This window comes from Micromonospora sp. CA-248260 (assembly GCF_050942205.1).
GTDB classification, from domain to species: domain Bacteria; phylum Actinomycetota; class Actinomycetes; order Mycobacteriales; family Micromonosporaceae; genus Micromonospora; species Micromonospora antibiotica.
Map to the genome: position 1 here is coordinate 3,772,248 of NZ_CP192021.1, position 461,373 is coordinate 4,233,620.

A 461,373-nucleotide genomic window follows, 5' to 3' on the forward strand; every position below is an offset into this window, starting at 1 on the left:
TGCTGATGTGGACCGCCGTCCTGCCCCCCGAGAACAACCCCTTCATGGACGACCACCTGATCTACGCCGCGGTGCTGGCCGGTCTCGCCCTGGTCGGCGCGGGGAACACCCTCGGCTTCGGCCGGATCTGGGCCACCCTCCCGCTGGTACGCCGGTTCGGCTGGCTCCGGTAGCCGACCGCGAGCACCCGACCGGCCGGCAGGGGCGCCACCTCGACGGTGGCGCCCCTGCCGCGCGTCCACCCCCGCCCGTGGGGTCCGGCGTCGGGCCCTACGGGAATAGGTCCGTCACGATCGGGCAGGATCGACACCGACCGGACGATCGTGCGACGACGAGGAGATCAGCAATGAACACGCCCCAGGCAGGTAAGCCGGAGATCGGCCCGATCGAGGGCGCACCCCCGGCCGACCTCGTCATCGAGGACATCACCGTCGGCGACGGCCCCGAGGCCCAGCCGGGCCAGCTGGCCAACGTGCACTACGTCGGGGTGTCCCACTCCACCGGGCGCGAGTTCGACGCCTCCTGGAACCGGGGTGAGGCGTTCGAGTTCCCGCTCGGCGGCGGCCAGGTCATCGCCGGCTGGGACCAGGGCGTGGTGGGCATGAAGGTCGGCGGTCGTCGCCGGCTCACCATCCCGCCGCACCTGGGCTACGGCAGCCGGGGCGCGGGCGGGGTCATCAAGCCGAACGAGACCCTGGTCTTCGTCGTCGACCTGCTCGGCGTCCGCTGACCACCGGCGGGGTCGCCGGCACCGGCCGGCGGCCCCGCCGGCACACCTACCGAGATCCTGTGCCGTGCCCGGGGGTCCTGTGCCGTGCCCGGGGGTCCGGTGCCGGACTGCCCGCCCCGGGGCCGGCGGCGTCGGCCGTCGAGGTGCCGGGCGGCCCGAGTCCACGTCACACCCGGCTCGACGAGCCGGCCGGACACGATACGACGCGGGCAGGCGGGCGGGCGCGTGGCCGGTCAGGCGCAGGCGGCCAGGGGGCGGTGCGTGACCCCGACCGGGGCGTCGCCGTGCCGGACCGCGATGATCCGGTGCAGGCCGGTGGCGCGCAGCACCCGGGCGACCACCGGATCGGGGTCGACCACGACCAGCTCGCCGCCCCGGGCCCGGACCCGCAGGTGCGCGGCGACCAACGCCCGCACCCCGGCGGCGGAGAGCACCCGGACACCGGAGAGGTCGAGCCGCAGCAGCGGACGGACCGGTGCGGCCCAGAGGGCGACCCGGAACTCGCCGACGGTGGCGATGTCGATCTCGCCCACCACGCGCACCTCGACCACGTCGTCGGCCACCCGGAGCCGCACGTGGAACCGGTCCTCTCCCTGCGTCATGCCCCGAATCTAGCCCCCACCTCCGACGTTTCCGCCCTGCCAGAGGCGGGTTTCCGGGTAGTCCCAGGGTCGCCCCGGAGCTGACCCTGACTCCTCCTCAGGGTGGACCCACGCGGTACGCCGTGGTCGGCCCGTCGCGACGGGCCGACCACGGCGTACCACACCTGCCCGGGCCTGGTCAGCCGCCGCTGGCCGACGGCGCGGGAGCCGGCGACGAGCCACCGGCGACCACCCCCGGATGCGGCGGGCTGGTGGCGGGCGCCGGCTTCAACCCCGGCGGTACGGGCAGCGCGCTGCCCCTGGCGAACTCGGCCCAGCCCGTGTTCCAGGCCGTCCAGCCGTTGCCCGGCCGCAGCGGCACCTCGGTGCCCTTCACGGTGACCAGGTCGCCGACCTGGGTGACGCCCATCAGCCAGTCGGCGGCGGTGGACGACACGTTGGCGCAGCCGTGCGAGACGTTGGTGTAGCCCTGGTCCCCCTCCGACCACGGCGCGGCGTGGATGAACTCGCCGCCCCAGGTGAGGCGCTGGGCGTCCTCGACGTCGACCACATAGCCGCCGTCGGGCTCACCCCGGGTGTCGAAGCGGGTCTGCTGGTGCTTCTCCATGATCACCATCTTGCCGCTGGAACTCGGGGTGCTCGGCTTGCCGAGACTGACCGGGATCCTGCGGACCAGCTTGCCGTCCTGGAAGACCGACATCTGCTTGGTGGCGTTGTCGATGTCCAGGGCGACCTGCCGGCCGATCTTCGAGGTGGACCGCCGGTCGGCGTCACCGACGTACTCCTTGCCGATCGGCAGCCCCTCCAGCGCGGACCGGACACTGATCGTCGTCCCGCTGCGCCAGAAGTCGGGCGCGCGGTAGTAGACCTGGCTGCCGTCCTCCAGCCACGACCAGGTGCCCGGCTGCGGCGGATCGGTCTTCACGAACAACCGTCGCTGCACGGCCGCTCTGGCCGCTGTGGGAACTGCCGGTTCGAACGCCACCGTCACCGGCATCGCGGTGCCGTACGTCTGGTTGCCGGCGAAGTAGAGCACGCTGGTCAACGCCGACCGGGTGGTGTTCGCCACCGTGGTGAACGTGGTGCGCCCGACGGTCGTGCGGCCCGCGTCACCGGTCGCGGTCACCTCCGCGGTGTAGGTCCGGCCACCACTCAACGGGGCCGCCGGCACCCAGCTCGACCCGTCCTCCCGCGGCTCCCCGGCGACGGACCTCCCCTTGTCGTCGGTGAGCTTCACACTGGTCACCCGCCCGTTGTTCACGGTGGTGCCGACCTCCGCGCTGACCGGTACGTCCTTCGCCCGATCGGCCGGCGTCACCGACACCGTGGGGGCCGCCGGCCCACCGGGCGCCGCCCCGGCCGCCGGCTTCCGCTCGGCGGTACACCCGCCGAGGACCAGCGGTGTGGCTGCGATGGTCACCGCCAGAAGCGTCAATCGCCGCCTCACGTCCATATTCCCGTCCCCCCGTTCCCCGTCCCCTTGGCCACATTCTGTACGGCGTTTCTCGGGCCGGGTCACGCTTTCGGGGAACCGGGCGGGCAACGGCCGGCCTTATCGACCCCATCGATGCCGGACGGGCCGGACGGGCACCGGATGTCCGGGATCGACCGCGTCGGGGCGGCACGGACAGTCAGTCCCAGTCCTGGTCACCGTGGTTGCGGTTCCACCGCCCACCGACCGGCGGGGTGTCCAGTCGGATGGCTGCCACCGCGTTACCGGCCAGGTCGTTGTCCTCCACCCGGCAGGAGACACAACTGCCCCGGGAGGTGATCCAGAGCCCGTGGGTCTGGGTGCGTTCGGGATGGTTGTCCCAGATCCGGTTGCCGCGCACCGTCGCCGAGTCGAACGCGGCGTCGATCGCGATGCCGGCCCGGGTCGGCGGCGCGTCAGGCAACTCGTACGGGGTGCCCGGCAGCGGGGTGTCCCCGCTCCACGCGGAGTAGGCGTCCGGGCGGACCGGGGCGAGGTGCAGTTCGGTGGCGGTGTTGGCGGCCACCACCGCCACCCGGGAGCCGACCCGCAGCACCTTGCCCCGGTGACTGTCCTGCGCCCAGTTCGCCGAGCGGTCGACCACGGACCGGGCGCTGTAGCGGACCGACTCGCCGCCGCCACAGGACGCCTCGGCACACTGCCGACCGTTGTTGCGGATCCGGTTGTCGAGCAGCATCGCGTCGGTCATCGGCCGGTCCACCCGGACGGCGTCCAGGCCGTTGCCCCAGAACTCGTTGCTCTCCACCACCACGTCCTGCGCCGGGTGCGGATAGCCGCGACCCAGATCGTGCTGGTGGTAGCCGTAACCGCCGTTGCTGCTGATCCGGTTGCCCCGCACCGTGTACGGGCCCGGCGTGTTGCCCACGCTGATCCCGTCGCCCACGTTGGCGTCGATGACGCAGTCGGTGAGCAGGCCGCCCCGGCCGGCGACCCCGGCGGTGCCGTTGCCGGACACGTCGTAGCCGGCCTCCAGGTTGCCGGTCATCGTGCAACCGGTGACGATCAGCCCGTCGGCACCCCAGTCCGAGATGCCGAAGCGGTTGCCCTGGCTGTGGCAGCCGATGATCCGGTAGCCACGCGGCGGCGTCCAGTGGTCCTTCTGGAGTTCGAGGAAGATGCCGTTGGTGCCGTTGGCGAGGGCCGTGCAGTTGGCGATGGTGAGCCGTTCCATGTCGCCCCAGCCACCGATGCCGATACCGATGCCCGCGCCGCCCATCTGCTCACCGTTGTCCAGCCGGCCGCAGCCGACCACCACCACCCCGTCGACCAGGGTGTCCTGGAGGAAGTCGCAACCCAGGCCGGTCGCACCGGTGTGGTGGATGTAGAGGTTGCGGAACACCCCGCGCACCACGTACTGCAAACCGAGCCCCTTGGCCAGGTAGTTGTACTCGGCCAGCGCCACCCCTGAGCCGTCGATCTCGAAGTCGGCGAAGGTGCAGTCGGCGATGTGCCGGTCCCGGTCCGCGCCGTGCTGCAACACCGTCCAGAACGCCAGCGGCGTCGGGTCGGTGCGGTTGCCCTCGTTGCTGAGCAGAAACCGGGTGGCCGCCGGGCCGGCGCCGATCAACGACACCCCGCTGCGCCACACCGTGCCGGCGTCCCGGATGGAGTAGATGCCCGGCGGGCACCAGATCACCCGGGCCCGCCCGTCGGCCGCGTAGCCGTCACCGAGCCGGTCCACCAGGGCGGCGAGCGCCGGCTGGTCGTTGGTCACCCCGTCGCCGGTCAACCCGTGGTCGTGGGCGTTGCACCACAGCGGTGCCCCGGCGACGGGGGGACGGCGGTCCCGCACGGCGACGGGCAGACCCTGGTACGGCACGGTGGCTCCTCTCGGCGGCGGGTTCGCGACCGACGCGGCGGGTTCGCGACCGACGCGGCGGGTTCGCGACCGACGCGGCGGGTTCGCGACCGACGGCGGTTTCCCGGCCCACCGACCGGAAAACCCGCCCGCCCACCGCCGGCCCGTCCGGAACCGGACGAACACCGGGCAGCGCGACGGAGCCGGTCACCCCGCCCAGGGTGACCGGCTCCGGGCGTACCGCTCAGACGTTCGCCACCAGCAACGCCGGCTGTTCGACGCAGTCGGCGACGTGCCGCAGGAAGCCACCGGCCACGCCACCGTCGCAGACCCGGTGGTCGAAGGTGAGGCTGAGCTGGGTCACCTTGCGGACGGCCAGCTGCCCGTCGACCACCCACGGCTTGTCCACGATCCGCCCCACCCCGAGCAGCGCCGCCTCCGGGTGGTTGATGATCGGGGTGGAACCGTCCACTCCGAACACGCCGTAGTTGTTGAGGGTGAAGGTGCCGCCGGTGAGCCGGGCCGGCGACAGGGTGCCGGCGCGGGCGGCGGCGGTGGTCTCGGCCAGCGCGGCGGCCAACTCCCTGGTGGTCAGCCGCTGGGCGTCGCGTAGCACCGGGACGAGCAGGCCCCGGTCGGTCTGCGCGGCGATGCCCAGGTGCACCCCGGCCGACTGGACGATGCGCTGCCCCTCGGTGTCGACGTGCGCATTGAGCTGCGGGAACCGCCGCAGGCCGCTGAGGCAGATCCGGGCCAGCAGGGCCAGCACGCTGACCGGGGCGTCCGGGGTGGCCGCGTTGATCGCCGCCCGGGTGGCCAGCAACGCGGTGGCGTCCGCGTCCACCCAGATGGTGACCTCGGGAATCTCCCGACGGCTGCGGGAAAGCTTGTCGGCGATCACCCGGCGGATGCCGGTCAGCGGAATGACCACGTCGGACGCCTCGGCGGGGGCCGGCCCGACGTGCGCCGCCGGGGCCGGGTCCGCGACGGCGGCGGGCCGGTCCGGGTCGCCGGTGTGCCGCTGCGGCGCGGTGGTCAGGGCGGCCTCCACGTCGCTGCGGCGGATCACGCCGCCGGGGCCGGTGCCCCGCAGCCCGGCCAGGTCGACCCCGTGCTCGCGGGCGAGCCGGCGCACGATCGGCGAGATGACCAGGGGCCGTCCCGCCGGCCGGCGCGGTGCCGCCTCCGGCCGGCGGGACGACGCCGTCGGTGGACACCCCGGTGGCCGGGGTGTCCGTCCCCGCGCCGGCCGGGACCCTCGGCGCGGACGACGGGCCGACGGTGCCAACGGGGACGGGCCCGACGGCCGGCTCCGCGACGGGCGCGGCGGCCGGCTCCGGGGCCAGGGTCAGCCGGGGCGTCGCCGCCGCCGGGTGCCGCCGTGGCCGGTGCCGTACCCGATCAGGACGTTGCCGGAGCCGGCCCGCTCCTCCTCGCGGTAGGTGGCGTGCCCGGCGGGCTCGTCGCCGCCGTCGGCCGGCGCGACGGTGATCAGCGGCTGACCGACCGGGCGCGTCTCACCGGCCGCGCCGTGCAGGGCGACCACCCGCCCGGCGTACGGGCAGGGCACGTCGACCACGGCCTTGGCGGTCTCCACCTCCACCACGCTCTGGTCCACGGTGACCACGTCACCGACGGCGACCTTCCACTCGACGATCTCGGCCTCGCTCAGCCCCTCACCGAGGTCGGGCAGGAGGAAGACCCGGGTGCCGGTGGCGGTACGGGCGCTCACGCCGCGCTCCCCTGGGCCAGCCAGCGCGGATCGGGCCGGTCGTCCCACTGGAGGCGGGCCACGGTGTCGAGGACCCGGTCCACCCCGGGCAGGTGGGTGTGCTCCAGCATCGGCGCCGGGTAGGGGATGTCCAGCCCGGCGACCCGCAGCACCGGGGCGTGCAGGGCGTGGAAGCAGCGCTCCTGCACCCGGGCGGCGATCTCCGCGCCGACCCCGGCGAAGCCCTGCGCCTCGGTGATCACCACGCACCTGCCGGTACGGCGCACCGAGGCGGTGACGGTGGCGTCGTCGAACGGCACGATGGTGCGTACGTCGACGACCTCCAGGTCCCAGCCGTCCTCCCGGGCGGCCTCGGCGGCCTCCAGCGCCACCGGCACCGCCGGGCCGTACGCGACCAGGGTGGCGTCGGTGCCGGGACGGCGCACCACGGCTCGGCCGAACGGGGCGGTACGGGCGGGCAGTTCAGCCTCGCCGCTGGCGAAGTAGAGCTTCTTCGGCTCCAGGAACACCACCGGGTCCGGATCGGCGATCGCCTCCCGCAGCAGCGAGTACGCGTCCTCCACCGTCGCCGGGGTGACCACCTTCAGGCCGGGGGTGTGCGCGTAGTACGCCTCGGACGAGTCGCAGTGGTGCTCCACCCCACCGATGCCACCGGCGTACGGCACCCGGATGACCATCGGCACGCTCAACGCGCCCCGGGTGCGGTTGCGCAGCTTCGCCACGTGCGAGGCGATCTGCTCGAACGCCGGGTAGGCGAACGCGTCGAACTGCATCTCCACCACCGGCCGCAGCCCGGACATGGCCAGGCCGACGGCGAAGCCGACGATGCCGGCCTCGGCGAGCGGGGTGTCGAAGCAGCGCTTGTCACCGAACCGGGCCTGCAACCCGTCGGTGATCCGGAAGACCCCGCCGAGCTGTCCCACGTCCTCGCCGAAGACGAGCACCCGCTCGTCGTCGAGCATCGCGTCGGCCAGCGCGGCGTTGAGCGCCTTCGCCATGGTCATGGTGGCCATCAGGCGTCCCCCTCCGCGTCGGCGGCCAGCTCGGCCCGGACCATCTCGCGCTGCTCGACCAGTTGCGGGGTCGGTTCGGCGTAGACGTGCTCGAACAGGCTCAGCGGGTCGACGGTCGGCTGGGCGTGCATCCGGTCCCGCAGGTCGGCGGCGTACGCCTCGGCCTCGGCGGCGATCTGTGCGACCACCGCGTCGTCCAGCTCGCCCCGGCTGCGCAGGTACGCCTCCAGCCGGGCCACCGGGTCGCGGTCCCGCCACGCCTCGACCTCGTCGGGGTCCCGGTAGCGGCTGGCGTCGTCGGCGTTGGTGTGCGCCTCCATCCGGTAGGTGTGCGCCTCCACCAGGTACGGCCCGTGCCCGGCGCGGGCGTGCGCCACCGCCCGGGTGAGCACCGCCAAGACGGCGACGGGGTCGTTGCCGTCGACCTGCTCGCTGGGCACCCCGTAGCCGACGCCCTTGTAGGCCAGGCTCGGCGCGGCCGTCTGCCGGGACAGCGGCACGCTGATCGCGTACTTGTTGTTCTGCACGAAGTAGACGACCGGGGCCTTGAACACGGCGGCGAAGTTGAGCCCCTCGTGGAAGTCGCCCTCACTGGTCGCGCCGTCGCCGATGAAGGCCAGCGCGACCGTGTCCCGCCCCTGGTAGGACTCGCCGTAGGCCAGGCCGGCGGCGTGCACGCACTGGGTCGCCAGCGGGGTGCACTGCGGCGCGGTGTGCACCACCGTCGGGTCGTACCCGCAGTGCCAGTCGCCGCGCAGCAGGGTGAGCACCTCGACCGGGTCGATGCCCCGGGCGGTCAGCGCCATCGACTCCCGGTAGGTGGGGAACACCCAGTCGTCGTCGCGCAGCGCCAGCACCGCGCCGACCTGGCACGCCTCCTGGCCGCGCGAGGACGGGTAGACGGCGAGCCGGCCCTGCTTGGTCAGGGCGGTGGACTGTGCGTCGAAGCGCCGGCCGACGACCATCCGCCGGTACATCTCGCGCAGCGTCTCGACCGGCGGTTCGGGCAGGTCGGCGCGGGGCGGCAACGGGGTGCCGTCGGGGTCGAGCAACCGGACCGGCGCGGTCTGCGGGAGCAGGCCGGCGGTGGGGTCGGGGGCGACCGGGGTGGCCGGTCGACGGGTACGCGGGGATGCCCTGCGGACCGCCTGGGGTGTGGTCGTCACGGCGGGGACCTCCTGGACGTGTGGTGGCCCTATGCTCCAGCCGTTGGATGATTGACTCAACATTCCCGGTGAACGCGGGACGATTGGCCTACCGAGGAGTATCTGATGAGCCAGCAGACCACCCCGCCGCCGGGCCCACCGGGCGCAACGGGACGTTCGGTCACGCCGCTGGACGAGGTGGACCGACGGGTCCTCGACGAACTCACCCGGGACGGCCGGCTGTCCATGCGCACCCTCGCCGAACGGGTGCACGTGTCGCGCACCAACGCGTACGCCCGGGTGGAGCGGCTGCTGCGCGACGGGGTGATCACCGGGTTCCGGGCCCGGGTGGCACCCGAGCCGGCCGGGCTGGGCACCTCGGCGTACATCTCGTTGACCATCCAGCAGAACACCTGGCGGGAGGTGTCGGCGGAGCTGGCCCGGGTGCGCTACATCGAGCACGTGGCGCTGCTCAGCGGGGAACACGACGTGTTGGCGCTGGTCCGCGCACCGGACAACGCCACCCTGCGGGACGTGGTGCTCAGCCGGGTGCAGGGCATCGCCGGGGTGCTGTCCACCCGCACCTGGCTGGTCTTCGACGAGTTCGACGGGGCCGGCAGCCCCTGGGCCTGAGTGACGGCCCGGCGCGGTTGGTCAGCGTTCGGGTGGGGCGGCCAGGCCGGCGCGGTCGGCCAGGGCCAGCAGCGGCTCCAGGGAGTAGCGGTCGCCGTCCAGGCCGGCGTGCGGGTCGCCGCGCTCGGCGAACCGGGCCGGCATGGTCAGCACGTCGAAGTCCTCCGGGCGGGCGTCGTCCAGCTCCGCCCAGTCCAGCGGGGCCGACACCAGCGCCGCCGGGGTGGGCCGGATCGAGTACGCCGACGTGACGGTGTGGTCGCGGGCCATCTGGTTGTAGTCGATGAAGACCGGCCGGTCCCGCTGCTCGCGCCACCAGGTGGTGGTGACCAGGTCGGGCAGCCGACGCCCCAACTCGTGGCCCAGGGCGAGCACCGCGCGTCGGCACTCGCCGAAGCTCCACCGGGGCTCGATGGACAGATAGACGTGCAGGCCGCGCCCGCCCGTGGTCTTGGGGTAGCCGACCATGCCCAGCTCGGCGAGGAAGGCCCGGACCTCGTGCGCCACCGGCACCACCTGGTCGAAGCCGACCCCCGGCATCGGGTCCAGGTCGATCCGGAGCTGATCGGGGCGCTCCACGTCGGCCGCCGTCACCGGCCAGGGATGGAACCGCAGGGTGCCGAGGTTGGCCGCCCAGATCACCACCGCCAGCTCGCCCGGCGCGACCTCGTCGGCGGTACGGCCGCTGGGGAAGGTGAGGTGTGCGGTGCGCACCCAGTCGGGAGCGCCGGCCGGGAGCCGTTTCTGATAGAAGGCGTCACCCCGGTTGTCCTGCCGGGTGCCGATCTTCGCCCCCTCGAACACGCCGCGCGGCCAGCGCTCCAGCATCGTCGGCCGGTCCCGCAGGGCACGCAGGATGCCGTCGCCGACGGCGAGGAAGTAGCCGACCACGTCCCGCTTGGTCAGCCCGCGCTCGGGAAAGTAGGGCTTGTCGGGGCTGGAGACGCGGACCAGCCGCTCCCCCACCTGGATCTCCTCGGCCGCCGTCGCCACGCTCACACGGTAACGGCCACCCCCGACACCCGGAGCCGGCTCACCGGATCGCAGCGATACGCGGAGGGCTACGCCTCGGGTTGCCCGACGTAGGTGCCGCGCTGCGGCACGGTGTAGACCAGCCCACGCTCGCGAAGCTCCGCGACGGCACGCCGGGCGGTCCCCCGGGCCACCCCGAACTCCTGCACGATCGCCGCTTCGCTCGGAATCGGTCGATGCGCCGCGAGGTCACCGTTGCTGATCCGACCAGCCAAGATGTTTGCCACCTGGCGGTAGACCGGCACCGGGCCGTCTGGATCGATCATGGCAAGAAACTAATCGAGCCAAGACGAGGCAGGTTCTTTAGCTACGTCCCTAGACGTTCATGCTTGTACACCACTACCGTAAGTGGCAGCTCGTGACGATCAGTCATCTGGGCTGCCGGTAGCGGTCCGGGTACCTGATCGGGGATCGGTGCCCGGATCTGCCCGTACCCGGAGGGGTCCCATGCCGATGGACGACGGACCGGTCACGCCCGCCCTGGTCATCTGGACCGCGCAGCGGGTGGTGGCGCAGCACCACGAGGCACCGGACGGGCCGCCACCCCTGCGCCGTTGCTTCCAGTGCCGCGACGGCGGCTGCCACATGCTGACCTGGGCGCGCGACGTGCTCCGGGCTCACCGGCGACCGCCGCCACTCCCCCACTAGGCTCGCCGCCATGGCGATCTATCTCGACGTACACCCGGAGAACCCGCAGCCACGGACGATCGCCCGGGTGGTCGACCTGCTGCGCGGCGACGGCCTGATCGCCTATCCGACCGACTCGTGCTTCGCGCTCGGCTGCCAGCTGGGCAACCGGGACGGCCTCGACCGGATCCGGGAGATCCGGCACCTGGACAGCAAGCACCACTTCACCCTGGTGTGCCGGGACTTCGCGCAGCTCGGCCAGTTCGTGCACATCAACAACGCGGTGTTCCGGTCGCTGAAGGCGGCCACCCCGGGCAGCTACACCTTCATCCTGCCCGCGACCAAGGAGGTGCCGCGCCGGCTGCTGCACCCCAGGAAGAAGACCGTCGGGGTACGCATCCCCGACCATCCGGTCGCGCAGGCGCTGCTGGCGGCGCTGGGTGAACCGTTGGTGTCGAGCACCCTGCTGCTGCCCGGCGAGACGGAACCGATGACCCAGGGCTGGGAAATCAAGGAACGGCTCGACCACGCGATCGACGCGGTGATCGACTCCGGCGAGTGCGGCACCCTACCCACCACCGTGGTCGACTTCTCCGCCGACGAGCCGGAGATCGTCCGCTACGGCGCGGGCGACCCGACCCGCTTCGAGTAGGCCCGCCGGGTCAGGAACCGGGTTCCACGGGCGGCAGCGGCAACGGCTCGACCACCGGGTCGACGCCGTGGGTGGAGTGCGCGGGTGCCGGGCGGGCCGGCCCCGGGGTCCGGCGGTGCCGGCGACCCGCGCCCACCGGCCCGGCCCGCCGGGCCACCTCGCAGGTGACCAGGTGGATCGGGGCCGGTGGCACGGCGAACCGCCCCGGACCCCAGCGCACCCAGAGGGCGACCCGGCCGGCGTCGGCCTCCGCCGCGAGCTTCTCCCAGGTACGCCGCCGGTCGGTGTGGTCAACCTCGACGACCACCGGCGGGCCGTCGCGGCGGGCACACGCCACGTCCACTACCGAGTGGCGGTCCGTCATCGGCGGCGGCAGCGGCAGCACGCTCGCCGCCCGACGGTATGAGCGCCAGCCCTGCTCGGCGGCCCAGACCAGCACGGCGTCGATGATCAGCGCGGTCACCTCGTCGGTGCCCAGGTCGACGAACTCCAGCCCGGCCAGCCGCCCGGTGAGTGATGCCGCCAGCCGTTCGCCGTCCACCCGGGCAGGATATCGACTCACCGATCACGGTCCACCTCCACCCAGACCCGGCGGGGACCGGGCGGGCCGCCGGGCGGAGGACTCCGGTCGACCGCACCGACCGTGCGCCCGGGATCCGGCTCGCGGCCGGTCAGGTGGTGCTGTTCGGCCGGATCGGGTTCCTCGCCCGCGACCTGCTCGACGAGATACCGCACACCGTCGCCACCGTCTGAGGTTGCCGGACATTCGTCGACCGCGATCCGTTTCCGCAGCTCACCCAGGGGTACCGGGATGGCCGTCAGCCGATCAAGGAGGTCTGCCGGTGTCCACCGACGCCATCGTCCTGCTCAAAGAGGACCACAAGGAGATGCGCCGCCTCTTCCGCGAGTTCGAAAAGGCGCAGGAGGGACCGGCCAGTCGCCGCCGCAAGGTGGTCGACGAGATCGTGGCAGCCCTCACCACCCACACCTACCTCGAGAACGAGGTGATGTACCCGCAGGTCCGCAAGCTCCTGCCGGACCTGGAGGACGACATCCTGGAGTCGTACGAGGAGCACCACGTCGCCGACGTGCTCTGCGCCGAACTGGCCGCGATGGACGCCTCCGACGACCACTTCGTCGCCAAGACCACGGTGCTGATCGAGAACGTCGAGCACCACGTCGAGGAGGAGGAGCAGGAGTGGTTCCCCAAGGTGCGGGAGGCGCTCGGCCGCAACCAGCTCCAGGAGATCGGCGAGCGGATGATCGCGCTGCGCCCGGACGCGCCCCGCTCGCCCAGTGACCCGAAGGCGATCAAGAGCGCCCGGCACGCCACCACCGCCTGACCCGACCGGCAACACCCGCACCGGAGTACGTCAAGGGGCCCGACCGGCTGGTCGGGCCCCGCTCGGTCCCGCCGGGGCGGTCAGCGAGGGCCCGCGTGGGTCCGGTCAGAGACCCGTGCGGTGCGGCAGGGACGACGCGGGGACGGTGGCCCGGTGCCGGGCGGCGGCCAGCTCGGGCCCGTGGCGGACCGCCCAGTCGGCGAGGCCAGACAGCGGACCGAGCAGGCTCTGCCCGAGCGGCGTGAGGCAATACTCGACGCTGGGCGGGACGGTGGGATGGACGTCCCGCAGCACCAGGCCGGCCCCCTCCAGGCCCCGCAACGTGCGGGTCAGCATCCGCTGGCTGATGCCGTCGATGGTGCGGTGCAGCTCGTTGAACCGGTACGGCCGGCGGCCCAGCAGGGTCAGCACCAGCATCGACCACTTGTCGCTGAGTAGCCGCAGCACCTCGGTGACCGGGCAGTGCTCGTACTCGTCGGCCGGCACGGGCGTCGGCAGGACCGCCGCCACCAGGGAACGAACCTCCGTGTGCGGTACGGACATGAAAGTGCCTTCTTCCCTCGGTCGCCGAGCCCGAAGAGGATTGTGCCGTCCGCGATCCACGGTCGACGTCCGGTGCCTGACGGGGTCACCGGCCGGCAGCGGCAGGGAGGGGCGGCATGCGCGTCACGGTCATCAGCGGCGGCACCGACGGCATGGGCCGGGCGACGCTCGAAGCCCGGATCCGCCGTGGCGACGAGGTCGTCGCCATCGGCAGCAACCCGGCGAAGGGGCAGGCCGTGCGGGCGCTCTCCGGCCGGGTGCACTTCCTCCGGGCGGATCTGCGCTCGGTGGCGGAGACCCGCAGGGTCGTCGACACCATCAGGCGACGGTGGCCGAAGGTGGACGCCCTGGCACTGTTCGCCAACCGGCCGGTACCCCGGCGGGTGGTCACCGACGAGGGCCTGGAGCAGACCTTCGCGCTCTACTACCTGAGCCGTTACCTGCTCAGTCACGGTCTACGCGACCAACTGGACGCCGCCGAACAGCCGGTGATCGTCAACGTCGCGGGGGTCGGCATCACCCGGGGATCGATCCACTGGGACGACCTCCAGCTCACCCGGAAGTACGGCATGGTCGACGCACAGTTGCAGGCCGGCCGGGCGAACGACCTGCTCGGGGTGGACTTCGCGGCGCGGTCCGGCTCGCGGGCACGGTATGTGCTCTACCACCCCGGCTTCACCCGCAGCGGCGACCTGTCCACCATGCCGGCGGCGATCCGTGGGGTGATCCGGGCGGCGTCGGTCGTCGCCAGGCCGGTCGGGAAGTCGATCCGCCCCGTCGTGGCGTGGATCGACAACCCACCGTCGGATGCCCTGACCGCCAACGACCGGGGCAGACCCGTTCCGCTGTCGACCACGACGCTCGACCCGGCCGCCGCCCGCCGCCTCGGCACGATGACCGACTCGCTGGTCACCCGCCTCGACGCCGGCTGAGCCGGTGGTTCACCAGAGGGTCACCGGTGCGCCCGTCGGCGCGGGCAGGATCTGCCGTACCCGGCCGGGGGCCACACTGCGCTGCCGCCACTCCCGGGGATAACCCACCGAGACCTCCTCGAACCGCACCCCGTCCTTCCAGGTGGTACGCGGAATGTGCAGGTGCCCGTAGACCACCGTGGTGGCGGCGAACCGGCGGTGCCAGTCGGCGGTGGCCTCCGTCCCGCACCACTGGGCAAAGATCGGATAGCGCAGCACATCGGTCGGGTGGCGGTCCAACGGCCAGTGGTTGACCAGCACGGTGGGCAGCTCCGGGTCTCGGGCGGCCAACCGGCGGGCGGTCTCCTCCAGCCGGGCCGCACACCACTCCTGCCGGCTCGGGTACGGGTCGGGATGCAGCAGGAACTCGTCGGTGCAGACGATCCCCGTCCGGTACGCCTCGGCCAGCGCGGCCTCCCGGGTGTCGAACCCCGGCGGTCGCCAGCTGTAGTCGTAGAGCAGGAACAGCGGGGCGACCAGCGCCGGACCGCCCGGCCCCCGCCACACCCGGTAGTCGTCCTCCGGGGTGACCACACCCAACTCCCGGCACCGCCGCACCAGCAGGTCGTAGCGGTCCACCCCGCGCAGGGTCACCGGGTCGGCCGGCGGGGTCCACAGCTCGTGGTTGCCGGGTGCCCAGATGACGGTGTCGAAGCGTTCGGCGAGCGTGCCGAGCGCCCACTCGATGTCGGCCACGGTGTCCGCCACGTCACCGGCGACGATCAGCCAGTCCCGTGGCGAGGTGGGCCGCAGCGCCTCGACCAGGGCACGATTCTCCGCGTACCCGATGTGCAGATCGCTGATCGCGACCAGACTGCCCTCGGTGTCCTCCCCCAGCATCCGCCGATCGTACGCAGCCGACCGCCCGGCGTGGGGCCACCGCAACGGCCACCGCAACGGCGGTGGCCGGCCGACCGAGCCGGTACCGGGCACCGGAGCTCCGCACGATCGGAGAACCCGGCCGGCTGCCCGGCACCGGCAGGTACGCACGGGCAGCCCGAACGGCACCCGGTAGGATCGTCGGTGGGCCGTGACTGGCGCGTGGGGATGGAGCACCATCGGGAAGCGGCCCCGTCATGAGGACGCACGCCGAGCGCCTGGGCCTTCCGCACGTCACCTGGAGGTCGCATGTCGCGCAACGCCGAATCCACCGCTTTCCTCAGCGCGCTCGAGGTGATCCGGGCGGTCGAACCCCGGGTGGCCGACGCGATCGGCGCGGAGCTGACCGACCAGCGTGAGTCGCTGAAGCTGATCGCCAGCGAGAACTACGCCTCCCCGGCGACCCTGCTCACCATGGGCAACTGGTTCAGCGACAAGTACGCCGAGGGCACCGTCGGCCGTCGCTTCTACGCCGGCTGCCAGAACGTCGACACCGTCGAAGCGCTCGCCGCCGAACACGCCAAGGCGCTGTTCGGGGCCTCCCACGCCTACGTGCAGCCGCACTCCGGCATCGACGCCAACCTGGTCGCCTTCTGGGCGATCCTGGCCGACCGGGTCGAGTCCCCCGCCCTCAAGAAGGCCCAGGTACGCCAGGTCAACGACCTGACCGAGGCGGACTGGTTCGCGCTGCGCCGCGAGCTGGGCAACCAGCGGATGCTGGGCATGTCGCTGGACGCCGGCGGGCACCTCACCCACGGTTTCCGACCCAACATCTCCGGCAAAATGTTCGACCAGCGCAGCTACGGCACCGACCCGGCCACCGGCCTGATCGACTATGACCGGGTCGCCGAGGCCGCCCGGGAGTTCAAGCCGCTGATCCTGGTCGCCGGCTACTCGGCGTACCCCCGGAAGGTGAACTTCCGGATCATGCGGGAGATCGCCGACTCGGTCGGGGCCACCTTCATGGTCGACATGGCGCACTTCGCCGGCCTGGTCGCCGGCAAGGTCTTCACCGGCGACTTCGACCCGGTGCCGCACGCGCACATCGTCACCACCACCACCCACAAGTCGCTGCGCGGGCCGCGCGGCGGCATGGTGCTCTGCGGCCCGGAGCTGGCCGACCAGGTCGACCGGGGCTGCCCGATGGTGCTCGGCGGTCCGCTGCCGCACGTGATGGCGGCCAAGGCGGTCGCGCTGGCCGAGGCCCGCCGGCCCGACTTCGCCGACTACGCCCAGCGGATCGTCGACAACGCCCAGGCCCTCGCCGAAGGGCTGCTGCGCCGGGGCACCACCCTGGTCACCGGCGGCACCGACAACCACCTGGTGCTGCTCGACGTATCCGGCTACGGTCTCACCGGCCGGCAGGCCGAGCAGGCGCTGCTCGACTCGGGCATCGTGACCAACCGCAACGCCGTCCCGCAGGACCGCAACGGCGCCTGGTACACCTCCGGCATCCGGATCGGCACCCCCGCGCTGACCACCCGGGGTCTGGGCACCGCCGAGATGGACGTCACCGCCGAGCTGATCCACACCGTGCTCAGCCAGACCACGCCGGGCGCCAACGCCGACGGCACCCCGTCCAAGGCCAAGTACGTCCTCGACCCGGCGGTCGCCGACAAGATCAGCAAGCAGGCCACCGACCTCCTCGCCGCCCACCCCCTCTACCCCACCATCAACCTGGGCTGACTGTAAGCCCGGCCCGGCCCCGCCATTCCGGCACCCCGCCCCGCCACGCTCCCTCGCGGTGATCAAGAGGTTTAGGTCACGAAAGCCCTCATCAGTGACCCAAACCTCTTGATCACCGACCCTCACCACCGTGCCGGCCCCACCACCGTGCCGACCCCGACCAGGGACAGCCGGAGGGTGGGGGTGAGGCCGGGTTGGGCTGCTGGGGTGATCAAGAGGTTTAGGTCAGGAAAGGTGGTTCTGGTGACCAAAACCTCTTGATCAACCGGGAGACCGGGGGCGGAGGCGGGGGCAGGGACGGGGAGAGATCGGGGCGGGGACGGGCGGGCAGGGGTGGGGGTCAGGGGAGGGGGCGCTTGAGGTGGTAGCGGTGGACTTCGGTGCTGCCCTGGATGTTGTTGACGTCCTCGGCGGCGGAGACCAACTCCCAGCCCTCCCGACCGACCCGGTTGAGATGGGCGATGGCGGTGTCGCCGTAGGCCGTGACGTCGGTGCGTGAGCCGTCCGGGCCGTACCAGACGAACGAGACGTGGAACTGGCGTCCCTGCCCCTGGTAGCGGCGGACCAACAGGGCGTACTCCCAAGCGATCATGCGTCCATTATGGCCACCGGCCCATCCGTCGCACAGCACGGGAGGTGGCGGTTCGATGACACGCGGTGCCGGTCGGCGCGGTGACCGGGTCGGCCGGAGCACGGCAACCGCGCGGTCAGCGGAGGCCGGTCAGTTCGTCGGTGATCAGGGCGGCCAACCGGTCCAGCCCGAGGTCGATCTGCTCCGGGGTGACGGCGCTGACCGACAGTCGCAGCGCGTCGACCGGGCGGCCGTCGTCGTAGAAGTGCGCCATCGGCGTCCAGAGCACACCGTACCGCTGCGCGGAGCGCCGCAGCAGCGCGTCGTCGACCGGGAACGGCACGGTGACCACCACGAAGAAGCCACCGGCCGGCGCGTTCCAGCGCACCGGCGAGCCGGCCGGGAAACGTCGCCGCAGGCCGGCCAGCAGGTGGTCCCGGTTGCGGGTGTACGCCGCCCGTTCCCGCCGGTTCGCGGTCACCAGTGAGCAGGCGTGCTCCAGCAACGCCCCGCCGATCACGGCCTGGGCCAGCGGCGACGTGTTCACCGAGACCATGCTCTTGATCTTGGCGAGCTGGTCGGCGAACAACCCCACCGCACCGTCGAGCCCGCCGACCCGCTGGTCGGCCACCAGATAGCCGATCCGGGCCCCGGGGAGCACCGTCTTGGCGAACGAGCCGAGGTAGACCACCCGGCGTCGGGTGTCGAGCGCCTTGAGCGTCGGCACCCGGTCGGCGTCCCCGGCCGGGAAGAGGCCGTACGGGTTGTCCTCGATCAGCAGCAGGTCCTCCTCGACGGCCAGGCCGAGCAACCGCCGCCGGTCGGCCACCGGGATGCTGGTGCCGGACGGGTTGGCGAAGTCGGGCATCACGTAGCAGGCCCGGGGCCGCAACCCCTCGTCGCGCGCCCGACGCACCTGGGCCCGCAGGTCGGCCAGGTCGATTCCGGTCGGGCCGGCGGCGACCGGGCGCACCGGCAGGTCCACCAGCCGGGCCGCGCCGGTCAGCCCCACGTACGTCGGGGCGACGGCGAGCAGCACGTCGGTCGGGCCGGCCCGTAACGCCCGCAGCACCAGCAGCATCGCCTCCTGGCAGCCGACGGTCACCACCACCGCCTCGTCGTCGACGTGGACGTCCTCGTCGACGGCGAGGTTGCGGGCGATCAGATGGTGGATGATCCCCTTGGTCCGGCCGTACTGGAACAGGGTACGGCGGACCTGGTCGGGGCTCTGCCCGAGGTCGTCGGCGAGGTGCCGGCGGAACCGGTCCAGCCAGCGGCCCGGCGCGTCGTCGTCGAAGAACTCCTCGTAGGGTCGCCCGGCGGCCAGCGACACCGCGTCGGGCCAGTGCTGGGAGACCTCGTTGAGGAAGTTCATCGAGTTCAGCGCCGGGTCGTCGACCGCCGGGTGCAGGGTCGCCAGGTCCAGGTCCACCAGATGCTCCAACGGGTCAGCCTCCGGTCAGGGTACGCAGCCGCCGGGCCTGCCCCGGGTCGGCGCAGCCGGTCAGGGTCAGCGCGTCGCGCAACTCGACGGCGAGCAGGTCGAGGGCGGCCCGCGCGCCGGCCCGGCCACCGGCCGCGAGCGCCCACAGCATCGGGCGGCCGAGCAGCACCCCGGTCGCGCCGAGGGCGAGCGCGCGCAGCACGTCCGTGCCGGACCGTACCCCGCTGTCCAACAGCACCTCGATCCGCTCGCCGATGGCCGCGACCACCTCGGGCAGCATGGTGGCGGTGGCCGGTGCACCGTCGAGCTGCCGGCCGCCGTGGTTGGAGACCACCACGGCGTCCACGCCGACGTCGGCGGCGCGGACCGCGTCACGCGGGTCGAGGATCCCCTTGACCAGCAGCGGCAGCCGGGTGCGCTCCCGCAGCCAGGCCAGGTCCGCCCAGGTCAGCGCGGGGGCGAAGGCGGCTTCGGTGTGCGCGGCGATGGCGGACACCCCGGGCGTGCCGGTGTGGGCCAGGTCGTCGCGGCCGGCAGGCAGGTTGGCGGCGGTCACCTCCGGCGGCAACGCGAAGCCGTTACGCACGTCGCGCAGCCGCCGGCCGAGCGCCGGCACGTCGACGGTGACCATCAGCGCGGCACAGCCGGCAGCCTGTGCCCGGTCGAGCAGATCGGCGACCAGGCCCCGGTCGCGTAGCCAGTAGAGCTGGAACCAGACGGGCCCGTCGGTGGCGGCGACGACCTGTTCGATCGGGGTGCTGCTCAACGTGCTCAGCACGTAGGGCACCCCCGCTGCGCCGGCCGCCGCCGCGAGCGCCGGTTCGCCGTCGGGATGCAGCAACCGTTGGTACGCCATCGGCGCGACCGCCACCGGCATCGCCTGTTCCCGCCCGAGCAGCTCTGTGTCGGTGCGGGGCCGCTCCACCCCGGTCAGCACCCGGGGTAGCACGGCGACCCGGTCCAGGGCGGCCCGGTTGGCGGTGAGGGTGGTCTCGATGCCGCTGCCCCCGTCGACGAAGTCCCAGACCCCGGTTGGAAGGGTCGCCCGGGCCAGGTCGGCGAAGTCCGCCAGGCTGACCGGCGGCCGGTCCGCCTGGCCGGCGGTGGCTGACCCGGCACCGACCGACCCGACGGACTCCGACCCGGCACCGGCCGAGCCGACGAGTGCCGAGCCGACGGAATCCGACCCGGCGGTGGCCGACCCGGCGGTGCCGGGGTGCTCCGTCACCGAGCGTCCCCGACCGTGGCGGCGGCCGGGGCGTCCGCCGCCGGGGTGGGCAGCCCGAAGACCTCCCGGAGGAAGGCGGCGGCCTCGTCCTGGGCACGCCGACCGGCGTCGAAGACACCGGGCATGGCGAAGAAGCCGTGGATCATGCCGGAGTAGCGGGTGGCCCGCACCGGCACGCCGGCCTCGCGCAGCCGCTGCGCGTACCGCTCCCCCTCGTCGCACAGCGGGTCGTGTTCGGCGGTGACCACCAGGGCCGGCGGCAGGCCGGACAGGTCGTCGGCGAGCAACGGCGAGGCCAGCGGGTCGGCCGCGTCCGCCGGGTCGGCCAGGTAGTGACCCCGGTACCAGTCGACGGAGTGCCGGTTGAACAGCAGCGGGTCCTGCTCGTCGGCGGCGGCCCGGGGGTCGGCGGCGGTTGCCGGGTCGACGGCGGTTGCCGGGTCGGTGCCCCGGCCGGGGCGCGGGCGGTCGGCCCGCTGGTCGGTGTTCGGATAGACCAGCAGCTGCCCGGCCAGCCGGGGGCCGCCCTCGGCGCGGGCCAGCAGGGTCACCGCCGCTGCCAGGTTGCCACCGGCGCTGTCCCCGCCCACGACCAGTCGCTCCGGGTCCACCCCGAGGTCGGCGGCGTGCTCGGCCAGCCAACGGGTGGCGGCGTGGCAGTCCAGCACCGCCGCCGGGAACGGGTGCTCCGGGGCCAGCCGGTACCCGACCGTCACCACCTGGCAGGGGGTGGCGTTGGCCAGCCGGCGGCAGATCCCGTCGGCGGTCTCCACACTGCCCAGCGTCCAACCGCCACCGAAGAAGTAGACCAGGGTGGGCAGCGGGCCGTCGCCGGCCGGCCGGTGCACCCGGACCCGCAGGTCCCCGGCGGGGCCGGGCACGGTCGTGTCGCGTACCTCGTGGACCGGCTCGACGTCGCCGCCGCCGGCCCGGATCGCGGCGAGGTCGGCGGCGCGGGCCTCGGCGAGGGTCTGGGTGTACAGCGGTGGGGTGCCGGCGGCGGCCCGCGCGGCCCGGTAGGCCACCACCTGGGGATCGAGGGACATGGGATCGGCTCCTATCCGCCGGTGGTGACGAAGAGCTTGTCGATGCCGCGCAGGAACAGGCTCCCGCTGTAGTCGGGCCGCTGGCTGACCGCGAGCCCGGGGAACCGGGCGAACAGCCGGGGCAGGCCGATGCGGCCCTCCAGGCGGGACACGGCCGCGCCGAGGCAGAAGTGCGGGCCGACGCCGAAAGCCAGCGACGGGGGGCCGTCGCGGCGCGGGTCGAACCGGTCCGGCTCGGGAAACCGGCGCGGGTCCCGGTTGGCCCCGGCGATGATCAACAGCACGTTCTCGTCCCGGGCGACCGGCACGCCGCCCAGCACGGTGTCCCGGGGCGCGGCACGGGCCAGGAAGTGCACCGGGCTCTGCAGCCGCAGCACCTCGTCCACGCAGCCCTGCGCCAGGGTCTCGTCACCCGGCAGCGCGGCCACGGTCTCCGGGTGGGCCAGCAGCACCGGCAGGCCGTTGCTGAACATGTAGACGGTGGTGACGAAGCTGGCGTTGAACAGCACGATCAGGTTGCTGATCAACTCCTCCTCGGTCAGGTCGACCTCACCGGAGTCCAGCGCCTCGACCAGCCCGGAGATCAGGTCCTCGCCCGGCTGGCGGCGACGGTGCGCGATCAGGTCCCGGTAGAGCGCGCGCAGCTCCTCGGCAGCCTGGTTGGCCAACGCCAGCCGCTCCGGGGTCTTGCCCGCCACGTCGAGAAACTCGTCGATCCAGTCGACCCGCTGCCGGTACCAGGCCAGCTCGCTCTCGGGCAGGCCGATGAACTCGGCCATCACCAGCGCCGGCACCGGGTAGGCGAAGTCCGCGACGAAGTCGACCTCGGAGCCGTCCGCGCCGGCGTCGGCCATCCGGTCCAGCAGGGTGTCGACCACCCGGACGATCACCGGTTCCAGCGCGCCGAGCCGGCGTGGGGTGAACGTACGGGAGAACACACCCCGCATCCGCCCGTGGTCGGGGGCGTTGACGAACATCATCGACGACTGGAAGGTCCGCAGGATCTCCTCGTCCTGCCAGCCCGGTGGAGGCTGCTTGTACCACTCCGGGTCGCGCAGCACCTGGTCGACCAGGTCGTAGCCGACGGCCACCGCGCTGACCGTACTGTGCTCCGGGCGGTTCGGGATGACGCTGATCGGCCCGTGCTCGTGCAGGGCCGCATACCACGGATAGGGGTCCTGCCGGCCGGCCTCGCTGTAGAGACCGGTCAGGATCTTGTCGACGTCCACGATGGTGCTTCCTCCCCAGGAATGACCGGGGGGCGACGGGGTCACCCCCGCCGCCCCACCGGTGTCACAGACCGAGCAGTCGAAGTGGTACGGCGTCCGCCAACGCCTGGTTGCCGGCGTCGTTCGGGTGGATGTGGTCACCGGCGTCGTACGCGGGCAGCAGCCGGCTCGGCTGGGCCGGGTCACGCAGCACCGCGTCGAAGTCGAGCAGCCCGTCGAACTCGGCCGCACCCGGGCCCCGCAGCCAGGTGTTCACCGCCTGCCGGGTGGCGTCCTTCTCCGGCGTCCACACCCCCGGGTTGCCGTGCCCCTCGTACGGGGTGAGGGTGACGGCGAGGCTGCGCAGGCCGCGCGCCTTGGCCTGCTTGTTGATCTGCCGCAGCGAGGCGATGATCCGGTCGGCGGAGTCGTCGGACATCCAGATGTCGTTGATGCCGAGGTGGGTCACCAGGGTCTTCACGCCGGTCTGCGGGAAGACGTCCTCGTTGAGCCGGGCCAACGCGTTCGGACCCAGCTCGTAGTAGCCGGGGAAACCGCCCGCGCCGGGCTCGGTGCCCTCGTGGTTGAGCCGGTTGCCGGCCAGGCTCAGGTTGAGCACCCCCGGGGTACGCACCTCGGGACGGGCGGCGACCAGCCGCCCGGCGAGCAGCTCCGGCCAGCGCTTGTTGGCGTTGACGGTGCTGCCGTTGGCGTCCCCGATCGAGTCGCTGAGCACCACCACCGCACCGGGGTTAGCCGGACGCAGCACGTCGATGCCGGACAGGAACATCCAGCAGCAGTCCGGACGGATGGTGAAGCCGGCGCCGTCGGCGGCGGTGGTCAGGTCGTTCGCCCCGATGAAGGTGGTGACCTTGGACTGGCCGTGGAAGGTGACCGGCCCGGTGAGCACCGGGAAGTGCAGGGTGACGACCAGGTCCTCCTGCTCGGCCACCTGGTAGGTCAGCGGGTCGCTGAGCAGCTCGGCACCCTTGTTCATGGTCGCCGAGGTGGCACCGCCGAACTTCAGCTCCCGCAGGGTGCCGGGGACGATGTCCGACCGGTCGGTGACGGTGGTCTTGTCGGGACGGGCGACGGTGGCGTGCCCGACCTGCACCGCCTGCTCGCCGTAGAGGTTGCTCAGCCGGACCCGCAGCCGCTCCCCGCCCACGGTGGTGCGCACGGTCATCCGGATGCTCTGGTTGTTCAGGCCGGTGTTGGTCAGCCCGGCGGTGTTGCCACGGGTGACCGCCGCGGCCCACGTACCCGCCCACTGCGGCCGGGCGGCAGCCTCGCCGCCGGCGTCGGACGGTCCGGCGCTGGCCACCACCGCCGGGGCGCTCACGACCAGCAACACGGCCGCGGACGCTATGACCTGCCATCTCTTCGGGGTCGACATTGAACCTCCATGTTGGGCCGCCCAGGGCCGGCGCCCATTGACGGCACCGCCCGGACGATGGTCCAGAAACCTAGCGGCGACGTCTGACAGGCGTCAATCAACCCGATAGACATGATCAAAAGTCCATGATGGCCGGTCACTCGCCGTTCGGCTCTGTCCCCCGGCGACACCGTCGGCCTAGGCTCGCTAGCGGCGGCGGTGCGGTCGCCCACTTCCCGCACCCCGTCGCGGGCCGGGCTCTGAACTGCTCGGACGCCATCCCGGCCGGTCGCCACGGCGGGTCCCACCGGGCCGCCGACGACCCGCCGCATCGACCTGGGGGCTGTGCGATGACCGACGGGGCCGACCGATCCACCACCTACGTACACGACGCGCTGGAGTTGTTCGCCGGGTTCGGCGACCGGGAGGCGCTGGTCGGCGACGGCCGGCGGCTGACCTACCCGCAGGTCGCCGCCGAGGTACGCGGGCTGGCGCACGCCCTCACCCGCCACGGGGTACGCCCCGGCGCGGCGGTGCTGGTGATGCTCGGCAACGCCGTGGAGGGCCCGCTGCTCCAACTCGCCCTGCACCTGCTCGGCTGCCGGACGATGTGGATCGCCCCGGTGACCTCCCGGCGGGAGATCGACGAGTTCGTCCGGCTGGCCCGCCCCGACGTGTTCGTGCACCACGCGTACGCCCCGGACGGGCTGGGTGACCAGATCGCCGCGTCGCTGCCCGGGGTGCCGGTGCTGCGACTGGGCATCGAGCTGACCGCCACCACCCCGCCGGCAGACCCGGACCCCGCCACCACCCCGCAGGTCGGCGTGGGCCTGAGCGCCGACGACCCGTCGGTCGGCCTACCGGCCGGGGTGCCCGTGCCGGAGTCGTTCCTGCAGACCAGTGGCACCACCGGCACCCCCAAGCTGGTGCACCACCGGGAGAGCTTCTACCGGCAGGTGCTGGCGCTGGCGGCCGACTTCCGGGCCGCCGGCTTCCCCCTGCTGCGGCACCTGTCGCACTCCCCGATGTGGCTGGCCAGCGGGCAGATCACCACCCTGTTCAACCTGTTCACCGGCGGCGTGCTCTTCCTGCGCCAGCAGTGGGACCCGGCCGCCTTCATCGCCACCGTGGACGCCGAGCGGCTCACCTCCACCTTCGTCACCCCGCCGATGCTCTACGAGGTGCTCGACCATCCGGCCCTGCCCGGCGCGGACTTCTCCGCCATGTTCATGTTCAACGTGGGTGCCGGGCCGGCCGCGCCCGCCCGGCTGCGCCAGGCCATCGCCCGGTTCGGCCCGTGCCTACGCATCGTGTACGGCCTCAGCGAGGCGGTGGTGATCTGCGCCCAGCCCGGCCTGACCGAGGACCCGGCGCACCCGGAGCGGCTCGGTTCCTGCGGCCGGCCCTACGGGGACGTCACCGTGGAGATCCGCGACGCCGACGGGCAGGCGCTGCCGGCCGGCACGGACGGCGAGGTGTGGGTGCGGACGAAACTGAGCTTCCACGGCTACCACGGTCAACCCGAACTGACCGCCGAGACGCTCGTCGACGGCTGGGTACGCACCCGCGACATCGGCCACCTCGACGACGACGGCTTCCTCTACCTGGTCGACCGGTTGCAGGACCGCATCCTCACCCGCCAGCGCAGCTGGCCGATCTACTCCCGGCCGATCGAGGACGTCCTCGCCGGGCATCCGCAGGTACGCGCGGCGGCGGTGATCGGGGTGCCCGACCCGGTCGCCGGGGAGCTGCCGTACGCGTACGTGGTGCGGACGCCGGGGGCGACGGTGACCGGGGCGGAGCTGATCGACCTGGTCACCGCCGAACTGAGCGACACCTGGGCGCCGGGTGCGGTGGAGTTCGTCGACGCGCTGCCCCTGAACCGGTCGGCGAAGGTGGACAAGCGGGCGCTGCGCGAGCGGTACACCACCGGCGCTCCCGCCGATCCGGTCGGCAGCCCGTCGTGACCGCCGACGCCGACACCGGCCCCCGTACGGCCACCGACGCCGACGGCTACCCGGCCGACGGCGACGCCGTCGGGGCTCCCGGCGGGGCGTCGGGCCTGCGGGCGGCAGCCGACCCGACCGGTCCCGGACCGGCCACCGGTGAGGAACACACCGGAGCGGGTGGCGCCCAGGCGGGTAAGGCCGGGGCGGGCGACACCGGGTCACTCGCCGCGCCGCCGGGCCCCGAGCGGCGGGCCGCCCGGCGGGAACTGGTCACCCTGGTCGCCGCCGACCTGATCTCCAACCTGGGCAGCCGGATCTCGGTGATCGCGATCCCCTGGCTGGTGCTCACCACCACCGGCAGCCCGGCCAAGATGGGCATCGTCGCGGCGGCGGAGTTCCTGCCGTACATGCTGTCGAGTTCGTTGGCCACGCCGTGGGCGGACCGGTTCGGGGTACGACGTACCTCCATCACGGTGGACGCGGCGAGCGCGGCCGTGATCGCGGTGGTGGCGCTGGCCCCGTGGCTCGGCTTCGGGGCGCTCGTCGCCCTCGTCGCGGTGGCCGGCGGACTGCGCGGCATCGGCGACCGGGTCAAGCACGTGATGTTCCGGCCGGCCGCGCAGCGTGCCGGGGTGGAGCTGATCCGGCTCACCTCCGCCTACGACGGGCTGGCCCGCGGGGTGGCGCTGTTCGGCACGGTCATCGGCGGTCTGCTCATCGACTGGGTGGGGGTGACCCGGGCGATCTGGATCGACGCGGGCACCTTCGCGGTCTGTGCGCTGCTGGTCGGGGTGCTGGTACGCCCACCCGCCAGCGACGCGCCCGCCGCACCCCGGGAGGGCTACTTCCAGGCCCTGCGCACCGGATTCGGCTACCTGCGCACCGACCGGGTGCTGCTGACCATGCTGGTGGTGGTCTCCACGCTGAACATGTTCGCCGCCGCCAACACCGCCGTCTGGGTGCCGCTGTGGGTCCGCGACGAGTTCGGCGACCCGGCCGGGTTCGGCCTGGTGCTCGGGGTGTTCGGCGGTGGCGCGCTGCTCGGCAACGTGGTCTTCACGATGCTCGGCCCCCGGCTGCCCCGGACCCTGATCTTCGCGGCCGGGGCGGCGTTGAGCGGTGCGCCCCGGCTGCTGGTGCTGGCGCTGACCGACCACCTGGTGGTGGTGCTGGTGGTGACGTTCCTGTCCGGGATCGGCATCGCGGCGGTCAACCCGCTGCTCGGTGCGGCCCTCTACGAACGGGTGCCGGACGCGTTGCAGACCCGGGTGCTGGGGATCTCCGGCTCGCTGGCGTTCGTCGGACTGCCGGTGGGGGCGCTGCTCGGCGGCTGGTCGGTGGCGGCCCTCGGGCTGCGGCCGGCGCTGCTGGTGATGGCGGTGGTGTGCGCGGTGCTGACCGTCGCGCCGCTGGTCGCCGGGCCGCTGCGGATGGGACGGTCCACCCCCGCACCACCCACCGTCAAGGCCTGACCCGGGCCCAGAGGTGTACGGCGTCGAGGGCCGATCCGGGGGCCGGGTGACCGCCGTCGAGGGCCGACCCGGGGGCCGGGTGACCGGCGTCGACGCGAGTCGGCGCACCGGGACGACCATCAGGCGATCCGCCCGGTCGCAGTGATCGACCACGCCGGTACGGTCGGCTAGATTGCCGGCCATGTCATCGATGTTGACCGAGGCCACCGATCCGTACTGCCTGCGTGAGGGGGAGAGTGCCGCGCTGCTGCGCGACCATCCGTGGCACCGGTTCGTGGTGCTCGGCGACAGCGTCGCGGAGGGCATGTGTGAGCCGGTCGAGGGGTACCCGGACGTGCAGTGGGCCGACCGGATCGCGGCCGAACTGGCGGCGGTACGCCCCGCGTTGGCGTACCTCAACCTGGGTCGGCGCGGGCTGCGGGCGCAACAGGTCCGGGCGGGCCAGCTGGACCGGGCGCTGGCCTTCTCCCCCGACCTGGCGCTGGTGGTCTGCGGCGGCAACGACGCCTTCCGCACGGCGTTCGACCCGGACGCGGTCGACACCGAGCTGACCGCGATCGTCGGCGCGCTGCGCGACGCCGGGGCCGACGTGATCACGGTGGGCATGTTCGACGTGTCGCACAGCCCGGCGGTCCCGGCGGCGCTGCGGCCCGGCCTCGGTGCCCGGATGCGGCTGCTCTCCTCGCGTACCGGCCGGCTCGCCGACCGGCTGGGCGCGCTGCACGTGAACCTGACCGACCACCCGGCCGGCACCGACCCCTCGATGTACAGCAGCGACGGACGGCACGGCAGCGCCCGCAGCGACGCCATCGCCGCCGCCGAAACCATCCGCCGCCTCGCCACCCACCTCGGCACCCACCCCTGACACCCCACCGCCCGCCGAAGCTCAACCAGCCCGCCGGGCCCAACCGGCCCGCCGGGCCCAACCGGCACGCCGAGGCCCAACCGGCCCGCCGGGCCCAACCGGCCCGCCGGGGTCGATCAAGAGGTTTACGTCATCCGAAGCCGCTATCCCGCCCCAAACCTCTTGATCACCGCACCCCAGCCCGGCCAGCGCCGGGTGATCAAGAGGTTTGCGTCAACATTCCGCGATCTGGTGACGCAAACCTCTTGATCACCGGGGCGGGGGGCGGAGGGGGGCGGAGGGCGGGGCGGGGTGGGTCAGTTGGTGAGGAGGATGCCGGTGAGGAGGACGCCACGGGCCAGGTTGAGGACCTCGTCGCAGCCGGGGAAGCCGACCCGGGCCAGGGCACCCGAGCCGGTACGGCCGAACAGGTACGGGGCGATGCTGTAGGGCACCTCGGCGGTGACCGTCTCACCGGTCTCGATCTGGACGAAGTCCATCTCCACCCGGTCGGCGGGCCAGTACCGCTGGAGGATGTCGCCGCCCCGGTCGAGGGCGGCGCGCAGGCCCTCGGCCCACTCCGCGTCGCCCATCTCCCGGCCGATGAGCACCCCGTGGCCGGCCGAGCCGTCGGCCGGCTTGACGACCAGGTTCTCCCGGTCGGCAAGTGCCCGGTCCAGTTCGGCGGCGGTGAACGCCACGGTGTGCGGCACGTACCGGCGGACCAGGGCCTGGTCGTCGGCGGAGAGCAGGTCCAGGTCCTCGTAGAGCCAGGCGAAGTTGATTTTGTTGCCGAGCAGCCAGGCGGCGGTGCTGACGAACATCGGCAGGGTGCCGGCGTCGAGCGCCCCGGCCACCGCGTCCAGGCCGGCGCTCGGGGTGACCCGGTTGGGCACGAAGAGCCGGAACAGCGCGTCGACCGGTGCGCCGCCGACGACCAGCCGCTTCGCGTCGTCGAGGGTGGCCGTGCTGACCGGGGCGATCACCAGGTCGATGCCGAACCGGCGGGCCTGGTCGATCAGCGGCGAGAGGATCTTGATGAAGTCGTCCGGGGTCTCCAGGCCGGGGTAGTCGGCGTCGAAGTCGAGCAGCAGCGCCACCCGGGCCCCGTCGGGCAGGGACAGCCCGTCGCGGATCGCCACGAACCGCTGGTCCAGCAGGGAATCCGCCGGCCGCATCGGCAACCCGTCGAGGATGCCCTGCTCCTGGTAGAGCGCCGCGTACCGGCGGACCACCGTGTCGGCGTCGAAACCACCACCCAGACTGCTGTCGATGTTGTACTCGACGATCCTCGGCACCCCACCGGAGATCAGCACGTCGGGCCGGTAGGCGGCGAGCAGCTCCTCGGACAGCTCCTCGGACTCGTCGAGCAGCCGCGTCGCCCCCGCGGGCACCCCGAGCAGCCGCTGCAGCTCCCCGGCGGTGCGGGCCCGCCGCCGGCAGGCGTCCAGGATGAGCTGGGCGATCCGGTCGCAGACCTCGTTCAGCTCACGGAACGCGTCCGCCGGCATGACCGGGGGCCGGGCCAGCCGCCACTGCTTGTTGTACGTCGCACAGCCGTAGAAGATCTCCCGCCAGGCGGCGGCCCCGCTGGACACCATCGCCGTACGGGCCGGCTCCGGCAGTTCGCGCCACGCCTGACCGGGCTCGGGCCAGAGGTAGTTCGGATCGGTCATGATCTGTCCTTCATGGTCAGTTGGATGGCGGCGGTGAGTTGCTCGCGTCCCGGCTGCACGGCCCGGTCGAGCACCGGCGCGAAGGGCAGCACCGCACCGTCCGGCCGGGTGACCCGGCGCGGCGGCGCGACCAGCGGCACCCGCTCCAGCACCGAGGTGATGATCTCGGCGGCGATGCCGCAGGACCGGTTGGAGTCGTCGACCACCACCAGCCGGCCGGTGCGGGACACCGAGTCCAGCAGGCCGTCGAGGTCGAACGGGTAGATCGTGCGCGGGTCGAACACCTCCACCGACACCTGGTCGGCCAACTCCTCGGCGACGGCCAGCGCGTCGTGCACCAGGTGCCCGACGGCGACGACGGTGACGTCGTCGCCGGCCCGGCGGACCACCCCGCGCCCCAGCGGCACCGGGGCGAGGGTGGCGAAGTCGACGTCGTCGCGGACCTCCAGCGCGGCGGCCGGGGCGAAGACCACCACCGGGTCGTCGTGCCGGATCGCCGAGGCCAGCAGCCCGTACGCGTCGGCCGGGGTGGCCGGCACCACGGTGACGATCCCGACGTGCGCGAACAGCGAGTACGGGTGGTCGGAGTGCTGCCCCGCCCAGCCGGTACGGGAACCGGAGCCGGGCACCAGGTAGGTGACCGGCACCGAGCACTGCCCGCCGGTCATTATCGGGAACTTGTGCGCGTGGTTGACGATCTGCTCGAAGACCAGGAACAGCAGGGACGGGATCTGGAACTCCACCACCGGCCGCAACCCGGCCAGCGCGGCCCCGGTGGCGAAACTGGTGAACGCCTGCTCCGACAGCGGGGTGTCCAGCACCCGGTCCGGCCCGAACCGCTTGAGCAGGCCCGGGGTGACGTTGGACGCGCCCACCCGGATGTCCTCGCCGAGCAGGAACACCGCCTCGTCCCGGGTCATCTCGTCGGTCAGCGCCCGGGTCAGCGCCTTGCGGTAGGACAACCGTGGCATCTCAGGAGCCTCCCCGGGCGGTCAGCCCACTGGCGTACAGGTGGTCCAACGCACCGGCCGGGTCCGGTTCGGGGCCGGCCAGGGCGAACGCGACGGCCGCGTCGAGGGTGGCCTCCACCTCGGCGTCGATCGCCTCCCGGTCGGGCGGGGACAGCCGGGCACCCTGGATGTCCACCGGGTCCCGGGACCGGCCGTCGGCCACCTCCTGCGGCGTGCGGTACGCCAGGCGTACCGCGTGTTCGAAGGTGTGGTGGGCGTCGAACCGGTAGGTGCGGGCCTCGACCAGCTCCGGCCCGCCGCCGTCGCGCATCCGCGCGACGGCGGCGGCCGTGACCTGCCGGACCGCCTCCGGGTCCTGTCCGTCGACGACGACGGCCGGGATGCCGAACGCCTCGGCCCGGCCGGTGATGGTGCCGGCGACCGCGCCGGCCACCGGCATGGTGGTGGCGTAGCCGTTGTTCTCACAGACCAGCAGCACCGGCACCCGCCAGAGCGCGGCCAGGTTGAACGCCTCCAGCAGCATCCCCTCGTTGACCGCGCCGTCACCGAAGAAGCTCGCCCCGACCACGGGGTTGCCGCGCTGCCGGTGCGCCCACACCGCGCCGGTGAGGATCGCCGGGGACGCCCCGACGATGGCGTTGGCGCCGAGCACCCCGATGGAGAGGTCCGCGGCGTGCATCGAGCCGCCCCGGCCCCGGTTCAGTCCGGTTTCCCGGCCGCACAGTTCGGCCATCATCCGGGCCGGGTCGGCACCCTTGGCGAGCACGTGGCCGTGCCCCCGGTGGGTGCCGGTGACCAGGTCCCCCGCGTCGAGTGCGGCGCACACGCCGGCGGCGATCCCCTCCTGACCGAGGTAGGGGTGGATGCCGCCGACGATGTGCCCGGAGCGGACCAGGGCGATGGCCCGCTCCTCGAACCGACGGATCAGCCGTACCGTGCGGTAGAGCCGGGCCGGGTCGGCGTCGGTCACCGGTCGCGGCCCTCCTTGACGGCGGCGAGGATGTCGTCCCAGAGCTGCGCGCGGGCGGTCAGCGCCAGGTTGACCGTGTCGGCGCACTCCTGCCACTTGGTGTCGTCGTCGCCGCACAGGTCGGCGAGCATCTGCATCGCCATCGGGGTGTGCTGCTCACCGTCGACCTCGATGTGCCGCTCCAGGTAGTCGACGAAGGTGTGCAGCCGGTTGCTGCGCTCGTTGACGGCGACGACCTGGGTGAACATGTCGGGGATCAGGTCCTCCCGGCCGAACGCGAACGCGGCGGCCTGACAGTGCACCGGGGTCGAGGAGATGATCTGCCAGGTGGTGGCGGCGAAGGCCCGCGACGGTGCGGGCACGCCCGCCTCGACCAGCGCGTCGGTGACCGACGAGCCGGCGCGCAGCAGCTCGACCAGCCGGTCGACGGCGGTGGTGTCCGCGCCCGCCTCGCCCATCCCCCGCACGTACAGCTCGAAGTGGCTGATGAAGCCCTCGCCCAGCTCGTCGCTCTCCTCCACCATGACGATGTCGTTGATCAACCGGCGGCTGCCGGTCGGCCCGGTGGGGATCCACGGCACGTCGACGCAGGTGAGTTGCCGCTGCAACGACTTCAGCAGGGACATGAAGTCCCAGACCGCGAAGACGTGGTGCTCCATGAAGGTGACCAGCGCCTCGTGGGTGTCCAGGTTGGCGTAGAGCGGGTGCTTGACCACCACGTCGCGGCGGTCGGTCACCGCCTTCTCCAGCCGCTCGATGCCCGGGTGTGTCTTGCCCCAGTCGTACCGTGACATGTTTCTAGCCTTCCTGCTGGGCGCGCTCGCGCCAGATGACCGGGCAGTAGTCGGGGTCCGCGTAGTCCGGCCGACCCTCGGGGGTACGGCGGACCAGCACGTCGTGGTTGTACGCGGCGAGGGTGCCGTCGGAGAGCGGGAACTCCCGGTGGGCGTTGTCGCCGTCCTGCAGGTGCAGCGAGATCGCCCGGCGCGGGCGTCCGCTGACGTTCGCGCCACTGCCGTGGTAGGTGCGGCAGTGGTGGAAACTCATGTGCCCTTTGGGGATCACCATCGGGATCTTGCGGATCTGTGCGCCGTTGTGCGCCGCGTTCTCGGCCAGCATCTCCTCGAGCTGGTCGCGGTCCCGGTCGGCGAAGTGCCGGACCACGGTGTCGTCCGCGCCGATCTCCGACCACCGGTGCGAACCGTCGACCATGGTGATGGTGCCCATCTCCTCCCCGCAGTCGTGGAACGGGATGAACGCGGTGAGCATCCGCTCCGACGACGAGGACGACCAGTAGTGCTTGTCGAAGTGCCAGGGCACGATGTTCGACGGTTCACCCGAGATCGGCGGCTTGTAGATCAGCGTGGACTGGAAGATGCGGATCTCGTCGGCCTGCGCCAGCCGGGCGGCGACCGCGCCGATCAGCGGCTTGCGCAGGATCGCGGCGATCCCGTCGTGCTCGTAGTGGACGTAGTCGTTGTGCCGCTGCACCGGCCCCTTCGACGGGTCCCAGTAGGCCAGCTTCGGCGGGCGCACCGGCAGGGTGCGGTCCCGCTCACCGTCGTAGTAGCGGTCGGTGGCCGCGGTCAGGGCGTCCACCTCGGCGTCGGTGAGCAGCTTCTTCGTCAGGTACCAGCCGTGCTCGGCGTAGTGCCGCACGTCCTCCGCTGAGGGGAGCAGTGACTCCTCCTCGGCGGTCAACGTCGGATGTGTCGTGGTCATGCCCCTACTCCTCGTGCCGTGCCGACCGCGACGGCGGGGGTCGCCCCCGCCGCGGCCAGCTCCCGTTCCTTGGCCTCGTAGAGCGCCCGGATGTTGCCGCTGCCGAAGGTGCGCGCCCCCCGCCGCTCGATCAGCTCGAGGAACAGGGTGCGGCGGACGTGCATCGACTCGGTGAAGATCTGCAACAGCTGCCCGCCGTGGTCGGCGTCGACCAGGATGCTGAGGTCCCGCAGCCGGTCCAGCGGCGCGTCCACCTTGCCGACCCGCTGCTCCAGGGTGTCGTAGTAGGCGGCCGGCGTGCCGGCGAAGCGCACCCCGCGGGCGCCCAGCGCGCCGACCGCGCCGACGATGTCGTCGGTGCGCAGCCCCAGGTGCTGCACCCCGGCCCCGTGGTGCTCGGTGAGGAACTTGTCGATCTGACCGGGCCGCCGACCGGCGTCCGGCTCCAGCAGCACCAGGGTGACCCGTCCGGAGGCGTCCTGCACCACCTTGGAGTTCATCGCCTGCCCGGCGACCTCGATGTGCTCCTCGAAGATCTGCGCGAAGCCGAACACCCGCTCGTAGAGCGCGACGGTGTCGTCGAGCTGACCGGGCGGCACGCAGACCGCCAGGTGGTCGATCTCGGCGAGCAGCCGCGGGTCGGTCCCGCCGGCCGGGGTCGCCTCGATCGCGCCGGGCAGGAAGTCGTCGGAGTCTCCGCGCCGCTCCACCAGCCGGTGCAGCACGTCACCGAAGCCGCCCACCTCGGCGGTCACCACCTCGGCGTCCGCGCCGGTCCAGGTGCGCGGCGGCGTCACCGGCGTCGCACCCCGGGCCACCAGCTCCGCGTACGCCCCGGCGGCGTCGCCGACCTCCACCGCCACCACCGCGATCCCGTCACCGTGCCGGGACACGTACGTCGAGGCGGGATGGTCGGCGGTGAGCCCGGAGGTCAGCACCATCCGGATGTCGGCCTGACCCAGCAACAGGGAACGCTGCCCGACCAGCCCGGTCTCCGGACCGCCCTGGCCCCGCAGGGTGAAACCGACGGCGGTCCCGAAGTAGAAGGCCGCCTGTCGGGCGTCCCCCACGTACAGTTCAATGTGGTCTATGCCACGAATATCCATCTCTCCAGCCCTTCCCCATGTCCCCCCGTGACTGCCGTCCGGGCGCGTGCGGCCCGGGTCGCAGCGTCGATCACCTCCCCGGCCCGGCGGGCCGGACGCCAGCCCCGGTGGTACGCCGCAGCAGCAGGCTCACGTTCTGCCCGCCGAATCCGAAGGAGTTGGTGAGCGCGAATTCGGCCCGGCTCGCCCGTGGCACGTCGCGGACGTGGTCAGCCGGGCAGTCCGGGTCCGGGTCGTCCAGGTGGTACGTCGGCGGCAGCAGGCCGGCGCGCAACGCCAACGCGCAGGCCGCCGCCTCCACCACCCCGGACGCGCCGAGCAGGTGCCCGGTGAGCGCCTTGGTGGAGCTGACCGGCACCCCGCCGACCCCGAAGACCTTGCCCAGCGCGGTGCTCTCGGCGATGTCGCCGAGTTTGGTGCCGGTGCCGTGGGCGTTGACGTAGCCGACCTCGGCCGGCGGAACGTCGGCCCGGGCCAGGGCCTGCCGCATGCAGTCGGCCGCCCCCTCACCGTCGGGCCGGGGCATGGTCGGGTGGTGCGCGTCGGTGGTGCTGCCGTAGCCGGCCACCTCCGCATAGCTGCGGGCGCCCCGGGCGGCGGCGTGCCCGGCCCGTTCCAGCACCAGCAGGGCGGCCCCCTCGGCGAGCACGAACCCGTTGCGTCGCCTGTCGAACGGTCGGCTCGCCTCGCTCGGGTCGGCCCAGCCGCGGGCCAGCGCGCGGGCGTTGCCGAAGGTGTCGGCGAAGGTCGGGAAGAGCGGCGCCTCGCTGGCCCCGCAGAGCACCACGTCGGCCTCACCGGCCCGGATCAGCCGGGCCGCGTCGGCGACCGCCTGGGCCCCGGAGGCACAGGCCGTGCCGACCGACGAGCTGTAACCCCGGATGCCGTGGGCGATGGCGATCCGCGCCGACGCCATGTTGGGCAGGATGCCGGTCAGCAGGTACGGGCTGACCGCCGCCCGGCCCCGCTCGGTGCGGGCGATCACCTGCTGCTCCAGGGTGGACATCCCACCGACCCCGCCGACGATGACGCCGATCCGCGCCGGGTCGACGTCCCGGCCCACCTCGATGCCCGCGTCGGCGAGCGCTTCGGCGGCGGTGAGCAGGGCGAACAGCACGACCCGGTCGAGTACCTTGGTTTCCGGGCCGGTGGCGACCGTACGCGGGTCGATCGGCGGGAGCACCCCGGCGACCTCGAGCGACTCCCGGGCCGGGTGTCCCTCGGGCGGCCGGCTCAACCCGGACGTCCCGGTGGTCAACGCGGCGAAGGTGGCGTCCACCCCCCGCCCGACCGGGCTGAACAGGCCCATCCCGGTGATCACGACGGTCATGATGACGACCCGGCGAGGTAGCGTTCGCGCAGCGCCACCTTGCGGACCTTGCCGGTGACGGTGACCGGGATGTCGTCGGCGCTCACCGGCACCACCCGACGCAGGGTGGCTCCCACGTCCGCCCCGAGCGCGGCCCGGATCGCCTCGGTCCGGTCGACGGTCGGGTCCGCCCCGGCGGCCAGTTCCAGCAGCACGTCGGTGGTGACCGTGTCACCGTCGGCGACGATCAGCACCGTGCAGTCGGTGACGTCGGGGCAGGCGGCGAGCACCCGTTCCTCGGACAACGCGGTGAAGTAGCGCCGCCCGTCGGGCAGCGTCACCGAGTCGACCGCCCGGTCCAGGTGGTAGTAGCGACCGTCGGCGTCGGCGTGGACCAGGTCACCGGTGAGGTACCAGCCGCGCAGCCGGAACCGGTAGCTGGTCACCGAGTCGTTCCAGTAGCCCCGGAACAGCGACGGCGAGTCGATGCCGAGGAAGCCGACCTGACCGGGGGGCAGCTCGTTGCCCTCGGCGTCGAGGACGGCCACCCGGGCGAACCGGTAGGGGCGGCCCACGCAGCGGCCGTACCGGTCGGTGTCGGTGGTGTGCGTGATGTGGAACATCGAGTGCCCCATCTCGCTGGAGCCGAGGCCGTCGATGAAGACGGAACCGGGGACCCGGGTGACGCCCTGCCGGGTGAACACGTCCCGCGAGCCGACGGCGACGAGCCGGCGTACGTGCGGCTCGTGCGAGCAGTCGCCGGTGTTGAACCACAGCCGCACCGAGTCCAGGTCGTACCCGCTCAGGTCGAAGCGGGCCAGCTCCGCCCAGGTCATCGAGAAACCGAAGACCCCGTCGGGCCGCCACTGCCCGATGGCGTCGAGGACCCGCTCGCCGCCCTGCTCGGACAGCAGGAACATCTCCGCCTGGTTGCCCAACGCCTGGTTGACCATGAGCACCGTCGCGGTGTGCGGGGCGGGCAGCGCGTTGAGGATCCGCCGGGTGCCCTGCGCCTGCGGCATGGACAGCAGGTGCCGGGTGGCGGCGAAGAGGCTGGCGTGCGAGTGCAGCACCGCCTTCGGTACCCCGGTGGTGCCGGAGGTGTGGGTGATGACGATCGGGTCGTCGGGGTGGTGCCGGTAGTCGGCCGGGGCCTGCGCCGGGTCACCGCTGCCGGCCTCCTGCGGGGTGCCCAGCAGCGGTGCGCCGAGGTCGTGCCCGGCCAGCAGCTCGGTGTGCGCGGCGTCGGTGAGCACCCCGGCACCGCGCAGCCGGCGGATGTACTCGGCGGCGATCTCGGGGCGCAGCTTGCCGTTCATCAGCGCCGGGATCGCGCCGAGCCGGGCCAACGCCAGGAAGCTCAGCACCATGTCGGCGGCGGCGGTGGCCCAGACGGCGACCGGGTCACGGGGCCGCACCCCCCGGTCGTGCAGCCAGGCCGCCCGGGCGGCGACCCGCTCGTCGAGCTGACCCAGGGTGAGCGGCTGCCCGGCGGGGTGCCCGTCGACCGGGGTGTCGAAGGTCAGCCCCGGCCCCTGCGGGTCCGCACCGTGGGCGAGCACCCGGGCCAGCACGTTTCCCGCGCCGAGTTGCGGATCGGCGGCGAGCGCACCCCGCAGTCCCTTCGTCCTCATTGACTGTCTCCTCCCCCCAGCAGCACCGCGACCGCACCGGTGGGCGTCGCGTCGGGTGCCTCGTCGATCAGGACCAGCAACGCCTCGTCGGCGTCGCCGTCGTACAGCAGCAGTTCCCCCTCGGCGGTGGCGTCGGCCCGCGGGTCACCCGTCGGGCTCAGGCACACCACCGGACCGGTCAGTCCCCAACGGGCGGCGACCTGCCCGGCGACGCTGTTGGGCACCGACTGGAAGAAGAACAGTGGACCGACCCGCCCCCCGGCGGCGACGGTCGACCGGACGTGCAGGGCGCTGGGCCGGTCCCCGGCGGCGCTGACCAGCACCACCGCGCACCGGGAGCCGGCCGGGGCCGGGCTCGGGCGACGTTCCAGGCACCGCCCGGCCGCCGCCGCGACCAGCGGCGCGAACGCCGAGTGCACGAACCCGGGCAGCGGCGGTGGTGGCCCGTCGCCCGGTTCCGGCCAGCGCGCCTGCGCCAGCACCCAGGGTGCGCCGTGGCCGGCCGGACGGCCCGGGACGATCCCGTGCCCCGGGCCGCGCGTGCCGGTCACGGCGCACCCACCAGCAGTGCGGTGTTCGCGCCGCCGAAGGCGGCGTTGAGGCTGAGCGCGTACCGGCTGGTGACCGGGCGGGGCGCGGCGGTGACCACGTCCAGCGGGCAGGCCGGGTCGGGGCCGAGCCAGCCGGCGTTGACCGGCAGTTTCCCGTGCCCCAGCGCCGCCACGGTGACCACCAGTTCGAGCAGGCCGGACGCTTCCAGCGCGTGCCCGTGCAGCGCCTTGGTGGAGCTGACCGGCACCTGCCCGGCCTGCTCGCCCAGGGCCAGTCGCAGCGCCGCCGCCTCGGAGGCGTCACTGAAACCGGTGCCGGTGGCGTTCGCGTTGACGTAACCGACCGCCCCGGCGGGCAGGCCGGCCCGGCCCAGCGCCGCTCCGACCGCCCGGGCCAGCCCCGCGCCCTGCGGATCGGGTTGGCAGGGGTGGTGGGCGTCGCCGGCCCGCCCCCATCCGACCAGCGTCGCCACGGGGCTGCCACCCCGGGCGCGCAGCGCGGCGGCGGACTCCAGCACGACCGCGGCCACCCCGTCACCGAGCAGCAACCCCTGCCGTCCGACGCTGAACGGACGTACCGCCCCGTCGGCGGCGAGCGCACGGCCGGCGTCGAAGAGCGCGAACTGGTCCGGTTCCACCAGGTAGCCGGCGGCCACCACGACCCGGTCGGTGTCCCCCCGGTGGATCATCGCGGCGGCGTCGGCCACCGCGCTGCTCGCCGAGACGCAGGCGGTGGTGTAGACCCGGGTGGGGCCGCCGAGGCCGCACCGCCGGGCCAACCGGACGGCCAGTGTGGGTAGCTCCGGCCAGGCCGGACCGGCGTCGTCGCGTTCCCCGTCGGCCCACCACGGGTCGTCGGTGTCCGCGACCGGCCGGTCGTCGGTGTACGGGCCGGCCAGGGTGGCCGGGCCGCCGTGGGTGGCCAGCAACAGCGCCGCACCGGCCCGCTGTGCCGGGTCGAGCCCGGCGGTGACGCAGGCCGCGTCGACGGCGTCGGCCAGCTCCTGCGGCAGGGTCGCCACGTCGGGCCGGGTGGCCGCGACGGTCACCCGGCGGCCGGTGGTGGCGAAGCGGCCCACCGGCCGGAACGCCGGTACGCCGGACAGGACCCCGGCCAGCAGCGCGTCCACGCCCCTACCGAAGGCGCTGACCGCGTACGTGCCGGAGATCGTGACGGGTGCCCGCTCAACCATCGGCGGGGGCGGGTAGGTAGGTGTGGAACACGGTCAACGCGTCGTCGACGGTACGGATACCGGCGAGCTGGTCGTCGGTGAGGTCCAGCTGGGTGCCGTAACGCTGTTCGACGAGGTGCACCAGCCACGCCAGTTCCATCGAGCCGACCCGGTGCGGGACCTGCTCGACGGGTTTGCCGGTGAGTTCGGCGAGCATGCTCACCAGGTCAGCTCGCCCCAGGTCGGGCTGACCGGACATCAGCGGTTGTCGGTGGTCGCCCCGGCGACCCGGTCGGCGACCATGGTGGTGAACTCCCCCACCGTCATCAGGGCCAGCTTCTCCGACTCGTCGTCGGCGAACCGCAACCCGTACCGGTCCTCCACCCGGACGGACAGGTCGGACAGGGCGAGGGACTCCAGGTCCACCCCGGACGGGCCGAGGGTGGTGTCGTCGTCGATCCCGTCGACGTCGTAGTTCATGTCCTGGAGCTGCTCGATGACGAAGGTTCGGACCTCGTCTCGCATGACGGTTACCTCTCTCGATGGGCGAGTTGCCGGCACCCGGTCGGGGCACCGCGCGGGGACGGTTCGGGCGTACCGCCGACGGTCGGCCGGTGGCGACGCGGTGGTGACTCCCCGGCGGTCCTCGGGGACCGGCCGGGGGGTGGGATGGAGCGGACCGCTCACGGGGCCGCCGTTCGCAGCACGTCCAGCGAGCGGACCAGTTTGCCGGTGGTGGTACGCGGCAGTTGCGCCACCATGTGCAGGGTGCGGGGCCGCTTGTAGCCGGCCAGTCGTTCGGCGAGCAGCTTGTCCAGTACGTCCTCGGACAGCGGGCCGTCGGGCTGCACGAAGGCGGTGATCCCGTCGTCGTAGGTGACCACGGCGGCGGCCACCCCGGGCAGGCCGGTGAGGGTGGCCTCGACCTCGGTGAGGTCGACCTTCAGGCCCCCCACGGAGACCTGCGAGTCGAGCCGGCCCCGGACGGTGACCAGGCCGGTGTCCGGGTCGACGGTGCCCGCGTCGCGGGTACGCAGCCAGCCGTCGGCCCAGCGGTCGGGGTCGCTGAGCCCGACGTACGGCGAGGCGGGACAGCTGATCAGCAGCTCACCGTCGGACTCGCGGACCTCGATGCCGGGCGCGGGCATGATCGCCGGCCGGTGGCTGCCGTGCAGGTCGGTGCCGATGACACCGACCTCGGTCATCCCGTACATGTTGCCCAGTGGTACGCCGTGCCGGTCGGTGAACGCCTGCACGACGGCCGGCGGGACCAGCTCCCCACCGGTGGTCATCCGCTTGAACTGGGGCAGGGGCCCGTCCGGGCGGGTGGAGGCGAGCAGGCCGATGTGGAAGGGCACGCCGAGCACGGTGGCCGGGGTGTCCTGGGCGGCGATCGCGGCCAGCACGGCGTCGCCGCCGAGCCGCTGCGGCGGGACCAGCTCGACACGGGCGTGCAGACCGTAGAGCAGCCCCCCGACCAGGCCGAGCACGTGCACCATGGACGGCAGCAGGATGATCCGCTCGCCGGGCAGCGCCACCCCGTCGATCCGGGTGTAGCGGTGCACCTCGGCGACCAGGTCGGCGGCGGTGCGTCCGATCACCTTGGACGGTCCGGTGGAGCCGGAGCTGAGCTGGATCACGGCGTGGCCGCTGACCGCCGGGCGGTCCGCGTAGCCGGTCACGCTCTCGGTGACGTCGACGAAGACCTTCAACGCGCCGCCGGTGGTGCGGGCCGGGGCCACCACCACCTGCGGGGTGAGCCGGTGCAGCGCGCGGTCGACCTCGTGGTCGGTGAGCCGGTGGTCGAGCAGCACCGCCTGGCCACCGCTGCGCCACGTGGCCAACAGATTGACCACATAGGACAAAGAGGGCGGCAGACGCAACGCGACGGCCCCGCCGGGGCGCAGTCCGGCGGCGCGCAGCCGGTCCTGTGCCTCGACGACCAGGCGGTGCAGGGTGGCCCGGTCCACCGGCTCGGGCAGCCGGAGACAAATGTCGGTCGGACGGCCGCAGAACAACACGTCGTCCACCCAACCGGGGTCTTGCGCCGCAGGATCTTCCGTCGGGCGATACATGGTCACCGCCGGTCACCGTCCAGCATAGAATCGGGCAAAAGCGCCCATAAATGATGTCTCTTGGCGTGCTCACGGCACCCTACGACAGCCCGGAAGAGCATTTCTAGATGCGAATGGCTAGATCATAAAAGGCGGCCGGCCGGATTGCCGCCGCTCGATCGGCCGGGCAGGATCGGGCGCGTACGCCGACCCGGGACACCGCCGGCGGCATCGCCGTGCCCGCCGATCCGATGTGGAACCAGGCAGCCCGACGACGCCCCACCCCTGGTCAGCACCGGTCATCATGGACGGTGGACGGGCCACCGCAGGCGGCACCGGCGGATGCGGACAGAGGTGTGCCCGGCGACAGGTCCCTGCCGCCGGGCACACCCCCAGGAGTGACGCACAGTGATCAGTCAGTGGCGCTCCTCGGTCGTGGGACGGCACCCCGCAACACCAGCGCGCTGTTGAACCCGTCGAAGCCACGCGCACAGACCAGCGCCACCCGACTGACAGGCCGACGCGGGGCCCGCAGGAAGTCCAGCTCGCAACCCGGGGCCGGATCGACCGGACCGGCCGAGGCGGGCAGCGTGTCGCGGTGGAAGGCGAGCAGCGCGGTCGCCACGTCCAGGGCCGACCCGCCCTGGTGGGCCCGACCGGTCAACGACTTGTGGGTGCTCACCGGCGGCGGCCGGTCACCGAAGACCGCCCGCAGCGCCGTCGCCTCACTGCGGTCGTAGCGGGGCACCCCGAGGGCGTCGGGCACGACCAGGTCCACCTCGTCGGCGGTGCTGCCGGCGCGGGCCAGCGCCAGTCGCATCGCCCGCGCGTACGTCGCCGGGTCGCCGGCGGTGTCCGGGCCGGTGTGCACCGCGTCGTGGGTGGCCGCCCAGCCGGTCACCTCCCCGTAGATCCGGGCACCCCGGGCCAGGGCGTGCTCCCGCTCCTCCACCACGAAGACCGCACCACCCTCGGCCGGCACGTACCCGCCGGCCACCCGGTCGAACGGCCGGTACGCCGCCGGCTCGTCGACGGCGCTGAGCAGCCCGGAGCGGAGCTGACAGGCCAACGCGTACGGGCTCAGCGGGCACTCGGTCGCCCCGGCGATCACCACCGACGTGCCCCGCCGGATGGTGCGTACCGCGTGCGCGAGGCTGTCCAGCCCACCGGCGGCCTCGGCGACCAGCACCCCCGACGGTCCCTTGAACTGGTGGTGGATGGACAACTGCCCGACGCTTGCCGCATAGAACCAGGCGATCGACTGGTACGCCCCGACGGTGCGGCTCGACCCGCCCCAGAGCCGTTGCAGCTCCCGCTGCCCGAACAGGTTCCCCCCCGACGAACTGGCCAGGGTGACCGCCCAGTCGTACGGGTCGGGGGCGCGGGCGGGCAGTCCGGCGTCGGCGAGCGCCAACGCGGTCGCGGCGAAGCCGAGCTGGGTCCACCGGTCGGTCTGCACGAGCTGCCGGGTGTCCACGTACGCGGCCGGGTGGAAGTCGGGGACCTCGCCGCCGACCCGGGTGGGGTAGCCGGTCGGGTCGAACAGGGTGATCCGCCCGGTCCGCCGGACGCCCCCGGTCACCGTCCGCCAGTGCGCGTCCACGCCGATGCCGCTGGGCGCGACCACCCCGATCCCGGTCACCACCGCCCGCCGGTCCCCGTCCGGGTCACCGGGGGCGGTCGCCCGGGGCGGGCCGGAACCGGCAGCGGTCACCCCAGCAGCGGAGCGCGTCACCGCGTCACCGCCAGCCGACGGAAGAGCATCGCGGACTGGAAGCCACCGAACCCGCTGCCCACCGACAACGCCACGTCGACCGGGGTCTCCCGGGCCACGTTCGGCACGTAGTCCAGGTCGCACTCCGGGTCCCGGGTGGTCCAGTTGGCCGTCGGCGGCACCACGCCGTACTCGATGGCCAGGGCGCAGGCGGCCATCTCGATGGCGCCGATCGCGCCCAGCGAGTGCCCGACCATCGACTTGATCGAGCTGACCGGCACCCGGTACGCCGTCGGGCCGAGGGCCCGCTTGAACGCCGCCGTCTCGTGCCTGTCGTTCTGCCGGGTCCCGGACCCGTGCGCGCTGACGTAGGAGACCGCCGACGGGTCGAGGCGGGCCTGCCGCAGTGCCGCCGCGATGGCCAACCCCATCTCCACCCCGTCAGGTCGCAACCCGGTCATGTGGAAACCGTTGCTGCGGCTGCCGTAACCGGCGACCTCGCAGTAGACGTGCGCGCCGCGCCGCCGGGCATGCTCCCACTCCTCCAGCACCAGCACCGCGGCCCCCTCGGCCAGCACGAAACCCTGCCGGTGGGCGTCAAAGGGTCGGCTGGCGTGCCCCGGGTCGTCGTTGTCCGGGCTGGTCGCCCGGATCGCGTCGAACGAGGCGACGGTGACCGGGGAGATCGGCGAGTCGGCGGCACCGGCCAGCACGATGTCCGCCTCCCCGTCGACGACGAGCTGGTGGGCGTACCCGATGGCGTCGATGCCGGAGGTGCAGCCGGTGGAGACCACCTGCGCCGGGCCGTGCAGCCCGTGCCGGCAGGCCACGTCGGCGGCGAGGCTGCTCGGCACCAGCGCCTGATAGAGGTACGGCCCACCGAGGGCGTGGTCGACCAGCCAGTGCCGACCCGAGTCGCTGACCCGGACGTACTCCTGCTCCAGGGCGGTGGTGCCGCCGACGGCGGTGCCCAGCACCACCCCGGCGACGTCCCGCTCGGCGTCGGTCAGGTCGAGCCCGCTGTCGGCCAGCGCCTCCGCCGCGCAGGCCAGCGCGAACTGCACGTACCGGTCGGAGCGTTGCCGCTGCGCCGGGGTGAGCCCGGCGGCGTCCGGGTCGAAGTCGCACTCGGCGGCGATCTGCGACCGGTACGGCGACGGGTCGAAGAAACTGATCCGCCGGGTGGCCGTGCGCCCCTCGGTGAGGGTCTTCCAGAACCGGTCCCGGGTGACGCCGCCCGGGGCGACCACCCCGACACCGGTCACCACCACGCGGCGGCCGGTCACGACGGGCCCCGCTGCTCGACCAGCTCGGTGTCGACATGGCCGAGTTCCGGGCGGGGGGCGAGCGGGCCGAGGTGGAAGACCACCTCGGCGGCGACGTCGCCGGTGTTACGCAGCCGGTGCCGCACGTTGCGCGGCACGAACAGCGCCTCCCCGGCGGCCAACGGCACCGGCACGTCGTCCAGGTCGACGGTGATCGTGCCGCGCACGAGATAGAGGAACTCCTCGCTGTACGGGTGGTAGTGCTCGGCCACCCGGTCACCGGGGTCCACCGTCACCACCCCCATGAACCCGGAGGTGCTGCCGACGGTACGCGGGCCGAGCAGCACCCGCAGTTCCCCGCCGCGCCGCCGGTCGGCCGGCACGTCCCGGGCGGCGACCAGTCCGGTGGTGACCTCACTCATCGCCGCCTCCCGCGTACGCCCGCTCGATCCGTTCCTTGATCACGGCCAGTTGCACCCGGCTGTTGGTGTTGATCCGCTCGGTCATCGCCGCGTCGTCCACCGGGGCGGTCGGCTTCATCGCGAAGTCCTGCACCATCGCCGCGTCGTCCACCGGGGCGGTCGGCTTCATCGCGAAGTCCTGCACCCAGGTCATCCGGGTGCCCGCAGGCTCCGTGTCGTAGTACCAGTGGATCCGCATGTACTCGAACGGACCGGTCTCCACCCGGCGGGCCCGCACCTGCCAGGTCGCCGGATCGGTGGTGCGCTCGCTGACCCAGCTCCACGCGACGCCGTTCTCGTCGGGGTGCATGGTGAGCCGGAACCGCACCGTGTCCCCGTCGCGGTGCAGGATCTCCACCACGGCGTACTCGGTGAACAGGTCCGTCCAGCGCGCCACGTCGTTGGTGATCTCCCAGACCAGCGGCAGCGGGGCGGCGATGAGGATGCTGTTCTCGGTGTGCCCGGCCGGCCCGGCGGCGGCCACCAGGTCGGCCACACCGCCGATGCTGAGCTGCCCGGCCTGCTCGGGGATGCGTACCCGCCAGCGGTCGGCGACCACGGCGGACAGCTCCAGCAGGGCCAGCGAGTCCATGCCCAGTTCCTCCAGGCTGGCGGCGGGCGCGCGGGCGGCGGCGGCGGCGTCGAGGCCGCACCGGGTCACCAGGATCTCGGTGATCTCACTGGTGAGTGCCGTGCCATGGGTGACGGTCATCTCGGGTCCTCCTCCACCGGGCGGCTCACCCCGGTAGCCGTCACCTTCCGGCCGGGCCCGTCACCCGGGCGTCACCCGCCGACCCGCGACACCCCCACAAAGTGGTGACGTTGCGTTGACGCAGGCTGTGTATCGGCTATGCGAGAGCTGTCCATTGTGATGGAGGTTCGCAGTTCAGAGGCAATATCGCCCAGTCACGATACCTACACTATTGTTGACTGAGAGTAATCACATTGGTAGTGTTCGTGCCGGCCGGTCCGGTGGGAACGGCGGGTCCGGCAGCACAGCGAAGCGACCCGGCCACCGCGTCACGACCGACCGCGTCGGGACACCGGACGATCTGGACCCAGGCTTGCGTGCAGGGGGTGCGCCGTGACCGGTCATGCCAGCACGCCGACCAGTGACGTCCCGGCCGACCCACCGGTACGCCTGCACCTGCTCGGCGGCTTCCGGCTGCTGCACGGCGACCACCCGGTGGTGGTCCCCCGAGGGCTGCAACGGGTGATCGCCGTGATCGGCCTGCGCCCCGGCGCCACCCGCAGCAACCTCGCCGGCCTGCTCTGGCCCGAGGTGCCCGAGGAACGGGCGTTGTCGTCGCTGCGCACCGCACTGTGGCGGCTGCGCCAGGACCCCTGCTGCCCGCTACTGATCAGCGGAGACACCGTCCGCCTCGACCCGACGGTCCGCCTCGACGTGGACGACCTCGTCGCCACCGCGGCCCGGGTCCGCGACGGGGACGACCCGCGCACCACCGCCGTCGCGCTCGCCGCCGGCAGCCGTGACCTGCTCCCCGGCTGGTACGACGACTGGGTGCTGCTGGACCGGGAACGACTGCGCCAACTCCGCCTGCACATGCTGGAACAGCTCGCCGTCGACCACCTCGACGCCGGCCGGCACGGCGAGGCGTTGCAGGCCGCCCTGGCGGCGATGGCCGCCGAGCCGCTGCGCGAGACACCACACCGCCTGGTGGTACGCATCCACCTCGCCGAGGGCAACGCGTTCGAGGCGGTACACGCCTTCTACGTCTACCGGGACCTGCTCATGCGGGAACTGCGCCTGGAACCCTCCCCCACGATGTGCGCCCTGGTCGACGAGACCCTCGCCCCCATCCGGCAGGCCACCCGCCGCACCCCGGCGGCCCGCCGTCACGATCCGGACGAACGGTGTGACGACCAGGTGACACCTCCTGCGCCAGGGTGGATCCACCGAGAGCCCTGGACCGATCGGGGCGCACCACCGGCGAGAGGGGTCCGATGAGCCGTCTGGTGATCGTCAGCAGGATCATTCCCGGCGCGGAGGGGCGGGTCGCCCAGATCTTCGCCGAATCCGATGCCACCGAACTGCCCGGACTCACCGGGCTGCGCCACCGCTCCCTCTACCGCCTGCACGACCTGTGCGTACACCTGATGGAGACCACCGAGGTCGACCTGGACACCCTGGTCACCGCGTACAACCACCCGCTCTACCAACGGACCAACGAGCGGTTGTCGGCGCACACCTCGGCGTACCTGCCGACCTGGCGCTCCCCCCGGGACGCGCCGGCCGGCTGCTTCTACAGCTGGGACGTCTCCGACGCCCCCAGCCCGGAGGCCCTGCGCTGAGCAGCGCGGACACCGCCTCGGGCCACCACCGGGCCCGGTCACCACCACCGGTGGGTACGGCGACGGCGACACCGTGTCGTGACGTCGCCACCGCCCGACACCGGTCATTTCACCTGCGCAACGAGGGGCGGTCCTCCCTGTCGTCCGACATTCGCGTGTGCAAAGCTGCGGCGGGTCTTCGCGTTTTCCTCGCGACTTCAACGACATACGCAATAGGGAGGTAGCCGTGCCGTCGACTTTCGGGCAATGGCTGATCGTGATCCTGGCCCTGCTGGTGGGCCTGGGCGGAGGCTGGGCGCTGTGGGGACGGCAGAAGCCGGCCGCCACCTCGCCCATCGTGGAGGGTGACCCGGTCGTCGGGCTCTCCGCCGAGGAGAAGGCCGCCGCCGCCACGATCGACACACCGCGCCCGATCGCCACGGTCGACACCTCCCCGGCCCCCGCCGCCGTCGTGGACCAGCCCACCCCGCACACCGCGCCGGACACCGACCACGCCGCCCCGGCCACCGACTCGACCACCCTGACCGCCGACTCGACCGCCGACTCGACCGCCTCGACGATCTCGACCGCCGACTCGACCGTCGACGAGCACGCCATCACCGCCGTCGACGGCACGCCCACCACGATCGCCGCCGAGCGGTCCGCCCCGCTGGCCGACATCGACGACGAGTCGACCACCGCCGACCTGACCGGTCGTACCGTCTCGGACGAGAAGCCCGCGAGCACCGACGCCGACGAGACCGTCGCGCCGGTCCCCGCGCCCCGGGCGACCGTCGAGGACACCCCCGACACCCCGGGTACGGCGACCGCGCTGCCGCAGCCGACCACGGTCGACCCGGACGGCCCGGCCGCGAGCAGCACGGAGACCGGGGCCGACCCGCTCGCGGCTCCGAGCGCCGAGACCACGCAGCCCGCCGAACCGGCCATCGAGCCGGCCGCCGCCGAACCGGCCGCCGAACCGGCCGTGGCCGAGCCGGCCATCGAATCGGTCGCCGCTGAGCCGGCCATCGAGCCGGTCGCCGCTGAGCCGGCCATCGAGCCGGTCGCCGCTGAGCCGGCCACGCAGGTCTCCACCGTGGCGGACGGGGAGTCGACGATGCCGGCGAGCGTGCCGGACCCGGACCTGTCGGGCGCGGACGACGTGGACACCGCCCCCGTGGCCGTCGCGCCGGCGGTCCCGGCGCAGCGCACCTCCGTCGAGGACACCGCCCCCGCCGCAGAGGACACTCCGGTCCCGGCAGCCGCCCCGCTGTCGGACGCCTCCCCCACCCAGGGCGGGTCGGCGGACGACTTCCGTCGCATCCAGGGTGTCGGCCCGAAGATGGCCGCCGCGCTCCAGTCCGCCGGCATCCACACCTACCAGCAGCTCGCCGCGCTCGACGAGACGGGCCTGCGGGAGACGATCCGCGCCGCCGGACTGCGCGCCACCGCGAGCCTGGCCACCTGGCCGCAGCAGGCGAAGGTGCTGGCCGGTGCGGGTGCCGAGGCCGAGCGGGTGCTGCCCACGCCGACCGGTGGCGACACCCGGGACTGATCCAGCTCACCCGACAGGGCCGGTGGGCGGGCGTCATGCGCACCCACCGGCCCTGTCGCGTTTTCGGCCGGAACCCCGCGATTCGGCCTGAACCCCGGCTCCTGCGGTCGCGCGACCGCACCAGACGCGGCACCGCGCCGAAACCCGTGGACTTCCACAGTGCCCAGCCGCACGGGCGTCCCCGGTGCCGGGTCGACCTTCAGCCGGCTGGGTGGGGGTCACCGACCACCGTCGCGTCGGGTCGATCGCCGGAGAATCCAGCATCATCGCGCTGACCGTTCCGGAATACCGTTTATCCGGTCCCGGCCGGTGGGTACATGGGCGTCACCTCGAACACAACACAAGCCGGGAGGCACCCCCATGCGCGGTTCGTCGATCCTCGGAGTCATCGTCGTCATCTGGCTGGTCATCGGCGCCATCGCCGCTGGTCAGCGAGGCTATTACGGAAACGATGACACCAACTGTGCCGAGGCCGGCACCATCCTGGTGACCATCGTGGCCGGGCCGCTCAACTACATCGGCGCCAACCCGAAGATCGACTGCAAGCTCCCCGAGCCGTCGAAGTAAACCGTCGCACCCCGGCCCGCGCCCACCCCTCGGGGCGCGGGCCGCATCATGTCCGCTCCAGATCACCCCCACCCACCCCGCCCTGAAACCCCCCACCCACCCCCTAAACCATCCTAGGAGCCTACCCCACTACCCCCACCTCCCGCCCCCACCTCCGCCCACCCCAAGCCGCCCAAGCGCCCCAGGCCACCCCAGGCCGGTGATCAAGAGGTTTACGTCACGCCGACAGGGTTTTCTGACGTATACCTCTTGATCACCTGACGCAAAGCTCTTGATCACGGGAGGGAGGGAGGGAGGGGGGAGAGGGGCGGCGGGAGGGGGTGGGTCAGCCGCCCACGTGGATGCCGGGGCGGCGGGAAGGGTCGGGTTCACTCTTGCGGATGATCTCGCGGACCACGGGTGGGGTGTCGCCCCGACCGAGGATCAGGTAACGCAGCAGGTGGGCGAGCGGGTTGCCCTCGGACCACTCGAAGTGGGCGTGTGGTCGGACGCCGGTACCGTCGCGCAACGCCAGCAGGATCGCGGCGATCGCGTTCGGCACCGCCGGGCTGCTGGCCCGCAGCACCCGGAAACCGCCCACCTCGACCCCGTGCACCCGCAGCACCCGGCTGAACTCCGACGGGTCCACCACGTCGATCTCCAGGAAGAGCACGTCGGAGGCGCCCGGCACCGGGTTCATGCCCCGCTGGACCCGCTCCTTGACCCGGTACTCCTTGAGCGCGCCGGTGTCCCGCTTGTTGGCGATCAGGTGCAGTCGACCGTCGTGGGCCAGTGACTCGGCGACGAACCGCCGGGCCGGCCCGTCGAAGTCGATCCGCTCGGCCCGTAGCTCGGTGGTGCGGGTGATCCGGGAGACCAGCGAGACCACGACGATGCCGGCGATGAACAACCCGGAGATGGCGATCCCGTCCGGCTTCTCGATGACGTTCTCGACCAGCGCGTAGAGCAGCACCGCGGTCAGCACGGCGAAGCCGGACGCGGCGAACCGGTGCCGGGCCCGCAGGGTCGCGATGGTCACCGCCACCGCCCCGGAGACCATCATCGCCAGGATGCCGGTGGCGTACGCGCCGGCCTGGGCGTTGACGTCGGCCCGGAAGGCGACGGTGATGACGATGCTGATCAGGGTGTAGACCAGCACCACCGGTCGGACCGCCCGACCCCACTCCGGCGCCATCCCGTACGACGGCAGGTAGCGCGGCACGATGTTGATCAGGCCGGCCATCGCCGACGCCCCGGCGAACCAGAGGATCAACACGCTGCTGATGTCGTAGACGGTGCCGAACCCCTCGCCGAGGCGGGCGTGGGCCAGCCAGGCCAGCGCCCGGCCGTTCGCCGCGCCACCCGGCTGGAACTCCCGGGGCGGGATCAGCACGGTGGTGACGAAGGTGGTGGTCAGCAGGTACCCCGACATGATCAGCGCGGCGGCGGTGAGCAGCCGGCGGGTGTTGCGGATCCGGGCGGCCAACCGCTGCTCGCGGTCCGCGCCGGCCCCGCGTACCAGGGGCATCATGCTCACCCCGGTCTCGAAGCCGGACAGGCCCAGGACCAGCAGCGGGAAGGCCAGCACCGCCGGGCCGAGCAGATCCCCCACCCCGGAACCCCCGGCGGTCAGGGCCGCCGTCCAGTCCCGCACGGTGCCCGGATCGGCGGCGATCTCGGCCAGACCGACGGCCACCACCACCGCGTTGAGACCGAGAAAGACCACCACCAACGGTACGGCCACCAGCACCGCCTCGCTGAACCCGAGCAGGAAGACCCCGCCGAGGACGAGCAGCAGCGCCACCGTGACCAGCACGGCCACCCCGTCACCGTGCGGTGCCGACGACGGCAGGTACGGGTTCTCCAACAGGTGCACCGTCGCGTCGGCGGCGGAGAGCGTGATCGTGATGATCCAGGAGGTGGCGACGAAGCCGAGCAGCACCAGCACGAACAGTTTGCCCCGCCAGAACGGCAGCAGCCGCTCCAGCATCGCCACCGACCCCTGCCCGTGTGGGCTCTCCCGGGCCACCCGCCGGTACATCGGCAGCATCCCGAGCAGGGTGAGCGCCACGATCAGCAGGGTGGCCAGCGGGGAGAGCGCCCCGGCGGCGAGCGCCGCGATGCCCGGCAGGTAGGACAGGGTGGAGAAGTAGTCGACCCCGGTCAGGCACATCACCTGCCACCAGGGGTGCCGGCGTTGGCTACCCTCCTCGGTCTCCGGGCCGACCGGCTGCACCCGGTACGCGAACAGCCACCGGCGCAACGCGCCACCGGGCTGCGCCGGCCGGGCATGGCTGTCCACGCACTCCGGAAGCCCCACCGGTCCCGGCCGGGTGCGTTCGCCCTGCCCGGCGGCCCGTGCCTCGCGCAGCGCCCGCCCATGCCCCGGCGGCGGCGTGCTCCCCCGCCGTTCCCGGGTCCGCCGCTCCCGCGCCCCGTCCCGCCCGTCCGCCATCCCCCGACCGCCCTCGTAGGCCCTGACCCGACGGTAGGCGCTGAACCGGCCCCCACCGGCCAGAACAGGGGAAGCCGGGCGGACCGGCCCGGCGACGCTACCCGGGCGGGCCGGGCCGGCAGACCGGGCAAACCGGGCCGGGCAGGGCCGGGCCGGGTCAGGGCGGTCAGGGCGGTCAGGGCAGGACTGTCGGGTCGGGGCCTGCCGGCCGAACCGGGTGGATGGTCGGTCGGGAGCCGGGCGCGGCCACCGGGGCGGGTAGTCAGGTGCGGCGGGGATGGCCGGCCGGCACGCGGCGCAGGGCCGCCAACAGGGCCGCCGGATCGGTCACCGTGACCGTGGCCGCCGGATGGCGCAGCCACCGGCCGGGGGCCAGCCCCGACACCGGTGTGCCGAAGCGCAGGCACACCCCGGCCGTGGTGCCGGTACCGAAGGTCACCCCCCGGTCGGCCAGGGACAGGTGCGGCCCGACCGCCCGCCACCAGCGGTACGGCCCACTGCGCTGCGCGTCGACCACGTTCCCCCGCCCGGTCCGCAGCTGCCAGCGGCCGAACCGGATCACCAGTTCCTCGTCGTCGAGCAGCACGGCGCAGGTCTGCGGACGGATGCCGAGCAGCGCCAGCGGAACCCGGAACCCGGGGTCGAACCGGAAGGCGAACCGTTGTACGGGCATGACCGACGGGTACCCCGCGCGCGTGGCCCGACACCCGAACGGGCCGAACCGGTGGGGCCGCCCGAGGGCCGCCCGCGCACCGTGCGAGACGGCCGCCCCGGATGCCGCCCGCCGGGTCATTCCAGGGCGCGGGTCCAGTCCTCGACGTGGGTGCCCAGGTGGTCGGCGACGGAGCGCCAGTAGGGGCCGTCCTCGGCGTGGATCCGGACCCACGGCTGCACGCCGTCGCGGGCCCCGGCGCACAGCAGGTCGTACATCGCCCGGGCCCGGGGGGCGAGGGTCGCGGCGAGCGCGGGACGCTCCGCTGCCGGTAGGTCGTACCCGTCGACGAGGGTGCGCAGCCGGTGGGCCGACTCCGCGACCGGCCGGTCGGGGCGCATCCCGGCCATCGCCTGGGCGGCGTACGCCAACTCCCAGCGGCGGGTGCCGGGGCCAGCACCGTCCCAGTCGATCAGCACCCAGCCGCGTGGGGCGCGGACCAGGTTCCACGGTGCCGCGTCGTGGTGGCAGAGCAGGTCCGCGCCGTCGGGTCGGATCGGCACCTGCCAGCGGGCCGGCCCGGGGGGCGTGAAGTCGGCGACCGCGCGGTGCAGGTCGGCCAGCAGCCGGCCGATCGAGGCCAGTTCCGCCGTGCGGTAGAGACCCGAGGGGTGACCCAGCTCCCCCGGCACGTACTCCAGCACCTGGCGGCCCTGGTCGTCGCGGCCCAGCGGGCGGGGCGCACCGTCGAAACCGACGTCGTGCAGGTGGGTCAGCAGGGCGTCGACGGCGTCGGTCCACGGGCCGACTGGCCGGCGGACGGTGTCGCCGATGCGGACCACACCGGTGGTGACGTTGCCGGGCAGCGGTTGTTCGATCGGGCTCACCCGGCCATCCTGGTCGAACGGACGCGTCCCCGCGCGCCGGTTTCCCGGCGCGCGGGGACCCCCCGTCCCGGCTGCTACTGCAGGAACGCCCCCAGCGGTGAGAGCAGCAGCCGGCCGAGCGCCGCGGCGTTGTCGTCCAGCCGCGCGCGCTCGCCGTCTCGGGCCTGCGGGTCGTGCCGGCAGCGCCAGATCTTCTGCGCGTTGCGCCAGGCCACGTCCCGGGTGTACTCGACCAGTTCGCCCTGGTACCAGTCGTCGATGTCGCCGTTGAGCATGTCGAGCAGCAGTTGCCACCGCTCCAGGTAGCCCCGCCGCAGCGACGGGATCTTGTCGGCGAAGATATCGTTGATCTTGAGATAGTCGCGGTGCTGTTCGGTGCCGTCCACCGGCTCGGACTCCAGGTGGTCGAACGTGGTCACCAGGGCGAACGGCAGGTCGAAGTTGATGTGCGCGTTCACCCCCGCCGCCGCCGACGGCAACGGCCGGGCGTCCGGGCCCTTCATCCGCTTGAACAGGCACGACCAGGCGCGCGGGGTGGTCGGGCTCGACTCGGTCCACAGCCGCATCGCGTCGAAGTAGCGGGCGGCGAACTCCACGTCCAGCCGGGACAGGAACACCGGGTCCGCGAAGTAGTCGTCGTAGAGCCCCTCCAGCACCCGGCTGGTGATGGTCAGGTAGAGCCGGTTGAAGTCGGCCAGCGGGCAGCTGCCCTCCAACGGCGGTAGCCGGACCAGCAGGTCCTGGAGTTTGGTGAGGTGGTCGACCACCGCCGGGACGTCCTCCGGGTGGTCGGCGAGCAGATCGACGATGTCCACGTGGACGGGGCCCCAGACCGGTTCCGTCATGTCTCCTCCACAGTGGTCGGGGCAGCGCCGTGCCGTCGTTGACGAGGGACAGCCTGGCAGCGTCGACCGGGCGCGGGATCAGTAGAACGACGTATTCGACCGCGCCGTACGTACGCTCACTCGCCCCGGTTCCGCAGGTGGATGGCGCTGGCCTGGACCCGGGTGCGCACCTGGAGCTTGTCGAAGATGTGCGACACGTGCACCCCGATGGTCCGCTCGCTGATGAACAGCCGCTGACCGATCTCCTTGTTCGTCAGACCTTCGGCCACCGCGGCGAGCACCTCGCGTTCCCGGGCGGTCAGCGTGGTCAGCTCGTCGACGACCGGCCCGGCTACGACGGTTACCGACCCCGACCCCGACCCCGCGGGCCGGCGGTGCCCCACCCCGGTCGACCGGGGACGGCCCTGCCGGCGGTCGACCCCGGTGGGTTGGGCACGGTCGGTCAGCTCCACCCGCGCCCGGCCGGCCAGCGTCCTGATCTCGCTGGTCAACGGCACCGCCCCCAGGCTCAACGCCATCTCGTGGGCCTGTCGCAACAACGTGCCGGCGGCGCTGCTGCGACCACGCCGGGCCAGCAACGCCTCAGCCTGGCGCAACCGCGAGTAGGCAGCCGGGTAGGGGTGGTTACGCTTGTCCCACTCGGCTGCCGAACGGGCCCAGGCGTCCGGGTCACCCCGGCCGTCGAGCCGGGTCAGCTCGGCCGTGCACAGCGCCAGGAAACCGTCGGCGACGACCCGTACCGGCCCGGCCGCCGTCGCGCTCTTGGCCGTCACCCGGTCGACCGCGTCGCGCAGCCGCCGCACCGCCGTCGGGTCCACCGCCACGGTACGACTCGCGTGCGCCTCCGCCTCCGCGCGCAGCCCGTGCCAGGCCAGCGTGCCCAGCAGCACCACGTCGTCGGAGCGGCTCTCGGTCATTCCCCGCTGCACGGCCTGCCGGGCCACGTCGTGCCGGCCCTGCCACATCGCCAGCCCGGCCCGCAGGATCAGCATCGGCAGGACGTGCCGGGGCGCACCGCCACCGGCGAGCATCGTCGCCACCGCCTCCAGGTCCCGGTCGGACGCCTCGACGTCGCCGTACCCGACGGAGAGCCGGCAGCGGGCCAGCAGCAGCTCCACCGCGTCGGCCCCGGACGGGCGGTGCCGCAGCGCCGCAGCGACGACCTTCTCCGCCTCCGCCCACTGGCCGACCCGGAACAGCCCGTTGGTGGCGATGGCCAGCAACCGGGTCTCGTAGGTGCGGCCCAGGCCCAGCTCGGCGACCCGCTCGGCACCCCGGCGGGCCACCACCACCCCCTCCTCCAGGATGTTCAGCGGCCCGGTCAGCAACTCCGCCAGGTGCAGGTACGCGCAGGCCACGTCCTCCGGGCCACCGGAACGTTCGGCGGTCTCCAGGGCCCGGCGGACCACGGCCAGGCCCGAGTCCGGGTCCTCCAGGAACGCCTCGCTGAAGCCGAGCGCCGCGCTGGCCAGCACCACCGAGTTGGTGCTCCCGTCGACCGTCGCGGCCAACTCCAGGGCCTCCCGGGCGCGCTGACCGGCGTCGGCGTAGCGGCCCTGGAGCACCAGCAGATGGGCCAGTTGGGCGGCGGCGGCGGCCCGTTCCCCCGCGGTGCAGGCGACGGACTCCAACACCCCCCGGTACTCCGCCTCGGCGGGCGCGGACCGGCCGGCGGCGGCCAGGTAGCGGGCCCGCCGGATGCGCACCCCGCAGGACGGATCGAGCGGTTCACCCCCGGCCAGCTCGGCCAGCAGGGACAACGCCCGGGCGTGCTCGCCGCTCTGGTGGGCGGTCTCGGCGGCGTGTTCGAGCAGCACCGCCCGGTCGACCTCGGGCGGTACGCCCCCCGGCCCGCTGGTCGGGGTCGCGGCCAGCTGCAACGCCGCCGACCAGTGCCGGTGCGCCTCGGCGAAACCGTGCAGCCGTTGCGCCTCCCGGGCGGCGGCCATCGCCGCCGGCAGGGCCCAGGCGGGCTCGCCGGCCAGCCGCCAGTGATGGGCCAGCCGGGCCTGGTGCAGCTCCGCCGGGGCCTGGGTCAGCGCCTCCGCGTAGCGGCGGTGCAGGCCGGCGCGCTCCGCCGGGAGCAGTTCGTGGGCGAGCACCTCGGCGACCAGCCGGTGCCGCAGCCGGTAGCCGTCGTCCGCGCCGACGAGCAGCCGGTGGGCCACCGCCTCCCGCAACGCCTCGATCAGTTCCGGCTCGGGCAGCCCGAGCACCTCGGCCAGCAGCCAGTGCTCGACCGGCTCGACCCCGGCGGCCACCGCGTGCACCGCCGCGTGCGCCTGCCGGGGCAGCACGTCCACCCGGGACAGGAAGATCTCCCGCAGCGTGTCGGACAGCCCGTCGCGGCCGTCACGCAGGTCACGGGCCAACTCCTCGACCACGAACGGGTTGCCGCCGCTGCGCTGCCAGACCTGGTCGGCGGCTTCCGGGGCGAGGGGTGTACCGACGATCTCGCCCGCCAACCGGTCGGTGTCGGCCCGGTCGAGCGGGGCCAGGTCGAGCACCCGCACCGACCGCAGCCGGCGTAGCTCGGTGAGCACCCGGCGCAGTGGATGGGCCCCCTGCAACGACTCGGCCCGCACCGCCGCCAGCACCGACAGTTGCAGGTCACCCAGGCCGGCGAGCAGGTAGAGCAGCAGTTGCCGGGTGGTCCGGTCCACCCACTGGAGGTCGTCGAGGACGAGCACCAGCGGCCGGCCCTCGGCGATCAGACTCAACCCCCGGGAGACCCGTTCCAGCAGCGCCCCGGCGCTGTCCGCGCCGCTGCTGTCCTCGGCGAAGGTCCGCAGCAGTCCGCGTACCGCCGAGGAGGTGCGGGCCTGCGCGGCGGTGAGGTCGGCGTCGAAGCGGCGCAACGCCTGGAGCACCGGATGCAGCGGGGAGGCGTCGCCGATGTCCAGGCAGGAGCCGGTGAGCACCACCGCTCCCGCGTCCCGCAGCCGTGCCGCAGCCTCGGTCAGGAGCCGGGTCTTACCCACCCCGCTCTCCCCGGTGACGAAGACGGCGGCGGTCTGCCCGGGGCCGATGTCGTCGTGGAGCGCGGCGCGCAGCGTCGCCAGCTGGTCGGCACGGCCGACGAGCGGCGCGCTGTCCACTTCGCTGGCCATGTCCGCAGCCTAGTCACAGGTCCCCGCACCGTTCTACGGGCTTGATTCGTCTCTGGTACCTCTCGCGTCGAGTTTGCGACTAAAGGTGGTCGCCCGCCGACATACGTCGTTCGGCAGATCCCCCGTCCTACCGGTGGTGACACTCTCCGGAAGTCATCAGACCACTGCGGAGGAAGGGTGGGTGGGATGCCACTGTCCACGGTCGGTACCGGTCGGGAAGACGTCACCACGACGCCCTGGCCGGTCCCGCAGGAACGCCGAACGCTGACCGTGCTCTTCGCCGACATCGTCGGCTCGACCGCGCTGACCGAACGGCTCGACCCGGAGGACGTCCGGGCGGTGCAGTCCGCCTACTTCGACACCGTCGCCGGGGTGCTGCGCCGCTGGCAGGGCACGGTGGAGAAGTACGTCGGCGACGCGGTGATGGCGTTGTTCGGGGCGCGTACCTCCGATGGTCTCGACGGTTACCGGGCGGTGCGGGCCGCCCTGGAGATCCAGGCCGCGCTGGAGCGCCGGGAGCTGCCCGGTGGGGTGACGCTGCGGGTCCGGGTGGGTGTCGCCACCGGCGAGGCGGTGGTCGACCTGGCCGCCGCCCGCGACGGTGGCCACGGCATGGCCTCCGGCGCGGTCCTCACCACCGCCGCCCGCATCCAGGAGTACGCCCCGCCGGGCGGCGTGGTCGTCTGCGCGGCGACCCACCGGGCCACCGCCGGCCTGGTCGAGCAGCACGCCCTCGCCCCCGCAGCGCTCACCGGCAAGGCCCGGCCGGTCGACGTCTGGCAGGTCACCCGCACGGCGAACCCGCGCCCGCCCCGCCACCACGGTCCGCTGGTCGGCCGACGCCGTGAACTCGCGACCGCCGTCGAACAGCTCACCCGGGTCGCCCGGGAACACCGTCCACGGTGGGTGGCCCTGGTCGGCCCGGACGGCATCGGCCGCAGCCGGCTGCTGGCCGAGCTGCGCCACCGGCTGCCGGCGGTCGACGGCACGCCGGTGCGCTGGGCGGTGGGGCACTGCCCGCCGTACCCGGAGCAGGTGTTCGGGCCGGTCGCGGAGCTGCTGCGGGACCTGCTGGGGCGGCCGGCCGACGACGCGGCGGGGACCGTCGCGGCACGGCTGGCCGCCCTGGTCGACGGACTGGTCCCGGCGGGTCAGGTCCCGGCGACGGTGGCGGCGCTCACCGCGCTGCTGGACGCGCCGGACCGGTCGGCGGTCGCCGGGGCGGCGGCGGTGCGCCGGGTGCTGCTCGCCCTGGCTGCCCGCCGGCCGGTGGTGGTCGGCGTGGACGACCTGGACCGGGCGGCCCCCGAACTGGGCCACTTCCTGCACTCGCTGTTCGCCGCCGCGACCGCCCGGGGACTGCCGCTGGCGGTGCTGGCCACCCACCGACCCGACCGGGCGGACCACGTCCCCGCGCCGGCGGGCGGACACCACCGGGTGGAGTTGGCGCCGCTGGGCACCCTCCACAGCGGCCGGTTGCTGCGCCTGCTGCTCGCCCACGCCGGTCAGCCGGTCACGTCGGCCGCCCGGATGGTGCCGCTGGTCGCCGGCCGTCCCGGTTACGCAACCGCCTACGTCCACGCGTCGGCGCTCCCGACCGGTGACCCGTCGGTGCGCCCGACCGAGCCGCCCCTGCCCGAACCGCTGCGACGTCGCGCCGCCGCCCGGTTGGACCGGTGTGACGGCCCGCACCGGGCGGTCCTGATGGCCGCGGCGACCCTCGACGGGGAGTTCGCCGCATCGGCGGTCGACGTGCTGCTCGGCTGGGCGGCGGGCCGGGCGGCGCAGGCGTTGCGTCGACTCACCGACGCCGGGCTGGTCCGGTCCGGTTCCCACGGCGGGCACGTCATCGTCGACCCCGCCCTGCGCCGCTGTGCGTACGACCGGCTGCCCCGGATGCTGCGCGCCGAGTTCGCCCGGCGGACCGAGGCCACCCGGTCCGCCGGGGCCGTCCGGCGGACCGGGACGGCCCGGCGCGCGCAGAGCATCCGACGGGCCGGGGTCGCCCGGCCGGCCGGGACCCGGCACCGCACCGGTACCGGCTGGTCGGTCGGGGCCGACCGGCCGGTCGGCCACCCCGGGCCGGTCCCGGCCACGGTCAGCTCGCCGCACGGTCGGGAAGCCCGATGGCAGGCGGCCGCCCCCACCGCGCTCCGCTCCCCGCCGGCACCGCCGCATCCGCCACCGGGAGCAGGACCGGCGGGCCCCGACCGGCAGTCGCGGGCCCCGCCACCGCCGGTCCGGGGCCGGTGGCCGTCCTTTCCGACGGCGGCGGGCCGCGACCGGGGGTCGTCCTTCCCGGGGGCGGCGGGCCCCGACCGGGGGTCGTGGGCTGCCCGGAACCAGGGTTCATGCTGATCGCAGCCGGCCCGACGGGTCTGCCGCCGGCCGGTCTGATGCCGGGCACCGCCATCGGGCGACCGCGCGCCGGCTCGACGCGGGACGACCGGTGGGCGGGGGTGCCCGGCGGGTCCGCCGCCCGACCCGTCGACCCCGGGTTGCCGGGCCCGGGTGGCGTCGTCGTGCCGCTGCCCTCGCGCGGGACCGGCGTACCGACCGGCCGCCGGCCGACGACCGGCGGGCGGCGACGGGGGGAAGGGGTGCCCCGCACCGCCGTACCGTTACCGGCGCGGGCCGCCTGACCGTCGGCGGGCGTCCGCGCCTGACCGTCGGCCGTGCCGGATCCGTCCGGTCCGAGCACCCACCCCTCGTCAGCGGGGCACCCCGGTGACCGGGGGCGGATCGGTACCCATGGCCCGGACCGCCTCCCCGGCGTAGAGGCAGGCGGCACGGTGGCCGGGGGCCACCTCGACCATGGGCGGGTCGGTCCCGGCGCAGGCGGCACGCGCCTGCGGGCAGCGGGTCCGGAACCGGCAGCCGCTCGGCGGGTCGGTCGGGCTGGGCAGTTCACCACTGAGGATGATCCGCCGCCGGTCGCGCTCCACCCGGGGATCGGCCACCGGGACCGCCGACAGCAACGCCGCCGTGTACGGGTGCGCCGGCTCCCGCCAGAGCTGCGCGGGGGTGCCCGTCTCCACGATCCGCCCCAGGTACATCACCGCGATCCGGTCACTGAGGTGTTCCACCGCGGCCAGGTCGTGCGCGATGAACAGGTAGGTCAACCCGAGGTCCCGTTGCAGCCGGCGTAGCAGGTTCATGATCTGTGCCTGCACGCTCAGGTCGAGCGACGCGATCGGTTCGTCGAGGACGATGAGGTCGGGTTCACCGGCCAGCGCGCGGGCGATCCCGACCCGCTGACGCTGGCCACCGGAGAGTTCGTGCGGGTGCCGACCGGCCGTCTCCGGTCGCAGCCCCACCAGGTCGAGCAGTTCGGTGACCCGACGTCGGCGGGCGTGGGCGGAGCCGGCCAACCGGTGCACGACCAGCGGTTCGGCGATGCTCGCACCGACGGTCAGGCGCGGGTCCAGCGACGCCTGCGGGTCCTGGAACACCATCGCCACCCGGCGGCGCAGCCCGCGCAGGCGGCGCCGCGACCACCCGGTGACGTCCTGCCCACCGACCCTGATCCGCCCGGTCGTCGGGTCGACCAGCCGCAGCAGCGCCAGGCCCGTGGTCGACTTGCCGCTGCCCGACTCCCCCACCAGGCCGAGGGTCTCGCCGGCCCGTACGGTCAGCGACACCCCGTCCACCGCGCGCACCGGTGGGCCACCGGGGCTGGGGAACCAGACCGTCAGATCGTCGATCTCGGCGACGGTTGCGGTGCTCATCGGTCCTCCCGGTGGAGCTGCTCGCGGTCACCGGAGACGCGACGGGCGTCCCCGGTGGGCGGGCCGCCGCCGGTGGGCGGGCCGCCGGGGAGGGGATAGAAGGTGCGGACCCGGTGCCCGGGGGTGATCGGCGTCAGCGGGGGCAGTTCGTGTGCGCAACGCGCGTCACCCCGGACCGGGCAGCGGGGCCAGAACGCGCAACCGTCCGGCAGGGCGAGCGGACTGGGCGGCGCGCCGGGGATCGCGGCCAGCTCCTCCCCCGCCGCGCCGGGCCGTGGCCGGGCGGCCAGCAGGGCCCGGGTGTACGGGTGCCCCGGTGCGGCGAACACCGCGTCGACCGGTCCCTGCTCGACGATCCGGCCCCCGTACATCACCGCGACGGTGTCGGCGATCCCGGCCACCACCCCGAGGTCGTGGGTGATCCAGACGACGGCGGTGCCGAGCCGGCGTCGCAGGTCGGCGACCAGCTCGACGATCTGCGCCTGGGTGGTGACGTCCAACGCGGTGGTCGGCTCGTCGGCGATGAGCAGCTCCGGTTCGCAGGCCAGGGCCATCGCGATGACGACCCGCTGCCGCATCCCCCCGGAGAACTGGTGCGGGTGCGCGTCCACCCTGCGGTCGGGGGCCGGGATGCCGACCAGGTCGAGCAGCTCGACGGCGCGGGCCCGGGCCTGCCGCCGACTCATCCCGAGGTGCTCCTCGCACGCCTCGGTGACCTGGCGGCCGACGGTCAACACCGGGTTGAGGGTGGTCATCGGGTCCTGGAAGACGAAACCGACGTGCCGGCCACGCGACCGGCGGCGCTCCGGCTCGGACATGGTGGTCAACTCCCGGCCGAGCAGCCGGACCCGGCCGGTGACGGTGGCGGAGCGCGGGGCCAGGCCGGTGGCGGCGAGCACGGTCATGCTCTTGCCGCTGCCGGACTCGCCGACCAGGGCGAGGGTCCGGCCGGGGGCCACCGACCAGTCGACGCCGGCGACCGCGCGGGCGGGACCGTTGCGGGTGCCGAGGGTGACCGTCAGGTCGTCGATGGCCAGCACCGGCGCGTCCCCGGCGGCCCGGGGCGACGGTACGACGGGCGCGTTCATCGGCTGCTCCTGCGGGCCTCGCTGACGGTGAGCTGACGCGGGTCGAGCACGTCCCGCAGCGCGTCACCGACCAGGTTGAAGGCGAGAACGGTGAGGAAGATCGCCGCGCCGGGGAAGAATCCCAACCACCAGGCGTCGGTGACGAACCCGCGCCCGTCGTAGAGCATCCGGCCCCAGGCCGGCGCGGGTGGCTGGACGCCGAGCCCGAGGAAGGACAGCGCCGCCTCGGACAGGATCGCGAAGGCCAGCGACAGCGAGGTCTGCACGATCAGCGGGGCGGCGATGTTGGGCAGCACGTGCCGGCGCAGGATGCGCAGGTCGGAGGTGCCGATGGAGACGGCGGCCCGGACGAACACCTGCTCCCGTACGGCGAGCACGCTGGCCCGGGTCACCCGGGCGAAGATCGGGGTGTAGACCACCCCGACGGCGACCATCGCGGTGACCAGCCCGGGGCCGAGCACCGCGACGATCGCCACCGCGAGCAGCAGGACCGGAAACGCGAAGAGCACGTCCATGCCCCGCATCGCGATGTTGTCCGCCCAGCCGCCGTACCAGCCGGCGAGTAGGCCGACGCTCACCCCGACGGCCAGGGCGATGCCGACGCTGACCAGGCCCACCTGCAACGACACCCGGGCCGCCACCAGCACCCGGCTGAGCACGTCGCGGCCCAGTTCGTCGGTGCCGAACGGGTGTGCGCCGCTGGGTGGGCGCAGCATCTGGTCGACGTCCACGTCGTTGGTCCCGGCCGGCGCGAGCCACTGCCCGGCCAGTCCGACGACCAGCAGGACCAGCAGGACGACCGTGCCGGCGACGGCCGGCGGGTCGTGCCGCAGCGCGGTCACCGTGCGCCGCAGGGTGCCCGGCTCGGTGGCCGTCGCCGCCGGGTGGTCGGCGCTCATCGCAGCCTGATCCTCGGGTCGAGGCGGGCGTAGAGGACGTCCACCAGCAGGTTCGTCAGCAGGAACAGGGTGGCCACGAAGAGCACCGCACCCTGCAGCACCGGATAGTCCCGGGCCTGCACGGCGTCGTAGGTGAGCCGACCGATGCCGGGCCAGGCGAACAGCACCTCGATCACGATCACCCCGCCGACCAGGCTGGCCAGCTGCACCCCGACCACCGTGACCACCGGGATCAGCGCGTTGCGCAGCACGTGCCGGACGACCACCACCCGGCGGCGCAGCCCCTTGGCCTCGGCGGTACGCACGTAGTCCTCGGCGAGCACCTCCAGCACCGAGGAACGGATGAACCGGGTGAGGATGGAGGCGGTGACCAGGCCGACGGCGGTGGCCGGCAGGGCCACGTGCGACGCCCAGCCGGCCGGGTCGTCGGTGAGCGCGACGTAGCCCGACGGGGGCAGCCAGCCGAGGACCCCGGCGAAGAGCAGGATGCCCATGATGCCCGTCCAGAAGTCGGGGACGGACACCCCGAACTGGCTGAACACCCGGGCGGCGTGGTCGACGAACGAGCCGCTGCGCACCGCGGAGAGCACGCCGAGCGGGAAGGCGACCAGCAGGGCCAGGAGCACGGCGGTCACCGCCAGGGACAGGGTGGCGGGGAGTCGCTCCAGCACGATCGTGGTGACCGGCTGGCCGCTGCGGAAGCTGACCCCGAGGTCACCGGTGAGCGCGTGGCCGACGTAGCTGAGGTACTGCACCACCAGCGGACGGTCCAACCCGGAGCGTTCCCGCAACGCGTCGTAGGTCTGCTGGTCGAAGCGGGTGCCCAGGGCGACCCGGACCGGGTCGCCGGGGACCAGTTGCAGCAGCAGGAAGACCACCAGGGTCACCCCGAGCAGGACGACGACCGACTGGAGCAGCCGCCGCAGGACGAAGCGTCCCACCTCGCCCCCTCAGCGGTTCAGGGCGACGTCGCGGAACCGGATCGCCCGGTCGGTGCGGACCTGGTAGCCGGTGACCTTCGCCGACCAGCCCTGCACCACGTCCGGGTTGTAGAGGTAGATGTAGCTGGCGTCGTCGACGATCTGCTTCGCCGCCCGCTCGTACGTCTGTCTGCGTACGCCCTCGTCGGTCTGGGTGCGGGCCTGGTCGAGCAGGGTGTCGACGGCGGGGTTGCTGTACCCGTGGAAGTTGAACGTGCCGCCGGTGCGGTGCTGGGCGTAGTAGAACTCGTCCGGGTCGATGTTGCCCAGCCAGCCGAGCAGGAACGCGTCGAAGTTGCCCTTGCCCTGCTCGTCGAGCCACTGGGCGAAGTCCAGGGTACGGATCTTCACGGTGATCCCGACGTCCTTCAACTGGGCGGCGATCACCTGGGCGGCGGTGACCGTCTCCGGGTACTCGCTGGTGACCATCAGGTCCATGGTGCGGCCAGTGACGCCGGCCTGGCCGAGCAGTTGCCGGGCCTGGTCCGGATCGTGCCGGTACGGAGCGTAGTCGTAGTACCAGGAGCTGCCCTTGGGGATGGCGGTCTGGTTGACGGTGGCCTGCCCGAACTTGGCGGCCTTGGTGATCGCCTCCCGGTCCAGGGCGAACGCGACGGCCCGGCGCACGTTCACGTCGTCGTACGGTTTGCGTGCCTCGTTGAGGGCGAGGTACCAGTAGTCGGTCGAGGGGGTGGTGGCGACGGTCACCGCGTCGTCCTCCTTGAGGGCCGGCACCTGCTGCGGTGGCAGGTTGTCGGTCCACTGCACCTCACCGCCGCGCAGGTTCTGCCACGCCACCGTCGGGTCCTTGACGAAGGTGAAGGTGACCCCGTCGAGCTTCGGTTTCGGCCCCCAGTAGGCGTCGTTACGGGTCAGTTTGATGGTGTCGCCGGAGGTGTAGGAGGCCACCGTGAACGGGCCGCTGCCCACCGGCCGGGTCTTGATCGCACCGGACTCCACGTTGGACCGCTGGACGATCGCGACGCCCTTGAAGCCGCCGAGGTTGGCCAGCAGGTTGGGGGTGGGCGCGGTCAGCGTGATCACCACGGTGGCCGGGTCGGGCGCGGTCACGGTCTTGACGGTGGCGAACTTGTACGCCGCGTTCAGCTTCTCGTTGATGATCCGCTGGTACGAGTAGACGACGTCCTGCGCGGTCAGCGGCGACCCGTCGGAGAACCGCACGCCCTCGCGGAGGGTGAACGTCCAGGTGAGCTGGTCGCTGCTGGTCGTCCACTTCGCGGCCAGCGCGGGCCCCATCTTGAGGTCGGCGTCCGGCTCGACGAGGGTGTCGTAGACGTTCTCCAGGACCTGGAAGCTGTAGTAGGCCGACGTCCGGTGCGGGTCGAGCTGGTCCGGTTCGCCGCCGATCGCGGCGGTGAGCGTGCCACCGGCCGACCCGGTGGCGGTGGACCCGCCGTCGACGTCGACGCTCTCTCCGGCGCTGCACCCGGCCAGCCCGGTCAGGGCGACGGCGAGCGCCGCCGCGATGATCCTCGATCTGGTCATGGACTCGGTCACCCTTCGTCGCCTGGCAGATCAGAGAGCGAGTCTTCTCCGCCAGGTAGAGCGATGTCAATAAATCCCGGCAAAGTAGGGTGATTTTGGAGGAATCAGCGCGGTGCCGTGACCGTCCGGAGAGGACTGCGGCACCCTCGGCCACGAACCGGTCGCACCGCGCCGAGAGGCCGGGCCGTCACCCGTGGAGGGTGCACCACGGACCACCCTGTTACCCACTGTGGACCTGTCAAACCCTGGGCTGCCGGTCAGTCGTCGGCGGGTCGGGCGAGGGTGCGGCTGCGCCCCCGGAACTCGGCCACCACCTCGTCGCCCCGGGTCACGGTGACGTCGTAGATGCCGCTGCGGCCGTACCTGACGCGTTCGGTGGCGTACGCGGTCAGCAGGTCGCCCTCGCGGACCGGGCGCAGGAAACTGATCTCGCCGCCGGCCGCGACGGTGGCCGGGCCGTGGGTGTTGCAGGCCAGCGCGAAGGCGGTGTCGGCGAGCAGGAAGACGAAACCGCCGTGGCCGATCCGGTGCCCGTTGAGCATCCCGGCGGTCACCCGCATCCGGGCCACCGCCACGCCGTCCCCGGCCGAGACCAGCTCGATGCCGAGCCCCCGGGAGGCCACGTCGGCGTCGAACATGTCGTGGGCGGCCGTCCGCCCGGCACCATCGCCACGCGGTACCCGCCCGGGCACCCGACCGGTGCTGTCGCCGCGCGGCACCCCCTCGGCACCATCGCCACGCGACACCCGGCCAGTGCTGTCGCCGTCGGTCCCCCCGGTCGGGGCGGGTGCGCTGGGGGGTGGGCTGCGGTCCGGCACGGGTTCCTCCTGGGGTCACGGCAGCGGCGGCCGGCACGGGCTACCGGCTGCCGCTGCCGACCGTACGCGGACGGGTCGGTCGCCACGCAGACGTGGCGGCGGGGGGTGGCCCCCGGCCTCCGCCTGCTTTCGCGGTGGGGGCCGGCCGGTCGGGCTATGCTCACGGACGTGTCGGCGGTGGGGCCCGCCGTCCCGGTCGGACCGGGAGAACCGCGTCGGAGACGCCAACGGTCCCTGCCAGTGGTCCGGGTGCTGGTGGGGAGGTCCTGATGACGCAGGGGGTACCGCGTCGCGTCGATCCCGACGTCGACCTGCGCGTGCCGGCCGACCGGAGCGAGCTGACCGCGCGGCCGGCGACCGTGCTGGGTGCGATCGCCGTCGGCGGGGTCCTCGGGGCGCTGGCCCGCGCCGGGGTGCAGGCCGCCCTGCCGCACACCCCGACCGGATTCCCCTGGTCCACCTTCGCCGTGAACGTCACCGGTTGCCTGCTGATCGGCGCGCTGATGGCGGTGCTCGGCCGGCGTCGGGTCGGCCCGCTGGTCCGGCCGTTCCTGGGGGTCGGCGTGCTCGGCGGTTTCACCACCTTCTCCGCCTACGTGGTCGACGTGCACCGGGCGCTGGACGCCGGGGCCGCCCCGACGGCGTTGGCCTACCTGGCCGCCACCCTGGTCGGCGGGCTGCTGGCGGTCGCCGCCGGTGACGCCCTGGCCACCCGCCTGCTGGCGCGGGGGCCGGGCCGGGCCGGACCGCCGGGAGCGGGTCGGGTGGACGGGGAGGTTCCCCGGTGACCGTGTTGCTGATCGCGCTCGGCGCGGCGCTGGGTGCGCCGCTGCGCTACCTCACCGACCGGGCCGTGCAGGCCCGGCACGACTCCCGCTTCCCGTGGGGGACGCTGACCGTCAACGTCGCCGGTTCGCTGCTGCTCGGCGCGGTGGTCGGGATGCCCGCCGGGCCCGCCGTGACCGCGCTGGTCGGCACCGGCTTCTGCGGCGCACTGACCACCTGGTCGACGTTCGGCTACGAGACCGTCCGGCTGGCCCGAGCCGGCGACCGGTGGCACGCGGTGGCCAACGCCCTGGTCAGCGTGGTCGCCGGGTTGGGCGCGGCGACCCTCGGTTTCGCCCTGGCCCGAGCGCTCGCCGGCTGACCGCGGGCACCCTCAGCGGACCGGGGTCGCGTCCGGCGCGGCCTGCCGCTGACCGTGGTCGTGGGCGTCGTCGTGGGTGTGGGCGTCGTCGTGGGTGTGGGCGTCGTCGTGGGTGTGGGCGTCGTCGTGGGTGTGGGCGTCGTCGTGGGTGTGGTGGCCGTGGGCGTGCCCATGGTGGTGATGATGGTGGCCGTGGCCGTCGACCGGGTCGTCAGGGTGGTCGTGGGGGGTCTGCGGGCGGCCCACCTTGTCGGCGAACCCCGGCATCAGCACCCGGTAGGCACAGGTGTCGCAGTTCATCCGGATGTCCCCGCGCAGCGCCTCGGCGTACCGCTCCAGCACCAGGTCGGCCAAGGCGTCGCAGTCACCGATCAGGTCCGCGACCCGGATGTCGAGCTCGGGATGGTCGGCGGCGTACGCCTGCGACTGCGCCACGATCCGGTCCGGCAGCACCCCGGCGAACAGGAAGTACGGCGCGACCACGATCCGGCGGGCACCGAGGCGGCGTAACCGGTCGAGCACCGCCGGCACGGACGGCTCGGCCAGCGAGATGAACCCCGGTTCGACCCCGGCGTAGCCGCGCCCCTCCCACAGCAGCCGGGCCACCTTCGCCACCTCGGCGTTGGCGTCCGGGTCGGTGGCGCCCCGCCCGATCAACGCCACCCAGGTGCCGGCCCGGTCGGCCCCGGCCAGTGCCGCGTCGATCCGCTGCTCCAGCACGGTGTGCAGCAGCGGGTGCGGGCCGAGCGGTCGCCCGTACCGGTAGGTCAGGCCGGCGTGGCGTTCCTGCTCGCGGGCCATCGCGGCCGGGATGTCGCCCTTGCCGTGGCCGGCGGCGGTGAGCACCAGCGGCAACGCGACCAGCGCCCGGTGACCCTTCGCGACCAGCGCGGTCACCGCGTCGGTCAGCGGCGGCCGGGACAGCTCGATGAAGCCGCCCTCGACGTCGCCGACGACGGCCCCCGCCCGGTCCCGGACCCGGTCGACGAGCGCGGCGAACTGGTCGACCCCGGCCGCGCTGCGCGTGCCGTGTCCGACGATGACCAGAGCGGTCATGTTTCCTCCAGGTAGAGCAGGGCGTTGAGGGCGGCGGCGGCGACCGCCGAGCCACCCTTCTCGCCGATGTTGGACACGGCGGGCAGGCCACTGGCCCGCAACGCCGCCTTGGACTCGGCGGCCCCCACGAAGCCGACCGGCAACCCGACCACCAGCGCCGGGTCGGCGGCCACGCCGATCAGTTCGACCAGGGCCGTCGGCGCGCAGCCGACCACCCAGACCGCCCCCGGTCCGACCCGGTCCAGGGCGATCCGCACGGCCGCCGCCGACCGGGTCAGGCCGGTCTCCCGGGCCAGCGCGGCGGCGGCCGGGTCGGCGACCGGGCAGACGATCTCCCGCCCGGCCCCGGTGATCCCGGCGGCCACCATCGCCACGTCGGTGACGATCGGCGCCCCGGCCCGCAGTGCGGCCAGCCCATCGGCCAGCGCCACCTCGTCGCAGACCAGGTCGGTGACGTAGTCGAGGTCGGCGCTGGCGTGCACCACCCGCTCGACGACCGCCCGGGTCAGCGGCGGCAGGCCGCCCAGGTCGACCCGCTCGCGCAGGATCCGGTACGACTCCTGCTCGATGGGGTGGACGACCCGGCTCACCGGCCACCTCCCGGGGCGGGCCGGCAGCGGGCCGGGTGGGTACTGGTCATGGTGCTCCTCGTCGGTCGGTGACGGTCCGGATGGCGTCCACCGGGCAGACCTCCACGCACTCCAGGCAGCCGGTGCAACGGTCGGCCCGGACGGTCAGGCCGCCGGGCACCGGACGGATCGCGTGGGTGGGGCAGGTGAGCAGGCAGGCCCCGCAGCCCTGGCAGGCGTCGATGGACACCGGTGCCGTGGCCGGGCCGTCCGCTGCGGTGAACGGCGGATCCACCGCGGGCGGGACGACGGCGACCAGGTCGGGCGGGGGCACCTCGGGGGTCATCCGCGCCACCGGTAACCCCGGGGGGTGACCATCCGGCCACCGACCAGCCGGGTCTGCGAACTACCCACGACCACCAGGCCGTACATGTCGACCACGCTCGGGTCGAAGGTGGCGAGGGTGGCCAGGTGCACCCGCTCGTCGGGTCGGCTGGCGTTGCGTACCACCCCGACCGGGGTCTGTGGCGGGCGGTGCGCGGCGAACGTCGCCAGCACCGCGCCGAGCTGCCAGTCCCGGGCCCGGCTACGCGGGTTGTAGAGCAGCGCCACCAGGTCCGCCTCGGCGGCTGCGGCGACCCGTCGTTCGATCACCGCCCACGGGGTGTGCAGGTCGGACAGGCTCAGGTAGACGTGGTCGTGGCCGATCGGCGCACCGAGCAGGGCGGCGGCGGCCAGCGCGGCGGTCACCCCGGGCACCCCGACCACGTCGATCCGCTCGTCGGCGTACTCCAGGGCGGGGCTGGCCATGGCGTACACCCCGGCGTCGCCGGAACCGACCAGCGCCACGGCCTGCCCGGCGGTGGCCTCGACGACGGCGCTGCGGGCCCGTTCCTCCTCCGCGCCGAGCCCGCTGGCCAGCACCCGGGTGCCCGGCCGCAGCAGGTCACGGACCTGGTCGACGTACTGGTCTAGGCCGACGACCACGGCGGCCCGGCGCAGCTCGGCGACGGCGCGCGGGGTACGCAGGTCGGCCGCGCCGGGGCCCAGGCCGACGATCGCCAACCGGCCGCGCGGGGCGTGCCGGGCGACCGCGACGGTGGCCATCGCCGAGGCGGTCTTGGGCACCAGCAGGGTGCCACCGCCGCGCAACGCCGCCGCCTCGGCGACGCTGGGCGTGCCGACGGCGGCCCGGACCACCTCGCTGGGGTGCGGCACGTCGACCGTCGCCAGCTCCGCCGCCGGCCAGGTCCGCAGCGGTACGCCCAGCGCGTCGGCGGTGGCCCGGATGCCCTCCTCGTCGGCCTTCACGTCCACGCTGGCCAGGCAGCTCAGGCTGGCCGGGCTCAAGCCGGCGTCGGCGAGCGCCCGGCGCAGCAGCGCCTCGACCTCGGCGGCGGGCACCCCCCGGCTCGATCCCACCCCGGCGACCAGGGACGGCGGCCGCAGCACGACGGTACGGTCGTCGACCGGCACGACCCGGTCGGTGACCAGCACCCGGTACCCGCCCTCCAGATCGGGCCCGACGGCCCGGTGTTCCCCGGTGGGCGGTTCACGGTGGACGTTCGGCGGCAGGGCGGGTAGTGGCCACACCGCGTCGGTGACCAGCCGGACCGGTTCGCCGTCGAGGATCGCCCGGGACACCGCAGCGACCGCCCCCTCGACCGGCCAGCCGAGGGTGTCCAGGCCGGGCAGGTCGACCGCGTCGGTGGCGGTGGTGACCACCGGCCGGGCGTCGAGCACCGCAGCCACCTCGACGGCGAGCGCGTTCGCGCCCCCCGCGTGGCCGCCGAGCAGGGCGACGGCGTGCCGGGCGGTCTCGTCGACCACCACCACCGCCGGGTCGGTGCGCTTGTCCCCGAGCAGTGGCGCCAGCACCCGCACCACCGCGCCGGTGGCCAGGAACGCCACCACCGCGTCGTACTCCGTCCAGGCCGTCCGCAGCGCGTCGGCGACCCCGTCGGCCTCGACGAGCCGGGCGTGCGGCCAGGCGGCGGCCAGGGTGCGGGCGTGTCGGCGACCGGCGGCGGTGGCCGCGACGAGTCCGATCCGGTGCGGGCCGGTGCCGGGCGTGTCCCGGTGCCGGTGTGCTGCGATGCCGGTCACTGACGCTCCCCGGTGAGGACGACCACCGGGTTGGTGGCCGCGAGTCGGATGGATCCGCCGGGCAGGTCGGCGAGGCGGGCGGCGGTGAGCTGGCTGCCCGTCACCGTGTAGCCGGCGCGGCGCAGCAGGTGCACGGCCGGGGCGATTCGGTCCAGGGCGGCGAGGGTGACCACCACCCGGTCGGGGCGGCGGTCGGCGACGGCGCTCAGCACGTCGGTCCCCCCGCCGCCGACGAAGACGGCATCCGGATCGGGCAACCCGGCGAGGACGGCCGGCGCGTCACCGGTCACCACCCGGACGTCGACGCCGTGCCGGGCGGCGTTGCCGGCGACCGGTGCCGTCGGGTCCCGTTCCACGGCGATCACCGCCGCACCGAGCAACGCGCACTCGATGCCCACCGATCCGCTGCCCGCGCCGACGTCCCAGACCAGTCGACCGAGCCGGGGCCGCAACCGGGCGACGGCCAGGGCCCGCACCTCGGCCTTCGTGATCATCGAGTCCCGGTGCCGGTACGCGGACTCGGGCAGCGCCCAGCCCTCGGCGGGTGCGGCAGCCAGCTGGTTGTCCGCCCGCACCCGCCCGACCCGGACCGGAGCGTCATCGCCGGCCGGAGCGTCATCGCCGGCCGGGCCGGTGTCACCCGACCGGCCGGCGACCTCGCCCCGCTCGGCGGTGCCGGGACGCCGGGCGGGCCGCGCCCCGGGGTCACCGTCGGTCGCGGCCAGGCTGAGCAGGACGTGCGGGTCGGCCCAGGCCCGGGTGGCGGCCTCCTGCGGGGTGGTCCAGGTAACCCGCTCGGCGGGGGTACCGAGGTACTCGGCGACCACCAGGCGGCGGGACCAGCCGACCAGACCCGCCCCGATCTCGGCGGCCCCGGCGTCCGGCGCGGTGAGCACGGCGACGGCGGGCAACGCCCGGCAGGCGTTGAGCGCGGGACCCAACTCCCGGCCGTGGGCGGTGACCACCACGGCACCGTCCCAGTCGAGCCCGGCGCGGGCGAAGGCGGCGGCCACACTGGACACCGCCGGGAGCACCCGGACCGGCAGTCCGGCGGCGCGCAGCCGGCGTACCACGCCGAAGAACCCGGGGTCGCCGCTGGCCAGCACGACGGCCGGCTGCCCGGCGGCGTGCGCGGCGGCGAGCCGGTCCAGCGCCGGGGCGAGCGGGCCGAGGGTGACGGTGTCGACGCCGGGCGGCACCGGCACGGCCGCCAGGTGCCGGGCCGCCCCGACGACCAACCCGGCCCCGGCCAGGGCGGCCACCGCCGACGGGGGCAACGGCCGGCCGGCCGCGTCCATCCCCACCACCACGACCGGCTCCGGCACCCCGACGAGCGACTCCGGCCCGGTCCCGCCAGGCACCGGCTCCTGGCGCGTCACGCCGGCCACCGGCCGGACGAGGCGACCAGGCGGTCGCCGGTGAAGTCGACCATCGCCACGTCGACGGTGAGCGCCGGCCCGGCGAAGCGGCGCAGCACCTGACGGACCCGGTCGCAGAGCAGGTCACCGGCGGGACGCAGCAGCCCGGCGGCCTCCCACAGCTCGTAGGCGTGCCGGCCGGTGTTGGCCGCCACCACCGCCGCCACCAGGTCGGCGTCGCCGCCGGCCTCGGCGGTGACCGCGCCGAGCAGGGACAGGTCCACCTTCGACCGGGTGTAGTGGGTCATCAGGATCCCGGCGGCGAGTTTGGCCAGCTTGCCGGCCATCCCGACGAAGACCACCCCGGTCATCGCGTCACCGACGGCGGCGGTGACGGCCGCGCCGGTGAAGTCGCCGACCTCGACGAAACACACCTCCGGCAGCTCCGGCAGCAGCGCGCGGGCGGCCCGTTCGGTGCGCCCACCGGTGCACAGCACCACGGTCCGCTGCCCCTGGGCGGCCATCACGTGCACCGCCTGCACCACGCTGGCCCGCCAGGAGGCGGTGGAGAACGGCCGGACGACGCCGGTGGTGCCGAGGATCGAGATGCCGCCGACGATGCCGAGCCGCCGGTTGGTGGTCTTGCGGGCCATCACCTCACCGCCCGGCACGCTGATCACCACCCGTACGCCCATCTCGGTCAGGTCGACCACCTCGGCGACGGCCTGGCCGATCATCCGGCGGGGGGTGTCGTTGATGGCCGGACCGCCGACGGCGAGGCCGAGCCCGGGGCGGGTGACGGTGCCGACGCCGTCCCCACCGGCGAGTTCCAGGCCGGGTCGGGGTCGCCAGCCGACGGTGGCGGTGAGGTGCGCGCCGTGGGTGACGTCCGGGTCGTCCCCGGCGTCCTTGACCACCACCGCCTCCGCTGTCGGTTCGGGCCGGGCGGTCAGGTCGCAGCGGGCCACCGCGAAGGTCACCCGCCGGCCGGCGGGCAGCCCGATCTCCACCTCCCCCGGCGGTACGCCGGTGACCAGGGCGGTCACCGCCGCCTTCGCCGCCGCCGTCGCGCACGCGCCGGTGGTCCAGCCGGTCCGCAACGCCACCGGCCGGACCTTCGCGGTACGCGGTAGGTCCGGCTCGCGCAGCGGCGGCTCGGGGTAGGTCACGGTGTCGCGTCCTCCGCTGCGGTGGCCCGGGAGCGGCGCAGCTCGGCGCGGGCGGCCGGCTCGGCCCGGCGGAAGGTGTGGAAGTGCCCGGGGTGGTAGAGGTGCGACCGGGTGCCGGTGGCGGCGAGTGCCGGCCCGACCAGGAACAGGGTGTGCTTCCACAACCGGTGTTCCTTGACGGTGGCCGCCAGGTCGCCGAGGGCGCACCGCACCACCAGTTCGTCCGGCCAGGTCGCCTGGTAGGCCACCACGACCGGGGTGTCGGCCGGGTAGCCGCCGGCGAGCAGTTCGGTCTGGGCCTGCCCGGCGCGGGCGGCGGACAGGAACAGCGCCATGGTGGTGCCGTGCCGGGCGAAGTCGCGGACCCGCTCCCCCGCCGGCATCGGCGTCTTGCCGCCCTCCAGCCGGGTGAGGATCACCGACTGGGCCACCTCGGGGATGGTCAACTCCCGGCCGACGATCGCGGCGACGGCGGTAAACGAGGAGACCCCGGGGACGATCTCCACGGCCAGGTCGAGGGCCCGGCACAGGTCGAGCTGCTCCTGCACGGCACCCCACAGCGCCGGGTCGCCCGAGTGGATCCGGGCCACGGTGAGCCCGTCGGCGGCGGCCCGCCGGTACAGCGGCAGCACCCCCTCGATGGGCAGCTGCGACGAGTCGACGATCTCGGCGTCGGGGCGGGCGTGGGCCAGCACGTCGGCGTGTACCAGGCTGGCCGCCCAGATCACCACGTCGGCGTCGGCGATCACCCGGGCGGCGCGCAGGGTGAGCAGGTCGGCGGCGCCGGGCCCGGCCCCCACGAACCACACCTTTCCGGTGGACGTCACAGTTTTCCTCCCCGCCCGTCCCGGCGGGCCGGGACCAGCAGCGTCGACAGGTAGGGCAGCTCGTCGTCCGGGCCGACCGGCCCGATCCGTTCGTCGGGCAGGCCGAGGCCGCAGCCGAGCACCGCATCGGCGAGCCGGTCGTGCCGGCGCAGCTCGTCGACGAGTTCCCGGTGCCGCCGCCAGCCCTTGTAGACCACGACGGTGCCGGGCCCGGCGAGGGCGTCGGCGACCAGCGCCGGGCCAGCGGTGGCCGGCAGCAGGGTCAGCGGCTCCCGCCCCTGGCACAGCGGGACGCCACTGCGCGCGGCCAACTCCTGCATGGCGGTGACGCCGGGCACGGTCCGCACCTCGACCGCCGGCCGCAGCGCGCGGACCCCGTCGGCCAGGTAGGTGAAGGTGGAGTAGACGTTGGGGTCGCCGATGGTGGCGAAGGCGACCGACCGGGCCCCGGCGGCGAACGCGTCGACCACGGCACGGGCCGCGGCGTCCCAGGCGGCCTCCCGACGGGCGGTCACCCCGCCCCGGTCGTCGAGGGCGAACGGCAGCCGGCGCAGCCGGTGCGCCGGCACGTGCGCGCGGACCGTCGTCTCGGCCCGGCCGGGGGGCGTCGCCGGGTCCGCCGCCAGCCGGTCCAGCACCGGTACGACCACCAGGTCGGCCTCGGCCAGCACCCGGACCGCCTTGAGGGTGAGCAGTTCCGGGTCCCCCGGCCCGACCCCCACCCCGGTCAGCGTGACCGGCCCGGTCGGCGCGGCCCGGCCCGTGCCCCCTCGACGACGGACGGGCGGTCCGGCCCGGTCGGCGCGGCCCGGTCAGTGGCGGCGACGGGCGGGTGGTCCGCCCCGGCGTCGGTCACCGGGCCGCCGCCTCGACCAGTCGGCGGGCGGCCCGGGGGTGACCCGCCCAGTGGGTGTGCAGGTACGAGGCGTGCACCTGCCCGGTGACGAACCCGTGGGCGGTGTCGTCCCAGCGCCAGGCGGGCCGGTCGCCGTGCCCGGGGTCGGTGACGGTGCGGTGGAACTCGTGGCCGCGTACCCGCTCACCGGCGGGGTGGACCGGGGATTCGGTGGCGGCGACCGCGTCGCGGTAGCCGAGGGTGAGCCGGCCGGACATCCGGGCGTGGTGGTCGAGCCGCCCGCACATCGGCACCCCGTCCAGGGAGCGGCCGAGGTAGAGCAGCCCGGCGCACTCGGCGACCACCGGCCCGGCGAAGCCGGCCAGCTCGGCACGGAGCCCGGTGTTGTCGCTCAGCGCCTCGACGTGCACCTCGGGGAAGCCGCCGCCGATGACCACGGCCCGGGTGCCGGCGGGCAGGGCCGGGTCGGCCAGCGGGTCGAACGGGGCCACGGTCGCCCCGGCGGCGGTGAGCAGTTCGGCGGTCTCGGCGTACGAGAAGGTGAAGGCGGCACCGGCGGCGACCGCGACGACCGGACGGTCCACGCCGGCCGGGCCACCGACGGCGGTGCCCGGGTCCCAGGCGTCCACGGTCAACGGTGGGGCGCTGCGGGCCAGGTCGAGCACCGCGTCGAGGTCGACGGTGGACGCGACGAGCCCGGCGAGCGCGTCGACGACGGCCAGCGACTCCGGTGCCCGTTCGGCGACCGGCACCAGCCCCAGGTGTCGGGCCGGCGCGGCCACCTCGACGGCCCGGGTGACCGCCCCCAGCACCGGTACGCCCACCTCGGCGAGCGCGTCGCGCAGCAGGGTCTCGTGCCGGGGCGAACCGACCCGGTTGAGGACCACCCCGCCGATCCGTACGGCCGGGTCGAAGGCGCGCATGCCGAGGACCAGCGCGGCGGCCGAGCGGCCCTGCGCGGTGGTGTCCAGGACCAGCAGCACCGGCGCGTCGATCAACGTGGCGACGTGGGCGGTGGAGGCGTACCCGGCCCGGCCGACCGCGCCGTCGTGCAGCCCCATCACCCCCTCGACCACGGCGACGTCGGCGGGGGTGGGGACGCTCGCGCCGTGCCGCAGCAGCGGGGCGATCAGCTCCTCCCCGACCAGCCACGGGTCGAGGTTGCGACCGGGGCGGCCGGCGGCGAGCGCGTGGTAGCCGGGGTCGATGTAGTCGGGGCCGACCTTGTGCGGGCTGACCGTGAGGCCCCGGCGGCGCAGCGCGGCGAGCAGCCCGGTGGCGACGGTGGTCTTGCCGTGCCCGCTGGCCGGGGCGGCGACCACCAGCCGGGGCAGCGCCCACGGGCCGACCGGCGCGGCGGGCCCGGCCGACGGTGGCCCGCCCGGCGCGGGGCCGCCCGGGTGACCGGTCGGCGCGTTGCCCGGCGGGCGGCGCTGGTCGGTGCGGCGGGTCGGTCCGGTCACCACTCGATGCCCTTCTGGCCCTTCTGACCGGCGTCCATCGGGTGCTTGACCTTGGTCAGCTCGGCGACCAGGTCGGCCGCCTCGACCAGGCGCGGGTCGGCGTCCCGGCCGGTGATCACCACGTGTTGGAAGCCGGGCCGGTGGGTGAGGGTGTCGACCACCTCGTCGACGTCCACCCAACCCCACTTCATCGGGTAGGTGAACTCGTCCAGGACGTACAGGCCGTAGCGCTGCGCGGCCAGGTCACGCTGGATCTGCCGCCAGCCCTCCAGGGCGTCGGCGGCGTGGTCGGCCTCGCCGCCGCGCTGGATCCACGACCAGCCCTCGCCCATCTTGTGCCAGGCCACCGGGGCGCCCTGCCCGGTGTCGGCGTGCACCTGGCCGAGGGCCCGGAAGGCGTTCTCCTCACCCACCCGCCACTTGGCGCTCTTGACGAACTGGAACACCCCGATCGGCAGCCCGGCGGTCCAGGCCCGCAGTGCCAGGCCGAACGCGGCGGTGGACTTCCCCTTCATCTGCCCGGTGTGCACGATGGTCAGCGGACGGTGCCGCCGCTGCCGGGTGGTCAACCCGTCGGCGGGGACGTGTTCCGGCTTTCCCTGCGGCATCAGCGCACGCTCCGATTCGCTCCGACGGTGGCGAGCCCGGCCAGCGGGTCGGCGGTGACCGTGTCCAGGCGGTGGTGGGCCGCGCCGAGCTGGTCGGCCAGCCGGCGGGCCAGGTGCAACCGGACCGGGCCGGACTCACAGTCCACCACGACGCAGGGTGCGCCGGTGGCGGCGAGCACCGCCGCCGCGCGCGCCGACCGGTCCAGCGGCCGGTGCCCGGCGGTGGCCCGGCCGTCGGTGACGACCAGCACCAGCGGACGCCGGCGCGGGTCCCGCAGCCGCTGCACCCGCAGCAGGTCGACGGCGGCGAGCAATCCCTCCGCCAACGGGGTACGCCCCCCGGTGGGCAGCTCGGCCAGCCGCGCCGACGCGGCCAGCACCGACGAGGTGGCCGGGAGCAGCACCTGCGCCCCGGAACCCCGGAAGGCGACCACCGCCACCGTGTCCCGACGCTGGTAGGCGTCGGTGAGCAGGGCCAGCACCGCACCCTTGACCGCCGACATCCGCTGCCGCGCGCCCATCGACCCGCTGGCGTCGACCACGAACAGCACCAGGTTGCCCTCGCGGCCCTCCCGGACCGCCTCCCGCAGGTCGTCGGGGCGCAGCAGCAACCGCCCGCCGCACCGGCCCCGCCGGGCCTGGTGCGGGGCGGCGGCACGCAGGGTCGCCGGCAGGTGCACCGTGGCCGGCCGGCCGGCGGGCACCCGCGCGCCGGTGGTCCGCCCGCGCCCGGTCCGGGCCCGCGACCGCCGGCCGGGCACCCCGTCACCCACCCCCGGTGCGGTGAACAACCGGGCCGTCAACCCCCGCTGCGGTACGGCCACCGAGCCGGCGCCCGCCGGGTCACCCGGGTTCGCGGTGCCGCCCTGGCCTGGTCGCCCCGGACGGGCACCGGTGTGCTCGGCGGACCCGTCGTCGGGGCGTCCCGACCGGCCGTCGGCGCGGTGTCCGGTGTCCGGCCCGTCGTCGCCGTCCGGTCCGCCGTCGTCGATGCGGTCCGGCCACCGGTCGTCCCCGGACTGTGGGGAGGCCGGACCGGTCCGGGCGCGCGGGTGGTCGTCGTGGCCCAGCGGACCACCAGCGTCCTGCGGCCCACCGGTGGCATCCTGCGGCCCACCGGCGTCGTCGGGTGGCTGTGGACCGGACCCGCCGCCGGGGCCACCCGTCGAAGGGCCGCCCGGCCCACCGCCGTCCGGGCCGCCGGGGTCACCCGGACCGGCCGGGCCGGTATCCGGCGGATCGTCGTCGGGGTGCTCGTCGCGGGCCCGCTGCAACGCCTCGTCGAGGCGTTTCTCGTCCAGGCCGGGGGTGTCGAACGGGTCACGACGACGCCGGTGCGGCAGGGCCAACCGGGCGGCGACCCGCACGTCGTCGGCGGTCACCCGGTCCCGCCCCTGCCAGGCGGCGTGTGCCACGGCGGTCCGGGCGGTGACGATGTCGGCGCGCATCCCGTCCACGTCGAACGCGGCGCAGACCTCGGCGATCTGCCGCAACGCGGCGTCAGGCAGCAGCACCGCGTCGAGCCGCCCCCGGGCGGCAGCCACCCGGGCGGCCACCTCGGCGTCGGCGGCGGCCCAGCGGGCGGCGAACCCGGCCGGGTCGGCGTCGGCGGCGAGCCGGCGGCGCACCACCTCCACCCGGACGACCGGGTCCCGGCTGGCCGCCACCTCGACGGTCAGCCCGAACCGGTCGAGCAACTGCGGACGCAGCTCACCCTCCTCCGGGTTCATCGTGCCCACCAGCAGGAACCGGGCGGCGTGGCTGACCGAGACACCCTCCCGCTCGACGTGGCAACGGCCCATCGCGGCGGCGTCCAGCAGCAGGTCGACCAGGTGATCGTGGAGCAGGTTCACCTCGTCGACATAGAGCACCCCCCGGTGGGCGGCGGCGAGCAGGCCCGGCTCGAAGGCGCGTACCCCCTCGGCGAGGGCCTTCTCCAGGTCCAACGAGCCGACCACCCGGTCCTCGGCGGCACCGACCGGCAACTCCACCAGCCGGGCCGGACGGCGCTCGACCGACGCGGCGGCCGGGTCCTCGTGCCCGGCGACGCCCGGGTGCGGACCGTCCGGGCAGGTCGGATCCGGGGCGGCCGGGTCGCAGCCGAACCGGCACCCGGCGACCCGGTCCACCGGCGGGAGCAGCGCGGCCAGGGCCCGCACGGCGGTCGACTTGGCGGTGCCCTTCTCGCCCCGCACCAGCACCCCGCCGATCGCCGGGCTGACCGCGTTGAGCAGCAACGCCAACCGCATGTCGTCCATCCCGAGCACGGCCGAGAAGGGAAACCCGCTCACTGTGCTGCTCCGGCTCGCGACTGCGGGGCTCGCAAACCCGGCTCACTCCTCGCGCTCACTGCTTTTCCTCCAGGTCGCCCTCGGTGGCCAGGTACGTCTCCCGCAGCCGGTCCAGGGTGGCGGGCTCCGGCGCGGCCCACAGGCCCCGGTCGGCGGCCTCCAGCAACCGCTCGGTGATGCCGCGCAGCGCCCACGGGTTGGACCGTTCCAGGAACTCCCGGGTCTCCCCGTCGAACAGGTACGCCTCGGCGAGGCGCTCGTACATCCAGTCGTCGACGACACCGGCGGTGGCGTCGTAGCCGAACAGGTAGTCCACGGTGGCGGCCAGCTCGAACGCGCCCTTGTAGCCGTGCCGGCGCATCGCGGCGATCCACTTCGGGTTGACCACCCGGGCCCGGAACACCCGCCGGGTCTCCTCGCCGAGGGTGCGGGTGCGCACGTCGTGCGGCATCGCCGAGTCGCCCACATAGGCGGCCGGGGCGGCCCCGGTCAGGTGCCGCACCATCGCCACCATCCCACCGTGGTACTGGAAATAGTCGTCGGAGTCGACGATGTCGTGCTCGCGGGTGTCCTGGTTCTTGGCCGCCACCGCGATCCGGGCGAAGGACCGTTCCATGTCGGCCCGCGCCTCCCGCCCGTCCAGGCCCCGGCCGTAGGCGTAGCCACCCCAGACGGCGTACACCTCGGCCAGGTCGGCGTCGGTGCGCCAGTTCCGGGCGTCGATCAGCGGCAGCAGCCCCGCCCCGTACGCCCCGGGCTTGGAGCCGAAGATCCGGGCGGTGGCCCGCCGCTCGTCGCCGTGGGTGGCGAGGTCGGCGGCCACGTGCGCGCGCAGGTAGTTGTCCCCGGCCGGCTCGTCGAGGGCGGCGACCAGCCGTACCGCGTCGTCGAGGAGGGCGACGACGTGCGGGAACGCGTCCCGGAAGAAACCCGAGATGCGGACCGTGACGTCGACCCGGGGCCGGCCCAGTTCCGCCACCGGCACCACCTCGACGCCGGTGACCCGCCGCGACCGGTCGTCCCACACCGGCCGGCAGCCGAGCAGGGCCAGCACCTCGGCGATGTCGTCACCCTGGGTACGCATGGCGCTGGTGCCCCACACGGTCAGCCCGACCGACCGCGGGTACTCGCCGGTGTCGGCGAGGTAGCGGGCGAGTAGCGAGTCGGCCAGCGCGACCCCGACGTCCCAGGCGTTGCGGCTGGGGATCACCTTCGGGTCGACGGAGTAGAAGTTGCGGCCCGTGGGCAGCACGTTGACCAGCCCCCGGGTGGGCGACCCGGACGGACCGGGGGGCACGAACCGGCCGTCGAGCGCGCCGAGGGTGTGGGTGATCTCGTCGGTGGTGCGGTCCAGCCGGGGCACCACCTCGCGGGCGGCGAACCGCAGCACCTCGGCGGCGTCGGGGCAGGACCCACCGGTCACCTCGGTGACCACCTCGTCGACCCGGGCGGGGTCCCAACCGAGGGTCTCCATGCCGAGGACGAGCCGCCGGGCCAGCCCTTCGATCAGGTCCACCGCGTCGGCGGCGGTGACCGACGGCCCGTCGACGACGTCGGTCAGCGCCGCCGGCACCGCCACCCGCGCCCCGGGCTCGGCGAGCAGCGCCTGCTCGTCGAGGTCATAGCTGGCGGCGAGGGCCTGACGCAGGCCGGGCAGGGCCTGGGCGCCGCCCCACACCTGGGGGGCGCGCAGCACGGCGAGGACGAGGTTCACCCGGGGCTCACCGGTGGGCACCTCGGCCAGGATGTGCAGCCCGTCGCGGATCTGCACGTCCTTGACCTCGCACAGGTAACCGTCGAGGTGCAGCACGAAGTCGTCGAAGTCGTCGGCGTCGGGCATCGCCTCGGTGTGCAGGTCGTGGTGCAGTTCGGCGACGCGCACCAGCTCCCAGATCTGCCCCCGGACCACCGGCACCTTCGCCGGGTCGAGGGCCTGCACGGTGGCGTACTCGTCCAGCAGTTGTTCGAGTTTCGCCAGGTCGCCGTAGGTCTCGGCGCGGGCCATCGGGGGCACCAGGTGGTCGACGACGACGGCGTGCGCCCGCCGCTTGGCCTGGGTGCCCTCGCCGGGGTCGTTGACGATGAACGGGTAGACCAGCGGCAGGTCGCCGAGGACGGCGTCGGGGGCGCAGTCGGCGGCCAGGCCGAGGCCCTTGCCGGGCAGCCATTCCAGGGTGCCGTGTTTGCCGAGGTGCACCACCGCGTCGGCACCGAACCCGCCGTCGGCGACCGGCGCGGCCAACCACCGGTACGCGGCGAGGTAGTGGTGGCTGGGTGGCAGGTCGGGGTCGTGGTAGATGGCGATCGGGTTCTCACCGAAGCCGCGCGGCGGCTGGATCAGCAGGGTGACGTTGCCGAACCGCAGCCCGGCCAGGACGATGTCACCGTCGTCGGTGTAGAGCTGGCCGGGTGGCTCACCCCAGTGTTCCCGCATCCGGTCCCGCAGGTCGGCCGGCACCTGGTCGAACCAGCGCCGGTAGGTCTCCCCCGGCACCCGGGCCTCGGCGGCGGACAACTGTTGCGGGGTGAGCCACTCGACGTCGTGACCACCGGCGGCGATCAGTGCGTGGATCAGGGCGTCCCCGTCGGTGGGCGGGGGCGCGTCACCGAGGTGGTATCCGGCGGCGGCGAGGGCGGCGAGCAGGCGTACCGCCGAGGCGGGGGTGTCCAGGCCGACGGCGTTGCCGACCCGGGAGTGCTTCGTCGGGTAGGAGCTGAGCACGATCGCCAGCCGCCTGTCGGCGGGGGGCAGGTGCCGCAGCCGGGCCTGTCGGACGGCGATCCCGGCGACCCGGGCGGCCCGCTCGGCGTCGGCGGCGTAGACCGACAGCCCGTCGGCGTCGATGCGTTTGAACGAGAACGGCACGGTGACGATCCGGCCGTCGAACTCGGGGATCGCCACCTGCATCGCCGCGTCCAACGGGGACAGTCCGGCGTCGCTGCCGGCCCACTGGTCCCGGGTGCTGGTGAGGCAGAGCGCCTGGATCACCGGCACGTCGAGGGCGGCGAGCGCGCCGACGTCCCAGGCGTCCTCGTCGCCGCCACCGGAGGCGTCGGCGGCGACCGTCCCCCCGGCGGCGAGGACGGTGACGACGAGCGCGTCGCAGCGGGCGAAGAGGTCCAGCGGCCCGGCGCCGGGGGTGAGCCCGCGCAGCGATCCGCAGTAGATCGGCAGCGGGTTCCCCCCGGCCGCGTCGACCGCGTCGACCAGGGTGTGCACGAAGTCGGTGTTGCCGGCCAGCGCGTGCGCCCGGTAGAACACGATGCCCACCGTGGGCCGCCCGTCGCCGTCCGCCCGCCGCCCGGCCGGCCCGGCCGCCGGTTCCGCCGGGTCGATCGGGGCGGTCGGGTCGACCGGGGCGGTCGGGGGTCGACGGTCGAGAATGCCGTACGGCGGGGTGGGGGTGGGCGGGTCGAAGCCCTCACCGGTGAGCAGGACCGTGTCGGACAGGAACCGGGCCAGCTGGGCGAGGTTTGCCGCACCCCCCTCGACCAGGTAGGACAGGGCTTCGGTGGCCACCCCGGAGGTCACCGTGGAGGCCGCCATCAGCTCCGCGTCGGGCACCGCCTCGCCGCCGAGCACGATCGTGGGGACGCCGGAGCCGAGCACCGCCGCGAGGCCGTCCGGCCACGCCTGCCGACCACCGAGCAGCCGTACGACGGCCAGGTCGACCCCGTCGAGCAGGGCCGGCACGGCGTCCACGTCGACCCGGGTGGGGTTGGCGAGCCGGTAGTCGGCGGCGCTGGCCCGGGCGGCGAGCAGATCGGTGTCGGCGGTGGACAGCAGCAGAATGCGCACGTTCGGCTCCGGAGAGTGACGTCCGGCTCGACCACAGGGCCGGGCCGAGCGGGGCGGGAGGGACGCCGGTCAGCGGCGGCGGAGGTACGACGCACCCGCCTGCGGCGGGGTACCCGGACCGGCCGTCAGCGGTACGTGGCAGGCCGACCGCCCCGGCGGCGGCCGGCGACGGTGGGAGAGGTGGGAGCACGCGGCGGCGCGGGCTCGACGGTGATGCAGAAATCACCGACCGTGATGGGGTCGGCAGTGACGCTGTGCGTCATCGGGTCCTCCTCGGGTGTCCACGCCCTGGGGTTCTCCGACGGCCGAAGTATCCTGGCTCCCGGATCGACGCTCACCCCCGGCCTTCCAACCGTGCACGCACGGTCGTGACTCACGAGGGGGGATCGCTCCCCGGTGACAGTGGCGGGACCGCGTCGGAATCGCACCGACTTCCTTCACTGCCGTCAGGCCGCGAATGCTGCCATACTCCTCACCCCGAGGTCAACGGTGGCCACCGGCCCCGCGACGGCACCGATCGACCCCTGTGGCGAGGCCGGCAGCCGCCCGCCCCGCGCATCCCACGGGTGGGTCCGGCCCCGCCCGACGGCCGACCCGCAGCCGCCCCGTGCGGCGCACCCGCAGATCCTCCGAGGCGACCCGCAACCCGCCTCAGGGAGTTCCGCCGGCCGCCACCAGCCGGGGCGGAGCCGATCGAGGCACCCGTCCCGGGGCCGACCCGTCCCGGGGCCGACCCGTCCCGGGGCCGACCCGTCCCGGGGCCGACCCGTCCCGGGGCCGACCCGTCCCGGGGCCGACCCGTCCCGGGGCCGACCTGTCCCGGGGCCGACCGTCCCTGGCGGTCGGAACACCTCTCTCGCACGCTGTCGAGCTGATGACGTCAACGACTCGGGGTCGGCACGGTCCGACCCGACCGGACGGGCGTCGGGCCGAGCCGGGCCGGGCCGTCCCACCCGGGGGGACCGATCCGTCACCGTCATCAGCTCGAAAGGGCCCGCGACGACATACCCACACCCCTGGCCCGCAGCCGCTGGCGCGGCCAACGGCCGCGCCCACCACCACGGCCGCACCCCACGGCCCGCCCCCACAGACACCCACCCCGCAGACCCCCGGCCACCCTCTACGCAGCGGCTGAGGGGTCAGCGGAGGCGACGCTCGGGGTGGGTCCGGTTCCAGGCCCGCATCCGCTCCGGGTATCCGGTCTTCGCCGCCTCGTAGAGGGGCACCGCGTGCCGGTGGGCCAGCTTCGCCGCCGTACGTGGGGAGCCGGTGCGGCGGCGGATCCACTCCCCGTCGTGCGCGATCGCCACCACTGTGGTGTCGGTGGCGGTCGTCTCGGGTTCGAGATAGAACTCCACCCCCCGGTGGGCGGCCACGAAGTCCGCCAACGCGGTCAGGTCGTCCCGGGTGGCCTCCCGATCGAGCTTGGTCGGGATGCCCTCGTCAGCCCGGGTCCGTCGGCTGAACCAGCCCATCTGCCCGTCCTCTCCTCGGCGTCCCTCCAGTGGAACACCCCTGCCTGGCAGGGCGCTGCGAGCCCGGTGACAACCGGCTGGACGGGGCAGACCTCGACGCCCCAGGGCGTACGCGCCACGCCCGGGACCGTTCAGCCCAGGGCGGCCAGCTCGTCGGGGGTGAGTCGCAGCGCGGCGGCTGCGACGTTCTCGGCGAGGTGGGCCGGGTCACCGGTACCGGGGATGGCCAGCACGTGCGGGCCCTGGTGCAGCGTCCAGGCGAGGCGTACCTGCTGCGGGGTGGCGTCGTGGGCGCGGGCGACGGCGCGTACGGCCGCGTCGTGGTCGGTACGTGCCCCGCCTTCGCGGTTGACGCCGGTCAGGGAGAAGAACGGCACGTAGGCGATCCCCCGGGCACCGCACTCGCGGACCATGGCGTCCTGGTCGCCGCGGTTGTCCAGGGCGTAGTTGTTCTGCACGCAGACCACCGGGGCGATGGTCTGCGCCTCGTCGAGGTGGTCGACGCGGACGTTGGACAGGCCCAGGTGCCGGATCAGACCGGCGTCGCGCAGCTCGGCCAGCGCACCGAAGCGTTCGGCCACGGAGTCCGGCGCGGGCCGCTTGACGATCCGCAGGTTGACCAGGTCGAGGTGGTCGCGGCCGAGCCGACGCAGGTTCTCCTCCACCTGGGCGCGCAGCTGCGCCGGGCTGGCCTCCTCGCGCGTGCCGGTCGTCGGGTCGGCCCGGAAGCCGACCTTGGTGGCGATGACCAGCCCTTCCGGGTACGGGGCGAGGGCGGCACGGATCAGTTCGGTGGCGTACCGGGCGGGGCCGGTGCCGACCTTCAGGGTGCCGCCCGGTGAGACGTAGAACGCGGCGGTGTCGATGTGGTCGACGCCCAGTTCGACGGCCCGGCGCAGGACGCGCAGCGCCCGGTCCCGGTCGGGGTGGGCGGTGAGCCGCATCGAGCCGAAGCCCATCCGGTGCACGGTGCGGTCGCCCAGGGTCCAGCGGCCCGCCGCTGCGGCGGTGATCTCAGTTGGCATCCGGCGACCCTAGCCAGCGGCGACGACCCGTCGTAACGGCCGCGCACCCGATACCGGTGCGGGCCGGGAACTGTTAGTTTTTCTGTACTGGGGCGGTGTGTTCCGACGGCCCGACGCCGGCCGGTGGACGAGTCGCCGGCACCAGGGCCAGCGTCGGGATCAGCAGCACCGGCACCACCAGCAGGGCATGCAGGATGCCGACGTGGTCACCGAGCAGGCCCAGCAGCGGCGGGCTGGCCAGGAACGACGTGTAACCGATCACCGCGACGACGCTGACCCGGGCGGGGGCGTGCTCCTCGTCGTCGGCGGCGGCGCTCATCCCGACCGGGAAGCCGAGCGACGCGCCGAGCCCCCAGAGGACCACCCCGACGACTGCCAGCGGGCCGGAGCCGGCCAGCACCGCCAGCAGCGAGCCGGCGGCGGCCAGCAGGATCGTGCCGATCAGCACCGGCACCCGGCCCCAGCGGTCGATGGCCACGGTGCCGACGGTCCGGCCGATGGTCATGCCGGCGACGAAGACCCCGAAGACGGCTGCCCCGGCGGCCTCGCTGACCCCGTAGCCGTCGACGAAGGCGACCGCCAGCCAGTCGTTGGCGCTGCCCTCGGTGAACGCCATCACCAGCACCAGTGCGCCGATGAGCAGGGTGCGCGGCTCCCGCCAGGCCGCGAGCAGGCCACCCCGGCGGGCCGACGCGGCACCGTCCGCGGTGGAGGCGGGCAGGGCGGGCAGGAAGTTCCGCGCCCCGAGCAGGGTGCCGCCGAGCACCACCGCCGCCAGCACCGCCAGGTGGACGGTGATCGGCACACCGAGCCGGGCCGCACCCGCGCCCAGCCCGGCACCGGCCACCGAGCCGAGGCTCCAGGCGGCGTGGAAGCGGGGCAGGATGGTGCGGCCCAGCCGTTTCTCCACCGCCGCGCCCTCGACGTTCATGCCCACGTCGCAGGTGCCGGAGCCGTAGCCGAGGGCGAACAGGCCGACCGCGACGCCGGGCAGCGAGCCGAGCGGGGTGGCGACGCCCACCCCGGCCAGCCCGACCGCGACCAGCACGGTGGAGGCGACGACGGTGCGGGCCGGGCCGAGCCGCTGGGTCACCAGGCCGGCGCTGGTCAGCGCCAGCACCGCGCCGCCGGACATGGCCAGCAGCAGCAGGCCGAGCCGGCCGGCGCTGAGGCCAAGCGCGTCGCGGACCGCCGGGACCCGGGAGAACCAGCTGGCCACGGCGAGGCCGTTGAGGGCGAAGACCACCGCGACTCCGGTACGGGCGGCCCGCACCACCCGGGGCGCGACGGTACGGGGCTCGGTGGCGGCGTTCACGGCAGTGCGGTCCCTTCGGCCGGGGGCCCGTCCCCGGGGTGGGCACGACGGTCCTCACCGGAGATCTCACACCGGTTTCGTCACGGCCACAAGCACGATGTGCCCCTTACCGCAGCCCACTGCCCCGACGCCCCCACCCCCACCCCACCCCCCACCCCTCCCACTCAACGCCCCCGCCCCCGGCTTTCCCCGGTGATCAAGAGGTTTGCGTCACCTGCCGAGGATTTTCTGACGCAAACCTCTTGATCACCAAGCGGGGTACGGACCCAAGGGGGCGGGGACGGGGGTAGGGGGTGGGAGTGGGAGTGGGAGGGTCGGTTGTTTCGGGTTGGTGCCGTCGGGGTTCGATGCGGATCCGGTGCGCGCGGAAACGGAGCGGATAGTGTCGACAATGGTGGTCAACCGTCCAGGATATCTGCCTTTCACCATTTCCGTACTGTCCGAACAGTTGGGCATTCCGGTAAGATCGGAGACAGGCGGATGACCGATCTAGGACTGCCGACTGTGAAGTGGATCACACACAATGTGACCATGACAACCGGACTCTGGCGCGGCCGGGCGGTACGGGCGGTGGCGTGCCTCGCCCTGGTGGCGTCGCTCGCCGGCTGCATGCAACTCAACCTCGGCCTGACCGTCAACGCCGACGACACCATCGACGGGCAACTCCTGTTGACCGCGGACAGGTCCGTGCTCAGCAACCGCAACAAGAACATCGCGGTGGCCTACGCCGAACTGCGGGAGAACATTCCCAGCCTCCCCGTCGGCGAGGAGACCGTCTACCAGGACGAGCGTTACTACGGCGCGCAGATCACCTATCGGCACACCCCGTTGAAGGATTTCACCAGCGAGAGTGTGAATCTTGTCCGCGACGGTGATCTCTATCGTTTCAGCCTGCCGCTCGATCCCAAGAAATACGGCGGAAAAGTGGCCGAGCAGAATCCACAGAACCAGCAGGCGTTCATGCAGCTGATGTCGTTCGAGATATCCGTGACCTTTCCCGGGCGGGTGATCGACACCAACGGCACCCTCAGCGGGCGCTCGGTCAGCTGGAAGGTCGTGGCCAACCAGCCCAAGCCGGCCGAGCTACGGGCGATCGCCGAGGCCCCGCCCCGGCCGACCCCGTCGGCCACCCCGGTCGCCGCCGCCGGCGACGACGACCCGGGTTCCTTCCCCTGGCTGCTGGTGGCCGGTGCGGTCCTGCTCCTGCTGCTGGCCGGTGGGGTGGTCACCGTGCTGCTGCGCCGCCGCGCCCGTGCCACCACCGTCCCGTCCACCCCGCCGGGCCCGACCGGCACCACGGACGGGGCCGCACCGACCGATCGTCCGGGGCCGGTCTGACCCCGGCACACCACCACGGCACCCGGGCGGCCCGCCCCACCGGCCGTCGCACCTCACCACCCGCACCTACCCTCCCCGCACCACTCGAAGGGAGATCGCCGTGAACGATCTCTTCACCTGGGCCGCTCTCGGCAGTGTGGCCGGCGCCAGCGCCGCCACCCTGCTCACCGCCAACGTCGTCGGCGGACTGATCGGCCCGAACAGCGACAAGGCCCGCAAGTGGATCGCCCTGGGCGTCGCGCTGACCCTGTCGTACGCCACCGCGGCGTTCGCCACCGGGGCCGGCGGCGAGAAGTGGCTGATCGCGTTCTTCAACGGCCTGGTCATCTTCTCCGCCGCGCTGGGCGTCAACCAGCTGCCGCCCGGCAACCGGCAGCCGACCCAGGCGTCGGCCGGCCAGCTCGCCCAGGGGCGCGAGCCCCGCTTCGTCCGTTCCTGGGTCTGAGCGGAGGCGCGTCATGATCTTCGGAATCGTCAGCGCCGCCGTCCACGTCCTGTGCGGGGCGACGCTCGGGGTCCTCACCGGCGGACCGGTCGGCCTGCTCGTCGGGGCGGTCGTCGGCCTGCTCGTCGGCGTCCCGTTCGGCTGGTCGGTCGCCGCCGCCCGGGTGTACGGCCCGGACGCCCGGGGCGTGCTGCTCTTCGTCGTCGACCACACCTGGAGCCTGCCGAACACCGCCGTCGGGGCGCTCTACCTCGCCCTGCACCTGGTCTTCGGCCACTCGCTGGACCGGCCCACCTCGCAGCACAGCTGCCGGGTCAACCTGGTCGAGGGGGTGTCCCCGCGCTACGCCACCACCATCGGCACCGTCTGCGCCGGGTCCGGCCCCGGCATCCAACGCCACGAGGACGTGCACATCTTCCAGGCCCGGCTGCTCGGGCCGCTCTACCTGCCGCTGGTCGTCGGAAACTACGTCCTGTTCACCGTCGCCCCGGTGTGGCTGCTCTGGCACGACCACACCAACGCCCCGATCAACCGGTTCACCCGGTACTTCGAGATCGGCGTCTACCCGCACGTGTGGAACGAGGCCATCGCGTACCGCATCCAGGGGACGCCGCCGCGATGACCGGCGACGGGCGGGGACCGGTCGAGGCGGCCACCGCCGCGCTGGCGGCCTGGCTGGCCGGGGTGGCCGGCGAGGACGTCCCGGTCGGCCCGCCCACCGACGGGGGTGCCGGGTTGACCCTGTGGCCGCTCGCCCTGCGGCCGGCCCGGCAGACCCGGGGCACCGGCACCCGGGAACCGTACCGGTTCACGATCCGCTACCTGGTCAGCGCCGCCGGTCCGACTGCGCTGGCCGGGTTGGACCGGGTCCTGACCGCCGCCGCCGAGGCGGGCGAACCGGAACTGGTCCTGGAGGCCGGCGACCCGGCGCTGTGGGTGACCCTGGGCGTCACCCCCCGCCCGGCGCTGCTGGTCGACGTGCCGGCCCAGGTGACACCCGCGTCGCCGGTCGCACCACCGGTGCTGCACCCGCTGCGGTTGCACCGGCTGGCCCTGCGGGACCTGGCCGGCCGGGTGGTCGGCCCGCAGCAGCAGCCGTTGGCGGCGCTGCGGGTGGAACTGGTCGGCACCCCGTACGCCACCCACACCGACGCGGGCGGCCGGTTCCGGATCGCCGGGGTCCCGCACGACCCGGAGCACCCCGGACGACCGGTCCGGCTGCGCCTGGTCGGCCGGGGCCGCACCCTCACCGCCGAGGTCGACCCGGCCGACGCGGACCTCGTCATCGTCTGCGAACCCCCGGCCCGCTGACCCGGACCGCCCGCGTACAGGAGGACCGATGCCCCAATACTTCTCCCCCGGCATCTATGTCGAGGAGGTACCCAGCGGCGCCCGGCCGATCGGGCCGGTCGGCATGGCCACCGCCGCGTTCGTCGGGGTCGCGCCGAACCGCACCGCCCACGTCGACCGGGCGCTGGCGGTCAACAGCTGGTCGGAGTTCCTGCGCCTGTACGCCGACGGCGACGACCTGGAGAGCACCCCGCTGGCCCGCGCGGTCTTCGGCTTCCTCGACAACGGCGGCAGCCGCTGCTGGGTGGTCAACGTCGGCGCGGGCGGCCAGCTCACCGGCACCGGACAGCGTCGCACCGGGCTGCAACTGGTGGAGGCGATCGACGAGGTGGCCATCCTCGCCGCGCCCGGCTTCCACGACCCGGTGTCGCACGACGCGCTGCTGAGCATGGCCGAGCGGCTGCGCACCATGGTGGCGATCTGCGACCCGCCGCCCGGCATCGAGGACATCTCGACGCTGACCCGGGTGGCCACCCCCGGCCCTCGCCCCACCACCGGCAAACCCGCCGACGGCAAACCCGCCGACGGCAAATCTGATGACGGCAAGCCCGGCGACGGCAGGAGTGGTGACGCGGCGACGTCGGGCGACGGGCCGGCCGGAACCGCCCACCGGGCCCGGCAGTCCGACTACGGCGCGTTCTACTTCCCCTGGCTGCGGGTGCGTGACCCGCTCACCGGCGAGCTGGTGCTCACCCCGCCGAGCGGGCACATGGCGGGCATCTGGGCCCGCACCGACGGGTTGCGCGGCGTCCACAAGGCCCCCGCCAACGAGCCGGTACGCGGCGCCGTCGACCTGGAGTACCTGGTCACCCGCTCGGAACACGACGTGCTCAACCCCAAGGGGGTCAACGTCATCAGGTACTTCGCCGGGGAGGGCATCCGGGTGTGGGGGGCCCGGACCCTGGCCGCCGAGGCCAGCGAGTGGCGTTACCTCAACGTCCGCCGGCTGTCGATCTCCATCGAGCAGGCCATCGCCAACGGCACCCGGTGGATGGTGTTCGAGCCCAACGACTACTCGCTGTGGCGGTCCATCCGCCGCGACATCGGCGCGTTCCTGACCCGGGTGTGGCGTGACGGGGCGCTGCTGGGGCGTACCCCGGAGGAGGCGTTCTTCGTCAAGTGCGACGAGGAGACCAACCCGGTCGACGTCCGCGACGCCGGGATGGTGGTCGCGCACATCGGCATCGCGGTGGTCAAACCGGCGGAGTTCGTGGTGTTCAAGCTGAGCCAGTGGGCCGGCGGCACCGAGACCGAGACGATCGGAGGCTGACATGCCGACCACGGCCACGCCACAGCCGGGCGCCCCGGTCGACCCGTACCGGGCGTACAACTTCAAACTGCTCATCAACGGCGTCACCAACGGGCACTTCACCGAGGTCAGCGGTCTGGAGCTGACCATCGGCCGGCTGGCCTACCGGGAGGCCGGCAACGACCGGATCCGGTCGGTACCGGGGCAGGTCGACTATGCGCCGGTGACCCTGCACTTCGGACTGACCCCGTCCCGCGAGCTGTGGGACTGGGTGCACAGCGCGGCGACCGGGACGGTGAGCCGCCGCAACGTGTCGGTGGTGCTGCTGGACGCCGCCGGCACCGCCGAGGTGCTGCGCTGGAACCTGATCAACGCGTGGCCGATGCGGTGGCGCGGCGCACACCTGCACACCCTGTCCCAGGAGATCGCCATCGTGGCGCTGACCCTCGCGTACGAGGGGCTGGAACTGGAGGCCGGCGGTGCCACCGCGCCCACGACCGCGTAACTGGCTGGCCGCCCGGCTGCGGGCCGCCGCCGACGCGGTGGACCCGGCCGCCGGCCCGACCGCGCCGGTCCCGGACCCAGCCGGACACTTCGCGGCACCGGCCACGCCGTTCGCCGGTCCGGTGCTCGCCCCGCCCGCACGGCGGTCCGAACCGGTCGATCCGGCAGCGTCCCCACTGCGGCGGCCGGGGCAGCCGCCGGAGCACTGGCTGCGGGTGGTCGCCGCGCACGCCCCGGCCTGCTGCACGACCTGGTCGGGCCGGGCGACGACCTCCCGCCGGGTCCGCCGCCGACCGCCGGTCCCGGGCAGGCAGCCCTCCCGGGGGTACCCGGGCGGTCCGCCCCGGCAGCCGCCGGGCACCCTGCGCACCCTCCCGGCCCGGCTCCCCGCCGGTCGACCGGCCACCCGCGCCGACCGGAACCACCGGGCCCGACGACCGCTACGGAACCACCGACCCCTACGGAACCACCGGGCCCGACGCCCCACCGGTCGCAGCCGGCCCGACCGCCCCCGCCCGGACGGGGGTCGACCAGCCGGCCACCGGCCGGCCGGGGTGGCGGACCGCGCAGCCGACGCCACGGTCGTACCCGACGGCTCCGGACCGCCGTGAACCGACGGCGACGGCCCGCTCCGGCCGCGCGGGTTCGCTCTGGTCCCGACTGCGCCGGGCGGCCGGGTCCGGCTGGCCCCACCGGTCGGCCAGACCCGGCGGGTCAGGACCGACCGGTCCGGCCGGGGCCGGGCAGCGCCCTGGACCGGGGCCGGCCGGGCGGCCGGCCGCAGCGGCCCGCCGGTCGTCCCGGCGGGTCCGGGCTTCGCACCGCCGCCCGACGGCCCACCGCAGCCGGGCCCCGGCGGAACCCGCGAAACGGTCCCCAACCGGGCCGACGGGACCCGGTGGGGCGGCCCCGGCGGAGCACCGGGGGCGGGTGCCGCCGCCGCGCCGGAGACGGGTGCCGCCGGGCCGGTGCCGCCGGGCCGCCCCGGGCCGTCAGGTGGCCGACCACCATGGATGGTGGACCCGGGCGGCCCGACGGACACCGGCCCGGGCCGGCGGACGCCCGGCGGCCCGGCCGGTTCCCCGGCGACCGGACCCGGCGCGCGGATCGACGGGCCCGGCGCAAGTACCGGCCCCGTCGGCGGTGACGCCGCCGGTCCCCACCCGGCCGGGCCGGCGGACGGCCGCGCCGCCGCTGCGGCGACCCGGCGACCGGGCGCGACACCCCCGGTGCTGCGGATCGCCCCCGACCCGACGACCCACCCCGGCGGCGCCCCGCCGGGCCGGACGTCCGGACGGGGACCGACCGACCCCACACCCCCGGCGCGGACGACAGATGGCGGGCCGGTGGGCGCGGCGGGTGGCGTGCCCGCGCGGATGACGGGTGGCGGCTCGGCGGGACGCCACCGCCGGGGCGGGACACCGGCAGCGGCCGTCCGCCCCGGTACACCGACGATCTCCGGCCGGACGACGGGAGCCGCTGGCCGACCGGCGAGCCGACCCCGGCCGGCGACCCGTGGCCGGCCCTGCCCGACGAGCCCACCGTCCCGGCCGGCACGGTCCCGGCGACCGGTGCGCGGGACACCTGTCGCAGCGGCGGGACGGCGTGGGCGGGCGTACCGGCGGGGGCGGTGGCCGGTCCGTGGCCGGCGCTGCCCGACGACGGCGGATGGCGTACGCCGCTGGTGGCCGGGCTCGACGACGTCCGGTACGGCCGGCTCGACGCCGAACAGCGGGGGTGGTGATGGAACGGGTGGCGTTCCTGGTCGACGAGTCCGGGGTCCGGATCGACTGCCTGCTCAACCCGCAGACCGTGCAGGTCACCCGGGTCGCCGGGGTACGCCCCCGGGGCAGCGCAGACGGGCAGCTCACCGGCGTCGGGCTGGCCGACGACCCGCTGGTCTTCACCGGCGGCGGGCGCACCGAACTCGTGCTGGACCTGCTCTTCGACACCGACCTGGTGGAGGGACCGACCCCGCCCGAGGACGTCCGGATACTGACCCGGCCGCTGTGGATGCTGGCCGAGAACTCCGCCGTGGCGCACGGCTGGCAGCGTCCACCGCTGGTCCGGCTGGTCTGGGGCAAGACGTGGAACGTGCCCGGGGTGGTGGTGGCCGTCGCCGAACGGTTCGACGTGTTCACCCGCACCGGCTCACCGCGCCGCTCCTGGCTGCGGTTGAAGCTGCTGCGGGTGGCCGAGTCGGCCGACGAGGCGCAGCAGGGCTTCGCCGAGGAGCTGGCCGCCGCGTCGACCCCCGCTGTCGGGGTGGGTCAGGCGGTGGTGGCCACCGGGGACGGCTCGGCCGCGCCCGGCTACTCCGGTGTCCGCTTCGACCTGCTCGCCCACGACGCGCTCGGCTCGCCGCTGCGCTGGCGGCTACTCGCCGAACACAACCGGATCACCGACCCGTTCACCGTGCCGGCCGGCACCGCCCTCGCCGTACCCCCGCCGACCGGCACCGACCCCACCACCGGCACCGGCGCGGTGGCCGCCCTGGGCCTGCTGACCGACGGGGGCCTGCTGGCCGGCACGGGACCGTGGCGCGGCGGGGACCTGTTCGCCGGCCCGGGTCCGGCCGGCATCGACGGAGGTGTCCGGTGAGCGCCCGGCCGTCGATCCTCCTCGACGGGGGGCCGCTGGACGGGACAGCGGCCCACCGCATCCGGTCGGTACGGGTGGCCGCCCGGCTCGACCAGCCCACCCAGTGCGAGGTGGTGTACGCGGCCGACCCCGGCCCGGCCGCGCGGGGTCCCGGTCCCGGCCCGGCGGTGCCGACCGGCGCCACCCTCGACGTCCGGCTCGCCGGGGAACGGCTGTTCACCGGCGAGGTCACCTGCGTCGAGGTGGAGTACGCCGCCGACGGCACCGCCCTGTTCCGGTTGCGCGGCTACGACCTGCTGCACCGGCTGCGCAAGCGGCAGCAGCTGCGGGTCTTCGAGGCGGTCACCGCCGCCGACCTGGCCCGTGAGCTGTGTGCCGAGGTCGGGCTCGACGTCGACGCCGACGCCGACGGGCCGCGCCTGGAGCGGCTGCTCCAACACCGGCACAGCGACCTGGAGCTGCTGTTGGAGGTGGCCGGCCGGGCCGGCCTGCACCTGGCCGCCGACGGCGACCGGGTCCGCCTGGTCACCCTGGACGGGCACGGTGAGCCGCTGCCGTTGGCGCTGGGCCGGTCGCTGCACTCGGTGCGGTTGGCCACCAACCTGGACCGGGCCGCCGGCGGCAGCGCCGCCCTGGGCTGGCACCCGCAGCGGGCCGAGCCGCTCGGTCAGCAGGTCGACACCGCGCGGACCGGTCGACGGGTGCCGCTGCGGCCCGACCCGGCGGTGGTCGGCGCGGACGGCGTACGGACCCTGGTGGACCAGCCCGGTCGCAGTGACGACGAGTTGGCCGCACTCGCCCAGGCCGGACTGGACGCCCGGGTCGCCGCACTGGTCACCGCCGAGGGGGTGGCCGAGGGGGACCCGGCGTTGCGACCCGGTCGGCGGATCACGCTGACCGGGGTGGCCGAGGAACTGGCCGGGGCGTACGTGCTCACCGAGGTGGTGCACACCATCGACGGCACCGGCCACCGCACCTGGTTCTCCACCGCCCCGCCGCCCTCCCCGACGCGCGTCCCGGCCGGCGGGGCGGTGGTCACCCTCGGTGTCGTCACCTCCGTCGACGACCCGGACCAGCGCGGCCGGGTACGGGTGCGGCTGCCCGGCTACGGCGACCTGGACGCGGGCTGGCTGGCGGTGCTCTGTCCGGGGGCCGGACGGGACAAGGGCATCGTGGCGCTGCCCGACCCGGACGACACCGTGCTGCTGGCGTTGCCCGGCGGCGACCCGGTCTCCGGGGTGGTGCTGGGCTCGCTGTTCGGCATCGTCGCGCCGTACGACACGGGGGTCGCCGACGGGCGCGCGGGCCGCTGGTCGGTGCGGACCGGCAGCGGTCAGACCATCGTGGTCGACGACGCCGCGCGGACGGTGCGGCTGGCCACCGACGCCGGCAGCTTCCTGGAGCTGGCCCCCGAGCTGACCACCCTGCACGCCGCGACCGACCTGGTGCTCTCCGCGCCGGGCCGGGCGATGGTGGTACGGGCCCGCAGCGTCGACTTCCTGCACGCCGACACGACCGAGGACGCGGCGACCGCCCGGCAACAGGCCGGCGCGCTGGCCCGCGCCCACTCCGGAGGTGGCTGATGCGTTGGATCCACCTGAACTCGCTGGTCGCCTGCGACCACGACGGCCGGGTCACCAACCGGGCGTCACAGCACTGGCTGACCGTCGCCGGGGTCCCGGTGCTGGTCGACGCCGACCCCGAGGGGCGCGACATCGTGGCCTGCCCCAACTACGGGCCGACGGTCAAACCCTGCGCGAAGACCCTCGCGGTGCGGGTCGGCTACAGCGACTGGCTGCGGGTCGACGGGCACCGGATCGTGCTGTCGCACCTGGACGGCTTCACCGACGGCACCCCGCCGGGCCTGGTCCACCACACGGTCCACGACCCCCGGCAGCGTCTGGTGGAGGCCGACCGGTGAGGGCGTTGCGGTTCGTCGGGGCCGGCTTCGACGCCGGCCGCACCGGTGGTCTGGCGACGACCGCGACCGGCGGGCTCGCCGTGACCGAGGGCGACGAGACGGTACGCCAGGCGTTGTACCTGCTGCTGTCCACCACGCCGGGCGAGCGGCTGATGCGCCCCGGGTACGGCTCACGGCTGCACCGGTTGGTCTTCGCCCCCAACGACGACACCACCGCGGGACTGGCCATCCACTACGTCCGGCAGGCGATCCGCCGGTGGGAACCCCGGGTCGAGATGATCGACGTGGACGCCGGCCCCGACCCGGACGACCCGTGGCGGCTGGTGATCCGACTGGACTACCGGGTCCGGGCCAGCCTCTCCCCCGGCCAGCTGATCCTCTCCGTCGACCTGCTCCCCGACGACACCGACCCGGCCGGTGGCCCGACCGCCGCCGGGGACCGGGCCGCCCGGCGTCCGGCGTCCGGCACCGACCGCCCTGCCGCCGAGGGGGACCCGTCATGACGCTGCCCGTGCCGCACCTCGACGACCGCACCTTCCTCGATCTGGTCACCGAGGCCCGGGAGCGGATCCGGCAGTCCTGCCCCGGCTGGACCGACCTGTCCGCGCACGATCCGGGCATCGCGCTGGTGGAGGCGTTCGCGCACCTCACCGAAGTGATGATCTTCCGGCTGAACCAGTTGCCGGACAAGGCGTACGTGCAGTTCCTCAACCTGCTCGGGGTGACCCGGCACGCGCCCACGGCGGCCTGGGCCGACGTGCGTCTCGTGCGTACCGGCGGCGACCGGGCGGCGGTGCGGATCCCGGCGGGCACCCGGATCGCGGCGGCCCGGGGCGCGGACCCGAAACCGGTCGTCTTCGTCACCACCGAGCCGGCGCTGCTGCCCGAGGGGGCCGCCGAGGTGACCGTGCGCACCCACCACTGCGACATCGTCGACGCGGAACTGCTCGGCGTCGGCACCGGCCAGCCGGGGCAGGTGCTGCGGGCCGCCCGGGCGCCGTTGGCGCGCACCGCCGAGGCGTGGGACCTGCTGCTCGGGGTGGAGGTGGCGGCCGGCGCGGTGGAGTTGGGTGCGGCGGCCCGGGAGCACGAGGGCACCCCGTACGAGCTGTGGCGGCCGGTGGACAGCTTCGCCGGGGTCGGCCCGCAGGCCCGGGTCTACCTGGTGGACCGCTGCTCCGGGGTGGTCACCTTCGCCCCGGCGCTGGACCTGCGCCCGGCCGGTGACGGGCCGGCCGGCGGGCCGGTGACGGTCGCGGCGGTGCCGCCGGCCGGCGCCCGGATCCGACTCTGGTACCGGGCCGGCGGTGGCCGGGCCGGCAACGTCGCCGCCGGCACCCTGACCAACCTGCGGGACCCCCTGCCCGGGGTACGCGCGGAGAACCCCGGGCCGGCCAGCGGCGGGCGGGACCTGGAGACGCTCGACTCGGCGCTGGTCCGGGGCCCGTACGAGTTCTTCGCCCAGCAACGCGCGGTCACCGCCCGGGACTTCGAGATCCTCGCCGCCGGTTCCGGCGGGGTGTCCCGGGCCCGGGCGTTCACCCGGTCGGCGGTGTACAGCTTCGCCCGCCCCGGCGAGGTCGAGGTGGTGCTGGTGCCGTACGTGCCGGACGAGGCCCGTCCGGGCGGCCGGCTGCCGGTGTCGGTGCTGCGCGCGCACGAGGTGGAGGAGTCCCGCCGCCGGGTGGAGGCGGACCTGGACCGGCGGCGGGCGTTGGGCACCAGCTGCCGGGCCGGCTGGGCCCGCTACAAGGCGGTGTCGATCCGGGCCCGGGTGGTGGTCCGCCGCGAGGAGGACGCGGAGGCGGTCCGCCGGCGTATCCACGACCGGCTGCACCAGACGCTCAGCCCACTGCCCACCGGGCTCAATCCGACCGGTTGGGCGTTCGGCGAACCGCTGCGCGCCTCCAACGTGTACCGGATGCTGGAGCACGCCGAGCCGGGGGTGCGCTACGTCGAGTCGGTCCGGTTCGTGGTGGACGAGGCCCCCGACGCGCAGGTCCGTGCCCTCGCCGTCGACCAGTACCAGGCCCGCACCTGGTACGCCGGCCGGGGACCGGTGCTGTTCCGCTCGTCCAACGCCGGGGTCGGCTGGGAGCCGGCCGGCCGGTTCGACGACGACGAGACGGTCGTGCGGGTCGGCCCCGCCCCGGCCCCGGTACGTCCCGGCGTGGTGGCCCGCCCCGGCGCAGTGGCGGTGGTCACCACCCGGGCGGCGGGTGGGTCCCGGGTGCACCTGAGCACCGACCTCGGCGAGACCTGGTCCCCGCTGACCGGTCTGGACTCGCGGATCACCGACCTGGCCTGGATCGACCGGGACGGCGCGGGCGCGCTCCTGCTGGCCACCGACACCGGCCTGTACGAGGTCTCGCTGCTGCCCGGGGCGGTGCCGTTGCAGATCCTGGTCGACGCGGCCGACGCCGACCGGGGCTTCTACGCCGTCCGGTCCTTCGTCTCCGAGCGGGGTGCGCCGGGCGTGGCGGTCGCCGCACAGGCCAGCTTCGGGGTCTACCTGTCCACCGCCGGTGGTCGCCCCGGCAGCTTCACCCACGTCGGGCTGGCCAACGTGGACAACCGCGTCCTCGCCGTGCAGTACGACGGCCCGGCCACCCTGTTGTGGGCCGGCGCGGGCGAACCCGACCCGAAGAAGCCGGGCCAGGGCTGCCACCGCACCCGGCTGTTCGAATCCGACGTGAAGTGGCAGCAGGTGCAGGCCGGTTGGGTCGGCGGCACCTGCCGGGACCTCGCCTTCGTCGGCACCCTGGCGGTCGCCGCCACGCAGAGCGGCGGGGTGGTCCGGCTGGACACCCTGGCCGCGCAGGCGCAGTGGCAACCGGTGACGGTCAACTGCGGCCTGCCGCTGCGGGACCGGACCCGGTTCGTGCCGGTGGACGCGATCGCCGGCACCGCCGCCGGGCCGGGCGGCACCGGGCGGCTGATCCTCGCCGGTGGCGAACGCGGGGTGCACCGCAGCACCGACGCCGTCGACTGGACGGCCAGCGCCAACCAGGCCACCGCCGACGTGGTGACCGTCCCCGACACCTGGCTGCTCTGCTCCGGCGAGCACGACATCGAGGTGGTGGGCCACGATGCGCCGGGCGGCGATTGAGCGGCTGCTGCCGGCGGCCTACCAGCGGGCCGCCGGACCGGGCAGTGTGCTGGGCGCCCTGCTGGACGTGATGGAGGCGCTGCACGCCCCGGACGAGGCGCTGCTCGCCGAGGTGGACGCGCTGTTCGCCCCGTACCGCACGCCGGACGGGTTCGCCGGTTACCTGACCCGCTGGGTGGCGATGGACCACGTGCTCGGTCCACCCCGGCCGGACGCCCCACCGGCGGTGCCCGTCGGGCGGCTGCGGGACCTGGTCGCGCACGGTGCGCTGCTGGCCCGCTGGCGGGGCACCCCGTACGGGATGCGGACCGCGTTGGAGCTGGCCACCGGGGTCACCGGTTTCGTCCTCGACGAACCGGTCGACCGGCCGTTCCACCTGGTGGTCCGGGTGCCGCCGGAGGCAGCCGGACTGCTGACCGTGGTCACCCGGATCGTCGAGGCGGAGAAGCCGGCGGCGGTGACCGCCGAGGTCGTCCTCGCCGACGATCCGCCTGCCGACGCCGAGATCGGGCCCGGTCCGTCCGGTGGCGTGTCCGGGCCTGGTCCGTCCGGTGGTGCGTCCGGCGTCGGCGGCGGGCCGGTGCCGTACGGGCCGGCGGTCGGTCGCGCCACTGTCCCCGCCCCGGGTTCCGTTCCCCCGCCCGGACCGTCGTCTGAGGAGCCGTCATGACCACCGAATGGGCCGTAGTCGCCGCCGCCGGACAGTTCACCCTCGACCCGGCCAACCGGGGCGAGCTGACCTTCACCGTCTCCAACCCGGGAGTCGCGCCGGACACCGTGGTCTTCGACGTCGCACCGGGCGACGGCAGTCAGCGGACCTGGTTCACGGTGGCCGAGCCGCAACGGGTGGTGCCGGGGCAGAACTCGGTGTCGTTCCTGGTCCGCCTGATGGTGCCGGCCGGCACCGCACCCCGGCGGTACGACATGACCGGCTTCGCGTACTCGGCGAACACCGCGCCGGAGGAGAGTTCCCGCTCCAGCGGCCGGGTGACGTACGAGGTCAGGGCGGTCGCCCCGCCGAAGCGGACACCGTGGCCGTGGATCGCGGCGGCGGTGGCGCTGGTGGTGCTGGTCGGCGCGGTGGTCGGTTACCTGCTGACCCGCCCGGACGACGCGCCGGCACCGACCGCAACGCAGGTGGTCGCGGTGGAGGCCGAGGCCCTGCTCCCCGGGGCGAAGACGGAGTCACCGGCGGGGGCCGCGGTGAAGGTGGTCACCCAGCCCGACTGTTGCGGGATCGCCTGGTCCGGTGGCGGGCAGCTGTTCTTCCAGGGGTTGGCGGTGGGTGACCGGGTGAGTCTCACCGTCACCCTGCCGACCGATGCCACCTGGTCGTTCGCCGCTTCCCGGACCACCTCCGCCGACTATGCCAACACCATCTGGCAGCTCGACGGCGTGCAGTTGGGCGGCACCTTCCTCGGCTTCTCGAAGCTGCCGGCGCTGCGGGCCGTCGAGGACGTCGGCACGGTCCGGCTGGGCCGGGGCCCGCACACCCTCACCCTGATCGCCGTCGGCAGGACGCAGGGCACCGAACGGTACTTCGCCGGGGTGGACCTGATCCGGTTCACCGAGCTGCCCGGGGCGGGCACGCCGTGACCGGTCGGCAGAAGCTGCTGCTGGTGACGGTGGCGGTGCTGCTGGTGGCCGCCTTCGTCACCGCGGTCGGGGTGGGCCGCGCCGACCGGGGCGACCCGGCCGACGCCGGTGCACTGGGCTGGCTGGGCCGGCTCGGCGGGGGCGGCAGCGCACTCGACCCGGCGACGGTCCGGGCCGACTGTGACCGTACGGGCGACGTGCTGACCTTCGTCGGTGGGTGCGTGCTGCGGGTGGCCGACCCGGGCGCGCTGCGCACCCTGGTCCTGCGCAGCGCGGCGGCCTTCACGGTCGCCGCCCCCGCGCCCGGCGACGCCGACCTGACCGTACGCGACGACGTCACGCCCACCGACGGAGGCGGGGCCGTCGCGAAGATCGCCGTCGACCGGGCCACCGAGGTCGACCTGGGCTGCCCGGGAGGTGCCTCGTGCACGGTCACCATCGCCACCTCGTGACCCGGCACCCGTCCGGGCCCGGAATGGGCCGCAACGAGATGGACCGGACCGGGACAGCCCACCGGGGTAGGCCGGACCGGCCAGGACTGGACCGGGGCGGTGTCGGAGCGGAGGGAGGCCGGGTGTGGGCGAGTTGCGCAAGCCGTTCCTGCTGTTGGCGCTGCTGGCGGTGGCGCTGGTGGTGGGATTGGAACTGGGGTCGTCGCTGCTCACCGGCGGCGGCGAGGCGGGTGGGGCGCTGCTGACCAGCGCCCGGGACCTGGGCGTGGATGTCGGCGACGTGGGCGGGATCAGTGAGCCCTCCGGGCGGGGCACCGGCTACCTGGCGCTGATCGACATGGTGGCGTTGTGGACGACCGGGCTGTTCTGCCTCAGCCTGGTGCTCTCCGACCGGGTGCAGGGCCGGGTGCAGGGGGTGGCCACCCTGGTCTTCTCGATCCTGCTGCTCCTGGCCTCGCTGGTGCTGCTGGTGATCGCCTTCGTCGAGTTGACGGTGATGGTGTCGCTCTTCCTGGCCGTGCCCTTCGGCACCCTGGCCTACCTGGCGCTGTGGGGGTTCTTCCCGGTCGGCGAGGCCAGCCTGCTGCTCGGTCTGGTGCTGCTGTTGAAACTGGTCTGGGGTGGGCTGCTGCTGCTCGCCCAGCCCCGGTTCCTCCAGAACAAGGGTTTGGTCCTGCTGGTGCTGACCACCCTGGTGTGCACGGTCGTGCTGGAGTTCCTGCACCGGCTGGTGCCGGTGATCCTGGTCAGCATTCTCGACGACGTCGGGGCCCTGGTCTTCGCGGTCGTGGCCATCGTCTGGGGCCTGGTGCTGTTGATCGGCTCCATCCCCGCCATCGTCAAGGCCGTCCGCGTCACCGCCACCGTCCGATGACCCGACCGGTCGGCAGGGGATCGGTCGGCCATCGCCGGTCCGGCGGGGATCGGTCGGCCATCGCCGGTCCGGCGGGGATCGGTCGGCGCGCTGCGGGTCAGTGGGAAAGCCGCCCATCGTGGTGAGCCGGCGGCGGGGCATGGCAAGGCACGGACCGGTATGCCTGTCCGTCATATTCATGCCGCAGAGGCATACCGCTCCCTGAGGGAAACCACCTGCCTTCCACTACTCTGCGTGAAGCCGATTCCGCCCGGCCGAAGCCCAGGCACCTGCACGTCCCAGGCGACCCCGACCGACCACGACCGACCGGCCGGCCGGCGGACCCGGCGGCCAGCATCGTCCGCCACCGTGGCAGGGCGGACGTGCCCACCAGGCCCGGCTCCGATCGGGTCAGGACACGTGGGCCCGGTAGGCGTCGATGGTCGCGGCGAGGATCTCCGGGCCGGGCCGGGACCAGAGCGCCGCCTGGAACACCTCGACCTCGACCGGCCCGGTGTACCCGGCGGCGTCGACCGCCGCACGCAGCCGGCGCAGCTCCACACAGCCTTCCCCGGGCAGCGCCCGACCGAGCAGTACGCCCTCCGGCAGCGGGGTGACCCAGTCCGCCGCCTGGAACGCGGCGATCCGGTCGCCGGCCCGGGCGATCTGCGCGTACACCGTGTCGTCCCACCACACGTGGTAGGTGTCGACCACCACCCCGACCACCGCCGGGTCGAACCGTTCGGCGATGTCGAGCGCCTGGCCGAGGGTGGCGATCACACACCGGTCGGCGCTGAACATCGGGTGCAGCGGTTCGATGGCCAGCCGTACCCCGGCCGCCGCCGCCTCGTCGGCCAGGGCGGCGACGGCGTCGGCGACCTGCCGGCGGGCCCCGTCGACGTCCCGGCTGCCGGGCGGCAGCCCACCGGAGACCAGCACCAGTTCCCGGCTGCCGAGGGTGGCCGCCTCCTCGATGGCCCGCCGGTTCTCGTCCCACCAGTCCGGGGCGGTGAAGAACCCGCCCCGGCACAGCGAGGTGACGGTCAGCCCGGCGTCCCGGACCAGCCGGGCCGCCCGCTCGACGCCGAATTCCTGGACGGGTTCGCGCCACAGGCCGATGCCGGGCACCCCGGCCGCCGCGCAGCCGGCGACCGCCGCGGCCAGCGGCCAGTGCTGGGCGGTGGCCTGGTTGAACGAGAACCGTTCCAACCCGGTCGCCACGCCACCGCCAGGCACCGCACCACCACCGGCCGCCGCCCCGGTCACTGGGTCACCCCGGCCACGGTGAAGTACGCCCGCGCCCGCGCGGCGGCCAGCTCCGCGTCGGGCAGCAGGCCGGCGTCGTCGGCGAGGACGAGCAGCCGGGCCAGGTGCGCCGGGGACCGGCCGGACTGCTGCCCGGCCAGCATGGTGAAGTGCTCCTGGTGCCCGGCCAGCCAGGCGAGGAACACGATGCCGGTCTTGTAGAACCAGGTCGGCGCGGCGAACAGGTGCCGGGCCAGCGGCAGGGTCGGGGCGAACACCGCGTCGTACCGGCCCAGGTCACCGGCGTCGAGGGCGGCGAGCGCGGCGGCGGCGGCCGGCGCGATGGCGGCGAAGACGCCGAGCAGCGCGTCGGAGTGACCCTGCGCGTCGCCCCGGATCAGCTCCGGGTAGTGGAAGTCGTCGCCGGTGTAGAGGCGTATCCCGGCGGGCAGGCGACGGCGCAGTGCGACCTCCCGGTCGGCGTCGAGCAGGGACACCTTGATCCCGTCGACCTTCCCCTGGTGTTGCTTGATCAGGTGCAGCACCGTCTCGGTGGCCTCGTCGAGGTCGGTCGAGCCCCAGTAGCCGGCCAGCGCCGGGTCGAACATGTCGCCCAGCCAGTGCAGCACCACCGGTTGGTCGGCGGCGGTGAGCAGCTCGTCGTACACCCGTAGGTAGTCGTCGGGGCCGGTGGCGGCGGCGGCCAGGTGACGGCTGCACATCAGCACCGGGCGGGCGTCGGCGGCGGTGACGTCGGCGAGTTGCTCGGCGTACGCCCGGATCACCTGGGGCACCGTGGCCGGGCCGGGTGGGAGCTGGTCGGTGGCGACCCCGGCGACGATCCGGCCGCCGACCGCGCGGGCCTCGGCGGCGCTGCGCCGGATCAGCTCCCGGGTGGCCGGGTGGTCCAGGCCCGCGCCGCGCTGTGCGGTGTCCATCGCCTCGGCCACTCCCAGCCCGTACGACCAGAGGTGGTGCCGGAAGGCGAGGGTGCGGTCCCAGTCGACGGCGGCCGGGGCGCCCGGCACGTTCTCCGCGCGCGGGTCGGCGACGACGTGCGCCGCGGCGTACGCCACCCGGCTGGTGGACGGGCCGGTGGGCCGGGCGTGGCCCGTGCCCCCGCGCAGCCGGTGGGTGCCGCCGTCGGGCAGCCGGACGGTGGCGGTCACCGGGACAGCTCCGGCACCTCGACGCGGCGGCCCTCCCGCGCGGAGCGCAGCCCCAGCTCGGCCAGTTGCACCCCGCGCGCCCCGGCCAGGAAGTCCCAGGCGAACGGGGATCCGGTGACGACGTGCCGCAGGAACGCCTCCCACTGCACCTTGAACCCGTTGTCGAACTCCTCGTTGTCGGGCACCTCGGTCCACTGGGCGCGGAAGTCCTCGGTGGCGGGCAGGTCGGGGTTCCACACCGGTTTGGGGGTGACCGCCCGGTGCTGGACCCGGCAGCGGCGCAGCCCGGCGACGGCGCTGCCCTCGGTGCCGTCGACGTGGAACTCGACCAGTTCGTCGCGGTGCACCCGGGTGGCCCAGGACGAGTTGAGCGCGGCGACGATCCCGCCGTCGAGTTCGAAGATCCCGTAGGCCGCGTCGTCGGCGGTGGCGGGGTAGGGGCGGCCGGCCTCGTCGACGCGCTCGGGGATGTGGGTGGCGGCGAGGCAGGTGACCGCGCGGACCGGGGCGAACAGCTCCTCCAGCACGTACTGCCAGTGCGGGAACATGTCCATCACGATGCCGCCGCCGTCCTCGGTGCGGTAGTTCCACGAGGGCCGCTGGGCGGGTTGCCAGTCACCCTCGAACACCCAGTAGCCGAACTCGCCGCGGATGGACAGGATGCGGCCGAAGAAACCGCCGTCGATCAGCCGGCGGAGCTTGCGCAGCCCGGGGAGGAAGAGTTTGTCCTGCACGACGCCGGTGCGGATGCCCGCGGCGTCGGCGGCCCGGACCAGTTCGAGCGCGGCGGCGCTGGACTCGGCGAGGGGCTTCTCGGTGTAGATGTGCTTGCCGGCCTCGATGGCCTGTCGGATCGCCTTCTCCCGTTGCTGGGTCACCTGGGCGTCGAAGTAGATCTCCGCGTCGTCGCGGGCGAGGGCGGCGGCGAGGTCGGTGGTCCAGTCGGTGAGGCCGTGCCGTTGCGCGACCGCCTGCAGGCGGGTCTCGTCCCGGCCGACCAGGATCGGCTCGGGCCAGATCCGGGTGCCGTCGCCCAGCGGCAGTCCACCCTGCTCACGGATCGCGAGCAGGGAACGGACGAGGTGCTGGCGGTAGCCCATCCGACCGGTGACGCCGTTGACGATGATGCCGATCGACCTTCGGGTCATGGGTCGTCCTTCCCCTGTGCACGGTACATAGGTAAGCGCTTTCCTAGCAGCCTAGGTGGCGGCCCGACCACGGGCAAGGGCCCGCCCCGACCGTTGCGGTAACCTGTCCGCTACCGCGCGGCCCGGATCGGGTCCGGACACTTTCGGGGGTGCCCATGGCGACGCTGGCCGATGTCGCCCGTCGCGCCGGGGTCTCCCCCGCCACCGCCTCCCGGGTGATCAACGGCAGCAGCAAGCCCGTCGCCGACAACCTGCGCGAACGGGTGCTGCGGGCCGTCGCCGACCTGCGCTACGTGCCGAACGCGCACGCCCAGCTGCTGGCCCGCCCGCAGCGCAGCGTGGTCGGCGTGGTGGTGCACGACGTATCCGACCCGTACTTCGCCGAGCTGACCCGGGGGCTGCAACGGGTCGCCACCGACCACGGCCGGCTGGTCATCATCTGCAACAGCTACCGCGACCCGGAACGCGAGCTGGAGTACGTGGAGATGCTGCGCGCCCAGCAGGTCGCCGCGATCGTGCTGGCCGGTTCCGGCTACCACGACGCCACCTTCACCGCCCGGCTCGCCGAGAAGCTGGCCGCCTACGAGACGACCGGTGGCCGGGTGGCGGTGGTGGGCCGGCACGAACACCCGGGCGACGCGGTGATGCCGGCCAACACCGACGGCGGCCGGCTGCTCGGCACGGAACTGCTGCGCCGGGGGCACACCCGGATCGGGGTGGTCGCCGGCCCGCAGGTGCTGACCACGATCACCGACCGGCTCGACGGGCTGCGGGCCGCGCTCGCCGAGGGCGGCCACCCGCTGCCCGCCGAGCGCATCCGCTACGCCGACTTCGACCGCGACGGTGGCGCCCGCGCCGCCGGTGAACTGCTCGACGCCGTCCCCGGGTTGACCGCCCTGGTGGCGTTGAACGACTCGATGGCCGTCGGTGCGCTGACCCTGCTGCGCGCCCGCAACGTCGCGGTGCCCGGGCAGGTCTCGGTGGTGGGCTTCGACGACATGCCGGTCGCCGCCGACGTCACCCCGGCGCTGACCACCGTCCGGCTGCCGCTGGTGGAGCTGGGCGCGCGGGCGATGACCCTGGCCCTGGGCCCGGCGGCGGACCGGCCCCGGGTCGAGGTGCTGCCGGCCACCCTGGTCGTCCGGGACAGCCTCGGCCCCGCCCCGGACTGATCCGCCCGCACCGGGCAGGCACCACGGCGGGTGGGTGGGCGGGGTCGGCACCGGCTCAGGCCGGGGTCGTCGCCAGCTCGGCGAGCCGGTCGATCTGCCGAGGGTCGGACAGCGCCGAACCCACCGCCACCACCCGCACCCCGGCGGCGAGGAAGTCGGCGGCGTTACCGGCGTCGATCCCACCGGTCGCCACGAACCGCAGCTCCGGCAGCGGGCCGGCGACCGCCTTGAACCACTGTGGGCCGAGGCTGACCGCCGGGAACGCCTTGAGCCAGATCAGCCCGTGGTCGAGCGCGAGCTGCGCCTCGGTGGGGGTGGCCACCCCGGGCAGGTGCGGGATGCCGTAGCTGACCGCCGCGTCGGCCACCGCCAGGTCCAGCCCGGGGGCGACGGTGAACGCCGCCCCGGCGCTGGCGGCCTGCCGGACCTGGGCGGGGGTGCGCACCGTGCCGGCGCCGACCCGCCGGCCCCGGTCCTTGCCGGCCTCCACCGCCGCCCGCAGGGACAGCGTGGCGTCGGGGGTGCGGATCGGCACCTCGACCACGTCGATGCCGAGGTTCCAGGCCCGTTGGGCGAGCCGGACGGTCTCCGCCGGCGGCAGGTCCCGCAGGATCACCATCACCCGCGCGGTGCCGAACAGGGGTGCGAAGTCGTGCGCGGTCATCGACCGTTCCTTCCGGTGGCGGGGGTGGGGAGCAGTCCGGCGTCGACCAGGTCCAGGCTCGCCCAGTCCCCCGCCGGCAGGGCCAGGAGCCGGTCGGCCAGCGCCCGGCGCGGTGGCGGGGCGGTGTCCCCGGCCACGGTCAGGGCGGGGGCCGCGCAGAGGTGCCCGAGCCGCAGGCAGTGCTCCAGGTCGAGGCCGCGCAGCAGCCCCGACAGGCAGCCGGCGGCGAACGCGTCGCCGGCCCCGACCGGCTCGTGCACCGGCACCCGCAGCGCGGGGACGAAGACGTCCGGTCCGCCGCGGGGCAGCGCGGTGACACCGACGTCGGCGTCCTTGACCACCACCAGTTCCGGACCGGGCAGCAGGTCGCGTACGGCGTCCGGAGCGGTGACGCCCCACAGGGCGCGGGCCTCGTCGAGTCCGACGAGGACCACGTCGGCGGCGTCGGCGAGCCCGCGTAGCACCGGCGCGGCGGTCTCCGCCGACCACAGCCGGGCCCGGTGGTTGACATCGAAGGTGACCCGGGCGGCGGGCAGTGGCCGGTCGGTGAGCGCCCGGCGCACCAGGGCCGCACAGGACGGCGAGAGGGCCGCGGTGATCCCGGACAGGTGCAGCAGCCGGGTCCCGGCCAGCGCCGGGTCGTCCAGCACCTGCGGGTCGAGGTGGGACGCCGCCGAGCCGGACCGGTAGTAGTGCACGGCGGTGCCGCCGGGCATCGGGTCCTTGAGGTAGACGCCGGTCGGGGCGGTCGGGTCGACGGTGACCAGGCGGGTGTCCACGCCGGTGGCGGCGACGTGCCGCAGCACCCGCCGACCGAACGGGTCGTCGCCGACCCGGCTCACCCACGCCGTCCGGTGGCCGAGCCCGGCGAGCGCGGAGGCCACGTTGGACTCGGCACCGCCGACGGAGACGCCCAACCGGTCGGCCCGGTCCAGCGGACCCGTCGGATCGGGGCTGAGCACCACCATCGACTCGCCGACGGTGACCACCTCCGGCCCGACCGACGCCTGCTCAGCCGACCGGTCGGCGGACAGTCCCGTGGCCGGCCGGTCGGCGGACACTCCCGTGGCCGGCCGGTCGGCGGTCACACCGGCTCCGCGGCGGCGAGCAGGGCGACCACGCCGGCCCGGTCGCGTACCCCGTCGGCGACCAGCACCCGGTGCCGGCCGGCGCGGCGGCCACCGGCGGGCACCACGGCCGGCCGGTCGAAGGCGAAGGCGACGCAGACCCCCGGGTACATCGCGGTCCGCACGAACCACCTGTCGCCCAACCCGAGGCCGGTGAAGACCAGGGTGTACGCCCCACCGTCCGGCGCGACGCCGGTCAGCGCGACCCAGCGGGCGGCGCTGCCGTTGGCCGCCTGCTCCCCGTCGGCGTCGGCGGTGAACGTGACCGGCTCCCCGTCGGCGACGGCCCGCCAGAAGAACCCGCCGTAGCCGGCCCCGTCGGGTCGCCCGTTGGTGGCCGGGCTGCCCAGATGGACGTCCCGATCGGTGGGGGCGGTGAGGGTGTAGTCGACGTCGAGGGCCCAGGCGTCGGGGGCCACCGGGGTCGCGGCGAGCCGGCGGTGCTCGGTGAGCAGCACCCCGCCGTCGCGGTCACGCCACTGCAACACGTGCGCCAACCGGTCCGGGGTGCGTTCGCGCCACCGCGTGTGGGCAATCACCCCGTGGTCGTCGCGCCAGGTGTAACCGGTGTCCCGGACGTACGTCCGGCCACCCCACAGGTTGGTGCCGGCGACGTCCTGCACCGCCAGCGACGCCCCGAGGTGCCAGACGTGGTCGGCGGGCAGGGCGTCGGTGACCGGGGTGCCGGCCAGCGTCCGCACCGGGTGCAGGTAGGGCCGGGGCCCGTGCTTCGGGTCCAGGTCGGGGCGCACCACGTACCGGGCCACCTCGACGTCACCGACGTGCAACCGGGGCTCGTCGTCGCCCGGGCCGTCCGGGTCGAACCGGACCTGCGGCCGGGCGGATCCGGTCGGGTCCGCGCCGGGGCGGGCCGGTTCCGGGCCGAGCTGGGCCGGGGTGGGGTGGGGGTGACCGGTCACGGTGCCTCCGTCCGGGTGGTGGACCGGCGGGCGGCGACGGCGTGCAGGGCGGCCAACGCGTAGCCGGCCAGGATCGGCACCGCCACCGGGGTGACCAGTATCCCCAACAGAGCGGCCACCGCGCAGACCCCGCCGGCCGCCGCCCAGGTCCCCGGCCGGGCCAGGCCGGTCCGGGCGGCGACTCGGGCCGCGGCCCGAAAGCCCCGGCCGCCGGTACGACCGATCGCCACCACGGTCAGCCCGGCGTACCCGGCCAGCGCGGCGGTGACCACGGCGGTGCCGGCCAGCGCGACGCCGCCACCGGGCACCCGGCCGGTGGCCAGCGCCACCAGGTCGACGCCGAGCGCGACGGCGACGGCCACCCCGACGGCGCTGGCCACCAGGCCGGCGGGCAGGGCCCGGCCGAACCGGGACAGCGTGGTGCGCAGGTCCGGCCAGCCGCCGAGGGTCAGCCGGTCGTGTACGGCGGCGCTGGCGGTGGCCAGGGCCGGTGCGAGGGTGAGCACCGGCAGCGCGGCCAGCGTCACGGCGAACCCGAGCAGCGCCAGGTCGGTGGCGTCGCGCAGGGTGTCGCGCCAGTCCCGGCGCAGGGGCGCCTCGGCCGGCTCCGTCACCGGTACGGCGGTCATCCCTTCAACCCGCTGGTGTTGATGCCCTCGACCAGCATCCGTTGGAAGGCCAGGAAGAACAGGAAGACCGGCAGCAGCGACAGCACCGACATGGCGAACATCGGGCCGACCGCGCTCTGGCTGGTGGAGTCGATGAACAGGGTCAGCGCCACCGGGACGGTGTAGTCGTCCAGGCTGGACAGGAAGACCAGTTGCCGGAAGAAGTCGTTCCAGGTCCAGATGAACGAGAAGATCGCGGTGGTGACCAGCGCCGGGCGGCTCAGCGGCAGGATGACGTGCCGGAAGATGCCGTACGGGCTGGCACCGTCGATCTTGGCGGCCTCGTCGAGTTCGCGCGGGATGCCCCGCATGAACTGCACCATGAGGAACACGAAGAACGCCTCGGTGGCCAGGAACTGCGGGATGAGCAGCGGCAGGTAGGGCCACTCCCCGCCGACCAGGCCCAGGCTGCGGAACAGGATGTACTGCGGCACGATCAGCACGTGGCCGGGCAGCAGCAGGGTGCCGATCATGACGGCGAACCAGACCCCCCGCAGCCGGAACCGCAACCGGGCCAGGGCGTACGCGGCGAGCAGGCAGGAGGCCGCGTTGCCGACCACGGTCAACAGGCTGACCATGGCGCTGTTGAGGAAGAACGTGCCGAAGCTGAGGTCGAAGTTGCCCCAGCCGGCGGTGTAGTTGCCCGGGGTGAACCGCTCGGGCAGCAGACCGATGTTGTTGACGATCTCTTCCTGCGACTTGACCGAGGTGCCCACCATCCACAGCAGCGGATAGAGCACCACCGCCACGATCACGATCAGGATCAGCAGGCGTACGGCCTGCCGGCCGCCCTGCCGGCGACGGCCGGGCCGCCGCGCCGTCGAGGTCACCGCCACCATCACTTCTCCCCGTCGGAGTAGTGCACCCAGAACCGCCCGGTGCTGAAGAAGACCACGGTGATCAGGCCGATCGCGATCAGGAACACCCAGGCCATCGCGGAGGCGTAGCCCATCTCCAGGTCGGTGAAGCCTGCGATGTAGAGCTTCAGGGTGTACATCAGGGTGGAGTCGACCGGGCCGCCGGTGCCGTTGCTGAGCACGAAGGCGGCGGTGAAACCCTGGAACCCGTTGATGGTCTCCAGCACCAGGTTGAAGAAGATGACCGGGGAGAGCATCGGCAGGGTGACGTGCCAGAACTGCGACCACCGGCTGGCGCCGTCGACGGAGGCGGCCTCGTACAGCTCGGTGGGCACCTGCTTCAACCCGGCCAGGAAGATCACCATCGGGGCCCCGAACTGCCAGATCGCCAGCACCATCAGGGTTTGCAGCGCCCAGTCCGGGTCGCTGACCCAGGGCAGTCCTTCGATGCCGAACAGCGCGAGAAACGAGTTGAACGCGCCGTCCCGGTTGAACATGTTGACCCAGACGATGGCCAGCGCGACGCTGCCACCGAGCAGGGACGGCAGGTAGAACAGCGCCCGGAACAGGCCCACCCCCCGCCAGGCCTTGTTGAGCAGCAGCGCCACCCCGAGCGCTGCGGCCAGCTTCAACGGTACGGCCACCAGGGCGAAGGTCAACGTGACCCGGACCGCGTGCCAGTACGACGGGTCGGCGGTGAACATCCGCTCGTAGTTGGCAAGCCCCACCCACTGCACCTCGGACAGCGGGGTGAGGATGTCGTAGTTGGTGAAGCTCAGCCAGAGCGAGAGCAGCATGGGGATCGCCGTGACGCCCATCAGTCCGATGAGCCAGGGCGAGAGGAATACGTAACCCGCCAGTCCTTCGGCGTGCCGGTTCCGCCCACCCCGACGCCGGTTGGCGCGGGGGCGGGCGGAACCGGTGCGTCCGGTCCGGCCGGGGGCCGTGGTGAGGGCCACGGGGCCGGCTCCTTTCGTCGACCGCGATCCGTCGATCAGGCGATCGCGGACTTGCAGGCGGCGATGAACTGCTCCGCCGCCTGGGCCGGGGTGGCCCGCTTGTACTGGACGTTCTCGGCGGCCTTGACCAGCTCGGACTTGACCTTGCTGTGCCCCTTGATCGGCACCTGCGGCGACTGGCCGAACTTCTGCGCCAGCTCGGTCTCGACCTGGATGGACTGCTTCATCGCCGGGTCGGTCACCGTCTCACTGACCTTGGCCCGCAGGTCCATGTTCGACGGCAGCCCCCGGTCGGTGCCGAGCAGCGCCGCCGCCTCCGGGTCGTTGGCCAGGAAGTTGATCACGTCGACGGCGGTGTCGCGGTGCTTGCTGCTCTTGAACACCGACCAGTACATCGAGGCGCGGGCCCACTGGGCGCTCGGGTCACCCGGGTAGGCGACGACGCCCAGCTCGTCCTTGGTGTTCTTCTTCAGGTCCGGCATCTGGTTGACCCACACCCAGGAGGTCGCGGCCTTGCCGGTGACCACCAGCTGCTTGGTCACGTCGCTGGCGTTGCCCTCGTGGATCACGTCGGGGGTGGGGGTGGCGCCCCGGTCCCGGGCGCCCTTCCACAGCTCGAACCACTTCGTCACGTCCTCGGCGGTGAAGCCCAGGTCCTTGCCGTTGTAGAGGTCCTTGCCCTGCTGGCGCAGCCACACCCAGAACGCCTTGTAGTCGGCGCTCGGGTCCTGGGTGCCGGGGATCTTGGTCCGCTTGGCCACCTGCTCGGCCCAGGCGATGTGCTCCTCCCAGCTCTGGCCGGTGGTCGGTTCCGGGAGTCCGTTCTTGGCCAGGAGGGTCTTGTTGTAGACCAGGCCCTGGGTGTTCTCGCCGGAGGCCACCCCGGCCAGCTTGCCGTCGACGACGCCGTACTCCAACAGGCTCTTGGGGAACTTGGACACGTCGAGCTTGCCGGAGTCCTGGTAGCTCTTGAGGTCGAGCACGGTGCTGCGGCCGGCGTACTCGGACAGGTAGTTGTCGTCGATCTGGAACAGGTCCGGCGGGTTGCCGCCGGCGGTGAGGGTGGCCAGCTTGTCGAAGTAGCCCTGGTTGGCCTGCCAGGTCTTCTCGAAGGTCACGTTCGGGTGCTTCTTGGTGTAGAGGGCGAGGGCGTCCTCGGTGAGCTTGGCCCGCGCCTCACCGCCCCACCAGAAGATGGAGAGCTTGATCTGGCCGTCGGCACCGGCGTCGTCGTCGCCGCAGGCCGCCGCGCCGAACATCAGCGGTACGGCGACGGCGGCGGCGACCAGGCCGCGCAGGAATCGACGACGGGGTGCGGGGGTACGGTGGTGCGGCTCGGCCGGCGTGCCGGCGGTGGGGGACGTTGCGGGGTGCATGCGCTCACTCCTCGGGCTAGGAGGCGACGACGCCACCGGTGGTCACGGTCGGGCTGCCCGGGTCCGCAAGGCGATGCGGGCCCGGGCCATCCGGAACGGATCCGGGACGGGATCGACCGGGTAGGGGTCCGGTCGAGTCGCGAATGACCAGTTCGGTCTGGAGCATTACCTGTGCGGTGGTGCGTCGGTCGCCGACGGCCGCTGCCCGTCCCCCGCCGCGGGGGCGGAGTTCGGAGTCGTGTTGCAGCAGCATGTCGACGGCCGTCCGGCCGGCGGCCGCGGTTGGCGTGGCCACCGTCGTCAACTTGGGGCGGGTGAGTCGGCTCAGCGCGATGTCGTCGACGCCGACCACGCTGACGTCCTGCGGCACCCGGATGCCGAGGTGGTCGAGCCCCTCGATCAGCCCGATCGCCATCAGGTCGTTGTAGGCGAGCACGGCGGTGACGCCGCTGTCGCGTACCTGGGTGGCCAGTGCGCTGCCGCCGGTCTCGGTGGGCGGGTTCGGCCCGAGCACGGTCAACTCGGCCCCGCCGGAGCGGGCGGCGGCCCCGGCCGCCCGGCGCATCTGCTGGTTGGTCCAGGAGCCGCGCGGGCCGCCGAGCAGGGCGAGCTGCCGGTGGCCGAGGCCGAGCAGGTGCTCGATCGCGGCGCGGGCCCCCTGGCCGACGTCCATCATCACGCAGGGCAGGCCGGTGACCTGCCGGTTTATCACCACCACCGGGACTTCCCGGCTGACCTGCTCGATCAGCGCGTTGCTCATCCGGGGGCTGCACAGCAGCACCCCGTCGACCTGCTTGGCCAGCGCGTGGACCAGCTCCTCCTCGGCGGCCGGGTCCTCGTTGGTGTCGGCCACGAAGACGTGGTAGTCGCGGTGCCGGGCCTGCCCCTCGGCCGCCTTGATCAGCGGTGGGAAGAACGGGTTGGCGATGTCGGCGATGATCAGGCCGATGTTGTGGGTCCGGCCGGTGATCAGGGCGCGGGCGGCCCGGTTGGGGCGGTAGCCGAGTTCCTCGGCGCAGGCCAGCACCCGGACCCGGGTCTCCGGGTTGACCAGGTGGGGTGCGGAGAAGGTGCGGGACACCGTGGAGATGTGCACGCCCGAGGCCCGCGCGACGTCGCGGATGGTGGCTGGCACGGGCGGCCCTCTCGTCGATGGTGTGGTCGGGGTCACGTGGGTGCCGCCAATTAATGCAAACGGTTGCTCCACTGTCAACGGGAGTTTGTTACAGGTCGATTGCGGAGGCGCTCCCGCCATGCCCCTTTAAGCCCACGAAACGGGATCTATGACACGGGATTGGCATCGATCGTTGACGTGCTCTTCATCGCCGTGGTTTCTTCACTGCAAACCTTTGCAGCAACCGGGGAGGTCCACCCGATGTCACCACCAGCGGCGTCCCGCCGCCGGCACGCCCTGGTCGGCACCGGGGCGCGAGCCGAGATGTTCGTCCGCGCCCTGGTCACCGAGCACGCCGACACCGCCGAGCTGGTCGCCTTCGCCGACGTCAACCAGACCCGGATGGACGCGCACAACCGGTGGCTGACCGAGCTGGGCCACCCGCCCGTGCCGACCTACCGGGCCGACGACTTCACCGCCATGCTCGCCAAGGAACGGGTCGACGTGGTCCTGGTGACCAGCGTCGACGTCACCCACGACGAGTACATCGTGGCGGCCCTGCGGGCCGGCTGCGACGTGGTCACCGAGAAACCCATGACCACCGACGCTCCCCGCTGCCGACGCATCCTCGACGCGGTCGCCGAGACCGGCCGGCAGGTCACCGTCGCCTTCAACTACCGCTACAACCCGTTGCACGAGCAGGTCCGGCGGCTGCTCGCCGACGGCGCGGTCGGCGAGATCGGCTCGGTGCACTTCGAGTGGCTGCTCGACGTACGGCACGGCGCGGACTACTTCCGCCGCTGGCACCGGGACAAGGCCAGCTCCGGCGGGCTGATGGTGCACAAGGCCAGCCATCACTTCGACCTGGTCAACTGGTGGCTCGACGCCACCCCCGTCGAGGTGTACGCGGCCGGGCGGCTGTTCTTCTACGGCGACGACGGCCGCCGGCACGGCTACGCCCGCGACTACGACCGGGCGCACGACTCCCCCGCCGCCACCGACGACCCGTTCGCCCTGCGGCTGGCCGAGCACCCCCGACTGCGGGAGCTCTACCTCGACGCCGAGGGTGAGGACGGCTACCACCGCGACCAGAACGTCTTCGCCCCCGGCGTCACCATCGAGGACGACATGGCGGTGCTGGCCCGCTACTCCACCGGCGCGACGATGACCTACCACCTCACCGCGTACGCCCCCTGGGAGGGCTACCGGGTGATGGTCAACGGCAGCCGGGGCCGGCTCGAACTGGAGGTCACCGAGAGCGACTTCGTCAGCCCGGCCGCCGCCGGTGCGCTCAAGGGGGCGGCCCTGCACGGCGACGAGGCCGCCGCCGAGCACGGCGAGGCCACCCTGACCCTGCGCCCGTTCTGGGCCCCGCCCACCCGGATCCCCGTCGAGGGCTACACCCGGCAGGGCCACGGCGGCGCGGACACCCGGATGACCCGGGTGATCTTCGGTGGCGAACCGGACCCGCTGGACCGGGCCGCCACCGCCCACGACGGGGCACTGGCCCTGCTCACCGGCCTGGCCGCCAACCGGTCCTTCGCCACCGGCGACCCGGTGCGCGTCGCCGACCTGCTCACCCTGCCCTGACCGCTGCCGGCCGACCCTGCACCCACCCTGACCCGTTGCGGCCCAGCCACCTGCCTAGCCCGGCCGTTGCGGCCCACCCCACCACCGCCCCCGCCCTGATCCGCCGACCCGCCGCCCGCATCCGAGGAGTCCCCCGACGTGCCGACCTCTCCTGACCTGCTCCTGCCGACCGACCCGGGCGTCCGGGCCATCGCCCGCGAGCTGTACGCCCTGGCCGGGCCGCAGCCGATCATCTCGCCGCACGGGCACGTCGACCCGGCGCTGCTGGCCGAGGACCAGCCCTTCCCGGACCCGGCCCGGCTGCTCATCGTGCCCGACCACTACCTCACCCGGATGCTGCTCAGCCAGGGCGTCCCCCCGGCCGAACTGGGCGTGCCCAGCGTCGACGGCAGCCCGGTGGAGACCGACGGCCGGACGATCTGGCGGCGCTTCGCCGCGCACTGGCACCTGTTCCGGGGCACCCCGTCCCGACTGTGGCTGGAACGCACCTTCAGCGAGGTGTTCGGGGTGGACACGGCGCTGACCCCGGACACCGCCGACGCCGTCTACGACGAGGTGGCCGCCCGGCTGGCCGAGCCGGAGTACCGGCCCCGGGCGCTGTTCGAACGGTTCCGGATCGAGGTCCTCGCCACCACCGAGTCGCCCCTGGACGACCTCGCCGCGCACGCCAAGCTCGCCGCCGACGGCTGGGGCGGGCCGGGTGGCCGGGTGGTCACCACGTTCCGCCCGGACAACGTGGTCGACATGGAGTTCGACGGTTGGGCCGACAACGTGGCCCGGCTCGGCGAGGTGGCCGGCGTCGACACCGGCACGTACGCCGGTTACCTGGACGCGCTGCGGGCCCGCCGGGCGGCGTTCGTCGCGGCCGGCGCGACCTCCTCCGACCACGGCCACCCCACCGCGCGCACCCTGGCGCTGACCGTCGACGAGGCGGCCCGGCTCTACGACAGGGGCCGGCGCGGGCTGGCCGACGCCGCCGACGCCGAGACGTTCCGGGCGCACATGCTGGTGGAGTTCGCCCGGATGTCCCTCGACGACGGGCTGGTGCTGCAACTGCACCCCGGGGCGGTGCGCAACCACAACCGCCGGCTGTACGCCCGCCACGGCCGCGACGTCGGCGGCGACGTCCCGCACGCCACCGAGTACGTGCACGCGCTCGCCCCGCTGCTCGACGCGTACGGCAACGACCCGCGGCTGCGGGTGGTGCTCTACACCCTCGACGAGTACACGTTCACCCGGGAGCTGGCCCCGCTGGCGGGCGGCTACGCCGCGCTCTACCTCGGGGCGCCCTGGTGGTTCCTGGACTCCCCGGAGGTGCTGCGCCGGTTCCGGGAGGCGGTCACCGAGTCCGCCGGGTTCTACAACACCGCCGGGTTCGTCGACGACACCCGCGCGTTCTGCTCCATCCCGGTCCGCCACGACGTGGCCCGCCGGATCGACGCCGGTTTCCTGGCCCGCCTCGTCGCCGAGCACCGGTTGACCGAGGACGAGGCCGCCGAGACGGTCGTCGACCTGGCGTACCGGCTGCCCAAGAAGGTCTTCAGGTTCGGAGGGTCCGCATGAGCACCAGGATCACCGACGTCGACGTGCACGACGTCCGGTTCCCCACCGCGGCGGCCGGCGACGGCTCCGACGCGATCAACCGGGGTGACTACTCGGCCAGCTACGTGGAGCTGCGCACCGACGGCGGCCCGACGGGTGCCGGGTTCACCTTCACCAACGGCCGGGGCAACGAGATCACCTGCGCGGCGATCGAGGCCCTCGCCCACCACGTGCGGGGGCGCACCGTCGAGGAGATCGCGGCCGAGCCGGTGGCGTTCTGGCGCTCGCTCACCGCCGACGTGCAGCTGCGCTGGCTGGGGCCGGAGAAGGGGGTCATCCACATGGCCGCCGGCGCGCTGGTCAACGCGGTCTGGGACCTGCGGGCCAAGCTGGCCGGCAAGCCGATGTGGCGCTACCTCGCCGAGCTGTCCACCGACGAGCTGGTGGCCAACATCGACTTCCACCACATCACCGACGCGCTCACCCCCGACGAGGCGGCCACCCTGCTCGACAAGGGACTGGTCGGCGCGGCGGAACGGCTCGCGGAACTTGAGCAGAACGGTTTTCCGTCGTACACCACGTCGGTGGGGTGGTTGGGGTATCCGGACGAGAAGGTGCGGGCGCTGACCCGCGAGGCGTACGCCCAGGGGTGGCGGGCGATGAAGATGAAGGTCGGCGGCCCGCCGGCCGACGACCTGCGCCGGGCGCGGATCATCCGGGCCGAGATCGGCCCGGACGCGCTGCTGATGATGGACGCCAACCAGGTCTGGGACGTCGACGAGGCGATCACCAACATGACCGCGCTGGCCGAGGTCGACCCGTACTGGATCGAGGAGCCGACGCACGCCGACGACATCCTCGGCCACGCCCGGATCGCCCGCGCGGTGACCGCGCTGACCGACGGCCGGTGCCGGGTCGCCACCGGCGAGGTGGCCGCCAACCGGGTGATCTTCAAGCAGTTGCTCCAGGCCGAGGCGATCGGGGTGATGCAGATCGACGCCTGCCGGGTCGCCGGGGTCAACGAGGTGCTGGCGGAGATCCTGTTGGCGGCGAAGTTCGGGGTGCCGATCTGCCCGCACGCCGGTGGCGTCGGCCTCTGCGAGTACGTGCAGCACCTGGCGATCTTCGACTACCTGCGGGTCGGTGCCAGCCTGGACGGGCGGATGGTCGAGTACGTCGACCACCTGCACGAACACTTCGTCGACCCGGTCCGCACCCGGGGCGGCCGGTACCTGCTGCCCACCGCCCCCGGCTACAGCGCCACCATGCGCCCCGAGTCGATCGCCCGGTTCCGCTTCCCGGACGGCCCGGCATGGCGGTGAACGTCGGCACCGACCGGCTGGGGCTGGCCACCCTGCGCCGGGTGCCCGAGCAGAGCCGACCGCTGATCCGGCCGGGCAGCGTGCCGGCCGGCATCGTCCACCTGGGACTGGGCGCGTTCCACCGGGCCCACCAGGCGGTCTACACCGAGGCCGCGGTCGACGCGGCCGGCGGCGACTGGGGCATCATCGGCGTCGCGCCGCGCAGCACCACGCTGGTCGAGGCCCTCGCGGCGCAGGACGCGCTGTTCAGCGTCACCACGCTGGCCGCCGACCGGTCCGAGACCCGGGTCGTCGGCGCGCTGGCCGGGGTACGGCACGCCGCCAGCGACCCGGCGGCGGTGCTCGCGCTGCTGGCCGACCCGGCGATCCGGGTGGTGACGCTGACGGTGACCGAGAAGGCGTACCACCTGGACCCGGTCTCCGGGGTGCTGCGGGCCGACCCGGAGTTGACCCGCGACCTGACCACCGACCGGCTGCCGGTCACCGTGCCGGGCCTGCTGGTGCGCGGGCTGCTCGCCCGTGCCGCCGCACAGGCGGGGCCGATCGCGCTGGTCAGCTGCGACAACCTGCCGTCCAACGGGCGTCGGCTGCGCGGCCTGGTGCAGCAGTCGCTGGCCCTGGCCGGGGTGCCGGACGCCGTGCTGGACGCCCTCGCCGGGCAGGTGAGCTTCCCCGGCACGATGGTGGACCGGATCGTCCCGGCCAGCACCGACGCGACACTGGCGGACGCCAGCGCCGCGCTCGGGGTGACCGACCTGGCGGCGGTGGCCGCCGAGCCGTACACCCAATGGGTGGTGGAGGACGACTTCCCCGGCGGCCGGCCCCGGTGGGAGCGGGCCGGTGCGGTGCTCACCACCGACGCCGGCCCGTGGGAACGGCTGAAGCTGCGCGGCCTCAACGGCGTGCACTCGGCGGTGGCCTACCTGGGTGCGGTGGCCGGCCGCGAGACGATCGCCGAGGCGCTGGCCCTGCCCGGCCTGACCGACGTGCTGCGCCGGTTCGTCGCCGACGACGTGGCCGAGAGCTTCACCCCACCCGACGGGGTACGGGTCACCGGGTACGGCGACGAGGTGCTGGCCCGCTTCGCCAACCCGGCGATCCGGCACCGCACCCTCCAGGTGGCGATGGACGGGTCGCAGAAGCTGCCGCAGCGGGTCCTGCACACCGCCGTCGACCTGCGCGCACAGGGCCGGCCGGCGTACTGGTCGGCGCTGGTCGTGGCGGCCTGGCTGCGGTTCCTCGACGGGCGGGCCGACGACGGCACGGTGCTGCCGCTGGACGACCCGCTGGCCGACCGGATCACCGCCGCGCTCGCCGCCGCCGGGGGCACCCCCGCCGGCACGGTGGAGGCGCTGTTCGCCCTGCCGGAGGTCTTCCCGGCCGCGCTCGCCGACGACGACGGGTTCCGCACCGACGTCGCCGGCTGGCTGGGCGCGTTGCGTACCCACCCGGTGGCGGCGGTCCTGGCCGGTGCGGCGTGACCGCCCCGGTGCCGCCGGCCGCCGTCGGCGGGCTCGCCGCCCGGGGCGCACCGGCGACGACCACCGGGACACCGCCGGGCTCCCCAGCCGGGACACCGCCGGGCGGCCCGGCCGGGGCCGCCCACCCCGACCAGCCCGCCGGGGCCGGGGTCGCCGTGCCCCGGGTGGCGATCGTCGGCGCGAACGGGCACGGCCGCTGGCACCGGCGGGCGGTGGCCCCGCTGCACGCGGCGGGACGGCTGCGGCTGGTGGCGCTGGTGGACGTACGGCCGATCGAGGACGAGCCGGCCGCGCCGGTGCCCACCGGGACCACCGTGCACACCGACCACCGGGAGATGCTCACCGCCGCCCGCCCCGATGTGGTGATCGTGTGCACCCCGCCGCACACCCACCTGCCGATCGCCCTGGACGTCCTCGCCGCCGGTGCCGACCTGCTGCTGGAGAAGCCTCCGGTGCTGTCCACCGCCGAACACCGGACGCTGGCCGGGGCGCTGGCCGCGACCGGTCGGGCCTGCCAGGTCGGCTTCCAGGCGCTCGGGTCGGTGGCGCTGGCGCAGTTGTCGGCCGCCGTCGGGCAGGGCCGGCTGGGCACCGTCACCGGCATCGGCACGGTCGCCTGCTGGCAACGCCCCGACAGCTACTACGCCCGTTCCCCGTGGGCCGGCCGGCGCACCCTGCACGGCCGACCGGTGCTGGACGGGGCGTTGGCCAACCCGCTGGCGCACGCGGTGATGCAGTGCCTGGCGGTGGCCGAGACGGTGACCGGCGCCCCGGTCCGGCCGGCCCGCATCGAGCTGGAGCGCTACCGGGTCCGGCCGATCGAGGTGGACGACACCGCCACCCTACGGATCGTCACCCCCGGCGGGCCGCCGATCGTGGCGGCGGTGACGCTGGCCGGGGAGGACTTCGTCGCCGGTGAGGTGATCGTCACCGGCACCACCGGGCGGGCGGTGCTGGAGTACCCGACCGACCGGCTGCTGCTGCCCGGTGACCCGTACCCCCGGGAGGTGCCGGGCCGGCAGGGGCTGCTGGCGAACCTGCTCGCCCACCGCGCCGACCCGGACGGCACCCCGCTGATCGCCCCGCTGGCCCGCACCGCACCGTTCACCGCCGTGCTGGAACGGGTGCGGCAGGCCCCCGAGCCGACCCTGCTCGACGGCGACCTGGTCACGGCCGCCGGCAGCGGGCCGGAGCGGGTGGTGACGGTACGCGGGATCAACGCGGTGCTGCGCCGGGCCGCCGAGCAGGGCGCGCTGCTGTCGGAGCTGGCGGTGCCGTGGGCGGTGCCGCCGGCGCGTATCCCCCTGGCGGCACAGGACGACTGACGCACCACCCACCACCACCCTTCGGGAGAGTCCCATGCGTCCACGCACCACCGGGGCGGCCCTGGTCGCCCTCACCCTCCTGCTGACCTCGGGCACCGCCGCGTACGCCGCGCCACCCGACGGGCCGCCCCGGGGCGTCGAGCGGTTCGCCCGGCAGACCCTGCCGGCCGGTGACGGCTGGGCGGCCGACGGCCCCGGCACCACCGGCGGCGCGGCGGCCGCCCCGGACCAGGTTCACCTGGTGCGCAGCCGGGCCGACCTGGTCCGCGCGCTGGGCGGCGACAACGCCACCAACAAGAGCAACGCCACCCCGAAGGTGATCGTCGTGGACGGCACCGTCGACGGGTTCGCCGCCGACGACGGCCACCTGCTCGGCTGTGCCGACCTGGCCGACCCGGAGTACAGCCTGCCGGCGTACCTGGCCGCGTACGACCCGGCGGTGTGGGGCATGGTGCCGCCGACCGGGGCGCTGGAGGCGGCCCGGGTGCGCTCGGTGGCCAACCAGACCCGCCAGACGCAGATCAACGTCGGGCCTAACACCACCATCGTCGGCCGGCACGGGGCCACCCTCACCGGGCTGACCCTGATGATCGACGGGGCCAGCAACGTCATCGTGCGCAACCTGACCTTCGACGACGCCCGGGACTGCTTCCCCGCCTGGTCGCCCACCGACGGCGCGACCGGCAACTGGAACTCCCAGTACGACCAGGTCTCGGTGCGCCGCAGCGAGCACGTCTGGGTCGACCACAACACCTTCACCGACGGCGACAACCCGGACAGCGCCCAGCCGGTGTACTTCGGCCGGCCGTACCAGGTGCACGACGGGTCGCTGGACGTCACCCACACGGCGAGCCTGGTGACCGCCTCGTACAACCGGTTCACCGGACGGGACAAGCTGATGCTGATCGGCTCGTCCAACACGGTCGGGCCGGACGTCGGCCGGTTGAAGGTGACGCTGCACCACAACCTGTTCGACCGGGTGCTCCAGCGGCTGCCCCGGGTGCGGTTCGGCCAGGTCGACGTCTACAACAACTGGTACCGGCTGGCCGGCGACGACTTCGCGTACGCGATCGGGGTGGGCGTGCAGTCCGCCGCGTACGTGGAGAACAACTTCTTCACCCTCGGCGCCGGCATCGCCGCCGGCGACCTGCTCTACGACTGGGGTGGCACCGCCGTCACCACCCGGGGCAACTGGGTCGACGCCGACCGGGCGCTGCCCCGCCCGGTCGACCTGGTGGCCGCCTACAACGCGACCCACGACCCGGATCTGGGCGGCGACGCCGGCTGGACGCCGACCCTGCGCGCGGCGCAGCCGGTGCCCGCGCCGCTGGTGCCGCTCGTGGTGGGGCCGTTCGCCGGGGCCGGTCGACTGCCCTGGTGACCCGCGTCCGGGGCCAACTGTCACGGTGACCCGTTCCGGTCGGGCCGTGCCGTCGCCGGTGCGGTCCGACCGGTCGGTCGGCCCGGCCGGGGCGGCGCTTACCGGGGTGCGCTGACCGGGCCGGGGGCTACTTCGGCAGGGTCATCACCTCGGCGCCGTCGTCGGTGATGGCGATGGTGTGTTCGCTGTGTGCCGTCCGGCAGCCGGTCACGCTGCGCAGTGTCCAGCCGTCGCGGTCGGTGACGAGTTCGGCGGTGTCCGCCATGATCCAGGGTTCCAGGGCCAGCAGCAGCCCGGGGCGCAGCCGGTAACCGCGACCGGGCCGGCCCGTGTTGGACACGTGCGGGTCCTGGTGCATGGTGGAGCCGACACCGTGCCCCCCGAACTCGGTGTTGATCGGGTATCCCGCCGCGCCGAGGACGCTGCCGATGGCGTACGAGATGTCGCCGACGCGGGCTCCGGGGCCGGCGGCGGCGATCCCGGCGGCCAGCGCACGCTCGGTCGCGTCGATCAGCGCGACGCTCTCCGGGGACGGTGTGTCGCCCACGACGAAGCTGATGGCCGAGTCGGCGACCACGCCGCCGAGGGAGACCGCGAGGTCGAGGGAGAGCAGGTCACCGTCGGCGAGCGGATAGTCGTGGGGCAGGCCGTGCAGCACCGCGTCGTTGACGGAGGTGCAGATGTAGTGGCCGAACGGCCCGCGTCCGAAGGACGGCTCGTAGTCGACGTAGCAGGACTGCGCACCGGCCTCGACGATCATCTGGTGCGCCCACCTGTCGATCTCCAGCAGGTTGGTGCCGACCACGCTGCGGCCCTTCAGCGTCCGCAGGATGTCGGCGACCAGCGCGCCGGTGTCCCGCGCGCGCAGGAGGTCGGCGGGGTTCAGGATCTCGATCATGCAGCGCCTTCCTCGGACCACCAATAAGTATCCCGGTCATGTTATCCCGGTACTAGAATCGCAGCCATGGTCAGGTTGCCGCTCACTCCCGCCGAGGTCGAACGCGGACAACGCCTCGGCGCCCTGCTGCGCCGCGCCCGGGGCCAACGGTCGATGCTCGGCACCGCGCTGGCCGCCGGGCTCTCCCCGGAGACCCTCCGCAAGATCGAATCCGGCCGGGTCGCCACCCCCGCCTTCCCGACCATCGCGGTACTCGCCGACGTCCTCGGCCTCTCCCTCGACGCGGTCTGGTCGGAGATCAACCAGTCCGACGGCGGCCTCGATCTCGCCGGCCCGGTGCACGACCCCGCCGGACGGCTGGCCTCCTAGCCCCCACCGCCGACCGACCCGGCCGGGCCCGGTGGCACCGGACCACCCGCCCGCCGGACCCGTGTGCGGCGTCACCGTCACGGGAAGACCCTGGTCCGGGCACGGCCGGCCGGGACAGGAAGAATGGCGGGAACGACGGTCGGGCCCGGCCCCGGCGGCGAGGATCAGCGGAGGTGGGCGCGGGTGACGGGTGGACGCGACGTCGGCGCGAGCTGCCCCGACCTGGTGGCCGCACGCCACCCCGCGCACGACCCGCCCGGCACGCCACCACCTGCCGGTCCGGCGGCCCGGGACGCGCCGGTGGTGTTCCGCGCCGCACTGGCCGCCGACCCGGCCCAGCTCTCCCCCACCCGGGAGGCGCTGCGGTCGTGGCTGACCGGGGCCGGGGTGGACGAGGCCGACGTGGAGGTGGTGCTGATCGCCGTCGGCGAGGCGTGCGCCAATGCCATCGAACACGGCTGCCGCTTCGCGTCCGGGGCCACCGTCACGGTACGGGCCGGACTGCACGCCGGCCGGCTGGAGATCGAGGTGTCCGACACCGGCGGCTGGCGCGACGGACCCTCCGACGGGCGCGACCGGGGCCGAGGGCGACTGATCATGGCCCGGCTGATGGACGAGGCACAGCTCGACGGCACCTCCGACGGGACGACGGTACGCCTGGTCAAGCACCTTTCCGGCAGGAGGTGACCCGGTCACATGCCCGACGACGGGGTCCGCTGGACAGTGAAGATCGGCTATAAGTAGGCGATGGAGTTCCCGCCGTACCTCGCCACCATGCCGATGCACGCGATCACCGAGCTGCACGGTGAGCCGGGCCTGCTGGCCCGGTTCCGGCTGGAGCTGCCGGCCTTCGCGGCGGCCGACCGGGACCGGCTGACCGCCGCCCTGGACCTCGCCGCCGAGCTGCACCGCGACGACCGCCGGTCCCGGGAGCCCTACCTCAACCACCTGCTGCGGGTGGCGATCCGGATGATGCACCACTACCAGGTGCGCGACGTCGACGTGATCGTCGCCGGTCTGCTGCACGACGCGGTGGAGGACCACCCCCGGGAGCTGGCCGGCACGCAGGCGTCCGACCCGACGGCGGCGGCGCTGGCCACGCTGGCCGACCGGTTCGGGACGCGGGTGGCCCGGCTCGTCGGCGCGGTCACCAACCCGGTGTACGACCCGGACCGGGACCCGCACGTGCAGTACCGCGAGCACGTCGCGGCCAGCCTGGACCGGGAGCCGTGGGCCCGGGTCATCAAGATCTCCGACTTCACCGACAACGGCGTGGGGGTGGTCTACGCCGTCGGGCCCAAGGTGGCCCGCTCGGCGGCGAAGTACCGCCCACTGGTGCCGGTGTTCCGGGATCTGATCGCCCGGCCGGACACCCCGCTGTCGGCACCGGTGAAGCGGCACATCTTCGCCCAGCTCGACCTGGCCGAGGAGCGGTTCAGCGCGATCCTCGACCACCCCAACTGACCTCGCCCCGCCGACACCTTCGCTGCGCCTCTCCCGCCGGCAGGTCGGGCGGGGCCGGCTCAGCGCCCCGGGCCTGCCGGTGGCCGGAAAACGACCCGACCCGGCACGGCACTGCACGGCTCAGCGCGCCACGCCGCCGGGTGGGACGGCCACGCCACAGCCGCCGAGGACGGCGGAGAGCCGCAGTCGCAGGGCGGGCAACGCCTGCGGGGTGTCCCGCAGCACCAACCGGACCGGCTCCCGGGCACCCGCCGACACCCCGCCCACCACGTCGAGCAGTGTGCCGAGCTGGCCGGACGGCTCGTCGGCGAGCAGCAGGCCGGCGTCGGTCACCTCCAGGGTGAGCGGGCCGGCGTCGAGCCGTTCGGCCAGCACGTCGGCGAGCGCGTCCCAGTTGCGGCCGAAGTGTCCGGGCAGGTCGAGGGCGACGGCGAGGGCGTCGAACAGCGCGGGACGGGTGCGGGCCGCCGCGCCGGCCACGGTGAGCGACGGCGTGGGATGCCCCGACGGCGACGGCTCGTCGGTCACCCGCAGCCAGCCCGGCTGGCGCTGTCCGGTCATCGTGCATCCTCCTGCTCACCCGGGGTGGGCCGGCCGACCGGCCCACCCCGATGGTTCCTGGCTCAGATCCGGTAGAAGTTCGCGTAGTGGTCGGGCGAGAACCAGGTCGCCCCGGTGCTCCTGTTCACCACGATGCGGTACGCGTCCCGCGCCGCGCCGGAGACCCGCGGGTAGACGTCGTACTCGTAGTAGGTGGCGCCGCCGGGGAGCTGCCCCTCGTAGTTGTGGAACTGGCCGCCGGCGAAGTTCGACAGGCCGCCGCTCCAGGCGTACCAGCCCCGGCTGGTGGGGAAGCTCTTGGCCGACCAGCCGGATCGGGCGGTACGGGCGTCCGCGCAGCGGGACATCGTGCAGGAGCCGTAGACCGCCGCCGACGCGGAGTCGGCCAGCCTCGGGGTCACCACGGACGGCCCGACCAGCACCGCCGCGATCATGGCGGTCAGCAGCGCGAGGGTGCCCAGCAGCCGGTGCGGTCGGGTGACGGGGTGCGGGGTGGCGGCGGTCGGGGCGGTGACGGGGGTGACGGGGTTCGCGGGAGTGCGCAACGGGTCCTCCGGGTCGCGGGGGCCGACAGGAACGTATCGATCGGGATGGTTGTCCCGGTCAGCCACATTCTGGCGGGAGGCGAACCCCGCCGACCAGAGGTCAGCCTGGCAACCGTGGATGAACGCACCATGATCGGCACGTCACCGCCGGCTGAAATGCTCGGGCGACAGGCCGGGACCGGGCAGCCCCGTCGGCCACCCGGTCCCGGCGCGGGTCAGCAGCCGATCCGGCTGCTGCCCAGGGCCACGTCGTCGTACCAGATGGTGTCCGCGCCCTCGCCGTAGCTCTCCCAGCCCAGCTTCAGGTCGGTCAGCCGGGGCCGCCAGGTGCGGTTGAGCCACTGGCCGTCGACGTCGTGGGTGGGCACCCCGTCGGCGGTCAGCCCGGTGATGGCGGTGCCGTCGAGCCAGGTACGCAGCTGACCCTGGTTGCCGTCGACCATGAACTCCAGGCACGTCCAGCGCCCGGTGGGCAGCGGCACGCTCAACGCCACCCCGGCCGGGCTCTGCTCGGGCAGGGTCGCGTCGTCGGAGGCCCGGTTCCACTGCAACGCGCCGTTCTGGCCGCCCATCCGCAGGTCCTTGTTGCCGTCGGCGGCGTCGGTCATCGCCGTCATGGTGACGTGCTGGGTCGGCAGGGCGGTGGTGTGGCGCAGCCAGATCCGGCCGTACCGGACGGTGCCCACGGCGCTGAGGTCCTTGTTGGACCGGACGAAGACGTGGTTGCAGTAACCGGCCGCGCCGTCGATGCGCAGCGAGCGGCTACCGCTGTGCGTGGTGGTCGTGTCCACCGCCGCCCGGCCCGCCCCGGAGCAGTCCGGGTTGACCACGCTCCAGTCGCCGGCCGGCGTCGAGCCGGTCTGGTTCTCGAATCCGTCGCAGAGCACCGCACCGGCGCACCCGGCCGGCGGCGGGGTGGTCGGCGGCGGGGTCGTGGGCGGGGGCGTCGTCGGCGGCGGCGTCGTGGGCGGCGGGGTCGTCGGCGGAGGCGTGGTCGGCGGCGGGGTCGTCGGGGGCGGCGTGGTGGGCGGCGGCGTCGTCGGGGGCGGGGTCGTGGGCGGCGGCGTGGTGGTCGGCGGCGGAGCGCCGTTGCACGGTACGCCGTTGAGCGCGAACCCGGTCGGCGCGGCGGAACCCGAGGTGCTGGTGCCCTGGACGCCGAACTCGGTCGAGCCGCCGGCCGGGACACTGCCGTTCCAGGCGGCGTTGCGGGCGGTGACCGTGCTGCCGGCCTGGCTGACCTGGGCGTTCCAGCCACCGGTGATCCGCTGGCCGCCCGGGTAGGACCAGGTGACGGTCCAACTGCTCAGGGCGGTGTCGCCCGGGGAGACCCGGACGTTGGCGGTGAAGCCGCCGGTCCACTCGTTGGGCTGGTAGTCGACCCGGCAGCCCTGGGCCGCCGAGGCGGTGCCGGCGAGCACGGTGGTGACGGCCGCCGCCGCTGTGACGGTGGCAGCCACGGCGGCGGTGATACGGGTACGGGAAATCCTCACAGGGGTCCTTCCGGCTGGCCGTCGGGGAAACACCGACGGCGCGGGAGCATCGACATCGCTCGCGCGTCGACATGCCTCTCGGCACGTGGACAACAGCCCGGCTCAGGCCACACCGCCGCCCGGCAACAGGGCGGCACCCGGACCCCAATGTAGTGATGGTTGCCTATGGAAACAAGTGCCCCACCGCGTACGGCGATGGTCGCCGGCGCAAACCCCGGCGTCGAGCCCCACCCCGGTCGGCGTCACACTGCCGGCGTGCGGTCGACCCGCCACCGGGTCGACCGCACGCTGCCGCCTCAGCGGTCGGTGGACAGGCTGGCGCAGTCGGTCTCGTCGGGCAGCAGCGGCCGGAGGGTGATCGACCAGCGTTTCCCGCCGGAGGTCCACGGGGTCGCCGCGTTGGCCTTGTCGGCGGCGGCGATCACCTGCTGCACGGCGGCCCCGGTGACCGTCACGCAACCCAGTTGGAGCCCCTCACCGAGACTGGTGCCGGGCAGCGCCGGGCCGGGCCACTCCACCCTGGGCTGCTTCGCGGTCTCCGGTGTGGCGACCCACGGCCCGGCCACCGCCGCGATGGCGGTCGGCTGGTACGGCTGCGTCGCGGCACCCGCCGGATCGGTCACCTTGTCGGCGAAGGTCCGCAGTTTCTCCCGGGCGGCCTGCTGGGCGGCGGTCAGGCCGGCCTCCGGGCCGGTCGCCTCACCCAGGGCGTAGACCTCCAACCGCTCGGTGCCGACCGGCCCCCGGATGGTGAACCGGGTGGTGGCCACGTCGGTGATCGACGGGGTGCCCACGTCGACGGAGCTGCCCACCCCGGCGGCGCGGGCCTGCTCGACCAGCTTCGCCACCTCGGCCTTGCTGATCGTGCGAACCTGGATGTTGGGCAGCGCCGGCCCGGGATAACTCAGGATCGTCGGCCCCTCGGTGATCACCCGACCGTCGCCGTAGACGCTGACGGCCGGCAGCCGGGTCACATTGGTCTCGGGCCGCACGAAGCCACCCGTATAGTCGATCCGCAGCACCGGCACATCAGCGGGAAGAGCGGATGGGACCGCGTCGGGGGCCACACCCGCCCCGTCCTGCCCCGCACACGCCGCCGTGAGCAGGAGCACCGGAACAACTACCACCCACATGCCTCGAAAACTCGTCATACCCCTTGGACGCACCCAGACCCCCCACGGCTCCCCCCACTTTCCCCACCCCCGCCCCGCTCCCACCCCACCCCCACCACGCCCCGCCCCACCCCGCCCCGGTGATCAAGAGGTTTACGTCAACTTTGATCTTCTGAATGACCTAAACCTCTTGATCACCGGGGCATAACGCTCGACGTGGGGAGCGAACGAGGCGGAGCGGAGACACAGGGACGCGGAGCCTGCCACGCGCCTGGTGATCAAGGAGTTTGCGTCATCGGGGAGATCAAAGTTGACGTAAATCTCTTGATCACCGGGTAGATCGCCGTGTGGGGGTGGGGTGGGTGGGGTGGGGTGGGTGGGGTGGGGTGGGGTGTTGCGGGTGGACGGGTCAGGCACCCGGCGCGGGTTCGGAAACCTGCCGATCCGGCTGGGGTTGGCGGGCGCGCAGGAACGGGCCGAGGCCCATTCCGTCCTCGGTGGCCAGGAACGCGCCGCGTGCGGTCAGCAGGGTCTCGTCGGCGTGCGCCATGCACCCCCACGCCGTGTCGCCCCACGAGTCGGCGAGCTTGACCTCCGCCGGTTCGGGGCAGGGCTCACCGCGCGGGCCGCCGATCTGACAGCGGGCGGGTGCGCCGCCGCGCCGACCGGCCGCCTCGGCGGCCTCCCGGATCAGCGAGAACCGCACCTCACCGCCCGCCTGCGGGTCACGCTCCTGCGGCGGTACGGCCTGCCGCTGCCCGAAGGCGACCACGTTGCCGTCGGGGTCGGTGACCCGGCACTCGCCCCCGGGGGCGTGCTCCGGGTAACCGCTCTTCTCGACCGGGTGCCCGGCGGCGGTGAGCCGCTCGGCGGTCACGGTCAGGTCGTCGACGTACAGGTAGACGAGCAGGGGCAGCTCGACGGTGACCAGGCGGGGGGTGACCGCCGCCAGGAGCAGCGTCAACTCCCCGCACCGCAGGTACGACCAGTGTGAGCCACCGTCGCCGCCGGCCCGGATCTCGGTGTAGCCGAAGTTCTCGTAGAACCGTCGGGCCGCGTCGGCGTCCGCCACGTACAGCACCGGCACCTGGGACCGCACACCACCACTTTGCACGGCGTCACTCTAGTCACCGATGATCGGGGATTCACGTTGTGCAGATCGGGGGTTCTCCGCCCGCCCGGTCGGCCCGGGTCAGCCGGCCAGGGTGGCGTACCGGCCGGCGCGGGCCAGCAGCGTCTCGTGGGTGCCGGACTCGACGATCCGGCCGTGGTCGAGCACCGCGATCTGGTCGGCGTGGCGCACCGTGGACAGCCGGTGCGCGATGGTGATCACCGTGCGTCCCTCGGCGAGGGTGTCGAAGGCCCGTTGGACGGCGCGTTCGGTCTCGGTGTCCAGCGCGCTGGTCGCCTCGTCGAGCACCAGCACCCGGGGGTCGCGCAGCAGCGTACGGGCGATGGCCAGGCGCTGCTTCTCGCCACCGGAGAAGCGGTGGCCCCGGGAACCGACGACCGTGTCGTACCCGTCGGGCAGGGCGGCGATCAGGTCGTGGATCTGCGCGGCGCGGGCGGCGTCGGCCAACTGGGCGTCGGTGGCGTCGGGGCGCGCGTACCGCAGATTTTCCCGGATGGTGGTGTGCAGCAGGTAGGTCTCCTGGCTGACCACGCCCACGACGGCGGCCAGGTCGGTCAGCCGCAGGTCGCGCAGGTCGACACCGTCGATGGTGATCCGGCCGGCGTCCGGGTCGTGCAGCCGGCTGACCAGGGCCGCGAGGGTGCTCTTGCCGGAGCCGGTCTCGCCGACCAGGGCGAGGCTGGTGCCCGCCGGGACGTCCAGGCTGATGCCGGCGACGGCGGCGGTGTCGCTGCCCGGGTAGCTGAAGGTGACGTCCTCGACGCGCAGGTGCCCGCGCACCCGGGTCGGGTCGATGGTCACCGGCCGGGCCGGGTCGTCCACCTCCACCGGCAGGTCGAGGTACTCGAAGATCCGGGCGAACAGCGCCAGCGAGGCGGTCAGCGTGACACCCACGTTGAGCAGCCCCATCAGCGGCCGGAACAGCCCGCCCTGCAGGGCGGTGAAGGCGACCAGGGTGCCGATGCTGAGCGTGCCGGCGGTACCGGGCAGCCCCGCGCCGAGGTAGATCACCGCCGGGATGGCGGCGAAGATGATCGTCATGGTGGCCATCCGCCAGCGGCCGGCCAGCTCCGAGCGCAGCTCCAGATCGACCAGGCGGGCCGAGCTGCTGGTGAACCGGTCGATCAGTGCGTCACCCGCGCCGAGGGTCTTGCTGAGCTGCACGCCGCTGATCGACAGCCCCTCCTCGATGGTGACGTTGAGGTCGGCCAGCTCCTGCTGACGCTGGGCGGTGATCTCACGGCGCATCGCGGCGACCCGGCGGGTGAGCCAGATGGCCGGCGGCAGCACCACCAATGAGACCAGGGTGAGCCGCCAGGACAGCGCCACCATGGCGACCAGGGTGGCGACCACCGTGGTCAGGTTGGACGCGATCGAGGTGGCGGTGGAGGTGACCACCGTCTGCATGCCGCCGATGTCGTTGGTGATCCGCGACTGCACCTCGCCGGTGCGGGTGCGGGTGAAGAACGCGATCGACTGCCGGTGCAGGTGGGCGAAGACGTCGGTGCGCAGCCGGTGCATCACCAGCTGCCCGACCCGGGTGGAGATCCAGGTCTGCGCCACGCCGAGCACGGCGGTCACCGCCGCGACGGCGATCATGCCGACGACCAGCCAGACCAGCAGGGTCAGGTCGCGCTCGGGCAGCGCCCGGTCGATCACCGCCCGCAGCAGGAACGGCGAGGCCATCGCGACCATCGACGACACCACGATGATCGCGGTGACCACAGCCAGTTGACCACGGTACGCGGTGAACAGCCGGCCGATGCGGCGCAGCGAGACGGCACGGGCCTGGGTCTTCTCGGCGGCACTGGCGGTCCGGGGGGCGCCGCCGCGGCCCTCCCGGTGGGTCTGGGTGGTGTCCAAGGGGGTCCTTCTTCCGTTCGGGGTTGTCCGCGGGGGTGGAGGTTCACGCTCTGCGGCGCGGTGCGCTCGGCACAGCGGGCGAACCGGTGTTCCGTTCAGGTCCAGTTACTGAGGTTACCTCATCATGAGGTAGCAACAGTGAACACTGCTACCGTATTCCGGTGACCGGTGCGACATCCGACCCCCTGGCCGACCCGCCCGCAGGCGTTCCGGTGGAGCCGTCGGCCGAGCCGGTCGGGGAGAGCCTCGCCGAGTTGTTCTGGGCGGTGGCCCGTCGGCTGCGCCACCAGTCCCGACGTACCCTCGAACCCTGGGACGTCAACCCCGGACACGCCCGCGCCCTCGCGGTGCTCACCCGGCACGGGGCGATGCGGCTCAGCGCCCTCGCCGAGCACCTGCACATCGCCCCCCGCTCCACCACCGAGGTCGTCGACGGCCTGGAGGAACGCGGGCTCGTCGCGCGCCGCACCGACCCAGCCGACCGGCGGGCGACCCTGGTCGCGCCGACCGACGAGGGTACGCGGGTAGGCGCGGCCATCCGGACGGCCCGCGCGGCCGAAGCGGAGCGCTTCTTCGGCCACCTCTCCCCCACCGACCACGCCGACCTCACCCGCATCCTGCGCACCCTGCGCGACTGAGCCCACCCCGGCCCGGCGGCACCTCGACAGCCACACCGGCCCGACATGCCCGGACGCGGGAGCGGGTGGGTGGGCGTAGCGGCGGGTGGGTGGGGTATGCGCGGGCGGTGCGGGTGGTGGTGGTCGGTGGGGGTTTCTCGGGGCTCGCCGCTGCGGCGGTGTTGTGCCGGGGTGGGGCACGGGTGCTGGTGCTGGAGGCGCGGGAACGGGTCGGGGGGCGGGTGGCGACCCGGCGGCTGGACGACGGCACGGCGCTGGACCTGGGCGCGCAGTGGATCGGCCCGACCCAGGAACGGATGGCCGCCCTGGTGGCCGAGCACGGGCTGACCACGTTCCCGTCGGCCGCGTACGGGAGGCCGGTGGTGCGCTGGGACGGTCGGCTGCAGGAGACACCGCCGGAGTCGGTCCGGCAGACGGTCAACCTGCTCGACGACTTCGCCGCCGAGGTGGACCCGGCAGCCCCGTGGCGGGCGGCGCGGGCGGACGAGTGGGACCGGCTCACCCTCGGCGGCTGGTTGGCCACGGTCACGCCCGATCCGGTGACGGCCCGGTACGTGGGTCGGCTGATCGCCGGTGGGTTGCTGGCGGCGGACCCGGACGAGGTGTCGCTGTTGCAGGTGCTGTTCTACCTGCGCAGCGGCGGTGGGAGCGGGTTGCTGCTGGGGATGGCCGGGGGCGCCCAGCAGGATCGGATCGTGGGCGGGCCGGCCCTGCTGGCGCAGCGGATGGCGGCGGCGCTGCCCCCGGGGACGGTACGGTCCGGGGCACCGGTGCGGGCGATCCACCAGGACGGGCACCCGGTGGTGGCGTACACCGATGACGGGGCGTACCCGGCGGAGGCGGTGGTGGTGGCGGTGGCCCCGACGCTGGCGGGCCGGATCGCGTACTCGCCGGCGCTGCCGGCCCTGCGCGACGCGTTGACCCAGCGGATGCCGATGGGGTCGGCGTTGAAGCTGCACGCGGTCTACCCGACGCCGTTCTGGCGGGCCGACGGGTGTTCCGGGGTGACCACGTCGACCGACGGGCCGCTGACCGAGACGGTGGACAACTCGACGCCGGGTTCGACGCGTGGGGTGCTGACCGCGTTCAGCTACGGCCGGCAGGCCCGGGAGCTGCGCCGGCTGTCGCCGGGCCGGCGACGGGCGGCGGTGCTGGCCGCGCTGGTGGGGCTGGTCGGCCCGGCCGCCGCCGAGCCTGACGACCTCGTCGAGTACGACTGGTCGGCCGACGAGTGGACCCGGGGCTGCTTCTGCGGGGCGTTGACCCCCGGCTCGTGGCGGGACCACGGTCCCGAGCTGCGCCGGCCGGTGGGGCGGGTGTACTGGGCGGGCACCGAGACGGCGACCCGGTGGGCCGGCTACCTGGAGGGCGCGGTGCTGGCCGGCGAGCGAGCGGCGGCCGAGGTCCTCGCCCACTACGCCGCCTGACCCGGGACCAGTCGACCCGCCCACCTCTCGACCGTCGGGCAGACCGCGCGACCCGGGCCCGGTGGATCCGCTCGCACCGCGATTGTCGGGCGGGTGGACGGTAGCGCCACGTGCAGAAATAGATAATCTTGATTCAGTCTATTGAAACCTATCTCCGGCCGTGACCTAATACCTGACAGTTCCTTTCGTCGCTCCCGCCGTAACCACGCGGCATCCCCCAGGGAGGAAAGATGAACCGTCTCCGTGCGGTCACGGGCGCGCTGCTGGCGGCCGTCACCATGGTCGCCGCCACCACCCTCGGCATCGTCACCCCGGCCACCGCCGCCCCGGCCGGCCTGCCCGGCATGGACGTCTCCAGCTACCAGGGCAACGTCAACTGGTCCGCCGCCTGGAACAACGGCGCCCGGTTCGCCTACGTGAAGGCCACCGAGGGCACGTACTACACCAACCCGTACTTCGCCCAGCAGTACAACGGGTCGTACACCGTCGGGATGATCCGGGGTTCGTACCATTTCGCCCGGCCGGACACCACGACCGGCGCGACCCAGGCCAACTACTTCGTCGACCACGGTGGCGGCTGGTCGAAGGACGGCCGGACGCTGCCCGGCGCGCTCGACATCGAGTACAACCCCTACGGCGCGACCTGTTATGGGCTGAGCCAGAGCGCGATGCGCAACTGGATCGCGTCCTTCGTCAACCAGTACTACGCCCGCACCGGGCGCTGGGCGACGATCTACACCACCACCGACTGGTGGACCACCTGCACCGGCAACTACAGCGGCTTCGCCGCCACCAACCCACTCTGGCTCGCCCGGTACGCCGGCACGGTGGGCACCCTGCCGGCCGGCTGGGCCACGCACTCCTTCTGGCAGTGGGCGTCGTCGGGCACCTTCCCGGGCGACCAGAACGTCTGGAACGGCACCCTCGACCGGCTCCGGGTGCTGGCCTGCAACGGCCCCTGCTGACCCGACCGGAGCGCCGCAGCCGCCCGGTCGGCCCGGCAACGACCCCCGGCCACCCCGGAGTCGTCGCAATGGTCGACCGGCCGGCACCTCCCCCACCCCCTGAGGAGCCCGCCATGTCCGTACCCGTGTCCCGGCGCAGCGTGCTGCGCGGCGCGGTCCTGCTCGGCACCGCCGGGGCGCTCACGCCGACCCCGTTCGGCGGATCCGCCGCGAGCGCCGCCGCCGTGGGCCACTCCGCCGTCGACCCGGCCCTGACCACCGGCAGCGCCCTGACCCACGGCAGCGCCCTGACCACCGGCAGCACGTCGGCCGACGGCCGGGTCGTCCTCGGTCGGGTCGACCAGCCGGTGATCGCCAACTGCGCCACCTGGGGGGCCCGGCCGCCGTCCTCGCCGGTGAGCGTGGTCGGCAGCCGGCCCAACAAGATCATCGTGCATCACACGGCGTTCCCGAACTCGACCGACTACAGCCTGGCCCACGCGTACGCCAACTCGCGGGAGATCCAGGACCTGCACATGGACGGCAACGGCTGGCTGGACTCCGGGCAGCACTTCACCAACAGCCGGGGCGGCCAGCTCACCGAGGGCCGGCACGGCAGCCTGTACGCGCTGCTGCACGGGCAGACGATGGTGCAGGGCGCGCACTGCGTGGGGCAGAACAGCCAGGCCATCGGCATCGAGAACGACGGGATCTACGTCGACGTGCAGCCGCCGCAGGCACTCTGGGACAGCCTGGTGGTGTTCTGCGCGTTCACCTGCCAGCAGTACGCCATCCCGGCGAGCCAGATCTACGGCCACAAGGACTTCGCCAGCACCCAGTGCCCGGGTCTGCTGCACGACCGGTTGCCCGAACTGCGCTCCGCCGTCGCCGCTCGACTGGGTTGATTGCTTATATAAGCCATGCCTGATACAAAGGGGACCGTGCACGCCTTCGACGTCCTCGGCGACCCGGTACGCCGGCGCATCCTCGAACTGCTCGCGCAGGGCGAACGGAGCGCCGGTGGGGTCTGCGCGGTCATCCAGGAGGAGTTCGGGATCACCCAGCCCGCCGTCTCGCAGCACCTCAAGGTGCTGCGGGACAACGGGTTCGCCACGGTCCGCCCGCAGGGCGCCCGTCGGCTCTACGCGGTCGACCCCGCCCCGCTGCGGGAGGTCGACAGGTGGCTGGAGGGATTCCGCCGGTTCTGGACGCCGGCCCTGGACGCCCTGGCCACCGAGATCGCCCGGGGTCGGCGCGAACGGCGGGCGCACACCACGACGGACGACCCGACCGAGCACCGGAGCACCTCATGATCGAGACCAGCCACCAGATCAGCGCCGTACGACGCACCGTGGGCAGCCGCACCCTGGAGGCGGGTGAGGCACGGGTGCTGACCATCAGCCAGACGTACCCGACGACGCTGGACGACCTCTGGGACGCCTGCACCAGCGCCGAACGCATCCCGCGCTGGTTCCTGCCGATCTCAGGCGACCTGCGGCTGCACGGCCGCTACCAGTTCGAGGGCAACGCCGGGGGCGTGGTGCAGCGCTGCGACCCGCCGAAGAGCTTCGTCGCCACCTGGGAGATGGGCGACGAGACCAGCTGGATCGAGGTCCACCTGACCCCGGAGGGCGACGAGCGGACCCGGTTCACCCTGGAACACGTCGCCCACGTCGACGACGTCCGGTGGACCGAGTACGGCCCCGGCGCGGTCGGCGTCGGCTGGGACTCCGGCCTGCTCGGCCTCGCCAGCCACCTCGACGCCGACGGTGGAGGCGTCACCCCCGACCAGGCGGCCGAATGGATCGGCTCGGCGGACGGGCGACGCTTCATGACGCTCAGCGGCGAGGCGTGGGCCGAGGCCGACATCGCCGGCGGCACCGACCCGCAGGCCGCCCGGGCCGCCGCCGCCCGGACCATCGCCGCGTACACCGGCACGCCGCCGGCCTGACCCCGGGGCCCGCACCGGGTCCGGGCGAAACCCGGGCGCGGGTTGTCGGTGCCGGCAGGGACACTGTGCGGCATGTCGATGCGCCGCGCCGAAGACGTCCTCGCCCTGCACCGCGCCGGGCACCGGGTGCGCTACCTCTGCTTCTGGGGGCACCAGCCGCAGCGGGACGGCACCGTCGGCCGCGGCTGCCTGAGCCAGTGGTGGCCGGCGGCGTTCACCGTCGACGGGCGGCGCTTCGCCACCGCCGAGCACTGGATGATGTGGCGCAAGGCGCTGCTCTTCGACGACGCCGAGGCCGGGGAGCGGGTGCTCGCCGCCGGCCACCCGCAGCAGGCCAAGGGGGTCGGCCGCCAGGTCCGCGGGTTCGACCAGGCGGTGTGGGAGGCCGAGCGGTACGCCGTCGTGCTGGCCGGCAGCCTGGCCAAGTTCGGCCAGCACGCCGACCTGCGGGCGTACCTGCTGGGCACCGGGGACCGGGTGCTGGTGGAGGCCAGCCCGGTCGACCGGGTGTGGGGGGTCGGGCTGGCCCCCGACGACCCGCGCGCCGAGGACCCGGCCCGCTGGCGTGGGCTCAACCTGCTCGGGTTCGCCCTGATGGAGGCCCGGGAGATCCTGCGCGACGACCGGCCGACCGACCCCGGGCCGACGGCGGACCTGCCCTGAGCGGGGTGGCCCGGGGGCGGTAACGTGCGGCGGCATGACCGTCCTGCCGTACGCGCACTGCCACTACTGCGGGGCGGCCTACCCGCCGGACGCCGACTGGCCCCGGCTCTGCCCGGCCTGCGGCCAGACGGTGTGGCGCAACCCCACCCCGGTCGCGGTCGCGCTGCTGCCGGTACGGACCGACGCCGGGCTCGGCCTGGTGGTGGTGCGCCGGGACATCGAACCGGCCCGGGGCCAGCTCGCCCTGCCCGGCGGGTTCGTCGAGTACGGCGAGGAGTGGTCCGAGGCGCTGGTCCGGGAGCTGCGGGAGGAGACGGGGCTGGTCGACGAGGCGCAGCGGGCCCGGTTGTTCGCGGTGCACGGCGCCCCGCACGGCGGCACCATGATGATCTTCGGGGTGCTGCCGGAGCGGCCGGCCGCACAGCTCCCCCCGTCGACGCCGACCGAGGAGGCCACCGAGTGGCTGGTCCTCACCGAGCCGGTCGAGCTGGCCTTCTCGACCCACACCCGGGTGCTGGCCGACTTCCTCGCCGGCCGGCACTGACCCCGCCGCGCCCGGCCGGCGCGGACCCGCCGCAGGTGCCGGACCCGCCGGACGCGCCGTGGTCAGACCCGGGCGGGCTGCGGGGCGAACGGGACGCTCGGCGTCGGGTCGGGGGCCGGCTCACCGGCGGGATGCCGCCACAGGCCCCGGGCCCGCAGGATCGGCAGCACCCCCTCACCGAACCAGTACGCCTCCTCCAGGTGCGGGTGGCCGGAGAGGACGAACTCGTCGATGCCGAGCGCGTGGTACTCGGCGATCCGGTCGGCGACCTCGGTGTGGCTGCCCACCAGGGCGGTGCCGGCCCCGCCCCGGACCAGCCCCACTCCGGCCCAGAGGTTCGGGGCGACCTCCAGCCCGTCGCGGCTGCCGCCGTGCAGGGCCAGCATCCGGCGCTGCCCCTCGGACTCGCTGCGCCGCAGCCCCTCCTGGGCGGCCCGGATGTCGGCCTCGTCGATGCCGTCGAGCAGCCGGCCGGCCTGCGCCCAGGCCGCCTCGGCGGTGTCCCGGGCGATGACGTGCAGCCGAATACCGAAGCGCGGCGACCGGCCGGCGGCGACCGCCAGGGCGCGGATGTGGTCGAGCTTGCCGGCCACCTGGGCGGGCGGCTCACCCCAGGTCAGGTAGACGTCGCTGTGCCGGGCGGCGACCGGGCCGGCGGCGGTGGACGAGCCACCGAAGTAGACGGGGGGCACCGGGTCGGGCAGCCGGGCCAGCCGGGCGCCCTCGACGCGCAGGTGTTCCCCGACGTGGTCGACGGTCTCCCCCCGCCACAGTGACCGCACGACGTGCAGGAATTCGTCGGTGCGGGCGTACCGGGCGTCCTTGTCGAGGAAGTCGCCGTAGGCGCGTTGCTCGGCGGACTCCCCGCCGGTGACCACGTTGAGCAGCAGCCGGCCGCCGGACAGGCGCTGGAAGGTGGCGGCCATCTGGGCGGCGAGGGTGGGTGAGAGCAGGCCGGGGCGGAACGCCACCAGGAACTTCAGTCGTTCGGTGACCTCGGCGAGCATCGCGGTGGCCAGCCAGGCGTCCTCGCACCAGGCCCCGGTCGGGGTGAGCGCGCCGACGAAGCCGAGTTGCTCGGCGCTGCGGGCGATCTGCCCGAGATAGGCGACGGTGGCGGGGCGGGCCCCACCGGCGGTGCCGACCGCGACGCCGTGACCACCGCCGACGATGTCGCGGCTGTCGCCGTAGGTGGGCAGGAACCAGTGGAAGGTCAGCGGCATCGGGGGTCCTCCTGAGGGATGGGACGACAACCAGGACAGGCTACCCATAAAACCTATCGGTTTGGTAGGTTACTGCCCGCCGCCGACCTGCGGCGTCGCGAGCACATCGTCCACTCCCGAGGAGCCGACATGTCCACCCCGCCGAGGAACCTGCGCCGGCTGGCCACCACCCTGTTCACCGCCCTGTCCCTGGTCGCCGTCGGCGGGGTCAGCGGCTGCACCGACGACGCCGACGCCCAGGCCGGCAGCGGCCCGCTGCGCATCGGCTACCAGCGCTTCGGCGGGCTGAGCCTGGTCAAGGCCCGCAACGCCGCCCCGGACGCGCAGTGGTCGCTGTTCGAGAGCGGCCCCGCCCTGACCGAGGCGCTCAAGGCCGGCGCGATCGACATCGGACAGGTCGGCGAGGCACCCCCGATCTTCGCCGCCGCCGCGAAGATCCCCTTCTCGGTGGTCGGCACCTCCGCCCCGATCCCCCAGGGCGAGGCGGTGCTGGTCAAGGAGAGCAGCGGCCTGAAGACCTTCGCCGACCTGCGCGGCCGGACGGTGGCGCTGAACAAGGGCAGCAACGTGCACTGGCTGCTGGTCCGGCTGCTGGCGGCCAACAACATGACGCTGAAGGACATCACCGTCAAGTACCTCAAGCCGGCCGAGGGACGGCCCGCGTTCGACAACGGCCAGATCGACGCCTGGATCATCTGGGACCCGTACTTCGCCCTCGCCGAACAGCCCGGGGTGAAGGTCCTCGCCGACGCCACCGGCCTGGCCAGCAACCGGGAGTACGTGCTGGCCTCACCCGAGGTGGTCCGGGACCGCACCGACGACGTCCGCGCCTTCCTCACCACCTACCGGAAGGTCACCGACTGGGGGATCGCCAACCCGGCCGAACGCGCCACGGTGCTCGCCCCCGAGCTGAAGATCCCGCTGGACGTCACCACCCGGGCCCTGGCCCGCAGCGCCCGCCCGCTGGCCCCGGTCACCCCTGCCGTCGGCACCGAACTCCAGGCCATCGCGGACGGCTTCACCACCCTCGAGCTCGTCCCCGGCCCGGTCGACATCGCCGGTCGGGTGGACGACCGGTTCAGCGCGGTGTTCCAGTGAGCAGCACCGTGCTGGTCAGCGCGCCACCGGCCGCCGTCGCGGCACCACCCGACGCCGGCCCGCGACGACGTGCCGGCCTGCGCTGGCGGCGACTGGTCAGCCCGGTCGTGCTCGTCGCCGGGTGGGAGGCCGCCGCCCACGCCGGACTGCTCGCCCCGGAGAAACTGCCCGCGCCGAGCCGGGTGCTCGCCACCGGCGTACGACTGGCCCGCGACGGCACCCTCGGCGTCCACCTGCTCGACTCCCTCACCCGGGCCGGCGTCGGGTTGCTCCTCGGCGGGCTGCTGGCGCTGGTCCTCGGCGTCGCCGCCGGGCTGCTCCGCCTCGGCGACGACCTGGTCGACCCGCCGGTGCAGATGGCCCGGATGCTGCCCCACCTGGGACTCGTCCCGCTGCTGATCATCTGGGTGGGGATCGGCGAGTCGCTGAAGGTAACCCTGGTCGCACTCGGGGTGTTCTTTCCGATCTACTTCAACACCTACGCTGGCATCCGGGACATCGACGAACGGCTCGTCGAGGCAGCCCGCACCTGCGGCCTCGGGCCCGCCGCCCGGCTGCGGCACGTGGTGCTGCCCGGGGCGCTGCCGTCGCTGTTCCTCGGGCTGCGACTGGCGATCGGGGCGGCCTGGCTCAGCCTCGTCGTCGGCGAACAGATCAACGCCCAGACCGGCATCGGCTTTCTGATGATGGAGGCCCGGGAGTTCAGCCAGACCGACGTGGTGGTGCTCGGCCTGGTCGTCTACGCGCTGCTCGGCCTGCTGTCCGACCTCGCCCTACGGATCCTGGAGAGGAGGACCCTGACATGGCGACGCGGCCTGCGCGCGACCTGACCGGCCCGGCCGGCGGCGCGGACGGGGCACCCGCCCGACCGGACGGGGTGACCGGTGGGGCCACGGTGCTGACCGCCCATGCGGTGCGGCGGGCCTTCGACGGCCGGCCGGTGCTCGCCGGGGTCGACCTGACCATCGCCGCCGGTGAGGTGGTGGCGCTACTCGGCGGCAGCGGGTCCGGCAAGAGCACCCTGCTGCGGGTCCTCGCCGGCCTGGACGTCGAGGCCACCGGCCGGACCCGGGTGCGCGGCACCGCCGCCGTGGTCTTCCAGGAACACCGGTTGCTGCCCTGGAAACGGGTCGGCGACAACGTTGCGCTGGGGTTGACCGGTCCCCACGTGCGCTCCCGGGTGGACCGGGCGCTGACCGAGGTGGGGCTGGCCGACCGACACCGGGCCTGGCCGGCGGAACTCTCCGGCGGTCAGGCGCAACGGGTCGCGGTGGCCCGGGCCCTGGTCCGGGAGCCGGACCTGCTGCTGCTCGACGAGCCGTTCGGGGCACTCGACGCGCTGACCCGACTGCGGATGCAGTCCCTGCTGCGTCGGCTACGCGCCGAGCACGGCTTCGCCGCCCTGCTGGTCACCCACGACGTCGAGGAGGCGCTGCTGCTCGCCGACCGCATCCTGCTGCTCGACGGGGGCGTCATCGCCGAGGAGATCCCCGTCGACCTCGGCCCCGCCGGCCGGTCCGCCGACCGACCGGCCCGCTCCCCCGACCAGCCCGCCTTCGGCGCGTTGCGTCGCCGGCTACTCGACCGCCTCGGCGTACCCGCCGCCTGACCCCGGAGCCGACCATGACCCGCTGGACACCCGACCCGAGTTTCTACCCCTCCCCCCGCGAGGCGGCCACCGCGCCCGCCGAGAAGCTGGCCTACGTCGCCGCGTTCGACCGTACGGCGCAGCGGCCGGACGCGATCGCCGTGCTCGACACCGACCCGGACTCCGCCGACTACGGCCGGGTGGTCGGCTGGACCGACCTGCCGCACACCGGCGACGAGCTGCACCACTTCGGGTGGAACGCGTGCAGCAGCGCGCTCTGCCCCACCGCACCGCACCCGCACGTCGAGCGGCGCTACCTGATCGTGCCGGGGCTGCGGTCGTCCCGCATCCACGTGTTCGACACCCGACCGGACCCGCGCGCCCCGCAACTGGTGAAGGTGATCGGCGCGCAGGAGCTGGCCGAGAAGTCCGGCTACTCCCGCCCGCACACCGTGCACTGCGGCCCGGACGGCATCTACCTGTCGGCGCTCGGCGGCGTCGACGGTGCCGAGGGTCCCGGCGGCGTCGCCGTGCTCGACCACACCACGTTCGCCGTCCGGGGCGCCTGGGAGGCCGACCGGGGCCCGCAGTTCCTGGCGTACGACGTGTGGTGGCACCTCACCCAGGACGTGCTGGTCACCAGCGAGTGGGGCACCCCGTCGATGATCGAGGACGGCATCGTCGGTGAGCTGCTGCTGGGGCGCAAATACGGGCACGCGATCCACTTCTGGGACCTCGCGAAGCGCCGGCACGTGCAGCGGGTCGACCTCGGCGACCAGTACCAGATGCCCCTCGAACTGCGCCCCGCGCACGACCCGACCCGGTCGTACGGCTTCGTGGGGGTGGTGATCAGCGTCGAGGACCTGTCCGCGTCGGTCTGGTTGTGGCACCGCGACGGCGCGGGTGCGGACGCCCCGTGGACGGTGACCCGGGTGATCGACATCCCGGCGGAACCCGCCGACCCGGCCGACCTGCCGGACCTGCTCAAGCCGTTCGGGGCGGTGCCACCGCTGGTCACCGACATCGACCTGTCGGTGGACGACAGGTTCCTCTACGTCTCCTGCTGGGGCACCGGGGAGCTGCGCCAGTACGACGTCAGCGACCCGTTCCACCCCGTGCTGGTCGGCTCGGTGCGGCTCGGCGGCATCGTGGCCCGCACCGCCCACCCGGCCGCGCCGGACGAGCCCCTGGCCGGTGGCCCGCAGATGGTGGAGATCAGCCGGGACGGCCGGCGGGTCTACGTCAGCAACTCGCTCTACGGTTCCTGGGACGACCAGTTCTATCCCGACGGGGTGGGCGCCTGGCTGGCCAAGCTGGACGTCGACCCGGAACGCGGCGGGCTCACCCCGGACGTGCGGTTCTTCCCGCGCGGCGAGGAGTTCCGGGGGCTGCGGGTGCACCAGACCCGGTTGCAGGGCGGCGACGCCAGCTCCGACTCGTACTGCTTCCCGTGACCGGGCGGACTTTGCTGGCGTTGGTGGCGCTCGGCGCGTTCCACGGGTTGAACCCGGCGATGGGGTGGCTCCTCGCGGTCGCCCGGGGGTTGCAGGAGCGTCGCCGGGCGGCGCTGCTGGCCGCGCTGCCCCCGGTCGCGGCGGGTCACCTGGCCTCGGTGGCGGTGGTCGCCGCGCTGGTCACCGCCACCCGCTCGGTCACGGCCAGCACCGCGCTGACGGTGACCGGCGGGGCGGTGCTGGTCGGTTTCGGGCTGTGGCGGCTGTTGTCGCAGCGGCACTTCCGCTGGGCCGGGATGCGGCTGTCGGCGGCGCAGGTGGCCGGTTGGTCGTTCCTGATGTCGTCGGCGCACGGCGCCGGGCTGATGCTGCTGCCGGTGCTGCTGGCCGACCCGCAGCCGGCCGGCGGGCACGCCGGGCACCTGGCGGCGGCGCCGGCCGGCGCGCTGCCGGGGCTGGTCGCGGCCGGGGTGCACACCCTGGTCATGCTGGGCGTCGCGTCGACCGTCGCGCTGGTGGTGTACGAGGTGCTGGGGGTCGGGGTGCTGCGCCGGGCCTGGTTCAACGTGGACCGGCTCTGGGCCGGGGTGCTGGTCGCGGCGGGGGTGGTGACGCTGGCCGCCGCGATCTGACCGAATGGCCCCGGCCGTGGTCGGCCAGTGGCCCTGCCCGGCGGGTAACTCCTACTGATTCAATAGGAGTTACCGTCGCCGAGCCGAAGGAGCCCCGGTGTCCACCGTTGTGTCGTACGACGAGGCAGACCACGACGCCCGCCGGGCCCGGCAGTGGCTGGCCGGTCAGGCCCGGGACCCCGGGGTGTCCCGCGCCGAGCTGATCGCGGTGGGCACGGCGATGAGCGCCCTCGCCACCGACACCCGGGAGCCGGTCACGCCCGCCACCGGGCCGGTCGGGGTGCCCCCGGGCATCGTCAAACCGCTCGACCCCGCGCAGCTCACGCCCCGCGAGGGCAACGCCGAGATGCGGTGGGAGGCGATGGCCGGCCAGGGATACGTGGTGCCGAACGACCGGTTCTTCGTCCGCAACCACACCCACACACCCCGCATCGACGCCGACACCTGGCGACTGCGGCTGCACGGCGACGGCCTGCGCGACGCCCCGACCCGGGACGCCCCGGTCGAGTTCGGCTACGCCGACCTGCGGGCGCTACCCGCCGTCGAGCTACCCGCCCTGGTCGAGTGCGCCGGCAACGGGCGGCACTTCTTCGCCAGCCAGCAGGACACCCCCGCCGCCGGGGTGCAGTGGCGGCTCGGCGGTGTCGGGGTGGCCCGCTGGCGCGGGGTGCCGCTGGCCACCGTGCTACGGCACGCCGGGCTGACCCCCGACGCGGTCGACGTGATGCCGGAGGGCCTGGACCCGCCGTACGTCACCGGGGGTGTCGACCTCGGCCGGGTACGCCGTCCGCTGCCGATCGGCAAGGCCCTCGACGACGTTCTGCTGGCGTACGAGATGAACGGTGCGCCGCTGCCACCCGACCACGGCTTCCCGGTCCGGGTGGTGGTGCCCGGCTGGATCGGGATCTCCTCGATCAAGTGGGTCGGTGCGATCGAGGTCTCCACCGTCGCGCTGTTCTCCCCGTGGAACACCAGCCTCTACCGGATGTTCGGACCCGGCCGGCCGGTCGACGGTGGGCCGGCCGACACGCAGTCGGTCAAGAGCGCGTTCGAGCTGCCCTGGGACGCCCGGCTGGCGGCCGGTGTCGAGACCACGCTGACCGGCCGGTCGTGGTCCGGGGCCGGTCCGATCGACCGGGTCGAGGTCGACACGGGCGACGGGTGGCAGCCCGCCACGCTGGTCGGGGCGGACCGGGGCGGGCCCTGGCAGCGGTGGTCGACGCGGTGGTGTCCGCCGACCGCCGGCCGGTGGACGCTGCGGGCCCGCGCGGTGGACGTGACCGGCCGGGGTCAGCCCGACCGGGCCCCGGGCAACGACCTCGGGTACCTCTTCGACGGGGTGGTCCGGCATCCGGTGACGGCGGTCTGACCGCGACGGTCGCCGCCGCGCCGGGGTGGGGTCGGTGTCCGGTCAGGCGCGGGCGCAGGTCGCCGTGCCGGTGGGACCGTTGCCGGTGCCCTGGAAACCGAACTCGGTGCCGGCTCCCGCACCGACGGTGCCGTTGTAGCTGACGTTGCGGAAGCTGACCGCACCGGAGGTGCCGGTGTGCTGCGCGTTCCACGCGTTGGTGACGGTGGCGTCCGACGGCAGGGGCAGGTTGACCACCCAACCGTCGAGCCCGGCCGGGCCGGCGGTGACCTTGACGGTGGTCACGAAGCCGCCGGGCCAGGAGTTCACCGACACCGCTGCGGTGCAGGCACCGTCACCGGGCGGCGGCGGCGTGGTCGGCGGCGGAGTCGTCGGCGGTGGTGTGGTCGGCGGGACGGTGGTGCCGCCCGCGTTGAGCGCGTCCAACGTGGAGGCGTACGCGGCCTTCTTGGCGCCGTTGCCGTCGAAGAGCAGCGGGGTGGCGCTGGCCCGCCACGAGTCGGTGTCCCGGATGCCGGAGACGGTGATGCCGGTGCAGCGGGAGACCGCCAGGCAGGCGCTGACCACGCGGGAGTAGCTGTCGGCCTGGGAACTGCCGGAGCCCTCGATGTCCAGCTCGGTGATCTGCACCTCGACGCCGAGGTCGACGAATCGCTGGAGGTTGGCCTGGTAGTCCGACGGCACCGGCGACTGGGCGGTGAAGTGGGACTGGAAGCCGACGCAGTCGATCGGCACGCCCCGGGCCTTGAAGTCCTGGACCATGGCGTACACGCCGTTGCTCTTCGGGTTCTGCCCGTCGGTGTAGTAGTCGTTGTAGCAGAGCTTCGCGCCCGGGTCGGCGGCGCGGGCGGCCCGGAACGCCGCCTCGATCCAGTCGTCACCGGTGCGCTGCAGGTTGGAGTCACGACGCCCACCGCTGCCACCGTCGGCGAACGCCTCGTTCACCACGTTCCACGCGTGGATCTTGCCCCGGTAGTGGGTGGCGACCTGGGTGACGTGGTTGAGCATGGCGTTGCGCAGGGCGGTGCCGGACAGGACCGCCGTCCAGCGCGGTTGCTGCTGGTGCCAGGCCAGCGTGTGACCGCGGACCCGCATCCCGTTGGCCTGGGCGTGGCTGACCAGCTTGTCGCCGCTGGCGTAGGTGAACTGGTTCGGGCTGGGCTCGGTGGCGTCCCACTTCATCTCGTTCTCGGCGGTCACCGAGGTGAACTCACGGTTCAGGATGCCGACGTAGACGGAGTCGGCGAGCCTGTTCACCGCCACCGCGGTGCCGAAGTAGCGGCCTGTCTCGGCGGCGGCGGCACCGAGGGTGGTGCCGGCGCTGGCACTGGAGGCGAGGGCGACGGTGGTGCCGACGGCGACCACGCCGGTAACGATCGAGACCAGTGCGGCACGCAGCCGCGGTGGTGTGGTCCGACGCCCGCTGCTGCGGGCGGACACATGGTTCATGGCAGAGACCTTTCAAGACGGTGAGGGGTGCACCGTCCCGACCTTTCGCCCGAGTGCGGTGGCCGGCCCGGGGAGGCGGGGTGGTCGCCCGGAGGCCACGCCCGCCTGTGCCGTCGCTCAGCCGCCACCGCCGAGGTCGAGGGGTTACCCGGTGACGCTATCGAAACATCCCCAAGAGTTCAACGAACGTCGATGCCTGAGCCGCCGTCACTCGGTGGCGGCGAGGTAGCCGCTCGCCTGCAACTCGAACAGCTCCCGGTAGGGCCCGTCGGCGGCCATCAGCGTGTCGTGGTCGCCCTGCTGCACCAGCCGACCGTGGTCCATCACGAAGATCTGGTCGGCGTGCCGGACGTTGGCCAACCGGTGGGTGATCAGCACGACCGTCCGGTCGGGCCGCCGCCGCAGGTGCTCGAAGAGCGCGTGCTCGGCGCGGGCGTCGAGGGCGGCCGACGGCTCGTCGCAGATCAGCAACCGGGCGTCGCGGTAGAGGCCCCGGGCGGCCACCAGCCGCTGCCACTGCCCGCCGGAGAGGTCGTGGCCGTTCTTGAACTCCCGGGCCAGCAGGGTGTCGTAGCCGAACGGCAGCCCGGCGATCATGTCGTGCGCGGCGGCCGACCGGGCGGCGTCCTCGACGGTCGGGCCGGCCGCGTCCGGGGGCCGGTCGTGCCGGCCGATGCGGATGTTCTGCGCGGCGGTGAACGGGAACTTCCACCACTCCTGGGTCATCACCGCCACCTGGGCGGCCGTCGCCGCCGGGTCCAACTCGGCGACGTCGACGTCGTCCCACCGGATCACCCCGCCGGTGGGCCGGTAGAGGCCGGCGATCAGCTTGGCCAGGGTGGTCTTGCCGGAGCCGTTCTCACCGACCAGGGCGATCACCTCGCCCCGCCGGATGGTCAGGCTGACCTCGTCCACCGCCGGGGCGTCGGTGTCCGGGTAGCGCAGGCTGACCCGGTCCAGCTCGATGTACTCGAAGCCGGCGGTGGGCCGCCCCTGCCCGGCGGCGGTGCGGCTGTCGGCCCGGTCGAGGAAGTCCCGGTAGTCCTGGTAGTAGAGGGCGTCCTCGTAGAGGTTGTTGGTGGCGTAGACGGCGAGCGCGAGGCTGCTGCGCGCCGACTGGAGGGCGAGCAGGGCGGTCGCCGCCGCGGCGAGCGCGACCACGCCGGTGAGCAGCAGCCCGCCGAGCACGGCGTAGACCGCGAAGGCCGCGATCCCGCCGACGGACATCCCGACGGCCCTGGTCCGGCTCTGCGCCCGGGCCAGCCGCAGCAGCGCGGCCGTCTCGACGGTCATCATCCGGCGGAACTCGGCGAGCAGGAAGTCCCGCATCTGGTAGGCGCGTACCTCGGCGGCGGTGTGCCGGTTGGCCATCAGGTGGGCGAGCATCCACATCCGGCGGCGGCGGTTGATCCGGGCCAGCATGTCCAGGTACTGCCGGCGGGCCATCCGCACCGCGGTGACCGCCTCCGGCACGGCAGCCAGCAGCAGGCAGGGCAGCAGCACCGGTTGGATCACGGTCACCGCGGCGGCGGTGGCCAGCACGCCCACCACCCCGGTGATCAGGTTGACGGTGTGGTCGACGATCGACGCCGCCTCGGCCATCCCCCGGTCGCGGACCCGGTCCATCTCCTCGGCGAAACCGGCGTCGTCGAAGGCGGCCAGCTCGACCGCCGTGGTGGTCTCGAACAGCCGCAGCTCCACCGCGTAGTTGATCTGTGGGATCAGCCGGGCCTGCGCCCAGCCGGCGGTGACGGTCAACGTGCCCTTCACGGCCACCGCCGCGGCGGCCAGGACCAGCGCGGGCAGCGCGGCCCGGACCCGGTCGGGCGTCGGACCGGCGGCGAACAACTCGCGCAGCACCCCGGTGGTGGCGAGCAGGCCGAGGGTGGTCATCACCCCGGCGGCGAGGTTCAGACCGATCGCGGCGAGGGTGTCGCGACGGTTGGTCGCCCAGGCCAACGCGATGGCCTCGCGCACCAGCCGGGGCAGCCGGCGGGCCACCGACCGGAAACTGGTGTGCGCGAACTCGGTGGCGTGGTGCATCCATCCGCCGTCCGCCAACTCCGGCAGATCCAGCCCGGCCTCCGCCGAACCGACCTCCGCCGCAGGCTCGTCCGTGGGGGTCGAACGGCGGGGGCCGATCACCGTCGCCATGGGTCCTCCCGGGCCGAAGGGGGCAGGGCACGGCGAGCCTACTGTCGGCGACGAGGCGATGTCGCCCCGTGGTCGGCGTGTCGTACACCTGTCGCATTGGCGTGTCGCCGGCCACCCCGGGGCGGCGGCTGCGCCGGGTCGCGTCGCGTGGCCGCGCCCCGGGTGGCAGGCTGGGACGCGAACCGTCGGCGGCACCACGCGCCGACGACCGTCGTGAAGGAGAAGATCGACCCGATGGCTGCGAGTGTGACCACCACCGACGAATGGCAGGCGCTGCGCAAGCACGCCGAGACGATGCGCGGCACCCACCTGCGGGAGCTGTTCGCGGCCGACCGGCAACGGGGTGAGCGGCTCACCGGCGAGGTCGCCGACCTGCACGTCGACTACAGCAAGCACCTCGTCACCGACGAGACCATCGGGCTGCTCACCGCGCTGGCCGGGCGGGTCGGGCTGACCGACCGGATCGCCGCGATGTTCGCCGGGGAGCACATCAACTCCACCGAGGACCGGGCCGTGCTGCACACCGCGCTGCGGCTGCCGCGCGACGCCGCACTGACGGTGGACGGGCAGGACGTGGTCGCCGACGTGCACCGGGTGCTGGACCGGATGGCCGCGTTCAGCGAGCGGGTCCGCTCCGGGCAGTGGCGCGGGCACACCGGCGAGCGGATCAGCACGGTGGTCAACATCGGCATCGGCGGCTCCGACCTCGGCCCGGTGATGGCGTACGAGGCGCTCAAGGCGTACCGGGACGGCGGGATCGCCTGCCGGTTCGTCTCCAACATCGACCCGACCGACATCCACGACAAGACCCACGACCTCGACCCGGCGAGCACCCTGTTCGTGGTGGTGTCGAAGACCTTCTCCACGCAGGAGACGCTGGCCAACGCCGAGCAGGCCAAGACGTGGCTGCTGTCGGGCCTGGACGCCGACGACGACGCGGCGATCGCGAAGCACTTCGTGGCGGTGAGCACCAACGCGGGCCGGGTGGCCGACTTCGGCATCGACCCGGAGAACATGTTCGGCTTCTGGGACTGGGTGGGTGGCCGCTACTCGCTGCCGTCGGCGGTCGGGCTGTCGGTGATGCTGGCGGTCGGGCCGGACCGGTTCCGCGAGCTGCTGGCCGGCTACCACGCCGTCGACGAGCACTTCCGTACCGCGCCGGTGGAGCGGAACCTGCCGGCGCTGCTGGGCCTGCTCAACGTCTGGTACGTCGACTTCCTCGGCGCGCAGACCCACGCCGTGCTGCCGTACTCGCAGTACCTGCACCGGTTCCCAGCGTACCTGCAACAGCTGACCATGGAGAGCAACGGCAAGTCGGTGACCCTGGACGGCACGCCGGTCGACCACCCGACCGGGGAGATCTTCTGGGGCGAGCCGGGCACCAACGGCCAGCACGCCTTCTATCAGCTCATCCACCAGGGCACCGTGCTGATCCCGGCGGACTTCATCGCGTTCAGCCAGCCCAACCACGACCTGGGCGAGATGCACGACCTGTTCATGTCGAACTTCTTCGCGCAGACCGCCGCACTGGCCTTCGGCCGGACGGCGGAGCAGGTCGAGGCGGAGGGCACGCCCGCCGAGGTGGTGCCGCACCGGGTGATGCCGGGCAACCACCCGACCACCTCGATCATCGCGCCGAAGCTCACCCCGTCGACGCTGGGCCAGCTCATCGCGCTCTACGAGCACATCGTGTTCACCTGCGGCGCGGTGTGGAACATCAACCCGTTCGACCAGTGGGGGGTGGAGCTGGGGAAGGTGATGGCCAACCAGCTCGCGCCGAAGCTGACCGGGGACGCGCCGGACCTGTCCGACGTGGACTCCTCCACGGCGGCGCTGATCAGCCGCTACCGCCGGGAGCGCGGTCGGGCCTGAGGTCCGCGCGGCCGTTGCGGGCACCCGGCAACGGTCACCGGTGAGGTCCGTCGGGACGGCGGCCGGGTCACCCGACCCGGCCGCCGTTTCTTTCGGTACGACTGGTCCAACCAGTTGACGGGTTGATGGGTACGCCGGCACACTGCTGCCGTGGCCTTCGTCCCCGTGCCCCGCAGCTCCGTCTCCGACCACGTCTTCGCCCAGCTCCGCGACGCCATCGTCAGCGGGCGGCACGCCCCGGGCGACCCGCTGCCCGGTGAACGCGAACTCGCCGCCGCGTTCGCCGTCAACCGGCACGCCGTGCGGGAGGCGCTGCGCCGGCTCCAACAGCTCGGGCTGCTACGGGTCAGCCAGGGCGGCGTCACCCGGGTGCTGGACTGGCGGGTGCACGCCGGCCTCGACCTGGCCCTGTCCCTCGTCCAGTCCGGCGACGTGCTGCCGGTGGAGCACCTGGTCCGGGACATGCTGGAGATGCGCGCCTGCGTCGGGGTCGACGCGGCCCGGCGCTGCGCCGTCCGGGCCACCGGGGCGGTGGGGCGGGTCGTGGTCGACACCGTGGAACGGTTCGCCGCGCTCGCACCCGACCTGGCCGCCATGGCCGAGGCGAACATCGCGCTGTGGCGGCACATCGTCACCGGCAGCGGCAACACCGCCTACCTGCTCTCCTTCAACAGCCTGGTGGCCGGGGCGCTGGCCGTCGGGGAGGTGCCGCCGCAGCGACGCGCAGCCGAGTTGCTGGACGTCGCCGGGCACCGCCGGCTGGCCGCCGCGATCGCCGACGGCCGGGGCGACGACGCCGCCACCGAGGCCCACACCCTGCTCACCGCGTCCCTCACCGCCCCCACCGGCTGACCGCCACCCACCCGCCGACCGCTCGTCGGCCCGACCCGCCGACCGCTACCCACCCCGACCCGCCGACCCGTCCCGGGCGTCCACCCCCGTCGCCCGTCCCCCGGAAGGGAACGTCGCGCATGATCCCCGCCGTGCTCTACGCCGTACCGGCGTTCCTGCTGCTCATCGCCGTCGAGGCGTGGTCGTACCGGTTCGCGCCGGACGACGACGAACGCGGCTACGAGCGGCGGGACACGACCACCAGCCTCACCATGGGCGCCGGCAGCCAACTGATCGGCTTCCCGTGGAAACTGCTCACCGTCGGTCTCTACGTCGCGCTGTGGACCGTCGCCCCGGTGCAGCTCTCCCCCACCAGCGTCGGGACCTGGGTGCTGCTGTTCCTCGCCGACGACCTGGCCTACTATTGGTTCCACCGCACCCACCACGAGGTACGCCTGTTCTGGGCCAGCCACGTGGTGCACCACTCCAGCACGCACTTCAACCTGTCCACCGCGCTGCGGCAGAGCTGGACGCCGATGACCTCGCTGCCGTTCTGGCTGCCGCTGGCGCTGCTCGGCATCCCGCCCTGGATGATCTTCCTCCAGCAGTCGGTCAGCCTGCTCTACCAGTTCTTCCTGCACACCGAGCGGATCGACCGGCTGCCCCGACCGGTCGAGTGGGTCTTCAACACCCCGTCGCACCACCGGGTGCACCACGGGGCGAACCGCGAGTACCTGGACCGCAACTACGGCGGCATCCTGATCGTCTGGGACCGGCTCTTCGGCAGCTTCGCCCCGGAACACACCCCCGTCCGGTACGGGCTGACCACGAACATCGGCACCTACAACCCGCTGCGGGTTGCCACCCACGAGTACGCGGCGATCTGGGCCGACGTCCGGCGGGCCGGCTCGTGGCGGCACCGGCTCGGGCATGTCCTCGGCCGCCCCGGTTGGCAGCCCGCCCGATGAGCCACTTTCGACCCGACCGCCCACCCGGGCGTCCCGGGCCGCACCAGGCGGGGGCCGGCGCGTCTCCGGCGGGAGTGCCGGTGCCGCCACCGCCGACCGGGGTGCCAGAGCCGGCGGGGGTGCCACAGCCCGCAGGGACGACCGGGGTGGCGGGACGGTGGCTTCTCGGGTCGTTCGGGCTGGTCACCGCCGTGGAGCTGACCGGGGTCGCGCTCGACTCGACAGCGGTGCAGTGGGCGGCCAAGCCGCTGCTCGCCCCGCTGCTGCTCGGCTGGCTGCTCGCCGTACGGCGGCGGTGGGACCCGGTGGCGACCGGGCTGGTCTGCGCGACGGCGGGTGACGTGGCGCTGCTGGTCCCCGGCACCACCGCGTTCCTGATCGGGATGGGGTGTTTCCTCGGCACCCAGGCGGCGTTCCTGGTGGCGTTCCTGCGCCACCGGCGGCCACCGGCGGGGGCAGTCGCCGGATACCTCACCCTGTGGGCGGCGGGGAACGCGCTGCTCTGGGGCCGGCTGGGCGACCTGCGGCTGCCGGTGCTCGGCTACAGCCTGGCGCTGAGCCTGATGGCCGCCGCCGGCTGGGGGGTGTCCCGGCGGGTGGCCGCCGGAGGTGCGCTGTTCCTCCTGTCCGACCTGCTGATCGGGGTCGAGGCGACGGGTGTCCGACTGCCCGGCCACGGGCTGTGGGTGATGACCACCTACCTGGCCGCGCTGCTGCTGATCACCACCGGCTGGGCGGGTCGCCCGGCACCGACCGCCGTCAGGTGAGGGCGGCGACCAGGGCTTGCGGGGCCATGGTGGACGGGCGGTCGCTGACCTGGCCGTCGCCGATCTCCACCAGCCGCCACCGACCGTCGGCATGCCGGGCCAGGTCGGCGGTGACGAACGGCAGACCGAGCGCGGACAGCACAGGGGCCAGCGGCCCGGTGTCCACCGGGGCGTCGGGAAGCTCCCCCGGGGTGTCCGGGTGCGGGCCGGTGAGCACGCACCGGCCGGCGACCCACCAGGTGCGCACCTCGACACCGGACAGCGGCTCGAACCGGCGCAGCACGAAACCACCGGTGAAGTCGTCGTCGCGCAGTTCGCGCAGCCGGGTCGCGATCCGCCAGGCGGCCTCCGCGTCGGCCAGCTCGGGGACGAAGCACGCCTCGTGCCAGTGGTGCTTGGCAGACTTCGTCCAGTCGCGCAGCACGGCCGGGCCGGCGCCCAGCCCGGCTCGCGCCCGGTCGAAGTCGGCCCGGTCGACGCCGACCGTCCAGCGGGACTCGGGGGTGAGCGTCGCCGCGGTGGCGTACCACCCGGGCAGCTCGTGGGCACGGCGGTACTGGTCGGGGTCGGTGCGTAGGGTCACCTGCCGGGCGCGGAGCGCCTCGGCGAATCCGGCGTACCCGGTGGCGGACAGCATCCAGCCCCGGTAGACCGCGTCGTCGTCGGCGGGGACCCCGGCGACCGCCCGCCCCGGGTCGCGGCCCGCCGCGAGCGCGTCGTGGTCGACGACGGCCACCCGGTGGCCGGCCTCGCGGGCGGCCTGTGCCTCCGGCGCGAAGTGCGGGTCCGCTCGACGGGGGCGCAGCGGGTCGGCGGGGACGATCAACAGCATGCCCGCATCCTCCCCCAGCCGCGCCACCCCGGGCCGCACGCCCCGGGCGGTGCGGCTCCCCGCGTCGGGGGTGGCTGAGCCGGCAGGTCGGCTCCGGGCGGTGCGGCTCTCCGGGCCGGGGTGGCTGAGCCGCCGGGTCGGCGAGTCGGCCTGGGCGCGGGCCGTCGCGGGCCCCGACCGGTGCGGCGCGCGGCTGCGGCGTCAACCCGCTGCCGGCCGGTCGCCGTCGGGCGGGCGGATGCCGGTCAGCCGGCACAGCGCGGCGAAGCCGTCCTCGGTGCCCGGCCAGTGCCGGCGTACCGCGTCGACACCCGCCCGGCGGACCACCGCGCGCAGCACCGCGGCCACGATGATCGCGTCGTCGGCGTACCCGATGACCGGAACGAAGTCCGGGATCAGGTCGATCGGGACCGCCAGGTAGGCCATCAGCAGGCCGAGACGCACCCGTACCCCGCGCGGCAGGGTGGCGTCACCGGCCAGCCGGCGCAGCAGCCGCAGCAGGTCCGGCAGCAGCCGCAGCGCCTCCGTGAGCAGCGCACCCCGGGGCCGCACGATCAGCAGGCCGACCAGCAACGCCGCCCAGGTGGCCAGCGCCGCGACGGCGACACCGAGCAGGACGTCCCGGAGCATCTGCTGACTCCCTCCCCGCCGGACGACCTCCCGGAACGGGCCCGCCGCCCCGGCCCGGACCAGCGGCGCGACACCCGGGTCCGCTCCCCGCCGACGGGCCGACACCCGCACGGCATCCCACCACGGGACACCACGGGCGGGATCAGGGGGTCATCTCGTATCGGCCGGCCAGGGCCTGGACCCGGGACCAGACCCGGCCGGCGCGGGCCGCGTCGGCGACCGGGCGACGGACCTGGGTCAGCGCCCAGGTGGCCTGGGCGTCGGTGGTGGTCGGCTTGCCGTGCAGTTCGGTGGCGTGGCCGGCGAAGTCGCGGACCAGGACGTCGAAGATCTGGTCGAGCAGGTCGACGTCGAGCCCGGTCGCCCCGGCCTGCTCCAGGATGAGCTGACCGTAGACGACCAACGCGAAGAGCTGCCCGAGGGCGAGCAGGAAGTCGAGGTCACCCTGCTGCTCCTCGCCTGGCGGGTGGGCGGCGAGCAACTCGCGCAACCCGTCGGCCTGGGCGGTGAACCGGGCCACGTTCGGCACCTCGGCCCGGGCGGCGTACGCGGCCCGCCAGTCGTGGAACCGGATCGCGCCCAGACCACGCGCCGGGCCCTGCCGGAACAGGAACCCGTCGTCGGCCGGGTCGTGCCGGGTGGGCACCGGGGGAAACTCGGCCGGGGCGAAGAAGTAGTTCGCCATGAACTTCAGGATCAGCGCCAGGTTGACGTGCACGGTGCCTTCGAGCTTGGGCAGCCCCCGGATGTCCCGGGCGGCCTTGTCGAAGTAGGTGTCCGCCTCGAACCCCTTGGCGGCGATGACGTCCCAGAGCAGATCGATCACCCGCTCGCCCTCGGTGGTCACCTTCATCTTGGTCATCGGGTTGAACAACAGGTAACGCCGGTCGTCGGGGCCGGCCGAGCGGAAGTAGTCCACCGCCCGGTCGCTGAACAGCTTCATCGCGACCAACCGGGCGTACGCGTCGGTCAACTCCCGGCGGACGTGCGGGAAGTCGGTGACCCGCCGGCCGTAGAGCACCCGGCGGTGGGCGTGGGTGACCGCCTCGTACATGGCGTGTTCGCAGATGCCGATGCTGGCGGTGCAGAGGTTGAACTTGCCGACGTTGACGGTGTTCAACGCGGCGTCGAACGCAGCACGGCCGGTGTGCAGCACGTCCTCGGCGCGCACCGGGTAGTCCTCCAGCCGGAACTCACTGACGTACATCTGCGCGTTGACCACGTTGCGGACCAGCCGGTACGCCGGGTGCCGGCTGTCGGCGGCGAAGAAGACGTAGCCGTCGGGCCCCTCGACGTCGGCGCGGCGACCGAAGACCGAGACCAGCCCGGCGACGTTGCCGTTGCCGATGTAGTACTTGCCGCCGGTGGCCCGGAAGCCGTCCGCGCCGTCGGGGGTGAGCAGCATGTCGGTGGAGTAGATGTCGGCGCCGTGGGCCCGTTCGGAGAGGCCGAACGCCATCACGTGCCCGTCGTCGAGCAGCCCCGCCGCGCGGGCGCGGACGGCGGCGTTGTCGCTCTGCCAGACCGGGCCGAGACCGAGGACGGTGACCTGCCAGGTGTACCAGTAGCCGAGCCCGTAGAAGCCGAGCACCTCGCTGAGCGCGGCGTTGCGCGCGGTGTCCCAGCGTTTGGCCGGGTCACCGCCACCGTCGGCGGCCGGGGTGCAGAAGGCCGCGAACAGCCCCTGCGCGGCGACGAAGTCGAGGAAGTCGGCGTACCAGGTGTGGTCGTTGTAGCTGTCGACGAGCGCCTTCTTGCCCCGGCGCTCGAAGAAGTCGACCGTGGCCCGCAGCAGCCGGCGGGACTCCTCGTCCAGGTGGTCGGGGTCGTAACGGTGCGGGTCGAGCAGCAGGTTGTCGTCGGTCATCGCGAGGTGGTCCCTTCTCCGAAGGTGGTCAGCGGTCGGCGCGTGCGGGTGGTCAGTGGTCCAGGCCGCGCAGGATGGCCAGGACGTCGTCGAGCCAGGCCAGCACCATCCGCTCGTACGCGATGCCGCCGCGCAGCACGACGTGCTGGAGGGCGGCACGGTCGTCGCCGGAGACGCCCCCGGGGAAGTCGCGGCGCTCGCCGGCCAGGTAGCGGGCCAGCACCGCCTCGTGGTCGGCGCGGTACCGGGCGACCTCGACGAGCAGGGCGACCCGGCCGGCCCGGTCGGTGAAGGCGGCCCCCCGGACCTTGACGGCGAGTTCGTGGCGCACCGCCTCCGGTTGGACCTCCTCGCGGAGCCAGTCGGTGAGCACGGCGTGGCCGGTGCCGGTGACCGACCAGCGCCGCTTGTCGGGCCGGCCGTGCTGGCCCACCTGTTCGGCGGTGATCCAGCCGTCGGTCCCCATCCGGGCGAGCACCCGGTAGATCTGCTGGTGGGTGGCGGTCCAGAACCGACCGATGGAGCGGTCGAACCGGTGGGCCAACTCGTAGCCGGAGCCCGGCTGCTCCAGCAGCGAGACCAGGATCGCGTGTTCGAGGGCCATCCCGGCATCCTGCTATGCAACGAGTTGCACAACAAGGGTGGAGTGGTGATCCCCACCAAGGTCGGTTGGTTTTGCCACCCGACCCGGTGGAGACTCTTCTCCGGTACCGACAAAGGGGGAGACCATGCCCGACACCGACCGCCCGCAGCGACATACCCGCGCCGCCGTGCCCGCCGGGGTGACCGATCCGCTCCTGTGGCGGATGGCCCTCGACGTGATCGACGCACACCATCCGGACCAGGCGGGGCGTTGCGACAACCTGCTCTGCGAGCACCAGGAGTGGCCCTGCGACGCCGCGCGCAACGCGCAGCGGGCGCTGACCATGGCCGGTGACACGACGACCGGCGGCGCCGACGACCAGCGCACCGGCTGGGAGCAGCCCGGTCGGGCCGCGCGTCGCACCCGGTCCGTCGAAGCGGCCTGAACCGGCTTCCGTCGTCCTGTCCGCACCTGCGGCGGCTGGCGCACCGCAGCGGCGGACGGAGACGACCGCACCGGCACACCACCGGTGCAGCGGTCGGCACGGTGACGCCCGGTGGCGGGGTGTCCGCACGCGGGCACCCCGCCCACCACCGGTCGCGCCGGGCGACGGTCCGCCCGCTCTCGACGGGCCGACCCGGCCGGGCGGCTGCGGCGATCCGGTGGCAGCCTCAGCCGAGACGCTTGGCGGAACGGATCGCGGTGGCCAGGCTCTCCAGCAGCGGGGCCGCGCCCGCGTACGAGAAGCGGGGCACCGCGTCCCACGGGGTGACCTGGTTGGCCCGGACCGCCGGCAGCTGCGCCCAGGTCGGCTTGGCCGCGAGGTCCTTGGGCTGCAACGCGGTGGAACGGTTGTCCAGCAGGATCAGGTCGGCCGGGAACTTGCCGGCGTTCTCCCAGCTCAGCGCCTCGAAGTAGTCGCCGGACTCAAGTTTGGTCGGCACCACGATCTCCACGCCCAGCTCGGCGAAGTACATCAGGTCCGTGCTGACCTTCGGGTTGGAGACGTAGAACAGGTCGGGGCTGCCCGAGGAGGCCATCACCCGGATGCCCGGGTTGGCCTTGACCGCCGCCCGCACCTGCTCGGCGGCGGCCTCGAAGCGGGCCTTGGCCTCGGTGACCTTCGTGGCCGACAGGTCCGCGCCGAGCGAGCGGGCCAGCTCGGCATAGCGCTCGATCGGGCGGGTCATCGGAGTCCGGGCGGTGGTGATCGCCACGCTCGGCGCGAGCTGGAGGATCTTGTCGCGGCTCTCGTCCGGGACGTACCAGAGGGCGTCCGGGTCGTACATGTGGGTGACCAGCAGCTCGGGGCGCAGCGCGGCGTACTTCTCCACGTTGAACTCACCCCAGACGTTGCCGAGCACGGTGACCCGGTCGACGTCGAGGTCCCCGGCCTGCGGGTCGCGGGAACCGTCGGTCCGGGTGGTCTCCCCGAACACGCCCACGAGCTGGGAGTCGAGTCCGAAGTCGACGAGCGCGGCGGCCACCCCGGTGAAGGCGACCACCCGGGTCGGCGCGGCGGGCGCGTCGACCTTGCGCTGCCGGTCGTCGGTGAAGCTCCACGGGCCGGCGGAACCACCGGCGGCGGGCTTCGCCGGGTCGTCGCCCCCGCCGCAGGCGGCGAGGAGGGCGGTCAGGGCCACGCCACCACCGGCGGCGAGCAGGCCGCGGCGGGAGAGTCGGGGTGAGGACGAGGAAGGCAGCATGTGACGTCTTTCGGTCAGGCCGGAGCCGCGCCGGTCCGCGACGGCATGGTTAGGGTAACCTAACCTAAATCGCTGTCAACAATCGGCGCGCGCCACTCTCGCCCCCTGGAGCCGACACTGTCCGCCACCCTGTCCCCACCCACCGTCCTGCCGGGAGCGACGACGAACCGTCGGCGCACCGGCGTCCGGACCGCCGGGCTCGGCGCGGGCCTGCTGCTGCTCGTCGCGGTGGCGGTGCTGAGCATCGCCGTCGGCGCGAAACAGCTCACCCTGGTCGAGGTGTGGCACGGTCTGACCTCCCCCACCTCCCCCGAGCATGCGGTGGTGCAGCAGATGCGGCTGCCCCGTACCCTGCTCGGGCTGCTCGCCGGGGCCGCCCTCGGGGTGGCCGGCGCGCTGATGCAGGCCCTCACCCGCAACCCCCTCGCCGACCCCGGTCTGCTCGGCATCAACGCCGGAGCGTCGGCCGCCGTGGCCACCAGCACCGCGCTGCTCGGCGTCGCGACGGTGCGGGGTTGGATCTGGTTCGCCCTGCTCGGCGCGGTCGTCGTCACCGTGGCGGTGCACGCGGTCGGCGGCGGCCGGCAGGCCACCCCGCAGCGGCTGGCGCTGGCCGGGGCCGCCCTCAACGCGGTGCTCTACTCGTACGTCAGCGCGGTGATGCTGCTCGACGCGGCAGCGCTGGACCGGCTGCGGTTCTGGACCGTCGGCTCGCTGGTCAACGCCGACTTCACCACCGTCGCCACGGTGGCCCCGTTCATCCTGGCCGGCCTGCTGGTCGGGCTGGCCGGGGCCCGCCCACTCAACGCCCTGGCCCTCGGCGACGACGCGGCCCGCGCGCTCGGCGCCCGCCCCGCCCTGGTCCGGGCCGGCACCGTCACCGCGGTCACCCTGCTCTGCGGCGCGGCCACCGCCGCCTGCGGCCCGATCGTCTTCGTCGGCCTGCTCGTCCCCCACCTGGTCCGCGCCCTGACCGGCCCCGACCTGCGCTGGCTGCTGCCCTACGCGGCGGTGCTCGCCCCGGTGCTGCTGCTCGGCGCCGACGTGCTCGGCCGGGTCCTCGGTCGACCCGGTGAACTCCAGGTCGGCCTGGTCACCGCCGTGCTCGGCGGGCCGCTGTTCCTGCGTCTGGTGGCCCGCCGATGAGCCGCGCCCGCGCCACCGCCGCACCGACCCGCCCACCGGCCCGGGTGGTCCGCATCGGCACCCGCTCGGTGCGCTGGCGCGGCCGGTCCCTGGTGGTCGGACTGGGGGCCACCGCCCTGGCCGTCGTCCTCGGGGTGCTCGCCATCGGTGGCGGTGACTACCCGATGAGCCCCACCGACGTGCTGCGCACCCTCACCGGCGGCGGTAGCGCCGCCGAGGACTTCATCGTCGGTGAGCTGCGGTTGCCCCGACTGGTGACCGCGCTCGCCGTCGGCGCCGCCCTGGCGCTGTCCGGCGCGGTCCTCCAGTCGCTGGTCCGCAACCCGCTGGGCAGCCCCGACGTGCTCGGGGTCACCCAGGGCGCGGCCACCGGTGCGCTGATCGTGGTGGTTGCCGGGGGCGGCACCCTGCTGCTGTCCGGCGCGGCGCTGCTCGGCGGCCTCGCCACCGGCCTGCTGCTGTGGGCGGTGGCCGGCCGGCACGGCCTGCACGGCTACCGGCTGGTGCTGGTCGGCATCGGCACCACGGCGATCCTCACCGGCGTCAACGGCTGGCTGCTCACCCGGGCCCCGCTGATGGACGCGGCCCGCGCGGTGCTCTGGCTCACCGGCAGCCTCGACGGGCGGGGCTGGGCGCAGGCCGTCCCGCTGCTCGGCCTGCTGGCGCTGCTGACGCCGGTGGTGGTCGGCACCGCCCGGGCGCTGTCGGTGATCGAACTGGGTGACGACACCGCCACCGCGCTCGGGGTGCCGGTGTCGCTGGTGCGGCAACTGCTGCTCGGGGCGGCGGTGCTGCTCGCCGCCGGGGCGGCCGCCGCCGCCGGGCCGGTCTCGTTCGTCGCCCTGGTCGCGCCGCACCTGGCCCGCCGGCTCACCCGGGCGCCCGGCCCCAACCTGGCCGCCGCCGCCGCGACCGGGGCGGTGCTGCTGCTCGCCGCCGACCTGGCCGCGCAGCGGGCGATCGACGGCCACCAACTGCCCGTCGGGGTGGTCACCGGCCTGGTCGGCGGGGCCTACCTGGTGTGGTTGCTCGCCGCGCAGGGACGCGCGGCCCGGATCTGAGGAGGACACGGTGACCGAGGACAGTCGACTCGGTGGGGTCGGGCTGACCCTGGCCTACGAGCGGCGGGTGGTGGCCCGGGACCTGTCGGTCGCCGTGCCCGACCGGTCGTTCACGGTGGTGATCGGCCCCAACGCCTGCGGCAAGTCCACCCTGCTGCGGGCCCTGGCCCGCACGCTGCGACCGACCGCCGGCACGGTGCTGCTCGACGGCCGCGACATCCACTCGCTGCGCTCCCGGGAGGTGGCCCGCACCCTCGGCCTGCTCCCGCAGTCGTCGGTCGCCCCGGAGGGCATCACCGTGGCCGACCTGGTCGCCCGGGGCCGCTACCCCCACCAGGGCCTGCTGCGCCAGTGGTCCACGCAGGACGAACAGGTGGTGACCGCGTCGATGGCCGCCACCGGCGTCGGTGAGCTGGCCGACCGACCCGTCGACGAACTCTCCGGCGGGCAGCGGCAGCGGGTCTGGATCGCGATGGCGCTGGCCCAGCAGACCTCCCTGCTGCTGCTCGACGAACCCACCACCTACCTGGACGTCGCGCACCAGATCGAGGTGCTCGACCTGTGCGCCCGACTGCACGAGGAGCAGGGCCGCACCCTGGTCGCGGTGCTGCACGACCTGCACCACGCCGCCCGCTACGCCACCCACCTGATCGCCATGCGCGACGGTCGGGTGGTGGCCCAGGGGGACCCGCGCGAGGTGGTCACCGCCGCGCTCGTCGAGGAGGTGTTCGGGCTGCCCTGCCGGATCGTCGAGGACCCGGAGACCGGCACCCCGCTGGTCGTACCCCGGGCCCGGCGCGGTCGTCAGTCCGGACCGGTGGCGGCGGGGTAGTCGGCGGCGGTAAACGGGCCCGACGACAGCGAACCGTCGGCCCGGGGCACCTCCAGCGGCCGGCCCCGCCGCAGGAACGACACCCCGGCGACGTCCGGTCGGCTGTCCAGGGTGCAGACGATCTGACCGTAGGCCAGCACCTCGTCGCTGCGACCGGACTCCTCCCCCAGCGGTTCCACCTCCACCTGGGCCCGCCCGTCGACCAGCCGGGCGCCCAGCACGTGCACCGCACCGGGCAGGGCGGTGCCGAAGCCGGCCACCCGCTCCGCGTCGTCGGGGCCGGCCAGCAGCCGCCGCAGGTGCCCGTCCACCCCGCCGGACGCGTCGACCTGCCGGACCACCCGGACCAGTCGACCGGCGCGGACCAGGCAGAACGCCTGTTCCACCCGACCCGGCACACTGCTCGCCGCCGGTGCGGCCGGTGGCCCGAACGGCGGCTCGACGGCCCGGGGCCGATCGTCGGCCGGCACCCCGCACCCGGCGAGCAGCAGGGCCGCCACCGCCGGCAGCAGCCACCGCCACGACCACGGCAACCGCCAGGTCACCGCCGGGGAACGCAGCGGGCGGGTCACGGCCGGGCCCCCGGCAGCTCCACCTGGAACCGGGCGCCGCCGCCGGGCCGGTCACCGACACCGGCCCGGCCACCATGCGCGGCGGCGTGCTGGGCGACCAGCGCCAACCCCAGGCCGGTGCCGTCCCCGCCGGCCCGGTCGTGCGCGGCCCGACCCCGGACGAACCGGTCGAAGACCACTTCCCGGTCGGCCACCGGCACCCCCGGCCCCTCGTCGTCGACCTCCACCACCCCGACCCCGTCGGACACCCACAGCCGCACCGCGACCGGGCCACCGCCGTAGCGGACCGCGTTGTCCAGCAGGTTGACCAGCACCTGCTCCACCCGCCGAGGGTCCACCGACCATCGCCCCGGCGCGGGTGGGCCGGGCTGGACCAGTGACTCGGGCAGCCCCCGCCCCCGGCACACCCCCCGGGCCAACGCCAGCACGTCGACCTCCTCCCGCTGCACCGGCCGGTCACTGCGGGCCAACTCGATCAGGTCGTTGACCAGCCGTTGGAACCGGGTGATCTCCTCGCTGACCAGGCCGGCGGCGGTGGCCGTCCGGTCGTCCAACCCGTCGCGACGCCGGGACAGCACGCTGGCCGCCGCCGACAGCGTCTGCAGGGGTGAGCGCAGCTCGTGGGCGACGTCGGCGGCGAACCGGCGGTCCCGTTCGATGCGGACCGCCACCTCGTCGGCCATCCGGTTGAACGAGGTGGAGAGCCGGGCCAGGTCCGGGTCGGTGCCCGGGGCGAGCCGGGCGGTCACGTCCCCCGCCGCGATCTTCTCCGCCGCGTCGGCCACCGCCGTCAACGGGCGCAGCCCGTGCCGGGTGGCGTACCAGCCCAGTGCCGCACCGGAGCCGGCCACGGTGACCGCCACCACGGTCAGCGCCAGCGCCAGCACCTGGAAGGTCTGCTCCAGCTCCCGCAGCGAGGTGATCTCGTAGTAACCGGTCGAGTCGGCCAGCGGCACCCCCACCAGCAGCGCCGGCTGCCCGTTGACCCGGATCCGCTGCACCGCCGGCTCACCGTCGGCGACCATCGCCATCAGCCCCGCCGGCACCGCCCCGGACGGGCCCTCGTCGGCGGTGCGGGCGTACCAGCGGCCGTCACGGTGCACCAGCGCCCGGCGGGTGCCACCGGTGTCCAGGGTGCGCAGCACCTCGTAGACGTCCGGGGTGTCGGTGTCCAGGCCGGCCCGCACCACCGCTGCGTCGAAGTACGCCGCCCGTAGCGCCGTGCGCTCCCGCTCGTCGAGCAGCGAACGGCGCACCAGCTCGTACGAGATCAACGCCATCAGCGCCGACAGCAGCAGCGCCCCGATCGCGAACGCGGCGGTGACCCGGGCCCGCAGGCCGAGCCGCCTCATCGTTGCAGCTTGTAGCCGAGGCCCCGCAGGGTCACCAGGTGCCGGGGGTTGGCCGGGTCGGCCTCGATCTTCTGCCGCAGCCGCCCCACGTGCACGTCGACCAGTCGCTCGTCACCGGTCTCGTAGCCCCACACCCGGCTGAGCAGCTGCTGGCGGGACAGCACCCGGCCGGCGTGCTCGGCCAGCTCGCAGAGCAACCGGAACTCGGTGCGGGTCACCGGCACCGGCTGTCCCGCCCGGCGCACCTCACCGGCCTCCGGGCTGATCTCCAACGGGCCGAAGGCCAGCACCGGCACCGCCGCCGACGGCGCGACGGCGGTACGCCCCCGGCGTCGCAGCGCCCGCAACCGGGCCGAGAGTTCCTTGATGGCGACCGGCTTGACCAGGTAGTCGTCCGCGCCCGCCTCCAACGCGGCGACGATGTCGTGGGTGTCGTCGCGGGCGCTGACCACCACGATCGGCACGTCGTCGTCGCGGCGCAACTGCCGGATGCACTCGAAACCGTCGAGGCCGGGCAGCATCAGGTCCACCAGCACGTAGTCGGCCGCCTCCTGCCGCTGCGCCCGCAACCCCTCCTCCGCCGTGGCCGCCCCGCGCGCCAGATAGCCCTCGTCCTCCAGGGCCAACAGCAGCGCCAGACGGATCCGGTCGTCGTCCTCGATCACCAGTACGCCCGCCATCGGGAAATCGTGCCCGGTGCGCGCCGACGATGACGAACCGGCTTCGGCGTACGCGGAATTTGTCACGCAACTGACATACGTCCGCGCGGCCCCCGCCAACCTCGCCCACCAGGCTGGGTCCGGACAGCGAGCCGGAAGGAGGCCGATCGTGGGAGCGTCCCGCCCGGAGTGCACCGTACCGCTGGTGGAGGTGTGCGTCACCGACGACCTGGACCTGGCCGCGCTGGCCCGGTCCCGGGAGGTCTTCGACCGGCTCGTCGCGTTGCGCCCGGCCCACGTGGTGGTGGACCTCTCCGAATGCCGGCACCTCGACGCCGCCGCCGTCGGGCTGCTGCTCGACGTGCACCGGGAGCTGACCCGCCACGGCGGCGTGCTGACGCTGCGCGACCCCAGTCCCCGGGCGTTGCGCGTGCTGAGTGCCGCCCGGGTGTCCCGGGTGCTGCCCATGGTCACCACCCCGAGGGCACTGCCGGTGGGCGACGGGCTGGTCCCGTCCGCCGTCCACCGGCGACCCGCGCCGCTGCGGGTCCGGGAGCACAGCCGATGAGCGTGCCCGGCATCGTCGCCGCCGCCGTCGTCGGGCTCGTGGTCGGCACGCTGGGCCGGCTCGTCATCCCCGGCCGCAAGCAGGTCCCGGTCTGGCTCACGCTCGCCGTCGGCCTGGTCGCCGCGCTGCTCGGCACCATCCTGAGCCGGCTGGTCGGCATCGACGGCGACGGCTACACGCTGCGGCAGCTGATCGTGCAGGTCGGCCTGGCCGGGGTCGCCGTGGCGCTGGTCGTCGGCACCGCAGGCGGCCGCACCGAGCCCTGACCCACCGGAACCGGTCGTGGTCCGGCGCATGCGGGGTCTCCGGTCGACCACCGCGCGCCGGGCCACGACCACCGGGCCGCCGCGACCACCGGGCCGCCACGGCCATCCTCAAGGAGGAGATCCGATGACCGTCGTACCGGACGACCCGATGATGACCCTGATCTGTGACAGCTGCGGGACGGTCGCCACCGGCCCGGCCTGTGTCCTGCCCGACGCCGAGGTGGTCTGGACGTTCGTCGCCGAGCAGGGCTGGACCGGTTCGCCGTTCGCCACCGGCCCGCACCGCTGCCCCCGCTGCGAGCTGGTCCCCGAACCGGCCCCGGTGCCGGCCCGCGCGCCCCGCCGCACCGACCCCCCCGGGGTGCTCGGCGTCGAGCACGCCGACCAGGTGGCGATCGTCACCGCCGCCGGGGACCTGGACATCGCCACCGGCGACGACCTGCACGGCGCGTTGTCGGAGGCGGTCGACGCCGACCGGCACGTGGTGGTCGACCTGGTCCGGGTGCACCTGATCGACTCCACCGCCCTCGGGGTGCTGGTCCGGGCCCGGCAGGACGCCCGGCAACGCGGCCGGCGGCTCAGCCTCGCCGGACCGTCCCGGTTCGTCCGCACCGCTCTGCACACCATGCGGCTCGACCGGGTCTTCCCGGTCTTCGACACCCGTCAGGAGGCGGTGGACTGGTCCCGGGCCGGCACGGCCGACCGGCCCCGGGAGGGGAGCGCGGCGTGGTGATGCCGTGGCCGCTGCCCGACGACAGCTGGTTGCGTCCCGAGCCCGACCCGCCCGGCCCACCGGGTGACGACGTCCGGCTGGCCGCCGAGGTGGCGTACCGGATCGTGGGCGGGGTGGGTCTGCGGGCCCGACGGATCACCGTCACCGTGCAGAACCGGGTGGTGATCCTCGGTGGCGTGGTGCCCGACGTCGAGGCCCGGCAGCTCGCCGGTGAGGTCGCCTGGCGGGTGCCCGGCGTGGCCGACGTCTGCAACGCGCTGCGGCTGTCGGCGAAGCGCTGATCCCCGGCGTCGGTGCCGCCGGGGATCAGCCGGGTGCCGGGCCGGCGGCGCAGCGCAGGGCCACCCGCCGGCGCAGCGCAGGGCCGCCGACCGGCGCAGGGCAGGGCCACCGACCGGCGCAGCGCAGGGCCACCCGCCGGCGCAGCGCAGGGCCGCCGACCGGCGCAGGGCAGGGCCACCGACCGGCGTCGCGCTCGGCCGCCGCCGGGTCAGCGTGGCGCGGCGACGTGGGCCGGCGGTTGCGGCCCGAACGTGGTGAGGAACCGGTCCCGGAAGGTGTCCATCGGCCACACCGGCGCGTCCGGGCCGGGACGCAGCCCCTCCTGCCAGCCCCAGCCACCCACCCGGGCCAGCACCGCCGGGTCGCGGGTGACCACCGTGATCGGCACGTCCCGGCTGGCGTTCGGGCCGGTGACCAGCGGGGACGGTTGGTGGTCGCCGAGGAAGACCAGCACCAGGTCGTCGTCGCCGTACGTCTGGACGTAGGAGATCAGGCTGTTCAGCGAATATTCGATCGCCCGGCGGTAACCGGTACGCACCTCGGTGGTGCTCCGCCCCACCACGTTCTTCGGGTTGAACGCCACCGACGTCGGCCGGCGGTAGATCGAACCGTCCCCGACGTGGTCCCAGTCCAGCATGCGGGGGATCGCCACCCACGGGGAGTGGCTGGAGACCAGCGGAATCTGCGCCATGATCGGCGCGTGGTCGGGGTTGGCCCGCTCCCGGCGTTGGAAGGCGGACAGGGTGTACTGGTCGGGCATCGGCGCGTAGCTGAACTGCGGGCCCCGGTAGTCCAGCCCCGCCGCGTCGTGGTAGCGGTCGTAGCCGAAGAACGCCCCCTCCGGCCAGGGAGAGGTGGCCGCCGGCATCACCCCGACCGTCTGCCAGCCGGCCCGCCGGAACGCCCCGTTGAGGGTCAACCGGTCACTGGCCAGCAGGCTGTCGTGCCGTTGCTGGTTGTTGATCCACAGCCCGGACAGCAGGGTGTCGTGGGCCAGCCAGCTCCCGCCACCGGCGGTGGGTGAGGTCAGGAAGCCGCTACGGGCGGTGAACCCGGCGGCGGCCAGTCGCCGGGTGCCACCGTCGAGCACCGCACCGACCTGCCCGGCGAACTCGGGGTCCTCGACCGCGTCCCGGCCGTAGCTCTCGACGAACGCCAGCACCACGTCCTTGCCGCGCAGCGCGGTGAGCAGCTGGTCGCCGGGCGTGTCACGGAACGCGTCCCGGTTTACCTGGTCGGTGAACTCACGCCGGTCCCGCAGGCCCGCGCCGACCTGACCGACGTGCTGCCCGACCAGGGTCGCCGTGCCGGAGTCGGCGACCGGCACACCGAGCGTCGCGGCGGCCACCCACAGCGCGGTGAGGCCGGCGACGACCCGGGTGGCGACCCGGTGGTGCCCGGCCGCCACCCGGGTCAACCGCAGCACCGACCAGCTGGTGAGCACCAGCAACGCGACCACCAGGGCGACCAGCCCGACGGCGGCGGCGACCGCGCCGCCGGTACCCACCGAGTCGGTGAGGAAGGCGTACCCGTCGTCGAGCAGCACCCAGTCGAGGACCAGGTCGAACGGGCGGGCCAGGCTGGCCGACATGCCCAGGTCGAGCACCTTGACGATGGCGACCAGCCCCAGCACCACCCCGATCGACACGGCGACCGGCCGTCGGGCCCGACCGGGCAGCGCCAGCAGCAGGGCGGCAGCCAGCAGCCCCTCGACCGGCACCCGCAGGAACGCGACCGGGGTGACCTGGTCGAGCCGGTCCGGTGCGGTCAGCACCGCCAGGACCAGCATCCCGGCCAGCACGGTGGTCACCCGGACCGCGACGGTCCGCCACCGGGCCCGCCCGGCCGCCGCCGGGGCCTGCGGCGTCGTCGGGTCCGCCTCCGGCGGGGTCGGGGTCGGCGCGTCGCCGGCGGGCCCGCCGGTCGGGGTGGACCGGTCGGCCCGGGCGGGGGCCCGCCCGGTTGCCGTGCTCGGGCGACGCAGGCGTGACAACAACGACACTCCGGAAGGTCCTTCCTGGCAGGGAGCCCGGCGGCAGGGCCGGGCCGGATCGACGGTCCGGATCAGACCGGCTGGTGGGCGACGAACGGCGGCCGGTCGGCGACGGCTTCCACCCGGGGCCGCACCGATGGTACGGACGGCAGCATCCCGACCGGCGACACCCGCGGGACGGAGATCGACGTGCCGGCGGTCGGCGCGACGGGCCTGACTGGCAGGACGGGCCTGACGGGCCGGATCGACCGGTGCCACCAGAGCCAGCCCACGTCGTGACCGAACGACTCGACCAGCAACGCCAGCGCCACCGCCGCCAGCACGGCGGTCAACGGTCGGGCCAGCACGTCCGCGGCGACCACGAGCAGCAGCACGCCCTGCGCGGCGGCGACCACCTTGCGCCAGAAGCGCGGCGGCAGCGCCCCACGCATCCAGGGCAGCAACCAGCCGGCGGCGACGAAGGCGTACCGCAGGCCGCCGATGGTAAGCACCCACGGCCCCACCGCCGGCGCCACCTGGACGCTGAGCACCAGGATGAGGAACGCGTCGACCTCCATGTCGAAACGTGCGCCGAGGGCGCTGACCGTGCCGGTGCGCCGGGCCACCCAGCCGTCCACCGCGTCCAGCGCCAACGCCACCGCGGTCATCGGCACCAGCACCGCCAGCGGGGCCGGATCGGAAAAACCGGTGACGACCAGGGCGGTCACCCCGCCGACCAGCACCCCCCGGGTCAGCGTCACCCGGTCGGCCGGCCCGAGCCGGTCGACCCCCCGGCGGCGCAGACCGCGCTGCAACGCGACGCAGGTGACCACGCCGTACCCGAGGCCGGCCAGCCAACCGGCGACGTCGAGCCCGACGGTCGCGGCCAGCCCTGCCAGCAGGACGGTCTGTACGGTCAGGCCGAGCACCGGACCGGTTCGAACCCTGGACACCCTGCCTCCGTGTTTATGATCGACGACCTCGGCAGTGGGTACGCAGGACGCGGCCGTTTCGTTCGGTTCCGCCGGCAGAAGAGGAGAAAACCCGCGTGATCCGCGATGCCCGGGCCTTCTGGCTCCGCTCCCCCGGCGTCGGTGAGCTGCGGCCGGTGACCCTGCCCACGCCCGGCCCCGACGACGTGCTGGTCCGCAGCCGCTACTCCGGGGTGAGCCGCGGCACCGAGACGCTGGTCTTCACCGGCGGCGTGCCGGAGAGCCAGTACACGGCGATGCGTGCCCCGTTCCAGGAGGGGGACTTCCCCGCCCCGGTCAAGTATGGCTACCTCAGCGTCGGCGTGGTCGAGATCGGCCCGGCGGCGCTGCGCGGGCGGACGGTGTTCTGCCTGCACCCGCACCAGAGCGCGTACGTGGTGCCGGCGTCGGCGGTGACCCCGGTGCCGGACGACGTGCCGGCGGCCCGCGCGGTGCTGGCCGGCACGGTGGAGACGGCGGTCAACGCCCTGTGGGACGCCGCGCCGCTGGTCGGCGACCGGGTCAGCGTGGTCGGCGGCGGGATGGTGGGGTGCAGTGTGGCGGCCCTGCTGGCCCGTTTCCCCGGGGTGCGGGTGGAGCTGGTCGACGCCGATCCGGCGCGGGCGGCGGTCGCCTCGGCGCTGGGCGTCGACTTCGCGCTGCCGGCGGCGGCGACCGGTGGGCGGGACCTGGTGGTGCACGCCAGCGCCACCGCCGCCGGGTTGCAGCGCAGCCTGGACCTGCTCGCCCCGGAGGGCACCGTGGTCGAGCTGAGCTGGTACGGCGACCGGCCGGTCGAGCTGTCGCTGGGTGGGGCGTTCCACGCCGGGCGGTTGACCGTCCGCAGCAGTCAGGTCGGCACGGTCTCCCCGGCGCGGGCGTCCCGGCGCGGTTTCGCCGACCGGCTGGCGCTCGCCCTGGAGCTGCTCGCCGACCCGGTGTTCGACGCGCTGCTGACCGGGCGGTCCCGCTTCGCGGAGCTGCCCGAGGTGCTCGGCCGCCTGGCCTCGGGGGAGCTGCCCGCGCTGTGCCATCTGATCAGCTACGACGAGGAGACACCGTGTTCAGCGTGACCGTACGGGACCACATCATGATCGCCCACAGCTTCCGGGGCGAGGTGTTCGGGCCGGCCCAGAAGCTGCACGGGGCGACCTTCGTCGTCGACGCCACCTTCCGCCGCCCGGAGCTGGACGCCGACGGCATCGTGGTGGACATCGGCCGGGCGATCGACGAGCTGAAGGCGGTGCTGGCCGACCTGACGTACCGCAACCTGGACGAGGAGCCGGCCTTCGCCGGGCAGAACACCACCACCGAGGTGCTGTGCCGGGCCGTCGCCGACCGGCTCGCCGACCGGGTGCACGCCGGTGGGCTGGGCGAGGGCGCCCGGGAGCTGGCCGGGATCACCGTCACCCTGCACGAGTCGCACATCGCCTGGGCCAGCTACGAGCGGTCGCTGTAACCCGTGCCGGCGGTGCACGTCGTCCTGCCCGGCGACATCGACGATCCGGCCACCCCCAGCGGCGGCAACGCCTACGACCGGCGGGTCTGCGCCGGGCTCGCGGCGACCGGGTGGACGGTGCGCGAGCACGGGGTGCCCGGGGCGTGGCCGCACCCCGACGAGGCGGCGCGGGCCCGGCTGGCCGGGGTGCTCGCGGCCCTGCCGGAGGGCACGACGGTGCTCTACGACGGGTTGGTCGCCTCGGCCGTGCCGGAGCTGCTGGCGGCGCAGGCCGGCCGGCTGCGTCAGGTGGTGCTGGTGCACATGCCGCTCGGTGACGACGCCGAGGCGCGCGGGCTGCCGCACGCCGACGCGCTCGTCACCACCAGTGGCTGGACCCGGGAGCTGCTGCTGGCCCGGCACCGGATCGACCCGGACCGGGTGACGGTGGCCGTTCCCGGTGTCGACCCGGCGGACGTCGCCGCCGGCACGGCCACCGGCACGGCGCTGCTCTGCGTCGCGGCGGTCACCCCGGTCAAGGGGCACGACGTGCTGGTCGACGCCGTGACCGGGCTAGCCGGCCGGCCATGGACCCTGGACTGCGTCGGCGCGCTGGACCGCGATCCGGCCTTCGTGGCGGCGCTGCGGCAGCGGGTCGACCGGGGCGGGCTGGCCGGGCGGGTGCGCTGGCACGGTCCGCTGACCGGGCCGGCGTTGGCGGCGGCGTACGCGGGGGCGGATCTGCTGGTCCTGCCGTCGCGGGCCGAGACGTACGGGATGGTGGTGGTCGAGGCCCTGGCCCGGGGGCTGCCGGTGCTGGGCACCACCGCCGGTGGGGTTCCCGAGGCGCTGGGCCGGGCCGGCGACGGCACCCCGCCCGGGATGCTGGTGCCCCCGGACGACCCGGTGGCCCTGGCCGGCGCCCTGCGGCGCTGGCTGCACTCGGCCGACCTGCGGGACCGCCTCCGCCGGGCGGCCCGGGACCGGCGGGTCGACCTACCCGGCTGGCCGGCCACCACGACCGTGATCTCCCAGGTGCTGGACGGAGTGAGGACATGACCGCGTACGCCACCGAACCGTTCGCCGACTGGCTGCGGCTGCGGGAGCCCGCCGACGCCGAGGCCCGCAGCGGGGAGCTGGTCGACCTGCTCCGCGCCCGGCTCACCGGCACCGGCACGGCGGGTGCCGGTGGTTCCGGCATGCCGACGACCGCCACCGGTGGCCCGGGTGCGGCAACCGGCGGTGCGGCGGACCTGTCGCCGGCCGGTGAGGGGGGACCCGGGATGCAGGTGACCGGGGTCGGTTCCGTCACGTCGCTGCGCGGGGACCGCCCGTGGGTGGTGCACGACCTGGGCAGCGGGACCGGTTCGATGCTGCGCTGGCTGGCCCCGTTGCTGCCCGGCCCGCAGCGCTGGGTGCTGCACGACCGGGACCCGGGGTTGCTGGAGCGGGCCGGCGCGGCGGTGCCGGTCGCCGCCGACGGCAGTCCGGTCGAGGTGACCACCCGGCAGGGCGACCTCACCCGGTTGACCGCCGCCGACCTCGCCGACGCCGACCTGGTCACCGCGTCGGCGCTGCTGGACATGTTCAGCGCCGACGAGATCGGCCGGGTGGTGGGCGCCTGCGCGGGCGTCGGCTGCCCGAGCCTGTTCGTGCTCTCCGTGGTCGGTCGGGTGGCGTTCGACCCGGCCGACCCGCTGGACGCCGAGATCGCCGCCGCCTTCGACGCCCACCAGCGGCGTACCGTCGACGGCCGGGACCTGCTCGGGCCGGACGCCGCGGCGGCGACCGTCGCGGAGTTCGGCCGGCACGGGCTACCGGTGACCGTGCGGCCGAGCCCGTGGCGGCTCGGGCCGGACCGGGCAAAGCTGCTCGTCGAGTGGTTCGACGGCTGGCTCGACGCGGCGCTCGCGCAGCAGCCCGAGCTGGCCGACCGGACCGCCGACTACGTCCGGTGGCGACGGGCCGAGGCGCTGGCCGGTCGACTCACCGTCACCGTCGGCCACGACGACCTGCTCGCCGGGGTGGAATGAACCGGTTCGCCGGCCGGTACGTGAGAAAGGACAAGATCCCCGAGGAGGAACCGCGTGTCACCGGACCCCACCGGCACAGCTGTCGCCCGTACCCCGTCCTCCCCCGCGGCCCGGGGCTCCTCGGCCTGGGCCTGGCTGAGCAACCTCGCCGGGGTGGGCCTGGTGGGGGCGCTACTGTGGTGGTTGGGCACCGGCCCGGCGCTGGCCGGGCTGCGGCGGATCGACACCCCGGCGGTGCTGACCGCGCTGGCGTTGGGCGCGCTGGCCACGGTCGGCTGCGCGTGGCGGTGGCGGCTGGTCGCCGAGGCGCTCGGCATCCGGCTGCCGCTGGGCACGGCGGTGGCCGACTGCTACCGGGCGGTCTTCCTCAACGCGACACTGCCCGGCGGGGTGCTCGGCGACGTGCACCGGGCGGTCCGCCACGGCCGGGAGGCCGGTGACCTGGGTCGGGCCGTGCGGGCGGTGGTCTGGGAGCGGACCGCCGGGCAGGTGGTCCAGGTGGTGCTCGCGGTGGTGCTGCTGCTGGCCCTGCCGTCGCCGGTGCGGCCGTACCTGCCGATGGTGACGGGGGTGGCGGTCGCGGTGGGCCTGGTGCTGGTGGTGCTGGTCCGGGCGCTGCCCCGGTCGGGGCCGTCACGGCGGGCCCGCGCGGTGCGCGCCGTCGTCGCCGACGTGCGGGCCGGGCTGCTGGGTCGGCGCACCGGGCCGGGGGTGCTGCTGGCCTCGACCGTGGTGGTCGGCTGCCACCTGGCGACGTTCGTGCTGGCGGGCCGGGTGGCCGGGGTCACCGCGCCGCTGTCGGTGCTGGTGCCGCTGACGCTGCTCGCGCTGCTGGCGATGGGGCTGCCCGCCAACATGGCGGGCTTCGGGCCGCGCGAGGGCATGGCCGCCTGGGCGTTCGGGGCAGCCGGCCTCGGTGCCGCCGAGGGGGTGGCGACCGCCCTGGTGTACGGGGCGCTGGTGCTGGTGGCAGCCCTGCCGGGCGCCGCCGTGCTGGTGCTGCGGGGTCGCCCGTCCGCGCTGCGGGAACGACGGGGTGACCGTACGGTGGGAACTCAGGGTGGTTCCTCACCGGTACCCGCTGCCGGGCTGGCCGGCAGCGCCTGACAGAGGAGACACATGTACGACGCACTGCCGGCCGCGACGGTCCGGACACAGGTCACGGTCCCCCTGCGGTTCTCCGACGGGTTCGCCACCACGGCCCGGGTCTTCTCGTTCGACGGGCTGGTGGACGGCCGGGAGCACCTGGCGTTCGGGCTGGGCGACTGGTCGGGCGCGCTGCGCAGGCACGCGGCGGGCGGGGCGGCGCCGCTGGTCCGCCCGCACAGTGAGTGCCTGACCGGGGACGTCTTCGGCAGCCAGCGCTGCGACTGCGGTCCGCAGCTGCGCGAGGCGGTGCAGCGGATCACCGAGGCGGGCGGTTTCCTGCTCTACCTGCGTCAGGAGGGACGCGGCATCGGCCTCTACCCGAAGCTGGACGCGTACGCCCTGCAGGACGCCGGGTTGGACACCTACGAGGCGAACGTGGCGCTCGGGCACGACGAGGACGAACGGGACTACCGGGCCGCCGCGCAGATGCTGGCGGTGCTCGGTGTGCCGGAGCTGGTGCTGCTGAGCAGCAACCCGGACAAGGCCGAACAGCTGGCCCGGCTGGGCGTGGCGGTGGCCGATGTGGTGCCGACCGGGGTGTTCCTGTCCCCCGCCAACGCCGACTACCTGGCGGCCAAGGCGAGCCGGGCCGCGGCCCGGGCCGTCGACCTGCCGTCGTTGAACTGATGGGTGTCGTACCGGCGGGGACGGCGACCACCGCCGTGCCGGCGTCGACCGGGCGGCCGTACGTGCTGCTCAGCTGCGCCACGTCGATCGACGGTTACATCGACGACGCCACCGAGCAGCGGCTGCTGCTGTCCAACGCGGAGGACATGGACCGCATCGACGCCGTCCGGGCCGGTTGCGACGCCATCCTGGTCGGCGCGGGCACGATCCGGGCGGACGACCCCCGGCTGGTGGTCCGCTCGGCGCGGCTGCGGGCCGCCCGGCAGGCCGCCGGCCTGTCGCCGTCACCGGTGAAGGTGACCATGACCGCCCGGGGGTTGCTGGACCCGGCGGCCCGGTTCTTCACCGTCGGTGACGCCGAGAAGATCGTCTACTGCGCGGGGCCGGCGGTGGACAAGACCACCGAGCTGCTCGCCGGGGCGGCCACCGTGGTCGACGCGGGTGACCCGCTGGACCCGGCCCGGGCCCTGGCGGACCTGGCCGGCCGGGGGGTGCAGCGGCTGATGGTGGAGGGCGGCGCGACGGTGCACGCCCAGTTCCTCACCGCCGGGCTCGCCGACGAGCTGCACCTGGTGGTCGCCCCGTTCTTCGTCGGCGACCGACGGGCCCCCCGGTTCGTCGGCGACGGTGCGTTCCCGTGGCACCCGGGTCGCCGGGCCCGGGTCGCCGAGGTACGCCAGATCGGCGACGTGGTGCTGGTCCGCTACGCCCTCTCGGAGCGCTGCGCCGACGGGTGAACCGGCGGACGGGTCCGGTCCGTACCATGCGGACGAGGGGACCGTCCGGTTCACTACGCTGCGTGGTAGCGGCCGACGGTACGGACGAGGAGTGGCGGGATGAGCGACCGGTGCGCGTCCTGGCGGGAGATCCTGTCGGCCCAGCTCGACGGGGAGGAGACCGCCGAGGAGCGGGGCGCGGTCCAGGCGCACCTCGACGGTTGCCCGGACTGCCGCGCCTGGCACGAGGTCGCCGCCATGGTGACCCGGCGGGCGCGTACCCGGGTGGTGGCGGCGGTGCCCGACCTGACCGAGTCGATCCTCGCCGCCGTGCCGCCACCGGGGCGACGACGGTTCGAGCGGTGGCGTGGCGGGTCGACCGCCGGCCTGCGGGTCGCCCTGGGGCTGCTCGGCGCGGTCCAGCTCGCCCTCGGGCTGGCCCAGGTGGGCCAGGGCGTCAACGCCGAGCACCTGCACCCGACCGGGCAGCACCTGTGGCACGAGTCGGCGGCGTGGAACGTCGCGGTGGGCGCCGGTTTCCTGTTCGTCGCGCTGCGCCGTACCCCGCCGGCCGGGTTGCTGCCGATGCTGAGCGCCTTCGTCGCGACCCTGGTCCTGCTGTCGGTCAACGACGTGGTCACCGCGCAGGTGGCGGTGCCCCGGCTGGTCAGCCACGGGTTCCTGGTCGGCGGTTACCTGATCACGGTGCTGTTGTTCCGGCTCGGTCCGCGTCCGAGCGGCCCACCGCAGGGACGACGGGCCGGCCGGTCCCGATGGCGGCTGCGTCTCGACGAGCTGGACGAGCCCGGCCGGGCCGTGGTGCAGCCCTACGGCGCGCAGGCCCGGGACCGCCGGGCGGCCTGAGCGGCGCACCGTAATCAGCTGGCAAGGTTCGGCGGCCCGTCGCGCCGTTACGCTGGCCGGCACGAGAGGGAGGTGCCGGTGGCGCAACGGGTGCTGGTGGTCGACGACGACCGGACGGTCAGCGACGTGGTGTGCCGCTATCTGGAGCACGCCGGCTACCAGGTGGACCACGTGGGGGACGGGGCCGCCGCGCTCGCCGCGGTGGCTGCCTCGCCTCCGCAGCTGGTCGTCCTGGACGTGATGCTGCCGGTGCTGGACGGGTTGGAGGTGTGCCGTCGGTTGCGGCAGCGCCCGGACGGCGTACCCATCGTGATGTTGACGGCCCGGGGTGACGAGGCGGACCGGATCCTCGGCCTGCAACTGGGTGCGGACGACTACCTGAGCAAGCCGTTCTCCCCCCGGGAGCTGGTGCTGCGGGTCCGTTCGGTGCTGCGCCGGGCCGGCGGTGAGCCGGTCACGGCGACGGCGCAGGTGCTCACCGACGGCGGGTTGAGCGTGCTGACCGGTCCCCGGGTGGCCCGGTTGCACGGTCGCGACCTGGCGTTGACCCTGCGCGAGTTCGACCTGCTCGCCCACCTGATGGGGCATCCCGCCCGGGCGCTGTCGCGCGCTGAGCTGCTGGAACGGGTCTGGGGGTGGCGGTTCGGCGACCAGTCCACGGTGACCGTGCACGTCCGCCGGCTGCGGGAGAAGATCGAGGACGACCCGGCCAACCCGCGCCGCATCGTCACGGTCTGGGGTGTGGGTTACCGGTACGAGCCGGCCGATGACTGACCTGGCGTTGATCTTCGGGGCGGCGCTGGCCGCGGCCGGCGGGGTGGGGCTGCTCGGCGCGGGGATGCTGCGGCTGCTGCGCGGCCGGTCCATCACCGTGCACGTCACGGTGCTGCTGGCGATGACGGTGAGCGCCGTGGTGGCCGGGGTCGCGGTGATCGCCGAGGCGATGTTCCTCTCCCCGCACGACCTGGAGGTGGTGCTGATCACCGTCTCGGCGGCGGCGCTGGTCAGCCTCGCGGTGGGTTGGCTGTTCGCCCGCCGGCTCGCCACCGCGGCGGTCTGGGCCGACCAGGCGCGGGCCCGGGAGCGGCGGATCGAGAAGGGCCGCCGGGACCTGGTCGCCTGGGTGTCGCACGACCTGCGGACCCCGCTGGCCGGGTTACGGGCGATGGCGGAGGCGCTGGAGGACCGGGTGGTCGCCGACCCGGTGACGGTCGACGAGTACCACCGCCGGATCCGGGTGGAGACCGACCGGATGACCCGGCTGGTCGACGACCTGTTCGAGCTGTCCCGGATCAACGCCGGGGCATTGCGGCTGTCACTGTCGGCGGTGCCGCTGGGTGACGTGGTCTCCGACGCCCTGGCCGGGACCGCGCCGCTGGCCGCCGCGCGCCGCATCCGGCTGCTGTCCGCCGAGTCGGGCTGGCCCACGGTGACCGCCAGCGAGCGCGAGCTGAGCCGGGTGGTGGGCAACCTGCTGCTCAACGCGGTGCGCTACACGCCGGCCGACGGCACCGTCCGGGTCGACGCCGGGCGCGACGGCGACGTCGCCTGGCTGGCCGTCGCCGACACCTGCGGCGGCATTCCCGAGGCCGACCTGCCCCGGTTGTTCGACGTGGCGTTCCGGGGCGAGCCGGCCCGCACCCCGCACGCGGGCAACGGCCCGATGGCGGGTTCCGGCGGGTTGGGGCTGGCCATCGTGCGCGGCCTGGTCGAGGCGCACGGCGGCCGGGTGGACGTGCACAACGTCGCCGAGGGCTGCCGGTTCGTCGTCCGGCTGCCGTTGGCCACCGGCTGACGGCGGCGGGCGGGGGGGCCTGCGGCGCGACGCCGGACCGCACGGGCGGCACCGCACGGGTCAGGCGCCGAACTCCTCGGCGATGTCCATCACGTAGCGGCCGTAGTCGGAGCCGGCCATGGCGGCGCCGAGCCGGTGGCAGGCCGCCGCGTCGATGTAGCCCATCCGCAGCGCCGTCTCCTCCAGGCAGGCGATCCGGACGCCCTGGCGTTCCTGCATGGTCTGCACGTAGACGCTGGCCTGTAGCAGTGACTCCGGGGTGCCGGTGTCCAGCCAGGCGAAGCCGCGCCCGAGGTCGACCAGGCGGGCCCGACCCCGGTCGACGTACACCCGGTTGACGTCGGTGATCTCCAGTTCTCCCCGGCGGGACGGCCTGATGTTCTTGGCGATGTCGACGACCTCGTGGTCGTAGAGGTACAGGCCGGTGATGGCGCGGTTGGAGTGCGGTTGGGACGGTTTCTCCTGGATGTCGCGCAGGGTGCCGTCGGGGCCGGTGACGCCGACGCCGTAGCGCTGCGGGTCGTGGACCGGGTAGCCGAACAGGGTGCAGCCGCTGACCGCGGCGGTCTCCTCGCGCAGCAGCCGGGAGAACGCGGTGCCGTGGAAGATGTTGTCGCCCAGGATCAGCGCGCTGGGGTGGCCTGCGACGTGGTCCGCCCCGATCAGGAACGCCTCGGCGATGCCGCGTGGCTCGGGTTGCGCGGCGTAGGAGATGGCCAGGCCGAGCCGGGAGCCGTCGCCGAGCAGCAGGCGGAACTGCGGCAGGTCGGCCGGCTTGGCGATGACCAGGATGTCCCGGACGCCGGCCAGCATGAGCACCGACAGCGGGTAGTAGATCATGGGCTTGTCACCGACGGGCAGGAGCTGCTTGGACACCGGCACGGTCATCGGGTAAAGCCGGGTGCCCGACCCTCCGGCCAGGACGATTCCCTTCACGGTCCTTCTCCCTCCAGCGGCCGGCGCGGACGTGGTGGTCCGGTTCAGTCGAGACCGCGGATCAGGTGCGGCTCGGTCTCCGGGTCGGCCCAGTCGCACTGCCCACGCCGGTTCGCCCGCGCCCAGGCGTCCAGGGCGGAGGGCGTCCGGTGCGCCCCGTCCGCTGCGGCGGTACGGGGTCGGCCGGGCCGGGGGCGGGCCTCGTCGTCGTCGGCGTTGTCGGTCCTCACGTTGCCCATTTGCGGACGCCTCTCATCGTGACGCCGGCACCGGGTCCGGCGCACCTTCCTCGTTGCCCAGGTCAACGGTCGAATCGCCGGATGGCGACGGGCGATCCGCCCGCAGCGCTTTTCCGACATCAATCATTGAGCCGGGCGCATCGGGCCATGACGGCAATCATCACCGGATAGACAGGGGGTACGCATCCGGAAAAGACACCTGTTAGTGCCATTCGGATTTCGCGCCGTTGACCATGCTCAGAGGGTGCCCTAGCATTGAGGTCAGCTGATTCGACAAAACCGACAAAACCCTTTTGTCGGCGTCAACCGCCATTTGCCGATTCCGCCCCGGGGGACGTCGCGGAACCGGAACGACGCTGCATCGTCGCAGCTCAGCCAGACGATCCACGTCGTACAGACCAGCACCCACCATTACGCTCGCCGGGGGCACGATGGAAGACCACAGCAGCAGGGCGGTCCGGCGGGTCATCGCCGAAATGCACCAGAATCTGGGGAAGCAATTCAGCGTGGACGAGATGGCGCGAACCGCCCTGCTGAGCAAGTACCACTTCTGCCGGGTGTTCCACAGGGTAACCGGAGTGTCACCCGGGCGCTTTCTGTCGGCGATCCGATTCCAGCGGGCCAAACACCTGCTGCTGGCCACCTCGTGGAGTGTCACCGACATCAGCCACCAGGTCGGTTACACCAGTGTCGGCACGTTCAGCGCGCGGTTCAGCAGCAGCGTCGGTCTGCCCCCCTCCAGCTTCCGCCGGCTCGGCCGCGCCCTCGGCCGGGAGTTGCCCTACCGGCCGCCGTGCCCGATCCGCCCCGACCCGGCCGACGCCACCGGCCCGACCGTGCGGGGACAGATCAGGACGCTTCCCGGCGAGGCGCCCGACTGGATCTTCGTGGGGCTGTTCCCGGAGCGGATCCAGCAGGGAAAGCCGGTCAGCTCCACGGTCCTGCCCGGCCCCGGCGCGTACCTGCTGGGCCCGGTGCCGCCGGGCACCTGGTTCGTCCTGGCCCACGCGGTGCACCGCCGCCGGTCGACCACCGGGGTGCGACCGCTGCTGGTCGGCCACCACGGGCCGGTGACGGTCGGCTGCCCGTCCCGGTCGATCCGGGCCGACCTCACCCTGCGCCCCATGCGCACCTTCGATCCGCCCGTGGTGCACGCGGCCGGCCTGCCGCCGCTGCTGCGCACCGGCTGACCGGGCGGCACACCGGGCTCCCCCGCCCCGGCCGGCAGCCGGTCGCGGCGATCCGTCCCGCCGGGACGGACGTGGGGCCGCCCCGGCGGGACGGCCCCACGTCGTCACGGACCGGATCAGCGAACCAGCGCCGGCGCCGCCGGACTGACCGGCACCGACCCCCGAGCGCGCTCGCGACTGCGGTCACGCCACCAGATGCCCCACCACATCAGGCCACGGACGGCACAGACGATGGTGACGGCGAAGAAGAGGGTGTAGACCACGTTGAACGCGACCAGCACCCCGTAGACCCCGGCCACCGCGGAGCCGAACATGAACTGGTTGCGGCCCCGCGACGGCGTCGTACCCGGGTCGGTGATCATGTAGTTGGTGAACAGGACGAAGGCCACCCCGGTCATCGGCACCAGCGCGGCCCAGATCGCCACGTCCAGCACCAACGCCCGGACCACCGCCTGGATGACGAAACCGCCGAGCCAACCGACGATCAGCAGCACCTTGCGGGTGAGCATGGCGTTGAGCACCGTACCGGCGGTGATGATGACCAGCGGGACCATGATGCTGATCGCGTCCGGCACGTTCTCGGTGAACTGGTAGGGCGGCGCGATGTTGACCCAGGAGAAGGCCAGCAGCGTCACCGTGATCCCGAAGTTCGACGGGTTCATGAAGTGCCGCATCCGCCCGTTGACCGGCGCCCGCAGGGCGGTCTTCGCCCCGATCGCGACGACCACGGCGAACGCCACCGGCCAGAACCGGTCGTTGGCGTAGAGCAGCATGTTCGCCGCCAGCGCGGTGATGTGGGTGGGCAGCAGGAAGGTGTACATCCCCCACACCCCGTTGCCGCTGAAGGCGGGTCGCCGCTTGCCGGCCCACGCCGACACCATCTCGATCCCGATCTCGGCGGTGTAACCCACCAGCAGGGCGAAGAACGGCCAGGTCCACGGCTGCTCGAAACCGAGCAGGGTGTAGCCGATGATGTTGAAGATCGACATCGACATGGCGAAGTTGCGCAGCGCCAGATAGCGCGGGTCCTTGCCGTCCACCCGGGGCACCGCCGGTCGGGCCGTGGGCGGGGTCGCCGCATCGACGGGCCGGACCCCGCCCGGGACCGTACGCACCGCGGCGTCGGTCACGCCTTCCTGTCTGACGTCAGTCATCGGGTGATCTCCTGGGCGTCGGCGGTCAGCATCAGGTCGTGCCAACCGGAGGTGAGCGAGAGGGTCTGCTTGTGGGTCGCGCCGGTCAGGTCACGCCAGCACACCTCGGCCGACACCGGGCGGTCCCCGGCGGAGCCCAGCCCGAAGAAGACGTCGAAGCTGCGCTTGCCCGAGTGCCCGCCGCCGCCGTCGAGCTGGGCGACCTGGGTGAGCCCGTCGGCGGTACGGATCTTGACCTGGGCGCCGTAGGCCGGCGTCCGGGCGTCGGCCGGGCCACCCACCGTCGGCCGGTGCAGGCGCAGACCGAGGAAGCCACCCGGGGACGCGGCGGTGTTGCGGTAGAACGCCGGCGGACCCCACTGGCGGGCCACGGCGAAGTCCTGCACCCCGTCGGCGTTGGTGTCGGCCACCGCCACGCCCCGGGTCGGGATGGGCACGTCGAGGCCAAGCTCGGCGTTGAGGTTGACGAACGTCTTGCCCTGCCGCACCCAGAACGCCAGCTTGTCGTTACCGGCGATGTCGTCGCCCGGCTCCGCCTTCGGCCACATCGCCGGGTTGCGCAGCATCAGGTCGTTGGACATCGCCAACTCCTGGAGCCAGGCCCACCGGCTGGTGGTGCCCTTGATGAACCCGTCGGCCTGCACCACCTCCAGCGAACCGTTGTTGTCGAAGTCGGCCATCTTGGCGTCCCAGCCCCAGCCGGTCCAGGCCATGTTCAGTTTGGACGCCTTGTTGTCGTACGGCGCCACCCCGCGGGTGAGCTTGGCCCGCGCGTCCTGCGGACTGCCGGCGTTGTTCATCCAGACGAAGTTGCTCTCCTCCAGCCCCCAGGAGCTGGTGATGTTGCTGACGAACATGTCGAACCTGCCCCGGTTGTCGAGGTCACCGAAGTCGATCGACATGCCCTTGAAGGAGTCCTGACCGAGCACCATCGACTTCGGGGTGAACGCGCCCCGCCGGCCCTGCGTCTGGGCGAACCTGATCCGGCCCGGGGTCGAGACGTTGTGCAGCAGGTGGTCGTGGCCGAAGTCGTTGGCCAGGTACAGCTCGGGCAGCAGGTCACCGTCGATGTCGGCCGACGCCGCGCCGAGGGTCCAGCCGGTGGAGACCGGGCCGGGGACCGCCTTCTGCTCGACGTACCGCACCGAGGGCTGGTCACCACCGGTGGCCGCGTCCCAGCGCAGCACGTGCGCCCCGCCGGAGTTGCGGGCGTGCGACATGGAGGCGTTCATCTGGACGTTGGGCTGCCCGTCCGGATCGAGCACCTGGGTGTCGGGGAAGTAGTTGAACACGCCGATGTCCGGCCGACCGTCGCCGTCGAAGTCGGCGACCGCCACCGCGTTGGTGTTCCACAGTGCACCCTGGTAGCGGTTGGCCGGACCAGGCTGGGTGGGAATCAGCTCGGTCGGCGCGTAGCTGCCCAGGCGCAGGTCGGTGGCGGCGGCCCGGTGCAGGAAGAGCACCGGCGTCCGACCCCAGTAGTAGACCAGCAGGTCGGTGCGGCCGTCGAGGTTGTAGTCGCCGGGCACACAGCCCATCGGAGCCATGGTGGTGTCGGTGGGCAGGGGCCGGGGATCGAGGACGAAGGGCTGGTAGCGGGCCCCGCTGTCCGGTGCCGGAGTCACCACGGCCGTGTCGCTACGGGTGTCGACCAGGCAGAGGTCGTCGGCCACCCCGTTACCGTCCAGGTCGTTGAGGGCGATCGCGGCCCCGACCGAGGACACCCAGGACTTGATGTGCTCGTACTCCGGATTGACCTCGCGGACCTGGCGGGCGGCGGGTGCGGGTGGCAGCGCGATCGGCAGCTCGGCGAACTGGAACCGTGCGGCCAGCTCCGACCGCTCGGCAGCGGACGCCGCAGGGCGCTGTGCCACGACGAAGAGAATGCTCAGCAGAACGAGCACAAAGGCTGCGGGAGTTGCGCGGCGAAGGAAGCCGGCAGATTGAGACGGCAACAGTCCCCCTACGTTTTAGTGGGCGCGTCGTTCGCCCGTTGACTGGTCACTCGGAAGTGCCACCGACCGGGGCGGGGATACTGATGATTACCACCCTCCGCGGCGGGGTGAATAACCAACGGATTAACCGCCCATCAGATGACTGGAGCCCTTTCGGGGGCCACGAACATCGTCAGCCAGAAGACCAATGGAGTCTTCTCAGAGCGTGCTCTCCCGCCGGCACGGACCGGACGAGCGGGGCTCGGTCGTGCCATCACAGCGAGTCTCTCGCCGATCGCGATGCGTCAAAGTTCTCTGACTTTGCTCTCCTGAACGCCCGCTTGACCGCGATGCGGCTGCCTCGATACACCCCCAAATATGGCTATTGCCGGTTTAATGCCTGCCGATTGGGAGCGCCTCCAGCCCACCCAGCAGATCGGACGAATCATCTCGCACCGCCCCCGGCCCGCCCGGTACACCCAACCCAACAATGGCCGTACGCTGCGCGGACGACATCGGGGGCGGTCGGACGGATAGCGAGGATCTCCGCTGGCAAATACGGCCGGGATCGATAGCATGGCTATCCATACCGCCGGCATCGGCGCTCATTGCCGCCTATCTTTGGTCGCGCTAGCATCAACACGGCCCCGACGGCCAAGGCAATTTCGACGGCCGCATCCGCGTTTATGCATTGATCGAGATTTAACGCTCCGTCAATCAGCCGGCATAGACACCGTAGGCACGCAGTCGCCACAACTGTGCCCGGGGATGCCACCGACCGACGAATCGAACACCTGGGGGAGACCGTGGAAGACGTCATTGAACGGGCGGTGGAGCGGGCCATCGTCACGATGCGGGACAACATCGCCGAGCCGCTCACCATCGACGACATGGCCCGTGCCGCAATGTTCAGCAAGTTCCACTTCTCAAGGATCTTCCGCCGGGTCACCGGCGTCTCGCCCGGACGCTTCCTCTCCGCCATCCGCCTCCAGGAGGCGAAGCACCTGCTCGTCTCCACCACCCTGAACGTCGCCGACATCAGCCTGCGGGTCGGCTACAACAGTGTCGGCACCTTCAGCTCACGTTTCACCCGCAGCGTCGGCATGTCCCCCACCGCCTACCGGCGCTACCGGGGCTTCAGCACGCGCATTCCGCAGGACGAGACCAGGGGCGGCTCGGCCGGACGCACCTCGACGGTACGGGGGACCGTCACCGGACCGGACGACGAGGACCTCGGTTTCGTCTTCGTCGGGCTCTTCCCCGACCCGCTGCCCGAGGGCCGACCCGTCCGCTGTGCGGTGCTCAACGGCGCGGGCGCGTTCGAGCTGGAGACGGTCCCCGAGGGACACTGGTACCTGCTCGTCCAGTCGGTACGCACCGACGGCTCCCCCACGGACGCCCACGACCTGGACCCCGAGGACATCTTCGTCGGCTCGCACGGACCGATCATCGTCCGGCGTGACCAGGCCGTACCCCCGATCGAGATGGGCCTCAAGCCGGCCCGGTCCATCGACCCGCCGGTGCTGCTCGCCCTGCTCGACATCCGCCGGATGGCGCTGGACCAGGTCGGCTACCGGGTCGAAGCGGCCTGACGGCGGGTCGGACCGCGAACCGACCGGAGCCAGCGGCGCATCCCACGAAAGGTGGGATGCGCCGCATCGCCGTGTCAGCCGGTCGAACCGGGCCGAGTCGGGCCAGACCGGGCCCCGCCGCACAGGCCGGGCCCCGCCGCACAGGCCGGGCCCCGCCGCACAGGCCGGGCCCCGCCGCACAGGCCGGGCCCCGCCGGACGGGTCACGGTCGGCCGGGCACGGCCCGGCGGTTCGACCCCGGTCGCGCCGGGCCGGGACCACGGGCGGTCGAGGTGACCACCGGCCGGCCGGACCACACGCGCCGGACCACAGGGGTTCGAGGGGCCCGCACGGTGGACCACCCGACGCCCGGGACCACCAGCGGGCCCGGACGCCAGGCGGCGGATCAGCGGTCCTGGGGCTCCTCCGGATCGGACGCGACCCGGGGCCGGCGCAGCAGGAGCACCGACAGCGCGATCAGCAGCACCAGGTCCAGCACCAGCAGCAGACCGTCCAGGGGGTCGGTGCCGACGTGCTGGTGTCCGGTCTCGGGCACGACGGCGGCCGGCGGCAGCAGCGTTGCGGCGCCGACGGCGAACACGCTGCGCCCGGTGCTCTGCCGGCCGTCGGTGAGCCACACGTGGTAGGCGACGGTGTAGCTGCCCTGCGGCAGGGCCGGCACCGACACCACCAGGTCGCTGCCGTCGCGGCGGGAGGCACCGGTGGGCACCTGCGGGCCGTCCGCCGGCGTCAACGACACGTGCGCCTCGTTCGGATCCGGAGTTCCCGCCAGGCGCAGCCGCACCTCGGTCGGCCCGGTGGGCAACCGGCTGCCGTCCGCAGGCACCACGACGGCGGCGACCGTCTCGGCCGGTCCCGGCGGGTTCGGCGAACGCAGCCACAGCGCGGTCACCACGGTCACCAGCACCACGGCGACGGCCGCCGCGCGCGGCCCGAAGCCACGGCGGCGGCCGTCCTGTCCGGCGGCGGTCATGCCGGCGTGAGCGCCCTGACCGAGCGGGGGGCGCAGGTGCAGGCCATCGTCGCCTGCTCGGCGGGGGTGGGTCGCAGGTGCAGGTACATCGCCACCACCATCGGCAGGAAGACGATCGTGTTGTAGAACAGGTGCAGCTCCACCCGGGCAAAGACCAGCTGCAGCACGCTGGTCGGCACGGGACGGTCGAACAGGAAGTGCCCCGTCTGCGCCTGGAGCAGCAGCAACAGGTGCTCGATGTGGTGCCAGAACTGGATGGCCAGCGCCACCGTCCACCAGGTACGCGCACGACCGACGAAACCGGGGCGCAGCAGGGCCAGCCCGATGAGCATCACGATGGCGTACCCGTAGTGCAGCCACTCCGAGGTGACCAGCCACGGCACGGCCAGCCCGAGGACGCCCCGGGACTGCGGCACCGGCCAGCCCAGCACCCAGATCTGGAACGCCTGGACGAGGTGCTCGGCCCAGTGCGCCAGCACCACGACCATGTACAGGTTCAGCGCCGTGCGGTGGTAGGGGCCGTTGAGCCGGCCGAGCGGGCCCGATCGGGAAGGGCGGGGTACGGCTTGGTTGGACATGTCGGGTGGTCTCCCCCTCGGTCGACGGACACCGGCACCGCAGCGGGCCGGGGGACGGCAGCACGCCGCCTCTTCAGGCTGGGGCCCGGGTGACCCACTGTCGTCTTCCAGCGTGCCGACATTCCATGGTGGTGGCCGCTCAGGCACCCGCCACCCGGTCGGCGGAGGTCGCGCAGCAGTGGGCCAGGTGGCTCTCCTGCGCCATCCGGCGCATCGCCTCGAAGGCCACCTCGGACAGCACGTTCCAGACCGCCATGGCGGTGGCGGAGTGCGCCGACTCGTGCCCGAACTCGTGCGTCACGATCCGCGCCGCGCTCTCGGCGTGCTCACTGAACACGTCGATGTCGCAGTTGGCGTCGAGCCGCTGCAACGCGGTCAGCACATGGGCGAGGGTGTCCCGACCGGGTGAGGCGGCGTCGACCTCCCAGCCGAGGCGGTCGATGAAGTCGTCGACCTGGACCCGGGCCGGGCCGACGTCCGGGGCGTCCTCCTCGGGCTGGTCCGGGAAGAGCGCCCAGATCGTGGCCCGGCACTGGGCGCCCAGCGAGAGCCCCTTGTCGTCGAGGGCGGCCAGCACCCGACGGACCGAGGACAGACTCAGCCGCCCGATGCCGGCCAGCACCCGGATCAGCTGGAGCCGGGCGAGGTGCTCCTCGCCGTACTCCGCCTGGTTACGCGCGGTGGGTCGGCCCGGTGGGAGCAGCCGCTCCCGGATGTAGAACTTGATCGTCGGAAGTGGAACACCACTGATCCTGGCCAGATCTGAGATGCGCATCCGTCCCCCCAGGGTCCCGGTGACCACCGCCGGACGCCGCCAGCGGCGGGACTGCGCCGCCCGGCAGCGGCCGGTCCGAACGTATCGGCGGTGACGCCGCCGCGGACAGCGGGCGCCGGACAGCACGGCGGGTGACGGCCGTCGGCGCGTTCGCGATGACGGCGGTGCAGCCGCCCGTCGGTGCGACGGCGGCTCCTGGGACAGGGCGGGCACCTCGGGCCTCACCGGCCGGGGTGGTCGCCGCGCATCCGGGACTCATCGCACCTCCCCCAGCACGATGAGCAACCTGAGAGTTGCTCAGCGCAATAGTAACCAGTGTGGCCTGCGTGTCGGTTATTCGATGTTGCTGAACCGCACTTCGTGGCTGTGCCCCGAGGGTCACGTCAGGGCCTGCACCGTCATCGGCAGACCGCCCCGGATGCGCAGCGACAGCATGGGTTCGGGCACCACCCGGTGCCCGGCCGGGGTGTGCAGCCGCAACCGGCGGCTCACCATGGCCACCACGAAGACCGCCTCCATCAGACCGAGGTGGTTGCCGACGCAGAACCGGGGGCCGGCGCCGAACGGCACGTAGGCGTAGCGGGGCCGGCCGGCCGACACCGACGGCGAGAACCGCTCCGGGTCGAACCGGTCCGGCTCGTCCCAGTAGGCCCGGTGCCGGTGCAGGGTGTACGGGCAGATCAGCACGTCGGTACCGGCGGGCACCGCGTAGCCGCCGACCTCGTCGGCCTCCTGCGCCCGGCGGGACAGCATCCACACCGGCGGGTAGAGACGCATCGCCTCGCTGAGCACCATCGAGGTGTACGTCAACCGGGGCAGGTCCTCATAGGTCGGCGCCCGGTCGCCGAGCACCTCGAGCGCCTCGGCCCGTACCCGCTCCCACACCTGCGGGTGCCGGTCGAGCAGGTGGAAGGTCCAGCCGAGGGTGCTGGCGGTGGTCTCGTGCCCGGCCAGCAGCAGGGTGGTCAGCTCGTCGCGCAGCCGCCGCCGGCCGACCGCGGGGTCCGGCTCCCGGCGGGTCGAGGCCAGCAACCGCGACAGCGCGTCGTCGTGGTCCTCGTGGCCGGGCCGGGCACGCCGCCGCTCCGCCAACTCGTCGACGATCTCCGCCAGCTCGCGGCGGGCCCGGCGGAAGCGCATCTGCTGCGGCAGCGGCACCCACATCGGCACCATGTTCATCGACGCCATCTCGAACATGGCCTGGTCCTGCATCGACTCGAAGGCCGCCCCGAGCGACCGGAAGCCACCGAGGTCGGCGTCGAGCAGGGTACGCCCGAGCACCCCGAGGGTGAGCCCGGTCATCTCCCGCATCATGTCGACCGGCTCGCCACCGGCGTACGTCTCCAGCCGGTCGACCAGGCGGCCGGCCTCCTCGGCGACGATTCCGGCCTGCTGGGCGATGCGGCGGGCCTGGAACACCGGTTGGATCACCCGACGCTGCTCCCGCCACAACTCGCCCTCGCTGGTCAGCAGCCCGTCACCCAGGGCCCGCCGGGCGTGCATCAACCCGATGCCCTTGTGGTAGTTCTGACTGTTGTCGGCCAGCACGTGCTTGGCGTGGTCGGGGTGGTTGAAGAAGTGCAGCCCCCGCCCCGGGCCGAGGCGCACCGCGTCGCCGTAGGTCTCGGCGGCGGAGCGCATCAGGCCGAGCCGGTCGCGGCCCAGCTTCCACAGTGTGCCGAGCATCGCCACCCCGGTCGGGCCCCGGGGGACCACCCGGGGCGCGACCGTGGTCACCGGACCACCCCGCTCGGCATGGGGGTGATCTGCCGGAACCGCCCGTGCAGGAACAGCACCGCGTCCTCCTCGTGGAGTTTCTCGGCCGACAACAACCGGCCGACGAAGATGGTGTGGTCGCCGCCCTCGTAGTCGCGCCACAGTGCGCACTCGAAGGAGGCCAGCGCGCCGGTGATCAGCGGCGCTCCGGTGAGCCGGCCCGGCCGCCAGTCGACGACGTCGAACTGGGCGGCGCCGAGCGGCCGGCGGCGGTCGGCGAAGTGCCGCGCCACGTGTTCCTGGTCGGCGGCGAGCACCGACACCGCGAAGCTGCCGGCGGCCACCAGGTGACGGTGCATGACCGCCTCCCGGTCCACGCAGACCAGCAGCAACGGTGGGTCCAGCGACACCGAGGTGAAGGCGTTCGCGGTCATCCCGTGCGGGGTGCGTCCCCCGACGGTGACCACCGTGACGCCGGTGGCGAAGGCGGCGAAGGCCCGCCGCAGCGCGGCCGGGTCGACCACCGCGTCGTCAGCGCCCGCAGAGATGTCCATCGTGGTCCCCTCGCCGTCACTGGGCCCGGACGGTGGCCGTGTAGGGCGCCAGCGCCCGGGTCAGCGCCTCCGGCACCCGGGTGGGCGCGGTCCGGTTGTTGGGCCCGCGCATGCAGGCCACCCGCTGCCGACCCCGGGCGACCAGTGTCTCGCCGCCGCCCGGGTCGAGGCGTACGTAGTCGAAGCTGAACTCCAGCTGGGTCTGCACCAGGTCGACCAGGCGCATCCGGATCGACAGCTCGTCGAAGGCCGTGATCTCGGCGAAGAACTCGCAGTCGACCTTCAGGGTGAACAGCTTCAGGTCGTCCTGGAGGTCGGCCAGCACGTCCGGGGCGTGCTGCTTGAGGAACATCTCCCGGCACCGTCCCTGCCAACGCAGGTAGTTGACGTAGTAGACGTTGCCGACGATGTTGGTCTCCTCGAAACCGACCGTGTGCGGATACTCGAAGAACTTGTCCATGATCAACTCCACCCGTCGGTGAGCACGGTGAACACCACCGGTTCCGGGATGTCCACCAGGCTCGTGGCGAACGTGGCGACACGCAGCGCACCCGAGGCCAGGACCACCCAGCCGTCGGGGCCGCCAGGCGTCAGGGTCAGCGGCGAATCCGCCGGCAGGCCGACCTTGCGCAGGCACTCCACCGCGCCCCACACCCGGGTCGACGCGGTGTGCGCGCTCTCCTCGCGGTCCCCGGCGATCAACGCGGCCAGACCGGCGTGGACGCCCAGCAGGCCCGCCCAGTCCGCCGCCGACCGCTCGGCCACCGGCTCGACGTCACAGCCGACCGTCCCGGTCGCCGCGACCGCGAGGGTGACCCCGGCACCGTGCGCCGCCGAGACAGCGCGGTCACCGTCGACCTCCGGCCGGCCGTCCGGGCGGTAACGCACCTCGTGCCGGGCGCCGAGGGCCCGGCCGACGGCGACGGCGGTCCGGACCCGGCGGGGGGTGTCCGCCGCGCCGTCGGGTTCCACGGCGACCGCGACCCGGGCACCGAGCACGTCGCCCAGCCCCCGTTCCAGGTGCGAGCCGAGCAGCACCGGCAGCCACGGTCCCCGGCCACCCCGGTGCCGGACCGCCTGCAACCGCAGGCCCTCCCAGCGTTCGACGACCGCCCCGGACTCGTCGCGCACCGCGATGTCGTAGACGTAGGTGTCGCCGTCGCGGCTGCGTTCGGTGGCGCAGCAGCGCACCGTGCCGGTGCCCGACATCCGTGCCCCGGCCGGCCAGATCCGCTCCACGCCCACCGGCAGCAGGGTGGCGTCGGGTACGCAGACCTGGTTGCCGTGCATGAACGCGTCCCGGGTGCCGGGGTCGCCGAGCAGCAGCTCGTCGGGGAGGAAGCCGGCGAACCAGGCGTCACCCCCACCGACGGCCACCTCGGCGTCCACGTCGCGGGCGGCGGCCCGGTGGAACCCGCGCAGCCGTTGGAACCGGCCACCCTGGAACAGCCACTCGCCGTAGAGGTCCCGCTCGGGTGCCAGCGGCACCTGCGGCAGGCCCGGGTCGGTGCGTCCGGGCGGGCCGTCGGGGACGGCGGTGTCGGTGAACCGCAGCCGGGCCCGGAAGTGGTCGGTGGCGTACCCGGTCTCGGCGCTGCGGATCGCCACCTGGACGACGGCGTCGTCGGTGACGGTGGCCGCCACCCGGATGACGGTGCTGCCGTCGGGCGGCACCACGATCGGCCGGGGGAACTCCACCTGCTCGACGACCGGCACCGTGGACCGGCCGGTGACCGCGACCGCCACCTGCGTCATCGCCTCCATCCCGAAGACCGCCGGGAAGAGCAGGTTGCCGTCGAGCAGGTGGTCGGCGAGGTAGCGGTCGGTGCCGGCGGTCAGCTCGACCTCACTGACCAGTTCGACACCCGGGTAGTACGCCAGCGGTTTGTCCACGAACCGCAGCAACGGCAGCGGCGGACGGTCGTAGCGCAGGGTGTCCATCCCCTCGGCCCGGCCGCTGACCACCACCACGGGCGGCACATCCGGGTCGGCGAGCAGCCGCAGCAGCACCTCGACGCCCTGGTCGGGGCTGATCGGGACGACCCCCTCCCGGCTGAGCGACTCCACCACCGACAGCCGTTCACCCATCCCCACCCCGGACCAGACCGACCACTCCAGGCACAGCGCCCGGCATCGGGGGAACTGTCGGCCGGTCTCCTCGGTGAGGCCGGCCAGCCAGTCGTTGGCGGTGGCGTAGTGCGCCTCACCACGCAGGCCGGCCCGGCCGATGATGCTGCCGAAGGTGACCAGCAGGCGCAGCTGCCCGGGGTCGACCGCGGCGAGCACCGCCCGTAGGCCGTCCAGCTTGGGGGCGAAGGTCCGCCGGACCGCCGCCTGGTCCAGCGCGGTCAGCGCGGCCGGCTCGTTGCGTCCCGCGCCGTGCAGCACCGCGGTCACCGGACCCAACGCCGCCCGCACCTCGGCCACCGCGGCGGCGACCTGCCCGGCGTCGGTGACGTCGGCCCGGGTGTAGTGCAGGGTCACCCCACGGGCGGCCATCCGCCGCAGGTTGTCCGCCAGCTCGGTGTCCTCGGCCGGATCGGAGCGGCCGACCAGCCCCAGCCGGGCCCCGGTCTGCTCCGCCACCGCCAGGGCGCACTCGGCGGTGATGCCCTTGCCCCCACCGGTGACCAGCAGCACGTCGGAGTCGTCGAGGGCGGGCCGGGTCTGCGCGGCGCGTACCGGCAGGGCCCGCAGCACGGGCAGCCGGCGCGTACCCGCGTCGTCGTAGTGGCTCTCCTGGTAGCCGGTGGTGGCACCGACCTCGGCGACCACCCGCTCGACGGCCCCGGGTCCCGCCGGGGTGTCCACCACTGTCACCCGCAGCTGCGGCGCCTCCAGGCGCAACGTCTTGGCCACCCCGGTCGCGCCCCGACCCCGCTGCACCAGCACGAACCGGGTGCCGGCCGGCCCGGCCAGGGCCTGCTTCGCCCCGTCCAGGGCCAGCGTGAGGTGCTCCTCGGTGCACTCGGCCGGCAGGCACACCAGCACACCGGAGTCGACGGCGGCCCGTTCCAGGGCGTGCCGCAGCGGCGCGGCCAGCGGGTGACCGTCGGGGGCGAAGACCTGCCACCGACCGGGTGCGCCACCGCCCACCGGGGTCGGTGGTGCGGCCGGCTCCCGGTCGACGGTGAAGGCCCGGGTCCAGGTCGCCGCGCCGGTCACGGCAGGCGACCGGTCGTGGTCGCCGGCCTGGCCGGTCGCGGACAGTTCGTCGAGCGCCACGGCCAGTTCCGCGACGGTGGCGGTGGCGAAGTTGGTGGGGGCCTGGGCCGGCGGCACGTTCACCAACCGGGACGCCTCGTTGATGATCTGCCCGACGGTGATCGAGCTGAGGTGCAGGTCGTCCAGGAGCCGGCTCTCGCCGTGCACCATGGTCAGTGGCAACTCGGCCCGCTCGGCGGCCAGCCGGCGCAGCATCTGCACCGTGGACTCGCCGTCGACCGGCCCGTCGGCGTCGGTCGGGGCGGGGCGGTCCGCCCGGGTCGCCTCCGGCAGATCGACCAGCGGTGCCTGCTCGCAGGGGCTGGCGAAGAAGTGCTGCTCGGCCCCGATGCGCAGCGGCCGGCGCAGCCGGTCGTCGAACAGCGCCGGGTAGTCGTGCGCGGCACCCACCACGAACGCGGCGGCGGCCACCCGCAGCAGCCCGCGCAGCGACTCGTCGTCGGTGTCCAGGGCCACCGCCGGCACGTCGGTGATCGCCCCGGCCAGGCCGCTGAGGATGCGCCCCGGACCGACCTCCACGAACAGGTCGATGTCCTTGGCGGCCAACGCCACCGCCTGGGCGAACAGCACCGGGTCGGTGATCTGGCGGTGCAGCAGCCCCCGCAGGTCGGTCTCGGCGGCCAGGGTCTCGCCGGTCACGGTGGAGACCACCCGGCGGCGGACCGGGCCGAAGGACTCCCGGGTCAGGTGCCCCGCGAACGCGTCCGCCGCCGGTGCCACCAGCGGTGAGTGGAAGGCGTGCGAGACCCGCAGCAGGGACGCCCCGATCCCGGCGTCGGCGGCCAGGTCGAGGGCGGCCCGGACCGCGTCCTCGGTGCCGGCCACCACCGTCTGCTCCGGCCCGTTGTACCCGGCGATCACCACGGGCACGCCGGCCACCAGCGCGGAGACCCGCTCCGGCCCGGCGTTGACGCTGGCCATCACCCCGGAGGAGCTGTGCTCGGTCATCGTCGCGCCCCGGGCGCGGGTCACCCGCAGCAGGGTCTCGTCGTCCATCGCGCCGGCCCAGTGCAGGGCGGACAACTCACCGAGGCTGTGCCCGACCGCGACGGTCGCGTCCAGACCCAGCAGGTCCAGGGCGGCCAGGCCGGCCCGGGACCCGGTGACGATGCGCGGCTGGGCCAGCGCGGTGGCCACCATGTCCCCGGTGACCGGCAGGTCGGCCCGGCGGAACACCTGGTCCACCTCGGTCAGCCGGCGGCGCAGCGCCCCGCCGCTGGTCCCGCGGCCGGCACCCTGACCGGGGAAGAGGTAACCGATGCGGCCGGCGCCGCCGACGTGGCCGAGGAAGCTGCGCCCGTCGCCGTCGACCAGCCGGGTCTCGCCGGAGTCGAGCAACTCACACAGCCGCCGCAGCCGCTGCTGCGCGTCGGTGGGCGAGGAAACCACCACCGCCGCCCGGTACGGTCGGTCGGCCAACTGGTCGTGCAGGGTGGCCGCCACGTCGGCGAGCTGCCCCTGGGCCAGGGTCGGCACGTGCTCGAGCAGTTCCCCCAGCCGGTCGCGCAGCTCGTCCCGCGAGGACCCGTCGACCAGGAACAGCTCCACGTCCTGCACGGAGGTGGCGAGGCGGGCCGTCCGGGTGTCGAAGGCGACCCGACGGGCCGTCCCGGCCCGCTCCAGCACCACATGGGTGTTGATGCCGCCGAACCCCATCGCGGTGATGCCGGCACGCACCGGCTGACCGTCCGGCCACGGTTCGGCCGCCCGCAGCACCCGCAGCGTCGCGTCGTCGCGGGTGAGCAACTCGTGCGGGTCGACGCAGCCGAGCGCGGGCGGCAGCACCTGGTGGTGCACGGCCAGCGCCGCCTTGATCAGGCCGGCCACCCCGGCAGCCGCCTTGGTGTGCCCGATCATGCCCTTGATCGAGGTGATCACGGCGGGCGGGGCGGTCGGGTCGGCCTGCCGGCGGGCCTCCGACAGGGCGGTCAACTCGGTGGCGTCCCCGACCGCCGTACCGGTGCCGTGCCCCTCGAACAGCGGCACCGACTCGATGCCGAACCCGGCCCGCTCGTACGCCCGGCGCAGGGCGAGCTGGTAGCCGTTGACCTCGGGACGGGTGATGCCGCCCTTACCGTCGGAGGAGATGCCCCAGCCGGCGATGGTGGCGTAGCTGCGGTGGCCGGCGGCGAGCGCGTCGGCCTCCCGCATCAGCACCACCATCCCGCACCCCTCCCCCGGCCAGAAGCCGTTGGAGTGCCGGTCGTAGACCCGCATCTCGTCGCGGGCCAACGCGCCGGTCTTGGCGAAGCCGACGATCTCGAACGGGTCGATCGACAGGTCCACCCCACCGGCCACCGCGACGTCGAGGTCACCGTCGAGCAGGGCCCGGCAGGCGGTGGCGACCGACAGCAACGACGAGGAACAGGCGCCGTCGACGGTGTACCCGCCGCCGTTGAGGTCGAAGTAGTTGCAGATCCGGCCGGCGATGGTGTTGGACAGGCCACCGGCGAGGGTGTCCTCGTCGATCTCCGGGAAGGGCGCCTTGTAGCGCTGCTCCAACCCGTCGAGGAAGGTCGCCAACCGGTCGTCGTCCCAGCCCTGCTGTTGCAGCGCGGTGGCGACCGTACGACGGACGAACGGCCAGCGCAGCCGCATGACGTTGGCGCGGGCGAACTCACCGGTGAGGGTGTTGCCCACGACCACACCGGTGCGGTCGCGGGGCAGCCCCTCCCCCAGCGGGAAGCCCGCGTCGCCCAACGCCTTGGTGGCCATGTCCAGGGCGAGCCAGTGGGTCAGGTCGGTGGAGCGGTAGGTGCTACCGGCGATCTTGTAGGCGAGCCGGTCGAACTCGTACCCCTCGATGACGGCGGCGGTGCGGGCGTAGAACCGGTCCGGGGCGCTCGGGTCCGCGTCCCAGTAGTCCGCCAACCGCATACGGACGTCGGGCAGCGCGCGGAAGGCCCGGCGACCGGCGAGGGCGTTCTCCCACAGTTCTCGGGGCGAGGTGGCGTCCGGGTATCGGCACGCCATGCCAACGATGGCGATCCTGGTCATGCGGGCACGATCTCCTTACCGTTCGGGTCGCCACGGGCGTGGCGAGGCGCCTGCCGAGTCGTGGGCAGGTGTGGGGAGGCTGCGCCGGGACCACCCGGCGGCCGGCGGGACGGGAACAGGGACGGGGACGGAGTCCCGGTCAGTGCCTTCCGCGTACCCGCAGCTCGTCGGCGATGGCACGACGCCAGACCTCGTAGGCGGGCTCCAGCGGGCTGTCGGCGCCGGTCGGCCGCTGCGCGGCGCAGATCCGGTCCGCCTCCGCCGGGGTGGTGCCGGCCAGCACCGCCGTGGCCCGGGCCGTGTGCGGGGTCTGGAGGCCGGCCGTCAGCCGGGCGGTCGCCGCGAACGCGCTGCCCTGGGCGACCTGGGCACGGTGCGAACCGGCCCGGTCGAGGAACACGCGCAGTTCGTCGGCGTCGACGCCACCGGCGTACGTGGCGGCCAGGCCGGCACCGCCGTAGAGGTCGGCCCGGCGCTCGGCCGGGAACCTGTCGATCAGATCGGCGACCACCGCCGCGTCGGTGCCGCCGACGAACCACATCGCCCGACCGATGCCCTGGTCGATGGCGCGTTGGGCGTACCAGCGGGGGCCGTCGGCAGGCCACGGGAAGTCCGACTCCTGGTAGTGCTCGTGCACGTACCGACGGGTGTGGAAGTACGCCTGGTGGAAGCCGTACCCGTCGAGCACCAGCCAGCGCAGCAGCGGGTCCGGGGCGGACAGCTTCGACCAGCGGAACCGGGGCACCCGGGCCATCGCCCAGCCGACACCGACGTAGGCCATGTAGACGTGGTCGGCACCCCGGCCGGACAGGAACGTCGCCACCCGGTCCGACCGGCCGCCGGGCAGGGCGTCCAGCACGGCGAAGCCCATCGCGGCACCCTCGTAGGCGAAGCCGCGGAACTGCGCGCGCACCGCCTCCAGCGCCGGCTCCGCGTCGGCGGGCTCCCGGGCCTCGGCCGCTGCGGCGTACCCGGTCAGAAATGACTCACCGACGGTTTCCAACAGTTCGACGGCGGCCGGGTCCTTACGGTGGAAACCGCGCACATCCAGTTTGGTCTCCGACAACGAGGGCGTGAGAATGCGTCGCCGCAATCTCCGGAATGTATTCGACACCTGGCGTCCCCCTATCTTCTCGCACGTCAGGAGGGATGCCTCCTGAAGTTATGTTTTCAGCGGCGAAACAGATCGTCTACTTCAAAGGTGCGCCACCGGCGCATTACCCGATGGCCCCGGAATTGATCGGCGACGTCATCGGGTGGCGGGGCCGGCACAGCGTCGGCCGACCTCCCGCGCCGCCGCGTACGCCGCCCAGGCCACCGCCTGCACCAGCGCCCGGTCGGTCGGCTCGACCCGGCGGAACCCCGCGACCACCTCGTCGTCGACCAGGTAGGAGGCGAACGCGGTCAGCAGCGCCAATCGACCGGCCGCCCGGTCCCGCTCCGGCAGCCCGCCGACGGCCTCGTCGCACCAGCGTCGACCGGGTCCCGGCGGCTGCCCGTCCCAACCGTCGAGCCGGTCGCGCACCAGCGCCCGTACCGACGCCGGCACCGCCTCCGCACCGGCCAGGTCGAACGCCCGGTAGGCGCGGGCCGCCGCACCGGCGACCACCGGATCGGCGGCGGCCCACCCGGCGTCGAGCGGCAGCGCCGCCACCGGCAGCAACGCCAGCGACCGACCCGGCCGGGGCGCGGCCCGCAGGGTGGGTCGCAGCAACCGACCGACGGCCCGCTTGAACCGGCGGCGGGCGGCACCGGACAGGCCGGCGGGCAGCAGATGGTCGGGCAGGAAGACGTTGACCACCCGGGCCAGGTAGTGGAAGGCCACCACCACGCCCACCAGCTCCGGGCCGTGGGCGGCCGGGAACGGGGGGACCGTCGCACCGGTGTGGGCCTGCCGGGCCCAACCGGCCACCGCCCGCACCACCGGATCACCCAGGTCGGCCATCCGGTCGTCGGCGACGGCCTCCGCGTCGTCCTCGGTGGCCAGGTCGTACAGGCTGATGCTGTGCATGTCCACGCAGTACGGGCAGGTGTTGGCCACGGACACCCCGGCGGCCACCGCCTCCTTGGTGCGCCGGTCCACCACCCGGCCCGCGATCAGCGGCTCCCGCATCAACATCCAGTACGCGGCGAGCACCGGCGGCGCCGGGGAGTGCAGCAGCACCGGCGGAACCACCAGCTTCTGCTCGTCCTGCGCCTGGGCGTACACCTCGGCCACCAGGCCCCGGGCGGTGCCGGCCGGCACCGGCGCGACGTACCTGACCTGGCGGCGTACCACCGATGACGCGACCCGTGCGGCGACCATGGTCCCTCCCCCTGGCGGGCCCGCCGGCGTGCCGGGGTTGGCCGGACGTCGACGGCCGGGCCCATCGTGGTCAGCATGCGCCGCGCGGCCCGGCCGGCGGTTCTTCCACGGTGCGCAACCCGGCGCACGGGCCCGGATGCGTCCCCGTCGACGCGGGTCCACCATCGACCGTGGGCGCGGCCCGCGACTGCGGTGACACCGGGGTACGGCCCGGCCGCAGCGCATGACGAGAGAAGACAGCGCCCACGCCCGGCCCGCATGCTGCTGGTGCTGACGTGACGCCGTCGGCGCGGGCCCGGCCACCGGCCGCCCGACGCGGCGGCGACGGGATCGGCGTCGTGCGTGGCAACCGGCGCCCTCGGACGCGCCGGGCCACGCTCGCCACTGCTGACGAGCGAGAGGACAGCCGCGTGAGCGCACAAAACGACGTCTTCGTCGACCTGGGCCTGGAGGGTGACGCCGTCGACCGGATGGTCGCCGACCTCGACGAGGCGCAGTGGGCGCTGGACACCCCCGCGCCGGAGTGGACCGTCGCCCACCAGATCGCCCACCTGGCGGCGACCTTCCGGCTGGCGGGACTGGCCGCGGCGGACCCGGCGGGGTTCGTCGCGCTCGCCCAGCAGTTCGGGCCCGACTTCAACCGCAACGTGCGGACCGCCCTGTCGCCGTACCTGTCCGCGCCGCCACCGGCGCTGCTGGCCAAGTGGCGCGCGGAACGGGCCACCGCCGAGCAGGCCCTGGCCGCGGTGCCGGCCGGGCAGACGGTGCCCTGGCTGGTCCGGCCGCTGCCCGCGCCGGTGCTGGCCGCCGCCGGCATGATGGAACTGTTCGGCCACGGGCAGGACATCGCCGACGCGCTCGGGCTGCGCCCCGAACGCACCGACCGGCTCCGGCACCTGGTCGACTTCGCCGTCCGCACCTGGGACTTCGGCTACCAGGCGCGCGGGCTGGACACCCCGGACGTCGCATTCCGCTTCGAGATCACCGCCCCCTCCGGCGACGCGGTCTGGGAGTTCGGGCCGGCGGACGCCACCGAGCGGATCAGCGGGCCGGCGGCCGACCTGTGCCTGCTCGTCACCCGCCGCCGGCACCGCGCCGACCTGGCGCTCACCGCCGTCGGGGCGGAAGCCGACCGCTGGCTGGACCTGGCGCAGGCCTACCGGGGCCCGGCCGGTCCCGGCCGCACCCCGGGCCAGTTCGACAGCGTCCGGGCCTGACCGGCCGGCGGCCCCCGTCCCGAGCCGGGACGGGGGCCGTCGACTGCGCACCGACCGGATCAGGCCGGGGTCGCCGGGTCGGCGACCGGCACCCGGTCGCGCACCCGGGCCCGCCACAGCTCGTACGCCGGCAGGGCCGGCCCGGCGGCGGAGTCCACCGCGACCTCGTCGGCCAACACGGAGGCGTGCTCCACCGTCATCCCGGCGAGGGCGTGCAGCGCCACCCCGGTGTGCCCGGGGATGTGACCCGAGTAGTCGCGGGCCTTCGCGGCGAACACCGCGCCCTGGCCGAGGTGCGGGCGGTCGACGCCGCTGAGCCGGGCCAGCAGGGCCAACCCCTCCGCGTCGCAGCCACCGGCGAAGGTGGCCGCCAGTCCGACGCCGCTCCACAGGTCGGCCTGCCGGGACCGGTCGAACCGCTGCACCGCCGCCGCCACCTGGGTCGGCTGCGCACCGTGGATGAACCACAGCGCCCGGCCGACGCCCTGGTCGCAGGCGCGCGCGAAGTAGTCGGGGTGCCCCTGCCAGGGGTACGGCGACGGACGGTACTGCCCACCCACCCAACGGTCGGTGTCGAAGTAGGCCCGGTCGAAGCCGTACCCGTCGACGGCCAGCCAGCTCATCGTCGGGTAGTACCGCATGCCGGTCAGGTCGGGCAGGACCCGCCGCCACAGCGGGCGGGGCAGCCGGGCCATCGCGAAGCCGATCCCGATGTAGGTGAGGAAGGTGTGCCGCTCGGCCCGGCCCCGCAGCAGGTCCCGGGCCCGGTGGCCACGTCCGCCGGCCATCGCGTCACGCACCGTGCAGGCCATCGTCGCCCCCTCGTAGGCGAACCCGCGCAACTCGACGTCGACCAGTTCCAGGCGACGCTCCACCTCCCACTGGTCGCGGGCGTCGATCGCCCACTCGAACCCGCAGATCACCGTCTGCGGGATGGCCTCCAACCGCCGGGTGACCGCCGACTCCTCGACGGGGAAGCCGCGTCGGGCGAAGCTCACCTCGGCCAACGACGGGGTGAGCAGCAGCCTGCGGATCGAACCAAGGGTGGTCGGCATGGGCATCTCCCTGGGCAACGCCGGAGTCGGCAACGGTCGGGACCCGCCGGGGCACCTCGGGGCGCACGCCGGTCACGGGTGCACTCATCGTCCGGGCCGCACCCGTTTCCCCGCTTCTCCCGACGTGCGCAGGTGTCCACCCGGACGGTGCACGGCGGGGTGGACCGGACCGTCGGTGGCGGGTCACCGGGGGGTGCCGGCCGTACCGGCGTCGGGTCACGGCACCCACCGCACTTCGGAAGGTGTTTCGGTGCCCCCGATGCGTGCACGATGTGCGGCAGCGGAATCGCGCGGGGCGGTGCCCGGATTCCACCGCCGACCGGCCGGCACCGACATTCGCGCGACCCGTCGTGTACGCGGAGAAAGAGTTTCCCCGGAACCGCCCGGAACAATTTCGCACCGGACAGGAGGCGTCGCCGTGCAGTCCAGTACCACCGACGCAGACAACTCGCGGACTATGACCATCGAGGCCTTTGCCGACACCATTGTTCCGGGCGAGAAGAGAAGCCCGGACGACCAGGCCGTGGCCGGCGCCGCCCCCGGTGGCGGTGCGGTCGCCGCCGGGGCGGTGGAGCTGCTGGAGTTGCCGGCCGGCGGCCTGGCCGACTCGCTCGACGGGCTGGCCCTCACCCTCGACATGCACGCCGGCGAGTACGCCGCCGAGCAGGGGATCGCCCTGGACCCGGCGCTGCCGGCGTTCGTGGCCCTGCCGTTCGCACACCGCACCGAGCTGGTCCGCCGGCTGACCGACCCGGAGCACCCGGAGAAGCAGATGTGGGTGGGCCTGGCGCTGTTCAGCAACATGGCCTTCGACAGCGCGGCGCACCTACCGACCGTGGCGGCGCTCGCCGACGGGCACCCCGGCCTGCTGCACATCGGCTACCACCGGCCGGACGCCGACGGGTTGTGGCGCTACCCGAACTACTCCTACGGCCGTCCCCTGGCCCCCCTGCACCCCGACACCACCCCCACCGGGAGCCCGGCATGAGCAGCACCGAGAAGACCGACGTCCTGATCATCGGCAGTGGTTTCGGTGGCGCGATCACCGCCTACCACCTGGCCGCCGGGGGCGCGAAGGTGGTGATCCTGGAGCGCGGGCCGTGGCTGTCCGGTCAGGACTTCGACCACGACTTCGAGCTGGGTTCGTCGTACACCCGGGCGTTCGACTTCGTCGTCGGGGACGGGATGAGCGTGCTCAGCGGCAACTGCGTGGGCGGCGGCAGCGTCGTCTACTTCGCCACCATGCCCCGGGCGCCCCGGTTCGTCTTCGAACGCCAGGGCTCGATCGGCCGGCGGATGTGGCCGGCCGCGATCAACCGGGACACCCTGGACCCGTGGTACGACCGGGTGGTCGAGGCCCTGCCGGTCACCGGCCAGAGCTGGGACCAGGTGCCGTACCCCGGCGGGCTGTGGGCGGCGGCCTGCGCCCACGCGGGTCGCACCGCCAACCCGGTGCCGTCGGCGATCGACCTGGACAAGTGCACCAACTGCAACTGGATGATGGCCGGCTGCCGGTTCGACGCCAAACGGTCGCTGCTGCTGAACTACCTACCGGCGGCGCTGGCCCACGGGGCGACGATCCGGCCGCTGCACGAGGTGCAGCACCTGTCGCGCACCGACGACGGCGGCTACCGGGTGCACTACCGGGTCGTCGACGACGAGGACTACCGCGTCCTGCACGACGCCGGCACCATCGACGCGAAGATCGTCATCGTCGCGGCCGGCGCCGGGGCGACCCCGGTCATCCTGCAACGCTCCGAGCCGACGCTGGGCAAGATGCCGTCGGCGGTCGGCCGCTACTTCTCCGGCAACGGGGAACGGCTCAACACCGCCGTGTTCGACGAGGACCGGGTCCGTGAGGTACTGGGCCTGGACCGGGGCGACGGGGTCGCCTACGAGGCGTACCAGATCGGCCGGGGGCCGACGGTGGCCAGCTGGGACAAGCTCGACGCCAGCCTGCCCGAGTACGAGCGGTACTCGTTGGAGCAGCTCTACTTCCCGCCCGGCCTGGGCACCATCCTCGCCCAGGTGCCCGACGCGACCGGCCCGAGCTGGTTCGGGGTGGAGAAGAAGGAGCTGATGCGGCACTTCAAGTCGTGGCTGACCGTCTTCACCATGTCCGAGGACGACAACGAGGGCGTGTTCGGGCCGCCGCCGGAGACCGGCAACGCGCACCGCTTCTCCCAGCAGATGCTGGGGCACGGCCCGCTGCGCTACCAGCCCACCGCCAACACGTGGCGGGGCTGGAACCTGTCCGACGCCGACGTCAAGGACATCGTCGAACGCGACGGCCTGGCGAAGGTGATGCCGTGGACCAACGACCTGGTGGGCGCGTACACCGTGCACCCGCTGGCGTCGTGCCGCATCGGTGACGACCCGGCGACGTCGGCCCTGGACGACCGGCACGAACTGCGCGGGCACCCGGGCATCTTCGTCACCGACGGGTCTGCGGTGCCCGGCGCCCTCACCGTCAACCCGGCCCTGACGATCAGCGCGCTGGCCGAACGGGCCGTCCCCGGCATCGTCCGGGCCGCCCGGGAACGTGGGGTCGCGGTCACCTACGGCGCTCCCGCGCCGGACGGCGCGACCGCCGGCCGCCGCGCCGTGCTCCAGGCCCGCTGACCCGACCACGGTCCCCCGGCATCCGGCCGGGGGACCGCCCCGACCTGGAAGGGGATGACCGTGGCGACCCTGTTGGCCCGCGCCACCCGGCGCACCGTGCTCGCCCACGTCCGGCACGTCCGCCCGGTCGCCCCCCATCGGGCGGACGGCCTCGTCGCCCAGGTGTACGGGCAGGTCGAGCGGGACTTCGGCATGTTGGCGCCACCGGTGGCGCTGCACTCCCCCGCCCCGGAGGTGCTGGCGGCGAGCTGGACGATGCTGCGGGAGACCCTGGTGGCCACCGGTCCGGCCGGCCGGCCGGCGAAGGAGGCGGTGGCGGCGGCGGTCTCCGCGGCGAACCGCTGCCCGTACTGCGTCGACGTGCACGGGGCGGCCCTGGTCGGGCTGCTGCCCGGTGGCGGCGGGGCCGGCCCGGCGGTGGCGGGGCTCGACGACGGGCCGTGGGGGCCGTTGGCCCGTTGGGCCCGGCGGCCGTCCCCGCACGGCCCGGCCGGGCCGCCGCCGGCACCCCCGGACCAGCTGCCGGAGCTGGTCGGCGTGGCGGTGGTCTTCCACTACCTGAACCGGATGGTCAACGTGTTCCTGCGGGACTCCCCGCTGCCCGAGACCCCGTCGGTGGCCCGGGGTGTCGTGCAGCGGACGGCGGCCCGGGTGATGGGGGCGCTGGCCCGCCGGCCCTGCCCGCCGGGGGCGGCGGTGGCGTTGCTCCCGGCCGCCCCACGCCCGGCCGACCTGGTCTGGGCCGGTCCGACGGTGCTCGCCGAGGCGCTGGCCCGTGGTTACGCCGCGATCGAGGACGGCGGCCGGCAGGTCGTCCCCGCCGGGGTACGGGAGCTGGTCGCCGCCCGCTGCGCCGACCCGAAGGACGGTCCGACCGGCATCAGCGCCCGCCCCTGGGTGGAGGACGTCGTCGCCGGTCTGTCCCCGGTGGAGCGCCCGGCGGGACGACTCGCCCTGCTCACCGCGTTCGCCTCCTATCAGGTCACCGACGCCGTGGTGGCGGACTTCCGGGCGCACCACCCCGGCGACGACGCCCTGGTGACGCTCACCGCCTGGGCGGCCCTGACCGCGGCCCGCCGCTACGGCCCGGCACTGGCCGGTGTCCCGGACGTGCCGGACCCGACCAGCTGACCCCAGCCCTCGCCCAAGCCCTCGGTGCCCCGGCTTCGACCCGCACATCTGCCCCGGCTCCGACCCCCGGCACCTGATCCCCCGGCCCTGGCTCCGGCCCGGCCCCGGCTTTGGCCCTGGCTCCGGCCCGGCCCTGGCCCTGGCTCCGGCCCCGGCTCAGGACAGCTGTCGACCAAGACTCGAAGCCCCGACCGGGGGTCTCGCCATGCTGGCCTACCCCGCCGCGATTCCGTTGTCCAGCCGCGCCCTGAACTACCTGGCCGAACGGATCCGCGGCCACCGTAGACAGCGCCGATCCCGGTGGCGGCGCCTTGAGCCCGGCCGGCAGGCGCTGCTGGCTCTGGCCCATCTGCGTAACGGTGACACCTCCACCGACTCGCGGCCGGCTTCGAGGCCCTACTACAGCGGCAAGCACAAACGCCACGGCGTGAACGTGCAGGTCATCGCGGACGCCGCCGGCCGACTCGTGTGGGCAAGCCGTCCTCGTCCTGCACCACGTCGAAACCAACCGCTACGCAGGATGAAATGGCTCGATATGCGCGACGCACGCGCCGTGGTCGACTTCGCGCACCGGCGAGTCCCGCCTACTTGTGAGTACTTAACTCGTTCAGGAAGCCTATTCGCTGATCATGCTGCCTTGACTTATATTTCCATCAAACCCGGGCAGCGCTCCCGGGTCGACAAGCTGAATCTCGGTCGCGTTCCCTCAACTCGCACCGTTGTCGCTCCCGGCCTCTTTCGGACCCCGGGAAGAGCGTAGACCTTCTCTGTCGCACGGCTGACCGGCTCTTGCGATCGGACTGCATCGAATCCAAAAGCTGCCTCGGGAAGGAGAGCAGATGGGCACAGGAAATGATTTTCATCCTACGCCAGCCGCAACGTCCGCCCATCGCCGGCGGTCGGAATTCCTCGCCACGGTGGTGGCGCTGGCCGTGGTCCTGATGATCGGTGATGCTCTCGGCGCAACGGCCGGCCGTGCAGTCGCCTTCGCGATGCCACCCAACCCCGGGACGCAACAGGTTCCAGCGAAACTCGGCGCCGTGAGCGCCATCGCCGCCGGCGACGCGCACAGCATCGCCCTGCTCTCGAACGGCACCGTCGTCACCTGGGGCGAAAACTTTTTCGGGCAGCTTGGCGACGGCACCAACGCCCGCCGCACCACTGCGGTACGAGTGTGCGCCGTCGGCCAGAGCGCCCCCTGCGCCAGGTCCCTCACCGGCGTGATCGCTATCGCCGCCAACCGGAACGACAACCTCGCCCTACTCAGGGACCACACGGTCGTCGCCTGGGGCCACAACAGTTCTGGGCAGCTTGGCGACGGCACCTGGACCAACCGCACCACTCCGGTACGGGTATGTGCGGTGGGGCAGGTCGCACCCTGTGGCAAGTTCCTGAGCGGAGTCAGATCCATCGCGGCCGGCTGGACCCACACTCTGGCCGTGGTGGAGAACGGGTCGGCCGTCGCCTGGGGCTGGAACGGACAAGGCCAGCTCGGTGACGGCACCACCGCCACCCGCCTCACTCCGGTACGAGTGTGCGCGGTGGGGCAGGTCGCACCCTGTGGCAAGTTCCTGAGCGGAGTCAGATCCATCGCGGCCGGCTGGGGTCACAGCCTGGCGGTGGTGGGTAACGCCCTGGCCGTGGCCTGGGGTCGGAACTACGAAGGTCAGCTTGGTGACGGCACCACCGTCGGCTGCACCACCCCGGTACGGGTATGCGCGGTGGGACAGGTCGCGCCCTGCGACCAATTTCTGTACGCGGTGAAAGCCATAGCAGGTGGCGAACTTCATAGCATGTCGCTGCGGGGTGACAGTGGCCCTGTCGGTTGGGGCGCGAACTATGTCAATCAGCTTGGTGACGGCACCGTCGTCAACCGGGCCATTCCCGTGCGGGTGTGTGCGGTGGGAGAGATCGCTCCCTGCCACCGCTTCCTGTACGGAATCCGGCACATCACGGTCGGCGCGTCGCACAGCATGGCGCAGCTGAGTAGCGGTGGCGTCCTGGGCTGGGGGTTCAACGGTTATGGCCAACTCGGCAACGGCACATGGGACACCCGCCTCCAGGCCACTCGGGTCTGCGCTGTGGGGGAGGCTGCTCCCTGCGACCGGTTCCTGAGCGGGGTCAGATCCATCGCGGCTGGCACAGCCCATAGTCTGGCTCTACAGCCTGACTATACGGTGGCCGCCTGGGGTTACAACGCCCAACGCCAACTCGGTGACGGCACCACAACATGGCGTCCCACCCCTGTGCAGGTCCTCGCACCCCAAACCTAGTGCCGCATCGATGACGCCCAGGCATGACACCTTCCCGGCACACCATGCCCTCCCGGCACACCGGCTGGCCGGCTCGCCTTGCGGCACTCGTCGTCGTCCTGGGTCTCGGCGGGCAGCTCAAGCGGCGATCCGGTCCTACGCAGCTCGGCGGCGGTCGGGGTGGGCGGGCAGGGCGCAGCCGGAGCCGGTTCCCGCGCCGGCTCCGGCTGCTGTCCCTGGGCCGGTCAGGACCCCGACCGTTGCCCGGCGTCCACCGGGCCGTCCTCCACCCCGGTCGCCGACGGGGCCGACGGCGGCGTCGACGCGGCACCCGTCGAGGGCACCGGGGCAGCCGCAGGTGACGGGACCGGCATGGACGGGCCACCCGACGGAGGCGACAGGACCGGCTTGGGTGAGGAATCCGGCGTGGCCGACAGGACCGGCGCGGGCGAGAGACCCGGTGCGGGCGCCGGTGCGGGTGGCGGGACAGGGGAGGTGGCCGGCATGTCCCGGGCCAGGCGGAGCACCCGCACCAGCAGCGGCAGCCGCCACAGTGTGCGCGGCGGGTCGACCAGCCCGGCGACCCGCATGTACGCCCGGGTGACCTCCGGGTCCTTGGTCATCGCGTACTGGAGGCGGACCAGATAGGCGTTGTGCAGCCGGATCGGCAGCGACCGCGGCCCCACCCCGGGGAAGTCCAGGTCGGTGCGGGTGGACAGCTGCCACGGGTGGCGCATCAGCCGTGCAACGTCCCGCAGGTAGGAACGGCCGTCGGCGGCCGGTTGCCGGTCGAGGAACCGGCGCAGCGCGGTCACCTGCATCGCTGCCGCGGTCATCCCCTGGCCGTAGACCGGATTGAAGCTGCACACCGCGTCGCCGAGCACGGCCAGCCCGGCGGGGAACCGGGACAGCCGCTCGTAGTGCCGCCAGACGCTGGCCGGGAAGGTGAACGACACCGCGTCGCCGGTCGGGTCGGCGTCGCGGACCGCCTGGTGGATGTCGGCCACCGGCAGGGTCCGGACGTACTCCTCGAAGCCCGTCGGGTCGGTCGGCGGGTGGTCGCCGAGGATGCCGGTGAGGCTGAGCCGGAAGTCGCCGGTGGCGGTCTGCCCGAAGAACGCCCCCCGGGGGTGCTCGGGAGAGGCCACCGGGTTGATCGCCACCGGCCCGTCGAAGGTGCCGGGCCGTCTGCGGTAGGTGCGGGTGGTGTACGCCAGCCCGATCGTCATCCGCTCCTCGACCGGCCGTTCGTAGCCCAGCTCGGTCAGCCAGACGGGCAGCCGGGACCCCCGGCCCGTGGCGTCGACCACCAGGTCGGCGTCGAGGCGTTCCTCGGGGCTGCCCGGGGTGCGTTCCTGGATGCGGATTCCGGTGACCCGGCCCCGGTCCCCGGTGGCCACCAGCCCCAGCACGTCGGTGTGCTGCCGGTAGGTCACGTTGGGCAGCCCGGCCACCCGGGAGCGCAGGTAGTTCTCCAGCACCGGCCGGTTACCGGCGACGGAGAGCAGCCCGGTCTCCGTGCGGGCGATCGGGCGGGCGTTGAAGTACCAGCGCATCAGCCCGAAGTCGCGTACCGGCAGGCCCAACTCCTTGGCGTCGTCGAGCAGGCCGGGGAAGAGGTCGGACAGGATCAGGTAGCCCCGGGCGTGCAGCCCGTGCGCGTGCACGGCGTGCGACGCGCCCTTGCGCATGCCGGTGACCCCGAGCACCTCGTCGCGGTCCACGACGACGACCTCGCGGTACCAGTCGGACAGCACCCGGGCGGCCAGCGTGCCGGCGATGCTGCCGCCGGCCACCACCGCCCGGTCGCCCAGGATGCGTGGCGTCACCGGGGCCGACGGCCGACCGCCGAAGACGGCGCGTAGCCGGTCGGTCACCCCACCGCTTCGCGCGGTACTGCTCGCTGCGACGTGGTCGCCCATCTGCGGTGCCTCCCTGAACTCGGTCGGCGGCCCACGCGGGGCGGGGACGGGAAGCGCCCCGCCGCGCACACCGCCGGGCGTGCGGCTCGCCAGGTGTGCTGCCCATGGAAGCAGAGGACGCGGGTGCCGCACGTCCTCGAACGTGCCCAATGCGGACGGTCACCGGTGCTGCGGCGGCCCCGCCGGTCGGCACGGCGCGGGCCGGCCGGCGGGGTCGGCCCGCCGGGGCTGAGCACGCTCGGAGATGACCCCCCACCTCGGCGGTTCCATCCTCGAACCGGGTACGACGGGTGCCGCCGACAGTCGCGGCCCCGGCGGCGCGGTACCGGCACCGGCACCGCGCGGACGGCCGAGACGAGGAGGCGGACACGTGCCGCAGGTGACCGAGAACGAGGACGGGACCACGACCTTCAGCATCAACTCCGCCGAGCTGCGCCGGCTGCGGGACCTGGTCCTCGACCGGGTGCCCGAGCTGAAGCGGGCGGTGGAGCTGGCGGAGAGCCCCGAGGTGCGCACGACGCTGCGGTTCGTGCGGTCCGTCATCCGCTGACCTCCGGCCCGCAGGACGCCGGCGACGACCATCCCGCGTGCCGTGGGTCCCGGCCGGCTTCCGGTCGGCGCACCGCCGGCCGGACCGAAAGGACGAGTAGATGAGCGTGACGACCAGGGACGGCGGGGCCTCGGCCACCGCGGGCAGGGCGGGCGGTGACCGGGACCCGGCGATCTTCGGCATCCGTGGGTTGGCGGCGTTGGCACTGCTGACGGTGCACGTGGCGATGTTCTCCGGGCTGTTGGGCACCAAGGCGCTGGGTACGCCCCGACCACCGAGCAACTTCCTCGGCGCGTTCTTCGTCAGCGGGCTGCCCTCGTTCATCGGGGTGTTCTTCGTCCTGCCCGCGCTCTACCTCTACCTGCCGCTGGCGCGGGCGATCATCGCGGGCCGGCCGCGTCCGCCGCAGGGCGCGACGATGGTCCGCCGGCTGATGCGGCTGCTGCCGGCGTACTACCTGATGTACCTGGTGGTGCTGGTGGCGTTGAATCGGGACGCCATCGACGGCCCCTGGTACGTGCTGCGCCCGCTGCTGCTGTTGCAGATCTACTCGCCGAGCCCGTTCGCGCCGCACTTCATCAACGGGATGGAGGTCAGCTGGACGGTGCCGAGCATGGTGCAGTGGTACCTGGCGCTGCCGCTGATCGCCTGGGCGAGCCACCGCTTCGCCGCCCGGGGGGCGACCCCGGTGGCGCGGGCGCGACGGCTGCTGCTGCCGGTGCCGGTGCTGATCGCCATCGGTGTCGGTTGGCTCTTCTTCGTCAAGGGCAACGGCTGGGACAACCGGATGGTGTTCTGGTGGCCGCAGGGGTTCGCGCCGACCATCGGCATCGGCCTCGGCTTGGCCGTGCTGCTGGCGTTGTCGCAGGTGTCGCCCGGGGACACCCCCCGGCTGCTGCGGTTCGCCGCGCTGCGCCCGGGGCTGTTCTGGGTCGCCGCGATCGCGGTCTACCTGGTCAACTGCGCCCGCCCGTTCAGTGTGATCGGGATGGACGCGATCTACTCGACCAGTGGCCTGTTCATGACGTACCTGATGGTGGCCCTGTTCGGGTTGTTCGCGTCGCTGCCGCTGGTGTCGCCGGGCGCGGCCCGGACCCGGATGGTGGACGCGGTGCTGACCGCCCGCCCGGTGGTCCATCTCGGCAAGGTCTCCTACGGCGTCTACCTGTGGCACTTCGCGGTGATGCACTTCTACCTCCAGCCGGGGGCGGTGTTCAGCGGCGCCGTCCGCCCGATCCGCGAGCTGTACGGCACGGCCGGGTTCTGGGAGTTGGAGACGGTGACCCTGCTCGGTGCGGTGCTGCTGGCCACCCTCAGCCACCGGCTGTTCGAGCAGCCGCTGGCCGCCCTGGTGGACGCCGCGCTGGCCCGGCGACGGCGGTCGACGCCGCGACCACCGGCGCTGCTGCGGGCTCCGCTGCTGGCAGCCGCCACCGTCGACGTGCTGTCCCCGCCACAGGCCGGGGCGGCGGTGGCGGCGGCGGTCACCGACCGGGACGCCATCCAGGCCAATCTGGTGGACCTGGAACGGCACCTGGACCGGCATCTGCTGGCCGCCGCCGAGCTGACCGGGGAGTCGGCCCGCCGGTGGGCCGCCGCGCGGGCGGATCTGGCGCAGTTGTGGACCGTCTACCACGCCTACTCGGCGGTGGTCGACGAGGTGGTCGGGCCGTTCGCCGGCCCCGGCCAGCCTTCGGGGGCGGAGCTGGCCCGGGTCAGTGCCCTGCTCGACCAGGCGTCGGTGGTGGTCACCGGCCCGCCTCCGCCGCTGGCGCGGCGGCGGATCACCGACGACGGCCGGGTGGAGTTGACGGTCGCGGCGGCGGTGGCCCGGATGGACGAGCTGTTCCGGGGTATCGCCGAGGTGGTGACGGCGGCGGAGGCGGTGTGGGAGACGGCCGGGGCGCGGTTGGACCGGATCGACGCGGCCCTGGCCCACCGGGCCACCGGGGACGGGACGGACCCGGAGCCGACGGTGCAGCGGGCCGGGCGGCTGCGGGCGGCGGTACGGACGGACCCGTTGGCCCGCTGGCGGGACGGGACCGTGGTCACCGACGACCTCGACGAGTTGCTCCGCTCGTTGGAACATCTCGTGGCATAGCCGGCGTTTTACGCGGTTTGCTCAGGCGGCGGGGCGGATAATCATCCCGCACGGTGACCGGCGGTGGTCGCGGAATTCCCGCGCGTGGTCCAAGGCATGAGGAGACCGTCTTGAGTACACATCGGACCGTTGGCGACGAGGACCTGTTGGCGGGGACGGAACGACACGTCCCCGCCAACGGCGTGCGGCTCTGCGTGGGCACCTTCGGCTCGCCGGAGCACCCGGCCCTGCTGCTGGTCAGCGGGGCGTCCAACTCGATGGACTGGTGGGCCGACGGGCTGTGCCGGCGCCTCGCCGACGGCGGCCGGTACGTGGTGCGCTACGACCACCGGGACACCGGCCGGTCCACCGGCTGGCCGGCCGGCTCCCCCGACTACCACTTCGACGACCTGGTCGCCGACGCCGCCGCCCTGGTGGAGCAGCTCGACCTGGGGGCCGCCCACGTGTGGGGCATCTCGATGGGCGGCGCGATCGCGCAGCGGCTGGCCGTGGAGCATCCACAGCGGGTCGCCTCGCTGACGTTGAGTTCGACCAGTCCCGCCCTGCGGATCGGCGAGCGCCCCTACAACGACCTGCCGCCGATGTCGAAGTCGCTGATGGCCAGCTTCGGCGAGTCCCGCCCCGACCCGGACTGGGCCGACCCGGACTCCGTCGTGGAGCACATCGCCACCGGTCAGCGACCGTTGACCGGCAGCGTCGCGCTGGCCGGGGCGGAGCTTCGGGAACTCGTGGCGCGGGCGGTGGCGCGGACCGTCGACATCCGGGCCAGCCTGGCCAACCACTGGTCGATCGACGGCGGGGCGGAGTACCGCGACGCGCTGGGCGGGATCACCGTACCGGCCCTGGTGGTGCACGGCACCGAGGACCCGCTCTTCCCGTACGGGCACGGGCAGGCGCTGGCCGACGAACTCCCGGTCGCCCGGCTGCTGCCGCTGCCCGGGGTGGGGCACCAGATGCCGCCCCGGGCGACGTGGGACACGCTCGTGCCGGCAGTCCTGGCGCACACCGGTGGCGGCCCCGGGAAACCCACCGGGTGAGCACGTCTGCGGAAGACAACCGCGCCTCCGCTCTGCCAGCGTGGACACGGCCCCTGACGCGCCGCTGATCACGGACGTCGGTGGGTCGACCCTGACCACCGACGGCTGGAGCGTGACGCCATCAGATTCGACCACGTCGGCGACCCGGCCGGCCGTACGTCCACAGGGGGGATCGACACCCGGCGGGGTGCCGGTGCGGACGGCCACCGGTGGCCATGGTCCGGCTAGTCCTGCGCCGGCTGGCCTGGACCGGGCCGTTGCTGTTCGTCGTGTCGGTCCTGTGCTTCCTGCTGATCTCCCTGGTGCCCGGTGACCCGGCCCGCACGGTGCTCGGCCCGCTGGCCCCGCCCGAACAGGTCGAGGCCCTGCACCGGCAGATGGGGCTGGACCGCCCGCTGACCGTGCAGTACCTCAGCTGGCTGGTCGACGCCGTGCACGGTGACCTGGGCCGGTCGGTGAGCACCGGCACCGCGGTCGGCCCGCTGATCGCCAGCCGGTTGGCCCCGACGCTGTCGCTGATCCTGCTGGCCACGCTGACCGTCGGCGTGGTCGGCACCGCCCTCGGCGTGCTCAGCGCCGTCCGGGGTGGACCGTTCGGGCGGCTGGTCGACGTGGCCTCCGTGGTGGGTCTCGCCGTACCCGGATTCTGGCTGGCCCTGGTGCTGATCACCTGGTTGGCGGTGCGGTGGCGGCTGTTCCCGGCCACCGGCTACGTCCCCTTCGGGGAGTCCCCGGTGGGGTGGCTGCGGTCGCTGGCGTTGCCGGTGGCCGCGACGTCGCTGGCGGCGGTCACCGCGGTGGCCAAACAGACCCGCGACTCCATGTTGGACGTATTGAGCCGCGACTTCGTACGGGTGATGCAGGCCAACGGCCTGTCCATCCGCTCGATCGTCTACCGGCACGCGTTGCGCACCGCCGCGGTGCCGGTGGTCGCGCTGCTGGGAGTGATCTCCGCCAGCCTGCTCGGCGCGACCGTGCTGATCGAGAACATCTTCGGCCTGCCCGGCCTGGGCTCCGGGGCCGCGCTCGCCGCCGCCCAGCACGACATTCCGGTCCTCCAGGGGGCGGTGGTCTGCTACACCCTGATCGTCGTGGTGATCGGCCTGCTCGCCGACCTCGCCCAGGCGTGGTTGGACCCCCGGGTGGGGGCCCGGTGAGCCGGCCGGCGGCGGTGGCGGTGCGGGTGTTGCGCCGCCCGCTGGTGCTGCTCGCCGTGCTGTGGCTGCTGCTGGTGCTGGCCTGCGCCCTGCACCCTGAGCTGGTCACCGGCCGGGACCCGGTCGACCAGGACCTGCCGGCCGCCCTGGGGGGGCCGTCGGCCGCCCACCCGCTGGGCACCGACCGCCTCGGCCAGGACCTGCTCAGCCGGCTCGCATACGGCGCGGCGGGCACGCTGTGGGGGGTGCTGGTGGCGGTGCTGACGGCCACCGTGGTCGGGGTGGGTCTGGGCCTGCTCGCCGGCTACCTCGGCGGGGTCGTCGACGCGCTGGTCGGCCGGCTGGCCGACCTGCTGTTCTCGTTGCCGGCCATCGTGATCCTGCTGGTGGTTGTGGCCGTCTTCCCGGGCGACGTCACGACCGCCATGCTGACCTTCGGGTTGCTGCTCTCCTCCGGCCTGATCCGGGTGGTCCGGGCCGCCACCCGGTCGACCCGGGAGGAGCTGTTCATCGCGGCGGCCCGGCTGGCCGGGCTCTCCACGCCGCAGATCCTGCGCCGCCACGTGCTGCCCCGGCTGCGCGGCCTGGTCATCGTCCAGGCGTCCCTGGTCGCGGCGATCGCCCTGGTGATGCAGGCGAGCCTGGCCTTCCTCGGGTTCGGGCCCCCACCGCCGGAGCCGAGCTGGGGCGGCATGATCGACGAGGCCCGGATGGTCATCGTCCGCCACCCGTGGGCCCTGGTTCCGCCGGGGCTGGCGGTCGCGTTGACCGTGCTCTCCTTCGTGCTGCTCGGCGACGCCGCCCGCGACGGCGCGACCGCCGCCTGGGCGACGACGAAACTGGCCCGCCGACGCCGGCGGTCCGGCCGGCGCGGAACCCACCCCACGGGGTCCGCACCGCCCCACCCCGTGGGGTCCGCGCCCGCCCACCCCGTCGAACCGCCGCCGGCCGGCCGGCCGGGCCACGCCGACACGTTGCTGTCGGTACGCCGCCTGTCGGTCCAGCTCCCGGGTGGTCCCGGCCGGGGGGCGCGGACCGGCACCACCGTGGTCAGCGACGTCGACCTCGACGTCGGTCCGGGGGAGATCGTCGGACTGGTCGGCGAGTCGGGCTGCGGCAAGACGGTCACCGCGCTGAGCATCCTCGGGCTGCCCCCGGGCGACGGGCAGCTCACCGGCAGCTGCCACTTCGCCGGCCTCGACCTGGTCAGGGCCGGCGACCGGCAGTGGCGCACGGTGCGGGGCCGCCGGATCGGCTACGTCGCGCAGGACCCGATGGTGAGCCTGGACCCGACCCTGCGCGTCGGCGTGCAACTCGCCGAGGCGGTCCGCCGGCACACCGGGCTGGGTCGACGATCGGCCCGGGCCCGGGTGCTGGCGCTGCTGCGCGACGTCGGCCTACCCGAACCGGATACCGCCGCGCGACGGTATCCGCACCAGTTGTCCGGCGGGATGGCCCAGCGGGTGGCGATCGCGATCGCGTTGGCCGGGGACCCGGAGCTGCTGATCGCCGACGAGCCGACGACCGCGTTGGACGTGACCCGGCAGGCCGAGATCCTGGCCCTGCTCGCCCGGACCAGCCGGGAACGGCGGTTGGCCGTGCTGCTGGTGACCCACGACCTGGGGGTGGTGGCGGCGCTCTGTGACCGGGCGGTGGTGATGTACGCCGGTCAGGTCGTCGAGTCCTGCCCGGTGACCGAGCTGTTCGCCCGCCCCCGGCACCCGTACACCCGGGGGTTGCTGGCGGCCGATCCGCACCGGGCGTCCCGCGCGGGCCGGCTGCCCACGATCACCGGCACGGTGCCCGCCCCCGGGCAGTGGCCGACGGGGTGCCGGTTCGCGCCGCGCTGCCCGCTGGCCACCGAGTCCTGCCGGCACGCCCCGGTGCCGCTGGACCGGCTCGGCCCGGCCCACGCCGTGCGCTGCGTACGGCCGGACGAGGACCGGGCGGCGGCGTGAGCGGGCGGCCGTTGCTCGCGGTGCACGACCTGGTGGTCGACCTCGGACACCGACGGTCGGCGACGCGGGTGGTGGACGGGGTGAGCCTGACCGTGGCCGCCGGTGAGACGGTCGGGCTGGTCGGTGAGTCCGGTTCGGGCAAGTCGACGATCGCCCGCGCGGTCTTGGGCCTGACGCCGGTGACCGACGGCCGGATCCTCATCGACGGGGTGGACGTCACCCGTGCCGGCCGGCGGCAGCGCCGGGCGCTCAGCGGCGACGTGCAGCTGGTGTTCCAGGACCCGTTCAGCTCGCTCAACCCGGCCCGCCGGGTCGGCGACAGCCTGGTCGAGCCGCTGCTCAACCGGCGGGGCGTCGACCCGGCGCGGCGGCGGGTGCTGGTCGCCGAGGCGCTGCACCGGGTGGGCCTGCCGGCCGAGGCGGCGCACCGCTATCCGGGGCAGTTCTCCGGTGGGCAGCGGCAGCGCATCGCCCTGGCGCGGGCCCTGGTCGGCAGCCCCCGCCTGCTGGTCACCGACGAGCCGGTGTCCGCGCTGGACCTGTCCGTCCGCGCCCAGATCATCAACCTGCTCGCCGATCTGCAGGCCGAGCTCGGTTTCGGTCACCTGTTCATCGCCCACGACCTGGCGGTGGTGCGGCACCTGTCGCACCGGATGGTGGTGCTGCACCGGGGACGGGTGGTCGAGGCCGGTGACGCCGAGACCGTGTACCGGCGGCCCACGCACCCGTACACCCGTGCGCTGTTGGCCGCCGTGCCGGTGCCGGACCCCGTCCGGGCCCGCGCCGCGCTGGCCGCCTTCGCCCGGCAGCCGCCCCCGGCCGGTCCGGCCCCCGACCTCGGGGTCGACCCGGCAGCCGACCGGCACCCGACCTCCTGACCACACACCCTGCTCCCCCTCGACACCGGCGTCCGCCGGGAAAGGATGGCCATGTTCGCGCATCGTCCGCGCCGAAGCGTCCACCAGGTACGAGTCCTGGTCGCCGCCGCGCTGCTCACGGTCGGCTCGCTGACCGCCTGTTCCGGCACCGCCGAGCCGGGGGGCGGCGCCGACGACGCCGTCCTGACCATGGCGGTGGCGGCCCCGCCGACGCTGGACCCCTACAAGGCCAACATCGACCTGAACAACATTCCGACGGTGGCGCTGGCGTACGCCCCACTGATCCGGATGAACGCCGACCGGACGTTCACCGGGGAGCTGGCCGAGTCGTTCGGCTACGTCGACCGGCAGAACAAGGTCTTCCAGCTCAAGCTGCGCCCGGGGCTGACCTTCGCCGACGGCACCCCGCTGGACGCCCCGGCGGTGGTCAAGTCGCTGGAGTACATGCGGACGGTCAGCCCGAAGGCGAAGACCTGGGCGGCCACCATCACCAGCGTCACCGCACCCGACGCCGCCACGGTGGTGGTCACCAACAGCGCCCCGAACCCGGTGATGCGGCAGCTGTTCAGCCAGGCGATCCTGTCCGGCTCGGTGGTCTCCCCCGCCGGGCTGACCGATCCGGGCCAGCTCGCCCAGCGCACCTTCGGGGCCGGCCCGTACCAGCTCGACCCGGCCGGCACGGTGGCCGGCGACCACTACACCTACCTGCCCAACCCCCGGTACTGGAACAAGGAGGGGCAGCACTGGAAGAAGGTCGTGGTCCGGGTGCTGCCGGACGCGAACGCCACCGTGCAGGCCATCCAGGCGGGGCAGATCGACTACGCCGCGCTCAACGCCGACGCCGGTCCGGCCGTCGTCGCCGCCGGGCTCAAGCACATCACGGCGAGCGTGGCGGTGCTCGGCATGGTGCTCGCCGACCGCGACGGCACCGTCGCCGCGCCGCTGCGCGACGTGCGGGTACGCCAGGCGTTGAACCACGCCATCGACCGGGCCACGATCGCCAAGACCATCTTCGGCGAGTTCGCGCACCCGACCAGCCAGATCGCCGCCCCCGGCTTCGACGGCTACCAGGCGGCCCTGGACGACCGCTACCCGTACGACCCGGACCGGGCCAAGGCGCTGCTCACCGAGGCGGGTTACCCGAACGGCTTCACCGTGAAGGCCGAGGCGCACACCCCCGGCATCGCCGCCGTCGCGCAGGTGGTGGCCGGGCAGTGGAAGAAGATCGGGGTGACCGTCGAGCTGACCACCGACACCCAGGTGCCGCAGTGGCTGGAGCACGTGATGTCGCGCAAGTTCCCGGTCACCGCGTTCGGCTACGGCAACCTGCCGACCTACCTGTCCTCACTGGACTTCATGCGGCCGGTGGCCAACCCGTTCAACCCGTATGCCACCGACGACGCGCAGTTGAAGCAGTTGCTGCAGCGGGCGGTCGCCGAGCCGGAGCCGACCACCCAGGCGGGGTTGTTCCAGCAGGCGGTGGCCCGGCTCACCGAACTGGCCTGGTTCGCCCCGGTGGTGCGGATGGACGGTATCGCGGTGACCGGCACCCGGGTCGCCCCGCTGGAGGCGGCGGCCGACAACGGGCTGCCGAGCGTGGTGACGGTCCGCCCGGCCGGCTGACCACCGCCGGTCCACAGTGGTCGTACGGGCGGCGGGGTACGACGGCACGCTGGGAGGTGTCCGGCCTCCCGGCCTCTGCCACGATCTACTGGTAATGGTCACTACCGGTATCCGTCGCCGCGCAGTTCCGGCGGCGCCCTGAGCCGTCGGAGCCGCAGATGCGCGTGCTGATCACCAGCGCACCGATGCACGGCCACCTATTCCCGTTGGTGCCGCTCGCCTGGGCGCTGCGGGCGGCGGGGCACGAGGTGCTGGTCGCCTGCACCGAGCACTTCGTGCCGACCGTGACCCAGGCGGGTCTGCCGGCGGTCTCCGCCGGGCCGGGGATGGACATCCGCGAGCTGGTGCGGCCGGATTCGCCGCACGGCATCGAGGACGACCCCTACGGACACGGCGAGGTCTTCGCGACAATGGCGTCGCGGAACCTCGCCGGTACCCTGGCGACCGTCCGGTCCTGGCGACCGGACCTGGTGCTCGCCGAGCGCTCCGAGTACGCCGGCCCGGTGGCCGCCCGCGCCGCCGGTGTCCCGTACGTCGAGCTGCACTGGGGTGTCGCGGAACTCGTCGAGTACCGGGCCGCCGCCGAGACGGTGCTCCGGGGTGACCTGCACCGGCTCGGGTTGACCCGGCTGCCCCGGGCCGATCTGGTGCTCGACCCGTGGCCGCCGAGCCTGCGGCTGCCGCACGCCCGGGCCCACCTGGGGTTGCGGCCGGTGCCGTACAACGGTGCCGCCCGGGTACCGGAGTGGCTGCTCGACCCGCCGCCGCGGCCCCGGATCGGGCTGACCATGGGGACCGTCCTGCCGCACCTGACCGACGCCGGGATGGGTGGTCTGCTCACCGGGCTGGTCGAGGAGCTGGCGACCCTCGACGCCGAACTGGTCCTGGCCATCGACGACGAGGCCGCCCGTCAGCTGCCACCGCTGCCGTCGGCGGTCCGGTACGCGGGCCGGATTCCGCTGTCGGAGCTGGTGGCGACCTGCCGGTTGCTGATCCACCACGGCGGACAGGGTTCCGCCCTGACCGCGCTGGCCGCGGGTTGTCCGCAGCTCGTGCTGCCCAAGTTCGACGACGCGTTGGACAACGCGGAGGCGATCGCCGCCGCCGGGGTGGGGTTGGCCGTCCGGTTGGACGTGGCGACCCCGCGCGGGGTGGCCGACGCGGCGGGGCTGGTGCTGGGCCAGTCCCGGTTCGCGGTCGCGGCCGGTGCGGTGGCCGACGAGGTCGCGGCACAGCCGTCCCCGGCCGAGACCGTCCGGGCGCTCACGCGGTTGGCCCGGCGGGAGACCGCCGATGCCGCGCCGGCCGGCGGGTCGGCCGTCCGGTGGCCGCGGTGAGCGCCGACGGCCGCCGGGTCCCGCCGGCATCCGGCCCGACCGGCGACCGGCGCGGCCCCACCACCGGTACGCACACCTGTCGCGATCACGAGAAGGAGTCCGGGCATGAGTGACCGTAGAGCGCTGCTGCTCGACGAGGTCCGTAAGTTCCACCAGGACGCACAGCCCAACCAGCCCTTCATCCCGGGGGTGACCGAGATCTGGCCCTCCGGGGCACTGCTCGACGCCGAGGACCGGGTGGCGCTGGTGGAGGCCGCGCTGGACATGCGGATCGCGGCCGGCCCGCTGGCCCGCAGGTTCGAGTCGGAGTTCGCCCGCAAGATGCACCGCCGCAAGGCGCACCTGACCAACTCCGGCTCGTCGGCGAACCTGCTGGCGGTGAGCGCGCTCACCTCCGACCTGCTGGAGGACCGGCAGCTGCGCCCCGGCGACGAGGTGGTCACGGTGGCCGCCGGGTTCCCCACCACGGTCAACCCGATCCTGCAGAACGGGTTGGTGCCGGTCTTCGTCGACATCGATCTGGGCACCTACAACACCAGCGTGGAGCGGGTGGCCGCGGCGATCGGCCCGAAGACCCGGGCGATCATCCTGGCCCACACGCTGGGCAACCCGTATCCGGCCCGGGAGATGGCGGAGCTGGCGGACGCGCACGACCTGTTCTTCGTCGAGGACAACTGTGACGCGGTGGGCTCCACCTACGACGGTGCGCTGACCGGCACGTTCGGCGACCTGTCCACGGTGAGTTTCTATCCGGCCCACCACCTGACCATGGGTGAGGGTGGCTGCGTGCTCACCTCGAACCTGGCGTTGGCCCGGATCGTCGAGTCGCTGCGCGACTGGGGTCGGGACTGCTGGTGTCCGCCGGGCGAGTCGAACACCTGCCTGAAGCGGTTCAAGTACCAGCTCGGCACGCTCCCCCAGGGCTACGACCACAAGTACATCTACTCGCACGTCGGCTACAACCTGAAGGCGACCGACCTGCAGGCCGCGTTGGGGTTGACCCAGTTGGCCAAGCTGGACGAGTTCACCGCGCTGCGGCGGCGCAACTGGCGTCGGCTGCGCGAGCGCCTCGACGGGGTGCCGCACCTGCTGCTGCCCGAGGCCACCCCGAACAGCGAGCCGAGTTGGTTCGGGTTCGTCATCACCGTCGACCCGGCGGCGCCGTTCACCCGCTCCGAGCTGGTGGCGTTCCTGGAGGACCGGCGGATCGGCACCCGGCAGCTGTTCGCCGGCAACCTGACCCGGCACCCGGCCTACCTGAACCAGCATTACCGGGTGGTCGGCGAGCTGACCAACAGCGACATCGTCACCGAGCAGACCCTCTGGGTGGGGGTCTATCCGGCACTCACCGACGAGATGATCGACTATGTCGGAGCGTCGATCCTGGATTTCGTCGCCGCCCGGGGATGACCGACGGGGAAACGCCTGAAGTCGAGAGGACGAATTCCTTTTCGGCTGCCCTCGCCGACCAGCCGACCCGATGTCGCCGACCCCACCGACGAAAACGACGCGGCACCCCGTGGCCGCGTCGACCTACCCACGCTGAGCTGCACGTCTGTATTGTGTCGTAGCGACGGTGCTGGTTGTGACCTACCGGTGGGACAATCATCTCCGACCTTGGAGGTGCGGTGAAATATCTGATCCTGATCAGCCACAACGAGCAGGCTCGTGACGCGTGGCAGGACATGTCCGACACCGAACGGCAACTGGGCGTCAAGGCCCACGCCGCCCTCGTCGAAGACCTCGCCGCCGCCGGTGAACTGATCGTCTCCGAAGCGCTGGCCGATCCGGCGACGGCCCGTCGGGTCCGGGTCGACCGGGGCCGCACCATCGCCACCGACGGCCCGTTTCCCGAGGTGAAGGAGTATCTCGCCGGCTTCTACCTGGTGGAGTGCGACACCATCGAGCAGGCGGTGGCGCACGCGGCCCGGGTGCCGGAGGCGCAACTCGGCCTGGTCGAGGTGCGCCCGGTCCTCGACGCCGCCCGGCCGGACGCGTGACCGTCACCACCGACGTCGAGGACCTGCTGCGCGAGCACGCGCCGCAGGTGCTCTCCACCCTGGTACGCCTGCACGGCGGCTTCGACACCTGTGAGGACGCCGTGCAGGAGGCCCTGCTCGCGGCGGCCGTGCAGTGGCCGGAGGAAGGGTTGCCGGCCAACCCCCGGGGCTGGCTGACCACGGTCGCCTCCCGCCGCTGGACGGAGTTGTGGCGCAACGACGCCGCCCGCCGCCGCCGGGAACGTGCGGTGGCCGCCCTGACCGCCCCGGAGCCCGGTCGGGTCTCCGCCGTGGACGACACGCTGACCCTGCTGATGCTCTGCTGCCATCCGGCGCTCACCCGGGTTTCCCAGGTGGCGCTCACCCTGCGGGCGGTCGGCGGGCTCAGCACCGCCGAGATCGCCCGGGCGTTCCTGGTGCCGGAGTCCACCGTCGCCCAACGGATCAGCCGGGCCAAGCAGCGCATCCGGGCCAGTGGCGCCGAGTTCCGGATGCCGGCGCCCGAGGATCGGCCGGCCCGGGTGGCCGCCGTGATGGAGGTCCTCTACCTGATCTTCAACGAGGGTTACACGGCCAGTTCGGGGCCGGCGCTCAACCGGATCGAGCTGACCGCCGAGGCGATCCGGCTGACCCGGCAACTGCACGAGCGCCTGCCCGACGAACCGGAGGTCACCGGGCTGCTGGCGCTGATGCTGCTCACCGACGCCCGACGGCCGGCCCGCACCGGCCCCGACGGGGCGCTCATTCCGCTGGCCGAGCAGGACCGGTCCCGGTGGGACGGGCGGGCCATCGCGGAGGGCGTCGCGTTGATCACCCGCACCCTGGCGACTGCGCCGGTCGGGCCGTACCAGGTGCAGGCGGCGATCGCGGCGGTGCACGACGAGGCGGCCCGTGCCGAGGACACCGACTGGCCCCAGATCCTCGGGCTCTACAACCTGTTGCGGCGCATCGCGCCCGGTCCGATGGTCGCCCTGAACCGGATCGTGGCGGTCGCCATGGTGGACGGGCCGGAGGCCGCGCTCGCGGAGCTGACCGCCGCCCAGACCGATCCGGTGCTGGCCGGTAACCACCGGGTGCACGTCGTGCGGGCCCATCTGCTCGACCTGCTCGGTGACCGGGCGGAGGCCCGGCGGCACTACCTGCTGGCCGCCCAGGCGACGCTCAGCGTCCCGGAGCAGCGGTTCCTGCGGCTACGCGCGACCCAACGGGCCTGACCGGTCGGTGAGTCCGGCGGCCCACGGGCTCCCGAATTCGCTCCCGACCGAGACGCAGAAACGACGAATTAGCCGGAAAGGCCGAAAGGCCGATGCCGGCAACCGAAAGATGAAACAATTTTGACGCAAGCGCGGATGACCATGATTGTCTATGTTTTATAGCCTCCCCGTAGCGGTCGACAGCAACTCCCTCAGTGCTGTCCGGCCGGTCGGCCCGGAGCACGCACCACCTCTTCCGGGGCTACCGGCGCCGCCTATTCCCGACGCCCGACGAACGCGCGGAATCGGGACGGACCCGAGACCGCGGGTAGTGGAGAGCAGAACATGGCCATCCCCTCGACCCCTGTCCCCGGCGCCGCCACGAGCGCCTCCGAACGACTGCACGCCCTCGACGCGGTACGCGCGGGAGCCCTGCTCCTCGGCGTCGTGCTGCACACGACACTGTCCTTCCTGGAGCCCCGCACCTGGGTGGTGGGGGACGTGTCGACGAGCCCGGTGATGAACGGCACCTACTTCGTCATCCACGTGTTCCGGATGACGCTGTTCTTCCTGATCGCCGGCTTCTTCGCCCGGCTGCTGCTGCACCGGCGCGGCACCGCCGGGTTCGTCCGCAACCGGGCCGTGCGCATCCTCGCCCCACTGGCGATCTTCTGGCCGGTGGTGATGGTCTCCACCGTGGTGGCGATCATCATCGCGGCGAACCTGGCCGGTGAGGAGGTGCCCGGGGCCACCCCGATGACCCTGCGCACCTTCCCGCTGACCCACCTGTGGTTCCTCTACTGGCTGCTGGTCCTCTACGTGCTGGCACTGGTCGTCCGCGCGGTGGTCAACCTGCTCGACCCCGACGGCAGCCGGCGCAGCGGACTGGTCGACCCGATCGTCCGGAACGTCGTCGCCCGTGACCTCACCCCGCTGGTCGTCGGCGCCCCGCTCTGCGTCGCCTTCCTGCTCAAGCAGGACTGGCTGCTCTGGTACGGGGTGCCGCCGGCCGAGAACGGGCTGATCCCCAACCCGGTGGGCCTGGTCGCCTACGGGTGCGCGTTCGGCTTCGGCTGGCTGCTCAACCGCCAGGTGGACGTGATCCGGGTGTGGGAGCGGCGGTACCCCCGTAACCTGGTGGCGGCGGTCGTGCTCACCGCGATCGCGCTGGCCATGGTGGGGCTCACCCCGGACACCGAACCCGAGTCGCTGGGCTGGCACAAGATCGGCTACGCGGTCGTCTACACGCTGGCCGTGTGGGCGTGGACGATGGGCCTGATCGGGGCGGCCATGCGGCACCTGTCCCGGCCGAACCCGTCGATCCGGTACGTGGCCGACGCGTCGTACTGGGTCTATGTCGTCCACCTCCCGCTGGTGATGGCGCTACAGGCGGCGGTGTCGCAGGTGGCGGTGCCGTGGTTCGTCAAGTTCCCGGCCATCCTGCTGGTCACCTATCCCCTCACCCTGCTCAGCTACCGCTACCTGGTCCGTTACACGTTCATCGGGGCGCTGCTCAACGGGCGGCGTCGCCGGAGCACGGAGCCGGCCGAGGTGGCCGTGCCACAGACCGCCGCACACTGACCGCCGCACACCGACCGCCGCGCCGCGCGGGCGCCGGTGGTCGCGTGGGCCGAGTCAGCCCCGCCGGAAGGGGGATCCGGCGGGGCTGACGCCTGCCGGGGGGACGGCAGGTTCTCCGGCCCGGACCGGGGGGACGGTCCGGGTGGCACACCGGGACCGGTGCGGCCGGTCCCGGGCTGCCGGCCGGCCCGGGGAAGGGCCGGCCGGCCCGTCCCGCACCGACCCGGGGGGTGGGTCAGTGCGGGGCGGGAACGGCGTCCGGGCGGCGGCAACCACCCGGACGCCGACCGGTCAACGTGCGGGTGGAGCACCGGTCCGGTCGTCGGCGGCGGCCGGGGCACCCGACGGGGTGTCGGCGTCGCCGGTACCGGCCAACGGGGCGTCGGCGGTGGTCTTGTCGGACGGCGTCTTGTCGTCGGGGGTGGCCCAGTCGCCCTGGATGCCGATCTTCTCCAGCAGCAGGAGCACGACGAGGGCGACGACCAGGAGCAGCACCGCGGAGACCCGGTAGGACAGCACGTACCCCTCGGTGGCCGCGACCCTCGCGTTCACCCCCTCGGCGAGCCGGTCCCCGCCCAGCCGCAGGGCCAGCGCCACCAGGACCGACAGGCCGAGCGCGCCACCGACCTGCTGCATCACGTTCTGCATGGCGGAGGCGAGCCCGGTGTCCTGGGTGCCCACCTTGTAGAGCGCGGTGTTGGCGGTGCCGGGCATCGCCAGGCCGAAGAAGACGCCCAGCACCAGCATGCCGGGCAGGATGCCGCTGGCGTAGTGGGTGTCGACGGAGATCCCGCTGAGCAGCAACAGGCCGCCGGTGACCCCGAGCAGACCCACGATGATCACCGGCTTGACGCCGAACTTCGGGATCATGCCGGTGGACAGCCCGACGCCGAAGGCGATGCCCAGACCCACCGGGATGAAGGAGAGGCCGCCCTTGAGCGGCGAGTAGCCGAGCACCTGCTGCTCGAAGAGGGTGGTCAGGAAGGTGAACCCGAAGAAGGCGCAGGAGAGGGTCAGACCGACCAGGTAACCCACCGCGCGGGTGCGGTTGGTGAAGAACCGCAGCGGGATCAGCGGTGCGGCGGCCCGCGACTCGATCAGCAGCATCAGCCCGATCAGCGCCAGACCGCCGAAGAGCGGCAGCAGCACCTGCGTCGACAGCCAGGACCGCTCGGCGGCCTGGAGCAGGCCGTAGACGATGGCCACCAGACCCGCCGTGGCCGTCAGCACGCCGGCGAAGTTGAACTTCTGCCCGGTGCGCTCCATCCGGGTCTCGCCGACCAGCCGGCCCACCAGGGCCAGCGCGATCACCGCGACCGGGACGTTGACGTAGAAGATCCAGCGCCAGCTGGCGTCGGCGACGATGAGCCCACCGACGACCGGGCCGAGCGTGCCGGCCAGGCCCGACAGGCCACCCCAGATGCCGACCGCCTTGACCCGGTCGGCCGGGGCCGAGAAGAGCAGGAAGACGATGCCCAGCGCGGCCGGGGCGGCCAGCGCCTCACCGACGCCCTGGAGGAAGCGGCTGTAGATGAGCATCTCGGGGTTCATCGCGGCCCCGGAGATGACCGAGGCGATGGCGAAGATGACCACGCCGGTGACGAAGATCCGCCGCCGGCCGAACAGGTCGGCGAGCCGGCCGCCGAACAGCAGCAGACCGCCGGCCATCAGCACGTAGCCGTTGACGACCCAGGCCAGCCCGGTCCGGGACATGTCGAGTTCGCCCTGGATGCGCGGCAGCGCGACGCTGACCACGGTCATGTCGATGACGAACATGAACTGGACGAAGCCGAGCAGCGCCAGCGCCTTCCACCGACGGGGATCCGGCCGGTCCGCGGACGCGTCAAGCGCCTCGTCCGAACTCGGTGTGGTACCGGTGCTCATGTGCCCTCCTCGACATCGGCGCACGTCACGTGCGCTTCTGCCTGGATGTCGAAGCTGGCTCGTTGGTTTCGACATACGGGTAAGCAAATAGTTCGAGCCTTCAGGAGGCACCCATGAAGTACCTGATCATGATCAGCCACAACCAGCAGACCCGGGACGCCTGGCAGAACATGTCCGACACCGAGCGGGAGCTGGGTTTCAAGGCGCACATGTCGCTGGTGGAGGATCTGGCCGAGTCGGGCGAGCTGATCGTCTCCGAGGCCCTCGCCGACCAGGGTCAGGCCAAGAAGGTCCTGGTCAGCGACGGCAAGGTCACCACCACCGACGGCCCGTTCCCCGAGGTCAAGGAGTACGTCGCCGGGATCTACCTGATCGAGTGCGACACCATCGAGCAGGCGGTCGGGCACGCCGCCCGGATCCCGGAGGCCAACTTCGGCCTCGTCGAGGTCCGTCCGGTGCTCGGCGCAGGTGGCCCCGACATGTGACGACCCGCACATGCGGGCGGACCCGCGGCACCGACCGGTGCCGCGGGTCCGTTTCTTCGTCCCACCGTCCGCCGTGCCCGGCGGGCGGCACTCAGATGTACGGCGAGTTGGGCTCCAGCCCGCACAGCACCCGACCGTAGAGTTCGAGGTTCGTCGACGGGACCATCAGCGCGTGCAGGTTGACCGCGTACATGTCCCGGACCACCCGCTGCATCGGGGCCTGGCGCAGGATCGACGAGCCACCGCTGGCCATCCCGAGCAGGTCGACGGCGGCCCGCCCGAGCTGGCAGATCGCCCCGATGTCGGCCCGGGTCCGGGCCCGCTCCTCCAGCGTCCACGGCTCACCGCTGACACCCTTGGTGTCGACCAGGTCGGTGATCCGCTGGGCGTGGAACTCGGCCTCGTCGATCTTCATGGTCGCCTCGGCCAGCTGCAGGTGGGTGACCGGGGCCTCCCGCTGCGTCGCGTAGTCGGTGTAGGTGATCTTGCGGTCGAGCCGCTCCAGGAAGAACTCCCGGGCCGCCCGGGCCAGCCCGATCACCGTACCTGCCGAGGAGGCGTTCGCCACCCCGAGCAACGGGTTGCGGTACATCGGCAGGTCCCGGTTGAGCGCCGAGGCGCTCTGCCCCTGGAGCACGGCGGGCATCGGCACGATCCGCTCCTGCGGCACGAAGACGTCCCGGGCCACCGTGGTGATGCTGCCCGAACCCTGCAGGCCGGCGGTGTACCAGTCGTCCACGATCTCCAGGTCGGACAGCGGCACCAGGGCCATCACCGGCCACTGGTTCACCCCGTCCGGGGCGGGGGCCATCGCGATGACCTCCTGCCAGTGGCTGTGCAGGGCGCCGCTGATGAAACTCCAGCTGCCGTTGAGCACCATCCCGCCGCCGGGCTTCGGGGTGCCGCTGGCCGACGGGCTCAACGTCCCGCAGATCCGCACGTCGGGGGTGGAGTAGACCTCGTCCTGCACCGCGTCGGGGAACATCCCGACCATCCAGCCGGGGATCGCCCACACCGACGCCGTCCAGGCCACCGAGCCGTCGCCCCGGCCCAGCTCCACCATCACCTCGTGCAGGGTGCGGGTGTCCGACTCGTAGCCGCCGTAGCGGCGCGGCACCCGCATCCGGAACAGGCCGGCGTCGGCCAGCGCCTCGACCGTCTCGTCGTGCAGCCGCCGGTTCTCCTCCTGCCAGCTGGCGTGCCGGCGCAGCAGCGGCACCAGCTCGCTGGCGCGGCGTACCAGTTCTTCCCTCGGGGGGGCCTCGGTCGCGCTGGTCATCTCACTCCTCCTGTGCGGGTACGGTCGGCGGACAGGACGCCGCCCACCGGAACGGACGGGTCGGCGGGCGGGCGGCAGGTCACCGGGCGACCGCCTCGGCCTGCCGGGGCAGCGGCGCGACCCCGGCGATCAGGTCCGCCGCCTTTTCCGCGATGGCGATCACGGCGGCGTTCGGGTTGCCCCGGACCAGGGTGGGCATGACGCTGGCGTCGACCACCCGCAGCCCCTCCAGCCCGTTGACCCGCAACTGCTCGTCGACCACGGCGCCCATCGCGCAGGTGCCCGCCGGGTGGAAGATCGAGTGGGCGTACTGCCGGACGTAGTGCCGCAGGTCCTCGTCGGAGTCCGAGGCCGGCGGCGCGAACTGTCCCTCGGTGTACGGGGCCAGCGCCTTCTGCTGGGCGATCCGGATGCCGATCCGGGTCGCCGCGACCGCGTCGTCGAGGTCGCGCTCGTCCTGGAAGTAGTTGTGCACGATCTTCGGCTTGGCCGTCGGGTCGGCCGAGGCCAGCAGCACGTACCCCCGGCTGCGCGGGGCGATCATCGACGGGCCGTACGAGATCGAGTGGTGGGTGGGGGTGCCGAGCCCGCTGTCGGCGAACATCACCGGCGCGGCCAGGAACTCCGCGTCCGGGGCGGTCAGGTCGTCGCGGGTACGCACGAAGCCGCCGGCCTCCGGCCCGTTGGCCGTCATCGGGCCACGCCCCTCGGCCATGAAGCGTTGCAGGTGCTCGGGCTGGTTGGCGGCGAGCAGGCTGATCGGCTGCGAGTGGGTGTAGACCAGCGGGATCAGCGCGTGGTCCTGGAGGTTCTGCCCCACCTGCGGCTGGTCCAGCAGCACCGGCACGCCGAGCGCGCCCAGCAGCGGGGCCGGGCCGACCCCGGAGAGCATCAGCAGCTGCGGCGAGTTGTACGCCCCGGCGGCGAGGATGACCTCCCGGGAGGCGGTGACGGTCAGCGTGTCGTCCAGCCGGGTCCCGGTCACCCCGACCGCCCGACCGTTCTCGATCAGCACCCGGTGCACGTGGACGTTGGTCTCCACGGTCAGGTTGGGCCGGTCGAGGGCGGGGTGCAGGAACGCGGTCGCGGTGCTCTCCCGGCGGCCGTCGCGCTGGGTGAGCTGGAAGAAGCCGAAACCCTCCTGCCCCGCGCCGTTGAAGTCGTCGTTGACCCCGTAGCCGGCGTCGGTGGCCGCCTCGACGAACGCCGACGACATCGGGTTGTTGGCCCGCCCCTCGGAGACCGCCATCGGCCCGCCGACCCCGTGGTAGGTCGACGCCCCCCGCTCGTTGTCCTCGGACCGCTTGAAGTACGGCAGCAGGTCGTCGAAGCCCCAGCCGGGCTGCGCCCAGCCGTCGAAGTCGCCGCGCGCGCCCCGGATGTAGACCATCGTGTTGATCGAGCTGGTGCCGCCCAGCACCCGCCCCCGGGGCAGGTAGACCCGCCGCCGACCCAGCGCCGGCTCCTCGTGGGTGTCGTAGTCCCAGTCCAGGGCGGTGCGGAACAGGGTGCCGAAGGCCACCGGGACGTGGATGTTGTCGGCGGTGTCCCGGGGACCCGCCTCGATCAGGCACACCGTGACGTCGGGGTCCTCGGTGAGCCGGGCGGCCAGGACACACCCCGCTGATCCCGCGCCGACGATGACGTAGTCGTACACCACTGCACCCTCCAAGGTCAGGTTCTCGGTTGTCGGTCGCGGGTCTCCGCGCCACCGGCGGGGACCGGGCGGTCCCCGCCGGGCGTGCCCCGGGGCCGTGGTGATCCGTGATCGGGATCCCGTCGTCACCACGACCGCGGCGGTCGGGCGGTCGTCGTCGACCGCGTCGGCGTCAGCCCCTGATCGGGCTGCTCTGGTGCGAGACCAGCCGGAGCTGGCCGTCGGGTTGGCGCAGCATCACCCAGGTGGCCCGGATGAAGTTCTCCGGCGCGATGTCGTCCTGGCCGGCCATGATGATGCCGCCCTCGGTCACCACCAGAGCGACGTCGTCGGTGAGGAAGCTGACCTCGACCGGCCAACCCTTCACCCGGGCGCCTCGCAGCGGCCCGGCGAAACCCCGGGACATGTACGCCCGGATCTCCTCCCGGCTGGTGAGCTGCTCGTCGCGCATCAGCAGGCTGCCGTTGTCGGTGAACACGTCGGCGAACATGTCGGCGTCGTTGGCCGCCCAGGCCGCCTGGATGCGCATGGCCACCGTCAACGCCGCCCGCTCGTCGGCGTCGGTGTACCCCCGGTAGTAGGACGGGTCCTCGGGGACACCTGCGGCGGCCAGCAGCGCCGAGGCGTCTCCCCAGGGTGCCATGGTCGTGGTCATCGGTTCCTCTTCTCCTCTCGTCGTCCAGGGCCGGGCCGACCCCTCGTCGTCCCGGCCCTGGACGGCCCGCTGGTCACCCGGCGCGCACCGGGGCGCTCGTCGCCCCCGGCGCTGGCCGGGACCGGTTCAGCCGGTGATCGGGCTGCTCTGGTAGGAGGCGATCCGCCAGTCGCCGTCCTGCTTGACGACGACCCACATGATGCGGACGTTGTCGCCCGGGGCGAGGGCGGCGGCGTCGGCGTAGACGACCCCGCCGACGCTGACCGCCAGCGCCATCGACTCCGAGACGACCTGGATCTCGCTGAACTCCAGGGTCAACCGGGAGCCCTTGTACGGGCCGGCGAACAGCTCGCCGAGGTAGGACCGGATCTCGTCGCGGCTCATCAGCTGGTTGTCGCCGACCAGCATGCTGCCGTTGTCGATGAAGAGGGAGGCGAAGCCCTCGGCGTCGTTGGCGTCCCACGCCGCCCGGCAGCGCAGCGGCGCGGTCAGCACCGCCCCTTCCACCCCGTTGGGGAAGTCGCCGTAGTACGAGGCCCACTGCTTGGCGCCGGCCACGAGCGATGCGCCCTCGGTGCTCATGCTGTCTCCTCCTGTCCGAGTGGGTGACCGGTCACCAGCGCAGCGTCGCGCCGGCGCCGCGCGGGCTGTTCTGGTAGCCGGCGAGCTGCCACTGGCCGTCGCGCTTGACGACGACCCAGGTGGAACGCACGGCCAGCTCCTCCGCGATGTCCGTCTGGCCGGCGGCGAGGATGCCACCGTGGGTACGGATCAGGGCGGCGTCGTCGGCGATGATCCGCACGTCGACCGGGCGGCCGGTGACCCCGGTGCCCTTGAACGGCCCGGCGTACGCGGCGGCCATGAACGAGCGGATCTCGTCGCGGCCCTTCTTGAACACGTCACCCGGCAGGATCATCACGCCGTCCTCGGTGAACGCATTCGCCACCCCGGCGGCGTCGTTGCGGGACCAGGCCTGCACCAGGCGCAACGGAACGGTGAGGACCTCCTTTTCCTGGTCGCTGGTGAACGACCCGTAATACGCGTCGAGTGCCTTTTCTCCGTCAATGGCCGGAGCCACCTGGGTACCAGTGGACATCGTGGTCGCTTCCTCTCCTGGGACTACTGCGGACAGTGGACACATTCACCCCCGAACGGTCCGTCCGTCCCCCCTATCCTCCGGCGGTCCGACACCGCTGACATCTCCGCGATTGCGATGTCGGAGACCGTTTCCGAGAAATCGTTTCCGGGGGCGGACGAGAAATAGCCGTACCCCGGCCGGTGGGTGCACCGGCCGGGGTACGGCGGGATCGCCGCAGGTGGGGGTCAGCCCACCCGCAACGCGGCCGGGTCGTCGGCCGGGTCGTCGTCGGTGGGCTCCGCGGGGCGCAGACTGTCGACGATGTGGTCGGCCAGGGCGGCGATGGTCGGCTTGTTCCACAGGATGTTCGGCGGCAGCTCCAGGCCGTACCGGCCCTGCAGCCGCACCCGCAGCGCCACCGTCATCACCGAGTCCACGCCCAGCTCGACCAGCGGCCGGCGCAGCTCCAGGTCCTCGGCGGCCAGGCTCAGCTCGGCGGCGGCCTGCTCCCGCACGTCGGCGGTGACCAGTTCCCGCAGCTCCTGCTCCGGGGTGTCGACCCAGTCGACGCTGAACGCCTGACCGGTGCCGCCCTCGGTGGTCGACCTGGTCGCGGTCAGCTCCCGCAGCATCGGCAGCCGGGGGGCGTTGGTGGTGGGCGCCAGCACCCGCAGGATCGCGTGGTACGGGCTGTGGAAACGGTCGGCGAAGGCCCAGGCCCGGAACGCCTCGGTCACCGAGATCGCGTCCAGGCCACGGGAGTTGGCCTCCAGCATGGTCGACGAGATCGACTCGGACATGCCGACCCCGCGCCAGGACGTCCAGCCGAGGCTGGTCGTCTCGGTGTGACCGTCGGCGTGCCGGTGCGCCGCTAGGGCGTCCAGGAACGAGTTGGCCGCCGCGTAGGTGGTCTGCCCGGTCAGCCGGGTGAACTGCCCGCAGGACGAGAACATCACGAAGAAGTCCAGCGTGCCCGGGGGGAAGAGCCGGTGCAGCACCATCGCCCCGTTCACCTTGGGCCCGAGGACGTCGTGCAGCCCCTCCCGGTCGACCTTGTCCACCATCGCGTCGCGTACCACGCCGGCGGCGTGCACGATGCCGCGTACCGCCGGCATGCCGTGCGAGGCCGGGTCGAGCGCCGCCGCGACCTCCACCGGGTCGGTGATGTCCAACGCCAGGGTCCGGACGGTCACCCCGAGCGCCTCCAGTTCGAGCACCCCGTCGATCTGCCGACGGGTCCGCACGTCGTGGTCGCCGTCCCAGTCGGCGCGCGGCGGCAGGCCACGGCGGCCGGCGAGCAGGATCCGCCGGGCCCCCCGGTCGGCCAGCCACCGGGCCACCATCAGGCCGAGTGCCCCGAGGCCACCGGTGATCAGGTAGGTGTCGGTCGGCCGGCACTGCAACGCGGTGCCGTCGGCGGGCCGCTCGACCTGCCCGAGCCGCTGCACCGCCACCTCACCACCGGTGACCGAGACGACGTCCTCGTCGCCGGTGAGCCGGCGCAGCACCGTCGCGAGGGTCTCGGCGGGGACGTCGGCGTCGTCGGCGAGGTCGACGACCCCACCCCACAGGTCCGGGTGTTCCCCGGCGATGATCCGGGCGATGCCCCACAGCGGGGCGTGGGCCAGCGACCGCTCCGCCACCGCCTGCCGCACGCCCCGGGTCAGGCACCAGAGCCGGGGCTGGGCGGCGGCCGGGTCGCCCCCGGCCGCCTGGGCCTCGATCAGTGCCTGCGCGCTGTGGATCAGCTCCCAGCCGCACCGTTCGGCGGCCTGCTCGGCCGACTCGCCGGCGTCGCCGGCACCCGGTGCGACCAGGACCGCGTCACGCGGGGTGAGACCGACCGTGGCCAGCTCGTCCGGGCCGTCCACCCGCACGGTACGCAGCCCGGTGCCGGCCAGCGCCCCGGCCAGGTCACCGGCGGCGGCGTCACCGCCGACCACGACCACCCGGGACAGCTCGGTGCTGCTGCCGTCGACGGTGAGGTCCAGCGACCGCCAGACCACCTCGTGCACCAGCTCTCGGGGGGCGGCCACCGCGCTGTCGGTGTCCGAGATGGCGGAGAACCGCAGGCCGCGCACCTGGCAGACCACTTCGCCGTGCTCGTTCGCCACCTGCACGTCCACCGTGTCCTGCGGCGACCTGGGCGACCGCACCGAGTGGACGGTGATGTGCGCCGGTGGTTCCCCCGTGAAGACGACCGACTCGATGTGCGAGGACATCCACTGGTGCCTGGCGTACTCCGGGGTGACCAGCACCGCGCTGATGGTCAGCGCGCCGTCGATGACGTGCGCCCAACTGGTGGCCGTCTGCGCCGGGGGCGGCACGATGACGATGTCGGCGAGTTGCTCCTCGTCGTTGCGGCGCAGCTCCACGACGTCCCAGGGGAACGCGTAGCCGCCGACGCCCATCCGGCGGAACATCTCGTCGACCCGCTGCCAGGACCACTCCTGCGGGCACCGGGCCCGCACCTCGTCGACGTCGACCCGGCCGTCGACCAGTTCGGTGCTCCAGTCGATGGTCGCCGTCGAGTGGGTGATCCACTCGTATTCCTCGTCGTCGACGACGGGGGCGCCGTCCTGCGGGGCGACCCGGGTGGCCAGCCGGGCGGTGTTCTCCGACAGGACGATCTGCACCACCCGGGGCGGCGCGACGGCCAGCGGGGTACGCAGCACGATGTCGGCCAGCGCGGGCAGCCGGCCGTCCTCCGCGGCGGCCAGGGCGAAGCTGTTGATCAGGACGGCGGCCGGGGTGATCTCGACGTCGACCACCTCGTGGTCGAGCGGGTAGGGCCGCGACGACATGTCCAGGTAGGTCTGCCACACCTGCCGGGGCGGGGCGCCGGAGACCGTCATCCGGCCGCCGAGCAGGCTGTGCCGCTCCGGGTCGTGCCCCCCGCCGGGACCGGACTCGGCCCGGGCCTCCGGGAAGATCCAGTACGGCCGGTGCTGCCAGGCCACCGAGGGCATCGGCAGCAACGAACCGGTCGGGTGCAGCCGCTCCCAGTCCACCGCCGCGCCCGCGCAGTGCAGCCGGGCCAGGCCGGCCAGCAGGGCACGTTCCTCGTCGGTGTCGCGGCGCAGGCTGTGCACGACGGTGGCGTCCTCGACGCCGAGGTGGGCGAGGGTCTCCCCGATGGAGTGGGTGACCACCGGGTGGGTGGAGACCTCCAGGAAGACCCGGTGCCCGTCGGCGACCGCCGCCGTCACCGCGTCGGTGAAGCGCACCGGCTCACGCAGGTTCGCCACCCAGTACGCGCCGTCACGCGGCGCGGTCGACCGGGGGTCGGTCAACGCGGTGCTGTAGAGGGGGGTGCGGGGCGTTCCGGGCCGCAGCGCACCGGCCGCCGCGGCGACCTCGGCCACCGCGGCGTCGACGTGCGGGCTGTGGAAGGCGATGTCGGTGTCGACCCGCCACACCGCCACCCCCTCCTCGCGCCAACGCGTCACGATCTGCTCGACGGTCTCCCGGTCCCCGGACAGCACGGTGGAGGTGGGGCTGGCCGAGATGGCGGCGACCACGCCGACCGAACCGGCGAGCCGCTGCCGGGCCTCGTCGAAGCCGAGCCCGACCATGGCCATCCCGCCCTGGCCCTGGAGGCGTTCCAGGGCGCGCGCCCGCTGGCAGGCGAACCGGGCGGCAGCCAGCACGTCCAGGCTGCCGGCGACGGCGGCGGCGGCGATCTCCCCCACCGAGTGCCCGATCACGGCGGCCGGGGTGAGCCCCCGGGACCGCCAGGTCTGCGCCAGGGCGACCTGGGTGGCGAAGGTCAACGCCTGCACCTCGACGCCGTTCCACGGGCCGCCGGCGGTGAGCGCCTCGCGGGGCGTCCAGCCGAGTTCCTCGCGGAACACCTCGGCCAGCGCGTCGACGGCGGCGGCGAAGACCGGCTCGTCGCGCAGCAACTGCCGGCCCATGCCCGCCCACTGCGCGCCGTGGCCGGAGAAGACCCAGACCACCGGGGCCGGATCGGCCACCGTCCGACCCCGGGCGACCTGCGGGGTCGTGCGGCCGTCGGCCACCTCCCGCAGCCGCTCGACGAGTTCCCCGGGTGAGGCGGCCAGCACGGCGGCCCGCTGCGGCAGGTGCGAGCGGCGCTGCGCCAGGGTGTGCCCCACCGACGGCAGGGACGCCCCCGGGTGCTCCACCAGCCAGTCGGCGGTGCGGCTGGCCAGCGCCGCCACCCCGGCCTCGGACATCGCCGAGAGCGGGTACACCGACGGCCGGGCCCCGGCGACGACCTCGGTCGAGGCGGTACCGGCCTGCGCCGGGTCGGCCGTGGCCCCGGTCGAGGCGGCCACGGCGGGCGGCGCCTCCTGGAGGATGACGTGCGAGATGGACCCGCCGACGCCGTAGCTGGACACGCCGGCCCGGCGCGGGCTGTCGCCGGCCGGCCACGGGGACCGCTCGCCGATCAGCCGCAGCCCGGAGGCGGCCCAGTCGAAGTCCGGGTTCGGCTCGCGGTGCAGGCTCGGCGGGATCTCGGCGTGCCGCAACGCCAGCACCGCCTTGATCACACCGGCGATGCCCGAGCCCGCCTCGACGTGACCGATGTTGGGTTTCACCGAACCGATCAGGCAGGGCTCGTCGGCGGGCCGTCCGGCGCCGAAGACGGCGGCCAACGCTTTGGCCTCCTCCCGGTCGCCGACCGGGGTGCCGGTGCCGTGCGCCTCGACGTAGTGCACCGTCTCCGGGGCGATGCCGGCACGCTCGTAGGCCACCCGGAGCATGTGCTCCTGGGCGGAGCCGTTGGGCGCCATCATCCCGTCGGAGCGGCCGTCCTGGAACACCCCGCTGCCGGGGATCAGCGCGAGCACCTCGTCGCCGTCACGGCGGGCGTCGGACAGCCGCTTGAGCACCACCACGCCGGCGCCCTCGCCCCGGCCGTAGCCGTCGGCGTCGGCGGCGAACGCCTTGCTGCGCCCGTCCGGGGCGGTCGCCCCGGCCGCGTCCAGGGCGACGAACAGGGTCGGGCTGGCCATGATGTTGACCCCGCCGACGACGGCCAGCGGGATCTCCCCCTCGCGCAGGCTCTGGCAGGCCAGGTGCAGCGCGGTGAGGGAACCGGCACAGGCGGTGTCGACCGCCATGCTGGGGCCCCGCAGGTCGAGGAAGTACGAGATGCGGTTGGCGATGCCGTAGTAGGTGGTGCCGTTGACCGCCCATGCCCCGGTCCGCGGAATGTCCTCCAGCAGGCGGCGGCCGTAGTCGTTGGAATTGGCCGCCACGAAGACACCGGCGTCCGAACCGCGCAGCGACAACGGCGGCACACCCGCGTTGCCCAGCGCCTCCCAGGCCAACTCCAACACGATCCGCTGCTGCGGGTCGAGGAAGTCCGCCTCCCGGGGAGAGATGCCGAAGAAGTCCGCGTCGAATCCCTCGATGTCGTCGAGGAATGAGCCCAGTCGGGTCGTCTTCCGCAGGATCGCGGTGGCCTGGGGGCTGGTCGAGGCGTACGGTTCCCACCGCTTGTCGGGCATGGCGCTCACGGCATGTCGACCACCGATGAGAAATGCCCAGAACTTCTCCAACGAGTCAAGGTCAGGGGCGAACCGGCAGCTCATACCGACAATGGCCACTGCCTCAGAAAATTCCCCATCCTGGCTCACGTCCAGGCTCCTCTCCACATCGCCGACCGCACCCGGAACACAGCCGGATGCGGTGGTCGCTGTCCTTCGGAAATGTCGCGGTGACGGTCAGGTCCGGACGCTGACCTCAACTGCGGAACATCCTGTTCCCCCACCGATCACAGGGGCACCTTCCTGAGTGCGATCGTCGGCGGCCGACGGCGGCCACCGGCACCCGCCGTGACCTCCGTTAATGCCCGGCGGCGCAATAGCGCAATGCGGGAGAAGGAACTCGGCGGTGCGCCTCCGTACGGTTTCCCCGCGAGTTCGACACGCGAATTCCTCGGTCGCGCCGCGCGGGCCCCGACGCCGGTGCGCCGCGTCGACCCACCGGATCGGGAGGACCCACATGTCCGCAGAAGCGACCCGACCTACCCTCGACGGGACCGTGCCGTGGCCACCGGAGCTGGTGGCGCGGTACACCGAGCGGGGGTACTGGACTCACCGTTCGCTGGGGGCGCAGCTGTACGCCGCCGCCGACGCCGACCCCACCGCGACGTGCCTGGTCGACGGCCCGGTACGGCTCACCTTCGCCGAGCTGACCGCCCGCGCGGACGGGGCCGCCACCCGCCTGCGGGAGCTGGGGATACGCCCCGACGACCGGGTGGTGGTGCAGCTGCCCAACTGCTGGGAGTTCGTCGTGCTGACGGTGGCCTGCTTCCGGCTGGGCGCGGTCCCGGTGATGGCGCTGCCGGCGCACCGTCGGCAGGAGATCGCCGCGATCGTGGCATTGACGGGGGCGCGGGCGCTGGTCGTACCGGACGTGTTGAAGGACTTCGACCACCAGGCGTTGGCGCACGAGGTGGCCGCCGACGCCCCGACCCTGCGGCACGTGCTGGTGGCCGGGGCGGAGGTCCGCGCGGACAGTGTCGACCTGCGGCGGCTGTGCCGGCCGGCGGACGACCCGGCGGCGGCCCGGTCGGCGCTCGACGCCGCCGCTCCCGCCGGCTCGGCGGTCGCCCTGTTCCTGCTCTCCGGCGGCACCACCGGGGTGCCGAAGCTGATCGCCCGGACCCACGACGACTACGGGTACATGATGCGCCGGGCGGCCGAGCTGTCCGACGTGGACGCGTCGACGGTCTACCTGGCGGTGCTGCCGCTGGCGCACGGTTACCCGATGGCCGGGCCGGGTCTGCTGGGCACGTTGCTGGCCGGTGGCCGGGTGGTGATCCTGCCGTCGCCCGCACCGGAGCGCGCGTTCGAGACGGTGCAGCGGGAGCAGGTCACCTTCACCTCGTTGGTGCCGGCCGCCGTGCAACGCTGGCTGGAGTACCGGGAGAAGGACCCCGACCGGGACCTCGGTTCGCTGCGCCGGGTGCAGGTCGCCGGCTCCCGGCTGGCCGACCAGGTGGCCCAGCGGGTCACCCCGGTCCTGGGCTGCGCGTTGCAGCAGGTGTACGGGATGGCGGAGGGGCTGCTCTGCCTGACCCGCCCGGCCGACCCGCCGGACGTGGTGTGCCACACCCAGGGCCGCCCGATCTGCCCGGACGACGAGTTGCGGCTGGTCGACGAGGACGGTCGGCCGGTGCCGCCGGGCGAGGCGGGGGTGCTGTTGACCCGGGGGCCGTACACGCCGCGCGGCTACTACCGGTCGCCGGAGCTGACCGCGCGGGCCTTCGTCGACGGCTGGTACAACACCGGCGACATCGTGCGGCTGCGGCCGGACGGGAACCTGGTCATCGAGGGGCGGGACAAGGACCTGATCAACCGGGGTGGGGAGAAGATCTCCGCCGAGGAGGTGGAGAACTTCGCCTACCAGCTCGACGCGGTGAGCCTGGCCGCCGCGGTCGCCATGCCGGACGCCGAGCTGGGTGAGCGGGTCTGCCTCTACGTGGTGCCGCAGCCGGGCCGGGCGGTGGCCCTGGAGGACGTACGGGCGGTGATGCAGCGGGCCGGGGTGGCCGCGTTCAAGCTGCCGGAGCGGCTGGTGACCGTCGACGAGCTGCCGTTCACGGCGGTGGGCAAGGTGAACAAGAAGCAGCTGCGGGCGGACATCAGCCGCCGGTTGGCCGGCTGATCCGGGCCGGCGACGGGGACACGGCGGCGGGGGCGCACCGGGTGCGCCCCCGCCGCCGCGTCCGGGTCAGGGTTTCGGGATGTCGAACAGGGTGGGGATGCGCATGGCCAGTCCCCGGTCGCCCTTGGCCTTCATCCGGCCCAGCACGAACATGGTGACCGGGTTGGCGCTGCTGCTGACCAGCTTGAGGAAGTCGATGTCGCTGAGGGTCAGGGTGAGCCGGGGCTCCCGGTCCGGCCGCTCCGACAGCACACACTCGCCGCCGGCGATCACCATCTCGTAGGTGTCCACCGTGCCCTCGCGCCGGTCGCCGACGCTCCAGTGCAGGACGGCCTCGGTGTTGCCGGCCCGGTCGGCCCGGAACAGGGTGGGCATCCGGACGAAGATGCCGTCGAGGATGGTGCGGCGGTGCGGGCCGCCCATCACCCGGCGCAGTTCGTCGACGGGGGTGGCGGTGACCAGTCGGGCGAAGTCTCGGGGTTCCATCAGGGCAGGGTCGGCGTCGGCGAACATGGGGGTCCCTTTCGTCGTACGGGCAGGGAAGGCCGTGCCGGCAGCTGGCCGGGCGGTCGCGCGCGGCGCGAGCACGACGGCGGCCGGCGGTGCCGCCGCCGTGCGGGGCACCCGACCGGTGGGCGGCCGGTGCTGGGGTGGCGCCGCCTGTCCGTCGAGTATGGAGAGGTCGGCGGCGGGTTCCTACTTCGACGATGCCCGGTGCCCGACGGGGAAAGGGCATGTATGGAGATGTCCGGGGGCGACCGGGCCGAGATCATGGTGGGGAGGAGGTCGACGGGGGGCGCAGCAGCATGTCCGCGTGCCGGTCGTGTCCCGGCCGCCGCGCCTGCCGAGCCAGGCCACACCGAGCTGAGGGAGACCGGATGAGAGTGCTCTTCGTGCCGCACGCCAACAAGGCGCACCTGCACATCATGACGCCGTTGGCGTGGGCGCTGCGCACGGCCGGACACGACGTCCGCGTCGCCAGTCAGCCCGAGATCGCCGACGCCATCATCGCGGCCGGGTTCGTCCCGGTCGAGGTGGGTCGGACGCGCACGGAGATGCCGGCGTTCTACCCCGGGGTACGCCCCGGCGAGGCGCCTGCGGTGGTGATGGCGCCCGGTGAACGCCAGGAGATGCCGTTGCAGCAGGACTTCCCCCGGGACAACCCGTTGGAGAAGCTGTCCCGCGCGTCCTGGGGTTTCGCGTTGTTCTCCACCGACGAGATGATCGCCGACCTGGTCGCGCTGATCGGCTCGTGGCGGCCCGACCTGGTGGTCTGGGACTCCATGGTGTACGCCGCGCCGGCCGCGGCCACCGTGTGCGGGGTGCCGCACGCCCGGATGATGATGGGCCCGGACGGGATCACCCAGCTGCGCCGGGCCGCCCGGGACGAGGGCGATCCGCTGCGTGACTGGCTGGACCGGGTGTTGACCGGCTACGGCACCCGGTTCGACGAGGACGTCGCCGTCGGGCACTTCACCATCGACCCGATGCCGCCGTGGCAGTACCAGCCCGACGGGCTGCACCTGGTGCCGGTGCGGCACATCGCGGTGAACCCGCCGGCCCGGATCCCCGACTGGTTGCGGGAGCCGCAGCAGCGGCCCCGGATCTGCCTCACCCTCGGCGAGTCGCACCGCAACGGGCGCGGCACCGAGGCTCCCGCCGCCGATCTGCTGGACGCGGTGAGCGGGTTGGACGCCGAGGTGATCGCCACCTTCAACGCCAAGCAGCTCGCCACCATCCCGAAGCTGCCGGACAACGTCCGGGTGGTCGACTTCGTGCCGCTGGCCATGCTGCTGCCGAGCTGCGCGGCGATCGTGCACCACGGCGGGGCGGGCACCTTCGCCACCGCCATCGAGCAGGCCGTCCCGCAGTTGATCATTCCGGGGACGCACTGGGGCTTCCAGTGGTGGGGGCCGCTGGCCCACGCCAACGGCCTGCAACAGCAGGGGGCCGGCCGGTTCGTCGCCGACGCCGACCACCTCACCTCCGAGGCCCTCGCCGAGGATCTGGCCCGGGTGCTCAAGGACCCGTCGTTCAAGGCGAACGCCGAACGGCTGCGGACCCAGGTGGCCGGCCTGCCCACCCCGAACGACCTGGTCCCGGCGCTGCACCGGCTGGTCGACCAGTACCGCGACGTGGCCGCCGCACGGGCCGGGCGGCCGGCATGACCACACCGCTGCGGTTGACCACCGACGCCGGCACCTTCGACGCGCTGACCGCCGGCCCCGCCGACGGCCGGGGCGTGCTGCTGCTGCACGGCTTCCCCGAGGGGGCCGTCGAGTGGGAGCACCAACTCGCCGCGCTGGGCGCCGCCGGTCACCACGCCGTCGCACCGGACCAGCGCGGCTACTCCCCCGGGGTACGCCCCGACGACGTCGACGCGTACCGGATGGACGCCCTGGTCGCCGACGTCGTCGCGGTCGCCGGGCAGCTCGGCTGGGACCGGTTCGACCTGGTCGGGCACGACTGGGGGGCGGCGATCGGTTGGGCGGTGGCCGATCGGCACCCGGAGCTGCTGCGCACCTTCACCGCGGTGTCGGTGCCGCATCCCCGGCCGTTCGCCGACGCGCTGGCCGCCGATCCCGACCAGCAGAGCCGCTCGGCGTACCTGGCGATGTTCCGGCAGCCGGGGCAGGCCGAGGGGATGCTGCTGGCCGACGACGCGGCGTTGCTGCGCCGGATGCTGGGCGCGGCGGTGGGGCCGGCGAAGCTGGCGACCTACCTGGACCGGTTGACCGCGCCGGGCGCGCTGACCGCCGCGCTGAACTGGTACCGGGCGACCCGGCCGGAGGACGTCGAGGCCGGACCGGTCGACGTGCCGACGCTCTATGTCTGGGGCAGTGCCGACATCGGTGTCGGGCCGGTCGCCGCGCACGGCACCGCCGCCTGGGTGAAGGGCCCGTACGAGTTCCTCGCCCTGGACGGGGTGTCGCACTGGGTGCCCGAGGAGGCCCCCGACCGGCTCTCCGCGGCCCTGCTCGCCCATCTCGCCCGGCATCCGGGATGAGCCGGCCCGCGCCGCCGCGGCGCGTCCCGGGTCGCCACCGGGTACGCCGTCGGCTCCGCGTGCCGGGTCGCCACCGTCCGGGCCCACCGACGCACACCGCGAAAGGACCGTGATGACCGTCAACAGCACATACGCCGCCGATGCGGCGTCCACCGGGGAGGCACCCGACTTCCCGATGCCCCGGACCTGCCCGTTCGCCCCTGCCCCCGAGTACGTCGGGCTGCGCGCCGAGGCGCCGGTCAGCCGGGTCCGGGTGCCGGACGGGCAACTCGCCTGGCTGGTCACCCGCTACGCCGACGTCCGCCGGCTGCTGACCGACCCCCGGGTGAGCGCCAACCGGTTCCACCCCAACCTGCCGCTGACCGAGCCGGTGACCCCGCAGACCCGGCGCAACATCGCCGCGGTCGGCCGCTCGCTGATCGGGCTCGACCAGCCGGAGCACGGTCCGCAGCGGCGGATGCTGATCGGTGACTTCACGCTGCGCCGGGCGCAGGAGATGCGTCCGCACATCCAACGCACCGTCGACGAGTGCATCGACGCGATCCTGGCCGGGCCGAAACCGGTGGACCTGGTCGCCGCGTTGGCGCTGCCGGTCCCCGCCTCGATGATCACCAAACTGCTCGGCATGCCGTACGAGGACCGCGACCTGATCGTGCGCAGCGCCGACGCGCAGCTGCGCCGGACGGTCTCCGCCGAGCAGCGCCAGCAGACCAGCAGCGAGCTGCGGGCCTACGTCGACCGCCTGGTGACCGCCAAGGAGGCGGAACCGACCGACGACCTGCTCGGTCGGCTGGTGGTGCAGAACCGGCAGACCCCGCTGTTCGACCACGACATGCTCGTCGGGTTGGCGATGTTGCTGCTGGTTGCCGGCTTCGAGACCACCGCCAGCATGATCTCCCTGGGGGTGGCCGGGTTGTTGGAGAACCCCGACCAGCTCGCCGTGGTCACCGGTGATCCGGCGGCGATGGGCCTGGCGGTGGAGGAGCTGCTGCGCTACTTCACCGTCGTGGACGCGCTGCCCCGGGTGGCCACCGCCGACATCGAGGTCGGCGGGGTGACCGTCCGGGCCGGCGACGGGCTGCTGCTGTCGTTCGCCTCCGCGAACTGGGACACCGACGTCTTCCCCGACGCGGAGGTGTTGGACGTCCACCGGGGCGCCCGGCACCACATGGCCTTCGGCTACGGCATCCACCAGTGCATCGGGCAGAACCTGGCCCGCGCCGAGCTGGAGATCGTCTTCCGTTCCCTGTTCACCCGGATCCCCGGGTTGCGGTTGGCCGAGGAGCTCGACGGCCTGCCGTTCCGCAAGGAGTCGAACATCTACGGCCTCGACCGGCTGCCGGTGACCTGGTGAGGGGGACCGCGGTGGAGGGGGGTGACCCGGTGGGCGCGGAGGAACCGACGACGACGCTGGTGGTGAGCCGTGGCCTGTGCATCGGCGCCGGGCAGTGCGTGCTGTCCACGCCGGACCTGTTCGACCAGAGCGAGGACGGCCGGGTGCTGCTGCGTCGGCAACCGGTCGACACCGAGGAGGCCCGGGTCGCGGTCGACCTCTGCCCGTCGGGCGCGCTGCGGCTGGCCGCCGGGCGGTCCGGGCCGGTCGTCGACGACCAGGACGCCACGGCGAAGGGGTGGGGCTGATGACGGGCACGGGTAACCGGATCGCCGTGGTGACCGGCGGCGGGCGGGGCATCGGGCAGGCGATCTGTCAGGGCCTGGCCCGCCGGGGCATGGACGTGGTGGCGGTGGACCTGGTCGACCCGATCGAGACGGTGGCGCTGGTGGAGGGCGAGGGGCGCAAGGCCCTCGGTGTCACCGGGGACGTCTCGGACCCCGACGAGGTGGCCCGGATCGGCGCGGAGATCACCGCCGGGATGGGCGGCTGCCACGTCCTGGTCAACAACGCCGGCATCTATCCGGCCAAGAACATCTTCAAGCTGGAGTACGAGGCCTGGCGCAAGGTGCTGTCGGTCAACCTCGACTCGCAGTTCCTGATGACCAAGGCGGTGCTGCACCACATGTGCGAGGCGCGGTGGGGGCGGATCGTCAACCTCACCTCCAACTCGGTCGGCCTGGCCCTGCCCGGGTTCACCCACTACATGGCCAGCAAGATGGGGGTGATCGGGTTCACCCGGGCGCTCGCCAGCGACGTCGCCTCGTACGGCATCACGGTCAACGCGGTCGGGCCGACGCTGTCGCGTACCCCCGGGCTCGCGGAGAGCCCGATGGCGGGGGCGGCGCAGGAGCACGTGGCGGCGATGCAGGCCATCAAGCGGCCGGGCGAGGCGCAGGACGTGGTCGGCACGGTGGCCTTCCTGGCCAGCGACGACGCCGCCTTCGTCACCGGGCAGACCATCATGGCCGACGGTGGTCTGGTCCGGCTGTGAGCCGCACCGGGCCACAGAGTCACTTTTAAGACATCAACTACCAATTCGTGAGGATTGTCCGACCGGACCGGCGTGCGGGTTTCCCGATCCCGCCCGCCGGTCCGGCTGGCGTGCTGAGCTGGTCACGAACCCCGCCGACCTCCCCCGACAGCAAAAGCTATTGCGATTAGCTTTTGAGCTAGCTAAGCTAGCCTCATGACCGCTTCCCGGAACGCTGACCCGCCCCCGACCCGCTACCTGCACCGCGCCGAGGGCCGCATCGCCTACGACGTCCAGGGCAGCGGCCCGCTCGTGCTCCTCGTGCCCGGCATGGCGGAACTGCGCTCGTCGTATCGTTTCCTCACCCCGACCCTGGTCGACGCCGGCTACACGGTGGTCACCACCGACCTGCGCGGCCACGGCGACAGCGACACCACCTTCACCTCCTACGGCGACCCCGAGACGGCCGCCGACATCAGCGCCCTGATCGACGAACTCGGCCGACCGGCCGTCGTCGTCGGCAACTCACTGGCCGCCGGTGCCGGCGTCATCGTCGCCGCCGAGCACCCCGCGCAGGTCTGCGGGCTCGTGCTCGTCGGGCCGTTCGTCCGCAACCCCCGACAGCCGCCGGGCATGCGCAGCCTCTTCCACCTGCTCATGTCGCCGCTGTGGGTGGCCCACGTCTGGAAGGCCTACCTGCCCACCCTCTACGCCGGCGCCAAGCCGGCCGACTTCGCCGACTACCGGGCGGCCGTCGTGGCCAAGCTCCGGCAGCCCGGCTACGGCGCGGCGTTCTCCCGCACCGCCCGGCAGACCGACCACCGCTTCGCCGAGGCGCGGCTCGCCGAGGTGGACACCGCCGTGCTGGTCGTCATGGGCGAGCGCGACCCCGACTTCAAGGACCCGGCGGCCGAGGCGGCCTGGATCGGCGAGACCCTGCGCGGTGAGGTCGTCATGGTGCCCGACGCCGGCCACTACCCGCAGTCCCAGCAGCCCGAGCTGACCGCCCGGGCCGTGCTCGACTTCCTCAGCAGGGTGCACGCCCGTGCCTAGGGCCGGCCTCACGACCGACGTCGTCGTCGCGCGCGGCGCACAACTGCTCGAAGCCCACCCCACCGACGAACTGACCCTCGCCGCGCTCGCCGACAGCCTCGGCGTCCGCGTCCCGTCGCTCTACAAGCACATCGACGGCCTTCCCGGGCTCCGCCGGGGCATCATGCTCCGCGCCAAGGCGAACCTGTCGGCGGCCGTCGCCCAGGCGTGCATCGGCCGCGCCCGCGACGACGCGGTCCGCAGCCTGGCCGCCACCTACCGCACCTGGGCCCGGCAACACCCGATGCAGTACCCGATGACCATCCGGGCACCCGAACCCGACGACGTCGAGGACCAGCAGGCGAGCGCCGCAGCCCTCCAGGTGATCTACAGCGTGCTCGCCGGCTACCAGCTCCTCGGCGACGACGCGATCGACGCCACCCGGTTCCTACGCTCGGTCATCCACGGCTTCGTCAGCCTGGAGACGGCCGGCGCGTTCAAGCTCGCCGCCGACCTCGAACGCAGCTACGACAGGGCCGTCAACAGCATGCTGACCGCCCTGGAGAACTGGAAGCACCCGTGAGCGCCGTGCCCGCCCGGGGCACCCCGCCGGCCACCCCGGTGCCGGTCCTGCACCGCGTCGAGGGCGCAGCCGTCGCCGGGGCCGCCGTCGTCCTGCTCGTCCTGACGGGCTTCGCCTGGTGGTGGCTGTTCGCCCTGTTCCTCGTCTTCGACCTGTCGATGCTCGGCTACGCGGTCGACCACCGAGTCGGCGCGATCGTCTACAACCTGGGACACACCTACGTCGCCCCCTTCGTCCTGCTCGCCGGGTACGGCCTCGCGCACGCCCTCGACGCGACCGGATGGTCGGTGCTCGCGCTCGTGGCCGCCTGCTGGTTCTTCCACATCGGCGTGGACCGGGCACTCGGCTTCGGCCCGCGTCCCCTGCACTGAACCCGGTCGACGGCACCGGGTCGGCGACGCCCCCGCAGCCCCGCACGGAACCCGCCGACGGCACCGGGTCCGCGACGCCCGCCGCACGCCCCGGCGCGTCCCGGCCGCCGCGTGGCGGCCACCACCAGGCTCACGCAGGGTCACCCGGTGCCCGACACGCTGCACCGGCCTGCCGGATGGTGACCGGGTCGTCCGGAAGGATGGCCGACGGGTGGCGGGCGTCCCGCCGGCTCCCGCCGCCCGGCAGACCCGCACACACGGGCGTCGCCCCGCGCGGCGTCCCCCGAGGGGAGCAACGGTGACACTGTCGGACAGGCTCGCACCGGAGGCCGGCCGGCTCCGGCTGGGCGACGGGTCGAGCGTCAACCGGTTGGGCTTCGGCACCATGCAACTGCCCGGTCCCGGTTCCTTCGGCCCCCCGGACGACCACGCGGCGGCGCTGACCGTGCTGCGCAGGGCGGTCGAGCTGGGGGTGAACTACCTCGACACCAGTGACTTCTACGGCCCGCACGTGGCCAACGACCTGATCCGCGAGGCCCTCCACCCGTACCCCGACGACCTGGTGATCGGCACGAAGATCGGGGTGGTACGCGACAACTGGGGCGACTTCGTGCCCGCCGGGGCCCCCGACCAGCTGCGGCGGCAGGTGCAGGAGAACCTGCGCCGGCTGGGCCGGGACCGGTTGGAGCTGGTCTACCTGCGGGTCGGCGGGGACGGGCTGCTCCGCCCGGGCGGGGCCCGGTTCTCCGAGTCGTTCGCGATGCTGGTGCGGCTGCGGGAGGAGGGCCTGGTCGGCGACGTCGGGCTCAGCGGGGTCACCCTGAAACAACTGGACCAGGCCCGGGCGACGATCCCGATCGCTGCGGTACAGAACCGGTTCCACCTGCTCGACCGGGACTGCCTGGACGTGCTGCACCGGTGCACCGAGGAGCAGATCGCCTTCGTGCCGTACTTCCCGCTGGGTGCGGGGCTGCTCAGCGGGCGTACCGGGCGACCGCAGCTGCCGTTCGGGCCGGACTTCAGCGCCACGCAGCGGCGTACCGTCGACCGGATCGCCGACGGGCACGACGCCACCCGCGCGCAGATCGCGATCGCGTGGTTACTGGCGTACTCACCCGCGATCCTGGTCATTCCCGGCACCAGCTCGGTGCGGCACCTCGAGGAGAACATGGCCGCGGCCCGGCTGCGCCTGACCCCGGCGGACCGCGCCGCGCTCGACGCGCTGGCCTGACCGGCTCCACCCGGGCACCCACGTCCCGGCCGGCTGGCGGCACCCGTGCCGGGCCCCGATCCGCCGGTGCCCCGCACGTACGACGTGCGGGGCACCGGGCCGTGGATCAGGCGGCGCAGCCGGCCAGCGCCGGAGTCGGAGTCGGCGCCCCGGGCAGGCCGAGGAACAACCTGGTGCAGTCGATGAGGAACTGCGGGTTCTCCTCCGGGACCCAGTGGCCCGAGTCCGGTACGACGACCTGCCGCACGTCGGTGGCGACCTGCCGGTAGGAGGCGGCGACCCCGGGGCCGAAGGAGAACGCCGCGCCCATCGCCACCACCGGCACGGTCACCGGCTTGGCGGCGGCCTGTGCCCGGTTGTCGGCGATGTCGGTGTTGAACGCGCGGTAGTACTCGTAGCCGGCCGTCCGGTCGGCCGGGTCGCGGTAGGCGCGGTAGTAGACCGGCCGGTCGATGGTGTCGTGCTGGGACGAGAAGTCGAAGATCCGGTCCAGGTAGACCTCGACGTCCGAGTTGTCGATGAGCAGCTCGGGCGTCGGCGCCGGGGTGGCGTTGAACAGGAAGTGCCAGCTGCGGCTGTAGAGGTCCTCCAGGCCGAAGCCGGAGAGCGCGGTCTCGATGACGATCATCCGGGACACGTCGGCCGGGTAGTCCCGCGCCCACGGGTAGGCCACCAACGCGCCGACGTCGTGGCCGAGCAACTCCACCCGGCCGAGGCCGAGCTGCTGGGTCGCGGCGTGCAACCGGCGGGCGGTGGTGGCCTTGTCGTACCCGCCGGCCGGCGCGGCGGAGTCCCCCAGACCGGGCAGGTCGAACGCGACGACCGTCCGGCCGGCGCGCAGCGCGGGCAGCACCGGCCGCCATGCCTGCCAGGTCTGCGGCCAACCGTGCAGCAGCACCAACGCCGGTCCGTTCCCCCCACGCACGTAGTGCAGCCGGGTCCCCTCGACCTCGACGAAGCCGTGCCGGAACCCGGGGGGCAGCGCCCGGTCGGCCGTCCCGGCCGGACCGGGCGGACCGGCGACCGCGTTGGGGGCGGCGACCAGCAGGAGCACGAGCCCGGCCACGGCGGCGACGACCCGACGCCACGGGTGGCGGCGCGGCACCGGGTCACCGGCAAAGACGGACGTTCGCGGGAAGCGGCGCACGAGGAGTCCTTTCGTCCGGATCAGCACTGTCAGGTGACGCGGAGGCCGCGGCCGGGGCAGGCCCCGACCGGCCCGTGCCGGACCGGGCGACGGCGCCCCGGCGGGTCGGTACGGTCGCCCCGCAACACGTCGTACGACGACGGATGGGATTCGCGCCGTCGCATCATGTCACCCTTCCCCGGTACGGTGACCACGTCAATGGTCGATGAAGCGCACGTTGCGAGACGACAGGACGACAGCCGTACGCCTAGCGTCGGAGTATGGCGACCGACAGCGCGGTGGTGGTCGGCGCGAGTATCGGCGGGCTGCTGGCCGCCCGCGTGCTCAGCGAAACCCACGGCCGGGTCACCCTGGTCGACCGCGATCCCCTGCCCGAGCAGGCCGCCAGTCGACGCGGGGTGCCGCAGGGCCGACAGCTGCACGTGCTGCTGGACCGGGGACGGCAGGTACTGGAGGAACTGCTGCCCGGGGTGACCGACGAGCTGGTCGCGCTCGGTGCGCCCCTGATCGACCTGCACGGCGACGTGCGCTGGTACAACGACGGTTACCTGATGCAGCCGGCGGCGTCCGGACTGCGGGCGATCGGGGTGGGCCGCCCCCTGCTGGAGCAGGTCATCCGCAACCGGGTGGCCGCGTTGCCCGGGGTGACCATCCTGCCCGGCCACGAGGTCACCGCCCTGACCACCACACCGGACCGGCGACGGGTGACCGGCGTACGCGTGCACCGCCGGGCCGACGGCCCCTCGACCACCCGGGAACTCTCCGCCGAACTGGTGGTCGACGCCGGTGGGCGGGGCACCCGCAGCCCGGTGTGGCTGGCGGAACTCGGCTACCGCCCCGCCCCGGAGGAACAGGTGCCGGTCGGGCTGACCTACGTCACCCGGCTCTACCACCGTCAACCACAGCAGCTCGACGGGCTGCTCGGGGTCCTCACCAACGCGGTGCCCGGTCGTACCCGCGGTGGGATCGTGGCGGTGCAGGAGCAGGACCGGTTCGCGGTGGCCCTCAGCGGCATGTTCGGCGAGGAACCGCCGCTCGACGACGCCGGCCTGCTCGCCTTCGCCGACAGCCTGCCGGCGCCGGAGATCGGCGCGTTGCTGCGGCAGGCCCGCCCGCTCGGTGCGCCGGCCCGGATGCGGTTCCCGGCCAGCGTCCGCCGCCGCTACGAGCGGCTGCGCCGCTTCCCCGCCGGTTACCTGGTCTTCGGCGACGCGCTGTGCAGCTTCAACCCGATCTACGGGCAGGGCATCACGGCGGCCGCGTTGCAGGCGGTGGAGCTGGCCCGACTGCTGCCCGCCGGGCCGCACGGGCTGGCCCGGCGGTTCTTCCGGCGGGCGGCCCGGGTGATCGACATGCCGTGGTCCATCGCGGTCGGCACCGACCTGCGCTTCCCCGAGGTCCCCGGCCCCCGGTCGGCGCGGGTCCGGCTGACCAACGCCTACGTGCACCGGCTGCACGCCGCCGCCACCGCGAACCCGACGCTCGGTGCGGCGTTCCTGCGGGTGCTCAACCTGGTCGACCCACCGCGCCGGCTGCTCGCGCCGACGGTGGCGGCGCGGGTGCTGCGCGGGTCGGACGGTTCGGCCCGGCGGTTCGACAGGCCGAGAAAAGTCGGCACGCTCGAATAAGACCGCACCGGTACGCGTCGGCATGCTGTGAGCGGGCAGCGGTCGCTGCCCGGCGGGTGCGACGGCACACGGCGTCACCCGTCAGGCCCGGGGCCCGGTGGGCCGGGCGCCTGCCGGGTCGGGTCGCTGTCGTCGGCCGTGGGCCCGCCCGGATCGGCAGAGACGAGGCACCATGGCCCTGCGAGAAAGCCCCGATTCCCCGGCACCCCGCCGGCCGGTGTCGCCGACGCCGGTGCGACCGGTCTCACCGGCACCCGCCCGGCACGGCACCGCCGCCCTGGTCAGCGCTGCCGCCGGGGTGCTGTTGGCGGTGCTCTGGTCGTTCGAGTTCGTCGACTCGGTCATCGGTGACACGGTGGCCAACAACCTGCTCGGCCACGACGCGAAGGCGACCGCTATCGGCGGCACCGGCGCGGGGCTGCTGTTCGCCTTCGTGTCCGGGTTCGCCGGCACCTTCACCGCCTGCAACATCGCGATGGTCGCGTCGGTCGGGCCGCTGAGCCAGGCCGGATCGCCCACCCGGCTGCGCCACCAACTGCGTACGCTGGTCCGCCCGGTGGGCTGGCTGGCACTGGGGATGATCGCGGTCTCCGCGACGTACGGCGCGGTGGGGGTGCTGATCGGCGACAGCCTGCCGCAGCTGTCCACCGAGACGGTAGGTGGCATGCCGGTCCGGCTGATCCAGTCGTCGGTGGTCTTCGGGGTGATCGGGTTGGTGCTCGCCCTGCTCGGGCTGGGTGCTCTCGGGCTGGTGCCCGACGTGTTCGCCCGGCGGCCGGTGGCCCGGGTGGTGCTCATCGGGGCGCTGATCGGCGGTTTCCTCATCGGACGGCCGTACCCGCTGTTCAACAAGCTCTTCCACTGGGCGGTGGAGACCGGCAACCCGCTGTACGGCGCGGCGGCGTTCACCCTCCAGTCGCTGGGCAACATCGTCATCGTGACGCTGCTCTTCGTCGTCGTCGTGCTGGTCACCCGGGGAGGCTTCCTGCGCTGGATGACCGACCCGACCCGCTCGGCGCTGGTCACCGGCGCCCTGCTGGTCGCCCTCGGCGTCTTCACCGTCGTCTACTGGGACCTCCGGGTCCCGGCGATCTTCGGCATCGGCTGGTTCCCCACCATGCCCTACAACTGACCCACCCCAACCCCGCCGCCAACCCCGTTGATCAAGAGGTTTGCGTCACCGTTGATCTCCAACCTGACGCAAACCTCTTGATCACCGCCGCCAGGTGGGGGTGGGGGTGGGGGTTAGGTAGGGGTTAGGTGGGGGGTGCGGTGACGCTGGAGCGGTGGACCAGGGTGGGGGCGATGGTGTGCCGTTCGACCGCTCCCGGGCCGGCCTCGATCTGGCGTAGCAGCATCGCCAGGCCGGCGCGGGCCACCGCGTCGAAGTCGGGGCGCACGGTGGTCAACGGCGGGATGAAGTACGCCGCCTCCGGCACGTCGTCGAAGCCGACCACGCTGATCTCCTCCGGCACCCGACGCCCCCGCTCGCTCAGCGCCCGCAGCACCCCCAGCGCGAGGTGGTCGTTGGCCGCGAAGATCGCCGTCACCTCCGGCATCCGGGCCAGCATCTGCCCGCAGCGGTAGCCGGACGCCGCGCTCCAGTCGGCCGACAGCACCGGCGGCACCTCCGCGCCGGCCGCCCGCAGCGCCGCCCGCCAGCCCTCGACCCGGCCGGCGCTGTCGAACCAGTCCGCCGGGCCGGAGACGTGCCACACCGTGCGGTGCCCGGCGTCCAACAGGTGCCGGGTGGCCAGCCCGGCCCCCGCCGCCTGGTCGACGGTGACCAGCGCCGCCTCCCGGGCCGGATCGCCGTCGACGGTGACCAGCGGCACCCCGTGCGGCAGGTGGTCGAGCGCCTCGTCGGCCGAGGCCACCGGGGCGATCACCACGATGCCGGCGACCCGGTGGTCGAGGTGCCGCTCCACGGCGGCGGAGATGGACCGCCGGTCGAGGGTGCTGACGCTGCCGACGCTGACCGCGAAGCCGGCCGACGCGGCGGCCTGCTCCAGGGCCGCCAGCAGCGACGCCGGACCGTACAGGGTGCTGTTCTGGGCGACCACCCCGATCAGCTGGGAGCGGCCGGTGACCAGTGCCCGCGCCGCCCGGTTCGGTCGGTAGCCCAGCTCGGCGATGGCCGCGCGGACCCGTACCCGGGTCTGTTCCCGGACGTTCGGGTGGTCGTTGAGCACCCGGGAGACCGTCTGGTGGGAGACTCCCGCGAGGCGGGCGACGTCCGTCATCGCAGGACCACGCATGGGGTCATTATCCACTGGCGTGGTCCCGCCGTTCGCCGGTGTCCACGCCCGGCGGCGACCGGAAGTTCCGGTGGTACGGGTCGCCTTGCGAGCCGACGACAGGCTAACGATACTCATGGATGTTCCTGAGCCGGACATGATCGAGCGCCGGGCAGCCTCGATCGGTAGATCCGTATGTCCGCGATCCTCCGGAGGAACCCGCCCATGAGATCCAGGATCAAACTGTTCGGCACCGCCCTGGTCGCCGCCGCGCTCACCGCGCTGGCCGCGATCGCCGCCCCCACCCCGGCCTCGGCGGCGGCGCTGACCCAGGTGACCAACTTCGGGGCCAACCCGAGCAACCTCCAGATGTACCTGTACGTGCCGAACACCGTGGCTCCCCGACCGGGCCTGCTGGTGGCGGTGCACTACTGCACCGGCAGCGGTCCGGCGTTCTACTCCGGCACCCAGTACGCGGCCCTGGCCGACCGGTACGGCTACATCGTCATCTACCCGTCGGTGACCCGCAGCAGCAAGTGCTTCGACGTCTCCTCCCCGCAGGCGCTGCGCCGCGACGGGGGCAGCGATCCGGTGGGCATCAAGTCGATGGTCGACTACGTCCGGGCCCGGTACCCCGTCGACCCGAACCGGATCTTCGCCACCGGCACCTCGTCCGGGGCGATGATGACCAACGTGCTGCTCGGTGACTACCCGGACGTGTTCGCGGCGGGTGCGGCCTTCGCCGGGGTGCCGTTCGGCTGCTTCGCCACCACCGACGGTTCGGAGTGGAACAGCCAGTGCGCCAACGGGCAGGTGACGAAGACCGCGCAGCAGTGGGGTGACCTGGTCCGCAACGCCTACCCGGGGTACACCGGCAAGCGGCCCCGGATGCAGTTGTGGCACGGCACCAACGACGAGACCCTGCGCTATCCGAACTTCGGCGAGGAGGTCAAGCAGTGGACCAACGTGCAGGGGTTGAGCCAGACGCCGACGTTCACCGACACCCCGCAGGCCGGCTACACCCGTACCCGGTACGGCGGTAGCGGCGGCACCGCGCCGGTCGAGGCGATCAGCATGCAGGGAGTGACGCACAACCTGCCGGTCGACGCGGCGCAGGCGATCCGGTTCTTCGGCCTGGACGCCCCGCCGACCACCACCCCGCCCCCGACCACGGCACCGCCGACCACCCCGCCCCCGACCACTCCGCCGCCCACCACCACGCCGCCTCCGACGACGCCGCCGGTGCCGACCACCACGCCGCCGACGCCGTTCCCGCCCACGCCCACCACCCCGGGCCCGGGGGCCGAGTGCCGGATCGCCTACACCGTGAACGCCTGGAACACGGGCCTGACCACCGCGATCACGATCACCACCCTCAGGGACACCGGGATCAACGGCTGGAACCTGGCGTTCACCCTGCCCGCCGGGCAGACCATCACCAGCGGCTGGAACGCGACCTACTCGCCGACCAGCGGGGCGGTCACCGCCACCAACGTCTCCTACAACGGCTCGATCCCCCCGGGTGGCTCGGTCAGCATCGGCTTCCAGGCCAACCACACCGGCAACACCGCGAAACCGCCCTTCTTCACCCTCAACGGCTCCCCCTGCGCGGTCGTCTGACCGCACCCACTGGCGGTGATCAAGAGCTTTGCGTCAGGAGAACCGGTCCGGGTGACGTAAACCTCTTGATCACCGCCGCCACCGGGACCGCCGGCGGCGGTAACGGCGGCGGCGGTCCGCACTAGCGGGTGGGGGTGGTTTGGTGGATGTGGGGACGGGGGTGGGTGGATAGGGTGGCGGCGACGGGGGGTCGCCCGGGGATGCGGGGCGGCGGCCGGCGCGGGAACGGCGGGTTCGCAGCCCGGTGGGCCAGCCGCAAGCGACCGAGCCGTCGTCACCACCGGTCGTCCACAAGGGAGCATGCATGCGTCTGAATCGATCGATGAAACTGGTGCGGTACCGGTTGCCCGCGTTCGCTCTCGGTCTGGGCGTGGTCACCCTCGTCGCCACCCCCGCCGCCGCCGTGCCGGCGGGCGTCCACCCGGCGGGCCCCGCCACGGGCGTCGCCTCCGCAGCCGCCCGTCCGGGCGACGCGGCGGCGCAGGCCCGCACCGTGGGCACCGCCACCCGCCCCTCGGCTGCGCGGGCGGCGGGCTGGACGCCGGTGCCGGGTACGGCGCAGGCCCGGTCCGCGCCGGCCACCGCCACCTACGGGGGCGACCTGCACGTCTTCGTGCAGGGCCCCGACGGGCAGGTACGGGTCGACCGGTACGACACGAACACCGACGCCTGGTCCGGCTGGTCCACCGTCCCCGGTGACGCCATGGCGACCTCGGCACCGGCGGCGGCCGTCTACGGCGGGGAACTGCACCTGTTCGTGCAGTCCGACCAGAAGATCCGCACCAACCGGTACGCCCTGGACACCGGCGCCTGGTCCGGCTGGAGCACGGTCGGTGGCACCACGTCGGCGTCGTCGGCCCCGTCCGCCACCGTCTACGGCGGCCAACTGCACCTGTTCGTCCGGGGCGCGAACGGCAAGGTCCGCACCAACCAGTACACGCTGGACACCGCCGCCTGGTCCGGCTGGGCGACCCTGGCCGGCCCGACCGGTGCCAACTCGGCCCCGTCCGCCGCCATCTACGGCGGTGACCTGCACGTCTTCGTCCGGGGCACGAACGGCAACGTGCGCACCAACAGGTACTCGCTGTCCACCGGGGCCTGGTCGGGGTGGGGCGACGTGCCGGGGACCGCACGGGCGGCGTCCGCGCCGGCCGCCCTGGTCTACGGTGGCGGGCTGCACGTCTTCGTCCGTACCGGCGGCGACGACCTGCGCACCGCCTGGTATCTCCAGGATTCCGGCGCGTGGACGGGCTGGAGCACGGTCGACGGCCCGGGCCAGACGATCTCCGCTCCGGCGGGAAGCGTCTACGGCGGTCTGGTGCGGCTCTTCGTCCGGGGTGCCGACGACGAGATCTACCAGGGCCAGCCCTGACGGTTGCCGCTGCGCCGCCGCCCCGTCCACCGACCCGGTGGGCGGGGTGGCGTCGTGTCGCGGGCCGGGCGGTGGTCTGCGGAGTCCGGGCCGGACGGTGGTGGCTAGAGTCCGGGCATGGATGCGCAGGGGCGACGGGCGGTCGTGGTGGGCAACAGCGACGGCGTCGGGCTGGCCCTGACCCGGCAACTGGTGGCGGCCGGCTGGACGGTCGCCGGGGTGTCCCGCAGCGGCAGCGACCTGACCGCCCCCGGGTACACCCACCACGTCGCCGACGTCACCGGCGACACCTACCGCACGGTGCTGGCCGGGGCGGTCGACCGGCTCGGCGGGGTGGACGTGTGCGTCTACGCGGCGGGGGTCGGTGAGTTCTTCGACCTCGGTGACCTGGCGGCGCAGACCCGGGCGCTGGAGGTCAACCTGATCGGTGCGGCGCGCACCGTGGAGGTGGTCGTGCCGGCGATGGTGGCCGGGGGCGGCGGGCACCTCGTGGGCCTGTCCAGCCTCGCCGACGCCGCCCCGTCGGCCCAGGCACCCGGGTACGCCGCCGCCAAGGCCGGGTTGACGTCGTACCTGGTGGGGTTGCGGGGCGCGCTGCGCCCGCACGGGGTGCGGGTGACCGTCGTGCGGTTCGGGTTCGTCGACACCAAGATGGCGAAGTCACCGGTCAAGCCGATGCTGCTCAGCGTGGAGCGGGCCGCCGACGTGGTGCGCGACTGCCTGCGTACCCGGCCGGCGGTCGTCTCCCGGCCCCGGCGGATGGCCGCGGTGGTGCGGGTGGCCGGGGTCGCGGCGAGGGTGGCTGCCCGGCGTTGAGCCGTCCCGGCCGTGCGACCGGGCCGACCGGCGGCACGGCACGGCATCACCCGGGCCCACCGCCTTGAATTCGCGACGATCGTCGTGGGATTCTGGTGCGTCGATGGCTGCCGCGCGCGGGGCTGACAGTCGTCCAGGGCAACCGGGAGCCGTTGGGTTTCCGGGGGACGGCGACAAGCACGACGGAACGACGCCAGCACTCCCGTCCATCAGTCCCGCCCGCCGTCTCGACGCCCTCGTGGGCGACGCAACCCCGACCGGCCGGGCGGTGTGCTGTGGTGACCCACGAAGGAACCCGTATGAACAGAGATTCCGCCCCGTCGTCGCGCCCGTCGCGTCGCCGGGAGCGCTGGACGGCGCTCGCCGCGAGCCTGCTGCTCGCCACCGGTGGGCTCGCCGTGACCGCCCCGTCGCCCGCCGACGCGGCGGCCGACCCGGTGACCGTGACCGTCAACGCCAACGCCGGGCTGGCCACCGTGCCGGCCACCGCGTTGGGCGTCAACCACGCCATCTGGGACTCCCAGCTCGGCACGGCCGAGACGTCGGACCTGCTCAAGGCCGCCGGGGTGCGGATGATGCGCTACCCGGGCGGCTCGTACGCCGACATCTACCACTGGCGTGACCACACCGCGCCCGGCGGGTACGTCGCCCCGAACACCGACTTCGACACGTTCATGGCCGCCGCCCGGCGGGTCGGCGCGCAGCCGATGATCATCGCGAACTACGGCACCGGCTCCCCCGCCGAGGCCGCCGACTGGGTGCGCTACGCCAACGTCACCAAGGGGTACGGCGCGAAGTGGTGGACGGTCGGCAACGAGAACTACGGCAACGGGCACTACGGGTCGGCCTGGGAGGCAGACGACCACCCCGACAAGAGCGCCAGCCAGTACGCCCGGCTGGTGGTCGACTACGCCGACGCGATGAAGGCGGTCGACCCCACGGTCAAGGTCGGCGCGGTGCTGACCATGCCGGGGAACTGGCCGGACGGGATCACCGCCGGCAGTGACCCGGGCCCGTGGAACCGGACCGTGCTCTCCATCGCCGGCCCCAAGATCGACTTCGTGGACGTGCACTGGTACCCGGGTGGCACCGCCGCCGAGTCGCTGGCCCGCACGGCCCACATCGACGAGGCCGCCCACCTGCTGCGCGACCAGCTCGCCCGGTACGCCGGCCCGAACGCCGCCCGGATCGGCATCAGCTTCACCGAGCTGAACGTCGGCACCGGGCAGAACACCCAGCCGGGCGCGCTGTTCCTCGCCGACGCCTACAGCGACCTGCTGGAGAACGGCGTCTTCACCGTGCAGTGGTGGAACGTGCACAACGGCATCGGCACCGTGTCGCAGGTGGGCGGGCAGACCGACTACGGCGACTTCGGGCTGCTGTCCAGCGGCGGGTGCACCGCCGACAACTCGGTCTGCGAACCGCCGCTGAACACCCCGTTCGCGCCGTACCACGGGCTGTCGATGATGAACCTGTTCGCCCGGCCGGGTGACCAGTTCGTCCGCGCCGCCACCGATGAGCCGCTGGTCACCGCGCACGCCGTGCGGCGGGCCGACGGGGATCTCGCGGTGCTGCTGGTCAACAAGGACCCGGCCAACGCCCGACCGGTCACCATCGACTACGCCGGCTTCACCCCGTCGGACGCCGCGCCGACGACGTACTCGCTGACCAACGGGGCGTCCGGCGTGGTCACCGGGCAGTCGGGCAGCGCCGCCAGCCGGACGCTGCCGGCGTACTCGCTGACCACCCTGGTGCTGCGGCCCTCGTCCCCGGTCACCGCGCACCCGGCCCCGCCGGGGCAGCCGACCGCGAGCGGGGTGACCGACAGGTCGGCGACGATCTCCTGGTCGCCGGCCCCGCCGAAGGGCGCCCCGATCGCCAAGTACGAGGTGTACCGGCAGAACGGCACGGTCAGCGAGCAGCTCGGTGAGACGGCCGGCACCTCGTTCACCGTGGACAACCTCGTCCCGGGCACCCGGTACACGCTCAACGTGCTGACCCGGGACACCGCCGGGAGGGTGTCCTGGTCGTCGTCGCCGGTCACCTTCACCACCGCCGGCCCGGCAGACAGCACCTGCACCGTCCGGCTCACCACCGCCAGCGACTGGGGCAACGGCTGGGTCGGCAACGTCGAGATCGTCAACAACGGGGCGAACCCCGTCGACGGTTGGACGTTGACCTGGAGCTGGCCGACCGGCTGGCAGCAGGTGAGCAGCGGCTGGAGCGCCACCTGGACGCAGACCGGGCGTACCGTGACGGTCGCCAGCACCGACGACAACCGGCGGATCGCCGCCGGGGGCAGCACCACCGCCGGTTTCGTCGGGTCCTACGGCGGCCCGAACGTCCCGCCCACCGGTTTCGTGCTCAACGGCACCCCCTGCACGGTGGGGTGACCGGGCGGGGTGGCCGCCGCAGCACCGCTGCGGCGGCCACCCCGGGGAGCGGTCAGAGACCTGCCGCGTGGGCGGCGGTGGTGCCGCCGACCACCGGAAGAACGATCTTGCTGCTCTTCAGGGCGACCTGGATGTTCGCGGCGGTGGTGTCCGCCTGGCTGGAGTACTGCGGGTAGCTGGCCACGATGATCACGCCGATCCGGTGGCCCGGCTTGAACACGTAGTCCTCCGGCAGCAGCGGGAAGGTGAAGTTGTACGACTCCCCCACCACCAGTGGCACGGCGGTCCGGATCGACTGCCGGTTCTGGGCGTCCATGATGCCCTTGGTGACCAGCTCGTAGTCGGCGGTGGCGACCCGCTTGGCGGTCTGCTTGTAGCAGCCGTCGTCGGTCGGGCTGTTCAGCCCCCAGCAGTCCTCGGTGGCCAGGGTGACGATGCCCTCACCGGAGGCCCGGTGCGCCACCCGCTCGTCGGTGCCGTAGTCGACCAGGATCGCCCCGAAGTTGGTGTCGGTCTGGTCGGCCGAGGCCCGCAGCTGCACCGTCGGCGTGCCCGAGATGTGCAGGGGCGCGGTCAGCGGCGCGGACAGGAACGCCAGCCGGTTCGGCTGCACGGTGTCCGGGTTGAGGATCATGCTGTTCTGGCTCTGGGTCCGGCTGTCCTGGAACGCGCCGGTCGCCGGCTTGGCGGTCGGCACCAGCTTCAGCCCGCCCGCGCCGGTGGTGCCGGGCTGGAGGAACACCTCGGTGTCGGCCTTGCCGGGGATCGGCCAGTCGGCGTGGGTCTCCCACACGTCGGCGGCCCGCTCCAGGTCGACCCGGGGCTCGTCCATGATGCCGTTGGCGATCCCGTGCAGCCAGAAGTCGAACCACCGGTGCAGGGTGGACACCCACACCGCGCGCCGCGAGTCGAACGGGTCGACGTGCCCCTCCTGGGAGAGCCACAGCTTGCGCTGGACGTTGTTCTCCGCCAGGGCGTACCAGAATTTGCTGAAGTGGTCCGCGCGGACGTTGTCGTCGTTGAGACCGTGGTAGAGCAGCACGCTGGCGGTCATGTTGGGGACCTTCTTGACGTAGCTGCGCTCGTTCCAGAAGGCGGTGTAGTCACCGGTCTCGTCGCCGTCGGCGGCGGCCATCGCGTCGCGTACCGGCTTGCAGTAGTCCCGCCGCTCCGGGTTGGTGACCGTGTTGGCCAGCGACGCCACGTAGCTGTTACCCCGGGTGACCACCCCGTTGCTGCGTACGTAGTCGTAGTACTCGGTCGGGCCGCTGATCGGCACCACCGTGGTCAGGCCCTTGACGCCGGTCACCGCCGTCGCCATGGCCAGCGAGCCGTCGTACGACTTGCCGATCATGCCCGACTTGCCGTTGTGCCAGTCGGCGGTGACCACCTGACCGGCGGCGTTGCGCGCGGTGGCCCGGCCGTTGAGCCAGTTGATCGCCTGCTTGGCGCTGAGATTGTCCTGGTTGGCGTTGGTGGTGGGGCAGCCGGTGGAGTTGTTGGTGCCCACCATGTCCAGCAGGATCACCGCGTAGCCGCGCGGCACGAAGTAGTTGTCGTAGAACAGCGGCCACTTGTCGAGCAGTCCGTCGCCGTCCAGGTCGGCCTTGCACTCGGACTCGTTGCCCCGGCAGACCGTCGAGTAGTACGGGCTGGCGTCCATGATGACCGGCACCTTGAGCCCGTTCGCGGTAGCCGCCGGTCGCATCAGGTCGAACGCGATGATGTCGCGCAGACCGTCGTTGTCGCTGTCGAAGGTGGAGTCGATGAACAGGCGTTCCCGGATGGCGTCGCCATAGCCGAACACCGGCTGGGTGACCCCGTCCTGGACCACGATCGTCGGTACGTCCTGCGCCGCCAGCGCCTGTGGTGCCGCGCCCAGGGCGGCGAGCACCATCGCGGACAGTGCGGCCACCCCGGCGCGGAGGGGTGTTCCCGATCCAGCCATGCGGTCTCCTTGAATCTCGGCGAGACCGCGCACGTTATGGGCCGACCGACCGGCACCACCACCTGCACCTGTAGGAACTTTGCCCCGGCCGCCCCGACGACACCGGGCGGGGCGGTGGACGTGCCGGTCAGTCCCGGTAGCCCCACTGCCGCAGCGGCTTGTCCAGCACCCGTTCCACGGCGGCGAGCTGCGCGTCGCCCAACTCCTCGTGGTACGCGGCCCGCCGCCCGGCGTGGAACCGGTACCGCCCGAACCCCTTCTCGAAGGCCGGTGACCAGTCCAGGTCGAGGAAGTCGAGCATCCGGGCCACCTCGCCGCGCGGGTCGGCGAGCAGGTCCTCGTAGCGCACGTCGAGCCACTGCCCCTCGGGGTGCGCGGCCCGCGCCTCGGCGAAGGAGTCCATCAGCATCTTCCAGCCCAGCGCGGCGAGCACCGGGAACGACCTGTCGTATTCTTCCCACTCCTGGCGCAGGTCGGTCGGCAGCGGCCCGAGGAACCAGTTGTCCGGCCCGCGCCAGCCGTCCCACCAGCCCATCTGGAGCCAGGAGTTGGTCACCGCCCGACCGTCGCGGACCACGTTGACCACCCGCAGCTGCGGGTAGCCGGCCCGCAGGAACCCGGCGCGCGGCCAACCCGTCACGTGGTGCAGCAGCAGCCGGCAACCCTGCCGTTCGATCCGGGCGTCGAAGAAGGCCCGCAGCCGCCGCCGCAGGTACGGGGTGAGATCGTCGGCGGTCAGGTCCCGGCACGGGCGGGAGAAACCGGCCACCACGTGCCGGTCCAGCAGGTCGTACGCCTCCGACGGGGCGACCCGCAACCGGCCCTTCTCCAGCAGCCGGCGGCTGTGCCGCAGCGACGTCATACCCGCCGGGCGGGGCGCGGAACGCCGGTACAGCGGCCCGTTGAACCGGCCGGCCAGGTTGAGCCGGGACAGCTTGTCGTCGACCCCGGAGACGAACCCGACCCCTGGGTGCCGGGACAACAACTCCTGCACCAGCGTCGAGCCGCACCGCCCGGTGCCCACCACCACCGCCAACATCGCTCAGCCCTCCTCGTGCCCGGTCGACCCCGCCCGCCCGACGCCCACCGACCGTCCACCGGTCGCAGCCGGCCCACCCCGCGCGGGCCGCCCCGCCCCGGCCGGTGCCGGGACGCCGCGCCGCCACGGGTAGCCGAACCGGCGCAGCCCCGGCGCGGTGAGCCCGGTGACCAGCGCGTACGACCAGCGGGACAGGTCGCGCCGCCACTGCACGTCGGCGGTGATCGGCACCGGGCCGGTCCGGTGCCGCGACGGGTTGCCGGCCACCGAGTGCGTCGGCGTCAGCCGTACCGTCGCCGGGCCGGTGAACGGGCCGCCGTCGGGGTCGACCCCGGCGAAGGCGACGATCCGGCGCAGCGTCGCCTCCGGGTCGGCGGTCAGATCCTCGTAGCGCACCCGCAGGTAACCCGCCGGTGCACGGTCACCCCACAGCCGGACGGTCACCGTGTTCCAGACCAGCCAGAGCAGGGCCGCCTTCCACACCGGCGGTCGGCTCATCAGCTCCGGGTCGGTGTCGCCGTCGAGACCCCGGCGACGACGCCAGGAGAAGGCGGTGGCCCGGGGGTCACGGACCAGGTGCAGCACCCGCAGCTCGATGCCGGGCAGCGCGCCGAGCAACGCACCGTACGGGGGCAGCTTCGACGAGTCGACCACCACCCGTGCCCCGGTGTGCCGGGCCACGGCCGCGTACAGGTCGGCCAGGACCGCGTCGTCGGGGTGCGCGGGCACCGGCCGGAGACCGCGGCGGTGCCGGCGCAGCAGCGCAGGCAGCCCGCGCATCCGCAGCCGGCCGCGCAGCCCGGCGGCGATCGCGGCGGCCCGGTCGGTCGGCAGTTCCCGGCGCACCCGGTCCCACAGGGGGCAGTCCCGCAGCGGCCGGCCACAGCCGCAGGGCCGGTTCTCCAGCTCCCCGCGCTGCCACAGGTACCGCAGCTCCCCGGCGGCGAAGACCCCGTCGTACTGGCCCAGCACGGTGGTGACCAGGGTGCTGCCGCTGCGTCCGCTGCCGGCCAGGTAGAGCACCCGCACCGGCGGGTTCACACCGGCTCCCGCACGGCCTGCGCGGCGCTCGCGTAGACCTCCCGCAGCCGGGTCAGGTGCGCCTGTGGGGAGAAGTCCCGCTCCACCCGCGCCCGACCGGCCCGCCCCATCCGGTACGCCCGCTGCGGGTCGGCCAGCACCCGGTGCAACCCGGCGGCCAGCGCGACCGGTTCGTCGGCGGGCACCACCTCACCGTCCACCCCCGGGGTCACCAGCTCCGGCAGGCCACCCAGGTCGGAGGCGACCACCGGAACCCCGCAGCCGTACGCCTCCAGCACCGCCATCGGCTGGTTCTCGTTCCACCGCGACGGCACCGCCACCACCGTGGCCGAGCGGACCAGCTCGTGCAGCCGGGCCTTGTCCAACCGGCCGTGGAACCGGACCCGGCCGGGGGCCCGCCGCCGGGCCAGCTCGGTCAGCCCGTCGCGGGCCGGGCCGTCCCCGGCCACCTCCAGCACCACGTCGTCGGGCAGCCGGGTGAGCGCCTCGATCAGCACGTCGACGCCCTTCTCGGCGGCCAGTCTGCCGGCGAAGACCACCGGCCCGCCGGGTGCCGTCTTGACCGCCGTCGCGGCGACGTCGACGAAGTGCGACACCACGTGCATCCGGTCGGGGAAGACCCCGGCCCGGCGCATCACGTCGGCCAGGAACCGGCTCGGGCTGACGAACGCCTGCACCGGCCCGTACGCCCGGGTGGTGCGGTGCAGCCACGACTCGACGGCGAGCAGCGAGCTGGCCCCCAACGAGCCGTCCTTGCAGCGGCGGCGGGCCGCGCGCAGCGGACCGCCGGTCACGCAGGCGTCGCAGACCGCGCCCCGGTCGAGCATCTGGTAGCTGGGGCAGGCCAGCTTGTAGTCGTGCAGGGTCATCACCGCCGGCACCCGGGCGGCGCGCACCGCGGCCAGCACCGACGGGGAGAGCTGGTGGTAGATGTTGTGCAGGTGGACCACGTCGGGCCGGAACTCGTCGAGCACCCGGGCCAGGCCCCGCCGGCTGGCCGGCGACCAGATCATCCGGGCCGCGACCGCCGCCCGGGCGCCCGCGCCGCGCGGCGTCGGGTCCAGCTCCACGTGGGACGGGAAGTGCCTGGCGTACGGGGTGGGCGCGTCGTTGTCCGGGTGGGTCATGCCGAAGAAGGCCACCTCGTCGCCGTCGCCCCGTTGCAGCTCGGCGACGTCGAGCAGGTAGCCCTCGGCGCCGCCGCGCCGGTAGAGGAACTTGTTGACGTGGAGGACACGCATCGGCCTGCTCCGGAGGTGGCTGCTGGGGTCCGTCGGGGGTCGGGAGGTGGGGTGGTCGCCCCGGACAGCAGCGGTGACCAGGGGCCCCACCGTATGCAACACCGGTGTCGTGAGTCCAGCTCATGATCCCCAAGTAGCCACACGGCCCATCGCCGGCTGACCACACGGCCACGTGGTCAGCCGCGATGATCTGCCGGTACCGTGTGCCCCACCCCGCCCGACGTGCCCGAGGAGGACCCGGTGCCCCACCCCGACGAACCTTCGGCGCTGGCGTACACCGCCCGTCGGGTCCGCCGGCACCTGCGCTGGGCGCGTACCGAGGGCATCCGGCGACTGGTCGAGGAGGACCGGCTCGACCCGGTCGACCGGGCCCGCACCGCCCTGGCCAAGTGGCGCTGGCGACGGACCCATCCCGGGCCGCCCGGCCGGGCCGTCCCGGTCTACCTGGTGGGCCTGCAACGCTCCGGCACCAACATGCTGACCCGGGGATTGGACGCCGACCCGTCGGTGGAGGTCCGCAACGAGAACGACCGGGTGGTGTTCCACCGTTTCCGGCTGCGCCCCGACCCGGTGCTGACCGCCGTCATCCGGCGCAGCCGGCACCGGTACGTGCTGGTCAAGCCGCTGTGCGACACGCACCGGGTGGACGAGCTGCTCGACCTGTCCGGGGTTGCGCCGGGGCGGGCGCTGTGGGCGTACCGGGACGTCGACGACCGGGCCCGCTCCGAGGTGGCGAAGTTCGGCGACGCCAACCTGCGGGCGCTGCGGGCGATCGCCGAAGGCACCATCGGGGACCGCTGGCAGGGGCAACGCCTGGACCCGTCGACGCGGGAGCTGGTCGCCGGCTTCGACCACGACCGGATGACCCCGCACACCGCCGCCGCCCTGTTCTGGTACGTCCGCAACTCGCTGTACTTCTCCCTGGGCCTGGCCGACCGCCCGGACACCCTGCTCTGCTCGTACGACGCGCTGGTCGCCGACCCGGCCGGGTACACCCGGCGGTTGTGCGCCTTCCTCGACCTGCCGTACGACCCGGTGTTGCACGCGCACGTCGGCGTCCGCAGCCCGGCGCGGCCCCGGCTGGACATCGACCCCCGGGTACGGGCGCTGTGCACCGAGCTGACCGGCCGGTTGGACGCGTCGGCCGGCCGACCCGAGGCGGTGGAGCATGGCTGACCCCACCGACCCGGCCCCGCACACCGCACCGGACCCGCAGGCCCGGCCCGCACGGACGGCCGACCCCGCACCGGACCCGCAGGCCCGGCCCGCGCCGGACGCGGCAGCTGGGGCGGGTCGGCCGCAGGGGCCGATCTTCCTGGTCGGGTGCCAGCGGTCCGGCACCACGATGCTGCGGCTGGTGCTCGACTCGCACTCCCGGGTCAGCTGCGGCCCGGAGACCCGGTTCCTGGCCGACATGCAACGCATCGTCGGGCGGGACTGGGAGCGGTTGTCCCGCTTCGGATTCCCCCGCGATTACTGGCTGGGCCGCATCGCCGACTTCTTCGGCGGCATCCAGGCCGACTACGCCCGCTCCCGGGGCAAGACCCGCTGGGCCGACAAGACCCCGCTGTACGCGCTCTCCATCGACTTCCTGGCCGAGGTCTTCCCCGACGCGCAGTTCGTGCACGTCGTGCGGGACGGCCGGGACGTGGTGGTGTCGCACCGCAAACGGTTCGGCTACTGGTCGGCGGTCAAGTGCGTGGTGAAGTGGCCGCGCTACATCCGGATCGCCCGCGCCGCCGGGGCCCGGCTGCCGGCCGACCGCTACCACGAACTGCGCTACGAGGAGACGGTCACCGACCCGGAGAAGGCCATGCGTGGCCTGTTCGAGTTCCTCGGCGAACCCTGGGAGGCTGGCGTGCTCGACTACGACGGCAAGCAGCACGACGTGGCGGGCAAGTACACCGCCGAGGCGGAGCGACGGCGGGCCGCCGCCGGCACCGACGCCCCGATCTACGGCTCCCGGGTCGGCACCTACCGCCGGGAGCTGGACCCCTTCCTGCGGGTGCTGGTCCGGGTCTTCTCCGGTGCCACCCTGCGCGAACTGGGCTACCGGTGAACCGCCGGGACGGGTCGCCGGGGCGGCGGGCGGCCGGACCACCGGCGACCGGCCGGGCCGGGTCGTCGGCACACCGTCGGGCCGGGGCGGCGGTGGCCCGCCGGGCCGGGCGGCGGACGCTGATCGCCGGTGCGCTGCTGTTCGCCCTGGTCGCCGGGGCTGCCTGTTCGGACGATCCCGCTCCTGCTCCCCGGCCCGCCCCGTCGGCGACCGGGCCGTCGGCCGGTGCCAGCGGTACGCCGCTGCCGGCCGGTGCGCCGGTCCGCAACCCGTTCGGTGCGCACTGGGACTTCTCCCGGCACGACCAGTTCGTGCCCTACCTGGAGAAGCTCACCGGCTCGACGACGTACCACGAGTTGAGCTGGTGTGACATCGAGAAGACCCAGGGCAGCCCGGACTTCGCGGCGGTGGACCAGATCGCCGAACGCAGCCGCAAGCTCGGCATCACCCTGCACCTGAAGATCCGCACCGGGGTGTGCTGGGCGACCGGCGGGACGGCGAAGTTCACCCGGGGCCAGGCCAACAAGACCGAGTCGGCGATGCCGACGGACCTGGCCGCCTACCAGAACTTCGTCCGCACACTGGTGCAGCGGTACGCGCCGTACGGCGTCGGCGAGTACGCCATCGAGAACGAGGTCAATGCGCAGCAGTACTGGGCGGGCAGCCCGGAGGACTACCGCCGGCTGGTCACCGCCGCCGCCGAGGCGATCCGGTCGGCCGACCCGAAGGCCAAGGTGGTCGACTCGGGCATGAGCAGCGTCGCGTACGGGATGGGGGTCGCCGACCGTTTGCTGCGCGCCGGGCAACCCGACCAGGCCGTCGCCGCGTACCAGGCGTACTTCCAGCGGCGGATCGGCACCCGGGGGCGGCTGATCCCGGCGGTGAACGACCCGACGGCGTTGCGCACGGCGTTGGACAACGCGCAGAACTCCCGCAACCTGGCCTACCTCGCGGTCACCGAGAAACTGCTCGACGACCGGGTGGTCGACGTCCGGCAACTGCACTTCTACGAGCACTTCTCCGGGGTGCCGGCGCTGCTGGACTACCTGCGGGCCGAGACGCCGTCCGGGGTGCCGGTGCAGGCGTGGGAGGTCGGGCAGTTCTGGAAGGACGGCGGCGACGACGCCGCGGCCCGGGGTGACGAGATGGTCAAGGTGGTCAGCATGCTGGTCGCCGGGGGCATCCACGAGGTGCTCTGGTTGCCGCTGGCGTACAACCCGAACAACCGGGCCGGTGCGGAGGTCCGCTACGGGCTGCTCGACCCGGACGGCACCCAACGGCAGGCCGGCGCGATGATGGCCGCCCTGGCGGCGGCGGCCCGGGACGCGACCGTCGAGCCGGTGAACGGCAAGGGCCTGACCGGGGTGGCGTTCCGGCGGGGTGCGGAGAGCACCCTGGTGGTCTGGTCGACCTCCACCGGCACTGTGTCGTTGCCGGCCACGGGCGGGGTGACCGGGGGGCCGGTCGGTGCCGACCCGACCGCCCGCACCGGTGCGCTGCCGATCGGCCCGAGCCCGGTGCTGGTGCGGGCGCAGGGTGACCCGGCCAGCGTCCTCGCCCCGATCCGCTGACCGGCTCCCCACCGCACGCGGTCCGATGGTAGGTGCGGTGGGGCCCCGGGCCGGTGCTCTCGGGGGCGGGCGGTGTGCGGCGGGCGCGGGTGAGCCCGGCGGGCTCCCATGATCACATTGCGATTTTGCGCACTGTCCTCGGCGTGTCGTCTACATAATCGCCAGCTGTTCATGGTCCCGCACGTTGGCGCAGCGGCGTTCAGCCCGGCGACGGGGCGTGGCCCGCTCGCTCACCAGGTACGGGGCCAGCCGAGCAGCTCGGCGAGGCGGGCGTTGTGCGGGGCGAACCCGGCGGCCAGCTCGGCCCGTAACGCCGGGGTGAGCTGCGACGGGCCGGTGTCCGCCCGGCGGGTGTGCCGGGCGAACTCCGCCGGGGTGAACGGGGCCAGCCCGAGGAACCGCAGCACGCCCGCATAGGTGGCCGCCGGGTCGGCGTACAGGTCCTCGCTGCGGATCACGTGCAGCCGGTCGGCGGGCAGGTGGGCGTACCAGCGGTCGAGCTGTTCGGCGTAGCGGCCCCGGGCGGCGTAGGAGAAGTTGCGCAGCGCGTGGTGGGCCGCCGGGGTGTCCGGCCCGTCGGCCAGCGCCCCGGCCAGCCGCCCCGACTCGGCGGCGAGCGCCTCGGCGAAGCCCAACGGCTCCAGCCCGTACGAGCGGGTGTGCAGGTAGTGCGAGTAGGCCCGCTCGACCGGGTCGCGCAGCAGCGCCACGAACCGGGCCTCGGGCAGCGTCGCCGCCACCCGGGCCGGCACGCTGGGGTGGAACAGGTAGTAGGGGCTGGCCTCGAAGCTGCGCCGGCCCGGGGCGGCCGGCGGGAAGTGCGCCCGGTACCAGCGGGTCCCCCGCCCGAAGTGCAGGCTGAAGAACTGGAGTTCCTTGCCGGTGGCGGCCCGCACGTCGGGATGCGCGGCGAGGTAGTGGTGCAGCGAGGTGGTGCCGCACCGCTGCCCGCCGATGATCAGGAAGTCGGGCAGTACGCCGACCCGGCCGGGCCGCGCCGCCCGCGCCCAGGCGCGGGTGCCGCGTACCACCCGACGGAGCCGGTCCACGGCGACCCGGCGCGGCCCCGCGCTCACCGCGACACCGCCCGGTCGGAGGTGTCCCGGCCACCCTCGCCCACCCCGGAGGGGGGCGGACCGTCGTCGGACGGGACGTCCCCGGCGGCGGTGTCGGGCGGGTCGCCGCGACGGCGGCGGGCCAGGGTGCGCAGCACCATCAGATCCTCCCGGCTGAGCCCCAGCGCCAGCACGGTCCCCAGGTAGACGGCGACGATCGTGGTCAGGCCGACGAACGGCCGCCACGGCCAGCCCGGCACCAGCCAGCGCACCAGCAGCCCGGCGGCCAGCGCGACCACCCCGGCAGCGAGCCCCTTGGCCATCCCGACGGTGAACGGCAACGCGCCGGTCAGGTGGCGGACCTGCACCACCCGGGCGATGTTGACCACGATCAGCGAGGCGCTCCACGCCGCCGCCGCGCCGACGATCCCGTACGCGGGGATGAGCCACAGGTTGAGCAGCACGTTGAGCACCAGGGCGACCAGGTTGTCGGCCATGTTGAGCGCCACCCGGCCGGACATGTTCAACACCGTGCCGCACGGCCCGGTGGCCGCGTTGACGAGCTGGCCGAGGGCGAGGATCACGGTCACCGCCGCGCCGGTGGCGACCTCGCCGCCGAAGACGCGCAGCAGGTCACCGGGGAGGACCAGCAGTGCCACGAACGCCGGCAGCGACAACCGGACCACCCAGCCGGTGGCCACCGCGTAGACCCGGCGGACGTCGTCGAGGTCCCCCCGGTGGTAGAGGTGCGCGAGGTACGGGCCGAACGCCGCGTTGACCGGCGCGAGGACGAAGATGGCCACGGTGACCAGCCGGGTCGCGACGTTGTAGACGCCGATCTCCGGGTTGGCGAAGAAGCCGAGCAGCAGGGTGTCGACCCAGATCAGCCCGGTCGACGACAGCGACGACACCCAACTGACCGTGGAGAAGCGGAACAGCTCCCCCGGCCGGTGCACCGGGCGGGCCGGCGGCACCCGGCGCACCAGCCGGGCCAGCGACAGCAGGGCGAGCAGGGCGGCCGACCAGCCGGCCACCACCAGCGCCCAGAACGCCCCGGTCAACCCGGCCCCGGTGACCAGGGCGAGCACGGTGAGCAGCAGCCGGGTGCCCGGCTCGTAGAGCTGGCCGATGAAGGTGTACGGCCGCTGGGTGCGCCAGCCCCGGGTCGCCGCCAGCGCCGCCTCACAGATCGTCGACGCGGGCAGGGTCAGCGCGACCAGTCGTAGGCCGGTGACCAGTCCCGGGTCGTGGAGCCGGTCGGCGAGCCACGGTGCCCCCCAGGCCAGGGCCCCGGCGAGGACGACCGACGAGCCGGCGGAGACGGCCAGCCCCAACCGGACGGTGCCGCGCAGTGCCGGGGCGTCGTCGTCGGCCAGGTGCACCGCCACGAACCGGGTCAGCCCGGCCCGGAACCCGGACAGCGACAGCAGCCCGGCCAGCGACAGCACCGCGTAGCACTGGGCGTACCGGCCGACCTCCCGGATGCCCAGCACCCGGGCCAGCAGCAGCATGACCAGGAAGACCGCCGCCTGGCTGAGCAGGGCACCGAGCAGGTTGAGACCGCCGCCCCGGGCCATCCCCCGCACGTGCTGGTCGCCCCGGGTGGACGCTTCGGTCACCCCGGCCTACCGGCGGCGGGAGTGCTGCTCGGGCACGGTCGCCGTCACCGCCGGCAGCACCACCGTGTCGTCACTGCTGCGCCGCCCACCGGTCGGGGCCGGGGTGGCCCGGCCGACGGCCGCCGGCTGTCCGGCCCGACGGCTGCGCGCCAGCCACTCCAGCACCGCCACCAGCAGCACGGCCAGCAGCAGGCCGGCACCGGACACCGGGAGCACCAGCGCGACCAGCGCCTTCATCCGGGACACCGGCTGCGCCTCGCCGACGCTGGTCACCTTGTCGGGGTCGGCCGCCTGGGACTGGGCGCGGGCCTGTTGCAGGCCCTGCCGGGCCGAGGCCAGCGCACTGGTGGCGCTGTCCCGCTGGGCGATCAACGCCTGGTAGTCGGGCAGCTTGGGGCCGAGTTCGTCGAGCCGCTTCTGCCCGGCGCTGATCGAGTCGGCGGCGGCGTCGGCGCCCCGGCTGTTGCCGACCGCCTGCATCTGCAACTGCTGCTGCCGCAGGCTGGCGATCTCCTGCAGCGTCGACTGGTAGAGCTTGTCCGGCTGGCTGACCTTGTTGGTCTTCTCCCAGTCGTTGATCGCCCGGGTGGCGCCGGTCAGCTCGTCGGTGGCCGCCTTCACCTCGTCGGTGGCGATGTTGACCTGGCTGGTGAACAGGAACGCCAGCGCGCGCTTGCCGGTGGCGGTGAGCACCGGGGCGACCGTGGACCGGTCGTCGGCGGTGTAGGTCACGGTGAGCTGGCTGCTCGCGCCGACCTGCTTGACCGCCAGGCCGTCGCGCAGCGCGTCGGCGGGGACCCCGGTGTCGGCGGCCACCTGGTCGACCACCTGCGGGGAGGTGACCGCCGCGGCGAAGGCCGCCGCGAACTGGTTGGCGGCCTGGGTGCCGGTGTACTGCTGGGCGGCGCTACCGCCGACCAGGGCGGGCGCGGCGACGTAGGAGGTGGCGGCGTACTGCTGCGGGCCGAGCAGGACGATCGACGCGGCTGCCGCCCCGGCGACCAGCGGAATGCCCACCAGCAGCCAGAGTCGACGCCGCGCGACCCGCAGATAGTCGACGATCTCCACCCTGGTGCTCCCCACTGCTTGATCCTTCATCGGTTGGTCCGGCCGGTCGTCACCGGTCGGGGCGTCGCCGGCCGGGACAGGTCGTCCGGTAGCCCGCGGGCGACCGCGCCGGCTGCCGCGGCGAACGCCGCGAAATACCACAGGGTGACCACGTTCGAGATCACGTTGGACGCGGCGCTGACCGCGACGAAGGCGACCGCGCAGCCCAGGAAGCCGATCGCGATGCCCCGGCCGAGCGTGCCCGGTGGGGCCCGGCGCAGCGCGTTGAGCCCGGTGTGCAGGCACAGCGCCATCATCGCCAGGTACGCCAGCAGCCCGGCCAGCCCGGTCTCCACGTACGCGCGCAGGAAGTCGTTGTGCGGCTTCTTCGCCTCGTCGGCCTCGAACTTCGTCATGTTGGGGCCGATCCCGGTGACCGGGTTGCGGTTGGCCAGCGACACGATCTCCGACCAGTAGCCGACCCGCCAGGCGAGGGTGTTGCCGGTCGGGCCGCCGCCCACGGCGCTGCTGTCGGCGAGTTGCCCGAAGCGGTGCGCCACGCTCGGCAGCAGGGCCACCCCGGCCACCGTGACCAGGCAGAGCGCCACCAGCATCCGCCGGCTGCGGTGCAGCACCGCGACCACCAGCAGGCCCAGCCCCGCACCCAGGATGGCGCTACGGGTGTTGGTGAGCAGCAGGAACAGCAGCGACGCGGCGAGCAGCACGCCGAGGCCGAGGCGCAGTCGGCGGCTCAGGTAGCGGTGGATGCCGAACCCGAAGATCACCATGAACATGAGGTAGCGGCCGAACGTGGTGGACTGGCTGAACGGGCCGCTGATCCGGGTGAAGTCTCCCTTGACCTCTGCCGGTGGGTGGCCGAGCAGGGACAGCACGACGGTGTAGCCGACCGCCAGCGCCAGCGAGACGTAGGCGGCGAGCAGCACCCGGCGGACCGCCGGCAGGTCCGGCATGAGCTGTTCCAGGACGACGAACATCACCACCACGGTGCCGATCCGCAGCGCCTCCAGGGCGCTGGGCACCGGCTGGGCGGCACCGACGGCGCTGACCAGGCAGGTTGCCCCGACCAGCAGCATCGCCACGCCGAGCGGGGAGCCGCGCAGCCGGCCGTGCTGCCGCAGTTGGGCGGCGAGCCAGAGGCCGGCGGCGAGCAGGAACAGCACCGCGAGGATCGTCGAGGGGTCCATCGTGCGGGTCGCCCCGGCACCGTCGGCCCGGCCGGCCGTCGGGCCGCTGAGCTTGAACAGGTCGACGCAGGACCGGACCGCCAGCATCAGCAGCACGTACGCCGAGAAGCGGGTCAGCGCGAGCGCGCCGACGGCCAGCCCGGCGAGGATCACCAGGGGCAGCACGGCGGCGATCCGGCCGCCCCCGGTCGCGGCCAGCCCGGCGCCGACCGCCACCACGGCGCAGAGCAGCGCCGCGCCGCCGGTCAGCAGGCGGGTGGTCCGGTCACCGGCGGACCACCGGCGGGGTCGCCCCCCGGGCAGGCCGAGGTCGCCCTCCGTGCCGTGTCGCTGTCCGTCCACCGCTCGCCGACCACTCGTTTCCAGGGAACTGTTGCCGGTCGCCGCCGACGGCCGGGAGAACGGCCTAATCTAACGGGCGACGCGATCGGGGGACATGGGCCGTTACGTCGGCCGTGGGCGACCCAACGTCCGGTTCCTCGGGACGGGGGGCGCGCAGGGTCAGCGAGAAGTAGAGTTTTTCCAGCTCGCGGGCTGCCGCGTCCCAGCTGTACTCGGCCAGGACCCGGTCACGCAGCAGCGCGGCACCGGCCCGTTCGGCCGGTACGTCGGCGGTCACCGTGGCCAACGCCCGCAGCAGGTCGTCGGCGTCGCCGTCACGGAACAGCCGGTGCCCGGGGCCGTCGTGGGCCAACACCTCACGGTGGGGTTCGATGTCGCTGGCCACCACCGGCAACCCGTACGAGGCTGCCTCCAGCAGGGTCAGCGGCAGCCCCTCCAGGCGGGACGGCTGCACGAAGGCCGCCGCGTGCGAGTACAGCTCGGCGAGCACGTCGCCGTAGACGAAGTCGGTGAACACGATGCGCGGGTCGTCACCGGCGGCCTGCCGCAGCCCGGCGACGTACTCGTCGGTGAAGGACGAACCGCCGACGATGGCCAGCCGCAGGTCGGTCGGCAGCCGCCGGAACGCCCGGACGAGCAGGTCGGCGGCCTTCTCCGGGACGAGCCGACCGACCAGCAGCAGGTAGCCACCGGGGCGCAGGCCGAACCGGGACAGCTCCCGGGGCGGCCGGTGGGTGGGGGTGGCCACCCCGTTGGGGATGTAGCGGGCCGGCCGGCCGAACCTGCTGGTGTAGTGCGCCGCCAGCCCCTGCGACACGGTCACCCGGGCGTCCGGCAGGTGTCCGCTGAGCCGGTACGCGGTGCCGAGCACCGCCCGCGCCGCCCGGCCCCACTTGTCGCGCTGGTTGTCCAGCCCGTGCACGGTGAGCACCACCCGGGCCCGGGAGGCGTAGCGGGCCAGCGGCGCGGTCAGCACCGGGCCGAGACCGTGGTAGTGCACGATGTCGGGGCGCTCGGTCAGCGCCGCCAGGGTCGAGGTGGCCGAGTGCACGATGGCGTCGAGGTGCTTGCTGGGCACGGTGCGGGCCCGCCGCAACCGGATGCCCCGGTGCCGGGTCGTCTCCACCGCGCCGTAGCTGTCCCGGCAGTAGACGGTGATCTCGTGGCCGAGCCCGGCCAGCCGGCTGGCCATCTCCTCCACGTGCCGTTCGATCCCCCCGTAGGTGGCCGGCACGCCCTTCTGGCCGATCATCGCCACCCGCAGCGGACGCCAGCCCGGCGGGCAGGTCACGGTCGGCCCCGAACGGTCGGGGCGGAGTTGCTCTCCCCGATCGGCGGCTTCGTCACGCAACGGCACTGTCCCCCCTCGTTTCTGCTCCTCACCGGGTTGGTGGCGCTGTCCCCGGCGCACGGGACGCTAGATCATCGACGATCGGCCGGCCACTGGCCGGTCAGTCAGACCTGGCCGGACACCGGTGGTGTCCGGCCAGGTCGGACACCACCGGTGTCCGGCCGGTCGACCGCCGGTGACCGCCCGGTGCCGATACGACGCCGGGAGGACGGAGTCTCCGTCCTCCCGGCGACCGGAGGGTGACGTCAGGAGGTCGGGCCGCCGAACTCCACCCAGTTGAGGTTGAACAGGCTGGTCGTGGGTCCGCCGGAGACGGGCTTGAAGACCAGGTAGAGCGCGTGGGTGCCGGCGGCCTGGCTGACCGGGAAGGTCTGGCTGGCCCAGGCGCTGGTGCCGGTGGTCGCGTTGAGCGTCGCGCTGGTCACCAGCGCACCGGTCGGCGAGTCGAGCCGCAGCTCGACGATGCCGCGCGGGGTTCCGACGGTGGCCGTGGAGCCACCGGCGTACCGGAAGGTGATCTTGTCGATCCCGCCCAGGTTGATCGGGTCGAGCGCGATGTGGTCACCGCTGTCGATGCCGGCCACGTGCTGGCCGCCACCGGCGTCGGTGGTGTTGGCCAGGGTGACGCCCTGCTGGACCTGGGCGAACTCGGCCTGCTGCCGGAAGGTCTGCAGGACGATCTGGTCGAGCGAGGACAGCGCCGGCTGGCCGTTGGCGCCCTTGTCGGTGTAGGTGGCGCTGATCGCGCCGTACAGGTAGCCACCGGCGTGGTCGGCGCCGTCGGCCGGGGTCTCGAACGAGCCGGAGCAGCCGTTGGCGTCGCTCATGCCGTGGCCGTGGGTGTCGTGGCCGAGCACGAACGAGACCGTGACCCGGCTGCAGTCGATCGGGCCGTCCTCGGGGTCGGTCACGGTGACCGTCCACGGCACGGTGTCACCCCAGTTGAAGAACGTGCCGGACAGCGGCGAGGTGACCTTCACGGTGGGCGCGGTGTTGCCCACGGTGATCTCGCGGGTGAGCACCGCCGTCTTGCCGCTGGTGTCGGTGACCGTCAGCTTGGCGGTGAACACCCCGACGGTGGTGTAGGTGTGCGACGCGTCCCGCTGGGTCGAGTCGGTGCTGCCGTTGCCGTCGAAGTCCCAGGCGTAGGTGATGGTCTCGCCCGGGTCCGCGTCGTAGGAGCCCTCGGCGGAGAACTGCACGGTCAGCGGTGCCGCACCCGAGGTGGGGCTGGCCTTCAGTTCGGCCACCGGCGCCCGGGTGCCCTTGGCGTAGCGGATCACCGACAGCGCGGCGTCCGGGTTGGCCCGGAAGAAGCCGTCGCCGTACTCCAGCAGGTAGAGGTTGCCGTCCGGGCCGAACTCCATGTCCATCGGGTTGTCGAAGACGAAGCCCGGCAGGAACTGCTCCACCCCGACCAGCTTGCCGCTGCCGTTGGTGCGCATCATGTAGATCTTGTCCCGGGTGAACTCCCCGAAGACCACCGCGTCGTTGTAGTACTCCGGGAACTTGGTCTCGGAGGCCAGCGCCGCGTCGTACTTGTAGACCGGGCCGCCCATCGGGCCGACGCCCCCGGTGCCGAGCACCGGCCACTGGAACTCACAGGTGCCGGGCGGGGTGCTCAGGTACGCCTCGGCGCAGGTGGTGGTGGCCCGGAAGGTGTAGTTGAGCTGCGGGTCCTGCACCGGCGGGAGGACCCGACGGCCGGTGTTGCGCGGCGAGTCGTTCACCGGTGCGGCGCAGTTGAACGCACCCTTGGACTGCTTGGTGACGAAGTCGTAGTCGATGTACGGCAGGGTCGGCGAGTAGCAGTACGGCCAGCCGTAGTTGCCTGCCTTGTTGGCGGCGATCCACCGCCCGGTGCCCTCCGGCCCCCGGGCCGCGTTCGGCACCTGCGAGTCCGGCGAGTAGTCACCGATGTAGACGAAGCCCCGCGAGTCCACGTCGAAGCGGAACGGGTTGCGCAGGCCCATCAGGAAGATCTCCGGGCGGGTCTTGTCGTCGCGGTCCTCGGCCTCGGGGAAGAGGTTGCCGGCCGGGACGCTGTACGACCCGTCCGCCTTCACCTTGATCCGCAGCACCTTGCCCCGCAGGTCGTTGGTGTTGCCGGCGGAACGCTGCGCGTCGTAGCCCGGCCCCTGGGTAGGCGACTCGTTGATCGGGGTGAAGCCGTCCGAGCCGCCGGCGTTGGTGTCGTCGCCGGTGACCAGGTAGAGCAGCCCCTTGCCGTCGAACTTGATCTCACCGGCGACGTGGCAGCAGACGCCCCGGTCGGTGTCGACCTTCATGATCTTCTGCTCGCTGGCCAGGTCCAGGTGCGGGGTCGGCTCCTCCACCCACTTGAACCGGGAGAGCTGGTTGTGTCCCTTGTAGGCGTCCCACGCGCTCGGGTCGGTGCTGGTCACCGGCGCGTCGGTGATGGGGGTGTCGAGCTTCGGCGCGTAGTAGACGTAGACCCACTTGTCGGTGGCGAAGTCCGGGCCGACGGTGACCGACTGGAGGCCGTCCTCGTCGTGCTGGTACACCGGGAGGGTGGTGATGACCGGGCTCGCGCCGGTCTTCGGGTCGTAGAGCCGGATCTCGCCGGCCCGGGTGTTGTGCAGCACCCGGCCGTCGGGCAGCACCGACAGGGTCATCGGCTCGCCCGGCTCGTCGTTGAGGATGACCTTCTCGTAGTTGGCCTTGACCGTCGCACCGCAGTCGCCCTGGACCATGCCGGCCGACCACTGGATCGCGCCGAGCAGGTGCTTGCGGAACGCCCCGTTGGCGTACGTGTCGGCGGAGTCGCCGAGTCCGGTGTAGAACGACCGGCCGCCCTGGAAGTCCTTGCACCAGGAGATCGGGTGGTCGAAGCCCATGGTGCCGCCGGTGAAGGACTTCTCGTCCACCGTGGCCAACACGTGCGCGGTGCCCCGGACGTTGGTGGTGAAGTTGTACCACTGGTCGTTGAGGGTGAGCTGCCGGGCGAGCGGCTTGCTCGCCGGGTGCGCCCGGTCGGCCACGTCGATGGTCGCCGACCCGCTCGACGCCGTACCGGCCACGGTGGTGCCGACGATGTCGCGGTAGAACGTCCACGATGGTTCGGCCTCGACCGCGGCATGCACGCCGAGGTAGCCACCACCGTTGCGGATGTAGCGCTCGAAGGCCGCCTCCTGGCCGCCGTTGAGCACGTCGCCCGTGGTGTTGAGGAAGACGACCGCGCCGTAGCTGGCCAGGTTGTCGTCGGAGAAGGCGGTCGCGTTCTGGGTGACGTCGACGGTGAAGCCGTTGCCGTTGCCCAGGGTGCGGATCGCGTTGACGCCCTTGTCGATCGACGGGTGACGCTCACCGTCGGTCTTGGTGAACACCAGGACGCTTGTCTGGTCCTGGGCCGGCTGGGCCAACGCCGGGGCGGTCGCGGCGAGCGGGACGACGATCCCGACCCCTGCGATCGCGGCGAGCCATCGGTGTACCGATCTTGCCATCTGGTTCCTCCGGTGGGGGACGATGTGCTACCTGCTCCGGGCGGGTGCCGGGGCCACCCGGGGTGTCGTGGTGCTGCGCCTGGCTCTCCGGTGGGGCGGGACGACGCCGTCCCTGCCCCGGGGTGGTTCGCCGACCGGTGAGCTGCCGCACGGTCCGGGGGCGCGGCCCGTGCTGCGGGCACGGGGCATCGCGGCCCGGGGTACGGGTCGGAAGAGGTGACGTGGTGGCGGGCGGGGCCTGCGGGGGCGTACCGCCCGGGGACCGTGCCGACATCCTGCCCGGGTCTGCCGGGGCGGGGTCGGGGCGTGGCGGTCGGAAAGCGACGGCGTCCGGGCGGTGGCGGTCGCGTCAGGGGACGCGACCGCCACCCGGGAGCCGCCGACGGTGGTGCGAACCGCCGGTCGGTGCCCAGCTGCGGCCGGTAACCGGCCGTCGGGGGCGGTCAGTCGTTGCGGTAGATGGTCAGGTCGGCCATGTTGGCGTAGCTGAGCCGGGCGAAGTCCAGCGACTGGCCCGGGTTGGCGGCACCGCCGGGGGCGGTGTCCATCTCCCAGTTGGCGTGGTGGAACTCGGACTCGCCGATGGTCTCGAAGAACTGCTGGAAGTTGATGTCGCCCTCACCGAGCGGGATCATCTCGTAGCCGTTGGCCAGCGTGCTGTTGCGGTTGCCGTCCTTGGCGTGGAACAGCGGGAACCGCTTGGTACGCCGGGCCACGTTGAGGATCGGGTCGAACAGCGAGGTCTTCTGCTGGCCGGCGGAGTTGGTGTACTTGGTGTGCTTGAACCGGGCCACGTACGCCCAGTAGATGTCGCACTCGAAGTAGACGTACTTCGGGTCGGTCTTGGCGAAGAAGTACTCCAGCCGGCGCACGCCGGAGGAGCGGGTCGGCTTGCCGTTGGCGTCCAGCGGGCCGCTGTCGAGCAGGAACGAGTAGGCCACGTCGTGGTTGTGGGTGTAGAGACGCATCTTGCGTTCCTTGGCCTGCCGGCCCAGCTCGTTCCACAGGTCGGCGGCGGCGTCCCAGTCGGCCTGGTAGGCGCTGTTGGTCGGGTCGCTGCCGGTGCCGATGTTCTTCATGCCGAGTTCCTCGGCGATGTCGAGCTGCTGCTGGAAGGTGGCCGCGTTGATCGACGTGTGGGTGCCGTTGGCGACGAGGCCGTTGTCGTCCAGGATCTTGCGGATCTCGGTCGGGGTGATCTGCCGGCCCAGGATCGAGGTGTGCTGGTTGTAGCCGGCGAACTCGATCTCCTTGTAGCCCATCTCGGCCAGGCTGGCGAGCACCCGCTCGAAGCCGTAGGGCACGCCGCTGTCGTCGGGGGCGGCGGAGATCCGGTCCCGGACGCTGTAGAGGATGATGCCGCGGTTCTGCGTCGGGATGAGCGGGTCGACCCGCCACTTGCCGTCCGCGCGGGCCGGGCCCTTGGTCTGGAGCACCGGCAGTCCGGCCGCGCCGAGGACGGCGGCGGCGCCGGCCGACGCGGCGAGCAGCCGACGACGGGTGACCTGGGCACGGTACTGCGGGTCGGCGGCCAAACGGCGTTGTTCCTCGTTCACAATTTCCACCTTTCGAGGGTGGCCCTGCGGCCACGGAGACGTGCGAGTCCTGCTGGGAGGGTCGGTAAGGACCTGCGCCGCCGAATACGCGTGGCCCGGTGGATGACTGGTCGATCAAGGGGGGATGTCAGCCGTGTTACGTCCGTGAACCGGACACTAACGGTGGCTGACGGCTAAAGATAGACCTCGAACGGAGAAACTTTTGCACGTCTAAACAAAAGTTCTCGACGGTCGGAGACCCTGCCCGAACGGCCGCCCAGACCCGGCTCCCCGGTCGATTCCCCGACCCCCACCAGCGCGAACAGCGACGGCGCCCCGGGAGGCGGGCAGGCGGACACGGCGCGGGGCACGGTGTCGACCCCACCATCGAATCGACACCGTGCCCGACGCGCCTCGACACCGTGCCCGACGCGTCGCCGTGGACCGCTGCGGCACCGGCCGGCGTGCCGCTCCCCCGAGCGGGTGACCCGGCCCGCTATCCGGAACCGGCCAGCACCAGCTCCTCCAACCGCTGCTCCAGCGCCGCCGCGTCCAACCCGCCCGGCCAGCCCCGCAGCAACGCACCGCCCTTGGCGACCAGCACGACGGCCGGTGGCTCCCGCACCGCGTACGACCGCCAGACGGTCTGCTGCTCGTCGACCACGACCGGGTACTCCACCCGGTGCGTACGCAGGTAGTCCTGCAACTCGTCGGCCTGGTCCGCGCCGGCCACCCCGACGAAGACCACCCGGTCCCGGTGGCGGCGGGCCAGCTCGCTCAGCGCGTCCTGCCGGGCGACGCAGGTGGTGCACCAGGAACTGAAGAAGGTGAACACCACCGGCCGGTCCGCCCACAGCCCGGCGGCGGTGAGCGGGGTGCCGTCGGTGAGCGCACCGGTGAACGCGGGGGCGGCCGGGGCGGTGCCGGGGGGCGGGCGCAACGCCAGGTCGGCGGGGACCGGACCGGGCAACGTGGACGCGCCCCCGGCGAGCACCGGCGCGGTCTCCCCGGCCGGCCCGGCGGAGCAGCCGGCCAGCACCAGCGCCGCCAGCAGCGCCGCGAGCAGCCGCCTCATGCCGGCACCACCGCCACCAGCGCCGGCCCCTCGCTGCTGTCCGGGGTCAGCTCCAGCGCGGGCCGGCCGGCCACCTCCAGCCGGTACCCGGCCCGCTGCGGCACCTGCACCGGCACCGCGAACTCGCAGTAGGTCGGCACCCGCTCCACCTCGAGGTCCTCGGCGAACGCGGCCACCGCCGTGCCCGCCGGCAGGGTCCCGGTGACCAGGGCCGCCCCGTCGGGGTCGAGCACCCGGAACGGCGCCCGGTGGTGGAAGTAGAGGTACGGCCCGGTGCCGGCGCAGTCCACACCCTCGGCCCGGATGTTGATGTCACGGACCAGGACCCGGACGGTGGTCGGGGTGACCGCCTCCGGTCCGCCGTCGGTGCCGGCACAGCCGGTCGCCCCGGCCAGCAGCGTCGCCCCGGCCGACAGCAGGGTCAGCAGCGCGCCGGTGCCGCGCCGGGCACCCGTGGACAGCCGCACGTCGTCTCCTCCCACCCGTGCGTCGGGCCCGGGGCGGCGTGTGCCGTCCCGGACCCGACGCGACGATCGATCCCGGTCAGGACTTCTCCACCCGGCACTGCTTCGTCACGGTCTTCGACGGGTCGCTCTCCGAGGTCGCGGTGAGCTTGACGAAACCGGTGTCCGCGGCGGCGGCGGTGGCCCCCACCGACACCCGGACGGTGGTGGACTTGCCGAACTGGGCGGTGGCCAGCGGGTTGGGCAGCCAGGTCCGCCAGCCCTTGCCGGCCACCTCGGCCGAGAGCCGGTAGACGTCCGACTTGAGGTACGCGGTCACGTCCTCCGGGTGCTGCTGCCCACCGGCGGAGTACGCGCCGGTGTTGGTCAGCTCGAACGAGCAGGTCACACCCCGGTTCGTGGGCTTGCCGGTGCTGGTCACCTCGCCCTTGCCCAGCGTCACGCCGTGGCTGCTCGGCCCCCCGGTGCCGTCCAGCGACCGCACCGCCACCGTGTACGACAGCGAGCCGGCGGCGTCCCGCTTGAGGTCGATGACGTAGAAGTGCAGCCGGTTGGCCTCGTCGACGTACTCGTACTGGCTGCCGGTGTCCGCCCCGGCGTGGAACAGCGCGTCGGAGAGCTGCCGGTAGTCACCCATGGTGATCTTCTGCGGGGTGCCGTCCGGCCGGTAGAAGTCGATCATGTCGATGTCCTGCGGGTTGGCGTCCACCACCCACTGGAACGGCGCGCTGTCGGCGTTCTTGGTCTTGCTCAGCAGCACGCCCCGGTCCGGGGTGAACGAGTCGGCCCCCATCCGGTCGACGACCTCGACGGTGTAGTTGTTGAAGCTGCCGCCGTCGCACAGCGGGTTCGTGGCGACCGTGCAGGCGGGCGAGAGGTCCTTGTTCAGCGCGATGTTCACGCCGGTCAGCCCCTTCGGGCCGGCATCGACCGCGCGGGCGGTCACCTGGGCGGTGACCAGACCCGAGGAGGCCAGCGCCTCCCGGGAGAGCCGCAGCACGTGCTCCTCACCGAGCAGGCCGATCTTGAGCTTGTCCCGCACCGTGTGCAACGACCCCATCGAGCCACCGTTGGTCGGCGGGATCTGCCAGCGGGTGTGCGGGCCACCGGGGCCGTTGAACGAGCCCCGCGACATCATGCTCCAGATGCCGGTGTACGCCCGGCGTAACGGCTCGCCGTACGGGTTGTTGTAGTTGTCGCCGATGCCGAGCAGGTGGGTCAGCTCGTGGGCGTACACCCCCATGCCGGAGCTCTCCCCCTGGGTGGACGAGCCGGAGCCGGCGTTGGGCCACAGGGTCGCCGCCGCCTTCCAGGACGTCCACTCGACGTAGCGGGTCTTGGCCCAGTTCGGCAGGTTGGGGTCCGGCGGGCCCCAGGAGTCCGGCACGTCCTCCTTGTTCTGGAAGATCATCTGCCCGAACTCCTGCCAGGTGGACGACTCGTCCTGCCCGGCGCTGAGGATGAAGACCAGCTCGTACTGGTTGGCGACCTCGTCACCGACCGCCGCCCGCCACGCACCCAGCCCGTCGGTGCGGATGTTCTTGTTGCAGGCCTCCCCGCCCGGGCAGGCGCCGGGGTTGAAGCTGTTGTCCAGCCCGTACTGGTAGGACTTCGCCGGCAGCTGGTACGGCCCGAACCCGGCCAGGTCCACGCCGTAGCGCCCGTTGGAGTCCTGCATCCAGTACTCGTGCAGGGTGTGCCCCTTGTTCAGGGTGTTCGGGGTGTTGAGGAAGTCCTGGTAGAACTTCGGCACGTCGGCGCGGGGGATGTTGGCCGCGACCGACTGGGGGTTGCCGAAGACCGTCGAGCGGGCCCGTTGGGACACCGCGAACGTCTGGTCCGGATAGTCGAGCGCGACCAGGGCGATCTTGAAGTTGCGGATCGCGCCCCGCACGCTCGGGTCGGCCCAGTTCTTACCCGGCACCGCCTGGTAGTCGTCCCAGGTCATGGTGTCGGGGTTCTGCCAGGCCTGCGGGTCGAGGACCTGGAACGGCGCGGTGCCGCCGGCCGGATTGGCCGGGGCCGCGGCGGCCTGCGCCGCGCCGGTCACCACCAGCGTGCCGGCCAGGACCGCGGCCAGCACGGAACGCCTCAGTCGGGGTTTGTTGCGGGTAACACGGTGCACAGGTTCACCTCTCGTCGGGAGGGACACGGCGTCCGGTCCGGTGTCGGCGGGGGGTGGCTGCCGGGGCACCTGTCACTGGGCCGCGCAGCGAATCTAGGAGGACGGGCCGGGGCCGGTCACCGTGCAGATGTCGGCAGGTGGACCGGCCGCTTCCGACACCTGAAGGACCCGCGTCGGGTCACGGCGGGCCACCAGCGTCCGCCGGGACCTCCCCGACCCGCCCGATCCACCCGCCCGGCCCGCCCGTCGACCGGCCCCGCCGGCCGGGGTGGTTCACCGGGGACGACCGTCGACGACCGGATCGACGGTGACCGACAGGGCCCGGACCAGGTCCCGGCGCAGCCGGGCGACGGCCGGCTGCGGCAGCGGACCGCGCGGCGGGCGGCACCGGCCGCCGAACCGTCCGGCGCAGTCCATCGCCAGCTTGATGGCCTGCACCGCCTCCGGCCGGGAGCCCCAACCGAACGCCGGGTGCAGCTCGGCGTAGAGCGGCAACGCCCGGGCCAGATCCCCGGCGACACAGAGGTCGTAGAGCCGCAGGGCCTGCCGGGGCAGCGCGTTGGACAGGCCGGAGACCCAGCCCCGGGCCCCGCACAGCACCAGTTCGAGCAGCACGTCGTCCGCGCCGGCCAGCACGTCCACGTGCGGGCAGAGGTCCCTGATCCGGTGCACCCGCCGCACGTCACCGGAGAACTCCTCGACCGCGACGATCCCGTCGGTCTCGGCGACCCGGGCGAGCAGCTCCGGCGTCAGGTCCACCCGGGTGTCGTACGGGTCGTTGTGGGCCACCACCGGCAGGCCGACGGCGGTCACCTCCCGGTAGTGGGCGACCACGTCGGCGTCGCCTGCGGGGTAGCCGTCCGGGGGTGGGGCGAGCACCCCGGCGGCCCCGGCGGCGGCGGCCTGCTCCGCCCAGCGGCGGGACTGCCGGCTGCCGTACCCGCCGACGCCGGGCAGCACCGCGCAGCCGGGTGGCGCGGCCTGCACCGTCGCCCGCACCACGTCGGCCCGCTCGTCGTCGGACAGCGCCCGGTACTCCCCCACCGACGCGCACGGCGTCACCCCGTGGCAGCCCGCCTCGGCGAGCCACCGCACGTGCTCCTGGAGCCGGTCGAAGTCGACGCCGAGGTCGTCACGCAACGGCGTGGTGATGGCGACCAGCATCCCCCGCCAGGGCCTACCAGCTGTCACTCGGGCGTTCCCTCCTACGCGCCGGCGGCCCGCTGCCCACCGCAGGTGGAACCCTACGATCGTCGATCGTCGTGGCTCTTCGGACAATTGCCGGAACAGTCGCCGTGGGGGCCGTCCTTTTGTCGGTATATCCGCGGTGGACCTTGCGCACAGGCCCACCGGCCGCACAGGGTAGGGCACCGGCTGTCGCACCCCCTGCCGCGCAGCCAACCAGGGGAGATCCATGCACGGTGAGCTTCAGCGCATAGTCGACGCCGTCGCCGCCCGGGTGGGGCGTCCCGCCCTCATCGAGGACCGGCGGCAGCGGGTGGTCGTCTACAGCGAACACGACGGGCCGATGGACGAGGTACGCCGGATGTCGATCCTGCGCCGGCAGACCACCCCGGAGGTGATCGCCTGGTTCCGCCGGATGGGTGTGCTCACCGCCCGCGAGCCGGTGCGTACCCCCGCCGACGTGGCCCTCGACCTGCTCCCCCGGGTCTGCGTGCCGATCTGGCACGACGACCTGCTGCTCGGTTTCGTCTGGTTCATCGACGACGACGGGTCGATGACCGACGCGGACATCGCCACCGCGACCGGTGCCTTCACCGACCTGTCGCTGGCCCTCTATCGGGAGAACCTGCTCGGTGAGCTGGCCTCGCAGCGGGAGTCCGAGGCCACCCGGACCCTGCTGGTGGAGAGCCCGCAGGCCCGTGCGCACGCCGTGCGTGCCCTGCTGGAGGAGGGCACGGTCGCCGGTGACGGCACGACCACGGCGGTGGTGGCCCAACTCGCCCCCGTCACCGGGCGGCACCCCGACGAGATGGCCCGGATCGCGCTGGAACAGGCACTGGTGGCGACCCGCCGGTGGCTCGGCGTACGCGAGTCGCTGCACATGGTCTGGCCCGACCACGGGGTGCTGCTGATCTGCGGTGGTCGGATCGCCGGCCGGCCCACCCCGGAAACCGCCGCCGGTCACCTCGACGAGGCGCTGGGGCAGGCGACCCGGGGGCTGTCCTCGGTGGAGCGCACGGTGACCGGCATCGGTCAGTCCCGCCCGGGGCTGGCCGACGCGGTGCAGTCGTACCGGGAGGCGGTGCAGGCGGCCCGGGTCGGTGTCCAACTGCCGGCGCTCGGCCGGGTGGTCTCCTGGGCCGGCCTGGGCATCTACCGGGTGTTGTCGCAGCTGGACGCGCGGCACCTCGACGTCGCCGGGGTGCACCCCGGGTTGGAGCGGCTGCTGCGCGACGACGCCCACCAGGTGCTGCTGGAGACCCTGGAGGCCTACCTCGACCTGGCCGGCAACGCCCACGCCACGGCCGAGAAGCTGCGGCTGCACCGGACCACCCTCTACTACCGGCTGCAACGCGTCGAGCAGCTCGCCGACACCGACCTCAAGGACGGCAACGAACGGTTGTGCCTGCACCTGGCGATGAAGCTGGGCCGGCTCACCGGCCACTACCGCACCCCGTCCTGACCGTGCCGGCCGCCCGGCGACCGTCGGGACAGGACACCCGCATCGCCGCACTGTGACAGCCCGTGTCCGGCCGGACAGATCATTGACAGATCCGAGCGGGTACGGCCAGGATGGGCGCACCGATCGGCAATGCCCCCAGGACCGACCGTAACCAGGTACGCCCCCCGCCCGTCACGCAGACCGGATCGGCGCCGGTCCGTCACCGCCGCGCGTCCGGGAGACACCCCGTGTCCCCCGTCCTGCGGCGGGTCGACGTCATGACCGGCCGCCCACCGTCGCCCGACTGTCGGCGTCCGACCTCCCCGTTTCGTACCCCGCCCGACGGCGGGCGCTGCCGCGCGCCGTCGGCCCGTCGTGCACCCCCAGGAAAGGTGGCCCGAGATGTCTCGTTCCGCACTGCCCCGCCGCTGGCGGCGGCTACCCGCCGCCACGGCTGCCGGCGTGGCGTTACTGCTGCTCGCCGGCCCGGCGACCGCCGGCACCGCCGCCCCGCCCGACCGGGAGGCCGACGCCCCGATCGGGCTCGAACGCTCCGCCGACGAGCAGGCCGACGTGGTGGAGGTGGTGGTCGACGGCACCGCTGCGCTGGACGAGCTGGTCGCCACCGGGGTCGACCTCGACCACCATGTCACCCGGACCGCGCAGGGCATCGTGGTGCACGCCGTGGTCACCCCGACCGAGGTCGCCGCGCTCAAGCGGAGGGGCTACCGGGTCGGTGCCGTGCTGCACGACGCGGCCGACTCCGCGCAGCGGGTCAGCGAGCGGGACGCGACGATCGCCGCCCACCAGGCCGAGAACCGGGCGTACACGGCGACCCTGCAGCGCAGCGCCGCCGCCTCCGACGTGAAGATCATCCGGGCCGACTACTACACCTCCGGCACCAACCAGGTGCTCTCGGTCGAGGCGAAGTGGGCCCAGGGTCAGACCTCCACCAGCACGCTGACCGTGGCACGCGACAGCGGCCCCGGCACCGAGATCGGCTCCGGCGGCACCCAGAACATCTCCCGGTTCGTCGACGCCGGGGTCTACCTCTATCACCGGGGCGCCGCCGCCGTCACCGCCCGGCCGCAGCGCATCCAGATCACCAGCCCCACCGGGGACGTGGCGGTCGCCGAGGTGAAGGAGTGGCTGCCCATCCCGGCCGACAGCCCGGAGGGGCCGGGCTACCAGAAGGACTTCGTCACCAGCTACCTCACCCCGACCGAGCTGTACGACCGGATCAAGCGGCTGGCCGACGCCTACCCGCAGCTCGCCGAGGTGGTGAAGCTGCCCTACCAGACCAACGGGTACCGGCGTAAGGCCCAGGTCGTGCTCGGCGGGACCAACGCCACCCGGGTCGCGGTCGACTCGCTCGCCTGGGGGCACGAGGGCGGCAACGACCTCACCGTCGAGCTGGCCGACCCGGGCGCGGCCGACCGGCCGCTCACGGTCACGGTGACCGGCAAGGCCATCCGGGTCAGCCTGGCCACCGACGCCACCGGGGTGGTGACCAGCACCGCCGCCCAGGTCGCCGCGGCGCTGACGGCCGAGGCGGGTGCGCTGGTCACGGCGTACACCTACCGGGGGGACGCCGGCGCCGGGGTGGTCGCGCCGGTCGCGCCGACGCCGCTGTCGGACAACCTGAAGGCACCCGCGGGGGTCTCCCGCGACCCGCACCCGGTGTACGCCATCCGGATCGGCAAGTACCGCGACGGCTCCCGCACCGGGGTGCTCGCCTACGCCCAGGAGCACGCCCGCGAGTGGGTCCCGCCGCTGGTGACCATCGAGACCGCCGAGCGGCTGCTGCGCAACCACGCCACCGACGAGAACACCAAGCAGCTGCTGCGCACCCTGGACATCTGGATCGTGCCGTCGATCAACCCGGACGGCGGGCACTACTCGTTCTACGACTACGCCTCGCAGCGGCGCAACATGACCAACCACTGTGCCCCGGGCGGCGCCACCGACGCGCTGGCCCGCAACTCGTGGGGGGTGGACAACAACCGCAACTACACCGAGTACAGCCTCTTCGACGGCTACTCGGGGGCGTCGGCGAGCTGCACCAGTGACACCTACGCGGGGCCGAGTGAGCTGTCCGAGCCGGAGAACCGCAACGTCGACTGGCTGGCCCAGCGGCCCAACATGAAGTTCTCGATGAACCTGCACTCCTCCGGCAACTACTTCATGTGGTCGCCGGGCGCGTACGCCACCCCGGGCCGGATCTCCGCGCCCCGGCCGACGCTCGCCGACGAGTCGTTCTTCTGGGGCGCGTCGTCGCGCATCCTCACCGCGATCAAGCGGCACCGCAACATGGCGGTCACCCCGGCCCGGACCGGCCCGATCTCCGACGTGCTGTACTCGGCGGCGGGCAACTCCGGCGACATGCTCTGGTACAAGTACGGCATCTACGCCTGGAACTTCGAGGTGGGCACCAGCTTCCAGCCCACCTGGGACGAGGCGCACCAGGAGACCATGGAGTTCAGCAACGGCCTGGTCGAGCTGCTGCGGGTGGCCCGGGACTTCGACAAGGACAAGAAACGCCCGACCAGCACCCTGGCGGTCACGCCGAGCGCCACCGAGGGCACCGTCAGCGTCCGGTTCGACACCAGCGAGCCGGCGGCGGTGTTCTACACCCTCGACGGCTCCCGGCCGACGTTCGACTCCACCCTGTACGCCTCGGCGGGCATCCGGGAGGGGGGCGAGACGCTGACCGTCCCGGCCGGCACCAAGGTGCACTGGTTCTCGGTGGACGCCGCCGGCAACATCGAGCGCAACTACCGCCCGGACGACGACAGCTTGACCTTCAACCGGGGCTGGGCGACCCTGCCCACCGGCTGACGCCGACACCAGCGGGGGTCCGCGCGGTCGGACCCCCGCCGGTCGGCCCGGGTCAGTCCTGCGCCCGCCACCGGTAGAACTCGGTGGCCACGGCATCGAGCGGGCTGCCCCAGGTGTCCGGGTCGAACGGGCTGATGTACGGGCTGAGATCGTCCATGATCTTGGCGAAGACCGGTTGGTCGTGGCGTTGCTCCACGGCGCCGTCGAACGGCTCGCCGACGCGCTCCAGCACGTGCAGGTAGACGTCGTCGATCGAGTACAGCCACCGCCCGGTGACCCCCATCATGGCGGGCAGCGGGCCGGCGTCGGACTCGGCGAAGATCTGCGCGACGGTGGGTTCCGCACCGGGCTTGATCCGGGCCACGATGACCGTCCGGCTCGGCTCGCCCGCGTCGGCCGGCGGCTCGGCCGGCGCCCAGGAGTAGAACTCCTTCGCCACCGAGTCCGACGGGTTCTTCCAGTCCCTCGGGTAGGGCGTCACGTACGGGGCGATCTGCTCGGCGATCTGCTGGAAGGCGGGCAGGCCCCGGGTCTGCCCGGTCACCTTCGGGTCCGCGTCGCGCTCGATCAGGTGGATGTAGAGGCCGTGGAACGACAGCAGGGTCCGCCCGACCACGCCCAGGTCCTGCGGCCGGGTGGTCCGGTCGTAGTACCCGAACACGTCGGCGACGGTCTGCTCGCTGCCCGGCACCATGGAACAGACGATCACGTTGCGGAAGGTCATCGGAACTCCTCGGGGATCAGACGGTACGGGTCGGCTCGGTGGGACGGGGGCGACTGGCCGGCGGGTACGACACCGGCGGGGCGGAGGCGGTGAACCGGACCGGCAGCTCCAGCAGCCCCCGGAACGGGGACGCCGCCGGCAACCGGCGCAGCTCGGTGGGCGGCACCCCGAGGCGCAGCCCGGGCAACCGGCGCAGCAGTGCCGCCAGGGCGATCTGGGCCTCCATCCGGGCCAGGGAGACCCCGAGGCAGTAGTGCACGCCGTGGCCGAAACCGAGGTGCGGGCCACGGACCCGGCGCAGGTCCAGCCGGTCCGGGTCGACGAAGTGCGCCGGATCGTGGTTGGCGGCGTTGAGCACCACCCCGACGATCGACCCGGCCGGGATGCGTACCCCCTGGTATTCGACGTCCTCGGTGGCGACCCGAGGGCTGGCCACCGGCAGCGGGCCGTCGAAGCGCAGCAGTTCCTCGATCGCCGAGGGCAGCAGGTCCGGGGTGTCGCGCAGCAGGTCGAGCTGGTCGGGGTGGGTCAGCAGGGCCACCGTCGCGTTGCCCAGGAAGTCGGCGGTGGTCTGGTGCCCGGCGAACAGCAGCAGGAAGGTGGTGGTGACCAGCTCCGCCTCGGACAGCCGGCCGTCCTGGTCGCAGGCGTCGATCAGCGCACTGATCATGTCGTCGGCCGGGACCACCCGTTTGGCGGCCACCAGCTCCACCAGGTAGTGGTGCAGCCGTACCTGCGCCTCGCCGACCGCCGCCCGCTCCTGCGCCGGGGGTCGCCGCGCCGACCCCGAGGTCCGGATCACCTGGGTCCAGTCCAGCACCCGCTCCTGGTCGGCCCGGGGCACCCCGAGCAGCTCACAGATCACCACCATCGGCAGCGGGATCGCGAAGTCGTGCATCAGCTCGGCCCGACCCTGCGCGACGAACCCGTCGATCAGGTCGTCGACGATCTGCCGTACCCGGGGGCGCAACGCCTCGATCCGACGCGGCGCGAACGCCTGCGACACCATCCGGCGCAACCGGGTGTGCTCCGGCGGGTCCGCGTTGAGCATGTTGCGGTTCAACGCCTCGGAGTTCGGGCCGAAGAGCTGCAGGTAGTGCTGGCCGGGTCCGTAGAGGTCCTTGGACAGCCGGGGGTCGGTCAGCGCCGCCCGCGCGTCGTCGAACCGGGTGAGCAGGTACGAGTCGAACCGGGGCGAGCTGACCGGGCAGACCGGGGCGTCGGCCCGCAGCCGGGCGAAGGACGGGTAGGGGTCGACGGCGAACTGGTCGGTGTAGAGCTGCGCGGCGGGTACCGGCTCGGTCATCTGGTCTCCTCGGGTGCGCTGGGCATGCTGTGCAGCACCTGGTAGGTGTGCCGTTCGGCGGATTCCCGCAGGTCCCGCACCACCCGCAGCAGCCGGTCACGGTGTTCGCTGCGGCCGAAGGCGTCCAACCGTTCCCGGTCCACCCAGTCACTGATGATCAGATAGCTGCGCGGGTCGTCGGCGTCGCGGACGAGGTCCTGGCGCAGGCACCCGTCGAGCAGCCGGATCTGTGCCGCCGCCGAGAGCCACTCCGCCTCGAACCGCTCCGCGCAACCCTCCCGGGTCCGCATCGCGAGCACCGTGCGCACCGCCGTCATCGCGCACCCCCGAACACCAGGTGCAGGTTCTTGCGCAGCGCGTCGGCGTCGACCGGTTGGCTGCGGAAGCCGACGTGCCCGTCCGGGCGGATCAGGTACAGGGCGGTGCCGGTCACCCCGTACCGGGCGCGGAACTCACCCCCGGCGTCGCGCAGCACCGGCGGCGCGAGCAGCCCCGGGTCGTCGGCGTCCGGGCTGATCAGCAGGTACGCGTCGACCTCACCCCGGGTCAGGGCACGGACGTCGGCGCAGAGCCCCGACACGGCCGCCACCGCCGCCGGTTCGGCCGAGGCGTCGGCGTAGACCAGCAGGGTGTGCCGGGTGCCGCCGGTCAGCTCGCGCAGCCGCAACGGGTGCCCCACCCCCCGCCGGGTCAACCCGCCCAGGTCGGGGGCGCACTCACCGGGGCGCGGGCCGGCGCGCAGCCCCTCCGGGTCGGTCACGCACTCCCCGACCAGCGGGCTGTCGGCATAGCTGAGCAGCAGCGACATCTCCTGGCGGAACTGCCGTTCCAGGTCGGCACGGTCCAGTTCGTCGGTGAACGCCATCCGAACCGCCCGGCCGACGATCTCCTCGCCCTCCGGGCGACGTTCGGCCTCGTAACTGTCGAGCAGGCCGGGGGCGGCCAGCCCCCGCGCCGCCAGCGCCACCTTCCAGGCCAGGTTCCAGGCGTCCTGGATGCCGGTGTTCATCCCCTGTCCCCCGGCCGGCGGGTGCAGGTGGGCCGCGTCACCGGCGACGAAGACCCGGCCGTGGCCGTACCGGTCGACGATGCCGTGGCTGATCCGGAACACCGACGACCAGCGCAGGTTCGCCGCCCGGGTGCCCGGTGGGGCCAGCCGGGTAAGCGCCGCCTGCACGTCGTCGAGGGTCGGCTCGGCCAACTCCTCGCTGAACCCGGGCGGGGCGTCCCGACCGCCGGTCTGGGCGAAGAACCGGGGTGGCGCGAGGGTCGCGATCCGGTACCGGCCCGCACCGCGCAGCGGTACGCAGACCAGCATGCCGTCCATCTGACCGTCGGTCTCGTGCAGGAACCGCAGCAGGTGCCCCGGCGGCATGTCCCAGTTCACCTCGACGTCGGCGAGCATGAACAGCTGCGGGAACCGGCCCAGCCCGCCCGAGAACGTCAACCCGAGCAGGTCACGGACCCGGCTGTGCGCGCCGTCGGCGCCGATCAGGTACTGCGCCCGGACCGTCTGGGTGCCGCCCCCGGCGAGCGCCAGGGTGGCCAGTACGCCGTCCGCGCCCTGGGTGAACCCGGTCAGCTCCGCCCCGCGCTGCGGCCGTACGCCGAGGGTGGCCAGCCGCTCGGTGAGGATCCGCTCGGTCTCGTACTGGGGCAGGCCGAGGTGCGCGTACGGCAGGTCGGGCAGCTCCCAGCTCATCCGGTGGGTCTGGGTGCCGTTGACGAACACCACGTTGCCGGTGAGCCAGATCCCGGCGTCCATCGCCTCCCGCGCGATGCCCTGCTGCGCCCAGATCTCCATCGTGCGGCAGTGCACCCCGATGGCCTTGTCCGCCTGACCGGGCGGGGCGGCCCGCTTCTCCACCACCTGGCAGTCGATGCCGCGCCGGGCCAGCTCGACGGCGGCGGTCAGCCCGGTCGGCCCCGCCCCGACGATGAGTACGTCCGTTGTCGTGTGCACGTCGGTCTCCCTACCGGTACTGGCTGCCCGGTCGGTGCCGGGGTGAGCCGCGAGGTGGAACAGTCGGCGGCGGAAGTCGAGCAGGAACGGCGCGATCGGCCCGGCCTCCTCCCGCGCGTGCGCCGGGTTGGCCACCCAGCGGTGGAACTCCGCCTCGGTGCGCCACTCGGCGAAGATGTGGTGGACGTCGGTGTCGGGCTCGCGCAGCAGCTCCTCGCGCAGGTAGCCGGGGACCCCGGCCATCCGGGCGGTCACCTCGGCGTGGCCGCGGTGGAACTCGGCGAGCCGGGCGGCCGGGACGGTGACCTCGACGTCCACCAGGAGCGTCGGGTGCCCGCCGGGCCGGTCGCGCATCACCCGCCGGTCGGCGGCGGTGGGCGGCGCGCACCCGGCACGCAGGGCGTCGGCGAGGCCGGCGGCCACCGGGCCGCGCTCGTAGTCGAGCAGGGCGTCGTCGTCGACCCACTCGGTGGCGATGACGAACGTACGCGGGTCGTGCGCGTCCACGAACAGGTCCCGACGCAGGTTGCCGGGCAGCGCGTCGAGCTGTGCCGCAGCCGTGCGCCAGGCCGACCGGACGGCCTGTTCGGCACCGGGGCGCGCGCGGATCCGGAGCATTGTCCTGATCATGGAGTCTCCTTGACGGCCTGCCCGTGACGAGGGTCCCGACCGCCGGGACCTGCACCGGCGCGTCGTCGCTCGACCCTGTCGCAGCGCGCGTCACCCCGGCGTCACCGGCCGGGCGGCCCGGGTCGACCCCCGTTGACGCCGCCGGGACGGCCCACCCACCCGGACCGTTCCCGCCGCCGGACGCACACCGACGGCCGGTACCGCACGCTCACGGCGGGACCGGTCGGGGTGGCTCAGGGGCGGCGGTTGCCGCTGCTCGCACGGACGACGAGGACCGGTTCGACCTGGGGGCGGGGCGCGTCCGCGCCCGCACCGTCGAAGAGTTCCAGCAGCGCCGCCACGCACCGCCGGCCGACCTCGTCGAAGTCCTGCCGCACCGTGGTCAGTGGCGGGGAGAGGTATTCGGCCTCGGGGATGTCGTCGAAACCGACCACGCTGACGTCTTCGGGAATCCGGGCGCCCCGCTGGTGCAGGGCGCGCAGCAGACCCAGCGCCTGGTGGTCGTTGGCGCAGAAGACCGCCGTCACGTCGGGGCGCTCCACCAGGGACTGGCCCAGCTCGTAGCCGGCCCGGGGGCTCCAGTCGCCGACGATGACCGGCGGGACGCGGCGGCCCGCCTGCTCCAGGGTCTGCCGCCACCCGTCGACCCGGTCGCGGGCCTCCAGCCAGTCCCGGGGCCCGGCGATGTGCCACACCGTCTCGTGGCCGAGGTCGAGCAGGTGCCGCACCGCCAGCCGGGCACCGGCCACCTGGTCGACGGAGATGCTGGGCAGTTCGCCGCGTTCCCCGCTGGCCTCGACCACCACTGCGGGCACCCCGGTGGGCAGGCCGTGCACGGCGACCGACGCCGTCATCATCGGGGTGATGACGACGACGCCGGCCACCGACTGCTCGGTCAGCGCGTCGATGGCCGAGCGCATCCCGCTACGGTCCAGCCGCTCCAGGGTGACGATGCTGATGCCGTACCCGGCGGCGCGGGCGGCCCGCTCGATGCCCAGCAGGGTGGCCGCCGGGCCGAACAGGATGGTGTCGAAGCTGACCACGCCGATGACCCGGGAGCGGCGGCCGGCCAGCCCCCGGGCCAACGCGTTGGGCCGGTAGTTGAGCTGGTGCACGGCACGCAGCACCCGCTCCCGGGTCTCCGGCCGAACGCTCGGGTGGTTGTTGAGCACCCGGGACACGGTCTGGTGCGACACCCCGGCGAGTTGCGCGACGTCGCTCATCACCGCGGCGCGTCCGGGCCGCTGCTGGCCCATGGCGGGTCAGAAACCCCGGGCCAGGCGGTAGTAGGCCTGGTTCCAGCGCAGCTCGTCGGCGAACCGGCGGGGGGTCGTGTCGGCGTCGATGACGACCAGTTCGGTGCCGACCATCTCGGCGAGGTCGTGCAGCTCCTCGACCCCGACGGCCTGGGACAGCACCGTGTGGTGCGGGGCGCCGGCGGTGAGCCAGGCCTCCGCCGACGCGGCCAGGTCCGGCCGGGGCCGCCACACCGCCCGCGCCACCGGCAACTTCGGCAGCGGGTACGGCGGCGCGACCACGTCGATCTCGTTGGCGACCAGCCGGAACCGCTCCCCCATGTCGGCCAGGCCGAGCACCACGGCCGGGCCGGGCTGGGCGTCGAAGACCATCCGGACCGGGTCCTCCCGGCCACCGATGCCCAGCGGGTGGATCTCGACGTTCGGGGTGGCCGCCGCGATGGTCGGGCAGACCTCCAGCATGTGCGCCCCGAGCACCAGTTCCCGACCCGGGGTGAGGTCGTAGGTGTAGTCCTCCATGAACGAGGTGCCACCGGTGGTGCCGACGGACATCGACTTGAGCGTGCGCACCAGCACCGAGGTCTTCCAGTCGCCCTCACCGCCGAAGCCGTACCCGTCGGCCATCAACCGCTGCACGGCCAAGCCGGGCAGCTGACGCAGCCCGCCCAGGTCCTCGAAGTTGGTGGTGAAGGCGCGGAACCCACCGGCGTCGAGGAAGTCGCGCAGCCCCGCCTCGATCCGGGCGGCGTAGCGCAGCGAGTCGTGCCGGTCGCCGCCGGAGCGCAGCGCGGCGACCAGGCGGTAGCTGTCGTCGTACTCCTTGACCAGGTCGTCGATGCGCGCGTCGGCGACCGCGTCGACGGCCTCGACCAGGTCGTTGACCCCGTAGGTGTTGACCGAGACGCCGAAGCGCAGCTCGGCCTCGACCTTGTCCCCCTCGGTCACCGCGACGTCGCGCATGTTGTCGCCGAAGCGGGCCAGCCGCAGCGACCGCATCTCGGCGTGCCCGATCGCGGCCCGGGTCCACGCGCCGATCCGGGCGGCGACCCGGGGGTCGCTGACGTGCCCGGCGACGGTCTTGCGGGCGACACCGAGCCGGGTCTGGACGTACCCGAACTCCCGGTCGCCGTGGGCGGCCTGGTTGAGGTTCATGAAGTCCATGTCGATCTCGGACCAGGGCAGTTCCACGTTGGCCTGGGTGTGCAGGTGCAGCAGCGGGGTACGCAGCGCGTCCAGCCCCGAGATCCACATCTTGGCCGGCGAGAAGGTGTGCATCCACGCGATCACCCCGACCGCACCCTGCACGGCGGCGTCGCGGCAGACGGCCAGGATCTCGGCGCTGGAGGTCAGCACCGGCTTCCAGACCACCCGGGCCGGGACGGCCGGGTCGGCGTCGAGCCGTTCGGCGATCCGTCGGGACTGCTCGGCCACCTGGCGCAGGGTCTCCGGGCCGTACAGGCCCTGGCTGCCGGTGAGGAACCAGACCTCGGCGACCGGGGATGGGTTGGTCATGGGCGTTGCCTTCCGGTGGGACTGGCGAGGGTCACTTGGTACGGATACCAACGAGGCGTTGGAGCAGGATGAACACGAACAGCAGGCCACCAATGACGATCTTGGTCCACCACGAGTTGAGCGTGCCGTCAAAGGTGATCAACGTCTGGATGATGCTGAGCACCAGCACCCCGAGCAGGGTGCCGAAGACGTACCCGGAGCCGCCGGTGAGCAGGGTGCCGCCGATGACGACCGCCGCGATCACGTCCAACTCCATGCCCACCGCGATCAGCGGGGCACCCGACAGGGTGTAGAACGACAGCAGGATGCCGCCGATCGCCGAGCAGAGGCCGCTGATCGTGTAGACCGCGATCTTCGTACGGCCCACCGGCAGGCCCATCAGCAGCGCGGACTGCTGGTTGCCGCCGATGGCGTACACGTTGCGCCCGAGCCGGGTGTACGCCAGCACGGCCGCCGCCACGGCCACCACCGCGACGGCGATCAGCGCGCCGACCGAGACGAAGTTCTCGCCGAGGTGGATGCGGTGCTGGGCGGCGCTGGTCCAGAACCCGTCGGTGATCGGGATCGAGGTGGTGCTGATCCAGGTGCACACCCCCCGGGCGAAGAACATCCCGGCCAGCGTGACGATGAAGGGTTGGATGTCGAAGAAGTGGATCACGCAGCCCATCGCGAACCCGAGGATCGGGCCGAGCAGCAACGCGATCACCAGCACCAGGGCGGGGTGCAGGCCGTTGCCCAGCAGGGAGGCCGACACCATCGCGGTCATCGCCACCACCGACCCGACCGACAGGTCGATGCCCCCGGTGAGGATGACGAAGGTCATCCCCACCGCGACGACCAGCAGGAAGCCGTTGTCGATGAAGACGTTGAAGACGACCTGGATGTTGGAGAACGCCTGGTACTGCGAAACACCGATGGAGTACATAACCAGCAGCAGCGCTGCGGTGGCGAGCACCGGCACGTGCCGGGGTGGCACCCGCCACCAGGCACGGCCCGGGCGGGCGGCCAACGGGGTCGTGGTCATGCCGGAACCTGCTCCTTCTCTGTGCCGACCGGCTCCACCGGAGTCACCGGGACGCTGCGCCGACGGCGGAACCGCGCCCGGAAGGCCGGGGCCTGGATGAGACAGACCACGATCACCACGACCGCCTTGAACAGCAGGGACGTCTGCGGGTCGATGTTCATGGCGTACACCGAGGTGGTGAGGGTCTGGATGAGCAACGCGCCGACCACCGTGCCGCCGAGGTAGAACCGGCCGCCGGCCAACGCGGTGCCGCCGATGACCACGGCCAGGATGGCGTCCAGCTCGACCCAGAGCCCGACCGCGTTGCCGTCGGCGCTGGAGACGTTCGCCGTCATCATGAACCCGGCGATGGCCGCGCAGGCGGCGCTCACCACGTACACCAGGAAGGTGATCCGCCGGGAACGGATGCCGGCCAACCGGCTGGCCTCGGCGTTGCCGCCGACCGACTCGATGATCATGCCGAGCGCGGTACGCCGGGTCAGCACCGCCACCAGCAGGGTCACCGCGAGGGCGATGACGATCGCGAACGGCAGGGTCAGCAGGTGCCCCACCCCGATCACCTTGTAGGGCCCGCTGTTGATGGTGATGATCTGCCCTTCGGCGATCAACTGGGCCAGGCCCCGGCCGGCCACCATCAGGATCAGCGTGGCGATGATCGGTTGGATGCCGATGCCGGCGACCAGGATGCCGTTCCAGGCACCGAGCAGCAGGGCCACCCCGAAGCCGAGCGCCACCGCGGTGAGCACCACGCCCAGACTGTTCTGGTCGGGCTGCTCGCTGATGTAGAGGCAGGCCACCGCTCCGGCGACCGCCGCCACCGCACCCACCGAGAGGTCGATGCCGCCGGTGGCGATCACCAGGGACATGCCCAGGGCGACCAGGATCAGCGGGGCGCTGAGCCGGACGATGTCGATCAGGCTGCCGTAGAGGTGGCCGTTCTTCAGCTCGATCGACAGGAAGCTCGGCCGGTAGACGGCGTTCGCGACCAGCAGCAGCACCAGCACCACGAGCGGCCAGAACAGCCGGTGGCTGGTGACGCCCGCAGCGCGGGCCCGTACGGTACTCATGCCGGCACCGACCCTTCCTGGGAGCTGCCGCTGGCGATGACCTGCATGACGCGGGCGGCATCGAGGCTGTCGTCGTTGGTGAGTTCGGTGACCAGCTGCCGGTCGCGCATCACGGCGACCTTGTGGCTGAGCCGCAGCACCTCCTCCAGCTCGGCGGAGATGAACAGCACCGCCATTCCGCCGTCGGACAGCTGCGCCACCAGACGCTGGATCTCGGTCTTGGCGCCGATGTCGATGCCCCGGGTCGGCTCGTCGAGGATCAGCAGCCGGGGTTCGGTGATCAGCCACCGGGCCAGCAGCACCTTCTGCTGGTTGCCGCCGGACAGGTTGCGCACCGGCATCTCCGGATCGGCCGGCCGGATGCTCAGCGCCTTGATCCAGTGCTGGACCAGTTCGTCCTGCCGGCGGCGCGGCACCGGCCGCAGCCAGCCCCGGGCCGCCTGCATGGCCAGGATGATGTTCTCCCGCACCGACAGCTCGCCGACCAGTCCCTCGGTGCGGCGGTTCTCGGAGCAGAACGCGATGTCCCGGTCGATGGCGGCCACCGGGTTGCGGATCGCCACCGGGGCACCGTCCACGGCGAGCCGGCCGGCATCGGCGCGGTCCGCGCCGAAGAACAACCGGGCCACCTCGGTACGCCCCGAGCCGAGCAGGCCGGCCAGGCCGACCACCTCGCCCTGGTGGATGGTGAGGCTGAACGGCGCGACGGAACCGGACCGGCCGAGCCCGTCGGCCGCCACCAGGGGGGTGCCCTGTTCGAGGGCCGCCCGGTCGCCGCCGCTGGTCGCCTCGTCGAGGCGCTCCAGGGCGTCCAGCTCCTTACCGATCATCTTCTCCACCAACGCGATCTGCGGCAGTTCGCTGGTGAGGTACTCGCCGACGAGCCGGCCGTTGCGCAGCACGGTGATCCGGTCGGCGATGGCGTACACCTGGTCGAGGAAGTGGGTGACGAAGATGATCGCGATGCCGTCGTCGCGCAGCTGCCGCATGATCCGCATCAGCTGGGCCACCTCGTCGGCGTCCAGGCTGGAGGTGGGCTCGTCGAGGATCAGCACCCGGGCCCGGATGTCGACGGCGCGGGCGATCGCGACCATCTGCTGCACGGCCAGTGAGTAGTTGCCGAGCAGTTCGCTGACGTCGATGTGCAGGTCGATGCGGGCCAACAGCTCCTGCGCCCGGCGGCGCATCTCGCGCCAGTTGACCGCGCCGAGCCGGCGCGGCTCCCGGCCGATGTAGATGTTCTCCGCCACCGACAGGTTGGGTAGGAGGTTGACCTCCTGGTAGACGGTGCTCACCCCGGCGGCGGTGGCCTGCATCGGGCCGGAGAAGGAGACCTCGTCGCCGTCGAGTGTGATGGTGCCGGAATCGGTGCCGTAGACGCCGGTCAGCACTTTGATGAGGGTGGACTTCCCGGCGCCGTTCTCGCCCATCAGGGCGTGCACCTCACCGGGGAAGAGCCGGAGGTCGACGCCGTCGAGGGCGCGGACCCCGGGGAAGAGCTTGCTGATCGCGGTCATCGTCAGGACCGGATGCCTATCCGACATCCCACCGAACCTTTCCTCGGAAGCGGAGGCCGCCGCGCCGAACGCGGCGGCCTCCGGTCAGATCAGTACTTCCGGTTGGGCAGAGCAGTCTTGGCCTGCTCCTGGGTGAAGGTGGTCTCCTCGGTCTCGACCCGGGCGGGGACCTCCTCGCCGGCCTTGACCTTCTTGGCCAGGTCCATCAGCTGCGGGCCGAGCAGCGGGCTGCACTCCGCGATGAAGTTGAACTTGCCGTCGGCCAGCGCCTGCATGCCGTCCTTGACCGCGTCGATGGTGATGATGGTGATGTCCTTGCCGGGCGTCTTGCCCGCCGCGGTGATCGCCTCCAGCGCACCCAGGCCCATGTCGTCGTTGTGCGCGAAGAGCACGTCGATCTTCGGGTTGGCCTTGAGGAACTGCTCCATGACCTGCTTGCCGCCGGCCCGGGTGAAGTCACCGCTCTGCGAGGCGACGACCTTCAGGTTGGGGTTGGCGGCGATCGCCTCGGCGAAGCCCTTCTTGCGGTCGTTGGCCGGGGCCGAACCGGTGGTGCCCTGCAGCTCCACGATGTTCACCGGGCCGGTCGCGGCCGACTTCTCCTTGACCAGCCACTCGCCGGCGAGCTTGCCCTCCTTGACGAAGTCCGAGCCGATGAAGGTCTTGTAGAGGCTCTTGTCGGCCGAGTCGACGGCCCGGTCGGTCAGGATCACCGGGATCTTGGCGTCCTTGGCCTCCTTGAGCACGGTGTCCCAGCCCGACTCCACCACCGGCGAGAAGGCGATCACGTCGACCTTCTGCTGGATGAAGTTGCGGATCGCCTTGATCTGGTTCTCCTGCTTGCCCTGGGCGTCGTCGAACTTCAGCTCGTAGCCGGCCTCGGTGGCCGACTCCTTGATCGAGTTGGTGTTCGCCGTGCGCCAGCCGCTCTCCGCGCCGACCTGCGAGAAGCCGATGACCAGCTTGCCGCTGCCGCTGCCGCCGCTCTTGTCGTCACCGCCGGTGTCGCTGTTGCCGCAGCCGGCGAGTCCGCCGGCCAGCAGGCCGACGGCGAGCATCGCGCCGAGGCCACGTCGGGTGAGGGTAATACCGGTCTTCGCCATGTGAAGACTCCTTGTACGGGGATGAGGTGGGGGATGGTGCTACTTCGGGAAGGACCGGCCGGACGGCACGCCGGACGGACCGGACCTTCCAGGGGTGGTGCATCGGGTTGCGGTGGATCGACCGGACCGCACGGGGCGGCCGGTGGCGAGGACGGGCGGGGCCGCGGTTACGGCCCCGGTTGCCCGTAGACGTTCTGGTAGCGGTGGTAGAGGGAGTCGATGTCGGCCTGGGCCATCGGCACGGGGGTGCCGAGCGACCGGGCCAGGTGCGCGGTCCGGGCCACGTCCTCGCACATGACGGCGGCCTTCACCGCCGAGCGGGCGTCCCGGCCGATGGTGAACACGCCGTGGTTGCGCATCAGCACCGCCGGTGAGCGGTGCCCGGACAGGGTCGCCACGATGCCCTTGCCGATGTCGTCGCCGCCGATGAGCGCGAACGGACCGACCGGGATCTCGCCGCCGAACTCGTCGGCCTGGGCGGTGAGGTGGCACGGGATCGCCTCGCCGCAGGCGGCCCAGGCGGTGGCGTACCCGCTGTGGGTGTGCACCACGCCGCCGACCTCGGGCATCGCCCGGTAGACGTAGGCGTGGGCGGCGGTGTCGCTCGACGGTGACAGGTCACCGTCGACCACGACCCCGTCGAGGTCGCAGACGATCATGTTGTCGGGCCGCAGGTCGTCGTAGGACACCCCGCTCGGCTTGATCACCATCAGCTCCCGGCCGGGCACCCGGGCCGAGACGTTGCCGGCCGTCCAGGCCACCAGGTTGTAGCGCACCAGCTCGCCGTGCAGGGTGGCCACCTGCTCGCGCAGCCGGGCCACCTCGGCGTCGAGGTCGAGGGTCATGCCGGCACCTCCAGGGGGTGGGTGGTCGGGTCGGCCGTGGGGTTGACGGCGGGGCGGCGGGCCGCGTTGCGGATCGCCCGCAGCCGCAGCAGCACGTCGTCGCCGCCCCGACCGAAGTGGTCGTGCAGCCGGCGGTACTCGGCGTAGAGCGCGTCGTAGGCGCGGGCCCGCTCCGGGTCGGGCCGGTAGACCTCGCGGTCGACCCGGCCCATCGCCGCCGAGGCGGTCGGCACGTCCGGGTACGCCCCGGCCGCGACCGCCGCGTGGATCGCCGACCCGAGGGCCGGACCCTGCGCCGAACCGATGATGCCCAGCGGACGCCGGGTCACGTCGGCGTAGATCTGCATCAGCAGGCTGTTGTTGGTGAGCCCGCCGGCCACGATCAGCTCGTCGACCGGGACGCCCGCCTCGGCGAACGCCTCGATGATCATGCGGGTGCCGTACGCGGTGGACTCCAGCAGCGCGCGGTAGACGTCCGGCGGCCGGGTGGCCAGGGTCAGCCCGACGAGCACCCCGCTGAGGTCGTGGTTGACCAGCAGGGAGCGGTTGCCGTTCCACCAGTCCAGGGCCACCAGGCCGTGTGCGCCGACGGGCTGGGCCGCGGCGGCGGCGGTCAGCTCCTCGTGGGAGGCGAACCCGGCGGGGGCGGCGTGCTTGACGAACCAGCCGAAGATGTCACCGACGCCGCTCTGGCCGGCCTCGTAGCCCCAGGAGCCGGCGCTGATCCCGCCGTCGACCACCCCGCACATGCCGGCGACCTCGGCCCGCTCGGTACCGTTGACCACGTGGCAGGTGGAGGTGCCCATGATGGCGACCAGCCGACCGGGGGTCAGCGCCTGCGCGGCGGCGGCGGTGACGTGGGCGTCGACGTTGCCGACGGCCACCGCGATCCCCTCCGGCAGCCCGGTCCAGGCGGCGGCCTGCGCGGTGAGCCCGCCGGCCCGCGTGCCGAGCTGCGCCAGCGGCCCGTCGATCTTGGCGACGAAGTCGGCGAAGCCGGGGTTCAGCGCGGACAGGTAGGCCGGGGACGGGTAGTGGCCGTCCTGGAGCAGCCCCTTGTAGCCCGCGGTACAGACGTTACGGGTCTCGACGCCGCACAGCTGCCAGACGATCCAGTCGGCTGCCTCGATCCAGCGCTCGGCGCGGGCGTAGACCTCCGGGTCCTCCTCCAGCAGCTGCAGCCCCTTGGCGTACTGCCACTCGGCGGAGATCTTGCCGCCGTAGCGGCCGATCCAGGACTCGCCCCGGGAGTGGGCCAGCGCGTTGATCCGGTCGGCCTGCGGCTGGGCGGCGTGGTGCTTCCACAGCTTCACCCAGGCGTGCGGGCGGGTACGCAGGTCCGGCAGCTCGCACAGCGGCGTGCCGTCGGCCAGGGTGGGCAGCACGGTGCAGGCGGTGAAGTCGATGCCGATGGCGACCACCTGGGCCGGGTCGACGCCGCTCGCGGCGAGCGCGGCGGGTACCGCCTCGCGCAGCACCTCGCGGTAGTCGTCCGGGTCCTGCAGCGCCCAGTCGGCCGGCAGGGGCTGGCCGTCGGCGGCGAGCGTCGTCTCCATCACCGCGTGGCGGTACTCGTGCACCGCCGTGCCCAGCTCGGCGCCGTCGCCGACCCGCACCACCAGCGCCCGACCCGACAGCGTGCCGTAGTCGACGCCGACGACGTACCGGTCCTGCGGGTTCGCGCCTGCATCCATGCCGTTCTCCGTTCAATCGTTGGGGGCAAGTGTTAGCGCTCACATGGAATCCGTCAAGGCGCATCCATGTAACACTGCCGTAACCATCCTGAGCGGCCCCGGCACGGCATCCACCATCACCGCTGCGACCAGCCATCGAGCAGCCGGCATGCGACGACCAGGTGAGCGGTCACATCCCTTCGTCCGGGCCGGCCCTTGACACGCCCGCGCGGGCGGTTCCAGACTTCGGGGCGACCACGTGGCGGGCCGACAGCCGGGCCGGACGGGCGACGACGGATGCCATCCGGCGTCGTCGCCGCCCACCGGCCACCCACGCGGAACGGACCACGGCCTTCGTCCGCGCGGCGGACCACACGGCCTTCGTCGCCACCCGAAGGAGGCCGTGTGCGGATCGTCGACGCCCGGGTCATCGTCACCTGCCCGGGCCGCAACTTCGTCACCCTCAAGATCGTCACCGACGAGGGGGTCACCGGCGTCGGGGACGCCACCCTCAACGGCCGCGAGCTGGCCGTCGCGTCCTACCTGCGCGACCACGTGGTGCCGCTGCTGATCGGGCGGGACCCGGCCCGGATCGAGGACACCTGGCAGTACCTCTACCAGGGCGCCTACTGGCGACGGGGGCCGGTGACGATGAGCGCCATCGCCGCCGTGGACACCGCGCTGTGGGACATCAAGGGCAAGGTCGCCGGCCTGCCGGTCTACCAGCTGCTCGGCGGCCGGTCCCGCGACGGGGTCACCGTCTACGGGCACGCCAACGGCGAGACCGTCGAGGACGTGCTGGTCGAGGTCGCCCGCTACGTCGACCTCGGCTACCGGGCCGTCCGGGTGCAGTGCGGCGTGCCCGGCCTACCCAAGACCTACGGGGTCAGCACCGACAAGCTGTTCTACGAGCCGGCCGACGCGGCCCTGCCCAGCGAGGCCACCTGGTCCACCGCGCGTTACCTCGCGCACGTCCCGACGGTCTTCGCCCGGGTACGCGACGAGTTCGGCCCCACCCTGCGGCTGCTGCACGACGTGCACCACCGGCTCAGCCCGATCGAGGCCGCCCGGCTCGGCAAGAGCCTGGAGCCGTACGCGCTGACCTGGATGGAGGACCCGGTCCCCGCCGAGTTGCCGGAGGGCTTCCGGCTGATCCGGCAGCACACCACCACCCCGGTCGCCGTCGGCGAGGTGTTCAACACCATCTGGGACGCCGCCCAGCTCATCCGGGAACAGCTCATCGACTACATCCGCACCACGGTGGTGCACGCCGGTGGGATCACCCACCTGCGACGCATCTTCGACCTGGCGGCGCTGCACCACGTGCGCAGCGGCTCGCACGGGGCCACCGACCTCTCCCCCGTCTGCATGGCCGCCGCCCTCCACGTCGACCTGGCCATCCCCAACTTCGGGCTGCAGGAGTACATGCGGCACACCGACGCCACCGACGAGGTCTTCCCGCACGGCTACCACTACGCCGACGGCTACCTGCACCCGGCGGAAACCCCCGGCCTCGGGGTGGACATCGACGAACAGGCGGCGGCCCGCTACCCGTACGCCCCGGCGTACCTGCCGGTCAACCGGCTGGAGGACGGCACCGTCCACCCCTGGTGAGCGCGGGACCGCCGGGGACGTCTGGGCATCCACCCCGCCGGGGTCTACCGTACGTACACAGGCGGCCACAGTAGGGTGAGGATGGTGTCATGACGACAGCACGGACCGGCGCGGGCCGGGCCCGGACGGGCCGGCTCCTCGCCACGACAGTCGCGGTGGCGGTGGGTGTGGCCGGCGGCCTGTCCGCCGGGACGCCGGCCCGGGCCGGCTCGAACGGGCAACAGGTCTACTTCGACTGGGGTCCCGCCTGGGGCCGCGCCACCCTCGAGGGCTCCAACAACAACGGGCAGTACGTGACCTCCCCGTCGATCTACCTCGGCGCCACCGGCTACGGGGCGTTGAGCGACTGGTGGTGGAAGGGGTGGGTCACCGTGCACTTCTACTACGCCGACGGGACCAGCCGGGACAGCCGTACCTGCTGGGTACCGACCGAGCAGAGCGGTTCGGACTGGACCTCCTGCTTCTGACGGTCACCGCCGGTCCCGCCGGCGGCAGGAGACCCGGCCCGCGCGCCTGCGGCCACCGCCAGCCACGTCGACGCCACGGTCAGAAGAGGTGAACATGCGGATACCGACGAGAATCGGCAGGATCGCTGTCGGTGCGGCCGTCACGATGGCCGCCGTGACCGCCGCCGCCCCGCCTGCGGTGGCCGGCTCCAACGGTCAGCAGATCGCGTTCAACTACAGCGGCCCGGCCTACGGGTTCGTCTACCTGGAGGGATACAACCAGTCAGGCGACTGGGTCTACTCCCCCTCGATCCCGCTCGACTCGTCCGGCTACGGTCAGCTCTACGGCTGGTGGTGGCGCGGGTTCGTGACCGTCAACTTCTACTATTCCAACGGGACCTGGGCCCGGGGCAGCACCTGCAACGTACCGACCGACCAGTGGGGCGACTGGACCTACTGCTGACCGTGCACCCCACCGGACGGGCGGGGTCAGCGCAGCTGCTTGACGCGGATCAGGTTGCCGGCCGGGTCGCGGAAGGCGCAGTCGCGCACCCCGTACGGCTGGTCGATCGGCTCCTGGACGACCTCGGCGGCACTGGCCTGCACCGTCTCGAAGGTGCCGTCGAGGTCGGGGGTGGCCAGCATGAGCCAGCCGTAGGTGCCCTTGGCCATCATCTCGGCGATAGTCCGGCGTTCCTCGTCGGTGACCCCGGGGTCGACCGCCGGTGGGGCCAGCAGGATCGACGTGCCGGGCTGGCCGGGTGGCCCGACGGTGATCCAGCGCATCTTGCCCGAGCCGACGTCGTTGCGGACCTCGAAGCCGAGGATGTCGCGGTAGAAGACCAGCGAGGCGTCCGGGTCGTCGTGCGGCAGGACGCAGGTGTCGATGGTGAGATCCATGCCGCTCACGCTAGGTGATGATCGTGGCGGGTGCTTCTCGATTCCTGACCGGTCGGGTCACCTGTTTGGTCAGGCACGGCGGCAACTGGGCCGACCCCTGCTCCGCCAGCGTCCGGTAGCTGCTCGGCGGCATGCCGACCAGCTCGGCGAAGCGGGTGCTGAAGGTGCCCAGCGACGAGCAGCCGACCGCGAAGCAGACCTCGGTGACGCTGAGGTCGCCCCGACGCAGCAGCGCCATCGCCCGCTCGATGCGCCGGGTCATCAGATAGGAGTACGGTGACTCGCCGTAGGCGCGGCGGAACTGCCGGCTCAGGTGACCGGCCGACATGTGCACGCCCCGGGCGAGCGCCTCGACGTCCAGCGGTCGGGCGTACTCCCGGTCGATGCGGTCCCGCACCCGGCGCAGCCGGGCCAGGTCGCGGAGCTGCTGGTCGGGGGCGGATCTGCTGCTCACCCCCGTGATCGTGCCACGTCCCGGCGTCCGGCGGGTCGGCCCACGCCGGCCGGATACGCGGTGCTGGTCAGTGGATGCGGCGGCCCCGGGCGTCGGGCACCCCGGACTTGCGGAAGAAGTACGTGTTGACCTGGTCCCGCCACTCGGTCGCACAGCGCAACTGCTCGTCGAGACGCTCGACGACCCGGTCGTACACCGCCTGGTCGATCACCCCGGCGAGCCGGGTCCACCGGTCCCGCATCGCCACCACCTCCGCCACCCCGGAGAAGTGCGTGTCGTAGATGTGCTGGATGACGGTGACGCCGCTGTGCAGGACGTGCGAGTAGGGCACGTGGTGGAAGAACAGCAGCAGCTCGTCCGGGCACCGCTCCAGCGACTCGTACACCTGGGACCAGGGCGGCGGGTACTGCCCGGCGAAACCGGTGCCGGTCGCGCAGGTCCGGTCCACGCCGACGCCGTCACGGTCGGCGAAGTGGTAGGTGCCCCACCGGCTGTACTCGTAGCCGTCCACCCCCGGCCCGTAGTGACCGGCCGGATTGACCATGAAGCCGACCCCCAACGGGGCGGTGTAGCGCTCGTAGGTGCGCCAGGAGTCGTCGAGCACCGCGTGCAGCGTCTCACGGACCAACGCCGGGTCACCCACCGTCGACGCCGGGAAGGTCAGGTCGATCCACTCGTCGAGGATCACGTCGGCCGCCAGGCCCGGATCCCAGGCCAGCCGCCCGAAGGCGTACAGGTTGGCCTGGGCGAGCGGGTGCCCGCACCAGAACGGGTCGTCACCGACGTTGGCGACGGCGACCAGGTCACCACCCCGGTGCGGCCCGGGACCGGGCACGTCCGCCAGCACGTCGGTGACGCTGCGCTCCGCCGGCCCCCACGGCCGGAAGGCCAGCACCTCGTGCCACCAGGGGGCGAGGTAGCACGCGTGCCACTGCTGGCCGGTGTACTCCTGGGTCACCTGCAACTCCACCGCCACCCGGGTGGCCGGCATCGCCGCGATCACCGGCGACACCGGCTCCCGGGGCTGGAAGTCGACCGGGCCGAACTTCACCTGGAGGACGACGTTGTCGGCGAACCGCCCGTCCAGTGGGGCGAAGTGGTCGTACGCGGCGCGGGCCCGGTCGGTCGTCCGGTCCCGCCAGTCCTGCCGGTGGTCGTAGACGAACGCCCGCCAGTGCACCACTGCCCCGTGCGGGGCGAGCGCGGCGGCCAGCAGGTTCGCCCCGTCGGCGTGGTCGCGCCCGTAGCTGAACGGGCCGGGCTGCCCCTCCGAGTCGGCCTTCACCACGTACCCGCCGAAGTCGGGGATGCGCGCGTAGACCCGGCGGGTGGTGCTCTCCCACCAGTCCCGCACGCCGTCGTCGAGGGGGTCGGCGGTGGGCAGGCCACCGAGGACCACGGGAGCGGCGAAGGTCACCGACAGGTGCACCCGGATGCCGTACGGGCGCAGCAGGTCGGCGAGGTCGACCACGTCGTCGAGCCGGTCGGTCAACAGCCGCGCCTCGGTCAGGCCCACGTTGACGTTGTTGACCGAGATCGCGTTGACGCCCATGGCGGCGAGCAGCCGGCCGTACGCCCGCAGCCGGTCCCGGTCGCCGCGCGGGCCGCCGTCGCGCCAGAAGATCGAGCCGCCGGCGTAGCCGCGCTCCACCTGCCCCATCACCGGGTGCACGGCCACGTTGTCCCAGTGGTCGAGCATCCGGCGGCGCAGCGCGGGTCGGTGCGCCCGCGCCGGATGGTCCCCGGTGTGGGCGGCCTCGCCGAGCCGGACCAGGTGGAACAGCCCGTACAGCAGCCCGGCCGGGGCGTCGGCCAGCACCACCGTCACGTCGTCGACCCGGGTCAGCAGGAACCCCTCGTCGCCGAGCGGCCCGTCGGGGGCCGGGACCGCCGTGACGGCGGCCGGCACCGCCGACGGCAGCGGTCCCGGGTCACGCAGGGCGAGCACCAGGTCGACGGGGTCGACCGCCGACGCGCCGTCGGTGCCGGTGCCGGTGCCGGTGCGGTCCACCCGTCCGCCGTGTGCGGCGCAGGCCTGCGCCACCTCGGCGAAGACCGTGTCGACCAGCAGACCGTCGCCGTGCACCAGCACCCGGCGTACGCCGAGGGGCCGCCACGCCTCCGGCGGCAGCCAGGCGGGATGCGGCCGGGGTTCCCCGGCGCCGCTCACTCCGGCCGGGACGGTGACGGGCCTGGTCATCCGGTGAAGTCCTTCCGCACGATGTCGGTCATCGCCGTGGCGACCCGCAGGTACGCCACGACGAACAGCACGGCCAGCAACGCCAGCAGCGCCTCGGAGAAGAGCACGGTGAGCGCCGCGGCGGCGGCCAGCAACAGCAGGTTGCCGACGGTGACGCCCGGGGTGCGGATCAGGAAGTGCACCGCCAGCCGCAGCACGTCGCGGGTGCGGAAGGTGAACAGCGAGGCGATCACCAGGGCGTTGCCGCCGATCAGCACGAGCAGCACGCCGAGCCCGACCAGCGGCACCGCCCAGCCGGCCGGGACGCCCGCGGCGGACAGGTGGGTGAGGTTGACCCCGAGGACGGTCAGCCACAGCAGCAGCGGCACCCAGAGCCGCAGCACCTGCGGCAGGTTGGCCCGGTAGCCCTGCCAGAACCGGGCCGCGGGATGCAGGTCGGTCAGGTCGGGGCGTTGGTGGTGCAGGGCGTACAGGGCGGCGGAGACCGCCGGGCCGACGGGGAGCAGGCAGACCGCGACCAGCGGCAGGTTGCTGGCGTCCCGGCCGAGCAGGAGCAGCGGGACCAGTCCGGGCAGGGTGACCAGTGCCAGCAGCAGCCCGACGACGAGCACCGTGTAGATCGACGCGGCGGCCCGCGACAGTGGACCGTCGCCGAACTCCCGCCAGGGCTGCGCGCTCACGACCGCTCGTCCCGGTTCGTCGGCGGGGTGCGCTCGGTGGGGCCGCCGAGCAGCCGGGCCTCGTCCCACCACGGCGGGGTCTCGTCGCGCACCGCCGCCAACTCGACCAGGGTGACCTCGTGCCGGGCCAGGGTGAGGTCGAGGTCGACCCGGCCGGCGGTGACCGGCAGGGCCCGGTGGGAGCGGGCCGGCTCGGCGGCCTCCCGCAGGCTGTCCAACTGCCCTGGGCGGGGAGACCGGGGACGGCCCATCTCGCTCCAGGCGGTCCAGGCGTTACCGGCCTCCTCGCTGACCGACGAGCGGAGCAGGAACACCGACGAGGCACCGGGCGGGCCCACCGGCACCGACAGGGCCAGCGGGTGCCGGTCGGGCACCGGCGTGTGGCCCGTCACGTCCACCGGCGCCCAGGCCAGCACGGCGACCCGGCCGTCGGCATGCCGGGTGACCAGGTGGTCCGCACCGCGCGCCAGCACCTCGTCGCCGAGGCGGGCCATGAAGGCGTACAGGTGGTAGGTGGGTTTCTTGATCTGCCGGTGGGTGAGCAGGCCGAACCCGCCGTGGAACAGCGCGGTCGGCACCCCCGTCTCCTCGAACATGTCGCTGAACGTCCAGTACGAGAAGGAGTCGACCAGGTCACCGCCGGCCGCCAGCACCGGGGCGAGGTACGCGGCGTGGAAGGCCGTGTCGTGGATCGGGTTGTCCGGCCGGTAGGAGGAGTTGAACTCGGTGATGTGCACCGGCAGCTCCGCCAGGGCGGTGCCGTACAGATGCCGCCGGGGCGCGGCGAACTGCTCCAGCAGCGACGACGCCGGGGCCAGCGTCTGGTGGGTGCCGAAGGGTACGTGCTGGGCGGGACCGGAGGTGTAGGCGTGCCGGCTGACGAAGTCGACAGGCACGCCGCGTGCGGCGACGAAGTCGGCGAAGGGTTCCAGCCAGTCGTCCGCGCCGGGTGAGATGGCCGGGCCGCCGACCTGCAACCCGGCGTCGACCTCCTTGACCGCGTGCGCGGTGACCTCGTAGAGGCGGTGGTAGGCGTCCCGGTCCGCACCCTGCCAGAAGTCGGGCAGGTTGGGCTCGTTCCACACCTCGATCGGCCAGCCCCGCACCTCGTCGAGGCCGTACCGGTCGACCAGGTGGGCCACCGTGGCGCGGACCAGGTCGGCCCACTCCGACCAGCAGCGGGGTGGGGTGACGTTGCCCTGCCACCAGAACACCGTCTGCTCGCCGGAGGCCAGCGCCTCGGGCATGAAGCCCAACTCCACGAAGGGTCGGACGCCCAGCCCGAGGTAGGCGTCGACGACCTGGTCGACGTACGTGAAGGAGTGGTGCACCCGCCGTTCGCCGCCGTGCCGGTAGGGACGGTGGACACCGACGCCGTCGCTGAGCAGGCCGTGCCCGCGGATGTGCCGGAAGCCGATGTCCTGCTGGATCAGGGCCAGCGAGTCCTGGTAGTCGCGGCGCAGGGCCAGCTCGAAGCGCCCGGTGCCGACACAGTGCCGCCAGGCGTCGGTGAGCCGCCCCACGGGCTGGGCGGGAACGGTGATCCGCATCGTGGTCGTCCTCCGGTGGTCGCCGCGTCGGTGACCGGTCCGGCCGGGCCCGTGGCAGGGCCCGGCCGGACCGGGTCGGACCGGGTCGGTCAGCCGTTGTCCTTCTCGAACCGCTCGTGCGCCTTGTTGACCAGGCCGATGTACTGGTCGGCGTTCTTGGCCTTCAGCTCACCGACGTAGGCGTCCCACTCGGTGAGGGGACGCTGGCCGAGGATGAACTTCAGCGTGTTCTGCACGACGTGGTCCTTCAGCGGGGTCTCCCACAGCGACGCCTGCTCCCGCTCCTCGTCGGTGAGCGGGGCCGGCGGGTCCACCGGCAGCGGCGTCCGGGCGTTCATCACCTTCTGGAACTCCATCTCCTCCGGCGAGAAGAACGACTGCACCAGGTCGAGCTTGCCGCCGTAGGAGAACACCCCGTTGCCGAAGCCGAAGTCCTTCTGCAGGTGCTTGCTGCCCTTGGGGTTGAGCCCGATCATGTCGACGTCGGGGTTCAGGGTGTACTTGCCAGCGGCGTCCCTGGTGAAGGTGGTGCCCTCGACGCCCCACTTGGCGAACTCCTCGCCGGCCTCGGAGTAGTACAGCCAGTCGATGAACTGCATCATCGCCACGAAGTTCTTGCTGTCCCGGGCCTTCTTGGAGATCATGATGCCGTTCTCCAGCCGGCTGGCCGGGTTGATCTCGCCGGCCGGGCCGACCAGCAGCGGGATCTTCGTCAGCTTGGCGTTCGGCAGGGTCTTGGCCAGGTCGGGGCGGTAGTCGTTGACCAGGGTCTGGGCGTTGCTGCCGATGACGAAGGACTTGCCGTTGGCGAGCTTCTGCCTGGCCTGCTCATCGGTCTGGGTGAAGCTCTCCGGGTCGAGCAGCTTCTCGGCGACCAGCTTGTTGAGGTAGACGATCACCTGCTTGTACTGCTCGGTGGCGCCGGTGTAGACGAACTTCTTCGCCGCCGGGTCCCAGGTGGCGGGGTTCCAGCTCCAGCCGGTCCGGAGGCCGTGCGCGGCGCCGACGATGCTCAGCAGCTCACCGCCCGGGTTCGGCTTGCTCCACCGGTCCGAGTACGGGTACGAGTCGGGGTAGCGCGCCTTCATCGCCTTGAGCACGGTGTACAGCTCGTCCCAGGTCTTGGGGATCTGGAGGTTGAGCTGCTGGAGGATGTCGGTACGCACCGCGATCGAGTACTCCGCCCACGGCTTCTCGTGCAGGCCGGGCAGCAGGTAGAACTTGCCGTCGGACTGTCGCAGCGTGTCGAACTCCGGTTGGAGGTTCCACTTGGCGATCTTGTCCTTGAGGTTGGGCATCAGGTCCAGGTAGTCGCTCACCGGCAGGATCGCGCCGGAGGAGACGAAGGCGTTCTCCTGCGGGTGATAGGTCTTCGGCATGATCAGTGGGGCGTCGCCGGCACCGATCAGCAGGCTGCGCTTCTGCTCGTAGTCGCTCAGCGGCACGGCAACCGGGGCGAGCTTGACGTTGGTCCGCTTGGTCAGCTCCGACCAGAACAACCAGTCGTCCTTGAGCGGATAGTTCGGATGGTTGTTGTAGAGGATGGAGAAGGACAGCGGTTCGGTGGCCTTGAACTGCTTGTCGATCCCGTAGTCGGCCATCGCGCCGGCCCGGTTGCCGTCGAGGTTCTTGGCCTCCGGGGCGTCATCGGAGCAGGCCCCGACGAGGGTGAGGGTGAGCAGCCCGGCAGTGGCTATCGCCACGCGGCGCCACGTCCTGTGGAACATGGCTCGTCCTTTCGATCGGGTGGTGTGGGGGTGCGGTGGAGTGGAACGGTCGGGCTACCCCTTGACCGCGCCGAGCATCACGCCGGACACGAAGAACCGTTGGATGAAGGGGTAGACCGCGAGGATCGGCAGGGTGGTGAGCACGATGGTCACGGCCTGGATGGTGGCCGCCGCCTGCACCGCGTCGGACTCGGCGACACCGCCTGCCGACTGCGCCCCGGTCGCCCCGGCGATGAGGTTGCGCAGGTAGACCGTGACCGGGAGCAGGTCCTGCTGGTCCAGGTAGAGGAACGCGGTGAACCAGGAGTTCCAGAAGGACACCGCGTAGAACAGCAGCATCGTGGCGATGATCGCCTTGGACAGCGGCAACACGATCCGCAGCAGGGTGCCGTACGTACTGAGCCCGTCGACGGCGGCGGCCTCCTCCAACTCGACCGGCAGGCTCTCGAAGAACGCCTTCATCACCAGCAGGTTGAACACGTTGATCGCGTTGGGCAGCACCACCGCCCAGATGCTGTTCTTCATCCCCAGGCTGGTGATGAGCACATAGTTGGGGATCAGCCCGCCGGAGAAGAACATGGTGAACACGGCGATCCCGACGAGCACCCCACGCCCTCGGAGCTGGTGCTTGGACAACACGTACGCGTAGCAGGTGGTCAGCACGATCGAGATGGCGGTGGCCACGACGGTGTAGACCACGGTGTTGCGGTAGTTGGTCCAGAACATCGGGTCGGACATCACCAACCGGTAGGCGGTGAGGTTGAAGCCCTGCGGGACGAGGTTGACCCGGCCCGCGATGATCGGCGCCTCGTCGCTGAGCGACCGGGCCACGATGTTGACGAACGGGTAGAGCGTCACGATCACCACGAGGGTCAGCACGACCCCGTTGACCGCCTGGAACACCCGGTAACCCCGGGTCGGCCGGATGCCCCGCGACCGGCGGGCCCGCGCGGGTGGTGTCGTCTTCGGGCCGGCCGTGCCGGGGGCCACGGTCACCACAGGCTCGTCCCGACCGTACGCCGGGAGATGGTGTTCGCCCCGAGGACCAGGATCAGCCCGATCACCGCCTCGAACAGGCCGATGGCGGCGGCGTAGCTGAAGTTGCTCGACTCGAAGCCCAACCGGAACAGGTACGTGGAGATCACGTCGGCGGTCGGGTACGTCAACGGGTTGTACAGCAGCAGGATCTTCTCGAACCCGACGGCCATGAAGGTGCCGATGTTGAGGATCAGCAGGGTCACCATCGTCGGCCGGATCCCGGGCAGCGTGACGTGCCAGGTCTGCCGCCACCGGTTGGCCCCGTCGATGCGGGCCGCCTCGTAGAGGTTCTCGTCGATGGTGGTGAGTGCCGCCAGGTAGAGGATCGTCCCCCAGCCGACGGTCTGCCAGACCTCCGAGGAGACGTAGATGGCCCGGAACCAGCCCGGCTGCTGCAGGAACGGCACGCCCTCCCCGCCGAGACCCCGGACCAGCTGGTTGACCGAGCCGTCCATCGACAGCAACTGCATCACCATCGCCGCGACGATCACGATGGACAGGAAGTGCGGCAGGTAGGACACCGACTGGACGAACCGCTTGAGCCGGCGGGCCCGGACCTCGTTGAGCAGCAGCGCCAGCACGATCGGCAGTGGGAAGCAGAACAGCAGGGTCAGCGTGCCCAGGACCAGGGTGTTGGTGAACACCTGCCAGAAGGTGGGGTCGGCGAGGAACAGCCGGAAGTACCGCAGGCCCACCCAGTATTCGCCGAAGACGCTGCCGCCGGGGCTGAACCGGCGGAACGCGATCACGTTGCCGATCATCGGCAGGTAGCGGAACACCAGGAAGAACAGCAGCGGCACGACGGCCAGCGAGTAGAGCTGCCAGTCCCGACGCAGGGACCGCCGCCAGGAGCGTCGGCGACGGCGTCGCGGGGCCGGGTTCGCCGCTGCCTGTCCCGGGGCCGCCGGGGGCGGCCGTAACGTCTCGGATGTCATCCTCGGCCTCCTATCCGGCGTGCGGGCCGGTCGCGACGGGCTCGACCCGTACCGACGTGAGCAGGTGCCGCTGGACGCCGACCTGACGTTCGTCGCCGGTCAGGCGCAGCGGCAGGGCCGCCGCGGTGTCGCCGCTGGAGCGGCCGAACCGCAGCTCGACGTCGCCGGGTTCGACGATGCGCCGGCCGTCGCGCCCGGTGAACGAGGTGAGGTCGGCCGGCACGGTGAAGCTGACGTGCGCCGCCGCGCCGGGGTCCAGCGGCACCCGGGCGAAGCCGACCAGCCGGACCACGGGCCGGGTGGTCTGCGCCACCGGGTCGTGCAGGTAGAGCTGGACCACCTCGGTGCCGGCCCGGTGCCCGGTGTTGCGCACGGTGATCCGTACCGTCGTCTCGCCGTCGACCGGCCAGGCCGGCGGCCCGTCGGCCGGCCCGACGCCCGGCACCACCGGGTCGGTCCACGCGAAGGTGGTGTAGCTCAACCCGTGGCCGAACGGGTACGCCGGGGTGGGGTCGATCGAGGAGACCTCGGAGCGTCGGCCCAGCGGCGGCGTCAGGTAGGTGCCCGGCAGGCCACCCGCGTCGCGGGGGACGCTGACCGGTAGCCGCCCGGACGGGTTCACCGCACCGGTGAGCACCTCGGCGAGCGCCTGCCCGCCGCGCTGGCCGAGGAAGAACGCCTGGACGACGGCGGCGGCCCGGTCGTGGTCGGGGCCGAGCGCGTAGGGCCGGCCGGTCATCAGCACCAGGACCACCGGCGTGCCGGTGTCGAGCACGGCCCGGACCAGGTCGGCCTGGACGCCGGGCAGCCGCAGGTCGTCGGCGTCGCAGCCCTCGCCGGAGGTGCCCCGGCCGAACATGCCGGCGCGGTCGCCGACGGCGAGCACGCACACGTCGGCCGCCGCCGCCGCGGCGACCGCCGCCGGGATGCCGGAGGTGTCCCCGTCGGTGATGGCGCAGCCCGGCTCGTGCACGAGGCCGGGAACCAACCGGGTGAGTTCGTCGCGCAGCGAGGGGATCTCCAGGCCCAACCCGTGCTCCGGGTGCCGGACGCCGACGTGGTTGGGGAAGGAGTAGCAGCCGAGCAGGGCCATCGGGTCGTCGGCGACCGGGCCGACCAGGGCGACCCGCAGGTCGGGGGCGAGCGGCAGCGCGCCGTCGTTGCGCAGCAGCACCACCGACTCGCGGGCCAGCCGGACGGCGACGTCCCGGCTGGTCTCGTCGTCGAGGCGTAGGTTTTCCACGTCCTCGGGCAGTTCGTGCCAGTCCGCGTCGAGCAGCCCCAGCTCGATCTTCTGGATCAGCACCCGGCGCAGCGCGCGGTCGATCAGCGCCTCGTCGACCTCGCCGGCCCGCACCGCCGCCACCAGCGGTTCGCCGAAGGCGTCCACGGTGGGCAGTTCCACGTCGATGCCGGCGCGCAGGGCGAGTCGGGCGGCGTCGGCGGCGTCGGCGGCCACCCCGTGCAGGGTCTCCAGGAACCGCACCGCGAAGTAGTCGGCGACGAGGGTGCCGGTGAACCCCCACTCGTCACGCAGCAGCCGGGTGAGCAGCCCTTCGTCGGCGGCGACGGGCAGGCCGTCGATCTCGGCGTACGAGTGCATCACCGAGCGGGCCCCACCGAGGCGCAGCGCCATCTCGAACGGCGGCAGGATGACGTCGGCCAGCTCCCGGTGGCCCATCGACACCGGGGCGAGGTTCCGGCCGCCCCGGGAGGCGGAGTAGCCGGCGAAGTGCTTGAGGGTGGCGACGACACCGGCCCGTTCCAGGCCCCGCACGTACGCCGCACCGGTCGTCCCGACCAGGTAGGGATCCTCGCCGATGGTCTCCTCGGTGCGTCCCCACCGGTAGTCCCGGGTGACGTCGAGTACCGGGGCGAGTCCCTGGTGGACGCCGGCGGCCCGCATCGACCGGCCGATCCGACCGGCCATCTCCTCGACCAGCGCGGGGTCGAAGGACGCGCCCCAGCCCAGCGGGGTCGGATAGACCGTGGCCCGCCAGGCGGCGAACCCGGTGAGGCACTCCTCGTGCACCTGGGCCGGGATGCCGAACCGGCTCGCCGCGGCGATCTGCGCCTGGGAGGCGGCCAGCGAGCGGGCGCCCACGACGGGGTCGACCGGCGCGGTGCCGAACGGTCGGGTCAGTTGCCCGAGCCCGTACCGGATGATGTCACTCCACGGCGGGGCCCCGTCGATCATGTCGGCCTGGTGCGGGGCGACCCCCTCGCCGGAGGCCTCCGCGCCGACCCAGACCCCGACGAGCTGGGCGATCTTCTCCTCCAGCGACATGACCGGGACCAGCGCGTCGGCCCGTTGCGCGGGTGAGCGTCGCGGATCCCGCCACGGCTGGGTGTCCTGGGGCGTCGGGCCGTCGTCGACGGGCACCTGACTTCTCATGCCACACCTCTCACCATCGACCGCTCCCCCGCCCGCGCCGAACTGACCGACGCGGTGTGCCGGCGGAGGGTTCGAAAATTTCGTAAACAGCGCGTTACCTTTTTCGGGCAACTTAGGAGGCATCCCGGAGACTGTCAAGGGTCTCAAATGCGACATCCGGGAGCGCTCCTCCCGCAAAGGGCATTCACCCCCGTCAAAATCTTCCATCGACGCCGATCCCGCTTTCGCAGCCGACGTGCTAGAGTCCTCCGAAACTTTCGGAAGTGCCTGGTGAGGCTTCGATGACCGCGTCCCGCCCGCCCACCCCACAGTCCTCGGCCACCATCGCCACCATCGCCGAGGAGGTCGGCGTCTCCGTGGCGACCGTCTCGAAGGTGCTCAACGGGCGTGCGGACGTCGCCGCAGAGACCCGGGCGCGGGTCGAGGAGAGCCTGGAGCGCCACCGGTACCGCCGTCGCATCCGCCGGCAGTCGCCCGGCATCGACCAGATCGACCTCGTCTTCCACGAGTTCAACTCCGGCTGGGCGATGGAGATCATGAGCGGGGTGGAGGCGGTGGCCAGCGCCGCCGGGCTCGGCATCGCCATCTCCCAGCTCGACGGGGAGCACCGGCCCGCGCCCCGCCGGTTGGACGCCCTGATCGCCCGCCGGCCGCTGGGCCTGCTCTTCGTGCTCTGCCACCCGACCCCGTCCCAACAACTCCTGCTGGCCGAGCACCGCATCCCGTTCGTGGTGGTCGACACCGACAGCGCGACCTCGGCGTCGGTGCCGACCGTCGGGTCGAACAACTGGAACGGCGGCCTGTTGGCCACCCGGCACCTGATGGAGTTGGGACACCGGCGGATCGCCGTCATCTCCGGCCCCCGGGACGTGCTGTGCAGCCAGGCCCGCGCCGCCGGCTTCCGCTCCGCGCACGACCAGTTGGGGCTGGCCGTGGACGTCGACCTGGTGCGCTACGGCAGCTTCTACGTCGACGGCGGGCACGCCCACGGGTTGGAGCTGCTGGCCGGGCCCGACCGGCCCACCGCGATCTTCGCCGGCTCCGACCTGCAGGCCATCGGCGTGCTCCGGGCCGCCCGCCAGCTCGGCCTGCGGGTGCCCGACGACCTCTCGGTGATCGGGTACGACGACCTGCCGGTGGCCGGTTGGACCGACCCGCCGCTGACCACCGTGCACCAACCGCTGCGGGACATGGCCGGCACCGCCACCCAGATGCTGCTGGAGCTGGCCCGGGGTGGCTCCGTCGCGACCAGCCGGATCGACCTGGTGACCGAGCTGGTCGTCCGGGAGAGCACCGCACCACCCGCCACCACCCGCCCCTGACCACCCGAGGAACCCATGTCTGCCACCGAAGACCTGCGGCGGTACACGCCGGCTGTCGTCGAGCCCGCCGACTTCGACGCGTTCTGGCGTACCACGCTCGCCGAGGCGACCGTCCGGCCGGTGCTCGTCGACGTCCGCCCACACCGGACCGACCTGCGCCTGGTCGACACCTGGGACGTCACCTTCGCCGGTTTCGCCGGTGACCCGGTGCGGGCCTGGTACACCCGCCCGGCCGGAATCGACGCCGCGCTGCCCGCCGTGGTCGAGTACGCCGGTTACGGGCGCGGCCGGGGCCTGCCGCACGAGCGGCTGACCTGGCCGGTGGCCGGGTACGCGCACCTGCTGATGGACAACCGGGGCCAGTCCGGGCTGCACGGCGCGGGCGACACCCCGGACCCGCACGGGGCGTCCGGTGGCCCGTGGCCCGCCACCTGGGGCATCCTCGACCCGTACGACTACCACTACCGTCGGCTGATCACCGACGCGGTCCGGGCGGTCGATGCCCTGCGCGCGCTGCCCGGGGTGGACCCGGCCCGGGTCGCCGCCGTCGGCAACAGCCAGGGCGGCGGGCTGGCCCTGGCGGTCGCCGGCCTGCGCGACGACCTCGCGGCGCTGCTGACCACCGCGCCGTTCCTCTGCGACGTCCAGCGCGGGATCGAACTGACCGACGCCGCCCCGTACGGCGAGATCGCCAGGTACCTGGCGGTGCACCGGCAGGTCGAGGAGGCTGTCCGGCACACGCTGTCCTACGTCGACGGGGTGACCTTCGCCCGACGGGCCACCGCGCCCGCGCACTTCGGCATCGGCCTGCGCGACAACGTCTGCCCACCGAGCACCGGCTTCGCCGCCTACAACCAGTACGGCGCGGCGAACGGTCGGGAGGGGACACCGGCGCGGCAGCTGCACACCTACCCGTTCAACGGCCACGAGGGTGGCGAGGCGTGGCAGGTCGAACGGCAACTGCGCTGGCTCGACGCGCTGCTGGTGGGGGGCACGGAGCACGCGGCGCGGTGACCGGCGGTCGGCCCGCCCGAGCCCGGTCGCCGCGTCCCGCCCCCGGCACCCGGAGGGTGGTTCGTCCGGTCGGCAGCCCACCCGGGCATCGTCACTCACCGATGTTGCTGATGTTAGCGATAACACGATATGGTGCATCCCGGCGGGAGCGCAGGGCACGCTCCGGCTGCGGGTCACCGGTTCGTCCACGTCGCGACCGGCGGCCAGCGGCACCTCACGGCGTCCACGACCAGTGACGAGTCCGGGATCCTGGCCGTTGCGCGCGGCGCACCGTCCGCCCATCACCCCATGCAGATCCGCCGGGAAGCGGTGGTCAGTCCGCCCCGCGAGCCGGCGTCCGGGTGGTGCCGACGCACTCCTTCGTCCACCAGCCGGACGAGACGGCGACCCCCGGGACGGTCGCCGTGCTGCACCGTCCGCACCGCCACCCCAGGGAGTTTTCATGAGCGGCACGAGCTGCCCGAACGCCGGGCCACCCCCGTCCGACCGATCCCACCTCGTCGACGCCGCCCCCGCCGGCCGACGCCTGCCCACCATGCGTCGGGGCCTGCGCCTGCTCGGCCTGGCCACCGCGGCCCTGGTGGCCGCGGTCGCCACCGGGTCCGTGGTGACCGCACCCGCCGCCGCCGAGTCCAACGGCGGGGTACGGGTGATGCCCCTCGGCGACTCGATCACCGACGGGTTCAACGTCCCCGGCGGCTACCGCATCGAGCTGTGGCAGCGGCTGGTCGCCGACGGCTACCGGGTCGACTTCGTCGGGTCGATGTTCAACGGTCCGTCCAACCTGGGCGACCACGACCACGAGGGCCACTCCGGCTGGACCATCGCCCAGATCGACGCCAACGTGGTGAACTGGCTGCGTAACACCACCCCGCGCACGGTGCTGCTGCACATCGGCACCAACGACATGTACAACGCCTCCGGCGCCCCGGCCCGGCTCTCCACCCTGATCGACAAGATCACCAACACCGCGCCGAACGCGGACGTCTTCGTCGCCACCATCATCCCGCGCAACGGCACCGAGTCGGCGGTGCGCACCTTCAACGCGGCGATCCCCGGGATCGTGCAGAGCAAGGTCACCGCCGGCAAGCGGGTGCACCTGGTGGACATGTTCAGCGCGGTGGGCACGGCCGACCTGGCCGACGGCATCCACCCCAACGCCACCGGCTACCGCAAGATGGCCACCACCTGGTACAACGCCCTGCGCGCCGTGCCCGGCAGCCTCGGCGGTAACACGCCGACCACCCCGCCGCCGACCACGCCCCCGCCGACCACTCCGCCGCCCACCACGCCCCCGCCGACGACGCCCCCGCCCACCACGCCCCCGCCGTCGGCAGGTTGCCGGGTCGGGTACACGGTCAACGCCTGGAACTCCGGTCTCACCGCCTCCATCAGCGTCACCAACACCAGCAGCACGGCGGTCAACGGCTGGGCGCTGGAGTTCACCCTGCCCGGTGGGCAGACCATCACCAGCGGCTGGAACGCCACCTACACGCCCACGAGCGGGGCGGTGACCGCCCGCAACGTGTCCTACAACGGCACCATCGCGCCGAACACCTCGGTCGACGTCGGCTTCCAGGCCACCCACACCGGCAGCACGGCCCGACCGTCCTCGTTCACGCTCAACGGCACCGCCTGCACGGTCGCCTGACCGCCGTCCGGCACCGGGGTGACCGCACCCCGGTGCCGGACTGCTCCCGACCCTCCGACTCCCACCACCCCAGTAGGAGTACCGCATGCCATTGAACAGAAAGTTGCCGGCCCGGCTGGCTCTGGCCATCGGCCTGATCGCCGCCGGGACAGCCGTCGCCCTACCAGCCGAGGCCGCCGCGGCCGGCTGCACGGTCGACTACACCGTCTCGTCCGAGTGGGGTGGTGGCTTCGGCGCGAACGTGGCCATCACCAACCTGGGTGACCCGATCAACGGCTGGACCCTGACCTGGTCGTACGCGGCCGGGCAGCAGGTCACCCAGGCGTGGAACGCCACCGTCACGCAGTCGGGGGCGGAGGTGACCGCCCGCAACGTCAGCTACAACGGCACCATCGCCACCGGTGCCAACGTGTCGTTCGGGTTCAACGGCTCGTGGAACGGCAGCAACCCGAAGCCGACGAGCTTCACCCTCAACGGCACCGTGTGCAACGGCGGCCCGAACCCCACCACCCCGCCGCCGACCACACCCCCGCCGACCACCCCGCCGCCGACCACACCCCCGCCCACCACGCCACCACCGACCACCCCGCCGCCGACCACGCCGCCCCCCACCACCCCGCCGCCGGGGCAGTGGCCGCCCTCGTCGACCTTCGCCAACCCGGTGCTCTGGCAGGACTTCGCGGACATCGACATCCTGCGGGTGGACGACACCTACTACTACTCCGCGTCGACCATGCACTACTCCCCCGGCGCTCCGGTGCTGCGCTCCTACGACCTGGTCAACTGGGAGTTCGCCGGGCACTCGGTGCCCAAGCTGGACTTCGGCCAGAAGTACGACATGACCGCCGGGCGCGGATACGTCCGGGGCATCTGGGCGTCGTTCCTGGGCTACCGCAAGAGCAACAAGACGTTCTACTGGGGCGGCTGCATCGACTTCAACAAGACCTACATCTACACCGCGCCGTCGGCCGAGGGACCCTGGACCAGGCACACCACCCTCGACCAGTGCTACTACGACGCCGGCCTGCTGGTCGACGACAACGACACCATGTACGTGGCGTACGGCAACACGAACATCAGCGTCGCCCAGCTCTCCGCCGACGGGAAGACCCAGGTCCGCTCGCAGCAGGTGTTCACCACCCCGTCGAACGTGGGCACCCTGGAGGGGGCCCGGTTCTACAAGCGCAACGGCAGCTACTACATCTTCCTCACCCGACCGGCCAACGGGCAGTACATCCTCAAGGCGTCCAGCCCGTTCGGGCCGTACACCATGCAACAGGTGCTGCTGAACCTGCCCGGACCCATCGCCGGCGGTGGCGTGCCGCACCAGGGTGGCATGGTGCAGACGCAGAACGGTGACTGGTACTACATGGGGTTCGTGGACGCCTACCCCGGCGGCCGGGTGCCCGTGCTCGCCCCGGTCACCTGGAACGCCAGCGGCTGGCCCGTCCTCCAGCTGGTCAACAACACCTGGGGTGCCTCCTACCCGTACCCGAACGTGCCCCGACCACCACGCCAGGTCAAACCCATGATCGGGACCGACACGTTCGCCGGCACCACCCTCGGCCCGCAGTACGAGTGGAACCACAACCCGGACAACACCAAGTGGTCGGTCAACGACGGCCTGCGGTTGCAGACCGCCACGGTGACCAACGACCTCTACAATGCCCGCAACACGCTGACCCACCGGATCCAGGGTCCCCGGTCCACCGCGACCATCGAACTCGACTACTCCACCATGCGCGACGGTGACCGCAGCGGCCTGGCGATGCTGCGCGACCAGTCGGCCTGGATCGGCGTACGCCGGGACAACGGCGCGACCCGGGTGGCCGTGGTCAACAACCTGACCATGGACAGCAACTGGAACACCACCAACACCGGCACCGAGGTCGCCGGGGCCGGTATCTCCGGCGGTAAGATCTGGCTGCGGGTCAACGCCGACATCAGTCCCGGCTCGGGTCGGCAGGCCCGCTTCTCGTACAGCACCGACGGGGTGAACTTCACCTCGCTCGGTCCCGCCTTCACCCTCAACAACGCCTGGCAGTTCTTCATGGGCTACCGGTTCGCCATGTTCAACTACGCCACCAGTTCCCTCGGTGGCGCGGTGACCGTCCGGAAGTTCGACCTGGCCAAGTCGTAGGACCCGTCCCTCCTCGCCGGCCGACCACCCCCGTGGTCGGCCGGCGAGGCGTATCCCCCACCTCCGACAGGAGCACCCCCATGTCCGCCTCACACCACCCCCGCTCGGCCGTCCCGCCGTACCCGCACCCGCCCGCCACCGCACCCCGCACCGACCTGCCGCCCGCCCGCCACCCCGGCCGGGCCCGGACGGCGGCGCTGATCGTGCTGACCCTGCTGGCCACCCTGCTGACCGCCGCCGCCCCGGCCGGGGCGGCCCCCGCCGTCCGGGTCACCAACCCGCTGGTCGCGCAGCGCGCCGACCCGCACATCGTGCGGCACACCGACGGCTACTACTACATGACCGCCACCGCCCCCGAGTACGACCGGATCGTGCTGCGCCGGGCCACCACCCTCCAAGGCCTGTCCACCGCACCGGAGACCGTCATCTGGCGGCGGCACACCAGCGGGATCATGGGCGCGCACATCTGGGCCCCGGAGATCCACTTCATCGACGGCCGGTGGTACGTCTACTTCGCCGCCGGCGCCACCGACAACGTCTGGGCGATCCGGATGTACGTCCTGGAGGGCACCGGGGCGAACCCGCTGACCGCCAGTTGGGCGGAGAAGGGGCAGATCCGTACCCCCTGGGAGACCTTCGCCCTGGACGCGTCGACGTTCGTCACCAACGGTGTGCGCTACCTGATCTGGGCGCAGGCCGAACCGGGCATCGCCACCAACTCCAACCTCTACATCGCCCGGATGGCGAACCCGTGGACGCTCAGCGGCACCCCCACCCGGATCGCCGTGCCGACCCTGGAATGGGAGATGCGCGGCGGGGTGAAGGTCAACGAGGGGCCGACCGTGCTGCAACGCAACGGCCGGATCTTCCTCACCTACTCGGCCAGCGCCACCGACGCCAACTACTGCCTCGGGCTGCTGACCGCGTCGGCCGGCAGTGACCTGCTCCGGGCGTCGTCCTGGGTGAAGTCGCCGCAACCGGTCTTCACCAGCAACGCCGCGACCGGCCAGTGGGGGCCGGGGCACAACTCGTTCACCGTCTCCGAGGACGGGCAGAGCGACATCCTCGTCTACCACGACCGCAACTACCGGGACATCAGCGGTGACCCGCTGCGCGACCCCAACCGGCGCACCCGCGTCCAGAAGGTCTACTGGAACGCCGACGGCACCCCGAACTTCGGCATCCCGGTGCCCGACGGGGTCACCCCGGTCCGGCTGCGGTCGGACAACCAGCCCGACCGGTTCGTCCGCCACTGGGAGTACCGGGCCCGGTTGGAGGCGAACGTGACCAACCTCGCCGACTCGCAGTTCCGCCTGGTGCCCGGCCTGGCCGGCGGCAACACGGTCTCCCTGGAGTCCACCAACTTCCCCGGCTACCACCTGCGGCACCGCAACTGGGAGGTGTGGGTCGAGCGGGACGACGCGTCGTCGACGTACCGCGCCGACGCCAGCTTCGTGCAGCGGCCCGGCCTGTCCAACGCCGCCGGGGTGTCGTTCGAGGCGGTCAACTACCCCGGCCAGTACCTGCGGCACAGCAACGGCCTGCTCTATCTGCGGACCGTCACCGACGCCACCGGCAACGCCGACGCCACGTTCGTGCTGGAGTGACCGCCGCCCGCCGGGCCGCCCTGACACAGGGGTGGCCCGGCGGGTGTCGTCCGAGGTGGCCGGCCTGCCGGGCCGGTGGGCCGTCGGGCCGGGCGGACGGGGCCGTCCGGATGGGCAACCCGCCACGTCGGGGTGACCGTTCGGGGACGGAGCGCTACCCGGTCATCGCCTATAGTGGCGTCCATGGCTAGTCCAGCGGTGATGTCGGTCGATGAAGCGCGGGCCTGGCTCGCCGAGGTCATCTCCGGGGCCGAGCGCCTGCACCTGGAGTCGGTCGACGACGGGCGGGTCGTCTCGGTGACCGGCCCCGACTGCCTCGAACTCCGCCTCGACGGCACCATCTCCGGGCCGGCCACGTTCTGGGCGATGGACCTGACCGGCTTCGTCGCGGTCACCGTGCTGATCGGCCCGACACCCGCGATGGTCCTGGCGCACAGCAGCATCAGCTTCCTCGAACCCGCCGAGCCCGGCCAGCTGCGGGTCACCGCCGAGGTGATCAAACTGGCCAGCCGGTCGGCGGTGGTCGACGCCCGCGCCAACGACCGCCGGGGCGTCCTGGTCGCCGCCTCCACCCTGCACTTCGCCCTGCCGTCCCGGGCCACCCGGGCGGCCCTGCGCGCCGAGCACGCCGTCCGGGCCGGCGGCTGACCCGTCCGCCCCTGCCCCGGCCGGGACACCGGCGCGTGCACCGTCCGGCCGGGCCGCCGGTCGATCCAGCCCACGGCGGGGGCACCGGTGCGCCCACACGTCGACAGCCCCCGGCCGGGTCACCGGGTGACTCAGTCCGGGCGGTCCACGACATGGGTGCGCCGCTGCCAGGGGTAGGTCGGCAGCGCGGTCACCGCCCGGCCCTTCGGCATCGGCACCGGATCGTCCGCGCCGAGCACCCGCACATCCGGATGGGCGGTGCCGGCCGCCACCGCCGTCAGCGCCGCCACCGCCTCCACCGGCCCGGACGCCCGCACCCACACGGCGTGCGCCAGCCGGGTCCGCCCCCCGGCGGCGGTGCCGGCGAACGCCGGATAGTCCACCGCCGGCAGTGCGGCCAACCGGTCGGCGTAGCGGCGGGCCAACTCACTCAGCGCCGGCCCGGTGGCCGCCGACACCGGGAACCCGTCCACCGACGACGGCGCGGTCGACGGCACCGGCGGGGCCGGCGACAGCACCGCGAAGGCGTTCGTGCCGCTCATCCCGTACGAGCTGGTCGACGCGCAGGCCCCGAACCCGTCGTCCCAGGCGACCGGGGCGACCGGGATCTCGATGCCGGTGCCGGTGAGGTCGATGCGGGGGTTGAGGGTGCGGAAGTTCGCCTGCGGGGCGATCGTCCGACGCCGCAGGCAGAGCACCGCCTTCACCAGCCCGAGCACCCCGGCGGCGGACTCGGTGTGCCCGATGTTGCCCTTCACCGAACCCACGTACAGCGGCGGGCCGTCGGCACGACCGAGCGCCGCCATGATCGCCGACATCTCCGCCGGGTCACCCAGCGGGGTCCCGGTGCCGTGCGCCTCGTGGTAACCGACCTCCGACGGGGTGATCCCGGCGGCGGCCAGCACCGTGTCGATCAGCCCCGACTGGGCGGACACGTTCGGCGTGGTGAACGTCGCCGTCCGGCCGTCGTGGTTGATGCCGGTGCCGCGCAGCACCGCGAGCACCCGGTCGCCGTCGCGCTGCGCGTCGGCCAGCCGCTTCAACACCAGCATCGCGCAGCCCTCGCCCCGGACGAACCCGTTGGCGTCGGCGTCGAACGGGCGCGACCGGCCGTCCGGCGACAACGCGCCGGTCTGCGCCACCGACCGGGTGGTGCTCGGCGCGAGGATCAGGTTGACCCCGCCCGCGACCGCCGCGTCACAGTCACCCGCCGCCAGCGCCCGCGCCGCCGTGTGCACCGCCACCAGCGACGACGAACAGGCCGTGTCCAGCGCGAACACCGGCCCCCGCAACCCCAGGGTGTACGCGACCCGCCCGGCGGTGAAGCTGTGCCCGTTGCCGATCGTCCAGTACGAGTTGGGGTCCCCGGTCAGCCACTGCCGGTAGTCCCGGCCGGTCACCCCGACGAAGACCCCGGTGCCCCCGGCGACGGTGGCGACCGGGATCGCGGCGTCCTCGAACGCCTCCCACACCACCTCCAGCAGCAGCCGGTGCTGCGGGTCGAGGACCCGGGCCTCCCGGGGCGAGATGCCGAAGAACTTCGCGTCGAAGTCGAACACGGCGTCGCAGTAGCCGCCCCGGGTGACCATCCCGTCCCACTGCGTGCCGAACCCGGCCCGGCGGTCGTCGGGCAGCTCGCCGGTGAGGTCCCGGCCGGCCAGGATCGCCGACCAGTACGCGTCGAGGCTCGACACCCCGCCGGGCGCGCGGACCGCCATCCCGACGACCGCGATCGGGGTGGGCACTACAGCACCCGACGCATCCAGCCGTGGGTGTCGGCAGCCCGGCCGGACTGGATGTCGAGCAGCCGCTCCCGGAACTGCTGGGTGTACTTGCCCGGTGCCCCGTCGCCGATGGTGAGGGCGAAGTCGTCGCTCTTGAGCCCGATGATCGGGGTGATCACCGCTGCCGTACCGGCGGCGAACGCCTCCGTCATCGACCCGTCGGCGAACCCGGCCCGCATCTCGTCCAGGTCGATGGTGCGCTGCACCGGCTCCAACCCGTGCTCGGCGGCGAGGGTCAGCACGCTGTCGCGGGTCACCCCGTCGAGGATGGTGCCCAGCCCGGGGGTGAGCAGCTGGTGGTCGCGGGTGACGAAGAAGACGTTCATGGTGCCCGACTCGTCGATGCTGCGCCGCCCCTCACCGCCCAGGTAGAGCACCTGCTCGCAGCCGTGACCGAGGGCCTCCCGCTGCGGGGCGAGGCTGGCCGCGTAGTTGCCGCCGCACTTCGCCGCGCCGGTGCCACCGATCGACGCCCGGCTGTAGGTGGTGCTGACCCAGAGCGTGACGCCGGTGACCCCGTTGGGGAAGTACGACCCGGCCGGGCAGGCCAGCACGCAGTAGGTGACCTGCTGGGCGGGACGCACCCCGAGGAACGCCTCCGAGGCGAACATGAACGGACGCAGGTAGAGGCTCTGCTCACCGCCGTACGGCGGGACCCACGCCTCGTCGGCGCGGACCAGCGCGGCCACGCTCTCGACGAAGGTCTCCTCGTCCAGCTCCGGCAGGACCATCCGGCGGGCGGACGCGGCGAACCGGCGGGCGTTGAGCTCCGGGCGGAACAGCCAGACGCTGCCGTCGGCGTGCCGGAACGCCTTGAGCCCTTCGAGGATCTCCTGCGCGTAGTGCAGGACCGCCGCGCCGGGATGCATGGTGAACGGCTCCAGCGCACCCACCCGGTGGTCGTGCCAGCCGGCGTCCGGCGACCACACGGCGGTCGCCATGTGGTCGGTGAAGTACCGGCCGAACCCCGGGTCGGCGAGGATCTCCTCCCGGGTCTGCGGCGGAGTGGGGTGGTCGGTGGGGACCAACGGGAACTGCGCGGTCATCCGGGCTCTCCTCGCGACGGGGTTTCGGTGAACACGACGACGCAGTTCTGCCCACCGAAGCCGAACGCGTTGGTGAGGGCCGCCCGCACCGGCGTCTCCCGGGCCTGGTGGGGCACGTAGTCCAGGTCGCAGGCCGGATCGGGCTGGTGCAGGTTGACCGTCGGCGGGACGATGCCCTCGCGGATCGCCAGCGCACACACCATCGCGCCGAGGGCACCCGCCGCGCCGATCAGGTGACCGAGCATCGACTTCGGGGCGCTGACCGCGACCCGGTCGGCCGCCGCGCCGAGGGCCGCCCGGATCGCCACCGTCTCGGTCAGGTCGTTGGCCTTCGTCGAGGTGCCGTGGGCGCAGACGTAGTCGACCTGGTCGGGGCGCACCCCGGACCGGTCGAGCGCCTGCCGGATCGCCTCGGCGGCGTACACCCCGCCGGGGCGGGGAGCGCTGACGTGGAACGCGTCGCTGGTCAGCGCTCCACCGGCGACCGTCGCATACGGGGTGGCACCCCGGCGGCGGGCGTGCGCGGCGGACTCCAGCACCAGGATCACCGCGCCCTCACCGAAGACGAAGCCGTCCCGGTCGGCGGAGAAGGGCCGGCTCGCGCCGGTCGGGTCATCGTTGCGCTGGGACATCGCCCCCATGCTGACCAGACCGGCGAACATGGCCGGGGTGATCGCCGCGTCGGTGCCACCGCAGATGACCACGTCGGCCTCCCCGGCCAGGATCAGCCGGCGGGCGTCGAGCAGCGCGTACGCGCCACTGGCACAGGCCAGCGCGCTGGCGTTGACCGGCCCGTGCGCGCCCACCTCGATGGCCACCTCACAGGCCGGCATGTTGGTCAACGAGGACGGCACGAAGTGCGACAGGGGCGCGGTCGGATCGGGGGCGAGCAGCCCGCGTACCGTCGCCTCGACGGTGTCGAAGCCGGCGACGGCGGCGTTGACGACCACACCGACCCGGGCGGCGTTGTCGGCGTCGACGGTGAGCCCGGCGTCAGCGACCGCCTCGCGGGTGGCGACCACCGCGAACTGGCTGAACCGGGCCATCCGTCGCAGCTGTTTGCCGGAGAAGTGCTCGGCCGGCTCGAAGCCGCGCACCTCGGCGGCGATCCGGGTGGGCAACGCGGCGGCGTCGAACGCGGTGACCGGGCCGACGCCGGACTTGCCGGCCAACAGGCCCTGCCAGGTGCTGTCCCGGTCGAGACCCAGTGGCGTGACGGCACCGATGCCGGTGATCACGACGTCGTCGGTCACCATCTCGCCGTCGCCCCCCAGCATCCCGCTCCGGCTCCGCTCTCCCGCCACCGAACGACCGATAGAACACTATCAGTCACCATCGACGTCCGGCAGCCGTCCACCGCACCGCCCGGCGCACCCGGACGGCCACCCCGGTCGGGCCGACCCCCGGGCCGCCACGCCCTACCCATCACGCCCCGAGCCCCGGGCGAGCACGGGCAGGGCACGCCACGCGTCGGGCCCCGCACCGGGGGGCGGCGTCGACCCGCAGATCACGTACCCGGTCGGCGCGACGAGCCCCGGGCGGCCCGCCAGCGCGTCGAGGACGCGCCGGTGCAGTTCCGCGGGCGAACCCGGACCGGACACGTAGGCGGTGATTGCGCCGTCGGCCGCCGGTTCGGCGAAGGCCGTCGTCCCGGCCACCTCGCCGACCAGCTCCGCCACCGCCTGCGGGCGGACCCAGCCGGCCGGGGTGGACACCCAGTCGGGACCCCGCCGGGCCGGGGTCAGGCCGATCCGGTCGGCGATCTCGGCGACCCGGACCACACCGGTGACCGCCGCGCAGAGCAGGGTCTCGATGCCCCGGATGACGGTCTCGCCGAGCCCTCCGGGGAAGAAGGCCGTGTCGACCAGCAGCCCGAGCCGGCACCGGCCGTCCCCCTGGTTGCTGGCCGCGACATAGAACCGCATGTCGCTCTTGGACAGCGGCTCCAGCCGCGAGTAACGGGAGTCCCGGCGCAGCTCGGCGAGGCGGTCCGGCCCCGGGTCCGGGTCGACCGTCGCCCAGTCGCTGCCCCGGTGCCCGTTGTTGAAATAGGCCGACAGGTCGAACGTCAGGCCACGCCGCCGGCCCACCTCGTCGACCACCGTCCGCACCCCCGCCGGGTCGCACGGGGCCCGCCGGTACGCCTCGAACGCCGGCCGGTGCAGTTGCCGGATCGCGGTGAGCAGGTCGACGTCCCCGTCGACCGGGTGCACCAGCAGGGCGTCCAACGTGTTCAGGGCGATCAGGTCGCGGCTGTCGCGGTCCAGGCGGTTGCCGGCGATCAACTTGAACACGGCGGTGCGGTGCCCGTTGTAGGCGGTCAGGACCAGCGTGGTCAGGCACAGCAGCACGGTCGAGAACGAGGTACGGGTCCGGGCGGCCAACGCCGTCGCCGCCGCGGTGACCGCGGTGGAATCCAGCAGGTGCCGTTCGATGGGCTGGTCGCCGGTCGCCGCGCGGGGCAGGTCGAACATCGAGGCCGGTGCGGTCGACAGGCCCTGCTCCCAGTGTCGCAGCCCCAGCCGGCTCTGCTGCCGGCCGGCCGCCGACTGCTGGTGGGCGGCCTGCGCCAGCGGCTGCGCCCCGCTCCCGGTCGCCGGTGCCGGCGGTGCTGGCGGTGCTGGCGGGTCGGCGAGTCGGGCGAGCAGCAGCGCGGTGAGGGTGTTGAAGGCCCAGCCGTCGAACGCCAGGTGGGAGCCGACGAGCGCGACCGCGCTGATCCGGTCGGTCCGGTCCCGGGCACAGCCGACCCGCAGCGGCCATTCGGCCTCGTGGTCGAACGCCGTCGCGGTCAGGTCGGCGACGAGTTCGTCGCCGACCCGGGCCGGGTCACCGTGGTCGTCGACCACCACGACGTCGTACGCCCCGGCCGCGGCGACCTGCTGCTGCGGCTGGTCACCCCGCTCGACGTACCGGGTGCGCAGGGTCTGGTGCGCCTCGACCAGGGCCCGCAGGGTGGCGTGCAGCCGGGCCGGCGCGACCGGCGCGGGCAGCACCAGGGACCGGCCGATGTTGAACTGGTTCGCCTCCTTGCCGAACCACTGCATCGGCCCCCACATCACGCTCTGCGCCCAGGTCAGCGGCGCGGTCGCGTTCTCGCCCGTGGCGAACGGCACGCTGATCGTGGCGACGCCGGTGGTCGTGTCACGCACCCGGTCCCCCTGCGCACGGTCGTCGGTGCCCACTACGCCCGCCCCACCGACGCGTACGGACCGGACGAGCGCGGGGTCAACCGCAGCGGCAGGTGGTCGAGCCCCCGGAACGCCGGACTCTTGACCTTGACCAGCTCACCGATGAGTGCGATGTCGTCGGTGCGTTCGATGAGCATCCGCAGGAACGTGGTGGCCTGCAGGCGGGCCAGGTGCGCGCCGACGCAGGTGTGGATGCCCGCACCGAAACCGAGGTGACCGTCGGTCACCCGGTCGATCCGGTAGTCGTCGGGGTCGGGGAACTTGCGCGGGTCCCGGTTGCCGGCGGCGAACGACAGCTCCACCCGGGCCCCCTGCGGGATGGTGGTGTTGCCGACCACCACGTCGGTGGTGGCGGTGCGGAAGACGTTCTGCACCGGTGGGTAGAACCGGGCGGTCTCCTCGATCGTCGGCCCGATCAGCTCCGGCCGCTCGCGCACCAGCCGGAACTGGTCGGGGTGGTTGAGCAGCGCGTCGAGCATGTTGCCCAGGAAGTGGGTCATCGTCTCCTGCCCGCCCACCAGCAGGGTGAGGCACAGCCAGAGGATCTCGTTCTCGGTCACCCCGCCGGAGGCCGCGGCGGCGAACAGCTTCGACACCACGTCGTCGCGGGCCGGCTCGTCGCGCCGCCGGGTGAGCAGGTTGCCCAGGTACCCGGAGAGGCCGGCGACCGACGACAGGGCGGCCTTGGCCGCCTGCAACCGCAACGCGTTCTCGGTCGGGTCGTCGGGTGCGTCCTCGCCGACCTTGGCGTTGGCGATGAAGCTCTCCAGCACGCCGGCGGTGAGCTTGAGCTTGGCGAGGTTGTCGTCGGGCACCCCGACGATGGTGGTGATGACCTTCACCGGTTGCAGGATGATCGCCTGCTGGACGAGGTCGATGTCGCCGGTGGCCACGGCCTCGTCGAGCAGCTCGCCGCAGACCTGCTCGATGAACGGCCGCCAGAACTGCACCCCGCGCGGGGAGAAGTCGTGCCGGATCAGGGCCCGCAGCCGGGTGTGGTCCGGCTGGTCGAGCCCGAAGAGCACCGGCAACGTCGAACGGTGGTAGGCGATCCCGTCGGCCGAGGACAGTGCGGCGTGGTTCTTCGCCGCCAACCGGACGTGCTCGTAACGGATCACCAACCACATGTCGCGCTGTGCCAGGTAGAGCGGCTCCTCGGCGCGCAGCAGCTCGGCGTACGCGGGGTACGGGTCGTCCATGGACTCGGGCGAGAAGGGGTCGAACTCGTCGGTACGCGTCGCGCTGGTCACTGCCTTGTCCTCCGGAATCGATGGGGGCCGGTCACCGGTACGCCCTGGCCTGGAGTTCGAACATCTCGGCGTAGTGGCCGCCGGCGGCGAGCAGGTCGGCGTGGCTGCCGACCTCGGCGACGCCACCGTCGGCGAGCACCACGATCACGTCGGCCAGTTGCACGGTGGAGAACCGGTGGGACACGAACACGCTGACCGCGCCGGTGCGGCCGGCCACCTCCCGCGCCTGGTCGCGGTAGCGGGCGAACAACGCGTGCTCGGCCTCCGCGTCGAGCGCGGCGGTCGGCTCGTCCAGCACCACCAGCAGTGGGTCGTCGCGCATGAACGCCCGGCCGAGGGCGAGTTTCTGCCACTGCCCGCCGGACAGCTCGGCGCCGTCGGTGTGGCTACGGCCGAGCGGGGTGTCCAGGCCGGCGTCGAGCTGCCCGATCAGATCCTCGGCGCCGGCCCGGCCCAGCGCCGCCCGTACCGCCGGGTCGTCGTCGCGGCGCGGCAGGTCACCGACGCCGACGGTGTGCCGGGCCGGCAGCTCGAACCGGACGAAGTCCTGGAAACCGGCGGCGATCCGCTCACGCCAGCGCGGCACCGACAGCTCCCCCAGCTCGACACCGTCGACGAGAATCCGGCCGGACGTCGGTGACAGCAGGCCGCAGAGCAGTTTGACCACTGTGGTCTTGCCGGCGCCGTTCTCGCCGACGACGGCGACGGTGGCGCCCGCCGGCAGGTGCAGGTCGATGCCCGTGACCACCGGCTGCGACCCACCGGGGTAGCGCAGCGTCACCCCGGCCAGCCGGATGCCCTCCCGCAGCCGGGCCGGCGGCAGACCCGCACCCCCGGGGTCCCGGGCGGTGTCGCCGCCGGACGTCGGGTCGCCGCCCACCGACCACGCGTCGACCGACCCGGGGTGGTCGACCGGAGACGGTTCGTCGACCGGGGTGGGCAGGTCGACCGACGCGGGGTGGTCGACCGACGCGGGATGACCGGGCGCGGCGGCATGACCGGGCGGCGCGGGGCGGTCGGCGGTACGCACCAGGTCGTGCACCTCGTCGAGCCGACGGTAGACGCTGCGCAGCCGCTGGAGGTCCTGCAACACCCCGACCGCCGCCGCGACCTGCTGATTGACCTGCGCCGCGATGGTGACGACCAGGATGACGTCACCCACCCCGCGCCGGCCGGCGACGGCGTCGCGCAGGATCACCAGGACCGCCCCGATGTAACCGGCCGTGAACGCCAACTGCCCGGTCATCCGCACCAGGCTCGCCACCAGCTGGGCCCGCCACAACCGTCGGGTGGCGTCCTGCCAGTGCCCGCGGTGCCGCCGCCGCACCTCGCCGGTCAGGCCGAAGATCCGCAACTCCTTGCCGGCGGCGGCATCGGTGCTGAGCCGGAACAGCCCGAGGGCGCGGCGGGTGGATTCGGCACCCCCCTCCCGGGCCCGGTTCACCATCCGCTCGGCCCGCCGCCCGGCCAGCAGCGGCGGCACGGCGGCCAACGGCAGCAGCAACAGCAACGGATGCAGTACGGCCAGCACCACCGTCGTCAGCGTCATCGCCACGGCCAGCCCGACACCGGTGAGTACGGCCTGGAGACCGACCCGGAGCTGTTGGACGTCCTGCTCCAACACGGTGATCTTGTCGGCGAAGTCGGGCCGCTCGACGTGCGCCATCCCGGACGACCCGTTGGTGACGTCCATCAGCTGCTGGTGCACGTGCAGGACGTCGAGTTCGGCGAGTTCGAAGTAGGCGATGTGGGCGAAGTGGCCGAGGGTCAGGCCGGCGATCAGCAGGACCGCCACGCCGACGCCGGCGACGCTCGCGGTGACCGGCCGGCCGGCGGTGACCGCATCGAAGAGCACCCGCAGCAACACCGCCACCAGGGGCCACGCCACCGCCCCGGCGACGACCAGGGCCAGCGCGGTGAGCGCCTTACGCCGGTCCTGGTGCAGCGACGTCCGCCACAGCGACCACCCGGCGGAGAGTAGCCCGCGGCTCATCGGGTGCTCCCCGGCGACCCGACGTCCGCCGCCGCGCCACCGGCATCCAGCGGGCCGCCGTCGAGATCGCCGTCCACCGCGCCGCCGTCCACCGGGCCGGCCGTTGGCGGGCCGGCCGTTGGCGGGCCGGCGTCGGTGGCGTCGGACGTCACGGGGTCGGGGTGGGCGGCGAAGCGCTGCGCCTGGAGGCTGAACAGCCGGGCGTACCGGCCGCCCCGGCTGAGCAGTTCCTCGTGCGAACCCTGCTCCACCACCCGCCCCTGCTCCAGCACGACGATGTGGTCCGCCCGGCGTACGGTGGCGAACCGGTGCGAGATCAGCACCGTGGTGACCCCCGTGGTGGCGGCGATGATCTCGTCGAAGAACCGTGCCTCGGCCCGGACGTCCAGGCTCGCCGTCGGCTCGTCGAGGACCAGCACCGATGCGCCGTGCCGGACGGCGAACAACGCCCGCGCGATGGCCACCCGCTGCCACTGACCGCCGGACAGGTCCACCCCGTCGCGGAGCTGACCGGTCAGCGGGGTGTCCAGCCCCAGCGGCAACGCGTCGAGGGTGTCGAGGATGCCGGCGGCGTCGGCGGCGGCACGGATGCCCTCCCGGTCGTCGGCGTGGGCGATCGCACCCAACGCGATGTTGTCGGCGGCGCTGGTCTCGTAGCGCAGAAAGTCCTGGAAGATGACCGCCAGGTGGCGTCGCCAGTGTGCCGGCGGGAGGTCGTCGACCGGTGTCGCGCCGACGGTGATCCGGCCCGCGTCGGGCAGCGCCAGCCGGGACAGCAGCTTGACCAGGGTGGTCTTGCCGGCACCGTTGAGCCCGACGATCGCGGTGCACGCCCCGGCCGGCAGGGTGAGGTCCAGGTCGGTGAAGACCGGTGTGGTGCGGTGCGGGTAACGGAACGACACCGCCTCGAAGCGGATGTCCACCGGGCCGGCCGGCCGGTCGCCGGCCCGACCCGACGCAGGCTCGACGGCGGGGCCGGCGGCCACGTCCCCGGTGGCCGTCCGGTCGCGCATCCCGGCCCGGAACTCGCCCACCGCCCGGTAGGCGTTCATGCCGAACTGGGTCTGCACGTCGGCCTCGGGATAGAACTCCCCGAGCTGGACCGCCGCCAGCACGGCCTGGATCACCAGCGCCAGCCGGGTCAGCCCGAGCTGCCCGCCGCCACCGGCCAGGCCCAGCGCGGCGAGCACGGCGACGAGCACCGTCAGGCCGACCGCCGTGTAGAGGAAGTAGGGCTTGAGGTAGACCCGTCGCCGCTGCGCCCACACCGGGCGCATCCAGTCCAGGTACGCCTCCCGGTACTGCTCACGCAACCATGGCAGCAGGCCGAAGATACGGATCTCCTTGGCCGCCGGCCGGCCCATCGCCACACCCCGGAAGTAGGTCAGCCGGCGGATCCGGGCCACCACCGACCCGTAGATCGCCGCGTACCGGCGCAGGCCACCGCGTTGCCCGTGCCGGAACGCCAGCACGGCCACCAGCAGGCCCAGCCCCGCCGACCAGGCGAAGGCCGCTCCGACGATCACCGCGTACCCGAGGAGTTGTCCGTAGCGGGCGAGCAGGGCCAGCATCCCGGCACCCGCCGCCCCCGGACTCTGAATGCCGTGCTCGACCTCACGGGACGCCTCGGTGAGCTGTTCGAGCAGCGCCTGGTCTTCCAGCGGGGTCGTGCTGACGCTGCTCAACGCCGCCGTCATCAGCTCGTCGGCCACCCACCCGTCGATCCGCCGCTGCACCAGCAGACCCGTGGCGACCTGCAGCTGGGCCAGCAACTGCTGGGCGCTGAGCGCGCCCGCCGCCACCACGAACGCGGTCACCAGGTGACCGAAGGCCGGCGCGTCGACGCCGTCGCGGACCGCCTGCGGCAGCCACCCGATCATCCGGCTCGTCGCGACGACGAACAGCACGGGCGCGGCGGCGAGCAGCAGGTTGACCACCACGGCGGCACACACCGCCGGGCCACCCGCCCGGGGCAGCAACCTGACGATGCGCCACCGGTCCTCGGCGGTCCGCCGCAGCACCCCGGCCACGGTGTCGGGGTGCGTCGCGTCGGCGGTCATGCCGGCTCCCCGACCCGCAGGGCCCGGCCGGTGCCACGGGCGGCCCGCTGGAACGCCAACGCCGCAGCGTGCCCCTCGGCGATCGCCCGGACCGCGTCCAAGCCGACGGTGTCGCGGGCTCCGCCCACCACCCGGTGCCAGACCCCGACCCGGCGTACCGTCCGCACCAGGGCGTCGGCGGGCAGCTGACCGGCGGCGACCACCACCGTGTCGGCGGGTACGGACCGGGCCGCGCCGGTGCCGTCGACCAGGTGCACGGCGTCGGGGTCGACACGCAGGCCCCGGACGCCCGTCACCACCGTCACCTGCCGGCGGCGCAACTCGGCGAGCACCGCCCACCGGGTGGAGCGTCCCATCCGGGGGGCGAGCCGGTCACCGCGCAGCAGGATGGTGACCTGCCGGGGTGGGCCGGCACCCGGCTCGCTGGCCAGGTGGGCCAGGTCCACGGCGATGCCACCGCCGCCGATCACGGCGACCCGCCGGCCGAGCGCGTCGTCGGTGAAGGCCGTGCCGTAGTCGCGCACGTGCGGCAGGGCCCCGCCGGGCAGGTCCGGCCGCCTCGGCACCACCCCGGTGGCGACGATCACCCCGTCGTAGCGGCGCAGCAGGTCCTCGTCGGCCCCGGCGACCGGCCAGCCGGTGTGCAGCACCACGCCCAGCCGGGTCAGCTCGGCGGTGAGGAACCGGATCGTCTCGGCGTAGTCGGCCTTGCCGGGCACCCGGCAGGCCAGCCGGAACTGCCCGCCGGGTTCGCGGTCCGCCTCGTAGACGGTGACCCGGTGCCCGGCCAGGGCCAGGTCGTGGGCGGCGCGCAGCCCGGCGGGACCCGCACCGACCACCGCCACCGCCCGGGACCCGGCCACCGCCCCGACCCGCACCACCGGCCCGGCGCGGGTCACCGGCTCGACGTGGATCGCCGGCTCGGGCGGCATCGGCTCGACGTGGATCGCCGGCTCGGCCGGCATCGGCAGGCCGGCCGAGCCGGTCGGGTCGGCCGGCATCGGCGGGTCGACCGAGGCCGGCAGTTCGGCCGAGGCCGGCAGTTCGGCCGAGGCCGGCAGTTCGGCCGAGGCCGGCAGTTCGGCCGAGGCCGTCGGGTCGGTCCCGGCCGGCGCGGCACCGGACCCGGGGTCGGCCTCCCGGCCGACGAGCGGGTTGACCATGCAGGACACCACCGCACCGACCAGCGAACGGTCTATGCAGGCCTGGTTGCAGGCCACACAGATGTTCACCGGGCGGCCCGCACGGCTGCGCTCGACCAGCGCCGGGTCCGCCAGGAACGGCCGGGCCATCGACACCAGGTCCAGCGTGGTGCCGGCCAGGATCGCCTCGGCCTGCGTCAGCCGGTTGATCCGGTTGCTGGCCAGTACGGGCAGCCCACCCACGGCGGCCTTGACCACCGACGCCACCGGCACCCAGTGCCCCGGCGGCACCACCGCCTGCACAGTCGGGACGGGTGACTCGTGCCAGCCGACGCCGACGTTCAACGCGTCGGCACCGGCGGCGGCGAGCGCCCGCGCGTACTGCGCCACCGTGTCCCGGTCGGTGCCGCCGGGCAGCAGGTCGTCGCCGGTCATCCGCATCACCACCGGGAAGTCGGCGCCCACCGCGGCGCGGACCGCCCGCACCACGGCCACCCCGAACCGCATCCGGCGCTGCGGATCGCCGCCCCACTCGTCGTCGCGCCGGTTGGTCAACGGGGAGAGGAACTGGTCGATCAGATAGCCCTCCGAGCCCATGATCTCCACGGCGCTGAAGCCGAGGTCCCGGGCATGGTGTGCGCCCCGGGCGAAGTCCTCGACGATCCGGGCGACCCCGGCGGCGGGCAGCGCGTCCGGGGTGAGCCGGGAGATCGGGCTGGGCACCGCCGACGGGGCGACCGGGCGGGGACCGTCGGCCGCCGGCCGGGCGTACCGTCCGGCGTGGAACAGCTGGAGGGCGAGCAGGCCACCGGCCGCGCCGACCTCACCGGCGACCCGACGCAGCCGGTCCCGGAAGGCGGCGTCGTCGAGCACCCCGAAGCCGGGCACGTCGGCACCGGCGGCGCTGACCGCAGCACCCCCGGTGACCATCAGCCCGGCACCCCCGGCGACCCGGGCCAGATAGAACGCCGCCAACGCCCGACCGTCGTCGTCCCGGTTCTCCCAACCCAGGTGCATCGCCCCCATCACGATCCGGTGCGGCAGCGCCAGCCGACCGATGCGGCCGGGACGCAACACCCGCTCCAGCCCGGTCGTCATGCCAGCGGACCGCTCAGGTCCCGGGTGAACGGCGGCGCGACGATCGACAGCCCGCCGTCCACCACCAGGGTCTGCCCGGTGACGTACTCGGCGGCCGGGGAGAGCAGGAAGGCGATCACGTCGGCGACCTCCTGGGCGGTGCCCATCCGCTGCTTGGGGATCAGCGGCAGCACCCCCGACAGCGGGGCCATGCCGGGCACGTCATAGAAGTAGCCCGACGACTCGGTCTCGATGATGCCGCCGTTGACCGCGTTGACGTTGATGCCCCGGCCGGCGAACTCCACGGCCATGTACCGCACCCACGCCTCGATCGCGGCCTTGGCCGCACCCAGGTTCGCGTACGTCGGGTAGGCGCGGATGCTGCCGTAGCTGGACAGCGCGACGATCCGGCCGCCGTCGGGCATCAGCCGCACCGCCTGCTGCGCGCCCAGCACGAACGAGCGCATGTTCATCGCGTACGACCGGTCCAGGTGGTGCGGCTTGAGGTCCATGATGTTCTTGAAGGAGCTGGCCGCCGCGTTGCACACGAAGTAGTCGAGGGTGCCGAACTCCCGCTCGACCACCGCGAAGAGCCGTTCGATCTCCTCGGGTTGCTCCACGTCGGCGGCGACCGCGACGGCCCGCCCCCCGAGCTGCTCGATCTCCTTGCGGACCTGCTCGGCGAGTTCGGCGTTCTTCTTGTAGTTGACCACCACCGAGGCGCCGCCCCGGGCCAGGGTGAGCGCCAGCGCCCGGCCGATGCCCCGGGAGCTGCCGGTGATCAGGGCGGTACGCCCCTGGTAGCCGGTCATCGTCCGGCCGCCAGGATCTCCCGGGCGATCACGGTCTTCTGGATCTCGTTGGTGCCCTCCTCGAAGCGCTGCGCGCGGGCGTCGCGGTAGACCCGTTCGATGGTGCTGCCCTCCCAGTAGCCGATGCCGCCGTGCGCCTGCAACGCCTTGTCGGTGACCCGGGTCAGCATGTCCACCGCGACCAGCTTGGCCATCGAGGACAGCGCCCCGGCGTCGCTCTGACCCGCTTCCCAGCGGCGGGCGGCGTGCAGGGTGAGCTGCCGGGCGGCCTCGATGTCGGCGGCGTTCTCGGCGAGCGCGAACGCGACCGCCTGCCGGGCCGCCAGCGGTTTGCCGAAGGTGACCCGGTTGCCGGCGTGCTCGACGGCCAGCTCCTGCGCCCGACGGGCCAGCCCCACGCAGGTCATCGCCACGCCGATCCGGCTCGGGGTGAGGAAGCCGCCGAGCGCGACGGCCAACCCGTCGCCCTCCTCGCCGAGCCGGTTGGCGACCGGCACGGGCGCCCGGTCGAAGGTCAGGTGCGCGTGGTCGGTGCCGCGTACGCCCATGGTGTCGGGCATCGGTTGGACCCGGACGCCCTCGACGTTCCGGTCCACCATCAGCGCCACCGTGCCGTCCTTGCCGGTGCTGCCCGCGCACCGGGCGAACAGCAGCCAGTAGTCGCAGCTCACCCCGAAGGTGATCAGGTGCTTCTCCCCGCTGAGCAGGTAGCTGTCGCCGTCGCGGGTCACGCTGGCGCGCAGGTCGGCCCCGGTGCCGGCGGTCGGTTCGGTGAGCGTGAACGCGACCCGCAGGTCCCCGGCGACCTGCGGCAGCACGAACTTCTTGCGTTGCTCGTCGGAGGCGAACTGGTCGATGGAGCGCCACACCCCGTTGGACACGTGCACGATCATCCGCAGCGAGGCGTGCGACATCGAGAACAGTTCGAGCAGGTGCAGGTACTGGGTGAAGGACAGGCCGGCCCCGCCGTAGTCGACCGGCGCGGCGAGGCGCAGGTAGCCCCGGTCGCGCAGGTCGGTCCAGAGCTGCGCGGGGACACTGCGGTCGCGTTCGATCACCGTCGCGTACGCCTCGCCGGGGCCCCGGACGAACGCCTCGACCTCACGGGCCAACGTCTCGAACGACGTGCCATCGGCCTGGGTCACTCTGCCTCCTCGCCGATCGTTGCGCTGATCTGGTCACGCAACACGAACTTCTGCACCTTGCCGACCACGTTGCGGGGCAGCGCGGTGACGGTCTCCAGCCGCTCGGGCCAGTACTGTTTGGCGACCTTGTGGGCGTCGAGGAACCGCTGCATCTCGGCGAAGCCGAATGCCCCGCGGGTCACCACGAACGCGCAGGCCCGCTCGCCGAGGCGCGGGTCGGGCATCGCCACGATCGCCACCTCGCGCACGGCGGGGTGGGTGTGCAGCAGTTGCTCCACCTCCGCCACCGGGATCTTCTCGCCACCCCGGTTGACCACGTCGGTCACCCGACCGGTGATCCGCAGGTAGCCGGCGTCGTCGATGGTGGCCAGGTCGCCGCTGCGGTACCAGCCGTCCGGGGTGAGCGCCGCCGCGGTCAGGTCGGGGCGGTCGAGGTAGCCGGCGAACAGGCAGTCCCCGGCGACCTCGAAGTTGCCCTCCACGCCGGGGCCGAGCACGGTGCCGGCGTCGTCGGTCACCCTGATCCGGATCCCCTCCAGCGCCCGCCCGTCCGTGCCCCAGGCGTGTGCCGGCGCGTCGGTCGGCGCGCTGAGCGTGCCGAGGCACGATTCGGTGGAGCCCCAGGCCCCGCAGACCGCCGCGCCGAGGGTCCGGGTGGCGTGCTCGGCGAGGTTGCGGGGCACCGCCGCGCCGGTGGCGACGAAGACCCGCAGCGCCGGTGGTGGCTGCCCGCCCGTCTCCACGGCCTCGACGAGGTCGGCGAGGAAGGGGGTGGCCGCCTGGACGAAGGTGGATCGGGTGTGGTGCAGCGTCTCCAGCGCGGTCCGGCCGTCCCAGATCGGTTGCAGCACCACGGGTGCGCCGATGGTGAACCCCAGCCACATGCCGTAGAGGAAGCCGGTCTGGTGGGCCAACGGCGACGGGATGAACAACCGGTCGGCGGCGGTCAGGCCGAGGTGCCGGGCCTGCATCGCGGCGGCCCGGGTCAGCGTGTCGACGCGGTGCAGCACGCCCTTCGGCTCCCCGGACGTGCCGGAGGTGAACATCAACTGGGCCAGCGCCGCCGGGTGGGGCCGGTGGGCGGCCGGTGCCGCGCCGTCGGGACGTTGCCGGGCCAGCGCCGGGCCGAACCACTGCCAGCGCAGGTCCGTGGTGTCCGCCGGCAGTCCGGCGGCGTCGGCCGGTGCGGCGGTGCCGGCCGGGATGACGGTGCCGTCGGCGGTGGGGTGGCCGTCCGGGATGACGGTGCCGTCGGCGGTGGGGTGGCCGTCCGGGGTGGTGTGGCCGGCGACGACGAGGACGTGTGCCACGCCCGGGGCGTCCGGGCCGGCCAGCATCGCCGCGGTCTCGGCGAGGTGCGCGCGACCCCGGAACCGGTCGGGGACCACCAGCACCCGGGCCCGGGAGCGGCGCAGCAGCCGGCCCATCTCGCGTTCCCGGAAGAACGGCATCAGCGGGCAGCAGACCGCGCCGATCCGGGTGGTGGCCAGCGTGAGCACCACGAACTCGGTCCAGTTCGGCAGCTGCCAGGCGACCACCTCGCCGGGGCCCACCCCCAGCTCCCGCAGCAACGACGCGGCCTGGTCGGCCCGGCGGTCCAACTCGCCCCAGCTCAGCGTGGTGCCGGGCCGCCCCGGCGAGGCCGCCTCGATCACGGCCTCGGCGTCGGGGCGCGCACCGGCGTGCCGACGGACCAGCTCGGCGACGGGTGTCTCGGCCAACCGCGCCGGTGACGGCAGCGCCACGGACCGCCCCGTGCCGACACCCCGCCCGACGGCGTCGGCGTCACCACCGGCGGGGTCGGTGCCGGCAACCCGACCGACGACGTCGGCGTCGGTGCCGGCGTCACACCCGGTGGTGTCCCGGCCGGCGACACCGGGGACGGGCGGGCCGGCGGCGGGTTGTCGGGGCGTAACCGACCGGCCGGCTCGCCGGCGGCGGGTCGGGGCAGGCGGCGGGCGCGGGCCCGGTCGACCGACATGTTGAGGCCGACGGCGTTCATCTGTTCGAGGAACTGCGGGAAGGAGATCCGGTGGGCGTTCGGGTAGGTCAGCCGGGTCTCGCCGGTGGCCCGGGAAGCGGCCACCGCCAGCGCCATCAACACCCGGTGGTCGTTGAACGAGGACAGGTCGGCCTCCCGCAACTGGCCGACCCCCTCGCAGACGAGCCGGTCGCCGTCGAGCCGCAGCCGGCCGCCCATCCGGTTGAGTTGCAACATCGCCGTCACCCGGTCGGACTCCTTGAGCCGTACGTGGGCCACGTTGTCCAGCACGGTGGTGCCGTGCGCGTGGGAGCCGAGGACGCTGAGCACCGGCAGCATGTCGGGCACCGCACGGCAGTCCACCCGCACCGGGGCCAGCCGCAGCCCGTCGTGGCGCACCCTGATCCAGCCGGTCGCCGGGTCACGGGTCAACGGCACGCCCATGGTGGTGAGGCTGTCCAGCAGGTGCGCCTCCGGATGGTCCAGCTCCCCGGCGGGGACCGCCGGCAGGCCCCGGAACAGCACGTCGGACGGGTGCAGGGCGGTCGCGGCCAGGCCGAACGCGGCGGCGCCGACGTCCGGGGGCAGCCGTACCACCGCCGGGGTGGGCCGCTGGCCGGGCTCGACGTCGTACCGGCGGCCGTCGCCACTGACCTGCACGTGCAGGCCGAACTGGCGCATCATCGCGACCGTCAGGTCGACGTAGGACCGCTCGTTGAACTCACCGACCACCTCGATCGTGGTGGGCCCGGTGGCGAACGGGCTGACCAGCAGCAGGCTGGAGATCCACTGGGAGAGGGTGCCGGGGATCCGCACCCGGCCCCCGGTCGGCGGGCGGGCGGCGACCCGGATCGGCAGCAGCCCGCCGGTCGAGCTGATCTCCACGCCGATGCCGGCGAGGGCGTCGAGCAGCGGGCGGATCGGCCGCCGTCGGAAGTACTTCTGCCCGGTGATGCCGACCGGGGTGTCGGCCAGGGCGGCCAGCCCGGTGAGGAAGTAGAGCGTGGTGCCGGAGCTGCCGACCGAGATCTCCGGCCGCACCGGACGGTACCGGCCGCCGTGCACCACGAAGGCGTCGTCCTCGACGGTGACGGCCGTGCCGAGGTCACGCAGCGCCCGGATGGTGTGCTGCACGTGGCCGGCGTGGCAGGCGCCGTGGATGCGACTGGTCCCGTCGGCCAGCGACGCGAGCATCAGCGCCCGGTGCGCGTGGTACTTCGACGCCGGGACGTCGAACTCCCCCACGAGTGGCTCGGCCGTGCCTTTGATGACGAGACGCACAGTCCCTCCCCGCAGTGTGTGTCAGCCGGCGGTGTCTGGTGGCGACGGTGCCGCCGGAACCGGGGCTGGCCCCGGGGCCGCAGCCGGTCCGGGGGCCGCAGCCGGTCCGGGGGCCGGGACGCCGCCGAAGACGGCGTGCATGCCGCCGTCGGCGTGCACCACCTGCCCGGTGGTGTACCGGGACAGGTCCGACAGCAGGAACAGCACCGCCCCGACCACCCGGGCCGGGTCGGCGCGGTCCCAGCCCAGCGGCGCCCACCGCTCGTACTGGTCGGCCAGGGCGGAGAAGGTGCGCACCCCGCGCGCCGACACGGTCTCGACCGGCCCGGCGGCGACGAGGTTGACCCTGATCCCGGTCGGGCCGAGGTGCATCGCCAGGTAGCGGCAGACCGCCTCCAGCGCCGACTTGTAGACCCCCATCCACCCGTATCCGGGCAGCGCCCGGGTCGAGTCGACGGTCAGCCCGACCACCGCGCCGCCGCCGGGGGCCTGACTCAGCAGCGGCGACAGCGCGGTGGTGAGCTGCTGGAACGAGTACGCCGACGCGCGGAACCCGTCGAGCACCCCACCGGCTGCGGCGGTGACGAACCCGGCCCCCAACGCGTCGGGCGGGGCGGCGGCGATGCTGTGCAGCACCCCGTCGAGCTGCCCCCAGCGGCTGCCGATCGCCTCGGCCAGCTCGTCGACGCTCGCGTCGGACATCACGTCCAGTTCGAGCACCTCGGGGCGGGACGGCAGCAGCTCGGCCACCCGTCGGGTGATCCGGCCGACCCGCCCGTACGAGGTCAGGATGACCTCGCAGCCCTCCCGTTGCAGGGCCGCCGCCACGTGCCAGGCGATGGACTCGTTGTTGAGGACCCCGGTGACCAGGTAGGTGCGCTTGTCCAGGCTCAGCAACGAGCTCAACGCGACGCGCCCGCCACGATCCGCTCGACGAGTTGACCGACGGTGACGTCCGCGAGTTCGCTGCGCGGGATCTCCACCCCGTACTCCTTGACGACCATGGCCATCAGGTCGGCCACGTCGAGCGAGTCGATGTCGAGCGCGTCGAACTTGGCGTCGGCGCTGATCGCGTCCTCCTCGACGCCGAGGTCGATCAGTTCGGCGCGCAGGCGCTCCTCGACGGCGGGGGCGGTGATCTCGGTCGATGGGGAAGACATCCGGATGCTCCTTTTCTCGGTGCGGGTCGCCTAGGCTTTTCTCGGTGCGGGTCGCCTAGGCGGCGAGCGGGGCCTGGCGGGCGAGGTTGGTGTGGTGCCGTTGCGCCCAGTACCACTGCCGCCAGTAGCTCTCGGCCAGCTCCAGCCAGGTCTCCAGCCGGCCGGTGTCGTCGAGGAAGCGGTTCATGCTGACCAGCAGCCAGCTGTAGACGCCCTGGCTGTCCCGGCAGTCCGCGCAGTTGCCGGAGGTGCAGCAGAACTGGAGGGTCTGGTAGTCGGCGCCGTAGACGGCGAAGCCGTCCAGGACCGGGTTGCCGTTGCGGATCCGCTCGGCGTGGTCCGGGTGGTCCACGCTGATGCTGGGGCAGACGTCGTAGCCGAACTGGCCGTCCCAGTGGGTGCGACCGGTGATCAGCGCCTCGATGAAGTACGGGTGGCAGACCACCGTCTCGGGGTACGCCTGCTTGACCCGGAGCGCCTCGGCGAGGGTGCGCTGCTCGTTCTCGATGCGCAGGGCGTGGTCGCTGCCGTGGGCGGAGTAGAAGTTGAAGGTGACCTGGTTGCCGTTGTCCTGGATGGCCCGGACGGTCGGCTCGACGTACTGCAGACCCTCCTCCGACAGCGCGTACACGAAGATCACCCGGGGGTCGTTACGGTAGTGCCCGAGGGCGGTCTCGAACAGCCCGGAGAACGACGAGCCGTTGACCCGGTAGCCGCGCAGCGCGTCGTCGAGCGGGCCGCCACCGAACAGGCTGATGGCGACCGCGACCTGCTCGAAGCCGACCATGGGCAGCGGCCGGATGCCGTTGGTGGAGATGGTCACGTACGGCAGCCGCTCGACGAACGGCACCACCCGGGGCAGGACCAGGGTCGGCTCGCCGCCGATCAGGGTCGCCTGGGTGACGCCCTTGGCTACGAGCGAGTCCACGAACCGGGAGATCAGCTCCGGGTCGGAGGTCTCGGGGACGGCCGCGTCGAAGCCGCCCTCGAAGTACCAGCACCCCTTGCACCGGATGTTGCAGGTGGTGGTGAGGTGCACCTCGGTCGCGCTGACCCGGCGGCCCATGTCCCGCACGACCTGCAACCGCGCGGCCAGGTCGGGGCGGTCGGCCAGCAGGGACGCCAGACGGGTCTTGGCCTCCCGCCGGGACAGCGGACGGGGATTGATCGCGATGGGAGTGGGCATGACCGTCCTCTCAGGTGCCTGCGGACGGGACGACGAGCCCCAGTGCGTGGATCCGGGGAACGACGGTGTCCTCCCACTGCTGCAACGCCTCGCCGTTGGTGGTGCGGCGCAGGCCGTACCGGACCGCCCGCTTGGAGCGCTCGGATTCGGGCGTGCCGAACAGGTCGCGGAACACCGGCCAGAGCCGGTCCAGCGCGGCCTGCAACTGCTCGCGCCCCTCGTCGGTGGTGGCGAGGTTGCGGCAGACCCGGGCACCGTGCGCGATGTGGATCTTCTCGTCCAGGATGATCGTCCGGACCGCGTCCGCCCACGGTTTGTAGCTGCCCTGGGCGAACTCCTTGATCATGATCAGGGCGCTCTCCTCGCCGATGTAGGAGTAGATGCCCCGCTCGGCCCAGGTGGTGCACTGGTGCAGCCGCTTGTCGGCGAAGAGCCGACGCTCCTCGATGGTCTGGCTCTCCATGTGGGAGGTGTCGATGCCGATCTCGGCCAGCACCCGCTTGCCGATCTTGTAGTGGTCGTACTCCTCGGCGGCCCGCTCGGCGCAGACCTGACGCTCCTCGGCGTTGGGCGCCAGCGGCAGGAACATCATCGTGTAGTCGTCGCCACCGGAGAGCTCACCCTCCGTATTGATCATGATTTGACTGATCAGTGCCTTCTGGTAGGCCCGAGGCATCCGCTTCAGCTCTTCGGGGGTACGGACCACCACTTCTTCGTCGTCAAGGATCTCCACCGACATAACGCAGACCGCCTCCTGTCGCCATTCACACCCGCAAATTACGGAAAAGGGGACACCGGCGCTGCCGCGCCGCCACGACGGACCCGGGACGACTCCCGGTGACCCGATCCCCTGCGAAAATCCCCCCGTTCCTCCTCGCCCGCCACCGACGGTGACGTCAGGTCAGGTTCTCGATCGCCAGCCTGCGCACGTCCGACCGTTGGATCTTGCCGAGCGGAGTACGCGGAAAACTGTCGACCCCGATCTCCTTGAGCGGCACGAACCGACGCGGCACCTTGAAGGCGCTGAGCTGTTTCAGCAACAGCCCACGCCATTCGTCGTCCCGGGCCTCCGCGCCGGGCAGCAGGGTGTACACCAGCACCAGCTCCACCCCCGTCACCGGGTGCGGCAGCGCGGCGACCACCGCATCTTCGATCCCGTCGAGCTGCGGCACGACGTTCTCGATCTCGGCGGGATAGACGTTCTCCCCGCTGACGATGACCATGCTGTCCATCCGGTCGACGATGGTCAGCTCACCGCGTTCGTCGAGGTGGCCGAGATCGCCGCTGCGGACCCAGCCGTCGACCAGCCGCCCGGCGGTGAGTTCCGGCGCCTGCTCGTACCGGGTGAAGATGCTCGGCCCACGCATCAGCACCTCGCCGCTCTCCCCCGGCGGGACGTCCCGGCCGGCCTCGTCGACGACCCGCACCTGGGCGAACGGCACCGGCAGCCCGGCCGTACGGCGGTCGGCCGGCCGGCGGTCCCGGGGCTCCACCACCGTCAGGGAGGTCATCTCGGTCATGCCGTAGACCTGGAACACCGGGATGTCGAAGGTGGCCTCGAACCGGTGGATCAGCTCTGGGCTGAGCGCCGAGCCACCGGCGAGGACCCCCTTGAGCCGGCTGGCGGCCGGTCGTTGCGGTCGTTCGACCAGGTGCGCGAGGTAGGCGTTGACCACCAGGGTCCAGGTGGGCCGGAACCGGTCCACGTAGGTCCAGAACCGGGCCAGCGCCACCTCCGAGCGGACGCAGACCGAGCGCCCCCCGGACCACAACGGCGTCAGCGTGGGCAGGCCCTGCCCACCGACGTGCAGCATGGGGATGACGTTGAGGAAGACATCGTCGCGGCCCGCGTCGGCCCACTTCACCATGGCCAGCGAGTTGGCCAGCAGGGCGCGGTGCGACAGCACCACCCCCTTGGCCGCGCCGGTCGAACCGGAGGTGTAGACGATCTCGGCGTCCCCCGCCGCGCCGCCCGGAGGTGCGGGCAGGTCCCCCGGGCGCGCGACGCCCCGGTCGAGGACCTCGGTGAGGAACACCTCCGCGTCGTCGACAGGCAGCCAGCGCCGGCCGGGCGACGCCTTCGCGGCGGTCGCTGACGGACCGAGCACCAGCCTGACGTCGGCGTGGGCGAGCAGGGTGTCCAGCTCGGCCGGGCCGGACTTCGGGTTCAGCGGCACCAGCATCCGCCCGGCGGCGATGATCCCGAGGAAGAGCAGCGCGGCCAGCGAGGAGTTGTGCAGGACCACGGCCACCCGGCCGCCCGGTGGCACCCGGTGCTCGTCGAGCAGCGCCGCACAGCCCCGGGTGAAGGTCAGCACGTCGGTGAAGCTGACCACCCGCCCGCCGGGCTCCGCCGGGAGCAGGTACGGGTCGTCGCCGTAGGCCGCGGCGGCCTGGGAGACGAGGTCCAGCAGGTTCGCCGTGACGGTGAGATCCGGCTCGACCAGCGGACTAGGCATGCGACTCGTCGCGGACGGCGGACTCCTCGACGACGGCGCAGAGCCGGTTGACCGTGGGTGTGTCGAAGATGACGTCGACCACGTCCACCCCGTACGCCGCCTCGACCCGGGTCACGATCTCCACCGCGCCCACCGAGTCCATGCCGAGCTCGACGAGATCGTCGTCGGGGCCGACGGTGACTCGGTTGAGCACGTCGGCGCAGATCGAGGTCATGTTCTCATGCAGATCGGTCGCGGTCACTGAAGCGGTCCCCCCATGTCAGATCACCACACGGGCCACGGCAACGTTGCGGCAGCGGTCCCTTCCCCCAACTCTCGGGACTCGTCGGGACCATACTCAGTCGCGTCGTGAACCGTCCAGGGCAACCGTCGGGGCAATCGTCGGCACCCGCCCCCTACATCGTCATGCGTCATTAGTCCGTGCCATATCCGGATAGGATCCGGGCATGGGGAAGGGGCGACCGAAGGCCAGGCTGGTGCTCACCGACGAGGAACGGGAACAACTGGCGAGGGGGGCCCGCGCGGCCCACTCGACGCAGGCGTTCGCCATTCGCTGCCGCATCGTTTTGGCATGCGCCGACGGGGCCACGAATATCGAGGTCGCGACCCGGTTGAACGTTTCACCCGCGACGGTCGGGAAATGGCGTTCCCGGTTCGCCGCCGCCCGGCTGTCGGGGCTCGCCGACGACCTGCGTACCGGCCGGCCCACCTCGGTGCGTCCCGAGCAGGTGGACCGGGTGGTGGCGGCCACCCTCGGCGGCACGCCCGCGCCGGCCCGGCGGTGGTCCCGGGCGTCGATGGCCGCCCACACCGGGCTGTCGGCGTCCACGGTCGGCCGGATCTGGCGACAGTTCGACCTGCGCCCGCACCTGCAGGACGGCCCGACCCTGGCGGCCGACCCGGGGTTCGTCGCCTCGGTGGTGGCCCTGGTCGGGCTCTACCGTCATCCGCCGGAGCAGGTTCTGGTGCTCTGCGCCACGCCCCGGGACGACCGCTCCCCGACCAGCGGCAGCCCGCCCCCGACCGGGTCCGATCCGTACCGGCCGGGGTCGCCCGCACCCGTCGGGGAGGACGGCCCGCAGCGGCGGCGACGCGCGGCCGCGTACCGGCGGTTCCTGGTGGCGGTGGACCGGGCGGTGCCCGCCGGGCTGCTGGTGCACGTGATCGCCGACGACCCGGCGTCACACGGGGCTGCGGCGGTCCGGGGTTGGCTGGCCCGGCACCCCCGCTTCCACCTGCACCTGACCCCGACCGGCGGGGCCTGGGCCGACCAGGTCCGACGCTGGTCGGCCCTGCTCGCCGCCCGACACCCGGACGACGCCGGCCCGGTCCGCCCCGACACGGTCGGGCCGGCCCCGGACGGGGCGGTCGGGACCACCGGCGTCGGGGAGGGGCCGACCCGCTGGATCAGCACCGCGGACGGGGTACGGCAGGCGCTCGCCCGACATCGTCAACGGACTTCGGACGCATCGACGTCCGCCGACCGACGGCATGCGCCGGGCCCGCCCGCTGCGGCTACCGGCATGTGAGATGTCGGAGTCGCATCGTGCTCCGGCTCGGACCAGGCGTCGGCCGGACCCGGCACCGCGTCGTACGCCCGAACCGGTCGGGGCCGACCCCGCACCCACGCTCCCGGGGCCGCGACACCCCTCGGGGACCGGCCTGCCCCGGGCAGCGGCCCGCGCCGCCCGACCGTGCTCCGGTCGGGCGGCGCGGGGCGGCTGACGCGTCGGGGCGACGCGGGAGGGCGGCGGTTACCTGACTGCGGGGACCCGCAGGACACCCACCTCACCGACGTTGCCGGCCACGTCGACCGCGCGGTAACGGACCCCGTGCGCCAGGTCGTCCAGCGGCACTGGCCCGGTCCAGGTGGTCCACTCCCCACCGTCGAGGCGGTACTCCACCCGGGCCACCCCGGAGTCGCCGTCGCGACCGGTGACGACCAGCGTGCGGCCCACCAGCGTCGCCTCGGCGGTCGGTGCCACCCGGTCCACCTGCACCGACACCGACCAGGGCTCGCTCCAGAACAGGTTGACCCCCTGCGCCCGGTACTGCACCGTGTGCCGGCCCGCCGGCAGGGCCACCGGCTCCCGGTACGGGAACCAGCCTCCCCCGTCGATCTGGTACTCCACCAACCGGATCAGCTCGCCGTGGGCCAGGGTGAGGGCGGCGTTCGCGCCGTACCAGCCGTCGGCGCCCGGGTCGGTGATCCGCAGCCGGGGCTGCCCGCCCCGGTAGCGCAGCGGCTCGACGCCGCTGAGCGTGGGCACCACCGGCCTGATGGTGCCGTCGTCGGCGAAGTACAACCGGTCGATGGTGGTCTCCCGGTGGGTGCCGTCGCCGCCCGGGATGGCGAACCGGTGGTACGCCACGTACCAGTCGTCGGTGCCGGGCACCTGGACGATCGAGTGGTGACCGGTGCCCAGGATGCCCTGGCCCGGGTCCTTGGTGAGGATCTCCCCCTTGCTGGTGAACGGCCCGAGCGGGCTGGCGCCCATGCCGTAACCGACCCGGTAGTTCTCGCTGCCGGTGTCGTCGATCGACCAGGACAGGTAGTAGACGCCGTTGCGCTTGTGCAGGAACAGGCCCTCGCGGAAGCCGGTGAGCCCGGTCAGCCGGACCCGCCTGCCGACGTCGTACGAGATCATGTCGTCGTTGAGCGGGACCACGTACGGGGTGCCGTTGCCCCAGTAGAGGTAGCTCTTCCCGTCGTCGTCGGTGAAGACCGCCGGGTCGATCTGCTGGGCGTTGCCGTAGTCGGCCTTGCTGACCAGGGGTCGGCCGAGCGGGTCGACGAACGGCCCGAGGGGCGAGTCGGCCACCGCGACGCCGATGTTCTGCTGCGCCGAGAAGTACAGGTAGTACTTCCCGTTCTTCTCGATCGCGGCCGGCGCCCAGGCGTTGGTGTCCGCCCAGCTGATGTCGGGCCCGAGGTCGAGGATGGTGTCGTGGGCGGTCCAGTCGACCAGATTGCGGCTGGACCAGACGGTGAACGTCGAGCTGCCCCAGCCGGGGAACCCGTCGGTGGTGGCGTAGATGTAGTAGGTGTCGCCGAACCGGACGATGTTCGGGTCGGCGTTGAAGCCGGGCAGCACCGGGGTGTTCATCGGCACCGCCCGCACCGTCCAGGCCCGGCTGGCCCCGGCGGCGCTGGTGACGGTGACCGTCACCGGTCGGGTGTAGTTACGCGGACCGGCGGGCTTGACCGTGGAGGTCGGCGCGACCAGGTAGCGCGGGGCGAGGCTGGTCAGGTCGGTGCCCGGCCGGACCGGCAGGGTGATGGTGCCGGTGGCGGCGTCCACGATGGCCGGCACCTTCAGGCTGTCGAGTTCGACGGAGACCACGCTGGTGCCGTTGCTGCCGAGCGCGGCGACCTCGGCGTCGGTGAGCGCCCGGTTGTAGAGGGAGAAGTCGCGGATCCGGCCCTTGAGGTAGCGGTCGCTGGCGTACTGGGAGCGGCCGAGGTAGTTGGCGGTGGTCCGGCCGCCGCCGATGTCGCCGGGGGCGACGGTCAGCCCGGTCTTCTCGGCCACCCGCACCCCGTCCAGGTAGATCCGCGCGGTGCCGGCCCGGTTCAGGGTGTACGTCAGCGTCTTCCACGCTCCCCGGGGGACCGCCCGACCACCGGTGACGGTCTGTTCGCCGGTCCAGTTGCCCAGGCTGATCGAGGTGCGGTAGTCGTTGCCGGTGGTGAACAGGTAGCCGTTGCCGACGCCTGCGGAGTCGGTGTTGCCGAGCCCCCAGAGAAAGTACGGGGTGGCCTGGTCGGCGGCGATGTTCACGTCCATCGACACGGTGATCTCGTCGAGGCCGGCCATGATGTTGTCGGGCAGGTCGACGTGGCCGTTGGTGCCGCCGAGGGTGAGGCTGCCTGCGTCCCAGCGGGCGTCCCCGGCCAGCGTGGCGTGGTGGCCGTTGCCGGAGTCGTCGGTGACCGTGCCGCCGCCTGCCTGGTCGAGCCGGTAGTGGGCCACCACCCCGTCGGCGTTGGCGCTGACCGGCGGCGGCGCGTCGTTGAGCGCGTCGAGTTCGGCACGGGTGACCGGGATGACGGTGCCGTGGCGGGGGCTGGCCGGCAGCCGGTAGGAGGCCGGCACCTTCCAGTTCGGCTTCGCCAGGTCGTCGGTGCCCAGCGGGATGTAGCCCCGGCCGCCGTACTCGTCGACGAAGAGGTAGTAGCGCGAGCCGGAGGTGTCGCCGGGGTTGGCCTTGAAGACGGTGGGTCCCTCCACGGCGGAGGTGCCGGCGTCACGGCCGATGCACGAGTCGAGCATCGTCCACGACGGTCGGCCGGGCAGGTCGACGGCGGTCAGCGAGGTCGACCTCTCCTGGATGATGTCGGAGCAGCCGGTGCCGCCGCCGCCCTCGTCCTTGGTGAACCGGTAGTAGGTGTCGCCCTCGCGGATCATCGTGGAGTCGATCCGCGACTCGCCCCGGTCCTGCCAGATCGTCGCCGGGCTGAACGTGACGAAGTCGCGGGTGGTGGCGGCCAGCATCCGGTTGTACGTGTTGCCCGTGTGGTTCGGGTCGTTCTCGGCGAACAGCTTCGAGGCCCAGAAGACCAGGTACTCGCCGCGCTCGGCGTCCCAGTACGCCTCGGGCGCCCAGGTGTTGCCGGCGGTCGGCGGGGAGACCTCGACGTGCCGCTGCGCCGACCAGTTGACCAGGTCGGTGGACTCCCACACCTCCAGGTAACGGCTGCCCCGGCGCTGGGCGGCGTCCCAGTCGCCGTTGCGGCCGATCGACAGGTCGGTGGCGATCAGGAAGAACCGGTCCCCCTCCGGGCTGCGGATCAGGAACGGGTCGCGCAGGCCCCGGGTGCCGTACGTCGACTCCAGTTTCGGCTGGCCGCCGTTGACCTCGGTCCACTGCAGGGCGTTGTTGCCCCGGCTGGCGGCGAAGTAGATCTTCTCCCCGGCGATCGAGTTGCCGGTGAAGTAGCTGAACGCGTAGCCGGCGTACGGCGCGGGGGCCGGCAGCTCCCGAACGGTCAGCGGGATGGTCCGTTCGGCGGTGGCGCTGCCGACGGTGACGGTGGCGGTCACCGGGACCGTGACGTCGCCCGCGCCGTGCGCCGGGCGACGGACCACGCCGTCGGGGGTGACCACCTCGGGCCGGGCCGAGCGCCAGGCGACCGTCGCGCCGTGCCGGCCGGTGCCGGGCAGGGTCAGGTTGCCGCGGACGTCGTCGGCGTGCACCAGGGACAGCGCGGCGGCGGCCGACTCGGCCCGGGTCTGGTCGGACTCCTCGGGTCGTACGATCGCGGCGACCTCGGCGGGGGTGAGCGCCCGGTCGTAGATCCGGAAGTTCGCCACCCGTCCCTTGAGGAACCGGTCGGTGGCGTAGGTGGACCGGCCGAGGTGGTTGCTGGTGGTGACGCCGTTGCCGACGGCGCTGGGCGGCACGGTGACGGCGGTGTTGCGGGCCACCTGCACACCGTCGGCGTAGAGGGTGCCGGTGGTGCCGGTCTGGGTGTAGGTGACCGACTTCCAGACCCCCCGGGTCAGGTTGCCGCCGGCGCCGGTGACCTGCTCGCCGGCCCAGTTGGTGGTGGTGATGCCGGCGCGGAACGCGTCGCCGCTGGCGAACAGGTAGCCGGTGCCGGCGGCAGAGGTGGCCGGGTTGCCCAGACCCCAGAGGAAGTACGGGGTCTGCTGGGTCGGGTCGACGAGGACGTCGACCGCGACGGTGAGCGACGACCGGCCGGCCAGGATGTCGTTCGGCAGCTTGACGTGGTCGTCGACGCCGTCGAGCAGCAGCCCGTCCGGGCCGGTCCAGGTGCCGCCGCCGACCAGGGTGCCGTCGTTGCCGTGGCCGGAGGTGTCGGTGATGGTGGTGCCGGTGCGCTGGTCGAGGTCGTAGCGCAGCAGCAGCCCGTCGGTGACGTCGGCGGCAGCCGCGTCGGCCGGGGTCGCCACGGCGGGGGTCAGCGCGGCGACCAGGGTGAGCAGCGTGGCGGCGGCGAGGGTACGGGTGCGGCGGGGGGTGGCGGCGTGGTGGTCCCGGGGAACTGCTGAGCGCATGGGGGATTCCTCGGTGTCATGTGAGCGTTAACAGGCTGGAATTGTCAACGCAACAATCAGACTCCGTCAAGGAGGTGGACCCCGCCGATGCGCTGCGCTCACGCCCGCTCACCGCAGGGCGACCCGGGGGGCCCTTGACGCCGTCGAGCGACCCGAAACCACCCCGCCGACCTACTTGATCTTGCGAGTGGACCGGACCACGATGTCCGCGTACTCCGGGTGCCGACCCAGCCAGTCACCGAGGAACGGGCAGATCGGCACCGCCGTCCGGCCCCGGGAGCGGGCGTCGTCCATGACCGCGCGGGCCAGCGTCGACCCGACGCCCCGACCCTCAAAGGCTGAATCGACCTCGGTGTGCGTGTAGGCGATGATGGTGCCGGTCAACTGGTAGGTGACCACCCCGGCCAGCGTTCCGGTCTCGTCGCGCGCCTCGAACCGCTCTCGGTCCGGCGCGTCTGTCACGGTGAACTCCACCGGACCATCCAAACACGCGACGGCGGGGTCAGGATCGCAGCGTGCGGCTCGGCGGCTGGCCGTAGGCGGCCCGGTAGTCGGTGGCGAAGCGCTTCGCGTCCGTGAACCCCCAGCGGGCGGCGATCGCCGCCACCGTGTCGCCCGACGCCGGATCGCCCCGGAGCAGATCCTGGTGGGCGCGGTCCAGCCGGACCCGGCGGGCGTACCGGGCGGGGGTGGTGTCCTGGTAACGGCGGAACGCGTACTGCAACCCCCGGGCGGAGACGCCGGCGGCCTCGGCCAGCTCCGTCAGCGACACGTACCGATCGCTGTGCGCCTCCACGTGGTCCATCGCCCGACGTACCACCGAGGGCGCGATGTCACCCGGGCCGCGCGGCTGGGGTACGACGGTGGCGCTCGGGAAGACCGCCAGCGCCGCCGTCGCCAGCATGTGCCGGACCTGCCCGATGATCAGCGGGTTGGTGGCCAGGGCGAGGTCGGCCATCACCACCTGCCGCACGTACGCCAGCGTCCCCAACCAGTGCCGCTCCAGCCCGACCGAGACCGGACGGGTTCCCACGAAACGCACCCGCCCACCGCCACCTCCGGACCAGCTGTGGGCGACCTCGTCGACCAGCGACATCGGCAGCCCGACGGCGAACGACTCGACGGCGTCGCCCTCCAGCTCCAGCAGTTGCTCCGCCGGCAGGAGGGCCACCTCGCCGGGCGCGACCCGGTGGACGTCCCGGCGGTCGCTGACCGACAACCGTCCGTCGCGCACGTGCATGATGTTGACCAGTCCGCGCGCGACGCCCTCCACTCGGATGCGCGCCGAGTACCGCAGTCCGTACAGTGTTACATCGCCGAGCATGGTTCTCATGCCCTGCGGTCTCGCCCCCTCCGACCCGAACTCGGACAACGCGACGGTGACGTCGGCGAAGGTGGCCCGTAGGAAGGCGCGCACCTCGTCGGCGTCGGTCATGGTGTACCGCTGCCAGGGCAATGGCTGCACCCCGACTTCGGGATCGGCTTCCACGGCTGGTCGCGCCGTCGATCGCCGGGAGAGGGGCGGCCGGTAGCCCGCCATCCGGTGCCCTCCCGTGGCCACACCGCCCGGTCACGCACCGGGACGGCGAAAATCCAACAATGCCGCACTATAGGCGACATCGCCGATGCGTTACCTCTCCTACCCCGAATAGGACACTCTAATCGCGCCACACATTCTCGATAAACGCATCAAGGTGGTGAAAGACGAAGGTAGAACAGATCCGAGCAGCGCCAAGGCAAATTTCCGGTCGGTGAGAAAAGGTTGCAGCAGGCGAAGAGTCCGGAGTCGAAATCGCCCCGGCCCACCCCACCCACCCCCACCCGGCCAGCCGAGTACCGGCCCTGGCCAGCGCAGACACCTCGCTCGATACAGCACAGTGGACGGTGGCGGCAGCCGGGAACCGCGTCGACGCAGGCCGCCACCCCGGCGGCTGCCAGGCGGGCGTCGCGCGTCGCCCCGACTGGCACCGGATCTGCGGACAGGCAGCGACGCCGACCACCGCCCGCATTTTCCAGGAACGCGGCACCGGACGGCGTGACCACCGCCGTCTCGAAGCGTTGATTCCGACGACGGCCGCGCCACGGGCAATCGATACCGCAAACGCGCCACAGCGACTACTATTGCCGCAAATGCCCCAGACAGCCTTAATAGGGTTGTTCTGGGCGTCCACCTATCGAAGCAAGGGAACTGACATGGATTCACTCCGCGACCTCGACGGCACCCCGACCGCACCCGACGCCCCGGGCTACCGTCCCCCGACCGTCACCCGGCTCGGCACCCTCGCCGAACTCACCCAGGGCGGCACTGTCGGGCCCGACGACGGGCTGGGCGGCAACGGCGACGCCTCGCTGCTCTGAATCGGCGGTGGGGGCCGGATGCCGATGCTGCGTCTCGTGCGGGCCACCCGACGGTTCGGTCTCCGGAGTGTCTTCACCGACCTCGACTTCGAGGCGGCGGCCGGCGAACGGGTGCTCCTGGCAGGGCCCAACGGATCCGGCAAGACCACCCTGCTGCGGTGCCTGTCCGGCACGCTGGCCCTGAGCGCCGGGCAGGCCACCGTCGCCGGCCATCCGGTCGGCTCGCCGGGCGCCCGACGCGCGACCGGCGTGTGCCTGGCACCGGAACAGGGCCTCTACGAGCAGCTCACGGCACACCAGAACATCACGTTCATCGCCCGGCTCCGGCTCCCCCGACGCGCCGTCCGCGCCGCCGTCGGCGCAATCGAGGAGGAGTTGGGCATCGCCCGCTACGCCAGTGTGCCGGCCGCCCGCTGCTCGGCCGGCATGCGCGCCCGGATCAGCATCGCCCGGTCGCTCGTCGCCGCCCCCGCACTCCTGCTCCTCGACGAGCCGGGGCGATCCCTCGACGAGGAGGGCCGACGGTTGCTCTGGCAGACCATCGACCGGCGGACGGAGCTGACCTGTGTGGTCGCCTCCCACCACGCCGACGACGGCAACCGTTGCCAGCAGCGGCTCACCCTGGCGGCGGTCGGATGACGCCACGGGCCGGCACGCGTCTGCACCCCCGGCCGGCTCCGCCCGCCCCCGGCCCGGCTCCCCGGCCCGGGTCGGCGGCGGGCGGTCGGGCCGTGGGCGCCCTGGCCCGGCGGGACCTGGGCGAGCGACAGCTGATCCGGCTGCCACTGCTGCTGGACCTCGTGTTCGGGGTGGTGAACCTGCTGGTCTTCCTGTTCATCTCCCGGGTGTTGACGCCACCGGGGGCGCACCGCCTGCTGGGCGCGACGACCTACTTCGACTTCGTCGCGGTCGGCATCACCTTCATGCTCGTCCTCCAGGCCGCGAGCACCCAGCTGACCTCGCGGGTGGCCCGGGAGCAACGCAGCGGCACGCTGGAGCTGCTGGCCGCCCAGCCGGTGCCGGCGTCCGCCCTCGCGGTGGGCACGGCCGCGTACCCGTTCCTGCTGGCGTTGCTGCGCGCCGGGTTCTACCTGGTCCTGCTACACGCGCTGTTCGGCCTGCACACCGCGCGGGCCGACTGGTGGGGCGTCGCCGCGGTCCTGGTGGCCGGCAGCGCGGCGATGATGGGTATCGGCATCGGGTTGACCGCGTTCGCCGTTGCCGTCGGGTACGGCGAGAGCGCCGCCCGCCTGATGATCGTCGGATTGTCCTTCCTGTCCGGGACGTACTTCCCGGTGGCCGCGCTTCCCGGTGGCCTACCCACCCTGACCGCCGTGCTGCCCAGCCGGATCGCGCTGGACGGCCTGCGCGCCGCGTTGTCCGGCGACGCCTGGGCCGGCTCCGCACTCACCCTGTTGGCCGCCACCGTGTTGCTGTTACCCCTGTCGACCTGGTTCTTCGGGCGCGCGCTACGGATCGCCACCGCCCGGGGAACCCTGACCCGTGATTGAGGTGCCCATGCTCCGTCCGACTCCGCTCGACATCGCGTCCGGCACCGTGCTGGGCGTGGGGCCGCCGACCCTGCGGGTCGTCCCCCCGGTCGCCCCGGACCCGCTCGCCGCGCTGGGCCAGGCGGTGCTGCCCGCGCTGCGCCGACCGCCGTGCGTGGTGAGCTTCTCCGGCGGGTTGGACTCGTCGCTAGTGCTCGCCGTGGCCGTCCGGATGGCCCGGTGGGAGGGCCTGCCCGACCCGGTCCCGATCACCTGGCGGTTCACCGGCGCACCCCGGGCCGACGAGTCGCCCTGGCAGGACCGGGTCGTCGCGGCGCTTGGCCTCGGGTCCGCATGGGAGATCCTGCGGGCCGACCACGACCTGGACCTGGTCGGCCCGGTCGCCAGCCGTTTCCTGCACCGTTACGGGGTACGGCATCCGGTGAACCTGCACCTGCACCTGCCGCTGCTGGAGCTGGCCACTGGCGGAAGCGTGCTCACCGGCCTCGGCGGGGACCAGGTGTTGTCGGGATGGCGTCGTCCGCCACCCCGGTCGACCCGGGCCCGCCTGGGACGGGTCCGGGTCCTCGCCCGTGAGCTGTCGCGCCGGCACCGGCCGAAGCGGCTGTTCCCGTGGCTGCCGGCCGAGACAGCCCGGCAGGTCGGCCGCGCGCTGCGGGCGGAGCAGCGGGCCGAGCCGCGCCGGCTCGGCCCCCGCGTCGCGTGGCACACCCGCCGCCGTGACCTGGTGATCACCCGGTCAGCCTTCACCGCCGTCGCCGAGGACCACGACGTCACCCCGGTCCATCCGCTGCTCGACGACGGTTTCCTGGACGCGCTGACCGCACTGGCCGGGCGGCGGCACCGCACCTCCCGGGACGGTCTGCTCGCCGAGATCGTCGGCGACGCCCTGCCGCCCGAGGTCATCGCGCCCCGCCGCAAGGCCCACTTCCGCGACGTCTTTCTGCGTACCCCGACCCGGGAGTTCGTCCGCTCCTGGGACGGCACCGGCGCGGACCCGGAGCTGGTCGACGTGGCCGCCCTGCGCGACACCTGGTCCCGCTGGCCGATCCCCGGCGGCACCGCCGCCCTGGTCCAGCAGCTCTGGCTGGCGACCACACCACCCCCGGCCCCCCGGTTCCCACCACGGGCCACGCCGATCCGGGCGCTGCCGCCGGCCGGAGGGCGACGCGCCGGGGCCGACGCGGAGGTGAGCGGATGAGCCGGCCGGAGACCGTGCACCGGGTGGACCCGACCCGGGTGGCCTGGCGGCGGGCCGGTGACGAGGTGGTCGTGCTGGACACCGACCGCTCGGTCTACTTCGGGCTGGACCGCTGCGGGGCGTTGCTGTGGCAGCGCCTGGTCGGCGGCGCGACGCAGCGGGAACTGGTGACCGTGCTGGTCGCCGACGCCGCCGTGGACCGGGACCGGGCGAGCGCCGATGTCGCGGCCTTCCTCGACGACCTGCGCCGACACGGCCTGCTACCGGGGCGGTGACCCGCTGTCGGCCCGCCAGCCCGACCGGCCCGGATGCCCCGACGTCAGGGCCGACCGCCAGGCCCGGTGACCGGCGTCAGGGCCGTTCGCCCAGCCAGGCCGGCGGGGCGGGCCGGCGGAGGATCTCCACCATGGCCTCCCGCTCGGCGTCGGTGTCGCCGTCGAGCCAGGCGTGGGCGTGGAAACCGGTGCTCGGGGCGGTCACCCCGATCACGATCGTCCGGGCGACCAGCTGACCGCCGTACCACCGTTGCAGCACCAGGGAGCGTTCCAGGCAGTTGGCCCCCGTCCGGCGCAGCACGCCGAACACCACCGCGCGGTGGGCGGCGGCGTCGGACGGTGGGGCCGGCAGCCGGAGGTCGGTCATGCCGTGTCGGGCGAGCTGCCGGCGGACCTGACGCACCGCCCGGCCCGTCCAGAGGGCCGTCCGGAGCGCCGGCAGGCCGCCCCGGCGCAGCGCCCGCGCCATGGCACGCAGGGTCGACCGGTGGCGGTCAGCCATGGCGGGAGCGCCGCGCCAACCGGGTAGCGGTCCGCAGCTCCCGCACCGCCGTCGGCAGGCTGACGATGTGCCGGGCGAAACGCAGCAGGTAGGCGGCCGACAGGCCCACCGGACCGCGCCGGGCCAGCCGGCTGTCGTGCCGCATCGCGGTGGGTGGTGGCAGGAGGTACGGCACCAGGTGCCGCCACCGGTCCCGTCCGGTGGGCAGCTCGGCGAGCCGGGCCAGCACGTACGCGGGGCCGGAGACCCGACGCACGGCGGCCCACTGCGCCCGGCTCGCCTGCCGGGGCAGGTCGAGGCGGTCCGCCAGTGCCGCGCCGTCCGGTGCCAGGCGCAACCCGAAGCCGAACGCCGGCACCGCGCCGGTCTGTGTGGCGAGCACGGTGGCCGCCCGCCACACCTCGACCGGGAAGACCACCAACGCACGCTGCAGATCGGCGTACGGCCGGTCGGAGCGACCGGGCATCGCGGCGTGCACCGCGACCAGCAGGGCGGTGGCGGCCACATCGGGTACGGCGACCGAGCCGCCGGCCAGCGGCAGCCGCTGCGCCGATGCGGACAGCAGGGTCCAGAACGCCTGCGGGTCGGCCACCCCGTGAAAGCCCCGATGCAGGTCGACGACGAGCGGTGCCGGACCGGGCGCGTACCAGGGGCGCTCATACCAGAGCAGCCGGGGATCGGGGCTGCCCTTCGGCAACGCGCTGCGGAAGCCCGACCCGGCGAGAAGCTGCTCGGCACGGTCGAAGTCGTCGGGCGCGACCAGCAGGTCGACGTCGGAATAGACCCGGCGTCCCTCGGTGCCGAGTCGACGGGCCAGTCCGGCCCCTTTGAGCAGGATGGCCGGTATCCCCCGGTCGGCCAGCCGGGCGCAGGTCGCCACGGCGGTCGCGTCGAGGGCGAGGTGCCGGACGGCCACGCCGGTGGTCTGCGACCCGGTCACCGGGATGCCGCCACGGCCCGCGCGGCGGTGAGGGTCCGCTCGACCAGCCGCAGGGTCGGCCCGAGCACGGCCCAGTCGCGCGGCCGGCTGAGGTCCCACGCGGGCAGGGCGGCGATGCCCAGCAGGGCGGTCGGATCGGTCGGCAGCCGGGGCCAGGACCGGCACCCGGCGAGCCGGGCCAGCAGCTCCGCCGGGGGCACCGGGGTCGTCGTCGGCGTCCGGTCCCAGCCGAGGAAGAGCCAGCCACCCAGCGGGGTCCGGTCGGCGATCGGTGGCAGGGCCACCCGCAGCCGCTCACCGGACCGGACCGTCCGGGTGGACAGCACCGGCCCCGGCACGGGTTCCCGCAGGTCGATGCAGCGCGGGCCGGCGTAGACCTCGGTCTGGTCGACCACCAGGATGTCGTCGGCGACCACCGGGACGTCCCGGGCGGCCAGGGCGGCGAGCAGGCTGCTCTTGCCGGCGGTCCGCGGGCCGACCACCGCCCAGGCCCGCCCGGCGTGGACGAACGCGCCACTGTGGAAGGTCTCCCGGCCGGCCCACCGGTTGAAGACCGTCGCCACCGGGGCGAGGTAGGGGTGGGCGAGCACGTCGGGGGCGAGCGGCGGGCCGTGGAAGGTGGCGGTGCCCCGCCGTCGGTCCACCGCGAGGGTCCGCCCGTCGGCGAGGACCCGTACCCCACCGTCGAGGTCGATGGGGACCGGCGGCGGCGGCACGGCGGTGGTCTGCCCGACGCGTACCGCCGGACGGTCCGGGTGGGCGTCGGACGGGGGAAGCTCCTCGACCTCGTCCAACCCGTGCACGCACAGCCCGTAGACGGACCGCCCGGTCGTCCCCATCGCTCCCCCGTTCATGTCCTGGTCAACGACCGTCGTCGGCGCAGCGGTGCGGGTGGCGGTCATGGTGACCCGCCACCCGCACCCCTGATGCGACAGTGCCTCAGCGCACGGTGCCGGTGATCAGGCTCAGCTTCTTCGACTCGGCCAGCCGGCGGGCGTCGAGCGCCCGCTGCTTCGCCGAGGTGGCCGACTTGGCCTTCTTCGCCGCCTTGCCGGCGCCCGCGATGGTCGGGGTGTCACCGGTGCCGAGCGCGTCGATGTCGTACGCGATCCAGAACGTGCCCGGCGTGTCGACGGCGAACGTGAGGGCGATGTGCACCTGCCCGCCCGGCCGCAGACCACCCAGGTCGAACGGGACGGTCAGGGTGGTGGCCAGCCCGCCGCCGGGCGGACTGGTGGCCGGCGCGTCCATCGACAGGTTCCGCACCAGCAGTGTCTCACCGGTGCTGATGGTGATGGAACTGGTCGGGTTGACCGGGTTGACCAGCCGCATGTTGGAGTGGATGGCCGGGGACGACCCGCCGGGCAGCGGGGCCCCGTTCTCCTGGCTCAGGGCGGTGATCCGGACCCGGGCCTGGGTGATCGGCGCGCTGGACCGGTTGGTGAGGGTACGCCGGATGATCAGCGTTCCCGGGCTGCCGTTGACCCGGACCCGGTTGGGCGCGACGCCCTGGGCGACGCCCGGGTCGAGCAGTGTCGACTGCACCGCGGTGTTCTGCTGGTAGGTGCCCAGGCTGTTCTGCGGCGACGGGGTGCCCAACGCCGACGGCACCCCGTTGATCGGGCCGAGCACGGTCGCCACCAGCCGGAAGTCCGCCGCGTTGTCGCCGGTGTCCTGTGGCTTGCCGCCGACGCTCAGCCGGACCCACGCGTGGTTGACGAACGGTGGGCTGCCGAAGGCCGGCAGCGGGGTGCCCTCGACGAAGCCCGGCGTGGAGCCGGCCGAGTCGGTGACGGTGTGTGCCGTGTCCGGCGCGACCAGCCGCAGGCCGCCCTGGCCGAGGCCCGACACGACCAGGTCGGGTTGGATGTTGGGCAGCGAGTAGGTGGGGCCCACCACCAGGAAGCCGCGGCGCGGTGGGAGCGGTCGGGCGCTGCCCGGAACGACCACGACCACCCCGCCGGGGGCCTCGATCCGGAACCCGGCGATCGGCAGGTTGAGCGCGGTGGTGTTGGTGACCGTGACGTACTGGTCGGCGAGGCCGGTCAGACCCGACTGGGCGAACTGGTTGATCTCCAGTTGACTTGGCAGGGCGGAGACCTCGACCGTGACCGCGTTCGACACCACCTCGGCGTTCGGATCGACCCCGTCGTACTGCACCCGGAACTGGTTGAGGCCGAAGGCCGGCATCTGCAGGTCGAACGACGCGCGGTTGAGCGCCACCGGGAACGTCCCGAGCCGGGTCTCGATCCCGTTGGGCAGCGCGTCGATCAACGTCACCGCCCCGTCGGCCTGACCGGGCCCGATGGCCACCTCGAAGTGCACCGGGGTGCCGAAGGTGGTGGCGTTGGTGGAGGCGGTCAGGGTGACCACGCTCTTGGGCTGCACCACCAGCCGGATCGGCTTGGTGGCGGTGAACCCGTTGGCGTCGGTGACCCGGATGGTGGCCGGGTAGGTCCCGGCGACGGTCGGCCGGCCGGAGATCAGGCCGGTGGCCGGGTCGAGGGTCAACCCGGGTGGCATCGACCCGTCGGCCAGCCCCCAGACGAACGGCGCGGTGCCGCCGACCACGGTGAGCAGGTTGGCATAGATCGCATCGACCTCGGCCAGTGGCGGCGGTGGGAAGACCAGGGTGGGTGCCTTGTTGACGGTCAGCACGATCAGCCGGGTGCCGGAGAGGGCCGCCGCGTCGACCACCCGGATCACCACCGGGTACTGACCGGCGGTGGTCGGCACCCCGGAGATGCCGTTGGTGACCGGGTTGAGGATCAACCCGGGGGGCAGCGCACCGGACGCCACCGACCAGGTGAACGGGGGCACGCCGTGGGTGACGTTCAGGGTCGCGGTGTAGGCGATCCCGACGGTGGCGTCCGTGGGGGCGTCGAACAGCAGCGTCGGTGACACGTTCGCGGTCACCGCCGACGACGGCGCGGACTCCGGGCCGGTCCCGGCGGCGGTCCGGGCCGCCACGGTGAAGGTGTACGTGGTGGTCGGGATCAGGCCGGTCACCGTGTTGGTGGTGGCCGGGCCGAACGACTGCGCGGCCTGGCGTACCCCGCCGACGTACGGGTGGACCTCGTAACCGGTGATCGGCGAGCCGCCGTCCGGGCCGGGGGTCCAGCTCAGCACCGCCGAGGCGGTGTCCGCGGTGACCGCGATGATGGTCGGGGCACCCGGCAGGGCGAGCAGCTTGGCCGCCTTCGAGCGCGGGCTGGCCGGGCCGGTCCCGGCGACGTTCTTCGCGGCCACGGTGAAGGTGTAGCTGCCCTTCGCCGTCAGCCCGGAGACCTTCCGGGTCGTCGTCGAGGCGTCGAAGGAGACCGACCGGGTCTTCTTCCCGTCCCGGTAGGCGGTCACCGCGTACCCGGTGATGGCGGTGTCCGGCGAGGCCGGTGCCTTCCAGGTGACCGTGGCCGTGGTGCGGAAACGGGTGGCGGTGGGCGCGGCCGGGGCCGCCGGGGGTTTCGGTCGGGCCGCCACGGTGGCGGCCGGCGCGGCAGGAAGCGGGCGGTGGAGTGTGGACGCCGGGGGCGGGACGGACCGGCCGGGGTCACGCGCCGAGGCGGAGGTGGGTGCGGTGAGCAGGCCGACGAGCAGCAGCAGGGCGGCGACGAAGGCCGCCCGTGGGTGGAGACGGTGCACCAGGGACATGAAGTGTTCTCCCTCTTCGGGGGGGGCGGTGGGCCACCCACGGAGGAAGGGACGAGACAGCGGTTCGGCTCTGGACCGCGTGCCTGATGCCCTCGTACCGCGACGGTGACCGGCGGAAATCGATCCGCTCCCCGCCGTCGGCGGGTAGTGGAATCTCGCTCCGTTCCTACCAGTTTTCGCAGCTCAGAGGGGTTCTGCCAGGGCACGGTTCGGGCCCTGCACAGTGGTCGCGCGGGCAGCGTCGCCTACCTGACACTTCGCTGCTGCGCGTACCGGAACTGCGGTTTCCGCCGCCGGAACCGGTGCCCGACCCGGCCGGCCAGGGCGTCGAGGCGGTCCGCCCGATCCGCGACGAGATCCGGGCCCGGGTGGAGCAGCTCCTCGCCGACCTGCGACCGGCCGGCTGAGCCCGACCACTGTGGGTTAGAGTCCGGCCGCATGGAAGGCACCACGCTGCGCACCGCCCGCCTGGAACTCCGCCCGGTACGGGACGAGGACGTCGACCGGATCCTCGAATACCGCAACCTGCCCGAGGTCACCTACTGGCTGCTGCGTACCCAGGTGGAGCCGGCGGCGTTCCGGGCGGCGTGGCGGCGCGCGGCGGCGGACCCCGACGACCACAGCATGGCGGTGACCCTGGCCGGCCTGGTGATCGGCACGGTCTCGCTCGACGTGGTGGACGGGATGGGCCAGCCGGGCATGCCGGCACGCACGGAGGCGCAGCTCGGCTACATCTTCGACCCGGCCCACGGCGGCCACGGCTACGCCACCGAGGCGGTCGCGGCGATGGTGACGCACGCGTTCGCCGGGCTGGGCGTCCGCCGGATCACCGCCGGCTGCTTCGCCGACAACCTCGCCTCGGTACGGGTGCTGGAGAAGGTCGGGATGCGTCGGGAGCAGCACGGCGTCGGCGATTCCTGGCACGCCGAACGGGGCTGGGTGGACGGCTACACCTACGCGCTGTGCATCGACGCCTGGCCCGGGACGCCCCGCTAGAAAGGGATCACGGCGACTGCGGTGGCCTGGCCTTCTGCGGGTGGATCGTCTCGTGGCGGGCCAGCATGGCGACGAACTCGACGATCTTCCGCTCGCGGGTCTGCGCCCGCTTCACCGCGTTGAGGCGGTGGCTGAGCGCGAACCGGTTGGCGCTGGTGAGCACGTCGAACATGGCCTGGGCGGCCGGTACGGCGGCGATGGCGGCGAGCAGGTCGGCCGGCACCTCGACCTCCGACGGCGGGGCGTAGGCCGCCGCCCACCGCCCGTCGGCCTTCGCGGCCTCCACCGCGGCCCGCCCCGAGGGCTGCATCCGCCCCTGCTCCTCCAGCCGCGCCACATGGGCGACGTTGCGTTGCGACCAGATGCTGCGCGGCCGGCGGGGGGTGAACCTGATCCACGAGGTCTCCAGGTCCCGTTTCCGGGCCTGGCCGTCGATCCAGCCGAAGCACAGGCCCTCGTCGACCGCCTGCTGCCAGGTCAGCGTGGTGACCGTGCCGCCCTTGCGGGTCAGGGCGAGCCAGACGCCCGGCGAGGTGGCGTGGTGAGCCGACAACCAGGCACGCAGCGCGTCCGCGTCGGCGACGATCAACTCATCCAGTTCGGCGCTCACCATGACGGCAGGTTAGCCGCCACGGGTGACAGACCCGCCCGGGTCGGTCCCGGCCCGGGCATCCGTCGGCACCACCCCGGCGACCGGCGGACAGGTTTCCCGGCCGGCGTGCTCAGGACACCAGCAGGCGTAGGCCGAGCTCGGCGGTGTCGCGGCTGATGAGGTCGCGGTTGCGCTGCGTCCACCGGCCGGAGGCGAGGTCCGCCCGCAGCATCCGCACGGCCCTGCGCTCGGCCTGCGGCCCGACCCTGGTCCAGACCGACGTCGCCCGCCGCACCGGCTCGTCCAGGTAGGCTTCGGGCCGCCGCCAGTACGCCTCGAAGAGACCGTCGGCGCAGTCCCACGGGACACCCACCGGCTCGGCGCGGCCACCGGTCGCGCGGGTCAGGTCGGCCAGCGCGGGCCAGCCGACGAGCAGTCCCGCAAACTCCGGCAGGTAGTCGCGGGTCAGCCAGAACCGCTCCCGCCAGCCGGTGTCGTCGGCGTCGTAGGTGAACACCACCACCCGACGGGCCACCCGTCGCATCTCCCGCAGCCCGGCGACCGGGTCCGGCCAGTGATGGACGGTGCTGACCGCCATCGCGGCGTCGAAGGACCGGTCCGCGAAGGGCAGGTTCTCGGCGGCGGCGGCCACGCACCGCGCCGCACCCGGGGGGCGCTGCGCCCGCATCACCGCCGACGGTTCCACCGCCGTGACCTCGCGGTCGGGTGGCTCGTAGGAACCGGTGCCGGCCCCGACGTTGAGCACCGTGCGCGCGTCACCCAGCGCCGCCCAGATCCGGGCGGCGATCCGGGGCTCGGTACGCCGGGTCGCCGGGTAGGCCGCGCCGATGGTGTCGTACAATCGCGCGCCGAACACCCGCAGTTGCTCCTCCGGCGGCGTCGCAATCCCCATCGCCCGCGCCTCCAGTTCCCGGTCGATGGCCGTCACCATGGCGGCGGCCCGGTCGCGCTGGTCCGCCAGCAGACCGCGCAGCCGGCACAGGTGCGCGACCGGGTCGGTCGTCGGGTCGTCCACCAGTGCCGCGATCTCCCGCAGCCCGAAGCCGAGCCGCCGGTAGCCGAGCACCTCCCGCAGCCGTCGCACGTCGCCCGCCGAGTACGCCCGGTGCCCCGCCGGAGTGCGGGCGGACGGCGTCAGCAGGCCGATCCCGTCGTAGTGGTGCAGGGTGCGGACGGTGACCCCGGCCAGCTCCGCCACCCGTCCCACGGTCAGGTGTTCCTCCACGGCTCCGACTATCCGCCATGACGCCACGTGAGGAGCAAGCGTCGCGTGCACAAGGTGCGGGCCCGCCTCCTCCGGTGCCGGAGGAGGCGGGCCCGCACGGTCGTCGAGGTCGCGCCGTCGGCCGTCAGGCCACGGTGCAGGGGATGCCGTTGAGGGTGAACGCGGTCGGTTTGGCGGTGTTGCCGGTGTGGTTGGCCTGGAAGCCGATCTCGACGGTGGCGCCGGGGGCGATCGTGCCGTTGTAGCTGACGTTGCGGGCGCTCACCTGACCGCTGGTGGGCGAGATGGTGGCGCTCCAGGCCGACGTGATGGACTGGCCCGACGGCAGGGTGAACACCAACGTCCAGCCGTCGATCGTCGACGTGCCGGTGTTGGTGATGCTGATGCTGGCGGTGAAGCCGGAGTCCCAGCTGTTCATCGTGTAGCCGACCCGGGGTCCGCTGCCGCCCGCCGTGGGGGTGGGGGTCGGGGTGGGCGTCGGGGTCGGCGTCGGGGTCGGCGTCGGGGTGCCCGTGGGCGTCACGGTCGGGGTGGGGGTCGGCGTGGTGCCGTTGACGCTGGTCACGAACGTCATCACGCTGCGCGCGGGCAGGTTGACGGTCAACGAGCCGTTGGACATGGTCAGCGCGCTCTGCGGGGCGACGTTGCGGCTGCCGTCGGTCAGCCAGTTCTGCACGCTGCCCGACGCGGTGGCGCCGGAGAGGGTGAACTGCTGGCTCACCGCCGAGGTGTTCTTGTTGACCGCGACGATGACCACGGTGTTGCCGCCCCGGTAGGCCGAGACGTAGACGTTCGACGCCGGGTTGGCCGTGGCGTCGACGCGGACGTATCCGGGCCGCACGAACCGGGCGTACTGGGCCATCATCGCGCCCCGCTTGCTGATCTGACCGTCCTCGCGCATGGGGCCGTAGCTGCGCCGCAGGTACCACCAGACGTACGTCTGGAACTCGGCGTCGACCATGGACCGGTGGATGTGCTCGCCGACGTCGAGCGCCTCCGGCCACGCGTCACCCGAGTTCGCGTTGCTGTTCGGGTAGTAGACCTCGGTCATCCACAGTTCCTTGCCCGCCCCCTTCTGCTTGAACAGCGGGTACGGGAAGTTCGAGTACGAGGTGCCGTAGAGGTGGGCCCCGATGATGTCGACGTTGGCCAGTGCGGTGGCGTCGTTGAGGATCGGGTCCGACATCGACTTGACGTACTGGAACGACTCCGGCGCCATCACCCGGGTGCTGATCACCCCGGAGTTCTCCTTGAGGAACTTGATGATCTCGCCGGAGGTCCACCACGTCCAGTCGTGGGCGTAGTCGGGCTCGTTCTGCACGGAGATGGCGTAGAGGTTCACCCCGTTGTTGCGCATGTACACGGTGAAGTCGTTCAGGTACTGCGCATATGCGGCGTAGGAGCTGGCCCGCAGGCGCTTGGCGTTGGTCTGGCTGCCCCGGGTGAACGTCTCGATCATGCTGGCCGGGGGGTTCCACGGCGAGGCGAAGACGGTCACCCCGAGTTCGGCCGCGCGCTTGGCGGTGGCCAGGTCACGGCTCCAGTCCGCCTGGCTCTCGCCAACCGGGATGCGCAGCACGGAGAAGCCGAGCCGGCCCTCACCGGTGCCGAACGCCGTCTCCCGCTGGGCGGCGGTCAGGTCGCCGATCCAGCCGGCGTGGGCCATCGCGCCGTAGCCCTTGATCGTCTGCCGGGTCGCCGACAGGTTGATGCTCGCCGGGGCGGCGGAGGCCTCCGTGGCTCCCAGGGCCGCCGTGGCCGCCGCGACGGGCAGCGTGCCCAGCGTGGTCAGGACTACGCGACGGCTCAGTGTTTTCCGCTCGCTGGCCGCCGGCCCATTCTGATCCTGCGTCATTTCTTTCGTCCTCCTGGTGGTGGTGGTGATACGCGCCCTGCCGGTTCCATCGAGCCGGTCGGCATCGATCTGCTGCGCCGCCACGGGGATGAACTGGACGTCACCGTCGGCGTTTCGACAGCACATATCGACTGTGATAATTGTGAACGTTAACGGCCGGAGTTTAGTTTCCCCTTCCATAGGGGTCAAGCACGCCGGCCGCATCCGGGTCCGCACCGATCCCGCGCGTCCGATGGTCGTCGCACGCCGCCACGACGCGGGCGGCGACAGGGGGCGACCGGCGCGCACGGCCCGCCATCCGACGGTTGCTAACGTGACCGCCGTGACGGAGTTGGCGGACCTGGTCCTCACCCCCGACGAGCGGGCCCGGGGCATCGGGGTCGACAGCGTGCTGTTCGTGATGGACTGGACCGGCGAGGAGGAGCCCGGCGCCCTGGCGGCGTTCGTGGCCGGGCGGATCCGGGCCTTCGGGGCCCAGCCGGACGGCGTCGACACCGACGTCGTCCAGCGGGCCGCCGAGGCCGACCCGACGCTGGGCCGGGGCGACCTGCCGATCCGCCAACTCCACCACCTGTCCGGCGTGCTGGCACCGCTCGGCTTCACTCTCGCGGTGCACGACGACGGCACCGACAGCTACCCGGTGCTGGTCCTGCGGACCGGCGGGCAGCCGCCGACCGGGCTGACCCACCAGGGCCAGCCGGTACGGGACTGGGCCTCGCCACCCACCGAGACCCTGGTCAGCCTCGACTGCCCGGGCTGCGGGGAGATGCTGGTCTGGCAACTGCCGGCGACCGGGAGCCTCGCCGACGAGCACTGCGACTGCGGAACCGCGCTGTTCGACGCCACCGGCCGCCCACTGCCCGACGTCACGCTCCACGACTGAGTCGTTCCCGGCGGCGGACGACCACCGGGTAATGGGGTACGGCCACCCGGCGTGGTCCGAAATACCCGGCATAACGCATGGCACCCAGGGCCGGCCGGGACCGGTTCGATTGTGGCGGGATTCGCGACGACGGCGGGCAATTGATCTGACGTTCCCCCCTTTCCCCATAGTCGAACGGGAATGCCCTGCGGTAACTGTCGGGCCGGCGCGACTCGGTCCACCGCATGGTGGTGCGCGGGTCCGGCGTACCCCGACCGGCGCCGGCCCGACCGCTGCCGGCAGCCGTCCGGCTGCCGCCGCCCCCGCCGGTCGTCCGACCGGGGCAGGCGGCACCCCACCGGGGAGCGGGCCAGCCGGGCACCGGCTCCGCGAAACGTCCGACCACGCGCCGGTCCACCGGCCGGTTCCCGCACGGGCCCGACGTCAACGCCGGCCGTGCCGCCGCACGCTCAGGCCCCGGCGTCGACGCCGCCAGCCGGCGGACCGCCCGGCTGGGCACCACCCCGAGCACGGAGAGCACCACCAGCGCAGCGAGGATCAGCACGGTGTCGCGGGTACCGACCACCGCAGCGACCGGCCCGACCGCCACCTGCCCCAGCGCAATGGCCACGAACGGGCCCAACATGTCGTACGAGTAGACCCGTCGGCCGGGACGTGCTGGGCGATCGCGGGGCCCCGATGCGCCGGCCCGGCCGTCCACTGTCGCGCCCACGTACAGGGGCATTGACCTGCGTGGCTTCACGACGCCGAGATCAACATGTCACGTCCGCGACACGATCCGGCTCAACAGTGGGTCAACGTCGCCCACCCCTCAAGGAGCGTCATGGCCCCCACCCCACCGACCGACGCCGAGCTGGACGTCCTCATCCGCGCCCGGCTCGCGTCGCTCGGCATCGACCTCGACCAACTCCCACCCGGCACCACCGCCGACCCACAGACCGGCTCCCCCGGCCAGGCCACCGTGCTGGCCTCGCTGCGTTCGTTCGTCCGCAGCACGGTGGGCACGCTCGCCGCCTACCAGCCGCCCGCACCGGCCGGCACCGACCCGGCCGTGGCCAAGGCGCTGTCCCAGCAGCCCGCGCCGATGCTCTACCCCTCGATCAGCACGGAATGGCGGAAGTGATGAGCACAGCCCCTGCCGACCACGGCGTCGACCGTCGCGCCTTCCTCGCCCGGACCGCCGCACTGGCCACCGCCTCGGCGGTCGGCGGCGTCGTCGGGCTGCCCGCCGTCGCCTCGGCGGCCGGCGTCACCCGCGCGGCGGTCGCCCCGCCCGGCCGCTACAACCCGGCGCTGGCCGTGCCGAACGCCTACGTCAAGCCGCGCCCGGAGGCGGTGGCCGACCCGACCGAGCTGACCATCGCCGAGGCCGCCTGGCTGATCCGGGCCGGCAAGCTCACCTCGGAGAAGCTGGTCGAGGCGTACCTGGCCCGGATCTCCCGCTACGAGCCGACCTACCAGGCGTTCAACCTGGTGCTCGCCGAGCAGGCGGTCAAGGCGGCCCGCGCGATGGCCCGCAAGCCGCACCGGGGCGCGCTGCACGGCATCCCGCTGGCCATCAAGGACAACTACTACACCGCCGGGGTGCCGACCACCGCCAGCTCCTACCTGTTCGCCGACTTCCGACCACCGTACGACGCCACGGCGGTGACCCGGCTGGTCACCGGCGGCGGGGCGATCGTGCTGGGCAAGACCCAGATGGGTCCGCTGGCCACCACCCGGGCCACCACCCCCGCCGGGGTGGTCACCACGGTCAACGCATGGACCCCCACCAACCCGGCCACCGACCCCGGCGGATCGTCCACCGGCACCGCCACCGCCGTGGCGGGCCGGCTCGCCGCGTCCGGCACCGGCACCCAGACCGGCGGCTCGATCACCGCGCCGTCCAACGCGCAGAACCTCACCGGGCTCAAGCCGACGATGGGTCGGGTGTCGCTGCACGGGATCATCCCGCTCAGCTACACCCGCGACCATCCCGGCCCGCTGGCCCGCGACGCCAAGGACGCCGCCATCATGCTCACCGCGATGGCCGGTGAGGACCCGGCCGACCCGCGCAGCCAGGGCCTGCCCGAGGTGCCCAAGCTGATCGACGCGGCCACCCCGACCCACCAGGGCGGCAAGCTCAAGCTGCGGTGGAAGACCCGGATCGGGGTGCTACCCGGCTTCACCGCCGGCACCTCGGAGACCGCGCTGGCCCGGCAGGCGTACCTGGCGAAGCTCGCCGCGATCACCGGCGCGACGATCGTCGACGTGCCGCTGCCCGACGAGTGGGAGCTGCTCACCGGCACCGCGTTCAACAACGTACGGCTGCCGGAGCGCACCGAGCCGTTCCTGCCCTACCTGCGTACCGACCTGCGCGGCTTCGGGGTGTCGGTGACCGGCTGGTTGCAGGGGGCGCTGCTGGGTGGCGGCGAGTTCATCACCGGCCAGCGGGCCAAGCTGCTGCTGATGGAACGGGTGCTCGACCAACTCTTCGCCGGGTGCGACGTGGTGGTGCAGACCGGTCCGGTGCCGTTCGACATCCTCGGCCTGCCGGAGATCGGCTTCCCGATCGGGTTCACCGGCGCGGGCCTGCCGATCGGCACCATCCTCGGTGGCCTGCCGTACGGCGAGGACCGGCTGCTGTCGGTGGTCGCCGCCTACCAGGCGGTGACCGACTGGCACCTGCGCCGACCGGCCGACCCGCCGGCCGTCGCGGCGGCGGCGCGCAGCGCCGCCCCGGCCGGGCTGCGGCTCACCGCCGACGAGGTCGCCCACCTGTCCCAGTGACCGCCACGTCGTCCGCCCCGCCGGACAGCGGCGGGGCGGACGACGGACGGACAGCGGCGGGGTGAACAGTGGCGGGGTGGGCACGGTGGGATGGACGACCCGGTCCCGCGAAACGGGCGGCGGGGCACGGTGGGGTGGACGGCCGGTCCCGCGAAACGGGCGGCGGGGCAGGGTGGGCGACGCGGTCCCGGAAGACGGACGGCGGCCCGACCGGCTCAGCCGATGGTGGTCAGCCTGGGCAACACCTCGTCGGCGACCCGTCGGGTGAACTCCACCGGGTGCCGGTCCGGGGTGACCTGCACCTCGGTCACGCCGAGCGCCGCGTACTCGGCCACCTCGGCGAGGAACGCGTCCACGTCGGCCAGCGGCGGTCGCATCACGATGACCGTCTTGTCGATGGTGTCGTAGTCGCGGCCCTCGGCGGCGCAGTGCCCGCGCAGCACGTCCAGCTTGTGCGCCACCTCGGCAGGGCTGCTGCCGAACAGGTTGCAGGCGTCGGCGTACCGGGCCACCAGCAGCAGGGTCCTCTTCTCGCCGCTGCCGCCGATCATGACCGGCGGGTGGGGCCGCCGCAGCGGCTGCGGCGAGTTGAGCGTCTCGGCCAACCGGTAGTGCCGGCCCTCGAACGGCCCGTTGTCGTCGCTCCACATCTGCCGGCAGATCCGCAGCGTCTCCTCCAGCCGTTCGAACCGCTCGGCCACCGGCACCACCGGCACCCCGAGGCCGTGCTGCTCGCGCTCGTACCAGGACGCGCCGATGCCGAGCCGGGCCCGGCCGCCGGAGAGCACGTCCAGGGTGGTCACGATCTTGGCGAGCAGCCCCGGGTAGCGGTACATCACGCCGGTGACCAGCACGCCGAGCGTCATCCGCGAGGTCCGCGCCGCGACGAAACCCAGCGTCGTGTACGCCTCCAGCATCGGCTCCTCGGCCGGGGCCATCGCCTCCATCTGGAAGTAGTGGTCCATCACGGTGAACGATGCGACCCCGGCCTCCTCCGCGATCGTCGCGGTCTCGATCAGCGTCGGTGCGATCGCCGCCGGATCGGTCGGGGTCGAGTAGTTCCAGTAGTGCAGTCCGAGTCTCATGCCTCGCCCACCTCCACACCGATCCTAGTGGCGTACGGGGTCACCCGCCCCGGCTGCCGCCGGCGACGCGTCGACGTCCAGCACCGCGCGGGTCAGGGCGGCCAACCCCGTCTCCCAGCGCTCGTCGGGCCAGTCCCGCAGGTGTTCCACCAGGTCGCTGCGCACTGCCGCCAACAGGGCGTGGGCCAGGTAGTCCGCCGACGCGGGGCCGCGCGCCTCGGTGACGAGCGCGACCAGCAGGATGTGCCACTCCTCGTACGACCCGGTGCGGTAGGGGCTGCCGTCGCCTGCGTTCTCCAGCGCCAACGTCAGCACCCGACTGTCCCGTTTGAACCGCACCACCTCGCGGAGCAGGTGCAGGGCACGCTCCGCCGGCGGCCCCGCCGGGGGCGTCGCCGTCAGTGCCGCCCGCAACTGGTCTCCGCGCTGCGCGTACAGGGCCCGGAGCAGCCCCATCCGGTCGCCGAAGCGGCGAAACAGCGTGCCCTTGCCCACTCCGGCGGCGGCGGCGATGTCGTCCATCGAGACCTGGTCGGGGTCGGTCGCGGCATCGAACAACCGATCAGCGGCGGCCAGTACGGCCGTCCGGTTTCGTGCCGCGTCGGCGCGCACCCGCTCTCCCCTCGCAAAACGGACCATCAGTCCGCTACAGTGAAGCGGACCGGCCGTCCGCTATGGTAACCACCCAGCGGGACGGCACCGACGACCAGGGGACAACCGTGTCGAACCCTTCCACCGCCCTGTTCCACCGGGCCATGCACCTGTTGCTCGCCAAGGACATGCCGGGATTCATCGCCCTGTTCGCCGACGACGGCGTCATGGAGTTCCCGTTCGCGCCGGCCGGGCAACCGAGCCGGGTCACCGGCCGGGCCGCCGTGCACGACTACCTCATCGACTATCCGGAGATCCTCGACGTTCGCGAGATCACCGAGGTCACCGTGCACGAGACCACCGATCCGGCGGTGCTCGTCGCCGAGTTCACCGCCGGTGGCGTCGTCGTCGCCAGCAACCGGCCCTACCGCCTGCGGTACATCGCCGTGCTGACCATCCGGGACGGCCACATCGTGCACTACCGCGACTACTGGAACCCGCAGGCCGCACAGGACCTGCTCGACGGCGGGCTGGTGCGCTCGTGATCCTGGTCATCGGCGGCACCGGGACGACCGGCCGGCTCGTCGCCGCCACCCTCGCCGACGCCGGCCGCCCGGTCCGCGTCGCCAGCCGCCGGGCCTGCGCCGGGGACGTCCGCTTCGACTGGTACGACCCCGGCACCCACCACGCCGCACTGGAGGGCGTGACGGGCGTGTACCTGGTCCCACCCGTCGGCGAGGTCGATCCCGCACCGGTCATGCTGCCGTTGCTGGAACTGGCCCGCACCCGGGGAGTGCGGCGGGCCGTCCTGCTCAGCTCCTCGGCGATCGAGGCGGGCACTCCCGGCCTGGGCGAGGTGCAGGCCGGGCTGGGCACGTTCTTCCCCGAGTGGGCGGTGCTGCGGCCCTCCTGGTTCATGGAGAACTTCGTCGGTGACCGTCCGCACGGGGTGAGCGCCCGGGAACGCGGCGAGATCATCAGCGCCACCGGCGACGCCCGGGTCGGCATCGTCGATCCGGCCGACATCGCCGGGGTGGCGGTCCGCGCCCTCACCGATCCGACGTCGCACGACACCGAGCACCTCGTCACCGGCCCCGAACGCCTGAGCTACGCCGACATCGCCGCCGTCCTCACCGACACCGGCGGCCGACCGGTCCGGCACCGTGCCGTCAGCGAGGCCGAGCTCTCGGCGTACCACGAGGCCAACGGCCTGCCAGCCGACTTCGCCCGGTTCCTCGCGAGCCTGGACACGGCGATCGCGGCCGGCGCGGAGGACCGGACCACCAGCACCGTCGCGGACGTGACCGGCCGCCCACCCCGCTCGTTCCGGGACTTCTGCCGCGACCGGCTGCCCGGCGGCCCCCGCTCCGCCCCGGACCGCGCCGGGACACCGACCTGACGGGTCGGCCGGACGACGACCGAGGGTGCCGCCGTCGGGTGCACCCGCACGCGCTGCGGCGATGCTGACCGGTGGCGCGACGGTGCGCGGGGCGGGCGACCCGGTCGTCGCCCGCCCCGCGCCCGGGTCGCTCAGCCGCGCCGCCACTTCTGGTTGGCCCCGCCGGTGCACTCCCAGATGACCAGCCGGGCACCGTCCGCGCTGTTCGCGCCCTGCACGTCGACGCACTTGTCGGCCTGCGGGTTGACCAGGTCACCGGCACCACTGAGGACGAACTGCTGGGCCGGGTTGCCGCTGCACCTGGCCAACTGGACGACCGCTCCGTTGGCGGTCGAGCCCCAGGCCACGTCCATGCACAGCCCGAGCGCCCGCACGGTGCCGTCCCCGGCGAAGGTCCACCGCTGGGCGTTGGTGCCGTTGCAGGTCCACAGTTGCAGGTACTGGCCGTCCACGCCGTTGGAGTTGGGCACGTCGATGCACTTGCCGGCGTACCCGACGAGCTGGCCGGCACCGCCACCGCCGGTGGTGGTCAGCGACAGCCCGTACGCGCCGAGGATCTCGTTGACCGGCTGGTAGACGGTGGTGCCACCGGAGGTGCAGTCGCCACCGGCACCGGAGGTGACGCCCTGCGCCTGGTTGCCGGAGACGAACGCGCCACCCGAGTCGCCGGGCTGGGCGCACGCGCTGCTCGCCACCAGGCCGTACACCAGGGAACCGGAGTAGTTGACCGTGACGTCCCGGGCGGTGATGGTGCCGCACCGCCAGCCAGTGGTCCGGCCGGACCGGCAGACCGCGCTGCCGACGGCGGCCTCCGCCGAGCCGGCCACCGCGGTCGTGCCGCCGTTGTAGGTGTTCACCGTGGGCGTGGCCACCCACGAGGAGTTGGTCTGCACCCAGGCGTAGTCGTTGCCCGGGAAGGACGAGCCCCGGAAGGTGCCCTGCGCGACGCCGCTGCCGCTGGTGGTGCTGCCCGCCCCACCGCAGTGACCGGCGGTGACGAAGCCACCGGCGACGGCGAAGCCGACCGAGCAGAGGGTGTTGTTGTTGATGACGTACTGGTCGCCGCCCCGGATGTCGTAGACCGGGCGGTAGGACTGCGCGGCGACGACCGGTCGGGTCGCGTCGGCGGTGCCGGTGGCCTCGGCGAACGCCCGGGCCGCAGCGGTGTCGGCGGCCTGGATCACCACGCTGTTGCTCGCCGGGTCGACATACCAGGAGTGCACGGCCGGGCCGGCCCGGCCGGCCGCCCGGTCGAGGGTGGCCCGGGCCCGGTCCAGCTCGGCCAGGCTCCGCCGGACCACCTGCGGCTGGGCGCCGGCACGGCGGACCCGGGCGGCGTCGGCGGCCGTGGTCACCCCGACCACCAGGCTGCTCCCGTCCCCCGCGACCCAGGACCCGCCGTACGCGACGCCCAGCTCGGCCCGGAGCCGACGCTCGGTCGACGGCGCAGCGGCCTCGACGACCGTGCGGAGGCGGAGCTGCTCGTCGGTCAGACCGAGATCCCGGCGCAGCGCCGCCCGTTGCCCGGCGGGAAGGCCGGCGGACGGGTCGACGGCGGCCGGCGCGGACGGGTCGGCCGGCGCAGTGACCGGTGCGGCCCCGGCGGGCGCGGCGGCCAGCGCACCGACCAGCGTCGCGGCCCCGAGAACGGCACCCAGGTGACGGATCATTCTGCACCCTCCAGAGCTGTCGACGGATGTGAGAGCGCTCTCAGGCAAGAATATTTACTAATTGAGGGACATCTGTCAATGCGACGTCGCCGGACCGGTCGGCGGTCAGGCCACCAGGCCCGCCGGTTTCCCGAGCGCCCTTCGCATTTCCCTTGATCGGGATTAGGCTCTGCGCAGTCCGGAGTGGACGACCACGGAGGTGCCCATGAAGAAGATGACCGTCCGTCGTACGAGTGCACTGCGTCTGGTGTCCGGCGCCCGCCGGCTCTGGATCGAGTGGTGCTGGTAACTGCCGGCCCGGCGGGCGCCCCCGGGCGCCCGCCCTCGGCGACGCCGGCCCGACCGTGACCGACGAGCCACCGCCCTACGACTGCCACCGTGACCTTGGGCCGTACGCCGGGGTCGCCGACCTGCTCCAGCGGATCGCCGCGGACCGCCCCCGGCTGGCCGCCCGGCACCGCACCGAGCTACGGGCCATCGCGCCCCGGCTCGACCCGGCCGCCCGCGCCGCCGCCGACGAGGCGCCGATCCGGTTCCACCCCGCCCGACGCACCGCCGCCCTGGCCTACGGCGCGACCGAGTTCGTGGCGGCCTGGGCGGGCACCCTGCGCCGACCGGTCACGCTCCGGTTCGTCCACGTCGGCGCGGCCGACGAGACCACCCGCGAGCTGCTCGACGCGCTGGCCGGCCGACTCGGGGCGTACCCGGTGCGGCTGGAACTGTGTGACGACGGCCCAGCCTTGCCGGCCGTCGACCTGAGCCCGGCGGCGCTGCGCACCGCCCTCGGCGAGAGCCTGGCCGGCGGCTTCTACCACCACGCGGCCCGCACCGCCCGACAGGGGCGTGCCCTGGTCACCCCGGCCGACGACCTGCCGCACTGGTGGTCGTTCACCACCGGCCTGGCCACCGCCCTGGCGGCACTGGACCAGGCCACCGAGGCGCTCGACCTCTACCACGAGACCCGGACCGTCACCGACGATCCGAAGATCACCATGTCGGCCGCGTACGCCACCGCGATGCTGTACGCCCGGCACCTGCCGGCCGCCGCCCAGGACCCGGCACGGGCGCGGCACTGGCTGGCGGAGGCGCTCCGGCTCGCCCGCACGGTGCCCGACCCCCGGCAGCGGCTCCTCTCGACGGTCTTCTACGAGCAGGGCGTCGCCCTGCTGGACAGCCGGGCGGGCGAGCCGGAGCGGGCGCTGCGGCTGATCGACGACGGGCTGGCCCGGCTGACGGCGGTGCTCGCCCCCGGTGAACGCCCCCAGGACGTGGCCCGGCTGCGCCACAACCGGGCCCAGGTCCACCTGGCGCTGGGCGACCCGCAACGGGCCCTGGCCGAACTCGACACCGTGATCGGCCACGACCCCGACAACTGCGAGTACTACGTGGACCGGGCCGCCCTGCACCGGGCCGCCGGGCGACACCGGGCCGCGATCCGGGATTACGGCAGCGCGATCCGCCTCGGGCCGCACCTGCCGGAGGCGTACTACAACCGGGCGGTGCTCCAGCAGGAGCGGGGCCGCACCGGGCGGGCCCGCGACGACCTGGACCGGGTGCTGGCCATCGAGCCCGGACACCTCGATGCCCGGATCGCCCTGGTCAACCTGCACCTCGGCCGGGGAGCCCTCGACGTCGCCGAGACGGGGGCGCGGGCCGGGCTGGTGCTGGCCCCGCACGAACCCGCCCTGCTGTGCACCCTCGGGCTGATCCGCTCGGAGCGCGGTGCGGCGGCCGAGGCCGAGGCGCTGTTCAGCCGGGCGTTGGCCGGCGATCCGGAGCTGGTCGAGGCGTGGACGAACCGGGCCGCCGTCCGGTTCGACCGGGGTGCGGTGGCCGACGCCGTGGCCGACCTGGACCGGGCGGTCGCGTTGTCGGCGGCACCGGTGCCCCGCTACAACCGGGGCACCGCGCTGGCCCGGCTGGGCCGGTGGGACGAGGCGGCCCGGGACTTCGCCGCCGCGCTCGCCGCACCCGAGGTGGACCGGTCACTGCGTCGCGAGCTGCGCACCGCACTCGCCCGCTGCCGCCGCACCTCCTGACCGGCCGCACGTGGCGGTGGCGACACCGGGTGGGCAACGACGTCGGGTGCGCGGGGCCGGGCGTCCGCCCGACCCCGCGCACCCCGTGGTCGACCGGTCAGCTGCGCAGGCTCCACTGCTGGTTGGTGCCGCCGTTGCAGGCCCAGAGGATCAACTTGGTGCCGTTGGCCGTACCGGCGGCGTTCGCGTCCAGGCAGAGCCCGGACTGCACGCCGGTGACCGTGCCGTTGGCGTTGACGTTCCACTGCTGGTTGGTGCCGCCGTTGCAGTCCCAGATCACCACCTTGGTGCCGTTGCTGGTGCCCTGCCCGGAGGCGTCCAGGCACTTGTTGCCATAGACCATCAACTGCCGGCTGGCGGTTTGGGTCCACCGCTGGTTGGCCGCGCCGGTGCAGTCCCAGAGCTGGGCCTGGGTGCCGTTGGTGGTGCTGGAACCGGTGACCTCGGCGCACCGGCCGGACTGCACCCCGACGAGCTGCGCGCCCTGCGTCGGCGGGTTGGTGGTGCCCTGCACCCCGGCGTTGGCCATCACGGTCTGCGCTGCCGAGGGCCAGCTGTTGTTGCTGACCACGGTGTTGTTGTTGACGACGTTGCCCCGGTCACCGTTGGTCACGTTGGTGCTGTTGTTGGTCGACCAGTTGTTGGTCACGGTGAAGTTGCCCATGTTCTCGGCGTACCAGTAGTTGGCGGTGGCCCAGGTGCCGGTGGAGGAGAAGACGTTGTTGCGGGCGGTGTAGTAACGGGAGCCCTCGTCGAAGTAGAGCCCGAACCAGCCGTTGGTCCGCAGGCAGTAGTTCTCGTTGATGGTCCCGCCCGGGTTCGCCGACAGCGTGTAGAGGCAGCCACCGTCGGTCATCTGCTGCATCACGTCGTGGATGTAGTTGCCGACGACCTGGTTGTTGGCCGCCGTGGTCGCCGTCGAGTAGCGCGGCTGGTAGTTGTACAGCCCACGGTTGGCGTAGTGCTGGCTGCCGCCCGCGTCGTTCGCGCCCCAGCCGTAGCCCACCGACAGCCCGGTGTACGGCATGTTGTAGACCTCGTTGTGCGACACCAGCGAGGTGTTGACGTACGTCGTCAGGATCGACACCACACCCCGGTACTCCAGTCCGAGGTCGTGCACCCGGTTGTTGCTGATGGTGATGTTCCGGTTGGTCATCCGCTGGTCGCCCGGGTGGTGGGCGTCGGCGCGCACCCCGCCGACGACGATGCCGCCGGCCGAGTTGCGGGCGATCTCGGAGCGGGTGACGGTGATGTTGCTGGCCCCCAGGCCGACCCCGCTGGCGTGCGCGTTGGCGTCGTTGCCGATGCCGATGGCGGTCTGCCCGAGGTTGACGAACTGGGAGTCGCCGAAGGTGATGGTGTTGGCGGCGGAGACCTGCACGGCGGCCGGCATCTGGTTCCAGTTCGGCCGGGTCGCCTCGAACAGCGGGCAGCCCTCCTGGCAGGAGGTGAGCGCGTCGGCCGGGCGGGCCCAGGTGCCGGTGATGTGCGCGCCGGTCTGCTGGTCGGCGAAGCCGTTGCTGCTGCTCGGGCCGAGCCAGCTGGTGCCGGTAAAGGTGATCCCGCTGAACGCGATGTGGTGCGCCGGGGCGTCGTAGCTGCCACCGACGTTCACCAGCGACGACAGCTGCGGCAGCTCCACGCTGACGCTGTTCATGTTCTGCCCGGCCAGCGGGATGTAGTTGAGCTGCCCACTGCCCGGATTCAGGTACCACTCCCCCGGGCTGTCCAGGAACTCGTACGCGTTGGCCAGGTAGAACGGGCCGGCGCGGTGCGGCTTGGACAGGGTGTCGAAGCCGAAGGTGTTGTTGTTCCAGGCCGGCTGCTGCATGGTCAGGAAGTTGCCGCTGATGCTCTGCACCGGCGAGTACCGGTCGGTGAACGAGCCGACGCTCTCCACCTCGACCCGGTTCTGGTTGCCCAGGTTGTTGAGGTAGCTCAACGCGCCGTTGCTGAACCGCATGCCGCTGGTGGTGAAGGTGAAGTCGGCCCGGTTGACGGCGGTCCGCGCCCGGGTGGCGACCGCGCCGTTGACGTAGAGCTGCCGGCTGTCCAGCCCGGCGGGCACGCTCGCCCGCCAGATGTTCTTCCCGGCGTCGACCTGCGACCAGCCGGTGACCGCGCGCGCCCCGCTGAGCTGCGGGCGGGCGGAGGCGGCGGCCCGCCAGGTCACGGTGTAGCCGTTGGTGCCGGAGTCGGCGGCGGTGAACCGCAGCGGCGCGGCCAGCCGGTAGACGCCGTCGGCCAGCTCGACGACGATGTCGCCGGACATCCCGGCGGTACGGGACCGGACGGCGTTCTGCGCCTCGGTCAGCGAGCAGGGCTGGCTGCTGGAGCAGGCGGTGCCGCTGCCGGCGGGGGACGCGTAGAGGGTGGTGGTGGCGGCGAGGGCGGGACCGGCCGGGGCGAGCACGGCGACCGTGGCGGCGAGCGCCGTGGCGGCCAGGCCGGCCAGCACCGGCCCGCGCCGGGCGGGTGATGTCGGGACGGACACGGGTGGGACTCCAATCCTGGTGGGGTGGTGGGGTGCCCCCGGTCGCGGTGGAATCACGCCGCGGCCGGGTCGAGCAGCCCGGCGGCCCGCAGCGCCGGCCACAGCGCCGCCGGGACGTCGGCGTCCGCGCGGGTCAGCGCCTGCGTGACCTGCGCGCGGTTGCGCAGGCCGACGACCGTCGAGACGACTGCGGGAGGGGAGCGGACGAAGGCGAGCGCCGCCTGCGGCAGGGTGACGCCGTACGCCTGGCAGACGTCGGCGATCCGGTGGGCCCGGTCGATCAGCTCCGGTGGGGCCTGTTGGTAGTTGTAGGTGGCGTCGGCCGGGGGCCGGTCCTGCGACAGCAGGCCGGAGTTGTAGACCCCGGCGATGACCACGCCGACGCCCCGGCGTTCGGCGGCGGGCAGCAGGTCGGCCAGCGCCCCCTGTTCCAGCAGGGTGTACCGGCCGGCGCACATCACCACGTCGACGTCGGTCTCCTCGACGAACCGGGTGAGCAGGTGGGACTGGTTCATGCCGGCCCCGATGGCCCCCACCACGCCCTGGTCGCGCAGCTCCACCAGGGCGGGCACCGCCTCGGTGGCGGCCTGCTCCCAGTGGTCGTCGGGGTCGTGCAGGTAGACGACGTCGATCCGGTCCAGGCCGGTGCGGGCCAGGCTGGACTCCAGCGAACGGAGCACGCCGTCGCGGCTGAAGTCCCAGACCCGCCGGTGGTCGGCGGGCACGTCGAAGCCTTCCGGGTCGCGCCGGTGGGCGTCCTGCGGCGACGGTACGAGCAACCGCCCGACCTTCGTCGACACCACGTACTCGTCGCGCGGCCGGGTACGCAGCGCCGCGCCGAGCCGCCGTTCGGACAGGCCGAGCCCGTAGTGCGGTGCGGTGTCGTAGTAGCGCAGGCCACCCGCCCAGGCGGTGTCGACGGCGGCGGTGAACTCCTCGTCGGTGGTGGCCCGGTAGAGGTTGCCGGCCTGCGCCGCGCCGAAGCCCAGCGCGGTGAGGCGTACCGCCGGTCGGCGCGGCAGCGGGCGGGCGTTCACGACGACTCCAGTCGGTAGACCCGCCGGGCGGTGTGCCGCCAGATCGCCGCCCGCTCATCGTCGCCGAGCGGGTCCAGCAGTCCCGCCAGCGTGTCGACCCAGCGTGGGTAGGAGCTGGCGAGCAGGCAGACCGGCCAGTCGGAGCCGAACATCAACCGGTCCGGGCCGAACGCGTCGAGGGCGTGTTCGACGGCGGGGCGCAGGTCCTGCGGTGTCCACGGTGCCCGGTGCACCTCGGTGACCAGGCCGGACAGTTTCGCCGTGGCGTTGGCCGCGCCCGCCAGGGCGTGCAGGTCGCGGGCCCACCCGTCGAGGTCCGTCCCGCCCAGCGCCGGTTTGCCGAGGTGGTCCAGGACGAACCGCACCTCGGGCAGGTCGCGGGCGAGCCGACCGGCCGCGCCCAGTTGGTGCGGCCGCACCAGCAGGTCGAAGGCGAGACCGGCGGCGCCCACCGCGGCTATCCCCCGCCGCACGTCGACCCGGTCGAGGAACGCCGGGTCGGGCTCGTCCTGCACGGAGTAGCGGACGCCGACCAGCAGGTGGCCGCCGCGCGCCGCCCGCAGCCGGCCCAGTCGTTCGGTGACGTCCGGGGCCGTGACGTCCAGCCAGCCGACGACCCCCCGGATGAGCGGATCGTCGGCGGCGACGCCCAGCAGGTCCACCGTCTCCGCCTCGGTGGAGTTGGCCTGCACCAGGACGGTCCCGGTGACCCCGACGGGACGGGTGACCCGGGCCAGGTCGGCCGGGGTGAAGTCGGCGTCGATGGCGGCCATGGTGGCCGGGTCGATCCAGGGTTGCGGGTGCCGGGCCCGGACCCAGAGGTGGTGGTGGGCGTCGACGGTGCCGGGCGGTGCGCTCATCGGCCCAACCATCCGCCGTCGACGGGCAGGACGATGCCGTTGACGTAGTCCGACGCCGGGGAGGCCAGGAACACCGTGGCGCCGGCGAGGTCGTCGGCGTTTCCCCACCGGCCGGTCGGGATGCGGGCCAGGATGGCCCGGTCGCGTTCCGGGTCCTCGCGTAGCGCCCGGGTGTTGTCGGTGGCGATGTAGCCGGGGGCGATGGCGTTGACGTTGACCCCGTGCGCCGCCCACTCGTTGGCCAGCGCCCTGGTCAGCCCGGCGATGCCGGACTTGGAGGCGGCGTATCCGGGGACGGTGATGCCGCCCTGGAAGCTGAGCAGCGACGCGGTGAAGATGATCTTTCCGTGGCCCCGGGCCACCATCGCCCGGCCGATCTCCCGACTCAGCACGAACTGGCTGGTCAGGTTCACCTCGATGACGTGGTCCCACATCTCGTCGGGGTGCTCGGCCGCCGGGGCACGGGCGATGGTGCCGCCGTTGTTGACCAGGATGTCGACCGGGCCGAGGTCGTGCAGGTCACCGACGAGCCGGCGGACCGCGGCCCGGTCGGCCAGGTCGGCGCGCAACGCGGTGAACGAGCGGCCCGCCGCGCGTACCCGGCGCTCCACCTCACTGCCGGTGGCCTCCAGCTGCGCCGAGACCCCGATCACGTCGGCGCCCGCGACGGCCAGCGCCTCGGCCATGGCCAGCCCGATGCCCCGGCGTGCGCCGGTCACCACGGCGGTCCGGCCGGACAGGTCGAACAGGGCGCTCACCGGTGTGCCTCCACCAGCTCGTCGGGCCGGTGGTGCCGGGCGCGGTGGCAGACCACTGCCTGCATGCGTACTCCCTCGTGGGTCGGGGTCAGTTCCTGACGGCGGACGGCAGGCCGTCGTGGTGGTGCGCCGGGGTGCCGGGCAGCGGCGTGACGTACCGCTGCGGCCCGGCGACGATCTGGTCGTTCTCCGCCAGCAGCCGGCGTCCGGCCCGTTCCGGCCGCACGTTGGGTCCGTCGGGTGTGGGCACGTCCGAACGGCGGGGATGGGTACAGATCTCCTCCTCGGCGACCGTGACGCCCAGGCCCGGTGTGTCGCCGAGGACGAACGCCCCGTCCTCGACGTACAGGTCGCGGGTGATCCCGACCGGGGGCCGGAGGTCCTGTAGCTCGCTGACCAGGTGGTTGGGCACCGACGTGGCGGCGTGCAGCAGCCCCACGGGGCTGTTGCCGATCGGGCTGACCGGCAGGTCGTAGGCGTGCGCCAGGGCGGCCACCCGCAGGAAGTGGGTGACCCCCCAGACCGCGGCCATCTGCACGATGTCCACCGCCGCCGCGGCGATCAGCGGCCGGTACTGTTCGAGGCCGGTGAGGTTCTCCCCGGTCGCGACCGACGCCCGGATACCGCGACCGACGACGGCCAGGCCCTCGGCGTCCCACCGTCGGACGGGTTCCTCGATCCAGACGAGGTCCAGGGTACGTTCGAGTTCGCCGACGTGCCGGACGGCCTGCTTGCGGGTCCACGCCTCGTTGACGTCGAGCATCAGGCCGGGGCGCTGCCCCCGACCGGCCTCGGTGAGCACGTCCCGGACCACGTGCAGCCGGTGCCGGTCCCGCTCGATGTCCAGGCCGCCCTTGAGCTTGGCGGCCCGCAGCCCGTGTCGGGCGTAGACCGTGTAGGCCGCCACCAGCTCGTCGTCGTCCAGGCCGATGTCGAGGCCGGACGCGTACGCGGGCACCCGCCGGTCGCGTCCGCCCAGCAGCCGCCAGAGCGGTTGCCCCGCCGACTGGGCCTTGATGTCCCACAGCGCGGTGTCCAACGCCCCGATCGTGCCGAACACCGTGCCGGCGTGGCCCGCCTTGAAGGTCTGCCGCAGCATCCGGTCGTAAAGGGTGGTCACCGCGCGGGGGTCCTCGCCGTCGATCGCGGCGAAGATCCGTTCGAGGTCGGTGTGCGGTCCGAGGCCGACCCCGGTGATGCCCTCGTCGGTCTCGACCACGATGATCGGCACCGTGGTCACCCCGTCGGTGAAGACGCCGTTCGCGTCGCCGACGGGCCGACCCCACTCCTGCACGGTGGTCAGGGTCCGGTATCCGGTGATCCGCATGTCAGCCCTTCGTAGCACCGGCGGCGACACCGTCGGCGATCTGGCGCTGGAGAAAGAGGTAGATCACCAGCACGGGTACGGCGGCGATCAGCACCCCCGCGGCGAAGGTGGGGATGTCGGCGGAGTACTGCCCCCGCAGCGAGGTCACCCCGACCATCAGGGTCCGGTGCTCGGCCGAGGGCATCAGCAGCAACGAGATCAGCACGTCGTTCCAGCAGAACAGCGCGTTGAGGATGCCGACCGACAGCAGGGCCGGGGCGCCCAGCGGCAGCATGATCCGCCGGTAGACACCGTAGACGTCGTTGCCGTCGATCCGGGCCGCGTCGATGATCTCCGGGGGGATGGTCCGGTAGTAGCTGGTCATCAGGAAGATGGTGAAGGGCAGGAACTGCGCCACGTAGGCGAGCACCAGCCCCGGGTAGGTGTCGACGAGACCGGCGTCGGACATGATCCGGGCCAGCGGCACCATGATCACCTGGAACGGCACGAAGAGCGCCGCGAGGCAGCACAGGAAGAGCACCGACGAACCCCGGAAACGCAGCTGGCTCAACGCGAAGCCGGCCATCGACCCGAACAACAGCAGCAGGAGCACCGAGACCGTCACCACGACCACCGAGTTGGTCAGGTAGCGGGCCATCCCGACGCTGTTCCACGCCGCCGCGACGTTGTCCCACCGCAGGGAGTCCACCAGCGAGAAGCGGTCGAGGACGTAGTCGCGGCGGGTCTTCATCGCCACGTTGGCGGTGAAGACCAGGGGGTAGACGGTCGCCAGGGCCAGCACGGCCATCGGCAGGGCCAGCAGCCACCGACCCCACCGGACACGGGACATCACGCCTCCCTCACCGCCCGCCGGAGCAGGCTGATCTGCAGCAGCCCCACCACGAGCATGATGAGGAAGAGCACCGTCGAGGCGGCCGAGGCGAGCGCCGGCCGGTTCATCTGGCCCTGCTGGATCCAGATGTAGTACTCCGGCAGGTAGGTCGACCCCTCCGGGCCGCCGCTGGTCATCACGTAGAGCAGGCCGAACATGGAGGTCAGCATCCCGATCATCGTGGTGACGAAGACGAACTGGATGGTGCGGGCGAGGCTGGGCACGATCACGTGCCGGATGGTCTGGGGCAGCGACGCGCCGTCGACCCGGGCGGCGTCCAGCAGCGAGGCGTCCAGGGTGGCGAAGCCGGCGAGGAACACCACCAGCGCCATCCCGAAGGTCGCCCAGACGTGCACCCCGACCACGACGAACATCGCCACGTCCGGGTCGCCGAGCCAGTCCACCGGCCCGATGCCGACCCCGCCGAGCAGGGCGTTGAGCGGGCCGTCGAAGGCGAGCAGCAGGTTGAAGATGGCCCCGACGATGACCGGGGACAGCACGGCCGGAAAGAAGTAGACGCTGCGGTACAGCCGGTGCCCGGGGACCCGCAGGTAGATGAGGGTCGCGAGCAGGCCGGGGATCGCCACCGCCACCGGCAGCAGCAGCACGAGCAGCCCGACGTTGCCCAGCGCGTCCCGGAACAGCGGGTCTCCGAGCAGCTCCCGGTAGTTGTCCAGGCCGACCATCAGCCCGTCACGGTCGCCGTCACCGGTGAAGGAGAAGTTGACCCCGAGCAGCAGCGGCCAGAACCGCAGCAGCGCGAGGATCAGCAGGGCCGGGGCCAGCAGCACGAAGGGGGCGAGCCGTTCCGCCCGTCGGCCACCCCGGCCGCGCCGCGAGACGGCGGGGGCGGGGGGTACGGATCTCGGCGGCGTCCCGCCGGCCCGGCCGGTCGGGGCCGGACGGACCGACGGTACCGCCTCGGGAACCGGCACGGGGTCAGCCGGCCTGATCGGAGGCGGCCAGCTGCTTCACCGCCTCGTCGACGCTGATCGAGCCGCTCAGCAGTTGCTGGGAGAGCCGGCCCATCAGCTCCAGGGTCTTGGAGGAGAGCGCCACGTGCAGGGCGGGCTTGCCGGCCTTGAGGTCGGCGACGATGGTGGCCACGGCCGGGCCGCCCTGGGACACGTCGATGGTGGTGTCGGCGGCGATCGCCCCGGCGTCGGCGTAGAAGGACTTCAGCGCGTCGGTCGAGGTCAGCGAACGCACCAGGTCGGCGGCGACCCTGGGGTCCTTGGTCCACCTGGCGACCCCGTAGCCGATGCCGCCGTCGTAGGGCAGGCTCGGGGTGGCCCCGGGTACGACGACGGGGGCGCGCATCACGCCGAGCTTCTCGGCGGTGAGGAACTCGCTGAAGTCCTTCCAGTGTCCGACGTCCGACATCAGCCCGATGACGTGGGCGGCCTTCGCGGACTGGAAGATCGCGAAGGAGTCGTTGAACATCGCCGTCGAGTTCGCCCCGTCGCTGTTCAGCTTCGCGTCCTGGGCCTCCTTCCAGAGCGCGAAGATCCGCTTGACGTGCGGCGAGGTCCAGTCCCGCTTGCCGGCGATCCAGTCGTCGTACTCCTGCGCGCTGAACACGCCGGAGCCGAAGGCGGAGAGGAAGAACTGGATGCCGTAGCCCTCCTTGTTGCCGAGGGCGAGGCACTTCGCGCCGGTCTGCCGGGTGATGGTGGCGCAGTCGGCGAGGAACTTCGACCAGGTGGTGGCGGGGCTGGCGGGGTCGAGGCCGGCCTTGTCGTAAAGAGCCCGGTTGTAGTAGATCGGGTGGCCCTGCAGCGTCACCGGGGCGGCGTAGGTCTTGCCGTCCTTGGTGAACGCGTCCCAGCCGGCGAGCCGCTGCCGGTCGTCGGTGAGGTACTCGTCCAGGGGCAGCAGCGCGTCCGCCCGGTCCCGGATCTGGCCGCCCCCGTTGAACAGCATCACGTCCGGCCCCTTGCCGGCCTGGATCGCCGTGCCGAGCAGGGTGTAGTACTGCTCGAAGGGCTGGGCGACGAACTCGACGGTGACGTCGGGGTGCTTCCTGGCGAAGTCGGCCTTCGCCTTCTCCAGGTACGCCCGGGCGGACGCCTCGCCGGACTTCCAGTCCCAGACGACCAGCTTCCCGTCCGCCCCGCCGGACGGGGAACGCGTCCCGCCGGCGCTCCCGCAGCCGGCCAGCGCCAATGCCGCGACGAGAACGGCTGACCACACTGCTCGGTGCTTCATCGCTGCTCACTTTCGACGTCGGCCGACCCCGCTGAATCGAGACACTTGGATTGACGAGAAAGTAACTCGTATGACGTATGACGTCAACACTGGGACGTAGAATTCGCCGCAGGCAGGTCGTGGCGCGGTCCGCGGAATCCACTGGAGGGGACATGACGGCACGGGAGATCACCCTGAACACGGCAACGCCCCCGAGCTGGGCACGACGACCCGCCAACCTCGCGACCGCCGTCACCGCCGAACTGGTGGGACGCATCGTACGCGGAGTTCACCCGCCCGGCGCCCCACTGCCTCCCGAGCCGGCGCTGTGCGAGGCGTTCTCGGTGAGCCGCACGGTCGTCCGGGAGGCCGTGAAGATCCTCCAGGAGAAGGGCCTGGTGCAGGTCCGCCAGGGCAGCGGCACCATCGTCACCCCACCGTCGATGTGGGACATGCTCGACGAACTCGTGCTCTCCGCGACGATCGCCGAGGACGACAGCCTGACCATTCTCGACGACCTGGTGGCCACCCGGCGGGTGCTGGAGTCCGACATGGCCAACGTCGCCGCCCGGCTGGCCGACCAGGAGACCGTCGACCGGCTGCGTGCCCTGGTCGACCGGATGGACGAGCTGGTCGACGACCAGGTCGCCTACCACGAGCACGACCGGGCGTTCCACGACGTGATCATGCAGGCGTCCGGCAACCGGATCGCCAGGGGCGTGGTGCGGTCACTGGAGAGCCAGGTGGTCAACACCGCCCGCTACATGGGCCGCTCCGAACGGGCGCTGTGCGTGGCCTCCAACCGGGGACACCGGCGCATCTACGAGCGCATCGCGGCCCACGACCCGGACGGCGCCGCCGCGGCCATGGTCACCCACATCACCGAGGCCTGGCTGGTCCGGCGCGGCGGACCGGACACCGGGCGATTGGTGCGCTGACCCCCGGCGGCGGGTGGATCACCCGTCGCTCCCGCCCGGCGGACCGGGCCCGCAGGGGGACCCCGATGACGCCCGCGTAACCAACGAACGTCAATGGCTTGCGGGTGTTAACGATAACAAGATACCGTCGGCCGCGGGAGCGAAGGGCACGCCTCCCCCGCTCCACCCCCGGGATCCGGGCGGCGGAGCGGAGTGCGGGCACGGGCGACGTCGGTGGGACACCTCCGGGCACCTCCGTGGACGCTGCGCGCCGCCGGGTCGCATCGACACCTCGACACACCCGGATCCCCCGGCGCACGTCGTCCACCGCCACCGTGGGGTCCTGACACGACCGCGCGCCGACTGCGGTGCCGTCCCTGGCAGGCCGGGAGCGCGATCGCCGACCGTGACGCCACACCCGCGTACCCGCACGGCGGGCAGTCCGGACGAGTCCCGACAGCACCGGCTCACCGGCCGGGGCGTCGGCGGAGTCCGGGCAGGCCACCGAGGCGTGACGCCCCACGACACGCATCGCCCATACTGGGAGGTACTGGTGAAACCCGCACTGCCACCCCTGACCCGACTGCGGCGCTCCTTCGCCTGGTTGACGGCCCTGCTCCTGGTCTCGACCCTGCTCCCGGCCGGCACCGCGAAGGCCGACAACCCCATCGTCCAGCACATCTACACCGCCGACCCGGCCCCGCTGGTGCACAACGGCCGGGTGTACCTCTACACCGGCCACGACGAGGACGGCTCGACCTGGTTCACCATGAAGGAGTGGCGGGTCTGGTCCTCCGCCGACATGGTCAACTGGACCGACCACGGCTCGCCGCTCAACGTCGGCACCTTCAGCTGGGCGAAGGCGGACGCCTGGGCGGGCCAGGTCATCGCCCGCAACGGCAAGTTCTACTGGTACGTGCCGGTGACCGCGAAGTCGACCAACTCGATGGCCATCGGGGTGGCGGTGAGCGACAGCCCCACCGGCCCGTTCCGGGATGCCATCGGCCGCCCGCTGGCGGCCAACGGCGAGATCGACCCGACCGTCTTCATCGACGACGACGGGCAAGCGTACCTCTACTGGGGCAACCCCAACCTGTGGTACGTCAAGCTGAACGCCGACATGATCTCGTACTCCGGCAGTGTCACCAAGATTCCGCTGACCACCGCCGGATACGGCACCCGCAACGGCAACGCCACCCGACCCACCCTCTACGAGGAGGGCCCCTGGGTCTTCAAGCGCAACGGGACCTACTACAACGTCTTCGCCGCCGAGTGCTGCAGCGAGTTCATCGGCTACTCCACGGCGCCCGGCCCCACCGGGCCGTGGACCTACCGGGGCACGGTCATGCCCCGCCAGGGCGGCAGCTTCACCAACCATGCCGGAATCGTCGACTTCAACGGCGGGTCGTACTTCTTCTACCACAACGGCGCGCTGCCCGGCGGTGGCGGCTACACCCGGTCGGTCGCGGTGGAGAAGTTCACCTACGGCACCAATGGCACCATCCCGACGATCAACATGAGCAGCACCGGCGCACCGCAGATCGGCACGCTCAACCCGTACGTGCGGCAGGAGGCCGAGACGATCGCCTGGGGCTCCGGCATCGAGACCGAGGCGTCCAGCGAGGGCGGGATGAACGTCGGCTTCATCGAGAACGGCGACTACATCAAGGTCAAGGGGGTCGGCTTCGGTACCGGTGCGACGTCCTTCAACGCCCGGGTGGCCTCGGCCGGCAGCGGCGGCACCATCGAGGTCCGGCTGGACAGCACCACCGGCACCCGGGTGGCGAGCTGCTCCGTGCCGGTCACCGGCGGCTGGCAGAACTGGCAGACCGTCTCCTGCCCGGTGTCCGGCGCGACCGGCACCCACGACATGTACCTGCGGTTCACCGGCGGCAGCGGCACCCTGTTCAACGTCAACTGGTGGCAGTTCAACGGCAGCGGCACCACCCCGACGCCCACCCCGACCGCGACGCCCACCACGACGCCCACCGCGACCCCCACCCCCACCCCGACGACCCCGGCCCCGACGACGCCGGCTCCGACGACCCCCTCCGGGCGGTCCTGCGCGGCCACCAACACCGTGGTCAACACCTGGCAGGGCGGCTTCGAGGGCAAGCTGACCATCACCAACGGGTCCGCCCCGATCACCGGCTGGCGGGTGAGCTTCACCCTGCCCAGCGGGCAGACGGTGGCCCAGGCGTGGAACGGCACCCTGACCCAGCAGGGCAACCAGGTGACCGTCACCAACGCCGCCTACAACGGGCAGCTCGGAGCCGGCGGCTCCACCACCGTCGGCTATATCAGCTCGACCACCGGCAGCAACCAGCCACCGACCGACCTGACCTGCACCCCCGCGTGACCCCGTCGCGCGGCTGACAGTCACGCCGGCCCGCTCCGCCCCACCGGGGCGGGCCGGCACCCCACCACCGACACCCACTACTCACCCGGACGGGCGCCAGCCCGTGATCCGGTCCACTGGAGGTTCCCATGTCCCCGTCCCTCAACCGACGCCAACTTCTCCAGGCCGCCGGCGCCACCGCGCTCGTCTCCGCCGCGGGTGGCACCCTACTCGGATCCGGGCCGGCCGCCGCGGCGCTGGTGGTCCCCCCGGCCCGATCGGACCTCGGTGTCTCCGCGTACCCGTTCGAGCTGGGGCAGGTCCGGCTGACCGCCGGCCGGCTGCTGGACAACCAGAACCGGACACTGAGCTACCTGCGGTTCGTCGACGTCGACCGGATGCTCCGCAACTTCCGGGCCAACCACCGCCTCGGCACCAACAACGCCGCCTCCAACGGTGGCTGGGACGCGCCGTCGTTCCCGTTCCGCACCCACATGCAGGGGCACTTCCTGACCGCCTGGGCGCAGGCGTACGCGGTGCTGGGCGACACCACCTGCCGGGACAAGGCGAACTACATGGTGGCCGAGCTGGCCAAGTGCCAGGCCAACAACGGCGCGGCCGGATTCACCGCCGGCTACCTGTCCGGCTTCCCGGAGTCCGACTTCGCGGCCCTGGAGGCCCGGACGCTGTCCAACGGCAACGTGCCCTACTACTGCATCCACAAGACCCTCATGGGGCTGCTCGACGTGTGGCGCTACATCGGCAACACGCAGGCCCGCTCGGTGCTGCTGGCGCTGGCCGGCTGGGTCGACACCCGCACGTCGCGGCTGAGCTACAACCAGATGCAGTCGATGCTGGAGACCGAGTTCGGCGGCATGAACGAGGCGTTGACCGACATCTACCAGCACACCGGCGACGGGCGTTGGCTGACCGTCGCCCAGCGGTTCGACCACGCAGGCGTGTTCAACCCGCTCGCCAGCAACTCCGACCAGCTCAACGGCAAGCACGCCAACACCCAGGTGCCCAAGTGGATCGGCGCGGCGCGGGAGTTCAAGGCGACCGGCACCACGCGCTACCGGGACATCGCCAGCAACGCGTGGAACATGACCGTCAACGCGCACACCTACGTCATCGGCGGCAACAGCCAGGCCGAGCACTTCCGGCCGCCGAACGCGATCGCCGGGTACCTGACCAACGACACCTGCGAGCACTGCAACACCCACAACATGCTCAAGCTGACCCGGGAGCTGTGGCTGCTCGACCCGAACCGGGTCGCGTACTTCGACTTCTACGAGCGTGCCCTGCTCAACCATGTCGTCGGCGCGCAGAACCCGGCCGACGGGCACGGCCACGTCACCTACTTCACCCCGCTCAAGCCGGGTGGCCGACGGGGCGTCGGGCCGGCCTGGGGCGGCGGCACCTTCAGCACCGACTACAACTCGTTCTGGTGCTGCCAGGGCACCGGCATCGAGGCCAACACCAAGCTGATGGACTCGATCTACTTCTACAACGACACCACGCTGACGGTGAACCTGTTCGTTCCGTCGGTGCTGACCTGGTCGCAGCGCGGGATCACGGTCACCCAGAGCACCAGCTACCCGGCGAGCGACACCAGCACGCTCACCCTCTCCGGGTCGATGAGCGGCTCGTGGGGCATCCGGGTGCGGATCCCGGCCTGGGCCACCGGCGCGACGATCGCCGTCAACGGCGAGACGCAGAACGTCGCCACCAACCCCGGCAGCTACGCCACGGTCACCCGCACCTGGGCGGCCGGCGACACCGTCACCGTACGGCTGCCGATGAAGGTCGTCGTGCAGCAGGCCAACGACAACGCCAACGTCGGCGCCCTCACCTACGGGCCGGCGGTGCTGGCCGGCAACTACGGCAACACCACCCTGAACTCCCTGCCGTCGCTCAACGTCTCGTCGGTCACCCGGACCAGCACCAGCACGCTGGCGTTCACCGCCACCGCCAACGGGTCCACGGTCAACGTCGGGCCGTTCTACGACGCCCACGGCTTCAACTACACGGTCTACTGGAGCACCACCGGGGGCGGCAACCCCGGTGGCGGCAGCTCGCGGCTCGTCAACGTCGGCAGCGGCCTGGTCCTCGGCATCCAGAACATGTCCACCGCCGACGGCGGGCTCGCCCTCCAGTGGGGTGACACCGGCACCGCCGACCACAACTGGGTGGTGGTGACCGACGGCGACGCCGTCCGGTTCCGCAACGTCAACAGCGGCAAGGTCCTCGGCGTGGAGAACATGTCCACCGCCGACAACGCCCGCGTCCTGCAGTGGGCGGACAACGGCACCGCCGACCACCGGTGGACCCTGCTGAACCAGGGTGACGGCACCTACAAGATCCGCAACGTCAACAGCGGGAAGCTGCTCGGCATCCTCAACGGCTCGACCGCGCAGGGCGCCCAGGCCGTACAGGACTCCGACAACGGCAGCGCGGACAACCGGTGGCGGATCGTCGCCAACCAGTAGCGGTTGGCCTGGACCGGCCGCAGGTCCGCCACCGCCGGCGAGACGGCGGCGGACCTGCGGCCTGACGAATGGGGCTGCCCCGATCGGGGCAGCCCCATTCCGTTTGCACCTGAACCCGGCACGGACCGGAGCCGGCACGAACCCGGAGCCTGGCCGCCGGGGCCGCCCGTGCCGACCGGGCCCGCTGGGCGGTCCGACGGTACGGGCGGCCCCGGCGTCTGCCGGCCGCGACCGGGTGGGTCAGGGGGTGGTCAGCTGGAACTGGCGGATCGTGCTGGTGCCACCGAGGGCCTGGGTGGCGTGGTTGAAGATGGCGAAGCGGTAGCCCATGAAGAACTGCCAGTTGCTGTCGAGGGTGAGCGCGTTACCCAGGGCGGTGAAGTTGGTGCCGTCGGTGCTGTAGGAGAACCGGGCCTGCCGGCCGGAGCCGGGCCGGATGTCGGCGGTGGCCCGTAGCCAGATGCGTCCCCCGCTGACCGGGGCGGAGGCGATCTCCGAACCGGTGTTGGTGGTCCGCCAGCTGCCGTCCATGGTGAGGTTGTTGGTCATCGACACCCGGGTCGCGCCGTTGTCCCGGCGGACGCCGATCCAGGCCGACGAGTTGCGCAGCACCGCCAGCCCGGTCCGGTCGCCGTCGCGCAGCGCCGAGTAGTCGAGTTCGACGGTGGCGGTGGAGGTCGGCCCCTGGATCCGGTGGGTCACCGTGTTCCGGGCGCTGTAGAGGTCGTTGGTGACGGTGGCGGTCTGCAGGCGCAGGCCGTTGTTCACCGACCACTTGGTGTTGTCCGGGTTGTGGTTCCACTCCCACTGCGGGCCGAGGGTGCTGCCGCTGAAGGTGTCGGTGCCGGTCAACGGCTTGACCGGTCGGGTCGGCAGCGGGTTCGGGTACGACGTGCCCCAGCCGCCGTTGACCGTCTGGATCTGCGGCCAGCCGTCGGCGGTCCAGGTGATCGGGGCCAGTGCCGGCACCCGCCCACCGGGGTAGGCGTCCACGAAGGACATGTAGTACCACTGGCCGGCCGGGGTCTGCACCAGACCGCCCTGGTGCGGCACGCCGCCGCCGGAGATCGGGCCGGGCATGTTGAGCAGCACCTGCCGCATCTCGTACGGGCCGAACGGGCTCGACGACTTCAGCACGTACTGGCCGTTGGCCGGCCGGGTGAGCCAGATGTAGTAGCTGCCGTTGCGCTTGTAGAACCGGGCCCCCTCCAGGGTGCCCACGCTCGACGGGGTGGAGAAGACCTGCTGGCTGCGGACCTCGCTCTTGCCGTCGGCGGACAGCTGCGCGACGCTGATCTGGCTGTTGCCGTAGGCGACGTACATGGTGTCGTTGTCGTCGACCAGCATGCCGGCGTCGTAGTAGCACTTGTTGATGGTGGAGTGCTGGTTCCAGGCCCCGTCGACGGCGGCGGCGGTGTAGATGTAGGTCTTGGCGAAGTCGATGCAGCCGGCCCAGTAGTAGGTGCGGTTGCTCGGGCGGTAGTTCAGCGTCGACGCCCAGATCCCGTTGACGTACGCCCGCCCGCCGGACATGTCATACTTCGCGCCGAAGTCGAGCTTGGGCACCGAGTGCCCGGCGAACTCCCAGTTGACCAGGTCGTAGGAGCGCAGGATCGGGGCGCCCGGCGAGTAGTGCATGGTCGAGGCGGACAGGTAGAACGCGTCGCCGACCCGGATGATGTCGACGTCGGCGAAGTCCTGCCACACCACCGGGTTGGTGAACGAGCCGCTCGCCGGTGGCGTGGTGGGTGGCGGCGTGGTCGGGGTGCTGCCGCCGTCGACGCGGACGAGCTGCCACTGCTGGTTGGTGCCACCCCAGTCGGAGTACTGGACGATGTTGCCGCCGTCGGCGGTGGAGGCGTTCTGCACCTCGACCGCCTTGCCGCTGTTGCGGTTGAGCAGCCGGACGTAGCCGTCGGCCGAGTCGGCGAGCCGGAACTGCTGGTTGGTGCCGTTGCCGTCGGTCCACTGCACGATCGCCGCGCCGTCGGCGGTGGAGAGGTTGTAGACGTCGAGGACCTTGCCCGAGAGCCGCGACTTCAACCGGTAGTAGCCGCCGCCGGAGTCGACGAACTGCCACTGCTGGTTGGTGCCGTCGCCGCGGGTCCACTGGGTGATCCGCGCGCCGTCGTTGGTGGCGAAGTTGTACACGTCCAGCGCCTTGCCGCTGTTGCGGTTGACCAGCACGTACCAGGCGGTGGTGTCCACCGTCGCCGCCGCCGCGCCGGTCGACTGGACCACGACGAGACCACCGCCGACCAGCAGCGTCAGCAGGGCGGCGACGACCCGTGACCACCAGCCGCGCCGTCGCCGGACCGCGATCGGCACCTCTCCCATGGCTACCATGACCCTCCCTCACCAACGGTCGATCGACGGGGGCCCTGGGTCCGGCCCGGGGCCACCGTCGTCGCATTGTTCGAAGCCTGCCGATGTCAACGTTCACCTCGGCGGCGCGTCCGCGATGGCGCACGACGCGGTACAGCGACAGGTCGGGGGTGCCGACCAGCCGCTGCGGGAACGGCTTCAGCTATCCATAGACTGTGAGCGATAACATGATGCTCGTCAAGCTGAAACAGCGTTGACACGATCGACGGGCGCAAATGCCGACGCCCCGGGCCGCGTCGGACCGTTCCGACGCGGCCCGGGGCGTCCGGGCGAAGGGGTACGACGCGGGCGGGTGCCGCGTCACCGGTCAGCGGGAGGCGCCGGCACGCCGCTTGTTGTAGACGTCGAAGGCCACGGCGACGAGCAGCACCAGGCCCTTGACCACCGACTGGATGGACTGGTCGACGCCCATGAGCTGCATCCCGTTGCTCATCACCGCCATGATCAGACCACCGACCACGGCACCCATCACGGTGCCGACCCCACCGGTGACCGCCGCGCCACCGATGAACGCGGCGGCGATCGCGTCGAGCTCGAACATGTTGCCCGCGGCGGGCTGCGCGCCGTTGGAGCGCGAAGAGTAGATCACCCCGGCCACCGCCGCCAGGAAGCCCATGTTGACGAACATCCAGAAGTTGACCGTCCGCACCTTGACCCCGGAGAGGGTCGCCGCCGAGAGGTTGCCGCCGATCGCGTAGACCTGCCGACCGAAGACGGTACGCCGGGTGAGCAGGCCGTAAACCAACACCAGCGCGGCCAGGATGATCAGCACGATCGGCAGGCCCCGGGCGTGCGCCAACTGCCAGGCGAAGTACATGATGACCGCGCCCACCAGCACCACCCGGGCGACGAACAGCGGGAACGACTCCACCGGCTGCTGGTAGCGGACCCGGGCCACCCGGGTCCGGAAGCCGCTCACTGCGTACCCGGCCACCGCGACGGCGCCGATCAGCAGGGTGAAGGCGTCGAAGCCGTCCCCGCCGAGCAGCCCGTTGAGGAAGCCGGCCGCGACCTGCTGGTAGTCGGCAGGGAACGGGGAGAGCGAGATGTTGTCCAGCACCCGCAGGGTCAGGCCGCGGAACAGCAGCATGCCGGCGAGCGTCACGATGAAGGCCGGGATGCCGGCGTACGCCACCCAGAAGCCGTGCCACGCGCCGACCGCGACGCCCACCGCCACCGCGGCCAGGATGCCGACCCACCACGGGAAGCCCTCCCGGATGACCAGCACGGCGGAGACCGCCCCGGTGAGGGCGACCACCGAGCCCACCGACAGGTCGATGTGACCGCCGATGATGATGATCACCATGCCGATCGCCAGCACCAGGATGTACGAGTACTGCAGGACGATGTTGGTGATGTTGCCGGGGCTCAGCGACACCCCGTCGGTGAGCACGGCGAAGAACCCGACGATGACGACGAGTGCGACGTAGATGCCACTCTGCCGCAGGTTATTCATGATCAGCGCACGCAGGTCGCTGGTGCCGGCGTGCAGGGCGACGCCCGGACTCTTGTCGGCCGGCGGCGGGGACGGCGGCGATGAGGTCTTGACGCTGGTCATCCCACGCGCTCCTTGTCCTTCGTCATCAGATCCATGAGGTTCTCCTGGGTCGCCTCGGCCACCGGCACCTGGCCGGTGATCCGGCCGGCGGCGAGGGTGTAGATGCGGTCGCACATGCCGAGCAGCTCCGGCAGCTCCGAGGAGATCAGGATCACCGCCTTACCCTCGGCGACGAGCCGGTTGACGATCGTGTAGATCTCGAACTTCGCCCCGACGTCGATTCCCCGGGTCGGCTCGTCGAGGATCAGCACGTCCGGATTGGTGAACAGCCACTTCGACAGCACGACCTTCTGCTGGTTGCCACCGGAGAGCTTGCCCACCACGGCCATCACGCTTGTCGTCTTGATGTTCATGTCCCGCCGGCTCTGCTCGGCGACCTTGATCTCCTCGTTGCCGTTGACCCAACCGAGGCGGGCGAGCCGGCCCAGGGCGGCGGCGGAGACGTTGTGCCGCACGTCGTCGATGAGGTTGAGGCCGAAGCGCTTGCGGTCCTCGGTGACATAGGCGATGCCGTGCTCGATGGCCTCCGCGACGGTGCGCGCCCGGACCTCCCGGCCGCGCACGAACAGCCGACCCCGGATGTCCCGGCCGTACGTCCGGCCGAAGAGGCTCATCGCCAACTCGGTACGACCGGCGCCCATCAGACCGGCGATGCCGACCACCTCGCCGGCACGGACGTCCAGGCTGGCGTCGTCGACGACGAGCCGGTCCTGGGTGGGGTGCCGCACGCTCCAGTTCTCGATGCGCAGCACCTCCTCCCCCGGCGACGAGACCCGGTCGGGATAGAAGCTGTCCAGGTCCCGGCCGACCATGCCGCGGATGATCCGCTCCTGGGTGACCTCCCCGGAGGCCAGGGAGAGGGTCTCCACGGTGCGTCCGTCCCGGATGACCGTGGTCGCGTCGGCGATCGCGGTGACCTCGTTGAGCTTGTGCGAGATCAGGATGCTGGTGATGCCCTGGTCGCGCAGCCGGCGCAGCAGGTCGAGCAGGTGCGCCGAGTCGATGTCGTTGAGCGCGGCGGTCGGCTCGTCCAGGATGAGCAGCCGGACCTTCTTGGACAGCGCCTTGGCGATCTCGACCAGCTGCTGCTTGCCGACGCCGAGCTGGATGACCGGGGTGACCGGGTTCTCGTACAGGCCCACCGAGGCGAGCAGTTCGGCGGCCTCGGCGTTGGCCCGGTTCCAGTCGATCAGGCCGCCCGGACCGCGCCGCTCATTGCCGAGGAAGATGTTCTCGGCGATCGAGAGGTAGGGCACCAGGGCGAGTTCCTGGTGGATGATGACGACGCCGTGGGACTCGCTGTCGCGGATGCCGCGGAAGTTCATCGGCTTGCCGTCCAGCACGATCTCGCCGTCGTACGAGCCGGTCGGGTGCACCCCGGAGAGCACCTTCATCAGGGTGGACTTGCCGGCGCCGTTCTCGCCGCAGATGGCGTGGATCTCCCCCCGGCGCACCGCGAGGGAGACGTCCGCCAGCGCGGTCACCCCGGGGAAGGTCTTCGTGATGCGTCGCATCTCGAGGATGGTGTCGTCCATGGTCAGCGTCCTGATCGTCGAAGCCTGAGGCGGGCTTGCGATGCGTCGGGCGCGGCGGTCGGTCACCGCCGCGCCCGACGACCGGCTTACTTCTTGGCCTGACCGGCGGCGACCTCTTCGGCCGACCAGTAACCGGAGTCGACGAGCACCTTCTTGATGTCGTCCTTGTAGACGGTCTCGATCGGCAGCAGGTACGCCGGGACGACCTTGATCTTGTTGTTGTAGGTCGTGGTGTCGTTGGCCTGCGGCTGCTTGTCCTGCAGGAACGCCTCCGCCGCGATGACGGCCTGCTCGGCGAGCAGCCGGGTGTCCTTGAAGACGGTGGAGCTCTGCACCCCGTCGTTGATCAGCTTGATCGAGGCGATCTCGGCGTCCTGGCCGGTCACCACGGGGAGCTTCTTGGCGCCCTTGCCGTAGCCGGCGTTCTGCAGGGCGGTGATGATGCCCCGGGAGATCCCGTCGTACGGCGACAACACCCCGTTGACCACGGTGCCGTCGTTGTAGCCGGAGGTGAGCAGGTCCTCCATCCGCTTCTGCGCGGTCTCCTGCTGCCAGCGCAGGATCGCCGCCTGCTCGATGCGGGTCTGGCCGGACTTGACCTTCAGCGTGCCGTTGTCCATGAACGGCTTGAGGGTGTCCATCGCCCCGCCCCAGAAGTACTGGGTGTTGTTGTCGTCCAGCGAGCCGGCGAACAGCTCGACGTTGAACGGGCCGGTGGCGGTGCCCTTGCCACCGTCCTTGGTCTGCAGGCCGAGGCCGACCAGCAGAGCGGTCGCCTGGGCGACGCCGACCTTGTAGTTGTCGAAGCTGACGTAGAAGTCGACGTTCTTGTTGCCCAGCAGCAGCCGGTCGTAGGAGATGACCGGGATCTTCGCCGCCGCGGCGGCGTCCAGCTGGCCGCTGAGCGCGGTGCCGTCGATCGCCGCGATGATCAGGACGTCCGCGCCCTGCGTGATCATCTGGTCGACCTGCTGGGACTGGGTGGGGATGTCGTCACCGGCGTACTGGAGGTCGACCTTGTAGCCCTTGGCCTCCAGCTTCTCCTTCACCGCCTTGCCGTCGGCGATCCACCGCTCCGAGGTCTGGGTCGGCATGGAGACGCCGATGGTCAGATCGGCGGGCTTCTTGTCGCTGCTGTCGCCCCCGCTACCCGCTCCCCCGCCGCTGCATGCGGCAAGGCTGAACGCCAGTGCCGCGCCGCCGAGCGCGACCAGGAATTTCCTGCGCACAGGTTTCTCCTCTCCGGAACTCCCGCCGACTGCGGGGACCACCTGTCACCTTTCGGGGTAGTGTTAGCGCTCACATCGCCCCCGTCAACACCCCCTCGGAAATCCGGACGTCACGGTCTCGTAACGGGCGTCTCCGACTTGTCCACCCACCGGCGTCCCGCCCGCCGGGCCGGCGCGGGGTCGATTCCGTGGTGAACACGGCGACGGCGGCCCGCCCACCACCCCCGGGCTGCGACCGGACGGCGGACCCGCCGACGCCGACGTCCCGCCGGGTTTCCAACCTGTTACGCGGTCGTCATCGACAGCAGGCGATCAATGCCAGGCGCTCCGCTGAATGCGCGGGGGTGGGCGACGGGCGACGGGCGCAGTGTGGTGGGCGGTGGGCGGGCCGTCGCGACTGGGACAGCCGTGCGCCCCGGGTGCCCCGATCGTCGGGGTGCCCGGGGCGCAAAGGAGTCCGGGGTCCGGGGTCCGGGGGTCCCGGGGGTCCCGGGGGTCCGGGGTCCAGGGGTCCCGGGGGTCCGGGGTGCGAGTTGTGTGGGGTGTCCTACCTGGCTGGTCAGTCGTCCAGGCAGGACCGCAGCGCGGCGGTCAGCAGGTTGGCGCGTTCGTCGCCCATGCCCTGCATCTGGTTGACCACGTAACCGAAGCCGACCTGGTGGGCGTCGTCGCCGAAGCCGAGGTTGCCGCCCGCACCGTCGTGGCCGAAGCTGCGCTCGGACAGCAACGGCCGGGCCGGCGGCGAGTGCAGCAGGAAGCCACTGCCCCAGCGTTGGCCGGTGTCCGGCGGGCCGTGCCGCTGCTGGCCCCGGGACCGCACGACCGTCGCGTCGTCGATCGACGCCGGGTCGAGCACGGGCGGTCCCGCCACCGGAGACACGCACGCGGCGTAGAGGCGGGCCAGTCCGTCGGCTGTGCTCACCGCGCCGGCGCCCGGGATGCCGGCGGCCTGGATGGCCGGGTCGTTGAAGCTGACCAGGCCGGCGTCGTCGGCGGGGAACGCGAACGCGCCACCCATGGTGATCCCCCGGTCGGCCACCGGGTCGACGAACGGTTCCGGGTCGGGCGGCGGAGCGAGGTTCCAGGCGACCGTGTCGCGTTCGGTCGCCGGCAACCCGAGCCAGGTCCGCAGGCCCAGCGGTGCCGCCAGGGCGTCCCGGAAGTACGCCCCGGGCAGCTGACCGGTGATCCGGTGGATCACCTCGCCGATCAGCCAGCCGTAGGTCATCGGGTGGTAGCTGTGCGCCGTGCCCGGCTGCCACAGCGGGGCCTGGGCCTCGATCGCCGCGATCACCGGGTCCCACGCGAGCACCTCGTCGAGGGTCAACGGGCGGTCGAGCGCGGGCAGGCCGGACTGGTGGGTGAGCAGCCAGCGCACCGGGATGTCGGCCTTGCCGTGCTGGCCGAACTCGGGCCAGTAGCGGGTGACCGGCGCGTCGAGGTCGAGTCGGCCCTGCTGCACCAGCAGGTAGGCGCAGACCGCCAGGATGCCCTTGGTGCAGGAGTAGACGACGACCGGGGTGTGCGCCGTCCAGGGCCGGCCGGTACGGGGGTCGGCGGTCCCGCCGTACAGGTCGACGACCTGGCGACCGCCGACGTAGACGGTGACCGCCGCGCCGACCTCCCCCCGGTCGGTGAAGTTGGCGCGGAAGACGTCTGCCACCCGCCCGTAGCGTTCGTCGGCGTGGCCGTGGATCTGCGGCTGCGTGGCCACTGCTATCCCTTCAGTGAGCCCTGGATCAGGGCCTTGATGAACTGACGCTGGAAGATCAGGAAGACGATCAGGGTCGGGGTGAGGATCAGCAGCGAGCCGGCGCACAGCAGCACCAGGTCGGTGCCCCACTGCCCCTGGAACGCCCCGAGCGCACCCGCCATCGTCCGCTTGGCCGGATCGTCGACCAGGACGATGGCCAGCAGGAACTGGTTCCACGTCCAGAGGAACATCAGGATGGTCAGCGACGCGATGGCCGGCCGGGCGAGCGGCACCTGGACCCGCCAGAACAGCTGCCAGGTGCTGCTGCCGTCGACCCGGGCCGCCTCGGACAACTCGACCGGCACGTTGCTGAAGTGCGCCCGCATCCAGAAGACCGCGAACGGCATGTAGAGCCCGATCAACGGCAGGATGATCGCCCACCGGGTGTTGAGCAGGCCGAGGTCCTGCATCTGGTAGTAGAGCGGGGTGACCACCGCCTCGAACGGCAGGGTCAGCCCGAGCAGCAGCAGACCGAACACGATCCGGCCACCGGGGACCCGCAGCTGGCCCAGCCCGAAACCGGCCATGGTGGCGATCAGCACCGAGACCGGCACGACGCCGGCCACGATGAGCAGGCTGGAGCGCAGCAGCGCACCCATGTTCGCCACCGTGAACGCGTCGGCGAAGTTGCCCCACTGCGGGTCCGACGGCCAGGCCAGGCCGCTGGGCACGGTGCCCCGGGGCTGCAACGCCGCGGAGAGCATGCTGACGAACGGCAGCAGGGTGACCACGACCAGGACGAGCAGGAAGATCCGGCCGGTCAGGTTCTCGCGCCGGCTCAGGTTCATGACTTGTCCCCCCGGGTCAGTCGCTGGATCGGCAGCACGCAGAGCAGCACCAGCAGCATCAGCACGACGGCCAACGCGGAGGCGAGACCGACCTGGCGCTGCGAGAAGGCCAGCCGGTAGATCTCCAGGCCCGGCACGGTGGTCTGCAGGCCGGGACCGCCACTGGTCGAGATGTAGACGATGTCGAAGCTGGCCAGGGCGGCGATGATGGTCACCGTCAGGCAGACCCCGATCTCCTGGCGCAGGCTGGGCAAAGTGACGGCGAAGAACTCCCGGATCGGGCCGGCGCCGTCGAGGCGGGCCGCCTCGTACAACGCGGGATCGATCTTGCTCATCCCGGTCACCAGCAGGATCGTGCAGAGGCCGAGCAGCACCCAGGCGCCGATGACGCCGACGGCGGGCAGCGCGGTGTCGAAGTCACCGAGCCAGGCGCGGGCCACCCCGCCCAGGCCGACCGCGCGCAGCAGCTGGTTGATCAGGCCGTTGGACGACAGCAGCCAGCTCCACGCGATACCCGCCGCCACCAGGGGGATGACCTGGGGCAGGAACAGCACCGTACGCACCACGGTGCCGAACGCGCCGGTGGTGATGCGGCGGACCAGGCTGGCCACCAGCAGGCCGAGCGCGACCGGGACGAAGCTGAAGAAGACGATCAGGACGAGCGCGTTGCCGATGATCTTCAGCAGGTCGCTGTCGGTGAACACGGTCAGGTAGTTGTCCAGTCCCGCCCAGCGGGCCACCCCGATGCCGTTCCAGTTGTAGAACGAGTACTGGATGGTCAGCACGAGTGGACGAAGGACGAAGGCGGCGTACATCACGACTGCGGGCAGGACGAAGAGCCAGCCCGTCCCGCCCGCGCGGGCCCACCGTTTCCGGGGGGCCCGCGCGGCGGAGGGACGGGTGGGACGAGCCGGTGTGGACACCGGGTCACCCCGCCCGACCGGTGCGCTGCCGAAGGCAGACGTCATCGGGAGAGTTCCTTCGCGTACTCGGCCTGGACCGCCTTGACGTACCCCTCGGGGGTCTGCTGACCGGCGATCAGCTTCTGCATCTCCGGGGTGATCGCGGCGGCGAAGATGCCACCGGTGGCGTTCGCGGTGAAGTCCACCGCGCCGTTCTCCTCACCGAGCTGCTGCGACGCCTTGAGCGTCTCGGCCAGCACGGTGTTCGGCGCGGCGGCCGGCACGGCCAGGTCGCTCGGGCCACCCGGGCTGGAGCCGCCGATCTTGACGGCGATCTCCCGGGCGGTGGGGTTGGTGTGCGCCCAGTTCAGGAAGAACGCGGCGGCGTCGGGGTTCTTGGCCTTGGCGCTGATGCCGAAGGTGTTCGGGGCGGACATCGCCACGTGTTTGCCGCCGGCCGACTCGCTCGGGAACAGGAAGAAGCCCACGTTGCCGGGCATCGTCTTGTCGAGGTTGGCCGACTCCCAGTCGCCGTTGAACATGAACAGGCCGTTGTTCTTCTGGAACTCGCCCACCATGCTCGCGTAGTCCAGGGCGTTGGCGTCCTTGGGGAAGTAGCCGGCCTGGGCCCACTTCTGGATGGTCTGGGTGGCCTTCAGCGCGGCCGGAGTGTCGAACGTCGCGCCCGGCTTCTGGAAGATCCAGTCGGCCACCTGGGCCGGGTCACCGAACTGGTTCTGCAACGCCTGGTGCGGGAAGTTGATGCCCGCGGTGTTCTTGTTGAACTGCATGATCGGCTGCACGCCGGCGGTCTTGGCCTTGGCCAGCAGCTGCTCGAACTCGGCGATGGTGGCCGGCGGCTGGGTCATCCCGACCTGCTCGGCGAGCTTCTTGTTGTAGAACACCCCGGTGACGCTGTAGCCGAGGCCCATCCCCCACAGCGAGCCGGTGCCCCGGGTGGTGCCGCCCTCGCCGACCCGCAGCTGCACCAACTGGGAGGCGGGGAACTTGTCCCAGCCGTACGCGGTGAAGTAGGGGTCGAGGTTCTTGAGCAGGTCGTCCTTGACCAGGTCGACCATGGTGGGGAGCCGGATGATGTCCGGCGAGTTGTCCGAGGCCATCACCCGGGGCGCGTTCTCCACGATGACCGTGAACTGGTCCTCGCGGATGTTGAACTTGACGTTCGGGTGCTGCTTGGTGAACTCGTCGGCCAGCGCCTTGGCCAGCGGGAAGCCGGTCTCGGCGTACATCTCCAGGGTGATCGGGTCGCTGCCCAGCTCGGTGCTGACGGCGGCGTCGGACCCGGCGCGCGGCGACTCGTCCGCACCGGGTGCGCTGCACGCCGTGGCGGCCAGCCCCAACGCCAGCACGGGGGCCAGGAGCGCCGTCCGGCGGGAGAACCTTGCCAGTGGTGTAGCCAATTGAGGACTCCTCGACTCTTCCGTGCGTGCCCCGGCCGCGGTACGGGCCGGGTCGGCGGGTCGTCACGGTGGGTGACCAGCCGCAACAGTACGTCGCCGTCGGCATGCCGCCGCAGCACGCGATGTCGTTACCGATGACCACGCCGGGGGTCACCGAGGGTGTCGCCCGACCTGTCAAAAGTAGCCGCTAAACTGATTTAGCAGAGCATGCGCGCGGCGACCTGAGCTGTCAAGGACCAATTGGCAACGGTCCGGAAACATCCGGTTCACGCCCAGCCACCCGCCCCACCGGCCGTCGCGGGTGGTCACCGACACACACCCGGGGTGACCGCCGGCACCGGGCCCGGCCGGACCACGCATCATGATGGGCGGGAGCGACGGCCGCGACGCCGCCGCCGATTCGGAGGACTGATGGGCCGCAACAGAGCAACCCTGGCCGATGTCGCGCGACGGGCCGGGCTGTCCAAGACCGCCGCGTCGATGGTCCTCAACGGCCGGGAGGGCACCCGGCTGTCGGCCGAGGCGCACCAGCGCGTCTTCGCCGCCGCCGAGGAACTGGGCTACCGGCCCAACCTGGCGGCCCGGAGCCTGCGTACCCGCAAGACCGCCACCATCGCGTTCGTCTCCGACATCGTCGCCACCACCCGGTTCGCCGGCGGCCTCATCCGCGGCGCGCTCGACGCGGCCCGGGAGCGCGACCACGTGCTGCTCATCACCGAGACGCAGGGCGACGCCACCTTCGAGCAGTACGCCATCGAGGCGATGCTCGACCGGCAGGTCGACGGGGTGATCTACGCCGCGATGGCGACCCGGCGGCTGACCGTCCCGGCGGCCATCCTCGGCGGCCCGGTGGTGCTGCTCAACGCCACCAGCCCGGACGACCTGCCCTGCGTGCTCCCCGACGACGAGCGGGCCGGCCGTACCGTCGCCACCACCCTGCTCGACCAGGGCCACCGCGACCGGATCGCGCTGATCGGCCGCAACCGTCTCAAGGAGGACGACGAGGAGGTCTCCCTGGCGGCCCGGGCCCGGCTGCGCGGCGTGCACCAGGCGCTCGGTGCCGCCGGGGTCGAGCTGCTGACCGAGTGCTTCTGCGCCGAGTGGCTGCCCGAACACGGCTACGCCGCCATGCGCACGCTGCTGGGCCGGCCCACCCGGCCGACCGCGATCATCTGCATGAACGACCGGCTCGCGTTCGGCGCCTACCAGGCGCTCGCCGAGGCCGGGCTGACCGTCCCGGACGACCTCTCGGTGGTCTCGTTCGACGACGACCCGATCGCCGCCTGGTTGCGCCCCGGCCTGTCCACCACCGCTCTGCCGCACGAGCAGATGGGGCGGCGGGCCGTCGAGATCCTCCTCGACGGCGGCGACGCCGAACCGTCCCTCGTCCCCATGCCGCTGCGTCGCCGCCGGTCCGTGGCCACCCCGGTCCGATAGCCGGGACCCCCCGGCGCGACCGCCGGGCAGGTGCCCGCCGCAGCGCTCCCACCACCGGCCGCTGGCCACCCGAACTGGTCGCTAAACCGATTTAGTGCTAGCTTCCCCGCCATGCTACGTCTACCCGACCACTGGGTGTGGGACAGCTGGTACGCCCGGGACGACAACGACCGGTGGCACGCGTTCTTCCTGCGCGCCTCCCGTGCCCTGCACGACCCGCACCGCCGGCACCGCCGCGCCACGATCGGCCACGCCGTCTCGACCGACCTGCACACCTGGCACCTGGTCGCCGACGCGCTCGTCCCGGCCGACGCGCCGAGCTGGGACGACCTCGCGACCTGGACGGGCTGCACCGTGCGCGGCCCGGACGGGCGGTGGTACCTGTTCTACACCGGGGTCGGCCGCGCCGAGGACGGGCTGGTCCAGCGGATCGGCCTGGCCGTCTCCGACGACCTGACCACCTGGCGCCGGCACGGCGACGGGCCGCTCGTCGAAGCCGACCCCACCTGGTACGAACTGCTCGACCGGACGCTGTGGTACGAGCAGGCCTGGCGCGACCCGTGGGTGTTCCCCGATCCGGACGGCGCCGGCTGGCACATGCTCGTCACCGCCCGGATCAACACCGGGCCGACCGAGGCACGCGGGGTCGTCGGTCACGCCACCTCACCGGACCTGGTGAACTGGACCGTCCAACCGCCGCTGTCGATCCCGGCCGGCTTCGGGCACCTGGAGGTCCCCCAGGTCGCCGTCGTCGACGGGCAGCCCCTGCTGCTGTTCTCCACCGACGCCGCCGGCACCCGCCACGACGGCCACCGGATCTGGGTGGCGGAGGGTCACGACGTACGCGGCCCGTGGGACATCGCCTCGGCCCGCCCGTTCCCGCACCCGCACCTCTACGCGCCCCGGCTGGTCCCCGGACCGGCCGGGGACTGGTCCCTCATCGGATTCCACGACCACGTCGACGGGGAGTTCGTCGGTGCGCTGAGTGATCCGATCGCGGTCCGTTACCGCGCCGGGGACGGGCTGACCGCCACCGGCACGGCCGGCTGAGCGTTCCTGCGGCCACCACCCGGCCGCAGCGGTACGGGCGGGGGCGGCCACCGCCGTGCCGGACGGGCTCGGAGGCGGCCACCACCGTGCCGGGTTGGACGCGGGGGCGGCCACCGCCGTGCCGGACGGACGGACAGACGCGCAAGCGGACCGGACCCGGACGGCGTCCGCACCACGCCGTCCGGGTCCGGGGCCGCTCACCGGCGTCCGCCCGCCCGGTGCCCGGACCGGCAGCGGGCGGACGGCGGCGGCCGGTCGGTCAGCGGCGGGTCCAGCGCTGGTTGGCCGCCCCGGTGCACGACCAGAGCAGCACCGTGGTGCCGTTGGCGGTGCCGTTGTTGTTCACGTCGAGGCAGAGGCCGGACTGCACGCTGCTGATCGTGCCGTTGGCGTTGAACGTCCACTGCTGGTTGGTCCCACCGTTGCAGTCCCAGATCTGGGCCTTGGTGCCGGCGGTGGCGTTGGTCGGCGCGTCCAGGCACTTACCGAGGGACTGGAGGGTCTGGCCGTTGGCCGTCCAGCGCTGGTTGGCAGCCCCGTTGCAGTCCCAGATCACCGGTTGGGTGCCGTTGGCGGTGCTGCTCTGCGGGACGTCGAGGCACCGACCGGAGGCGACGCTGGCCAGCGCGCCCGCGGTGGACGGCGGCGTCGTCGGCGGCGGGGCGGTGCCACCGCCGCTGACCCGGTACACCACCGTGCCGTGCGACGGCACACTCGCGGAGATGGTGCCGGTGCTGGTGGTGCTCGCGTTGGTCCAGGCGTCGACCAGGGTGAAGGAGGAGCCGGACTTGCCGATGGCGGCGGCGGTGGTGGAGATCGTCGTCGTCGAGCCACCCTGGTTGAACAGGGCGACCGCGACGTCGCCGTTGGCAAGCCGCTTGGCCAGCACCCGGCGGGTGCCGTCGAAGGAGACCTGGGCGCCCTGCAACGCCAGCGCGTCCTGGTTGATGGCGATCAGGTTCGCGTTCTTGAGGATGGTCTGCGTGGCGGAGTTCATCGACCGGACGTCGTTGCCGGCGATCAGGGGCGAGGCCATGATCGCCCACATCGCGAAGTGGCTGCGCATCTCGGTGTCGGTCATGCCGCCCCGGCCCACCTCCATCATGTCGGGGTCGGTGAAGGCGCCGGGCTTCGCGTACGGGGCCAGCGGCACGTTGACGTCGATGATGTTCTGGATGCCCATCGGGTAGCCGTTGGTCTGGCCGCTGTTCCAGGTGTTGGTGATGTCCTCGGTGGTGCGCCACATGTTCGCCACGTCGCCCCAGTTGCGCTGCGGCCCGGTCTTGGCGTGGATGCTGTTGGGGTTGATGCTGTAGACGATCGGCCGGCCGGTGGCGGCCAGGGCGTCGCGCATCTTGGCGAACGTGGTGACCTGCTGGTCGATGGAGCCGTTCGGCGAGCACCAGTCGTACTTGAGATAGTCGACGCCCCAGTTGGCGAACTGCCGGGCGTCCTGCACCTCGTGGCCCTGGCTGCCGGTGGCGCCGGGGTAGGAGTTGAAGTACTGGGCGCAGGTCTTGTCGACCGGCACCTGGTAGATGCCGAACTTCAGCCCCCGGGCGTGGATGTAGTCGCCGAGCGCCTTCATCCCGGAGGGGAACCGGGTCGGGTCACCCTGGAGGTTGCCCGCCGAGTCCCGGTTGGGGTTGAACCAGCAGTCGTCGACCACGACGTACTGGTAGCCCAGATCCCGCATACCGCTGCTGACCAGCGCGTCGGCCGTCTGCCGGATCAGCGCCTCGTTGATGTTGCAGCCGAAGGAGTTCCAACTGTTCCAGCCCATCGGCGGGGTCCGGGCCGTCCCGTTGTCCAGTGCCTGCGCCACCGGCATCCGGATGCCCACCAGGACGCCGGCCAGGAGCAGACCGGCCGCCAGCGCCCGCCCCCAGCTCCGGGCTCGCACGAATCGCTTCACGAAGTCTCCAATCAGTGGTGCCGCGTCGGGCGGGACGTCCGGGAGTCGGCTCGAACCACCCCGGGTGTGAGCGCTCGAACGGCTCGGTGTGAGCGCTAACAACGGCCCCTCATGTTACGTAAGCGTTTCAGCGTATTCAACTGCTTCCATATTTTTACCGCTCTATCACCGGGCGTCGGCAGGTCGGCCCACCGGCGGCCCCCCGAGGGCTGCGGACCACGCCGGGACGCGGGACGCAGCAGTGCGACATGGAGCCATCGTGGAGCTATCTGCACCGCCTGACATCGAATACGCTGGCTCCATGTCAGATAGCTCCAGACGCGGACGGCGCGCTCGCGGCGAGATCGAGCAGCTTCCCAGCGGCTCGCTCCGGGTGCGGGTGTACGCCGGGATCGACCCCGTGTCGAAGCGTCGGCGCTACCTCACCGAGACCGTGCCCGCCGGCCCGGTCGCGGCCCGCCACGCCGAAGCCGTCCGCAGCCGGCTGCTCGACCGGGTACGACGACAGCCCACGCCTGCCGCCCCGACCGGCGACCCGGTGGCCGGCAGGTCGGGTGGCACCCCCGGGCCCCCCGCCGCCGTCCCCCCGGCAACCGCCGCGGCGGACCCCGCGCGTACCACCACCCCGACGGTCGGCAGGCCGGCCGGGGCGCCACGACGCAGCCGACGCCGGGGCGAACCGACGCTGACCACGATCGCCCAACTGGCGGACGTCTCGGCGCCCACCGTGTCCAAGGTCCTCAACGGCCGCACCGGGGTCGCGGCGGAGACCCGGGCCCGGGTGGAGTCGCTGCTACGCGAGCACGGCTACCGCCGCCCCGAACTGGGCACCCCGAACGCCAGCGTGGAGGTGGTCTTCTACGGCATGCAGAGCAACCTGGCGGTGCTGATCATGCAGGGGGTGCAGCAGGTCGCCGGGGCGCACCGGCTCGCCGTCGGCTTCATCGACGCCCGCCGCCAGGTCTCGGAGGGGCGGTTCTGGGCCCGCGACCTGCTGGCCCGTCGCCCGACCGGAGTGATCGCGGTGAATCTCGGCTTCACCTCCGAACAGCACGCCCTGCTGGCGGCGAGCGCGATCCCCCTGGTCGTCATCGATCCCACGGGCGAGCCGCCACTGCACGCCGTCCCGTCGGTGACGACGACCAACTGGAGCGGTGGTTTCGAGGCCGCCCGGCACGTACTCGACCTGGGGCATCGGCAGGTCGGGGTGATCTCCGGGCCGACCGAACGGCTGTGCGCCAAGGCCCGCCTGGACGGTGCCCGGGCGGCGTTGGAGGCGGCGGGAGCCGGGCTGCCCGCGCGCCGGCTGCGCTTCGGCCACTGGTTCTCCTTCGAGGACGGTCTCAGCCTCGGCCAGGAACTGCTCCGGCAGAACCCCACGCCCACGGCGATAGTGTGCGGCAACGACCTGCAGGCGCTCGGCGTCTACGAGGCGGCCCGGTTGGCCGGCCGACGGATCCCCCAGGACCTCAGCGTGGTGGGCTTCGACGACATCCCGTACACCATGTTCTGCGGACCGCCGATGACCTCGGTGCGGCAGCCGCTGACCGAGATGGCCGCCGCCGCGACGCGGATGGTGCTGACCCTGGCCGCCAACGAGAACCTCACGCAGACCCGGGTCGAACTGGCCACCACGCTGGTGGTGCGGGGCAGCACCGCGGCGGCACCGGCGCACTGACCCGCTCGGCGCGGCCGGTCCGGGGCGGCGCGGCCGGTCCGGGGCGGTTGCCGGGGCGGGTCCTCGAAACCTGTCCTTGTCGTTGCCGAACGGTTTCGAGTAGCATCCGGTTCGATCGATACGGCAGGTCGTCGTGGTGCGGTCGCCCTGGTCACGGTGTCCTCCGGTTCCACCGGTGGCGCACCGCCCGACGTCTGGTACGGCGTGCGGGTCCAGGTCAGGTCCGTCGTCCGGCACGGCTGGCCGGCCCGACACGGCGTAGGACAGTGACCTTCGAGGAGCGAGGGAGGGCCAGAGGGACCCGTCACCGCCAGTTCGCCTACCGCCTGCGATCCGTGATGACGAATATCACGGCACGCTGGCGACACTCGGCCGCGTCGCCGACCCAATCAGGGCGACACGCCGCGTAGACTCTCGCTGATCCAGCGTTGTCCACGGCGTGCACGCCCATGCCTCGTGTCCGACGTCCCTCATCGGACGCCGGGCCGGGCCGCTTCGCCGTCAGCGGGCTGCGGGGCGGACCGAGAGGTGTGGGATTACTGTGCGCGCTCCTGCGATGAGAGACGTGGCCCGCCTCGCCGGAGTTTCCCACCAGACCGTGTCGCGGGTCCTCAACGGACATCCCCACGTGCGGGAACAGACCCGCCTACGGGTCCAGGCCGCGATCACCGAGCTCGGCTACCGCCCGAACCGGGCCGCCCGCACCCTGGTCACCGGGCGATCGCAGGTGCTCGGTGTGGTGGCGCTCAACACCACCCTCTACGGCCCGGCGTCCCTGCTGTCCGCCTTCGAACTCGCCGCGGCCGAGGCCGGCTTCGCCGTCAGCGTCGGTAGCGTCCGCAACCTGGACCGTACCTCCATCACCGCCGTCGTCGAGCGGCACCTGGCCCACCGGGTCGCCGGGATCGTGGTGATCGCACCGGTGGAGTCCGCCGGCGAGGCGCTGGAGTGCCTTCCCACCGACATCCCGCTGGTCACCGTGGACGGCGACCCCCGCCGTCCGGTGCCGCTGGTCACCATCGACCAGGTGGAGGGGGGCCGGTTGGCCACCCGGCACCTGCTCGACGCGGGTCACCGGACGGTCTGGCACGTGTCGGGCCCGGCCGACTGGTTCGACAGCGCGGGGCGTCTCGCCGGCTGGCGGGAGACGTTGCAGGCCGCCGGCGCGGAGGTTCCCCCGGTGTTGCAGGCGGACTGGTCCGCCGCCTCGGGATACCGGTGCGGCCAGATGCTGGCCCGGACCCCTGAGGTCACCGCGATCTTCACGGCCAACGACGATCTCGCGCTGGGCGTGCTGCACGCGCTGCACGAACACGGCCGGCGGGTGCCGGAGGAGGTCAGCGTCGTCGGTTTCGACGACGTCCCGGACGCCGCGTACTTCATCCCGCCGTTGACCACCGTCCGGCCGGACTTCAACACCGTGGCCGAGGCCAGCCTCGGCCTGCTGCTGACGCAGATCGACGCAGGCGTCGACCACACGCTGCGGCAGACCATCTCCCCCACCCTGATCACCCGGGACAGCGTCGCCGCGCCCCGGTGACGGGCGGACCGTCACCGGTCGCCGCGGTGGCGTGTCCACCCGCCGTGCCGCGCTGACCAGGCTGGCGGCGACCCGCCCCGCACAGTGCTGTCCGGCTCTGGACAGCACTTCTTGTTAACGTTAACGTAATGGACGATCGTCGATTTATCGGGTACGGACTCCGGCCGACCGGGTGGCCGCTCGTCCGACCGTAGGCGGAGCCGACGCCGACGCCACGAAGGGCCGGACGGCTACGACCGGCGCACAGCGGTCCGCGCCACCGGATCGCGCCACCGCCGTCCGCGCCCAAGGGTCGACGACCGGACGCGACGCCCGCACCGCCTCCCGGCGCGGCGATCTCCACCCCCTGAAAGAAAGGCCACCGATGAAGGGCAGTCTGCGCGCCGCGCTGGCAGCCGTCGTCCTCGCAATCGCGGCATCCACCGTCCTGATGACGGCGCAGCCCGCGACCGCGGCGACCCTGACCAGAGTGACCGGATTCGGCAACAACCCCACCAACCTCAACATGTACCTGTACGCCCCGAGCACCCTCGCGCCCCGCCCGGCGCTGCTGCTCCTGGTGCACTACTGCAGCGGTTCGGCCAGCGGGATCTTCAACGGCAACGGGCACGACTACGTGACCGCCGCCGACCGCTACGGCTACCTCATCGTGGTGCCCGAGGCCACCCGCAGCGGAAGCTGCTTCGACGTCTCCACCCCGGCCGCCCTCACCCGCAACGGTGGCGGCGACTCGACCGGGATCATGTCGATGGTCGCGTACGCCCGGCAGCGCTACAACGTCGACCCGGCGCGGATCGTGGTCTCCGGGTTCTCCTCCGGGGCGATGATGACCAATGTGCTCGCCGCGCAGTACCCCGACGTCTTCTCCGCCGCGTCGGCGTTCTCCGGGGTGCCGGCCGGCTGCTTCGCCACCACCGACGGATCGCTGTGGAACAGCCGCTGCTCCGGCGGCACGGTGATCAAGACGGCGCAACAGTGGGGCGACCAGGCCCGCGCGATGTACCCCGGGTACACGGGCCGTTATCCCCGGATGCAGTTGTGGCACGGCGTCACCGACACCACCCTCGCCTACCCCAACTACGGCGAGGAGATCAAGCAGTGGACCAACCTGCACGGGTTGAGCACCACGCCCACCGCCACCGACCGTCCCCAGTCGTCCTGGACGCGCACCCGCTACGGCGGGACGGGCTCGCAGGCTCCCGTCGAGGGGATCAGCATCGCCGGGGTGGGTCACCAGCTGCCGATGGCCGGACAGCTCGCGTACGCCATCACCTTCCTCGGCCTGGACGGTAGCGCGCCCACCCCCACCCCCACCGCCAGCCCCACGCCCACGCCCACGCCGACGCCGACGCCGACGGTCACCCCGACCCCCACGCCGACGGTCACCCCGACCTCGACCCCGACGCCCACGCCGACGTCGCAGTCGGGTGCCTGCCGGGTCACCGACACGATCAGCGCGTGGAACAGCGGGCTGACCGCCAGCATCACCATCGTCAACACCGCCAGCACGACGCTCAACGGCTGGTCCCTCGGGTTCACCCTGCCCGCCGGGCAGGTCATCACCGGCGGCTGGAACGCCAGCTACGCACCGGCCAGCGGCCAGGTCACCGCCACGAACGTCAGTTACAACGGCACGCTGGCCCCCGGAGCGTCGACCACTATCGGATTCCAGGCCACCCACACCGGCAACGCCGCCGCCCCCACGGCATTCACCCTGAACGGGGCGACCTGCGTGGTCGCCTGAACCGCCGCGACCGCAGCCCCCCGTACCGCGTCGAGGGGTGATCCGTCCCCGCCCTGCCAGGGCGTGCCGCACCGTCCAGTCATCATCAGGAGTTCCCGTGCCAGAAACCCGATTCCTCCGTCGGCGGCCGGCGCTGGTCGCCGCCACCACCACCCTCCTGCTCGTCGGTGCCGTCGCCGCCCAGACCGAAGCCTCGGCGGCTGCCGCCGGATGCCAGGTCAGCTATGCGGTCAGCTCGTCCTGGCAGGGCGGCTTCGGCGCCAACGTCACCATCACCAACCTCGGTGACGCGGTGAACGGGTGGCGACTGACCTGGAACTACGCCGCCGGACAGACCATCACCCAGCTGTGGAACGGCAGCTACACCCAGGCCGGCGCCCAGGTCACCGTCACCAACGCCAGCTACAACGCCACGATCCCCACCAACGGCACCGCCAGCTTCGGCTTCAACGGCGCGTGGACCGGCAGCAACCCCGCCCCCACCTCGTTCAGCCTCAACGGCACCACCTGCACCGGCGGGGTGAACCCGACCACCGGACCACCGCCGACCACGCCCCCGCCGACCACACCGCCGCCCACCACCCCGCCACCGACCACCCCACCGCCGGGCACCAGCCAGCCGTGTGACATCTACGCCGCCGGGGGCACCGCCTGCATCGCGGCGCACAGCACCACCCGGGCGCTCTACGCCGCCTACAACGGCTCGCTCTACCAGGTGCGCCGGTCCTCGGACAACACCACCCGCAACATCGGCGTGCTGTCGCCGGGCGGGCGGGCCAACGCCGCCAGCCAGGACAGCTTCTGCGCGAACACCACCTGCGTCATCACGATCATCTTCGACCAGTCCGGACGCGGCAACAACCTCGGCTACCAGGGTGCCGGCGGGGTCGGTGGCGCCGTCCAGCCGGCGGTGGCGAACAAGGAGTCGCTGACGGTCGGCGGCGACAAGGTGTACTCGCTCTACATCCCCGGTAAGAGCAGCTACTGGCGTGACGGTCACCTGACCGGGGTGCCGACCGGCGCCGCGCCGGAGGGCATGTACATGGTCACCAGCGGCACCCACGTCAACAGCGGCTGCTGCTTCGACTACGGCAACAGCGAGACCACCCGGCGGGCCGACGGCGCGGGCGCGATGGACGCGATCTACTTCGGCACCAGCTGCTGGTTCGGTGGCTGCTCCGGCTCCGGCCCGTGGGTGCAGGCCGACCTGGAGTACGGCCTCTACCCCGGCGGCAGCAGCTCCTGGAACTCCAACCAGCGGGCGTTCACCAGCAAGTTCGTCACTGCCACCCTGAAGAACAACGGCACCTCCCGGTTCGCCATCAAGGGCAGCAACGCCCAGTCCGGCAGCCTCTACACCCTCTATGACGGGTCGCTGCCGCGCGGGTACAGCCCGATGAAGAAGCAGGGCGCGATCATCCTGGGCAGCGGCGGGGACTGCTGCATCGACAACACCAACCAGAGCGTCGGCACCTTCTACGAGGGGGCGATGGTCGCCGGCTACCCGTCGGACGCCACCGAGAACGCGGTACAGGCCAACATCACCGCCGCCGGCTACCGCTGACCCGGTGATCGAGGAGGTCCGATGCAGCACCGTGTCATCCATTCAGCGACCCGACGGGCGGCGGTCCTGCTGGCCGCCACCGTCGTGCTCGTGACGAACCTGGTCGGCGTCGGCAGCCCACAGCCGGCGCAGGCGTGGGACAACGGCGTCGCCGACACCCCACCGATGGGCTGGAACAGCTACGACTCGTTCAACTGGAGCGTCACCGAGGCCGACGTCCGGGCCAACGCCGACTACATGGGCGCCAACCTGCGCCAGTACGGCTGGCAGTACATCGTCGTCGACTGGGCGTGGTACTTCCCCGGGCAGCACAACGGCAGCCCCAACCAGGATGCCAACCTGCAACCCCGGCTCCGGATGGACGCCAACGGGCGGCTGCTGCCCGACACCACCCGGTTCCCGTCGGCGGCCGGCGACAACGGGTTCAAACCGCTGGCCGACCACGTGCACGCCCAGGGGCTGAAGTTCGGCGTCCACCTGATGCGGGGCATCCCCCGGCAGGCGGTCGCGGACAACGTGCCGATCCTCGGCACCTCGTGCCGCGCCAACCAGATCGACGCCGGCAACAGCGCGGCCTGGCTCAACCTGATGTGGGGGCTGGACATGTCCAACCCCTGCGCGCAGGCGTACCTCGACTCGGTGTTCCAACTGCTGGCCGGGTGGGGCGTCGACTTCGTCAAGGTCGACGACATCGCCGCGCCTACCTACCGGCAGGCGGAGGTCGAGGGTTACCGGACGGCGATCGGGCGCAGCGGCCGGCCGATGGTGCTGAGCCTGTCGCCGGGGGCCACGCCGCTGTCCGCCGGCCCGCACGTGCAGAACAACGCGCACATGTGGCGGATCGTCAACGACCTGTGGGACAACTGGTCGTCGGTGGACGCCCTGTTCGACCAGTTGCGCAACTGGACGCCGTACCGCAGGGCGGGGGCCTGGCCCGACCCGGACATGATCCCGATCGGTCGGCTGTCGAAGCACGGCCCGGTCGGCTCGCCGCGCTACTCCAACCTCAGCGCGGACGAGCAGCGCACCCTCATGTCGCTCTGGGTGATCAACCGGGCGCCGCTGATGTGGGGCGGCAACCTGGTGGAGAACCGGCCGGCGGAGCTGGCGTTGATGACCAACAGCGCGGTGCTGGCGGTCGACCAGCGCAGCGCCAACAACCGCCAGCTCACCGGCGGCACCCGGCAGGTGTGGGTCGCCGACGTGCCGGACAGCACGGACCGGTACGTCGCGCTGTTCAACCGGGAGGGCGCGGCGGCCACCGTGTCGGTGAACCTGGCCGACCTGGGCATCGGCTCGGCCACCGCCACCGACCTCTGGTCCGGCGCGGCCCTGGGCACCTCGACCGGGACGTTCAGCCGTTCGCTGCCCGCCCACGGTGCCGGGCTCTACCGGCTGACGCCGCAGACCACCACCCCGACCCCGACGACGTACACGCTGACCGCCCGGCACAGCGCGAAGCTGCTCGACGTCAACAACGCCGCCACGACCGACGGCGCGAACGTCGTGCAGTGGGCCGCGAACGGTCAGGCCAACCAGCGGTGGCGGTTCTCGGACGTCGGCGGCGGCTGGTCCACGGTGGTGAGCGTCAACAGCGGTAAGTGCCTCGACGTCTACGGCGGCGCCGGCACGACCGCCGACGGAGCCCGGGTGGTGCAGTGGACCTGCAACGGGGGCACCAACCAGCAGTGGCGGATCCAGGACGTCGGTGACGGCCAGGTGCAGCTGGTGGCCCGGCACAGCAACAAGTGTCTCGACGTGCTCAACGCCGGGCTGACCGACGGGGTGCAGGTCGTGCAGTGGACCTGCGGCGCCGGCACGAACCAGCAGTGGCGGCGTACGCCGGTGTGACACGGCGCAGGGGTCTGCGTCGGTGAGGCAGGGCGCAGGGCCGGGGAGTGAACCCGGCCCTGCGCCCGGTCGGAGGTCGCCCGGGGTGTCCGGGCGCGACGGGGCTCCGGGCGGAGCACCTCTGCGGGGGTGCGCCGCCCGGAGCCGCCGGTCGTGTCGGTCAGGCGGCGGTGCAGGTCGGGGTCACACCCGCCGCGCTGCCCGTGCCCTGGAAACCGAACTCGGTCGACTGACCGGCACCGAGCGCACCGTTGTAGTCCACGTTCGTGAACCGCACCGTCCCGGAGTTACCACTGGCCGTCGCCGACCACGTCCCGGTCACACTCGTCCCACCCGGCAGGGTCACGCTCACCGTCCACCCACGGGTACCCGACGAACCCGCGGTCACCTTCACCGTGGCCACGAAACCACCCGTCCACGAGTTCAACGACACCGACGCCGAACACCCGCCCGTGGCCGGCGGAGTCGTCGGCGGCGGCGTGGTGGTGGGGTTCGGCGGCGGGGTGGTGGGGTTCGGCGGGGTGGTCGTCGGGTTCGGCGGCGGCGTGGTGGGGCTGGCGCTGTCGAAGCCGAGGAAGCGGACGGCCTGGGCGGCGTCGAACGGGATGGAGTGCCCGTAACCCTGGAAGCTGATCGCCTCCACCGGCGCGGTGCCACCGGTGCCGCCGTAGCGGGTACGGGTGGCGCTGGTCTGCGGGTAGTCGGTGGAGCTGGGGGTCTGCGCGACACCGAGCACGTTGGTCCACTGCTTGACCTGCTCGCCGAAGTTGACGTAGCTCAGCGTGGTGTCCGTGGTGCCGTGCCAGATCTGCATCCGGGGCCGCTTGCCGGTGTAGCCGGGGTAGGCGTTGCGGACCAGGTCACCCCACTGCTGGGGGGTCTTCACGATCCGCCCGCCGGAGCAGTCGCTGTTCCACTCCGAGCCGTTGGTGGTGGCGAAGCAGCCGAACGGGACACCGGAGGAGCTGACCCCGGCGTTGAACACGTCCGGATAGACCCCCGCCATCACGTTGGTCATCATCGCGCCGGAGGAGAACCCGGCGACGCCGATCCGGTTCGCGTCGACCGGGTAGCGGTTCCGCACGTAGTCGATCATCGACTTGAGGCCCACGGGGTCGCTGCCGCCGTTGCGCCGCAGCGCCTGCGGGGAGGAGACGTCCCAGCACTTGCTGCTGCGGGTCACCGACGGGTAGATCACGATGTAGCCGTAGCGGTCGGCCAGCGAACTGAGCCCGTAACCGGTGTGCAGCGCCGGGCCGCTGCCGGTGCAGTAGTGCAGGGCCAGCAGCAGCGCCGGCCGGGCGGCCACCCGGTCGGGCACGTACAGGTGCATCTGCAGGTTGGTCGGGTTGGTGCCGAAGTTGGTCACCTGGGTCAACGTCGCGGCCGACGCCGGGTTGGGGGCCGCGACCACGGCCGTGACGGTCGCCAGGGCGGTCGCCAGCGCGGCGGCCAGCAGTGCGAGTCGGGGTTTCATCGGCGGTTCCTCTGTCGGAGTCGGTGGTCAGCGACGGACGACGGGCCCTCCCGGCGTGCGGGACGACGGTCCGGACTGGCCCGGTCCGGGGCTGGCCGACGATGGTCCGGCCGGGGCGCGTCGCACCGGCCGGCGGGTCGGGGGTGATGCACCGCCGGCCCGACCCGGGTGCGCCCGGGTCGGGCCGGCGGCGGTGGTGGTAGTCAACTGACGCTGGTACTCAATCTGACGGTGGTGCTCAGCTGGCGGTGCAGGTCGGGGTCACACCCGCCGCGCTGCCCGTGCCCTGGAAACCGAACTCGGTCGACTGACCGGCACCGAGCGCACCGTTGTAGTCCACGTTCGTGAACCGCACCGTCCCGGAGTTACCACTGGCCGTCGCCGACCACGTCCCGGTCACACTCGTCCCACCCGGCAGGGTCACGCTCACCGTCCACCCACGGGTACCCGACGAACCCGCGGTCACCTTCACCGTGGCCACGAAACCACCCGTCCACGAGTTCAACGACACCGACGCCGAGCAGCCCGCCCCGCCCGGAGGCGGCGTGGTCGGGTTCGGCGGGGTCGTCGTCGGGTTCGGCGGCGTGGTGGTCGGGTTCGGCGGGGTGGTCGTCGGGTTGCCCGGGCCGGCGTTGAGCGCGTTCAGCACCGAGTCGTACGCCGGCTTCTTGTTGCCGTTGCAGTCGAACAGCAGCGCGTTGTCGGAGCCGCGCCACGAGTCGCAGTCGCGCACCCCCCACACGGTGATGCCGGCGCACTGCGGGATGGCCATGCAGGACCGGGTGACCGTGCCGAAGATGTTGGCCTGGTTGCCACCGGTCATCACGTCCAGCTCGGTGATCTGGACTTCCACGCCGAGGTCGGCGAAGCGCTTGAGGTTGGCCTGGTAGTCGCCCGGGATCGTGGTGCCCAGGTGGGACTGGAAGCCGACGCAGTCGATCGGCACACCCCGGGACTTGAAGTCCCGCACCATGTTGTAGACGCCAGTCGACTTCGCGTTGACGCCGTCGGTGTTGTAGTCGTTGTAGCAGAGCTTCGCGCCCGGGTCGGCGGCGCGGGCGGCCCGGAATGCCGCCTCGATCCAGTCGTTGCCGGTGCGCTGCAGGTTGGAGTCACGACGCCCACCGCTGCCACCGTCGGCGAACGCCTCGTTCACCACGTCCCAGGCATAGATCTTGCCGCGGAAGTGGGTGGCGACCTGGGTGACGTGGTTGATCATCGCGCTGCGCAGTGCGCTACCCGACATGCCCTGCGCCCAGCCCGGCTCCTGCTGGTGCCAGAGCAGCGCGTGGCCACGCACGCTCATCCCGTTGGCCTGGGCGTGGCTGACGATCCGGTCGCCGCCGGTGTAGCTGAACCGGCCCTGCTGCGGCTCGGTGGCGTCCCACTTCATCTCGTTCTCGGCCACGATCGAGTTGAACTCGCGGTTGAGAATGGTGGTGTAGGTGCTGGTGGACAGCTTGCCCGTCGCGACCGCCGCGCCGAAGTAGCGGCCCTTCTCGGCCGCCGCCGCCCGCAGGGTCGTCCCGGCGCTGGCGGAGGGGGCCATCGCCAGCGTCATTCCGACGGTGAGTGCGCCGGCGACGGCGAGGGTCGCCGTCGCTAGCAGGGCTCTCTTGGGTCTCATGTCGCATCCTTCTCGGTGTGGGTGCAGCGGTGGTGGTGTTGGGATGCCCGACTCCCCGTGCGGCGGACCGCACCGGCCGGCGTGGTACGCCGCCCGGTCAGCCACGGCGCGGACGGGCGGAGACCCCGCCGTGGTCCACGCACGCGATCGACACCGGTGACCTCGACGCCGAGGGCGCAGCCCGGGCCGGCGGGAGGATCGCCCGTACGGTGGAACGGCGTGGCGCCGCCCGAAAAGGGAGCCATGATCCTCCTTGTCAGAGGAGACCGGGCCGGCCGGGCGGAACCGTCCGACCCCATGCGTACGGGGCCGGTCGCGCCGCCACCGGCAGTTGCTGACGGGAATCCTGATCCGACGTCCCGCATGCCCTGGGGGGACGTCGCGATCCAAGGTGCGACCAGCACGGCTCGCCCGGTGAGCCATCAGGCGCTGTCGTCCTCGCATCGACTGTGAGCGATAACATGTCATTCGTCAAGTCGTAGCGATCTGTCCGGGTCGATCCGACCGTCCACCGTCGCCGCCGGGGGCCAGCGGGCCGGGAGTTTCTCGCGGCGATCGAGATCGGCACGCGGATCGGCACACCACGCCCGCCCGACCGGGTCCGGCGGGCGGTCCGGGTGCGGACCGGGCAGCACGCGGGCGGTCGCGGGGCGGCCGTCCCCTCAGGTCGCCGGGGGCGCGGTGCTCTGCCGGACGGTGAGGGTGGTCGCCAGCTCCAGGCGGACCTGGCCGGTCGGCTCCCCCCGGCCGAGCGCGAGCGCCAGCTCGGTGGCGGTGGCCGCCATCTCGATCAACGGCTGGTGCACGGTGGTCAGCGCCGGGTCGACCAGGGCGGCCATCGGCAGGTCGTCGAAGCCGACGACGCTGAGGTCGGCGGGAATCCGCAGCCCCAGCGACCGGGCCGCCTGGTAGACGCCCAGGGCCTGCAGGTCGTTGCACGCGAAGATGGCGGTCGGCCGGTCGGGCCGGCGGAGCAGGTCGAGCGCCGCGGCCTGGCCGTCGGCGGGGTTCAGGCCGGTGTGCACGACCAGGTCGGCGGTCACCGGCAGGCCGGCCGCCTCCAGGGCGGACCGGTGGCCGTCCAGTCGGGCCCGGCAGCACAGGACGTGTTCCGGGCCACCGATCATCGCGATCCGTCGGTGACCGAGCCCGATCAGGTGGCGGGTGGCCGACCGGCCGCCGGCCCAGTTCGTCGCACCGACGAACGGCACGTCCTCGGGCAGCTCGGTGGTGGGGTCGAAGACCACGAACGGGATGCCCCGGGCCCGTAGCCGCTGGTGGTCCTCCGCGCCCAGTTGGGCCACCATCACCAGGCAGTCCGGTCGGCGGGCGAGGGTGTCGTCGATCCAGTACCGGATCGCGTTGCGTTGCGGCCCGAACTCCGTCAGCACGACGCCGACGCGCTGCTGCCGGGCCGCCCGCTCGACGCCCCGGATGATCTCCAGGCCCCACATGTCCTCGATCTCGTCGAAGACCAGCTCCATGATGTTGCTGCGGGTCGCCGGGGCGGTCCTGCGGTAGCCGTGGTGGCTGATCGCCGCCTCGACGCGGGCCCGGGTGTCCGCCGCGACACCGGACCTACCGTTGATCACCTTCGACACGGTCGGAATCGACACGCCGGCTGACTCCGCGATCGCCGCGATCGTCACCGGTCTGGTCGGATCGACGAACGACGCCAGGTCGCCGCCCGGCCTGCCCGACTCGACGTGCCTCAACCCGGCCTCCTCCTCTGCGGCGGCTGCCGGTCGGGCCGGCATCGCCACGCGACCGGGCCGCCGGCACCGTTCAGGGAAACCAGGATAACCCGGCGGTCGGCGTCCGGCCCCGACGCACATTCGGGGGTACGACCAAAAGTTTCCGTCATCTGTCGATCTGAACGAAGCACCTTCCGGTGTTCCCGTGTCGCCAGCGGGGCCAGACCAGCGAGTCCGGTCCCGGACAACCCGGGAACTTCCCCTCCATTGACGTGCGTCAACCGACACTTGTATGGTCTGCGACGGAAACTTTCCGAGTCCATCCTCCGATTGTTTCCAGGCGGGAGCCTCGCCATTCCGTACGGACGCACTGGGCAGCGTCCGTATCCGCCACGCCCGGCCGTGCCGTCGGACAGTCACGCCCGCCCGGCGCAACCCCGTTCTCCTGGTTGCGGTGGCCCGGTGCGGTGGCCCCACCCGATCCGGTTCACCCCGGACCCGTCAGGGCGGCCCGGTCGGCGAGACGTCCGACGACCCCAACCACCGTGCCACCATGGCGAGGAGTTCCCAGATGAGTTCACACCACCTCCGAAGAATGCGGCGGCGGGCCGGCCTGCTCGCCGGCGCACTTGCCGCACTGCTGTTCGCGGGCCTGATGATCACCGGCAGCGCCCAGGCCGCCGCCGGCTGCCGGGTGGCGTACACCGTGCCGTCGCAGTGGCAGGGCGGATTCACCGCCGACGTAAAGGTCACCAACCTCGGTGACGCGATCAACGGCTGGACGCTGACCTGGGCCTTCCCGGCCGGCCAGCGCGTCACCCAGGCGTGGAACTCGACGGTCACCGCCGCCGGCAGCCAGGTCACCGCGAAGAACCTGAGCTACAACGCGGCGATCGCCACCAACGGCACGGTCTCCTTCGGCTTCAACGGGTCGTGGACGGGCAGCAACCCCGTACCGACCTCGTTCACCCTCAACGGCGTCGCGTGCACCGGGAACCCGAGCGGCACCCCGACCGCCAGCCCCACCCAGACCCCGACGCCGACGCCGACCCCCACCCCGACGCCGACGACCTCCCCGTCGCCGTCGCCGGGTGGGGACCCGATGGCGACGGTGGCGGCGATGCAGCCCGGCTGGAACCTGGGCAACACCCTCGACGCCATTCCCGACGAGACCGCGTGGGGCAACCCGCTGACCACCCAGGCCCTGCTGCACCAGGTGCGCTCACAGGGCTACAACAGCATCCGCATCCCGGTGACCTGGACCGACCACACCGGTCCGGCGCCGACCTACACCATCGATCCGGTCTGGTTGGCGCGGGTCCGGCAGGTGGTCGACTGGTCGCTGGCCGAGGGCTTCTACGTGATGATCAACCTGCATCACGACTCCTGGCAGTGGATCAACACGTACCCGGGCGACCGCACCACCGTCCTGAACCGGTACAACGCGTTGTGGACCCAGATCGCAGCCACCTTCCGCGACCACTCGGCCAAGCTGGTCTTCGAGAACATCAACGAGCCGCAGTTCACCGGCACCTCCGACGACGCCCAGGGCGACGAGGTGCTGCGGGAGCTGCACCTGGCCTTCGTCCGCCTGATCCGCCAGTCCGGCGGCGGCAACGCCACCCGGCTGCTGGTACTGCCCACCCTGCACACCAGTGGCGAGCAGGCCCGGATGGACGCGCTGAACACCACGCTCAGCCAGCTGCGCGACCCCAACATCGCCGCGACCATCCACTTCTACGGGTACTGGCCGTTCAGCGTCAACATCGCCGGCGGCACCCGCTACGACAGCAACGTCGAGCAGGACCTCGTCGGCACCTTCGAGCGGGCCCGCGCCTCCTTCGTCGCCCGCGGCATCCCCGTGATCATCGGTGAGTGGGCGCTGCTCAGCTACGACTACACCCGCCCCGGCATCATCGAACGCGGCGAACTGCTGAAGTTCTTCGAGGCCGTCGGCTACCACGCCCGCACCCGCAACCTCACCACCATGCTCTGGGACGCGGGATCCTTCCTCAACCGCCCCACGTTGCAGTGGCGGGACCAGGGCATCTACGACCTGATGAAGGCGAACCTGACCACCCGCTCGGCCACCGCGTCCTCCGACCAGGTCTACCTGCCGCGCAGCGGCACCATCACCAGCAGGTCGCTCACCCTCAACCTCAACGGCACGTCGTTCCAGGGCCTGCGGCAGGGCAGCACCAACCTGGTCAACGGCACCGACTACACGGTCTCCGGCAGCACCCTCACGCTGACCGCGTCGGCGCTGAGCCGGCTGGCCGGCAACCGCGCCGCCGGGGTCAACGCCACCATCGAGGCCCGCTTCTCCCAGGGCGTGCCGTGGCAGATCAGCATCATCTCCTACGACCCGCCGACCCAGTCGGCGGCCAGCGGCACGACCAGCTCGTTCGCCATCCCCACCCAGTTCCGGGGTGACCAGCTCGCCACCATGGAGGCCAAGTACGCCGACGGCAGCGGCGCGGGACCGGCCAACTGGACCTCCTACAAGGAGTTCTGGACGCACTTCCAACCGGACTACAGCGCCAACACCATCCTGCTGAAGCCGGAGTTCTTCGCCGAGGTCAACGACGGCCCGGTCACCCTGACCTTCCACTTCTGGAGCGGTACGCAGAAGACGTACCGGATCACGAAGTCCGGGAGCACGGTCACCGGCAGCCCGGCCTGAGCCGGCCGGGGCGTCGCGGACGATGGACCGCGACGCCCCGGCCAATGGGGTGAGGGTGTCCCTCCGGGCCTCTGGGGCACCCTCACCCCGCCGGGGACCATGGCCACGGCACCCCGTGGAAGGCCGCCTCGACCAGCAACGCCTCGATGCCGGACAGCAGCCCCTCGGCCCGCTCGACAGACAGGTAGCGGGTGTCGGCGGTGACGACCAGTTCCACCGCGCCCGGGGCGTCGAGCACCTGCACCCGGCACCGCCACGCGAACCGGTCCAGCTCCCCCACCCAGCGGAACGCGCCGGGCGTCACCATCGCCCGCAGGCCGGCCTCGTCCGGACCGGCCGCGCCGGGCCCGACCTCGGGGGCGAGCCGGGTGTCGTTGAGGTAGCACAGCGGGGCCAGCACGCTACGGTGGTCGTGCCCCAGCTCGGTGAAGGCACGCTCGAACTCGGCCGGGTCGTAGTAGGCGTGCCGGTAGGCGTCCAGGGCCGCCCGCCCGGCCCGGGACAGCAACTCGGCGAAGTCCGGTCGATCGACCAGGTCGAGCCGGCAGAGCCCGATCTGGTTCAGGGTGGCGACCGCCTGGTCGTACCCCGGCGGGAAGCGGTTGTTCGCCATCACCACCATCCCGCAGGCATCCTGCCCACCCCCGCTCAGCACCGCGGCGGTCGCGGCCAGCAGGACGGTCGAGGTGCTGACGCCGTGCCGGGCGGCGACCAGCCGCACCGCGTGGTGGACGGCCGGGGAGACCAGCGAACCCCGCCGGTAGCGGGGCGTCGACCCCGCTCCGGTCGGATCGGCCAGGTCCATCGGCAGGCCCGCGAACTGCCTGGTCCAGTACGCCACCGCCCGCTGCGAACGCCGCCACTGCACCGTGCGCTCCCGCGCGGCGAGATCCAGCGACTGGAGCCCGGGCGGGCTGTCCAACACCCCCCGTAGCAGCAGCAACCGCAGGTCCCGCAGGACGATGCCGGCGGCGTGGAAGTCGACGGCGCAGTGGCTGAACACCAGCACGACCTGCCGTACCCGATCGTCCACGGTGACCAGCGCGACCCGCAGCGGATACGCCACGGCGTGGTCGAAGGGCACCCCGGCCAGCCGCGCGGCCAGCTCCGCCGCGGTGCGCGCGCCGTCCGGGTCGTCGGCCGGCCGGGGTACGGCGTGCACTCCGACCGGCAGCCGCCCGGCCGCCGACGCCACCTGGCACAGCTGCCCGTCGTGCGGGCGGACCCGGGTGCGCAACGACTCGTGCCGGGCGAGGAGCGCCCCCACCGCCCGCACCGCCCGGGGCACGTCCACCCCGGCCCGTGCCGACACCGCCAGCGTGCGCGGCAGGGTCAGCACCCGGTAAGCGGCGGGCGCCACGAACTCCGCCACCGTCCGCCACATCGCCCGCTGTCCCCACGTCAACGGCGCGGTCGCGTCCCGACCTCCGTCGAACTCGGCGTACGCCACCCGGTCGCCGCCGGGCCAGGCGTCGCCGCCCGTCCCCCCGGTGGGCACCGGCCCGGCAGCCGGGGACGGCCCGGCGGTGAGCGCCGACTCAGCGGCCGGGGACGGCCCGGCGGTGAGCGCCGACTCAGCGGCCGGGGACGGCCCGGCGGTGAGCGCCGACTCAGCGGCCGGGGACGGCCCGGCGGTGAGCGCCGACTCAGCGGCCGGGGACGGCCCGGCGGCCGGAGACCAGGGCCAGGGCACCTCGTGGAAAGCGGCCTCCACCAGCAACTCCTCCAGCCCGCGCAGGAACGGTTCGACGGCGTCCAGCGTCCGGTGCCGGGTGTCGACCGTGAGTGTGACACCCACCCCCGACGGCTCGTCGACCACGTGGGTCAGCAACTGCCAGGACGCCTGGTCGAGCCCCGTCGTCCAGGAGAAGGTGCTCCGGCCCGTGGCGGCCCGCAGCGTGTCCCGGGTCACCACCGGCACCCGGTCGACCCCGCCGAGGGGCAACCTGATGTCATTGAAGTAGTAGTGCGGCTGGAACGCCGACGCCGGGTCGACCCCCCGTTCGACGAATGCGTGCCGCAGCGCGACCGGGTCGTAATACGCGTGCCGCAGGCCGTCCAGGGAGGCGCTCCACACCCGGGACAACAACTCCCCGAAATGGGGGCGACCGGACAGATCCAGCACACCGAAACCGATCTGGCCGAGATTGGCGACGGCATTCGCGTACCCGGCGCGAAATCGATTGTGGGCCATCGGGAATAAGCCGCGACGGTCCTGCCCGTCACCACCGGCGGCCATCGCCACCACCCCGGCCAGCAACACCGCGGAGCCGCTGACCCGGTGCCGGGCGGCGATCAGCCGGGTGGCCGTGTCGACGGCGGAGGAGACCAGCACCCCGCGCCGCCACGGCGGGGCCAGGCCCGGCCCCGGCTGCGCGGGCGGCGACGTCGGCAGCCGGTCGAACTCCCGCAGCCAGTGCCCGACCGCCCGCGCCGAGCGGTCCCGGTCGGCCCCGTGCTGCCCCCGCGCCACGTCCGCCGACTGCGGTCCGGCGGGGGTGGACACGTCACCACGCAGCATGATCAGCCGCAGGTCCCGCAGCACCGTCTCGGCGGCGTACGCGTCCACCGTGGAGTGGCTGAACACCACCACGACCTGTCGTACCCGGTCGTCGACCGTCACCAGCGCGACCCGCAGCGGCCACTCGGCGGCGTGGTCGAAAGCGACGTCGCCGAGCCGGCCGGCGGCCTCCCGGGCGGCCTCTGCGCCGTCGTGCGCCCCGGCGCAGACCAGCAGCGGCAGCGCCCCGGCCGCCGCCGTCTCCTGGCGTGGCTCCCCGTCGACCTCCCGGACCCGGGTGCGCAACGCGCCGTGCCGACCGACCAACGCGCCCACCGCGCGGGCGACGCCGGGCACCGCCGCCCCCGCCCGCCGGGACACCGGGACGGTACGGCGCAGGTTGAGAAAGACGTGGTTCGAGCCGTTGCGGGCGATCGAGCGCCACATCACCCGCTGGGCCCAGGTCAACGGGGCCACCCCGGCACCGTCGCCGGCGAACTCGGCGTGGACCAGGGTCTCGGACGCCCATTGCGCAGGCACCACCGCGTCGGCGAATCGCATTCCCGACCGTACGACGTGACGAACGTCGCCGAATCGCTCGAAGGTGCTTTCCATAGTGGACCGATCAGCCGATCCGACGGTTCGCACCCGACGTGCACACTACTGGCCACTGCCCGCACCGTTTCGAGTAAGGCACCGCGTGACGAACGTTGACGTACCGACGCGGGCCGCCCCGCCACATTCCGCCATCCCCCGGTCCACCGGAACTCCGCGTCTGTCATTCGGTCAGGAACGGATCTGGTTCACCGAACAGCTCTCCCCCGGCACCGCCGCGTACGTCGTGCACGCGACGGTGCGGCTGCGCGGGCCGTTCGACGTCGACCTGCTGCGCGCCGCCCTCGACGCCACCGCCACCCGGCACGACAGCCTGCGGATGCGGTTCACCGAGAGCGTCGACGGGGAGCCCGTGGTGACGGTGCTGCCCGAGGTGCGGGTGCCGGTGACCGTCACCGCCGCAGTGACGGGGGACGCCGCCCACGCGCTGGTCGCCGAGTCGGTCCACACCCCGTTCGACCTCACCGTCGCGCCGCTGCTGCGGGTGCTCGTCGTCCGGCTGGCCGACACCGAGCACCTGCTGCACCTGGCCATGCACCACATCGTCAGCGACGGATGGTCGTTGGACCTGCTGCTCGGCGAGATCGCCGCCGGTTACGCCGCGCTGCGCGACGGTGGCGAACCACCCGCCCCGCCGGTCACCCGCTACGTCGACTACGCCCGCTGGCAGCGGGACCGGCTCGACGGCCCGGCGACCGGGGACGGATTCGCCCACTGGACCCGCGCGCTGGCCGGCGTGCCGCCGCTGGAGCTGCCCACCGACCGGCCCCGCCCGACCGTGCAGTCCTACCCGGGCGCGACCCACCGGTTCACCGTCGACGCCGACCTCACCGACGGGCTGCGCCGGCTGGGCCGGACCCACCGGGCCACCCTCTACATGACCCTGCTCACCGGCTTGCAGGCCGTGCTGTTCCGACACAGCGGGCAGCGGGACTTCGCCGTCGGCTCGCCGGTGGCCGGCCGGGTGGTCCCCGAGCTGGAACACCTGATCGGTCTCTTCGTCAACACCCTGGCCCTGCGCGCCGACCTCTCCCCCGACCCGACGACCGCCGCCGAGCCGAGCTTCGCGAGCCTGCTGCGCCGCAACCGGGGCACCGTCGTGCGCGCCTTGGCGCACCAGGAGATCCCGTTCGAACGCCTCGTCAAGGAACTCAACGTCACCCGGGACGTCACCCGCGCCCCGGTGTTCCAGGTGCTGTTCACCCTGCAGAACTACGCCCGGGGCGGCGACCGGTGGCCGGCCGGACTGCACGTCGAGGGCGTCGGCACCGACGCCGCCAGCGCCCGCTTCGACCTGTCGCTGTACGTCGGGGAGAGCGCCGACGGACTGCGCGGCACGTTCGTCTACCACACCGACCTGTTCGACGCCGCCACCGTGGCCCGGCTCGCCGGGTCCTTCCAGACCCTGCTGCGGGCCGCCGTCGCCGACCCGGACCGGCCGGTCGTCGACCTGGACCTGCTCGACCCGGCCGAACGGGACCGGATGCTGGCCCTCGCCGGCGCTCCGGCAACGCCGCCCGCCCCGGGGACACCGCCGGCTCCGGACCGGTGGGTCGGGGAGCAGGCGCGTGGTTTGCCGTCGGACGACCGCACCGGGGTCACCGGGGCGGCGGTCACCCTGGCCGACCTGATCGCCCCGCACGTCGCCGCCACCCCGGACGCACCGGCCGTGGTCTGCGGGTCGGACCGGATCAGCTACCGGGAGCTGGACCGGCGGGCCAACCGGCTCGCCCACTGGTTGCGGGCCCGGGGGGTGGGCCCGGACCGGCTGGTCGGGGTGCTGCTGGAGCAGTCGGTCGAGCTGGCCGTAACGCTGCTCGGGGTGCTGCGGGCCGGCGGCGCGTACCTGCCGCTGGACCCGGAGCAGCCCGCCGCCCGGCTCGGCCTGATGCTCGCCGACGCCCGGCCGACCGTGCTGCTGACCAGCGCGGACCTGCTCGACCGGCTGCCCGCCGGGACGGTGGCGACCCGCCTGGACGAGATCGCCACCGAGGTCACCGCCGCACCGGACGACCGACCCACGGCCGGCGTCGGCGGCGAGCACCTGGCCTACGTCATCTACACCTCCGGCTCGACCGGCACCCCGAAGGGGGTGGCCGTGCCGCACCGGCCGGTGCTGCGCTACCTCGACGGGGTGGCGGACCGGTTCGCCGTGGTCCCGGCCGCCCGGTACGGGCTGTTGCAGTCGATGTCGTTCGACTTCGCCGTCACCGTCTTCTACCTGGCGCTGGCCACCGGCGGCACGGTGCACCTGCTCCCCCGCCGGGGCACCGGGGCCGAGCTGGCCGCCCGGCTGCGCGACGAACGGATCGACTACCTCAAGATCACCCCGTCGCACCTGGCGGCGCTGACCGCCGACTGCGCAGCGGAGGACCTGCTGCCGGCCCGGGCGCTGATCCTCGGCGGCGAGGCGTCCGACCTGGAGCGGATCGCCCCGCTCGCCGCCGGGCCGACCCGGGTGTTCAACCACTACGGGCCCACCGAGGCCACCGTCGGCGTGGCCACCTACCAGGTGCCCGTGGACGGGCCGGACGTCGGCCCGGTACCGACCGGCCGGCCGCTGCCGTACGCCTCGGTGCACGTGCTCGACGAGCGGATGCGTCCGGTGCCGGTCGGGGTGCCCGGTGAGCTGTACCTCGGCGGGGACCGGCTCGCCCGGGGCTACCTGCACCGGCCCGGCCCGACCGCCGAACGGTTCGTGCCCGACCCGTACGGGCCGCCCGGGTCCCGGCTGTACCGCACCGGTGACCTGGGCCGGTGGCGGGCCGACGGGGAGCTGGTCTTCCTCGGTCGCCGCGACCACCAGGTGAAGATCCGTGGCTACCGGGTCGAGTTGGGTGAGGTGGAGGCCGCCCTGCGGGACTGCCCGGGGGTACGCCAAGCGGCGGTGCTGCTGCGCGACGAGCGGCTGGTGGCCTACCTGGAGCCGGAACCGGGGCCGGACGCGGATGCCGAACCGGGGCCGGACGCGAACGCCCCGGACCCGGCGCGCTGGCGTCGCCTGCTCGCCGGGCGGCTGCCCGAGCACATGGTGCCCACCCGCTGGGTGGTGCTGGACCGGCTGCCGTTGCAGGAACACGGGAAGGTGGACCGGCGGGCCCTGCCCGAGCCCACCGACGACGGCCCGACCGGCGAGCGGGTGCCCCCGGTGGGGCCGGTGGAGACGCTGGTGGCCGACGTGTGGCGGGCGGTGCTCGGGGTGCCCGAGGTGGGCGTCACCGACGACTTCTTCGACCTGGGCGGGCACTCGCTGCTGGCCACCCGGGTGGTGGCCCGGCTGCGCCGGGAGCTGCCCACCGTCACCGACGGCACCCCGACGGTCAGCGTGATGGACCTGTTCCGGTACCGCACCGTACGCGAGTTGGCCGGCTTCGTCGGCGGGCCGGACCCGGGTCGGGCCGGGCTGCTGCACGAGCTGACGCCGCCGGTGCCCGCCGTCGACCGGGTCGCCACCCTGGTGTGCGTGCCGTACGGCGGGGGCAGCGCGGTGGTGTACCAGCCGCTGGCCGACGCGCTGCCGGCCGGGTACCGGCTGCTGGCGGTGGCCGTACCCGGACACGACATCGGCCTCGCCGACGAGCCCGCACCGATCGCCGACGTCGCCGCCGGGGTGGTCGCGGAACTTCTGGGCCGGGTCACCGGCCCACTGATCGTGTACGGGCACTGCGGCCCCGGCGGGGCGCTGGCCGTGGAGGTCGCCCGCCGGCTGGAGGCTGCCGGACGGGACCTGCTCGCGGTCTACCTCGGTGCGGTGTTCCCGTTCGCCCGCCCCGCCGACGGGCCGCTCGGGCCGCTGCTGCGGCTGCGGTTGGCCGAACGGCTGCGCAGCGACCGGATCTACCGCACCTGGTTGCAGGCGCAGGGCACCGCCGTCGGCTCGCTCGCCCCCGACGAGGTGCGGTTCCTGGTCCGGGCGATGCGGCACGACGCCCGGGTGGCCGAGGACTACTTCACCGACCTGATGCGCCGGCGGGTCACCCCGCTGCGGGCACCGGTCGTCTCGGTGGTCGGTGAGCGGGACCGCAGCACCGACTACCACGAGGAACGGTTCCGGGAATGGCACTTCCTCAGTGACCGCACCGCGCTCGTCGTGGTCGACGAGGGCGGGCACTACTTCCTCAAGTACCGGTCGGATGAACTGGCCGAGATCGTCACCGACGTGCACCGACGGCTCGACACGCCACCCCGGCCCGCCCCGACCGGGTCGGACGCCACGCCACCGGCCTGGCAGCTCGCCGCCGTCTCCCGCCGCAGCGCCGACGCACCCACCACGTCCGACCCGCCCCCGGCAGGCGTGGGTGGCGGGGACCGGGGCCGGACCGCGCCACCGCCGAGCCTGCGCCGCTTCGGCCTGGTCGCGGCCGGTCAGGTCGTCTCCGGGCTGGGCACCGCGCTGACCACCTTCGCGATTCCACTGTGGATCTACACGCAGACCGGGTCACTCGCCCGGTTCGCCCTGTTCGCCGTGCTCGGCCTGCTGCCCGGCCTGCTGGTCGCACCGCTGGCCGGCGCGCTGATCGACCGCACCAGCAGGCGGCGCGTGCTGCTACTCGCCGGCCTCGCCGCCGGCAGCGCCAACGCGGTGCTCGCCGGGCTGGTGCTCACCGACCGGGCGCAGGTGTGGCACTTCTATCCGCTGGTCGGCTGGCTGTCGGTGGCACTGGCCTTCCAACGGCTCGCGTTCGTCTCGGCGGTGCCGCAACTGGTGCCCAAACGCTTCCTCGGGCACGCCAACGGCCTCACCCAGACCGCCGTCGGCCTCACCCAGTTCACCGTGCCGCTGCTCGCCGTGGCCCTGCTGGAGACCGTCGGGCTGCGCGGCATCCTGCTCGTCGACGTGGCGTCGTACCTGTTCGCGGTCGGGGTGCTGGCGGTCGTCCGGTTCCCCCGCACCCTGGCCCTGCAACGCCGCGAGGGCATCGGCACCGAGATCGTCGCCGGGCTGCGCTACGCGCTGCGGCGTCGGGAGTTCCGCGCCATGCTGGCGTTCTTCGCCGCGCTCAACTTCTTCCTGTTCCCGGTGCTGTTCCTGCTCTCCCCGCTGGTGCTCGGCTTCGCCGACCTCACCGACGTGTCCCGCGTCGCGCTGACCGGCGGGGTCGGTGCGGCCACCGGGGGCCTGGTGATGCTGCTCTGGGGCGGACCCCGCCGACGCCGGATGCGGGCGGTGCTGCTGGGCACCCTCGGCATCGCGGTGGCCGCCGTGCTGACCGGGTTGCGACCCAACCTGCTGCTCATCGGGGCCGGCGCCTTCGGCATGTACCTGGCGCTGGGCATCGTCAACGGCGTCTACCAGACGATCATCCAGACCAAGGTGCCGGCCCGGGTGCACGGCCGGGTGTTCGCGGTCAACCAGATGGTCGCCCAGTCCACCCTGCCGCTGGGCTGGGGCGTCGTCGCCCCGTTCGCCGCCCGGGTGGTGGAGCCCACGCTGCTGCCCGACGGGGCGCTGGCCGGCACCGTCGGGGTGGTGCTCGGGGTCGGGCCGGGTCGCGGGCACGGGCTGCTCTACGTGCTGTTCGGGGTGTGCATCGCGCTGACCGCGCTGGTGTCGCTGGCCACCCCCACCCTGGCCCGGTTCGACGACGAGGTGCCCGACGCGCCCCCGGACGACCTGGTCGGCCTCGAGGAACGCCGGGCCCGTACGACCGCCCCCGCCGACCGGACCCCGGTGGGTGTCGGGACGGGAGGGTCGCGGTGAGCACGACACCCACCGGGACGCCACCGCCGCGTACCCTGCCGGAACTGCTCGACTGGCGCACCGGGCTGCACCCGGACCAGGTGGCGGTCGAGGTGCACCAGGTGGCCACGTTGACCTTCGCCCAGTGGTCCGCCGGGGCACGGGCCGTCGCCGCCGCGCTGCGACGTCGGGGGCTGCGCCCCGGCGACCGGGTCGGCCTGGTCTTCGGCCCCCGCGACTGGGTCCGCTACGCGGTGGCGTACTGCGGGGTCCTGTGGGCCGGCGGGGTGGCGGTGCCGCTGTCCGACCGGCTCGCCGCCGGGCAGCTCGGGTACGCGCTGACCCACTGCACGGCCACCGCCGTCGTGTACGGCGACGACACCCCCGCCCCACCCGCCCCACCCGGCGTGGCGGTGTTCGGCGACGCCGAGCTGCGCGCCGACGGGCACCCCGACGACGGCGACCCGGTCACCGTCCGCCCCGGTGACCTCGCGCAGATCCTCTACACCTCGGGGACGACGGGCCGCCCCAAGGGGGTGTCGGCGCGGCACGCCAACCTCACCGCCGGTGCGCCGCACCACCCTCGCCGGTTGGCCCTGGCCCACTCGCAGCGGTTCCTGCACGCCTTCGCCATCGGCACCAACGCCGGGCAGACGATGCTGCTCAACGCGTTGACCGCGAAGGCCGCCGCGCTCACCCTGCCCCGGTTCACCCCGGTCCGGTTCGCCCGGCTGGTCGCCGCCGCCGGCACCGGGACGGTGTTCGTGGTGCCGTCGATCGCCATCGAGCTGCTCGACTCCGGGGCGCTGCGGGACCGCGACACCAGCGGCGTACAGCTGATCGGGTCCACCGCCGCGCCGCTGCCACCGGCGGTCGCGGCCCGGCTGGCCACGGCCTTCCCGCAGGCCACGATCGTCAACTACTACACCTCCACCGAGGCCGCCCCGGCGCAGACCACGATGATCTACGACCCGGCCCGGCCGGACGCGGTCGGCCGGCCGGTCGGCGGGCAGCTGATGGTCGCCGACCCCGGGGGCCGCCCGCTGCCGGCCGGGACGACCGGCGACGTGTGGCTACGCTCACCGCACCCGCGCGCCTACTACCGCGACGACTCGGCGAACCGGACCACCTTCCGCGACGGGTGGGTACGGATGGGTGACGTGGGCCGGATCGACGCCGACGGCTACCTCTACCTCACCGACCGGCACCAGGACGTGATCAAGACCGGTGCGTTCAAGGTCTCCACCGTCGAGGTCGAGGCGGCGCTGCACGAGCATCCGCTGGTCGCCGAGGTAGCCGTGGTGGGGGTGCCGCATCCGGTGCTCGGTTCTGCGGTGGCCGCCGCCGTGGTGACCCGGCCGCAGGCCGGCACGGACGGGCTGACGCTGCCGGTGCTGCGCGGCTTCCTCGCCGACCGGCTGGCCGACCACCAGCTGCCCGCCCGGCTGCTGCTGCTGGACCGGCTGCCCCGCAACGAGGGCGGCAAGGTGCTCAAACGGCAGCTGACCGTCCTGTTCGACAACTGACCACCCGCACCGACAGCACGACCATGGGAGAGCATGTGGGCACCGCCGAGGCGACCTTCGCGCAGCACGCCGTCTGGTTCACCGAACAGGCCGGGGTCGCCGGCACGGCGTACCACATGGCGCTGGGCATCCGGTTCGGCGCGGAGCTGGACCGGGCGGCCCTCGTCGCGGCGTGCGCGGCGACGGTCGCCCGGCATCCGGTCCTGGCCGCCCGGGTCGGCACCGACGACGACGGCACCCCCCGGTTGACGCCGGCCGACACCCGCCCGGCGGTCACCTTCGGGGAGCTGACCGACGCCCGGGTCGCCGAGGAGATCGCCCGGCCGTACGACCTGCGGACCGGCCCGCTGGCCCGGTTCACCCTGCTGACCGGGACGACGGGTGCCCACCTGCTGCTGGTCACCGCGCACCACCTGGTCTTCGACGGCACCTCCAAGGACGTGCTGGTCCACGACCTGGCCGCCGGATACGCCGCCGCCCGGTCCGCCGGCCCGGTGCGGCCCGCCGACACCGGCCCGGAACAGCCCGGCGACGACCACGCCGGCCGCGCGGCGGTCGAGCAGCAGCGGATCGCCGTCGACCTGCCCGCCGCCCGCGACTTCTGGGCGCGGCACTGGTCCGGCCCCGGCGACGTGGTGCTGCCCGGCCTGCGCCGGCTACCCACCGGCGCCGAACCCGGCGTCGCCGTCGAGGTGACGCTGCCCGCCGACGTGGTCGACGGCCTCGACCCGGCGGCCCGGTCGCTCGGCGTGACCCGCTTCGAGCTGCTGTTCGCCGCGCTGCACACCCTGCTCGGGCGGTACGGCAACCAGGGCACGCCGGTCGGGGTGGCGCTGTCCACCCGCACCCCCGAGCAGGCCGACCGGATCGGATTGTTCGTCAACGAACTGCCGGTCACCGTCGACCCGGCCGACGGCACGTTCCGCGCGTACGCCCGCGCCGTGCGGGTCCGGCTGCGCGAGGTGTACCGGCACCGGGCCGTGCCGCTGGCCCACGCGGTGCCCGGCCTGCGGCCCGCCCCGGCGGTGACCCCGGTCAGCGTCGGCTACCGGCGTCGCGGCGCGGAACCGGTCTTCCCCGGGGTGACCGCAGCGGTCGACTGGACGCTGTTCGGTGGCGCCGCCCGCAACGCCCTGCACGTACAGATCGTGGACGCCCCCACCGGCCCCACGGTCAGCCTCCAGCACAGCCCGGCGGCGATCCCGACCGACGCGGTACGCCGCGTCGGGGCGCACCTGCGTACCCTGCTCGCCGCCGTGGTCGCCGACCCGGACCGGCCGGTGGCGCAGCTGCCGGTGCTGCCCGCCGAGGAACTCGACCGGGTCACCCGGGAGTGGAACGACACCGGCCGGGCGTACCCCGCCGGGGCGAGCGTGCCCACCCTGTTCGCCGCCCGGGTCGCCGCCGACCCGGACGCGCCGGCCGTGGTCGACGACGACCTGATCCTCAGCTACGCGCAGCTCGACGCCGCCGCCGACCGGTTGGCCGGGCTGCTGCGCCAACGTGGGATCGGGCCCGGGTCACTCGTCGCGGTCGCCCTGGACCGGTCCTGGCGGGCGGTGGTCACCCTACTGGCGGTGCTGCGCTGCCGGGCCGCGTACCTGCCGGTGGATCCGCAGCACCCGCCGGCCCGCCGGGAACTCGTCCTCGCCGACGCCACCCCCACGCTGGTGGTGACGCCGACGGTGACCGCGCTGACCTGGCCGACCCTCGCCCTCGACGGGATCGACCTGCTCACCGGGCCGACGCCGGTCACCCCCGCCGTGCCGCCGGACGCCGACGACCTGGCCTACGTGCTCTACACCTCGGGCTCGACCGGCCGACCCAAGGGTGTGTCGGTGCGGCACGGGGCGCTGACCAACCTGCTGTTGGGCGTCCGGGACCTGCTGGGCAGTGGCCCGGCGCACCGGTGGCTGCACCTGACCTCGCTGTCGTTCGACATCTCCACCGTGGAGGTCTTCCTGCCGCTGGTCACCGGCGGCCGGGTGGTCGTCGCCTCGACGGTCGGCCCCCTCGACGGCGCGGGTGTGCTGCGGCTGGTCCACACCGCCGGGGTGACCCACGCCCAGGCCACCCCGTCGGGTTGGCGGGTGCTGCTGGAGGCCGGCCTCGGCACGCCCGCACCGGACGCCGCCGGGCCCACCCCGCCGCTGGTCGCGGTCACCGGCGGGGAGGCCCTGCCGGTCGCCCTCGCCCGGGACCTGCGGGCCCGCACCAGCCGCCTGATCAACGGGTACGGCCCGACGGAGGCGACGGTGTACGCCACGATGGCCGACGTCCCCGCCGATCCCGACGAGGTCACCATCGGACGGCCGCTGCCGAACGTGCGGGCGTACCTGCTGGACACCTCGGGACGACCGGTGCCGATCGGGGTGCCGGGTGAGTTGCACCTGGCCGGCGTCGGGTTGGCCGCCGGCTACCTCGGCCGCGACGACCGGACCGCCGAGGTGTTCGTGCCGGACCCGTTCGGGCGGCCCGGGGAGCGGCTCTACCGCACCGGCGACCGCTGCCGGTGGCTGCCCGACGGGCGGCTGGACTTCCTCGGCCGCACCGACGACCAGGTGAAGATCCGGGGACACCGGATCGAGTTGGGTGAGATCGACGCCCGGCTGCTCGACCATCCGGCCGTGGCCGGCGCGGCGACGGTGCTGCGTCCGGACGCCGACGGGCCCCGGCTCGTCGCCTACCTGGTGGCCCGCACCGGCACCGACCCGGCACCGGCCGAGCTGCGCCGGCACCTGGCGGCGAGCCTGCCGCAGGCCGTGCTGCCGACCGACTTCGTGCCGCTCGACCGGCTGCCGTCGAGCCCGAACGGCAAGGTCGACCGGGCCGCCCTGGCCGCCCGGGACCTCACCGTGGACCCCCCCGGCCACCGGTCACCGACCCCACCCGCCCGGCCGGCACCGCGACGCCCCCGGCCGGCACCGCGACGCCCCCCGGCACCATCCTCGCGCCCGGCACCGGAGCACCCGGCACCACCGGCACGCCCGGCACCACCGGAACCGACGGGTCGCCCGGCGACCCGGCACCGGGCGCAGCCGTCATGCCGGTCGGGGACGACGATCCGGTGGTGACCCAGCTGCGGCTGATCTGGCAGGAGGTGCTGCGGATCCCCGACATCGGCGTGCACGAGGACCTGTTCGACCTGGGCGGCCACTCGCTGACGATCACCCGGATCAGTGGCCGCATCCGGCAACGACTCGGCGTCGAGGTGCCCCTGGACGCCTTCTTCGACACCCCCACCATCGCCGAGATCGCCGAGATCGTCCGGCCGTCCGTGAAGGAGCGCTGATGGACACCAACGACACCACCGACCTGCGGGGGCGGCTCGCCGACCTGGTCAGCGAGGCCACCGGCGGCGACGTCGCGGCCACCGACCTGCTCACCGGCGGCTCGATGGTCGCTCTCGGCGTCGACTCGCTCGGCCTGCTCCGCATGGTCGACGCGATCGAGCTGGAGTACGACGTCGAGGTCGAGCTGAACGGTCCCGGCCGGCCCCTGGACACCCTCGACGACCTGGTCACGCTGCTGTCCACCGCCGTATCCGACGACGCCCGCTGACCGGCCCGACCCGGGCGGGGCCGGGCCGACAGGCGGATGACCCGGCCGGGCGTGGACGGTCACGGCAGCCAGGACGCCTCCGCCGACGCCCGAGACGCCGCCTCCTCGTAGACCGCCAACGCCAGCCAGGACGCGGCGAACGCCTGCCCGTCGTCGTCGGTGAGCCGCCCGAAGGCATCCCGGGGTCGGGCCCGGGCCGCCGATCCCATCGCGGCGAGCAGGTGCGCGCCGAGGTCCAGGCGGGCCAGCCGCAGCTTCCGTTCCGTCGGGTCGGCCAACGCCTGGATCGCCCGGCCACCCGAGACGACCCGCTCCACCTGCCGGCGCAACGACTCCAGGGCGGGATCGCCGAGCCGGGGACGCGGCACGGCCGGGTCCGGGGCCGCGAGCCGGTCGGGCGGTGGCACCGCCGCAGCGTCCCCCGTCCTGAGCTGGCTCGTGTGCAGCCGGTCGTAGCCGAGATCGGCGTGACCCGCCCAGCTCGCCGGCAGGGTGAGCCCCGGCCCGTCGTCGTCGACCGGTCCCACGGCGAGCGCCTGGACGGTCGCCCGGCGGGTCGGATCGAGCCGACCCACCAGGCGCAGCCGCGCCCCCACCGCCTGCCCCAGCAGGCGCAGGTTGGCCCGGTGCGGCAGGGCGGCGTGCTCGTCGGCGACGGTCAGCGTCAGGACCGCCCCGTCGGCGGTGTCGACCAGGACGGTGTGGTCGTGCCCACCCAGCACCCGTACGGTCAGGAAAAGCAGGTCGGCACCGGCCGGGCGCTCCGGCAACGGCAGGGTCACCGCGCCGAAGGCCCGCCGGACCTGGTCGGGCAGGGGCTGCGCCCAGAGCCCGGCGAGGGGTTCCTCGGCCCAGCCCACCCCGGCGGCCCGCGCCGCCCGGACCGCCCGCCCGGCACCCAACTGCCCCGACTCCGAGGCGGTGCCGCCGGACACCACCAGCCCGGCCCGGGTGAGCTGCCGGTGGCTGAGCCCCGACTCGCCCACCGCCACGGTCGCGTCACCCGCGCCGGCGGCCCGGCCCGCGTCACCCGGGGCGAGATCGGCGACCGTCCAGAGTCGACCGTCGCGGTCCGCCAGGTAGGTGACCACCCCGGCGTACCCGGAATCGGCCACCACCGGGACCGTGCAGAGCCCGTACAGTCGCAGGCCGGCCTGTGGGTCGTAGGTCCGCCGGGCGGTGCCCAGCAACGCGCCGAGGTCACCGGCCGGCGTCTCCCCGCGCAGCCGGCGGGACACCGCCAGCAGCTCCCGCAGGTCGTCGGTCAGGTCGGCCAGCCGGTGCTGGGGTTCGCCCTCCCGGGCGGCCCGCAGCCCGGCCGCGACCCGGGTGCCGGCCGCGGCAGCCCGGTGCAGGCCGTTGGCCCGGGCCTCGTGCACCGCCCGCAGCAGGGCGGTCCGCAGCACCACCCCGCAGCCGACGATCCCCGCCCCGAGCACCGCCACGCCCACCTGCCACAGCCCGTCGGCGGCGGCCCGCTGCCGCTCGGTGGGCGCGGGCGGCGACCCGGCACCCTCCGCCACCGCGTCACCGGTCACCCCGGCGGGCGGTTCGGTCGCGCAAGCCGGATCGACGGGCCGGCCGGCGGCCGCGTCGTCCACCCGGGCCGCGTCGTTCATGGCAGCCGCGTCGTCCACCGGGGCCGCGTCGTCCACCGGGGCCAGGGCGAGCACCGCCATCCGGTGCAGGCAGTTCGGCGCGAGCAGGCAACTGCACCGGGCGTCGGCGGCGCGGCGCACCACCCCGTCGGCCGTCACCAGGGTCACCGTGGTCGCCTCGTCGACCCGGACCGTCGCCCCGCCGTCCGTGCCGGTGACCGGCCAGCCAGCGGCCCGGGCGACCGCGTCGTCGACCTTGCGGCGCAGCCGGGCGGGCAGCGCCTCCAGGGCCTCGGCCAGCACCGGCGCGGTCACCGGCGGCAGGCCGGTCACCGCCGCACCTGCTCGCCGACCCACCGGGCCAGCTCCAGCGGGCTCAACGCGGCAACCGGCATCCCCGCCGCGACCAGCTGACCCGCCGCCGCGACCGAGTAGCGGGGACGGCCGGTGTCGTCCAGGCTGGCACAGCCCAGCACCTGACAGCCCGCCTCCACCAACGCCCGGGTCTCGGCCAGCAGACCACCCATCGGGTACCCCTCCTCGAAGTCGCTGATCACCACCACCATCGTCCGCTGCGGCACGGTGACCAGGGACCGGGCGTAGCGCAGCCCGGCCGCGATGTGCGTACCCCCGCCGACGCTGACCTCCAACAGCAGGGCCAGCGGGTCGTCCACCCGCTCGGTCAGGTCCACCACCTCGGTGGAGAAGGCGACGAAGTGCGTGCTCAGCGCCGGGACACCGGCCAGCACCGCGGCGGTGAGCGCCGACCAGATCACCGACTCCTCCATCGAGCCGGAGACGTCGACGACGAGCACCAGCCGCCAGTCCACCCCCCGGCGGGCCCGGGTCCGGAACACCGGCCGCTCCGGCACCAGCGTCACCCGGCCCTGCCCGTCGCGGCGGGCGGTGGTCAGGTTGGCGCGCAGCGTCCGGGGCAGGTCCAGCGGGCCACCCGGCCGGTAGGTGGGGCGGGGGGTCGTCAACCCGGTCAACGCCGGGCGCAGCCGGGCGGCCAACTGCCGGGTCAGCTCCGCCACGATCCGGGCCACCAGCGGGCGCAGCCGCGCCACCGTGGACTCCGGCAGCCCACCGGCGAGGGTGAGCACGTCACGGAGCAGCTCGACCGACGGGCGCACCGCCGCCGGGTCCAGTTCGGTGACCGCGTCCAGCCGGCCCGCCTCCACCGCCCGGGCCAGCACCTCCTCGCGCACCCCGGGGCCGAACAGGGCGGACAGTTCCTGCGCCCACTCCCGTACGCCGGGGAAGGACGCCTCCCGGCCGGCGCGACCGGCCGCCTCGGCACCGGCCCCCTCACCCCGGCCGGCCCCGTACAGCTCGTCGAGCGCGGTGGCGTAGCGGCGGGCGCGCGGCCCGACCCGGGTCGACTCCCGGCCGAGCACCAGCCGCCACCGGTCCACTGTCGACAACCCACCGGCCGGGGTACGCCGGACGGCCGGCCGCGTCGCGTCGGTGACCGTCGGCGGCTGCGGCGACGGGTCCGCCGGCTCGGCGGCGAGCAGACCCTGCGCCAGGAGCGCCCGGCGGCCCGCCGCGTCGGCGTGCAGCCGGACCAGCAGGGCGTCCGGGTCGTCGAGCACCGCGACGTCGGCGGTCGGACCGGTGTCGTCCAGTCGTTCCCGGACCACGTCCAGCAGCCGGTCCCGCCCGGCCGGGCTGACCACGTGGAAGCCGGCGCGCAGCGCCGGCAGCCGGATGAGGAACTCCTCGTCGGGCAGGGTCTCGACCCGTTCCAGGAGCCCGTCGAGCACCTCGTCGCTGGCCCGTAGCAGCGGTTCGGCGGCGACCAGCAACCCGGTCAGGTGGCCCTGCAACTGCTGGCGTCCGGTGGGCGTCGTCGCGGTGTCCAGCCAGGACGTGACGAGCCGTCCGTAGGCGGCCGGCTCCCGCAGGCCCAGCAGGACCTGGACCGCCCCGGCGGCGGCGGCCATCAGCGGCGAACCCCCGGTGGCGAGCCGGGCCAGGCAGTCGGCCAGGCGCAGCCCCGCCCCGGCGACGTCGGCCCGCTGGGCGAGCGTTGCCAACGCCTCCGCGTCGGATACGTCCTCGGCGCCGAGCAGCCCGTCGACCTGCCGGACCGCCGCGCTCTCCAACGCCTCGACGACCCGGCCCAGTTCGTCCGCCGGCAGCTCCGATGTGCCCGGCAGGTGGCCGAGGCGCAACCGGTCGAGCAGCGCCAACGCGGCGACCAGTTCACCGAGGGTGCCCTCGGCCGGTACGGTGACCGCCACCTCGGCGAGCCGGCGGGCGGCCAACCCGGCCAGGTCGCACCGGGCGGCGTCCTCCAGCCCGGCGATCAGGGCGGTCACCGTCGGTCCGTCCGCGGCCCGCTCCCGCCGTCGCCGCTGCACCAACGCGCCCTCGGCGGCCTGGCCGAGGGTCACCCCGTGCAGCCCGGCCACCTCGATGGTCGCCTCGGTCCGGGGCGACCACTCCACCCGCCAGCGGGTGGTGACCGGGTCGACCCCGCCGACCCCCGTGCCGGCGACCGGCGTGGCGTAGCCGACGCCACAGACCGTCAGCCGGTGCAGGGTGATCTCCCGCCGCCGGTCCAGCGGCGAACGCAACGGGTCCAACCGCAGCTCCCTGGCCGGGTCGCCGGCCCCGGGCAGTCGCAACCGGGCCAGCAGTTCCCGCACCGCCGGGGCCAGCCCGGAGCGGGGGGCACCGGGGGCCAGCGCGCCGCGCCGGTCCCCGACGAGTACCTCCTCCATCGCGCGGGCCACCGCCCGACCCCGACCGAGCACCTCGCCGTGGGCCAACACGCTCTGGATCGCCTCGACCAGTTCACCCCGGCCCGGTGCGGGCAGGCCGCGCAGTCGGGCCAGGTCGAGGGCGAGCCGGACCGTCTCCCGGGCCTCGCCGGGACCGGCCGGGTGGCCGGCCCGCCGGATCGCCGCGCAGACGGCCACCACGGCGGCGGTCGTGGCCGACTCGACCGCGGCGGGGTCGCCGGCGGCGGTGAGGACCGACTGCTGCCACTGCGGATCGCGGATGCCCGCCGGATAGCCCGACCGGGCGTCGAGCAACCCGAACGTGTACGGCACCAGCGACGTCACCACCGACGACGCACCGGCCGGGCCGGCCCGGGACGGGGCCGGCGCACCGGTCAGCAGCGCCGGGGCGTGGAACGCGCCGACCAGGGCGGCGACCCGACGCTGCCCCGCCTCCGCCAGGCACTGCCGCATCCATGCCTCCCGCCGCAGGTCGAGGGGGGACACCCCGGTCCCCCGTTCGGCGTCGGCCCGCATCGCCCAGCCGACCGCGAGCGCCGCCCGACGTACCGCCTCCGGGTCGGCGCCCGGGGCGCGGGCCTCGACCGACCGGTCCCACAGGTCCTCGTCGGCCCGCCCGCTGCCCGCCGCGCGCAGCGCGTCGGCGAACGACAAGCCCGGCGTCGGGGCGGCACCCGGCTCGCGTTCCCCCCAGGCCGCGTCCGCCAACGGCAGGTCACACGGTACGACCGGAACCCCGTTACGGGCGGCCCAGCGCACCGCCACCAGTTCCGGGGAGAAGTCGGCGAACGGGTAGAACGCCGGTCCCCCGCCCTCGCCGACCACCCCGGCCAGCGCCACCGGGGCGGTGGTGGCCGGGTCGGCGAGCCACGGCAGCCACTCGCCGAGTTCCGGTGGGAGTTCCAGGAGCAGCACCTCGGGCCGGTACCCGGCCAGCAGCCGGGGCAGGGCCACCGCCAGCGCGGGCGAGTGGTGGCGTACCCCGATCAGGTAGGGCCGCCGGTGCCCGGCCAGCGCGGTGACCGCGACCGTGGGGTCGACCGGTTCCGCCGGTGGCCCGGCGGGCACCTGCGCGGCGCGCGGCGACGGCGGCCCGGCCGGGGACGGCGGTTCAGTCGGCGAGGACATCGCGCAGTTCCCAGAGTTGCCGCCACAGCCGCGCACCGTCCTCGGCCCGCCGCCGCACCGCGCCGTCCCAGTAGCCGAGCAACTTGGCCCCGTCGGCCGGGTCGTCCTTGCGGACCACGCCGAGCAGGTGACCCGGCAGCAGCGACAACACGTCCCGGTCGCCGGGGAAGTAGGCCGCCGCCAGCGCCAGCGACGATGCGACCGCCACCGCCTCGGCGGTGCTCATCACGGTGGAGGGCCGTTCCACCTCCCAGCCCTCGACCGACCGACCCGCGCGCAGGTCCCGGAACGCGGTGACCAGGGCCTCCAGCACGGCCTCGTCGACCGCGAAGGGGGCCTGCACCCGCTCCAGCGTGGCGCGGGCCTGCCGCTGCACCAGGGCGATCTCCTGGGCCAGGTCACCGATGGGGCCGACGGTCTCGAAGTTGAACCGGCGCTTGAGCGCCGCCGACATCTCCGACACCCCCCGGTCACGCAGGTTGGCGGTGGCGATCAGCGTGAACCCGGGCGCGGCGGGGACGGTGGCGTCGGCGGTGCCGGACAGCTCGGGCACCGCGATCCGCCGGTCGGACAGGATGGACACCAGCGCGTCCTGGACCTCCGGCAGGCAGCGGGTGATCTCCTCCACCCGGGCCACCGCGCCGGTACGCATCGCGGACAGGATCGGCGACGGCACCAGCGCGGCGGCGCTCGGCCCGTGCGCGAGCAGCAGCGCGTAGTTCCAGCCGTAGCGGAGCTGGTCCTCGGTGGTGCCCGCGGTGCCCTGCACGACCAGTTCGCTGCTGCCGCAGATCGCGGCGGACAGCAGCTCCGACAGCATCGACTTGGCGGTGCCCGGTTCGCCGACGAGCAGCAGGCCCCGCTCCCCGGCGAGGGTGACGACGCAGCGTTCGACCAGTGCCCGTTCCCCGACGAACTTGGCGGCCACGGTCAGGGTGCGGGGCAGGTCGTCACGGCGGGCCTGTCGGGGCAGTTCCAGCGGGACACCGGCGCTGCCGACGATGAACGTGACGACGGCACGGGGGGTCAACCGCCAGCCCGGCGGCCGGGCCCCGTCGTCGTACGCGGCGAGGAACGCCAGCTCGGTGGCGTGGGCGTGTTCGGCCGGCTCGACCTGACGCGCCGTCGGGGTGGTCGTGGTGGTCATCGGCGGCCTTCCGTAACGAGATCGTCGAAGCGGGGTGCGTCGCCGTCGCGCAGCCGGGCCCAGGCGAGCGCGAACAGGCGGGGCGGTGGGGCCACCGGGGAGACGATGCCGAGGGCGGTCACGCCACCCTCGCCCCCGATCAGCAGCGGGAGTTTCCACCGTTCCAGCGGCAGCAGCGGCGCCTTGAGCGCCAACCAGCCGCCGGGCAGGAACAGCGACCGCCCGGCCCGGGGCCGTTTCGCCACCACGACGTGACCGGTCGCGGCCAGCTCGGCGCGGGCCGCCTTGAGTCGGGCCGGCTTCCAGCCGGTCCACCGGGCGACGTTGCGGTCGGTCGGGTCGGGCAGGGCGAGCAGTTGCAGGTAGAGCGCCGCGGCGTCGGCACCCAGCCCGAGCGTCGTGGCGACCGTGGCGACCAGTTCAGGGTCGGACCGGGTCGGGTCCTGCGCGAAGCCGTCGTCCATCGCCGGGACGACGTGCGACACCACCTCGGTGAGCTGGCCGCCGACCAGCGCCCGCAGCGCCGCGAGCAGCTGCTCGTTGACGTGGTCGAGGCGGGCCCGCAGCACGGCCACCGCCGGATCGTCCGTTGCGGACAGCCGGGACGGGTACAACCGGACCCGGTGCCAGCGGTCGGTCGGCGGGATCAGCACCGGGCCGACCTCGGTGCCGGCCGGGCCGGTCGTCACCGGCAGGCCGAACGCGGCGGTGAACGCCGGCAGCTTCGTGCCGTCGACGTGCCCGACGAAGACGGTGAAGCCGGGGTCGGCCAACCGCTGCCGGGCCAGGTCGGCGGCGACCGGCAGCGCCGCCCGGATCGGGTCGTCGACGGCCAGGTGGTACGCCAGCCACGGCAGCGTCCTGGTCAGCGCGATCAGCGCGTCGTCGTCGTCGACACCGGTGCCGGACCCGGCCAGCCACCGGCCGGTGGCCGCGTTGGCGACCCAGTGGAGCACCGTCGAGGCCGGCAGCGGGCTGGTCACCCCGGCCCGGTCCACCTGAACGATCAACTCGTCGGACACGGGTCGCCGTGGCCCGTGCCGCCGCACCCACTCCTCGACGATCAGATCCTGCCGGGGCCCGTCGACCCACAGCCGCGCCGCGTCCTCGGGGATCAGCCGCCCGAGCAGGTTGGCGAAGACCTGCCGGCCGCGACCGCCGGTGCCCCAGAACCGGGCCGCCGCGGCGGGGGCGGCCGGGTCGGGCAGTTCCAGGATGGTCAGCAGTTCGGCGGGGGCCCTCTCCCACACGAGCCGGGGCAGGCCCGCCAGCAGCAGCACCGCCTCGGAGTAGCTCATGCCCGCCGCGTCGGACAGGGTGCGGGCCCACTCCGGCTGCCACTCCATCGGCTCGTTGGCCCGGGCGAGCCGGACGAACTCGTCGATCCGCTGCGGCGTGACGTCACCGGTCGGCAGGATCCGCTCCTCGGTGATCCGGAAGCCGGACACCGCCGAGAACCGTCCGGTCGGCGTCCAGTCGAGCACGTCGAGTTCACGGTCGTCGGTGTCGACGGCGAGCACCAGCAACCTCCGGCCGGCCTCGGTCAGCACCTGTCCCCGGACGTGGTCGAGCGGCTGGTTACCGTCGGCGACCAGGGTGATCCGCCGCAGTCGGCTGCCCGGGGCGAGGAGCCCGGAACGGGCGCACACCTCCAGCAGCGTCAGCAGCGCCTCACGGACCTCGGACAGGCAGATCGGGGCCACCGCCCGGTACATCGCGGCCGGCAGTACCCCCAGCAGGTCGAACCAGTCGAGGTCACCGTCCAGCTGGACCCGGGCGGCAGGCGTCGGGTCGGTGCCGGTGAGCGCGGCACCCGCGCGGGAGATCAGCCGCAGGGAGCTGTCCTCCGCGGCGTAGCAGTACTGGATCAGCCCGGCGAGCCCTTCGGAGAGCAGCCGGTCGACCGCCGGTGACCCGGTCGGGGCCTCCTGCGCCGGCAGGGCGTTGTCCTGCTCGCCGTCGAGCACGGCGGCCAGCGTCCGCAGCCGCGTCACCTGCTCGGCGGCCCGGGTGACGAGCCCGGCGACCCCGGCGACGAGGGCGGGCGCGGTGAGCTGCGGCAGGTGCCGGCCGACCAGGGCCCGCACCTGGGCGGCGTCCAGCCCGGCCGCGTCGGCCAGCAGGGCGCCGGCCTGCGCGTCGGTGACGTCGCGCAGCGCCGCCGAGCCGACCTCGTCGCGGGGCCGCAGGAAGTGCCAGTACTCCGGCGGCGGCACCAGCCGGCTGCCGGCGGCGAAGGCGGACCGCTCACCGCCGGACGGGTAGCGCCCGAGCAGGAAGCCGTCCTCGGCGCAGAGCAGCAGCTCGCCGTTGGCGCCCCGGCCACCGTGCAGCAGTCCGAAGGTGGTGTCCGCGCCGGGGAACCGCACCGCCGCCGCGAGCCTGCCGTCGGCGGCACCCGCCGGCAGGGCGAAGGACCGCCCGTTCACGGCTTCGCCGGACCAGCCGCCGTCCGCCCCGCGCCGCACCCGCCAGCCGGCCAGCCCGTCGGCGCGGCCCAGCGGGCTGTCGGACGACTCGGTGGGGCGCAGCCAGGACGCGCCGGCGTCGAGGGGTCGACCGTCGACGGTGCCGTCCTCGAAGAACGTCGGCCGGGAGAACCGTCCACGCTCGCCCGTCGTGGGGTCGTACTCCTGCCAGCCCAGCGGGTGGTCGGCGGCGCGTAGCCAGTAGGTGGTGCCGTCGCTGATGACCCGGCCACCGGTTCGCTCGGCCCGGTCGCCGACCCGCAACGGACGCCGCCCCATGGTGCGCCCGCCGCCGGGCAGCGGCAGCGACAGCTGGGGGTAGGTGGTGAAGGCGTCGTCGGCGAGGGTGAAGACGTCGTCCGGGGTGCCGCTCCAGTAGGCGGCCCGGTCCCGGCCCCGGTCCCAGCAGACCAGCAGTTGCCCGTCGACGTGGCGCAGCACCAGCCGCCAGCGGTACCGGTTCTCCCCGGCCGGGATCCGCATCAGGTGTTCCTGCTCCACGGCGTCCGGCCCGATGACCGTCACCAGGTCGCCGGTGAGCAGCAGCAGGTTCGGCCACTGCCCGGTGAGCTGCACGTCCGTGGTCGACTCGGTGAGCCGTTCGGCGGCGGTGTCCAGGGCGGGCCAGCCGTACTCGTCGAGCAGGCCGGAGCGCAGCGTACGGCCGAGGACCGGGCCGAGGTCGTGGTCGACGAGTCGGCGTACCGCGTCGGGGTTGACGGCGAAGCCGGTCGGGCAGGCGACGGTACCGACCCGGTCGAGGTGCTGGTCGAGTGTCGGCAGCCCCTGCCGCCCGACGGCGTCGGCGAGGGCGTCCAGCCAGCTGCGCAGGGCGGTCCGCAGGCCGGGCACCGCGACGATCTCCCGTACCCGGGGCGTCGGGTCGCGCTGGTCGCGCGCGCCGGTGCGCAGTCGCCGTTCGACGCCCTCGAGCAGCATCGGCAGGAACCGGGGGTCGGCGGCGACGGCGACCAGGTCACGCCGGCCGTCGGTGTCGTCGGAGAACCAGTTGTCCAGCCGGTGCCGGACGTCGTCGGCCGGATCCGCGACGGGCACCCCCAGCGCCAGGCAGGTGTCGAGCAGGTCGAGGTCCACGGCGTCGTGGGCGCGGCAGAGAACGACCGGCACCCCGTCGGCCTTGAGCCGTCCCGCCATCCGGTCCACCAGGGCGAGCAGCCCGGGGTGCCGCTTGCGGACCCGCCACGAGCGGCGTTCCCGGTGCTCGTCGAAGCGGCGCAGCCAGCCGGCGGGTCCGTCCGGCGACTCGGCCTCGGCGGGGACGCCGCCCGCCGGCCCGGTGAGCGCCTGGGTGGCGCCGGCCGACTCCAGCACCTCCAGCCAGACGTCGTCGCCGCAGTGCTGGGGGGTCAGGCCGAGCAGCCGGCCGCGCAGGGCGGGATCGTTCGCGGCGAGCCGGGCCAACGACGCCCGGTAGGCGTTCCAGAACGCCTCCGGCGCCCGGTTGAGCGCGGGCGCGGCCAACAGTTCGCCGAGTACCCGCTCGTCCTCGGCGGCCGGGTCGAGCCCGGCGGCGCGGGCCAGCCGGCGCAGGTCGGTGTGCATCGCCGCGTACGGGGGCAGGCCACCCAGGGTGCGCTCCACGCACAGCCGCAGGAACATCGCGTACGCGTCGGCGGCGGAACGCCGGGTCGCGAGGTCCCGGGCGTGACCGGAGAGCGCCTTCGCGGTCAGCGCCCCGGCCAGCGCGAACTCCAGGAACACGGCGTGCTGGCGGTCCTCGTCGATGGTCAGCCCGTAGGCGCGTTCGGCGTCGCGGGCCTTGCCGAACATGCTCGCGGCGTGGGTGACGCTGTCGGCGGCGAGGAACGCCCGACCGGCCTCCTCGTAGAACGTGGGCAGGAAGTGCGGCACCGACCGGGCCAGCCGCTCCCCGAGGGCGTTGAAGCCGTCCTTGGCCGGGCCGACCCGGGAGCGCGCCGTACGGGCCAGCCGCTCGATCTCCTTGACCAGGGCCAGGGCGTGGTGCCCGTTGGCCGGGTCGTGGACCAGCGCCCAGGCCGGGAAGCCGAGCGCCTGCTGGCGGACCACGCCGACCGGGGTCACCCGCTGCGGCCGGTCGAAGCCGAGGAACTCCATGGACAGGTCCTCGGCCTCGCCCAGCGCCTCGCTGACCAGCCGGACCACGGTCCGTCCGGCGAGGACGGGGTGGGTGTACCGGCGGGCGGTCAGGGTGTCGGTGGTGTCGTCCTTGGCCACCACCGTGCCGACGGGCAGCACCGCGCCCGCCTCCAACAGGTCCATCGCGTCGATGCTCACCGGTCCTCCTCCTGCTCTGCTGCCACGACCCGGCCGGCGTACAGCGCGGCGGCCATCCGGGTTCCCTCCGACCAGGCCACCGGGCCGACCGCGCCCAGCGGCAGGGCGGTGCCGTGCCGGTCGGTGAAGACGAGGTCACCGGTCTCGGTCTCGAAGTACGGGTCCTCCGCGCCGACCCACGACCGGGCCTCGACGGTGCGCCCGTCCTCGACGATCCGGCACACCGCGTTGCCGCCGCGCACCGGGTAGCCGAGCTTCGTCGCGCGGGCCGTCAGGTGGCGCAGCTGGTCGTACCGGCCGCCGGCGTAGTCGCCGAACCGGGTCGCCGTCGCGTCGACCTGCGGCCCCCGGACCCAGGTCTGCCGGAAGAGCTGGTCGACGGACTGGCGGACCTGGAGTTCGGCGGCGAACTCCCGGAGGTCGTCGAGGTCGTCGAGGGTGACCGGGTGGGGGATGACGATCCGTCGGGCGGCCCGGCGGACGGAGTCACCGTCGAGGTCGACCAGCCCGACCTGACCGTCGCCGACCTCGCGGAGCAGACCCACGCCGTCCGGGTCCCGGTGGCCGTCGTCGTCGAGCACCACGACGACGAGGTCGGTCAGCGCGGTGCGCCACGCCTCGTCCGGCCACACCTCGGTCAGGACCGCGACCGGCACCGGCAGCGAACGCACCATCCAGCGTTCGATGTCCGTGCGGCACTGGCCCTCGTGCCGGGTCAGCCACTCGGTGAGCTGACGCAGCCCCACCACGGTCGGATCGTCGCGCAGGGACGCCGGCACGGAACGGAGTTCCCGTCCCTTGGCGTTCCGGGCGACGACATCACCATCGCGGAGAGTGACCTGGTAGCCACCCGACACCTCTGACCATCCCATGTGGACACCCCATGGCTCGGTGGGTTAAGACACCGGAGGCTAGCCCACCCGGGCGACAAAGCCGGGCCGTCGTCCCGTCACGCGGCGGCACCCAGCAGCCGGCACCGCTGCGTCACCGTGGGTGACCATCGACGGGGGTGCCCGGGGTACCCGTCGGAGCAGCCGGGCGACACCACGCCCGCCCGTCGCCCCAGGCGGCGGCAGAGACGGTGAACCACACGGATCGCCGGATCGCACCCGTCCCGCCCGGGCGCTCCCGGGGCGACACGCGGGGCCGTGGAGCCGGGGAACGGCCGACCGGTCGGACCGCCGGCCCCGGCGGGTTGCGCACGATCGACGGCTCACCGCCAGTGATGATTCTTACTCCGCACCGACCGGTGACAGCGGTGGGACGGGCGGGACCCATGATGCGCCGGAGACCACCGCCGGTCAGGACTTCCAGGTGGCAACACCGCTTCCGGGCAGGTAACACGCCGAAAACTGACCGAAAGGACAGTCACCGACCGTAGCCTTTTCGCTTCGTGACGACTGTTCGTCGGACAGCCGACGGGGGTGGGCTAGTCGCACTCTTGGGTCATCCCCGTTCACCGTCCGTGAGGGTCACCGACCATGTCGCAGCTTCTGCCCGCCGCCCGGTCCGACGTCCCGACCAGCGCCCCGACGGCCCCGGCCGCGCCACCGGAGCCGGCCACCGCCACCACCGCCCCCGGGGCGCGTACCGCCGTGGTGGGCCTCGGTTACGTGGGCCTGCCGACCAGCCTGGCCCTGGTCGCCAGCGGCTCCCGGGTGATCGGGGTGGACATCTCACCGGACCGGCTCGACGACATCCGGGCCGGTCGCGCCGACCTGCTCGACGACGACCACGACCGACTCCGGGAGACGTTGCGGGCCACCGATCCCGCGCTGCGCCTCACCACCGCGGTCGGTGAGATCGCCGACGCCGACACGGTGCTGATCTGCGTACCCACGCCGGTCGACCGGCACCTCGCCCCCGACCTCGCCGCGTTGCGGGCGGCCTGCGCGGCGGTGGTCGCCCACGCCCGCCCCGGCCAGACCATCGTGCTCACCTCCACCAGCTACGTCGGCACCACCCGGGAGCTGCTGGTCGCGCCGCTGGCCGCCCGGGGCCTGCGGGTCGGGCAGGAGGTCTTCGTGGCCTTCGCCCCGGAACGGGTCGACCCCGGCAACGACCGGCACCGCCAGGAACTCACCCCCCGGGTCGTCGGCGGCACCACCCCGGACTGCACCGCACGGGCCGCCGCCGCGCTGTCCCGGATCACCCCCCTGGTGCACCGGCTCGGCTCCCCCGAGGCCGCCGAGATGACCAAGCTGCTGGAGAACACCTTCCGGGCGGTCAACATCGCCCTCGCCAACGAGTTCGCCGACCTCTGCCGGGACCTGCACCTGGACGTCACCGAGGTGATCGACGGGGCGGACACCAAGCCGTACGGGTTCATGGCCTTCCAGCCCGGCCCCGGGGTGGGCGGGCACTGCATCCCCTGCGACCCGCACTACCTGCTGTGGCAGGTACGCGGCCAACGCCGCGAGGCGCCCCTGATCGAGACCGCGATGCGGGGCATCGCCGCCCGCCCCCGCCGGGTCGTCGACCGGATCCGGGAACTGCTCGCCGGGGCCGGCCGCCCCCTGCTCGGCGCCCGGGTGCTGCTCGCCGGGGTGACCTACAAGCCCGGGGTGGCCGACGTACGGGAGTCCCCGGCGTTGGAGATCATCGGTGAGCTGGTCCGGGCCGGCGCGGACGTCGGCTTCGTCGACGAGCTCGTCGACACGGTCCGCACCCCCGACGGCCAGACCCTGCACCGGGTCGCCGACCCGGCCGACCGGGAGTGGGACCTGGTGGTCGTGCACACCCGCCAGTCCGGCCTGGACCAGGCGTGGCTGCGCGGGCAGCCGATGGTGCTCGACGCCACCTACCGGCTGGCCGGGCTGCCCCGGCGGGAGGTCGTCTGAGATGCCGGTGACCGCCCCCGTCCGGCGTGGCCTGCGCCGGCTGCTCACCGTGCTCGCGTTGCTGCCGCTGATCGTGCTGCTGGCCCGGCAACTGCCCCAGTTGCCGTACGCCCCGCTGCTGGCGTTCTACGGCTTCGCCGTGCTCACCGCCACCGTCGCCGTGTTCTACCTGGCCTACGCCCGCTACGTCGACCCCGCCGAGGCCCCGGCGCAGCCCCGGCACACCGCCTCCTTCCCGCCGCTGCCGCCGGCCCCGACGGTGAGCCTGCTGGTGGCGGTGAAGGACGAGGCGGACGGCATCGAGGCGTGCGTGCGGTCGATGACCGGCAGCGACGTCCGCCCGTTGCAGGTGATCGTGGTCGACGACGGCTCCACCGACGGCACCGCCGAGGTGCTCGACCGGCTGGCCGCCGAACTCCCGGTCACCGTGCTGCACCTGCCGCGCAACGTCGGAAAGAAGCGGGCCCTGGTGCACGCCGCCCGACACGCCACCGGCGACGTGCTCGCCTTCACCGACTCCGACTGCGTGCTCGCCCCGGACGCGTTGGGCCGCTGCGTCGAGGCCCTGCTGCGGCAACCCGACCTCGGCGCGGTCAGCGGCCACGCCCGCGCGCTGAACCCCGACGAGTCGCTGCTCACCCGGGTCCAGGACGTCTGGTACGAGGGCCAGTTCCGGGTTTCCAAGGCTGCCGAGGCGTCGTTCGGGGCGGTCACCTGCGTCTCCGGCCCGCTGGCGGTGTTCCGGCGGGAGGCGGTGCTCAACTACCTGCCCGCCTGGGCGGCCGACCGGTTCCTCGGCGGCGAGTTCCGGTTCGCCACCGACCGGCAGCTCACCGGCTACGTGCTGGGGCAACGCTGGATCGGCGACCGGCTCAAGGCGCGCTTCGCCGACTCGCCGTTCGTCCGCGACGAGGACCACCCGCCCCGCGCCTGGCGGGTCGGCTACGTGCGTTCGGCGAAGGTGTGGACCACCGTGCCGGCCCGGCTGCGGCCGTTCCTGCGTCAGCAGACCCGCTGGAAGAAAAGCTACGTGCGGAACCTGTTCTTCACCGGCACGTTCATGTGGCGGCGGGGGCCCGGCCCGGCCGCGCTCTACTACGGACACGCGCTGTGGGTGGCGCTGGCCCCGGCGATGGCCTTCTCCCACCTGGTCTGGGCGCCGCTGCGCGGCTGGTGGGCGGTGCCGCTGCTCTACCTGTGCGGGGTGCTGCTCAAGGGCACTGCGTGGGGGCTGGCCTACCGGCTGGACAACCCGGGTGACCCGCGCTGGGCGTACCGGCCGTTGATGAGCGTGCTCTCCGCCACCATGTTGTCCTGGTTGCTGCCCTGGTCGGTGGGGACGATCCGGCGTGGCGTGTGGTCGCGGAGCACGGTGTGAACGCCGGGCGGCGGTCGCTGAGCCGGCTGGCCCGGGTGGCGCTCACCCTCGCCGGGGCGGCGGTGCTGGTGCTGCTCTACGCGGTGGTCTTCTCCCGGGGCGAGGTGCTCCGGTGAGCCGGCTGTGGCCCCGCACGCTCGGCGGACTGCTGTCGCTGGTGACCCTGCTGGTGGTGGCGGCGCCCTTCGGGGTGTCCTGGTACCTGGCCGACCTGCGCCGTCACGTCAGCGGGCAGCACGACACCCCGGTCACCCGGGTCGACCCCGCCGACCTGCGCCGCTTCGCCGAGACGGCCGGGCGGCTGCCGGAGCGGGCCGCGCCGGTGGTGGTGGCCTACCACGACATCCGACCGCACGGCGACGACCCGGCGGCGACCACGCCGGGCGGCCGGGAACACTACGTGGTCACCCCGGAGGCGTTCGACGCCCAGCTCACCGCACTGCGCACCGCCGGCTACCGGACGATCTCCTCGGCCCAGTACGTCGACTACCTGCGCGGCGGCGAGGTGCCGGCCCGTTCGGTCTACCTCACCTTCGACGACGGCACCCGGGGCCTGTGGTCGTACGCCGACCCGATCCTGCGCCGGCACCGGATGGTGGCCGCCTCCTACCTGATCACCGGGCAGGTGGGCACCCACCGGCCGTACTACCTGAGCTGGGCGGAGATCGACCGGATGCGCCGCTCCGGCCGGTGGGACTTCCAGGCGCACACCCACGACCTGCACACCCGGGTGCAGACCGCGCCAGGGCGGCTCGGCTCCCCGCTGACCCACCGGCGGTGGGAGCCGACCACCGGCACCCAGGAGAGCCTGGCCGCCTACCGGCAGCGGCTGACCGCCGACTTCGATGCGATGTTCGCCGCGTTCACCACCCACGGGTTGCCCCGGCCGCGCCTGTTCGCGTACCCGTTCTCCGAGATCGGGGACGCGACGACCGACCCGCAGGCCGCCGCGTTCAGCCGCGACCTGATCGCCGCCCGGTTCGTCGGCGCGCTGACCAACAAGTCGCTCGCCCCGCAACCGGGCAGCCGCCGGTCGGCGGCCGACGGGCAGGTCGAGCGGGCCGAGGTGTACGCCACGACCGACGCCGCCGAACTGGTCAGCGCGGTCGTCGAACGCACGGGTGTGCCGGCCGGGGTGACCGACCCGTTCGCCCGCGCCTGGGACTGGCGCGACCAGCACGGCGAGCCGATGACCGACCTGTCCCCGCTGACCGGCGGCCGGTTCCCCGCCGACAGCCCCCGCCGCGCCTACGGCACCCTGCTCGCGTACGCCAGCGCGGACTGGACCGGCTACACGGCCGACGCCACGGTGCGTGGCCTGCGTGCCGACGGCGGCACGGTGACCGTGCTGGTCGGGGTGAACGGTGACGCCACGGTGTCGGTGCGGGTGGCCCACGGCCGGGTGGCGTTGCTGCGCGCCGGCCGGGTGGTCGCCGAGGCCGCGCTGGATCCGGCGGCCACCCACCGGCTCGCGGTCACCGTGCGCGACGGGGAGACGGTGGCCCGGGTCGACGGCGGCCCGGCCCTGCGGGTGGTCACGCCCACCGGGCCGGGGGCCACCGGCGGGCTGGCCGTCGCGATCGACGACGCGCAGGGGCGGCCCCACCCGTCGGTCGCCGCGCTCACCGTGACGGCCGTCGGGTGACCGCCGTGACCCGCCCGGCCGGCCGGGCGGGTCACGGCGGGAGCGGCGGTCACTCCCGCCAGCCGGCCAGGTCGACCCCCTTGCCGAGTTCGACCCGGAAACCGAGGGTGATCTCGCCGCTCTCGCCCGGGCCGAGCCGCAACCGCCAGGTCAGCTCGCCCAGCTCGGTACGCTCGTCCGGCGGCGGGGTCAGGGCGGCCTCCCGGACCGCCACCGCCTCGTCGCGGGAGACCGGCAGCTGGTCGTGGACCTCGACGGTCGCCGGCCTGGGGGTGTGGTTGGCCACGCTGATCCGGTACTCCACGTCCCGCCGCCGGGTGGAGCCGAGGGCGGCCCGGGTGTCGGCCCGCCGGGTCAGCTCCCGTTCCACCCGGACCCGGTCGTCCACCCCGAGCGCCAGCTCGGTCTCCTCGTCGGGCGCCCACGTCGGCAGCCGGGTGGCGGCGACGAAGTCGGCACCGTGGAAGACCGCCGCCGGGCCGGCGCGCAGGGTGTGCGCCGAGGTGTTGCGGACCGTCGCCCGCAGGTGCGCCTCGGCGGCCCGGACCGGCACGGTCACGTGGTCGAGGCGGACCGGCAGGTCCAGCACGGCGATGACGGCCCGGTAGGCGCTGCCGTCGGCGGGCACCGCCACCGGGCGGGCCGGCCGGTAGGTGGCCGCGGTGACCCCCTGCTCGACCTCGGCCACGCTTTCCCGCACCACGGGGCGCGGGGCGCCCGCGCGGGCCACCCCACCACCACCGGCCGGGGCGGCGGCGGGCGCGGGGGGCGGTGGTGCGCCGAAGCTCGCCGCCGTCCGGGGCACCGGCACCGGCCGGACCCGGTCGAGATACCAGGGCGACAACTCGGGTACGCCGGCAGCCGCCGCCGGCCGGGCGGTCGAGAGTTGCAGCGCGCACTGCGGCCAGTCTTCGCCGGTGTCCTGGGTGACCAGACCGAACCAGGTGACCGTCATGGTCTCCTCGACCAGCCGCAGGTCGTAGGAGGATTCCCAGCGTGCCCCGTCGACCAGGTAGCTCAGCTCCAGGTCCACGTCGGTGTCGTCGGCGTCCACCGCCACCGTCACCTCGGCGGCCAGCCGGTCCGGTTCCCGTTTGCCGTTCGCGGCGGCCAGCTCCCGTTCGACGGCCGCCAACTCCTCGGTCAGCTCGGTGCGCTGCCGGGCCAGCCCACGTCGACGGCGGTGGGACTCGGCGAGTTGGGCGGCCACCGCGTCGGCGAAGGTGGCCACGTCGGTCGGGGCGGTGTCACCGGCGGCCAGCGTGCGGGCGTACGTGCCGCCGGCCCGGTCGGCCAGCCGGGTGAGGAACTGTCGTCGCTGCGTCTCGACCTCGGCGTCGTCGTCGACCTCGGCCAGGGCGTCGGCCAGTTCCCGGGCCCGCCGGGTGAGCGCGTCGACCTGACCGTCGGTGCTGCGGGGCTGCCGCCAGGTGCTCACCTCCACCCCGAGGACGGTGACCGCGCCCCCGCCCCCGGTGCGCAGGGAGTCCCGGCGCAGCCGCAGCGGCAGGGGGGCGATCCGGATCCGGTGTTCCCCGGCGGTCAACCGGGTGCTCCCCCGGCGGGTGACCCGGGCCCGGTCCGGATAGACGGTGACCGCGACGACGGGTGCTTCGATCTCCACAGCGTCCACGGCGGCGAGGGTAGCCGGGGTGCGCTCGTGGCCCGCGCTGCCGGTCCGTGGCGGGAACCGCTTGATCGCGCTCGATCCCGGAGGTGGTCCCCTCCGTCGCGCGGCCGGATGCCACTACGACACGGATCGAGCGCGATCATGGCGGGGTCCGGTGGGCCCGGCCCGGCTACCCCGGGGGGAGGCAGACGATATCGAGGCGGCGGGGGCCGTGCACGCCCTCCACCCGGTTCAGCTCGATGTCGCTGGTCGCGGAGGGGCCGGAGATCATCGTCAGGGGGCGGGTGGGGTCGGGCAGCGCGATCACCAGGTCGGGCACGTCGGCC

369 protein-coding genes, 4 pseudogenes and 2 riboswitches (2 of these 375 running past the window's edge) are annotated in these 461,373 nt (G+C 73.3%); of the genes and pseudogenes, 162 read left to right on the top strand and 211 right to left on the bottom strand.

The features are described 5' to 3' along the window. Window positions 1–173 carry the 3' end of a hypothetical protein gene (locus ACQP2H_RS16645; protein ID WP_433227974.1) on the top strand. Its footprint begins 391 nt before the window's first position, so 173 of the gene's 564 nt are visible here — the last part of the coding sequence; the start codon falls outside the window, past its left edge; the stop codon is at window positions 171–173. Between the two features lie 173 nt (window positions 174–346). Continuing rightward, window positions 347–730, top strand: a complete 384-nt coding sequence (locus tag ACQP2H_RS16650) for an FKBP-type peptidyl-prolyl cis-trans isomerase (protein ID WP_208570694.1) — start codon at window positions 347–349, stop codon at window positions 728–730. 233 nt (window positions 731–963) lie between these two features. Here ACQP2H_RS16650 and ACQP2H_RS16655 read toward each other — a convergent pair whose 3' ends face one another. The 6 genes and pseudogenes from ACQP2H_RS16655 to pdhA all read right to left on the bottom strand — a co-directional run bounded on the left by ACQP2H_RS16655 (window position 964) and on the right by pdhA (window position 8,566). Beyond that, window positions 964–1,332, bottom strand: coding sequence for an STAS domain-containing protein (locus ACQP2H_RS16655; RefSeq protein ID WP_208570693.1), 369 nt, complete (start codon window positions 1,330–1,332; stop codon window positions 964–966). A 178-nt stretch (window positions 1,333–1,510) separates the two neighbouring features. After that, window positions 1,511–2,785, bottom strand: a complete 1,275-nt coding sequence (locus tag ACQP2H_RS16660) for a L,D-transpeptidase (protein ID WP_219462387.1) — start codon at window positions 2,783–2,785, stop codon at window positions 1,511–1,513. A 178-nt stretch (window positions 2,786–2,963) separates the two neighbouring features. Beyond that, window positions 2,964–4,643 carry a right-handed parallel beta-helix repeat-containing protein gene (locus ACQP2H_RS16665; protein WP_219462388.1) on the bottom strand — a complete coding sequence of 560 codons (1,680 nt, stop codon included), beginning with the start codon at window positions 4,641–4,643 and terminating at the stop codon, window positions 2,964–2,966. 223 nt (window positions 4,644–4,866) lie between these two features. After that, window positions 4,867–6,354: pseudogene (locus tag ACQP2H_RS16670) on the bottom strand (dihydrolipoamide acetyltransferase family protein). Next, entirely contained in the window at window positions 6,351–7,367 is a 1,017-nt protein-coding gene (locus tag ACQP2H_RS16675) for an alpha-ketoacid dehydrogenase subunit beta (RefSeq protein ID WP_219462392.1), read from the bottom strand. The pseudogene ACQP2H_RS16670 and the gene ACQP2H_RS16675 overlap by 4 nt, the downstream one beginning before the upstream one ends. Further along, window positions 7,367–8,566 (bottom strand): pyruvate dehydrogenase (acetyl-transferring) E1 component subunit alpha, encoded by a 1,200-nt coding sequence (gene pdhA / locus ACQP2H_RS16680; protein WP_219470002.1) that lies wholly within the window; start codon window positions 8,564–8,566, stop codon window positions 7,367–7,369. Before pdhA ends, ACQP2H_RS16675 begins: the two co-directional genes overlap by 1 nt. Before the next feature lie 72 nt (window positions 8,567–8,638). On the opposite strand from pdhA, the gene ACQP2H_RS16685 reads away from it, so the two are divergent. Further along, window positions 8,639–9,145: an Lrp/AsnC family transcriptional regulator gene (locus ACQP2H_RS16685; RefSeq protein ID WP_219462394.1), complete on the top strand. Its 507-nt coding sequence runs from the start codon at window positions 8,639–8,641 to the stop codon at window positions 9,143–9,145. 21 nt (window positions 9,146–9,166) lie between these two features. Here ACQP2H_RS16685 and ACQP2H_RS16690 read toward each other — a convergent pair whose 3' ends face one another. Next, entirely contained in the window at window positions 9,167–10,138 is a 972-nt protein-coding gene (locus tag ACQP2H_RS16690) for a DNA polymerase domain-containing protein (protein ID WP_219462397.1), read from the bottom strand. 68 nt (window positions 10,139–10,206) lie between these two features. Then, on the bottom strand, window positions 10,207–10,443 hold the full coding sequence (locus tag ACQP2H_RS16695) for a winged helix-turn-helix domain-containing protein (protein ID WP_204922898.1): 237 nt from the start codon (window positions 10,441–10,443) through the stop codon (window positions 10,207–10,209). Between the two features lie 187 nt (window positions 10,444–10,630). On the opposite strand from ACQP2H_RS16695, the gene ACQP2H_RS16700 reads away from it, so the two are divergent. Both ACQP2H_RS16700 and ACQP2H_RS16705 read left to right on the top strand, forming a co-directional pair. Beyond that, window positions 10,631–10,825 (top strand): hypothetical protein, encoded by a 195-nt coding sequence (locus tag ACQP2H_RS16700; protein ID WP_219462398.1) that lies wholly within the window; start codon window positions 10,631–10,633, stop codon window positions 10,823–10,825. A 10-nt stretch (window positions 10,826–10,835) separates the two neighbouring features. Continuing rightward, complete coding sequence (locus tag ACQP2H_RS16705) at window positions 10,836–11,456, top strand: L-threonylcarbamoyladenylate synthase (RefSeq protein ID WP_219462400.1); 621 nt, start codon at window positions 10,836–10,838, stop codon at window positions 11,454–11,456. Window positions 11,457–11,466: 10 nt separating this feature from the next. Here ACQP2H_RS16705 and ACQP2H_RS16710 read toward each other — a convergent pair whose 3' ends face one another. Beyond that, the gene (locus ACQP2H_RS16710; RefSeq protein WP_357536733.1) at window positions 11,467–11,997 is read right to left on the bottom strand and encodes a hypothetical protein; all 531 of its coding nucleotides are present in this window, start codon (window positions 11,995–11,997) and stop codon (window positions 11,467–11,469) included. Window positions 11,998–12,298: 301 nt separating this feature from the next. Here ACQP2H_RS16710 and ACQP2H_RS16715 point away from each other — a divergent pair, with 301 nt between their 5' ends. Further along, window positions 12,299–12,799: a hemerythrin domain-containing protein gene (locus ACQP2H_RS16715; protein WP_219462405.1), complete on the top strand. Its 501-nt coding sequence runs from the start codon at window positions 12,299–12,301 to the stop codon at window positions 12,797–12,799. A 105-nt stretch (window positions 12,800–12,904) separates the two neighbouring features. On the opposite strand, the gene ACQP2H_RS16720 is transcribed toward ACQP2H_RS16715, so the two are convergent. Beyond that, complete coding sequence (locus tag ACQP2H_RS16720) at window positions 12,905–13,342, bottom strand: winged helix-turn-helix transcriptional regulator (protein WP_219462407.1); 438 nt, start codon at window positions 13,340–13,342, stop codon at window positions 12,905–12,907. Window positions 13,343–13,458: 116 nt separating this feature from the next. Here ACQP2H_RS16720 and ACQP2H_RS16725 point away from each other — a divergent pair, with 116 nt between their 5' ends. Further along, window positions 13,459–14,274, top strand: coding sequence for an SDR family NAD(P)-dependent oxidoreductase (locus tag ACQP2H_RS16725; RefSeq protein ID WP_219462410.1), 816 nt, complete (start codon window positions 13,459–13,461; stop codon window positions 14,272–14,274). Between the two features lie 9 nt (window positions 14,275–14,283). Here ACQP2H_RS16725 and ACQP2H_RS16730 read toward each other — a convergent pair whose 3' ends face one another. Next, window positions 14,284–15,153: a metallophosphoesterase family protein gene (locus tag ACQP2H_RS16730; protein WP_433227981.1), complete on the bottom strand. Its 870-nt coding sequence runs from the start codon at window positions 15,151–15,153 to the stop codon at window positions 14,284–14,286. A 180-nt stretch (window positions 15,154–15,333) separates the two neighbouring features. Then, a riboswitch (ZMP/ZTP riboswitch) is annotated at window positions 15,334–15,423 on the top strand. Between the two features lie 18 nt (window positions 15,424–15,441). Here ACQP2H_RS16730 and ACQP2H_RS16735 point away from each other — a divergent pair. Further along, on the top strand, window positions 15,442–16,878 hold the full coding sequence (locus ACQP2H_RS16735) for a glycine hydroxymethyltransferase (RefSeq protein ID WP_219462414.1): 1,437 nt from the start codon (window positions 15,442–15,444) through the stop codon (window positions 16,876–16,878). 340 nt (window positions 16,879–17,218) lie between these two features. Here ACQP2H_RS16735 and ACQP2H_RS16740 read toward each other — a convergent pair whose 3' ends face one another. The 6 genes from ACQP2H_RS16740 to ACQP2H_RS16765 all read right to left on the bottom strand — a co-directional run bounded on the left by ACQP2H_RS16740 (window position 17,219) and on the right by ACQP2H_RS16765 (window position 23,744). After that, window positions 17,219–17,470: a hypothetical protein gene (locus tag ACQP2H_RS16740; RefSeq protein ID WP_089003913.1), complete on the bottom strand. Its 252-nt coding sequence runs from the start codon at window positions 17,468–17,470 to the stop codon at window positions 17,219–17,221. A gap of 115 nt (window positions 17,471–17,585) precedes the next feature. Continuing rightward, complete coding sequence (locus tag ACQP2H_RS16745; RefSeq protein ID WP_255597594.1) at window positions 17,586–18,893, bottom strand: PLP-dependent aminotransferase family protein; 1,308 nt, start codon at window positions 18,891–18,893, stop codon at window positions 17,586–17,588. A gap of 4 nt (window positions 18,894–18,897) precedes the next feature. Then, window positions 18,898–19,965: an alpha-hydroxy acid oxidase gene (locus ACQP2H_RS16750; RefSeq protein ID WP_363821522.1), complete on the bottom strand. Its 1,068-nt coding sequence runs from the start codon at window positions 19,963–19,965 to the stop codon at window positions 18,898–18,900. A gap of 152 nt (window positions 19,966–20,117) precedes the next feature. Beyond that, window positions 20,118–21,167 (bottom strand): alpha/beta hydrolase, encoded by a 1,050-nt coding sequence (locus ACQP2H_RS16755; protein ID WP_433227984.1) that lies wholly within the window; start codon window positions 21,165–21,167, stop codon window positions 20,118–20,120. Between the two features lie 11 nt (window positions 21,168–21,178). After that, window positions 21,179–22,396 (bottom strand): cytochrome P450, encoded by a 1,218-nt coding sequence (locus tag ACQP2H_RS16760; RefSeq protein ID WP_433227986.1) that lies wholly within the window; start codon window positions 22,394–22,396, stop codon window positions 21,179–21,181. A 64-nt stretch (window positions 22,397–22,460) separates the two neighbouring features. Continuing rightward, window positions 22,461–23,744 (bottom strand): SGNH/GDSL hydrolase family protein, encoded by a 1,284-nt coding sequence (locus tag ACQP2H_RS16765; RefSeq protein ID WP_219470008.1) that lies wholly within the window; start codon window positions 23,742–23,744, stop codon window positions 22,461–22,463. Window positions 23,745–24,100: 356 nt separating this feature from the next. On the opposite strand from ACQP2H_RS16765, the gene ACQP2H_RS16770 reads away from it, so the two are divergent. The 3 genes from ACQP2H_RS16770 (at window position 24,101) to ACQP2H_RS16780 (ending at window position 28,036) form a co-directional block, all read left to right on the top strand. Further along, a complete protein-coding gene (locus ACQP2H_RS16770; protein ID WP_219462417.1) occupies window positions 24,101–25,717 on the top strand; it encodes a class I adenylate-forming enzyme family protein in 1,617 nt (538 codons plus the stop codon). Window positions 25,718–25,965: 248 nt separating this feature from the next. Next, window positions 25,966–27,171 carry an MFS transporter gene (locus ACQP2H_RS16775; protein ID WP_219470013.1) on the top strand — a complete coding sequence of 402 codons (1,206 nt, stop codon included), beginning with the start codon at window positions 25,966–25,968 and terminating at the stop codon, window positions 27,169–27,171. A gap of 181 nt (window positions 27,172–27,352) precedes the next feature. Then, complete coding sequence (locus tag ACQP2H_RS16780) at window positions 27,353–28,036, top strand: SGNH/GDSL hydrolase family protein (protein WP_208566500.1); 684 nt, start codon at window positions 27,353–27,355, stop codon at window positions 28,034–28,036. Window positions 28,037–28,332: 296 nt separating this feature from the next. Here the strand turns inward: ACQP2H_RS16780 and ACQP2H_RS16785 are convergent, their stop codons facing one another. The 17 genes from ACQP2H_RS16785 to ACQP2H_RS16865 all read right to left on the bottom strand — a co-directional run bounded on the left by ACQP2H_RS16785 (window position 28,333) and on the right by ACQP2H_RS16865 (window position 45,332). Beyond that, the gene (locus ACQP2H_RS16785; RefSeq protein WP_433227989.1) at window positions 28,333–29,691 is read right to left on the bottom strand and encodes a hypothetical protein; all 1,359 of its coding nucleotides are present in this window, start codon (window positions 29,689–29,691) and stop codon (window positions 28,333–28,335) included. Beyond that, complete coding sequence (locus ACQP2H_RS16790) at window positions 29,688–30,662, bottom strand: alpha-ketoacid dehydrogenase subunit beta (RefSeq protein WP_433227991.1); 975 nt, start codon at window positions 30,660–30,662, stop codon at window positions 29,688–29,690. Before ACQP2H_RS16790 ends, ACQP2H_RS16785 begins: the two co-directional genes overlap by 4 nt. A gap of 1 nt (window position 30,663) precedes the next feature. Then, window positions 30,664–31,632: a thiamine pyrophosphate-dependent dehydrogenase E1 component subunit alpha gene (locus tag ACQP2H_RS16795; RefSeq protein WP_433227992.1), complete on the bottom strand. Its 969-nt coding sequence runs from the start codon at window positions 31,630–31,632 to the stop codon at window positions 30,664–30,666. Continuing rightward, complete coding sequence (locus tag ACQP2H_RS16800; protein WP_208566504.1) at window positions 31,629–32,426, bottom strand: DUF3050 domain-containing protein; 798 nt, start codon at window positions 32,424–32,426, stop codon at window positions 31,629–31,631. Before ACQP2H_RS16800 ends, ACQP2H_RS16795 begins: the two co-directional genes overlap by 4 nt. Window positions 32,427–32,430: 4 nt before the next feature. Further along, entirely contained in the window at window positions 32,431–33,354 is a 924-nt protein-coding gene (locus ACQP2H_RS16805) for a phytanoyl-CoA dioxygenase family protein (protein WP_219462425.1), read from the bottom strand. Beyond that, window positions 33,351–34,460: a 4-hydroxyphenylpyruvate dioxygenase gene (gene hppD / locus ACQP2H_RS16810; protein WP_219462426.1), complete on the bottom strand. Its 1,110-nt coding sequence runs from the start codon at window positions 34,458–34,460 to the stop codon at window positions 33,351–33,353. Before hppD ends, ACQP2H_RS16805 begins: the two co-directional genes overlap by 4 nt. 70 nt (window positions 34,461–34,530) lie before the next feature. Further along, entirely contained in the window at window positions 34,531–35,790 is a 1,260-nt protein-coding gene (locus tag ACQP2H_RS16815; protein WP_219462428.1) for a beta-ketoacyl-[acyl-carrier-protein] synthase family protein, read from the bottom strand. Next, window positions 35,787–37,403, bottom strand: a complete 1,617-nt coding sequence (locus ACQP2H_RS16820) for a class I adenylate-forming enzyme family protein (RefSeq protein ID WP_219462430.1) — start codon at window positions 37,401–37,403, stop codon at window positions 35,787–35,789. The genes ACQP2H_RS16815 and ACQP2H_RS16820 overlap by 4 nt, the downstream gene beginning before the upstream one ends. Continuing rightward, on the bottom strand, window positions 37,400–37,924 hold the full coding sequence (locus tag ACQP2H_RS16825; protein ID WP_433233560.1) for a beta-ketoacyl synthase chain length factor: 525 nt from the start codon (window positions 37,922–37,924) through the stop codon (window positions 37,400–37,402). The genes ACQP2H_RS16820 and ACQP2H_RS16825 overlap by 4 nt, the downstream gene beginning before the upstream one ends. A gap of 26 nt (window positions 37,925–37,950) precedes the next feature. Then, complete coding sequence (locus tag ACQP2H_RS16830; protein ID WP_208566509.1) at window positions 37,951–39,147, bottom strand: beta-ketoacyl-[acyl-carrier-protein] synthase family protein; 1,197 nt, start codon at window positions 39,145–39,147, stop codon at window positions 37,951–37,953. Further along, window positions 39,140–39,385: an acyl carrier protein gene (locus ACQP2H_RS16835; RefSeq protein WP_208566510.1), complete on the bottom strand. Its 246-nt coding sequence runs from the start codon at window positions 39,383–39,385 to the stop codon at window positions 39,140–39,142. The genes ACQP2H_RS16830 and ACQP2H_RS16835 overlap by 8 nt, the downstream gene beginning before the upstream one ends. Beyond that, entirely contained in the window at window positions 39,385–39,651 is a 267-nt protein-coding gene (locus ACQP2H_RS16840) for an acyl carrier protein (RefSeq protein WP_208566511.1), read from the bottom strand. The genes ACQP2H_RS16835 and ACQP2H_RS16840 overlap by 1 nt, the downstream gene beginning before the upstream one ends. A 158-nt stretch (window positions 39,652–39,809) precedes the next feature. Beyond that, on the bottom strand, window positions 39,810–41,201 hold the full coding sequence (locus ACQP2H_RS16845; protein WP_219470016.1) for a class I adenylate-forming enzyme family protein: 1,392 nt from the start codon (window positions 41,199–41,201) through the stop codon (window positions 39,810–39,812). A gap of 391 nt (window positions 41,202–41,592) precedes the next feature. Beyond that, window positions 41,593–42,825, bottom strand: a complete 1,233-nt coding sequence (locus ACQP2H_RS16850) for a beta-ketoacyl synthase N-terminal-like domain-containing protein (RefSeq protein ID WP_433233563.1) — start codon at window positions 42,823–42,825, stop codon at window positions 41,593–41,595. Window positions 42,826–42,911: 86 nt separating this feature from the next. Beyond that, window positions 42,912–44,180: a beta-ketoacyl-[acyl-carrier-protein] synthase family protein gene (locus ACQP2H_RS16855; RefSeq protein WP_219462431.1), complete on the bottom strand. Its 1,269-nt coding sequence runs from the start codon at window positions 44,178–44,180 to the stop codon at window positions 42,912–42,914. Next, a complete protein-coding gene (locus tag ACQP2H_RS16860) occupies window positions 44,177–44,581 on the bottom strand; it encodes a cupin domain-containing protein (RefSeq protein ID WP_219462433.1) in 405 nt (134 codons plus the stop codon). Before ACQP2H_RS16860 ends, ACQP2H_RS16855 begins: the two co-directional genes overlap by 4 nt. Continuing rightward, a complete protein-coding gene (locus ACQP2H_RS16865) occupies window positions 44,574–45,332 on the bottom strand; it encodes an SRPBCC family protein (protein ID WP_433227997.1) in 759 nt (252 codons plus the stop codon). Before ACQP2H_RS16865 ends, ACQP2H_RS16860 begins: the two co-directional genes overlap by 8 nt. Before the next feature lie 372 nt (window positions 45,333–45,704). Between ACQP2H_RS16865 and ACQP2H_RS16870 the strand changes: the two genes are divergently transcribed. The 4 genes from ACQP2H_RS16870 (at window position 45,705) to ACQP2H_RS16885 (ending at window position 49,034) form a co-directional block, all read left to right on the top strand. Further along, complete coding sequence (locus ACQP2H_RS16870; RefSeq protein ID WP_219462436.1) at window positions 45,705–46,589, top strand: AfsR/SARP family transcriptional regulator; 885 nt, start codon at window positions 45,705–45,707, stop codon at window positions 46,587–46,589. Continuing rightward, window positions 46,586–46,933: a TcmI family type II polyketide cyclase gene (locus ACQP2H_RS16875; RefSeq protein ID WP_208566516.1), complete on the top strand. Its 348-nt coding sequence runs from the start codon at window positions 46,586–46,588 to the stop codon at window positions 46,931–46,933. The genes ACQP2H_RS16870 and ACQP2H_RS16875 overlap by 4 nt, the downstream gene beginning before the upstream one ends. A 226-nt stretch (window positions 46,934–47,159) precedes the next feature. Next, window positions 47,160–48,467 carry a hypothetical protein gene (locus ACQP2H_RS16880; protein WP_433227999.1) on the top strand — a complete coding sequence of 436 codons (1,308 nt, stop codon included), beginning with the start codon at window positions 47,160–47,162 and terminating at the stop codon, window positions 48,465–48,467. Between the two features lie 360 nt (window positions 48,468–48,827). Beyond that, complete coding sequence (locus tag ACQP2H_RS16885) at window positions 48,828–49,034, top strand: hypothetical protein (RefSeq protein WP_145919792.1); 207 nt, start codon at window positions 48,828–48,830, stop codon at window positions 49,032–49,034. Window positions 49,035–49,359: 325 nt separating this feature from the next. On the opposite strand, the gene ACQP2H_RS16890 is transcribed toward ACQP2H_RS16885, so the two are convergent. From ACQP2H_RS16890 to ACQP2H_RS16910, 5 genes are all read right to left on the bottom strand, one after another. Then, window positions 49,360–51,468 carry an amino acid transporter gene (locus ACQP2H_RS16890; RefSeq protein WP_255597596.1) on the bottom strand — a complete coding sequence of 703 codons (2,109 nt, stop codon included), beginning with the start codon at window positions 51,466–51,468 and terminating at the stop codon, window positions 49,360–49,362. 262 nt (window positions 51,469–51,730) lie between these two features. After that, window positions 51,731–52,141, bottom strand: a complete 411-nt coding sequence (locus tag ACQP2H_RS16895; protein WP_357536753.1) for a hypothetical protein — start codon at window positions 52,139–52,141, stop codon at window positions 51,731–51,733. Window positions 52,142–52,257: 116 nt separating this feature from the next. Further along, a complete protein-coding gene (locus ACQP2H_RS16900) occupies window positions 52,258–53,007 on the bottom strand; it encodes a phosphotransferase (RefSeq protein ID WP_357536755.1) in 750 nt (249 codons plus the stop codon). Window positions 53,008–53,081: 74 nt separating this feature from the next. After that, window positions 53,082–53,852, bottom strand: coding sequence for a DUF5995 family protein (locus ACQP2H_RS16905; protein WP_357536757.1), 771 nt, complete (start codon window positions 53,850–53,852; stop codon window positions 53,082–53,084). Window positions 53,853–53,968: 116 nt separating this feature from the next. Further along, window positions 53,969–56,962 carry a helix-turn-helix transcriptional regulator gene (locus ACQP2H_RS16910; RefSeq protein ID WP_433228001.1) on the bottom strand — a complete coding sequence of 998 codons (2,994 nt, stop codon included), beginning with the start codon at window positions 56,960–56,962 and terminating at the stop codon, window positions 53,969–53,971. A gap of 186 nt (window positions 56,963–57,148) precedes the next feature. Here ACQP2H_RS16910 and ACQP2H_RS16915 point away from each other — a divergent pair, with 186 nt between their 5' ends. Continuing rightward, complete coding sequence (locus ACQP2H_RS16915) at window positions 57,149–59,320, top strand: AAA family ATPase (protein WP_433228003.1); 2,172 nt, start codon at window positions 57,149–57,151, stop codon at window positions 59,318–59,320. Between the two features lie 353 nt (window positions 59,321–59,673). On the opposite strand, the gene ACQP2H_RS16920 is transcribed toward ACQP2H_RS16915, so the two are convergent. The 6 genes from ACQP2H_RS16920 to paaI all read right to left on the bottom strand — a co-directional run bounded on the left by ACQP2H_RS16920 (window position 59,674) and on the right by paaI (window position 65,801). Then, on the bottom strand, window positions 59,674–60,690 hold the full coding sequence (locus ACQP2H_RS16920; protein WP_433228004.1) for an ABC transporter ATP-binding protein: 1,017 nt from the start codon (window positions 60,688–60,690) through the stop codon (window positions 59,674–59,676). Beyond that, entirely contained in the window at window positions 60,687–61,778 is a 1,092-nt protein-coding gene (locus ACQP2H_RS16925) for an ABC transporter ATP-binding protein (RefSeq protein ID WP_433228006.1), read from the bottom strand. The genes ACQP2H_RS16920 and ACQP2H_RS16925 overlap by 4 nt, the downstream gene beginning before the upstream one ends. Beyond that, complete coding sequence (locus ACQP2H_RS16930; RefSeq protein WP_219462447.1) at window positions 61,775–62,677, bottom strand: ABC transporter permease; 903 nt, start codon at window positions 62,675–62,677, stop codon at window positions 61,775–61,777. The genes ACQP2H_RS16925 and ACQP2H_RS16930 overlap by 4 nt, the downstream gene beginning before the upstream one ends. Beyond that, window positions 62,674–63,618: an ABC transporter permease gene (locus tag ACQP2H_RS16935; protein WP_357020640.1), complete on the bottom strand. Its 945-nt coding sequence runs from the start codon at window positions 63,616–63,618 to the stop codon at window positions 62,674–62,676. Before ACQP2H_RS16935 ends, ACQP2H_RS16930 begins: the two co-directional genes overlap by 4 nt. A gap of 9 nt (window positions 63,619–63,627) precedes the next feature. Continuing rightward, window positions 63,628–65,163, bottom strand: coding sequence for an ABC transporter substrate-binding protein (locus ACQP2H_RS16940; protein ID WP_433228008.1), 1,536 nt, complete (start codon window positions 65,161–65,163; stop codon window positions 63,628–63,630). Window positions 65,164–65,420: 257 nt separating this feature from the next. Continuing rightward, entirely contained in the window at window positions 65,421–65,801 is a 381-nt protein-coding gene (gene paaI / locus ACQP2H_RS16945; protein ID WP_255598210.1) for a hydroxyphenylacetyl-CoA thioesterase PaaI, read from the bottom strand. Window positions 65,802–66,250: 449 nt separating this feature from the next. Between paaI and ACQP2H_RS16950 the strand changes: the two genes are divergently transcribed. Beyond that, window positions 66,251–66,769, top strand: coding sequence for a fluoride efflux transporter FluC (locus ACQP2H_RS16950; RefSeq protein ID WP_357536766.1), 519 nt, complete (start codon window positions 66,251–66,253; stop codon window positions 66,767–66,769). After that, window positions 66,766–67,128 (top strand): fluoride efflux transporter CrcB, encoded by a 363-nt coding sequence (crcB, locus tag ACQP2H_RS16955; protein WP_219462456.1) that lies wholly within the window; start codon window positions 66,766–66,768, stop codon window positions 67,126–67,128. The genes ACQP2H_RS16950 and crcB overlap by 4 nt, the downstream gene beginning before the upstream one ends. A gap of 171 nt (window positions 67,129–67,299) precedes the next feature. Here crcB and ACQP2H_RS16960 read toward each other — a convergent pair. The 15 genes and pseudogenes from ACQP2H_RS16960 to ACQP2H_RS17030 form a co-directional block, all read right to left on the bottom strand. After that, window positions 67,300–68,184: pseudogene (locus ACQP2H_RS16960) on the bottom strand (sirohydrochlorin chelatase); the annotation flags it as partial. Beyond that, window positions 68,181–68,774, bottom strand: coding sequence for a precorrin-8X methylmutase (locus ACQP2H_RS16965; RefSeq protein WP_219462457.1), 594 nt, complete (start codon window positions 68,772–68,774; stop codon window positions 68,181–68,183). The gene ACQP2H_RS16965 and the pseudogene ACQP2H_RS16960, both read right to left, overlap by 4 nt. A 46-nt stretch (window positions 68,775–68,820) precedes the next feature. Further along, window positions 68,821–69,048, bottom strand: a complete 228-nt coding sequence (locus ACQP2H_RS16970; RefSeq protein WP_219462459.1) for a DUF362 domain-containing protein — start codon at window positions 69,046–69,048, stop codon at window positions 68,821–68,823. Window positions 69,049–69,095: 47 nt separating this feature from the next. Further along, complete coding sequence (gene cobJ, locus ACQP2H_RS16975) at window positions 69,096–70,850, bottom strand: precorrin-3B C(17)-methyltransferase (protein WP_433233565.1); 1,755 nt, start codon at window positions 70,848–70,850, stop codon at window positions 69,096–69,098. 5 nt (window positions 70,851–70,855) lie between these two features. Further along, window positions 70,856–72,157, bottom strand: coding sequence for a precorrin-6y C5,15-methyltransferase (decarboxylating) subunit CbiE (cbiE, locus tag ACQP2H_RS16980; protein ID WP_433233567.1), 1,302 nt, complete (start codon window positions 72,155–72,157; stop codon window positions 70,856–70,858). A 77-nt stretch (window positions 72,158–72,234) separates the two neighbouring features. Beyond that, window positions 72,235–73,386, bottom strand: coding sequence for a cobalt-precorrin-5B (C(1))-methyltransferase (locus ACQP2H_RS16985; RefSeq protein WP_219462461.1), 1,152 nt, complete (start codon window positions 73,384–73,386; stop codon window positions 72,235–72,237). Continuing rightward, window positions 73,383–74,213 (bottom strand): precorrin-4 C(11)-methyltransferase, encoded by an 831-nt coding sequence (gene cobM, locus ACQP2H_RS16990; protein ID WP_208566531.1) that lies wholly within the window; start codon window positions 74,211–74,213, stop codon window positions 73,383–73,385. The genes ACQP2H_RS16985 and cobM overlap by 4 nt, the downstream gene beginning before the upstream one ends. Beyond that, complete coding sequence (cobI, locus tag ACQP2H_RS16995) at window positions 74,210–74,944, bottom strand: precorrin-2 C(20)-methyltransferase (RefSeq protein ID WP_357536825.1); 735 nt, start codon at window positions 74,942–74,944, stop codon at window positions 74,210–74,212. Before cobI ends, cobM begins: the two co-directional genes overlap by 4 nt. Window positions 74,945–75,065: 121 nt before the next feature. Then, on the bottom strand, window positions 75,066–76,403 hold the full coding sequence (locus tag ACQP2H_RS17000; RefSeq protein ID WP_357536826.1) for a cobyrinate a,c-diamide synthase: 1,338 nt from the start codon (window positions 76,401–76,403) through the stop codon (window positions 75,066–75,068). A 125-nt stretch (window positions 76,404–76,528) separates the two neighbouring features. Continuing rightward, entirely contained in the window at window positions 76,529–77,140 is a 612-nt protein-coding gene (gene cobO / locus ACQP2H_RS17005; protein ID WP_219462465.1) for a cob(I)yrinic acid a,c-diamide adenosyltransferase, read from the bottom strand. Next, window positions 77,140–79,490 (bottom strand): annotated as a pseudogene (locus ACQP2H_RS17010) (VWA domain-containing protein). Before ACQP2H_RS17010 ends, cobO begins: the two are co-directional and overlap by 1 nt. Next, window positions 79,487–83,230: a cobaltochelatase subunit CobN gene (gene cobN, locus ACQP2H_RS17015; protein WP_433228012.1), complete on the bottom strand. Its 3,744-nt coding sequence runs from the start codon at window positions 83,228–83,230 to the stop codon at window positions 79,487–79,489. The pseudogene ACQP2H_RS17010 and the gene cobN overlap by 4 nt, the downstream one beginning before the upstream one ends. Window positions 83,231–83,538: 308 nt before the next feature. After that, window positions 83,539–83,668: riboswitch (cobalamin riboswitch) on the bottom strand. 701 nt (window positions 83,669–84,369) lie between these two features. Next, window positions 84,370–84,705 (bottom strand): hypothetical protein, encoded by a 336-nt coding sequence (locus ACQP2H_RS17020; protein WP_219462468.1) that lies wholly within the window; start codon window positions 84,703–84,705, stop codon window positions 84,370–84,372. Window positions 84,706–84,836: 131 nt separating this feature from the next. After that, entirely contained in the window at window positions 84,837–85,730 is an 894-nt protein-coding gene (locus ACQP2H_RS17025) for an aldo/keto reductase (protein WP_208566534.1), read from the bottom strand. A gap of 73 nt (window positions 85,731–85,803) precedes the next feature. Further along, a complete protein-coding gene (locus tag ACQP2H_RS17030; RefSeq protein WP_219462470.1) occupies window positions 85,804–87,045 on the bottom strand; it encodes an MFS transporter in 1,242 nt (413 codons plus the stop codon). 531 nt (window positions 87,046–87,576) lie between these two features. Between ACQP2H_RS17030 and ACQP2H_RS17035 the strand changes: the two genes are divergently transcribed. The 15 genes from ACQP2H_RS17035 to ACQP2H_RS17105 all read left to right on the top strand — a co-directional run bounded on the left by ACQP2H_RS17035 (window position 87,577) and on the right by ACQP2H_RS17105 (window position 102,484). Continuing rightward, complete coding sequence (locus ACQP2H_RS17035) at window positions 87,577–88,383, top strand: LppM family (lipo)protein (protein WP_357536773.1); 807 nt, start codon at window positions 87,577–87,579, stop codon at window positions 88,381–88,383. 100 nt (window positions 88,384–88,483) lie between these two features. Then, window positions 88,484–88,828 carry a hypothetical protein gene (locus ACQP2H_RS17040; RefSeq protein WP_219462471.1) on the top strand — a complete coding sequence of 115 codons (345 nt, stop codon included), beginning with the start codon at window positions 88,484–88,486 and terminating at the stop codon, window positions 88,826–88,828. A gap of 13 nt (window positions 88,829–88,841) precedes the next feature. Then, window positions 88,842–89,450: a glycine zipper family protein gene (locus ACQP2H_RS17045; protein WP_219462473.1), complete on the top strand. Its 609-nt coding sequence runs from the start codon at window positions 88,842–88,844 to the stop codon at window positions 89,448–89,450. Then, a complete protein-coding gene (locus tag ACQP2H_RS17050) occupies window positions 89,447–90,139 on the top strand; it encodes a carboxypeptidase-like regulatory domain-containing protein (RefSeq protein WP_357536775.1) in 693 nt (230 codons plus the stop codon). The genes ACQP2H_RS17045 and ACQP2H_RS17050 overlap by 4 nt, the downstream gene beginning before the upstream one ends. Window positions 90,140–90,167: 28 nt before the next feature. Further along, window positions 90,168–91,448, top strand: a complete 1,281-nt coding sequence (locus tag ACQP2H_RS17055) for a phage tail sheath family protein (protein ID WP_357536777.1) — start codon at window positions 90,168–90,170, stop codon at window positions 91,446–91,448. 1 nt (window position 91,449) lies between these two features. Then, a complete protein-coding gene (locus ACQP2H_RS17060) occupies window positions 91,450–91,932 on the top strand; it encodes a phage tail protein (RefSeq protein ID WP_208566540.1) in 483 nt (160 codons plus the stop codon). 1,742 nt (window positions 91,933–93,674) lie between these two features. Continuing rightward, a complete protein-coding gene (locus tag ACQP2H_RS17065) occupies window positions 93,675–94,532 on the top strand; it encodes a hypothetical protein (protein WP_433233570.1) in 858 nt (285 codons plus the stop codon). After that, entirely contained in the window at window positions 94,529–96,115 is a 1,587-nt protein-coding gene (locus tag ACQP2H_RS17070) for a phage baseplate assembly protein V (RefSeq protein ID WP_433228017.1), read from the top strand. Before ACQP2H_RS17065 ends, ACQP2H_RS17070 begins: the two co-directional genes overlap by 4 nt. Then, entirely contained in the window at window positions 96,115–96,453 is a 339-nt protein-coding gene (locus ACQP2H_RS17075) for a hypothetical protein (RefSeq protein WP_208566543.1), read from the top strand. Before ACQP2H_RS17070 ends, ACQP2H_RS17075 begins: the two co-directional genes overlap by 1 nt. Continuing rightward, window positions 96,450–96,956 (top strand): GPW/gp25 family protein, encoded by a 507-nt coding sequence (locus ACQP2H_RS17080; protein ID WP_363821425.1) that lies wholly within the window; start codon window positions 96,450–96,452, stop codon window positions 96,954–96,956. The genes ACQP2H_RS17075 and ACQP2H_RS17080 overlap by 4 nt, the downstream gene beginning before the upstream one ends. Continuing rightward, window positions 96,953–99,562 carry a putative baseplate assembly protein gene (locus ACQP2H_RS17085; RefSeq protein WP_433228020.1) on the top strand — a complete coding sequence of 870 codons (2,610 nt, stop codon included), beginning with the start codon at window positions 96,953–96,955 and terminating at the stop codon, window positions 99,560–99,562. The genes ACQP2H_RS17080 and ACQP2H_RS17085 overlap by 4 nt, the downstream gene beginning before the upstream one ends. After that, window positions 99,543–100,232, top strand: a complete 690-nt coding sequence (locus tag ACQP2H_RS17090; protein WP_433228022.1) for a phage tail protein — start codon at window positions 99,543–99,545, stop codon at window positions 100,230–100,232. The genes ACQP2H_RS17085 and ACQP2H_RS17090 overlap by 20 nt, the downstream gene beginning before the upstream one ends. Further along, the gene (locus ACQP2H_RS17095) at window positions 100,229–101,158 is read left to right on the top strand and encodes a hypothetical protein (RefSeq protein ID WP_433228024.1); all 930 of its coding nucleotides are present in this window, start codon (window positions 100,229–100,231) and stop codon (window positions 101,156–101,158) included. The genes ACQP2H_RS17090 and ACQP2H_RS17095 overlap by 4 nt, the downstream gene beginning before the upstream one ends. After that, window positions 101,155–101,610: a hypothetical protein gene (locus ACQP2H_RS17100; RefSeq protein WP_219462488.1), complete on the top strand. Its 456-nt coding sequence runs from the start codon at window positions 101,155–101,157 to the stop codon at window positions 101,608–101,610. Before ACQP2H_RS17095 ends, ACQP2H_RS17100 begins: the two co-directional genes overlap by 4 nt. A 124-nt stretch (window positions 101,611–101,734) precedes the next feature. Next, window positions 101,735–102,484, top strand: coding sequence for a hypothetical protein (locus tag ACQP2H_RS17105; RefSeq protein WP_219462490.1), 750 nt, complete (start codon window positions 101,735–101,737; stop codon window positions 102,482–102,484). A 390-nt stretch (window positions 102,485–102,874) separates the two neighbouring features. On the opposite strand, the gene ACQP2H_RS17110 is transcribed toward ACQP2H_RS17105, so the two are convergent. Genes ACQP2H_RS17110 through ACQP2H_RS17120 form a run of 3 tightly spaced genes read right to left on the bottom strand, consistent with a single transcriptional unit; the run spans window position 102,875 to window position 106,025 of the window. Continuing rightward, window positions 102,875–103,672, bottom strand: a complete 798-nt coding sequence (locus tag ACQP2H_RS17110; RefSeq protein WP_433233572.1) for a sugar phosphate isomerase/epimerase family protein — start codon at window positions 103,670–103,672, stop codon at window positions 102,875–102,877. A 53-nt stretch (window positions 103,673–103,725) separates the two neighbouring features. Continuing rightward, window positions 103,726–104,877 (bottom strand): dihydrodipicolinate synthase family protein, encoded by a 1,152-nt coding sequence (locus ACQP2H_RS17115; protein WP_363821437.1) that lies wholly within the window; start codon window positions 104,875–104,877, stop codon window positions 103,726–103,728. Continuing rightward, a complete protein-coding gene (locus ACQP2H_RS17120; RefSeq protein WP_208566549.1) occupies window positions 104,874–106,025 on the bottom strand; it encodes a Gfo/Idh/MocA family protein in 1,152 nt (383 codons plus the stop codon). Before ACQP2H_RS17120 ends, ACQP2H_RS17115 begins: the two co-directional genes overlap by 4 nt. A 155-nt stretch (window positions 106,026–106,180) precedes the next feature. Between ACQP2H_RS17120 and ACQP2H_RS17125 the strand changes: the two genes are divergently transcribed. After that, window positions 106,181–107,197: a LacI family DNA-binding transcriptional regulator gene (locus ACQP2H_RS17125; protein ID WP_208566815.1), complete on the top strand. Its 1,017-nt coding sequence runs from the start codon at window positions 106,181–106,183 to the stop codon at window positions 107,195–107,197. 55 nt (window positions 107,198–107,252) lie between these two features. Here ACQP2H_RS17125 and ACQP2H_RS17130 read toward each other — a convergent pair whose 3' ends face one another. From ACQP2H_RS17130 to ACQP2H_RS17165, 8 genes are read right to left on the bottom strand one after another with little or no spacing between them, the layout of a single operon-like run. Further along, window positions 107,253–107,861 (bottom strand): bifunctional 4-hydroxy-2-oxoglutarate aldolase/2-dehydro-3-deoxy-phosphogluconate aldolase, encoded by a 609-nt coding sequence (locus tag ACQP2H_RS17130; RefSeq protein ID WP_208566550.1) that lies wholly within the window; start codon window positions 107,859–107,861, stop codon window positions 107,253–107,255. Further along, window positions 107,858–108,949 (bottom strand): sugar kinase, encoded by a 1,092-nt coding sequence (locus tag ACQP2H_RS17135; protein WP_357536790.1) that lies wholly within the window; start codon window positions 108,947–108,949, stop codon window positions 107,858–107,860. The genes ACQP2H_RS17130 and ACQP2H_RS17135 overlap by 4 nt, the downstream gene beginning before the upstream one ends. Beyond that, window positions 108,946–109,908, bottom strand: coding sequence for a PmoA family protein (locus tag ACQP2H_RS17140; protein ID WP_357536792.1), 963 nt, complete (start codon window positions 109,906–109,908; stop codon window positions 108,946–108,948). The genes ACQP2H_RS17135 and ACQP2H_RS17140 overlap by 4 nt, the downstream gene beginning before the upstream one ends. Next, window positions 109,905–110,537 (bottom strand): hypothetical protein, encoded by a 633-nt coding sequence (locus tag ACQP2H_RS17145; RefSeq protein ID WP_255597600.1) that lies wholly within the window; start codon window positions 110,535–110,537, stop codon window positions 109,905–109,907. Before ACQP2H_RS17145 ends, ACQP2H_RS17140 begins: the two co-directional genes overlap by 4 nt. Then, a complete protein-coding gene (locus ACQP2H_RS17150) occupies window positions 110,534–111,415 on the bottom strand; it encodes a carbohydrate ABC transporter permease (protein WP_255597601.1) in 882 nt (293 codons plus the stop codon). Before ACQP2H_RS17150 ends, ACQP2H_RS17145 begins: the two co-directional genes overlap by 4 nt. Further along, a complete protein-coding gene (locus ACQP2H_RS17155; protein WP_433228029.1) occupies window positions 111,415–112,392 on the bottom strand; it encodes a carbohydrate ABC transporter permease in 978 nt (325 codons plus the stop codon). Before ACQP2H_RS17155 ends, ACQP2H_RS17150 begins: the two co-directional genes overlap by 1 nt. A gap of 35 nt (window positions 112,393–112,427) precedes the next feature. Then, window positions 112,428–113,768, bottom strand: coding sequence for an ABC transporter substrate-binding protein (locus ACQP2H_RS17160; protein ID WP_357536795.1), 1,341 nt, complete (start codon window positions 113,766–113,768; stop codon window positions 112,428–112,430). A 16-nt stretch (window positions 113,769–113,784) separates the two neighbouring features. Further along, the gene (locus ACQP2H_RS17165) at window positions 113,785–114,903 is read right to left on the bottom strand and encodes a LacI family DNA-binding transcriptional regulator (RefSeq protein WP_208566554.1); all 1,119 of its coding nucleotides are present in this window, start codon (window positions 114,901–114,903) and stop codon (window positions 113,785–113,787) included. 240 nt (window positions 114,904–115,143) lie between these two features. Between ACQP2H_RS17165 and ACQP2H_RS17170 the strand changes: the two genes are divergently transcribed. The 6 genes from ACQP2H_RS17170 to ACQP2H_RS17195 all read left to right on the top strand — a co-directional run bounded on the left by ACQP2H_RS17170 (window position 115,144) and on the right by ACQP2H_RS17195 (window position 123,523). After that, entirely contained in the window at window positions 115,144–116,472 is a 1,329-nt protein-coding gene (locus tag ACQP2H_RS17170) for a Gfo/Idh/MocA family protein (RefSeq protein ID WP_219462499.1), read from the top strand. A gap of 138 nt (window positions 116,473–116,610) precedes the next feature. Next, window positions 116,611–118,035 (top strand): glucuronate isomerase, encoded by a 1,425-nt coding sequence (uxaC, locus tag ACQP2H_RS17175; protein WP_433228033.1) that lies wholly within the window; start codon window positions 116,611–116,613, stop codon window positions 118,033–118,035. Beyond that, window positions 118,032–119,336: an enolase C-terminal domain-like protein gene (locus tag ACQP2H_RS17180; RefSeq protein ID WP_433228034.1), complete on the top strand. Its 1,305-nt coding sequence runs from the start codon at window positions 118,032–118,034 to the stop codon at window positions 119,334–119,336. The genes uxaC and ACQP2H_RS17180 overlap by 4 nt, the downstream gene beginning before the upstream one ends. Next, window positions 119,327–120,817, top strand: coding sequence for a mannitol dehydrogenase family protein (locus ACQP2H_RS17185; protein WP_433228036.1), 1,491 nt, complete (start codon window positions 119,327–119,329; stop codon window positions 120,815–120,817). The genes ACQP2H_RS17180 and ACQP2H_RS17185 overlap by 10 nt, the downstream gene beginning before the upstream one ends. Further along, on the top strand, window positions 120,814–122,142 hold the full coding sequence (locus tag ACQP2H_RS17190) for a Gfo/Idh/MocA family protein (protein WP_433228038.1): 1,329 nt from the start codon (window positions 120,814–120,816) through the stop codon (window positions 122,140–122,142). Before ACQP2H_RS17185 ends, ACQP2H_RS17190 begins: the two co-directional genes overlap by 4 nt. A gap of 34 nt (window positions 122,143–122,176) precedes the next feature. Further along, window positions 122,177–123,523: a pectate lyase family protein gene (locus ACQP2H_RS17195; protein WP_357536803.1), complete on the top strand. Its 1,347-nt coding sequence runs from the start codon at window positions 122,177–122,179 to the stop codon at window positions 123,521–123,523. 127 nt (window positions 123,524–123,650) lie between these two features. Here the strand turns inward: ACQP2H_RS17195 and map are convergent, their stop codons facing one another. Continuing rightward, window positions 123,651–124,421, bottom strand: a complete 771-nt coding sequence (map, locus tag ACQP2H_RS17200) for a type I methionyl aminopeptidase (RefSeq protein WP_357536805.1) — start codon at window positions 124,419–124,421, stop codon at window positions 123,651–123,653. A 66-nt stretch (window positions 124,422–124,487) separates the two neighbouring features. On the opposite strand from map, the gene ACQP2H_RS17205 reads away from it, so the two are divergent. From ACQP2H_RS17205 to ACQP2H_RS17215, 3 genes are all read left to right on the top strand, one after another. Next, window positions 124,488–124,790: a helix-turn-helix domain-containing protein gene (locus tag ACQP2H_RS17205; protein ID WP_219462511.1), complete on the top strand. Its 303-nt coding sequence runs from the start codon at window positions 124,488–124,490 to the stop codon at window positions 124,788–124,790. Between the two features lie 183 nt (window positions 124,791–124,973). Then, window positions 124,974–125,477 carry an ATP-binding protein gene (locus ACQP2H_RS17210; RefSeq protein WP_308290777.1) on the top strand — a complete coding sequence of 168 codons (504 nt, stop codon included), beginning with the start codon at window positions 124,974–124,976 and terminating at the stop codon, window positions 125,475–125,477. Between the two features lie 60 nt (window positions 125,478–125,537). Continuing rightward, window positions 125,538–126,254, top strand: coding sequence for an HD domain-containing protein (locus tag ACQP2H_RS17215; protein WP_219462514.1), 717 nt, complete (start codon window positions 125,538–125,540; stop codon window positions 126,252–126,254). Between the two features lie 120 nt (window positions 126,255–126,374). Here the strand turns inward: ACQP2H_RS17215 and ACQP2H_RS17220 are convergent, their stop codons facing one another. The 6 genes from ACQP2H_RS17220 to ACQP2H_RS17245 all read right to left on the bottom strand — a co-directional run bounded on the left by ACQP2H_RS17220 (window position 126,375) and on the right by ACQP2H_RS17245 (window position 132,960). Continuing rightward, window positions 126,375–126,815 (bottom strand): barstar family protein, encoded by a 441-nt coding sequence (locus tag ACQP2H_RS17220; RefSeq protein WP_208566564.1) that lies wholly within the window; start codon window positions 126,813–126,815, stop codon window positions 126,375–126,377. 62 nt (window positions 126,816–126,877) lie between these two features. Next, window positions 126,878–127,249, bottom strand: a complete 372-nt coding sequence (locus ACQP2H_RS17225) for a ribonuclease domain-containing protein (RefSeq protein ID WP_357536834.1) — start codon at window positions 127,247–127,249, stop codon at window positions 126,878–126,880. A gap of 326 nt (window positions 127,250–127,575) precedes the next feature. Then, a complete protein-coding gene (locus ACQP2H_RS17230) occupies window positions 127,576–128,820 on the bottom strand; it encodes a cellulose-binding domain-containing protein (protein ID WP_307799098.1) in 1,245 nt (414 codons plus the stop codon). Between the two features lie 329 nt (window positions 128,821–129,149). Beyond that, entirely contained in the window at window positions 129,150–130,004 is an 855-nt protein-coding gene (locus tag ACQP2H_RS17235; RefSeq protein ID WP_433228041.1) for a hypothetical protein, read from the bottom strand. Window positions 130,005–130,374: 370 nt separating this feature from the next. After that, window positions 130,375–131,064, bottom strand: coding sequence for a VOC family protein (locus ACQP2H_RS17240; RefSeq protein WP_433228043.1), 690 nt, complete (start codon window positions 131,062–131,064; stop codon window positions 130,375–130,377). 93 nt (window positions 131,065–131,157) lie between these two features. Then, entirely contained in the window at window positions 131,158–132,960 is a 1,803-nt protein-coding gene (locus ACQP2H_RS17245; protein WP_219462523.1) for an ABC transporter ATP-binding protein, read from the bottom strand. A gap of 212 nt (window positions 132,961–133,172) precedes the next feature. On the opposite strand from ACQP2H_RS17245, the gene ACQP2H_RS17250 reads away from it, so the two are divergent. The 8 genes from ACQP2H_RS17250 (at window position 133,173) to ACQP2H_RS17285 (ending at window position 139,127) form a co-directional block, all read left to right on the top strand. Beyond that, entirely contained in the window at window positions 133,173–133,598 is a 426-nt protein-coding gene (locus tag ACQP2H_RS17250) for a MarR family winged helix-turn-helix transcriptional regulator (protein WP_219470050.1), read from the top strand. 89 nt (window positions 133,599–133,687) lie between these two features. Then, complete coding sequence (locus tag ACQP2H_RS17255) at window positions 133,688–135,025, top strand: flavin monoamine oxidase family protein (RefSeq protein ID WP_433228045.1); 1,338 nt, start codon at window positions 133,688–133,690, stop codon at window positions 135,023–135,025. A gap of 230 nt (window positions 135,026–135,255) precedes the next feature. Then, entirely contained in the window at window positions 135,256–135,990 is a 735-nt protein-coding gene (locus ACQP2H_RS17260) for a lysozyme (RefSeq protein ID WP_433228048.1), read from the top strand. Window positions 135,991–136,103: 113 nt separating this feature from the next. Further along, window positions 136,104–136,874, top strand: coding sequence for a peptidoglycan recognition protein family protein (locus ACQP2H_RS17265; RefSeq protein ID WP_433228050.1), 771 nt, complete (start codon window positions 136,104–136,106; stop codon window positions 136,872–136,874). Window positions 136,875–136,910: 36 nt separating this feature from the next. Then, entirely contained in the window at window positions 136,911–137,282 is a 372-nt protein-coding gene (locus ACQP2H_RS17270) for an ArsR/SmtB family transcription factor (RefSeq protein ID WP_204922997.1), read from the top strand. Next, window positions 137,279–137,920 carry an SRPBCC family protein gene (locus ACQP2H_RS17275; RefSeq protein ID WP_433228052.1) on the top strand — a complete coding sequence of 214 codons (642 nt, stop codon included), beginning with the start codon at window positions 137,279–137,281 and terminating at the stop codon, window positions 137,918–137,920. The genes ACQP2H_RS17270 and ACQP2H_RS17275 overlap by 4 nt, the downstream gene beginning before the upstream one ends. A 72-nt stretch (window positions 137,921–137,992) precedes the next feature. Beyond that, complete coding sequence (locus ACQP2H_RS17280; RefSeq protein WP_363821467.1) at window positions 137,993–138,583, top strand: NADAR family protein; 591 nt, start codon at window positions 137,993–137,995, stop codon at window positions 138,581–138,583. Window positions 138,584–138,617: 34 nt separating this feature from the next. Then, the gene (locus tag ACQP2H_RS17285; RefSeq protein WP_357534453.1) at window positions 138,618–139,127 is read left to right on the top strand and encodes an NUDIX domain-containing protein; all 510 of its coding nucleotides are present in this window, start codon (window positions 138,618–138,620) and stop codon (window positions 139,125–139,127) included. A 62-nt stretch (window positions 139,128–139,189) separates the two neighbouring features. Here ACQP2H_RS17285 and ACQP2H_RS17290 read toward each other — a convergent pair whose 3' ends face one another. Then, window positions 139,190–140,350: an LLM class flavin-dependent oxidoreductase gene (locus tag ACQP2H_RS17290; RefSeq protein ID WP_363821470.1), complete on the bottom strand. Its 1,161-nt coding sequence runs from the start codon at window positions 140,348–140,350 to the stop codon at window positions 139,190–139,192. Window positions 140,351–140,479: 129 nt separating this feature from the next. Between ACQP2H_RS17290 and ACQP2H_RS17295 the strand changes: the two genes are divergently transcribed. From ACQP2H_RS17295 to ACQP2H_RS17320, 6 genes are all read left to right on the top strand, one after another. Continuing rightward, entirely contained in the window at window positions 140,480–141,448 is a 969-nt protein-coding gene (locus tag ACQP2H_RS17295) for an aliphatic sulfonate ABC transporter substrate-binding protein (RefSeq protein WP_219462533.1), read from the top strand. After that, window positions 141,445–142,278, top strand: a complete 834-nt coding sequence (locus ACQP2H_RS17300; RefSeq protein WP_363821473.1) for an ABC transporter permease — start codon at window positions 141,445–141,447, stop codon at window positions 142,276–142,278. The genes ACQP2H_RS17295 and ACQP2H_RS17300 overlap by 4 nt, the downstream gene beginning before the upstream one ends. Continuing rightward, the gene (locus ACQP2H_RS17305; protein WP_433228055.1) at window positions 142,251–143,057 is read left to right on the top strand and encodes an ABC transporter ATP-binding protein; all 807 of its coding nucleotides are present in this window, start codon (window positions 142,251–142,253) and stop codon (window positions 143,055–143,057) included. The genes ACQP2H_RS17300 and ACQP2H_RS17305 overlap by 28 nt, the downstream gene beginning before the upstream one ends. A 14-nt stretch (window positions 143,058–143,071) precedes the next feature. Then, complete coding sequence (locus tag ACQP2H_RS17310; RefSeq protein ID WP_433228057.1) at window positions 143,072–144,490, top strand: selenium-binding family protein; 1,419 nt, start codon at window positions 143,072–143,074, stop codon at window positions 144,488–144,490. Further along, entirely contained in the window at window positions 144,487–145,122 is a 636-nt protein-coding gene (locus ACQP2H_RS17315) for a hypothetical protein (RefSeq protein WP_219462561.1), read from the top strand. The genes ACQP2H_RS17310 and ACQP2H_RS17315 overlap by 4 nt, the downstream gene beginning before the upstream one ends. A gap of 97 nt (window positions 145,123–145,219) precedes the next feature. After that, on the top strand, window positions 145,220–146,491 hold the full coding sequence (locus ACQP2H_RS17320; RefSeq protein ID WP_363821476.1) for a sulfite oxidase: 1,272 nt from the start codon (window positions 145,220–145,222) through the stop codon (window positions 146,489–146,491). Window positions 146,492–146,533: 42 nt separating this feature from the next. Here the strand turns inward: ACQP2H_RS17320 and ACQP2H_RS17325 are convergent, their stop codons facing one another. Both ACQP2H_RS17325 and ACQP2H_RS17330 read right to left on the bottom strand, forming a co-directional pair. Then, entirely contained in the window at window positions 146,534–147,940 is a 1,407-nt protein-coding gene (locus ACQP2H_RS17325) for an endo-1,4-beta-xylanase (protein ID WP_433228060.1), read from the bottom strand. 207 nt (window positions 147,941–148,147) lie between these two features. Further along, window positions 148,148–150,094, bottom strand: a complete 1,947-nt coding sequence (locus ACQP2H_RS17330; RefSeq protein WP_433228062.1) for an ABC transporter ATP-binding protein — start codon at window positions 150,092–150,094, stop codon at window positions 148,148–148,150. A gap of 234 nt (window positions 150,095–150,328) precedes the next feature. Between ACQP2H_RS17330 and pgi the strand changes: the two genes are divergently transcribed. The 4 genes from pgi to ACQP2H_RS17350 all read left to right on the top strand — a co-directional run bounded on the left by pgi (window position 150,329) and on the right by ACQP2H_RS17350 (window position 154,532). Next, entirely contained in the window at window positions 150,329–151,966 is a 1,638-nt protein-coding gene (gene pgi, locus ACQP2H_RS17335) for a glucose-6-phosphate isomerase (RefSeq protein ID WP_219462568.1), read from the top strand. Window positions 151,967–152,116: 150 nt separating this feature from the next. Then, window positions 152,117–152,818, top strand: coding sequence for a FadR/GntR family transcriptional regulator (locus tag ACQP2H_RS17340; RefSeq protein ID WP_219462578.1), 702 nt, complete (start codon window positions 152,117–152,119; stop codon window positions 152,816–152,818). Between the two features lie 119 nt (window positions 152,819–152,937). Beyond that, a complete protein-coding gene (locus ACQP2H_RS17345) occupies window positions 152,938–153,765 on the top strand; it encodes a sterol desaturase family protein (protein WP_219462579.1) in 828 nt (275 codons plus the stop codon). A 146-nt stretch (window positions 153,766–153,911) separates the two neighbouring features. Further along, a complete protein-coding gene (locus ACQP2H_RS17350; protein ID WP_219462582.1) occupies window positions 153,912–154,532 on the top strand; it encodes a lysoplasmalogenase in 621 nt (206 codons plus the stop codon). On the opposite strand, the gene ACQP2H_RS17355 is transcribed toward ACQP2H_RS17350, so the two are convergent. The 4 genes from ACQP2H_RS17355 to ACQP2H_RS17370 form a co-directional block, all read right to left on the bottom strand. Beyond that, window positions 154,525–155,364, bottom strand: coding sequence for an ATP-grasp domain-containing protein (locus ACQP2H_RS17355; RefSeq protein ID WP_219462583.1), 840 nt, complete (start codon window positions 155,362–155,364; stop codon window positions 154,525–154,527). The genes ACQP2H_RS17350 and ACQP2H_RS17355 overlap by 8 nt on opposite strands. 201 nt (window positions 155,365–155,565) lie before the next feature. Continuing rightward, window positions 155,566–155,994, bottom strand: coding sequence for a YkvA family protein (locus tag ACQP2H_RS17360; protein WP_363821488.1), 429 nt, complete (start codon window positions 155,992–155,994; stop codon window positions 155,566–155,568). A 142-nt stretch (window positions 155,995–156,136) separates the two neighbouring features. Further along, the gene (locus ACQP2H_RS17365; protein WP_363821490.1) at window positions 156,137–157,861 is read right to left on the bottom strand and encodes an acyl-CoA dehydrogenase; all 1,725 of its coding nucleotides are present in this window, start codon (window positions 157,859–157,861) and stop codon (window positions 156,137–156,139) included. A gap of 52 nt (window positions 157,862–157,913) precedes the next feature. Further along, window positions 157,914–158,465, bottom strand: a complete 552-nt coding sequence (locus tag ACQP2H_RS17370) for a PadR family transcriptional regulator (protein WP_219462588.1) — start codon at window positions 158,463–158,465, stop codon at window positions 157,914–157,916. Window positions 158,466–158,589: 124 nt separating this feature from the next. Between ACQP2H_RS17370 and ACQP2H_RS17375 the strand changes: the two genes are divergently transcribed. After that, window positions 158,590–158,889 (top strand): hypothetical protein, encoded by a 300-nt coding sequence (locus ACQP2H_RS17375; protein WP_219462590.1) that lies wholly within the window; start codon window positions 158,590–158,592, stop codon window positions 158,887–158,889. Window positions 158,890–159,115: 226 nt separating this feature from the next. On the opposite strand, the gene ACQP2H_RS17380 is transcribed toward ACQP2H_RS17375, so the two are convergent. After that, window positions 159,116–160,150: an ABC transporter substrate-binding protein gene (locus ACQP2H_RS17380; RefSeq protein ID WP_357534433.1), complete on the bottom strand. Its 1,035-nt coding sequence runs from the start codon at window positions 160,148–160,150 to the stop codon at window positions 159,116–159,118. A gap of 72 nt (window positions 160,151–160,222) precedes the next feature. Between ACQP2H_RS17380 and ACQP2H_RS17385 the strand changes: the two genes are divergently transcribed. Genes ACQP2H_RS17385 through ACQP2H_RS17395 form a run of 3 tightly spaced genes read left to right on the top strand, consistent with a single transcriptional unit; the run spans window position 160,223 to window position 163,189 of the window. Beyond that, window positions 160,223–161,296, top strand: a complete 1,074-nt coding sequence (locus ACQP2H_RS17385) for a FecCD family ABC transporter permease (RefSeq protein ID WP_374197563.1) — start codon at window positions 160,223–160,225, stop codon at window positions 161,294–161,296. Beyond that, window positions 161,293–162,357, top strand: a complete 1,065-nt coding sequence (locus ACQP2H_RS17390) for a FecCD family ABC transporter permease (protein WP_433228067.1) — start codon at window positions 161,293–161,295, stop codon at window positions 162,355–162,357. Before ACQP2H_RS17385 ends, ACQP2H_RS17390 begins: the two co-directional genes overlap by 4 nt. Window positions 162,358–162,400: 43 nt before the next feature. Beyond that, window positions 162,401–163,189, top strand: coding sequence for an ABC transporter ATP-binding protein (locus ACQP2H_RS17395; RefSeq protein WP_219470065.1), 789 nt, complete (start codon window positions 162,401–162,403; stop codon window positions 163,187–163,189). Here ACQP2H_RS17395 and ACQP2H_RS17400 read toward each other — a convergent pair. From ACQP2H_RS17400 to ACQP2H_RS17410, 3 genes are read right to left on the bottom strand one after another with little or no spacing between them, the layout of a single operon-like run. Beyond that, window positions 163,162–163,722 (bottom strand): GerMN domain-containing protein, encoded by a 561-nt coding sequence (locus tag ACQP2H_RS17400; RefSeq protein ID WP_433233576.1) that lies wholly within the window; start codon window positions 163,720–163,722, stop codon window positions 163,162–163,164. The two genes, ACQP2H_RS17395 and ACQP2H_RS17400, sit on opposite strands and share 28 nt — an antisense overlap. A gap of 35 nt (window positions 163,723–163,757) precedes the next feature. Then, complete coding sequence (locus ACQP2H_RS17405) at window positions 163,758–165,113, bottom strand: sensor histidine kinase (RefSeq protein WP_433228069.1); 1,356 nt, start codon at window positions 165,111–165,113, stop codon at window positions 163,758–163,760. Next, window positions 165,110–165,793, bottom strand: coding sequence for a response regulator transcription factor (locus ACQP2H_RS17410; RefSeq protein WP_208566598.1), 684 nt, complete (start codon window positions 165,791–165,793; stop codon window positions 165,110–165,112). Before ACQP2H_RS17410 ends, ACQP2H_RS17405 begins: the two co-directional genes overlap by 4 nt. A 148-nt stretch (window positions 165,794–165,941) precedes the next feature. On the opposite strand from ACQP2H_RS17410, the gene ACQP2H_RS17415 reads away from it, so the two are divergent. From ACQP2H_RS17415 to ACQP2H_RS17430, 4 genes are all read left to right on the top strand, one after another. Next, window positions 165,942–166,340 carry an STAS domain-containing protein gene (locus tag ACQP2H_RS17415; RefSeq protein WP_357534427.1) on the top strand — a complete coding sequence of 133 codons (399 nt, stop codon included), beginning with the start codon at window positions 165,942–165,944 and terminating at the stop codon, window positions 166,338–166,340. Next, the gene (locus ACQP2H_RS17420) at window positions 166,337–166,606 is read left to right on the top strand and encodes a GlsB/YeaQ/YmgE family stress response membrane protein (protein ID WP_433228071.1); all 270 of its coding nucleotides are present in this window, start codon (window positions 166,337–166,339) and stop codon (window positions 166,604–166,606) included. The genes ACQP2H_RS17415 and ACQP2H_RS17420 overlap by 4 nt, the downstream gene beginning before the upstream one ends. Before the next feature lie 124 nt (window positions 166,607–166,730). Continuing rightward, complete coding sequence (locus ACQP2H_RS17425; protein WP_433228073.1) at window positions 166,731–167,339, top strand: STAS domain-containing protein; 609 nt, start codon at window positions 166,731–166,733, stop codon at window positions 167,337–167,339. Next, window positions 167,333–167,620: a BON domain-containing protein gene (locus tag ACQP2H_RS17430; RefSeq protein ID WP_433228074.1), complete on the top strand. Its 288-nt coding sequence runs from the start codon at window positions 167,333–167,335 to the stop codon at window positions 167,618–167,620. Before ACQP2H_RS17425 ends, ACQP2H_RS17430 begins: the two co-directional genes overlap by 7 nt. Window positions 167,621–167,829: 209 nt before the next feature. On the opposite strand, the gene ACQP2H_RS17435 is transcribed toward ACQP2H_RS17430, so the two are convergent. Both ACQP2H_RS17435 and ACQP2H_RS17440 read right to left on the bottom strand, forming a co-directional pair. Further along, on the bottom strand, window positions 167,830–169,623 hold the full coding sequence (locus ACQP2H_RS17435) for a sulfatase-like hydrolase/transferase (protein WP_433228076.1): 1,794 nt from the start codon (window positions 169,621–169,623) through the stop codon (window positions 167,830–167,832). A 62-nt stretch (window positions 169,624–169,685) separates the two neighbouring features. Continuing rightward, window positions 169,686–170,546, bottom strand: coding sequence for a CDP-alcohol phosphatidyltransferase family protein (locus ACQP2H_RS17440; RefSeq protein ID WP_433228078.1), 861 nt, complete (start codon window positions 170,544–170,546; stop codon window positions 169,686–169,688). A gap of 95 nt (window positions 170,547–170,641) precedes the next feature. Here ACQP2H_RS17440 and ACQP2H_RS17445 point away from each other — a divergent pair, with 95 nt between their 5' ends. From ACQP2H_RS17445 to ACQP2H_RS17490, 10 genes are all read left to right on the top strand, one after another. Continuing rightward, on the top strand, window positions 170,642–171,637 hold the full coding sequence (locus tag ACQP2H_RS17445) for a zinc-dependent alcohol dehydrogenase (protein ID WP_433228080.1): 996 nt from the start codon (window positions 170,642–170,644) through the stop codon (window positions 171,635–171,637). Further along, window positions 171,625–172,023 (top strand): 6-pyruvoyl trahydropterin synthase family protein, encoded by a 399-nt coding sequence (locus ACQP2H_RS17450; protein ID WP_219462602.1) that lies wholly within the window; start codon window positions 171,625–171,627, stop codon window positions 172,021–172,023. Before ACQP2H_RS17445 ends, ACQP2H_RS17450 begins: the two co-directional genes overlap by 13 nt. 3 nt (window positions 172,024–172,026) lie before the next feature. Next, the gene (locus ACQP2H_RS17455) at window positions 172,027–173,061 is read left to right on the top strand and encodes a glycosyltransferase family 4 protein (protein WP_219462605.1); all 1,035 of its coding nucleotides are present in this window, start codon (window positions 172,027–172,029) and stop codon (window positions 173,059–173,061) included. Beyond that, window positions 173,058–174,035 carry a class I SAM-dependent methyltransferase gene (locus ACQP2H_RS17460; protein ID WP_363821503.1) on the top strand — a complete coding sequence of 326 codons (978 nt, stop codon included), beginning with the start codon at window positions 173,058–173,060 and terminating at the stop codon, window positions 174,033–174,035. Before ACQP2H_RS17455 ends, ACQP2H_RS17460 begins: the two co-directional genes overlap by 4 nt. 135 nt (window positions 174,036–174,170) lie before the next feature. Next, window positions 174,171–175,142 (top strand): lysylphosphatidylglycerol synthase domain-containing protein, encoded by a 972-nt coding sequence (locus tag ACQP2H_RS17465; RefSeq protein WP_374197565.1) that lies wholly within the window; start codon window positions 174,171–174,173, stop codon window positions 175,140–175,142. Between the two features lie 12 nt (window positions 175,143–175,154). Further along, on the top strand, window positions 175,155–175,811 hold the full coding sequence (locus ACQP2H_RS17470) for a GTP cyclohydrolase II (RefSeq protein WP_219462608.1): 657 nt from the start codon (window positions 175,155–175,157) through the stop codon (window positions 175,809–175,811). Beyond that, a complete protein-coding gene (locus ACQP2H_RS17475; protein WP_219462611.1) occupies window positions 175,811–176,548 on the top strand; it encodes a RibD family protein in 738 nt (245 codons plus the stop codon). The genes ACQP2H_RS17470 and ACQP2H_RS17475 overlap by 1 nt, the downstream gene beginning before the upstream one ends. A gap of 99 nt (window positions 176,549–176,647) precedes the next feature. Continuing rightward, a complete protein-coding gene (locus ACQP2H_RS17480; RefSeq protein ID WP_219462613.1) occupies window positions 176,648–177,391 on the top strand; it encodes a zf-HC2 domain-containing protein in 744 nt (247 codons plus the stop codon). Window positions 177,392–177,469: 78 nt separating this feature from the next. After that, window positions 177,470–178,165, top strand: a complete 696-nt coding sequence (locus ACQP2H_RS17485) for a response regulator transcription factor (RefSeq protein WP_208566612.1) — start codon at window positions 177,470–177,472, stop codon at window positions 178,163–178,165. Then, entirely contained in the window at window positions 178,158–179,186 is a 1,029-nt protein-coding gene (locus tag ACQP2H_RS17490) for a sensor histidine kinase (protein ID WP_219462615.1), read from the top strand. The genes ACQP2H_RS17485 and ACQP2H_RS17490 overlap by 8 nt, the downstream gene beginning before the upstream one ends. Window positions 179,187–179,246: 60 nt before the next feature. Here the strand turns inward: ACQP2H_RS17490 and rfbA are convergent, their stop codons facing one another. Further along, a complete protein-coding gene (gene rfbA / locus ACQP2H_RS17495) occupies window positions 179,247–180,122 on the bottom strand; it encodes a glucose-1-phosphate thymidylyltransferase RfbA (protein WP_219462618.1) in 876 nt (291 codons plus the stop codon). 44 nt (window positions 180,123–180,166) lie between these two features. Then, entirely contained in the window at window positions 180,167–180,361 is a 195-nt protein-coding gene (locus ACQP2H_RS17500; RefSeq protein ID WP_219462621.1) for a hypothetical protein, read from the bottom strand. A 515-nt stretch (window positions 180,362–180,876) separates the two neighbouring features. Between ACQP2H_RS17500 and ACQP2H_RS17505 the strand changes: the two genes are divergently transcribed. After that, entirely contained in the window at window positions 180,877–181,551 is a 675-nt protein-coding gene (locus ACQP2H_RS17505; protein ID WP_244252060.1) for a helix-turn-helix transcriptional regulator, read from the top strand. A 116-nt stretch (window positions 181,552–181,667) separates the two neighbouring features. Here ACQP2H_RS17505 and ACQP2H_RS17510 read toward each other — a convergent pair whose 3' ends face one another. Beyond that, a complete protein-coding gene (locus tag ACQP2H_RS17510; RefSeq protein WP_219462623.1) occupies window positions 181,668–182,705 on the bottom strand; it encodes an enediyne biosynthesis protein in 1,038 nt (345 codons plus the stop codon). After that, window positions 182,702–184,609: a CRTAC1 family protein gene (locus ACQP2H_RS17515; protein WP_219462625.1), complete on the bottom strand. Its 1,908-nt coding sequence runs from the start codon at window positions 184,607–184,609 to the stop codon at window positions 182,702–182,704. Before ACQP2H_RS17515 ends, ACQP2H_RS17510 begins: the two co-directional genes overlap by 4 nt. Before the next feature lie 836 nt (window positions 184,610–185,445). Here ACQP2H_RS17515 and ACQP2H_RS17520 point away from each other — a divergent pair. Then, window positions 185,446–186,231 carry a helix-turn-helix domain-containing protein gene (locus ACQP2H_RS17520; RefSeq protein WP_208566621.1) on the top strand — a complete coding sequence of 262 codons (786 nt, stop codon included), beginning with the start codon at window positions 185,446–185,448 and terminating at the stop codon, window positions 186,229–186,231. A 385-nt stretch (window positions 186,232–186,616) separates the two neighbouring features. On the opposite strand, the gene ACQP2H_RS17525 is transcribed toward ACQP2H_RS17520, so the two are convergent. The 9 genes from ACQP2H_RS17525 to ACQP2H_RS17565 form a co-directional block, all read right to left on the bottom strand. After that, window positions 186,617–187,204: a copper resistance CopC family protein gene (locus tag ACQP2H_RS17525; RefSeq protein WP_219462627.1), complete on the bottom strand. Its 588-nt coding sequence runs from the start codon at window positions 187,202–187,204 to the stop codon at window positions 186,617–186,619. Next, complete coding sequence (locus ACQP2H_RS17530) at window positions 187,201–187,782, bottom strand: hypothetical protein (RefSeq protein WP_208566623.1); 582 nt, start codon at window positions 187,780–187,782, stop codon at window positions 187,201–187,203. Before ACQP2H_RS17530 ends, ACQP2H_RS17525 begins: the two co-directional genes overlap by 4 nt. 139 nt (window positions 187,783–187,921) lie before the next feature. Then, a complete protein-coding gene (locus ACQP2H_RS17535; protein WP_219462629.1) occupies window positions 187,922–188,557 on the bottom strand; it encodes a MerR family transcriptional regulator in 636 nt (211 codons plus the stop codon). Window positions 188,558–188,935: 378 nt separating this feature from the next. Beyond that, window positions 188,936–190,243, bottom strand: a complete 1,308-nt coding sequence (locus tag ACQP2H_RS17540; protein ID WP_433233579.1) for a cytochrome P450 — start codon at window positions 190,241–190,243, stop codon at window positions 188,936–188,938. Between the two features lie 47 nt (window positions 190,244–190,290). Continuing rightward, window positions 190,291–190,827 (bottom strand): flavin reductase family protein, encoded by a 537-nt coding sequence (locus tag ACQP2H_RS17545; RefSeq protein WP_208566626.1) that lies wholly within the window; start codon window positions 190,825–190,827, stop codon window positions 190,291–190,293. A 16-nt stretch (window positions 190,828–190,843) separates the two neighbouring features. Next, complete coding sequence (locus tag ACQP2H_RS17550) at window positions 190,844–191,287, bottom strand: acyl-CoA thioesterase (protein WP_208566627.1); 444 nt, start codon at window positions 191,285–191,287, stop codon at window positions 190,844–190,846. Window positions 191,288–191,289: 2 nt separating this feature from the next. Further along, on the bottom strand, window positions 191,290–197,049 hold the full coding sequence (locus tag ACQP2H_RS17555) for an SDR family NAD(P)-dependent oxidoreductase (protein WP_433228089.1): 5,760 nt from the start codon (window positions 197,047–197,049) through the stop codon (window positions 191,290–191,292). A gap of 139 nt (window positions 197,050–197,188) precedes the next feature. After that, window positions 197,189–198,163: a DUF1702 family protein gene (locus ACQP2H_RS17560; protein WP_219462636.1), complete on the bottom strand. Its 975-nt coding sequence runs from the start codon at window positions 198,161–198,163 to the stop codon at window positions 197,189–197,191. A 135-nt stretch (window positions 198,164–198,298) separates the two neighbouring features. Continuing rightward, entirely contained in the window at window positions 198,299–199,354 is a 1,056-nt protein-coding gene (locus ACQP2H_RS17565) for a carboxymuconolactone decarboxylase family protein (protein ID WP_219462637.1), read from the bottom strand. Between the two features lie 470 nt (window positions 199,355–199,824). On the opposite strand from ACQP2H_RS17565, the gene ACQP2H_RS17570 reads away from it, so the two are divergent. Continuing rightward, complete coding sequence (locus tag ACQP2H_RS17570) at window positions 199,825–200,571, top strand: TIGR03084 family metal-binding protein (protein ID WP_433233581.1); 747 nt, start codon at window positions 199,825–199,827, stop codon at window positions 200,569–200,571. Window positions 200,572–200,630: 59 nt separating this feature from the next. On the opposite strand, the gene ACQP2H_RS17575 is transcribed toward ACQP2H_RS17570, so the two are convergent. After that, the gene (locus ACQP2H_RS17575) at window positions 200,631–201,626 is read right to left on the bottom strand and encodes a DUF1702 family protein (protein ID WP_357534407.1); all 996 of its coding nucleotides are present in this window, start codon (window positions 201,624–201,626) and stop codon (window positions 200,631–200,633) included. A gap of 418 nt (window positions 201,627–202,044) precedes the next feature. Between ACQP2H_RS17575 and ACQP2H_RS17580 the strand changes: the two genes are divergently transcribed. From ACQP2H_RS17580 to ACQP2H_RS17600, 5 genes and pseudogenes are all read left to right on the top strand, one after another. Beyond that, window positions 202,045–202,614, top strand: a complete 570-nt coding sequence (locus tag ACQP2H_RS17580; protein ID WP_219462643.1) for a DUF5987 family protein — start codon at window positions 202,045–202,047, stop codon at window positions 202,612–202,614. Further along, window positions 202,611–204,248 carry an FAD-dependent oxidoreductase gene (locus tag ACQP2H_RS17585; protein WP_219462644.1) on the top strand — a complete coding sequence of 546 codons (1,638 nt, stop codon included), beginning with the start codon at window positions 202,611–202,613 and terminating at the stop codon, window positions 204,246–204,248. Before ACQP2H_RS17580 ends, ACQP2H_RS17585 begins: the two co-directional genes overlap by 4 nt. A gap of 60 nt (window positions 204,249–204,308) precedes the next feature. After that, on the top strand, window positions 204,309–205,379 hold the full coding sequence (locus tag ACQP2H_RS17590; protein ID WP_308290783.1) for a carboxymuconolactone decarboxylase family protein: 1,071 nt from the start codon (window positions 204,309–204,311) through the stop codon (window positions 205,377–205,379). A 205-nt stretch (window positions 205,380–205,584) separates the two neighbouring features. Continuing rightward, window positions 205,585–205,869, top strand: a pseudogene (locus tag ACQP2H_RS17595) (IS5/IS1182 family transposase); the annotation flags it as partial. Window positions 205,870–206,371: 502 nt separating this feature from the next. After that, window positions 206,372–207,652, top strand: a complete 1,281-nt coding sequence (locus tag ACQP2H_RS17600; RefSeq protein WP_433233583.1) for an RCC1 domain-containing protein — start codon at window positions 206,372–206,374, stop codon at window positions 207,650–207,652. Between the two features lie 224 nt (window positions 207,653–207,876). Here ACQP2H_RS17600 and ACQP2H_RS17605 read toward each other — a convergent pair whose 3' ends face one another. Then, window positions 207,877–209,553, bottom strand: a complete 1,677-nt coding sequence (locus tag ACQP2H_RS17605; protein ID WP_357534400.1) for an FAD-dependent oxidoreductase — start codon at window positions 209,551–209,553, stop codon at window positions 207,877–207,879. Window positions 209,554–209,923: 370 nt separating this feature from the next. Between ACQP2H_RS17605 and ACQP2H_RS17610 the strand changes: the two genes are divergently transcribed. The 12 genes from ACQP2H_RS17610 (at window position 209,924) to ACQP2H_RS17665 (ending at window position 224,968) form a co-directional block, all read left to right on the top strand. Next, on the top strand, window positions 209,924–210,103 hold the full coding sequence (locus tag ACQP2H_RS17610; protein ID WP_204960481.1) for a hypothetical protein: 180 nt from the start codon (window positions 209,924–209,926) through the stop codon (window positions 210,101–210,103). A 100-nt stretch (window positions 210,104–210,203) separates the two neighbouring features. Then, entirely contained in the window at window positions 210,204–212,204 is a 2,001-nt protein-coding gene (locus ACQP2H_RS17615) for an acyltransferase family protein (protein WP_433228094.1), read from the top strand. Between the two features lie 110 nt (window positions 212,205–212,314). Then, entirely contained in the window at window positions 212,315–213,241 is a 927-nt protein-coding gene (locus ACQP2H_RS17620) for an alpha/beta fold hydrolase (protein WP_219462652.1), read from the top strand. Window positions 213,242–213,456: 215 nt separating this feature from the next. Then, window positions 213,457–214,398, top strand: coding sequence for an ABC transporter permease (locus ACQP2H_RS17625; RefSeq protein WP_219462654.1), 942 nt, complete (start codon window positions 213,457–213,459; stop codon window positions 214,396–214,398). After that, window positions 214,395–216,356 (top strand): dipeptide/oligopeptide/nickel ABC transporter permease/ATP-binding protein, encoded by a 1,962-nt coding sequence (locus ACQP2H_RS17630; protein WP_433228097.1) that lies wholly within the window; start codon window positions 214,395–214,397, stop codon window positions 216,354–216,356. Before ACQP2H_RS17625 ends, ACQP2H_RS17630 begins: the two co-directional genes overlap by 4 nt. Further along, on the top strand, window positions 216,353–217,234 hold the full coding sequence (locus tag ACQP2H_RS17635; protein ID WP_363823877.1) for an ATP-binding cassette domain-containing protein: 882 nt from the start codon (window positions 216,353–216,355) through the stop codon (window positions 217,232–217,234). The genes ACQP2H_RS17630 and ACQP2H_RS17635 overlap by 4 nt, the downstream gene beginning before the upstream one ends. A 51-nt stretch (window positions 217,235–217,285) precedes the next feature. Beyond that, complete coding sequence (locus tag ACQP2H_RS17640) at window positions 217,286–218,857, top strand: ABC transporter substrate-binding protein (RefSeq protein WP_219462660.1); 1,572 nt, start codon at window positions 217,286–217,288, stop codon at window positions 218,855–218,857. 158 nt (window positions 218,858–219,015) lie between these two features. Next, window positions 219,016–220,194, top strand: coding sequence for a nucleotide disphospho-sugar-binding domain-containing protein (locus tag ACQP2H_RS17645; RefSeq protein ID WP_219462662.1), 1,179 nt, complete (start codon window positions 219,016–219,018; stop codon window positions 220,192–220,194). A 105-nt stretch (window positions 220,195–220,299) separates the two neighbouring features. Continuing rightward, window positions 220,300–221,604, top strand: a complete 1,305-nt coding sequence (gene rfbH / locus ACQP2H_RS17650) for a lipopolysaccharide biosynthesis protein RfbH (protein ID WP_208566643.1) — start codon at window positions 220,300–220,302, stop codon at window positions 221,602–221,604. A gap of 218 nt (window positions 221,605–221,822) precedes the next feature. Then, window positions 221,823–222,194 carry a YciI family protein gene (locus tag ACQP2H_RS17655; RefSeq protein WP_219462666.1) on the top strand — a complete coding sequence of 124 codons (372 nt, stop codon included), beginning with the start codon at window positions 221,823–221,825 and terminating at the stop codon, window positions 222,192–222,194. Then, window positions 222,191–223,408, top strand: a complete 1,218-nt coding sequence (locus ACQP2H_RS17660) for an RNA polymerase sigma factor (protein ID WP_219462668.1) — start codon at window positions 222,191–222,193, stop codon at window positions 223,406–223,408. The genes ACQP2H_RS17655 and ACQP2H_RS17660 overlap by 4 nt, the downstream gene beginning before the upstream one ends. A 324-nt stretch (window positions 223,409–223,732) precedes the next feature. Continuing rightward, window positions 223,733–224,968, top strand: a complete 1,236-nt coding sequence (locus ACQP2H_RS17665; protein ID WP_219462670.1) for an acyltransferase family protein — start codon at window positions 223,733–223,735, stop codon at window positions 224,966–224,968. Between the two features lie 291 nt (window positions 224,969–225,259). On the opposite strand, the gene ACQP2H_RS17670 is transcribed toward ACQP2H_RS17665, so the two are convergent. Next, window positions 225,260–226,852: a DHA2 family efflux MFS transporter permease subunit gene (locus ACQP2H_RS17670; protein ID WP_208566647.1), complete on the bottom strand. Its 1,593-nt coding sequence runs from the start codon at window positions 226,850–226,852 to the stop codon at window positions 225,260–225,262. Between the two features lie 113 nt (window positions 226,853–226,965). Between ACQP2H_RS17670 and ACQP2H_RS17675 the strand changes: the two genes are divergently transcribed. Then, complete coding sequence (locus tag ACQP2H_RS17675) at window positions 226,966–227,337, top strand: YciI family protein (protein ID WP_219462671.1); 372 nt, start codon at window positions 226,966–226,968, stop codon at window positions 227,335–227,337. 91 nt (window positions 227,338–227,428) lie between these two features. Here ACQP2H_RS17675 and ACQP2H_RS17680 read toward each other — a convergent pair whose 3' ends face one another. The 6 genes from ACQP2H_RS17680 to ACQP2H_RS17705 all read right to left on the bottom strand — a co-directional run bounded on the left by ACQP2H_RS17680 (window position 227,429) and on the right by ACQP2H_RS17705 (window position 237,570). Continuing rightward, window positions 227,429–228,616, bottom strand: coding sequence for an acyl-CoA dehydrogenase family protein (locus tag ACQP2H_RS17680; protein WP_208566649.1), 1,188 nt, complete (start codon window positions 228,614–228,616; stop codon window positions 227,429–227,431). A gap of 79 nt (window positions 228,617–228,695) precedes the next feature. After that, a complete protein-coding gene (locus ACQP2H_RS17685) occupies window positions 228,696–230,273 on the bottom strand; it encodes a GMC family oxidoreductase (RefSeq protein ID WP_219462673.1) in 1,578 nt (525 codons plus the stop codon). 172 nt (window positions 230,274–230,445) lie between these two features. Continuing rightward, window positions 230,446–230,928, bottom strand: a complete 483-nt coding sequence (locus ACQP2H_RS17690) for an SgcJ/EcaC family oxidoreductase (RefSeq protein ID WP_219462682.1) — start codon at window positions 230,926–230,928, stop codon at window positions 230,446–230,448. Window positions 230,929–231,054: 126 nt separating this feature from the next. Beyond that, window positions 231,055–231,510: an SgcJ/EcaC family oxidoreductase gene (locus ACQP2H_RS17695; RefSeq protein ID WP_219462693.1), complete on the bottom strand. Its 456-nt coding sequence runs from the start codon at window positions 231,508–231,510 to the stop codon at window positions 231,055–231,057. 31 nt (window positions 231,511–231,541) lie between these two features. Further along, window positions 231,542–232,024 carry an SgcJ/EcaC family oxidoreductase gene (locus ACQP2H_RS17700; RefSeq protein ID WP_219462701.1) on the bottom strand — a complete coding sequence of 161 codons (483 nt, stop codon included), beginning with the start codon at window positions 232,022–232,024 and terminating at the stop codon, window positions 231,542–231,544. A 227-nt stretch (window positions 232,025–232,251) separates the two neighbouring features. Then, window positions 232,252–237,570 (bottom strand): type I polyketide synthase, encoded by a 5,319-nt coding sequence (locus tag ACQP2H_RS17705; RefSeq protein ID WP_433233585.1) that lies wholly within the window; start codon window positions 237,568–237,570, stop codon window positions 232,252–232,254. Window positions 237,571–237,982: 412 nt separating this feature from the next. On the opposite strand from ACQP2H_RS17705, the gene ACQP2H_RS17710 reads away from it, so the two are divergent. Continuing rightward, complete coding sequence (locus tag ACQP2H_RS17710; RefSeq protein WP_363823887.1) at window positions 237,983–239,650, top strand: (2,3-dihydroxybenzoyl)adenylate synthase; 1,668 nt, start codon at window positions 237,983–237,985, stop codon at window positions 239,648–239,650. A gap of 66 nt (window positions 239,651–239,716) precedes the next feature. Here ACQP2H_RS17710 and ACQP2H_RS17715 read toward each other — a convergent pair whose 3' ends face one another. After that, complete coding sequence (locus tag ACQP2H_RS17715) at window positions 239,717–240,136, bottom strand: SCP2 sterol-binding domain-containing protein (protein WP_372443995.1); 420 nt, start codon at window positions 240,134–240,136, stop codon at window positions 239,717–239,719. Window positions 240,137–240,528: 392 nt separating this feature from the next. Here ACQP2H_RS17715 and ACQP2H_RS17720 point away from each other — a divergent pair, with 392 nt between their 5' ends. The 9 genes from ACQP2H_RS17720 to ACQP2H_RS17760 all read left to right on the top strand — a co-directional run bounded on the left by ACQP2H_RS17720 (window position 240,529) and on the right by ACQP2H_RS17760 (window position 248,240). Next, window positions 240,529–241,818 (top strand): nucleotide disphospho-sugar-binding domain-containing protein, encoded by a 1,290-nt coding sequence (locus ACQP2H_RS17720; protein WP_219462705.1) that lies wholly within the window; start codon window positions 240,529–240,531, stop codon window positions 241,816–241,818. A gap of 8 nt (window positions 241,819–241,826) precedes the next feature. Further along, a complete protein-coding gene (locus ACQP2H_RS17725) occupies window positions 241,827–242,657 on the top strand; it encodes an alpha/beta fold hydrolase (RefSeq protein WP_433233587.1) in 831 nt (276 codons plus the stop codon). A gap of 112 nt (window positions 242,658–242,769) precedes the next feature. Beyond that, complete coding sequence (locus ACQP2H_RS17730; RefSeq protein ID WP_208566658.1) at window positions 242,770–244,011, top strand: cytochrome P450; 1,242 nt, start codon at window positions 242,770–242,772, stop codon at window positions 244,009–244,011. A 56-nt stretch (window positions 244,012–244,067) separates the two neighbouring features. Then, the gene (locus ACQP2H_RS17735) at window positions 244,068–244,298 is read left to right on the top strand and encodes a ferredoxin (protein WP_208566830.1); all 231 of its coding nucleotides are present in this window, start codon (window positions 244,068–244,070) and stop codon (window positions 244,296–244,298) included. Further along, window positions 244,298–245,044, top strand: coding sequence for an SDR family NAD(P)-dependent oxidoreductase (locus ACQP2H_RS17740; RefSeq protein ID WP_219462709.1), 747 nt, complete (start codon window positions 244,298–244,300; stop codon window positions 245,042–245,044). Before ACQP2H_RS17735 ends, ACQP2H_RS17740 begins: the two co-directional genes overlap by 1 nt. A gap of 195 nt (window positions 245,045–245,239) precedes the next feature. Then, window positions 245,240–246,076, top strand: coding sequence for an alpha/beta fold hydrolase (locus tag ACQP2H_RS17745; protein WP_433228105.1), 837 nt, complete (start codon window positions 245,240–245,242; stop codon window positions 246,074–246,076). After that, window positions 246,069–246,638, top strand: a complete 570-nt coding sequence (locus tag ACQP2H_RS17750; protein ID WP_219462713.1) for a TetR/AcrR family transcriptional regulator — start codon at window positions 246,069–246,071, stop codon at window positions 246,636–246,638. The genes ACQP2H_RS17745 and ACQP2H_RS17750 overlap by 8 nt, the downstream gene beginning before the upstream one ends. Continuing rightward, entirely contained in the window at window positions 246,635–247,009 is a 375-nt protein-coding gene (locus ACQP2H_RS17755) for a DUF4260 family protein (RefSeq protein WP_219462715.1), read from the top strand. The genes ACQP2H_RS17750 and ACQP2H_RS17755 overlap by 4 nt, the downstream gene beginning before the upstream one ends. 298 nt (window positions 247,010–247,307) lie before the next feature. Beyond that, a complete protein-coding gene (locus ACQP2H_RS17760) occupies window positions 247,308–248,240 on the top strand; it encodes an oxidoreductase (RefSeq protein ID WP_363823974.1) in 933 nt (310 codons plus the stop codon). A gap of 106 nt (window positions 248,241–248,346) precedes the next feature. Here the strand turns inward: ACQP2H_RS17760 and ACQP2H_RS17765 are convergent, their stop codons facing one another. Further along, window positions 248,347–249,387, bottom strand: a complete 1,041-nt coding sequence (locus ACQP2H_RS17765; RefSeq protein WP_308290787.1) for an alpha/beta fold hydrolase — start codon at window positions 249,385–249,387, stop codon at window positions 248,347–248,349. Window positions 249,388–249,647: 260 nt separating this feature from the next. Between ACQP2H_RS17765 and ACQP2H_RS17770 the strand changes: the two genes are divergently transcribed. Continuing rightward, window positions 249,648–251,015, top strand: coding sequence for an FAD-dependent oxidoreductase (locus ACQP2H_RS17770; RefSeq protein WP_219462716.1), 1,368 nt, complete (start codon window positions 249,648–249,650; stop codon window positions 251,013–251,015). Window positions 251,016–251,187: 172 nt separating this feature from the next. Further along, window positions 251,188–252,147, top strand: coding sequence for a hypothetical protein (locus tag ACQP2H_RS17775; RefSeq protein WP_255597612.1), 960 nt, complete (start codon window positions 251,188–251,190; stop codon window positions 252,145–252,147). Window positions 252,148–252,271: 124 nt separating this feature from the next. Here the strand turns inward: ACQP2H_RS17775 and ACQP2H_RS17780 are convergent, their stop codons facing one another. Further along, complete coding sequence (locus tag ACQP2H_RS17780; RefSeq protein WP_208566834.1) at window positions 252,272–253,258, bottom strand: LacI family DNA-binding transcriptional regulator; 987 nt, start codon at window positions 253,256–253,258, stop codon at window positions 252,272–252,274. A gap of 219 nt (window positions 253,259–253,477) precedes the next feature. Between ACQP2H_RS17780 and ACQP2H_RS17785 the strand changes: the two genes are divergently transcribed. From ACQP2H_RS17785 to ACQP2H_RS17800, 4 genes are all read left to right on the top strand, one after another. Continuing rightward, on the top strand, window positions 253,478–254,872 hold the full coding sequence (locus ACQP2H_RS17785; RefSeq protein ID WP_357534379.1) for an extracellular catalytic domain type 1 short-chain-length polyhydroxyalkanoate depolymerase: 1,395 nt from the start codon (window positions 253,478–253,480) through the stop codon (window positions 254,870–254,872). Between the two features lie 304 nt (window positions 254,873–255,176). Continuing rightward, a complete protein-coding gene (locus tag ACQP2H_RS17790; RefSeq protein WP_219462718.1) occupies window positions 255,177–256,244 on the top strand; it encodes a hypothetical protein in 1,068 nt (355 codons plus the stop codon). 117 nt (window positions 256,245–256,361) lie between these two features. Further along, window positions 256,362–257,060, top strand: a complete 699-nt coding sequence (locus tag ACQP2H_RS17795; RefSeq protein ID WP_433228109.1) for an SDR family NAD(P)-dependent oxidoreductase — start codon at window positions 256,362–256,364, stop codon at window positions 257,058–257,060. Between the two features lie 299 nt (window positions 257,061–257,359). After that, the gene (locus ACQP2H_RS17800; RefSeq protein WP_433228111.1) at window positions 257,360–259,453 is read left to right on the top strand and encodes a cellulose binding domain-containing protein; all 2,094 of its coding nucleotides are present in this window, start codon (window positions 257,360–257,362) and stop codon (window positions 259,451–259,453) included. Window positions 259,454–259,505: 52 nt separating this feature from the next. Here ACQP2H_RS17800 and ACQP2H_RS17805 read toward each other — a convergent pair whose 3' ends face one another. The 4 genes from ACQP2H_RS17805 to ACQP2H_RS17820 form a co-directional block, all read right to left on the bottom strand. Next, window positions 259,506–261,401, bottom strand: a complete 1,896-nt coding sequence (locus tag ACQP2H_RS17805; RefSeq protein WP_433228113.1) for a CocE/NonD family hydrolase — start codon at window positions 261,399–261,401, stop codon at window positions 259,506–259,508. Window positions 261,402–261,528: 127 nt separating this feature from the next. Next, window positions 261,529–262,440 carry a sulfotransferase family protein gene (locus ACQP2H_RS17810; protein ID WP_219462723.1) on the bottom strand — a complete coding sequence of 304 codons (912 nt, stop codon included), beginning with the start codon at window positions 262,438–262,440 and terminating at the stop codon, window positions 261,529–261,531. Between the two features lie 3 nt (window positions 262,441–262,443). Continuing rightward, on the bottom strand, window positions 262,444–263,481 hold the full coding sequence (locus tag ACQP2H_RS17815) for a sulfotransferase family protein (protein WP_219462725.1): 1,038 nt from the start codon (window positions 263,479–263,481) through the stop codon (window positions 262,444–262,446). Then, window positions 263,478–264,722, bottom strand: coding sequence for a glycosyltransferase (locus tag ACQP2H_RS17820; protein ID WP_219462728.1), 1,245 nt, complete (start codon window positions 264,720–264,722; stop codon window positions 263,478–263,480). The genes ACQP2H_RS17815 and ACQP2H_RS17820 overlap by 4 nt, the downstream gene beginning before the upstream one ends. 240 nt (window positions 264,723–264,962) lie before the next feature. On the opposite strand from ACQP2H_RS17820, the gene ACQP2H_RS17825 reads away from it, so the two are divergent. The 3 genes from ACQP2H_RS17825 to ACQP2H_RS17835 are packed head-to-tail and all read left to right on the top strand — an operon-like array spanning window position 264,963 to window position 268,352. Then, window positions 264,963–265,898, top strand: coding sequence for a hypothetical protein (locus ACQP2H_RS17825; RefSeq protein ID WP_357534367.1), 936 nt, complete (start codon window positions 264,963–264,965; stop codon window positions 265,896–265,898). Beyond that, window positions 265,891–266,781, top strand: a complete 891-nt coding sequence (locus tag ACQP2H_RS17830; protein WP_357534365.1) for a sulfotransferase family protein — start codon at window positions 265,891–265,893, stop codon at window positions 266,779–266,781. Before ACQP2H_RS17825 ends, ACQP2H_RS17830 begins: the two co-directional genes overlap by 8 nt. Then, entirely contained in the window at window positions 266,778–268,352 is a 1,575-nt protein-coding gene (locus ACQP2H_RS17835) for a hypothetical protein (RefSeq protein ID WP_363822901.1), read from the top strand. The genes ACQP2H_RS17830 and ACQP2H_RS17835 overlap by 4 nt, the downstream gene beginning before the upstream one ends. 230 nt (window positions 268,353–268,582) lie before the next feature. Here the strand turns inward: ACQP2H_RS17835 and ACQP2H_RS17840 are convergent, their stop codons facing one another. From ACQP2H_RS17840 to ACQP2H_RS17890, 11 genes are all read right to left on the bottom strand, one after another. Continuing rightward, window positions 268,583–269,428, bottom strand: coding sequence for a sulfotransferase family protein (locus tag ACQP2H_RS17840; protein ID WP_219462735.1), 846 nt, complete (start codon window positions 269,426–269,428; stop codon window positions 268,583–268,585). Continuing rightward, entirely contained in the window at window positions 269,425–271,026 is a 1,602-nt protein-coding gene (locus ACQP2H_RS17845; protein ID WP_363822895.1) for a flippase, read from the bottom strand. Before ACQP2H_RS17845 ends, ACQP2H_RS17840 begins: the two co-directional genes overlap by 4 nt. A 6-nt stretch (window positions 271,027–271,032) precedes the next feature. Next, the gene (locus ACQP2H_RS17850; RefSeq protein ID WP_219462739.1) at window positions 271,033–272,109 is read right to left on the bottom strand and encodes a Wzz/FepE/Etk N-terminal domain-containing protein; all 1,077 of its coding nucleotides are present in this window, start codon (window positions 272,107–272,109) and stop codon (window positions 271,033–271,035) included. 11 nt (window positions 272,110–272,120) lie between these two features. Next, complete coding sequence (locus ACQP2H_RS17855) at window positions 272,121–273,620, bottom strand: O-antigen ligase family protein (protein ID WP_219462740.1); 1,500 nt, start codon at window positions 273,618–273,620, stop codon at window positions 272,121–272,123. A gap of 64 nt (window positions 273,621–273,684) precedes the next feature. Continuing rightward, a complete protein-coding gene (locus tag ACQP2H_RS17860) occupies window positions 273,685–274,971 on the bottom strand; it encodes a glycosyltransferase family 4 protein (protein WP_433228119.1) in 1,287 nt (428 codons plus the stop codon). Between the two features lie 245 nt (window positions 274,972–275,216). Then, window positions 275,217–278,435, bottom strand: a complete 3,219-nt coding sequence (locus ACQP2H_RS17865; protein WP_363822886.1) for a ThuA domain-containing protein — start codon at window positions 278,433–278,435, stop codon at window positions 275,217–275,219. A 443-nt stretch (window positions 278,436–278,878) separates the two neighbouring features. Continuing rightward, window positions 278,879–279,991 carry a sugar phosphate isomerase/epimerase family protein gene (locus ACQP2H_RS17870; protein WP_307799121.1) on the bottom strand — a complete coding sequence of 371 codons (1,113 nt, stop codon included), beginning with the start codon at window positions 279,989–279,991 and terminating at the stop codon, window positions 278,879–278,881. Between the two features lie 475 nt (window positions 279,992–280,466). Beyond that, a complete protein-coding gene (locus tag ACQP2H_RS17875; RefSeq protein ID WP_433228122.1) occupies window positions 280,467–281,045 on the bottom strand; it encodes a TlpA family protein disulfide reductase in 579 nt (192 codons plus the stop codon). Further along, on the bottom strand, window positions 281,042–281,512 hold the full coding sequence (locus tag ACQP2H_RS17880; RefSeq protein WP_219462752.1) for a hypothetical protein: 471 nt from the start codon (window positions 281,510–281,512) through the stop codon (window positions 281,042–281,044). The genes ACQP2H_RS17875 and ACQP2H_RS17880 overlap by 4 nt, the downstream gene beginning before the upstream one ends. Window positions 281,513–281,588: 76 nt before the next feature. Continuing rightward, window positions 281,589–283,592: a M6 family metalloprotease domain-containing protein gene (locus tag ACQP2H_RS17885; protein ID WP_433228124.1), complete on the bottom strand. Its 2,004-nt coding sequence runs from the start codon at window positions 283,590–283,592 to the stop codon at window positions 281,589–281,591. A gap of 315 nt (window positions 283,593–283,907) precedes the next feature. Beyond that, window positions 283,908–284,825 carry a dihydrodipicolinate synthase family protein gene (locus tag ACQP2H_RS17890; protein ID WP_433228126.1) on the bottom strand — a complete coding sequence of 306 codons (918 nt, stop codon included), beginning with the start codon at window positions 284,823–284,825 and terminating at the stop codon, window positions 283,908–283,910. A gap of 223 nt (window positions 284,826–285,048) precedes the next feature. Here ACQP2H_RS17890 and ACQP2H_RS17895 point away from each other — a divergent pair, with 223 nt between their 5' ends. Continuing rightward, window positions 285,049–286,281, top strand: coding sequence for a PucR family transcriptional regulator (locus ACQP2H_RS17895; RefSeq protein ID WP_357534354.1), 1,233 nt, complete (start codon window positions 285,049–285,051; stop codon window positions 286,279–286,281). 381 nt (window positions 286,282–286,662) lie between these two features. Then, window positions 286,663–289,098, top strand: a complete 2,436-nt coding sequence (locus tag ACQP2H_RS17900) for a M14 family metallopeptidase (RefSeq protein ID WP_357534352.1) — start codon at window positions 286,663–286,665, stop codon at window positions 289,096–289,098. Between the two features lie 52 nt (window positions 289,099–289,150). On the opposite strand, the gene ACQP2H_RS17905 is transcribed toward ACQP2H_RS17900, so the two are convergent. The 12 genes from ACQP2H_RS17905 to araB all read right to left on the bottom strand — a co-directional run bounded on the left by ACQP2H_RS17905 (window position 289,151) and on the right by araB (window position 303,739). Further along, a complete protein-coding gene (locus tag ACQP2H_RS17905; RefSeq protein ID WP_219462763.1) occupies window positions 289,151–289,822 on the bottom strand; it encodes a TcmI family type II polyketide cyclase in 672 nt (223 codons plus the stop codon). Between the two features lie 16 nt (window positions 289,823–289,838). Then, window positions 289,839–291,128, bottom strand: a complete 1,290-nt coding sequence (locus ACQP2H_RS17910; RefSeq protein ID WP_219462764.1) for a cytochrome P450 family protein — start codon at window positions 291,126–291,128, stop codon at window positions 289,839–289,841. Continuing rightward, the gene (locus ACQP2H_RS17915) at window positions 291,125–291,445 is read right to left on the bottom strand and encodes a putative quinol monooxygenase (protein ID WP_219462766.1); all 321 of its coding nucleotides are present in this window, start codon (window positions 291,443–291,445) and stop codon (window positions 291,125–291,127) included. The genes ACQP2H_RS17910 and ACQP2H_RS17915 overlap by 4 nt, the downstream gene beginning before the upstream one ends. Further along, entirely contained in the window at window positions 291,442–293,721 is a 2,280-nt protein-coding gene (locus ACQP2H_RS17920; RefSeq protein ID WP_219462768.1) for an FAD-dependent oxidoreductase, read from the bottom strand. Before ACQP2H_RS17920 ends, ACQP2H_RS17915 begins: the two co-directional genes overlap by 4 nt. 233 nt (window positions 293,722–293,954) lie before the next feature. After that, window positions 293,955–294,944: a LacI family DNA-binding transcriptional regulator gene (locus tag ACQP2H_RS17925; RefSeq protein ID WP_208566839.1), complete on the bottom strand. Its 990-nt coding sequence runs from the start codon at window positions 294,942–294,944 to the stop codon at window positions 293,955–293,957. 39 nt (window positions 294,945–294,983) lie between these two features. Further along, on the bottom strand, window positions 294,984–296,489 hold the full coding sequence (gene araA / locus ACQP2H_RS17930) for an L-arabinose isomerase (RefSeq protein WP_208566690.1): 1,506 nt from the start codon (window positions 296,487–296,489) through the stop codon (window positions 294,984–294,986). 31 nt (window positions 296,490–296,520) lie between these two features. Continuing rightward, entirely contained in the window at window positions 296,521–297,513 is a 993-nt protein-coding gene (gene yjfF / locus ACQP2H_RS17935; protein ID WP_219462770.1) for a galactofuranose ABC transporter, permease protein YjfF, read from the bottom strand. Next, the gene (locus tag ACQP2H_RS17940) at window positions 297,510–298,580 is read right to left on the bottom strand and encodes an ABC transporter permease (protein WP_208566692.1); all 1,071 of its coding nucleotides are present in this window, start codon (window positions 298,578–298,580) and stop codon (window positions 297,510–297,512) included. Before ACQP2H_RS17940 ends, yjfF begins: the two co-directional genes overlap by 4 nt. Continuing rightward, entirely contained in the window at window positions 298,577–300,124 is a 1,548-nt protein-coding gene (locus ACQP2H_RS17945) for a sugar ABC transporter ATP-binding protein (protein WP_219462771.1), read from the bottom strand. The genes ACQP2H_RS17940 and ACQP2H_RS17945 overlap by 4 nt, the downstream gene beginning before the upstream one ends. 62 nt (window positions 300,125–300,186) lie before the next feature. Then, entirely contained in the window at window positions 300,187–301,200 is a 1,014-nt protein-coding gene (locus ACQP2H_RS17950; RefSeq protein WP_219462773.1) for an ABC transporter substrate-binding protein, read from the bottom strand. A 167-nt stretch (window positions 301,201–301,367) separates the two neighbouring features. Then, window positions 301,368–302,045, bottom strand: coding sequence for an L-ribulose-5-phosphate 4-epimerase (locus tag ACQP2H_RS17955; RefSeq protein ID WP_219462775.1), 678 nt, complete (start codon window positions 302,043–302,045; stop codon window positions 301,368–301,370). Next, the gene (gene araB, locus ACQP2H_RS17960) at window positions 302,042–303,739 is read right to left on the bottom strand and encodes a ribulokinase (RefSeq protein ID WP_433228132.1); all 1,698 of its coding nucleotides are present in this window, start codon (window positions 303,737–303,739) and stop codon (window positions 302,042–302,044) included. Before araB ends, ACQP2H_RS17955 begins: the two co-directional genes overlap by 4 nt. A gap of 384 nt (window positions 303,740–304,123) precedes the next feature. On the opposite strand from araB, the gene manD reads away from it, so the two are divergent. The 3 genes from manD to ACQP2H_RS17975 all read left to right on the top strand — a co-directional run bounded on the left by manD (window position 304,124) and on the right by ACQP2H_RS17975 (window position 306,241). Beyond that, window positions 304,124–305,332, top strand: a complete 1,209-nt coding sequence (gene manD, locus ACQP2H_RS17965; protein WP_219462783.1) for a D-mannonate dehydratase ManD — start codon at window positions 304,124–304,126, stop codon at window positions 305,330–305,332. Between the two features lie 89 nt (window positions 305,333–305,421). Beyond that, on the top strand, window positions 305,422–305,799 hold the full coding sequence (locus ACQP2H_RS17970; protein ID WP_219462785.1) for a hypothetical protein: 378 nt from the start codon (window positions 305,422–305,424) through the stop codon (window positions 305,797–305,799). 154 nt (window positions 305,800–305,953) lie between these two features. Then, complete coding sequence (locus ACQP2H_RS17975; RefSeq protein WP_219462787.1) at window positions 305,954–306,241, top strand: hypothetical protein; 288 nt, start codon at window positions 305,954–305,956, stop codon at window positions 306,239–306,241. Between the two features lie 26 nt (window positions 306,242–306,267). On the opposite strand, the gene ACQP2H_RS17980 is transcribed toward ACQP2H_RS17975, so the two are convergent. From ACQP2H_RS17980 to ACQP2H_RS18020, 9 genes are all read right to left on the bottom strand, one after another. Beyond that, window positions 306,268–306,678, bottom strand: coding sequence for a VOC family protein (locus ACQP2H_RS17980; protein ID WP_219462789.1), 411 nt, complete (start codon window positions 306,676–306,678; stop codon window positions 306,268–306,270). A gap of 10 nt (window positions 306,679–306,688) precedes the next feature. Then, entirely contained in the window at window positions 306,689–307,132 is a 444-nt protein-coding gene (locus ACQP2H_RS17985) for a helix-turn-helix transcriptional regulator (protein WP_219462790.1), read from the bottom strand. Window positions 307,133–307,199: 67 nt separating this feature from the next. After that, window positions 307,200–309,332, bottom strand: a complete 2,133-nt coding sequence (locus ACQP2H_RS17990; RefSeq protein ID WP_363822866.1) for an alpha-glucuronidase — start codon at window positions 309,330–309,332, stop codon at window positions 307,200–307,202. Beyond that, complete coding sequence (locus ACQP2H_RS17995; RefSeq protein ID WP_208566703.1) at window positions 309,329–310,012, bottom strand: DUF624 domain-containing protein; 684 nt, start codon at window positions 310,010–310,012, stop codon at window positions 309,329–309,331. Before ACQP2H_RS17995 ends, ACQP2H_RS17990 begins: the two co-directional genes overlap by 4 nt. Beyond that, window positions 310,009–311,562, bottom strand: coding sequence for a GH39 family glycosyl hydrolase (locus ACQP2H_RS18000; RefSeq protein WP_433228136.1), 1,554 nt, complete (start codon window positions 311,560–311,562; stop codon window positions 310,009–310,011). Before ACQP2H_RS18000 ends, ACQP2H_RS17995 begins: the two co-directional genes overlap by 4 nt. An 89-nt stretch (window positions 311,563–311,651) precedes the next feature. Further along, a complete protein-coding gene (locus ACQP2H_RS18005) occupies window positions 311,652–313,265 on the bottom strand; it encodes an ABC transporter substrate-binding protein (RefSeq protein ID WP_433228137.1) in 1,614 nt (537 codons plus the stop codon). A 78-nt stretch (window positions 313,266–313,343) separates the two neighbouring features. After that, window positions 313,344–314,285: a carbohydrate ABC transporter permease gene (locus tag ACQP2H_RS18010; protein WP_308290793.1), complete on the bottom strand. Its 942-nt coding sequence runs from the start codon at window positions 314,283–314,285 to the stop codon at window positions 313,344–313,346. Continuing rightward, complete coding sequence (locus ACQP2H_RS18015; RefSeq protein WP_363822859.1) at window positions 314,282–315,262, bottom strand: ABC transporter permease; 981 nt, start codon at window positions 315,260–315,262, stop codon at window positions 314,282–314,284. The genes ACQP2H_RS18010 and ACQP2H_RS18015 overlap by 4 nt, the downstream gene beginning before the upstream one ends. Before the next feature lie 10 nt (window positions 315,263–315,272). Next, window positions 315,273–317,657 carry a glycoside hydrolase family 3 N-terminal domain-containing protein gene (locus ACQP2H_RS18020; protein ID WP_433228140.1) on the bottom strand — a complete coding sequence of 795 codons (2,385 nt, stop codon included), beginning with the start codon at window positions 317,655–317,657 and terminating at the stop codon, window positions 315,273–315,275. 281 nt (window positions 317,658–317,938) lie between these two features. Between ACQP2H_RS18020 and ACQP2H_RS18025 the strand changes: the two genes are divergently transcribed. The 6 genes from ACQP2H_RS18025 to ACQP2H_RS18050 all read left to right on the top strand — a co-directional run bounded on the left by ACQP2H_RS18025 (window position 317,939) and on the right by ACQP2H_RS18050 (window position 326,039). Beyond that, a complete protein-coding gene (locus ACQP2H_RS18025) occupies window positions 317,939–318,979 on the top strand; it encodes a LacI family DNA-binding transcriptional regulator (protein WP_219462803.1) in 1,041 nt (346 codons plus the stop codon). A gap of 15 nt (window positions 318,980–318,994) precedes the next feature. Next, window positions 318,995–319,993, top strand: a complete 999-nt coding sequence (locus ACQP2H_RS18030) for an acetylxylan esterase (RefSeq protein ID WP_219462805.1) — start codon at window positions 318,995–318,997, stop codon at window positions 319,991–319,993. 535 nt (window positions 319,994–320,528) lie between these two features. Next, window positions 320,529–321,644, top strand: coding sequence for a cellulose binding domain-containing protein (locus ACQP2H_RS18035; RefSeq protein ID WP_433233589.1), 1,116 nt, complete (start codon window positions 320,529–320,531; stop codon window positions 321,642–321,644). Between the two features lie 85 nt (window positions 321,645–321,729). Then, window positions 321,730–323,784 carry a family 43 glycosylhydrolase gene (locus ACQP2H_RS18040; RefSeq protein ID WP_363822851.1) on the top strand — a complete coding sequence of 685 codons (2,055 nt, stop codon included), beginning with the start codon at window positions 321,730–321,732 and terminating at the stop codon, window positions 323,782–323,784. A gap of 80 nt (window positions 323,785–323,864) precedes the next feature. Continuing rightward, entirely contained in the window at window positions 323,865–325,391 is a 1,527-nt protein-coding gene (locus ACQP2H_RS18045; RefSeq protein WP_357534331.1) for a family 43 glycosylhydrolase, read from the top strand. A 183-nt stretch (window positions 325,392–325,574) separates the two neighbouring features. Next, on the top strand, window positions 325,575–326,039 hold the full coding sequence (locus ACQP2H_RS18050; RefSeq protein WP_219462807.1) for a PaaI family thioesterase: 465 nt from the start codon (window positions 325,575–325,577) through the stop codon (window positions 326,037–326,039). Between the two features lie 131 nt (window positions 326,040–326,170). Here the strand turns inward: ACQP2H_RS18050 and ACQP2H_RS18055 are convergent, their stop codons facing one another. The 18 genes from ACQP2H_RS18055 to ACQP2H_RS18140 form a co-directional block, all read right to left on the bottom strand. Then, window positions 326,171–327,784, bottom strand: coding sequence for a polyketide synthase (locus tag ACQP2H_RS18055; RefSeq protein ID WP_363822845.1), 1,614 nt, complete (start codon window positions 327,782–327,784; stop codon window positions 326,171–326,173). Then, complete coding sequence (locus ACQP2H_RS18060; protein ID WP_208566712.1) at window positions 327,784–328,869, bottom strand: branched-chain amino acid aminotransferase; 1,086 nt, start codon at window positions 328,867–328,869, stop codon at window positions 327,784–327,786. Before ACQP2H_RS18060 ends, ACQP2H_RS18055 begins: the two co-directional genes overlap by 1 nt. Further along, window positions 328,866–330,146: a beta-ketoacyl-ACP synthase II gene (fabF, locus tag ACQP2H_RS18065; protein WP_255597618.1), complete on the bottom strand. Its 1,281-nt coding sequence runs from the start codon at window positions 330,144–330,146 to the stop codon at window positions 328,866–328,868. The genes ACQP2H_RS18060 and fabF overlap by 4 nt, the downstream gene beginning before the upstream one ends. Window positions 330,147–330,287: 141 nt before the next feature. Then, the gene (locus ACQP2H_RS18070; protein WP_433228144.1) at window positions 330,288–332,021 is read right to left on the bottom strand and encodes a condensation domain-containing protein; all 1,734 of its coding nucleotides are present in this window, start codon (window positions 332,019–332,021) and stop codon (window positions 330,288–330,290) included. Between the two features lie 32 nt (window positions 332,022–332,053). After that, the gene (locus tag ACQP2H_RS18075) at window positions 332,054–333,310 is read right to left on the bottom strand and encodes a cytochrome P450 (protein ID WP_219462811.1); all 1,257 of its coding nucleotides are present in this window, start codon (window positions 333,308–333,310) and stop codon (window positions 332,054–332,056) included. A 31-nt stretch (window positions 333,311–333,341) separates the two neighbouring features. Next, window positions 333,342–335,303 carry an ABC transporter ATP-binding protein gene (locus ACQP2H_RS18080; RefSeq protein ID WP_363822839.1) on the bottom strand — a complete coding sequence of 654 codons (1,962 nt, stop codon included), beginning with the start codon at window positions 335,301–335,303 and terminating at the stop codon, window positions 333,342–333,344. Next, window positions 335,300–337,363 (bottom strand): ABC transporter ATP-binding protein, encoded by a 2,064-nt coding sequence (locus ACQP2H_RS18085; RefSeq protein ID WP_433228147.1) that lies wholly within the window; start codon window positions 337,361–337,363, stop codon window positions 335,300–335,302. Before ACQP2H_RS18085 ends, ACQP2H_RS18080 begins: the two co-directional genes overlap by 4 nt. Next, window positions 337,360–339,603: an FAD-dependent oxidoreductase gene (locus tag ACQP2H_RS18090; RefSeq protein ID WP_433228149.1), complete on the bottom strand. Its 2,244-nt coding sequence runs from the start codon at window positions 339,601–339,603 to the stop codon at window positions 337,360–337,362. The genes ACQP2H_RS18085 and ACQP2H_RS18090 overlap by 4 nt, the downstream gene beginning before the upstream one ends. Next, window positions 339,600–340,394: an SDR family oxidoreductase gene (locus ACQP2H_RS18095; RefSeq protein ID WP_208566717.1), complete on the bottom strand. Its 795-nt coding sequence runs from the start codon at window positions 340,392–340,394 to the stop codon at window positions 339,600–339,602. The genes ACQP2H_RS18090 and ACQP2H_RS18095 overlap by 4 nt, the downstream gene beginning before the upstream one ends. Beyond that, on the bottom strand, window positions 340,391–341,539 hold the full coding sequence (locus tag ACQP2H_RS18100; protein ID WP_208566718.1) for an acyl-CoA dehydrogenase family protein: 1,149 nt from the start codon (window positions 341,537–341,539) through the stop codon (window positions 340,391–340,393). The genes ACQP2H_RS18095 and ACQP2H_RS18100 overlap by 4 nt, the downstream gene beginning before the upstream one ends. Then, window positions 341,536–343,284: an AMP-binding protein gene (locus ACQP2H_RS18105; RefSeq protein ID WP_433228151.1), complete on the bottom strand. Its 1,749-nt coding sequence runs from the start codon at window positions 343,282–343,284 to the stop codon at window positions 341,536–341,538. The genes ACQP2H_RS18100 and ACQP2H_RS18105 overlap by 4 nt, the downstream gene beginning before the upstream one ends. Beyond that, complete coding sequence (gene aroA, locus ACQP2H_RS18110; protein WP_433228153.1) at window positions 343,191–344,801, bottom strand: 3-phosphoshikimate 1-carboxyvinyltransferase; 1,611 nt, start codon at window positions 344,799–344,801, stop codon at window positions 343,191–343,193. Before aroA ends, ACQP2H_RS18105 begins: the two co-directional genes overlap by 94 nt. 21 nt (window positions 344,802–344,822) lie before the next feature. Next, window positions 344,823–345,707 (bottom strand): SDR family oxidoreductase, encoded by an 885-nt coding sequence (locus ACQP2H_RS18115; protein WP_433228155.1) that lies wholly within the window; start codon window positions 345,705–345,707, stop codon window positions 344,823–344,825. Then, a complete protein-coding gene (locus ACQP2H_RS18120) occupies window positions 345,704–345,961 on the bottom strand; it encodes an acyl carrier protein (RefSeq protein WP_208566720.1) in 258 nt (85 codons plus the stop codon). The genes ACQP2H_RS18115 and ACQP2H_RS18120 overlap by 4 nt, the downstream gene beginning before the upstream one ends. 55 nt (window positions 345,962–346,016) lie before the next feature. Further along, the gene (locus ACQP2H_RS18125) at window positions 346,017–347,147 is read right to left on the bottom strand and encodes a 4Fe-4S cluster-binding domain-containing protein (protein ID WP_219462819.1); all 1,131 of its coding nucleotides are present in this window, start codon (window positions 347,145–347,147) and stop codon (window positions 346,017–346,019) included. 10 nt (window positions 347,148–347,157) lie between these two features. After that, window positions 347,158–347,880 (bottom strand): Phenylacetic acid catabolic protein, encoded by a 723-nt coding sequence (locus ACQP2H_RS18130; protein WP_208566722.1) that lies wholly within the window; start codon window positions 347,878–347,880, stop codon window positions 347,158–347,160. 163 nt (window positions 347,881–348,043) lie between these two features. Continuing rightward, complete coding sequence (locus tag ACQP2H_RS18135; protein WP_357534315.1) at window positions 348,044–349,606, bottom strand: class I adenylate-forming enzyme family protein; 1,563 nt, start codon at window positions 349,604–349,606, stop codon at window positions 348,044–348,046. Next, a complete protein-coding gene (locus ACQP2H_RS18140) occupies window positions 349,599–349,847 on the bottom strand; it encodes an acyl carrier protein (protein WP_219462823.1) in 249 nt (82 codons plus the stop codon). Before ACQP2H_RS18140 ends, ACQP2H_RS18135 begins: the two co-directional genes overlap by 8 nt. 205 nt (window positions 349,848–350,052) lie before the next feature. Between ACQP2H_RS18140 and ACQP2H_RS18145 the strand changes: the two genes are divergently transcribed. Next, entirely contained in the window at window positions 350,053–351,135 is a 1,083-nt protein-coding gene (locus ACQP2H_RS18145) for a helix-turn-helix domain-containing protein (protein WP_357534313.1), read from the top strand. 225 nt (window positions 351,136–351,360) lie between these two features. On the opposite strand, the gene ACQP2H_RS18150 is transcribed toward ACQP2H_RS18145, so the two are convergent. From ACQP2H_RS18150 to ACQP2H_RS18160, 3 genes are all read right to left on the bottom strand, one after another. Continuing rightward, window positions 351,361–355,629, bottom strand: a complete 4,269-nt coding sequence (locus ACQP2H_RS18150) for a family 43 glycosylhydrolase (RefSeq protein WP_433228159.1) — start codon at window positions 355,627–355,629, stop codon at window positions 351,361–351,363. A 171-nt stretch (window positions 355,630–355,800) separates the two neighbouring features. Continuing rightward, window positions 355,801–356,091: a GNAT family N-acetyltransferase gene (locus tag ACQP2H_RS18155; protein ID WP_363822826.1), complete on the bottom strand. Its 291-nt coding sequence runs from the start codon at window positions 356,089–356,091 to the stop codon at window positions 355,801–355,803. Between the two features lie 40 nt (window positions 356,092–356,131). After that, a complete protein-coding gene (locus ACQP2H_RS18160; protein WP_433228161.1) occupies window positions 356,132–357,085 on the bottom strand; it encodes a helix-turn-helix domain-containing protein in 954 nt (317 codons plus the stop codon). A 737-nt stretch (window positions 357,086–357,822) separates the two neighbouring features. On the opposite strand from ACQP2H_RS18160, the gene ACQP2H_RS18165 reads away from it, so the two are divergent. The 5 genes from ACQP2H_RS18165 to ACQP2H_RS18185 all read left to right on the top strand — a co-directional run bounded on the left by ACQP2H_RS18165 (window position 357,823) and on the right by ACQP2H_RS18185 (window position 360,974). Continuing rightward, window positions 357,823–357,987, top strand: a complete 165-nt coding sequence (locus ACQP2H_RS18165; protein ID WP_357685249.1) for a lasso RiPP family leader peptide-containing protein — start codon at window positions 357,823–357,825, stop codon at window positions 357,985–357,987. Window positions 357,988–358,005: 18 nt separating this feature from the next. Beyond that, entirely contained in the window at window positions 358,006–358,626 is a 621-nt protein-coding gene (locus ACQP2H_RS18170; RefSeq protein WP_433228164.1) for an ABC transporter ATP-binding protein, read from the top strand. A gap of 92 nt (window positions 358,627–358,718) precedes the next feature. Then, window positions 358,719–359,498: an ABC transporter permease gene (locus ACQP2H_RS18175; protein ID WP_433228166.1), complete on the top strand. Its 780-nt coding sequence runs from the start codon at window positions 358,719–358,721 to the stop codon at window positions 359,496–359,498. Window positions 359,499–359,505: 7 nt separating this feature from the next. Further along, window positions 359,506–360,699, top strand: coding sequence for an asparagine synthase-related protein (locus tag ACQP2H_RS18180; RefSeq protein WP_433228168.1), 1,194 nt, complete (start codon window positions 359,506–359,508; stop codon window positions 360,697–360,699). Then, window positions 360,696–360,974 (top strand): PqqD family protein, encoded by a 279-nt coding sequence (locus tag ACQP2H_RS18185; protein ID WP_329009280.1) that lies wholly within the window; start codon window positions 360,696–360,698, stop codon window positions 360,972–360,974. The genes ACQP2H_RS18180 and ACQP2H_RS18185 overlap by 4 nt, the downstream gene beginning before the upstream one ends. Window positions 360,975–361,050: 76 nt before the next feature. On the opposite strand, the gene ACQP2H_RS18190 is transcribed toward ACQP2H_RS18185, so the two are convergent. The 4 genes from ACQP2H_RS18190 to ACQP2H_RS18205 are packed head-to-tail and all read right to left on the bottom strand — an operon-like array spanning window position 361,051 to window position 366,067. Beyond that, complete coding sequence (locus ACQP2H_RS18190) at window positions 361,051–361,476, bottom strand: lasso peptide biosynthesis B2 protein (protein WP_433228171.1); 426 nt, start codon at window positions 361,474–361,476, stop codon at window positions 361,051–361,053. Continuing rightward, window positions 361,469–362,416, bottom strand: a complete 948-nt coding sequence (locus ACQP2H_RS18195) for a nucleotidyltransferase family protein (RefSeq protein ID WP_433228172.1) — start codon at window positions 362,414–362,416, stop codon at window positions 361,469–361,471. The genes ACQP2H_RS18190 and ACQP2H_RS18195 overlap by 8 nt, the downstream gene beginning before the upstream one ends. Continuing rightward, a complete protein-coding gene (locus ACQP2H_RS18200) occupies window positions 362,413–363,318 on the bottom strand; it encodes a hypothetical protein (protein ID WP_433228174.1) in 906 nt (301 codons plus the stop codon). Before ACQP2H_RS18200 ends, ACQP2H_RS18195 begins: the two co-directional genes overlap by 4 nt. Window positions 363,319–363,355: 37 nt before the next feature. Continuing rightward, window positions 363,356–366,067 (bottom strand): fibronectin type III domain-containing protein, encoded by a 2,712-nt coding sequence (locus ACQP2H_RS18205; protein WP_433228176.1) that lies wholly within the window; start codon window positions 366,065–366,067, stop codon window positions 363,356–363,358. Between the two features lie 438 nt (window positions 366,068–366,505). Between ACQP2H_RS18205 and ACQP2H_RS18210 the strand changes: the two genes are divergently transcribed. Next, window positions 366,506–367,063, top strand: a complete 558-nt coding sequence (locus ACQP2H_RS18210) for a GNAT family N-acetyltransferase (protein WP_219462856.1) — start codon at window positions 366,506–366,508, stop codon at window positions 367,061–367,063. Window positions 367,064–367,070: 7 nt separating this feature from the next. Here the strand turns inward: ACQP2H_RS18210 and ACQP2H_RS18215 are convergent, their stop codons facing one another. The 3 genes from ACQP2H_RS18215 to ACQP2H_RS18225 all read right to left on the bottom strand — a co-directional run bounded on the left by ACQP2H_RS18215 (window position 367,071) and on the right by ACQP2H_RS18225 (window position 370,756). Beyond that, window positions 367,071–367,676, bottom strand: coding sequence for a YdeI/OmpD-associated family protein (locus tag ACQP2H_RS18215; RefSeq protein WP_219462859.1), 606 nt, complete (start codon window positions 367,674–367,676; stop codon window positions 367,071–367,073). Between the two features lie 109 nt (window positions 367,677–367,785). After that, window positions 367,786–368,901, bottom strand: a complete 1,116-nt coding sequence (locus ACQP2H_RS18220; RefSeq protein ID WP_219462861.1) for a MerR family transcriptional regulator — start codon at window positions 368,899–368,901, stop codon at window positions 367,786–367,788. A gap of 124 nt (window positions 368,902–369,025) precedes the next feature. Continuing rightward, entirely contained in the window at window positions 369,026–370,756 is a 1,731-nt protein-coding gene (locus tag ACQP2H_RS18225; protein ID WP_433228180.1) for a cellulose binding domain-containing protein, read from the bottom strand. 313 nt (window positions 370,757–371,069) lie between these two features. Here ACQP2H_RS18225 and ACQP2H_RS18230 point away from each other — a divergent pair, with 313 nt between their 5' ends. The 3 genes from ACQP2H_RS18230 (at window position 371,070) to ACQP2H_RS18240 (ending at window position 374,408) form a co-directional block, all read left to right on the top strand. Next, a complete protein-coding gene (locus ACQP2H_RS18230) occupies window positions 371,070–371,639 on the top strand; it encodes a hypothetical protein (RefSeq protein WP_308290797.1) in 570 nt (189 codons plus the stop codon). A gap of 823 nt (window positions 371,640–372,462) precedes the next feature. Further along, complete coding sequence (locus ACQP2H_RS18235) at window positions 372,463–372,762, top strand: hypothetical protein (protein ID WP_219462865.1); 300 nt, start codon at window positions 372,463–372,465, stop codon at window positions 372,760–372,762. Further along, on the top strand, window positions 372,762–374,408 hold the full coding sequence (locus ACQP2H_RS18240; RefSeq protein WP_357534289.1) for an amidase: 1,647 nt from the start codon (window positions 372,762–372,764) through the stop codon (window positions 374,406–374,408). The genes ACQP2H_RS18235 and ACQP2H_RS18240 overlap by 1 nt, the downstream gene beginning before the upstream one ends. Window positions 374,409–374,623: 215 nt before the next feature. Here ACQP2H_RS18240 and ACQP2H_RS18245 read toward each other — a convergent pair whose 3' ends face one another. Further along, entirely contained in the window at window positions 374,624–375,493 is an 870-nt protein-coding gene (locus ACQP2H_RS18245) for an LLM class F420-dependent oxidoreductase (protein ID WP_219462870.1), read from the bottom strand. 24 nt (window positions 375,494–375,517) lie between these two features. Then, window positions 375,518–376,105 carry a TetR/AcrR family transcriptional regulator gene (locus ACQP2H_RS18250; protein WP_433228182.1) on the bottom strand — a complete coding sequence of 196 codons (588 nt, stop codon included), beginning with the start codon at window positions 376,103–376,105 and terminating at the stop codon, window positions 375,518–375,520. Between the two features lie 107 nt (window positions 376,106–376,212). Here ACQP2H_RS18250 and ACQP2H_RS18255 point away from each other — a divergent pair, with 107 nt between their 5' ends. Together ACQP2H_RS18255 and ACQP2H_RS18260 are read left to right on the top strand one after the other, a co-directional pair. Continuing rightward, entirely contained in the window at window positions 376,213–376,629 is a 417-nt protein-coding gene (locus tag ACQP2H_RS18255) for a nuclear transport factor 2 family protein (protein ID WP_433228184.1), read from the top strand. Then, entirely contained in the window at window positions 376,626–377,483 is an 858-nt protein-coding gene (locus ACQP2H_RS18260; RefSeq protein ID WP_433228186.1) for an NAD-dependent epimerase/dehydratase family protein, read from the top strand. Before ACQP2H_RS18255 ends, ACQP2H_RS18260 begins: the two co-directional genes overlap by 4 nt. A gap of 131 nt (window positions 377,484–377,614) precedes the next feature. Here the strand turns inward: ACQP2H_RS18260 and ACQP2H_RS18265 are convergent, their stop codons facing one another. Next, a complete protein-coding gene (locus ACQP2H_RS18265) occupies window positions 377,615–379,153 on the bottom strand; it encodes a ricin-type beta-trefoil lectin domain protein (RefSeq protein WP_219462877.1) in 1,539 nt (512 codons plus the stop codon). 344 nt (window positions 379,154–379,497) lie between these two features. Between ACQP2H_RS18265 and ACQP2H_RS18270 the strand changes: the two genes are divergently transcribed. Beyond that, on the top strand, window positions 379,498–381,192 hold the full coding sequence (locus ACQP2H_RS18270) for a tetratricopeptide repeat protein (protein ID WP_433228189.1): 1,695 nt from the start codon (window positions 379,498–379,500) through the stop codon (window positions 381,190–381,192). Between the two features lie 97 nt (window positions 381,193–381,289). Here the strand turns inward: ACQP2H_RS18270 and ACQP2H_RS18275 are convergent, their stop codons facing one another. The 8 genes from ACQP2H_RS18275 to ACQP2H_RS18310 all read right to left on the bottom strand — a co-directional run bounded on the left by ACQP2H_RS18275 (window position 381,290) and on the right by ACQP2H_RS18310 (window position 390,747). Next, on the bottom strand, window positions 381,290–383,686 hold the full coding sequence (locus ACQP2H_RS18275) for a ricin-type beta-trefoil lectin domain protein (RefSeq protein ID WP_219462880.1): 2,397 nt from the start codon (window positions 383,684–383,686) through the stop codon (window positions 381,290–381,292). Window positions 383,687–383,739: 53 nt separating this feature from the next. After that, window positions 383,740–384,723 (bottom strand): aldo/keto reductase, encoded by a 984-nt coding sequence (locus ACQP2H_RS18280; protein ID WP_219462882.1) that lies wholly within the window; start codon window positions 384,721–384,723, stop codon window positions 383,740–383,742. Then, window positions 384,720–385,583, bottom strand: a complete 864-nt coding sequence (locus tag ACQP2H_RS18285; protein ID WP_363822721.1) for an amidohydrolase family protein — start codon at window positions 385,581–385,583, stop codon at window positions 384,720–384,722. Before ACQP2H_RS18285 ends, ACQP2H_RS18280 begins: the two co-directional genes overlap by 4 nt. Further along, window positions 385,580–386,341 carry an SDR family NAD(P)-dependent oxidoreductase gene (locus tag ACQP2H_RS18290; RefSeq protein ID WP_219462885.1) on the bottom strand — a complete coding sequence of 254 codons (762 nt, stop codon included), beginning with the start codon at window positions 386,339–386,341 and terminating at the stop codon, window positions 385,580–385,582. The genes ACQP2H_RS18285 and ACQP2H_RS18290 overlap by 4 nt, the downstream gene beginning before the upstream one ends. A gap of 88 nt (window positions 386,342–386,429) precedes the next feature. Beyond that, entirely contained in the window at window positions 386,430–387,668 is a 1,239-nt protein-coding gene (locus tag ACQP2H_RS18295; RefSeq protein WP_433228192.1) for a mandelate racemase/muconate lactonizing enzyme family protein, read from the bottom strand. 1 nt (window position 387,669) lies between these two features. Further along, window positions 387,670–388,497, bottom strand: coding sequence for a carbohydrate ABC transporter permease (locus ACQP2H_RS18300; RefSeq protein WP_208566746.1), 828 nt, complete (start codon window positions 388,495–388,497; stop codon window positions 387,670–387,672). After that, entirely contained in the window at window positions 388,497–389,474 is a 978-nt protein-coding gene (locus ACQP2H_RS18305) for a carbohydrate ABC transporter permease (protein WP_433228194.1), read from the bottom strand. Before ACQP2H_RS18305 ends, ACQP2H_RS18300 begins: the two co-directional genes overlap by 1 nt. Window positions 389,475–389,478: 4 nt before the next feature. Beyond that, entirely contained in the window at window positions 389,479–390,747 is a 1,269-nt protein-coding gene (locus tag ACQP2H_RS18310) for an ABC transporter substrate-binding protein (protein WP_219462889.1), read from the bottom strand. 152 nt (window positions 390,748–390,899) lie between these two features. Here ACQP2H_RS18310 and ACQP2H_RS18315 point away from each other — a divergent pair, with 152 nt between their 5' ends. From ACQP2H_RS18315 to ACQP2H_RS18325, 3 genes are all read left to right on the top strand, one after another. Next, window positions 390,900–391,664, top strand: a complete 765-nt coding sequence (locus ACQP2H_RS18315) for a FadR/GntR family transcriptional regulator (protein ID WP_219462891.1) — start codon at window positions 390,900–390,902, stop codon at window positions 391,662–391,664. Between the two features lie 583 nt (window positions 391,665–392,247). After that, entirely contained in the window at window positions 392,248–394,002 is a 1,755-nt protein-coding gene (locus ACQP2H_RS18320) for a family 43 glycosylhydrolase (protein ID WP_433233591.1), read from the top strand. Window positions 394,003–394,130: 128 nt separating this feature from the next. Continuing rightward, window positions 394,131–396,470, top strand: coding sequence for a beta-L-arabinofuranosidase domain-containing protein (locus tag ACQP2H_RS18325; RefSeq protein ID WP_433228197.1), 2,340 nt, complete (start codon window positions 394,131–394,133; stop codon window positions 396,468–396,470). 240 nt (window positions 396,471–396,710) lie between these two features. Here the strand turns inward: ACQP2H_RS18325 and ACQP2H_RS18330 are convergent, their stop codons facing one another. From ACQP2H_RS18330 to ACQP2H_RS18365, 8 genes are all read right to left on the bottom strand, one after another. Beyond that, the gene (locus ACQP2H_RS18330; protein WP_219462895.1) at window positions 396,711–398,816 is read right to left on the bottom strand and encodes a family 43 glycosylhydrolase; all 2,106 of its coding nucleotides are present in this window, start codon (window positions 398,814–398,816) and stop codon (window positions 396,711–396,713) included. 346 nt (window positions 398,817–399,162) lie between these two features. Then, window positions 399,163–400,413 (bottom strand): multiple monosaccharide ABC transporter permease, encoded by a 1,251-nt coding sequence (mmsB, locus tag ACQP2H_RS18335; RefSeq protein ID WP_219462898.1) that lies wholly within the window; start codon window positions 400,411–400,413, stop codon window positions 399,163–399,165. Beyond that, complete coding sequence (mmsA, locus tag ACQP2H_RS18340; RefSeq protein ID WP_208566753.1) at window positions 400,410–401,948, bottom strand: multiple monosaccharide ABC transporter ATP-binding protein; 1,539 nt, start codon at window positions 401,946–401,948, stop codon at window positions 400,410–400,412. Before mmsA ends, mmsB begins: the two co-directional genes overlap by 4 nt. A gap of 86 nt (window positions 401,949–402,034) precedes the next feature. Next, entirely contained in the window at window positions 402,035–403,177 is a 1,143-nt protein-coding gene (gene chvE / locus ACQP2H_RS18345; RefSeq protein ID WP_219462899.1) for a multiple monosaccharide ABC transporter substrate-binding protein, read from the bottom strand. A gap of 559 nt (window positions 403,178–403,736) precedes the next feature. Beyond that, a complete protein-coding gene (locus ACQP2H_RS18350) occupies window positions 403,737–404,891 on the bottom strand; it encodes a serine hydrolase domain-containing protein (RefSeq protein WP_433228200.1) in 1,155 nt (384 codons plus the stop codon). 2 nt (window positions 404,892–404,893) lie between these two features. Further along, window positions 404,894–405,718 (bottom strand): carbohydrate ABC transporter permease, encoded by an 825-nt coding sequence (locus tag ACQP2H_RS18355; RefSeq protein WP_219462904.1) that lies wholly within the window; start codon window positions 405,716–405,718, stop codon window positions 404,894–404,896. Next, window positions 405,715–406,686: a carbohydrate ABC transporter permease gene (locus tag ACQP2H_RS18360; protein WP_208566757.1), complete on the bottom strand. Its 972-nt coding sequence runs from the start codon at window positions 406,684–406,686 to the stop codon at window positions 405,715–405,717. Before ACQP2H_RS18360 ends, ACQP2H_RS18355 begins: the two co-directional genes overlap by 4 nt. Continuing rightward, a complete protein-coding gene (locus ACQP2H_RS18365; RefSeq protein ID WP_208566758.1) occupies window positions 406,683–408,041 on the bottom strand; it encodes an ABC transporter substrate-binding protein in 1,359 nt (452 codons plus the stop codon). Before ACQP2H_RS18365 ends, ACQP2H_RS18360 begins: the two co-directional genes overlap by 4 nt. A 411-nt stretch (window positions 408,042–408,452) precedes the next feature. On the opposite strand from ACQP2H_RS18365, the gene ACQP2H_RS18370 reads away from it, so the two are divergent. Then, the gene (locus ACQP2H_RS18370; RefSeq protein ID WP_219462907.1) at window positions 408,453–409,478 is read left to right on the top strand and encodes a LacI family DNA-binding transcriptional regulator; all 1,026 of its coding nucleotides are present in this window, start codon (window positions 408,453–408,455) and stop codon (window positions 409,476–409,478) included. Between the two features lie 111 nt (window positions 409,479–409,589). Further along, window positions 409,590–410,528 carry a family 43 glycosylhydrolase gene (locus ACQP2H_RS18375; RefSeq protein ID WP_219462909.1) on the top strand — a complete coding sequence of 313 codons (939 nt, stop codon included), beginning with the start codon at window positions 409,590–409,592 and terminating at the stop codon, window positions 410,526–410,528. Between the two features lie 259 nt (window positions 410,529–410,787). Here the strand turns inward: ACQP2H_RS18375 and ACQP2H_RS18380 are convergent, their stop codons facing one another. Then, entirely contained in the window at window positions 410,788–412,359 is a 1,572-nt protein-coding gene (locus ACQP2H_RS18380) for a glycoside hydrolase family 27 protein (protein WP_208566849.1), read from the bottom strand. 385 nt (window positions 412,360–412,744) lie between these two features. On the opposite strand from ACQP2H_RS18380, the gene ACQP2H_RS18385 reads away from it, so the two are divergent. The 5 genes from ACQP2H_RS18385 (at window position 412,745) to ACQP2H_RS18405 (ending at window position 420,820) form a co-directional block, all read left to right on the top strand. Next, complete coding sequence (locus ACQP2H_RS18385; protein ID WP_357534270.1) at window positions 412,745–414,121, top strand: LacI family DNA-binding transcriptional regulator; 1,377 nt, start codon at window positions 412,745–412,747, stop codon at window positions 414,119–414,121. Between the two features lie 556 nt (window positions 414,122–414,677). Further along, window positions 414,678–415,661 carry a LacI family DNA-binding transcriptional regulator gene (locus ACQP2H_RS18390; protein ID WP_433228204.1) on the top strand — a complete coding sequence of 328 codons (984 nt, stop codon included), beginning with the start codon at window positions 414,678–414,680 and terminating at the stop codon, window positions 415,659–415,661. A gap of 364 nt (window positions 415,662–416,025) precedes the next feature. Further along, window positions 416,026–417,405: an extracellular catalytic domain type 1 short-chain-length polyhydroxyalkanoate depolymerase gene (locus ACQP2H_RS18395; protein ID WP_433228206.1), complete on the top strand. Its 1,380-nt coding sequence runs from the start codon at window positions 416,026–416,028 to the stop codon at window positions 417,403–417,405. A gap of 97 nt (window positions 417,406–417,502) precedes the next feature. Then, window positions 417,503–418,969, top strand: coding sequence for an arabinofuranosidase catalytic domain-containing protein (locus tag ACQP2H_RS18400; protein WP_219462914.1), 1,467 nt, complete (start codon window positions 417,503–417,505; stop codon window positions 418,967–418,969). 21 nt (window positions 418,970–418,990) lie between these two features. Then, a complete protein-coding gene (locus ACQP2H_RS18405; protein WP_433228209.1) occupies window positions 418,991–420,820 on the top strand; it encodes an alpha-galactosidase in 1,830 nt (609 codons plus the stop codon). A 160-nt stretch (window positions 420,821–420,980) separates the two neighbouring features. Here the strand turns inward: ACQP2H_RS18405 and ACQP2H_RS18410 are convergent, their stop codons facing one another. The 3 genes from ACQP2H_RS18410 to ACQP2H_RS18420 all read right to left on the bottom strand — a co-directional run bounded on the left by ACQP2H_RS18410 (window position 420,981) and on the right by ACQP2H_RS18420 (window position 425,639). Continuing rightward, window positions 420,981–422,297, bottom strand: a complete 1,317-nt coding sequence (locus ACQP2H_RS18410; protein WP_433228211.1) for an extracellular catalytic domain type 1 short-chain-length polyhydroxyalkanoate depolymerase — start codon at window positions 422,295–422,297, stop codon at window positions 420,981–420,983. Between the two features lie 238 nt (window positions 422,298–422,535). After that, the gene (locus ACQP2H_RS18415; protein ID WP_208566767.1) at window positions 422,536–423,924 is read right to left on the bottom strand and encodes an endo-1,4-beta-xylanase; all 1,389 of its coding nucleotides are present in this window, start codon (window positions 423,922–423,924) and stop codon (window positions 422,536–422,538) included. 662 nt (window positions 423,925–424,586) lie between these two features. Beyond that, window positions 424,587–425,639 (bottom strand): LacI family DNA-binding transcriptional regulator, encoded by a 1,053-nt coding sequence (locus tag ACQP2H_RS18420; protein WP_244252077.1) that lies wholly within the window; start codon window positions 425,637–425,639, stop codon window positions 424,587–424,589. 550 nt (window positions 425,640–426,189) lie between these two features. Between ACQP2H_RS18420 and ACQP2H_RS18425 the strand changes: the two genes are divergently transcribed. Beyond that, window positions 426,190–428,301, top strand: coding sequence for a cellulase family glycosylhydrolase (locus ACQP2H_RS18425; RefSeq protein ID WP_255597625.1), 2,112 nt, complete (start codon window positions 426,190–426,192; stop codon window positions 428,299–428,301). Window positions 428,302–428,383: 82 nt separating this feature from the next. On the opposite strand, the gene ACQP2H_RS18430 is transcribed toward ACQP2H_RS18425, so the two are convergent. Then, window positions 428,384–431,362 (bottom strand): condensation domain-containing protein, encoded by a 2,979-nt coding sequence (locus tag ACQP2H_RS18430; protein WP_433228213.1) that lies wholly within the window; start codon window positions 431,360–431,362, stop codon window positions 428,384–428,386. Between the two features lie 139 nt (window positions 431,363–431,501). On the opposite strand from ACQP2H_RS18430, the gene ACQP2H_RS18435 reads away from it, so the two are divergent. The 5 genes from ACQP2H_RS18435 to ACQP2H_RS18455 are packed head-to-tail and all read left to right on the top strand — an operon-like array spanning window position 431,502 to window position 442,183. Then, window positions 431,502–437,117 carry a non-ribosomal peptide synthetase/MFS transporter gene (locus ACQP2H_RS18435; RefSeq protein ID WP_219462922.1) on the top strand — a complete coding sequence of 1,872 codons (5,616 nt, stop codon included), beginning with the start codon at window positions 431,502–431,504 and terminating at the stop codon, window positions 437,115–437,117. After that, window positions 437,114–438,622: a class I adenylate-forming enzyme family protein gene (locus ACQP2H_RS18440; protein ID WP_308290799.1), complete on the top strand. Its 1,509-nt coding sequence runs from the start codon at window positions 437,114–437,116 to the stop codon at window positions 438,620–438,622. The genes ACQP2H_RS18435 and ACQP2H_RS18440 overlap by 4 nt, the downstream gene beginning before the upstream one ends. A 23-nt stretch (window positions 438,623–438,645) precedes the next feature. Continuing rightward, on the top strand, window positions 438,646–441,696 hold the full coding sequence (locus ACQP2H_RS18445) for a non-ribosomal peptide synthetase (RefSeq protein WP_433228216.1): 3,051 nt from the start codon (window positions 438,646–438,648) through the stop codon (window positions 441,694–441,696). Continuing rightward, a complete protein-coding gene (locus tag ACQP2H_RS18450) occupies window positions 441,693–441,914 on the top strand; it encodes a phosphopantetheine-binding protein (protein ID WP_433228218.1) in 222 nt (73 codons plus the stop codon). Before ACQP2H_RS18445 ends, ACQP2H_RS18450 begins: the two co-directional genes overlap by 4 nt. Then, on the top strand, window positions 441,914–442,183 hold the full coding sequence (locus ACQP2H_RS18455) for a phosphopantetheine-binding protein (protein WP_219462926.1): 270 nt from the start codon (window positions 441,914–441,916) through the stop codon (window positions 442,181–442,183). The genes ACQP2H_RS18450 and ACQP2H_RS18455 overlap by 1 nt, the downstream gene beginning before the upstream one ends. Window positions 442,184–442,242: 59 nt before the next feature. Here ACQP2H_RS18455 and ACQP2H_RS18460 read toward each other — a convergent pair whose 3' ends face one another. From ACQP2H_RS18460 to ACQP2H_RS18480, 5 genes are read right to left on the bottom strand one after another with little or no spacing between them, the layout of a single operon-like run. Continuing rightward, window positions 442,243–444,114, bottom strand: a complete 1,872-nt coding sequence (locus ACQP2H_RS18460; RefSeq protein WP_357534254.1) for a hypothetical protein — start codon at window positions 444,112–444,114, stop codon at window positions 442,243–442,245. After that, a complete protein-coding gene (locus ACQP2H_RS18465; protein WP_433228220.1) occupies window positions 444,111–447,662 on the bottom strand; it encodes a vWA domain-containing protein in 3,552 nt (1,183 codons plus the stop codon). The genes ACQP2H_RS18460 and ACQP2H_RS18465 overlap by 4 nt, the downstream gene beginning before the upstream one ends. Further along, entirely contained in the window at window positions 447,646–448,809 is a 1,164-nt protein-coding gene (locus ACQP2H_RS18470) for an AAA family ATPase (RefSeq protein WP_208566775.1), read from the bottom strand. The genes ACQP2H_RS18465 and ACQP2H_RS18470 overlap by 17 nt, the downstream gene beginning before the upstream one ends. Beyond that, complete coding sequence (locus ACQP2H_RS18475) at window positions 448,806–453,554, bottom strand: hypothetical protein (protein WP_433228222.1); 4,749 nt, start codon at window positions 453,552–453,554, stop codon at window positions 448,806–448,808. Before ACQP2H_RS18475 ends, ACQP2H_RS18470 begins: the two co-directional genes overlap by 4 nt. Then, the gene (locus tag ACQP2H_RS18480) at window positions 453,551–454,426 is read right to left on the bottom strand and encodes a DUF4132 domain-containing protein (RefSeq protein ID WP_208566777.1); all 876 of its coding nucleotides are present in this window, start codon (window positions 454,424–454,426) and stop codon (window positions 453,551–453,553) included. Before ACQP2H_RS18480 ends, ACQP2H_RS18475 begins: the two co-directional genes overlap by 4 nt. A 609-nt stretch (window positions 454,427–455,035) precedes the next feature. On the opposite strand from ACQP2H_RS18480, the gene ACQP2H_RS18485 reads away from it, so the two are divergent. The 3 genes from ACQP2H_RS18485 (at window position 455,036) to ACQP2H_RS18495 (ending at window position 459,417) form a co-directional block, all read left to right on the top strand. After that, window positions 455,036–456,394 (top strand): nucleotide sugar dehydrogenase, encoded by a 1,359-nt coding sequence (locus ACQP2H_RS18485; protein ID WP_363822772.1) that lies wholly within the window; start codon window positions 455,036–455,038, stop codon window positions 456,392–456,394. Between the two features lies 1 nt (window position 456,395). After that, on the top strand, window positions 456,396–457,772 hold the full coding sequence (locus ACQP2H_RS18490) for a glycosyltransferase family 2 protein (protein WP_357534247.1): 1,377 nt from the start codon (window positions 456,396–456,398) through the stop codon (window positions 457,770–457,772). Window positions 457,773–457,884: 112 nt separating this feature from the next. Further along, the gene (locus tag ACQP2H_RS18495) at window positions 457,885–459,417 is read left to right on the top strand and encodes a polysaccharide deacetylase family protein (protein ID WP_219462948.1); all 1,533 of its coding nucleotides are present in this window, start codon (window positions 457,885–457,887) and stop codon (window positions 459,415–459,417) included. 49 nt (window positions 459,418–459,466) lie between these two features. Here the strand turns inward: ACQP2H_RS18495 and ACQP2H_RS18500 are convergent, their stop codons facing one another. Continuing rightward, window positions 459,467–461,050, bottom strand: a complete 1,584-nt coding sequence (locus ACQP2H_RS18500; protein WP_363822776.1) for a DUF4139 domain-containing protein — start codon at window positions 461,048–461,050, stop codon at window positions 459,467–459,469. 166 nt (window positions 461,051–461,216) lie between these two features. Next, on the bottom strand, window positions 461,217–461,373 hold the final stretch of the coding sequence (locus ACQP2H_RS18505) for a LutC/YkgG family protein (RefSeq protein ID WP_219462952.1). Its footprint extends 365 nt past the window's final position; 157 of the gene's 522 nt are visible here — the last part of the coding sequence; its start codon lies off the right edge, out of view; the stop codon is at window positions 461,217–461,219.

What these genes read in the sequence shown, in the direction of transcription:
- ACQP2H_RS17705 (WP_433233585.1), bottom strand. Translation starts at nt 237,570, where the DNA reads ATGAGCTGCCGGTTCGCCCCTGACCTTGACTCGTTGGAGAAGTTCTGG.
- ACQP2H_RS16705 (WP_219462400.1), top strand. Translation starts at nt 10,836, where the DNA reads ATGGCGATCTATCTCGACGTACACCCGGAGAACCCGCAGCCACGGACG.
- ACQP2H_RS18445 (WP_433228216.1), top strand. Translation starts at nt 438,646, where the DNA reads ATGGGAGAGCATGTGGGCACCGCCGAGGCGACCTTCGCGCAGCACGCC.
- ACQP2H_RS17525 (WP_219462627.1), bottom strand. Translation starts at nt 187,204, where the DNA reads ATGACCGCCGCCGGACAGGACGGCCGCCGCCGTGGCTTCGGGCCGCGC.
- ACQP2H_RS17375 (WP_219462590.1), top strand. Translation starts at nt 158,590, where the DNA reads ATGCCCGACACCGACCGCCCGCAGCGACATACCCGCGCCGCCGTGCCC.
- ACQP2H_RS17360 (WP_363821488.1), bottom strand. Translation starts at nt 155,994, where the DNA reads ATGCTCCGGGACGTCCTGCTCGGTGTCGCCGTCGCGGCGCTGGCCACC.
- ACQP2H_RS17205 (WP_219462511.1), top strand. Translation starts at nt 124,488, where the DNA reads ATGGTCAGGTTGCCGCTCACTCCCGCCGAGGTCGAACGCGGACAACGC.
- ACQP2H_RS17180 (WP_433228034.1), top strand. Translation starts at nt 118,032, where the DNA reads ATGAGCACCAGGATCACCGACGTCGACGTGCACGACGTCCGGTTCCCC.
- ACQP2H_RS17390 (WP_433228067.1), top strand. Translation starts at nt 161,293, where the DNA reads ATGAGCCGCGCCCGCGCCACCGCCGCACCGACCCGCCCACCGGCCCGG.
- ACQP2H_RS17775 (WP_255597612.1), top strand. Translation starts at nt 251,188, where the DNA reads ATGGCCCTGCGAGAAAGCCCCGATTCCCCGGCACCCCGCCGGCCGGTG.
- ACQP2H_RS16890 (WP_255597596.1), bottom strand. Translation starts at nt 51,468, where the DNA reads ATGGCGGACGGGCGGGACGGGGCGCGGGAGCGGCGGACCCGGGAACGG.
- ACQP2H_RS17555 (WP_433228089.1), bottom strand. Translation starts at nt 197,049, where the DNA reads ATGACCAGGATCGCCATCGTTGGCATGGCGTGCCGATACCCGGACGCC.
- ACQP2H_RS17830 (WP_357534365.1), top strand. Translation starts at nt 265,891, where the DNA reads ATGGCTGACCCCACCGACCCGGCCCCGCACACCGCACCGGACCCGCAG.
- ACQP2H_RS16930 (WP_219462447.1), bottom strand. Translation starts at nt 62,677, where the DNA reads ATGAGCGCCGACCACCCGGCGGCGACGGCCACCGAGCCGGGCACCCTG.
- ACQP2H_RS18085 (WP_433228147.1), bottom strand. Translation starts at nt 337,363, where the DNA reads ATGACCGCCGACGCGACGCACCCCGACACCGTGGCCGGGGTGCTGCGG.
- ACQP2H_RS17545 (WP_208566626.1), bottom strand. Translation starts at nt 190,827, where the DNA reads ATGGACATCTCTGCGGGCGCTGACGACGCGGTGGTCGACCCGGCCGCG.
- ACQP2H_RS18225 (WP_433228180.1), bottom strand. Translation starts at nt 370,756, where the DNA reads ATGACGCAGGATCAGAATGGGCCGGCGGCCAGCGAGCGGAAAACACTG.
- ACQP2H_RS18390 (WP_433228204.1), top strand. Translation starts at nt 414,678, where the DNA reads ATGAGAGACGTGGCCCGCCTCGCCGGAGTTTCCCACCAGACCGTGTCG.
- ACQP2H_RS17980 (WP_219462789.1), bottom strand. Translation starts at nt 306,678, where the DNA reads ATGGATCTCACCATCGACACCTGCGTCCTGCCGCACGACGACCCGGAC.
- ACQP2H_RS16845 (WP_219470016.1), bottom strand. Translation starts at nt 41,201, where the DNA reads ATGTATCGCCCGACGGAAGATCCTGCGGCGCAAGACCCCGGTTGGGTG.
- ACQP2H_RS16905 (WP_357536757.1), bottom strand. Translation starts at nt 53,852, where the DNA reads ATGACGGAACCGGTCTGGGGCCCCGTCCACGTGGACATCGTCGATCTG.
- ACQP2H_RS17925 (WP_208566839.1), bottom strand. Translation starts at nt 294,944, where the DNA reads ATGAGCGACGTCGCGCAACTCGCCGGGGTGTCGCACCAGACCGTGTCC.
- ACQP2H_RS18485 (WP_363822772.1), top strand. Translation starts at nt 455,036, where the DNA reads ATGTCGCAGCTTCTGCCCGCCGCCCGGTCCGACGTCCCGACCAGCGCC.
- ACQP2H_RS17740 (WP_219462709.1), top strand. Translation starts at nt 244,298, where the DNA reads ATGACGGGCACGGGTAACCGGATCGCCGTGGTGACCGGCGGCGGGCGG.
- ACQP2H_RS17405 (WP_433228069.1), bottom strand. Translation starts at nt 165,113, where the DNA reads ATGAGGCGGCTCGGCCTGCGGGCCCGGGTCACCGCCGCGTTCGCGATC.
- ACQP2H_RS18405 (WP_433228209.1), top strand. Translation starts at nt 418,991, where the DNA reads ATGCAGCACCGTGTCATCCATTCAGCGACCCGACGGGCGGCGGTCCTG.
- araA (WP_208566690.1), bottom strand. Translation starts at nt 296,489, where the DNA reads ATGACCAACCCATCCCCGGTCGCCGAGGTCTGGTTCCTCACCGGCAGC.
- ACQP2H_RS17085 (WP_433228020.1), top strand. Translation starts at nt 96,953, where the DNA reads ATGACGCTGCCCGTGCCGCACCTCGACGACCGCACCTTCCTCGATCTG.
- ACQP2H_RS18385 (WP_357534270.1), top strand. Translation starts at nt 412,745, where the DNA reads ATGTCAGATAGCTCCAGACGCGGACGGCGCGCTCGCGGCGAGATCGAG.
- ACQP2H_RS18020 (WP_433228140.1), bottom strand. Translation starts at nt 317,657, where the DNA reads ATGAGAAGTCAGGTGCCCGTCGACGACGGCCCGACGCCCCAGGACACC.
- ACQP2H_RS17330 (WP_433228062.1), bottom strand. Translation starts at nt 150,094, where the DNA reads ATGGCGACGGTGATCGGCCCCCGCCGTTCGACCCCCACGGACGAGCCT.
- ACQP2H_RS16695 (WP_204922898.1), bottom strand. Translation starts at nt 10,443, where the DNA reads ATGATCGATCCAGACGGCCCGGTGCCGGTCTACCGCCAGGTGGCAAAC.
- ACQP2H_RS18380 (WP_208566849.1), bottom strand. Translation starts at nt 412,359, where the DNA reads ATGCCGGTGGCGCAGGCACTGGACAACGGGACGGCCCGGACCCCGCCG.
- ACQP2H_RS17295 (WP_219462533.1), top strand. Translation starts at nt 140,480, where the DNA reads ATGTCCACCCCGCCGAGGAACCTGCGCCGGCTGGCCACCACCCTGTTC.
- ACQP2H_RS17510 (WP_219462623.1), bottom strand. Translation starts at nt 182,705, where the DNA reads ATGACTGACGTCAGACAGGAAGGCGTGACCGACGCCGCGGTGCGTACG.
- ACQP2H_RS16700 (WP_219462398.1), top strand. Translation starts at nt 10,631, where the DNA reads ATGGACGACGGACCGGTCACGCCCGCCCTGGTCATCTGGACCGCGCAG.
- ACQP2H_RS18150 (WP_433228159.1), bottom strand. Translation starts at nt 355,629, where the DNA reads ATGCGCTCAGCAGTTCCCCGGGACCACCACGCCGCCACCCCCCGCCGC.
- cbiE (WP_433233567.1), bottom strand. Translation starts at nt 72,157, where the DNA reads ATGGACGCGGCCGGCCGGCCGTTGCCCCCGTCGGCGGTGGCCGCCCTG.
- ACQP2H_RS17730 (WP_208566658.1), top strand. Translation starts at nt 242,770, where the DNA reads ATGACCGTCAACAGCACATACGCCGCCGATGCGGCGTCCACCGGGGAG.
- ACQP2H_RS17955 (WP_219462775.1), bottom strand. Translation starts at nt 302,045, where the DNA reads ATGACCCTCGACCTCGACGCCGAGGTGGCCCGGCTGCGCGAGCAGGTG.
- ACQP2H_RS17160 (WP_357536795.1), bottom strand. Translation starts at nt 113,768, where the DNA reads ATGCACCCCGCAACGTCCCCCACCGCCGGCACGCCGGCCGAGCCGCAC.
- ACQP2H_RS16835 (WP_208566510.1), bottom strand. Translation starts at nt 39,385, where the DNA reads ATGTCCGGTCAGCCCGACCTGGGGCGAGCTGACCTGGTGAGCATGCTC.
- paaI (WP_255598210.1), bottom strand. Translation starts at nt 65,801, where the DNA reads ATGTTCGACGCCGACGTGGCCTCCCGGGGGCTCGGCATCGAGCTGGTC.
- ACQP2H_RS17225 (WP_357536834.1), bottom strand. Translation starts at nt 127,249, where the DNA reads ATGATCGCGGCGGTGCTGGTCGGGCCGTCCGTGGTGACCCCGAGGCTG.
- ACQP2H_RS18470 (WP_208566775.1), bottom strand. Translation starts at nt 448,809, where the DNA reads ATGACCACCACGACCACCCCGACGGCGCGTCAGGTCGAGCCGGCCGAA.
- ACQP2H_RS17145 (WP_255597600.1), bottom strand. Translation starts at nt 110,537, where the DNA reads ATGACCGCCGTACCGGTGACGGAGCCGGCCGAGGCGCCCCTGCGCCGG.
- map (WP_357536805.1), bottom strand. Translation starts at nt 124,421, where the DNA reads ATGATCGAGATCCTGAACCCCGCCGACCTCCTGCGCGCGCGGGACACC.
- ACQP2H_RS16735 (WP_219462414.1), top strand. Translation starts at nt 15,442, where the DNA reads ATGTCGCGCAACGCCGAATCCACCGCTTTCCTCAGCGCGCTCGAGGTG.
- ACQP2H_RS18050 (WP_219462807.1), top strand. Translation starts at nt 325,575, where the DNA reads ATGGCTAGTCCAGCGGTGATGTCGGTCGATGAAGCGCGGGCCTGGCTC.
- ACQP2H_RS16895 (WP_357536753.1), bottom strand. Translation starts at nt 52,141, where the DNA reads ATGCCCGTACAACGGTTCGCCTTCCGGTTCGACCCCGGGTTCCGGGTT.
- ACQP2H_RS17305 (WP_433228055.1), top strand. Translation starts at nt 142,251, where the DNA reads ATGGCGACGCGGCCTGCGCGCGACCTGACCGGCCCGGCCGGCGGCGCG.
- ACQP2H_RS17380 (WP_357534433.1), bottom strand. Translation starts at nt 160,150, where the DNA reads ATGCTGCCTTCCTCGTCCTCACCCCGACTCTCCCGCCGCGGCCTGCTC.
- ACQP2H_RS16650 (WP_208570694.1), top strand. Translation starts at nt 347, where the DNA reads ATGAACACGCCCCAGGCAGGTAAGCCGGAGATCGGCCCGATCGAGGGC.
- ACQP2H_RS18330 (WP_219462895.1), bottom strand. Translation starts at nt 398,816, where the DNA reads ATGGTAGCCATGGGAGAGGTGCCGATCGCGGTCCGGCGACGGCGCGGC.
- ACQP2H_RS17370 (WP_219462588.1), bottom strand. Translation starts at nt 158,465, where the DNA reads ATGGCCCTCGAACACGCGATCCTGGTCTCGCTGCTGGAGCAGCCGGGC.
- ACQP2H_RS16770 (WP_219462417.1), top strand. Translation starts at nt 24,101, where the DNA reads ATGACCGACGGGGCCGACCGATCCACCACCTACGTACACGACGCGCTG.
- ACQP2H_RS17035 (WP_357536773.1), top strand. Translation starts at nt 87,577, where the DNA reads ATGACAACCGGACTCTGGCGCGGCCGGGCGGTACGGGCGGTGGCGTGC.
- ACQP2H_RS17970 (WP_219462785.1), top strand. Translation starts at nt 305,422, where the DNA reads ATGACGACAGCACGGACCGGCGCGGGCCGGGCCCGGACGGGCCGGCTC.
- ACQP2H_RS17540 (WP_433233579.1), bottom strand. Translation starts at nt 190,243, where the DNA reads ATGCTCGGCACACTGTGGAAGCTGGGCCGCGACCGGCTCGGCCTGATG.
- ACQP2H_RS17900 (WP_357534352.1), top strand. Translation starts at nt 286,663, where the DNA reads ATGTCTCGTTCCGCACTGCCCCGCCGCTGGCGGCGGCTACCCGCCGCC.
- ACQP2H_RS18375 (WP_219462909.1), top strand. Translation starts at nt 409,590, where the DNA reads ATGCTACGTCTACCCGACCACTGGGTGTGGGACAGCTGGTACGCCCGG.
- yjfF (WP_219462770.1), bottom strand. Translation starts at nt 297,513, where the DNA reads ATGACCACGACCCCGTTGGCCGCCCGCCCGGGCCGTGCCTGGTGGCGG.
- ACQP2H_RS18185 (WP_329009280.1), top strand. Translation starts at nt 360,696, where the DNA reads ATGAGCCGGCCGGAGACCGTGCACCGGGTGGACCCGACCCGGGTGGCC.
- ACQP2H_RS17920 (WP_219462768.1), bottom strand. Translation starts at nt 293,721, where the DNA reads ATGATCAGGACAATGCTCCGGATCCGCGCGCGCCCCGGTGCCGAACAG.
- ACQP2H_RS18425 (WP_255597625.1), top strand. Translation starts at nt 426,190, where the DNA reads ATGAGTTCACACCACCTCCGAAGAATGCGGCGGCGGGCCGGCCTGCTC.
- ACQP2H_RS17695 (WP_219462693.1), bottom strand. Translation starts at nt 231,510, where the DNA reads ATGAGCACCGAGGGCGCATCGCTCGTGGCCGGCGCCAAGCAGTGGGCC.
- ACQP2H_RS16725 (WP_219462410.1), top strand. Translation starts at nt 13,459, where the DNA reads ATGCGCGTCACGGTCATCAGCGGCGGCACCGACGGCATGGGCCGGGCG.
- ACQP2H_RS18045 (WP_357534331.1), top strand. Translation starts at nt 323,865, where the DNA reads ATGTCCGCCTCACACCACCCCCGCTCGGCCGTCCCGCCGTACCCGCAC.
- ACQP2H_RS17325 (WP_433228060.1), bottom strand. Translation starts at nt 147,940, where the DNA reads ATGAACCATGTGTCCGCCCGCAGCAGCGGGCGTCGGACCACACCACCG.
- ACQP2H_RS17800 (WP_433228111.1), top strand. Translation starts at nt 257,360, where the DNA reads ATGAACAGAGATTCCGCCCCGTCGTCGCGCCCGTCGCGTCGCCGGGAG.
- ACQP2H_RS18325 (WP_433228197.1), top strand. Translation starts at nt 394,131, where the DNA reads ATGTCCCCGTCCCTCAACCGACGCCAACTTCTCCAGGCCGCCGGCGCC.
- ACQP2H_RS17470 (WP_219462608.1), top strand. Translation starts at nt 175,155, where the DNA reads ATGTACGACGCACTGCCGGCCGCGACGGTCCGGACACAGGTCACGGTC.
- ACQP2H_RS18285 (WP_363822721.1), bottom strand. Translation starts at nt 385,583, where the DNA reads ATGAGCGCACCGCCCGGCACCGTCGACGCCCACCACCACCTCTGGGTC.
- ACQP2H_RS16875 (WP_208566516.1), top strand. Translation starts at nt 46,586, where the DNA reads ATGAGCCGTCTGGTGATCGTCAGCAGGATCATTCCCGGCGCGGAGGGG.
- ACQP2H_RS16675 (WP_219462392.1), bottom strand. Translation starts at nt 7,367, where the DNA reads ATGGCCACCATGACCATGGCGAAGGCGCTCAACGCCGCGCTGGCCGAC.
- ACQP2H_RS18245 (WP_219462870.1), bottom strand. Translation starts at nt 375,493, where the DNA reads ATGAGACTCGGACTGCACTACTGGAACTACTCGACCCCGACCGATCCG.
- ACQP2H_RS18490 (WP_357534247.1), top strand. Translation starts at nt 456,396, where the DNA reads ATGCCGGTGACCGCCCCCGTCCGGCGTGGCCTGCGCCGGCTGCTCACC.
- pgi (WP_219462568.1), top strand. Translation starts at nt 150,329, where the DNA reads ATGGCTGCGAGTGTGACCACCACCGACGAATGGCAGGCGCTGCGCAAG.
- ACQP2H_RS17050 (WP_357536775.1), top strand. Translation starts at nt 89,447, where the DNA reads ATGACCGGCGACGGGCGGGGACCGGTCGAGGCGGCCACCGCCGCGCTG.
- ACQP2H_RS17615 (WP_433228094.1), top strand. Translation starts at nt 210,204, where the DNA reads ATGAGCGTGACGACCAGGGACGGCGGGGCCTCGGCCACCGCGGGCAGG.
- ACQP2H_RS17790 (WP_219462718.1), top strand. Translation starts at nt 255,177, where the DNA reads ATGCGTCTGAATCGATCGATGAAACTGGTGCGGTACCGGTTGCCCGCG.
- ACQP2H_RS18360 (WP_208566757.1), bottom strand. Translation starts at nt 406,686, where the DNA reads ATGACGTCTGCCTTCGGCAGCGCACCGGTCGGGCGGGGTGACCCGGTG.
- ACQP2H_RS17875 (WP_433228122.1), bottom strand. Translation starts at nt 281,045, where the DNA reads ATGAGGCGGCTGCTCGCGGCGCTGCTGGCGGCGCTGGTGCTGGCCGGC.
- ACQP2H_RS17690 (WP_219462682.1), bottom strand. Translation starts at nt 230,928, where the DNA reads ATGACCACGACCATGGCACCCTGGGGAGACGCCTCGGCGCTGCTGGCC.
- ACQP2H_RS18315 (WP_219462891.1), top strand. Translation starts at nt 390,900, where the DNA reads ATGACGGCACGGGAGATCACCCTGAACACGGCAACGCCCCCGAGCTGG.
- ACQP2H_RS17675 (WP_219462671.1), top strand. Translation starts at nt 226,966, where the DNA reads ATGAAGTACCTGATCATGATCAGCCACAACCAGCAGACCCGGGACGCC.
- ACQP2H_RS17075 (WP_208566543.1), top strand. Translation starts at nt 96,115, where the DNA reads ATGCGTTGGATCCACCTGAACTCGCTGGTCGCCTGCGACCACGACGGC.
- ACQP2H_RS17265 (WP_433228050.1), top strand. Translation starts at nt 136,104, where the DNA reads ATGTCCGTACCCGTGTCCCGGCGCAGCGTGCTGCGCGGCGCGGTCCTG.
- ACQP2H_RS16910 (WP_433228001.1), bottom strand. Translation starts at nt 56,962, where the DNA reads ATGGCCAGCGAAGTGGACAGCGCGCCGCTCGTCGGCCGTGCCGACCAG.
- ACQP2H_RS18410 (WP_433228211.1), bottom strand. Translation starts at nt 422,297, where the DNA reads ATGAAACCCCGACTCGCACTGCTGGCCGCCGCGCTGGCGACCGCCCTG.
- ACQP2H_RS17475 (WP_219462611.1), top strand. Translation starts at nt 175,811, where the DNA reads ATGGGTGTCGTACCGGCGGGGACGGCGACCACCGCCGTGCCGGCGTCG.
- fabF (WP_255597618.1), bottom strand. Translation starts at nt 330,146, where the DNA reads ATGCTGGGGGGCGACGGCGAGATGGTGACCGACGACGTCGTGATCACC.
- ACQP2H_RS18165 (WP_357685249.1), top strand. Translation starts at nt 357,823, where the DNA reads ATGGATTCACTCCGCGACCTCGACGGCACCCCGACCGCACCCGACGCC.
- ACQP2H_RS18205 (WP_433228176.1), bottom strand. Translation starts at nt 366,067, where the DNA reads ATGTCCCTGGTGCACCGTCTCCACCCACGGGCGGCCTTCGTCGCCGCC.
- ACQP2H_RS17220 (WP_208566564.1), bottom strand. Translation starts at nt 126,815, where the DNA reads ATGACCGGACAGCGCCAGCCGGGCTGGCTGCGGGTGACCGACGAGCCG.
- ACQP2H_RS18355 (WP_219462904.1), bottom strand. Translation starts at nt 405,718, where the DNA reads ATGAACCTGAGCCGGCGCGAGAACCTGACCGGCCGGATCTTCCTGCTC.
- ACQP2H_RS16860 (WP_219462433.1), bottom strand. Translation starts at nt 44,581, where the DNA reads ATGAGTGAGGTCACCACCGGACTGGTCGCCGCCCGGGACGTGCCGGCC.
- ACQP2H_RS18215 (WP_219462859.1), bottom strand. Translation starts at nt 367,676, where the DNA reads ATGGTGAGCGCCGAACTGGATGAGTTGATCGTCGCCGACGCGGACGCG.
- ACQP2H_RS17745 (WP_433228105.1), top strand. Translation starts at nt 245,240, where the DNA reads ATGACCGCTTCCCGGAACGCTGACCCGCCCCCGACCCGCTACCTGCAC.
- ACQP2H_RS16800 (WP_208566504.1), bottom strand. Translation starts at nt 32,426, where the DNA reads ATGTCACGGTACGACTGGGGCAAGACACACCCGGGCATCGAGCGGCTG.
- ACQP2H_RS18210 (WP_219462856.1), top strand. Translation starts at nt 366,506, where the DNA reads ATGGAAGGCACCACGCTGCGCACCGCCCGCCTGGAACTCCGCCCGGTA.
- ACQP2H_RS17275 (WP_433228052.1), top strand. Translation starts at nt 137,279, where the DNA reads ATGATCGAGACCAGCCACCAGATCAGCGCCGTACGACGCACCGTGGGC.
- ACQP2H_RS17120 (WP_208566549.1), bottom strand. Translation starts at nt 106,025, where the DNA reads ATGACCCGAAGGTCGATCGGCATCATCGTCAACGGCGTCACCGGTCGG.
- ACQP2H_RS17820 (WP_219462728.1), bottom strand. Translation starts at nt 264,722, where the DNA reads ATGCGTGTCCTCCACGTCAACAAGTTCCTCTACCGGCGCGGCGGCGCC.
- ACQP2H_RS17425 (WP_433228073.1), top strand. Translation starts at nt 166,731, where the DNA reads ATGACCGTCGTACCGGACGACCCGATGATGACCCTGATCTGTGACAGC.
- ACQP2H_RS17600 (WP_433233583.1), top strand. Translation starts at nt 206,372, where the DNA reads ATGCCACCCAACCCCGGGACGCAACAGGTTCCAGCGAAACTCGGCGCC.
- ACQP2H_RS18465 (WP_433228220.1), bottom strand. Translation starts at nt 447,662, where the DNA reads ATGTCCTCGCCGACTGAACCGCCGTCCCCGGCCGGGCCGCCGTCGCCG.
- ACQP2H_RS16730 (WP_433227981.1), bottom strand. Translation starts at nt 15,153, where the DNA reads ATGCTGGGGGAGGACACCGAGGGCAGTCTGGTCGCGATCAGCGATCTG.
- cobO (WP_219462465.1), bottom strand. Translation starts at nt 77,140, where the DNA reads ATGCCGCAGGGAAAGCCGGAACACGTCCCCGCCGACGGGTTGACCACC.
- ACQP2H_RS17285 (WP_357534453.1), top strand. Translation starts at nt 138,618, where the DNA reads ATGACCGTCCTGCCGTACGCGCACTGCCACTACTGCGGGGCGGCCTAC.
- ACQP2H_RS16940 (WP_433228008.1), bottom strand. Translation starts at nt 65,163, where the DNA reads ATGACCAGATCGAGGATCATCGCGGCGGCGCTCGCCGTCGCCCTGACC.
- ACQP2H_RS17530 (WP_208566623.1), bottom strand. Translation starts at nt 187,782, where the DNA reads ATGTCCAACCAAGCCGTACCCCGCCCTTCCCGATCGGGCCCGCTCGGC.
- ACQP2H_RS17550 (WP_208566627.1), bottom strand. Translation starts at nt 191,287, where the DNA reads ATGGACAAGTTCTTCGAGTATCCGCACACGGTCGGTTTCGAGGAGACC.
- ACQP2H_RS17090 (WP_433228022.1), top strand. Translation starts at nt 99,543, where the DNA reads ATGCGCCGGGCGGCGATTGAGCGGCTGCTGCCGGCGGCCTACCAGCGG.
- ACQP2H_RS17865 (WP_363822886.1), bottom strand. Translation starts at nt 278,435, where the DNA reads ATGGCAAGATCGGTACACCGATGGCTCGCCGCGATCGCAGGGGTCGGG.
- ACQP2H_RS17345 (WP_219462579.1), top strand. Translation starts at nt 152,938, where the DNA reads ATGATCCCCGCCGTGCTCTACGCCGTACCGGCGTTCCTGCTGCTCATC.
- ACQP2H_RS17215 (WP_219462514.1), top strand. Translation starts at nt 125,538, where the DNA reads ATGGAGTTCCCGCCGTACCTCGCCACCATGCCGATGCACGCGATCACC.
- ACQP2H_RS16920 (WP_433228004.1), bottom strand. Translation starts at nt 60,690, where the DNA reads ATGAGCACCGCAACCGTCGCCGAGATCGACGATCTGACGGTCTGGTTC.
- ACQP2H_RS17280 (WP_363821467.1), top strand. Translation starts at nt 137,993, where the DNA reads ATGTCGATGCGCCGCGCCGAAGACGTCCTCGCCCTGCACCGCGCCGGG.
- ACQP2H_RS17060 (WP_208566540.1), top strand. Translation starts at nt 91,450, where the DNA reads ATGCCGACCACGGCCACGCCACAGCCGGGCGCCCCGGTCGACCCGTAC.
- mmsA (WP_208566753.1), bottom strand. Translation starts at nt 401,948, where the DNA reads ATGGACGACACCATCCTCGAGATGCGACGCATCACGAAGACCTTCCCC.
- ACQP2H_RS17365 (WP_363821490.1), bottom strand. Translation starts at nt 157,861, where the DNA reads ATGACCGACGACAACCTGCTGCTCGACCCGCACCGTTACGACCCCGAC.
- ACQP2H_RS16655 (WP_208570693.1), bottom strand. Translation starts at nt 1,332, where the DNA reads ATGACGCAGGGAGAGGACCGGTTCCACGTGCGGCTCCGGGTGGCCGAC.
- ACQP2H_RS17795 (WP_433228109.1), top strand. Translation starts at nt 256,362, where the DNA reads ATGGATGCGCAGGGGCGACGGGCGGTCGTGGTGGGCAACAGCGACGGC.
- ACQP2H_RS18030 (WP_219462805.1), top strand. Translation starts at nt 318,995, where the DNA reads ATGTCTGCCACCGAAGACCTGCGGCGGTACACGCCGGCTGTCGTCGAG.
- ACQP2H_RS18370 (WP_219462907.1), top strand. Translation starts at nt 408,453, where the DNA reads ATGGGCCGCAACAGAGCAACCCTGGCCGATGTCGCGCGACGGGCCGGG.
- ACQP2H_RS16660 (WP_219462387.1), bottom strand. Translation starts at nt 2,785, where the DNA reads ATGGACGTGAGGCGGCGATTGACGCTTCTGGCGGTGACCATCGCAGCC.
- ACQP2H_RS17665 (WP_219462670.1), top strand. Translation starts at nt 223,733, where the DNA reads ATGGCCATCCCCTCGACCCCTGTCCCCGGCGCCGCCACGAGCGCCTCC.
- ACQP2H_RS17130 (WP_208566550.1), bottom strand. Translation starts at nt 107,861, where the DNA reads ATGACCGCGCACGACTTCGCACCCCTGTTCGGCACCGCGCGGGTGATG.
- ACQP2H_RS17420 (WP_433228071.1), top strand. Translation starts at nt 166,337, where the DNA reads ATGAGCGTGCCCGGCATCGTCGCCGCCGCCGTCGTCGGGCTCGTGGTC.
- ACQP2H_RS17020 (WP_219462468.1), bottom strand. Translation starts at nt 84,705, where the DNA reads ATGGGCTGGTTCAGCCGACGGACCCGGGCTGACGAGGGCATCCCGACC.
- ACQP2H_RS18090 (WP_433228149.1), bottom strand. Translation starts at nt 339,603, where the DNA reads ATGACGACCGGGCTGGAGCGGGTGTTGCGTCCCGGCCGCATCGGTCGG.
- ACQP2H_RS17770 (WP_219462716.1), top strand. Translation starts at nt 249,648, where the DNA reads ATGGCGACCGACAGCGCGGTGGTGGTCGGCGCGAGTATCGGCGGGCTG.
- ACQP2H_RS18235 (WP_219462865.1), top strand. Translation starts at nt 372,463, where the DNA reads ATGGCCCCCACCCCACCGACCGACGCCGAGCTGGACGTCCTCATCCGC.
- ACQP2H_RS16885 (WP_145919792.1), top strand. Translation starts at nt 48,828, where the DNA reads ATGCGCGGTTCGTCGATCCTCGGAGTCATCGTCGTCATCTGGCTGGTC.
- ACQP2H_RS17715 (WP_372443995.1), bottom strand. Translation starts at nt 240,136, where the DNA reads ATGGAACCCCGAGACTTCGCCCGACTGGTCACCGCCACCCCCGTCGAC.
- ACQP2H_RS17055 (WP_357536777.1), top strand. Translation starts at nt 90,168, where the DNA reads ATGCCCCAATACTTCTCCCCCGGCATCTATGTCGAGGAGGTACCCAGC.
- ACQP2H_RS17150 (WP_255597601.1), bottom strand. Translation starts at nt 111,415, where the DNA reads ATGGTGGCGGTGACCTCGACGGCGCGGCGGCCCGGCCGTCGCCGGCAG.
- ACQP2H_RS17895 (WP_357534354.1), top strand. Translation starts at nt 285,049, where the DNA reads ATGCACGGTGAGCTTCAGCGCATAGTCGACGCCGTCGCCGCCCGGGTG.
- ACQP2H_RS18015 (WP_363822859.1), bottom strand. Translation starts at nt 315,262, where the DNA reads ATGACATCCGAGACGTTACGGCCGCCCCCGGCGGCCCCGGGACAGGCA.
- ACQP2H_RS16685 (WP_219462394.1), top strand. Translation starts at nt 8,639, where the DNA reads ATGAGCCAGCAGACCACCCCGCCGCCGGGCCCACCGGGCGCAACGGGA.
- ACQP2H_RS17505 (WP_244252060.1), top strand. Translation starts at nt 180,877, where the DNA reads ATGGCGCGAACCGCCCTGCTGAGCAAGTACCACTTCTGCCGGGTGTTC.
- ACQP2H_RS17645 (WP_219462662.1), top strand. Translation starts at nt 219,016, where the DNA reads ATGCGCGTGCTGATCACCAGCGCACCGATGCACGGCCACCTATTCCCG.
- ACQP2H_RS16915 (WP_433228003.1), top strand. Translation starts at nt 57,149, where the DNA reads ATGCCACTGTCCACGGTCGGTACCGGTCGGGAAGACGTCACCACGACG.
- ACQP2H_RS17700 (WP_219462701.1), bottom strand. Translation starts at nt 232,024, where the DNA reads ATGTCCACTGGTACCCAGGTGGCTCCGGCCATTGACGGAGAAAAGGCA.
- ACQP2H_RS16720 (WP_219462407.1), bottom strand. Translation starts at nt 13,342, where the DNA reads ATGTCCGTACCGCACACGGAGGTTCGTTCCCTGGTGGCGGCGGTCCTG.
- ACQP2H_RS17915 (WP_219462766.1), bottom strand. Translation starts at nt 291,445, where the DNA reads ATGACGGCGGTGCGCACGGTGCTCGCGATGCGGACCCGGGAGGGTTGC.
- araB (WP_433228132.1), bottom strand. Translation starts at nt 303,739, where the DNA reads ATGGATGCAGGCGCGAACCCGCAGGACCGGTACGTCGTCGGCGTCGAC.
- ACQP2H_RS17480 (WP_219462613.1), top strand. Translation starts at nt 176,648, where the DNA reads ATGAGCGACCGGTGCGCGTCCTGGCGGGAGATCCTGTCGGCCCAGCTC.
- ACQP2H_RS17045 (WP_219462473.1), top strand. Translation starts at nt 88,842, where the DNA reads ATGATCTTCGGAATCGTCAGCGCCGCCGTCCACGTCCTGTGCGGGGCG.
- ACQP2H_RS18190 (WP_433228171.1), bottom strand. Translation starts at nt 361,476, where the DNA reads ATGGCTGACCGCCACCGGTCGACCCTGCGTGCCATGGCGCGGGCGCTG.
- ACQP2H_RS17565 (WP_219462637.1), bottom strand. Translation starts at nt 199,354, where the DNA reads ATGGTCGCCGCACGGGTCGCGTCATCGGTGGTACGCCGCCAGGTCAGG.
- ACQP2H_RS17290 (WP_363821470.1), bottom strand. Translation starts at nt 140,350, where the DNA reads ATGCCGCTGACCTTCCACTGGTTCCTGCCCACCTACGGCGACAGCCGC.
- ACQP2H_RS17625 (WP_219462654.1), top strand. Translation starts at nt 213,457, where the DNA reads ATGGTCCGGCTAGTCCTGCGCCGGCTGGCCTGGACCGGGCCGTTGCTG.
- ACQP2H_RS17940 (WP_208566692.1), bottom strand. Translation starts at nt 298,580, where the DNA reads ATGAGTACCGTACGGGCCCGCGCTGCGGGCGTCACCAGCCACCGGCTG.
- ACQP2H_RS17605 (WP_357534400.1), bottom strand. Translation starts at nt 209,553, where the DNA reads ATGGGCGACCACGTCGCAGCGAGCAGTACCGCGCGAAGCGGTGGGGTG.
- ACQP2H_RS17410 (WP_208566598.1), bottom strand. Translation starts at nt 165,793, where the DNA reads ATGGCGGGCGTACTGGTGATCGAGGACGACGACCGGATCCGTCTGGCG.
- ACQP2H_RS18200 (WP_433228174.1), bottom strand. Translation starts at nt 363,318, where the DNA reads ATGACCGCCACCCGCACCGCTGCGCCGACGACGGTCGTTGACCAGGAC.
- ACQP2H_RS16785 (WP_433227989.1), bottom strand. Translation starts at nt 29,691, where the DNA reads ATGACCGATCCGAACTACCTCTGGCCCGAGCCCGGTCAGGCGTGGCGC.
- ACQP2H_RS16740 (WP_089003913.1), bottom strand. Translation starts at nt 17,470, where the DNA reads ATGATCGCTTGGGAGTACGCCCTGTTGGTCCGCCGCTACCAGGGGCAG.
- ACQP2H_RS17780 (WP_208566834.1), bottom strand. Translation starts at nt 253,258, where the DNA reads ATGACGGACGTCGCCCGCCTCGCGGGAGTCTCCCACCAGACGGTCTCC.
- ACQP2H_RS17065 (WP_433233570.1), top strand. Translation starts at nt 93,675, where the DNA reads ATGGAACGGGTGGCGTTCCTGGTCGACGAGTCCGGGGTCCGGATCGAC.
- ACQP2H_RS17095 (WP_433228024.1), top strand. Translation starts at nt 100,229, where the DNA reads ATGACCACCGAATGGGCCGTAGTCGCCGCCGCCGGACAGTTCACCCTC.
- ACQP2H_RS18025 (WP_219462803.1), top strand. Translation starts at nt 317,939, where the DNA reads ATGACCGCGTCCCGCCCGCCCACCCCACAGTCCTCGGCCACCATCGCC.
- ACQP2H_RS17585 (WP_219462644.1), top strand. Translation starts at nt 202,611, where the DNA reads ATGAGCAGCACCGAGAAGACCGACGTCCTGATCATCGGCAGTGGTTTC.
- ACQP2H_RS16840 (WP_208566511.1), bottom strand. Translation starts at nt 39,651, where the DNA reads ATGCGAGACGAGGTCCGAACCTTCGTCATCGAGCAGCTCCAGGACATG.
- ACQP2H_RS17575 (WP_357534407.1), bottom strand. Translation starts at nt 201,626, where the DNA reads ATGCCGACCACCCTTGGTTCGATCCGCAGGCTGCTGCTCACCCCGTCG.
- ACQP2H_RS17805 (WP_433228113.1), bottom strand. Translation starts at nt 261,401, where the DNA reads ATGGCTGGATCGGGAACACCCCTCCGCGCCGGGGTGGCCGCACTGTCC.
- ACQP2H_RS18170 (WP_433228164.1), top strand. Translation starts at nt 358,006, where the DNA reads ATGCCGATGCTGCGTCTCGTGCGGGCCACCCGACGGTTCGGTCTCCGG.
- ACQP2H_RS18180 (WP_433228168.1), top strand. Translation starts at nt 359,506, where the DNA reads ATGCTCCGTCCGACTCCGCTCGACATCGCGTCCGGCACCGTGCTGGGC.
- ACQP2H_RS18295 (WP_433228192.1), bottom strand. Translation starts at nt 387,668, where the DNA reads ATGCGGATCACCGGATACCGGACCCTGACCACCGTGCAGGAGTGGGGT.
- ACQP2H_RS17945 (WP_219462771.1), bottom strand. Translation starts at nt 300,124, where the DNA reads ATGTCGGATAGGCATCCGGTCCTGACGATGACCGCGATCAGCAAGCTC.
- ACQP2H_RS18415 (WP_208566767.1), bottom strand. Translation starts at nt 423,924, where the DNA reads ATGAGACCCAAGAGAGCCCTGCTAGCGACGGCGACCCTCGCCGTCGCC.
- ACQP2H_RS18240 (WP_357534289.1), top strand. Translation starts at nt 372,762, where the DNA reads ATGAGCACAGCCCCTGCCGACCACGGCGTCGACCGTCGCGCCTTCCTC.
- ACQP2H_RS18035 (WP_433233589.1), top strand. Translation starts at nt 320,529, where the DNA reads ATGCGTCGGGGCCTGCGCCTGCTCGGCCTGGCCACCGCGGCCCTGGTG.
- hppD (WP_219462426.1), bottom strand. Translation starts at nt 34,460, where the DNA reads ATGGATATTCGTGGCATAGACCACATTGAACTGTACGTGGGGGACGCC.
- ACQP2H_RS17490 (WP_219462615.1), top strand. Translation starts at nt 178,158, where the DNA reads ATGACTGACCTGGCGTTGATCTTCGGGGCGGCGCTGGCCGCGGCCGGC.
- ACQP2H_RS18040 (WP_363822851.1), top strand. Translation starts at nt 321,730, where the DNA reads ATGCCATTGAACAGAAAGTTGCCGGCCCGGCTGGCTCTGGCCATCGGC.
- ACQP2H_RS18000 (WP_433228136.1), bottom strand. Translation starts at nt 311,562, where the DNA reads ATGCGGATCACCGTTCCCGCCCAGCCCGTGGGGCGGCTCACCGACGCC.
- ACQP2H_RS18455 (WP_219462926.1), top strand. Translation starts at nt 441,914, where the DNA reads ATGGACACCAACGACACCACCGACCTGCGGGGGCGGCTCGCCGACCTG.
- ACQP2H_RS17950 (WP_219462773.1), bottom strand. Translation starts at nt 301,200, where the DNA reads ATGGCGAAGACCGGTATTACCCTCACCCGACGTGGCCTCGGCGCGATG.
- ACQP2H_RS17185 (WP_433228036.1), top strand. Translation starts at nt 119,327, where the DNA reads ATGGCGGTGAACGTCGGCACCGACCGGCTGGGGCTGGCCACCCTGCGC.
- ACQP2H_RS18135 (WP_357534315.1), bottom strand. Translation starts at nt 349,606, where the DNA reads ATGCCTAGTCCGCTGGTCGAGCCGGATCTCACCGTCACGGCGAACCTG.
- ACQP2H_RS17535 (WP_219462629.1), bottom strand. Translation starts at nt 188,557, where the DNA reads ATGCGCATCTCAGATCTGGCCAGGATCAGTGGTGTTCCACTTCCGACG.
- ACQP2H_RS17235 (WP_433228041.1), bottom strand. Translation starts at nt 130,004, where the DNA reads ATGACGAGTTTTCGAGGCATGTGGGTGGTAGTTGTTCCGGTGCTCCTG.
- ACQP2H_RS17910 (WP_219462764.1), bottom strand. Translation starts at nt 291,128, where the DNA reads ATGACCGAGCCGGTACCCGCCGCGCAGCTCTACACCGACCAGTTCGCC.
- ACQP2H_RS17355 (WP_219462583.1), bottom strand. Translation starts at nt 155,364, where the DNA reads ATGCTGTTGATCGTCCCCGCCGACCCGCTGCGCCCCCGTCGAGCGGAC.
- ACQP2H_RS17260 (WP_433228048.1), top strand. Translation starts at nt 135,256, where the DNA reads ATGAACCGTCTCCGTGCGGTCACGGGCGCGCTGCTGGCGGCCGTCACC.
- ACQP2H_RS17710 (WP_363823887.1), top strand. Translation starts at nt 237,983, where the DNA reads ATGTCCGCAGAAGCGACCCGACCTACCCTCGACGGGACCGTGCCGTGG.
- ACQP2H_RS18310 (WP_219462889.1), bottom strand. Translation starts at nt 390,747, where the DNA reads ATGAAGCACCGAGCAGTGTGGTCAGCCGTTCTCGTCGCGGCATTGGCG.
- ACQP2H_RS18395 (WP_433228206.1), top strand. Translation starts at nt 416,026, where the DNA reads ATGAAGGGCAGTCTGCGCGCCGCGCTGGCAGCCGTCGTCCTCGCAATC.
- ACQP2H_RS16830 (WP_208566509.1), bottom strand. Translation starts at nt 39,147, where the DNA reads ATGGTTGAGCGGGCACCCGTCACGATCTCCGGCACGTACGCGGTCAGC.
- ACQP2H_RS18060 (WP_208566712.1), bottom strand. Translation starts at nt 328,869, where the DNA reads ATGACCGCGCAGTTCCCGTTGGTCCCCACCGACCACCCCACTCCGCCG.
- ACQP2H_RS16755 (WP_433227984.1), bottom strand. Translation starts at nt 21,167, where the DNA reads ATGTCCCTCGATCCCCAGGTGGTGGCCTACCGGGCCGCGCGGGCCGCC.
- ACQP2H_RS17810 (WP_219462723.1), bottom strand. Translation starts at nt 262,440, where the DNA reads ATGTTGGCGGTGGTGGTGGGCACCGGGCGGTGCGGCTCGACGCTGGTG.
- ACQP2H_RS18265 (WP_219462877.1), bottom strand. Translation starts at nt 379,153, where the DNA reads ATGATCCGTCACCTGGGTGCCGTTCTCGGGGCCGCGACGCTGGTCGGT.
- ACQP2H_RS17990 (WP_363822866.1), bottom strand. Translation starts at nt 309,332, where the DNA reads ATGACCAGGCCCGTCACCGTCCCGGCCGGAGTGAGCGGCGCCGGGGAA.
- ACQP2H_RS16950 (WP_357536766.1), top strand. Translation starts at nt 66,251, where the DNA reads ATGACGCAGGGGGTACCGCGTCGCGTCGATCCCGACGTCGACCTGCGC.
- ACQP2H_RS17195 (WP_357536803.1), top strand. Translation starts at nt 122,177, where the DNA reads ATGCGTCCACGCACCACCGGGGCGGCCCTGGTCGCCCTCACCCTCCTG.
- ACQP2H_RS17785 (WP_357534379.1), top strand. Translation starts at nt 253,478, where the DNA reads ATGAGATCCAGGATCAAACTGTTCGGCACCGCCCTGGTCGCCGCCGCG.
- ACQP2H_RS17640 (WP_219462660.1), top strand. Translation starts at nt 217,286, where the DNA reads ATGTTCGCGCATCGTCCGCGCCGAAGCGTCCACCAGGTACGAGTCCTG.
- ACQP2H_RS17570 (WP_433233581.1), top strand. Translation starts at nt 199,825, where the DNA reads ATGGTCGCCGACCTCGACGAGGCGCAGTGGGCGCTGGACACCCCCGCG.
- ACQP2H_RS17460 (WP_363821503.1), top strand. Translation starts at nt 173,058, where the DNA reads ATGACCGCGTACGCCACCGAACCGTTCGCCGACTGGCTGCGGCTGCGG.
- ACQP2H_RS17905 (WP_219462763.1), bottom strand. Translation starts at nt 289,822, where the DNA reads ATGACCTTCCGCAACGTGATCGTCTGTTCCATGGTGCCGGGCAGCGAG.
- ACQP2H_RS16925 (WP_433228006.1), bottom strand. Translation starts at nt 61,778, where the DNA reads ATGAACGCGCCCGTCGTACCGTCGCCCCGGGCCGCCGGGGACGCGCCG.
- ACQP2H_RS17170 (WP_219462499.1), top strand. Translation starts at nt 115,144, where the DNA reads ATGTCACCACCAGCGGCGTCCCGCCGCCGGCACGCCCTGGTCGGCACC.
- ACQP2H_RS18145 (WP_357534313.1), top strand. Translation starts at nt 350,053, where the DNA reads ATGGGGAAGGGGCGACCGAAGGCCAGGCTGGTGCTCACCGACGAGGAA.
- ACQP2H_RS17500 (WP_219462621.1), bottom strand. Translation starts at nt 180,361, where the DNA reads ATGGGCAACGTGAGGACCGACAACGCCGACGACGACGAGGCCCGCCCC.
- mmsB (WP_219462898.1), bottom strand. Translation starts at nt 400,413, where the DNA reads ATGACCAGCGTCAAGACCTCATCGCCGCCGTCCCCGCCGCCGGCCGAC.
- ACQP2H_RS16790 (WP_433227991.1), bottom strand. Translation starts at nt 30,662, where the DNA reads ATGCCACGGTTGTCCTACCGCAAGGCGCTGACCCGGGCGCTGACCGAC.
- ACQP2H_RS16820 (WP_219462430.1), bottom strand. Translation starts at nt 37,403, where the DNA reads ATGAGGACGAAGGGACTGCGGGGTGCGCTCGCCGCCGATCCGCAACTC.
- ACQP2H_RS18430 (WP_433228213.1), bottom strand. Translation starts at nt 431,362, where the DNA reads ATGCGATTCGCCGACGCGGTGGTGCCTGCGCAATGGGCGTCCGAGACC.
- ACQP2H_RS17125 (WP_208566815.1), top strand. Translation starts at nt 106,181, where the DNA reads ATGGCGACGCTGGCCGATGTCGCCCGTCGCGCCGGGGTCTCCCCCGCC.
- ACQP2H_RS18480 (WP_208566777.1), bottom strand. Translation starts at nt 454,426, where the DNA reads ATGGGATGGTCAGAGGTGTCGGGTGGCTACCAGGTCACTCTCCGCGAT.
- rfbH (WP_208566643.1), top strand. Translation starts at nt 220,300, where the DNA reads ATGAGTGACCGTAGAGCGCTGCTGCTCGACGAGGTCCGTAAGTTCCAC.
- ACQP2H_RS18300 (WP_208566746.1), bottom strand. Translation starts at nt 388,497, where the DNA reads ATGTCCCGTGTCCGGTGGGGTCGGTGGCTGCTGGCCCTGCCGATGGCC.
- ACQP2H_RS16815 (WP_219462428.1), bottom strand. Translation starts at nt 35,790, where the DNA reads ATGACCGTCGTGATCACCGGGATGGGCCTGTTCAGCCCGGTCGGGCGG.
- ACQP2H_RS17310 (WP_433228057.1), top strand. Translation starts at nt 143,072, where the DNA reads ATGACCCGCTGGACACCCGACCCGAGTTTCTACCCCTCCCCCCGCGAG.
- ACQP2H_RS18125 (WP_219462819.1), bottom strand. Translation starts at nt 347,147, where the DNA reads ATGCCCACTCCCATCGCGATCAATCCCCGTCCGCTGTCCCGGCGGGAG.
- ACQP2H_RS17680 (WP_208566649.1), bottom strand. Translation starts at nt 228,616, where the DNA reads ATGACCAGCGCGACCGAGGCCCCCCCGAGGGAAGAACTGGTACGCCGC.
- ACQP2H_RS17670 (WP_208566647.1), bottom strand. Translation starts at nt 226,852, where the DNA reads ATGAGCACCGGTACCACACCGAGTTCGGACGAGGCGCTTGACGCGTCC.
- ACQP2H_RS16780 (WP_208566500.1), top strand. Translation starts at nt 27,353, where the DNA reads ATGTCATCGATGTTGACCGAGGCCACCGATCCGTACTGCCTGCGTGAG.
- ACQP2H_RS18120 (WP_208566720.1), bottom strand. Translation starts at nt 345,961, where the DNA reads ATGTCTTCCCCATCGACCGAGATCACCGCCCCCGCCGTCGAGGAGCGC.
- ACQP2H_RS16865 (WP_433227997.1), bottom strand. Translation starts at nt 45,332, where the DNA reads ATGACCGTCACCCATGGCACGGCACTCACCAGTGAGATCACCGAGATC.
- ACQP2H_RS17720 (WP_219462705.1), top strand. Translation starts at nt 240,529, where the DNA reads ATGAGAGTGCTCTTCGTGCCGCACGCCAACAAGGCGCACCTGCACATC.
- ACQP2H_RS17025 (WP_208566534.1), bottom strand. Translation starts at nt 85,730, where the DNA reads ATGCCAACTGAGATCACCGCCGCAGCGGCGGGCCGCTGGACCCTGGGC.
- ACQP2H_RS18080 (WP_363822839.1), bottom strand. Translation starts at nt 335,303, where the DNA reads ATGAGCCGCGGGCTACTCTCCGCCGGGTGGTCGCTGTGGCGGACGTCG.
- ACQP2H_RS18095 (WP_208566717.1), bottom strand. Translation starts at nt 340,394, where the DNA reads ATGACCGGCTACCAGGGGCGTACCGCCCTGATCACCGGCAGCTCCCGG.
- ACQP2H_RS16805 (WP_219462425.1), bottom strand. Translation starts at nt 33,354, where the DNA reads ATGACCACGACACATCCGACGTTGACCGCCGAGGAGGAGTCACTGCTC.